Origin of the sequence: Bradyrhizobium sp. CB1717 (genome assembly GCF_029714325.1) — a bacterium.
In the GTDB taxonomy this organism is placed as follows: Bacteria; Pseudomonadota; Alphaproteobacteria; order Rhizobiales; family Xanthobacteraceae; genus Bradyrhizobium.
The window spans coordinates 4,133,332-4,583,098 of the sequence record NZ_CP121666.1 but is presented as its reverse complement, the minus strand read 5'-3'; the positions used below and the strand labels follow the sequence as shown (position 1 = coordinate 4,583,098).

448 protein-coding genes, 7 tRNA genes and 2 pseudogenes (2 of these 457 running past the window's edge) are annotated in these 449,767 nt (G+C 64.3%); 171 read left to right on the top strand and 286 right to left on the bottom strand.

All coding sequences use genetic code 11. From position 1 onward, the window contains the following. The 5 genes from QA649_RS21840 to QA649_RS21820 form a co-directional block, all read right to left on the bottom strand. Window positions 1–780 carry the 5' portion of a class I SAM-dependent methyltransferase gene (locus tag QA649_RS21840; protein ID WP_283025951.1) on the bottom strand. The gene continues 69 nt to the left of window position 1, outside the view, so the window shows 780 of its 849 coding nt (coding positions 1–780); it begins with the start codon at window positions 778–780; its stop codon lies off the left edge, out of view. Window positions 781–797: 17 nt separating this feature from the next. Continuing rightward, window positions 798–2,702, bottom strand: coding sequence for an asparagine synthase (glutamine-hydrolyzing) (gene asnB / locus QA649_RS21835; RefSeq protein ID WP_283025950.1), 1,905 nt, complete (start codon window positions 2,700–2,702; stop codon window positions 798–800). Between the two features lie 22 nt (window positions 2,703–2,724). Beyond that, the gene (locus tag QA649_RS21830; protein ID WP_283025949.1) at window positions 2,725–3,591 is read right to left on the bottom strand and encodes a glycosyltransferase family 2 protein; all 867 of its coding nucleotides are present in this window, start codon (window positions 3,589–3,591) and stop codon (window positions 2,725–2,727) included. Next, window positions 3,588–4,238 (bottom strand): class I SAM-dependent methyltransferase, encoded by a 651-nt coding sequence (locus tag QA649_RS21825; RefSeq protein ID WP_018642415.1) that lies wholly within the window; start codon window positions 4,236–4,238, stop codon window positions 3,588–3,590. Before QA649_RS21825 ends, QA649_RS21830 begins: the two co-directional genes overlap by 4 nt. A gap of 386 nt (window positions 4,239–4,624) precedes the next feature. Beyond that, a complete protein-coding gene (locus QA649_RS21820; RefSeq protein ID WP_283025948.1) occupies window positions 4,625–5,485 on the bottom strand; it encodes a methyltransferase domain-containing protein in 861 nt (286 codons plus the stop codon). Between the two features lie 192 nt (window positions 5,486–5,677). Between QA649_RS21820 and QA649_RS21815 the strand changes: the two genes are divergently transcribed. Further along, window positions 5,678–7,525: a caspase family protein gene (locus QA649_RS21815; RefSeq protein WP_283025947.1), complete on the top strand. Its 1,848-nt coding sequence runs from the start codon at window positions 5,678–5,680 to the stop codon at window positions 7,523–7,525. Between the two features lie 68 nt (window positions 7,526–7,593). Here QA649_RS21815 and QA649_RS21810 read toward each other — a convergent pair. The 4 genes from QA649_RS21810 to clpX form a co-directional block, all read right to left on the bottom strand. Further along, a tRNA-Val gene (locus tag QA649_RS21810) sits at window positions 7,594–7,670 on the bottom strand. A gap of 48 nt (window positions 7,671–7,718) precedes the next feature. Then, a complete protein-coding gene (locus QA649_RS21805; RefSeq protein ID WP_283025946.1) occupies window positions 7,719–8,123 on the bottom strand; it encodes a GFA family protein in 405 nt (134 codons plus the stop codon). Window positions 8,124–8,190: 67 nt separating this feature from the next. After that, window positions 8,191–10,614, bottom strand: coding sequence for an endopeptidase La (gene lon, locus QA649_RS21800; RefSeq protein WP_212335959.1), 2,424 nt, complete (start codon window positions 10,612–10,614; stop codon window positions 8,191–8,193). Window positions 10,615–10,939: 325 nt separating this feature from the next. After that, complete coding sequence (gene clpX / locus QA649_RS21795) at window positions 10,940–12,211, bottom strand: ATP-dependent Clp protease ATP-binding subunit ClpX (RefSeq protein WP_018642420.1); 1,272 nt, start codon at window positions 12,209–12,211, stop codon at window positions 10,940–10,942. A gap of 181 nt (window positions 12,212–12,392) precedes the next feature. On the opposite strand from clpX, the gene QA649_RS21790 reads away from it, so the two are divergent. Further along, window positions 12,393–12,599 carry a hypothetical protein gene (locus QA649_RS21790; protein ID WP_283025945.1) on the top strand — a complete coding sequence of 69 codons (207 nt, stop codon included), beginning with the start codon at window positions 12,393–12,395 and terminating at the stop codon, window positions 12,597–12,599. Window positions 12,600–12,661: 62 nt separating this feature from the next. Here the strand turns inward: QA649_RS21790 and QA649_RS21785 are convergent, their stop codons facing one another. From QA649_RS21785 to QA649_RS21775, 3 genes are all read right to left on the bottom strand, one after another. Then, complete coding sequence (locus QA649_RS21785; protein WP_018642421.1) at window positions 12,662–13,297, bottom strand: ATP-dependent Clp protease proteolytic subunit; 636 nt, start codon at window positions 13,295–13,297, stop codon at window positions 12,662–12,664. A 390-nt stretch (window positions 13,298–13,687) separates the two neighbouring features. Next, a complete protein-coding gene (gene tig, locus QA649_RS21780; RefSeq protein ID WP_283025944.1) occupies window positions 13,688–15,049 on the bottom strand; it encodes a trigger factor in 1,362 nt (453 codons plus the stop codon). A 174-nt stretch (window positions 15,050–15,223) separates the two neighbouring features. Further along, window positions 15,224–15,308, bottom strand: a tRNA-Leu gene (locus QA649_RS21775). Window positions 15,309–15,461: 153 nt separating this feature from the next. Between QA649_RS21775 and QA649_RS21770 the strand changes: the two genes are divergently transcribed. Further along, window positions 15,462–16,787, top strand: a complete 1,326-nt coding sequence (locus tag QA649_RS21770) for a multicopper oxidase domain-containing protein (RefSeq protein WP_283025943.1) — start codon at window positions 15,462–15,464, stop codon at window positions 16,785–16,787. Window positions 16,788–16,882: 95 nt separating this feature from the next. Here the strand turns inward: QA649_RS21770 and QA649_RS21765 are convergent, their stop codons facing one another. Continuing rightward, entirely contained in the window at window positions 16,883–18,382 is a 1,500-nt protein-coding gene (locus QA649_RS21765; protein WP_283025942.1) for an NAD(P)H-hydrate dehydratase, read from the bottom strand. A gap of 382 nt (window positions 18,383–18,764) precedes the next feature. Between QA649_RS21765 and QA649_RS21760 the strand changes: the two genes are divergently transcribed. After that, entirely contained in the window at window positions 18,765–19,103 is a 339-nt protein-coding gene (locus QA649_RS21760) for a P-II family nitrogen regulator (RefSeq protein WP_007603495.1), read from the top strand. A gap of 152 nt (window positions 19,104–19,255) precedes the next feature. After that, a complete protein-coding gene (glnA, locus tag QA649_RS21755) occupies window positions 19,256–20,665 on the top strand; it encodes a type I glutamate--ammonia ligase (RefSeq protein ID WP_018642425.1) in 1,410 nt (469 codons plus the stop codon). Window positions 20,666–20,897: 232 nt separating this feature from the next. Here the strand turns inward: glnA and QA649_RS21750 are convergent, their stop codons facing one another. From QA649_RS21750 to QA649_RS21735, 4 genes are all read right to left on the bottom strand, one after another. Then, window positions 20,898–21,986, bottom strand: coding sequence for an asparaginase (locus QA649_RS21750; protein WP_283025941.1), 1,089 nt, complete (start codon window positions 21,984–21,986; stop codon window positions 20,898–20,900). A gap of 131 nt (window positions 21,987–22,117) precedes the next feature. Beyond that, the gene (locus QA649_RS21745; RefSeq protein ID WP_018642427.1) at window positions 22,118–22,879 is read right to left on the bottom strand and encodes a slipin family protein; all 762 of its coding nucleotides are present in this window, start codon (window positions 22,877–22,879) and stop codon (window positions 22,118–22,120) included. Next, window positions 22,876–24,297, bottom strand: coding sequence for a nodulation protein NfeD (locus tag QA649_RS21740; RefSeq protein ID WP_283025940.1), 1,422 nt, complete (start codon window positions 24,295–24,297; stop codon window positions 22,876–22,878). The genes QA649_RS21745 and QA649_RS21740 overlap by 4 nt, the downstream gene beginning before the upstream one ends. A gap of 180 nt (window positions 24,298–24,477) precedes the next feature. Continuing rightward, the gene (locus tag QA649_RS21735) at window positions 24,478–24,732 is read right to left on the bottom strand and encodes a tautomerase family protein (protein WP_283025939.1); all 255 of its coding nucleotides are present in this window, start codon (window positions 24,730–24,732) and stop codon (window positions 24,478–24,480) included. Window positions 24,733–24,882: 150 nt separating this feature from the next. Between QA649_RS21735 and QA649_RS21730 the strand changes: the two genes are divergently transcribed. Beyond that, the gene (locus QA649_RS21730) at window positions 24,883–25,860 is read left to right on the top strand and encodes a helix-turn-helix domain-containing protein (protein WP_283025938.1); all 978 of its coding nucleotides are present in this window, start codon (window positions 24,883–24,885) and stop codon (window positions 25,858–25,860) included. A 208-nt stretch (window positions 25,861–26,068) separates the two neighbouring features. On the opposite strand, the gene QA649_RS21725 is transcribed toward QA649_RS21730, so the two are convergent. Further along, entirely contained in the window at window positions 26,069–26,842 is a 774-nt protein-coding gene (locus QA649_RS21725; protein ID WP_283025937.1) for a gamma-glutamyl-gamma-aminobutyrate hydrolase family protein, read from the bottom strand. A 278-nt stretch (window positions 26,843–27,120) separates the two neighbouring features. On the opposite strand from QA649_RS21725, the gene QA649_RS21720 reads away from it, so the two are divergent. Beyond that, window positions 27,121–28,272 carry an AI-2E family transporter gene (locus QA649_RS21720; RefSeq protein ID WP_283025936.1) on the top strand — a complete coding sequence of 384 codons (1,152 nt, stop codon included), beginning with the start codon at window positions 27,121–27,123 and terminating at the stop codon, window positions 28,270–28,272. A gap of 6 nt (window positions 28,273–28,278) precedes the next feature. On the opposite strand, the gene QA649_RS21715 is transcribed toward QA649_RS21720, so the two are convergent. The 6 genes from QA649_RS21715 to QA649_RS21690 form a co-directional block, all read right to left on the bottom strand. After that, a complete protein-coding gene (locus QA649_RS21715; protein WP_283025935.1) occupies window positions 28,279–28,575 on the bottom strand; it encodes an antibiotic biosynthesis monooxygenase family protein in 297 nt (98 codons plus the stop codon). A 99-nt stretch (window positions 28,576–28,674) separates the two neighbouring features. Then, window positions 28,675–28,911 carry a hypothetical protein gene (locus tag QA649_RS21710; protein ID WP_283025934.1) on the bottom strand — a complete coding sequence of 79 codons (237 nt, stop codon included), beginning with the start codon at window positions 28,909–28,911 and terminating at the stop codon, window positions 28,675–28,677. A gap of 59 nt (window positions 28,912–28,970) precedes the next feature. Next, window positions 28,971–30,191, bottom strand: coding sequence for a GGDEF domain-containing protein (locus QA649_RS21705; protein ID WP_018642438.1), 1,221 nt, complete (start codon window positions 30,189–30,191; stop codon window positions 28,971–28,973). Between the two features lie 230 nt (window positions 30,192–30,421). After that, on the bottom strand, window positions 30,422–30,901 hold the full coding sequence (gene rpsI, locus QA649_RS21700; protein WP_018642439.1) for a 30S ribosomal protein S9: 480 nt from the start codon (window positions 30,899–30,901) through the stop codon (window positions 30,422–30,424). 1 nt (window position 30,902) lies between these two features. After that, window positions 30,903–31,367: a 50S ribosomal protein L13 gene (rplM, locus tag QA649_RS21695; RefSeq protein WP_011087726.1), complete on the bottom strand. Its 465-nt coding sequence runs from the start codon at window positions 31,365–31,367 to the stop codon at window positions 30,903–30,905. A 158-nt stretch (window positions 31,368–31,525) separates the two neighbouring features. Beyond that, the gene (locus QA649_RS21690) at window positions 31,526–31,954 is read right to left on the bottom strand and encodes a PaaI family thioesterase (protein ID WP_018642441.1); all 429 of its coding nucleotides are present in this window, start codon (window positions 31,952–31,954) and stop codon (window positions 31,526–31,528) included. A gap of 86 nt (window positions 31,955–32,040) precedes the next feature. On the opposite strand from QA649_RS21690, the gene QA649_RS21685 reads away from it, so the two are divergent. The 4 genes from QA649_RS21685 to QA649_RS21670 all read left to right on the top strand — a co-directional run bounded on the left by QA649_RS21685 (window position 32,041) and on the right by QA649_RS21670 (window position 35,427). Further along, window positions 32,041–32,865, top strand: coding sequence for an enoyl-CoA hydratase (locus QA649_RS21685; RefSeq protein ID WP_283025933.1), 825 nt, complete (start codon window positions 32,041–32,043; stop codon window positions 32,863–32,865). A gap of 25 nt (window positions 32,866–32,890) precedes the next feature. Further along, a complete protein-coding gene (locus tag QA649_RS21680) occupies window positions 32,891–33,475 on the top strand; it encodes a CoA-binding protein (RefSeq protein WP_018642443.1) in 585 nt (194 codons plus the stop codon). 148 nt (window positions 33,476–33,623) lie between these two features. Further along, entirely contained in the window at window positions 33,624–34,904 is a 1,281-nt protein-coding gene (locus QA649_RS21675; RefSeq protein ID WP_283025932.1) for an O-acetylhomoserine aminocarboxypropyltransferase, read from the top strand. Between the two features lie 178 nt (window positions 34,905–35,082). Then, window positions 35,083–35,427: a hypothetical protein gene (locus QA649_RS21670; protein ID WP_260390173.1), complete on the top strand. Its 345-nt coding sequence runs from the start codon at window positions 35,083–35,085 to the stop codon at window positions 35,425–35,427. On the opposite strand, the gene QA649_RS21665 is transcribed toward QA649_RS21670, so the two are convergent. Then, window positions 35,428–36,510, bottom strand: a complete 1,083-nt coding sequence (locus tag QA649_RS21665; RefSeq protein WP_283025931.1) for a COX15/CtaA family protein — start codon at window positions 36,508–36,510, stop codon at window positions 35,428–35,430. It lies immediately after the preceding gene. A gap of 110 nt (window positions 36,511–36,620) precedes the next feature. Here QA649_RS21665 and QA649_RS21660 point away from each other — a divergent pair, with 110 nt between their 5' ends. Then, window positions 36,621–36,842: a DUF2842 domain-containing protein gene (locus tag QA649_RS21660; RefSeq protein WP_018320088.1), complete on the top strand. Its 222-nt coding sequence runs from the start codon at window positions 36,621–36,623 to the stop codon at window positions 36,840–36,842. Here QA649_RS21660 and QA649_RS21655 read toward each other — a convergent pair. Beyond that, window positions 36,826–37,875 (bottom strand): polysaccharide deacetylase family protein, encoded by a 1,050-nt coding sequence (locus QA649_RS21655; RefSeq protein ID WP_283025930.1) that lies wholly within the window; start codon window positions 37,873–37,875, stop codon window positions 36,826–36,828. The two genes, QA649_RS21660 and QA649_RS21655, sit on opposite strands and share 17 nt — an antisense overlap. Before the next feature lie 130 nt (window positions 37,876–38,005). Between QA649_RS21655 and QA649_RS21650 the strand changes: the two genes are divergently transcribed. Further along, entirely contained in the window at window positions 38,006–39,187 is a 1,182-nt protein-coding gene (locus QA649_RS21650) for a GNAT family N-acetyltransferase (protein WP_283025929.1), read from the top strand. Window positions 39,188–39,574: 387 nt separating this feature from the next. Here QA649_RS21650 and QA649_RS21645 read toward each other — a convergent pair whose 3' ends face one another. Both QA649_RS21645 and QA649_RS21640 read right to left on the bottom strand, forming a co-directional pair. Beyond that, complete coding sequence (locus tag QA649_RS21645) at window positions 39,575–40,540, bottom strand: IS5 family transposase (RefSeq protein ID WP_283020138.1); 966 nt, start codon at window positions 40,538–40,540, stop codon at window positions 39,575–39,577. A gap of 77 nt (window positions 40,541–40,617) precedes the next feature. Continuing rightward, a complete protein-coding gene (locus QA649_RS21640) occupies window positions 40,618–42,933 on the bottom strand; it encodes an exopolysaccharide transport family protein (protein ID WP_283025928.1) in 2,316 nt (771 codons plus the stop codon). Window positions 42,934–43,135: 202 nt separating this feature from the next. Here QA649_RS21640 and QA649_RS21635 point away from each other — a divergent pair, with 202 nt between their 5' ends. The 3 genes from QA649_RS21635 to QA649_RS21625 all read left to right on the top strand — a co-directional run bounded on the left by QA649_RS21635 (window position 43,136) and on the right by QA649_RS21625 (window position 47,338). Beyond that, window positions 43,136–44,269, top strand: a complete 1,134-nt coding sequence (locus QA649_RS21635; protein ID WP_283025927.1) for a glycosyltransferase family 4 protein — start codon at window positions 43,136–43,138, stop codon at window positions 44,267–44,269. Between the two features lie 119 nt (window positions 44,270–44,388). After that, window positions 44,389–45,939: an undecaprenyl-phosphate glucose phosphotransferase gene (locus QA649_RS21630; RefSeq protein WP_283025926.1), complete on the top strand. Its 1,551-nt coding sequence runs from the start codon at window positions 44,389–44,391 to the stop codon at window positions 45,937–45,939. Between the two features lie 151 nt (window positions 45,940–46,090). After that, window positions 46,091–47,338 carry an O-antigen ligase family protein gene (locus tag QA649_RS21625; RefSeq protein WP_283025925.1) on the top strand — a complete coding sequence of 416 codons (1,248 nt, stop codon included), beginning with the start codon at window positions 46,091–46,093 and terminating at the stop codon, window positions 47,336–47,338. On the opposite strand, the gene QA649_RS21620 is transcribed toward QA649_RS21625, so the two are convergent. Then, entirely contained in the window at window positions 47,316–47,783 is a 468-nt protein-coding gene (locus QA649_RS21620; RefSeq protein WP_283025924.1) for a MarR family transcriptional regulator, read from the bottom strand. The two genes, QA649_RS21625 and QA649_RS21620, sit on opposite strands and share 23 nt — an antisense overlap. A 147-nt stretch (window positions 47,784–47,930) precedes the next feature. Here QA649_RS21620 and QA649_RS21615 point away from each other — a divergent pair, with 147 nt between their 5' ends. After that, window positions 47,931–49,127, top strand: coding sequence for an FAD-dependent monooxygenase (locus tag QA649_RS21615; RefSeq protein WP_283025923.1), 1,197 nt, complete (start codon window positions 47,931–47,933; stop codon window positions 49,125–49,127). 238 nt (window positions 49,128–49,365) lie between these two features. On the opposite strand, the gene QA649_RS21610 is transcribed toward QA649_RS21615, so the two are convergent. From QA649_RS21610 to QA649_RS21600, 3 genes are read right to left on the bottom strand one after another with little or no spacing between them, the layout of a single operon-like run. Continuing rightward, a complete protein-coding gene (locus QA649_RS21610) occupies window positions 49,366–50,544 on the bottom strand; it encodes a saccharopine dehydrogenase NADP-binding domain-containing protein (RefSeq protein WP_283025922.1) in 1,179 nt (392 codons plus the stop codon). Between the two features lie 9 nt (window positions 50,545–50,553). After that, on the bottom strand, window positions 50,554–51,336 hold the full coding sequence (locus tag QA649_RS21605) for a DUF169 domain-containing protein (RefSeq protein ID WP_283025921.1): 783 nt from the start codon (window positions 51,334–51,336) through the stop codon (window positions 50,554–50,556). Window positions 51,337–51,396: 60 nt separating this feature from the next. Next, the gene (locus QA649_RS21600) at window positions 51,397–52,113 is read right to left on the bottom strand and encodes a YdcF family protein (RefSeq protein ID WP_283025920.1); all 717 of its coding nucleotides are present in this window, start codon (window positions 52,111–52,113) and stop codon (window positions 51,397–51,399) included. 219 nt (window positions 52,114–52,332) lie between these two features. Between QA649_RS21600 and QA649_RS21595 the strand changes: the two genes are divergently transcribed. The 3 genes from QA649_RS21595 to QA649_RS21585 all read left to right on the top strand — a co-directional run bounded on the left by QA649_RS21595 (window position 52,333) and on the right by QA649_RS21585 (window position 54,222). Then, a complete protein-coding gene (locus tag QA649_RS21595) occupies window positions 52,333–53,274 on the top strand; it encodes an acetamidase/formamidase family protein (protein ID WP_283025919.1) in 942 nt (313 codons plus the stop codon). 198 nt (window positions 53,275–53,472) lie between these two features. Further along, window positions 53,473–53,670 (top strand): hypothetical protein, encoded by a 198-nt coding sequence (locus tag QA649_RS21590; protein ID WP_007603456.1) that lies wholly within the window; start codon window positions 53,473–53,475, stop codon window positions 53,668–53,670. A gap of 72 nt (window positions 53,671–53,742) precedes the next feature. Beyond that, window positions 53,743–54,222: a GcrA family cell cycle regulator gene (locus QA649_RS21585; RefSeq protein WP_283025918.1), complete on the top strand. Its 480-nt coding sequence runs from the start codon at window positions 53,743–53,745 to the stop codon at window positions 54,220–54,222. A gap of 277 nt (window positions 54,223–54,499) precedes the next feature. Here the strand turns inward: QA649_RS21585 and QA649_RS21580 are convergent, their stop codons facing one another. Further along, entirely contained in the window at window positions 54,500–56,056 is a 1,557-nt protein-coding gene (locus QA649_RS21580) for a porin (protein ID WP_283025917.1), read from the bottom strand. 407 nt (window positions 56,057–56,463) lie between these two features. Between QA649_RS21580 and QA649_RS21575 the strand changes: the two genes are divergently transcribed. After that, on the top strand, window positions 56,464–56,970 hold the full coding sequence (locus tag QA649_RS21575) for a MarR family transcriptional regulator (protein ID WP_026311904.1): 507 nt from the start codon (window positions 56,464–56,466) through the stop codon (window positions 56,968–56,970). Window positions 56,971–57,033: 63 nt separating this feature from the next. Here QA649_RS21575 and QA649_RS21570 read toward each other — a convergent pair whose 3' ends face one another. From QA649_RS21570 to QA649_RS21560, 3 genes are all read right to left on the bottom strand, one after another. Further along, window positions 57,034–58,146: an alpha/beta hydrolase gene (locus QA649_RS21570; protein ID WP_283025916.1), complete on the bottom strand. Its 1,113-nt coding sequence runs from the start codon at window positions 58,144–58,146 to the stop codon at window positions 57,034–57,036. Between the two features lie 273 nt (window positions 58,147–58,419). Further along, window positions 58,420–59,391 (bottom strand): SDR family NAD(P)-dependent oxidoreductase, encoded by a 972-nt coding sequence (locus QA649_RS21565; protein ID WP_283025915.1) that lies wholly within the window; start codon window positions 59,389–59,391, stop codon window positions 58,420–58,422. A 143-nt stretch (window positions 59,392–59,534) separates the two neighbouring features. Further along, on the bottom strand, window positions 59,535–60,443 hold the full coding sequence (locus QA649_RS21560; RefSeq protein ID WP_283025914.1) for a dihydrodipicolinate synthase family protein: 909 nt from the start codon (window positions 60,441–60,443) through the stop codon (window positions 59,535–59,537). A gap of 329 nt (window positions 60,444–60,772) precedes the next feature. On the opposite strand from QA649_RS21560, the gene QA649_RS21555 reads away from it, so the two are divergent. Together QA649_RS21555 and QA649_RS21550 are read left to right on the top strand one after the other, a co-directional pair. Further along, a complete protein-coding gene (locus tag QA649_RS21555; protein ID WP_027547402.1) occupies window positions 60,773–61,012 on the top strand; it encodes a hypothetical protein in 240 nt (79 codons plus the stop codon). Between the two features lie 654 nt (window positions 61,013–61,666). Then, window positions 61,667–62,623 carry a hypothetical protein gene (locus QA649_RS21550; RefSeq protein WP_283025913.1) on the top strand — a complete coding sequence of 319 codons (957 nt, stop codon included), beginning with the start codon at window positions 61,667–61,669 and terminating at the stop codon, window positions 62,621–62,623. Window positions 62,624–62,661: 38 nt separating this feature from the next. Here QA649_RS21550 and QA649_RS21545 read toward each other — a convergent pair whose 3' ends face one another. Next, window positions 62,662–63,660 carry an alpha/beta fold hydrolase gene (locus QA649_RS21545; RefSeq protein WP_283025912.1) on the bottom strand — a complete coding sequence of 333 codons (999 nt, stop codon included), beginning with the start codon at window positions 63,658–63,660 and terminating at the stop codon, window positions 62,662–62,664. 121 nt (window positions 63,661–63,781) lie between these two features. Between QA649_RS21545 and QA649_RS21540 the strand changes: the two genes are divergently transcribed. Further along, window positions 63,782–64,405 carry a TetR/AcrR family transcriptional regulator gene (locus QA649_RS21540; RefSeq protein ID WP_283025911.1) on the top strand — a complete coding sequence of 208 codons (624 nt, stop codon included), beginning with the start codon at window positions 63,782–63,784 and terminating at the stop codon, window positions 64,403–64,405. A gap of 21 nt (window positions 64,406–64,426) precedes the next feature. Here QA649_RS21540 and QA649_RS21535 read toward each other — a convergent pair whose 3' ends face one another. The 8 genes from QA649_RS21535 to QA649_RS21500 form a co-directional block, all read right to left on the bottom strand. Continuing rightward, on the bottom strand, window positions 64,427–66,193 hold the full coding sequence (locus QA649_RS21535; protein WP_283025910.1) for an AAA family ATPase: 1,767 nt from the start codon (window positions 66,191–66,193) through the stop codon (window positions 64,427–64,429). 508 nt (window positions 66,194–66,701) lie between these two features. Beyond that, window positions 66,702–66,779, bottom strand: a tRNA-Pro gene (locus QA649_RS21530). Between the two features lie 126 nt (window positions 66,780–66,905). After that, window positions 66,906–67,484, bottom strand: a complete 579-nt coding sequence (locus QA649_RS21525) for a MerR family transcriptional regulator (RefSeq protein ID WP_283025909.1) — start codon at window positions 67,482–67,484, stop codon at window positions 66,906–66,908. Between the two features lie 24 nt (window positions 67,485–67,508). Then, window positions 67,509–67,850: an integration host factor subunit alpha gene (locus QA649_RS21520; RefSeq protein WP_026311906.1), complete on the bottom strand. Its 342-nt coding sequence runs from the start codon at window positions 67,848–67,850 to the stop codon at window positions 67,509–67,511. 134 nt (window positions 67,851–67,984) lie between these two features. Beyond that, a complete protein-coding gene (locus QA649_RS21515; protein ID WP_283025908.1) occupies window positions 67,985–68,965 on the bottom strand; it encodes a beta-ketoacyl-ACP synthase III in 981 nt (326 codons plus the stop codon). After that, window positions 68,962–70,023, bottom strand: coding sequence for a phosphate acyltransferase PlsX (plsX, locus tag QA649_RS21510; RefSeq protein WP_283025907.1), 1,062 nt, complete (start codon window positions 70,021–70,023; stop codon window positions 68,962–68,964). The genes QA649_RS21515 and plsX overlap by 4 nt, the downstream gene beginning before the upstream one ends. A gap of 296 nt (window positions 70,024–70,319) precedes the next feature. Continuing rightward, a complete protein-coding gene (locus tag QA649_RS21505) occupies window positions 70,320–70,889 on the bottom strand; it encodes a DUF177 domain-containing protein (protein ID WP_283025906.1) in 570 nt (189 codons plus the stop codon). Continuing rightward, window positions 70,886–71,437, bottom strand: coding sequence for a ubiquinol-cytochrome C chaperone family protein (locus QA649_RS21500; protein ID WP_283025905.1), 552 nt, complete (start codon window positions 71,435–71,437; stop codon window positions 70,886–70,888). Before QA649_RS21500 ends, QA649_RS21505 begins: the two co-directional genes overlap by 4 nt. Before the next feature lie 98 nt (window positions 71,438–71,535). On the opposite strand from QA649_RS21500, the gene bamE reads away from it, so the two are divergent. Next, the gene (gene bamE / locus QA649_RS21495) at window positions 71,536–72,021 is read left to right on the top strand and encodes an outer membrane protein assembly factor BamE (protein WP_283025904.1); all 486 of its coding nucleotides are present in this window, start codon (window positions 71,536–71,538) and stop codon (window positions 72,019–72,021) included. Between the two features lie 96 nt (window positions 72,022–72,117). Further along, the gene (locus QA649_RS21490; protein WP_283025903.1) at window positions 72,118–73,131 is read left to right on the top strand and encodes a tripartite tricarboxylate transporter substrate binding protein; all 1,014 of its coding nucleotides are present in this window, start codon (window positions 72,118–72,120) and stop codon (window positions 73,129–73,131) included. Window positions 73,132–73,324: 193 nt separating this feature from the next. Here the strand turns inward: QA649_RS21490 and QA649_RS21485 are convergent, their stop codons facing one another. The 12 genes from QA649_RS21485 to QA649_RS21430 form a co-directional block, all read right to left on the bottom strand. Next, window positions 73,325–75,445: a sodium-translocating pyrophosphatase gene (locus QA649_RS21485; RefSeq protein WP_283025902.1), complete on the bottom strand. Its 2,121-nt coding sequence runs from the start codon at window positions 75,443–75,445 to the stop codon at window positions 73,325–73,327. Window positions 75,446–75,677: 232 nt separating this feature from the next. Further along, window positions 75,678–76,676, bottom strand: coding sequence for a thiamine-phosphate kinase (gene thiL / locus QA649_RS21480; RefSeq protein ID WP_283025901.1), 999 nt, complete (start codon window positions 76,674–76,676; stop codon window positions 75,678–75,680). A gap of 157 nt (window positions 76,677–76,833) precedes the next feature. Further along, window positions 76,834–77,328 carry a transcription antitermination factor NusB gene (nusB, locus tag QA649_RS21475; protein WP_018644626.1) on the bottom strand — a complete coding sequence of 165 codons (495 nt, stop codon included), beginning with the start codon at window positions 77,326–77,328 and terminating at the stop codon, window positions 76,834–76,836. A 3-nt stretch (window positions 77,329–77,331) separates the two neighbouring features. Then, window positions 77,332–77,823 carry a 6,7-dimethyl-8-ribityllumazine synthase gene (gene ribH, locus QA649_RS21470; protein ID WP_018644625.1) on the bottom strand — a complete coding sequence of 164 codons (492 nt, stop codon included), beginning with the start codon at window positions 77,821–77,823 and terminating at the stop codon, window positions 77,332–77,334. A 185-nt stretch (window positions 77,824–78,008) separates the two neighbouring features. After that, complete coding sequence (locus QA649_RS21465) at window positions 78,009–78,632, bottom strand: riboflavin synthase (protein ID WP_283025900.1); 624 nt, start codon at window positions 78,630–78,632, stop codon at window positions 78,009–78,011. A gap of 1 nt (window position 78,633) precedes the next feature. Then, the gene (gene ribD, locus QA649_RS21460) at window positions 78,634–79,782 is read right to left on the bottom strand and encodes a bifunctional diaminohydroxyphosphoribosylaminopyrimidine deaminase/5-amino-6-(5-phosphoribosylamino)uracil reductase RibD (RefSeq protein ID WP_283025899.1); all 1,149 of its coding nucleotides are present in this window, start codon (window positions 79,780–79,782) and stop codon (window positions 78,634–78,636) included. Further along, window positions 79,779–80,261 (bottom strand): transcriptional regulator NrdR, encoded by a 483-nt coding sequence (nrdR, locus tag QA649_RS21455; RefSeq protein ID WP_011087793.1) that lies wholly within the window; start codon window positions 80,259–80,261, stop codon window positions 79,779–79,781. The genes ribD and nrdR overlap by 4 nt, the downstream gene beginning before the upstream one ends. 15 nt (window positions 80,262–80,276) lie before the next feature. Next, window positions 80,277–81,575, bottom strand: a complete 1,299-nt coding sequence (gene glyA, locus QA649_RS21450) for a serine hydroxymethyltransferase (protein WP_283025898.1) — start codon at window positions 81,573–81,575, stop codon at window positions 80,277–80,279. A gap of 269 nt (window positions 81,576–81,844) precedes the next feature. After that, window positions 81,845–82,066 (bottom strand): hypothetical protein, encoded by a 222-nt coding sequence (locus QA649_RS21445; RefSeq protein WP_283025897.1) that lies wholly within the window; start codon window positions 82,064–82,066, stop codon window positions 81,845–81,847. Window positions 82,067–82,103: 37 nt separating this feature from the next. After that, window positions 82,104–82,340 (bottom strand): hypothetical protein, encoded by a 237-nt coding sequence (locus QA649_RS21440; RefSeq protein WP_283025896.1) that lies wholly within the window; start codon window positions 82,338–82,340, stop codon window positions 82,104–82,106. Window positions 82,341–82,537: 197 nt separating this feature from the next. Then, a complete protein-coding gene (locus QA649_RS21435; RefSeq protein WP_018320040.1) occupies window positions 82,538–83,056 on the bottom strand; it encodes a MarR family winged helix-turn-helix transcriptional regulator in 519 nt (172 codons plus the stop codon). Window positions 83,057–83,621: 565 nt separating this feature from the next. Next, window positions 83,622–84,125: a DUF6163 family protein gene (locus QA649_RS21430; protein WP_018644618.1), complete on the bottom strand. Its 504-nt coding sequence runs from the start codon at window positions 84,123–84,125 to the stop codon at window positions 83,622–83,624. A 124-nt stretch (window positions 84,126–84,249) separates the two neighbouring features. Here QA649_RS21430 and hemB point away from each other — a divergent pair, with 124 nt between their 5' ends. From hemB to QA649_RS21415, 3 genes are all read left to right on the top strand, one after another. Then, the gene (gene hemB / locus QA649_RS21425; protein ID WP_283025895.1) at window positions 84,250–85,311 is read left to right on the top strand and encodes a porphobilinogen synthase; all 1,062 of its coding nucleotides are present in this window, start codon (window positions 84,250–84,252) and stop codon (window positions 85,309–85,311) included. 247 nt (window positions 85,312–85,558) lie between these two features. After that, window positions 85,559–86,101: an RDD family protein gene (locus QA649_RS21420; protein WP_283025894.1), complete on the top strand. Its 543-nt coding sequence runs from the start codon at window positions 85,559–85,561 to the stop codon at window positions 86,099–86,101. A 128-nt stretch (window positions 86,102–86,229) separates the two neighbouring features. Beyond that, window positions 86,230–87,006: an arginyltransferase gene (locus QA649_RS21415; RefSeq protein ID WP_018644615.1), complete on the top strand. Its 777-nt coding sequence runs from the start codon at window positions 86,230–86,232 to the stop codon at window positions 87,004–87,006. A 124-nt stretch (window positions 87,007–87,130) separates the two neighbouring features. Here QA649_RS21415 and QA649_RS21410 read toward each other — a convergent pair whose 3' ends face one another. After that, window positions 87,131–88,483, bottom strand: coding sequence for an Nramp family divalent metal transporter (locus QA649_RS21410; protein WP_283025893.1), 1,353 nt, complete (start codon window positions 88,481–88,483; stop codon window positions 87,131–87,133). A 170-nt stretch (window positions 88,484–88,653) separates the two neighbouring features. Between QA649_RS21410 and QA649_RS21405 the strand changes: the two genes are divergently transcribed. Then, a complete protein-coding gene (locus tag QA649_RS21405) occupies window positions 88,654–89,898 on the top strand; it encodes an MFS transporter (protein ID WP_283025892.1) in 1,245 nt (414 codons plus the stop codon). Between the two features lie 109 nt (window positions 89,899–90,007). On the opposite strand, the gene QA649_RS21400 is transcribed toward QA649_RS21405, so the two are convergent. Next, a complete protein-coding gene (locus tag QA649_RS21400) occupies window positions 90,008–91,267 on the bottom strand; it encodes an adenylate/guanylate cyclase domain-containing protein (RefSeq protein WP_283025891.1) in 1,260 nt (419 codons plus the stop codon). A gap of 163 nt (window positions 91,268–91,430) precedes the next feature. On the opposite strand from QA649_RS21400, the gene QA649_RS21395 reads away from it, so the two are divergent. Both QA649_RS21395 and QA649_RS21390 read left to right on the top strand, forming a co-directional pair. After that, a complete protein-coding gene (locus QA649_RS21395; RefSeq protein WP_283025890.1) occupies window positions 91,431–92,588 on the top strand; it encodes an MFS transporter in 1,158 nt (385 codons plus the stop codon). Between the two features lie 31 nt (window positions 92,589–92,619). Further along, complete coding sequence (locus tag QA649_RS21390) at window positions 92,620–92,808, top strand: hypothetical protein (RefSeq protein WP_283025889.1); 189 nt, start codon at window positions 92,620–92,622, stop codon at window positions 92,806–92,808. Between the two features lie 13 nt (window positions 92,809–92,821). Here QA649_RS21390 and QA649_RS21385 read toward each other — a convergent pair whose 3' ends face one another. The 5 genes from QA649_RS21385 to dmeF all read right to left on the bottom strand — a co-directional run bounded on the left by QA649_RS21385 (window position 92,822) and on the right by dmeF (window position 98,812). Beyond that, the gene (locus tag QA649_RS21385; protein WP_283025888.1) at window positions 92,822–94,885 is read right to left on the bottom strand and encodes a methyl-accepting chemotaxis protein; all 2,064 of its coding nucleotides are present in this window, start codon (window positions 94,883–94,885) and stop codon (window positions 92,822–92,824) included. A gap of 77 nt (window positions 94,886–94,962) precedes the next feature. Then, window positions 94,963–95,613, bottom strand: coding sequence for a hypothetical protein (locus QA649_RS21380; protein WP_283025887.1), 651 nt, complete (start codon window positions 95,611–95,613; stop codon window positions 94,963–94,965). Between the two features lie 344 nt (window positions 95,614–95,957). Next, complete coding sequence (locus tag QA649_RS21375; RefSeq protein ID WP_283025886.1) at window positions 95,958–96,836, bottom strand: DMT family transporter; 879 nt, start codon at window positions 96,834–96,836, stop codon at window positions 95,958–95,960. A gap of 79 nt (window positions 96,837–96,915) precedes the next feature. Further along, window positions 96,916–97,743, bottom strand: a complete 828-nt coding sequence (locus tag QA649_RS21370) for an N-acyl homoserine lactonase family protein (RefSeq protein ID WP_283025885.1) — start codon at window positions 97,741–97,743, stop codon at window positions 96,916–96,918. Window positions 97,744–97,831: 88 nt separating this feature from the next. Continuing rightward, window positions 97,832–98,812, bottom strand: a complete 981-nt coding sequence (dmeF, locus tag QA649_RS21365) for a CDF family Co(II)/Ni(II) efflux transporter DmeF (RefSeq protein WP_283025884.1) — start codon at window positions 98,810–98,812, stop codon at window positions 97,832–97,834. A gap of 199 nt (window positions 98,813–99,011) precedes the next feature. Between dmeF and QA649_RS21360 the strand changes: the two genes are divergently transcribed. Together QA649_RS21360 and chrA are read left to right on the top strand one after the other, a co-directional pair. Next, window positions 99,012–99,830, top strand: coding sequence for a chromate resistance protein ChrB domain-containing protein (locus QA649_RS21360; protein ID WP_283025883.1), 819 nt, complete (start codon window positions 99,012–99,014; stop codon window positions 99,828–99,830). Then, the gene (gene chrA, locus QA649_RS21355) at window positions 99,830–101,215 is read left to right on the top strand and encodes a chromate efflux transporter (protein ID WP_283025882.1); all 1,386 of its coding nucleotides are present in this window, start codon (window positions 99,830–99,832) and stop codon (window positions 101,213–101,215) included. Before QA649_RS21360 ends, chrA begins: the two co-directional genes overlap by 1 nt. A gap of 180 nt (window positions 101,216–101,395) precedes the next feature. Here the strand turns inward: chrA and QA649_RS21350 are convergent, their stop codons facing one another. Genes QA649_RS21350 through QA649_RS21340 form a run of 3 tightly spaced genes read right to left on the bottom strand, consistent with a single transcriptional unit; the run spans window position 101,396 to window position 103,482 of the window. Next, entirely contained in the window at window positions 101,396–102,079 is a 684-nt protein-coding gene (locus QA649_RS21350) for an L-2-amino-thiazoline-4-carboxylic acid hydrolase (RefSeq protein ID WP_283025881.1), read from the bottom strand. 28 nt (window positions 102,080–102,107) lie between these two features. Further along, the gene (locus QA649_RS21345; RefSeq protein WP_283025880.1) at window positions 102,108–102,494 is read right to left on the bottom strand and encodes a RidA family protein; all 387 of its coding nucleotides are present in this window, start codon (window positions 102,492–102,494) and stop codon (window positions 102,108–102,110) included. A 1-nt stretch (window position 102,495) separates the two neighbouring features. Further along, the gene (locus tag QA649_RS21340; RefSeq protein ID WP_283025879.1) at window positions 102,496–103,482 is read right to left on the bottom strand and encodes a VOC family protein; all 987 of its coding nucleotides are present in this window, start codon (window positions 103,480–103,482) and stop codon (window positions 102,496–102,498) included. Between the two features lie 11 nt (window positions 103,483–103,493). Here QA649_RS21340 and QA649_RS21335 point away from each other — a divergent pair, with 11 nt between their 5' ends. Beyond that, complete coding sequence (locus QA649_RS21335; protein ID WP_283026068.1) at window positions 103,494–104,114, top strand: LysR family transcriptional regulator; 621 nt, start codon at window positions 103,494–103,496, stop codon at window positions 104,112–104,114. Between the two features lie 159 nt (window positions 104,115–104,273). Here QA649_RS21335 and QA649_RS21330 read toward each other — a convergent pair whose 3' ends face one another. The 7 genes and pseudogenes from QA649_RS21330 to QA649_RS21300 all read right to left on the bottom strand — a co-directional run bounded on the left by QA649_RS21330 (window position 104,274) and on the right by QA649_RS21300 (window position 113,483). Beyond that, the gene (locus QA649_RS21330) at window positions 104,274–105,818 is read right to left on the bottom strand and encodes a GMC family oxidoreductase N-terminal domain-containing protein (RefSeq protein WP_283025878.1); all 1,545 of its coding nucleotides are present in this window, start codon (window positions 105,816–105,818) and stop codon (window positions 104,274–104,276) included. A gap of 4 nt (window positions 105,819–105,822) precedes the next feature. After that, window positions 105,823–107,373 (bottom strand): ABC transporter substrate-binding protein, encoded by a 1,551-nt coding sequence (locus QA649_RS21325; protein ID WP_283025877.1) that lies wholly within the window; start codon window positions 107,371–107,373, stop codon window positions 105,823–105,825. A gap of 370 nt (window positions 107,374–107,743) precedes the next feature. Then, window positions 107,744–110,002 carry a DNA topoisomerase IV subunit A gene (parC, locus tag QA649_RS21320; protein ID WP_283025876.1) on the bottom strand — a complete coding sequence of 753 codons (2,259 nt, stop codon included), beginning with the start codon at window positions 110,000–110,002 and terminating at the stop codon, window positions 107,744–107,746. A 214-nt stretch (window positions 110,003–110,216) separates the two neighbouring features. Further along, window positions 110,217–111,212, bottom strand: a complete 996-nt coding sequence (locus QA649_RS21315; protein WP_283025875.1) for an ABC transporter substrate-binding protein — start codon at window positions 111,210–111,212, stop codon at window positions 110,217–110,219. Beyond that, window positions 111,209–111,529, bottom strand: a complete 321-nt coding sequence (locus tag QA649_RS21310; protein ID WP_283025874.1) for a hypothetical protein — start codon at window positions 111,527–111,529, stop codon at window positions 111,209–111,211. The genes QA649_RS21315 and QA649_RS21310 overlap by 4 nt, the downstream gene beginning before the upstream one ends. 56 nt (window positions 111,530–111,585) lie before the next feature. Then, window positions 111,586–112,459 (bottom strand): annotated as a pseudogene (locus QA649_RS21305) (sulfatase-like hydrolase/transferase); the annotation flags it as partial. A 10-nt stretch (window positions 112,460–112,469) separates the two neighbouring features. Beyond that, on the bottom strand, window positions 112,470–113,483 hold the full coding sequence (locus tag QA649_RS21300) for a formylglycine-generating enzyme family protein (protein WP_283025873.1): 1,014 nt from the start codon (window positions 113,481–113,483) through the stop codon (window positions 112,470–112,472). Between the two features lie 510 nt (window positions 113,484–113,993). Here QA649_RS21300 and QA649_RS21295 point away from each other — a divergent pair. Beyond that, complete coding sequence (locus QA649_RS21295; protein ID WP_283026067.1) at window positions 113,994–115,001, top strand: helix-turn-helix domain-containing protein; 1,008 nt, start codon at window positions 113,994–113,996, stop codon at window positions 114,999–115,001. 73 nt (window positions 115,002–115,074) lie between these two features. Here QA649_RS21295 and QA649_RS21290 read toward each other — a convergent pair whose 3' ends face one another. From QA649_RS21290 to rpoZ, 10 genes are all read right to left on the bottom strand, one after another. Beyond that, window positions 115,075–115,344 carry a hypothetical protein gene (locus QA649_RS21290; protein WP_018644582.1) on the bottom strand — a complete coding sequence of 90 codons (270 nt, stop codon included), beginning with the start codon at window positions 115,342–115,344 and terminating at the stop codon, window positions 115,075–115,077. A 97-nt stretch (window positions 115,345–115,441) separates the two neighbouring features. Then, a complete protein-coding gene (recO, locus tag QA649_RS21285; protein ID WP_283025872.1) occupies window positions 115,442–116,194 on the bottom strand; it encodes a DNA repair protein RecO in 753 nt (250 codons plus the stop codon). A gap of 147 nt (window positions 116,195–116,341) precedes the next feature. Further along, complete coding sequence (locus QA649_RS21280; RefSeq protein ID WP_283025871.1) at window positions 116,342–116,722, bottom strand: hypothetical protein; 381 nt, start codon at window positions 116,720–116,722, stop codon at window positions 116,342–116,344. A 21-nt stretch (window positions 116,723–116,743) separates the two neighbouring features. Beyond that, complete coding sequence (era, locus tag QA649_RS21275; protein ID WP_283025870.1) at window positions 116,744–117,670, bottom strand: GTPase Era; 927 nt, start codon at window positions 117,668–117,670, stop codon at window positions 116,744–116,746. After that, the gene (gene rnc, locus QA649_RS21270; RefSeq protein ID WP_283025869.1) at window positions 117,660–118,511 is read right to left on the bottom strand and encodes a ribonuclease III; all 852 of its coding nucleotides are present in this window, start codon (window positions 118,509–118,511) and stop codon (window positions 117,660–117,662) included. The genes era and rnc overlap by 11 nt, the downstream gene beginning before the upstream one ends. After that, window positions 118,508–119,272: a signal peptidase I gene (gene lepB / locus QA649_RS21265; protein ID WP_283025868.1), complete on the bottom strand. Its 765-nt coding sequence runs from the start codon at window positions 119,270–119,272 to the stop codon at window positions 118,508–118,510. The genes rnc and lepB overlap by 4 nt, the downstream gene beginning before the upstream one ends. A 249-nt stretch (window positions 119,273–119,521) precedes the next feature. Beyond that, window positions 119,522–119,941, bottom strand: a complete 420-nt coding sequence (gene acpS / locus QA649_RS21260) for a holo-ACP synthase (protein WP_124157965.1) — start codon at window positions 119,939–119,941, stop codon at window positions 119,522–119,524. Beyond that, complete coding sequence (locus QA649_RS21255) at window positions 119,938–120,690, bottom strand: pyridoxine 5'-phosphate synthase (protein WP_283025867.1); 753 nt, start codon at window positions 120,688–120,690, stop codon at window positions 119,938–119,940. Before QA649_RS21255 ends, acpS begins: the two co-directional genes overlap by 4 nt. 45 nt (window positions 120,691–120,735) lie before the next feature. Then, window positions 120,736–123,021 (bottom strand): bifunctional (p)ppGpp synthetase/guanosine-3',5'-bis(diphosphate) 3'-pyrophosphohydrolase, encoded by a 2,286-nt coding sequence (locus QA649_RS21250; protein ID WP_283025866.1) that lies wholly within the window; start codon window positions 123,019–123,021, stop codon window positions 120,736–120,738. A gap of 208 nt (window positions 123,022–123,229) precedes the next feature. Beyond that, complete coding sequence (gene rpoZ / locus QA649_RS21245; RefSeq protein WP_008133017.1) at window positions 123,230–123,622, bottom strand: DNA-directed RNA polymerase subunit omega; 393 nt, start codon at window positions 123,620–123,622, stop codon at window positions 123,230–123,232. A 330-nt stretch (window positions 123,623–123,952) separates the two neighbouring features. On the opposite strand from rpoZ, the gene QA649_RS21240 reads away from it, so the two are divergent. Together QA649_RS21240 and QA649_RS21235 are read left to right on the top strand one after the other, a co-directional pair. Then, window positions 123,953–124,600, top strand: coding sequence for an NYN domain-containing protein (locus QA649_RS21240; protein WP_018644573.1), 648 nt, complete (start codon window positions 123,953–123,955; stop codon window positions 124,598–124,600). Further along, window positions 124,581–125,255, top strand: coding sequence for a uracil-DNA glycosylase (locus QA649_RS21235; protein WP_283025865.1), 675 nt, complete (start codon window positions 124,581–124,583; stop codon window positions 125,253–125,255). Before QA649_RS21240 ends, QA649_RS21235 begins: the two co-directional genes overlap by 20 nt. Before the next feature lie 11 nt (window positions 125,256–125,266). Here the strand turns inward: QA649_RS21235 and QA649_RS21230 are convergent, their stop codons facing one another. The 4 genes from QA649_RS21230 to dapA form a co-directional block, all read right to left on the bottom strand. Then, on the bottom strand, window positions 125,267–125,848 hold the full coding sequence (locus QA649_RS21230; RefSeq protein WP_283025864.1) for a peroxiredoxin: 582 nt from the start codon (window positions 125,846–125,848) through the stop codon (window positions 125,267–125,269). 4 nt (window positions 125,849–125,852) lie between these two features. Continuing rightward, window positions 125,853–126,326, bottom strand: coding sequence for an SsrA-binding protein SmpB (smpB, locus tag QA649_RS21225; RefSeq protein ID WP_035709956.1), 474 nt, complete (start codon window positions 126,324–126,326; stop codon window positions 125,853–125,855). 72 nt (window positions 126,327–126,398) lie between these two features. Further along, window positions 126,399–126,839, bottom strand: a complete 441-nt coding sequence (gene mscL, locus QA649_RS21220) for a large conductance mechanosensitive channel protein MscL (RefSeq protein ID WP_283025863.1) — start codon at window positions 126,837–126,839, stop codon at window positions 126,399–126,401. A gap of 28 nt (window positions 126,840–126,867) precedes the next feature. Next, on the bottom strand, window positions 126,868–127,758 hold the full coding sequence (gene dapA / locus QA649_RS21215) for a 4-hydroxy-tetrahydrodipicolinate synthase (protein ID WP_260390074.1): 891 nt from the start codon (window positions 127,756–127,758) through the stop codon (window positions 126,868–126,870). Between the two features lie 280 nt (window positions 127,759–128,038). Between dapA and QA649_RS21210 the strand changes: the two genes are divergently transcribed. Then, entirely contained in the window at window positions 128,039–130,426 is a 2,388-nt protein-coding gene (locus QA649_RS21210; protein WP_283026066.1) for a lytic transglycosylase domain-containing protein, read from the top strand. A gap of 169 nt (window positions 130,427–130,595) precedes the next feature. Here the strand turns inward: QA649_RS21210 and QA649_RS21205 are convergent, their stop codons facing one another. The 4 genes from QA649_RS21205 to QA649_RS21190 form a co-directional block, all read right to left on the bottom strand. Beyond that, complete coding sequence (locus QA649_RS21205; RefSeq protein ID WP_283025862.1) at window positions 130,596–132,272, bottom strand: arylsulfatase; 1,677 nt, start codon at window positions 132,270–132,272, stop codon at window positions 130,596–130,598. Between the two features lie 29 nt (window positions 132,273–132,301). Next, the gene (locus QA649_RS21200; protein WP_283026065.1) at window positions 132,302–133,294 is read right to left on the bottom strand and encodes a formylglycine-generating enzyme family protein; all 993 of its coding nucleotides are present in this window, start codon (window positions 133,292–133,294) and stop codon (window positions 132,302–132,304) included. A gap of 332 nt (window positions 133,295–133,626) precedes the next feature. Then, window positions 133,627–135,234, bottom strand: a complete 1,608-nt coding sequence (locus QA649_RS21195; protein ID WP_283025861.1) for a porin — start codon at window positions 135,232–135,234, stop codon at window positions 133,627–133,629. A 741-nt stretch (window positions 135,235–135,975) separates the two neighbouring features. Continuing rightward, window positions 135,976–138,588 (bottom strand): tetratricopeptide repeat protein, encoded by a 2,613-nt coding sequence (locus QA649_RS21190; RefSeq protein WP_283025860.1) that lies wholly within the window; start codon window positions 138,586–138,588, stop codon window positions 135,976–135,978. Between the two features lie 470 nt (window positions 138,589–139,058). Between QA649_RS21190 and QA649_RS21185 the strand changes: the two genes are divergently transcribed. Next, window positions 139,059–139,151 (top strand) — tRNA-Ser (locus tag QA649_RS21185). Window positions 139,152–139,687: 536 nt separating this feature from the next. Here QA649_RS21185 and QA649_RS21180 read toward each other — a convergent pair. The 9 genes from QA649_RS21180 to QA649_RS21140 all read right to left on the bottom strand — a co-directional run bounded on the left by QA649_RS21180 (window position 139,688) and on the right by QA649_RS21140 (window position 148,466). Continuing rightward, window positions 139,688–139,954, bottom strand: coding sequence for a hypothetical protein (locus tag QA649_RS21180; protein ID WP_212432215.1), 267 nt, complete (start codon window positions 139,952–139,954; stop codon window positions 139,688–139,690). Window positions 139,955–141,487: 1,533 nt separating this feature from the next. Further along, window positions 141,488–142,972 carry an Asp-tRNA(Asn)/Glu-tRNA(Gln) amidotransferase subunit GatB gene (gene gatB, locus QA649_RS21175; RefSeq protein ID WP_283025859.1) on the bottom strand — a complete coding sequence of 495 codons (1,485 nt, stop codon included), beginning with the start codon at window positions 142,970–142,972 and terminating at the stop codon, window positions 141,488–141,490. Next, window positions 142,969–143,853 (bottom strand): FkbM family methyltransferase, encoded by an 885-nt coding sequence (locus QA649_RS21170; protein WP_283025858.1) that lies wholly within the window; start codon window positions 143,851–143,853, stop codon window positions 142,969–142,971. The genes gatB and QA649_RS21170 overlap by 4 nt, the downstream gene beginning before the upstream one ends. Continuing rightward, the gene (locus QA649_RS21165) at window positions 143,850–144,143 is read right to left on the bottom strand and encodes a hypothetical protein (RefSeq protein ID WP_283025857.1); all 294 of its coding nucleotides are present in this window, start codon (window positions 144,141–144,143) and stop codon (window positions 143,850–143,852) included. The genes QA649_RS21170 and QA649_RS21165 overlap by 4 nt, the downstream gene beginning before the upstream one ends. Before the next feature lie 2 nt (window positions 144,144–144,145). Next, window positions 144,146–145,627, bottom strand: a complete 1,482-nt coding sequence (gene gatA, locus QA649_RS21160) for an Asp-tRNA(Asn)/Glu-tRNA(Gln) amidotransferase subunit GatA (RefSeq protein WP_283025856.1) — start codon at window positions 145,625–145,627, stop codon at window positions 144,146–144,148. Further along, a complete protein-coding gene (locus tag QA649_RS21155; RefSeq protein ID WP_283025855.1) occupies window positions 145,624–145,836 on the bottom strand; it encodes a hypothetical protein in 213 nt (70 codons plus the stop codon). The genes gatA and QA649_RS21155 overlap by 4 nt, the downstream gene beginning before the upstream one ends. Window positions 145,837–145,854: 18 nt before the next feature. After that, window positions 145,855–146,142 carry an Asp-tRNA(Asn)/Glu-tRNA(Gln) amidotransferase subunit GatC gene (gene gatC / locus QA649_RS21150; protein WP_008548395.1) on the bottom strand — a complete coding sequence of 96 codons (288 nt, stop codon included), beginning with the start codon at window positions 146,140–146,142 and terminating at the stop codon, window positions 145,855–145,857. Between the two features lie 78 nt (window positions 146,143–146,220). Beyond that, complete coding sequence (locus QA649_RS21145; protein ID WP_283025854.1) at window positions 146,221–147,297, bottom strand: nitronate monooxygenase family protein; 1,077 nt, start codon at window positions 147,295–147,297, stop codon at window positions 146,221–146,223. 143 nt (window positions 147,298–147,440) lie between these two features. Continuing rightward, complete coding sequence (locus QA649_RS21140; RefSeq protein ID WP_283025853.1) at window positions 147,441–148,466, bottom strand: nitronate monooxygenase; 1,026 nt, start codon at window positions 148,464–148,466, stop codon at window positions 147,441–147,443. Between the two features lie 97 nt (window positions 148,467–148,563). Here QA649_RS21140 and QA649_RS21135 point away from each other — a divergent pair, with 97 nt between their 5' ends. Together QA649_RS21135 and QA649_RS21130 are read left to right on the top strand one after the other, a co-directional pair. Further along, complete coding sequence (locus QA649_RS21135) at window positions 148,564–149,454, top strand: LysR family transcriptional regulator (RefSeq protein WP_283025852.1); 891 nt, start codon at window positions 148,564–148,566, stop codon at window positions 149,452–149,454. A gap of 187 nt (window positions 149,455–149,641) precedes the next feature. Next, window positions 149,642–150,577: a cyclase family protein gene (locus QA649_RS21130; protein WP_283025851.1), complete on the top strand. Its 936-nt coding sequence runs from the start codon at window positions 149,642–149,644 to the stop codon at window positions 150,575–150,577. A 78-nt stretch (window positions 150,578–150,655) separates the two neighbouring features. Here QA649_RS21130 and QA649_RS21125 read toward each other — a convergent pair whose 3' ends face one another. Next, window positions 150,656–150,871 carry a hypothetical protein gene (locus tag QA649_RS21125; RefSeq protein ID WP_283025850.1) on the bottom strand — a complete coding sequence of 72 codons (216 nt, stop codon included), beginning with the start codon at window positions 150,869–150,871 and terminating at the stop codon, window positions 150,656–150,658. Between the two features lie 47 nt (window positions 150,872–150,918). Between QA649_RS21125 and ruvX the strand changes: the two genes are divergently transcribed. Further along, window positions 150,919–151,398, top strand: a complete 480-nt coding sequence (gene ruvX, locus QA649_RS21120; RefSeq protein ID WP_283025849.1) for a Holliday junction resolvase RuvX — start codon at window positions 150,919–150,921, stop codon at window positions 151,396–151,398. Window positions 151,399–151,402: 4 nt separating this feature from the next. Further along, entirely contained in the window at window positions 151,403–152,326 is a 924-nt protein-coding gene (locus QA649_RS21115) for an AEC family transporter (RefSeq protein WP_283025848.1), read from the top strand. A gap of 143 nt (window positions 152,327–152,469) precedes the next feature. Here QA649_RS21115 and QA649_RS21110 read toward each other — a convergent pair whose 3' ends face one another. From QA649_RS21110 to QA649_RS21100, 3 genes are read right to left on the bottom strand one after another with little or no spacing between them, the layout of a single operon-like run. Beyond that, entirely contained in the window at window positions 152,470–153,234 is a 765-nt protein-coding gene (locus QA649_RS21110; RefSeq protein WP_283026064.1) for a type II CAAX endopeptidase family protein, read from the bottom strand. A gap of 23 nt (window positions 153,235–153,257) precedes the next feature. Then, window positions 153,258–154,901 carry an acyl-CoA dehydrogenase family protein gene (locus QA649_RS21105; protein WP_283025847.1) on the bottom strand — a complete coding sequence of 548 codons (1,644 nt, stop codon included), beginning with the start codon at window positions 154,899–154,901 and terminating at the stop codon, window positions 153,258–153,260. A 20-nt stretch (window positions 154,902–154,921) separates the two neighbouring features. Beyond that, a complete protein-coding gene (locus QA649_RS21100; protein ID WP_283026063.1) occupies window positions 154,922–155,662 on the bottom strand; it encodes a M15 family metallopeptidase in 741 nt (246 codons plus the stop codon). Between the two features lie 198 nt (window positions 155,663–155,860). On the opposite strand from QA649_RS21100, the gene QA649_RS21095 reads away from it, so the two are divergent. From QA649_RS21095 to QA649_RS21080, 4 genes are all read left to right on the top strand, one after another. Then, window positions 155,861–156,808 carry an aspartate carbamoyltransferase catalytic subunit gene (locus QA649_RS21095; RefSeq protein WP_018644545.1) on the top strand — a complete coding sequence of 316 codons (948 nt, stop codon included), beginning with the start codon at window positions 155,861–155,863 and terminating at the stop codon, window positions 156,806–156,808. A 5-nt stretch (window positions 156,809–156,813) separates the two neighbouring features. Continuing rightward, the gene (locus tag QA649_RS21090) at window positions 156,814–158,115 is read left to right on the top strand and encodes a dihydroorotase (protein WP_283026062.1); all 1,302 of its coding nucleotides are present in this window, start codon (window positions 156,814–156,816) and stop codon (window positions 158,113–158,115) included. A 62-nt stretch (window positions 158,116–158,177) separates the two neighbouring features. Further along, entirely contained in the window at window positions 158,178–158,774 is a 597-nt protein-coding gene (gene plsY, locus QA649_RS21085; RefSeq protein ID WP_283025846.1) for a glycerol-3-phosphate 1-O-acyltransferase PlsY, read from the top strand. 150 nt (window positions 158,775–158,924) lie between these two features. Beyond that, window positions 158,925–160,139 (top strand): patatin-like phospholipase family protein, encoded by a 1,215-nt coding sequence (locus QA649_RS21080; protein WP_283025845.1) that lies wholly within the window; start codon window positions 158,925–158,927, stop codon window positions 160,137–160,139. Here QA649_RS21080 and QA649_RS21075 read toward each other — a convergent pair. Further along, window positions 160,131–161,375, bottom strand: coding sequence for an amidase (locus QA649_RS21075; protein ID WP_283025844.1), 1,245 nt, complete (start codon window positions 161,373–161,375; stop codon window positions 160,131–160,133). The two genes, QA649_RS21080 and QA649_RS21075, sit on opposite strands and share 9 nt — an antisense overlap. A 90-nt stretch (window positions 161,376–161,465) precedes the next feature. Here QA649_RS21075 and dprA point away from each other — a divergent pair, with 90 nt between their 5' ends. Then, on the top strand, window positions 161,466–162,608 hold the full coding sequence (dprA, locus tag QA649_RS21070; RefSeq protein ID WP_283025843.1) for a DNA-processing protein DprA: 1,143 nt from the start codon (window positions 161,466–161,468) through the stop codon (window positions 162,606–162,608). An 80-nt stretch (window positions 162,609–162,688) separates the two neighbouring features. On the opposite strand, the gene QA649_RS21065 is transcribed toward dprA, so the two are convergent. Further along, the gene (locus QA649_RS21065) at window positions 162,689–163,123 is read right to left on the bottom strand and encodes a helix-turn-helix domain-containing protein (protein ID WP_283025842.1); all 435 of its coding nucleotides are present in this window, start codon (window positions 163,121–163,123) and stop codon (window positions 162,689–162,691) included. A gap of 83 nt (window positions 163,124–163,206) precedes the next feature. Here QA649_RS21065 and QA649_RS21060 point away from each other — a divergent pair, with 83 nt between their 5' ends. Beyond that, window positions 163,207–163,815 carry an FMN-dependent NADH-azoreductase gene (locus tag QA649_RS21060; RefSeq protein WP_283025841.1) on the top strand — a complete coding sequence of 203 codons (609 nt, stop codon included), beginning with the start codon at window positions 163,207–163,209 and terminating at the stop codon, window positions 163,813–163,815. A 58-nt stretch (window positions 163,816–163,873) separates the two neighbouring features. On the opposite strand, the gene QA649_RS21055 is transcribed toward QA649_RS21060, so the two are convergent. After that, window positions 163,874–164,056 (bottom strand): hypothetical protein, encoded by a 183-nt coding sequence (locus QA649_RS21055; RefSeq protein ID WP_283025840.1) that lies wholly within the window; start codon window positions 164,054–164,056, stop codon window positions 163,874–163,876. Window positions 164,057–164,233: 177 nt separating this feature from the next. Beyond that, window positions 164,234–165,007, bottom strand: a complete 774-nt coding sequence (locus QA649_RS21050) for an SDR family oxidoreductase (RefSeq protein ID WP_283025839.1) — start codon at window positions 165,005–165,007, stop codon at window positions 164,234–164,236. Between the two features lie 121 nt (window positions 165,008–165,128). Between QA649_RS21050 and QA649_RS21045 the strand changes: the two genes are divergently transcribed. Together QA649_RS21045 and QA649_RS21040 are read left to right on the top strand one after the other, a co-directional pair. Beyond that, window positions 165,129–165,596 (top strand): helix-turn-helix domain-containing protein, encoded by a 468-nt coding sequence (locus QA649_RS21045; RefSeq protein WP_283025838.1) that lies wholly within the window; start codon window positions 165,129–165,131, stop codon window positions 165,594–165,596. A 177-nt stretch (window positions 165,597–165,773) separates the two neighbouring features. Next, the gene (locus QA649_RS21040; protein WP_283025837.1) at window positions 165,774–166,328 is read left to right on the top strand and encodes a flavodoxin family protein; all 555 of its coding nucleotides are present in this window, start codon (window positions 165,774–165,776) and stop codon (window positions 166,326–166,328) included. A gap of 274 nt (window positions 166,329–166,602) precedes the next feature. Here QA649_RS21040 and QA649_RS21035 read toward each other — a convergent pair whose 3' ends face one another. Further along, the gene (locus tag QA649_RS21035; protein WP_283026035.1) at window positions 166,603–167,535 is read right to left on the bottom strand and encodes a transposase; all 933 of its coding nucleotides are present in this window, start codon (window positions 167,533–167,535) and stop codon (window positions 166,603–166,605) included. Between the two features lie 188 nt (window positions 167,536–167,723). Next, the gene (locus QA649_RS21030; RefSeq protein ID WP_283025836.1) at window positions 167,724–167,963 is read right to left on the bottom strand and encodes a hypothetical protein; all 240 of its coding nucleotides are present in this window, start codon (window positions 167,961–167,963) and stop codon (window positions 167,724–167,726) included. A gap of 228 nt (window positions 167,964–168,191) precedes the next feature. Here QA649_RS21030 and topA point away from each other — a divergent pair, with 228 nt between their 5' ends. From topA to QA649_RS21010, 4 genes are read left to right on the top strand one after another with little or no spacing between them, the layout of a single operon-like run. After that, a complete protein-coding gene (topA, locus tag QA649_RS21025; RefSeq protein WP_283025835.1) occupies window positions 168,192–170,963 on the top strand; it encodes a type I DNA topoisomerase in 2,772 nt (923 codons plus the stop codon). A gap of 7 nt (window positions 170,964–170,970) precedes the next feature. Continuing rightward, entirely contained in the window at window positions 170,971–173,322 is a 2,352-nt protein-coding gene (gene rnr, locus QA649_RS21020) for a ribonuclease R (RefSeq protein ID WP_283025834.1), read from the top strand. A gap of 2 nt (window positions 173,323–173,324) precedes the next feature. Continuing rightward, on the top strand, window positions 173,325–173,756 hold the full coding sequence (locus tag QA649_RS21015; RefSeq protein ID WP_283025833.1) for a DUF983 domain-containing protein: 432 nt from the start codon (window positions 173,325–173,327) through the stop codon (window positions 173,754–173,756). Window positions 173,757–173,787: 31 nt separating this feature from the next. Continuing rightward, window positions 173,788–174,537 (top strand): NUDIX domain-containing protein, encoded by a 750-nt coding sequence (locus tag QA649_RS21010; RefSeq protein WP_283025832.1) that lies wholly within the window; start codon window positions 173,788–173,790, stop codon window positions 174,535–174,537. Window positions 174,538–174,565: 28 nt separating this feature from the next. On the opposite strand, the gene QA649_RS21005 is transcribed toward QA649_RS21010, so the two are convergent. Together QA649_RS21005 and QA649_RS21000 are read right to left on the bottom strand one after the other, a co-directional pair. After that, window positions 174,566–175,924 carry a metallophosphoesterase gene (locus tag QA649_RS21005; RefSeq protein WP_283025831.1) on the bottom strand — a complete coding sequence of 453 codons (1,359 nt, stop codon included), beginning with the start codon at window positions 175,922–175,924 and terminating at the stop codon, window positions 174,566–174,568. 67 nt (window positions 175,925–175,991) lie between these two features. Then, on the bottom strand, window positions 175,992–176,534 hold the full coding sequence (locus QA649_RS21000; RefSeq protein ID WP_283025830.1) for a hypothetical protein: 543 nt from the start codon (window positions 176,532–176,534) through the stop codon (window positions 175,992–175,994). A 222-nt stretch (window positions 176,535–176,756) separates the two neighbouring features. Here QA649_RS21000 and QA649_RS20995 point away from each other — a divergent pair, with 222 nt between their 5' ends. Beyond that, complete coding sequence (locus QA649_RS20995) at window positions 176,757–178,082, top strand: LLM class flavin-dependent oxidoreductase (protein ID WP_283025829.1); 1,326 nt, start codon at window positions 176,757–176,759, stop codon at window positions 178,080–178,082. Window positions 178,083–178,206: 124 nt separating this feature from the next. Then, a complete protein-coding gene (gene rpmG / locus QA649_RS20990; RefSeq protein ID WP_007603295.1) occupies window positions 178,207–178,374 on the top strand; it encodes a 50S ribosomal protein L33 in 168 nt (55 codons plus the stop codon). Window positions 178,375–178,552: 178 nt separating this feature from the next. Here the strand turns inward: rpmG and QA649_RS20985 are convergent, their stop codons facing one another. Continuing rightward, window positions 178,553–182,767, bottom strand: coding sequence for a LuxR C-terminal-related transcriptional regulator (locus QA649_RS20985; RefSeq protein ID WP_283025828.1), 4,215 nt, complete (start codon window positions 182,765–182,767; stop codon window positions 178,553–178,555). Window positions 182,768–182,932: 165 nt separating this feature from the next. Between QA649_RS20985 and QA649_RS20980 the strand changes: the two genes are divergently transcribed. Then, window positions 182,933–183,262: a nuclear transport factor 2 family protein gene (locus QA649_RS20980; protein WP_018646949.1), complete on the top strand. Its 330-nt coding sequence runs from the start codon at window positions 182,933–182,935 to the stop codon at window positions 183,260–183,262. 102 nt (window positions 183,263–183,364) lie between these two features. On the opposite strand, the gene QA649_RS20975 is transcribed toward QA649_RS20980, so the two are convergent. From QA649_RS20975 to QA649_RS20965, 3 genes are all read right to left on the bottom strand, one after another. Beyond that, entirely contained in the window at window positions 183,365–184,000 is a 636-nt protein-coding gene (locus QA649_RS20975; RefSeq protein WP_283026061.1) for a helix-turn-helix domain-containing protein, read from the bottom strand. Window positions 184,001–184,702: 702 nt separating this feature from the next. After that, on the bottom strand, window positions 184,703–185,116 hold the full coding sequence (rnk, locus tag QA649_RS20970; protein WP_283025827.1) for a nucleoside diphosphate kinase regulator: 414 nt from the start codon (window positions 185,114–185,116) through the stop codon (window positions 184,703–184,705). A 16-nt stretch (window positions 185,117–185,132) separates the two neighbouring features. Then, window positions 185,133–185,615 carry a GreA/GreB family elongation factor gene (locus QA649_RS20965; RefSeq protein WP_283025826.1) on the bottom strand — a complete coding sequence of 161 codons (483 nt, stop codon included), beginning with the start codon at window positions 185,613–185,615 and terminating at the stop codon, window positions 185,133–185,135. A gap of 453 nt (window positions 185,616–186,068) precedes the next feature. Here QA649_RS20965 and QA649_RS20960 point away from each other — a divergent pair, with 453 nt between their 5' ends. Then, window positions 186,069–186,485 carry a RidA family protein gene (locus tag QA649_RS20960; RefSeq protein WP_283025825.1) on the top strand — a complete coding sequence of 139 codons (417 nt, stop codon included), beginning with the start codon at window positions 186,069–186,071 and terminating at the stop codon, window positions 186,483–186,485. A 100-nt stretch (window positions 186,486–186,585) separates the two neighbouring features. Here the strand turns inward: QA649_RS20960 and QA649_RS20955 are convergent, their stop codons facing one another. Beyond that, window positions 186,586–187,824 carry an MFS transporter gene (locus QA649_RS20955; protein ID WP_283025824.1) on the bottom strand — a complete coding sequence of 413 codons (1,239 nt, stop codon included), beginning with the start codon at window positions 187,822–187,824 and terminating at the stop codon, window positions 186,586–186,588. A 129-nt stretch (window positions 187,825–187,953) separates the two neighbouring features. Here QA649_RS20955 and QA649_RS20950 point away from each other — a divergent pair, with 129 nt between their 5' ends. Further along, the gene (locus tag QA649_RS20950) at window positions 187,954–188,535 is read left to right on the top strand and encodes a TetR/AcrR family transcriptional regulator (RefSeq protein WP_349254075.1); all 582 of its coding nucleotides are present in this window, start codon (window positions 187,954–187,956) and stop codon (window positions 188,533–188,535) included. 296 nt (window positions 188,536–188,831) lie between these two features. On the opposite strand, the gene QA649_RS20945 is transcribed toward QA649_RS20950, so the two are convergent. Together QA649_RS20945 and QA649_RS20940 are read right to left on the bottom strand one after the other, a co-directional pair. After that, window positions 188,832–190,205: a PleD family two-component system response regulator gene (locus QA649_RS20945; RefSeq protein ID WP_283025822.1), complete on the bottom strand. Its 1,374-nt coding sequence runs from the start codon at window positions 190,203–190,205 to the stop codon at window positions 188,832–188,834. A gap of 14 nt (window positions 190,206–190,219) precedes the next feature. Further along, the gene (locus QA649_RS20940) at window positions 190,220–190,585 is read right to left on the bottom strand and encodes a response regulator (RefSeq protein WP_008566616.1); all 366 of its coding nucleotides are present in this window, start codon (window positions 190,583–190,585) and stop codon (window positions 190,220–190,222) included. A gap of 238 nt (window positions 190,586–190,823) precedes the next feature. Between QA649_RS20940 and QA649_RS20935 the strand changes: the two genes are divergently transcribed. Together QA649_RS20935 and QA649_RS20930 are read left to right on the top strand one after the other, a co-directional pair. Further along, the gene (locus QA649_RS20935; protein WP_018646941.1) at window positions 190,824–191,135 is read left to right on the top strand and encodes a DUF3572 domain-containing protein; all 312 of its coding nucleotides are present in this window, start codon (window positions 190,824–190,826) and stop codon (window positions 191,133–191,135) included. Next, window positions 191,132–192,421: a DNA polymerase IV gene (locus tag QA649_RS20930; protein ID WP_283025821.1), complete on the top strand. Its 1,290-nt coding sequence runs from the start codon at window positions 191,132–191,134 to the stop codon at window positions 192,419–192,421. Before QA649_RS20935 ends, QA649_RS20930 begins: the two co-directional genes overlap by 4 nt. 15 nt (window positions 192,422–192,436) lie before the next feature. Here QA649_RS20930 and QA649_RS20925 read toward each other — a convergent pair whose 3' ends face one another. Next, complete coding sequence (locus tag QA649_RS20925; protein ID WP_008548553.1) at window positions 192,437–192,592, bottom strand: hypothetical protein; 156 nt, start codon at window positions 192,590–192,592, stop codon at window positions 192,437–192,439. Window positions 192,593–192,790: 198 nt separating this feature from the next. On the opposite strand from QA649_RS20925, the gene QA649_RS20920 reads away from it, so the two are divergent. Further along, window positions 192,791–193,198, top strand: coding sequence for an ACT domain-containing protein (locus tag QA649_RS20920; protein ID WP_283025820.1), 408 nt, complete (start codon window positions 192,791–192,793; stop codon window positions 193,196–193,198). 103 nt (window positions 193,199–193,301) lie between these two features. Here QA649_RS20920 and QA649_RS20915 read toward each other — a convergent pair whose 3' ends face one another. Together QA649_RS20915 and QA649_RS20910 are read right to left on the bottom strand one after the other, a co-directional pair. Continuing rightward, complete coding sequence (locus QA649_RS20915) at window positions 193,302–193,703, bottom strand: RidA family protein (protein ID WP_018646938.1); 402 nt, start codon at window positions 193,701–193,703, stop codon at window positions 193,302–193,304. 255 nt (window positions 193,704–193,958) lie between these two features. After that, a complete protein-coding gene (locus tag QA649_RS20910) occupies window positions 193,959–194,804 on the bottom strand; it encodes a cell envelope integrity EipB family protein (protein WP_283025819.1) in 846 nt (281 codons plus the stop codon). Window positions 194,805–195,034: 230 nt separating this feature from the next. Between QA649_RS20910 and QA649_RS20905 the strand changes: the two genes are divergently transcribed. The 4 genes from QA649_RS20905 to QA649_RS20890 all read left to right on the top strand — a co-directional run bounded on the left by QA649_RS20905 (window position 195,035) and on the right by QA649_RS20890 (window position 198,181). Next, entirely contained in the window at window positions 195,035–195,502 is a 468-nt protein-coding gene (locus QA649_RS20905; protein ID WP_283025818.1) for a RidA family protein, read from the top strand. Between the two features lie 5 nt (window positions 195,503–195,507). Beyond that, complete coding sequence (locus QA649_RS20900) at window positions 195,508–196,254, top strand: glycerophosphodiester phosphodiesterase (protein ID WP_283025817.1); 747 nt, start codon at window positions 195,508–195,510, stop codon at window positions 196,252–196,254. 175 nt (window positions 196,255–196,429) lie between these two features. Continuing rightward, a complete protein-coding gene (locus QA649_RS20895) occupies window positions 196,430–197,686 on the top strand; it encodes a GNAT family N-acetyltransferase (RefSeq protein ID WP_283025816.1) in 1,257 nt (418 codons plus the stop codon). Window positions 197,687–197,752: 66 nt separating this feature from the next. Continuing rightward, complete coding sequence (locus tag QA649_RS20890; RefSeq protein WP_018646934.1) at window positions 197,753–198,181, top strand: HIT family protein; 429 nt, start codon at window positions 197,753–197,755, stop codon at window positions 198,179–198,181. 109 nt (window positions 198,182–198,290) lie between these two features. On the opposite strand, the gene tsaA is transcribed toward QA649_RS20890, so the two are convergent. The 4 genes from tsaA to QA649_RS20870 all read right to left on the bottom strand — a co-directional run bounded on the left by tsaA (window position 198,291) and on the right by QA649_RS20870 (window position 201,033). Further along, window positions 198,291–198,782 carry a tRNA (N6-threonylcarbamoyladenosine(37)-N6)-methyltransferase TrmO gene (tsaA, locus tag QA649_RS20885; protein ID WP_283025815.1) on the bottom strand — a complete coding sequence of 164 codons (492 nt, stop codon included), beginning with the start codon at window positions 198,780–198,782 and terminating at the stop codon, window positions 198,291–198,293. 34 nt (window positions 198,783–198,816) lie between these two features. Then, window positions 198,817–199,167 carry an AzlD domain-containing protein gene (locus QA649_RS20880; RefSeq protein ID WP_260390026.1) on the bottom strand — a complete coding sequence of 117 codons (351 nt, stop codon included), beginning with the start codon at window positions 199,165–199,167 and terminating at the stop codon, window positions 198,817–198,819. Continuing rightward, window positions 199,164–199,904: an AzlC family ABC transporter permease gene (locus tag QA649_RS20875; protein ID WP_283025814.1), complete on the bottom strand. Its 741-nt coding sequence runs from the start codon at window positions 199,902–199,904 to the stop codon at window positions 199,164–199,166. The genes QA649_RS20880 and QA649_RS20875 overlap by 4 nt, the downstream gene beginning before the upstream one ends. 106 nt (window positions 199,905–200,010) lie before the next feature. Beyond that, window positions 200,011–201,033: a lytic transglycosylase domain-containing protein gene (locus tag QA649_RS20870; RefSeq protein WP_283025813.1), complete on the bottom strand. Its 1,023-nt coding sequence runs from the start codon at window positions 201,031–201,033 to the stop codon at window positions 200,011–200,013. A 39-nt stretch (window positions 201,034–201,072) separates the two neighbouring features. On the opposite strand from QA649_RS20870, the gene QA649_RS20865 reads away from it, so the two are divergent. Continuing rightward, window positions 201,073–202,089, top strand: coding sequence for a TRAP transporter substrate-binding protein (locus QA649_RS20865; RefSeq protein ID WP_283025812.1), 1,017 nt, complete (start codon window positions 201,073–201,075; stop codon window positions 202,087–202,089). A gap of 71 nt (window positions 202,090–202,160) precedes the next feature. Continuing rightward, complete coding sequence (locus tag QA649_RS20860) at window positions 202,161–202,799, top strand: HAD family hydrolase (RefSeq protein ID WP_283025811.1); 639 nt, start codon at window positions 202,161–202,163, stop codon at window positions 202,797–202,799. On the opposite strand, the gene QA649_RS20855 is transcribed toward QA649_RS20860, so the two are convergent. Both QA649_RS20855 and QA649_RS20850 read right to left on the bottom strand, forming a co-directional pair. Beyond that, the gene (locus QA649_RS20855; protein ID WP_283025810.1) at window positions 202,796–203,836 is read right to left on the bottom strand and encodes a phenylacetaldoxime dehydratase family protein; all 1,041 of its coding nucleotides are present in this window, start codon (window positions 203,834–203,836) and stop codon (window positions 202,796–202,798) included. The genes QA649_RS20860 and QA649_RS20855 overlap by 4 nt on opposite strands. Window positions 203,837–203,862: 26 nt before the next feature. Then, window positions 203,863–204,879, bottom strand: coding sequence for a carbon-nitrogen hydrolase family protein (locus tag QA649_RS20850; protein ID WP_283025809.1), 1,017 nt, complete (start codon window positions 204,877–204,879; stop codon window positions 203,863–203,865). Window positions 204,880–205,074: 195 nt separating this feature from the next. Between QA649_RS20850 and QA649_RS20845 the strand changes: the two genes are divergently transcribed. The 3 genes from QA649_RS20845 to QA649_RS20835 all read left to right on the top strand — a co-directional run bounded on the left by QA649_RS20845 (window position 205,075) and on the right by QA649_RS20835 (window position 208,128). Then, on the top strand, window positions 205,075–206,031 hold the full coding sequence (locus tag QA649_RS20845; RefSeq protein ID WP_283025808.1) for a helix-turn-helix domain-containing protein: 957 nt from the start codon (window positions 205,075–205,077) through the stop codon (window positions 206,029–206,031). Between the two features lie 443 nt (window positions 206,032–206,474). After that, on the top strand, window positions 206,475–207,500 hold the full coding sequence (locus QA649_RS20840) for an aldo/keto reductase (RefSeq protein WP_283025807.1): 1,026 nt from the start codon (window positions 206,475–206,477) through the stop codon (window positions 207,498–207,500). Window positions 207,501–207,669: 169 nt separating this feature from the next. Further along, complete coding sequence (locus QA649_RS20835; RefSeq protein ID WP_283025806.1) at window positions 207,670–208,128, top strand: PEGA domain-containing protein; 459 nt, start codon at window positions 207,670–207,672, stop codon at window positions 208,126–208,128. Window positions 208,129–208,190: 62 nt separating this feature from the next. Here QA649_RS20835 and clpA read toward each other — a convergent pair whose 3' ends face one another. From clpA to QA649_RS20815, 4 genes are all read right to left on the bottom strand, one after another. Beyond that, window positions 208,191–210,602 (bottom strand): ATP-dependent Clp protease ATP-binding subunit ClpA, encoded by a 2,412-nt coding sequence (gene clpA / locus QA649_RS20830; RefSeq protein WP_018646921.1) that lies wholly within the window; start codon window positions 210,600–210,602, stop codon window positions 208,191–208,193. A gap of 295 nt (window positions 210,603–210,897) precedes the next feature. After that, window positions 210,898–211,230 carry an ATP-dependent Clp protease adapter ClpS gene (gene clpS, locus QA649_RS20825; protein WP_164988163.1) on the bottom strand — a complete coding sequence of 111 codons (333 nt, stop codon included), beginning with the start codon at window positions 211,228–211,230 and terminating at the stop codon, window positions 210,898–210,900. A gap of 341 nt (window positions 211,231–211,571) precedes the next feature. Then, window positions 211,572–211,922, bottom strand: a complete 351-nt coding sequence (locus QA649_RS20820; protein WP_283025805.1) for a hypothetical protein — start codon at window positions 211,920–211,922, stop codon at window positions 211,572–211,574. A 54-nt stretch (window positions 211,923–211,976) separates the two neighbouring features. Continuing rightward, entirely contained in the window at window positions 211,977–212,315 is a 339-nt protein-coding gene (locus tag QA649_RS20815; protein WP_018647402.1) for a phasin family protein, read from the bottom strand. A gap of 388 nt (window positions 212,316–212,703) precedes the next feature. On the opposite strand from QA649_RS20815, the gene QA649_RS20810 reads away from it, so the two are divergent. Continuing rightward, the gene (locus QA649_RS20810; RefSeq protein ID WP_283025804.1) at window positions 212,704–214,551 is read left to right on the top strand and encodes a D-alanyl-D-alanine carboxypeptidase; all 1,848 of its coding nucleotides are present in this window, start codon (window positions 212,704–212,706) and stop codon (window positions 214,549–214,551) included. Window positions 214,552–214,767: 216 nt separating this feature from the next. On the opposite strand, the gene QA649_RS20805 is transcribed toward QA649_RS20810, so the two are convergent. The 4 genes from QA649_RS20805 to QA649_RS20790 all read right to left on the bottom strand — a co-directional run bounded on the left by QA649_RS20805 (window position 214,768) and on the right by QA649_RS20790 (window position 218,554). Continuing rightward, window positions 214,768–215,493, bottom strand: a complete 726-nt coding sequence (locus QA649_RS20805; RefSeq protein ID WP_283025803.1) for a DnaJ domain-containing protein — start codon at window positions 215,491–215,493, stop codon at window positions 214,768–214,770. 65 nt (window positions 215,494–215,558) lie between these two features. After that, window positions 215,559–216,305, bottom strand: a complete 747-nt coding sequence (locus tag QA649_RS20800) for a hypothetical protein (RefSeq protein ID WP_018647399.1) — start codon at window positions 216,303–216,305, stop codon at window positions 215,559–215,561. Between the two features lie 124 nt (window positions 216,306–216,429). Further along, entirely contained in the window at window positions 216,430–217,290 is an 861-nt protein-coding gene (locus tag QA649_RS20795; protein ID WP_283025802.1) for an alpha/beta fold hydrolase, read from the bottom strand. Window positions 217,291–217,630: 340 nt separating this feature from the next. Continuing rightward, window positions 217,631–218,554, bottom strand: coding sequence for a division plane positioning ATPase MipZ (locus QA649_RS20790; protein WP_018647397.1), 924 nt, complete (start codon window positions 218,552–218,554; stop codon window positions 217,631–217,633). A 284-nt stretch (window positions 218,555–218,838) separates the two neighbouring features. Between QA649_RS20790 and panC the strand changes: the two genes are divergently transcribed. After that, entirely contained in the window at window positions 218,839–219,690 is an 852-nt protein-coding gene (gene panC / locus QA649_RS20785; RefSeq protein ID WP_283025801.1) for a pantoate--beta-alanine ligase, read from the top strand. Here the strand turns inward: panC and QA649_RS20780 are convergent. The 5 genes from QA649_RS20780 to QA649_RS20760 all read right to left on the bottom strand — a co-directional run bounded on the left by QA649_RS20780 (window position 219,687) and on the right by QA649_RS20760 (window position 222,844). Beyond that, on the bottom strand, window positions 219,687–220,127 hold the full coding sequence (locus QA649_RS20780) for a DUF1489 domain-containing protein (protein WP_018647395.1): 441 nt from the start codon (window positions 220,125–220,127) through the stop codon (window positions 219,687–219,689). The genes panC and QA649_RS20780 overlap by 4 nt on opposite strands. A gap of 42 nt (window positions 220,128–220,169) precedes the next feature. Continuing rightward, complete coding sequence (locus QA649_RS20775) at window positions 220,170–221,165, bottom strand: hypothetical protein (protein WP_283025800.1); 996 nt, start codon at window positions 221,163–221,165, stop codon at window positions 220,170–220,172. A gap of 157 nt (window positions 221,166–221,322) precedes the next feature. Next, window positions 221,323–221,526 (bottom strand): hypothetical protein, encoded by a 204-nt coding sequence (locus tag QA649_RS20770; RefSeq protein ID WP_018647393.1) that lies wholly within the window; start codon window positions 221,524–221,526, stop codon window positions 221,323–221,325. Window positions 221,527–221,714: 188 nt separating this feature from the next. Beyond that, the gene (locus QA649_RS20765; protein ID WP_283025799.1) at window positions 221,715–222,083 is read right to left on the bottom strand and encodes a YidB family protein; all 369 of its coding nucleotides are present in this window, start codon (window positions 222,081–222,083) and stop codon (window positions 221,715–221,717) included. Between the two features lie 86 nt (window positions 222,084–222,169). After that, window positions 222,170–222,844, bottom strand: a complete 675-nt coding sequence (locus tag QA649_RS20760) for a glutathione S-transferase family protein (protein ID WP_283025798.1) — start codon at window positions 222,842–222,844, stop codon at window positions 222,170–222,172. Window positions 222,845–222,967: 123 nt separating this feature from the next. Here QA649_RS20760 and QA649_RS20755 point away from each other — a divergent pair, with 123 nt between their 5' ends. Both QA649_RS20755 and QA649_RS20750 read left to right on the top strand, forming a co-directional pair. Further along, window positions 222,968–223,699 (top strand): DUF599 domain-containing protein, encoded by a 732-nt coding sequence (locus QA649_RS20755; RefSeq protein ID WP_283025797.1) that lies wholly within the window; start codon window positions 222,968–222,970, stop codon window positions 223,697–223,699. A gap of 867 nt (window positions 223,700–224,566) precedes the next feature. Beyond that, window positions 224,567–225,004, top strand: coding sequence for a hypothetical protein (locus tag QA649_RS20750; protein ID WP_283025796.1), 438 nt, complete (start codon window positions 224,567–224,569; stop codon window positions 225,002–225,004). A 324-nt stretch (window positions 225,005–225,328) separates the two neighbouring features. On the opposite strand, the gene QA649_RS20745 is transcribed toward QA649_RS20750, so the two are convergent. The 4 genes from QA649_RS20745 to mgtE all read right to left on the bottom strand — a co-directional run bounded on the left by QA649_RS20745 (window position 225,329) and on the right by mgtE (window position 229,267). Continuing rightward, window positions 225,329–226,294 (bottom strand): hypothetical protein, encoded by a 966-nt coding sequence (locus QA649_RS20745; RefSeq protein ID WP_283025795.1) that lies wholly within the window; start codon window positions 226,292–226,294, stop codon window positions 225,329–225,331. Between the two features lie 49 nt (window positions 226,295–226,343). After that, a complete protein-coding gene (locus QA649_RS20740; RefSeq protein ID WP_283025794.1) occupies window positions 226,344–227,162 on the bottom strand; it encodes an aldo/keto reductase in 819 nt (272 codons plus the stop codon). Window positions 227,163–227,302: 140 nt separating this feature from the next. Continuing rightward, the gene (locus QA649_RS20735) at window positions 227,303–227,605 is read right to left on the bottom strand and encodes a helix-turn-helix domain-containing protein (RefSeq protein ID WP_283025793.1); all 303 of its coding nucleotides are present in this window, start codon (window positions 227,603–227,605) and stop codon (window positions 227,303–227,305) included. 240 nt (window positions 227,606–227,845) lie between these two features. Next, window positions 227,846–229,267: a magnesium transporter gene (gene mgtE / locus QA649_RS20730; RefSeq protein WP_283025792.1), complete on the bottom strand. Its 1,422-nt coding sequence runs from the start codon at window positions 229,265–229,267 to the stop codon at window positions 227,846–227,848. 116 nt (window positions 229,268–229,383) lie between these two features. Here mgtE and QA649_RS20725 point away from each other — a divergent pair, with 116 nt between their 5' ends. Beyond that, the gene (locus QA649_RS20725) at window positions 229,384–230,157 is read left to right on the top strand and encodes a polysaccharide deacetylase family protein (RefSeq protein WP_283026060.1); all 774 of its coding nucleotides are present in this window, start codon (window positions 229,384–229,386) and stop codon (window positions 230,155–230,157) included. 157 nt (window positions 230,158–230,314) lie between these two features. Next, window positions 230,315–231,574: a polysaccharide deacetylase family protein gene (locus tag QA649_RS20720; protein WP_283025791.1), complete on the top strand. Its 1,260-nt coding sequence runs from the start codon at window positions 230,315–230,317 to the stop codon at window positions 231,572–231,574. 5 nt (window positions 231,575–231,579) lie between these two features. Here QA649_RS20720 and QA649_RS20715 read toward each other — a convergent pair whose 3' ends face one another. Further along, the gene (locus tag QA649_RS20715) at window positions 231,580–231,954 is read right to left on the bottom strand and encodes a hypothetical protein (protein ID WP_211413928.1); all 375 of its coding nucleotides are present in this window, start codon (window positions 231,952–231,954) and stop codon (window positions 231,580–231,582) included. A gap of 277 nt (window positions 231,955–232,231) precedes the next feature. Here QA649_RS20715 and QA649_RS20710 point away from each other — a divergent pair, with 277 nt between their 5' ends. Next, complete coding sequence (locus QA649_RS20710; RefSeq protein WP_283025790.1) at window positions 232,232–232,489, top strand: hypothetical protein; 258 nt, start codon at window positions 232,232–232,234, stop codon at window positions 232,487–232,489. A gap of 42 nt (window positions 232,490–232,531) precedes the next feature. Here QA649_RS20710 and QA649_RS20705 read toward each other — a convergent pair whose 3' ends face one another. Further along, window positions 232,532–233,629, bottom strand: coding sequence for an ABC transporter substrate-binding protein (locus QA649_RS20705; protein WP_283025789.1), 1,098 nt, complete (start codon window positions 233,627–233,629; stop codon window positions 232,532–232,534). 211 nt (window positions 233,630–233,840) lie between these two features. Beyond that, entirely contained in the window at window positions 233,841–234,527 is a 687-nt protein-coding gene (locus QA649_RS20700) for a DJ-1/PfpI family protein (protein ID WP_283025788.1), read from the bottom strand. A gap of 92 nt (window positions 234,528–234,619) precedes the next feature. Between QA649_RS20700 and QA649_RS20695 the strand changes: the two genes are divergently transcribed. After that, a complete protein-coding gene (locus QA649_RS20695; RefSeq protein ID WP_283025787.1) occupies window positions 234,620–235,558 on the top strand; it encodes a GlxA family transcriptional regulator in 939 nt (312 codons plus the stop codon). Window positions 235,559–235,608: 50 nt separating this feature from the next. On the opposite strand, the gene QA649_RS20690 is transcribed toward QA649_RS20695, so the two are convergent. Further along, on the bottom strand, window positions 235,609–235,797 hold the full coding sequence (locus QA649_RS20690; RefSeq protein ID WP_283025786.1) for a hypothetical protein: 189 nt from the start codon (window positions 235,795–235,797) through the stop codon (window positions 235,609–235,611). Window positions 235,798–235,807: 10 nt separating this feature from the next. Further along, window positions 235,808–236,101, bottom strand: a complete 294-nt coding sequence (locus QA649_RS20685; protein WP_283025785.1) for a four-helix bundle copper-binding protein — start codon at window positions 236,099–236,101, stop codon at window positions 235,808–235,810. 163 nt (window positions 236,102–236,264) lie between these two features. On the opposite strand from QA649_RS20685, the pseudogene QA649_RS20680 reads away from it, so the two are divergent. Beyond that, window positions 236,265–236,555 (top strand): annotated as a pseudogene (locus tag QA649_RS20680) (putative quinol monooxygenase); the annotation flags it as partial. 58 nt (window positions 236,556–236,613) lie between these two features. Here the strand turns inward: QA649_RS20680 and QA649_RS20675 are convergent. Next, window positions 236,614–237,606: a sugar-binding domain-containing protein gene (locus tag QA649_RS20675; RefSeq protein ID WP_283025783.1), complete on the bottom strand. Its 993-nt coding sequence runs from the start codon at window positions 237,604–237,606 to the stop codon at window positions 236,614–236,616. Window positions 237,607–237,886: 280 nt separating this feature from the next. On the opposite strand from QA649_RS20675, the gene QA649_RS20670 reads away from it, so the two are divergent. Genes QA649_RS20670 through QA649_RS20650 form a run of 5 tightly spaced genes read left to right on the top strand, consistent with a single transcriptional unit; the run spans window position 237,887 to window position 243,345 of the window. Next, window positions 237,887–239,161, top strand: a complete 1,275-nt coding sequence (locus QA649_RS20670; protein ID WP_283025782.1) for an alkaline phosphatase family protein — start codon at window positions 237,887–237,889, stop codon at window positions 239,159–239,161. Next, on the top strand, window positions 239,154–240,272 hold the full coding sequence (locus QA649_RS20665; RefSeq protein WP_283025781.1) for an ABC transporter ATP-binding protein: 1,119 nt from the start codon (window positions 239,154–239,156) through the stop codon (window positions 240,270–240,272). Before QA649_RS20670 ends, QA649_RS20665 begins: the two co-directional genes overlap by 8 nt. Then, the gene (locus tag QA649_RS20660; RefSeq protein ID WP_283025780.1) at window positions 240,269–241,198 is read left to right on the top strand and encodes a sugar ABC transporter permease; all 930 of its coding nucleotides are present in this window, start codon (window positions 240,269–240,271) and stop codon (window positions 241,196–241,198) included. The genes QA649_RS20665 and QA649_RS20660 overlap by 4 nt, the downstream gene beginning before the upstream one ends. Further along, window positions 241,195–242,037, top strand: a complete 843-nt coding sequence (locus QA649_RS20655; RefSeq protein WP_283025779.1) for a carbohydrate ABC transporter permease — start codon at window positions 241,195–241,197, stop codon at window positions 242,035–242,037. The genes QA649_RS20660 and QA649_RS20655 overlap by 4 nt, the downstream gene beginning before the upstream one ends. Before the next feature lie 15 nt (window positions 242,038–242,052). Beyond that, a complete protein-coding gene (locus tag QA649_RS20650) occupies window positions 242,053–243,345 on the top strand; it encodes an ABC transporter substrate-binding protein (protein WP_283025778.1) in 1,293 nt (430 codons plus the stop codon). Between the two features lie 167 nt (window positions 243,346–243,512). Here QA649_RS20650 and QA649_RS20645 read toward each other — a convergent pair whose 3' ends face one another. From QA649_RS20645 to QA649_RS20635, 3 genes are all read right to left on the bottom strand, one after another. Beyond that, the gene (locus QA649_RS20645) at window positions 243,513–244,688 is read right to left on the bottom strand and encodes a hypothetical protein (RefSeq protein ID WP_283025777.1); all 1,176 of its coding nucleotides are present in this window, start codon (window positions 244,686–244,688) and stop codon (window positions 243,513–243,515) included. Between the two features lie 458 nt (window positions 244,689–245,146). After that, window positions 245,147–245,231, bottom strand: a tRNA-Leu gene (locus QA649_RS20640). 161 nt (window positions 245,232–245,392) lie between these two features. Then, a complete protein-coding gene (locus tag QA649_RS20635) occupies window positions 245,393–245,635 on the bottom strand; it encodes a FliM/FliN family flagellar motor switch protein (RefSeq protein ID WP_018647371.1) in 243 nt (80 codons plus the stop codon). Window positions 245,636–245,710: 75 nt separating this feature from the next. On the opposite strand from QA649_RS20635, the gene lipB reads away from it, so the two are divergent. Together lipB and QA649_RS20625 are read left to right on the top strand one after the other, a co-directional pair. Next, on the top strand, window positions 245,711–246,460 hold the full coding sequence (lipB, locus tag QA649_RS20630) for a lipoyl(octanoyl) transferase LipB (RefSeq protein ID WP_283025776.1): 750 nt from the start codon (window positions 245,711–245,713) through the stop codon (window positions 246,458–246,460). Window positions 246,461–246,659: 199 nt separating this feature from the next. Beyond that, window positions 246,660–247,373, top strand: coding sequence for a DNA helicase (locus QA649_RS20625; RefSeq protein WP_283025775.1), 714 nt, complete (start codon window positions 246,660–246,662; stop codon window positions 247,371–247,373). Window positions 247,374–247,418: 45 nt separating this feature from the next. On the opposite strand, the gene QA649_RS20620 is transcribed toward QA649_RS20625, so the two are convergent. Further along, a complete protein-coding gene (locus tag QA649_RS20620; RefSeq protein WP_283025774.1) occupies window positions 247,419–247,841 on the bottom strand; it encodes a 4-oxalocrotonate tautomerase family protein in 423 nt (140 codons plus the stop codon). Window positions 247,842–247,952: 111 nt separating this feature from the next. Between QA649_RS20620 and QA649_RS20615 the strand changes: the two genes are divergently transcribed. Then, a complete protein-coding gene (locus QA649_RS20615; RefSeq protein WP_283025773.1) occupies window positions 247,953–248,807 on the top strand; it encodes a LysR substrate-binding domain-containing protein in 855 nt (284 codons plus the stop codon). 4 nt (window positions 248,808–248,811) lie between these two features. On the opposite strand, the gene QA649_RS20610 is transcribed toward QA649_RS20615, so the two are convergent. Genes QA649_RS20610 through QA649_RS20600 form a run of 3 tightly spaced genes read right to left on the bottom strand, consistent with a single transcriptional unit; the run spans window position 248,812 to window position 251,484 of the window. Continuing rightward, the gene (locus tag QA649_RS20610) at window positions 248,812–250,248 is read right to left on the bottom strand and encodes a TIGR01777 family oxidoreductase (protein WP_283025772.1); all 1,437 of its coding nucleotides are present in this window, start codon (window positions 250,246–250,248) and stop codon (window positions 248,812–248,814) included. Beyond that, entirely contained in the window at window positions 250,245–250,910 is a 666-nt protein-coding gene (locus QA649_RS20605) for a DUF4166 domain-containing protein (protein WP_283025771.1), read from the bottom strand. The genes QA649_RS20610 and QA649_RS20605 overlap by 4 nt, the downstream gene beginning before the upstream one ends. A 16-nt stretch (window positions 250,911–250,926) precedes the next feature. Beyond that, complete coding sequence (locus tag QA649_RS20600; RefSeq protein WP_283025770.1) at window positions 250,927–251,484, bottom strand: MarR family transcriptional regulator; 558 nt, start codon at window positions 251,482–251,484, stop codon at window positions 250,927–250,929. 153 nt (window positions 251,485–251,637) lie between these two features. Here QA649_RS20600 and QA649_RS20595 point away from each other — a divergent pair, with 153 nt between their 5' ends. Continuing rightward, window positions 251,638–253,158, top strand: a complete 1,521-nt coding sequence (locus tag QA649_RS20595; RefSeq protein ID WP_283025769.1) for a PAS domain-containing sensor histidine kinase — start codon at window positions 251,638–251,640, stop codon at window positions 253,156–253,158. Window positions 253,159–253,220: 62 nt separating this feature from the next. On the opposite strand, the gene QA649_RS20590 is transcribed toward QA649_RS20595, so the two are convergent. From QA649_RS20590 to QA649_RS20575, 4 genes are all read right to left on the bottom strand, one after another. Further along, the gene (locus QA649_RS20590; protein ID WP_283025768.1) at window positions 253,221–253,520 is read right to left on the bottom strand and encodes an acylphosphatase; all 300 of its coding nucleotides are present in this window, start codon (window positions 253,518–253,520) and stop codon (window positions 253,221–253,223) included. Beyond that, window positions 253,517–254,383: an isocitrate lyase/PEP mutase family protein gene (locus QA649_RS20585; protein WP_283025767.1), complete on the bottom strand. Its 867-nt coding sequence runs from the start codon at window positions 254,381–254,383 to the stop codon at window positions 253,517–253,519. Before QA649_RS20585 ends, QA649_RS20590 begins: the two co-directional genes overlap by 4 nt. A 165-nt stretch (window positions 254,384–254,548) precedes the next feature. Next, window positions 254,549–256,564 carry an acetyl/propionyl/methylcrotonyl-CoA carboxylase subunit alpha gene (locus QA649_RS20580; protein ID WP_283025766.1) on the bottom strand — a complete coding sequence of 672 codons (2,016 nt, stop codon included), beginning with the start codon at window positions 256,562–256,564 and terminating at the stop codon, window positions 254,549–254,551. Between the two features lie 175 nt (window positions 256,565–256,739). After that, window positions 256,740–257,822, bottom strand: coding sequence for a putative zinc-binding peptidase (locus tag QA649_RS20575; protein WP_283025765.1), 1,083 nt, complete (start codon window positions 257,820–257,822; stop codon window positions 256,740–256,742). A 220-nt stretch (window positions 257,823–258,042) separates the two neighbouring features. Here QA649_RS20575 and QA649_RS20570 point away from each other — a divergent pair, with 220 nt between their 5' ends. The 4 genes from QA649_RS20570 (at window position 258,043) to QA649_RS20555 (ending at window position 263,731) form a co-directional block, all read left to right on the top strand. Beyond that, window positions 258,043–260,520 carry a PAS domain S-box protein gene (locus QA649_RS20570; RefSeq protein WP_283025764.1) on the top strand — a complete coding sequence of 826 codons (2,478 nt, stop codon included), beginning with the start codon at window positions 258,043–258,045 and terminating at the stop codon, window positions 260,518–260,520. 153 nt (window positions 260,521–260,673) lie between these two features. Further along, window positions 260,674–261,114, top strand: a complete 441-nt coding sequence (locus tag QA649_RS20565) for an EamA family transporter (protein ID WP_283025763.1) — start codon at window positions 260,674–260,676, stop codon at window positions 261,112–261,114. 66 nt (window positions 261,115–261,180) lie between these two features. Further along, window positions 261,181–262,455 carry an MFS transporter gene (locus tag QA649_RS20560; protein ID WP_283025762.1) on the top strand — a complete coding sequence of 425 codons (1,275 nt, stop codon included), beginning with the start codon at window positions 261,181–261,183 and terminating at the stop codon, window positions 262,453–262,455. Window positions 262,456–262,480: 25 nt separating this feature from the next. Next, window positions 262,481–263,731: an arsenic transporter gene (locus QA649_RS20555; RefSeq protein ID WP_283025761.1), complete on the top strand. Its 1,251-nt coding sequence runs from the start codon at window positions 262,481–262,483 to the stop codon at window positions 263,729–263,731. Between the two features lie 91 nt (window positions 263,732–263,822). On the opposite strand, the gene QA649_RS20550 is transcribed toward QA649_RS20555, so the two are convergent. Beyond that, complete coding sequence (locus tag QA649_RS20550; RefSeq protein WP_349254074.1) at window positions 263,823–265,187, bottom strand: MFS transporter; 1,365 nt, start codon at window positions 265,185–265,187, stop codon at window positions 263,823–263,825. A 24-nt stretch (window positions 265,188–265,211) separates the two neighbouring features. Further along, window positions 265,212–265,979, bottom strand: coding sequence for a GntR family transcriptional regulator (locus QA649_RS20545; protein ID WP_283025759.1), 768 nt, complete (start codon window positions 265,977–265,979; stop codon window positions 265,212–265,214). 178 nt (window positions 265,980–266,157) lie between these two features. On the opposite strand from QA649_RS20545, the gene QA649_RS20540 reads away from it, so the two are divergent. The 3 genes from QA649_RS20540 to QA649_RS20530 are packed head-to-tail and all read left to right on the top strand — an operon-like array spanning window position 266,158 to window position 269,195. Beyond that, on the top strand, window positions 266,158–267,357 hold the full coding sequence (locus QA649_RS20540; protein ID WP_283025758.1) for a mandelate racemase/muconate lactonizing enzyme family protein: 1,200 nt from the start codon (window positions 266,158–266,160) through the stop codon (window positions 267,355–267,357). A 12-nt stretch (window positions 267,358–267,369) separates the two neighbouring features. Beyond that, complete coding sequence (locus QA649_RS20535) at window positions 267,370–268,137, top strand: SDR family oxidoreductase (RefSeq protein ID WP_283025757.1); 768 nt, start codon at window positions 267,370–267,372, stop codon at window positions 268,135–268,137. A 26-nt stretch (window positions 268,138–268,163) separates the two neighbouring features. Beyond that, window positions 268,164–269,195, top strand: coding sequence for an L-idonate 5-dehydrogenase (locus QA649_RS20530; protein ID WP_283025756.1), 1,032 nt, complete (start codon window positions 268,164–268,166; stop codon window positions 269,193–269,195). On the opposite strand, the gene QA649_RS20525 is transcribed toward QA649_RS20530, so the two are convergent. After that, complete coding sequence (locus tag QA649_RS20525) at window positions 269,192–270,058, bottom strand: DUF3280 domain-containing protein (RefSeq protein ID WP_283025754.1); 867 nt, start codon at window positions 270,056–270,058, stop codon at window positions 269,192–269,194. The two genes, QA649_RS20530 and QA649_RS20525, sit on opposite strands and share 4 nt — an antisense overlap. 190 nt (window positions 270,059–270,248) lie before the next feature. On the opposite strand from QA649_RS20525, the gene QA649_RS20520 reads away from it, so the two are divergent. Continuing rightward, window positions 270,249–271,634: a HAMP domain-containing sensor histidine kinase gene (locus QA649_RS20520; protein ID WP_283025752.1), complete on the top strand. Its 1,386-nt coding sequence runs from the start codon at window positions 270,249–270,251 to the stop codon at window positions 271,632–271,634. After that, window positions 271,631–272,293, top strand: coding sequence for a response regulator transcription factor (locus QA649_RS20515; protein WP_018647346.1), 663 nt, complete (start codon window positions 271,631–271,633; stop codon window positions 272,291–272,293). Before QA649_RS20520 ends, QA649_RS20515 begins: the two co-directional genes overlap by 4 nt. Window positions 272,294–272,297: 4 nt before the next feature. On the opposite strand, the gene QA649_RS20510 is transcribed toward QA649_RS20515, so the two are convergent. Further along, a complete protein-coding gene (locus QA649_RS20510; protein WP_283025751.1) occupies window positions 272,298–273,140 on the bottom strand; it encodes a hypothetical protein in 843 nt (280 codons plus the stop codon). A gap of 539 nt (window positions 273,141–273,679) precedes the next feature. On the opposite strand from QA649_RS20510, the gene QA649_RS20505 reads away from it, so the two are divergent. Next, window positions 273,680–274,561, top strand: coding sequence for an IclR family transcriptional regulator (locus QA649_RS20505; protein WP_283025750.1), 882 nt, complete (start codon window positions 273,680–273,682; stop codon window positions 274,559–274,561). A gap of 36 nt (window positions 274,562–274,597) precedes the next feature. Continuing rightward, complete coding sequence (locus tag QA649_RS20500) at window positions 274,598–275,572, top strand: tripartite tricarboxylate transporter substrate binding protein (protein ID WP_283025749.1); 975 nt, start codon at window positions 274,598–274,600, stop codon at window positions 275,570–275,572. A 169-nt stretch (window positions 275,573–275,741) separates the two neighbouring features. Here the strand turns inward: QA649_RS20500 and QA649_RS20495 are convergent, their stop codons facing one another. Together QA649_RS20495 and QA649_RS20490 are read right to left on the bottom strand one after the other, a co-directional pair. Further along, window positions 275,742–276,233 carry an SRPBCC family protein gene (locus tag QA649_RS20495; protein ID WP_283025748.1) on the bottom strand — a complete coding sequence of 164 codons (492 nt, stop codon included), beginning with the start codon at window positions 276,231–276,233 and terminating at the stop codon, window positions 275,742–275,744. Continuing rightward, a complete protein-coding gene (locus tag QA649_RS20490) occupies window positions 276,233–276,616 on the bottom strand; it encodes a metalloregulator ArsR/SmtB family transcription factor (protein WP_283025747.1) in 384 nt (127 codons plus the stop codon). The genes QA649_RS20495 and QA649_RS20490 overlap by 1 nt, the downstream gene beginning before the upstream one ends. Window positions 276,617–276,993: 377 nt before the next feature. On the opposite strand from QA649_RS20490, the gene QA649_RS20485 reads away from it, so the two are divergent. After that, entirely contained in the window at window positions 276,994–278,055 is a 1,062-nt protein-coding gene (locus QA649_RS20485; RefSeq protein WP_283025746.1) for a serine hydrolase, read from the top strand. 63 nt (window positions 278,056–278,118) lie between these two features. Here QA649_RS20485 and QA649_RS20480 read toward each other — a convergent pair whose 3' ends face one another. Beyond that, window positions 278,119–278,946 (bottom strand): outer membrane beta-barrel protein, encoded by an 828-nt coding sequence (locus QA649_RS20480; RefSeq protein ID WP_283025745.1) that lies wholly within the window; start codon window positions 278,944–278,946, stop codon window positions 278,119–278,121. A gap of 271 nt (window positions 278,947–279,217) precedes the next feature. After that, on the bottom strand, window positions 279,218–279,922 hold the full coding sequence (locus QA649_RS20475) for an SDR family oxidoreductase (protein WP_018647337.1): 705 nt from the start codon (window positions 279,920–279,922) through the stop codon (window positions 279,218–279,220). 106 nt (window positions 279,923–280,028) lie between these two features. Here QA649_RS20475 and QA649_RS20470 point away from each other — a divergent pair, with 106 nt between their 5' ends. Next, window positions 280,029–280,871 (top strand): GNAT family N-acetyltransferase, encoded by an 843-nt coding sequence (locus tag QA649_RS20470; protein WP_283026059.1) that lies wholly within the window; start codon window positions 280,029–280,031, stop codon window positions 280,869–280,871. 1 nt (window position 280,872) lies between these two features. Here QA649_RS20470 and QA649_RS20465 read toward each other — a convergent pair whose 3' ends face one another. Further along, entirely contained in the window at window positions 280,873–281,334 is a 462-nt protein-coding gene (locus QA649_RS20465) for a hypothetical protein (RefSeq protein WP_283025744.1), read from the bottom strand. A gap of 281 nt (window positions 281,335–281,615) precedes the next feature. On the opposite strand from QA649_RS20465, the gene QA649_RS20460 reads away from it, so the two are divergent. Further along, window positions 281,616–281,897 carry a hypothetical protein gene (locus QA649_RS20460; RefSeq protein ID WP_283025743.1) on the top strand — a complete coding sequence of 94 codons (282 nt, stop codon included), beginning with the start codon at window positions 281,616–281,618 and terminating at the stop codon, window positions 281,895–281,897. A gap of 54 nt (window positions 281,898–281,951) precedes the next feature. On the opposite strand, the gene QA649_RS20455 is transcribed toward QA649_RS20460, so the two are convergent. The 6 genes from QA649_RS20455 to QA649_RS20430 form a co-directional block, all read right to left on the bottom strand. After that, complete coding sequence (locus tag QA649_RS20455; RefSeq protein ID WP_283025742.1) at window positions 281,952–282,236, bottom strand: hypothetical protein; 285 nt, start codon at window positions 282,234–282,236, stop codon at window positions 281,952–281,954. A gap of 12 nt (window positions 282,237–282,248) precedes the next feature. Further along, a complete protein-coding gene (locus QA649_RS20450) occupies window positions 282,249–282,692 on the bottom strand; it encodes a curlin (protein WP_283025741.1) in 444 nt (147 codons plus the stop codon). Between the two features lie 44 nt (window positions 282,693–282,736). After that, window positions 282,737–283,147: a curlin gene (locus QA649_RS20445; protein ID WP_283025740.1), complete on the bottom strand. Its 411-nt coding sequence runs from the start codon at window positions 283,145–283,147 to the stop codon at window positions 282,737–282,739. A gap of 26 nt (window positions 283,148–283,173) precedes the next feature. Continuing rightward, on the bottom strand, window positions 283,174–283,566 hold the full coding sequence (locus QA649_RS20440; protein ID WP_283025739.1) for a curlin repeat-containing protein: 393 nt from the start codon (window positions 283,564–283,566) through the stop codon (window positions 283,174–283,176). Between the two features lie 65 nt (window positions 283,567–283,631). Continuing rightward, complete coding sequence (locus tag QA649_RS20435) at window positions 283,632–284,033, bottom strand: hypothetical protein (RefSeq protein WP_026312681.1); 402 nt, start codon at window positions 284,031–284,033, stop codon at window positions 283,632–283,634. 177 nt (window positions 284,034–284,210) lie between these two features. After that, the gene (locus QA649_RS20430; RefSeq protein WP_283025738.1) at window positions 284,211–284,858 is read right to left on the bottom strand and encodes a response regulator; all 648 of its coding nucleotides are present in this window, start codon (window positions 284,856–284,858) and stop codon (window positions 284,211–284,213) included. 599 nt (window positions 284,859–285,457) lie between these two features. On the opposite strand from QA649_RS20430, the gene QA649_RS20425 reads away from it, so the two are divergent. The 5 genes from QA649_RS20425 to QA649_RS20405 all read left to right on the top strand — a co-directional run bounded on the left by QA649_RS20425 (window position 285,458) and on the right by QA649_RS20405 (window position 292,183). Further along, the gene (locus tag QA649_RS20425) at window positions 285,458–286,888 is read left to right on the top strand and encodes an efflux RND transporter periplasmic adaptor subunit (RefSeq protein ID WP_349254073.1); all 1,431 of its coding nucleotides are present in this window, start codon (window positions 285,458–285,460) and stop codon (window positions 286,886–286,888) included. Next, window positions 286,885–287,607: an ABC transporter ATP-binding protein gene (locus QA649_RS20420; RefSeq protein WP_283025736.1), complete on the top strand. Its 723-nt coding sequence runs from the start codon at window positions 286,885–286,887 to the stop codon at window positions 287,605–287,607. The genes QA649_RS20425 and QA649_RS20420 overlap by 4 nt, the downstream gene beginning before the upstream one ends. Continuing rightward, the gene (locus QA649_RS20415; RefSeq protein WP_283025735.1) at window positions 287,604–288,827 is read left to right on the top strand and encodes an ABC transporter permease; all 1,224 of its coding nucleotides are present in this window, start codon (window positions 287,604–287,606) and stop codon (window positions 288,825–288,827) included. Before QA649_RS20420 ends, QA649_RS20415 begins: the two co-directional genes overlap by 4 nt. Before the next feature lie 51 nt (window positions 288,828–288,878). After that, the gene (locus QA649_RS20410) at window positions 288,879–289,196 is read left to right on the top strand and encodes a LuxR C-terminal-related transcriptional regulator (RefSeq protein WP_283025734.1); all 318 of its coding nucleotides are present in this window, start codon (window positions 288,879–288,881) and stop codon (window positions 289,194–289,196) included. Between the two features lie 1,133 nt (window positions 289,197–290,329). Continuing rightward, a complete protein-coding gene (locus QA649_RS20405; protein WP_283025733.1) occupies window positions 290,330–292,183 on the top strand; it encodes a nucleotide pyrophosphatase/phosphodiesterase family protein in 1,854 nt (617 codons plus the stop codon). Between the two features lie 98 nt (window positions 292,184–292,281). On the opposite strand, the gene QA649_RS20400 is transcribed toward QA649_RS20405, so the two are convergent. Then, window positions 292,282–292,866: a hypothetical protein gene (locus tag QA649_RS20400; RefSeq protein ID WP_283025732.1), complete on the bottom strand. Its 585-nt coding sequence runs from the start codon at window positions 292,864–292,866 to the stop codon at window positions 292,282–292,284. 382 nt (window positions 292,867–293,248) lie between these two features. On the opposite strand from QA649_RS20400, the gene QA649_RS20395 reads away from it, so the two are divergent. Continuing rightward, window positions 293,249–293,908, top strand: coding sequence for a peroxiredoxin (locus tag QA649_RS20395; protein ID WP_283025731.1), 660 nt, complete (start codon window positions 293,249–293,251; stop codon window positions 293,906–293,908). A gap of 124 nt (window positions 293,909–294,032) precedes the next feature. Here the strand turns inward: QA649_RS20395 and QA649_RS20390 are convergent, their stop codons facing one another. Then, window positions 294,033–295,763: a Cache 3/Cache 2 fusion domain-containing protein gene (locus QA649_RS20390; protein ID WP_283025730.1), complete on the bottom strand. Its 1,731-nt coding sequence runs from the start codon at window positions 295,761–295,763 to the stop codon at window positions 294,033–294,035. A 169-nt stretch (window positions 295,764–295,932) separates the two neighbouring features. Here QA649_RS20390 and QA649_RS20385 point away from each other — a divergent pair, with 169 nt between their 5' ends. Together QA649_RS20385 and QA649_RS20380 are read left to right on the top strand one after the other, a co-directional pair. Continuing rightward, window positions 295,933–297,324, top strand: a complete 1,392-nt coding sequence (locus QA649_RS20385; protein WP_283026058.1) for a deoxyribodipyrimidine photo-lyase — start codon at window positions 295,933–295,935, stop codon at window positions 297,322–297,324. A 66-nt stretch (window positions 297,325–297,390) separates the two neighbouring features. Further along, window positions 297,391–297,678 carry a histone gene (locus QA649_RS20380; protein ID WP_283025729.1) on the top strand — a complete coding sequence of 96 codons (288 nt, stop codon included), beginning with the start codon at window positions 297,391–297,393 and terminating at the stop codon, window positions 297,676–297,678. Window positions 297,679–297,745: 67 nt separating this feature from the next. Here the strand turns inward: QA649_RS20380 and QA649_RS20375 are convergent, their stop codons facing one another. From QA649_RS20375 to QA649_RS20365, 3 genes are all read right to left on the bottom strand, one after another. Beyond that, entirely contained in the window at window positions 297,746–298,483 is a 738-nt protein-coding gene (locus QA649_RS20375; protein ID WP_283025728.1) for a hypothetical protein, read from the bottom strand. A 97-nt stretch (window positions 298,484–298,580) separates the two neighbouring features. Further along, complete coding sequence (locus QA649_RS20370) at window positions 298,581–299,453, bottom strand: DMT family transporter (RefSeq protein ID WP_283025727.1); 873 nt, start codon at window positions 299,451–299,453, stop codon at window positions 298,581–298,583. A 95-nt stretch (window positions 299,454–299,548) separates the two neighbouring features. Further along, window positions 299,549–299,995, bottom strand: coding sequence for a hypothetical protein (locus QA649_RS20365; RefSeq protein WP_018647316.1), 447 nt, complete (start codon window positions 299,993–299,995; stop codon window positions 299,549–299,551). A gap of 291 nt (window positions 299,996–300,286) precedes the next feature. Between QA649_RS20365 and QA649_RS20360 the strand changes: the two genes are divergently transcribed. Next, window positions 300,287–300,550 carry a hypothetical protein gene (locus QA649_RS20360; protein ID WP_018647315.1) on the top strand — a complete coding sequence of 88 codons (264 nt, stop codon included), beginning with the start codon at window positions 300,287–300,289 and terminating at the stop codon, window positions 300,548–300,550. Window positions 300,551–300,580: 30 nt separating this feature from the next. Here QA649_RS20360 and QA649_RS20355 read toward each other — a convergent pair whose 3' ends face one another. Next, window positions 300,581–301,042 carry a host attachment protein gene (locus QA649_RS20355; protein WP_026312678.1) on the bottom strand — a complete coding sequence of 154 codons (462 nt, stop codon included), beginning with the start codon at window positions 301,040–301,042 and terminating at the stop codon, window positions 300,581–300,583. A 324-nt stretch (window positions 301,043–301,366) separates the two neighbouring features. Here QA649_RS20355 and QA649_RS20350 point away from each other — a divergent pair, with 324 nt between their 5' ends. Together QA649_RS20350 and QA649_RS20345 are read left to right on the top strand one after the other, a co-directional pair. Beyond that, window positions 301,367–301,645, top strand: coding sequence for a hypothetical protein (locus QA649_RS20350; RefSeq protein WP_283025726.1), 279 nt, complete (start codon window positions 301,367–301,369; stop codon window positions 301,643–301,645). A 456-nt stretch (window positions 301,646–302,101) separates the two neighbouring features. Next, a complete protein-coding gene (locus tag QA649_RS20345) occupies window positions 302,102–303,064 on the top strand; it encodes an AraC family transcriptional regulator (RefSeq protein ID WP_283025725.1) in 963 nt (320 codons plus the stop codon). A gap of 70 nt (window positions 303,065–303,134) precedes the next feature. On the opposite strand, the gene QA649_RS20340 is transcribed toward QA649_RS20345, so the two are convergent. The 3 genes from QA649_RS20340 to QA649_RS20330 all read right to left on the bottom strand — a co-directional run bounded on the left by QA649_RS20340 (window position 303,135) and on the right by QA649_RS20330 (window position 304,629). Continuing rightward, window positions 303,135–303,211 (bottom strand) — tRNA-Arg (locus tag QA649_RS20340). 155 nt (window positions 303,212–303,366) lie between these two features. Beyond that, window positions 303,367–303,867 (bottom strand): hypothetical protein, encoded by a 501-nt coding sequence (locus QA649_RS20335; RefSeq protein ID WP_283025724.1) that lies wholly within the window; start codon window positions 303,865–303,867, stop codon window positions 303,367–303,369. Window positions 303,868–304,038: 171 nt separating this feature from the next. Then, window positions 304,039–304,629, bottom strand: a complete 591-nt coding sequence (locus tag QA649_RS20330; protein WP_283025723.1) for a hypothetical protein — start codon at window positions 304,627–304,629, stop codon at window positions 304,039–304,041. A 182-nt stretch (window positions 304,630–304,811) separates the two neighbouring features. Between QA649_RS20330 and QA649_RS20325 the strand changes: the two genes are divergently transcribed. Continuing rightward, a complete protein-coding gene (locus QA649_RS20325; protein WP_283025722.1) occupies window positions 304,812–305,198 on the top strand; it encodes a VOC family protein in 387 nt (128 codons plus the stop codon). Window positions 305,199–305,254: 56 nt separating this feature from the next. Here QA649_RS20325 and QA649_RS20320 read toward each other — a convergent pair whose 3' ends face one another. Further along, window positions 305,255–305,752, bottom strand: coding sequence for a hypothetical protein (locus tag QA649_RS20320; RefSeq protein ID WP_283025721.1), 498 nt, complete (start codon window positions 305,750–305,752; stop codon window positions 305,255–305,257). A gap of 258 nt (window positions 305,753–306,010) precedes the next feature. Between QA649_RS20320 and QA649_RS20315 the strand changes: the two genes are divergently transcribed. After that, a complete protein-coding gene (locus tag QA649_RS20315; protein ID WP_212345836.1) occupies window positions 306,011–306,364 on the top strand; it encodes a GrlR family regulatory protein in 354 nt (117 codons plus the stop codon). 10 nt (window positions 306,365–306,374) lie between these two features. Here QA649_RS20315 and QA649_RS20310 read toward each other — a convergent pair whose 3' ends face one another. From QA649_RS20310 to QA649_RS20270, 9 genes are all read right to left on the bottom strand, one after another. After that, window positions 306,375–309,062, bottom strand: a complete 2,688-nt coding sequence (locus QA649_RS20310) for a PAS domain S-box protein (protein WP_283025720.1) — start codon at window positions 309,060–309,062, stop codon at window positions 306,375–306,377. A 123-nt stretch (window positions 309,063–309,185) separates the two neighbouring features. Further along, the gene (locus QA649_RS20305) at window positions 309,186–310,100 is read right to left on the bottom strand and encodes an EamA family transporter (RefSeq protein WP_283025719.1); all 915 of its coding nucleotides are present in this window, start codon (window positions 310,098–310,100) and stop codon (window positions 309,186–309,188) included. Between the two features lie 79 nt (window positions 310,101–310,179). Beyond that, window positions 310,180–310,974, bottom strand: a complete 795-nt coding sequence (locus QA649_RS20300) for an NUDIX domain-containing protein (protein WP_283025718.1) — start codon at window positions 310,972–310,974, stop codon at window positions 310,180–310,182. 4 nt (window positions 310,975–310,978) lie between these two features. Beyond that, window positions 310,979–311,932, bottom strand: a complete 954-nt coding sequence (locus QA649_RS20295) for a dihydrodipicolinate synthase family protein (protein WP_018647302.1) — start codon at window positions 311,930–311,932, stop codon at window positions 310,979–310,981. Between the two features lie 107 nt (window positions 311,933–312,039). After that, on the bottom strand, window positions 312,040–312,918 hold the full coding sequence (locus tag QA649_RS20290) for an SDR family oxidoreductase (RefSeq protein WP_283025717.1): 879 nt from the start codon (window positions 312,916–312,918) through the stop codon (window positions 312,040–312,042). A 177-nt stretch (window positions 312,919–313,095) separates the two neighbouring features. Next, complete coding sequence (locus tag QA649_RS20285) at window positions 313,096–313,956, bottom strand: MaoC family dehydratase (RefSeq protein ID WP_283025716.1); 861 nt, start codon at window positions 313,954–313,956, stop codon at window positions 313,096–313,098. Window positions 313,957–314,240: 284 nt separating this feature from the next. Continuing rightward, a complete protein-coding gene (locus QA649_RS20280; protein WP_091957356.1) occupies window positions 314,241–314,630 on the bottom strand; it encodes an OB-fold domain-containing protein in 390 nt (129 codons plus the stop codon). After that, on the bottom strand, window positions 314,630–315,787 hold the full coding sequence (locus tag QA649_RS20275; protein ID WP_283025715.1) for a thiolase domain-containing protein: 1,158 nt from the start codon (window positions 315,785–315,787) through the stop codon (window positions 314,630–314,632). Before QA649_RS20275 ends, QA649_RS20280 begins: the two co-directional genes overlap by 1 nt. Before the next feature lie 1,130 nt (window positions 315,788–316,917). Then, window positions 316,918–320,409 carry an indolepyruvate ferredoxin oxidoreductase family protein gene (locus QA649_RS20270; protein WP_283025714.1) on the bottom strand — a complete coding sequence of 1,164 codons (3,492 nt, stop codon included), beginning with the start codon at window positions 320,407–320,409 and terminating at the stop codon, window positions 316,918–316,920. A 281-nt stretch (window positions 320,410–320,690) separates the two neighbouring features. Here QA649_RS20270 and QA649_RS20265 point away from each other — a divergent pair, with 281 nt between their 5' ends. Next, window positions 320,691–321,917: a c-type cytochrome gene (locus QA649_RS20265; RefSeq protein WP_283025713.1), complete on the top strand. Its 1,227-nt coding sequence runs from the start codon at window positions 320,691–320,693 to the stop codon at window positions 321,915–321,917. Between the two features lie 127 nt (window positions 321,918–322,044). Here QA649_RS20265 and QA649_RS20260 read toward each other — a convergent pair whose 3' ends face one another. Further along, the gene (locus QA649_RS20260; protein ID WP_283025712.1) at window positions 322,045–322,689 is read right to left on the bottom strand and encodes a trimeric intracellular cation channel family protein; all 645 of its coding nucleotides are present in this window, start codon (window positions 322,687–322,689) and stop codon (window positions 322,045–322,047) included. A gap of 166 nt (window positions 322,690–322,855) precedes the next feature. Between QA649_RS20260 and QA649_RS20255 the strand changes: the two genes are divergently transcribed. Next, window positions 322,856–323,248, top strand: a complete 393-nt coding sequence (locus tag QA649_RS20255; RefSeq protein ID WP_283025711.1) for a hypothetical protein — start codon at window positions 322,856–322,858, stop codon at window positions 323,246–323,248. A 260-nt stretch (window positions 323,249–323,508) separates the two neighbouring features. On the opposite strand, the gene QA649_RS20250 is transcribed toward QA649_RS20255, so the two are convergent. The 3 genes from QA649_RS20250 to QA649_RS20240 are packed head-to-tail and all read right to left on the bottom strand — an operon-like array spanning window position 323,509 to window position 325,053. Next, window positions 323,509–324,318, bottom strand: coding sequence for an isocitrate lyase/phosphoenolpyruvate mutase family protein (locus tag QA649_RS20250; RefSeq protein ID WP_283025710.1), 810 nt, complete (start codon window positions 324,316–324,318; stop codon window positions 323,509–323,511). A gap of 51 nt (window positions 324,319–324,369) precedes the next feature. Then, the gene (locus QA649_RS20245; protein ID WP_283025709.1) at window positions 324,370–324,720 is read right to left on the bottom strand and encodes an antibiotic biosynthesis monooxygenase; all 351 of its coding nucleotides are present in this window, start codon (window positions 324,718–324,720) and stop codon (window positions 324,370–324,372) included. Window positions 324,721–324,744: 24 nt separating this feature from the next. Beyond that, window positions 324,745–325,053 carry an NIPSNAP family protein gene (locus tag QA649_RS20240; protein WP_018647290.1) on the bottom strand — a complete coding sequence of 103 codons (309 nt, stop codon included), beginning with the start codon at window positions 325,051–325,053 and terminating at the stop codon, window positions 324,745–324,747. A gap of 167 nt (window positions 325,054–325,220) precedes the next feature. Here QA649_RS20240 and QA649_RS20235 point away from each other — a divergent pair, with 167 nt between their 5' ends. The 3 genes from QA649_RS20235 to QA649_RS20225 all read left to right on the top strand — a co-directional run bounded on the left by QA649_RS20235 (window position 325,221) and on the right by QA649_RS20225 (window position 327,568). After that, window positions 325,221–325,919 carry a winged helix-turn-helix domain-containing protein gene (locus QA649_RS20235; RefSeq protein ID WP_283025708.1) on the top strand — a complete coding sequence of 233 codons (699 nt, stop codon included), beginning with the start codon at window positions 325,221–325,223 and terminating at the stop codon, window positions 325,917–325,919. 194 nt (window positions 325,920–326,113) lie between these two features. Further along, window positions 326,114–327,118: an alpha/beta hydrolase gene (locus tag QA649_RS20230; protein WP_283025707.1), complete on the top strand. Its 1,005-nt coding sequence runs from the start codon at window positions 326,114–326,116 to the stop codon at window positions 327,116–327,118. A 198-nt stretch (window positions 327,119–327,316) separates the two neighbouring features. Further along, on the top strand, window positions 327,317–327,568 hold the full coding sequence (locus QA649_RS20225) for a hypothetical protein (protein ID WP_026312672.1): 252 nt from the start codon (window positions 327,317–327,319) through the stop codon (window positions 327,566–327,568). 162 nt (window positions 327,569–327,730) lie between these two features. Here QA649_RS20225 and QA649_RS20220 read toward each other — a convergent pair whose 3' ends face one another. Both QA649_RS20220 and QA649_RS20215 read right to left on the bottom strand, forming a co-directional pair. Next, entirely contained in the window at window positions 327,731–328,006 is a 276-nt protein-coding gene (locus tag QA649_RS20220) for a twin-arginine translocation signal domain-containing protein (protein WP_283025706.1), read from the bottom strand. Window positions 328,007–328,204: 198 nt separating this feature from the next. After that, the gene (locus tag QA649_RS20215) at window positions 328,205–328,519 is read right to left on the bottom strand and encodes a hypothetical protein (protein WP_283025705.1); all 315 of its coding nucleotides are present in this window, start codon (window positions 328,517–328,519) and stop codon (window positions 328,205–328,207) included. A 106-nt stretch (window positions 328,520–328,625) separates the two neighbouring features. Here QA649_RS20215 and QA649_RS20210 point away from each other — a divergent pair, with 106 nt between their 5' ends. From QA649_RS20210 to QA649_RS20190, 5 genes are all read left to right on the top strand, one after another. Next, window positions 328,626–330,584, top strand: a complete 1,959-nt coding sequence (locus QA649_RS20210; RefSeq protein ID WP_283025704.1) for an alpha/beta hydrolase domain-containing protein — start codon at window positions 328,626–328,628, stop codon at window positions 330,582–330,584. A 192-nt stretch (window positions 330,585–330,776) separates the two neighbouring features. Continuing rightward, window positions 330,777–331,424, top strand: coding sequence for a glutathione S-transferase family protein (locus tag QA649_RS20205; RefSeq protein WP_283025703.1), 648 nt, complete (start codon window positions 330,777–330,779; stop codon window positions 331,422–331,424). 233 nt (window positions 331,425–331,657) lie between these two features. Continuing rightward, window positions 331,658–332,290 (top strand): DUF1326 domain-containing protein, encoded by a 633-nt coding sequence (locus QA649_RS20200; RefSeq protein WP_283025702.1) that lies wholly within the window; start codon window positions 331,658–331,660, stop codon window positions 332,288–332,290. 51 nt (window positions 332,291–332,341) lie between these two features. After that, entirely contained in the window at window positions 332,342–333,163 is an 822-nt protein-coding gene (locus tag QA649_RS20195; RefSeq protein WP_283025701.1) for a DUF2182 domain-containing protein, read from the top strand. A 191-nt stretch (window positions 333,164–333,354) separates the two neighbouring features. Next, entirely contained in the window at window positions 333,355–333,828 is a 474-nt protein-coding gene (locus QA649_RS20190; RefSeq protein ID WP_283025700.1) for a VOC family protein, read from the top strand. 127 nt (window positions 333,829–333,955) lie between these two features. Here QA649_RS20190 and QA649_RS20185 read toward each other — a convergent pair whose 3' ends face one another. The 7 genes from QA649_RS20185 to QA649_RS20155 form a co-directional block, all read right to left on the bottom strand. After that, entirely contained in the window at window positions 333,956–334,699 is a 744-nt protein-coding gene (locus tag QA649_RS20185) for a protein-L-isoaspartate(D-aspartate) O-methyltransferase (protein ID WP_283025699.1), read from the bottom strand. Window positions 334,700–334,778: 79 nt separating this feature from the next. Beyond that, window positions 334,779–335,264: an adenosine-specific kinase gene (locus QA649_RS20180; protein WP_283025698.1), complete on the bottom strand. Its 486-nt coding sequence runs from the start codon at window positions 335,262–335,264 to the stop codon at window positions 334,779–334,781. A gap of 66 nt (window positions 335,265–335,330) precedes the next feature. Beyond that, window positions 335,331–335,678, bottom strand: coding sequence for a hypothetical protein (locus QA649_RS20175; RefSeq protein ID WP_283025697.1), 348 nt, complete (start codon window positions 335,676–335,678; stop codon window positions 335,331–335,333). A gap of 17 nt (window positions 335,679–335,695) precedes the next feature. Then, on the bottom strand, window positions 335,696–336,778 hold the full coding sequence (locus QA649_RS20170; RefSeq protein ID WP_283025696.1) for a DUF6236 family protein: 1,083 nt from the start codon (window positions 336,776–336,778) through the stop codon (window positions 335,696–335,698). 251 nt (window positions 336,779–337,029) lie between these two features. Continuing rightward, window positions 337,030–337,602: a hypothetical protein gene (locus QA649_RS20165; RefSeq protein WP_283025695.1), complete on the bottom strand. Its 573-nt coding sequence runs from the start codon at window positions 337,600–337,602 to the stop codon at window positions 337,030–337,032. Beyond that, window positions 337,586–338,488, bottom strand: a complete 903-nt coding sequence (locus tag QA649_RS20160; protein WP_283025694.1) for a hypothetical protein — start codon at window positions 338,486–338,488, stop codon at window positions 337,586–337,588. The genes QA649_RS20165 and QA649_RS20160 overlap by 17 nt, the downstream gene beginning before the upstream one ends. 218 nt (window positions 338,489–338,706) lie before the next feature. Continuing rightward, complete coding sequence (locus QA649_RS20155) at window positions 338,707–340,239, bottom strand: acyl-CoA carboxylase subunit beta (protein WP_018647278.1); 1,533 nt, start codon at window positions 340,237–340,239, stop codon at window positions 338,707–338,709. Window positions 340,240–340,378: 139 nt separating this feature from the next. Between QA649_RS20155 and QA649_RS20150 the strand changes: the two genes are divergently transcribed. From QA649_RS20150 to QA649_RS20140, 3 genes are all read left to right on the top strand, one after another. Beyond that, window positions 340,379–340,783, top strand: a complete 405-nt coding sequence (locus QA649_RS20150; RefSeq protein WP_018647277.1) for a DUF4260 domain-containing protein — start codon at window positions 340,379–340,381, stop codon at window positions 340,781–340,783. Window positions 340,784–341,023: 240 nt separating this feature from the next. Beyond that, a complete protein-coding gene (locus QA649_RS20145; protein WP_283025693.1) occupies window positions 341,024–341,620 on the top strand; it encodes a hypothetical protein in 597 nt (198 codons plus the stop codon). A 72-nt stretch (window positions 341,621–341,692) separates the two neighbouring features. Then, entirely contained in the window at window positions 341,693–342,685 is a 993-nt protein-coding gene (locus QA649_RS20140; protein WP_283025692.1) for a dienelactone hydrolase family protein, read from the top strand. 223 nt (window positions 342,686–342,908) lie between these two features. Here QA649_RS20140 and blaOXA read toward each other — a convergent pair whose 3' ends face one another. The 4 genes from blaOXA to QA649_RS20120 all read right to left on the bottom strand — a co-directional run bounded on the left by blaOXA (window position 342,909) and on the right by QA649_RS20120 (window position 346,531). Next, entirely contained in the window at window positions 342,909–343,727 is an 819-nt protein-coding gene (blaOXA, locus tag QA649_RS20135) for a class D beta-lactamase (RefSeq protein ID WP_283026057.1), read from the bottom strand. A gap of 75 nt (window positions 343,728–343,802) precedes the next feature. Next, window positions 343,803–344,066 carry an EscU/YscU/HrcU family type III secretion system export apparatus switch protein gene (locus QA649_RS20130; protein WP_283025691.1) on the bottom strand — a complete coding sequence of 88 codons (264 nt, stop codon included), beginning with the start codon at window positions 344,064–344,066 and terminating at the stop codon, window positions 343,803–343,805. Beyond that, entirely contained in the window at window positions 344,063–345,679 is a 1,617-nt protein-coding gene (locus QA649_RS20125) for a flagellar hook-length control protein FliK (RefSeq protein WP_283025690.1), read from the bottom strand. The genes QA649_RS20130 and QA649_RS20125 overlap by 4 nt, the downstream gene beginning before the upstream one ends. Window positions 345,680–345,736: 57 nt before the next feature. Then, the gene (locus QA649_RS20120; protein ID WP_283025689.1) at window positions 345,737–346,531 is read right to left on the bottom strand and encodes an ATP12 family protein; all 795 of its coding nucleotides are present in this window, start codon (window positions 346,529–346,531) and stop codon (window positions 345,737–345,739) included. Window positions 346,532–346,606: 75 nt separating this feature from the next. On the opposite strand from QA649_RS20120, the gene QA649_RS20115 reads away from it, so the two are divergent. After that, window positions 346,607–347,053 carry a hypothetical protein gene (locus QA649_RS20115; protein WP_283025688.1) on the top strand — a complete coding sequence of 149 codons (447 nt, stop codon included), beginning with the start codon at window positions 346,607–346,609 and terminating at the stop codon, window positions 347,051–347,053. A 125-nt stretch (window positions 347,054–347,178) separates the two neighbouring features. Here QA649_RS20115 and QA649_RS20110 read toward each other — a convergent pair whose 3' ends face one another. The 3 genes from QA649_RS20110 to QA649_RS20100 are packed head-to-tail and all read right to left on the bottom strand — an operon-like array spanning window position 347,179 to window position 351,213. After that, the gene (locus QA649_RS20110; RefSeq protein WP_283025687.1) at window positions 347,179–348,417 is read right to left on the bottom strand and encodes an RluA family pseudouridine synthase; all 1,239 of its coding nucleotides are present in this window, start codon (window positions 348,415–348,417) and stop codon (window positions 347,179–347,181) included. Between the two features lie 52 nt (window positions 348,418–348,469). After that, a complete protein-coding gene (locus tag QA649_RS20105) occupies window positions 348,470–349,807 on the bottom strand; it encodes a replication-associated recombination protein A (protein ID WP_283025686.1) in 1,338 nt (445 codons plus the stop codon). Continuing rightward, window positions 349,804–351,213: a DegQ family serine endoprotease gene (locus QA649_RS20100; protein ID WP_283025685.1), complete on the bottom strand. Its 1,410-nt coding sequence runs from the start codon at window positions 351,211–351,213 to the stop codon at window positions 349,804–349,806. The genes QA649_RS20105 and QA649_RS20100 overlap by 4 nt, the downstream gene beginning before the upstream one ends. 321 nt (window positions 351,214–351,534) lie before the next feature. Between QA649_RS20100 and QA649_RS20095 the strand changes: the two genes are divergently transcribed. Beyond that, a complete protein-coding gene (locus tag QA649_RS20095; RefSeq protein WP_283025684.1) occupies window positions 351,535–353,148 on the top strand; it encodes an OprO/OprP family phosphate-selective porin in 1,614 nt (537 codons plus the stop codon). 41 nt (window positions 353,149–353,189) lie between these two features. Here the strand turns inward: QA649_RS20095 and QA649_RS20090 are convergent, their stop codons facing one another. Next, on the bottom strand, window positions 353,190–353,567 hold the full coding sequence (locus QA649_RS20090; protein ID WP_018647266.1) for a helix-turn-helix domain-containing protein: 378 nt from the start codon (window positions 353,565–353,567) through the stop codon (window positions 353,190–353,192). A 131-nt stretch (window positions 353,568–353,698) separates the two neighbouring features. Here QA649_RS20090 and QA649_RS20085 point away from each other — a divergent pair, with 131 nt between their 5' ends. Next, on the top strand, window positions 353,699–354,712 hold the full coding sequence (locus QA649_RS20085; protein ID WP_283025683.1) for a zinc-binding alcohol dehydrogenase family protein: 1,014 nt from the start codon (window positions 353,699–353,701) through the stop codon (window positions 354,710–354,712). A 117-nt stretch (window positions 354,713–354,829) separates the two neighbouring features. Here QA649_RS20085 and QA649_RS20080 read toward each other — a convergent pair whose 3' ends face one another. Together QA649_RS20080 and QA649_RS20075 are read right to left on the bottom strand one after the other, a co-directional pair. Continuing rightward, a complete protein-coding gene (locus QA649_RS20080) occupies window positions 354,830–355,126 on the bottom strand; it encodes a DUF1330 domain-containing protein (RefSeq protein WP_283025682.1) in 297 nt (98 codons plus the stop codon). A gap of 9 nt (window positions 355,127–355,135) precedes the next feature. Further along, window positions 355,136–355,924, bottom strand: a complete 789-nt coding sequence (locus tag QA649_RS20075; protein ID WP_283025681.1) for an SDR family oxidoreductase — start codon at window positions 355,922–355,924, stop codon at window positions 355,136–355,138. Window positions 355,925–356,114: 190 nt separating this feature from the next. On the opposite strand from QA649_RS20075, the gene QA649_RS20070 reads away from it, so the two are divergent. Both QA649_RS20070 and QA649_RS20065 read left to right on the top strand, forming a co-directional pair. Next, on the top strand, window positions 356,115–356,693 hold the full coding sequence (locus QA649_RS20070; RefSeq protein ID WP_283025680.1) for a tripartite tricarboxylate transporter substrate binding protein: 579 nt from the start codon (window positions 356,115–356,117) through the stop codon (window positions 356,691–356,693). Then, entirely contained in the window at window positions 356,654–357,091 is a 438-nt protein-coding gene (locus tag QA649_RS20065; protein ID WP_283025679.1) for a tripartite tricarboxylate transporter substrate-binding protein, read from the top strand. The genes QA649_RS20070 and QA649_RS20065 overlap by 40 nt, the downstream gene beginning before the upstream one ends. An 80-nt stretch (window positions 357,092–357,171) precedes the next feature. On the opposite strand, the gene rplQ is transcribed toward QA649_RS20065, so the two are convergent. From rplQ to rpsL, 32 genes are all read right to left on the bottom strand, one after another. Further along, window positions 357,172–357,588, bottom strand: a complete 417-nt coding sequence (gene rplQ, locus QA649_RS20060; RefSeq protein ID WP_018647260.1) for a 50S ribosomal protein L17 — start codon at window positions 357,586–357,588, stop codon at window positions 357,172–357,174. 121 nt (window positions 357,589–357,709) lie between these two features. Further along, the gene (locus QA649_RS20055; protein ID WP_283025678.1) at window positions 357,710–358,741 is read right to left on the bottom strand and encodes a DNA-directed RNA polymerase subunit alpha; all 1,032 of its coding nucleotides are present in this window, start codon (window positions 358,739–358,741) and stop codon (window positions 357,710–357,712) included. A 112-nt stretch (window positions 358,742–358,853) separates the two neighbouring features. Then, window positions 358,854–359,243, bottom strand: coding sequence for a 30S ribosomal protein S11 (gene rpsK, locus QA649_RS20050; RefSeq protein WP_007603045.1), 390 nt, complete (start codon window positions 359,241–359,243; stop codon window positions 358,854–358,856). A 121-nt stretch (window positions 359,244–359,364) separates the two neighbouring features. Next, entirely contained in the window at window positions 359,365–359,733 is a 369-nt protein-coding gene (rpsM, locus tag QA649_RS20045) for a 30S ribosomal protein S13 (protein WP_018647258.1), read from the bottom strand. Window positions 359,734–359,919: 186 nt separating this feature from the next. Beyond that, window positions 359,920–360,801, bottom strand: a complete 882-nt coding sequence (locus tag QA649_RS20040; RefSeq protein ID WP_283025677.1) for an adenylate kinase — start codon at window positions 360,799–360,801, stop codon at window positions 359,920–359,922. After that, window positions 360,798–362,009, bottom strand: a complete 1,212-nt coding sequence (locus QA649_RS20035) for a preprotein translocase subunit SecY (protein ID WP_283025676.1) — start codon at window positions 362,007–362,009, stop codon at window positions 360,798–360,800. The genes QA649_RS20040 and QA649_RS20035 overlap by 4 nt, the downstream gene beginning before the upstream one ends. Window positions 362,010–362,026: 17 nt before the next feature. Continuing rightward, window positions 362,027–363,358 (bottom strand): preprotein translocase subunit SecY, encoded by a 1,332-nt coding sequence (secY, locus tag QA649_RS20030; RefSeq protein WP_018647255.1) that lies wholly within the window; start codon window positions 363,356–363,358, stop codon window positions 362,027–362,029. Window positions 363,359–363,508: 150 nt separating this feature from the next. Further along, the gene (gene rplO, locus QA649_RS20025) at window positions 363,509–363,994 is read right to left on the bottom strand and encodes a 50S ribosomal protein L15 (protein WP_018322273.1); all 486 of its coding nucleotides are present in this window, start codon (window positions 363,992–363,994) and stop codon (window positions 363,509–363,511) included. Between the two features lie 75 nt (window positions 363,995–364,069). After that, window positions 364,070–364,264: a 50S ribosomal protein L30 gene (rpmD, locus tag QA649_RS20020; RefSeq protein ID WP_018647254.1), complete on the bottom strand. Its 195-nt coding sequence runs from the start codon at window positions 364,262–364,264 to the stop codon at window positions 364,070–364,072. A 23-nt stretch (window positions 364,265–364,287) separates the two neighbouring features. Beyond that, window positions 364,288–364,881, bottom strand: coding sequence for a 30S ribosomal protein S5 (gene rpsE, locus QA649_RS20015; RefSeq protein WP_008136332.1), 594 nt, complete (start codon window positions 364,879–364,881; stop codon window positions 364,288–364,290). A gap of 44 nt (window positions 364,882–364,925) precedes the next feature. Beyond that, window positions 364,926–365,288 carry a 50S ribosomal protein L18 gene (rplR, locus tag QA649_RS20010; RefSeq protein ID WP_283025675.1) on the bottom strand — a complete coding sequence of 121 codons (363 nt, stop codon included), beginning with the start codon at window positions 365,286–365,288 and terminating at the stop codon, window positions 364,926–364,928. 11 nt (window positions 365,289–365,299) lie between these two features. After that, window positions 365,300–365,833: a 50S ribosomal protein L6 gene (rplF, locus tag QA649_RS20005; RefSeq protein ID WP_283025674.1), complete on the bottom strand. Its 534-nt coding sequence runs from the start codon at window positions 365,831–365,833 to the stop codon at window positions 365,300–365,302. Between the two features lie 16 nt (window positions 365,834–365,849). Beyond that, window positions 365,850–366,248 (bottom strand): 30S ribosomal protein S8, encoded by a 399-nt coding sequence (rpsH, locus tag QA649_RS20000; RefSeq protein ID WP_283025673.1) that lies wholly within the window; start codon window positions 366,246–366,248, stop codon window positions 365,850–365,852. Window positions 366,249–366,262: 14 nt separating this feature from the next. After that, window positions 366,263–366,568, bottom strand: a complete 306-nt coding sequence (gene rpsN, locus QA649_RS19995) for a 30S ribosomal protein S14 (RefSeq protein ID WP_018647251.1) — start codon at window positions 366,566–366,568, stop codon at window positions 366,263–366,265. Window positions 366,569–366,614: 46 nt separating this feature from the next. Beyond that, window positions 366,615–367,172 carry a 50S ribosomal protein L5 gene (gene rplE / locus QA649_RS19990; RefSeq protein ID WP_018647250.1) on the bottom strand — a complete coding sequence of 186 codons (558 nt, stop codon included), beginning with the start codon at window positions 367,170–367,172 and terminating at the stop codon, window positions 366,615–366,617. Further along, a complete protein-coding gene (rplX, locus tag QA649_RS19985) occupies window positions 367,165–367,479 on the bottom strand; it encodes a 50S ribosomal protein L24 (protein WP_018647249.1) in 315 nt (104 codons plus the stop codon). Before rplX ends, rplE begins: the two co-directional genes overlap by 8 nt. Continuing rightward, entirely contained in the window at window positions 367,479–367,847 is a 369-nt protein-coding gene (gene rplN / locus QA649_RS19980) for a 50S ribosomal protein L14 (protein ID WP_007603030.1), read from the bottom strand. Before rplN ends, rplX begins: the two co-directional genes overlap by 1 nt. Before the next feature lie 84 nt (window positions 367,848–367,931). Further along, complete coding sequence (gene rpsQ / locus QA649_RS19975) at window positions 367,932–368,180, bottom strand: 30S ribosomal protein S17 (protein ID WP_018647248.1); 249 nt, start codon at window positions 368,178–368,180, stop codon at window positions 367,932–367,934. Window positions 368,181–368,193: 13 nt separating this feature from the next. Beyond that, complete coding sequence (rpmC, locus tag QA649_RS19970; RefSeq protein WP_011088144.1) at window positions 368,194–368,400, bottom strand: 50S ribosomal protein L29; 207 nt, start codon at window positions 368,398–368,400, stop codon at window positions 368,194–368,196. Between the two features lie 5 nt (window positions 368,401–368,405). After that, window positions 368,406–368,819 (bottom strand): 50S ribosomal protein L16, encoded by a 414-nt coding sequence (gene rplP / locus QA649_RS19965; protein ID WP_018647247.1) that lies wholly within the window; start codon window positions 368,817–368,819, stop codon window positions 368,406–368,408. Window positions 368,820–368,849: 30 nt separating this feature from the next. Beyond that, window positions 368,850–369,575 carry a 30S ribosomal protein S3 gene (gene rpsC / locus QA649_RS19960; RefSeq protein WP_283025672.1) on the bottom strand — a complete coding sequence of 242 codons (726 nt, stop codon included), beginning with the start codon at window positions 369,573–369,575 and terminating at the stop codon, window positions 368,850–368,852. A gap of 18 nt (window positions 369,576–369,593) precedes the next feature. Continuing rightward, window positions 369,594–369,983 (bottom strand): 50S ribosomal protein L22, encoded by a 390-nt coding sequence (rplV, locus tag QA649_RS19955; RefSeq protein WP_035729589.1) that lies wholly within the window; start codon window positions 369,981–369,983, stop codon window positions 369,594–369,596. A 10-nt stretch (window positions 369,984–369,993) separates the two neighbouring features. Then, window positions 369,994–370,272, bottom strand: coding sequence for a 30S ribosomal protein S19 (gene rpsS, locus QA649_RS19950; RefSeq protein WP_008136357.1), 279 nt, complete (start codon window positions 370,270–370,272; stop codon window positions 369,994–369,996). Between the two features lie 12 nt (window positions 370,273–370,284). Next, window positions 370,285–371,118: a 50S ribosomal protein L2 gene (rplB, locus tag QA649_RS19945; protein ID WP_283025671.1), complete on the bottom strand. Its 834-nt coding sequence runs from the start codon at window positions 371,116–371,118 to the stop codon at window positions 370,285–370,287. 12 nt (window positions 371,119–371,130) lie between these two features. After that, window positions 371,131–371,433, bottom strand: coding sequence for a 50S ribosomal protein L23 (locus QA649_RS19940; RefSeq protein WP_247279363.1), 303 nt, complete (start codon window positions 371,431–371,433; stop codon window positions 371,131–371,133). Next, complete coding sequence (rplD, locus tag QA649_RS19935; RefSeq protein WP_057745497.1) at window positions 371,430–372,050, bottom strand: 50S ribosomal protein L4; 621 nt, start codon at window positions 372,048–372,050, stop codon at window positions 371,430–371,432. Before rplD ends, QA649_RS19940 begins: the two co-directional genes overlap by 4 nt. 1 nt (window position 372,051) lies before the next feature. Beyond that, window positions 372,052–372,765: a 50S ribosomal protein L3 gene (gene rplC / locus QA649_RS19930; RefSeq protein WP_283025670.1), complete on the bottom strand. Its 714-nt coding sequence runs from the start codon at window positions 372,763–372,765 to the stop codon at window positions 372,052–372,054. Between the two features lie 51 nt (window positions 372,766–372,816). Beyond that, complete coding sequence (rpsJ, locus tag QA649_RS19925; protein WP_002712302.1) at window positions 372,817–373,125, bottom strand: 30S ribosomal protein S10; 309 nt, start codon at window positions 373,123–373,125, stop codon at window positions 372,817–372,819. Window positions 373,126–373,206: 81 nt separating this feature from the next. Next, on the bottom strand, window positions 373,207–374,397 hold the full coding sequence (gene tuf / locus QA649_RS19920; RefSeq protein WP_080137239.1) for an elongation factor Tu: 1,191 nt from the start codon (window positions 374,395–374,397) through the stop codon (window positions 373,207–373,209). 40 nt (window positions 374,398–374,437) lie between these two features. Then, the gene (gene fusA, locus QA649_RS19915) at window positions 374,438–376,510 is read right to left on the bottom strand and encodes an elongation factor G (RefSeq protein WP_260389858.1); all 2,073 of its coding nucleotides are present in this window, start codon (window positions 376,508–376,510) and stop codon (window positions 374,438–374,440) included. Between the two features lie 33 nt (window positions 376,511–376,543). After that, window positions 376,544–377,014: a 30S ribosomal protein S7 gene (gene rpsG, locus QA649_RS19910; protein ID WP_008136420.1), complete on the bottom strand. Its 471-nt coding sequence runs from the start codon at window positions 377,012–377,014 to the stop codon at window positions 376,544–376,546. Window positions 377,015–377,029: 15 nt separating this feature from the next. Continuing rightward, window positions 377,030–377,401, bottom strand: coding sequence for a 30S ribosomal protein S12 (gene rpsL, locus QA649_RS19905; protein WP_007603006.1), 372 nt, complete (start codon window positions 377,399–377,401; stop codon window positions 377,030–377,032). Window positions 377,402–378,069: 668 nt separating this feature from the next. Between rpsL and QA649_RS19900 the strand changes: the two genes are divergently transcribed. Beyond that, on the top strand, window positions 378,070–379,320 hold the full coding sequence (locus QA649_RS19900) for an NAD(P)/FAD-dependent oxidoreductase (protein WP_283025669.1): 1,251 nt from the start codon (window positions 378,070–378,072) through the stop codon (window positions 379,318–379,320). Here QA649_RS19900 and QA649_RS19895 read toward each other — a convergent pair. From QA649_RS19895 to QA649_RS19830, 14 genes are all read right to left on the bottom strand, one after another. Further along, window positions 379,236–381,269 (bottom strand): ABC transporter ATP-binding protein, encoded by a 2,034-nt coding sequence (locus QA649_RS19895; RefSeq protein ID WP_283025668.1) that lies wholly within the window; start codon window positions 381,267–381,269, stop codon window positions 379,236–379,238. The two genes, QA649_RS19900 and QA649_RS19895, sit on opposite strands and share 85 nt — an antisense overlap. 133 nt (window positions 381,270–381,402) lie before the next feature. Next, entirely contained in the window at window positions 381,403–383,463 is a 2,061-nt protein-coding gene (locus QA649_RS19890; protein WP_283025667.1) for an FAD-dependent oxidoreductase, read from the bottom strand. Window positions 383,464–383,656: 193 nt separating this feature from the next. After that, complete coding sequence (gene rpoC / locus QA649_RS19885) at window positions 383,657–387,853, bottom strand: DNA-directed RNA polymerase subunit beta' (RefSeq protein ID WP_283025666.1); 4,197 nt, start codon at window positions 387,851–387,853, stop codon at window positions 383,657–383,659. A 129-nt stretch (window positions 387,854–387,982) separates the two neighbouring features. Next, the gene (gene rpoB, locus QA649_RS19880; protein WP_283025665.1) at window positions 387,983–392,101 is read right to left on the bottom strand and encodes a DNA-directed RNA polymerase subunit beta; all 4,119 of its coding nucleotides are present in this window, start codon (window positions 392,099–392,101) and stop codon (window positions 387,983–387,985) included. A gap of 473 nt (window positions 392,102–392,574) precedes the next feature. Then, the gene (gene rplL, locus QA649_RS19875) at window positions 392,575–392,952 is read right to left on the bottom strand and encodes a 50S ribosomal protein L7/L12 (RefSeq protein ID WP_018647233.1); all 378 of its coding nucleotides are present in this window, start codon (window positions 392,950–392,952) and stop codon (window positions 392,575–392,577) included. A 54-nt stretch (window positions 392,953–393,006) separates the two neighbouring features. Then, complete coding sequence (rplJ, locus tag QA649_RS19870) at window positions 393,007–393,525, bottom strand: 50S ribosomal protein L10 (protein WP_283025664.1); 519 nt, start codon at window positions 393,523–393,525, stop codon at window positions 393,007–393,009. A 586-nt stretch (window positions 393,526–394,111) separates the two neighbouring features. Further along, window positions 394,112–395,065: a 2-hydroxyacid dehydrogenase gene (locus QA649_RS19865; RefSeq protein ID WP_283025663.1), complete on the bottom strand. Its 954-nt coding sequence runs from the start codon at window positions 395,063–395,065 to the stop codon at window positions 394,112–394,114. 89 nt (window positions 395,066–395,154) lie between these two features. After that, window positions 395,155–395,847: a 50S ribosomal protein L1 gene (gene rplA, locus QA649_RS19860; RefSeq protein ID WP_014494487.1), complete on the bottom strand. Its 693-nt coding sequence runs from the start codon at window positions 395,845–395,847 to the stop codon at window positions 395,155–395,157. Window positions 395,848–395,853: 6 nt separating this feature from the next. Continuing rightward, complete coding sequence (rplK, locus tag QA649_RS19855) at window positions 395,854–396,282, bottom strand: 50S ribosomal protein L11 (protein WP_008136439.1); 429 nt, start codon at window positions 396,280–396,282, stop codon at window positions 395,854–395,856. A gap of 131 nt (window positions 396,283–396,413) precedes the next feature. After that, window positions 396,414–396,968 carry a transcription termination/antitermination protein NusG gene (gene nusG, locus QA649_RS19850; protein ID WP_007602985.1) on the bottom strand — a complete coding sequence of 185 codons (555 nt, stop codon included), beginning with the start codon at window positions 396,966–396,968 and terminating at the stop codon, window positions 396,414–396,416. Beyond that, complete coding sequence (gene secE, locus QA649_RS19845; RefSeq protein WP_063682740.1) at window positions 396,968–397,159, bottom strand: preprotein translocase subunit SecE; 192 nt, start codon at window positions 397,157–397,159, stop codon at window positions 396,968–396,970. Before secE ends, nusG begins: the two co-directional genes overlap by 1 nt. A 328-nt stretch (window positions 397,160–397,487) precedes the next feature. After that, entirely contained in the window at window positions 397,488–398,756 is a 1,269-nt protein-coding gene (locus QA649_RS19840) for a class I SAM-dependent methyltransferase (RefSeq protein WP_260389853.1), read from the bottom strand. 85 nt (window positions 398,757–398,841) lie between these two features. Continuing rightward, window positions 398,842–399,864, bottom strand: a complete 1,023-nt coding sequence (locus tag QA649_RS19835) for a lysylphosphatidylglycerol synthase transmembrane domain-containing protein (RefSeq protein ID WP_283025662.1) — start codon at window positions 399,862–399,864, stop codon at window positions 398,842–398,844. Window positions 399,865–399,876: 12 nt separating this feature from the next. After that, window positions 399,877–400,464: an SIS domain-containing protein gene (locus tag QA649_RS19830; protein WP_260389851.1), complete on the bottom strand. Its 588-nt coding sequence runs from the start codon at window positions 400,462–400,464 to the stop codon at window positions 399,877–399,879. Window positions 400,465–400,624: 160 nt separating this feature from the next. On the opposite strand from QA649_RS19830, the gene QA649_RS19825 reads away from it, so the two are divergent. From QA649_RS19825 to QA649_RS19735, 19 genes are all read left to right on the top strand, one after another. Continuing rightward, window positions 400,625–401,653 (top strand): SDR family oxidoreductase, encoded by a 1,029-nt coding sequence (locus tag QA649_RS19825; protein WP_283025661.1) that lies wholly within the window; start codon window positions 400,625–400,627, stop codon window positions 401,651–401,653. A gap of 84 nt (window positions 401,654–401,737) precedes the next feature. After that, window positions 401,738–403,303: a PfkB family carbohydrate kinase gene (locus QA649_RS19820; RefSeq protein WP_283025660.1), complete on the top strand. Its 1,566-nt coding sequence runs from the start codon at window positions 401,738–401,740 to the stop codon at window positions 403,301–403,303. Between the two features lie 26 nt (window positions 403,304–403,329). Next, on the top strand, window positions 403,330–404,331 hold the full coding sequence (locus QA649_RS19815; RefSeq protein ID WP_283025659.1) for an SDR family oxidoreductase: 1,002 nt from the start codon (window positions 403,330–403,332) through the stop codon (window positions 404,329–404,331). Window positions 404,332–404,336: 5 nt separating this feature from the next. Further along, entirely contained in the window at window positions 404,337–404,948 is a 612-nt protein-coding gene (locus tag QA649_RS19810; RefSeq protein ID WP_283025658.1) for a hypothetical protein, read from the top strand. Next, window positions 404,945–405,982, top strand: coding sequence for a phosphotransferase (locus tag QA649_RS19805; protein WP_283025657.1), 1,038 nt, complete (start codon window positions 404,945–404,947; stop codon window positions 405,980–405,982). The genes QA649_RS19810 and QA649_RS19805 overlap by 4 nt, the downstream gene beginning before the upstream one ends. Then, window positions 405,957–406,805 carry a transketolase gene (locus QA649_RS19800; RefSeq protein ID WP_283025656.1) on the top strand — a complete coding sequence of 283 codons (849 nt, stop codon included), beginning with the start codon at window positions 405,957–405,959 and terminating at the stop codon, window positions 406,803–406,805. The genes QA649_RS19805 and QA649_RS19800 overlap by 26 nt, the downstream gene beginning before the upstream one ends. A gap of 10 nt (window positions 406,806–406,815) precedes the next feature. Then, a complete protein-coding gene (locus QA649_RS19795) occupies window positions 406,816–407,775 on the top strand; it encodes a transketolase C-terminal domain-containing protein (protein ID WP_283025655.1) in 960 nt (319 codons plus the stop codon). An 8-nt stretch (window positions 407,776–407,783) separates the two neighbouring features. Further along, on the top strand, window positions 407,784–408,890 hold the full coding sequence (locus QA649_RS19790) for a DegT/DnrJ/EryC1/StrS family aminotransferase (protein WP_028141025.1): 1,107 nt from the start codon (window positions 407,784–407,786) through the stop codon (window positions 408,888–408,890). Beyond that, the gene (locus QA649_RS19785; RefSeq protein WP_283025654.1) at window positions 408,880–409,998 is read left to right on the top strand and encodes a DegT/DnrJ/EryC1/StrS family aminotransferase; all 1,119 of its coding nucleotides are present in this window, start codon (window positions 408,880–408,882) and stop codon (window positions 409,996–409,998) included. The genes QA649_RS19790 and QA649_RS19785 overlap by 11 nt, the downstream gene beginning before the upstream one ends. Continuing rightward, window positions 409,995–410,801, top strand: coding sequence for a sporadic carbohydrate cluster 2OG-Fe(II) oxygenase (locus QA649_RS19780; RefSeq protein ID WP_283025653.1), 807 nt, complete (start codon window positions 409,995–409,997; stop codon window positions 410,799–410,801). The genes QA649_RS19785 and QA649_RS19780 overlap by 4 nt, the downstream gene beginning before the upstream one ends. Continuing rightward, on the top strand, window positions 410,794–411,186 hold the full coding sequence (locus tag QA649_RS19775; RefSeq protein WP_283025652.1) for an LIC12192 family sporadic carbohydrate cluster protein: 393 nt from the start codon (window positions 410,794–410,796) through the stop codon (window positions 411,184–411,186). The genes QA649_RS19780 and QA649_RS19775 overlap by 8 nt, the downstream gene beginning before the upstream one ends. A 25-nt stretch (window positions 411,187–411,211) precedes the next feature. Beyond that, entirely contained in the window at window positions 411,212–411,877 is a 666-nt protein-coding gene (locus QA649_RS19770) for a class I SAM-dependent methyltransferase (RefSeq protein WP_283025651.1), read from the top strand. Then, window positions 411,855–412,433, top strand: a complete 579-nt coding sequence (locus tag QA649_RS19765; protein WP_283025650.1) for a WbuC family cupin fold metalloprotein — start codon at window positions 411,855–411,857, stop codon at window positions 412,431–412,433. Before QA649_RS19770 ends, QA649_RS19765 begins: the two co-directional genes overlap by 23 nt. 61 nt (window positions 412,434–412,494) lie before the next feature. After that, window positions 412,495–413,472, top strand: coding sequence for a lysylphosphatidylglycerol synthase transmembrane domain-containing protein (locus QA649_RS19760; RefSeq protein WP_283025649.1), 978 nt, complete (start codon window positions 412,495–412,497; stop codon window positions 413,470–413,472). Between the two features lie 29 nt (window positions 413,473–413,501). After that, window positions 413,502–415,790, top strand: coding sequence for a hypothetical protein (locus QA649_RS19755; protein WP_283025648.1), 2,289 nt, complete (start codon window positions 413,502–413,504; stop codon window positions 415,788–415,790). A gap of 48 nt (window positions 415,791–415,838) precedes the next feature. Further along, window positions 415,839–418,091: a hypothetical protein gene (locus QA649_RS19750; protein ID WP_283025647.1), complete on the top strand. Its 2,253-nt coding sequence runs from the start codon at window positions 415,839–415,841 to the stop codon at window positions 418,089–418,091. 265 nt (window positions 418,092–418,356) lie between these two features. After that, window positions 418,357–419,574, top strand: a complete 1,218-nt coding sequence (locus QA649_RS19745; protein ID WP_283025646.1) for a class I SAM-dependent methyltransferase — start codon at window positions 418,357–418,359, stop codon at window positions 419,572–419,574. Next, window positions 419,567–420,772 (top strand): class I SAM-dependent methyltransferase, encoded by a 1,206-nt coding sequence (locus QA649_RS19740; protein WP_283025645.1) that lies wholly within the window; start codon window positions 419,567–419,569, stop codon window positions 420,770–420,772. Before QA649_RS19745 ends, QA649_RS19740 begins: the two co-directional genes overlap by 8 nt. 3 nt (window positions 420,773–420,775) lie before the next feature. Then, window positions 420,776–421,810, top strand: coding sequence for a Gfo/Idh/MocA family oxidoreductase (locus tag QA649_RS19735; RefSeq protein ID WP_283025644.1), 1,035 nt, complete (start codon window positions 420,776–420,778; stop codon window positions 421,808–421,810). Here QA649_RS19735 and QA649_RS19730 read toward each other — a convergent pair. Further along, complete coding sequence (locus tag QA649_RS19730) at window positions 421,800–423,488, bottom strand: hypothetical protein (RefSeq protein ID WP_283025643.1); 1,689 nt, start codon at window positions 423,486–423,488, stop codon at window positions 421,800–421,802. The genes QA649_RS19735 and QA649_RS19730 overlap by 11 nt on opposite strands. A gap of 153 nt (window positions 423,489–423,641) precedes the next feature. Here QA649_RS19730 and QA649_RS19725 point away from each other — a divergent pair, with 153 nt between their 5' ends. The 3 genes from QA649_RS19725 (at window position 423,642) to QA649_RS19715 (ending at window position 425,552) form a co-directional block, all read left to right on the top strand. Continuing rightward, the gene (locus tag QA649_RS19725) at window positions 423,642–424,148 is read left to right on the top strand and encodes a hypothetical protein (protein WP_283025642.1); all 507 of its coding nucleotides are present in this window, start codon (window positions 423,642–423,644) and stop codon (window positions 424,146–424,148) included. A gap of 7 nt (window positions 424,149–424,155) precedes the next feature. Continuing rightward, a complete protein-coding gene (locus tag QA649_RS19720; protein ID WP_283025641.1) occupies window positions 424,156–424,662 on the top strand; it encodes a hypothetical protein in 507 nt (168 codons plus the stop codon). A 128-nt stretch (window positions 424,663–424,790) separates the two neighbouring features. Further along, window positions 424,791–425,552, top strand: coding sequence for a glycosyltransferase family 2 protein (locus tag QA649_RS19715; RefSeq protein ID WP_283025640.1), 762 nt, complete (start codon window positions 424,791–424,793; stop codon window positions 425,550–425,552). 276 nt (window positions 425,553–425,828) lie between these two features. Here QA649_RS19715 and QA649_RS19710 read toward each other — a convergent pair whose 3' ends face one another. Next, window positions 425,829–426,398: a hypothetical protein gene (locus QA649_RS19710; RefSeq protein ID WP_283025639.1), complete on the bottom strand. Its 570-nt coding sequence runs from the start codon at window positions 426,396–426,398 to the stop codon at window positions 425,829–425,831. Window positions 426,399–426,767: 369 nt separating this feature from the next. On the opposite strand from QA649_RS19710, the gene QA649_RS19705 reads away from it, so the two are divergent. The 4 genes from QA649_RS19705 to QA649_RS19690 all read left to right on the top strand — a co-directional run bounded on the left by QA649_RS19705 (window position 426,768) and on the right by QA649_RS19690 (window position 429,000). After that, window positions 426,768–426,899, top strand: coding sequence for a hypothetical protein (locus QA649_RS19705; protein WP_283025638.1), 132 nt, complete (start codon window positions 426,768–426,770; stop codon window positions 426,897–426,899). A 93-nt stretch (window positions 426,900–426,992) separates the two neighbouring features. Continuing rightward, on the top strand, window positions 426,993–427,613 hold the full coding sequence (locus QA649_RS19700) for a DUF6680 family protein (RefSeq protein ID WP_283025637.1): 621 nt from the start codon (window positions 426,993–426,995) through the stop codon (window positions 427,611–427,613). Window positions 427,614–427,703: 90 nt separating this feature from the next. Further along, the gene (locus QA649_RS19695) at window positions 427,704–428,621 is read left to right on the top strand and encodes a hypothetical protein (RefSeq protein WP_283025636.1); all 918 of its coding nucleotides are present in this window, start codon (window positions 427,704–427,706) and stop codon (window positions 428,619–428,621) included. A 19-nt stretch (window positions 428,622–428,640) separates the two neighbouring features. After that, window positions 428,641–429,000: a hypothetical protein gene (locus tag QA649_RS19690; protein ID WP_283025635.1), complete on the top strand. Its 360-nt coding sequence runs from the start codon at window positions 428,641–428,643 to the stop codon at window positions 428,998–429,000. A 173-nt stretch (window positions 429,001–429,173) separates the two neighbouring features. Here the strand turns inward: QA649_RS19690 and QA649_RS19685 are convergent, their stop codons facing one another. The 9 genes from QA649_RS19685 to QA649_RS19645 form a co-directional block, all read right to left on the bottom strand. After that, window positions 429,174–429,989 (bottom strand): hypothetical protein, encoded by an 816-nt coding sequence (locus tag QA649_RS19685; RefSeq protein WP_283025634.1) that lies wholly within the window; start codon window positions 429,987–429,989, stop codon window positions 429,174–429,176. Between the two features lie 81 nt (window positions 429,990–430,070). Next, window positions 430,071–430,613, bottom strand: a complete 543-nt coding sequence (locus tag QA649_RS19680) for a hypothetical protein (RefSeq protein ID WP_283025633.1) — start codon at window positions 430,611–430,613, stop codon at window positions 430,071–430,073. A 44-nt stretch (window positions 430,614–430,657) separates the two neighbouring features. After that, window positions 430,658–431,701 carry a phage major capsid protein gene (locus QA649_RS19675; RefSeq protein WP_283025632.1) on the bottom strand — a complete coding sequence of 348 codons (1,044 nt, stop codon included), beginning with the start codon at window positions 431,699–431,701 and terminating at the stop codon, window positions 430,658–430,660. Between the two features lie 23 nt (window positions 431,702–431,724). After that, window positions 431,725–431,997 carry a hypothetical protein gene (locus QA649_RS19670; protein WP_283025631.1) on the bottom strand — a complete coding sequence of 91 codons (273 nt, stop codon included), beginning with the start codon at window positions 431,995–431,997 and terminating at the stop codon, window positions 431,725–431,727. Between the two features lie 14 nt (window positions 431,998–432,011). Then, window positions 432,012–432,362 (bottom strand): hypothetical protein, encoded by a 351-nt coding sequence (locus QA649_RS19665; RefSeq protein WP_283025630.1) that lies wholly within the window; start codon window positions 432,360–432,362, stop codon window positions 432,012–432,014. 177 nt (window positions 432,363–432,539) lie between these two features. Further along, window positions 432,540–433,619 carry an AAA family ATPase gene (locus QA649_RS19660; RefSeq protein WP_283025629.1) on the bottom strand — a complete coding sequence of 360 codons (1,080 nt, stop codon included), beginning with the start codon at window positions 433,617–433,619 and terminating at the stop codon, window positions 432,540–432,542. Continuing rightward, on the bottom strand, window positions 433,616–433,828 hold the full coding sequence (locus QA649_RS19655; RefSeq protein ID WP_283025628.1) for a hypothetical protein: 213 nt from the start codon (window positions 433,826–433,828) through the stop codon (window positions 433,616–433,618). Before QA649_RS19655 ends, QA649_RS19660 begins: the two co-directional genes overlap by 4 nt. A gap of 181 nt (window positions 433,829–434,009) precedes the next feature. Further along, window positions 434,010–434,228, bottom strand: coding sequence for a hypothetical protein (locus tag QA649_RS19650; RefSeq protein WP_283025627.1), 219 nt, complete (start codon window positions 434,226–434,228; stop codon window positions 434,010–434,012). Next, window positions 434,229–434,432 (bottom strand): DNA-binding protein, encoded by a 204-nt coding sequence (locus QA649_RS19645; RefSeq protein ID WP_283025626.1) that lies wholly within the window; start codon window positions 434,430–434,432, stop codon window positions 434,229–434,231. It abuts the gene before it with no gap. 112 nt (window positions 434,433–434,544) lie between these two features. On the opposite strand from QA649_RS19645, the gene QA649_RS19640 reads away from it, so the two are divergent. Beyond that, window positions 434,545–434,973 (top strand): hypothetical protein, encoded by a 429-nt coding sequence (locus tag QA649_RS19640; protein WP_283025625.1) that lies wholly within the window; start codon window positions 434,545–434,547, stop codon window positions 434,971–434,973. After that, window positions 434,970–436,127, top strand: a complete 1,158-nt coding sequence (locus tag QA649_RS19635) for a tyrosine-type recombinase/integrase (protein WP_283025624.1) — start codon at window positions 434,970–434,972, stop codon at window positions 436,125–436,127. The genes QA649_RS19640 and QA649_RS19635 overlap by 4 nt, the downstream gene beginning before the upstream one ends. A gap of 62 nt (window positions 436,128–436,189) precedes the next feature. Here the strand turns inward: QA649_RS19635 and QA649_RS19630 are convergent. Then, window positions 436,190–436,265: transfer RNA gene (locus QA649_RS19630), tRNA-Trp, on the bottom strand. Window positions 436,266–436,413: 148 nt separating this feature from the next. Here QA649_RS19630 and QA649_RS19625 point away from each other — a divergent pair. Then, on the top strand, window positions 436,414–437,637 hold the full coding sequence (locus tag QA649_RS19625; RefSeq protein WP_283025623.1) for a serine hydrolase domain-containing protein: 1,224 nt from the start codon (window positions 436,414–436,416) through the stop codon (window positions 437,635–437,637). A gap of 201 nt (window positions 437,638–437,838) precedes the next feature. Here the strand turns inward: QA649_RS19625 and QA649_RS19620 are convergent, their stop codons facing one another. Both QA649_RS19620 and QA649_RS19615 read right to left on the bottom strand, forming a co-directional pair. Next, window positions 437,839–438,606 carry an SDR family oxidoreductase gene (locus tag QA649_RS19620; protein ID WP_283025622.1) on the bottom strand — a complete coding sequence of 256 codons (768 nt, stop codon included), beginning with the start codon at window positions 438,604–438,606 and terminating at the stop codon, window positions 437,839–437,841. A gap of 67 nt (window positions 438,607–438,673) precedes the next feature. Continuing rightward, window positions 438,674–439,372: a histidine phosphatase family protein gene (locus QA649_RS19615; protein ID WP_283025621.1), complete on the bottom strand. Its 699-nt coding sequence runs from the start codon at window positions 439,370–439,372 to the stop codon at window positions 438,674–438,676. 134 nt (window positions 439,373–439,506) lie between these two features. Between QA649_RS19615 and QA649_RS19610 the strand changes: the two genes are divergently transcribed. Next, on the top strand, window positions 439,507–440,292 hold the full coding sequence (locus QA649_RS19610) for an SDR family oxidoreductase (RefSeq protein ID WP_283025620.1): 786 nt from the start codon (window positions 439,507–439,509) through the stop codon (window positions 440,290–440,292). A gap of 1,048 nt (window positions 440,293–441,340) precedes the next feature. Here QA649_RS19610 and QA649_RS19605 read toward each other — a convergent pair. Next, the gene (locus tag QA649_RS19605; protein WP_283025619.1) at window positions 441,341–441,823 is read right to left on the bottom strand and encodes an anthrone oxygenase family protein; all 483 of its coding nucleotides are present in this window, start codon (window positions 441,821–441,823) and stop codon (window positions 441,341–441,343) included. 94 nt (window positions 441,824–441,917) lie between these two features. Here QA649_RS19605 and QA649_RS19600 point away from each other — a divergent pair, with 94 nt between their 5' ends. Both QA649_RS19600 and argE read left to right on the top strand, forming a co-directional pair. Further along, the gene (locus QA649_RS19600; protein ID WP_283025618.1) at window positions 441,918–442,592 is read left to right on the top strand and encodes a TetR/AcrR family transcriptional regulator; all 675 of its coding nucleotides are present in this window, start codon (window positions 441,918–441,920) and stop codon (window positions 442,590–442,592) included. A 158-nt stretch (window positions 442,593–442,750) separates the two neighbouring features. Then, the gene (argE, locus tag QA649_RS19595; RefSeq protein ID WP_283025617.1) at window positions 442,751–443,944 is read left to right on the top strand and encodes an acetylornithine deacetylase; all 1,194 of its coding nucleotides are present in this window, start codon (window positions 442,751–442,753) and stop codon (window positions 443,942–443,944) included. 120 nt (window positions 443,945–444,064) lie between these two features. Here argE and QA649_RS19590 read toward each other — a convergent pair whose 3' ends face one another. The 3 genes from QA649_RS19590 to QA649_RS19580 form a co-directional block, all read right to left on the bottom strand. After that, the gene (locus tag QA649_RS19590) at window positions 444,065–444,691 is read right to left on the bottom strand and encodes a LysE family translocator (RefSeq protein WP_283025616.1); all 627 of its coding nucleotides are present in this window, start codon (window positions 444,689–444,691) and stop codon (window positions 444,065–444,067) included. A 236-nt stretch (window positions 444,692–444,927) separates the two neighbouring features. After that, window positions 444,928–445,986: a phosphotransferase family protein gene (locus QA649_RS19585; RefSeq protein ID WP_283025615.1), complete on the bottom strand. Its 1,059-nt coding sequence runs from the start codon at window positions 445,984–445,986 to the stop codon at window positions 444,928–444,930. A 146-nt stretch (window positions 445,987–446,132) separates the two neighbouring features. Next, window positions 446,133–447,368, bottom strand: coding sequence for an acyl-CoA dehydrogenase family protein (locus QA649_RS19580; protein WP_283025614.1), 1,236 nt, complete (start codon window positions 447,366–447,368; stop codon window positions 446,133–446,135). A 311-nt stretch (window positions 447,369–447,679) separates the two neighbouring features. Here QA649_RS19580 and QA649_RS19575 point away from each other — a divergent pair, with 311 nt between their 5' ends. Next, a complete protein-coding gene (locus QA649_RS19575) occupies window positions 447,680–448,342 on the top strand; it encodes a TetR/AcrR family transcriptional regulator (RefSeq protein WP_283025613.1) in 663 nt (220 codons plus the stop codon). 59 nt (window positions 448,343–448,401) lie between these two features. Here QA649_RS19575 and QA649_RS19570 read toward each other — a convergent pair whose 3' ends face one another. Continuing rightward, on the bottom strand, window positions 448,402–448,794 hold the full coding sequence (locus tag QA649_RS19570) for a RidA family protein (RefSeq protein WP_283025612.1): 393 nt from the start codon (window positions 448,792–448,794) through the stop codon (window positions 448,402–448,404). A 78-nt stretch (window positions 448,795–448,872) separates the two neighbouring features. Here QA649_RS19570 and QA649_RS19565 point away from each other — a divergent pair, with 78 nt between their 5' ends. Then, a complete protein-coding gene (locus QA649_RS19565; RefSeq protein WP_283025611.1) occupies window positions 448,873–449,031 on the top strand; it encodes a hypothetical protein in 159 nt (52 codons plus the stop codon). Window positions 449,032–449,277: 246 nt separating this feature from the next. Here the strand turns inward: QA649_RS19565 and QA649_RS19560 are convergent, their stop codons facing one another. After that, a protein-coding gene (locus QA649_RS19560; RefSeq protein ID WP_283025610.1) for a 3-keto-5-aminohexanoate cleavage protein crosses the window boundary here: on the bottom strand, window positions 449,278–449,767 show its 3' portion. Its footprint extends 386 nt past the window's final position; 490 of the gene's 876 nt are visible here — the last part of the coding sequence; its start codon lies beyond the right edge, outside the window; the stop codon is at window positions 449,278–449,280.

Sequence of the window (449,767 nt, the reverse complement as noted above, 5' to 3'; positions counted from 1 at the left end):
CGTCCAGCTATAGCCATGCCGGTGATAGAGTTGAACATCCGCAAATCCCGCATCCGACAACAACGCCTCGGCCTCGGCGCGCGTATAGTATTTCGCGTAGGCGGGATTGAGCTGATCGTAGATGGTCAGGCGGCGAACCGAGCGCGGAAATTTCGCCAGGACGGAACGCATGTAGCTGCGCATCGGAAGCGGAAGAATCCGGCAGAGCCAGATATAGGCCGTCAGGGCAAGCTCCAGCAGATGCGACAGCGCCACGAGCATCCGGTGCGGCATCCGCACCGTGAGCTTGCGCAGCGGGATTGCGATCGACAAATAGGTCTCGTTCCCTTCAACGCCGTAGAGCCACACGATGCAGCGTCCGCCCGGCCGCAGCGCTGCGAACGCGGCGCGGACGACGGGCTCCGGCACGGGGATGTGGTGCAACACGCCCATCGAGACGACGTAGTCGAGCCCAAGACCGGACGGCAGTTGATCGCCGGGCACCTGGAGGTATTCGATGCGGTCCGCGTTGGCGGTGGTGTTCGCCTTCAGGACATCGAATGCAGCCGATGGTTCGACCGCAACGACGCGATCGGCGCCCGCATCGAGCAGCATGTTGACGATACGTCCGGTGCCGCTCCCGATATCGGCGACCCTCGCGCCCTTCACATCGTCGAGCGTCAGCAGCGGACCGAACAGATCGGCGAGCAGATCCGCCGACCCGTAATAGCCGGGGTTATCGCGGAAAGCAGTCCACTGCTCTCCGAAATCGCTGATCGTCTGTCCCTTCAGGTCCGGCATGCGCGCGTCCAGCTCGCTCAACGCGGCCGGGGGGCCGCGAGCCCCATCAGCCATATCCCCAACGTCAGAATGGGCCATAGTGCGAAGGCGTTGTCGCTGCGTCGCTCCAGATGGTCGCTCCACAGCGTCCGGATCGCATCCGGCTTGAGATAAGGCGCGAAAACGTCCGGCTCCTTGTTGAAGACGCGATCGCAGATCCCTTGCAGACCACCCCGCCTCATCAGCTGCGCGATGGGCACGTTGAACCCGCGCTTGCGCGACCACGCGGCCTCCCTCGGCATTCCCAGGCGCTCGGCCAGCGTGCGGAGCACGTATTTCGGAGCTCCTTTCGGCCACGGGTTGAGAAGGGCGACATCGATCGTGCCCGCGAGGTCCATGACCCGCCGGTCAAGGATCGGAACGCGCACCTCGAGCGAATGCGCCATGCTCATCGCATCAACCTTCGTGAGCACGCTTTGCAGGTGAAAACGCTGGTCGGCGATCAGCGCCCGATCCAGCACCTTGTCGTGCGGCTCCGCGTAATATTCCGCATATTCCGCGAACGGGTCGGCCGCTGCGACATCGGCCATCTCGGATGCGTAGATCTTCGCGGCAACAAATCCAGGGACCAGCCGCCGCCATTGCAAATGCGGGCTGTCGCCCTCCTCGCTGAGACCCAGCGCAAAACGGGCCAGTTGCGCCGCCGCCGGAAGACGTCGCTCATTGCCGCGGACGGCGGCATAGGCAAGCCGGCCGGTCATGCCCGCAACGCCGCGCGGCACGACGCGGCGCAAGGGCTCCGCCATCGCGGTTGCGGCATAGGTCTCATATCCGGCGAAAAACTCGTCGCCGCCATCGCCAGACAGAACGACGCTGCAGTGCTGGCGGACTGCACCGGCGAGACGATAGAAGCCGAGAGCACCCGTATCCGCGCACTGCCCGTCGAAATGATGGACGATCGCCCGGAGGGCCGTCTCGGCATCCTCCCCCCCTTCCCCGTCGATCACGCTGACCGACAGGCCGGCGGCGGCGGCGATGTCCTTTGCTGCGGCGGATTCATCATGGCTCTTCTCGGTAAAGCCTGCCGTGAACAACGGCGGCTTCAATCCGAGTTGCTTCAGCGTGAGCGTGACGAGCGAGCTGTCGACGCCTCCGCTCTGCAGCACGCCGAGGGGCACGTCGCTCACCATCTGGCTCTCGACCACCGTCTGGATCGTCGACCGCAGACGGTCGACCGCGTCATCCAACCGGTCGATCGTTGGCGCACGAACGGGACGCCAGAAGCGGCGCTCGGTCCGTTCGCTGGCGGTGAAGCTCATCACCGTGCCCGGCGGCACTTGCCTGATGTCGCGGAAAAGACTCTGCCGCGTCCCGGGGTGCCCGGCGGCCAGGAACGTGTGTAAAGCAGCGGGATCGATATGCGCGGCCACGCGCCGGCTCGCCAGGATTCCCTTGGCCTCGCTCGCGAATACGACATCGCTGCGGTCCTCGAAGTAATAGAGCGGCTTGATGCCGATGCCGTCGCGCGCGAGGATCAGGCGACGCTCCTGACGGTCCCAGAGGCCGAGGGCGAAAAAGCCCTCCAGCCGTTCGAACATCGCCTCTCCCCAGGCGAGATAGGCATAGGGGAGAATTTCCGTATCGCAGTGCCCGCGGAACCGGAAGCCGAAGGAGCGCTCGAGCTCGTGGCGCAGCTCGCCGTCGTTGTAGATCTCGCCATTGTAGGTCACGACGATCCGGCCCGACGCATCGAGCATCGGCTGGTGTCCGGCGTCCGACAGATCCCGGATGGCGAGCCGACGATGGGCGAAGCCGACGGACTGATCCAGCCAGGAGCCGTCACCATCCGGCCCGCGATGAATCAACGCCGCAGACATCGCTGCGACCGTGCCGCGATCAGCCGCGCGGCCGTCGCGGTGGAAGATTCCGGCTATGCCGCACATCGCGCTTTGGCGTGATCAATGATCATGGTCGTTGGTTCATGATCTGCTTCAGAAGCACCGCCAGCAGCCCCATCGCCACGACGAGAATACTGAGGAGGATGGCTCCGACCCCGAGGACGAAACCGCTGACGACCTGGAGAATGATCCCGCCGACCAGCGAAATCACGGCGAGCAGCATGCACATCATCGCCAGCAGCACGAAGATCTTCAGCGGGTTGTAGTAAGTGCAGGCTTCGAGGACGTATTGCAGCGTGCGAAGGGAATCGCGGAAGAGATTGACCTTGGACCGCCCGATCCGCTCGGCATAGTCGATGGGAATGTAATCGACGAATTTCGCGTTCATCATGTACGCGAGAGTCAGCGACGTGGTGAAGCTGAAGAGATCGCTGACGTGGTCGAAAAAAGAAATGGCAACCTGGCGCCGGAAGGCGCGAAGGCCGGAATTGATGTCGGGGATCTCGCGATTGGCGGTGAACTCGACGATCACCTTGAGCACCGCGCGAAGCGGCGACTTCAGCATCGACTCCCTGTAATTCGGGCCGGTTCGCGCGCCGACGACCATGTCGAACCCCTCATTGAGGCGTGCGATCAGCGCAGGTATGGTCTCGATCGGATAGGAGCCATCGGCATCGCTGATGACGATCGTCTCAAAGGACGCCATGCGAATGCCGTCCTTGAGCGAGCGCCCGTAGCCGATGTTGTGGGCGTGCCTCAGGACTTTTGCGCCGGCCTGCTCGGCCAAGGCACCGGTCCCGTCGTTCGACCCGTCGTCGACGACGATGATTTCGTAAGGAGTGAGTTGAGCTCCGTCGAGAACCGCTTTCGCCCGTGCGATCGTGTCAACGATGCCATTACGCTCGTTCAGCGCTGGAATGACGACTGAAATCATACGCGCCGTGCGATGCAGGTGACGGATTGCCCGAAAAAGCTCCGAGACAGGGGATCAAGCGCCCGCGACAACGGAACCATATACTTGTCGAACAGCGCGATCTGTCCATTCACGGCGTCGTCGTTCAAGGACTCGTGGCGTTTCAGACGGTTGGCGAGCCATCCCAACCCACCGATGGGATTGAAATAGCTGAGCCGGACCAGCTCGACAGGCTGCCCCGCCAGGATATCGCGCAGGCGCGTGGTGCTGTAGCGCCGGAAGTGTCCGGCAAGGCGATCCAGATCGTTGTAGAGCAGCATGAGGGCCGGAACGCTGATGAGGAGATGCCCGCCCGGCTTGAGCACGTCGACCAGATTGGCGACCGCCTTGGCATCGTCCTCGATGTGCTCGAGCACGTTGACCGTGAAGACCGCATCGACGCCGTTGGGGAACAGCGTGCGGAGCTGTTCCGCAGCCAAAATGTCGCAGACGGCGAAGCTGCGGTCCGGCATGGCCCGACTGGCCTGCTCGACGCTGTCGCGGTCGTGGTCCACCCCGCAATAATCGCCGAGTTCCCCGAGCACCCTGCTGTAGAGCCCATGCCCAAACCCGACTTCGACGATCCGCCCCTTGAGATACGGCCGGAATTGCTCGATGACCCAGTTCATGTAGTTCTGAGCATCGGCGATGCCGCTCGAATACGTCGCCGCCCCCGTCTTGAGACGGTCCTCAGGCGCAGGTTGTGACAGCCGAGTGACTTGAGCCATGGATCCCGAAACTCTGTTCCGGCTGGGGATTAGCAGCAAGAGCAGGGTTTCTCAAGCGCGTTCGGCACCCGTTCGCCTGCCGGTTGAATCAGGCTCCGACCAGATCTCCCTTGCATCCTACGCCTCATGATGTCGAGGCAGCACGCCGCACGGCTCGCCAATCACGTCCCTGCCCTCGCGCGCCCCCGCGATCCGACCTGCGAGCTACCGGATGCTTGCGCGGCAGCGACCATGCGGCATGAGAGCACTTGCTTCGTCGTCTGCAGATGGGGCGAAGGATTTTGCGTCTACCCCGCCTTCGCCGTCACGATCCAGATCGCCCCCTGCAGCGCCACGCTCTGTCCCTTCAGGAATGGCGCGAGCGTCTCGCGAATCGAGGCTTTGGCGGCCTCATAGGTCTCCGGCGGATGGCCCTGCAGCGCACGGCTGGCCGGGCCGATCTGCAGCGAGCCCTCGACCGCGGCGTCGAGGCCGCCGCCGATCGCGATATCCATCGCCAGATTGTGCGGCTCCATTGCGACGTCGACGAAGCCCGCGCCATTCAGGATGCGCATCACGCGCTCCTCCGAAGCAAAGGCAAACGGGCCCGGCTCCTCGGGCCCGACCGGAGGCATCTTCGGCACATGCTTATAGACCGCCATCAGCGGCGCCATCATCCAGGGATTTTCCTTCGGCTCGCGCCAGCAGACGAAGGCGAGCCGTCCCGACGCCTTCAGCGCGCGGCGGAGATTGGCGAAGGACGCGACCGGATCGGCAAAGAACATGACGCCGAAGCGCGAGGCCAGGAGATCAAAGCTCGCCGGCTCGAACGGATGTACCGTCGCATCCGCCAGCACGAAATCGAGCGGCAGGCCCTTTGGCGCGAGCGACCGCGCCTGCGACAGCATCGGCTCGGACACATCGAGCCCGAGTGCAAAGCCATCCGGCGCGACAGCCTTCGCGAACGCCACCGTCGTCGCACCGGAGCCGCAGCCGACGTCGATCACGCGCTCGCCCGGCTTCGGTTTGGCGCGGTCGATCAGCACATCGGCAATCGGCCCGAGCAGCTTTTCCTGCACGGCGTGGCGATCGGCCCAGCGCTGGCCGCTGGGGCCGTTCCAATAGGCGATCTGGTCGGCGTTCTGCTCGTGTCCGCTTGGCTGTTGCATGCTGTCCCCGGTCGTTCCCGTCGCGCGCGATACCCGCACCGCGGTCCAAACCGCATACACCGGCACAGCGGCGATATCACGTCGGGATGCTCGGCGCCCCCCGTGCAGCCGCCTGTGATGTTCGTCACACAGGGGTTTTTGCCTTGATGGCACTCTGCGACTACTCTGGTCACATTGCGATTTGGGGCTGCAATGGGCGTAGTTCGGATTTTTCTGTTTTTATTGGCCGCCTTCTGTCTTGGCTGCGGAAGTGCGCAGGCGGAAAAGCGCGTGGCGCTCGTGATCGGCAATTCCGCCTACAAGAGCGCGCCGAGGCTTGCCAACCCCGTGAACGACGCCTCGCTCGTCGGCGGCATGCTGAAGAAGGCGGGGTTCGACCTGGTCGACATCAGGCTCGACCTCAACGCTGCGGAGATGCGCAGGGCGCTGCGCGACTTCGGCGGCAGGACGCGTGAGGCCGATGTCGCCGTCGTCTACTATGCCGGCCATGGCATCGAGCTCGACGGCACCAATTACCTGATCCCGACAGATGCCAGCCTCGAGACGGATAGCGACGTCCTCGACGAAACGCTGCCGCTGGAGCGCGCCCTGTTCGCGGTCGAGCCGGCCAAGCAGCTTCGGCTCGTCATTCTGGATGCCTGCCGGGACAACCCGTTCGCGAAAGCCATGAAGCGGACCATGGCCGCGCGCGCCATCGGCCGCGGCCTCGCCAAGGTCGAGCCGACCAGCCCGAACACCATGATTGCCTTCGCGGCGAAGGCCGGCTCGACCGCCTCCGACGGCGATTCCAAAAACAGCCCGTTTGCGGCAGCGCTGGTCGAACGCCTCCCCACGCCCGGGCTCGACCTGCGCAAGGCGTTCGGCTTCGTCCGCGACGACGTTCTCAAGAACACCGGCTACAAGCAGGAGCCTTATGTTTACGGCTCGCTGGGCGGTGACGACGTCCCGTTGGTTGCGGCAAAGCCGATCGTGGCCGGCCCCCAGGCCAACCCCGACAGCGAAGTCCGGCGCGACTACGAACTGGCACTTCAGCTCGGGACACGTGACGGGTGGACCGCCTTCCTCAACCGCTTTCCGAGCGGCTTCTATGCCGATCTCGCCAAGGGCCAGTTGAACAAGATCGCGGCCGAAGAAACCCGTGCGGCCACGGCGGATAAGGCCCGGCAGGCGGAAGAAGAGAAGGCGCGCCTGGCCGCCGAGCGGGCCAACAAGGTCGAGCAGGAGAAGGCGGCAGCCGCAGCCAAGGCGGCGGAAGACAAGCGTCTTGCAGCCGAGAAGGCCAAGCAGATCGAGGAAGCCAAGGCGGCCGCTGCCGAGCAGCGCCGCAAGGAGGCCGAGGCTGCAGCGGCAAAGGCCCTGGCAGACAAGCTCGCCGCGGAGAAGGCGCTGGCCGAGAAGCTCGCGAGCGACAAGGCTGCCGCCGAGCTGGCCGCGAAGCAGGCGGCCGAAAAGCAAGCCGCCGCCAACGCCGAGCAGAAGATCGCAACCGTAGCCCCCTCTTCGACCCCGCCTTCGATGTCGCCGCAGGACACGACGAAGCTGGTGCAGTCGGAGCTCCGCCGCGTCGGCTGCCTGACCTCCGCTCCCGACGGCGACTGGAATGCGTCATCGCAGCGCTCGCTGACGCTCTTTAATAAGTACGCCGGCACGAAATTCGACGCCAAGCTCGCGAGCTTCGATGCGCTGGACGCGATCAAGGCCAAGCCCGGCCGCGTCTGCCCGCTGGTCTGCGACCACGGCTTCAAGGCCGACGGCGACACCTGTGTGAAGATCACGTGCCGCGCCGGCTACCGCGTCAATGACGACAATGAATGCGAGAAGGTGCAGGACAAGAAGCCGGTCGCGACGCGCGAGGGCTCCAAACAGCGGGACGAGCAGCGCAAGCAGGTCGAATCGGCGCCGGCAAAGCCGCAAGCCACCGGTCAGGTTGTTTGTAACGCGGCGGGATGCCGCCCGGTGAGACCGGGATGCAGGCTCGGGTATGGGAAGTCCGGACAAGGCATCACGGTGGCTGAGGGGACGCGCGAAGTCTGCGATTAGGCGCGTTACGAAGCGCCCCAGGCGATATCCATCAATCTGCACCTGGACGGCAAGAAGCGAGCGAAGGATGGTGGGCGGTCACGGATTCGAACCGCGGACCCTCTCGGTGTAAACGAGATGCTCTAACCAGCTGAGCTAACCGCCCTCGCCGCCTCTTTATCCTTACCCGCCCCCGGTGGGCAAGTACGGAACATCAGTCCTGCGGCCTCCCCGGCAGCAGCGGCACGGCGTCGATCCACACCGCCGCCGACTGGCACCAGATCTGCCGGACCGGCCGCAATTTGTCCCGCTGGCGGATGCTGCCCCAGCGGATGCCCCAATCGTCGGCCTCCTCGCCCTCGCCGCTGGTGAACAGCGGGGAACCGCAGTCGGCGCAGAAGTGCTGGAAACGCATCCGGCCGTTGTCGCCGCGCTTGCCGTAGACCTTGGGCGTGCCGGCAGTGAGCTTCACGTCGGCCTTGGTGCAGATGGCGGTCACCCGGAACGGTGATCCCGTCAGCGTCTGGCAATCGGTGCAGTGGCACACCGAGACCGCCTCGGGGTCGATCTCGGCCTCGAAGGTGATCTTCCCGCAATGGCATTGCCCGTCGATCTGCATCGTCTTCTCCCGCCGCCGAAACAAAAACGGCGCCCGAAGGCGCCGTTTTATCATCTTTCGCTTGAGATCAGTGAGCGGTCAGGCCGCCGGCGGCTTCATCGCCGTCCGGCTTCACCGTCACCTTGGTGTCCTCTTCCCAGACGATCGGCACCGGCTTCTTCACCAGCGCCTTGGCGACGACGTCGTCAAGGCGCGAGACCGGGATGATCTCCATGCCGCCCTTGATCGCATCGGAAATCTCCGTGAGATCCTTGGCGTTGTCCTCGGGGATCAGCACCGTCTTGATGCCGCCGCGGGCCGCAGCCAGCAGCTTCTCCTTGAGACCGCCGATCGGCAGCACGCGGCCGCGCAGCGTGATCTCGCCGGTCATCGCGACATCGTGGCGGACCGGGATGCCGGTCATCACCGAGATGATCGCGGTGGCCATGGCCACGCCCGCGGACGGACCGTCCTTCGGCGTCGCGCCTTCCGGCACGTGCACGTGGATGTCGCGGCGGTCGAACATCGGCGGCTCGATGCCGTAGTTGATCGCCCGCGAGCGGACGTAGGATGCCGCCGCCGAGATCGATTCCTTCATCACGTCGCGCAGGTTGCCCGTGACGGTCATCTTGCCCTTGCCGGGCATCATGACGCCTTCGATCGTCAGCAGCTCGCCGCCGACATCGGTCCAGGCAAGGCCGGTGACGATGCCGACCTGCGGCTCGCTCTCGATCTCGCCGAAGCGGTACTTCGGAACGCCGAGCAGCTCTTCCAGAGTCTTCTCGGTGACCTTGACCGACTTCTTCTTGGAGATCATCAGCTCCTTCACCGCCTTGCGGGCGAGTGTGGAGAGCTCACGCTCCAGGTTGCGCACGCCCGCTTCGCGGGTGTAGCGGCGGATCAGAAGCAGCAGCGCGTCGTCGTCGATCGAGAACTCCTTGGAGTCCAGGCCGTGCTTGGACACCGCGTTCGGGATCAGGTGCTTGCGCGAGATCTCGACCTTCTCGTTCTCGGTGTAGCCCGCGATCCGGATGATCTCCATGCGGTCCATCAGGGGACCCGGAATATTCAGCGTATTCGCGGTCGTGATGAACATCACGTTGGACAGATCGTAGTCGACCTCGAGATAGTGGTCGTTGAAGGTCCCGTTCTGCTCGGGGTCGAGGACCTCGAGCAGCGCCGAGGACGGATCGCCGCGGAAATCGGCGCCCATCTTGTCGATCTCGTCCAGCAGGAACAGCGGATTGGACGACTTGGCCTTCCGCATCGACTGGATGATCTTGCCGGGCATCGAGCCGATATAGGTGCGGCGGTGACCGCGGATCTCGGCCTCGTCGCGCACGCCGCCGAGCGACACGCGCACGAACTCACGCCCGGTCGCCTTCGCGATCGACTTGCCGAGCGAGGTCTTGCCGACGCCGGGAGGCCCGACGAGGCACAGAATCGGCCCGGTCAGCTTGTTGGCGCGCGACTGCACCGCGAGATACTCGACGATACGGTCCTTGACCTTCTCCAGCCCGTAATGATCGGCATCCAGAACCGCCTGCGCGGCCTCCAGATCCTTCTTCACCTTGGACTTCTTGTTCCACGGAATCGACAGCAGCCAATCCAGATAGTTGCGCACAACGGTCGCTTCCGCGGACATCGGCGACATCTGGCGCAGCTTCTTCAATTCGTGCTGCGCCTTCTCGCGCGCTTCCTTGGAGAGCTTGGTCTTGGCGATCTTCTCTTCGAGATCGGCGAGCTCGTCACGACCGTCGTCGTCGCCGAGTTCCTTCTGGATCGCCTTCATCTGCTCGTTGAGATAGTACTCGCGCTGGGTCTTCTCCATCTGGCGCTTGACGCGCGAGCGGATGCGCTTCTCGACCTGCAGCACCGAGATCTCGCTCTCCATCAGGCCCAGCACCTTCTCGAGGCGCGTGGTGACGGACAGCGTCTCCAGGATGCCCTGGCGGTCCGCGATCTTGACCGCGAGATGCGAGGCGACGGTGTCGGCGAGCTTGGCAAAATCGGTGATCGCCTGCACGACGCCGACGACCTCGGCCGAGATCTTCTTGTTGAGCTTCACATAGCTCTCGAAGTCGGACACGACCGAGCGCGCCAAGGCTTCCGCCTCGACCGATTTCGCATCGGTGTCGGCGAGCGCCACGGCGGTGGCTTCGTAGTAATCGGCGCGATCGGTGTACTTCTGCACGCGCGCACGCTCGAGCCCTTCGACCAGCACCTTCACGGTGCCGTCGGGAAGCTTCAGGAGCTGGAGCACGCTGGCAAGCGTACCGGTCTCGTAAATGGCGTCGGGCGCCGGATCATCATCGGACGCGTTCTTCTGCGTCGCGAGCATGATCAGCGCGTCGTTCTTCATCACCTCTTCAAGCGCGCGGATCGACTTCTCGCGACCGACGAAGAGCGGAACGATCATGTGCGGGAAGACGACGATGTCGCGCAGCGGCAGCACGGGATAGGCGTGCGCTTCGCCGTGGACGATGGTTGGCCGGGGTTTTGGATTAGTCATGGCCTTTTCCTTTTGCTTTGCCCCCTTGCACGCAGTCCGCCATGCTCATGCGCAACCGCCACAAGGTGCCGAGGTGATCCACAAAACCGGTCGGTCCTCTTGAAAGTTGGACCGGCTCGCCGGATCGGAACAGAGGCGAATCTTGAAGAGAATTCTCGCTCGCCGCCGACATTAGGTGGCTATCGACCCGGGGGGTGTCAAGTCATTGAAAAACGCGCGCCATCAGGCGCTTACGCACGCGGATAAGCGAACGCAACACCGGCTGCGGAGATACACTTCCGCAGCCCAACTCGATGAGACGATTGGAGCGTTCCAGCGCCGGAAATCAGGCGCTGGCATTCTCGACGGCGCGATCGGTCCGATCGGCGTAGATGTAGAGCGGACGCGCCGTACCTTCCACGACTTCGCGGGAGATCACGACTTCTTCCACACCTTCCAGGCCCGGCAGATCGAACATGGTCTCGAGCAGGATCGCCTCGAGGATCGAACGCAGACCACGCGCGCCGGTCTTGCGCTCGATCGCCTTGCGGGCAACCGCGCCAAGCGCCTCGTCGGCGAAGGTCAGCTCGATGTTCTCCATCTCGAACAGCCGCTGGTACTGTTTCACCAGCGCGTTCTTCGGCTCGGTCAGGATCTTCTTCAGCGAGGTCTCGTCGAGGTCCTCGAGCGTCGCCACGACGGGCAGACGACCGACGAACTCGGGGATGAGACCATACTTCAGGAGATCCTCAGGCTCGACGTGACGGAAGATCTCGCCGGTCCGGCGATCTTCCGGCGCCATCACCTGGGCCGCGAAACCGATCGAGGTCGACCGGCCGCGCGCCGAGATGATCTTCTCGAGGCCGGCGAAGGCGCCGCCGCAGATGAACAGGATGTTGGTGGTGTCCACCTGCAGGAACTCCTGCTGCGGATGCTTGCGACCGCCCTGCGGCGGGACCGAAGCCACCGTGCCTTCCATGATCTTCAAGAGCGCCTGCTGCACGCCCTCACCCGACACGTCGCGCGTGATCGAGGGATTGTCCGACTTGCGGCTGATCTTGTCGATTTCGTCGATGTAGACGATGCCGCGCTGGGCACGCTCGACATTGTAGTCGGCGGCCTGGAGCAGCTTCAGGATGATGTTCTCGACGTCCTCGCCGACATAGCCGGCTTCGGTCAGCGTCGTCGCATCCGCCATCGTGAAGGGCACGTCCAGGATGCGGGCGAGCGTCTGCGCGAGCAGCGTCTTGCCCGAGCCGGTCGGACCGATCAGCAGGATGTTCGACTTCGCGAGCTCGACGTCGTTGTGCTTGGTCTGGTGGTTGAGGCGCTTGTAGTGGTTGTGCACCGCGACCGACAGGACCTTCTTCGCATGGCTCTGGCCGATCACGTAATCGTCCAGCACCTTGCAGATTTCCTTCGGCGTCGGAATGCCGTCGCGCGACTTCACCAGCGAGGATTTGTTCTCCTCACGGATGATGTCCATGCAGAGCTCAACGCACTCGTCGCAGATGAAGACCGTGGGACCCGCGATCAGTTTGCGGACTTCGTGCTGGCTCTTGCCGCAGAACGAGCAATATAGCGTGTTCTTGGAGTCGCTCGTGCCGACCTTACTCATTCATGTCTCCGTCCGCGGTTCGATCCCGTTCCGCTCGATCGCTCCATTCCGACACGATGGCCGGTATGAAGTTCAAATAGAGCAAATTCCGTACCAAAAAAGACCTACGCGTTACTACATCCCGTGCGAATCACGGTCACTCGATTCTCCCGCGATCATAGCCGATCAATCGTAGCCAACCATGCTGTCACCCGACTATCAAGAATTCGCTAATCGGGGGTCGCGCGCTACCCGTGACAATACCGTGATTTCCGGTCCTGGCACGGACGAAGTGACCGAAATCACCCCGGCGTTGCTGGATTACCACGAAAAACAAGCACGAAAGCGGAACTTTCTGCCTGTCGCAGGGCGCAAAACGACGTTTTGCAATGCGTTCACGCGCACCTAGCGTGAACACCACCCTGATGGGACCCCGGCGATCCCGGGGATCGCCGTTACGGTCCAGTAGTGCTACGGGGCCTTCGCCGGCGCCGGCTCCTCGGCGCGCTTGTCGATGACCTTGTCGACCAGGCCGAACTCCTTGGCGTCGTTGGCGGTCAGGAACTTGTCGCGCTCCAACGCATCCTCGATCGTCTTGTAGGTCTGGCCGGTGTGCTTCACGTAGATCTCGTTGAGCCGCTTCTTCAGGTTCAGGATTTCCTGGGCGTGCAGCATGATGTCGGTGGCCTGGCCCTGGAAGCCGCCGGAGGGCTGGTGCACCATGATGCGTGCGTTCGGCAGCGAGAAGCGCATGTCCTTCTCGCCGGCGCAGAGCAGCAACGAGCCCATCGAGGCGGCCTGGCCGGTGCAGAGCGTCGAGACCGGCGGGCGGATGAATTGCATGGTGTCGTAGATCGCAAGGCCCGACGTCACCACGCCGCCCGGCGAGTTGATGTACATCGAGATTTCCTTCTTCGGATTTTCCGCCTCGAGGAACAACAGCTGCGCGACGATCAGCGTCGACATGCCGTCCTCGACCGGACCGGTCACGAAGATGATGCGCTCCTTCAAGAGGCGCGAGAAAATATCGTAGGCGCGCTCGCCACGGTTGGTCTGCTCGACCACCATGGGCACGAGGTTCATGTAGGTTTCAACCGGATCGCGCATGAGTCACCTAGGGTTTTAAGAGGCGGACATCGCCAGTCTTGGCTGCCAGTTTGGGCTGGATGTGCCGGAAGGCCGATGGACGTCCCGTGATGCAGGAAGTTGGTAGAAGTAGAACGCGTAGGTACAGGGTGTACCGACAGATATAGCCCAATTCGCGCCAGACAAGTGCGGAGCGAATTAAGGCTTAATCCACTGGGGACTTGAAGCTGATTCTCGCAAAAAGACCCAGCCGACCATCTGGCTAGCTGGGCCCCTTCGCTGATCATCCTTAATAGAAGACTGTCCTGGAGCCCCGTTCCGATGGAATCGGAAATGGGCTCCAGCTTCTATTTTGACGCGTTTTCTTCACGCGAACCGGTATCCACTTCGCTCGAAAACGCTCTGGAGCCTTCAGGCTGCGGTCTTTTCCGCCTCGTCGTCCTTGTAGAGATCCTCGCGCGAGACCTTCTTCTCGGTCACGTTGGCAAGTTCGAGAATGAAGTCGACGACCTTGTCCTCGTAGATCGGTGCACGAAGCTGGGCCAGTGCCTGGGCGTTGCTGCGATAGTAGTCCCAGACCTCCTTCTCGCGGCCGGGCATCTGCCGGGCGCGCTCGATCACGGCGCGGCCGACCTCGTCATCGGTCACGGTGATCTTGTTCTTCTCGCCGATCTCGGAGAGCACGAGGCCGAGCCGCACGCGGCGGTCGGCGATCTTGCGGTACTCTTCCTTCGCCTTGTCCTCAGTGGTGTCCTCGTCGGCAAAGGTCTTGCCGGCGGAGTCCATCTCGGCCTTGACCGAGTTCCACATCAGATTGAACTCCTCGTCGACGAGCGAGGGCGGCGCCTCGAAGCGATGCGCTTCGTCGAGACGATCGAGCAGCGCGCGCTTGACGCGCTGGCGCGTCGCGGTCGCGAACTCGGCAACCAGACGCTCGCGCGCGGCTTCCTTCAGCTTGTCCAGCGATTCCAGGCCGAGCGTCTTGGCGAACTCGTCGTCGATCGCAATGTCCTGCGGCGCCTCGATCGTCGTCGCGGTGGTCTCGAACTCGGCCGGCTGGCCGGCGAGCTTCTCGCTCATGTAGTTCTTCGGGAACGAGACCTTCAGCGTGCGCGTCTCGTTGGCGCCGATGCCGATGAGCTGCTCCTCGAAGCCCGGGATGAAGGTGTTGGAGCCGATCACGACCTGGATGCCCTCACCGGCACCGCCCTCGAAGGCTTCGCCGTTGATGGTGCCCTTGAAGTTGATGGTGACGCGATCGCCGGAGGCGGCCTTCTCGCCCTCGCCCTTGGCGGCATAACCACGGTTGCTGTCCGCGATGCGCTTGATCGCCTCGTCGACGTCGGAATCGGTCACTTCAGCAACGGGCTTCTCGACCTGGAAGGTCTTGAAGTCGGCGAGCGCGATCGACGGCACCACCTCGATCGCGACCGTGTAGGTCAGATCGGTCTTGCCGCTCAGCAGCTCCTCGACCTCGGCCTGCTCGGTCGGCATGGTGATCTTCGGCTCGGTCGCGAGGCGGAAGCCGCGCTCGGAGAACAGCTGCGTGTTGGTGTCGCGGATGGTCTGGTCGATGGTCTCGGCCATCACCGAGCGGCCATAGACCTTCTTGAGGTGCGTGACCGGCACCTTGCCGGGACGGAAGCCGTTGATGCGGACCTTGTCCTTGAGGTCGACGAGCTTGGCGCCGGCCTTGGCGTCGAGATCAGACGCGGGAACGCTGATCTTGAACTCGTGCTTCAAACCTTCCGAGAGGGTTTCTGTGACCTGCATGGCGTCCAATCTTCTTCTCGTTCGGTCCCGGCGCGCATGCGTCGGGACGCTGTCATTAATCGATCCGGCGCGAGGCGAACGCCTCAACGCCGGTGGCTCATCGGACCGGCTTCAGGCGGACAAACATCCGCGCAAAAGCAGGCCCTCGTAATCCGTGCAAACGCTGAAAGCGCTTGGTGCGGGCGGAGGGACTCGAACCCCCACAACTTTCGTCACTGGAACCTAAATCCAGCGCGTCTACCAGTTCCGCCACGCCCGCGTAATTTGCATCAAGACCGGCCGCGATGCCGCGGGCGGCCGGGCTTATAGCATGTGCCCGCCGGTTCGCAGCAAAAAAATGGCCGCGTCTACGCCCTCCTCAAATAGGCGCGGCGGCTGGACTTATCCAGCGCGGCGTGGTCCGCATCGAGCCATGAAAACGCGGATCTTCGACCCGACGAGGCGTGAGGTTTTGGCCGGACTTGGTGCCTCCCTTGGCGCCTCCCTTGGCGCCTCGGCGGCCGGGCTGATGGCGGGCGGCGCGGGGCCGCTCGTGACCGCCCAGCTCGCCCTCCAGGCGCGGGCGGCAACCCTGGCTCTCGGTCCGGGTCAGCCGGCTACACCGATCTGGGAGCTGGCCGCCGTAAGCCACCTTGGGGACGTCCGTCTCAAGCGTCTCGACCGCTGCGAGGTGGTCTTCCGCAACGACCTGCCTGTGCCACTTGCACCAGTCTGGCACGGTCTCAACGGTCCTACCGCGGCCGACCCGCTCCGGGGGCGCGCGCCGACGGCGCCGGATGCGACCGAAACTTCAATTATTTCAGTACCAAGCGCCGGGACCCTGCTGGCCGACTTCCGTCTCTTCGAGGACGGCCTGAAGCAGCCCGCGCGCCCGCTTCCGATCATCGCGACCGAGACCGGCCGGGTCGCCGTCGACCGTGACGTGGTTGTTCTGATCGAGGAATGGCGCCTGCGGCCGGATGCGACCGCGCTGCCCCCGGGCCAGGACCCGAAGGACACGACGGCGCTCTATACCATCAACGGCAAGACTTCATTCGAACTCTCAGCTTCAGCCGGCGAGCGGCTGCGGCTGCGCTTTATCAACGGCTCGCAACGTTCTGTTCTGGCGATCAAATTGGAGAACCACGAGGTCCAGATCATGGCCCTGGACGGGCAGCCGGCCGAGCCGTTCCCGGCCCGCAACGGGGCCTTGGTGCTGGCCCCCGGCACACGGGCCGACGCCTTTGTGGATGCGGCCGCATCGGCCCCATTCCTGCTCCATGACGGCAAGGAGGCGCGCCAGGTCGGAAGCCTCAAGGTCTCCGGTAAGCTGGAGCGCGCGCCGCTCCCACCGGCTCAGCCGCTCCCCTCGAACGATCTGCCGGAGAAGCTCGACCTGAGGGCCGCCCTGCGGTTCGATGTCGCGCTCGGCGCATCCGAGGCCGGCTGGACGCGGCCGGCAAATTTCTCCACCGCCTCCGCCCCGACGTTCCGCACCAAGACCGGCCGCACCGTCGTGCTGGCCCTCAAGAACCTCGCCCCCCTCACCACGGTCTTCCATCTGCACGGCCACCACTTCCGCCTGCTCGACAAGCTCGACGACGGCTGGAAGCCCTACTGGCTCGACACGCTCGCGATCGAGCCCGGCCAGACCCAGCGCATCGCGTTCGCCGCGACCTCGCCCGGCCGCTGGCTGATCGAATCCGTCGCAACCGACTGGGCCGCGCCGCGGCTGGTGCGGTGGTACGGGGTGGACTGAGATTTGTAGGATGGGTAGAGCGAAGCGAAACCCATCCTTACTGAGATGATGGGTTTCGCTGCGCTCTACCCATCCTACTCGCTATAGCGAGCGGCTCAGTACTCCACTCCCAACGCATCATAGATCCGCCGGTGCACGGCCGGCAGCGTCTCGGTCAGGTCCTCCGCGATCAGACCCGGCCCCGCCTCGCTTGCCGCCTCGCCATGCATCCAGACGCCGATGCTGGCGGCTTCGAAGGCCGGCACGCCCTGCGCAAGGAGCCCGGCGATGATGCCGGAGAGCACGTCGCCGGCGCCGGCAGTGGCCAGCCATGGCGGCGCGTTGGCGGCGATGGTGGCGCGGCCATCGGGCGCGGCGATGGTGGTATCCGGCCCCTTCAGCAGCACCACCGCGCCGGAGCGCTCGGCGGCGGCGCGGACGCGCTCGAGCTTGGAGCGGCCCGGATGCTTGTTGCTGAGATCGGAGAACAGGCGCGGAAACTCGCCCTCGTGCGGCGTCAGCACCACCGCACTGTCGTGCGAGGACTTGATCGATTCGAACAGGCGCTCGGGGTTTGCCGCAAAGCTCGTCAGCGCGTCCGCGTCCAGCACCAGATGGCGCTGCGCGGTGAGCGCGGTGTGCACCATGTCGCAGGTGCGCTCGCCTACCCCGGCGCCGGGACCGATGATGCAGGTGTTGTAGCGCTTGTCGCCGAGCAGCTCGCCGAACTCGACCACGGTATCGACGGGGCGCACCATCACCGCGGTGAGCGCGGCCGCATTGATCGCGAGCGCATCGCGCGGAGTGGCCAAAGTCACCAGGCCTGCGCCGGCGCGTAGCGCCCCGCGCGCGGCGAGCCGCGCCGCGCCGGTCGCGGCTGCGTCGCCGGAGACCGCGAGCACGTGGCCTCGCGCATATTTGTGGGCGTCGATGCGCGGCACCGGAAACGCCGCGCCCCAGAAATCCGGATCGTTCTCGAAAATCTGCGGCCCGATCGCGTCCAGAACCTGTGCGTCGATACCGATATCGGCAACCCGCACCCGGCCACAATGCATTCGTCCCGGCAGCAGCAGGTGCGCCGGCTTCTTACGGAAGAAGGTGACGGTCTCGGTGGCATTGACCGCCACGCCCAGCACCGCCGCGCTGGTGCCGTTGATACCGCTCGGCAGGTCGACGGCGAGCACTGGCGCGCCGTTGGCGTTGATCGCCTCGATCATCTCCAACGCTTCGCCCTCGACGGGGCGGCTGAGGCCCGCGCCGAACAGCGCATCGATGATCAGCGCAGGTCTTCCGATCGCCTGCGGATTGAACGGGAGCACCGGATGCTTCCAGCCGCGCGCGGCCGAGGCCGCATCCCCCTGGAGCTGGTCGCGCTCGCACATCAGGATCACCGAGACCTCGCGGCCTTGCGCGGCGAGCTCGGCGGCTGCGACAAAACCGTCACCGCCATTGTTGCCGGGACCGGCCACGATCAGGATCGGCCCCTCCTCTACCAGCGCGTTGGCGGCCTCCGCGACCGCCTGGCCCGCGCTCAGCATCAGCTTGAAGCCGGGCGTCCCGGCCGCGATCGCGAGCTGGTCGGCGCGCTGCATTTCGGCGTTGGTCAGAACTTCCATGCCACTTCCCTGGTACAAACGCCTCTTCAACAGGCATCTTTTGTGCCGATCCGTCCCTGGGAACGCCGATCTGCACAGATACTGAACTATTTGCCTATTTCGTAGTCTTCGGTATTTTGGCCCGGTCGGCACCACCTATCAGAGATGCTCGTTAAAAGGCTGATAACGCTCCAATAATCAGGGCATTTGCAACTTGGCATAGACCCTGCTTTCGAGGAAGCCGCTTCGGTTCGTCGTGCTCACTGGCATTTATCAGGGTGTGGCCGGCCGTTGTTGCCGGACTGGTCAGGGATCCCGGCATAGCGAAGACAACATCGTGCGTTAAGACAAGCGCATCCTGACGAAGACGTTGCTATTTGATCGAAAGGCCGGGAGGCGCGCAGTGAAGAAAATCGAAGCCATCATCAAGCCGTTCAAGCTCGACGAGGTGAAGGAAGCGCTTCAGGAAGTCGGCCTTCAGGGCATCACCGTCACCGAGGCCAAGGGCTTCGGCCGGCAGAAGGGGCACGCCGAGCTTTACCGCGGCGCAGAATACATCGTCGACTTCCTGCCCAAGGTGAAGATCGAGATCGTGATCGGCGACGATCTGGTCGAGCGCGCCATCGACGCGATCCGCCGCGCCGCGCAAACCGGGCGCATCGGCGACGGCAAGATTTTCGTCTCCAACATCGAAGAGGCGATCCGCATCCGGACCGGCGAATCCGGGCTGGACGCTATCTGAGCCGGGTGCTATCCCGCATTTTGCGACACTCTGACAAGAAAAAGGCTGCTTCGGCGGCCTGATTTCGTTTGTGCGGTCGCGCGCGAACTCGCCAAAAGCGAGAACAATCTTGCTCACCTGGAAACCGACCCGCAGAGCCAAAAGGGGTATGCATGAAGACCGCCAAAGACGTCCTGAAATCGATCAAGGACAACGACGTCAAATACGTCGACCTGCGCTTCACCGATCCGCGCGGCAAGTGGCAGCACGTCACGTTCGACGTCAGCATGATCGATGAGGACATTTTCGCCGAAGGGACGATGTTCGACGGCTCCTCGATCGCCGGCTGGAAGGCGATCAACGAGTCCGACATGTGCCTGATGCCCGATCCGGTGACCGCGACGATCGATCCGTTCTTCGCCGAGACCACGATGGTCATCACCTGCGACGTGCTCGAGCCGACCACCGGCGAGCCCTACAACCGCGACCCCCGCGGCATCGCCAAGAAGGCGGAAGCCATGGTGAAGTCGATGGGCGTGGGCGACAGCGTGTTCGTCGGTCCCGAAGCCGAGTTCTTCGTGTTCGACGACGTGCGCTTCTCCTCCTCCCCCTACAACACCGGTTTCCGCCTCGACTCCTCGGAACTGCCGACCAACACCGACACGGAATATGAAGGCGGCAACCTCGGCCACCGCATCCGCACCAAGGCCGGCTACTTCCCCGTCCCGCCGCAGGACTCGGTGCAGGACATGCGCTCCGAGATGCTGGGTGCCATGGCCAAGATGGGCGTCAAGGTCGAGAAGCATCACCACGAGGTCGCTTCCGCCCAGCACGAGCTCGGCATGAAGTTCGACACGCTGACGCTGATGGCCGACCACCTGCAGATCTACAAATACTGCATCCATCAGGTCGCGCATATCTACGGCAAGACCGCCACCTTCATGCCGAAGCCGGTCTACGGCGACAACGGTTCGGGCATGCACGTGCACCAGTCGATCTGGAAGGACGGCAAGCCGGTGTTCGCCGGCAACAAGTATGCCGACCTGTCGGAGACCTGCCTCCACTACATCGGCGGCATCATCAAGCACGCCAAGGCCATCAACGCCTTCACCAACCCGTCGACCAACTCCTACAAGCGTCTGGTCCCGGGCTATGAGGCCCCGGTGCTGCTTGCCTACTCCGCGCGCAACCGCTCGGCCTCCTGCCGTATCCCCTACACCGCTTCGCCCAAGGCCAAGCGTGTCGAGGTGCGCTTCCCCGATCCGCTTGCCAATCCCTATCTCGGCTTCGCCGCGATGCTGATGGCCGGCCTCGACGGCATCAAGAACAAGATCGATCCGGGTCCGGCGATGGACAAGGACCTCTACGACCTGCCGAAGGAAGAGCTGAAGCAGATTCCGACGGTGTGCGGCTCGCTCCGCGAGGCGCTGGAAAACCTCGACAAGGACCGCGGCTTCCTCAAGAACGGCGGCGTGTTCGACGACGATTTCATCGACGCCTATATCGAGCTGAAGATGACCGAAGTCGAGCGCTTCGAAATGACCCCTCACCCGATCGAGTTCGACATGTACTATTCGGGCTAAGCGGCCCAAACTCTCTGCGACAAGCAAAAGGCGCTCCGCGAGGGGCGCCTTTTCGTTTGGGACGTCGCAAGTCCGTAGGGTGGGTTAGCATTGCAGATGTGCGAAGCGCATTTGCAATGCGTAACCCACCACTGTCTCTATCCGAGCAAGCAGAAGAGGTGGGTTACGCCATACGGATTGCGCTTCGCACAATCCGTATGGCTAACCCACCCTACAAGATGCGAGCTGGCCGCTACCACGTCGCCGCGAACGCCCGCTGCAGCTCGGCCGGCCCTGTCACGCCGCCCGCGATCAGCAATTGGGTGAGGACACGCGCCTTCTGCGGATTGAGATCCTCGGACACGACGAACCCGTTCTTGTCGTCGTCGACCTCGACGTTCCTCGTGACGAAGCCGGAGCGCACGCGGGTCGAACGGACGACGATGATGCCCTTCTTAGCGGCCGCTTCGAGCGCATCGAGGGCGGACTTCGACGTATTGCCGTCGCCGACGCCGGCCAGCACGATGCCCTTGGCGCCGTGCGAGATGGCATCCTCGATCGGAACGGCGTCCATATTGGCGTGCGAGTAGACGATCTCGACGCGCGGCAATTGCTCGCCTGCCGGGAGCTGATAGGTCGCTCGCTTGAAGCCGGCGGCCTGGGTCATGAAACGGATGCCGCCGGCGGTGTCGACATAGCCGACCGGCCCATCATTGGGGGAGCTGAAGGTCTCGATGCTCGTCGTGTTGGTCTTCGTCACCGAGCGCGCACCCTGAATCTTGTCGTTCAGCACGGCCATGACGCCGCGGCCGCGCGAGCGCGGATCGGCGGCGACCTGCACCGCCTCGTAGAGATTGCCGGGGCCGTCGGCGCTGACCGCAGAGGCCGGCCGCATCGAGCCGACGATCACCACCGGCTTGTCGCCGCGCACCACGTTGTCGAGAAAGAACGCGGTCTCCTCCAGCGTATCCGTGCCATGGGTGATGATGACGCCGTCGGCTTCGTTCTTGTCGAAGGCATCCTGGATGCGGCGGGCCAGCGCGAACCAGACCTTGTCGTTCATGTCCTGGGACCCGATCGACGAAATCTGCTCGGCGTTCAGCTTCGCCAGCTTGTCGAGGCCCGGCACCGACGCCATCAGCTGCTCGCCGGTGATCTGGCCGGACTTGTAGGCGCCGGTCGCACGCGGGTCGGCCTGGCCTGCAATGGTGCCGCCCGTCGCAAGCACGAGAATGCGCGGCAGGCTGCCGGCCGCAGCGTCCTTGCCCGGCTCTGCCGCCTGCGCGGATGCGCCGATGCCGCCGGACCAGAGCGCAAAGGACAGCAGTGGAATGGCGAGCATGGATGTTCGAATTTGGCGACAGCTGGCGGGGCTGGCGGTAGGCTTCGTCATCGAATTGTCCTCCCGTTTAAGTAGGGATCGACATTCGATACGCCCATTGAGGCCGAAGATGGGTCAGCCTGCTGCTTTCCCTATGGGTTGTCCCGCCGTGGCATAAAATGATCGAGCAAACCCGTCGGTAGCGGAAAGACGACGGTCGACGACCGTTCGCCCGCGATGTCATGGAGAGCTGCGAAATACCGCAGCTGCATCGCCTGGGGCTCCTGCGCGAGAATCCGGCCGGCTTCGACGAGCTTTTCAGCAGCCTGCTGCTCGCCCATTGCATTGATCACCTTGGCCCGCCGCAAGCGCTCGGCCTCGGCCTGCTTGGCGATCGCGCGCACCATGGTTTCGTTGAGATCGACGTCCTTGATCTCTATGCCGGTGACCTTGATGCCCCAGACGTCGGTCTGCTTGTCGAGGATCTCCTGGATATCGGCGTTCAACCTGTCGCGCTCGGCGAGCATCTCGTCGAGCTCGTGCTTGCCGAGAACCGAGCGCAACGTGGTCTGGGCGAGCTGGCTGGTGGCGGCCATGTAGTCGCCGACCTTGATAATCGCACGTTCGGGGTCGACGATGCGAAAGTACAGAACGGCGTTGACCTTGACGGACACGTTGTCCCGGGAAATCACGTCCTGCGGCGGCACCACCTGCACCATCACCCGGAGATCGACCTTGACGAGTTGCTGCACGACCGGAATGAGGAGGATGAGGCCCGGTCCTTTCACGCCGGTAAAGCGGCCGAGTGTAAAGACGACGCCACGCTCGTATTCGCGAAGGATTCGAATGGCCTGGGATAGAAACATGACGACAAGCAGCGCAAGCGCCGCATAAGTCAGATATTCCAGCATCATGATGTACCTCCCTCGCCGGTTCGGGCCGGTCGGCGCCGTATCAGCAGCGTCAGGTCGATGATGCCCGCGACTTCGGCCATCTCTCCGGGCGTGAACGTTTCGGCACCGCGCGCCTGCCAGCGCTCACCGTGGGCGAAGACATGACCTTCGTTCCCGTTCCAGTCGAGAACCTCCGCGGGCAAGCCTCGCATGGCCTTCGCGCCGACCAGTGCGGGAGCCTTGCGGATGCGCCGGAGTGAACCAAGCACGACGAGCGCAAAGCCGGTGAACACGGCCGTCGTGATCCCGATCACCCACCACGACAGCTGGTAGCCAGGCGCCTCGCCCCTGAAAAGCATCAAGGCTCCCAGCACGAAAGCGATGATTCCTCCGAGACCGATCACCACGGTCGGATTGAAGGCCTCGATCGTGAGAAGCACGAGCCCGACCAGCATCAGGGCGAAGCCGGCATAATTGACCGGCAGCAGATTGAGCGCATAGAGGCCGATCAACAGGCAGATCGCTCCGACGACCCCCGGGGCGACGGCACCGGGAGACATGAACTCGAAGATCAGGCCGTAGATGCCGACCATCAGGAGAATGAACGCCACGTTCGGGTCGGTGATGACCGCCAGGAAGCGGGATATCCGTCCGGGGTCGATGGCTTCAACGACGGCATCCTTCGTCGCGAGGCGTTGCGTCCTGCCGCCTGCAACCTCCACCACACGGCCGTCGAGCTGCCTCAGCAATTCGGCCTGATCGCGCGCGACGAGATCGATGGCATGAGCCTCGAGCGCGCCGTTGGCGGAGAGCGTGGCAGCCTCTCGGACCGCCTTCTCCGCCCAGTCCACATTGCGGCCGCGCAGCTCCGCAAGGCTGCGGATGAAAGCGACCGCATCATTGGTCGCCTTCGCCGTCATTGGATCCTTGAGCTGATCCTTGAGCTGATCCTTGGGCTCGCTCTGCTGGTCCCCGTCCTTCTTGTCCTTGCCGCCCTTGTCCGGCGCACCGCCCGGCAGACCCGGCAGCGGCCCGCCGATCTGCACCGGCGTCGCGGCACCAATATTGGTGCCTGGCGCCATCGCCGCGATGTGGGTCGCATAGAGGATATAGGTCCCCGCACTCGCCGCGTGGGCGCCGGAGGGAGCGACGTAACCGACGACAGGGATCGGCGAGGCGAGCACATCCGCGATGATCTCGCGCATGCTGGAATTGAGACCGCCGGGCGTGTTCATCCTCAGAAGCACGACCTCGGCGCGCCGTTCGCTCGCCTTGGCCAAAGCCTCCTTCACGTAGCTGGCTGACGCCGGGCCAATGGCCCCGTCGATCGAAACAATCAGTGCCACACGTCCGCTCTCCTCCGCTGAGCTGGGGAGGAGACAGCAGGTCAAAGCCACGACGGTGATCGCCGCAACGAGGGCCGCCTTCATGGTCTGCACGGCAAGGGCTCCCTTGCAGAGGATATGGTGTTCCTCTCGAGAACCTCAATGCTGCGCGTGGAGACCAACGTTGCGATTGTGCAACGCAATGGGAAGGCCATGCAGGATGGCGATGTGATCGGTCGAGCAGAGGCAGTGGCGGACCATGACGACGACTGATCCGCCCCGCGCCAGCCGCTGCTACCGTGCCACCCTCACGCCATCGGCTCCGATCGCACCGAACGTGCTCTTGATGATCTCGCTCGTCGGCTGCATCCCGCCGAGCGACCAGTGCGAGGGCTCCTGCTCCTCGATCCTGACCCAGACGTTGCGGCGGAAGTCCGGGCTGCCCTGCCCTTCGACCTCGACCATCAGGTCGGTGATCCGTTCGAGCAGCGTCTTCTTCTGCGCGGCATCCAGGATGCCGCGGACGGTGGAAATGGTGATGTAAGGCATGTCTCTCTCCAATCGTGTCATGTGACGACGCGGCGAATTTGGACCCGGCAGGCCCGGCGAGGCAGTGGCGGATAAGCCAGAGATCGGGCAATTTCCGCCACGCGCGGGCGCGGCGATCGGCTAGGATCACAGCGTCTGCCTGGAGGTCCCATGAAGCTCGCAATTCTGGCGCTGGAAGGTTGCATGCATTCGGCGATCGCCGGCGTCGCCGACGTCCTCTCGCTCGCCAATCATGTGATGCAGCAAAGCGGCGCAGCGCCCCGCTTCAGCTGGCAGACGCTGTCGCTCGACGGCCGGGACGTTCGCGCCGGCGGCGGCCAGATGGTCGCGGTCGATGGCGCCATCGCCAGACGCGGCAGCTTCGATGCGATCCTCGTCCCCGGCAATCTCGTCGATCACGTCACGGCCGCGCGGCTGCAACCGCAATATGCCCGTGCCGGCGCCTGGCTGCGGCAGCAGCATGCGAACGGCCGTCTGATCGGGGCGTTTTGCAGCGGCGTATTCCTGCTGGCAGGCAGCGGTCTGCTCGACAATCGCCGCGCCACCATCACCTGGTGGCTGCAAGGCGAGCTGCGGCAGCGGCATCCCGCGATCGACCTCGCGGCCGACGCCGTCATCACCGCGACCGACCGCATCGTCTGCGCGGCCGGACCGATGTCGTGGGTCGATCTCCTGCTCAGGCTGATCGAGATGGTGGATGGGAAAGAAATTGCCAAACTATGCGCGGACTACGTCGTGATCGACACCGCGCAGCGCAGCCAATCGATCTTCATGCCCGTCGGCTATCTGCTCTCGCAGGACCCGCTGCTGACCAAAGCCGATCTCCTGGTTCGCCGCACCGGCAAGAGCCCGATGACGGTCAAGCGCCTCGCCGGCGCGCTCGGCCTCAGCGAGCGAACGCTGAACCGGAAGTTTCAGGAGCTCACGCACGAGCCGCCGCAAGCCTTCATCACGCGCCGCCGCGTCGAGCATGCGCGCACGCTGCTGGAGACGACGACGCAGCCGATCAAGAGCATCGCGCGCACGGCCGGCTATGAAGATGAGAGCAGCTTTCGCAAGGCATTCCGCAAGCTGACCTTGATGTCGCCGCAGGCGTATCGCGCGCGGCGGATGGAGCGGACGGCGTGAGCCTGGAGAGTATGGACGCAACCCTTCTCGAAAGCCGTCAGCTTTCGTTCTGCATCCGACTCCACTTCGTTCTCAAAGAACAAATCATCACCGCGAAAATCGGAGCGGATCAATTCCTACTGATTGGTTTATTCCGTTGAAGATTGGGAATCCGCACTGAATGCATCGGCAGACGTCGCCGACCTTCATTGCGAGCCAACGGGGGCAGCTACGCCGCCGCCTTCTGCCGCGCCACCAGCGCTGCGCCGAAAGCCTCGAACAGCTTGCGGTTGATGGGATTGTGCTGCGGGTCGTACTCGGCATGCCATTGCACGCCGAGCGCAAAGGTCGGGGCTTCCGCGATGCGGATCGCCTCGATGGTGCCGTCCTCGGCGATGCCCTCGATCAGCACCCGCTTGCCGGGATCGAGGATGCCCTGGCCGTGCAGCGAATTGACCCTGATCTTCTCGCAGCCGAGAATTCTGGCAAAGGCGCCTCCCGGCGTCAGGTCGACCTCGTGACGGTCGGCGAACACCACTGTCGGATCGGGGTGGATCTCGCCATTCTCGAGCCGGGGCATGCGGTGGTTCATGCGGCCCGGGATTTCGCGGATCTCCGGGTGCAGCGAGCCGCCGAAGGCGACGTTCATTTCCTGGAGGCCGCGGCAGATGCCGAACAGCGGCACGCCGCGGGCGACGCAGGCCACCGAGAGCGCCAGCGCGACCTCGTCGCGATGGATGTCGTAGGGCTCGTGCTTCTCGCAGGGATCGACGTTGAAGCGGGTCGGGTGCACGTTGGCCCGCGCGCCGGTGAGGATGATGCCGTCGACGGTATCGAGCAGCGCCCCGATGTCGGTGATGTCAGGGGAGCCCGCGAACATCACCGGCAAGCCGCCGGACACCTCGGCCACGGCGCGCAGGTTTCGCTCGCCGACCATCTGGACCTGAAATCGATTCTCGACGCGATGGGAATTCCCGATCACGCCGACGACCGGCTTTCTCATCTGTCCTTCCGACCTCCTTGCCGAAGAAGATTCTCCAAACATGCCCCTGGCATGGAACAAATTCAACAGAAGGGATCGCGGGACGGCAATGCTATTTTCGCGCAAATGGCGGGGCCAGCGCGCGGATATGGCCCCTTTTGGCGCCCGGGGCGTTGATGCTTTCAGGCCGGACGCATCAAATCGGTATTGGGCCGGCACTTGGACCCGCTTGGGCCCCGCTTGATCCCCGCTGGAATTTCGCGAAAGAGTGGCCGCCTGCATTCCGAAAAGGACCCGATGTGACCATTTCCAGAGATGAACGGCCCCGGACCCGCGCCGACCTGGCTCAGGCCTGGGATCAGGCCTGGGCGATCTCGGTCGGCGGCATCGGCGTCGTGCTGTTCACCGCGCTGCTCGCCTTCACCTGGCATTTTGCGGCCACCCTGCTCCTGATCTTCACCGGCATGCTGCTCGGCGTCGGCCTCAACGCGCTGACCCATGCGCTCGGACGGCGCGTTCACCTGGCACACACAATGCGGCTCGCGATCGTCTGCCTCGTCCTTGCGGTGCTGCTCGCAGGCGTTGCCTATCTCGGCGGCGCCACCATCGCCGAGCAGGCCTCGCTGCTCAGCAAGACCATCAAGTCGCAGATCACCAACGTCCGGTCCTTCCTGGAGAACCACGGCATCGACACCAGCGTGTTCGATCTCGGCAGTGCCGCTCCCGCCACACCCAGCGACGATGGCTCGACGCCCGCCCCAAGCCAGGCCCCTCACGGCGGCCTGCCGGGCGCAGGCGCGCTCGCTTCCAGCGGCGGGGCGATTGTGAGCCAGACCTTCAAGCTGCTGTTCGGCGCGATCAGCGCCGTCGGCAACATCTTCATCGTGCTGTTTCTGGGGCTCGCCTTTGCCGCCCAGCCCGCCGTCTATCACGACGGCCTGCTGTTTCTCGCGCCTGCGAAGCATCGCACCCGCGTCACGCTCATCATCGACCGCATCGGCGAAACGCTGGAGCGCTGGCTGATCGCGCAGATCGTGGTGATGATCGCAGTCGGCGTCGTGACCTGGATCGGGCTCGCCATCATCGGCATTCCCGGCTCGTTCATCCTGGGGATCCAGGCCGGCCTGCTCGCCTTCATTCCGACCGTCGGCGCCATCATCGCCGGCGTCGTCGTGGTGCTGGCGAGCCTCGCCTCGGGCTGGATCCCGGCGCTGTCGGCGTTTCTGCTCTTCATGGGCGTCCACGCCCTGGAGAGCTACGTGCTGACGCCGATCCTGCAGCGGCAGGCGCTGGACATCCCGCCGGCGACGCTGTTCGCGTTCCAGATCCTGCTCGGCGTGGTGTTCGGAATCTGGGGCCTCGCGCTGGCGCTCCCGCTGGTCGCCATCGCCAAGGTCATGATCGACCATTTCAAGACGTATGAAGCGCCGCCTCTGGCGGAGGCGGCGTAACGCGCCTTACGTGGTCAGCACGGTCTCGGTGTGCTCGACCTCCGGCGGCGCGGCAAAATACTGGCCGACGAGGCCGCGCCATTCGGTGAAATTCTCGGAGCCGCGGAAATCGACGGTGTGATTTTCCAGCGTCGCCCACTTCACCATCAGCCGGTAGCGCTGCGGCTTCTCGATCGACTTGTGCAGCTCGAAGCCGTGAAAACCCTTGGAGCTGCCGAAGGCGGCCTTGGCCTTGGCGACGGCGGCCTCAAAATCCTTCTCGCTGCCCGGCTTGACGTCGATTTGCGCGATCTCGGTGATCATCGGTTCCACCCTTTTTGTTGATGGCCGTGTCTACCGCAGACGGCGGCAAAGAAAAAGGCGCCGAAACGGCGCCCTGCCCGGCCATAAAATGCAGGCCTGTCACGCAAACAGCAGGACCGTGCCCGCCACGATCAGCGCACAACCGATGAATAGCGCGAGCGGCCAATAGCTGCGGCCCTGCGTGTAGCGGCCCTGCGCACGGCGCTCGGTGATCAGCGCCGTCTCGTATTCGTCCGCGGTCGAGAACAGGCAGGCGAAGCCGCCGCGTGCCGAAGCGGCTTGCGCTTCGAGCGACATCAGGGCGGCCTGCGGGTTCTGTCGACGGATCGATTCCATGACCGCAATGGTAGGGATCGATTGGTAAACAGCGGATTACCGCAGGGCCGCCCTCGAGCTCACGCGGTGACCGGACGCGCCTGCGGCGCACCGACCCGCGCCGCGCTCTGGCGGCGCCAGTTCTCCAGCGACAGCGGCAGCTCCTCCGCCGCCTCGACGCGGTTACGGCCGCCGCGCTTGGCCTGGTAGAGCGCGGTGTCGGCCGAGGCCAGCAGCACCTCGAGCTCGGTGCCGGCCGGGCCGCCGGCGACGCCGATGCTGACGGTGGTGTCGACCGGACCTTCATCGACCACGACGCCGGAGGTCTCGAACGCCTCGCGCACGCGCTCGGCGACCAGCACGCCCTCCTCCAGCGAACACGGCAGGAGCGCGGCAAACTCCTCGCCGCCGATGCGGCCCGAGAGGTCGGAGATGCGTAAGTTGCTGACGACCACGGTCGAGAACAGTCTCAGCATCTCGTCGCCGGCGGGATGGCCGAAGCGGTCGTTGATCGACTTGAAGTGGTCGATGTCGAAGATCATCACGGTGACGGGCCGCCCGGCCTTGGCCTCGCGGTCGATCACGCGGCCGCAGGCTTCGGAGAAGCCGCGGCGGTTGAGCATGCCGGTCAGCGGGTCGGTCGACGCCGCCGTCCGGTGCGCGGTGACGGTGCGCTCCGACACCAGCATGAAGATCACGAAGACGGTGCCGACGGCATAGAGCACGAGCTCGACCGCGAACACGGTGACCCAGATGCTCGAGGAGAAGCCGGCATCGTGCGGCCGCAGGAAGCTGCCGATCAGGATCGGCAGCATCAGCACGCAGCCGTGCATCACCGGCACGACGAAGGCCGGCCAGCGCCGCTGCAGGCTCTTGCGCCGCTCGACCCAGAGCTCGCTCGCCGTCACGGCCGCGTACACCGAGACGATGCCGGCGCCGATGATCATGCGCAGCATGGACGCAGTCGGATCGAGCAGCGTCACCGCGGCGACCCAGGCGAGCGCGCCGAGCACGAGGCCTGGCCAGTTCGGCTTGCGGCCGTGGAAGACGCGCGCCGCATTCCACACCATGCCGCAGGCCACGAAGCCGACGGCATTTAACGCCAGATAGAGATGCGGCCCCAGCCTCTCGCCGGCCGCCGTCCACAGCGCGACGGAGGCAGCACCGAGCAGATAAGCGGTGCCCCACCATTTCAGCGCAGGACTGTTCTCCTGCTTGCCAAAGAATACCATCATGGCGCCGAGCAGTGCGGCAACCATGGTGGCAACCAAATAGAGCGTGATGCTATCGAGCGACATCATGTCGGCCCCCTTGAAAACATAGCAGTTACGCGATCGGCACATCCGATTTGCGCGCCCTTCCGAATGCGACGCTATGTCCCGCGGGTTCCATTCAGGTTTTCGCGCGTCCGCAAGTTTTCCGGAAACTCGTCGTCAATTTGCATACAAACGAACAATAAAAAGGGCGCTGAAAATCAGCGCCCTTTTGCATCTCATTGAAGCCGCTTTCGCGGCGAATGCGACCGAAGCGATTAACGCTTCGAGAACTGGAAGGACCGGCGGGCCTTGGCCTTGCCGTACTTCTTGCGCTCGACCACGCGCGAGTCGCGGGTGAGGAAGCCGCCCTTCTTGAGCACAGAGCGCAGCTCCGGCTCGAAATAGGTGAGCGCCTTGGAGATGCCGTGACGGACGGCGCCGGCCTGGCCGGACAGACCGCCGCCGGCGACGGTGCAGATCACGTCGTACTGGCCCGAACGCTGGGCCACCGAGAACGGCTGCTCGATCATCATACGCAGCACGGGACGGGCGAAATAGACCTCGACCTCGCGCGAGTTGACAGTGACCTTGCCGGCGCCCGGCTTGATCCACACGCGGGCGACCGCGTCCTTGCGCTTGCCGGTGGCATAGGCGCGGTTGAACTTGTCGACCTTCTTCTCGTGCTTGGGCGCCTCGGGCGCCGCCGCCGTCTTGAGCTGCGAGAGCTGGTCGAGCGACTGGATGGATTCGGCCATGTTATGCGGCCCTCGTGTTCTTGCGGTTCAACTTGGCGATATCGATCTTCTCGGGCTGCTGCGCCTCGTGCGGATGATCGGCGCCGCCGTAGACACGGAGGTTGCCCATCTGCACGCGACCGAGCGGACCACGCGGGATCATGCGCTCGACGGCCTTCTCGAGCACGCGCTCGGGATGCTTGCCCTCGAGGATCTGGCGCGCGGTGCGCTCCTTGACGTGGCCGACATAGCCGGTGTGCTTGTAGTAGGTCTTCTGCTCGCGCTTGCGACCGGTGAGGACCGCATGCTGCGCGTTGATGATGATGACGTTGTCGCCGCAATCAACGTGGGGGGTGTAGGTCGGGAGGTGCTTGCCGCGCAGGCGCATGGCAACGATGGTGGCGAGACGGCCGACGACCAGACCCTTGGCGTCGATCAGCACCCACTTCTTCGTCACCTCAGCCGGCTTTGCCGAAAAGGTTTTCATATCGGAGTTTCCGTGGACGGGAGATATCGGCGCGAACACCGCACCGGACTGGGCGGGTTTCTAGAGAAGAGACGCGCAACGGTCAATGCCTCAAGGCGGAAATTACACGCACAAAATCAACAGCTTAGAAATACGGTGCTATATTACCTGCAAAAAGCTCAAACATTTGGAATGGAATAGGTCGATGTGACATGGGCGATCGGATCGGGTGAGGTGCCGGATAGGAGGTTCACCTCCCCGACCGCCAGGCGCTTGCCGAGCTTGAGCAGCCGCGCCTCGGCGAGCACGTCCTGCCCGGGCTGGCCCTTGCGCAGGAAATTGATGTTGAGATTGGTGGTGACCGCGAGGCCGATCGGGCCGATCGCGGACAGCAGCACCACGTACATCGCGAAATCGGCCAGCGCCATCAGCGTCGGGCCTGACACGGTTCCACCCGGCCGCAGCATCCTTTCGCTGTAGCGCTGGCGCAGGAGGCAGGTCTGGCCGTCCGCGCTCTCGATCGTGATGTCGTCGCCACTGAAGGCCTGGGGAAACTCGTCACGGAGAAACTGCTCGACCTCCGCCACGCTCATTTTCGCCAACGCCATGCTGTTCCCCACCCTCGCTTCGGTCGCCCTGGTACATTAAGTTATCGGTGTCATCCAATTGCAATCATTCCACGGAAGTCGCGTCAATGTCCGTCCAGGCCGCCCGCGCCCCCACCCCGCAACCGCCGTTCCTGCTGCGTGAGACCATCGGCCCCATCGCGGTCCTGACCCTCAACCGTCCGGCCGCGCGCAACAGCCTCTCGGCGGCGATGATCGCCGGCCTGCATGCAGAGCTTAATTCTATCCGCGACGACAAAGCGGTGCGTGGCGTCGTGATCGCCGCCAACGGTCCCGCCTTCTCCGCCGGCCACGACATGAAGGAGCTGACCGCGCGCCGCACTGACCCGGACCGCGGCCGCGCCTTCTTCGCCGAGATGATGAATGCTTGCAGCGCGATGATGCAGGCGATCGTGCATCTGCCGAAGCCCGTGGTCGCTGCCGTCCAGGGTATCGCGACGGCCGCCGGCTGCCAGCTCGTGGCCAGCTGCGATCTTGCGATCGCATCGGAGGACGCGAAGTTCGCCACGCCCGGCGTCGACATCGGCCTGTTCTGCTCGACGCCGATGGTGGCGCTATCGCGCAACGTCCCGCGCAAGCAGGCGATGGAGATGCTGCTGACGGGCGAGCCTGTCACGGCCGACCGCGCCCGCGAGATCGGGCTCGTCAATCGCGTCGTGCCTGCCGGCACCGAACTCGGGGCCGCGATCGAGCTGGCACAACAGGTCGCGCTGAAATCCGCCTACACCGTCAAGCTCGGCAAGGAAGCGTTCTACCGCCAGGCCGAGATGAGCCTTGCGGACGCCTATCGCTACGCCGCAGAGGTGATGACCGAGAACATGATGGCGCGTGATGCCGAGGAAGGCATCGGCGCCTTCATCGAGAAGCGCACGCCGACATGGCGGGATGAGTGACCCCGCCAACAAGAAAAGATAAGTGATGAACCACGACGCCTATCCCGACAATTACATCCGCGGCATTCTCAACAGCGTGAAGTCGATCGCGATGGTCGGCGCCTCGCCGGTCAACGTGCGGCCGAGCTATTTCGCGTTCAAATATCTGGCGCAGCGCGGCTACGACATGATCCCGATCAATCCCGGCCATGTCGGCAAGGATCTGCTCGGAAAGCCGTTCGTCGCCTCGCTGTCGGACATCGGCCGGCCCGTCGACATGATCGACATCTTCCGCAACTCCAGCCACATCATGCCCGTGGTCGAAGAGGCGCTCACGCTCGACCCGCTGCCGAAGGTGATCTGGATGCAGCTTGGCGCACGCGATGATGCCGCGGCGGCGAAAGCGGAATCGGTCGGTATCAAGGTGGTCATGAACCGCTGCCCCAAGATCGAATATGGCCGCCTGTCGTCCGAAATATCCTGGATGGGCGTGAATTCGCGCACGCTGAGCTCCAAACGCGCGCCCGCACCCACACAGGGCATGCGGCTATCCCTCAATCGGATGAGCGTCGGCGGCGGCGATACCGCCGCATCCGATCGCGCCGCGAAAAACAAGACCGAGCAAAGCTGACGCAATTGCGAAGGTTTCGTTTCGCAGACGCGACTATGCGTAGCACGATCATTCCCAAACGATCCTGATGTGAAGCGGCGCCTTGACGGCGGGCGCCCCGCCCATCAGCATGCCGCGCGATTTCAGACCAAGAGAACAGGACGCCTCAATGAGCGATCGCCTTCCGGGATTTTCAACCCTCGCCGTGCATGCCGGTGCGCAACCCGATCCGACCACCGGTGCGCGCGCGACTCCGATTTATCAAACGACATCATTTGTCTTCAATGACGCCGACCACGCCGCCTCGCTGTTCGGCCTGCAGGCGTTCGGCAACATCTATACCCGCATCGGCAACCCGACCAATGCCGTGCTGGAAGAGCGCGTTGCCGCGCTCGAAGGCGGTACGGCTGCGCTGGCCGTTGCTTCGGGCCACGCCGCGCAGGTCGTGATCCTGCAGCAATTGCTCCAGCCTGGCGACGAGTTCATCGCGGCGCGAAAACTCTATGGCGGCTCGATCAACCAGTTCACGCATGCGTTCAAGAGCTTTGGCTGGAACGTTGTATGGGCCGGTCCGGATGACATCACAAGCTTCGAGCGCGCGGTGACGCCGCGCACCAAGGCGATCTTCATCGAGTCCATAGCGAACCCCGCCGGCAGCATCACCGACATCGAGGCGATCTCGACGGTCGCGCGCAAGGCGGGCGTGCCGCTGATCGTCGACAACACGCTGGCCTCGCCCTACCTGATCCGCCCGATCGACCACGGCGCCGACATCGTCGTGCACTCGCTGACGAAATTTTTGGGCGGCCACGGCAATTCGCTCGGCGGCATCATCGTCGATGCCGGCACTTTCGATTGGTCCACGGGCGGCAAATACCCGATGCTGTCGGAGCCGCGGCCGGAATATCACGGCATCCGTCTCCAGGAGACCTTCGGCAATTTCGCTTTCGCGATCGCCTGCCGCGTGCTCGGCCTGCGCGATCTCGGCCCTGCCCTGTCGCCCTTCAACGCCTTCATGATCCTGACCGGCATCGAGACGCTGCCGCTGCGCATGCAGAAGCACTGCGAAAACGCCAAGGCAGTCGCCGAATTCCTTGCCGGCCATCCGGCGGTGGCCTCGGTGAGCTATGCGGGCCTGCCGAGCGACAAGTACAACCAGCTCGCGCGCAAATACGCGCCGAAGGGCGCGGGCGCGGTGTTCACCTTCAGCCTGAAGGGCGGCTATGACGCCGGCGTCAACCTGGTGTCGAAGCTGCAGCTGTTCTCGCACCTCGCCAATGTCGGCGACACCCGCTCGCTGGTGATCCACCCGGCCTCGACCACCCACAGCCAGCTCGACGACGCGGCGAAGGTGAAGTCCGGCGCCGGCCCCGACGTGGTGCGGCTCTCGATCGGCATCGAGGACAAGGAAGATCTGATCGCGGATCTCGAGCAGGCGCTGGGAGCTTAATCTTCTCCGTCGTTCCGGGGCGGTGCAGAGCACCGAACCCGGAACCTCGAGATTCCGGGTCTGGTCCTTCGGACCATCCCGGAATGACGGCCGCTTTGGCGACCGCCAGTTAACAGTCATTAACCATATCTGCCGCATACATCGTCCCTGGATCGCCCCTTTGATTCGGAGCCGACGAATGCTGCGCTGGATGGTACCTGCCCTTGCGGCGATGCTGACGGTTTCAAGCGCGCTCGCCGCCGATCTGCCGGCGACGGCGAAGCGGCGCGTTGCCGTGCCGCCGCAGGACCCGCCACAGGTCTATGTCGAGACCGATCCGGATGCACTGATCTCGCCGGCCTATGGCATCGGCAGCTACATCCGCAACCTGCCGGGCACGCCGCTCCTGCCCGGCTCCAACACTTTGCCGGGCTATTATGGCCGGCCCTGGAGCTACGATTATCAGGGCCCGTATTACGGCGGGAAGCAGGTCGATTATTTCTGGCGCCTGCCCTACGCCTGCGGCGTCTACGGCTATTGCTGATCAACCGGGCTGGCTGACAGGAACCGCGCGCGGCTGCGCTTGCGCGGAGTGTCGCGAGGCCAGTCGCTCGACCTGCATCACCGCCAGCGTCAGCACCACGATCGCGACCGCCTGGTGCGAAAGCGCAAGGTCGATCGGCACCTGATTGAGCAGCGTGAGGATCCCGAGCACCGCCTGAAGGCTGACCGCCGCGAACAGCCACAGCGCACCGCCGGCCGCTGCACCCGCGCGCGAGCGCACGGCATCGAACGCATGCAGCGCCGCCAGCAGGAACAGCGCATAGGCGGTCATGCGGTGCTCGAACTGCACGGTCAGCACATTGTCGAACATGTTGCGCCACCACGGCGTCTCGAACCACAGCCGCTCGGCCGAGGGGATGAACGCGCCGTCGATCTCAGGCCATGTGTTATAGGCGCGGCCCGCGCGCAGGCCAGCGACCAGCGCACCGAAGTAGATCTGCACGAAGGTCACGACGAGCAGCAGCGCGCTGGTGAAGCGCAGCCGCGCCGGCGCGGTGATCTGCGGCCGCTCCTTGAGCCGCCGCACCGTCCAGACGATGCCGGCGAAGATCAGCAGCGCCAGCACCAGATGCGTCGCCAGCCGATATTGCGACACCTCGACCCGCTCCGTCAGGCCCGAGGCCACCATCCACCAGCCGACCGCGCCCTGCAGGCCGCCGAGCGCGAACAGCAGCCACAGCCTGCGCTTCAACTCACCCGACAGGCCTCCGCGCCAGAGGAAGAACAGGAACGGCAGCAGATAGGCGACGCCGATGAAGCGGCCGAGCAGCCGGTGGCTCCACTCCCACCAGAATATCTCCTTGAACTCGGACAGGCTCATGCCTGAATTGAGCTCGCGATATTGCGGGATCTTCTTGTAGGCCTCGAACGCCTCGGTCCACTGCGTCTCCGAGAGAGGCGGAACGCTGCCCGCGACCGGTTTCCATTCGACGATCGACAGGCCGGATTCCGTCAGCCGCGTCGCCCCGCCGACCAGCACCATCAGCGCGATCAGCGCGGCCACGGAGATCAGCCACCAGCGCACGGCGCGGTGCGGCTCGGACGGGGTGGAAATCATCGTCATTTCAAGGACAAAACCAAGCCTGTACCTAAGAGACTTGAACCGGACTGCGTGCCCCTTATAGTCCCCCGCTCCCGCAGCGCAAGTTACGCGAAAGCCGCAAGTCCTCCGCCATGACGATCCGCACCCGCAAGTTCCTCGGCGCCATCCTGCTCCTGGTGCTGGCCACCGTCTGGGCCCTGCTCGGCATGGCAGCGGCGCAGATGCCGTGGATCGCCGAATCCGGCTGGCGGCAGGCGATCTACTACGTCGTGGTCGGCATGGGCTGGGTGCTGCCGGCGATGCCGATCGTGAGCTGGATGCAGCGGCCCGATCGCGTCAAGTCTGGCTCGTAGTGCTGCCGGTCGGCCTCACCGGCGCAAAGGCGACACCTGACACCAGAACGCGCAGCATGCGCAGCGAGCGCACCCGTCCGTCCCACGAAATCCGCGGCAGCGCCCGCAGATTGGTTCGGCCCTCCGCCTCCACGATGCCCGGGATCGTCGAGACCGCGCTGACAAAGCCCGCCTCCTCAGCCATTACGACGTGGCTGCGCCGGAACGAAGCGCGGTCGCCGAACGGAAACGCCAGATGCCGGATGTCGCGATCGAACGCGGATTCCGCCACGACCTTGCCCATCGTCATCTCGCGCAGCGCGGCCGCATCCTTCATGTTGGCGAGAACGGGATAGTTCACGGTCGCGCTGCCGATCGTGACCAGCGGGTCGGCAGCCAGCTTCGCCAGATCCTCCCAATGCATCGACGCTTCGCGCGAGAGCCCGGCGAGGTCGATCCGGTAGCGCGTGCAGAGATCGGCGATCGCAGCCGACAGCTCCGCCGGGGGCAGCGAGCGCAGCCAGCTCTCGAGATATGAGAACAGCGCCCGCTTCTCGGCGTTGCCCGTGACGGTGAAGCGTTGCTCCCTGTCGCCCATCATCAGGCTGATGCGGCTCTCGCGCGCGATCACCTGCTCCAGCCCGAGCCACCAGGCTTCGCCGACGCCGTCGGGAAACGCGGTGGGCACATAGATCGTGAAAGGCACGGCGTGGCGTGCCAGCACCGGATAGGCAAACTTGATGAGGTCCTTGGGCGCACCATCGAAAGTCAGCGCCACGAAGCGCCGCTTCTCCGGCAGCGTCACAGCACGCCGGCAGACCTCGTCCATGCCGAGAAAATCGTAACCCCACCGCTTCAGCGCCCGGATGGCGCGGTCGAGGAATTGCGGCGTGACCTCGTGCGCGCGCAGCGGCTGAAATCCGCCGCGGCGCCGCGGCCGCACATGGGCAAGGCGCAGGATGGCGCCGGCCCCGCGACTGCGTAGCAGGGCCTGGCCGGTGAGCCAGGTCAGCTCGAGGCGCAGCCGTTCCAGCCATCTGTCGTCGGATGCCAATATCCCACCTTCGCGCTCGCCGGCGGCCTGTTCCCTCGCCTATCCTCATTACTCTTTGTTGACATTTGTTTGCAAAGGTCGGCCGCAGGCCGAACTACGCATTTTTTCGTTTTCTCGACAGGTTTCGCGAATGACCATGGCTGCGGCGATGCAAAGCCGGACGGCAGAAGCGCCAGCACGGTCGAAAGCGAACCGTATCGCGCATGTCGATATCGTCGGAGACCTCGGCGAGGCCGAGGCGGTCTGGCGCGCCTTCGAGGAGCCCGGTCATCTCTTCACGCCCTATCAGCGCTTTGACCTGCTCGGCCCCTGGCAGCGACAGGTCGGCGCTCACGAAGGCGCCCGCCCCTTCATCGTCATCGCCCGCGACGCCGATCGCCAGCCGCTTCTGCTGTTGCCGCTCTCGTTGCGCCAGAGCCACGGCGTGCGCACGGCCTGCTTCATGGGCGGCAAGCACACGACCTTCAACATGGGCCTGTGGAACGGCGAATTCGCGGCACAGGTCGGCACCGCCGATCTCGACGCGCTGCTTGCGCCGCTCGGCGCGCATGTCGACGTGCTCGCGCTGACGCAGCAGCCGCTGCGCTGGAGCGACCAGCAGAACCCGTTTGCAGCCCTGCCGCGACAGAGCGCGATCAACGGCTGTCCGCTGCTGACGATGGAGCCGGGCGGCCCGCCCGCATCGCGGATCAGCAACTCCTTCCGCCGCCGCCTCAAGAGCAAGGAGAAGAAGCTCCAGACGCTCGCCGGCTACCGCTATCACCTGGCCACGACGGACGCGGACGTCACCCGCCTGCTCGACTGGTTCTTCCGCGTCAAGCCGGCGCGGATGGCCGAACAGAAGCTGCCGAACGTCTTCGCCGAGCCGGGCGTCGAGCAATTCGTCCGCAGCGCGTGCCTCGCGCCGCGCGGCGAAGGCCGCGTCATCGACATCCACGCGCTCGAATGCGACGAGGAAGTGATCGCGATCTTCGCCGGCGTCGCCGACGGCCAGCGCTTCTCGATGATGTTCAACACCTACACGATGTCGGAGCATGCCCGCTACAGCCCGGGCCTGATCCTGATGCGCTACATCATCGACCGTTACGGCGAGCGCGGCTACCGCTCGCTCGACCTCGGCATCGGCTCGGACGACTACAAGCGCATGTTCTGCAAGGACGACGAGGACATCTTCGACAGTTTCGTGCCGCTGACCTCGCGCGGCAAGCTCGCGGCAATGGCGATGTCATCGCTCAGCCACGGCAAGCGGCTGGTGAAGCAGAACCAGGTGCTGTTCGATTTGGCCCGACGCTTGCGGCAAGCGTTCGGGTAAGTTCTCTTCCCTTCTCTCTACGAACACAGATATCGTAGGCTGGGCAAAACGAAGCGTGCCCACCAAGTCTGCCGCAATCGTTGAAAGGTGGTGGGCACAGCGCAAGTGCGCCTTTGCCCACCCCTACGATTCCTGCCTTCCCTTCTCCCCTTGTGGGAGAAGGTGGCGCGAAGCGCCGGATGAGGGGTTGTTTCCGCAGACTCAAATGGCAGTGCGACTCGTGGAGAGATACCCCTCACCCGTCTCGCCGCTAGCGCGGCGAGCCACCCTCTCCCACAAGGGGCCTGTTGCGCTACGGCCTTTTGAGGCAGGAGACGTAGGGAGAGAGGGCTGTGTTGACGCCGATTGTCAGGCCGAGATCTGTACTTGGTGCCCTTGGCGGGCGTCTCAGGCGGCGAGCGCGGCCCAGCGCCTCATGTTGAACGCGATGGAGGCAAGCAGGACCTGCCCGCTTGCCTTCATGAGACCGACATAGCGGATGCAGGTCAGCCGCATGCGGCGTTTGAGAGTGGCGAAGGTGGTCTCGACCTGGGCTCGTCGGCGCGCGATGAGGAGGTTGTAGCGTTTGAGCCGAGGCGGTAGCTCCGGGTGATGTCGGTTGGGACGACGGGCGATGCGGGGCTTCTTGCCTTCCGCTTTCAGCCGAGCCCGTCGGGCATGGGTGTCGTAGGCTGCATCGGCCCACACCACGGCTTCATCGCCACGGATCAGTTCGTCGGCCGGCGTTGTGTCGTTGACATTGGCGGGCGTGGTCAGGACTGCGCGGATCAGGCCGGATCCCTCGTCGACACCCATGTGAGCCTTGTAGCCGAAGGTCGAACCACCCTTGCCCTGCCGCTTGGTAAACCGGGCATCTGGGTCGTTTGAGGGACGATCCTGCTTCGGAGGGGTTGACACCGCCTGGATCAAGGTCGCATCCAGCATCGTGCCGCGCTTGAGGATGACCCCGGCATTCTCGAGCTGGCGATCCAGCTCGCCAAACAGCTTCTCCAACAGCCCTTGTTCGACGAGCTGGTTCCGGAAGCGGTTCAGAACCGTGTGGTCGGGCGTCGCATCTTCGAGGCTCAAACCGACGAAGCGCTTGAACGACAACCGGTCGCCCAACGCTTCCTCGAGTTCGCGTTCCGAAAGACCATAGAGCGACTGCAACAGCACCGCACGAAACAGCACCAGCACCGGATAGCCTGGACGACCGGGGCTCCCTTCATCCCGCAGATGGCCGATCAGCTTCTCGAACCGGTACCACTTGACCAGGCCAGCCAGCCGATCCAGCGCTGCATTGGCGCCGGCCCCCTTCGGCATCAGTGCTTCCACAAAGCTCGGCTGTCCCGTCCGCTTAACCGCCATCGTCATCCCCTCAAGGCTTTGCCCTAGGGAATCACAACTGGCGAATTACGCAACAGGCCCACAAGGGGAGAGGGAAGGATGGGCTACGCCGCCACGACGCGCAGCGTCTCTGCCGCATCCGACGCCTGCACGGGCTTGCTCAGCATCGTCACCTCGCTGAAGCCGACGGCCTTCAGCTGCTCGCACATCAGCGTGCGCGCATCCGCTGCCATCGAGACATCGGGCACCACGACGGCGCGGGCGTTGGTCGTCAGCAGCTCCGCCGGAAGGTCGGACGCGCCGCCGGCATCGAGCAGCACATGGTCGTAGGCGCGCAGCAGCGCATCGATCGCAAGACCCACGCGCGGCGATTGCAGCAGGCTGCGGTCGAAGCCGGGACGACCGGCCATGACCAGATGCAGCCGCGAGAGCTTGTCGCGGGTGATGACCTCCGCGAACGAGGCTTCGCCCTGCATCAACTCGGCAAGGCCGGGCGCGGAGGCGTCGACCGACACCGCGGCGATGGTCGGCGAGGACGCGGCGAGATCGACCACGACGACGCGCGCGTCGCGCGCCAGATGCCGGGCCAGCGTCAGCGCCGACAGCGTCACGGATTCACCGGATGCGGTGCCGAGCACCGTGACCTTCTTCGCCGCCGCACCGGCGGCACGCAGGCTGGCCGCCAGATGCTCGATCTCGGCGAACTCGGCAACACCGGCACCGGCAGTCATCTCCGGCTGAAGCGGCGCCGGCTCCGCTATCGCCGGCCCGATGACCGGTTCGACGAACGGCTCGACCACCGGCTGGACCAATGGCTCCTGGCGAACCGCCGCCTGCGTTTGCGGCGCCGCCGGCGTGAACGCAGCCACCGCGCGCGGCGCGGTCTGGCGCAAGAGCTCGCCGGTGACGACGACGCCCGAGGACAGCAGCAGCGTCGCGATCGTCGCGATCAGCACGATCGGCAGCTTCTTCGGATAGGCCGGCGTGTTGGAGACGATGGCGCGCGAGATGATGCGGCCATCGGTCGGCGCGGTGTCGATGGTCTCGCGGGTGTTGGCCTCGCGGTACTTGGCGAGATAGGTTTCCAGCAGATCGCGCTGCGCCTTGGCTTCGCGCTCGAGCGCGCGCAGCTGCACGTCCTGCCCGTTGGTCGAGGTCGCCTGCTTCTTGAGCTGATCGAGGCTCGCGGTCAGGCCGTCGACCCGGCTGCTGGCAATGCGCGCATCGTTTTCGAGCGAACGGGAGATCTTCGCCGCCTCATCCCGGATCTGGTTGTCGAGGTCGCCGAGCTGGGCCTTCAGCTCCTTGATCCGCGGGTGATTGCCGAGCAGCGTGGACGACTGTTCGGCGAGCTGCGCCCGCAATGTCACCCGCTGCTCCGACAATCGCCGCATCAGCTCGGAGTTCACCACTTCGGATGCCTCGATCGGCTTGCCGCTCTGGAGCATCTCCTTGATCAGCCGCGCCTTGGATTCCGCATCTGCCTTCATCGAGCGCGCATTGTTGAGCTGGGTGTTGACCTCGCCCATCTGCTGGTTCGACAGCGTCGTATTGTTGGTGCCGACGAACAGGCTCGACTTGGACCGGAAGTCCTCGGCCTTGGCCTCGGCATCGGAGACCTTCTTGCGCAAATTGTCGATCTCGCCGGCCAGCCACTGGCTTGCGTTCTTGGCCTGGTCCTGGCGCGCGCTCTGCTGCAGCACGAGATAACCTTCGGCGATCGAATTGGCGACGCGAGCGGCAAGCTCCGGATCGGCGGACTGGAATTCGACCACGATGACGCGCGACTTGTCGACGGCGTAGGCCTGGAGCCGCTCGTAATAGGCATCCAGTACACGCTCTTCCGGCGTCATCGAGAACGGGTCGCGGCCGATGCCAACGAGGGCCGCGAGCGACTTCAGCGGCGAGATGCCCTGCAGCACGGGATCGAATTCGGGACGCTCGGCGAGCTTGTTCTTCTTGATGATCTCGCGCGCGAGATCGCGCGACAGCACGAGTTGCACCTGGCTGGTGACGGCCTCGGCGTCGAGCGCCTGCCGCTCCTCGGTGCGGTCGCTGCTCGGGCGCAGGAACACGTTCTCGCGGCCGTCGATGAGGATGCGCGATTCCGACTTGTAGCGCGGCGTGACGAGGTTGACGGCGGCGATCGACGCGACGAGGGCCAGCACCGTGGGCACGATGATCCAGCCGCGCTTGCGCGCCAGTGCCGCGCCGAGCGCGTGCAGATCTATGTCACCGGATTCGACTGCCGCCTGCTTCGCGATGACCGGCGCCGGCTTTGCTTCAACCTTGGCGGCTTCGACCTTGGGCGCGGCTTCGGCCACCTTGGTTTCGGTCACCTTGGCTTCGGCTTTGGACTTCGAAACAGCCCGCTCGATCACCGCCTTGTCCTTGCCGGCACGCCAGAACGCTAAACGCATCGAACACTCCCGCAGGGGCAACGCCACCAAGCTACCTCAACCGCAGCGATTACACTCCATTAAGGTTGCCGCTGGGTTAATCGCGGTATCCCGCGCCTCGTGCACGCGCGCTCCTCACCGTTTGTTAACCACGAAGGCTCTTAATCCATCTCGATATTTCCTGGAATTGTTCGGTACTCGCCGTCGAGCGCTGGTTTTGATCATGCCCCCCTCACCCGACCAGCCGCTTCGAATCCTGCACGCCGTGCGCGCTCCGGTCGGCGGCATCTTCCGCCACATCCTCGACGTTGCCAACGGCCAGGTCGACCGCGGCCATCATGTCGGGATCCTCGCCGACAGCCTCACCGGCGGCGAGCGTGCTGACAAGGCGTTGGCCGAGCTCGCGCCGCGCTTGAGGCTCGGCGTGCACCGCATGGCGATCCGCCGCGAGCCGTCGCCCGATGATTTCATGGTGTGGCTGCGGATGCGGCGCCTGATCGCGAAGCTCGAGCCCGACGTCATGCACGGCCACGGCGCCAAGGCCGGCGCCTTCATCCGCATGCGGCGGCGCACCGACGACACCATCCGCATCTACACCCCGCATGGCGGCTCGCTGCACTATCCGCTCAACACCTTGAAGGGCGAGTTCTACGCGCGGCTCGAACGCTCGCTGATGGGCGCGACCGACCTGTTCCTGTTCGAGAGCGCCTTTGCCCGCGACACCTATCAGCGCATCGTCGGCACGCCCAAGGGCGTGGTGCATTGCGTCTTCAACGGCGTGACGCCGGAGGAATTCGAACCTGTCATCACCGCCGAGGATGCGACCGATCTCTGCTATGTCGGCGAGTTCAGGCACATCAAGGGCGCAGACCTGCTGGTCGATGCCGTGGCACGGCTGCGCGAAGGCGGCAAGAACGTCACGCTCACCCTCGGCGGCGACGGTGAGGAGACGGCGGCGCTGAAAGCGCAGGTCGAGAAGCTCGGCCTCACCAGCACCATCCGCTTCATCGGCCACGTCAAGGCGCGCTACGGCTTCTCCAAGGGGCGGCTGCTGGTCGTTCCCTCGCGCGGCGATTCCATGCCCTATGTGGTGATCGAGGCGGGAGCGGCCGGCATTCCCATGATCGCCTCGAAGATCGGCGGCATCCCCGAAATCTTCGGCACCGACAGCCCCGCTTTGTTCGCGCCGAGCAATCCCGATGCCATGGCCGAGGCGATCGCTGCGGCGCTGGACGATCCGCAAGCGACCGCGCAACGCGCGGTATCCTTGCGCGAGCGCATCTCCGCGCATTTCTCCCAGCAGGCCATGGTCGACGGCGTGCTCGCGGGCTACCGCGACGCATTTGCCAATCATTAACCATCCTTAAGGCCGCTTTAGAAAATCTTCCGATTTGTTCGGTAATCGAGTGCCAGGGGATGCTTGCCCGGGGCCGCAAAGTCGCGACCTAAGGGTTCTTGGAATGGACGTGGACGCCCGTGGAACCGCTCAACGCACGCTCGATGCTCGATGCCGCGGCCAGCGCCGCGGCGAGGCCCGCTGATCAGACCTTTGTGGAGCGCCGCCGCCGGCTCTCGGCCGCCGCGCTCGAGGTCGTCAACCAGAAGGTCGCCCGCGCCTATTCGCCAATCGTGATCACCGGCTTCGTCCGCCTCATTGACTTCGCGCTGCTGAGCCTCGTCGGCATCGCGGTCTATGTCGGCTATGTCATGCCGCTCGCCGGCGGCTTCAGCTGGGTCTATCCTGCGGAGATCGTAGCCGTCGCGGTCGCGGCCGTGGTCTGCTTCCAGGCCGCCGACATCTACCAGGTGCAACTGTTCCGCGGACAGCTCCGGCAGATGACGCGGATGATCTCGTCCTGGTCGTTCGTCTTCCTGCTGTTCATCGGTGTCTCCTTCTTTGCCAAGTTCGGCAGCGAGATGTCGCGGCTGTGGCTCGCCGCCTTTTACTTTCTCGGGCTCGCCGCGCTGATCGCGGAGCGTCTGGTGCTGCGCTCGCTGGTGCGCGCCTGGGCGCGTGAGGGCCGGCTCGACCGCCGCACCATCATCGTCGGCTCCGATCGCAACGGCGAGCAGCTGGTCGAGGCGCTGAAGGCGCAGGACGATTCCGACATCCACGTGCTCGGCGTGTTCGACGACCGCAATGACAGCCGCGCGCTCGACACCTGCGCCGGCGCGCGCAAGCTCGGCAAGGTCGACGACATCGTCGAGTTTGCCCGGCGCACCCGCGTCGATCTCGTGCTGTTCGCGCTGCCGATCTCCGCGGAGACGCGCATCCTGGAGATGCTGAAGAAGCTCTGGGTGCTGCCGGTCGACATCCGTCTCTCCGCGCACACCAACAAGCTGCGTTTCCGTCCCCGCTCCTATTCCTATCTCGGCGAGGTGCCGACGCTCGACGTGTTCGAGGCGCCGATCACCGACTGGGACCTGGTGATGAAATGGTTGTTCGACCGTGTCGTCGGCGGCATCGCTCTGCTCGCGGCGCTGCCGATCATGGGACTGGTCGCGCTGGCCGTGAAGCTCGACAGCCCGGGTCCGGTGCTGTTCCGCCAGAAGCGGTTCGGCTTCAACAACGAGCGCATCGACGTCTACAAGTTCCGCTCGATGTACCACCACCAGGCCGACCCGACGGCGTCGAAGGTGGTGACCAAGAACGATCCGCGCGTCACCCGCGTCGGCCGCTTCATCCGCAAGACCAGCCTGGACGAGCTGCCGCAGCTCTTCAACGTGGTGTTCTCCGGCAATCTCTCTCTGGTCGGCCCGCGCCCGCACGCGGTGCAGGGCAAGCTCCAGAGCCGCCTGTTCGACGAAGCCGTTGACGGCTATTTCGCCCGCCACCGCGTCAAGCCCGGCATCTCCGGCTGGGCCCAGATCAACGGCTGGCGCGGCGAGATCGACAATGAAGAGAAGATCCAGAAGCGCGTCGAGTTCGACCTCTATTACATCGAGAACTGGTCGGTGCTGTTCGACCTCGTCATTCTCCTGAAGACGCCGATCTCGCTGCTGACCAAGAACGAGAACGCGTATTGAGTTGATTGTGTCGTGCCCCGGCTTGACCGGGGCATCCAGTACGCCGCAGCGTCAGCCGTTTCCTGCAACGCGCGCCGCGGAGTACTGGATCGCCCGGTCAAGCCGGGCGATGACAGCGGTGTTTGTGGCGTACGAGTAGCGTGAGCGTGTGATGGCGTATGCGGCGACAGCCGGTGGAGTGAAATTGGCCGCACCGGCTGCGCCCGGCGTGCTGGCGCTCCAGCGCGCGCTGGTGTGGCTGGTCGGCGCCTCCGGCGCCATCGTCTTCATCGAGCCCAGCCCCTACGAGATCGCGACGCTGCTCGCCACCGTCACCTTCTTCGCCACCGGCCTGCGCCTGCGGCTGGCGCTGATGCCGCTGGTGCTGATGCTGGTCCTGCTCAATGTCGGCTACACCATCAGCGCGATCCCGCTGTTCGAGCAGCCCGAGGTGGTGAGCTGGATCGCGACGTCCTGGTACATGGCGGTGACCGTTGTGTTCTTCGCCATGGTCACGTCCGAGGACACCGCCGCCCGGCTCGACATGCTGCGCCGCGGCCTCGTGGTCGGCGCGATGATCGCCTCACTCCTGGCGGTCGCCGGCTACTTTCACCTCGTTCCCGGTGGCGACGACCTCCTCACGCTCTACGGCCGCGCGCGCGGTACGTTCAAGGACCCGAACGTGCTCGGCGCCTTCCTGATCCTGCCGGCGCTGTTCGCGCTCCAGAGCGTGGTCTCGGACAAGCTCGGCAAGGCGTTCCGCAACGTCATCGCCTTCGGCATCATGTCGCTGGCGATCCTGCTCGCGTTCTCGCGCGCCGCCTGGGGCGGGCTGGTGCTGACCTCCGCCTTCATGCTGGCGCTGATGGTGCTGACCAGCCGCACCAACGCGCAGCGCTCGCGCATCGTCATCATGGCGATCGTCGCCGCGGTGCTGGGCCTCGCGCTGATCGCGGTACTGCTGTCGTTCGATTCCACCGCCGAGATGTTCAAGCAGCGCGCGAGCTTCGATCAGAGCTATGACGAAGGCCGCTTTGGCCGGTTCGGCCGTCACATCCTGGGTGCGGAGATGGCGCTCGACCTGCCGTTCGGCATCGGCCCGCTGCAATTCCACCGCTACTTCCCCGAGGACACCCACAACTCCTACCTCAACGCCTTCATGTCCGGCGGCTGGCTCTCCGGCGTCTGCTATCCCGCGCTGGTCTTCACCACCGTCATCATGGGCCTCAGGCACGTCTTCATTCGTGTGCCCTGGCAGCGCGCTTATCTCGCGATCTTCTCCGCCTTCGTCGGCACCGTCGGCGAAAGCTTCGTGATCGACACCGACCACTGGCGCCACTTCTGGATGATGCTGGGCGCGATGTGGGGCATGATCGCAGCCGCGCAGCTCTATAAGGCTAGCGAAGCTTCTTCAGCTTGAGATCGGGACGCTTCTCCGGCGGCGTGTCGAGAAGACTCTTCAACGCTTCGGTCGCCGCGAGCACTCCCTTGTAGCCCTCATTGGCGAAGCGCAGCAGCAGGCGCAGCTCCTCGTCCGAATAGGCGCCGAACACCTTCTCCATCGCCTGCTGCATCGGCACGTAGAGCTGGCCGATCTTCATGGCCGTCTCAGGCACGACGGAGATGAAGACCTTGCGGCGGTCCTTCTCGTCCCGCTCGCGGCGCACGAGGCCAGCTTTCTCGAGCCGGTCGATCACGCCGGTGATCGCGCCCGTCGTCAGGCCGGTGACCTCGGCGAGCCGGCCGGCGGTGACGCGCCCCTCGAGATAGAGGATGTCCATGCATTCGAGGTCGGAGTTGGCAATTCCGGCAACGTTCGCAACGGTTTGGCCATAGAGCACGCCCTGCGCGGAGGATCTGCGCATCGCAGCCTCGAGCTCTTGCAACAGCGCAGTGCGCGCCTTCGTCCTTGACAAGGTCGGCCTCTTATCTTACTCGACATATATCTTAGTCACTAAGAGATTTAGCGACCGTAATTTCTCCTAGCATCACGGAAACGTCGGGAGCAAGCCATGTCCTATCGTCCCCGCAAGGCCCTCATCATCGGTGCCGGCATCGCCGGGCCCGTCGCCGCGATCCTGCTCCGCCGCGCCGGCATCGAGTCCGCGATCTACGAGGCATGGCCCTATTCGAAGGGCATCGGCGGCGGCCTCCAGATCGCGCCGAACGGCATGCATGTGATGGACGAAATCGGGCTTGCGAGCGAACTGATCTGCCGCGGCTCGGTCGCGGAGGCCTTCGACTTCTATTCGCAGGGCGGCGAGAAGCTCGGCTCGATCAACCGCGACATGGCGCGGCGCTTCGGCCAGCCGGCCGTCAACATCTCCCGCGCGGCGCTGAACGAGATCCTGATCGACAAGGCCTGGTGCGCCTGCGTCTCGCTCTATTTCGAGAAGCGCCTGATCAAGATCGAGGATCGCGGCGACCAGCCGATCATCGCCTACTTCTCCGACGGCACCACCGCCGAAGGCGATTTCCTGATCGGCGCCGACGGCGTGCACTCGATCGTGCGCCGCCAGGTCGTGCCTGATGGCCCGCAGCCGTTCGACACCGGCCTGATCGGCTTCGGCGGCTTCGTGCCGCACGCCGTCCTCGACGGCAGGCCGATCGGCCGGCATGTCGAGACGACGTTCGGCCAGAGCGGCTTCTTCGGCTACGGCCATTGCAGCCCGGACCCGAACGACGGCGTGATGTGGTGGAGCACGCAGCCCGCGCACGGCATGGACGCGGCGATGTTCCGCGCGCTCGACCACGCGACGCTGAAGCAGCATCTGCGCGGCTTCCACCGCGACTGGCACGATCCGATCCCTGATATCATCGAAGCGGCCGAGAACATCGTTGTCACCGACACGCTCGACGTCGCGACCCTGCCGACCTGGTCGCGCAAGCGCTCGCTGCTGATCGGCGATGCCGCGCATGCGACGAGCCCTCACGCCGGCCAGGGCGCCTCGCTCGCGCTGGAGGACGCGATGCGGCTCGCCCGCCTGATGCAGGAGGGCCAGGAGCTCGGCGCCACCTTCCAGGCCTTCGAGACCGAACGCCGCCCGCGCACCGAGAAGATCGTCGCGATGGCCCGCCGCAACGGCAACAGCAAGCGCGAGTTCAGCGCCACCGGCGCATGGATGCGCAATCAAATGCTGAAATGGCTATTGCCGCTGGGCTCGAAGAGCATGGAGTTCATGTACGCCTATGACGCGCGGGCGGTGTAGCGGCACCAACGCTGCCGTAGGGTGGGCAAAGGCGCAACGCGCCGTGCCCACCATCTCTCAGCAATCGCAAAAGCGGTGGGCACGCTTCGCTTTGCCCACCCTACGACGCTGTCATGCCCCGACTTGACCGGGCATCCAGTACGCCGCGGCCTATCCGTTCTTGCCCCACTGTCTCGGAGTACTGGATCGCCCGGTCAAGCCGGGCGATGACAGCCGTATTTGTGGCGCGCGACTGCGCCTACTTCTCCACCCCGAACGTCAGCCCCGCATTGTCCTGCAGCCGCTTGATCAGCTTGTGCTGCATCGCCGCACCCGGGGTCCAGAAGCCCGCGGCAACATCGCTCGCGTCGCGCAGCAGGCAGATCGCGCATTCGGAGATCATCTTGGAGGTCGAGCCGTAGCCGGGATCGCGGTCGCCGGTGACGCCGGCGCGGACCATGCGGCCGTCGGGCGCGATCGCGACATAGAGCAGGTTGAAGAGACCGTTCTCGCGCTCTTCCTTCGATGGCCCCTCGCCCGGCTTCGGCGCATTCGGGCCGGTCTTCTCGGCATTGGCCGCCATCACGCGCTTCGCGTTGGCCTCGCCCTTCTCGCCGGGGCCGGTCAGGACCATCTCGTCGTAGACGAAGTCCTGGCCGTAGGGAAAGCCCATCAGCATGTTGGAGCGATGGACGTTGCGCGTGTTGATCAGCGCCATCATGAACGGCGCGGCCCAGGATTGCAGGTCCTCCTCGAAGACCGCCCGGTTGCCCTTCGGCTGCTTCGGACCGGTGAAGCCGGGCGTCAGCGCGAAGTGATCGTTGAGGATGGCGACAAGGCTGAGGTCCTTGGCGACGGCGTCGAAGGTCGCTTTCGCGCTCGCCGCGGTGCCGCCTGACAGCGTGCCGCGCATGTCGCGCACGCGGCCCTTCACGCGGGCCGCCGGCGCGCCGAAGACGCGCTTCGCTTCCTCCTGCACGAAGAACGTCCCGAGCTCGAACGGCACGGAATCATAGCCGCAGGAGAACACGATGCGCGCGCCGCTTGCCTTGGCGGCCGCACCGTATTTGTCGATCATCTGCCGCATCCAGACCGGCTCGCCGCAGAGATCGAAATAATCCGCCCGCGCAGCGACGCAGGCAGCGAGCAGGTCCTCACCGTAGAATTGATACGGACCGACCGTCGTGATCACCGACCTGGTCTGCGCCACCATCGCCTTCAGCGAGGCCGCGTCCGACGCATCCGCCACGATCAGCGGCGTGTCCGCGGGCGCGCCGATGGCATCACGCACCGCTTTCAGCTTGTCGAGGCTGCGGCCCGCCATCGCCCATTTGAGCGCCTTGTCGTCCTTGTAATGCGCCGCCAGATATTCGGCGACGAGCTGGCCGGTGAAACCGGTCGCGCCGTAGACGACGATGTCGAATTTCGCAGAGCTCATGACTGGCCTTTACTTCTTCGCGTAGCTCACGCCCATGCCGGCACGGACGTCGCTTTGAATACCATAGGGCGGGATCGGATAGCGCAGGCCATTCTTCGCCAGCGCCTTCATGCCCTCGATTGCCTTGGCGAGATGCGAAGGCTTCAAAGCCATCAGCATCTCCTCGTCCGGCACGCCGCCATAGCGCCGTTCGGCATAGCATGGCAAGGACAGGCTGGGCTCCCCGGTCTTGAGCGCCCGCCCCCAGGAATCCGCGCAGGCGGTCTCGCCGACCACGCCCCACTCGAATTTCCTGTAGCCGGTATATTGCAGCCCGTTGATCAGGATGATCATTTGCCCCGGTGTCGCGTAGACAAGGCAGATGTCGGGTGGATCGAGCCGGCCGCTCGCGAGCGGGCTGACCGCGAGCGCCTGATAATGCCCGAACGGAACCACGTCCAGCGCCTCCTGGCGCTTGCGCGCGTCCTCGGCAGTGCCGTGCCAGACCCCGACGTAGTTTTCGCCGGCGAGCCATTTGTCGTCCTGGGGGCTAAGCCCAATCACCGCGCGGCACTGCGCGCCGACAAGGTCGTCGGCGGTGATGCCGACGGTCCAGCCCAGACGCGCGGCCATGCTGACGATCTGATCGGTGGTGTGGATCGCGTTCGGCCGCCGGATCTTCGGGATCGCTTCCATGTCGGCAACTTGCGCGAACAGCTTCATGCCGATCACCGTCGTCTTCAGCCGCAACAGGCTGTTGAGATCGGCAACGAGGCCGGCAAGGTCGATCCTCTCCGCACTCTGCTGCTGCATCGCGTCCTCCCGGCCGGCGGTCGCGCGCCGGTGCTGTGTTCTTGTTGTGCGACCCCTGTTCTAGTCCCTGCCCGGCCCCGGTAGCAACTCGCCGGTCCGGCCCAGGATGCGGTACGTCAGAAGACCGATCCATTCGCGCATGGCGACGTCGGTCCTGCCGAGACCCTCCTTGCCGAGATGGGTGAACGCGAAGAGATCGTCGCGCCCGCCCATGCGCCAGTCGACCGGGTAGGCCTCGACGTCAAATCCGGCCTTGTGAAAGATCCCCATCGCTCGCGGCATGTGGAAGGCCGACGTCACCAGCAGCCAGCGCTCGCCCGGCTTCGGCGACACCAATTGCCTGGTGAAGACCGCATTCTCCCAGGTGTTGCGCGAGTCCCGTTCGACGATCAGGCGCTCCTTCGGGATGCCGAGGCTTTCCAGGATCGGCGCGGAGTAGTCGGCTTCCTTGGCATCGGTGGAGACCAGGTTCGCCGAGCCCCCGGTGAAGACGATGCGCGCATTCGGATAGCGGCGCGCGAGCTCGGCCGGTGCCAGCATGCGATCGGCAGCGGAGGCGACCACCGGCGTGCGATGCGCCGCCGACAGATCGGTGTCGACGGAGCCGCCGAGCACGATGATGCCGTCGGGCGCGCCCCGCGACGGGTCCCATTTCGGAAAGCGCGACTCCAGCGGATAAAGCAGGAGATTGCCGAGCGGCGAGAACGCAGCCAGCGCCAGCAGGATTAGCGTGGTCACCGCAAGCTTGCGGCCGAGCGCGGCAAAGCGCGTCAGCATCAGCACCAGCGACAGGATGCCGAGCTCGACCAGGAGATTGATCGGCAGCAGCGCCGTGCCGATTGTCTTGGACAGGACGAAATACAGGGGAGCCTCGTTTGAATGACCGTGCCATGCGCGGGCTTGACCAGCCCGTCCATGATCGGAAATCTTCTTGAAAGAGGATCGCTCGCCGGGTCAAGCCCGGGCATGACAAGCAAACCGATTGGACGGCCGCAAATGACCCATCACCACCTGCATTCCAGCCCCGAGACCTGTCATTGGGGCTTCTTCGAAGCCAAGCTCAAGCCGGTGCTGACGATCAAAAGCGGCGACGAGGTGACGGTCGACACCATCAGCGGCGGCCCGGACATGCTGCCCGACCGCGACAAGTTTCACATTCCGCCCGAGATGCACGATGTTCACGCCAGGAGCGAGCGCATGCTGCCCGGCCACATCCTCACCGGACCGATCGCGGTCGAGGGGGCCGAACCCGGCGACGTGCTCGCGGTCGAGATCCTCGACGTCCAGCTCCGGCAGGACTGGGGCTGGAACATGATCAAGCCACTGTCCGGCACCCTGCCCGATGATTTCCACGAGACACGCATCCTCAACATCCCGCTCGACCGGACGCGGATGGTCGGCCGCATGCCGTGGGGCCTCGATCTGCCGCTGAAACCCTTCTTCGGCGTGATGGGCGTGTCGCCGCCACCTAGCTGGGGCCGCATCTCCTCGCTGGTCCCGCGCGCCATCGGCGGCAATCTCGACAACAAGGAGCTCGGTGCCGGTGCGACGCTCTTTCTGCCGGTGTTCGTTCCGGGCGCACTGTTCTCCTGCGGCGACGGCCATGGTGTGCAGGGCGACGGCGAGGTCTGCGTCACCGCGATCGAGACCGCGCTGCAGGGCCGCTTCCGCCTGACGCTGCGCAAGGACCTCAAGCTCGACTATCCCCGCGCCGAGACGGCGACGCACTACATGACCATGGCGATGGACCCCGACCTCGACCAGTGCGCCGTGCGCGCGCTGCGCGACATGATCGCCCTGCTCGGCGAGACCCGAAACCTGTCGCGCGAGGACGCCTACACCCTGTGCAGCCTGGCGGCCGATCTGCGGGTGACCCAGACCGTCAACGGCTCCAATGGCATCCATTGCATGATCGAAAAGGCCATCGTGCACGGCTGAGCCGGCCCGCACTCCCTGACCTCCAGACGCCACGTCGCCGCGCCGGTCTCCGCGCGGCGCGCCGCCGCGTGCCCGATTTCCCGAGCGATTCCAATGCACTGCGCTCCGAATCGTGAACGCATTGACTTCCACCACCGAACCTAAATAGAGTCTTAATCGTTACTTTTATGTACCCGAGTAAGAGGCTAGCGTTCGGCCATGGCCACCGAAAAAGCCGAGACTGACCGCATTCCCGTAACCTTGGCGCTCTCGACCATCACCTATCTGGAGAAACTGGTGAGACAGGGCACCCACGGCACCAGCGTTCCCGGCGTCGCACGAACCCTGATCGAGGAAGGCATCCGTCTCGCCATCAAGGACGGACTTCTGTCGATTCGCGACAATGGCAGGACGTGAGCGCGCGCCGGACGTGAGGCGGACGGATCTTGCGATGCGGATGGCCGACATCTGCAACCTGGGACCGTTACAATGCCTGTTCTCTCACCAACCTGGACTGACGAACGAATTGAACTTCTGAAGCAGCACTTCGAGGCCGGCCTCTCCTGCCGCGAGATCGCCGCCGACATCGGCGTCAGCCGCAACGCGGTCATCGGCAAGCTGTCCCGGCTCAATCTGACGCGCAGCCGCGCGGTCGAGGACCGCAGGCTCGAGCGAAGCCTGGCGCCGCCGGCGCGCGCGACACGCGCCGTACCGCGGCTGCAATATGAGATGCTCGCCACGATCTACGGCGAGACCGAAGCGCCCGTCGTCGCTGGTCCGATCGACGACGCCAATCGCTGCTCGCTGCTGGAATTGTCCGAGAACCGTTGCCGCTGGCCGATCTCGAGCCCGGGCGAAGACGATTTCTGCTTCTGCGGCAACACGGCCCCCGACGGCCAGCCCTATTGCGCCGGTCACAGCCGCCTCGCCTACCGGCCGAACTCGCGCGCCCGCATGATGCGCGGCTAGCGTCGTGCTTGACGCGTACCTTGCCGAAAAAGAAAAACCTCCGGCGGGGCATCACCGGAGGTTCCTGGAGGCTTAGCGTGAAGCTAAGAGCCGCAACTTTCGTATTTGGCTGAGAGCTATATAGCTGATTAACTCAGGTAAGTAAATAAGTTTGAAGACGGTCGAATCGCATGGCTCGTCTTCGCCACCTGCAGGCCGCCGGATTTTCCGAAAGCCTCAAAAGAAAAAGCCCCGGCGGTTTCCCGCCGGGGCTTCATCAAGTTCGATAGACCCGACCTTACCAGTTGCGCTGGGCGCGCAGCAGCATGCTGTAGGTGTCCTGGTCCTTCAGCTCGTAGGTGGCCGCCGGCTTGGCGACGCCCGTCAGTGCACCGGTCGTGATCACGCCCGAATACTTCTGGTCGAGATGGCTGTAGGTGAAGTCAGCCGAGAAGGTCAGGTTCTTCACCGGCGTCCAGCGAGTGATGACGCCGACCTGGCCGATGTTGAAGTCCGGGTTGCAGCTGCCGGTCAGGGTGGCGAACGCGGCGCTGCCGCAGATCAGGCTCTTCGCCGTACCGCTGTAGTTGACCGCAGCCCACGCGCCGTAGAGCGCCGTGTTCCAGTACGGGCTCCAGTTGTGGGTGTAGGCACCACGGAAGCCGTAGGTCTTGGTCAGCTCGAGCTGGCCGCCGGGGCCGAACACCGCGTCAGACACGCCGGCAAAGCCGATGCTCTGATACGCCGCGTTCGAGCTGCCGAACATCGAGTAGCTGGTCGCGGCCAGCTCCTGGAAGTTGTAGCGGCTCGCGCCCTCGGTGTAGACGCCCGAGACGTTGATCACGTCGCCGGCGCCGGTCGGGATGTTCTTGATCTGCAAGGCGAGCTGGACGGCCCAGCCCCACTTGTCTTCCGGATGGCCGGTGACTTCGGTCGCGCCGTAGTAGCCGGCATGGTTGTCGTGCGCGGCGACCGACGCCTGGAACAGGCCCCAGGCCTGGTCGACGCGGACCATGCCGACGATGTCGGGAGCACGGGTGCCGCCGAGGTTGTTCGAGCCGTAGGCACCGCCGAGGACGCCGGTGGTGGACATGCCGGCGGTGTTCCAGATGTTGGTCTGGAAGACCTGCGTCTGGTCCTGCACCGAGAACGCGGCCGTCACGCCCTGGCCGAAATCGGCCGTGTAGGTGGCCTGGACGACGCCGTTGGTGGTGCCGCTGCCGCCGACCAGCTGGTCGAAGTTGTTGCCGGGATAATTGATCCAGGGCGCGTCGAACTGCGACACCGCCTTACCCAGGGTGAAGCCGGCGAACTGGATGAAGGCGTAGTAGACGCCGAGCGAGCCGCCCGAGATCGCGCCGTCGGTGCCGTTGACGGCGCCGCCGTTCGAGCCGACCAGACCCGTGCCCGCAGCGTTGAGGCCGAGCGTGCCGCTGTACTGGGTGGCGCCCGTTCCCGAACCGGTGCCGACATAGTTGCCGGTCGTCCAGGTGAAGACCGCGTCGAAATAGGTGCGGACCACGCCGTACTCGGTCGCGGTGCGCGTGTCGATGTTGAGATCTTCACGAGCGCGCATCGAGTAGTAGTTCGTCAGGCGGTTGTTCGCCGCGAACACGTTGCTGTACTGGCCGTTGTAGTTGCCGCCGGAATTGAGCGCCACTTCGGCACGCAGATAACCGCCGAGCTTGATGCAGGTGTCGCTGCCCGGGATGTAGTAGAAACCCGCGCCATAGAGCGAGCAGACCTTCACGTACTCGACCGCCTTGGCCTTGACCGGAAGATCAGCCGCCTGAGCTCCGCCGACGGCGATCAGACCCGCCGCAGTGCCGAGCAAAAGGCTCTTCACCATTTTCATTTAAAACCTCCAAGTTGCTCATTTTACGGAGACTGGACCGTGAGGCCCCCCAGATCCCCGTCTCTTCAAATCCGCTCGGCCGCTTCGCGCTTTCGGACACACCCGCTTTCGACGCGAGGGACGTGAGCGAACCACCTGCAACGGGACGATCGAGTACCCCCCACCGTCGGCGAGCAATATGCCTGCGTCGTTCCACTAATCAAAATAGTTTATTTGATAAGCTTTCTGGTTTCACTAAACCTGTGCCCTGGGCGCAACACTCAGGGCAAGCGAATATGCTGACCGGCTCATCTTTGTAGTTTTAGTGACAAAATTACCCTGCTCTGCACTTGCGTCAGGGCAGGCTTGCGTGGACTATGCCCCGCCACGAACACCGGCCTGAAGAATCATTTCACGGGAGTGATGCTGTGTCCGCGACGAGGAAAGAAGGAGCGCGCCTGCGCTCCATCGGCAATCTGGATATCATCAGGCGCTTCACCTGGGAGATATCCTCGATCAACATGTATCTGGAGGAGCTGCGTCAGTTCTGGGCGAGAACGCTCGGCATCAGCGGCCCGCAATGGTTGATCCTGATGGCGATCTCCGACCTCGACAAGGACGACGGCGTGCCGGTCAACGTGGTCTCCAAGCTGCTCCACGTCGATCCCTCCTTCGTCACCACTCAGTCCAAGCTGCTGGAAAAGAAGGGCCTGCTGCGCCGGCGGCCCTCGCCGACCGACGCCCGCGTGGTGCGGCTGTCCCTGGTCGACAAGACCCAGAAGCACATCGCGAGCCTCAACGAGCAGTACAAGACGATTCGCGAATTCGTCTTCCAGGAGTTCGACGAGAACGAGCTGACGGAATTCACCACCAAGCTGGCGACGCTGAAGACCCGGCTGGAGAAGGCCTGCGTCAGGATCTCGCTCGATTTCTGAGCATGATCCGGAAAAGTTTTCCGACAAGATCATGCTCAAATAACAAGCTAAAGCGCGAGGCGCTCAGATCCCTCGCCCGGCGCCGAGCCGCGCTTCCAGCCAGTCGAAGATGTATTCGTTGGCAAGGCTGGGATTGTCCGCATGGGCCTGCGCCGCGCCGGTCTCCGCCGCGGTGAACACCTTCAGCGCGATGTCGGAGCTGCCGAGCCGGGATTGCTGGACGATCTGACGCGCCCGGTCGGCCTTGAGCCAGCCATCCTCGCCGAGCGTGATCAGCACCGGACAATCGGCGCTGGAGGCCATCAGTGGTGCATGCGGCACCGGGACGATGCTGAGGTCGCTCATCGCGAATCGGCTGGCGAAGAAGGATCGTTCGTGCAGATCCCACAGGCCGCCGTCGCAGACCGCCGCAGCCAGCCGCGGCTCCTGCAACACCGCGCGCGCCACGAAAGAGGAGCCCCATCCGTCCGCCACGATGGCGACGCGATCGAAATCCACGTCGCCGCGCGTTTCCAGATAATCCATGACGCTCGCAATCGAGCTCTCGAGGTCGCGGCGCTGCAGAAGCGTATCGGTGTAGTCGTCGCGCTGGTCGCCGAGCAGGTCCAGCGCCAGCATCGACAGTCCGCGCTCGCGCGCATGCGGCGCGAGCTTGAACAGGAATTCCTCCTTGCGATGTCCGGGCTCGCCGATGCAGATCACGGTCGGCGCCCGGCCTCGTGCCGACGGCGCGGGCAGGAAGTAGCCCTGCAACGCATGATCCTCGACCCAGGGTATAGTCACGACTTCGCCCGCCGGCGCACGCGCCGTGAGATAGCGGCGGGCGCATTCCTGCATCGCCAGCACCGCAACCCAGCGGCGCTCGTCTGAGGGATCAAGCGGCATTGCGGCTGCGCCGTAGTAGTTGAGGGCCCGCAGCCAGTTGCGCTGCGCCGTTGCCATGTGGCCTTCCGCGAACGCGGCCTCGGCACGGTGGCGATTGGTCCGCGCCAGCTTCTTCCACTCGCGATGCCAGGATTGCTCGTCGCCCCTCTTGAGCTGCCGCGCGATCATCAGGCATTCCGCGATCGTGGCGCCGCCCTCCTGGGCCGCGGTGAGGAGCCGCGTGAATTCAGCGGAGATATCCTCTCGTTCCGGGCACAGGATCAAGTCGTCGGAGAGGCATGCGGGCATCATCGGGAGCTACGCTCTGTCATCGCGTTACCCCTGATTGAGTAAACTATTTTGCTTCGTCAACCAAGCTGCCGCGCGCGCCATTACAGGTGTTTGAGATCACCATCGCTTGAACAATGCTTGAACGATTGGCCGCGCCGCATGCGTGACATTCCAATTCGTCATAAGGCTGTGAACAATGGCAAGAGGTGGCACGTCAAATGACCTGCGCACCTCTTGTCATGACGATCATCATACCCATATTCGCGCGTCGCCGGCCGTGACGGCGAAGCAGACTCAACCGAGTCGCCAGCCGACCTCCTGCGTAAAGCTTTCGTAGAAGGCGCGGTCGTAGGCCTGCTCCGGCGTGGCGCGGACACGCTCGTCGAGGCGTTTGGCGTCCTCGCCCACGAGGATGCGCCAGCGCTCCGCCTTGACGCCGTCGAGGATGATCTTGGCGGCCTGCGCGGCCGTCGTCGGCGCGTCCTCGAGGAAGCTGCGGGCGCGCTCGGCGAACGCCGCCTGGATGTCCTCGTCCGACATCTTGTCGGCATCCGGCACGCCGGCGGCGACCATGCGCTTGCGGGTCAGCGCGACCTCGTCGGCGTTGAGCCGCTCCGAGCCGTCCGCGCTCTGCACCTTGCGCGAATTGGAGACGATCGAGGTGCCGATATGGCCGGGCATCACCACCGAGCATTTGACGTGCGGGGCGTGCAGGCGCAGGTCGTTGATCAGCGCTTCGGTAAATCCCTTCACCGCGAACTTGGCCGAGCTGTAGGCGGTGTGCGCCTGGCCCATGCCGATCGAGGCCCAGAAGCCGTTGACGCTGGCGGTGTTGACGATGTGGGCCTCGTCGGCCGCGACCAGCATCGGCAGGAAGGTGCGCACGCCGAGATAGACCCCGCCCCAGCAGATGTTGAAGGTGCGCTCCCACTGCTCGCGCGTGTTGGTGAACAGGCTGCCGCCGCCGCCGATGCCGGCATTGTTGAAGAGCAGATGGATCCTGTCGGTCTTCTGCTGCTCGGCGAGCTCGTCGCGGAAGCGCTTGAGATGATCCTCGATGGCGACGTCGGCGACATGGGTCGTGACGCGCAGGCCCTGCGGCAGCTTCTCGACCTCGCACAGCCGCTTGGTCTCGGCCATCGCGGCCTCCGACACGTCGCACATCGCGACATTGCAGCCTTCGGCAACGAGCTGCCGCGCGAGCTCGCGCCCCATTCCCGTGCCGCCGCCGGTGATGACCGCGATCTTTCCAGCAAAATCCTTCATGGGACTTTCGGCCCCTCCCCTTGTCGGTGTGTTTCTTGTCAATCCGCCGCTGACGCGGCCGCGCGCAAAATGTAGCAGCGCCGCATCCGCAGGTAAAAGCGGATTGGCGCGACTGTTCGATATCGGTTATTTCGGCCTGCGGACTATTCGGCTGCCGCGATGCGCGCCCCGTGTAGCGCGCCGAGGCCCTCCAGCGCCTTGCGGATCGCGGCCTGCTGCGCGCCTGATGCCTCCGGCATCGGGGCGCGCGGATACGTCTTCGGCAGGCCCTGGAGTATCTGTGCATAGCGCGTGCAGGCCGGCAGATTGTCGGCAATCACAGCGTTCCACAGCGTCAGCAGCTTCTTGTGCAGGTCGAGCGCGCGCGGATGGTCGCCTGCCTTCACCGCATCCCACAGCGCGACGGACGCATGCGGCGCCGCGGTCAGGATCGCCGCGATCGAGCCATGGGCTCCGAGCGTGTAGGACGGATACATCAGGGCATCGACAGCGCTGTAGATCAGCTTGTCGGGCGCCATCATCATGAGGTCCGCGAACAGTTTTAAATCGCCCGCGCTCTGCTTGACGCCGACGACCAGCGGCACCTCGGTCATGATCCGCGTCAACAGCGCCGGCGACAAATACGACCATGGCACGACGTTGTAGATGATGATGGGCAAGCCGGTCTCGTCCGCCATGGCGCGGAAATGCGCGACCATCGCCTCCTCGTCCGGCTTGAACAGGTAATGCACCGGCGTGACCTGGAGCGCGGCGACATCCATGTCGCGGACGAGCTTGCCGCGGCGGATCGCATCGCGCGTGGAGTCGACGATGATGCCGGCGATCACGGGAATGCGTCCCTTCACCGCCGCCACTGTCGCTTCCATGAGGTCGCGATACTCCTCATGGTCGAGCGTGTGGCCCTCGCCGGTCGAGCCGCCGGCCGCGACGCCGTGCACGCCGGCACCGAGCATCCAGTCGACCTGGGGCGCCACGAGCTCGAGGTCGATCTCGCCGTCCTTCCGGAACGGCGTCGTCATCGGCGGGATCACGCCGGTCGGTCGCACCTTCATGGTTCGCCCTCGCGTTTCCTGTGGTGCTGCGGCAGCCCCGCTCTTTTGACGAGTGCCCGCAACTTCACGAATCGTATCGGCCGCGTGGGCCTTGTGAAGTGGCTCATACGCGGCGCTGCCCTGACAATCGATCATTCCCGGGTGTTTTCCTGCGGGTTCCCCGTATTTGTCCGGCTTCGGGTTAATGGCAATTTTTTTACAATCCGAATCGTCAAATGAAGGTGGACGCCGGGTCGAGTCGTCCAGGCCAGCGTGTTGTTTGTGTCACAGGCTCTGGCACTCCGCTTGCATCCTCTTCGTGGTCTGAAACTACCGATGAGGTGACTGGAATGTTCGTGACCGTCGTTGCCGTGCTCTGCCGGCTAGGTGCATCTGCCTCGGGCGCTTGCGTCGAGGAGATCGTGACCGACAGCAACATGACGCCCGAAATGTCGATGATGCAGTGTGCAATTGGTGCACAGGCACCGCTGGCGAAATGGATGGGCGAACATCCGATCTATCACGCCAACTGGCGCCTCGAGCGCTACAAATGCGTGCCGGGTCACTATGAGATCAAGGGCCACGCCTGAAGGCCCCGCAAAACTACTGGTACCGGATCGACGGATGCCAGGACGACTGACCTAGGAGGAAACGCCCCGCGGGCCGCCTTGTCCCTCCATGTGGGCACCGCCAGCGCCGGACCGTTCGCGGCAGCGCGCTCTGTGACAATGATCACGCCACACCCCTAGGCCACCTCACCCAAGATGATCGCACGCGCCCGCCGTCCCTCCGGCGTCGGCATCAAAACACAATTAAAGCTCTGCGCGATTGCGCCGCTTTTTACACAGACGCCGATTTGACTACCCCTGCGTGTAAACGCATACTCTCAGCAGGGTTTTGAGGGTGGGGCTAATATGTTGCCTGTTTTCTTTCTTGGCATGGATCGCGATAGCTGTTGCTCACTTGAGTCGCCATGGTGGTGGAGGGGATGGTGTTATCATCCCAAAGGCTCGGCCAGTGACGCCCCCGCTTGATGCAGGTTAAGCGCCTGTCGACTTCCACAGACGCACCGCAACGCCATCCCTCGCTTCCGCCCGACCACCGTCCACTCTGATTGCTTCTTGCGACGTTTAGCGCGCAGGGTTGCAGAGGTCAGCGAGCTTTAGGCCGGCCAGCCTCAACAACGGGGCGCGCCCGATGTGCCGCTGGCAAATGTCACAAATTCCCGAATTGCCGGAGTAGCCATGTCGTCCCTCATCAACACAGTACGATCCACGTCGGAGGCGAGTCTTAGACTTCTCGCAGCAACAATCCGCCCCCTGATCCGCTGGCTGCATGTAGTTGTGGCCAGCATTGCGGTCCTTGCTCTTAGCCTCATGTTGCTGGACTCCCTCGTCAATACCTCTTCAAAGGCATCAACGGCAGTTGCAGCAATTGCGATCGCTATTTTGGTGCTACTAATCTTTGGCGAAGTTGCAAGGAGAGCCCACGCAGCTCGGCTTGAAAAGCGCCTCGACCAAATCTCCGACGCGCTTCAGACCGATCCATTCCGCAAGCTGCGCGCCCATGAACTGTTGACATGTGCTAAAATGCATTCGCGGCGCGCTCAGTTCAACAGTGTTTCGTCAATGGTCGTCTTGGCTTTGCTCGCGTTATTTGTCGCGTTTGCCGGTGCGGCTTTGAATTTTGACGCTGTGAAGCTCGGCAGCCTATCACAGGTGAAAGAAGAATTAGATGCCAGACGATCGTTCTTCACCAACAACTCCTTCACAATGACCGATAGCGATAAGAAAGATGCGCTAGACCAAATCGGCCGGTTGGGGCAACGACAGGACGAGCTGGTCGGCAAGCAGTCGGAAGCAGAACAAAGAGTTCTCGACCCAACTAATCGCATTATGACGGCTCTTCTAGTTCGAATCGCCGTCGTTGCCGTATCCATCTATTTGGTGATCATTCTCAATAGAGCGTACAAACAACACACAGCGATGTCCGCGTTGTACCGATCTCGCCTGGTTGCCCTCCTCCGCGGCGACGACGATTTGGAGACGTTCGCAAAGTATGCAGTCCTCGTTTCGGCCGACATGGTGGAATACAAGACCGACATAGATAGCCCAATTGATCAGATTGCCGGTGCCTTGGAAAAGCTGGCTAAGGCCTTCCGAGGCTCGCCTAAAGATTCAGGATCGACTTCTTCCAACTGATTCGGAAATTGATCTATGTCGTTGTGCAAAGTTCCTACCTATGAAGACGATTCTCTGTGCAGATTAGCCAGTGCACGCAGAATGATCGCACGTGCCCGCCGTCCCTCCGGCGTCGGCATCAGCGCATAATTATGCGGCTGATCGCGCAGGAGATGCAGCTCGACCGGCACACCCGCCGCCCTCGCCCGCTCCGCGAGATCGACGCTATCGGGGTAGAGCAGATCGCGCGTGCCCGAAAAAATCGTCATCGGCGCCAGCGCGCGGAAGGCGCCGTTGAGCGGACTGACGAAGGGATGGCCGACATCGAGCTCGCCGGCATAGAGCCGTCCCGCCTCGACGATCCCCGGAATGTCCTGCATCGGATCGCGCGCAGCGATCGCCACCTGCTCCGGACGGCTGACCGACGCATCGGCCGCGGGCGAGATCAGCATCAGCCGGCTCGGCTGCCGATGGCCGCGATCGCGCAGCCACTGGCAGGCCGCGAGCGCGAGGCCCGCGCCGGCGGAATTGCCGACCACCGTGACCTTGGCCGGCCCCGCGTCCTCCAGCAGCATGCGGAGCAGCTCCGCCGTCGCCGGCACGACATCCTTCGCGGTCGCGCGCGGCGCCAGCGGATAGATCGGCACGACGCAGCACACGCGCGCCTGCCGCGTCATCTGTCCGACGAAGCGCCAATGCGCCGGCACGATCTCGTTGATGAAGCCTCCGCCATGCAGGAACATGACGTAGTTGCAGCCCTCATGTCCCGACGACGGCGCCGTGTAATAGACCGGCCAGCCGCCCATCTTCGTCAGCGTCGCCTCGACGCCACGGCCGAGTCCCGTCGGCTCGAACGTTACAGGCTCCAATGCGAGCTTCTGCACATGCGCCTGAATGGCTTCAGCCGACGCAAGCTGCTTCTTGAACGGCAGCAGGCGCAGCAGCATGTTGAAGAGGCGACTTTGCAGGCTTGGTGCAGGATCGCGCCGGGCCGGTGGACCGAACACGCAACCACCCGGGCAGAACTGCAAGGCCGACACGATCCTGGCAACGCTCATGGCCACATCCCCATCCGGCTCGTTCGAGACGGCGACAAAGAGGCTTGCCGACCCGCCGCCGCTGGCCGATATAATGCGAGCATTCGCTCGCTTTTCCTACTCGCATTCAGATCACAAGGCCGTGGCCCGCAAATCGCCCACAAAACCCCGGAAAAATGCCTCGCAGGAGCGATCCCGCGCCACCGTCGACGCGCTGGTCGAGGCGACTGCTCGCATTCTGGTCAAGGAAGGCTTTGAGAAAGCCAGCACCAACCGCATCGCCGAGATCGCCGGCGTCAGCGTCGGCTCGCTCTATCAATACTTCCCGACCAAGGAGGCCCTCGTCGCTGCCGTGATCGATCGTCACAACGAGGAGATCATGGGCATCGTCCGCATGGCGCTGATCGAAGTCGCCGACCTGCCGATCGACAAGGCCGTGCGAAAACTCGTTACCGTCGCGATCGAAGCCCACCACATCAACCCGAAACTGCATCGGGTGCTCGCCGAGCAGATCCCCCGCACCGGCCAGCTCGCCGAGGTCGAAGCCTTCAACCGCGAGGTCCACACCCTCGTGCGCACCTATCTCGAGAGCCGCCGCAAGGAGATGCGCAAGGTAGACGTTGATGTCGCGACCTTCATCTGCGTCAGCGCGATCGAAGCGGTCGCGCACAACACGGTGCTGAACCACGCCGAGATGCTGACGGAGCAGACGGTGAAGGTGCTGGTGGACGAGACGACGCGGATGGTGGTGGGGTATTTGAGGTAGGTGGACGGGTCTTTCTGCTATCTACTTTTGAAGCCACAACTTTCGCATGAATTGGCGAGCTTCTTCCAACTCGGGGTCATTCTCAATGTCTCGTTGTAAGAGCACCTTTTCGGTGAAGTCAGGCCCATGACCGGCTTCAATTGATCGACAAAAACCTTCCAACTCTCCAACATGAACAATCCAAAGGCCCCGCTCACTACACTTCTGCCAAATGCGATCGAATTTATGGAGGGGTTCGCCGCGATCGATTCCAATTTTGCCGAGCCTCTTTATTTGCTGCCAAGGCGACAGCTCTTTGAGCACCCCTTTGATGTTACGCTCAACGTCTCTCGGAAATGGTTGACTCCCGCTGACGCCATCTAACGCTACCTCAATCCGCGAGCGAACTTGGTCAGCACTAAGCGGCGGCCTAGCCTGCAAGATAACTTTGTTAAGCGAAACCCAGTCACTCTGAACTTCAATCCAATCACCGCCTAGACTCTCGAAAAGACGCTGGAATTTTTCTCCGTCGCTGAGAATATCAATGTCCGCGATTACGGAGACCGGAACATCAAGCTCACGAAGTAGACCTGCCAGATCCTTCATCCGATCTTTTCCGCCCGAATGGATAAAAAGGACATCCGGGCTGTCAGAACCGATCACCGTCCTCGTATTGAGAACCGCATTATAGAACAGGCAGTCACTTTCCGATTCAGCGATGATAACGCGTTGGTGAAATATCCCCGAAAGCACTCCCGAATATCGAGTGAGTGGACTGCTCGCAATCGCGGCTGTCCGCGATTTGCTCAGTTCTGTGATATGATTTACTTCGCCGTCTCGTTGCATGCGAATGATCCTCACCTTGGAGGAGCCGGCACCGAGAATGCCTTCCAGCACATCAGGGCTATGCGTCGCGACGAACAACTGTGCTTTTGAACGCCTTTCCCGCGTGATGTATTCTCCGAGCAATCGAGCTTGTGGTGGATGAAGGAATGCCTCAGGCTCGTCTAAAAATTGCACGGAGTAATTTTCGGCGACTAAGACGTGAAGCAGCACAGTGGCAAACGAACGCATTCCGTCACCTTGGTCTTCAAGTGGAGAGGAATGCAATTTCAAATCATCTACGAAACGCTTACTAAGCTCATCCGAATTCGGTCGAAGTTGGGGTTTGTGCCCCACGAGGAGCGGAAACTTCGAGCCGCCCGCGCGAAACGTGATCAATTCCTGACCGAATGCGCGCTTAAAGTAACTGCTTATTCTTTGCGCTTCGGCTTCATCGGCAAGAAGTAGATGAATCGGATGGTCGGCCGGCTGATAGTGCAGTTGAATAGCACCGGCTGCGTTTGAGCCCGTTAGTCTCGAGTCAGTCCCCACCCTCGACGCGAAAAAACCGGCAAGGTCGCCTTGGCCGGGCTGTCCGTCAGTGCCAAACAGACCAACCCAGCCGTGCATGATGTTATAGTTTAATCCCCGATAACGGCGCGGATTATCTTCGACTACAGAATACTTCTCCAGCCAAGCCAGAAACAAAGAAGGGCTTCCGCTCCACTTGAGCTTGTGCTCCCGAAGTATCACCGAGCGGTCCTGTGGCCGAGCCAACGCTCGCTCGAGTTCTCGCAGGGTTGCGCTTTTTCCAGCATTATTTGGTCCGACGAAAACGACAATTTCGTCGTCGGACAAGTCAATCCTGCGCCCATCGGAAAACGTGATGAATTCAAAGGTCACGCGCGGACGATCTTGCTCCTTCGGACTATCCACGTCGTTCCCTTCCGACGAGCGGCCTCTAAGAAAATTCTTGAAGCGGCCCACTGCGCACCTTCGCGAGGAATCACCTTGTTCAACCAGTGATAGCTCGAACGCAAAGTTCACGCGATCCAAAGGCCGCGTATCGCCTTGGCTATGCACACCCAAGAGTTTCTGCAGTTCATCTGGCGAAATCCGAATGCTCAAATCGGGCTAAGTATTGGTCGGAGCGAGAGGATTTGAACCACGGCCCCTAGTCTCTCAGACAATAGTGCGCCCCGCCCCGATCCGGGGGCCGCGCTCAGGCGCTGCTACGCAATGCTCTGAAGCACTGTGCTAGATACGTCTCCATTCCACAACCCCGGCACGATGACATCATACCCCCGTTTTGCCCGACGCGTCAAACTCATTTCGGAAAAACGTCATCCCGCCAATGCGGCCGCTACTGTGCATGGGGTTGTTTTCGGCATTTTGGTTTGCCGAACCACCGAGCGGCCACGCGAGTCGCTATCGTCACGGCCGGGAGCAGACTCCACGCCGCGGTCCATCCACCCGACAGATGCTTTGAGAAAAATGGTCGGAGCGAGAGGATTTGAACCTCCGACCCCTAGTCTCCCAGACTAGTGCGCTAACCGGGCTGCGCCACGCTCCGAACGTCGTTCCATTAGCTAGGATCGGTGCTTTGCGCAAGGCGATGTCACACCATTTTGGTGCGTTGCCTGAATGGGTTCGGAGCCCAAAGCCGCCGGAACTGCCCGCAAAGCCGCCCGAACGGCCCCTACCCGTCCTTCAGCGCCTGATCCAGCATCTCCCGGCAGGCGACGAGGTCGGCGAGCACCCGCCCGAGCCGCTCCCGGTCCAGCGCGCTGGGGCCGGCGGGGGCTGTGCCCGTGCCGCCCTTGCGGAAGGTGGTGAGGATCTCCTCGTCGTCGACCTCCGTGAAGCGGAAGTCGATGCCTTCCTCCTCATCGCCCTGGTAGTCGTCATCGTCGGCGTCGGCGATGCCCTTGATGGGGCCCTCGTCGTCGGGCTCCATCAGGCTCGCGCCGATGGCGTCCTCGATGGCTCCGAACGAGACCGCGGCCGCGCCATCGGCGAGGCCCTGCACCGATTTGACGCCGTGCTCCTTGAGGATCCGCTGGACCCCGCGGATCGTATATCCCTCCCCGTAGAGCAGCCGGCGGATGCCCTTGAGCAGGTCGACGTCGTCGGGGCGGTAATAGCGGCGGCCGCCGCTGCGCTTCATCGGCTTGATCTGGGAGAAGCGGGTCTCCCAGAACCGCAGCACGTGCTGCGGAATGTCGAGTTCCTGCGCTACTTCGCTGATGGTTCGGAACGCATCCGGCGCCTTGTCCAAATGCCCATCCTTTCCGAAAGGCGGTTACGCCTCGGGTTGAACCTTGCTGCCGTCGCCGTTGGTGCGGTGCTGCGCGTTGATCCGCTGCTTCAGGATCGCCGACGGCTTGAACACCATGACGCGGCGCGGCGAGATCGGCACCTCGGTGCCGGTCTTCGGATTACGGCCGATACGCTGGCCCTTCTTGCGCACCATGAAGGAACCGAACGAGGACAGCTTCACCGTCTCGCCCTTCTCCAGGCAGTCGGTGATCTCCTTCAGCACGAGTTCCACGAACGCGGACGACTCCGTCCGCGACAGGCCCACCTTCTGGTAGACGGCTTCGCAGAGATCGACACGCGTTACGGTTTTACTTTGATCGGTCATCGCCCTGCCCCACATCACGGCGAACAATTGTTGTCTGAAATTATGAGGTTACGATACGGCGGTCAACAGCGCTCATCAATGCAGACGCATCGATAATCGCGGCTGATTCCGGCAAAATTTTATCGACTGTGGCGCTACCAGCGCACCAGCGCCGAACCCCAGGTGAAACCGCCGCCCATCGCTTCCAGCAGGACCAGGTCGCCCTTCTTGATGCGGCCGTCCTTGCGCGCCACCGCCAGCGCCAGCGGGATCGAGGCGGCCGAGGTGTTGCCGTGACGGTCCACCGTCAGCACCACCTTCTCCGGCGCGATATGCAGCTTGTGCGCGGAGGCGTCGATGATTCGCTTGTTGGCCTGGTGCGGCACGAACCAGTTGATGCTGTCGGCATTGAGCCCGGTCGCCTGGAAGGCATCGACGATCACGTCGGTGATCATGCCGACCGCATGCTTGAAGACCTCGCGGCCTTCCATGCGCAAGTGCCCGACCGTCTGGGTCGAGGACGGTCCGCCGTCGACGAACAGCTTTGCCTTGTGGCGGCCATCGGAGCGCAAATGAGTGGTGACGATGCCGCGATCGGTCGCGGCATTGCCCGGCTGCTCCTGCGCCTCCAGCACGACAGCGCCGGCGCCGTCGCCGAACAGCACGCAGGTGCCGCGGTCGTTCCAGTCGAGGATGCGCGAGAAGGTCTCGGCGCCGATCACCAGCGCGCGCTTGTAGGCGCCGGTGCGCAGGAAATTGTCGGCGGTCGCGAGCGCGAACACGAAGCCCGAGCACACCGCCTGAAGGTCGAAGGCGGCGCCATGGTTGATACCTAGGCCGTGCTGCACGGCGACGGCGGTTGCCGGGAACGTGTTGTCAGGCGTCGAGGTCGCCAGCACGATCAGCTCGATCGACTGCGCGTCCACGCCGGCATCGATGAGCGCGGCCTGCGCGGCCTTGATGGCGAGATGCGAGGTGAACTCGCCCTCGGCCGCAATGTGCCGCTCGCGAATACCGGTGCGCTGGACGATCCACTCGTCGGAGGTGTCGATACGCGCCGCCAATTGGGCGTTGGTCACCACCTGCTCCGGCAGGTAGGAGCCGCAGCCGAGCACGACCGAACGAATTTTCGTCACGAAACATCCTCCGGCGCAGGCTGCACGGAACTGAGTGCACCACCCTCGCGGTTGAGCATCTGATTGATCTTGTTCAGGAGATCGAATTTGACCATGTCATAGCCAACATCGATCGCGTAGGCAAAGCCTTCGGCGTTGATTCCGCCATGGCTCTTGACCACGACGCCTTTCAAACCCAGGAATACGCCGCCATTGGACTTGTTGGGGTCCATCTTGTCGCGCAGGGCCTGGAACGCATTGCGGGCGAAGAGATAGCCCAGCTTGGACAACCAGCTCCGCTGCAATTCGTTGCGAAGGAGTTCCGCCATCTGCCGGGCGGTTCCCTCGGCGGTTTTGAGCGCAATGTTGCCGCTGAAGCCCTCGGTCACGATCACGTCGGCCAGCCCCTTGCCAATGCCGTCGCCCTCGACGAAGCCGATATAGTCGAGCTCCGGCAGGTTCCGCGCACGCAGGATCTCGCTGGCCTCGCGAATCTCCTCGTGCCCCTTGATCTCCTCGGCCCCGATATTGAGGAGGCCAACCGTGGGCCGTTTCTTGTTGAACAGCACGCTCGCCATCGCCGCACCCATCACGGCCAGCGACACCAGATGGTGCGCATCGCCGCCGAGGGTGGCGCCGAGATCGAGCACGACCGACTGGCCGCGCTTGGTTGGCCAGATCGCGGAGATGGCCGGGCGGTCGATGCCGGGCAGCGTGCGCAAATGGAAGCGCGACATCGCCATCAGCGCGCCGGTATTGCCGGCGGAGACCGCAACATCGGCCTCGCCCTTCTTCACCGCGTCGATGGCAAGCCACATCGAGGAGGTCCTGCGGCCGCGGCGCAGCGCCTGGCTCGGCTTGTCGTGCATGCTGACGGCGACGTCGGTATGGACGATCTTCGAGGCGGCCCTGAGCTGGGGATGCTTCTCGAGCTCGAGCTCGATCTTGGCCTGGTCACCGACCAGCAGGAACTCGGTGTCGCGATGCCTGCCAAGCGAGATGGCCGCGCCCGGAATGACCACGGCGGCGCCGTCGTCGCCCCCCATGGCGTCAAGCGCGATACGAACCTTGCTAGGCATGAACGTCCTGGAAACCTGGTCTGGTGCGGTCTTGAACAAGCGGGGCCGCAAATGGGTTCGCCATGACATGGCGACCGGCCAAGCGCCACGCCGCACCCGGACCGGGGCGCGACAATAGCGTTTTGTTATCCCGAAACAACCTCTTGCCCCCAGCCTTTTGCATTCAGGGCGATCCGGCCACCGGACCGGCAAGTTGGCCGGAAACGTATAGAAATCAGATAGATAAATCTGACTCTCAAACCACTGCCGCAGACGCCTCCTGTGCCGTAGCCAGCGGTCTTACGGGGAATCGGCCTCTACTGGTTCTTTTTGTTATCCTGAAGCGCCTTCAGCGCCGCGAAGGGATGGTCCTCCGGGTCAGGGGCGACCACCTCCGCCTCGAACACGGCCCCCTCCTTGCGCGGGTAAGGATCGATCGCCAGGAACAGGGCATCGGTGGCGAGCCGGCCGAGGTCGATGACCCCATTGAGAATGGCCTCCGGCGGATCGACGACCTCCGGCGGCTCCTCATCGTCCTGCCCCTCCTCGATCAGGTCGGCGAGGCGCCGCGCCTCGGCCTCGGGGGCAAACACCAGGTCCACCTCCTCCTCGATCTCGCTCTCGATCGGATCGAGCGTGACCACGCAGGTCTGGCCGATCCGGGCGCGGACCTGCCCCGTGACCTGGATCCGGCCGCCGCTCTTCGGCACGACCTCGAAGCTGGCGTGAGCGGACAGGACCTCCCGGAGGCCTGCGAGCTCCGCCATGGCCTGCCGCTCGGCCGCCGATGCCTCGAGCTCGCGATGCAGGCCGGTGTCGGGGATCTGCGCGACGATGACGGGCGCTCGCCAGGGATCGGGCGAGGATGTGGTGTTGGGTCGGCTCATGGCGTGACATCCTCCCTGAACGCCGGGGGAAATTTGAAGGACGCACCAAGCAGTGCGGCCTCGTCGGTCCGGCCGAGATCGGCCTCGGTGGCCCTGGCATAGGCCGCGAGCTGCCGGGCCTGGTCCATGCCGGTCCCATTCAAGATATTCTTGCAGATCGCCGCCGCCAGCGCCTCGCCGTCGCCCTCCATGGCCTGGTCGTACGCCTGGACGCGGCCGTAGAATGCCTCCCCGAAGGCCCGCATCCGCTTCGGCACGGTCTGGTCGCCGACCCCCATCTCGCGCAGATTGTCATCCATGTCCTCGCAGAAGCGGTCGAACAGCGCCTGAGACAGCTCCGTGGCGCGCTGGACCGTGCGCAGGCGGCGCAAGAGCAGCCACAGATGCAGCAGCAACAGGTCGAAACGCCCGTTAACCGTATCCGGCACGCCCAAGTCGCGGTAAAATATGGGTTCTCGCGCCTGCGTCACGATCATGCCATAGATGGCTTCAATGGTGCCCGGCGGGGTTAGCCGGGGTTTCCTGAAGTGATTGAACGGCCAAAGCATTGTGGTTTCCGCAAGCGGGCGCGCGCGTGTTGCATTCAGAGCCCCCGCCCGGTACTTCAGCGCCTCGCGCGACGCAAGGGGACGGAATCAGTTCCGCTATGACGATAACGAACGAGACCAGCCTGCGCGCGGACAAGCGGCGCGGCCTTCATGCACGTTGGCGCGGCCTGCGCCTGGCGGCCGCGGCGGCCTTGGTCGGCGTGGCGCTTGCTGGCTGCACCGGCGAGCAATTCCAGAAGGGCTACATCCTGCCGCCCGGCGCGCTGGAGCAGATTCCGATCGGCGCCAGCCAGGACCAGGTGCTGATTGTCATGGGCACGCCTTCCACCGTCGCGACGCTCGACGGTGAGGTGTTCTACTACATCTCGCAGCGCTCGGAGCGGATGGTCGCCTTCATGAACCAGAAGGTGGTCGATCAGCGCGTGATCGCGATCTATTTCGACAAGAACCGGCGCGTGCGCCGGCTGGCGAATTACGGCCTCCAGGACGGCAAGATCTTCGACTTCATCAGCCGCACCACGCCGACATCGGGCCAGGAGATGAGCTACCTCGCGCCGCTGTTCAAGCTGCTCAGCTTTAACTGAGCCTTCAGCCTGCGGCGTCGTGCCGCCGGTTGCGACTTGCCGTTGCGCAACGGGTTCCCTACGCTCCCAGCAAAACAAGAAGCTGGGAGTGGATTCGTGTCCGAGAAACTTCAGAACACTTTGTTGACCCGCCGTCGCGTGCTTGCCGGCGCTGCCGGCCTGTCGGCCGCAGCGATCCTGCCGCGATCGAGCCTGGCGGACTGGAAGCCGACCGAGAACGTCCGCCTCGTGGTACCGGCTGCGGCCGGCGGCTCGACAGATGTCATGGGCCGGCTGCTGGCCGCTCATCTGCAAACCGCCTGGGGCCAGTCGGCCGTCGTGGAAAACCGCTCCGGCGGCGGCGGCACGATCGGCACGGCCGAGGTGGTCCGCGCCAAGCCCGATGGTCACACCATCCTGATCGGCAACCCTGGCCCGAACGCGATCGCCTACAGCATCTTCAAGAACCTGACCTACAAGCCGGACCAGCTCCAGCCGGTCTCCAACATGATCCGGATCCCGAACATCGTATCGGCGCATCCGAAGACCAGCATCAAGTCGGTCGCCGAGCTGATCGCGTACCTGAAGGCCAATCCGGACAAGCTCAGCTACGCCTCCTCCGGTGTCGGTCAGAGCCCTCACCTGACCGGCGCCTGGTTCCTCCAGCTCACCGGGCTGAAGATGACCCACATCCCGTTCCGCGGCGCGGGCCCCGCGCTCCAGGCGGCGCTCGCCGGCGACATCCAGATCCTGTTCGACAATCTCTATCCGAGCCTGCCGCAGGTGCAGAACGGCACGCTCAACGGTCTCTGCGTCACCACGACCGAGCGCAGCGACCTTGCGCCCAACCTGCCGACCATGCGCGAGAGCGCGCCCGAGCTGGCGAACTTCGACATATCGTCCTGGTTCTCGGTGTTCCTGCCGAAGGGGGTCTCACCCGAGGTGCTCAACGCGCTCAATCTTCAGGTGAAGGCGATGCTGGAGCGCGACGACATCAAGAAGCAGATCGCCGCCATGGGCGCCCGCGCCGATTACGGCACCCCGCAGCAGTTCGCCGACTTCGTGGACGCCGAGACGAAGAAGTTCGCCGGCATCATCCAGAAGGAAGGCTTGCAGATGGATGTGCAGTAGGCGTTTGCGCGAGAGCTGCTGCCTCCTTCGTCATTGCGAGCGCAGCGAAGCAATCCAGACTGCCTCCACGGAAAGACACTGGATTGCTTCGTCGCAAGAGCTCCTCGCAATGACGAGGTGAGATCTTACAATCCATCAGACAAAAACCCCGCGGCGCGAGCCGCGGGGTTTTGTCTTATGCGATCGCTTCAGCTCAGTGCGCCAGGATCGCCAGCAGCAGCAAGGCCACGATGTTGGTGATCTTGATCATCGGGTTCACCGCAGGTCCCGCCGTGTCCTTGTAGGGATCGCCGACGGTGTCGCCGGTGACAGCGGACTTGTGGGCATCGCTGCCCTTGCCGCCGAAGTGACCGTCCTCGATGTACTTCTTGGCGTTGTCCCAGGCGCCGCCGCCCGAGGTCATGGAGATCGCGACGAACAGGCCCGTCACGATCACGCCGAGCAGCATCGCGCCGACGGCAGAGAACGCGGCCGACTTACCGGCCGCGCCACCACCCGCGATCGCGTAGATCAGGAAGTACACGACGATCGGCGACAGCACCGGGAGCAGCGAGGGGATGATCATCTCCTTGATCGCGGCCCTGGTGAGCAGGTCCACGGCCTTGCCGTAGTCCGGCTTGTCGGTGCCCTGCATGATGCCCGGCTTCTCGCGGAACTGACGGCGGACCTCCTCCACGATCGCGCCGGCCGCACGGCCCACCGCGGTCATGCCCATCGCGCCGAAAAGGTACGGCAGCAGGCCGCCGAACAGCAGGCCCACCACGACGTAGGGGTTGTTGAGCGAGAAGTCCGGATTGACGCCGGCGAAGTAGGTGTGATGTGCGCTGTCCGCAACGAAGAACTTGAGGTCCTGGTTGTAGGCCGCAAACAGCACGAGGGCGCCGAGACCGGCGGAGCCGATCGCGTAGCCCTTGGTCACCGCCTTGGTGGTGTTGCCGACCGCGTCGAGCGCGTCGGTCGACTTGCGCACCTCCTTCGGCAGGCCCGCCATTTCGGCAATGCCGCCGGCATTGTCGGTGACGGGGCCGAAGGCGTCGAGTGCGACGACCATGCCGGCCAGCGCCAGCATGGTGGCGGTCGCGATCGCAATGCCGAACAGGCCTGCCAGACTGTAGGTGACGAGGATGCCGGCGATAATGACGATCGCAGGCAGCGCGGTCGCTTCCATCGAGACGGCAAGGCCCTGGATCACGTTGGTGCCGTGACCGGTCACCGAGGCCTGGGCGATCGACTTCACCGGACGATAGTCCGTGCCGGTGTAGTATTCGGTGATCCAGATGATCAGCGCGGTGACGACGAGGCCGACCACGCCGCATTCGAACAGCGCCATGCCGGTGTAGTCGACGCCGTCGAGCTTGCCGAAGCCGATCAGGGTGTAGATCACGCCGCCGATGCCGATCAGCGACAGGATGCCGGTTGCGATCAGGCCCTTGTAGAGCGCCCCCATGATCGACTGGCTCGGCCCGAGCTTGACGAAGAAAGTGCCGATGATCGAGGTGATGATGCAGATGCCGCCGATGGCGAGCGGAAGCGTCATCATGTTGGCGAGGATCGGCGTCTTGGCGAAGAAGATCGCGGCGAGCACCATGGTGGCGACCGCGGTCACCGCGTAGGTCTCGAACAGGTCGGCGGCCATGCCGGCGCAGTCGCCCACATTGTCGCCGACGTTATCGGCAATGGTCGCGGGGTTGCGCGGATCGTCCTCGGGAATGCCGGCCTCGACCTTGCCGACGAGGTCGCCGCCGACGTCCGCACCCTTGGTGAAGATGCCGCCGCCGAGACGGGCGAAGATCGAGATCAGCGAGGCGCCGAAGCCGAGTGCCACCATGGCGTCGACCACGGTGCGGCTGTCGGGCGCGAGCTTCAGCGAGTGAACCAGGAAGCCGAAATAGAGGGTCACACCGAGCAGCGCGAGACCGGCCACCAGCATGCCGGTGATCGCGCCCGCCTTGAAGGCGAGCTCGAGGCCGCCGGCCAGCGACGTCGTCGCGGCCTGGGCGGTACGCACATTGGCGCGAACCGAGACGTTCATGCCGATGAAGCCGGCCGCCCCTGACAGGACGGCGCCGATGGCAAAACCAATCGCGACATAAAGACCGAGGAAGTAGACGAGCAGCACGAAGATGACGATGCCGACGATACCGATCGTGGTGTACTGGCGCCGGAGATAGGCCTGCGCGCCTTCGCGCACGGCTCCTGCAATTTCCTGCATGCGCGGCGACCCCGCATCCGCGCCCAACACCGAAGACGTCGCCCAAATCGCGTAGACGACGGAAAGCACTCCGCAGAGCACTATCAACCATAATGCTGTCATGTGATTTTTGCCTCAGATCCTTGATGTACCCCCGGCGCCTTTTGTTGTCCGTCGTGCGGTGCGGCGCCTTGATTTTGAACAAAGCCGCCCCTTTCCCGAAGGGGCGGCTCCAGTCGGTCACAAGCTTGCCAAAATCAAATTGAGGGTGCAACGCCGGATGAGGCCGAAAAGACCGATCTCGGCAGGTATTTAGACGAACCTTGAGAAACTGGCCGCCGGTTTGGAGCAATTCCTAGAAGTGACTGTAGGACAGCCGCTTCAAGGTCAGTTCTCGCCCCTGCCCGTCCAGGAAGCGTGGCCGGTCGTGGCCCGCGACGATCGTGCCGATCGCCGCAACGGGAAGGCCCGCCGCCCGACCGGCTGCGATCAACGCATCGCTTTGCGCCGGTGGAACAGTGCACAGCACCTCGTAATCGTCGCCTCCGGCAAGCAACGTCTCGACGCCAACGACGTTACGGGCAATCAGCCTCGCCGCAGGAGCCGAGAGCGGCACGCTCGCCACGTCGACCGTGGCCGAGACGCCGGACGCTGCACAGAGTTTCGTCAGATCGCCGGCAAGGCCATCGGAGACGTCCATCGCGGCCGACGCATGGTCGCGCACGGCCTCCGCCAGCGCGTTGCGCGGCTGCGGCACGCGATAGCGCGACGCCAGCAAATCCCGTGCAGCGGGATCAGACACGAGCGCCCCGGCCACCGCGCCGCCGGTGAGCGCGTCGAGACCGAGCGCGGCATCGCCGATCGTGCCCGTCACCAGGATGCGGTCGCCGGCCATGGCGCCGGTGCGGCCGACCATCCGCCCCTTCGGCACGCGGCCGAAGGCGGTGATCGAGATCATCTGCGGTCCCGGCGTCGACACCGTGTCGCCGCCGAGCAGCGGGCAGCCGAACGCCTTGGCGTCCTCGCCCAGCGCGTCCGCAAACGGCCGGAGCCAGGAGTCCTCCTTGCTGCGCAGCGCCAGCGTCAACAAGAAGCCGGCCGGCGCCGCGCCCTTGGCGGCGAGATCGGACAAGTTCACCCGCAGCGCCTTGCGCGCGATCGTGTCGGGAGGGTCGGTGGCAAGATAATGCACGCCCTCGACCACGGCATCGGTGGTGACGACGATGTCGTCGCCGGATGAGGACAGGACCGCCGCGTCGTCGACCAGCCCGAACGCACCGGGATCGGTCGCCAGCGGCTTGAAATAGCGCGCGATGAGGGAGTCTTCGGCGGAAGTTTCCGGTGTGTTCGTCATCGGCGCTAGCCCCAAACTCCACTGTCATCGCCCGGCTTGACCGGGCGATCCAGTACGCCGAGACGCCCGATATCGATAACCGCTGCCGCGGCGTACTGGATCACCCGCCCCAGTGCGCAACTGCGCACAAGGCGGGTGATGACAGCGGAATGTAGGTCTACCCCCGCCCGAACTCGTCGCCGCGAAACTGGCGGCCGATCTGGTCGAGCACGGCGTTGACCATGCCGGTCTCCTCGCGGTCGACGAAGGCATTGGCGACGTCGACATATTCGGAGATGACGACACGGCCCGGCACGTCCCTGCGGTGCTCCAACTCGTAGGCCCCTGCCCGCAGCACTGCGCGCAGGATCGCCTCAATCCGCTTGAGCGGCCAGCCCTTCGACAGCGCTTCGTCGATCAGCGGATCGAGCTTCTTCTGGTCGCGCACGACGCCGGAGACGACGTCGCGGAAGAAGGCGGCTTCCGCCGGCAGATAGGTGTCGCCCTCGACCTCGTTGCCGAGCCAGTGGCTCTCGAACTCGGCGAAGATGTCGTTGATGCCGGCTCCCGCGATGTCCATCTGGTACAACGCCTGGACGGCCGCGAGCCGAGCCGCGCCGCGCCGGTTCGCCTTCTTCTCCGGAGCGCCCGCCGGTTTCTTGATCTCAGCCATGGCTCAGGCCCGCGCCAGACGGCGTTTGATACGCAGCATCGCAAGCGCCGCGCGCGCGGCATCGCCGCCCTTGTTGAGCTCGCTGGCACGCGCCCGCGCCCAGGCCTGGTCCTCATTGTTGACGGTGAGGATGCCGTTGCCGAGCGGCAGCTTGCGCGCCACGGCGAGGTCCATCAGCGCGCGCGAGGATTCCTGCGAGACGATCTCGAAATGGATGGTGTCGCCGCGGATCACGCAGCCGAGCGCGATCACCGCGTCATAGGGCTTGCCGTTCGCCGCCGCGGCATCGACCGCGATGGCCACCGCCGCCGGGATCTCCAGCGCGCCGGGAACCGTGATGACGTCGTGCGTCAGACCGGCCGCCTTCAGCTCGGCCACCGCGCCGTCGAGAAGCGCGTCCTGGAGATCGTCATAGAACCGGGCCTCGACAATCAGCGCCCGTGCGCCGGAAATGTCGGTCTGGTCCTTCAGGGGTGCGCGCCGCGCGTCTGCCATCGTTCAATCCGTTTCGAAAGGGGTCGGCGCTATGTAGTCGCCGGAAGCATGTAAGCCAAGTTCTAAAGACACTGTCATTCCGGGGCGGCTCGACGAGCCGAACTCCGGCGCGCCCCTGCGCGCCTGAGAATCTCGAGATTCCGGGTTCGATGCTAGCGCATCGCCCCGGAAAGACGGCTCTGCCGTCACTTCATTTCCGTCAGCCGCGCCGCATAGCGGGCCATCAGATCGACCTCGATATTGACCTCGGTCCCCGCCTTCCAGCTGCCGATGGTCGTGACATCAAGCGTATGCGGGATGATCAGCACCGAAAAGGTCACGTCGTCGACCGTATTCACTGTCAGCGAGACGCCGTCGAGCGTGATCGAGCCCTTGGTGGCAATGAACCGCGCCAGCTCGCGCGTGGTCGAGAGCACGAACCGCGCCATATCAGGCAGGTCCTCGCGGCTGACGATGGTGGCGATGCCGTCGGCATGGCCGGCGACGATATGGCCGCCGAGCTCGTCGCCGATCTTGAGCGCACGCTCGAGGTTGAGCTTGGTGCCCAGCTTCCAGTGCTTGGCCGTCGTCAGCGCCAGCGTCTCCGCCGCCGCATCGACGTCATACCAGGTCTTTTGAGTAGAATCCTTGCCGTCCGCGACGCCGGACGCAACCACGGTCAGGCACACGCCGTTGCTGGCGATCGAGGCGCCGTCGGCAATGGTGGTCTGATCGTAGCTGCAGGCGATGCGCAGCCGATGCAGCTGCCCCTGCGCCGTCGGCGTGAAGCTGACGATCTCGCCGATATCGGTGACAATGCCGGTGAACATGTTAGGCGCGCTCGTAGATGGTGAGAGTATCGTGACCGAATGTCTCGCTAGCATGAACCTTGTAGGCCCGCGACTGCGTGATTTTCGACAGGGGCAATGCATCGAGCGCATCGACGCCGCCCTCGCCGACCGCTTCCGCCCCGCGGAACAGCCAGATCTCGTCGACGAGATCGGCCGCGACGAACGAAGCCGCAACCCGGCTGCCGCCCTCGACCATCAGCCGCGTGATGCCCTTCTCCGCCAGCGCATGCAGCACGGCCGGAAGATCGAGCCCGGATGCACTGCCTGGAGGCATGCGCATGATTTGCGCACCGGCCGCACCAAGGCGGGTCGCGGCCGCGGCTTCAGCGAGTTCAGAACCGATCACCCAGAGTGGCGTCTCGCGCGCCGAGCGTACGAGCTGGCTCGATGCGGGGATACGCAGGCTCCGGTCGAGCACCACGCGCACCGGCGAGCGCGCCGCCATGCCCGGCAGGCGGCAGTTGAGCTGCGGATCATCCGCCAGCACGGTGCCGATGCCGACCAGGATGGCGTCGCTCTGCGCGCGCAAGAGATGCACGCGATTGCGCACCGCCTCGCCCGTGATCGCGAGCGGCTTGCCGCCGGCCGCACCGATCTTGCCGTCTGGCGAGACCGCGAGCTTCAGGATCACATGCGGGCGCTTGTCCCGGATGCGGCGGAAATGGCCGGCGAGGTCGAACGCGGCCTCTGCGGCGCAAAGACCGACATCCACCGTGATACCGGCGCCGCGCAAGCGCGCATGGCCCTGGCCCGCCACTTCCGGATTGGGATCCTCGATAGCCGCCACCACGCGCTTGATGCCGGCTGCAATCACCGCATCGGCGCAAGGCGGCGACTTGCCGAAATGCGAGCACGGCTCCAGCGTGACGTAGAGCGTGGCGCCCCGCGCCGCTTCGCCCGCGCGCCGCAGCGCTTCGGGCTCGCCATGCGGCCGTCCGCCGGGCTGGGTCCAGCCACGGCCGACGATCACTCCGTCTTTCACAATGACCGCGCCAACGGCCGGATTGGGCCAGGTGCGCCCCTGCCCGCGCTTACCCAGCGAAAGTGCAAGCTCCATGAAACGGCGGTCAGCGTCCTTGGCCTCGCGGGCCTTCTGCGCGAACTGATCCTCCAGGATGCGGAAGATCATTTGCGGATCGCGGCGAGCCGCGCTTCCTCCTCACCGGAGAGCTCGCCGAGCACGTCGGCGAAATCCTTGGCCTCGCGGAAATTGCGGTAGACCGAGGCGAAGCGCACGTAGGCGACGTCGTCGAGCGTGCGCAGGTGCTCCATCACGGTCTCACCGATCACCTCCGAGGAGATCTCGGCCTCGCCCCCGGTCTCGAGCTCCCGCACGATGGTGGAGACCATCTTCTCCACCCGCTCCGGCTCGACCTGCCGCTTGCGTAAGCTGATCTGCACCGAGCGCATCAGCTTGTCGCGGTCGAACGGCACGCGGCGGCCGTTGCGCTTGATCACAGTGAGCTCGCGCAGCTGCACGCGCTCGAAGGTGGTGAAGCGGAAATTGCAGGCGACGCACACGCGCCGCCTGCGGATCACGGACGAGTCCTCGGTCGGACGCGAGTCCTTTACCTGCGTATCGAGACTGTTGCAGTTCGGGCAGCGCATCCGTTGAACCCAGCCTTACTGATAGATCGGGAACCGGTCGGTGAGCGCCTTGACCCGTTCCTTGATCGCAGCTTCCACCAGCGGCGCCTTGCCGTCGGAGGACTGAGCGATCGCGTTGAGGACTTCGGCGATCATGCCGCCAACCTGCTGGAATTCGGCGACGCCAAAGCCGCGGGTGGTGGCCGCCGGCGTACCCAGACGAATACCGGAGGTGACAAACGGCGACTCCGGATCGAAGGGAATGCCGTTCTTGTTGCAGGTGATGGCGGCGCGAACCAGCGCCTTTTCCGAGGCGTTGCCCTTCAGGCCCTTCGGCCGGAGGTCGACCAGCATCAGATGGTTGTCGGTGCCGCCGGAGACGATGTCGAAGCCGTGGCTCTTCATCGCTTCGGCCAGCGCCTTGGCGTTCTCGACGACGTTCTTCGCATAGACCTTGAAGTCCGGACGCAGCGCCTCGCCGAAGGCGACCGCCTTCGCCGCGATCACATGCATCAGCGGGCCGCCCTGCAGTCCCGGGAAGATCGCCGAGTTGAGCTTCTTGGTCAGCGTCTCGTCATTCCACAGCATCAGGCCGCCGCGCGGACCGCGCAGCGATTTGTGCGTCGTCGTGGTGGTGACATGCGCATACGGCACGGGCGAGGCGTGCACGCCGCCGGCAACGAGGCCCGCGAAGTGCGCCATATCCACCAGCAGGTAAGCGCCGACGCTGTCGGCGATCTCGCGGAAGCGCTTGAAGTCCCAGGCGCGCGAATAGGCCGAGCCGCCGGCAACGATCAACTTCGGCTTGACCTCTTCGGCCTGCTTCTGGACCGCATCCATGTCGATGATCTGGTCCTCGCGGCGCACGGTGTAGTGCGCGGCCTTGAACCACTTGCCGCTCATGTTGACGGGCGAGCCGTGGGTGAGATGGCCGCCGGCCGCGAGGTCGAGGCCCATGAAGGTGTCGCCGGGCTGCAGCAGCGCCAGGAACACCGCCTGGTTCATCTGGCTGCCGGAGTTCGGCTGCACGTTGGCGAAATTGGCGCCGAATAGCTTCTTGGCGCGATCGATCGCGAGGTTCTCGGCGACGTCGACCCACTCACAACCGCCGTAGTACCGCGCGCCCGGATAACCCTCCGCATACTTGTTGGTCATCACCGAACCCTGCGCTTCCAGCACGGCTCGGCTGACGATGTTCTCGGAGGCGATCAGCTCGACCTCATGGCGCTGCCGGCCGAGCTCGCCCTTGATGGCGGCTGCGATTTCCGGATCGGCCTGCTCGAGCGAGGCGGTGAAAAACGAATCGGGCGCGGAGGCGGTCTTTGCGAGGGTCATCTTGCGAATATCTCCACCGCCGCAGCCTTTTGGCGGGCTACGGGCGGGTCTGGTGTGGCGATCGGAAGCACGCGCGATCTACCACATCGCCCGCCCCCGGCCAAGCATTTGCGGGTCGGGCCTGAGATTTATGCAAGATATGGTGGGGACCGGGGATTTGGGCGCAGGACGGTTCTCCGGAACCGTCCCCGCTCCAATTCTCCCGGAAGGGGCCGTTTTGGCCCCTAAAGAGCTATGGGCCCCACGGACCAAAGCACTCGGTTGACCTCTTACAAGCCGGTATATCCCGCCTTCACGGGGTCCACGCTGCCGTCGAGCTGGCGCAAATAGGTCAGGCCGCAGACCGTCAACCTGTGCGGGTCCCTCTCGCCTGCTTCCACCAGGGTATTAAGGTAATTCGTCACCTTTTCGCGCGCCTCTTCGCTGGCCGCCGCCGTACGGTTGGCGAGCAGGTCATAGGTCTGCATGATGCGGTCGATGGCAGCTTCCATTGCACCCTCTGGTTCTTCCGAATTGCGGAAATTTTGATCAGGCAACCGCGCGGGCCTCGGACTGCGTCTCGAACCGGGCGATCGCCTTGTTGGCGAGCCTGATCTTGTTGAATTCACCGTGCTGGATCAGCTTGATGATGATCTCGAGCAGGCGTTCGTTGGTGACGAGCGTGTCGGGGATTGCGCCGGAGCGGCGGAGGTAATTCGCGGCGATGGCGTATGCATCGCTCACGAGTTCGACGTTCATAGCCTGCAACCCGCGCCCGCCCGGCATGGTATCCTCCGATCCAGAGGACTAACTGCGATGCGGCGACCTGGTTCCGTGCGCGCGGGCATTTTTTCGCAACTGCAAAACGTCAAAACGCACCGGTCCGGGGGCAACTCCGGGCCGGCGCGCTTGGGGAAGTTAGGCACGTTCGGGAGGCTTGCCGGTCTTGTTGTCGAGCCGGCTTGGCCTTGATCCCTTGGAACTCAGAGGCGGTACAGGATCTGGTCGGTCCAGAACCGCTCGAGACGGTGCAGCGACTTGTTGAGCGTGGAGAACTCCTCGCCCGAGATGCCACCGACCTGCTCGACCGTCTTGACGTGCTTCTGGTAGAGCGCGTCGACGATGCGGCGGACTTCCTGGCCCTGCGGGGTCAGGCGGATGCGCACCGAGCGGCGATCAACGCGCGAGCGCTGATGGTCGAGGAAGCCGAGCTCGACGAGCTTCTTCAGATTGTAGGAGACGTTGGAGCCGAGATAGTAGCCGCGGGTGCGCAGCTCGCCGGCAGTCAGCTCCTTGTCGCCGATGTTGTAGAGCAGCAGTGCCTGTACCGAGTTGATGTCGGCGCGACCGCGACGATCGAACTCGTCCTTGATGACGTCGAGGAGCCGGCGATGCAGCCGCTCCACCAGAGTCAAAGCTTCCAGATAGAGCGACTGCACCGAACCCTGCTGGCCGGAGACGCGCTCTGCGGTATCTGCCGCAGTTGCGACGGCTTTCATCATGACACTTCCCCTGTTGTCGTTTTTATCGACACTTATTCGACGAAACTTGTGTCCCGTCTGATAGGTGCAACTTAAGGGGCTCGTTTGAAGATCGGCTTAAATAAGAGAATAAAGAGATCATGAATTTAAGACAGTGAATTGCGGATTAAGCCTGTGCCAGAAGGACTTTTCGCAACCGTCTGTTGACCTTCGCAAGGTCCTGTTCACCCTCCGTCCGCCCAATCTGTCGCATTCCAGAACAGCCCCGCCCCGTTTCGAAACGGGCCCGTAACAGCTGTGGCGGAACACGCTGGTTAGTGAAAACTTACCGCAAATTCGAGGCAACCAGCGGTCAACCAGTCGCGCACAACTGCGCTCTCGTGTCCCGGACAAGCGAAGCGCACAGCCGCGACCCAGAAAGCCACAAACGAGATCTTGGAGAGATGGGCCCCGCCGCAAGTGCGTGTCCCGGAGCTGAACAGATCGTAGGATGGGTAGAGCGAAGCGAAACCCATCGCGCTTCCGACTACGCGGAGGGATGATGGGTTTCGCAAGTGCTCTACCCATCCTACGAAATGCCTGCGCCCTACGGCGGCCGTTCGCGCGCGGCCATCCAGGCGAGCGCGAGATAAGCTGCGAGCATGAAGACCTCGACGCCGACCACGACCAGGCTGCCGCCGTAGATCCCCGGGAACATCAGCTCGATCACCGCCATCGACACCACGGTCGTCAGCCACACCACCGCGCCCCACGGCGTGGCAAGCCACAGGCCGACGGCGGCGACGAGCTCGATCACCGCGAAGTAGACGGTCGCGGCCTGCCAGGCCATCGACTGGTTCTCGAACGCCTCGTCCTCGCCGCCGACGAAGCCGGTCACCTGCGCCCAGTGATAGAGGCCCTTGAGGATCGAGAGCAGCGCCATCACGCGCAGGAACAGCACGAGCCGCCGCGTCCAGACATTGTCGTCGGACTCAGGCCGCTCCGACGAGATCGCCGCCACCGAGAGCGCGCTCTCTCTGGCATTGTCTCGGGCAGCGTCCCTGGCACTGGCGCCGTCGCGGGCCGCATCGCGGGTGGAGATCTCGGACATGGGCCCCTTCTGGCTGCTTCCGCCCGCAAAATCAATCGGCTGCCATCACCTTGCGGCAGGTCAAGCCGCGGTGACGGGAACCATGCGAGCTGGTATAAGAATAATTCCAGCCGGAGGAAGAGTAATGGCGATCAAATACGGACGTCCGATCGAATTGCGCGAGGTTTCGCGCCGGGATGGCGGAGCAGCCTCCCCTGCCCTCGATCTGACCGTCCGCCCGCGCCGCAACCGCAAGGCCGAATGGGCCCGGCGGATGGTGCGCGAGAACGTCCTCACCACCGACGATCTGATCTGGCCGCTGTTCCTGATCGACGGCAACAACAAGCGTGAGCAGGTCGCCTCGATGCCGGGCGTCGACCGGCTCAGCGTCGACCAGGCGGTGCGCGAGGCCGAGCGCGCGATGAAGCTGACCATCCCGTGCCTCGCACTGTTTCCCTACACCGACCCCTCCTTGCGGGACGAGGAAGGCTCGGAAGCAACCAATCCGAACAACCTGGTCTGCCAGGCCGTGCGCGCGATCAAGAAGGAGTTTCCGGAGATCGGCATCCTCTGCGACGTCGCGCTCGATCCCTTCACCAGCCACGGCCATGACGGCCTGATCTCCGACGGCAAGATTTTGAACGACGAGACGGTGGCCGTGCTCGTGCGTCAGGCCTTGGTGCAGGCCGAAGCCGGCTGCGACATCATCGCCCCCTCCGACATGATGGACGGCCGCGTCGCCGCGATCCGCGAGGGACTGGACCGCGCTGGCCTGCTCGACGTGCAGATCATGGCCTATGCGGCCAAATACGCCTCCGCCTTCTACGGTCCGTTCCGCGATGCGATCGGCTCGGCCAAGACGCTCACCGGCGACAAGCGCACCTACCAGATGGACAGCGCGAACACCGATGAAGCGCTGCGCGAGGTCGAGCTCGACATCGCCGAGGGCGCCGACATGGTGATGGTGAAGCCCGGCATGCCCTATCTCGACGTCGTCCGCCGCATGAAGGACACCTTTGCGATGCCGACCTTCGCCTACCAGGTCTCCGGCGAATACGCGATGATCGCAGCCGCCGCAAACAACGGCTGGCTCGACGGCGAGCGTGCGATGATGGAAAGCCTGCTCGCCTTCAAGCGCGCCGGCGCCGACGGCGTGCTGAGCTATTTTGCGCCGAAGGCGGCGGAGAAGCTGCGCAGCCAAACGTAAGGTCTCGTAGGGTGGGCAAAGCGTAGCGTGCCCACCACTCCATCCATCGTGCACGACAGCGGGCAATGGTGGGCACGGCGCTACGAGCCTTTGCCCACCCTACGGCACCGGTTTGCTGCGCGCGAGAGCCCACCCCATCCGCCCCCGAATCGCCGGAATATTTCGGCTTGCTGACGCCCGCGCGCCCTTGGCACGGGGATGGCCTGTTCCCATGTCCTGCGACGGGGGCTTCGCTGGAGAACGGACTATGTCGTACGACTCGGGTAATTCAGGCGCCTGGCGCAACGACGGCGGGGTGCAACCGCACGCGTACGATCCCGATCTGCACCGGGAACTGTTCCGCGGCGTCGCGACGCGGCGGGTGTTCGCGTTCCTGATCGACATGGTCGTGATCTCCGTTCCCGTCATTCTCGGCTACATCTTCATCGCGCTGTTCGGAGTAGTCACGCTCGGCATCGGCTGGGCGCTGTTCTGGCTGGCCTGGCCGGCCTCCGTGATCTGGGCCATCGTTTATTACGGCGCCTGCATCGGCGGACCGTCCTCGGCAACGATCGGCATGAGGGTCATGGATCTGGAGCTGCGCACCTGGTACGGGGCATCAGGCTATTTCGTGCTCGGCGCCACCCATGCCGTGCTGTTCTGGGTGACGGTCTCGTTCCTGTCGCCCTTCGTGGTGCTGGTCGGGCTGTTCAACGGCCGCCGGCGCCTGCTGCACGATTTCGTGCTGGGAACGGTCGTGATCAACAATTCCGTCCGTGCCCCCGTGCCGCGAGGCGCAAGGACCTACTGAGACCTGTGATCAAGGACCTATCAACCAGGACCGACTAAGCTGACGCATCTGACCTGCCGAGCAGACCAATTGACCGAGAGCTTCCGTAGCGCGATGCTGATACCCACTTCGGAGGCCCACGACGTCCCTTGACCCAGCACTCGCGCGACACCCCCCAGTTTTACCTCACGGCGCCCTCGCCCTGCCCGTATCTGCCGGGCCGGCATGAGCGCAAGGTGTTTACGCACCTCGTGGGTGACCGCGCCGGCGACCTCAACGACCTCCTGACCCATGGCGGGTTCCGCCGGAGCCAGTCGATCGCCTATCGGCCGGCCTGCGACCAGTGCCGCGCCTGCGTCTCGGTCCGGGTCATTGCCAACGAGTTCCGCCCCTCGCGCAACTTCCGCAAGGTGATGGCGCGCAACGCCGACATCATCGGCGAGCAGCGCAGTGCGGTGCCGACCTCCGAGCAATATTCGGTGTTCCGCGCCTATCTCGACGCCCGCCACCGCCATGGCGGCATGGCGGACATGACCGTGCTCGACTACGCCATGATGGTCGAGGACAGCCATGTCGAGACCCGCATCATCGAGTACCGCAAGCGTGGCCCCGACAGCGGCATCACCGGGCGCGGCGAGGAGCTGATCGCGGTAGCGCTCACGGACGTCCTCAGCGACGGCCTGTCGATGGTCTATTCCTTCTTCGAGCCGAGCCAGGTCAGCCGCTCGATGGGCACCTTCATGATCCTCGACCACATCGCCCGCGCGCGACGCCAAGGCCTGCCCTACGTCTATCTCGGTTACTGGATCGAGGGCTCCAAGAAGATGGACTACAAGGCCCGCTTCCTGCCGCAGCAGCGCCTCGCCCCGTCAGGCTGGCTGCGGATCGACGCACAGGGCGATACGGCGTCCGAGCCGCAGGATTAACCTACTGTCGTGCCCCGACTTGACCGGGGCATCCAATACGCCGCGGCTTCTCGGCTCAATCACAACGGCCTCTGGAATACTGGATCGCCCGGTTGAACCGGGCGATGACAGCTGCGTGGTGGCATCACCCGAACAGCGTATCCGCCAGCAGCTTCACGTTCAGAACCACGATCACGCCCGCGACGATCCAGGCGATCGCGGCAACGGACACCGGTATCGCGAACTGGCCCATCTTGCGCCGGTCCGAGACGAAGCGGACCAGCGGGATGACGGCGAAGGGAAGCTGCATCGACAGCACGACCTGGCTGAACACCAGGAGATCCGCCGTGCCGCGCTCGCCATAGATCGCGGTGACGATGATCACCGGAATGATCGCGATGCCCCGCGTCAAGAGGCGGCGCGCCCAGCTGGGCAGGCGCAGGTCGAGAAAGCCTTCCATCACGATCTGGCCGGCGAGCGTCGCGGTCACCGTCGAGTTCAGGCCCGAGGCGAGCAGCGCCACCGCGAACAGCGTCGAGGCGATGCCGAGGCCGAGCAGCGGCGACAGCAGCTCGAACGCCTGCCCGATCTCGGCGACGTCGGAATGGCCGCTCTTGTGGAAGGTCGCGGCGGCCACGACGAGGATCGCGGCGTTGATGAACAGCGCCAGCATCAGGGCGATGGTGGAGTCCGTCGTCGCCCATTTGATCGCCTCGCGGCGGCCCTCGTCGTTGCGCTCATAGGCACGCGTCTGCACGATCGAGGAGTGCAGGTAGAGATTATGCGGCATCACGGTGGCACCGATGATGCCGATCGCGATGTAGAGCATCTCCGGATTGGTGAAGATCTCGCTCTTCGGCACGAAGCCGCGCAGGACCTCCGCGACCGGCGGAGCCGCCGCCGCGATCTGGACCACGAAGCACGCCGCGATCACCGCCAGCAGCGCGATGACGAAGGCCTCGAGGAACCGGAAGCCGCGGTTCATCAGGATGAGAAGCAGGAACGCATCGAGCGCTGCGAGCAATGCACCGCCGATCAGGGGAATGCCGAACAGCAGCTTCAGCGCGATCGCCGTGCCGATCACCTCGGCGAGGTCGCAGGCGATGATCGCAGCCTCGCAGGCGAGCCAGAGCAGGAAGTTCACCGCCGGCGAATAGGTGGCCCGGCAGGCCTGCGCGAGATCGCGGTCGGTGACGATGCCGAGCCGCGCCGCCAGCGACTGCAGCAGGATCGCCATCAGGTTCGAGAGCAGGATGACGGAGAGCAGCGTGTAGCCGAACTTCGATCCGCCGGCGAGGTCGGTCGCCCAGTTGCCGGGGTCCATGTAGCCGACCGAGACGAGGTAGCCCGGACCGACGAAGGCGAGCAGCCGCCGCCACCACTGGGCCGCGACCGGAATGGCGACCGTGGCGTTCACTTCGGCGAGGCTCTTGGTGGCTGGCGCGTCAGTGCGCCAGCCGGCGGTATCGGTGGTTAAATCAGGCGATCGGGCATCCATGCGGTCAGAATACCGAAGTCGAGGCTTATTGCAACTCATTTGCAACTGCATCTAGCCGCATCAGTTCCCCGGCACGGCGGCGTTCTGCCCCGCCCTGTCGGAAACCGGGTGGGTTTGGCCGTGCCCGGAAGCGAATATTGGCGCCAATCCGACTTTGCAGGAAATGAGCCATGTCAAATTCGCCGCGCCTCCCGGACACCTTCAGCCGCCTCGCCTGGTCCAATCTCGCAGCGCAATCCGCCGAGCAGATCGCGCTGGCCGCCGCCCCGATCGTCGCCGTGCTGACGCTCGGGGTCGCCGAGGGCCAGACCGGCGTGCTGCAGACCGCGCTGACCCTGCCCTTCGTGCTGTTCGCCATTCCGGCCGGCCTGCTCGCCGACCGCATCTCCCGCCGCGCGCTGATGGCGGGCGCCGAGGCGCTGCGGGCCGCAGCCCTTGCGGCCATCGTGCTCCTCCTCGCGCTGAGCGCGCTCAATCTGCCGCTGCTGGCATTGCTCGGCTTCACGGCGGTGTGCGGCACCGTCGTCTACAGCGTTGCCGCGCCGGCCCTGGTGCCCTCGCTGGTCAACGCGGACCTGTTGCCGGCAGCGAATGCGCGGATCGAGCTTGCGCGCACCATCGCCTTTGCGAGCGGGCCCGCACTCGGCGGCGCATTGGTCGGCTGGTGGGGGGCAAGTCTCGCCTTCGGCTTTGCCGCGGCGCTCTCGGCCATCGCCGTGGTGCTGCTCTCAGGCATCTATGAGCCCGCGCGCGCGCCGATGCCACGGCGCCATCCGTTCCAGGAGATCCGCGAGGGCGCGGCCTTCGTGTTCCACCATCCGCTGCTGCGGCCGGTGTTCATCACCCAGTTCATCTTCAACACCGGCTGGTTCCTGCAGATCGCCGTGTTCGTGCCCTATGCCGTGCGCCATCTCGGCCTGACCGCCGCCGGCGTCGGCACGGTGCTGACGATGTACGGCGTCGGCATGGTGATCGGCGCGCTCCTTGCCACGCGCGTGATGCAGCGCATCGCCTTCGGCATGGTCGTCGGCCTCGGCCCGGTCACGGGCTTCGTCGCCTCGGTCGTGATGGCGCTGACGGTGCTGGTCCCCTCGCCCTGGCTAGCAGGCTTGAGCTTCTTCCTGCTCGGCGCCGGGCCGATCCTGTGGGTGATCTCGACCACGACGCTGCGCCAGTCGGTGACGCCGCCGCGCCTGCTCGGCCGCGTCTCCGCCATCAACATCATGAGCTACGGCGCCCGCCCGCTCGGCTCAGCCCTCGGCGCAATCGTCGGCGGCCTCTGGAGCGCGGAAGCGTGCCTCTATCTCGCAGCAGCCGTGTTCGGCGCGCAGGCGCTGGTGATCCTGCTGTCGCCGGCCGTCGCGCTGGATCGGCAGCCGGACATGGTGGGAGATGAGGTGGCGGTGGGGTGTTAGCCACACCGTCATTGCGAGCGAAGCAATCCAGTATCTCTCCGCGGCGACAGTCTGGATTGCGTCGTCGCAAGGGCTCCTCGCAATGACGGAGTATGCGGAAGCAGCCCGGCTAGCCCGCCAGGTACCGCTCGTAACTCCCCGTCACCGGCTCGCTGGCGTCGACATCGGGATCGAGCGTGTAGAGGTCCTGTGCGCGGCCGATGCCGCGCAGCGCGTAGCGGCCGGTGGAGACGAGATAGCGGCGGCCGGCGGCATCCAGGCCCTTGTAGAACTCCGCCGACGCGAGCAGCTCGCGATCGACTGAGCGGCTCATCGAGGCGATGCGGCTGACCTCGTTCACCGTCGGGCCCACCACGGTGAAATCGAGCCGGTCCTCGCTGCCGATATTGCCGTAGAAGACCTCGCCGACATGCAGGCCAATATAGGCGGACGTGGTGGGACGGCCGTCGGCCGCCCGGCGCGCGTTCAGCGCCGCGACGTTCTGGCGGAACAGATGCTCGGCACGGAGCGCGGCGCGGCGCGCGGCCGCCATGTCCTCGCCGGTGAACATCGCGAGCACGCCGTCGCCGATCAGCTTCAAAACGTCCCCGCCGGCGTCGTGGATCGCGTCGATCACCGCCTGCGCATAGTCGTTGAGGAAGGGAATGATCTCGTCGGGACCGATGCTCTCGCTGATCCCGGTCGAGCCGCGCAAATCCGAATACCACAGCACGGCGTTGATGCGCTCGGTGACGCCGCGCGAGATGCGGCCACCCAGCACCTGCTCGGAAGCACCGCGGCCGAGATAGACGCGTCCCAGCGTCCGCGCAATGTCAACCTGCTGCCCCGACTTGATCGCAAGCCCCAGCACCGGCACGAGATCGCGCAGGGACTCCAGCTCGGCTTCGCTGAAGCCGCTGTCGCGGCGTGTAGTCCAGCAGGAATACAGGCAGTCCATCAGGCCGAGCGCGCCGTTCTCACCGAAGCGATGCACGAAGGCGAGATAGTGCTTGTGGCCCTTCTCGGCGAGCTCGCCGATCTGCGAGAAATCCATCGACGGTGCGTCGGCGAGATCGATCACCATTTCGTCGTGGCCATGCTCGAGCATGTGGAAGAACACCGAGCGGCGCCAGCTCTTGGCGGCGTCGCCCTCGGCGGTCGAGCCGTATTCGAACATTTCGCTCTCGTTGCTGGCGCGGTCGCTCCAGCGGAAGCCGCGCCCCTCATAGATCGGATGCAGCGTGTCGATGACGACCAGCGCGCGCGAGAGTTCCAGGCCCTCGGCGCGACAGCGCTCGCAGAAGCCGCGGAGCAGTTCGTTTTCAGGCAGGCCCGTGAGCCCCTGGCCGGTCAGCCAGTTCATCAGCGCGAGGCGCGAGGTCAATTGCATACGCCATTATGGCGTGCATTCGTGACGAGCGGAAGGCCGCGCGAACGTCGCGCGCCAAGGCACCCGCCTGCAGCAGGTCGAATATGCCGCAGGTGCTGTTGACGCGCTGTCATGGCCGGCTGCAAATGGAACCAATGACACCGCCGACCAGAAATACAGGAATATGAGCCAGCGCCAGCTTCCGATCATCCTGGCGCTCGGCACCACGCAGACACTGGCCTGGGCGTCCAGCTATTACCTGCCGGCGCTGCTCGCCGATCCCATGGCGCACGACCTCGGCATCTCCTCCAACTGGATCTTTGGCGCGTTCTCGGCCTCGCTGGTGATCTCGGCGATGCTCGGCCCGCGCATCGGGCGGCAGATCGATCTCGTCGGCGGACGGCAGGTGCTGTCGATCTCCAACCTGACGATTGCCGCCGGCCTCGTACTGCTCGGCTTCTCCCACTCCGTGGCAGTGATGGCGTTCGCCTGGCTCGTGCTCGGCATCGGCATGGCGATGGGGCTCTATGATGCCGCCTTCGCCGCGCTCGGCCGCATCTACGGCACCGAGGCGCGCGGCTCGATCACCGGCATCACGCTGATGGCGGGCTTTGCCTCCACCGTCGGCTGGCCGCTCACCGCCTGGGGCCTGTCGCATATCGGCTGGCGCGAGACCTGCTTTGCATGGGCGGCCGCCAACATCCTGATCGGCCTGCCGCTCAACTTCTTCATGCTTCCGGCGATCAAGGGGGCAAAGCAGGCGGCCGCGACCGCCGAGAAGCCGCACGTGCCGATCGATCGAACCATGATCCTGCTCGCCTTCGTCTTCGCCGCCGCATGGACCGTCACCGGTGCCATGGCCGTGCATTTCCCGCGCATCCTCGAGACGATGGGCGCCACCCACATCGAGGCGATCGCGGCCGGCGCGCTGATCGGCCCGGCCCAAGTCGCCGCGCGCATTCTCGAAGCAAGCTTTCTGAGCCGCTTCCATCCGCTGTGGTCGACGCGGCTGGCCTGCATCACCCAGCCGGTCGGCGCCGCCGTCGTTGCCATCTTCGGCGCTCCCGCCGCGAGCGCATTTGCACTGCTCTATGGTTCGGGCAACGGCATCCTGACCATTGCGCGGGGCACGTTGCCGCTATCGATCTTCGGCCCCAAGGATTTCGGCTACCGCCTCGGCATCATCGGCGCGCCGGCGCGGATGGCGCAGGCTGTGGCGCCGCTGGTGTTCGGCCTGCTCATCGACGTGATGGGCGCCAAGGTGCTGATCGTCTCCTCCGCGCTCAGCCTCTCGGCGCTGGCGGCGCTGTTCCTGATCCGCGCCGGGCGGCGGCCGGATTGACCACACCGCCGCTTTCGCGCACAAGCGGGCCATGACCGACGACAACACACCGCCGCGCACATTCAAGGGCCTCTTGCGCTGGGCGACCACGCCGCCGCAGGCCTGGGGCGTCTATCTCCTCGCCCTCCTGCTGGTGTGGCTGGTCTCGTTCTATGCCGGCTCGCTGAAGCCGAAGAAGACGCCGGAGGCGAGCCCGCCCGCGGCGACGGTGCCGCGCTAAAGCATATCGCGCGTCAGGCCGCCCGGACGTCCTCGACAAAGCTGCCCACTTCGCTCGTCAGCTGCTCGGCCTGTCGCGACAGGCCGTCTGCCGCGCTCAGCACCTCACTTGCCGCAACGCCCGTTTCCGTGGCCGCCTTGCTCACGCCGCTGATATTCGCCGTCACGTCCTTCACCGATTGCGACGTCTGTTGAACGTTGCGGGCGATTTCCGCCGTTGCCACGCCCTGCGCCTGGACTGCCGTCGCGATCACGCTCGAGATCGAGCTGACCTCTTCGATCGTCCCGCTGATGCCGCGGATCGCGTCGACAGCCTCCTTTGTGGCCGCCTGGATTTGCGCGATCTGCGCGCCGATCTCCGCAGTTGCCGATGCCGTCTGATTCGCCAGCATCTTCACCTCTGAGGCGACCACGGCAAAGCCTCTCCCGGCCTCCCCCGCCCGCGCCGCCTCGATCGTCGCATTCAAGGCCAACAAGTTGGTTTGAGCCGCGATGGCCTGGATCAAGGTCACGACCTCGCCGATCTTCTCGGCGCCCTCGGCCAATGTCTGCACGATCTTGTCGGTGCGCTGCGCGTCGGCCACCGCGCGCCCGGTGATCGTCGAGGATTGCGCGACCTGGCGGCTGATCTCGCCGATCGAGGCCGTCAGCTCCTCGGCTGCAGAGGCAACCGTGCTCGCGCCCACGCTCGCTTCCTCGGCTGCAGCCGCGACCGTCGTCGCCTGCCCCTTGGTCTGCGTCGCGGTCGAGGACATCGATCGCGCGGTCGTCTCGAGCTCGGTCGCCCCCGACGCCAGCAGTGCCACCATGGCCCCCGCCTTGGCCTCGAAATCGCTGACCAGGCCTTCGAGACGTGCCGCACGCTTCTCCTTGACGATCCGCTCGGCCGCCTGCTCGCCAGCCAGTCGATTGGTGGTGATCATGGCCTCCTTGAAGACCTGCACGGCGAGCGCCATGCCGCCGATCTCGTCCTTGCGGGCGGCGAACGGCACCTCGGCTTCCTCGTTGCGGGCGAGCCGGGTCATCACTTCCGACAGTTTGGAGATTGGCGTGAGCAGGTGACGCACGAGCAGGACGGACGCAGCCGCCGACAATCCCAGGACGACCAGAATGGCCGCGCCGGCGAACAGGATGCCGCCAAGCCCGTCGGCTTCGTCCCGTTCCGCCACGGCCTGCGCATCGCGCAAGGCGGCATCGCGGATTCCCAGCAGCGAGGCGTTGGCGCCCGTCGCCGACTTGCGCCATTCGTCCACCGACACCGCGTAAGGCGTGCCGTCGAACGCGGCTTTCATCAGCGCCTCGCGCAGCGGCTTGTCCGAACCGAAGTAGCGATCCCTGGCCGCACCGACGCTGGCCCGCGTGTTCTTGGGTGCTTGAACGTCGTCGCCGCGGTCGAGAATTTCAGCCCAAAGCCGCGTCATCTGGCCGATCGCGGCGTTGAGTTCGTCCCGTTCCGCCAACGTGGCCGGGCGGCCCGCCGTCACCAGCCCCGAAATCAACAGCGAGACCTGGCCGGCAGTCTGGCGGATCACCCACCCCTTCTGTGCGACGTCGAGCAGGTTTCCCGCCGTGGTGCTGAGGCGCATCGTCGCCTTGATGCCGGACTCCAGCAGCTCATTCAGGCTCGCCATGGCCTCGGCGTAGTCGCGCATGGCCTTGGCGGCGGCGCCGCCGGGACGCTCCGTCAGCGGCTTCTGCCAGTGCGATGCGGCTTCCGCGCGCGCGGCGGCGATCTTCGCCGCGGCGGCCTTGACCCGCTGCGTCAGGTCGGCATCGCCGCGGGCGAGCGTCTCCAGTTTCGCCAAGGCCTCGTCGCTGGCGCGGCGATTGTCGGCGAACTCCTTGAGCACCGCATCGTCCGCCGCGGATTTGCCGAGCAGCGCCCGATTGACGGGGCCGCGCTCGATGGTGAGGTTGCCGACTGCGTCGAAGCCGGCGGCCAGACGAGTCTCCAGGGCGTGCGCCGCGATGGCGTTCTGGTAGGCGCTCCAGCGCTCGCTCAGTTGAAGACCGGAGGTCAGAACGACGACGCCCGACATCAGCGCTGCAATGGCAATTCCCGACCGCTTGATAGACACGCCCCGCTCCTCATTCCCATTAAAGCCCCGGACGTAAAAGGCCGGCCCCCGCCAGCCTTCACGCCCCACCCGCGTCCCTACTTCAGTTCGAATTCGACGAATTCGACGGTCGAGGTCCCTGCGTTTCGCATCGTCCGGACCGGGCCCGCATTCTGCCACGCGAAGTCGCCGTATTTCAGATTGAGCTTGTGCTCCGGCTTGCCCTGCACGCCCTCGACCAGCATGCCACCCTGCACCACGATGCGCACGCCGGGCGCCGCCTGCTGCATCGCCGGCGCAACCTCGCCCGGCTTCAGGATCAACCGCCAGGCCTGGACGCGGTGGTTGTCCATCACCGAAACGTAGGGCTCGGGGCGAGGCAGCGGCGAGAAGCGGCCCGGCTGAGAGTCGAACAGCTCAAACCCCATGATCCGGAAATCGCTGGCGCCGACATTGGCAACCTGATGCACCACCGGCTGCTTCGTGTAGTTGGTGAACAGCACTTCGCCGACCTTGCGCGGCGTGATGACGGGCTTGCCGCCGAGCGGCGTCCCCTCGGCATCCGAGACCGCCATGTAGACCTGCGCAAAGTCCCTGGTGTGCCGGTGATAGGCGGCGATCTGCCCCGGCGGGATCGTGACATTCATGAACTGCAGATATTCGTTGCTGAACGTCTGATCGTGAAAGCTCGCAAACTCGATCGGAACGATCTCGGGATCGCCCGCGGCTTGCGCTTGTCTCGGCAGCACCGCAGCTCCAAGCACTGCGCAACAACCGCACAAGAACTGACGCCGTCCGATCGCATTACGCATAGCCTTGCCGTCCTGTTGAATTATGCACGCTGACATGCATATCGGCCGACTCTTTAAGGTCCGCTTAAGTGCGCGCGAGTTCGCCGCTTCGGAAAAAGCATGATCGTCTTTCCAAACGGCATACCTGCTCGATCTTCGATGACGCCTTGCCGAAACCATAGGCACGACAATGATCGCGCTCTGCATCTGCCTGCATTCGCCGGCACAACGAACGCGGTGTTTGAAGCGGATCGTTCGTGACGCTGCTGCGACATTTAAACCTTCGCACAGCGCGGAGCTGATCAACTTGTCTTCGTCTCGCTGGTCGCAATCCAGATGCCGGCGAAGACCGCAACGAGCCCGATCAAAAGGTTTGCCGTGATCGGTTCGCCGATCAGCAGCGCGGCCAGCAAGGTGGCGGCGATCGGATTGACCGTCATGGTATTCGCGACGCGGGTCGGCGTCGCCCGCGCCAGCGCCATGACCCAGAGGATGAAGGCGAGCGCGCCGCCACCGGCGCCGAGATAGACACCGGCGATCCACTGCGCCGAGGTGAAATGATCGAGCGCCGCAAAGCTGCCCTTCGCGAAGCCTGCCAGCACCAGCACCACAGCGCCCGCGCCCATGCCGACCGTGAGAAAGCCGAGCGCGCTCGAACGCTGCATCAGCGGGCGCGACAGCACGTTGTAGAACGCCATGCAGAATACGGCCGCGGTCATGATCAACTCACCCCGCCACGCGCCGGCCGGACTTTGCGCCAGGCCCGCCGCGAGCGCTGCCGTCACACCGAGCACGGCAATGCCGACGCCGGTGATCTTGCGCGCGGTCAGCCGCTCCACGCCGAGGATCGCGCCGACCACCATGGTGTGGAGCGGCAGCGTCGCCAGCGCGAGGCTGGCACGCGCGGCCGTCGTGTAGGACACCGCGATGTTGTAGAGGATGAAGAACAGGCCGAAGAAGCAGATGCCGAGCAGCGCCACCGTCGGCCAGTCGGAGCGCTGCGGCCAGCGCACACGAAGCAGCAGCGCGCATGGCAGCAGGCAGAGGAAACCGATCCCCCAGCGCAGGATCGCCAGCAGGACCGGATCGGCGCCGCCGACGAGATAGCGGGTGATCGCCGCCGCCGTGCCGCCGATGCTGCTCGACGCCAGCGCAATCGCAACCCCGAGCCACTCGCCCACGCTTCGTCTCCTGTCGCGGAGCTTTCCCGGGGCCCTAACACGCTGCTGCTGCCATCGTCATGGCAACAGCGGCGCGAGATCAGTCGTAAAACTCCGGCGCCATCTTCTGGCTGTCGCGCTGCGCCTTGTCGTGGTTGATCCAGAGCTGCGCCTTCTCCTTGGTGAGGATATCGGCGATCTTCTGCATCGAAGCCGCGCTCTGGTCCTTGTCGACGTTCATGCCGGGGACGCGGCGGTTGTCCCAATTGTCTTTGAAGTGCACGGCGTCGCCGGACAGGACCACCGCGCCGGTCTTGGGCAGCTTGACCAGCAGCGACTGGTGCCCCGGCGTGTGGCCGGGCGTCGACAGAATGGTCACGCTGCCGTCGCCGAACACATCCTTGTCGCCTGCGAGTTGCTCGACCGGATGCGAGGGCTTGAAGCGCGGCTCGTTGTTGGCGCCGGGCCAGTCATATTCGGCCTTCTGCACATAGAGCGTAGCCTGCGGGAACAGCTCGACATTGCCGGTGTGATCCGGGTGCGTATGCGAGACCGCCATCGCCTTGACGTCATCGGGCTTGAGGCCGAGTTGTTCGAGCTGGGCGGCGAGCGTCTTCGGCCGGCGCCATGTCACGGCCTTGGGATCGGCGGGCACCAGGCCGTTCGGCATGGCCGCAACGGCATCGGCGATGCCGGTGTCCCACAGGAACCAGCCCTTGGCGTGCTTGATGAGATAGCAGCTGTCGACGAAGTCCATCGTCTTGCCCTCGTTCAGGCCGGGCGTCCAGCGCGAGATGTCGCCGGCGGTACCCTCGCCGCAATTGAGGACATAGAGCCTTTCGACGCCGGTCTTCTCCGACTGCGCCATCGCTGCGTGACTGAACAATGCGAGAGCGGCGGCGAAAGCAAGCTTGATCCTGGAAGTCATCCCTGGTCCCTCCTTGGCAATCGGTTGGGAAGCTGCGACCGAGGATCAACCCCGGCCGCGCTGCAGAATTCCGCTGCCGCCGATCACGTCAATGCGGGCAGGTCTCGACCTCGACCGTGACGTGGCTGAGGCCCTTCAGCCCGGCGAGCCGCTTCTTGTAGACGGCCGGCTGCTTCGGCTTGTCCGAGACCACCGAGACCAGCACGGCGCAATGGCCGGGGCCGACCTGCCACAGATGCAGATCGGTGACGCGGTCCTCGCCGACCTCCATACGCGCCAGGATTACCCGCTCCAGCTTCTCGTCGGCGCGCACGTCGAGCAGCACCGCGCCTGACGACTTGATCAGGCCGAACGCCCAGCTCGCGATCACGACGCTGCCGATCAGGCCCACGGCCGGGTCAGCCCAGACCCAGCCCGAATTCATCGCGACCACGAGGGCGCCGATCGCCAGCACCGAGGTCGCCGCGTCCGCCATGACGTGAACGTAAGCCGCACGGAGATTGTTGTCGTGATGATGGTGGTGGTGGTGGTGATCGTGGTCGTGGTCATGCTCATCGTGGTCATGATGCGCATGGCTGTGGCCATGATCATAACCGTGATGGTGATGGTCATGGCTGTCGCGCAGCAGCCACGCGCTGGCGAGATTGACGCACAGCCCCAGCGCAGCGACCGCGATCGCCTCGCCATAGACAATCGGCACCGGCGTGATCAGCCGCAGCACGCTCTCATAGGCGATCTCGACCGAAATCAGTCCGAGGATGATGGCACTGGAGAAGGCGGCGAGATCGCCGAACTTGCCGGTGCCGAAGGTGAAATGCGCGTTCCCCAGGTGCCGGCGCGCGAAGCGGTAGGCGAAGGCAGCGATGCCGAGCGCGGCCGCATGCGTGCCCATGTGCCAGCCATCGGCCAGCAGCGCCATCGAGCCGAACAGCGAGCCGGCGACGATCTCGCCGACCATCATGACCAGCGTCAGCACGACCACGAGCCAGGTGCGCCGCTCGTTCTCGTCATGCTTCTCGCCCAGGAAGGCGTGGTCATGCGTCCACTGTTCAATGGAGTGGGAATGCATCGAATTCTCCAGAAGATTCAGGTCTGTTGGCGCGTACTATAGACCGGCGAAGCCCAATTTTCTAAGGCCCAATCGTCCTGCAGATTGACAGTTCCGTTTAGTTTCGCTGTAATCAGCCCATGGGGATTTGAGCGATCTCCCCACGAGGCGACATGCCCAAGTATCGCGTCCCGTTCAGTTTTTGCGAGGACGCATCAACATGTCTACTTTCACGACCATATCATCCGATAAATTGGCGCGCCTGATCGGCACGGCCAATGCCCCTGTCCTGATCGACGTCCGCACCGAGGAGGATTTTGCCGCCGACCGGCGGCTGATTCCCGGCTCCATCAGACGCAGCCACGAGACCGTTGCGGAATGGGGCGACGAATTTGCCGGCCGCCGGGCCGTCGTCTCGTGCTTCCGCGGCGAGAAGCTCGCGCAGGGCACGGCGGCCTGGCTCCGCCAGCTCGGCGTGGAGGCCGAGACGCTGGAGGGCGGCTTCGAGGGCTGGAAGACGGCCAAGCTGCCGCTGCTCGATACCCGCAAGCTGCCGCCGCGCGATGCGAAGGGGCGCACCGTCTGGGTCACGCGGGCGCGGCCGAAGGTCGATCGCATCGCCTGCCCCTGGCTGATCCGCCGCTTCGTCGATCCCAACGCGGTGTTCCTGTATGTGGCGCCGTCCGAGGTCGTCGCGGTCGGCGAGCGCTTTGGCGCAGCCCCCTTCGATATCGAGAACGTGTTCTGGAGCCACCGCGGCGAGCTCTGCACCTTCGACGTCATGGTCGAGGAGTTCGGCATTGCGACCCCGGCCCTGCTCCACCTCGCGACGCTGGTGCGCGGCGCCGACACCGCGCGGCCAGACCTGGCGCCGGAGGCGCCCGGCCTGCTCGCGGCCTCGCTCGGCCTGTCGCGCATGTACGATGACGATCTCGAGCAGCTCGAGGCCGGCATAACGCTCTACGACGCGTTCTACCGCTGGTGCCGCGACGCCACGGCCGAGACCCACAACTGGCCGACCAACAAGGTGAAGGCGTAATGGATACCCGCGCCAATCAAACGGGAGCTGATGCCGGTCACGGCATCAGCTTCAACGAGGCTTTCCGTGTCTGGCTGCGGGTCGCCTGCCTGAGCTTTGGCGGGCCCGCGGGCCAGATCGCGGTGATGCACCGCATCCTCGTCGAGGAGAAGAAGTGGATCTCCGAAGGCCGTTTCCTGCATGCGCTGAACTATTGCATGCTGCTGCCGGGACCGGAGGCGCAGCAGCTTGCGACCTATGTCGGCTGGCTGATGCACCGCACCGCCGGCGGGCTGATGGCGGGCGGGTTGTTCATCCTGCCCGGCATCATCGCCATCATGGCCTTGAGCTACATCTACGCCGCCTATGGCAATGTCAGCTTCGTCGAGGCGCTGTTCTTCGGCCTGAAGGCCGCCGTGCTCGCGATCGTGGTCGAAGCCGTGGTGCGCGTCGGCAAGCGCGCGCTGAAGAACCGGATCATGATCGCGCTCGCTGCGATCGCCTTCGTCGCGATCTTCTTCTTCGCCGTCCCCTTCCCGATCATCATCATCGCCGCCGGCGTGATCGGCTATATCGGCGCGAGGCAAGGCCGTCCGGAATTTGCCCCGGCCGCTCACGGCCATGGTGACAGCAGCGCCGTGATCGACAGCATGCTCGGCGACGCCGTGCCCGATCACGTCAAACCCGACACCGGGCGCGCGATCCGCGTGGGCGCGCTGTGGCTCGCACTCTGGCTGGTGCCGGTGATTGCCCTGCTCGCCGCGTTCGGCCAGGCCAACGTGTTCAGCCAAATCGCGCTGTTCTTCTCGAAGATGGCACTCGTCACCTTCGGCGGCGCCTATGCGGTGCTGGCCTATGTCGCCCAGCAGGCGGTCGAGCATTATCACTGGCTGAAGCCGCACGAGATGCTCGACGGCCTCGGCATGGCCGAGACCACGCCGGGCCCGCTGATCATGGTGCTGCAGTTCGTGGGCTTCATGGCGGCCTATCGCGACCCAAGCGGCCTGTCGCCGATGGTCGCGGCGACCTTCGGCGGCCTGCTCGCAACCTGGGTCACCTTCACGCCCTGCTTCCTCTGGATCTTCGTCGGCGCCCCCTACATCGAGCGCCTGCGCGGCAACACGGGCCTCGCCGGCGCGCTCAGTGCGATCACCGCCGCGGTCGTCGGCGTGATCCTCAACCTCTCGATCTGGTTCGCCCTGCACACGCTGTTCCGCGAAACCGCGCCGGTGCACGCCTTCCCCTTCGCCTTCGACCGGCCGGTCTTGACCAGCGTCGACATCCCCGCGCTGCTGCTGGCGATCGCGGCCGCGACCGCGATCTTCCGCTTCAAGCTGGGGATGCTCACGGTGCTGGCGGGCAGTTGCGCGGCGGGCGTGGTGCTGCGGGTGGCTGGGGTGATCTGAGGCGCTGCTAGCCCCACCCTCACTGTCGTCGCCCGGCTTGACCCGGCGACCCAGTAACCCGCAGCAGTTGTAGTTGAATCGAGAGGTCGCGGCGGACTGGATGCCCCGCCCCGTGCGCAATTGCGCACTAGGCGGGGCATGACACCGGTGTTGGACGGGCAGACCGCCGCCCCAACTCACCTAACCCATCCGCGAGAACCGGAAATTACAATGGCTCGCGCCGCCAGCGAGCGTTTGTGTCCGCTCCAGACGAATGCCCCGCGTTGCATAGGCGTCGAAATCAAGCCCGCAAATGTTCGGCAGGATCTCCTTGTCGCCATGGCGCGCCGCGAATTTGCAGAAGCCGCAAGCCCTGTAGTCGATACCGAATTCAAAATCGTCCCCCGGCCCCGGCTCGACGAAATCGTAGACGAAGTCCTCCGGAAACGCGTCCTGATGGGCGCCTGTCACGCTTTGCGCGGCCTGCTCGCGCAACAGGGCCTGGTTCTCAGGCGACATGAACTGACGCCCCGCGGCGAGACGTTCTTCTTCCGATACGGTGAGCAATTGCGCCTTGTAGGTTTCCCGCTCGATCTCGCCGATCACCGGCACCGGCACGGCATGTCGTTGGAGCACCCGGCTGATCGCCATGAAACCGATCAGGCGCATGAAGAAGTCGCTCATGCGGCTCGCTGCCCCGCCGACGTAAGGCATCTGGGTGAGCACGATCTCGAACTCGCCCATCACCTCATGCCTGATGCCTTCGATATCGGCGCGGTGCGCGCGCTCCCGCAGCATCGCCTCGGCAAGATCGAGGCGATGGCGCATGGCGGCCTCCAGGGCACCGCGATGCGCCTCGTAGAACGGATGTATGGTCTCAGCCATTGCGACACCTGACAGGATCGGCTTGGGTTCATTCCGCGGCAATCGCCTCGATCTCCAGCAGCCATTTGCTGTCGACGGTCTCGACGACCACGACCGTCAATGCCGGCTGGTGCTCGCTGAGCACCTTGCACCGAATGATGCGGTTGGGCACGAGTTGACTTCGGTCGGTCAGGAACGTCGTGACCTTGACCAGGTGCTCGACGCCGAGACCGGCAGCGGCAAGCACCTCCACGACGTTGCGCCAGACTTGCTCGCATTGCGCCTCGAACCCTCCAGGCACGGCACCGTCGGATGCCTCGGGCACCTGACCGCTGATGAACAGCAGGCGGCGATGCTGACTGAGCTCAACGCCCATGCTGTAGCCGCCGGCGGGTGGATGGACCGCTGCGGGATTGTGGTTGAGGATGTGCGCCATGTCAGCTTGCCTCCTGCTCGACGAGTTCCAGCGCCAGACCATGGGTGGCGACGGGTGGGATTAGCAGCACGCCGCCAGTCGTCGCGAAGCCGACGCCATTGCTCTCCAATGCCCGCCGCGTCGCATCGAGATCGGCGACCGCGAGGCGCGCAGCGCAAAAGCGCGGCGACGGGCTGCTTGCGAGCCCCGGCAACCGGCGCGCCAGCTCGGACGGGCCAAGGAGCGTGACCCGGTTATCGCTGTCGCCGACCGTCAGGCCGCCAGGCGCAAGCTCGGCTGGACCTTCCATGAGGCGTTCGAGAAAATCGCGATGCGCCGCCGGCTCCTCGGCCGACATCACGATCTCGATCACACGTGCGGCGCCGTTGGCGTGCCGCTGATACTCCGGCTTCCAAAACAGTTCCGGCGGGTGACGCTGCTGGCAGGTGAAGAACGCGATTCCGGGCATGGCGGGATCGGTGGCGAAGGCCAGGGAAAACGCAACGCGTGCCGTGCCTCCATCAGGCAGCACCGCATCGCGGCCAAAATCGAACGGCGCGTAGGCACCGATCCCATTGGCCCTGAAGCGGGCCGCATCGGCATGAGCGTCGGTGCTGTGCAGGACCAGCATCGACATGCCTTCGGCCTCCTTCAGAAAATCCCGGTTGTGGGCCGCGAAACTGAAATGGCCCGGTGTTGCTGCGGGCACCGCCGCCTCGTCAGTGACGGCCAGCAGCTCCACGAAATTGTCGGCGAACTGCGCAAGGCGATTGCTGGTTCCAAACGGATGCATGCCGGTCGGCGTGAGGCTGAAGCCCAGCCTCCGCCAATCCAGCGCAGCCCGTTCGAGATCGTGAACGCAAACGACAAAATGATCCAGTCGGCGGGGCATGGGGGGTCTCCGGATTGCGCGCCGACCGTATCCGGCGACATCGCCGCGGCGCAAAGCATTATTCCTGCCGTTCAGCGCAAGAAAATCTATTGCAAGGCCGCAGGCGATCGGTGTCAAACTCGCTCGCGATGACCTACGCCCTTCCACCACTCAACGCGCTCCGCGCTTTCGAGGCCGCCGCGCGGCATCTCAGCTTCAAGCTCGCCGCGCATGAGCTGCACGTGACGGCTGCCGCCGTCGGGCAGCAGGTGAAGGCGCGCCTCGGCGTGCCGCTGTTCGAGCGGCTGCACAAGCAGCTGATCCTGACCGCGGCCGGTCAGGCCTATCTGCCCGGGGTCTCCGAAGGCTTTCGCCAAATTGCGGATGCGACTGCGCGATTGAAACCGTCGGGTGCGGTGCTGCTCCAGCTGGGCGTCCATGGTAGCTTCGACCTGCGTCGCCTAGCATTGGCCGAGTTTCGTAGCGCGCACGCGGACATCGGTTTGAGGGTGCTGCAGCCCGCCGGCCTGCACGAACTGGTCGAAGGCAAGGCCGATCTGCTGATCGCTCGCGGGCTTGGTCACCATCCCGGCTATCGCTGCGACAGGATCAATGAGGGATCCGGTCTGGGCGATTGGCTGATTGCGCCCGAAGGCACCGCGGATTGCCCCGAGATCGTCAGCTTCCGCGAATGGCTGCGCGCCTTCTCGGCCGAGACCTCGCGCGCAAGCCGCAGCCGCCCTCGCCTGGTCGGCACCGTCGGAAGTTGAGAGCGATCGCCTCACTGCTTGCTCCGTCATTGCGAGCGCAGCGAAGCAATCCAGACCGTCCCCGCGGAAAGATTCTGGATTGCTTCGCTCCGCTCGCAATGACGCGGAGGCAGCCGCGCTCCTCAGGATGAGGCGAAGAGCGGGTTCGCGCAGCAGAAACTACCGCATCATCATCCGCGCGATCGCCTCGCCGATCACTACCGTGGTGAAATGGGTGTTGGCGCGGCAATCGGACGGCATGATCGAGGCGTCGGCGACGCGCAGGCCGCTGATCCCTTTCACCGTGCCATCGGGATTGACCACGCCATCGGCATCATTGACGCCGCTCATGCGACAGCTGCCGGCGGCGTGCTGGATATCGCCGGTCTCGCGCCGCAGCAGCGCATCGAGCTCGTGATTGGGCAGGCTGGCTGCCTGCGGCAGCGTCAAGTCGGTGTCGGTCAGCCTGATCCAGTCGGCGATGCCTGATAGCGCCGGCTGCGAGGTGATCACGGCAAGGCGCTTCACCGCATCCATCATCCGCAGCATGTCGCGGGGATCGGCCAGCATGTTCTCCTCGACGACCGGATCGATCGCAGGATCGGTCGAGGCCAGCTTGAGCGTACCGCGCGAATAGGCGTTGAACAGCCCGGCGCCGATCGCGCCCGGCATGCCGATGCCGCGATGGTTGAACGCGATCAGGATCATGTCGCGCTTGCCGCCATTGGCGAGGCTAGAAGAATAGGTCACGCAACAATTGGTATGGCGGGTATCTGGATCGGTCGGCCGCAGGTCCTCGCGGAGCTGGATCGTGGCGCGAAACAGCGGATGGTCGAAGAAGTGCTTTCCGACCGGCAGGTCGCGCTCGACCGCGATCCCCATCGCCCTCAGCTCGTCGGCCGGGCCGATGCCCGAGCGCAGCAGGATCGCCGGACTGTGGATGGCGCCGGCACAGAGCACGATCTGGCGCGCGCTGATCTCGTGAGTGCCCTGCCCCTCGAAATGGACGCGGAGGCCGGTCGCCCTTCCGTCACTGATCAGCACGCGATCGACCAGCGCATGCCCGCGGATCTCCAGATTGGCCCGGCCGCGCGCGGGCTCCAGGTAGCCCTCGTTGGTGGTGATGCGGCGCAAGTTGCGGCTGTTGATGGGATAGCAGGCAACGCCCTCGCCATCGGGGCCGTTGAGGTCGGCGCACCAGGGGTAGCCGCTGGCCAGCGCCGCGTCGCGCAAGCCGCGATCGATCGGGCCCCACTCTTCGGGCGGCGCACGGTAGACCGGCAGCGGTCCGCCGCGGCCGTGACCTGCGGTGTCGCCGAACTCCAGATCGTCCTCGATCACGGAGAACAGCGGCATCACCTCTTTGGCCGACCAGCCGGTGCAGCCATTGGCCGCCCATTCGTCGAACGCATCGGCGACACCACGGATGGCGATCTGACCATTCATCATCGATGAGCCGCCGAGCCCCTTGCCGCGCCAGTAGAAGCGCGGCTCCTGCCCCGCCACACGGCGCGTCAGCAGATCAGGCCACTGCCATTTCTCCTGATACTCGCGCTTGTGGATGATCGGAATCGGATTGGGCGTCCTCACTTCCCACGGCGCCTCATCAGCGCGCCAGTCGAGACCGGCCTCTAACAGCAGCACGCGGCGTGCGGGATCTTCGGAGAGCCTTGCGGCCACAGCGGCGCCGGCGGAACCGCCGCCGACAACAATGACATCGTACATCGCGTTACTTCTCAACGTTCCAGAACACGGGAATGGCGGACGGTATCAGACCGCGCAGAGTGGCGCGATAGGCCGCCGGCTGCGCGAACTGCCCCCACGGAATTGCGGGCGCCTGATCGTACATCACGCTCTGGATCTCGCCCGCGATCTTCTTGCGGTCCGCCTCGGCCGGCGCCTTGGCGAAGGCTTCCATCAGAGGGGTGATGCGCGCATCGCATTGCCAGCCGGTGAAGTCGGCGCAGTTGAAGGCAACCATGACGTTGGTCAGCGGCGAGCCGAGATCAAAACCGCCGGCGTGAACGCCATAGACGCTCCAGCCCTCCTTCTTGGCACGACGCGCCAGCACGCTCGCCCAGTCCATCACCTGCAGATCGACGTTGAAGCCGGCCGCCTTCAGCCGCTCGGCCAGTACCTGCGCCGAGACGCGCGGCGCTTCGAGATCGTTGGCCTCCATGACAATGACGGGCTCGCCGGCATATTTGGTCGCCTTCAGTGCAGCCTTCGCCGCCTCGATCGACGGTTTTGCGGCTGCTTCCGTGCCGGCCTTGCTCTCATAGGTGGTGCCGCAGGTGAAGTAGGTCGCGCAAGGCGCGGCGTATTTGGCATCGAGGCCAAGCGCATCCAGCACTTCGCGTTGGTCGACCAGCTTCCACAGCACGCGGCGGATCTCGGGATCGTCGAACGGCTTTGACGCGGCGTTGAGGCGATAGGCGCCGGCGAACATGTTGCCGCCGGTGAAGTTCACCAGCTTGACGCGCGCGTTCTTCTCCAGCTGCGGCAACAGATCGAACGGCGCGTATTGCATGAAATCGACTTCACCGGCCTGGAGCGCGGACGCCGCCGTCGCGCCATCGGGAATGACGCGGATCTCAAGCGTATCGACATTGACGCGCTTGCCGCCGGCGAGGAAGTCGGCGGTTTCGGAACGCGGCACATAGTCGGCGAACTTCTTCAGGATCGTGCGGTCGCCGGTGCGGTGATCGGCCTTGCTGTAGACGAACGGACCGGAGCCGATGATCTCGGTGATGCGCTGGTCGCCCGGCGTTTTCGCGATGCGCTCGGGCATCATGAAGGCGACCGGGCTGACGGGGTTGCCGAGCGCATCGATGACGAGCCCCGACGGCTCCTTCAGCGTCAGCACGAAGGTCTTCGCATCGGTCGGCTCGAGCGAAGCCGTGATCGCAAAAATGCGGCGGCCGAGCGCGCTGCGCGTGCCCCAGCGGCGCAGCGACGCCACGCAATCGGCCGCCGTGACCGGCTGGCCGTCATGCCATTTCAGGCCGTCGCGCAGCGTGAACGTATAGGTCAGGCCGTCGGGCGAGACCTTCCAGTCCTGCACCATCTGCGGCTTGATGTCGCCCTTGGAGTCTTTCGCGAACAGCGTGTCGAACACCATGTAGCCGAAGGTGCGCGAAATATAGGCCGTGGAGAAATGCGGATCGAGCGTGACGATTTCCGCCTCGAGCACCGCGACGAGATTGCCCGCCGCATGCGCCGGCGCCGCCACCAGCGCGAGGCCGAACAGCGCTGGAATGAAAGCCTTCAATTTGAACATTGGGGTGTTTTTGCCTTTTGACCAGCCGTTTGGAGTGGCCAGGAAAAAGCAATGTTCGTGCCCGCACGTATGCGCTCGTGGCTAGCTGCCACGCGTTTGCGCGGTACTCAATGTCAGTTGGAGAGCGGTGCTATCGCCTTCTCGTCATTGCGAGCGCACCGAAGCAATCCAGAATCTCTCCGCGGAGACAGTCTGGATTGCTTCGCTGCGCTCGCAATGACGATGGGGAGACAGCGCGCGCTACACTTTCGGTGTCATCGCCCGGCTTGACCGGGCGATCCAGTACTCCGAGCCGGTCGCGGTTCAATCGATAGGCCGCGGCGTACTGGATGCCCCGCCTTCGCGGGGCATGACACCGCGGCCTACGCTGCTACCCGATCACCTTGCCGAACTTGTTCGACTTCGGGAAACCCTTCGGCGGCAGGCGGCCGGCGTCGGCGCGGGTGCCTTGCCACTCCGCGAGCTCCTTCATGGTCGCGGAGAACTCGCGGCCCGCGGAGTCCTTCCAGGTCAGGCCGGCCTTGGCGTCGAACACGGCGACGTCGGAGAGGCCGCCATCCTTGTACTTCTGCAGGCGCACGCCGCGGCCGCGGGCCATTTCCGGCACCTGGTCGAGCGGGAAGACCAGCATCTTGCGGTTCTCGCCGATGACCGCGACGGTGTCGCCGATCACCTCGGTGACCGTGCGCGCCTCGTTCGGCATGTCGACGTTGAGGACCTGCTTGCCCTTCTTGGTGGTGCCGACGCAGTCGTCCTCGTTGACGACAAAACCCTGGCCCTCATGGCTCGCGACCAAGAATTTGCGACCGCCCTTGTTGACGAACAGCGCGACGGGCGCGGCCTCCTGCTCGAGGTCGATGAACAGGCGGATCGGCTCGCCGTGGCCGCGGCCGCCCGGCAGCTTCGCAACGTCGAGCGAGTAGAACTTGCCGTTGGTGGCAAACAGCAGGAGCTTGGAGGTCGTCTCCGCGAAGAACGCAAAGCCGAGCTTGTCGTCCTGCTTGAAGGCGAGGCCCGAGAGATCCTCGACATGCCCCTTCATGGTGCGGATCCAGCCCTTGTCGGACACGACGACCGTCACCGGCTCGCGCTCGACGAAGGCTTCCTCGATCGCGGCGAGGTCGTGCTCGGGAGCGTCGGCGAAGGTGGTGCGGCGCTTGCCGAGCGGCGTCTTCGGTCCGAACATGTCGCGGACCTTGCCGACCTGCTCGCCGACCTTCTTCCACTGCTCGGATTCGGAGGCGAGCAAGGACTGGATGCCCTTCAGCTCCTTCCGCAGATCCTTGTCCTCGGTGCGGATCTCCATTTCCTCGAGCTTGCGCAGATTGCGCAGCCGCATGTTGAGGATGGAGTCGGCCTGCAAGTCGGTGAGCTTGAACGCCTTGATCAAGGCCGGCTTCGGCTCGTCCTCGGTGCGGATGATCCGTATCACCTCATCGATGTTGAGATAGGCGATCAGCAGACCGCCGAGGATTTCGAGCCGGTGCTCGATCTCGCCCTTGCGATAATTGCTGCGGCGGATCAGGACGTCGCGCAGATGGTCCAACCATTCGCGCAGGCACTCCGCGAGCCCCACGACCTTGGGGATGCGGCCCTTGATCAGCACGTTCAGGTTCAGCGGAATCTTGTTCTCGAGCTCGGTGAGCCGGAACAGCGATTCCATCATCAGGGCGGGATCGACGTTCTTCGATTTCGGCTCGATGACGATGCGGACGTCTTCGGCCGATTCGTCCCTGACGTCGCCGACCAGCGGCAGCTTCTTCTGGTCCTGCAGCTCGGCGATCTTCTCGATCAGGCGCGACTTCTGCACCAGGAAGGGAATCTCGGTGACGACGATGACCCAGGTGCCACGCGCGCCCTCCTCCTGCTCCCAGCGGGCGCGGACGCGGAACGAGCCGCGGCCGGTGGTGTAGGCTTCGGCGATGGCCTGCTTGGAATCGACGCAGATGCCGCCGGTCGGGAAATCCGGGCCCTTGACCCACTTCATCAGCGCCTTCGACTTCGCGTCGGGCTTCTCGATCAGATGCAGCGCGGCATCGCACAGCTCGGCGGCGTTGTGCGGCGGGATCGAGGTCGCCATGCCGACCGCGATGCCCTGCGCGCCGTTGGCGAGCAGGTTCGGAAAGCCGCCGGGCAGCACGACGGGCTCTTTCGACTGGCCGTCGTAATTGGCGCGGAATTCGACGCCGTCTTCGTCGATGCCCTCGAGCAGAAGCCGCGCCACGTCGGTCATGCGCGCTTCGGTGTAGCGGTAGGCGGCGGGATTATCGCCGTCGATATTGCCGAAATTGCCCTGGCCGTCGACCAGCGGATAGCGCGAGGAGAAATCCTGCGCGAGGCGGACCATGGCGTCGTAGATCGCCTGGTCGCCGTGCGGATGGAACGAGCCCATCACGTCGCCGACGATCTTTGCGGACTTCTTGAATGCCGTGCCGGGGTCGAGGCGCAGCAGGCGCATGCCGTAGAGAATGCGCCGGTGCACCGGCTTCAGGCCGTCGCGCGCGTCCGGCAGCGCGCGGTGCATGATGGTCGAAAGCGCATAGGCGAGATAGCGCTCTTCCAGCGCTTCCCGCAGCGGCACCTCATGGATTTCGGCCGGCTCTTCCGGCGGAACTATTCGTTTGCCCATTAGGCCTTTACTTTCAAAGACTTCCGGCTAGGCCTCGGGCAACTCCCCCAAAAACCTGGCCAATTCTCCCCCGCTGGGGCGCGATTCGGGCGGATATATAGCAGGCTGGGCAGCGACATGCGCCCCCTGCCCTGCGTCAGGGCCGCCCGTGGAGTTATCCACAGAGCGCCCGCGGCCACTCCGGGCGGTATGGGGTGCTGGTCGCGTCGAGCATCTACGCGACGGTCGAAAGATAAAATAGTCCGATGCCCGGAGCGGGCTCGTGACTCCGGCATCTGCCATGAAGAAGTCGCTGACCTGCTGGAGCCACTTCACGACAGTCCCGTCCGAATAGAGGCGGCGCCATTCGCGCGAGGAATAAAGCTTCTGCGCCTTGAAGGCCTCGGCGAGGTCGTCCCGACGCCGACTGCTGATAGTGGGACCGCTGCAAGGCTTCAGCGGCCGCCGCCGGATTGCGGACCATGTGATCGTTGGCATCCGTCCAGGCCCGGATGATCCGGCTGAGCACCTCCCTGTTCTCGGCATGGTAATCGCTCCTCGCGGCCCAACCGCCGAGCACGGCCGATTGCGGATAGAAGGCGGACGCATCGACCAGCTTGATCGCCTCGGGCAGCGCCTGGCGCACGGCGATATTGAACGGCACCCAGAGCGCCACGGCGGGAACGTCGCCGGCGATGAACGCCTGGATCGCCGCGGGCATGCTGCGATTGACGATCTGGACCTCGGACGGATTGATGTTGTTGGCGCGCAGTGCCCTGTCGAGAAAGATGTGCGCGGTCGTCTTCGTCGTCGTCGCGATCCGTCTCCCCCTGAGGTCGGCGAAGGTCGTGACGCCGAGCGTCGGCCGGACCCAGAGTTGCGCGGTCGCTACCTCGATGTCGTTGATGAGAAAGCCCCGGCCCTGGCCGAGCGCGAGATAGTTCGAGATGACGCCACCAGCCGAAACGACATCGACCCGCCGCTTCCCCATCGCCTCGAAGACTTCGGGTCCGGTGCTGAATTCATGCAGCTCGAAATCAATTCCCTCGCGGTCGAACGAGCCGCGATCGAGGCCTGTCCAGATGTGCCCGTCCACGGCAACCACGTGGAGATAGCCGAGCCGCACTCGGCTGCGGGCTTGCGCAAGAGCCGGTGCGCCCAGCGTCGACATAGCGGTCAGGGCCGCACCACGATGCAGCAACCGTCGGCGGCTGATGTCGCTGGCGCTCACGCCGCCTCCCCCGGGTTCTGGGCCGCCGCGCGGAGGCGCCGGGCGTGAAACTGCGCGATGCCGTCCGCGGGATAATCGAGCAGGAAGCCGGTGAGCCGGGCGAGAGTCGTCTCGACCGCACCGTCCTTGGCAATCAGCGTGAAAACCTCGTCCCAGCGCCGGCACATCGCGATCTCGGCCTCGTTCGCCTGCGCAAGCTCGCTGCGCAGCTCGCTGACCTCGATCGCTTCGGCAAATCCCTTCGGCCTGATGCTGTCGACGCTCCGGAACAGGAACACCTGCTCCGCGCGGGCGCGAACGGCCGCGCTGGCCAGCACGCGCGTGCCGTAATTCTTGTTCAGCCCTTCCAGCCGCGAGGCCAGGTTGATGGTCGCCGGACATGCGTGCGCAGATGCATGCGTGTCGAGTTGAACCAGACGAAGAACGGCTTGCCCGCCGTCTGCTGCCGCTTCATGTAGTCGATCGCCGCAGCCGAAGTCTCGTCGTCGATGGTTTCCATGCGCTTCTTGGTCAGCGCACCGGTATCCTGGATCGTCTGCTTGCCGATCTTGCCGAAGCGCGGATCGACCGTCGGGTCGTCGACATCGGTGGCCTTGCAGCGCAAGACGCCGCGCGGACCGAACTTCGCCCGGTAGGAAGGGTCCTTCGGATAGTCCGGCAGCTCCGGTTCTTCTTCTGCGTTCAGATGGTAGAGATTGCCGAAGAACTCATCGAAGCCGTTCACCGTCGGCAGGTTCTCGTTGCGGTCGCCGACATGGTTCTTGCCGAACTGCCCGGTGGCGTAGCCGAGGCTCTTGAGCAGGCCGCCGACGGTCGGATCGAGCTGGCTGATGCCCATCGGCGCACCGGGATAGCCCACCTTGGTGAGGCCCGTGCGGATACCGTGCTGGCCGGTGAGGAAGGCCGCGCGTCCGGCGGTGCAGGACTGTTCGCCGTAGTAATGCTGCATCTTCAAGCCCTCGCGGGCGATGCGGTCGATGTTCGGGGTCTCGTAGCCCATCAGGCCGTTGGAGTAGGCGCTGATGTTGGCGATGCCGATATCATCGCAGGATGTTGGGCTTCCCTCCGGCCGCCGCAGGACCTGCTGCCGGTGCGGGAGACGGCGCGGCCTTCTGCGCTTGCGCCAATGCTTCCGATGTCAATGTCGCCGCAGCGACGATGGAGGACGTTCCCAACAGGAGATTTCGGCGATTGATCGGCTGGTCTGTTCCGGGCTGGTTGTTCTTGTTCTCCAACTCGCTGCTCATGCGATACTCCCTACGTTGCAGCAGATCCTTCTTGTTGATCACCGTTGGCGGGAGGCACGCGCACCACACACCTGAATCCTACATGGCTCGTCGAGGTATCGACCGGCTCGGCGTGACGCGCGGCGGGACGATAGCGGCGGCAGTAATTTGGCGCGCAGAGGTGTGAGCCGCCCTTCAAGACTTTGCGCGGGATGCGGACGTCGGGTTGACATGGATCAAAGCTCGCCTCCGCGCGCCCGCCGCGAGGATTGCGCGGTATGCAGCACGGCTTTGCAGCCTCCGCATGGTGCTTCGCCGACCACCAGTCCGCGGTCCACTCCCAGACATTGCCGATCATGTCGTGGAGGCCGTAGCCGTTGGGCGGAAAGGCCATCACCGGCGAGGTACGCTCGAACCCATCCTCGCCGAGATTCTGGACGGGAAAATTCCCCTGCCAGATATTGGCCATGTGCTTGCCGCCCGGCATCAGCGCATCGCCCCAGGCGAACTCCTCGCCGTCGAGACCGCCGCGCGCGGCGAACTCCCATTCGGCTTCCGTCGGCAGATCCTTGCCGGCCCAGCGCGCATAGGCCGCCGCATCGCTATAGGAGACGTGCACGACCGGGTGGTCGTCGAGCCCCTTGATATTGCTGCCGGGGCCGTAGGGATGGCGCCAATTGGCGCCGCGCATGAAGGACCACCACTGGCTCCAGTCGGCGAGATCCGTGATGCGCGGCAGCGGCGAGAACACCAGCGAGCCGGCGTAGAGCATCTCCCTGAGCGCACCGGGATAGTCCTTGGGATCGGGGACGACCTGCGCCTCCGTCACATGGCCGGTGGCGTTGACGAACTCCTTGAACTGCCGGTTGGTCACCGGCGTGCGGTCGATCCAGAAGCCGTCGACACAGACACGGTGGCTCGGCGCTTCCTCGGGATAGTGGTAATCGGATCCCATACGGAAGGTGCCGCCGGGAATGAAGACCATCTCGCCGGTCTTCACGTCATCCGGCAACCACTCGCAGTGATCCAGGTCGGCCCGCAGCATGGTGGAAACTCCGATACGCGCTGTCCACCGGTGCTATGATGCGGACTTCGGCAGGCGCCGATGACGGCAAATTGCCCGGCGCATTGGACGCATCGTCTGATCCCCCTCTTCCTGGCGCTGAGGGTAGGAGATGCAGATCGCGAATTGCGTCAACATCCCTCCCGTTCTTGCGCGCATCCGTTCCGAGTATGCAGCAGGAGGCTGCCCCTTTTCGCGCCGCGATCCGCAGAGCGCTTTCGATTCATATCGCTTAGGTTGCAAACGGTATCTGAATATCCGGCGACTGTGATGTGCAGAATGTGCCAGCACGCCGCAATGATGGCCGGGATCGAGCGACACCGCGTCGCAGATCCACTCAATTGGCAGTACCATTGCCCGATTCATCGCGTCGAATTCGATGATCATTCGGCTCAAAACGCGAACTCAATTCACAGCACCTCTTCGCGTTGTAGTGGTATTTCGCTTGTCGTCTGCCGCACAAATGTCGCGCTTCAAGACAAGTGTACGACCATGGTGCAGTCTCTTCTGGTTGATTCGCGGAAGCTCGACGGTTTCGAGGGTCTACACCAGGCCGTGCACGGCTCTCACGTCGACGTCATGCAGCTCGGACGCGGGCGGCTATGCGGGACACTGTCCCATGTCGGCATCGGCGATTTCTCGCTCAGCATCGGCGCCTTCAACATCGGAATGCGCACGCAGCGCGTTTCCAGCGACGACAAGCTCATCATAGGGATGCTGCTGGCGGCCGAGCGGCGCGTTGCCCATTGGTCCTTCGACATGCAGCGCAACGACGTGCTGGTGATTCCGCCGCTGCTCGAGCATGACGGCGTCTTTCACGGCGCATCCGCCTACGCCGCCATGCGCTTCGATCTCGATCAGGTGGCGTCGCTGTTCGGCGGAGAGGCGCGTCTGAGCGATCCCGACACGTGGCGCAAGCGCGGTCACTTCCGGGCGGATCTCGCGACCGGCGCAGTAGCCTCGCGTCGCCTGATCCGGATCATGTCCCATCTGGCCTCGCACAAGGACGGCCTGACGCCGTCGACAGCCGATTTCTGGAAACGATCGATCGTCGAATGCATGGCTGCCAACGTGATGTCGTCGCTGCCGCCCGACGACCCCGGCAGACTTCCGTCAGCAAGGCGGCTAATCCGCAAAGTCGAGGAGTATCTCGACCAGGCCGGCACGCGCCCGGTGCATGTTTCGGAAATATGCGCCGCGTTCATGGTGTCACGACGTACTCTGCATCGTGCGTTTCAAGAGGTGTTCGGGCTCGGCCCAGTCACCTTCCTGCGCCATAAACGCCTGTGCACCATTCACTCCATCTTGCGGGAGAGCAGGCCGGGTTCGACCACCGTGGCGGCGGTCGCGATGCAGCAAGGCTTTTACGAGCTCGGGCGCTTCTCGCAGTATTATTCGATGATGTTCGGCGAGCGTCCCTCGCAAACCCTGGGAGTCACATCATTCCCTCTCTCGGACGATGGGCACGCCGAAGCAGGCTCCATCCTCTCGGAGAGATGAAACGACGAGCGGATCTCGCGCGGCGTTGTCCCGTGCAGCCCGGTTCAGGATCAATCGGTTCCTTGCGGGCGGGCTACTGCCCGGCCCATCCGGCGGTCACGGTCTGGGTCTTTGCCTGTGCCGGGGTGTTGGTCAGGCAGCGGCGGGCCGTCTCGATCTCGGCCTCCGTCGCGCCGTGGGCGCGCGCCCATGTCTCTGCGGCCGCCGCGGAATATTTCGCCACATAGTACCGCACGACCGTGCAGGAGGCGCGGCGAAACAGGCCGGGTTGCGGCTCGCCAGCCATCGCGTCCGGCGCAAAGGCAAACAGCGCCGCCGACAGCGCAAATCCCCTGATCAACATTTAGGCTGTCCCCATTGTGGAACCCAGGCGCCAACGCGATCACGCCGATTTCGTTCCCGGGAACTCCATGCGCAGGCAGGGCAGAGCCGCGGTTCCCTCATGGCCCCGAAATCGCCGCCCTCGCCTGCTGCCGCATCAGCGCGTTGATGAAGCCGGCTCGCGCATCGGAATGGCCCTGCCCGCGCGGTTCCAGCACGTGGCGCAGCAGGAACAGGCCGGTCAGCCGGAAGCCATCCTGGAGATCCTGCTCGGTGAGTTCGCTCGCGGTTTCGCCGTGCCGCAGGAACGGCGGCAGCCGCAGCAGCCGGTCGCGCCACGGCTCACCCGCGCCGCGCGACACCGCCCCACCTGATTTGGGCGAGACGTAGATCAGGTCCGTGGTCTCGCCGGTCACCGCACAATTCTCCAGTGCGAGCCCGAAACCGAGCTCGGCAAGCATCGCCAGCTCGAAGTGAATGAGATGCACCGCCGCGCTGCCGATGTCGTCGAAATCATCGAGCGAATGCTCGAGCAGCGCAAAGATCTCCTCGTGCGGATCGCGCTCCGGCAGGAGCCGCGCGATCGAGGCGAGATGGGTGACGCCGTAGACCCCATGGGACGATCCGAGCAGCGTCGCCGCGCGCAGCTTCAGCCCTTCGATGGCGTAGGTGCCGAGATGCTCGTCGAGCCGCGCCCGCCACACCGCGCTGACGCTGTTGCCAGGCTGCAGCAGCGGCCGCAGCCGCGAGCTCGCGCCACCGCGCACGAGGCCGAGATGCCGGCCATGCGCGCGCGTCAGGAGCTCGACGATGGCGCTGCTCTCGCCATGCCGCCGCACGCCCAGCACGATGCCCTCGTCGGTCCATTCCATGGGAGGAAGTCTAGCGCAATTCGAGCTATCGTAGGGTGGGCAAAGCGAAGCGTGGCCACCAATTTTCACCGACAGAACATTGGCGATCGCGGTGGGCGCCGCGCGCAAGGGCGCGCCTTTGCCCACCCTACGGCACCGCGCAAGGCGTCACGCGTTGAACCAGCCCTGGGCGTCGCCGGTGAAGGAGAAATACAGACCCATCGTCGTCAGCACGCAGGACACGATCTCGATGGCGCTGTCGAGCTCCATGCCCTTCTCGCCGATGATCTGGCCGAGCGAGATCACCGACAGCACGAGCGCTGCCGCCAGCACCCAGCGCGGCCAGTTCTTGCGCCAACGCGCAGCCAGCCAGACGAAATAGACGAGAAGCAGGATCATGCCGCCGGCCAGCAAGGTCGCCGTCATGATCATCTGCTCGCTCATCTCGGCATTCGGCGTGCGGTCCTGCACGGCAACCGAGACGGCATCCAGCATCAACGATGCATAGAGCAGCGCTTCGAAGCGCTGGACGTTGGCGGGTACGCTCATCGAATGCCGATCTTTTCTTGGTTATTCTTTGGGGAAATCGAGGCCCATTTCGCGGTAGCGGTCGGGATCGTCACCCCAGTTCTCGCGCACCTTGACGAACAGGAACAGATGCACCGGAACGTCCAGGATCTGCATCAGCTCTTTCCGCGAGTCCGCGCCGATCGACTTGATGGTGGCGCCGCCCTTGCCGAGCACGATCTTGCGCTGGCTTTCGCGCTCGACGAAGATCGTCTGCTCGATCCGCACCGAATGATCCTTGCGCTCCTCCCATTTGTCGGTCTCGACCGTGGACTGGTAGGGCAATTCCTGGTGCAGCTTCTGATAGATCTTCTCGCGGGTGATCTCGGCCGCCAGCTGCCGCATCGGCGCGTCCGACATCTGGTCCGCGGGATAGAGGAACGGGCCCGGCGGCACCATCTCGGCGAGCGTCGTGCGGATGTCGTCGACGCCGTCGCCCGAGATCGCCGCGATCATGAAGGTCTTGGCGAACTTCATGCGCTCGTTGGCGGCCTGCGCCAGCGCCAGCAGCTTCTCGCGCTGGACCAAATCGACCTTGTTGATGACGAGGATCTTGTCGTGGTTGACGCTGGCCGCCTTGGCGAGGATCGCCTCGGCCTCCTCGTCGATCCCGGTCTTGGCATCCAGCAGCACGCAGACGAGATCGGCGTCGTGCGCCCCGCTCCAGGCGGTCGAGACCATGGCGCGGTCGAGCCGGCGCTTGGGCAGGAAGATGCCGGGCGTGTCGACCAGAATGATCTGCGCGTTGTTCTCGATGACGATGCCGCGGATCAGCGCGCGCGTGGTCTGCACCTTGCGCGAGACGATCGTGACCTTGGCCCCGACCAGCGCATTGACCAGCGTGGACTTGCCGACATTGGGCGCGCCGATCAGCGCGACGAAACCGCAGCGCGTCGCGGCAGGCGCCTCGCCGCTTGCTTCAGCCGTCATTGCCGCCGCCAACGCCTTCACGTTCGATCATCACTGAAGCTGCCACCTTCTCTGCCGCGCGCTTGCTGCCGCCGATGCCTTCGGCCGGCGCGAGGCCCGGCAGGTCGACGGCGACGCGGAATTGCGGATCGTGATGCGGGCCGGTGCGCTCGACCTCGCGGTAAACCGGCGTCGGCAGACCCTTGCCCTGCGCCCATTCCTGCAGCACCGTCTTGGGATCGCGCAACGGCCGCCGCGGCTTGTGCATCCGCTCGGTCCAGTTGCGCCTGACGAACTCGGCCGCCGCGGCATGGCCGCCGTCCAGGAAGATGGCGCCGATCACGGCCTCGCAGATGTCACCGAGGATGGATTTGCGTAAGCGCGCATCGGCGCTGGAGCCGACCGAGCCGAGCTTGATGTCGTCGAGCAGGCCGAGCGACTTGGCGACGTCCGCGCAGCTTTCCTTGCGCACGAGCTCGGCGAGGCGCTTGGACAGCTCGCCCTCATCGGCGTTCGGGAAGGCATGATAGAGCATGTCGGAGACGACCAGACCGAGCACGTGGTCGCCGAGGAATTCGAGCCGCTGATAGCTGTCGCCGCGCTTGCGTCCGGACTTCAGCGCCGAGACATGCGTGATCGCCTGCATCAGGAGGTTCGGGTCAGTGAAGCCGTGGCCGATGCGCGCCTCGAGCGCGGCATTTGCGTCCGCCGCCTTGGCCTTGCTGCTCCGCGCCCGCTTCTTCTTTGCGGGCGTCTTGGTTTCAGGAGTCTTGGTCGCAAGCGTCTTGGCGGCAGCTTCGCCGTCAGGGACGGCTTGCGCGTCGATCGGTTGGGTCGTGATGTCCTTGGCTTCGTCTTTCATCGGACGATTTTGAAGAAGCGATTCCAGCGCACCGCCCACGGCCAGCGCCAGAACATCCAGGCATGTTCGCCTTCGGCGATCGAGAAGAAGATCATCTGGGCGCGACCGATCAAATTCTCCTGCGGTACGTAGCCGACCTGGCCGAGGAAGCGGCTGTCGGTCGAGTTGTCGCGGTTGTCGCCCATCATGAAGAAATGGCCGGCCGGCACGGTGTAGACGTTGGTGTTGTCCATGTAGCCGTTGTCGGCGCAATCGAGCGTCTCGTAGGACACGCCGTTCGGCAGCGTCTCCTTCCAGCGCTTCACCCGGGAGATGCCCCCGCCCTCGGAGCCGCACGGGTCCTCGCCGACATATTCGCTCATCCGCTGCCGCTCGACCGGGGTGTCGTTGATGTAGAGCAGCCCGTCCCGCATCTGGATGCGGTCGCCGGGAAGGCCGATCACACGCTTGATGTAATCGGTCGAGTCGTCCTTGGGCAGGCGGAACACGACGATGTCGCCGCGGTTCGGGTCCGAGCCCCAGATGCGGCCCGAGAACAGCGGCGGCGAGAACGGGATCGAATAGTGGCTATAGCCGTAGGAATATTTCGAGACGAAGAGATAGTCGCCGACCAGCAGCGTCGCCTTCATCGAGCCCGAGGGAATGTTGAACGGCTGGAACAGGAAGGTGCGGATCACGAGCGCGATCAGGAGAGCATGGATCACGACCCGGATCGTTTCGCCGACGCCGCTCTCAGTTTTCGTTCCCGAAGTCACGCTCATTGCTCTCTCAATTCCGGCCGGCGATCACAGAGCGCCCTCCTCCCGCGAACGGCCCATCGCTTCGCGGCGCAAGGAGATTGTCCTGATTCTGATAATGAGGGCCAATTCCGGCGTAAAGCCGAATTCGCCCAGCCTGATTTGCGTCGGCGGACTTTTAGACGGTTGTCGGGAGCCACGCAATCAAGGATCGCATCGAAACTGCATAAGATATTGATATTTAACAGGAATTATAAAATGACCGCTCAACGGTCAGGGCTTGGCCAGCGGAACGGCGGAAATGATGACGAAGGCTTGGGCGAGCGGCCAATCGTCGGTGATCGACACATCGATCCGCGCCTCGAATCCCTCCGGGGTCAGGGCCTGGAGCCGGGCCAGGGCCCCGCCCGTGAGCTGCATGGTCGGCCGTCCCCCCGGCAGGTTGACCACCCCCATGTCGCGCCACCAGACGCCGCGCCTGATGCCGGTGCCGAGCGCCTTGGAGCAGGCCTCCTTGGCGGCGAAGCGCTTGGCATAGGTCGCCACCACCATCTTCTCGTTCTTGGCCCGCCGCTCCGCCTTGGCCCGCTCGGCCGCAGTGAAGATACGGTCCAGAAAACGCTCGCCATGGCGCTCGATCACCTTGGCGACGCGGGTGATGTCGATCAGGTCGGAGCCGATGCCGATGATCATGCCCGGCTCCGGCCGCGGTCCATCGCCGCCCGCATGCTGCGCACCGTCTCGGCAAGGCCCACGAACAGCGCTTCGCCGATCATGTAGTAGCCGATGTTCAGCTCCATGATCTCCGGCAACGCTGCGATCGTCTCCGCCGTCGCATAGTCGAGCCCGTGGCCGGCATGAACTTCCAGCCCGGCGGCCTTCGCCAGCTTCGCCCCCGCCAGGATCCGCTGCCATTCGGCCGCGGCCTTGTCGGCGTGGCCGTCGACGACGGCGTCGCACCAGGCGCCGGTATGGATCTCGATCACGGGCGCGCGCAGCCGCGCCGCCATTTCGATCTGCGCGGGGTCGGCGGCGATGAACAGCGAGACGCGGATACCGGCATCGCTCAGCCGCGCGATATAGGGTGCGAGCGCATTGTGCTGCCCGACCACGTCGAGCCCGCCTTCGGTCGTCACCTCCTGGCGCCGCTCCGGCACGAGGCACACCGCGTGCGGCTTGGTGGCCAGCGAGATCCGCATCATGTCGTCGGTCGCCGCCATCTCGAAATTCAGCGGCTTGGAGATTTCCGCCTTCAGCCGCGCCATGTCCTCGTCGCGAATGTGCCGGCGATCCTCGCGCAAGTGAGCCGTGATGCCGTCGGCGCCGGCCTCGATGGCCAGCAGCGCAGCGCGCACCGGATCGGGATGACGGCCGCCGCGCGCGTTACGCACGGTTGCAACGTGATCGATATTGACGCCGAGGCGGAGCGGAGTTGCGGGCATTTCAGGACTCACGAAATCAGAGGGACGGACGCATGCAAGATGCGTCTATCCATTAACACGTTCGACGCGGGCGACGACCGCCTTGGCGCGCAACTGGGCGAGGATGGCGCTCAGGTGCTTGAGATCGTAGACTTCGAGGTCGATCGTCGTCTCGGTGAAATCGGGCGAGCGGCGCTGCATGCTGATGTTGTCGATGTTGCCGTCGTGCTCGGCGATCACGGTCGCGATCTGCGCCAGCGCGCCGGGCTCGTTGACGTTCTCGACCCTGATGCGGGCCGGGAAGCGCTGCGGCGCGGTGTCCTCGATGTCCCAGCGCACGTCCAGCCAGCGCTCCGGCTCCTCTTCGAAATCCTTCAGGGCCGGCGCCTGGATCGGATAGATCGTGATGCCCTCGCCCGGGGTGACGATGCCGACGATGCGGTCGCCCGGCACCGCGCCGCCATTCGGCGCGAACTTCACCGGCAGGTCGGAATTGATGCCGCGGATCGGGATCGCGACCGGGCTGCGCGGCGGCTCGGACGACTTCTCCTTGAGCTTGGCGGCCAGGCCCTTCTTGACGCCGTAGCGGGCGACGCGCTCCTCCTTGTAGTCGGGATACATCGCGCGCGCGACGTGGGACGCCTTGATCTCGCCGCGCCCCACGGCCGCCATGACGTCCTCGATCGAGGTGCGCGCAAGCCGCGGCAGCGCGCCCTTGAGCTTGTCGTCGGCGTATTCGATCTTGGCACGCTCGAACAGGCGCTCGACGATGCGCCGGCCGAGGCCGACATATTGGTCGCGGACCGCGGTGCGCGTGGCGCGGCGGATCGCGGCGCGCGCCTTGCCGGTGACCGCGAGCGTCTCCCAGGCGGATGGCGGCGCGGACTGCGCCTCGGAGGTCAGCACCTCGACCTCGTCGCCATTCTGCAGCTCCGAGGACAGCGGCGAGAACTTGCCGTTGATCTTGCAGCCGACCGCGCTGTTGCCGACGTCGGTATGCACGGCATAGGCGAAGTCGATCACGTTGGCATGGCGCGGCAGCGCGATCAGCTTGCCCTTTGGGGTGAAGCAGAACACCTGGTCGTGGAACAGCTCGAGCTTGGTGTGCTCGAGGAATTCCTCGGGATTGGCGCTCTCCGACAGGATGCCGACAGTGTGGCGCAGCCAGGCAAACGCGTTGGATTCGCGCTTGAGGAATTCGGTCGGCGAGCCCGTGCCTTCCTTGTAGAACACGTGCGCGGCGATGCCGCGCTCGGCGATCTGATCCATCTCCTCGGTGCGGATCTGGAGCTCGGCGCGCTGGTTGCCCGGGCCGATCACGGTGGTGTGGATCGAGCGGTAGTCGTTCTGCTTCGGCGTCGAGATGTAGTCCTTGAAGCGGCCCGGCACGACCGGCCAGGTGGTGTGAACGATGCCGAGCGCGCGATAGCACGCCTCGACGTCATTCACGACGACGCGAAAGCCGAAGATATCCGACAATTGCTCGAAACCGACCGACTTGCGCTCCATCTTGGTCCAGATCGAGAATGGCTTCTTGCGGCGGCCGTAGACCCGCGCCCCCAGGCCCCGGTGGCGCAGATTGTTGGAGAGCTGGTCCTCGATCTCGCCGATCAGGTTGCGGTTGCGCTCGGCGAGCGCATCGAGCCGCTGCATCACCACCGAATAAGCCTCGGGGTCGAGGGTGCGGAAAGACAGATCCTCCAGCTCCTCGCGCATTTCCTGCATACCCATGCGTCCCGCGAGCGGCGCATAGATGTCGAGCGTCTCCTCCGCGATGCGCCGGCGCGATTCCGTCGGCACGAATTCCAGCGTGCGCATGTTGTGCAGGCGATCGGCGAGCTTGACCAACAGCACTCGGACATCGTCGGCAATCGCCAGCAACAATTTACGCAGGTTCTCGGCCTGCTTGGCCTCGCGCGAGACCAGCTCCAGCCGCTTCAGCTTGGTCAGCCCCTCGACCAGCGCGCCGATCTCGGGCCCGAAGATCTGGTCGATCTCGGCCCGCGTCGCTTCGGTGTCCTCGATCGTGTCGTGCAGCAGCGCGGCCACGATGGTGGCATCGTCGAGCTTGAGGTCGGTGAGAATCGCCGCCACTTCGAGCGGGTGCGAGAAATACGGATCGCCCGAGGCCCGCGTCTGCGAGCCGTGCGCCTTCATGGCGTAGACATAGGCGCGGTTCAGCAGGTCTTCGTTGGTGTTGGGATTGTAGGACCGGACGCGCTCGACGAGGTCATATTGACGCATCATGCGCGCGCGCGGCTTTGCCGGACGCACCACCGGCGCAGTCGGGGCCATGGCAACCGATTCGGTTGCGGCCTGCATCTGCGTTAATCTCCGGCGCCGATATACCATGCCGTCCTGCCTTTAAACGGGCCGTGAGGCTGCCCGTTGTATACATCTTAGCTCCGTCCGCGCGTGCGTCAGTTCAATTCGATGACAGGTTCGCAGCGCCAACCGACAACACTATGGTAACCACGAAAACGCCAACAAAAGCAAAGGCCCGAACAACGGTTCGGGCCTTTGATATGATCACAAGAAGTCGACGATTGCGACGGGACGATTACTCGTCCTCCTCGGGCTGCTCTTCCGGCGGCGCGAGCCCTTCGAGGCCCTTCAGGAGCTCCTCTTCGGTCATGCGCTCAACCGCAACTTCGGTATCGTCCGCATCGACGCTGGCGCCGGCGGAACCGATCAGCGGCACCGTATCCGGCTCGGGCTCGTCGACCTCGACGAACTTCTGGAGCGAGTGCACCAGCTCCTCGCGGAGGTCCTCCGGCGAGATGGTCGTGTCGGCAATTTCGCGCAAAGACACAACAGGGTTCTTGTCGTTATCGCGGTCAACCGTTAGTTGTGAACCTGACGAAATCATGCGGGCGCGGTGGGCGGCCAGCAGGACCAGGTCAAACCGGTTGTCGACCTTGTCGATACAATCTTCTACGGTGACGCGAGCCATGGACTGTCGCTCCGTTGTGGGTGGGACGAAATATGTGGATGATTGGGGCTAGTTATAGGGACCAAGGCGATTTCGCAAGGCCAATTTGTGATTTGGCCTCGCCAAATGGCTCTGGTACCCCCACATTAGGGCTGGGATGGGTGATTTCCCGGGCGGCCAGCAAGGGCGGCGCCGGGCATATGAGAGTCCGCCATAACTATACCTTGATTGCCCCGACTTCTCCGGATTTGCGGATTCGACGGGATTAGGCGCCACCTCGGGACTGCGCGGCTGGCTGCCGCCGCGCCAACAATAAACGATCAATCACGACACACTACGCGAGCAAACTGAATGTCACCTTCTCCTACCAACAAGATCGCGCTCTTCATCGACGGGGCCAATCTCTACGCGACGGCGAAAACCCTGGGCTTCGACATCGACTACAAGCGCCTGCTGAAGGAGTTTCAGAGCCGCGGGACGCTGCTCCGGGCGTTCTACTACACCGCCATCATCGAGGATCAGGAATACTCCTCGATCCGCCCACTGATCGACTGGCTGGACTACAACGGCTACACCGTCGTCACCAAGGCGACCAAGGAGTTCATCGACGCTTCCGGCCGCCGTAAGGTCAAGGGCAATATGGACATCGAGCTGGCCGTCGACGCCATGGAGCTCGCCGAGCACATCGACCAGATGGTGCTGTTCTCCGGTGACGGCGACTTCCGCTCCCTGGTCGAGGCCGTCCAGCGCCGCGGCGTACGGGTCACCGTGGTCTCCACCATCGCCAGCCAGCCGCCGATGATCGCCGACGAGCTGCGCCGCCAGGCCGACGTCTTCACCGACCTCGTCGAGCTGCAATCCAAGCTCGGCCGCGACCCCTCCGAACGCCCCGCCCCGCGCGACCGCGGCGAGCGTGGTGAGGGACGCCACCACGCCCCGCAGTTCCTCCAGCGCGCGACCACCATGGCGCCGAGGGGCGATGACGACTTCGAGGAGTGAGGCGGCACGGTCAAGCCGCCAGCCCCCCACCCTCGTCCCCGACCGTGACTGTCCGCTCTGCCCGCGCCTGGTCGCCTTTCGCCAGGCGAACCGCGCGCGCGAGCCGTTGTGGCACAACGCCCCGGTCCCGCCCTTCGGCGACATCACGGCGCGCCTCCTGATCGTCGGCCTCGCGCCGGGCATGCAGGGCGCCAACCGCACCGGCCGCCCGTTCACCGGCGACTATGCCGGCGACCTGCTCTACGCCACGCTGCTCGAATACGGCTTTGCCAAGGGGACCTATCAGGCGCGGCCCGACGACGGGCTGAAGCTTGTCGACTGCCGCATCGCCAATGCGGTGCATTGCGTGCCGCCGCAGAACAAGCCGCTGCCGGCCGAGATCAACACCTGCCGCCAGTTCCTCGTCACCAATCTCGAGACGATGCCGAAGCTGCGCGCCATCGTCGCGCTCGGGCGGATTGCGCACGACAGCGTGCTCAAACCGCTGAAGCTGAAGGCCTCACGAGCCCCCTTCGGCCACGGCGCGGTGCATCAGGCCGGCCCGTTCAAGCTGTACGACAGCTATCATTGCTCGCGCTACAACACGAACACCGGCGTGCTGACCGCCGACATGTTCCGGTCGGTGTTCGCGAGGATCAAGGCCGACCTCGGCTAGCCTTGCCTTGGTCAGCCCTTGGCCGGATTGGCCTTCAGCCAGTTCAGGACGTCGCCGGCATTCCGGTCGGGCGGAAACACCGGATAGAACACATGCGTGATGCTGGCGTCGTCGATGATCAGCGCGAGCCGCTTGATCAGCGTCAGGCCCGCGACCTCCATGGTCGGCAAGTTCAGCGCGCGCGTCAGCGTCAGCTTCTCGTCCGACAGCACAGGAAACGGCAAATGCAGGCGCGAGGCCATCTCCGTCTGGTATTCGTTGCTTTGGGTCGAGAGGCCGAACACCTGGGCAGCGCCGGCAGCCTTCAGCTCGGCGAACAGATCGCGGAATGCGCAAGTCTGCGGCGTGCAGCCGCGCGCACCCGGAATCATGTCCCAATCGTCCACCAGCGCGATCTTGCCAGGCTCACCGGTGCGCGGATAGGCGAACACCACGGTCCGGCCGCGTAGCGCCGACAGCGTCACCGACCTGTCGTCGGTCGCGAGCAGGCCGATCGGCGGCAGCGTCATGCCGGTCAGGTGCGCGGCGCCGCCGTCGTCGGTGGGCGCGGGAATCTGACTCCAATCGACCTCGAGCAGGTTCCGCTGGTTCATCTCACTATCCCCTCGCCCGCATCAGCCGGCCCTTCTCACGGCTCCAGTCGCGCTTCTTCTCGCTCTCGCGCTTGTCGTGCAGCTTCTTGCCCTTGGCAACCGCGAGCTGCAATTTGGCGCGCCCGCGCTCGTTGAAGTAAAGCTTGAGCGGGATCAGCGTCATGCCCTCGCGGTCGACCGCGCCCATCAGCTTGTTGATCTGCCGGCGATGCAGCAGCAGCTTGCGCGGCCGCTTCGGCTCGTGATTGAAGCGGTTGCCCTGGAGATATTCTGGAATGGTGGCGTTGATCAGCCAGATCTCGCCGTCCTTGGAGTCGGCGTAGGATTCGGCGATCGTGCTCTTGCCGTTGCGGATCGACTTGACCTCGGTGCCGGTGAGCGCAATGCCCGCCTCGATCGTGTCTTCGATCGCATAGTTGAAGCGGGCCTTGCGATTTTCCGCCATGACCTTGATCGGACGTTCGTTCTTGTCGGCCATGACCTACAAAACCTGGCAAAAAACCTGATCGAGATACGCAGCGATGCTAACAGTTTGGACGAAGTGCGCGCGTCACTTCTTGAGGAGATCGCGGATCTCGGTGAGCAGCACGACCTCTGCCGACGGCTTCGCCGGCTCGGCGGGCGCCGCCTCCTCCTTCCGCTTCAGCGTGTTCATGGCACGGATCACCAGGAACAGCACGAAGGCGATGATGATGAAGTTGATCGTCAGCGTGAGGAAGCTACCGTAAGCAAGCACCGCGCCTTGCTTTTTCGCATCCGCCAAGTTGGTGGCAGTGACCGCCTTCGACAAGGGAATGAAGTAATTCGAGAAGTCGAGCCCGCCGGTGGCGGCACCGATGAGCGGCATGATGACGTCGCCGACCAGCGAGGTGACGATGGCGCCGAAGGCAGCGCCGATGATGACGCCGACCGCGAGGTCGACGACATTGCCCTTCATGGCGAACTCGCGGAACTCCTTGAGCATCCGCATGCCCTTTTCATCGACCCCCATGAAAAGCTCCCCCGGTTTGGTCAGCGCTTCAGTTGATCAGTCCGGCGTGCACCATGGCACTGCGCACCGCAACGCGCGTCGGTTCGGAGACCGGCACCATCGGCAGCCGCAGCGTCTCGTCGAGCTTGCCGAGCAGCGACATCGCGTACTTGATCGGCGCCGGATTGCTCTCGATGAAGAGGTTGTTGTGCAGCGGCATCAGCTTGTCATGCAGCTTCAGCGCCGTGGCATGATCGCCCTTCTGCCAGGCGGCGTGGAACTCCGAGCACAGGCGGGGCGCGACGTTCGACGTCACCGAAATGCAGCCATGGCCGCCATGGGCCATGTAGCCGATGATGGTGGCGTCCTCGCCGGAGAGCTGGTTGAAGTCCTCGCCCAGCGCCGCGCGCTGCTGCGACACCCGAACCATGCTGGCGGTGGCATCCTTGACGCCGGCGATGTTCTTCAGCTCCCACAGCCGCTTCATGGTGTCGACCGACATGTCGATCACCGAGCGCGGCGGGATGTTGTAGATGATGATCGGAATCCCGATCGCATCGTTGATCGCCTTGAAGTGCTGATACATCCCTTCCTGGGTCGGCTTGTTGTAATAGGGCGTCACGATCAGCACGGCGTCCGCGCCCGCCTTCTCGGCGTGCTGGGAGAGCTCGATCGCCTCCTTGGTCGAATTGGAGCCGGCGCCCGCGATGACCGGGACGCGGCCCTTGGCCTCAGCGATGCACCATTCGACGACCTTCTTGTGCTCGTCATGGCTCAGCGTCGGGCTCTCGCCGGTGGTGCCGACCGGGACGAGGCCATTGGTGCCCTCCGAGATCTGCCAGTTCACCAGGGAGCGGAACGCCGCCTCGTCCAGCGAGCCGTTCTTGAACGGCGTGACCAAGGCGGTGAACGACCCCCGGAATTTCGTCTTGGCTGCCATGGACTTCCTCCGTACGCGGCAATCTTGAGAGCAAGCCCCATACATATCGGGTCTATCCCGCCGGTAAAAGGGCCGCTGCCGCGGGACGCACCGTTTAGGCCGCGATTTTGCCGCGGTGGTGGTGCAAACCCGCCGGAAGTAAGCGGCTGTTGGTATTTTGTCCGCATATTCAATCAGATTCAGCTAGATCTTGAGCCACTTCACTGATTCGGGGCGACAAAACGCCGTGACCTCCTTTCCTCGTGCCGCCTGGCGATCCGCCGGTCTGGTCGTGAGCCTGATGGCAGGGCTGTCGGTCGGCTGCGTCGCCCTCGCCAAGTCCAACGAAACGCCCGCAGACGGGACCAAGGAACCCGCGAAGCAAGCTGCCAAGGACACCGCGAAAGGATCCGCCAAGGACACTGCTAAGGGAACCGGCAAGGACGCAACCAAAGGCTCGAGCAAGGGGGCGGCCGGCGCCCCGGCCAAGGACGCAGCGAAGAAGCCGGCCAAGGATGCAGCCAAGGATACTGGCAAGACCGCAGGCAAGGACTCCGGGAAGGACAAGCCGAAGCCAGCGGCTGCAGCCCCGGCGCCGAAATCACAGCCGACCGCCAGCGGCTCGTCCCCCAAAGCAGCCCCCGCCCCGGCCGTGACGGCCACCATCAGGCCAACCGCCCCGGCCCCCGCAAAACCCATCGCAGCGCCCGTGCTGGCGCCGGCAACCCGCCAGCACGCGGCACCGCGCAAGCCGGTGACGCCGGCCGCCGTCGCGGCGACCTCGTCGACGTCGCAAGCCGACAAGGACACGCTGGAGAACGTCATCGAGCTCGTGCGCAAGCGCAAGCCGGGCGATGCCAGCAATTACGCCGCCTCCATCTCCGATCCAGTCGCGCGAAAACTTGCGGAATGGATCATCCTGCGCAGCGAGGACAATGGCGCCACCGTCGAGCGCTATCGCGGCTTCCTCTCCGCCAATCCGAGCTGGCCGTCGCAGACCTTCCTGCGCCGCCGCCTGGAGGCTGCGATGTGGGACGACAGGCGCGACGAGTCCGTCGCGTGGTCCTGGTTCGAGAATGAATCCCCGGTGTCCGCCAAGGGCCGCTTCACGCTCGCCAGGGCGATGCTGGCACGCGGCGACCGCGCCAATGCCGAGCGGCTGGTGCGCGAGGCCTGGCGCAGCGATCCGATGTCGGAGGACACCGAGAACAACGCCCTCGACCAGTTCGGCGCCCTGCTGACGGCGGGCGACCAGAAGGCGCGGATGGACACCCTGCTCTACGGCAGCGAGAACGAGGCCGCGCTGCGCGCCGCAAAACGCCTGGGCGCCGGCTATGTCGCGCTCGCCAAGGCCCGCATCGCCTCCGTCAAGAAGGCGCCGAACGCGCGCGCATTGCTCGAGGCGGTGCCGCGCGAGCTGCACAACGATCCCGGCTTCCTCTTCAGCAAGATCCAGCTGCTGCGACGTGAAGAGAAGTTCACTGAGGCCGCCCAGCTGATGCTGTCGGCTCCGAAGGATCCGAACCGTCTCTACAATCTCGACGAATGGTGGATCGAGCGGCGCCTTTTGGCGCGCAAGATGATCGACACCGAGGAATTCCGCAGCGCCTATCTGATCGCGCGCGATGCCGCGCTGCCCTCGCGCGACATCTACAAGACCGAGCAGGAATTCACCGCCGGCTGGATCGCGCTGCGCTTCCTCAACGACCCCACGACCGCCGCCCAGCATTTCGCCCGCATCGGCGTCGGCAGTGTCAATCCGACCACGCTGGCGCGCGCCGGCTATTGGCAGGGCCGCGCCGCGGAAGCCTCGGGCCGCCAGCAGGAGGCGCGCAACGCCTACGCCCGCGCCGCTGAGCAGTCCACCAGCTATTACGGCCAGCTCGCGCGCGCAAAACTCGGCCTGCCGCAGATCGAGCTGAACAGCCAGCCGCGCGGTCGCGGCGCCGAACGGCTGGAGATCGTGCGCGCCGCGCAACTGCTCTACGAGCTCGACGAGCGCGAAATGGCAATACCGATGCTCGCCGACATGGGCGAGAACGGCGATCCCGAGGCGCTTGCCGGCCTCGGCGAGCTGACCCAGCGCTACAGCGATGCGCGCGGCATGCTGCTTCTCGGCAAGGCCGCGCTCAACCGCGGCCTGCCGTTCGACTTCTATGCCTACCCCGTCAACGGCATCCCGCAATTCACCCCGATCGGCCCCGAGGTCGAGCGCAGCATCGTCTACGCCATCGCGCGGCAGGAGAGCGCGTTCAATCCGTCAGTGGTCTCGCCGGCCCAGGCCTACGGGCTGATGCAGGTGACGCCTGATGCGGCACGCTATGTCTGCAAGCGGCACGGCGCGACCTACGATCTTGGGCGGCTCAAGAACGATTCGGTCTACAACGCCACGCTCGGCTCCGCCGAGCTCGGCGGGCTGCTGGAGGATTATCGCGGCTCCTACATCATGACCTTTGCCGCCTACAATGCCGGTCGCGGCAGCGTGAAGAAGTGGATCGACCGCTACGGCGACCCGCGCGACCCCAAGGTCGACGCGGTCGACTGGGTCGAGCTGATCCCCTTCTCCGAAACACGCAATTACGTGCAGCGGATCATGGAGAACCTTCAGGTCTATCGCGCCCGGTTCGGCGGCGGCACGCGGCTGCAGATCGAGGCCGATTTGCGCCGCGGCGCCGGCAGCGTGGAGTAGAGACGGCCGCCTCTCGATTCACGGCCGAGAGCATCGGTGGCAACCGCCGGACATGCGCCCCTCAGGCGAGCCATCCCCATCCCGGGAGCGCGCCGAGAGCTGCCGATGTCGCGGGTCAGACCGGCAGCTCGCGCCACTCCCGGGCTTGGGGCGCACGTCGCCGCATATCCTACTTGCCAGCGTGCGACTGCATGGCCTTCTCTATCTGCTCCTTGACGGCTTCCAGGTTGAAGCTCGCACCCTTCTGCATCGGTGGGAACTCGATTGCAGTTTGGGCGAGCTTGCCCACCTCCTGCTGCACGAACTGGAACCGCCAGAACTCGTAAGCAAACCAGTTATAGAATGCCAACGATCCCTTATCGCCGTTGGGCAAGTTCGTACGTTCGAAGGGATCAAGGCGGATATTGGTGAGGATCGGCCAATCAACCTTGACCGTGCCTCCCAGCCAGCCGCCCGGCTGATCGGTGAAGCGATATTTGAAGTCGTCGATGCGCACCGCGCTCAATGTGCCCTCAGTGAAGTAGAAGATCGAGTGGCGGGCAGACGGACCTTTTCCGGTAATCAGGTCCATCTGGTTGTACCCGTCGAGGTAGACCTTGTAGGTCTTGTCGCCGAGCTGCTTTCCCTTCCTCAACTCGTCGGCGATATTCGGATTGCCGGCGGCGGCGACGAAGGTCGGGAACCAGTCTAGTCCGGAGATCATGCCGTTCTCGACCTTTCCCGCGGGCACCTTGCCCGGCCATCGGATCATGCAGGGCACGCGGAAACCGCCTTCCAGCGCCGTTCCCTTGCCGCCGGCAAATGGCGTCTGTCCGCCATCGGGCCAAGTGAAGTTCTCCGCGCCGTTGTCGGTTGTGAACGCGACGATCGTGTTGTTGTCGAAGCCCTCGTCCTTGAGCTTCTTCATGACGGCGCCGACGATGTCGTCGAGCTGCGCGAACCCGCCCTCCGATACCGACCACCCGTTTTCCGAGTTGCGCATGTTCTCGTATTTTTCCGAAAGATGGGTGACGACGTGCATGCGCGTGGGGTTGAGCCAGACGAAGAACGGCTTGTTGTCCTGCTTGGCCTTGTCGATAAAGGCGAAGGTGGCTTGCAGGATTTCGTCATCCACCGTCTCCATCCGCTTTGGATAAAGCGGTCCGGAGTCCTCGATCCTTTGCTTACCGATCTTGCCCCAGCGCGTCTGCACCGTCGGATCGTCGACGTTGGTCGCCCAGGAATGAACCATGTTGCGTGGACCGACGGTGGCCAATAGCGCTTGCGGATAGTTGCGGTGGGCCGGGTCTTCCATCGCGTCGAGGTGGTACAGATAGCCGAAGAACTCGTCGAAGCCGTGCATGGTCGGCAGGAATTCGTTGAGGTCGCCGAGGTGGTTCTTGCCGAACTGCCCCGTGGCGTACCCCATGGATTTCAACGCGGTCGCAATGGTCGGCGCTTGCGCCGGCATGCCGATCGGGGAACCTGCCTGGCCGACCGTGGTAAGCCCGGTACGGATCGGTAGCTCTCCGGTGATGAAGTTGGCGCGGCCCGCCGTGCAGCTCGCCTCGGCATAGTAGTCGGTGAAGCGCATGCCTTCCGCGGCGAGCTTGTCGAGGTTCGGTGTCCGGCTTGCCATGATGCCCTGGTGGTAGGCACCGATATTGAACCAGCCGATGTCGTCACCCATGATGAAGACGATGTTTGGCCGCTGGCCGGCCGCTGCCGGCGCTGGTGCCGGTTGCTGCGCTTGCGCAGGGCTCGTCGTCAATCCGACGGCCGAGAGCGCCGAAGCGGCGACGAGAGAACTACCGCTCAACAGGAGATCGCGGCGTTTCAATCCTCCGCCGATCGGTCTCGTGCTCATCTCAGGCTTTTCCGGAATCCTATCTGTACTCATGATGTGATCCTCTTCCTGGTGATGCACCTGAAGCCGAGATGGCTTGCTGAGGTGTCGATCGGCTCGGCATGACGCGCGGCCGGACGATAGCGGCGGCAGTAGTTGGGAGCGCAAAGATGCGAGCCGCCTTTAAGCACCTTGCGCGGAATCCTGAGGTTTGGCTGACAAGAATCGTAGCTCGCGCCCTCGGGCCCGCCGCGAGGATTTTGCGGGATGCAGCAGACTTTCGGGGCGTCGGCTTCGTGCTTTTGCGAATACCAATCGGCTGTCCATTCCCAGACATTCCCGATCATGTCGTGCAGGCCGTAACCATTGGCCGGGAATGCGGTGACGGGCGAAGTGCGTTCGAAGCCATCAGCCGCAAGATTCTGGTGCGGGAAATTGCCCTGCCAGGTGTTTGCCATATGCCTGCCGCCGGGGAATTGCTCGTCACCCCAAGCGAATTCCGCGCCGTCCAGTCCGCTGCGTGCGGCGAACTCCCATTCGGCCTCGGTCGGCAATTCCTTGCCGGCCCATTTGGCATAGGCTTCGACGTCGCGGTAGGCGACGTGGACGACCGGGTGGTCGTCGAGCCCGCTGATATTGCTGCGCGGACCATAGGGACGGCGCCAGTCGGCGCCGAATTTGAACGTCCACCATTGCGTCCAGTTGCGCAAGTCTACGGCTCGCTTAGGCGGCGTGAAGACCAGCGAGCCGGCCTTGAGCATGTGCGGCAGAGCGCCCGGATAATCCTTCGCATCAGGTGTGAGTTCGGCGACAGTGACGTAGCCGGTCGCGTTCACGAATTTGCGGAATTGGCGGTTAGTGACCGGCGTGCGGTCCATCCAGAATCCGTCGACGGTAACGCGATGGGCCGGCGCTTCCTCCGGATAATGCCGATCCGAGCCCATCCGAAACGTGCCGCCCGGCACGTAAAGCATCGCCTCACCTGCTGGATCTTCGAACGATTGTCCGGAGCCAGACAACGATTTCGTATCAGCCAGATTCATCCCGCCCCCCGGCCCGTGCATCAGCGGCCTGCGTTGCTTCACACCGCGCGACGAGTTGCTTCGCTTGATAGGCGCTTTTCGAAAGTGGGGTCTTTGACTAATCGTGAGGCGTACAGAAACGAAGCGGCACTCCTCCGGGTTGATCCAGATCAACGGTCCGTTTCGGGCTAAGCAGACAGCGCGGAGAGGCCGCGAGCTGAGCCGGAGCGAGCGACCGGTCACGGAAGCGGGGCGCCGGCTCGGCTGACATTGCCGGGTCGCAAGCCGGTTCACCAAAAGAAAAGCCCCGGCGGTTTCCCGCCGGGGCTCTCTGTCAGGTCGTTAGACCGAACTTACCAGTTGCGCTGAGCGCGGAGGAGCAGAACGACCGAGTTCTGATCCTTCAGCTCGTAGGTCGCGACCGGCTTGGCGGGAACCGGGACCAGAGCGGCCGGGGTCACCGTACCAGCATACTTCTGGTCGAGGTGGGTCCAGGCGACGTCAGCCGAGAACGTCAGGTTCTTGACCGGGGTCCAGCGGGTGATGATACCGAGCTGGCCGATCGCGAAGTCCGGGTTACAGGCGGTCACGCCGGCAAAGCCAGCACCGATCACACCGCCGCCAGCGCCGCCGGCGCCGCAGAGCGTGGTCTTGGCCAAGGTGCCGAACTGAGCCTGAGCGTAGGCACCGTAGATCGCGGTGTTCCAGTAGGGATCCCAGTTGTGGGTGTAAGCACCACGGAAGCCCCAGGTCTTGACCGTCTCCTGCTGGCTGCCGGTGATGAACACGGTGTCCGGAGCCGAGGCATAGCCGAGGCTCTGGTAGGCGGTGCTCGAGCTACCGAACATCACGTAGCTGCTGCCCGCGAGGTTCTGGAAGTTGTAGCGGGTCGCGCCGTCGGTGTAGACGCCCGAAATGTTGATCACGTCACCCGCACCGGTCGGGATGTTCTTGATCGACAGAGCGAGCTGAACCGCCCAACCCCACTTGTCGTCGGGGTGGCCAGTCGGCTCGGTCGCGCCGTAGTAGGCAACGTGGTTGTCATGCGCAGCGACCGACGCCTGGAAGAGACCCCAAGCCTGGTCAACACGCACCATACCGACGAGGTTCGGCGAACGCGAGCCGCCGATGGCGTTGGAGCCGTAGGAGGCACCGAGGACGCTGGATGCGGTCGCACCGGACATGTTGAGGTTGCCGGCCTGATAGTACGAGGTCGAATCTTCAGCCGAGAACGACGCCGTGATGCCCTGACCGAAGTCAGCGGTGTAGGTGAACTGGTTGACACCCGTGACCGTGCCGGAACCGCCGACGAGACCGTCGAAGTTGTTGCCCGGATAGTTGGTCCAGGGAGCGTCGAACTGCGACACCGCCTTACCCATCGTGAAGCCGGCGAACTGGATGAAGGCGTAGTACACGCCGAGCGAACCAGCCGAGGTGTTGCCGTCGGTGCCGTTGACCGAGCCACCGCCCGAGCCGAAGAGCGACGTGGTGGTCGCGCCAGGAGTCGTGGCAGTCGCCAGCGCGCCGCTGTAGGCGGTGGTGCCGGTCGCGCTGCCGGTGCCGACGTAGTTGCCGGTGGTCCAGGAGAACACGCCGTCGAAGAAGGTACGGACGACGCCGTACTCGGTCGCGGTGCGCGTGTCGATGTTCAGGTCTTCACGAGCACGAGCGGTGTAGTAGTTCGTCAGACGGTTGCGCGCACCGTTGGCGCCCTGCGTCGAAACGTTCTGGTTCAGAGTGAAGTCCGAGTTGGTGCCCAGCGCGACTTCGGCGCGCAGGTAACCACCCAGCTTGATGCAGGTGTCAGTGCCCGGGATGTAGTAGAATCCGGCACCGTACAGGGAGCAGATCTTCACGTATTCGACCGCCTTGGCCTTCACGGGGAGATCGGCTGCCTGCGCTCCGCCAACGGCGATCAGACCCGCCGCTGAACCGAGCAAAAGGCTCTTAACCAACTTCATGTTAAACCTCCAAGTTTGCTCTATAGGGAAGGTTCCGGATCCGCTGGGTGACGACACCCTAAGGTTGGTTCCCTTGTCCCTTAACTCACCGCTTAGTCGCTTCGCGCCTTCGGACACACCCGCTGAACGCGAGGGACTTAAGCGAACCACCTAAAACGGGACGACCTCGGGATGCCCCCCTCCGTCGCTCAGTCACAATTACCGAACGTCCTTGCACACACAACAACAGAACGCTCCGAACCGGGCCTATGGAGCGTGTTTTCCGACGGGTGTTGCACAAATAACACGCAGATGTGATCACAGCGCCCTCGCAACATACTGTTTTTACTGACATTTTCGAGACGGTTCCAGTCGCCTCTGAAAATCCTCAATTGAGGCGGCGTGGACGGAGCGTCGCCCCTTTGCGGTTCTGACGCGGTCGAATCGTGGAATCGGCCGGAGACTCAGGCGGGATGCCGGCCCGCCGCGAAATGGCTCACTTGGCAAGGACACGGCCACGACAGCAGCCGCCCCAAGGGCGCCGGTCGACGCGGCGTTGGACATTCATATGAAGGGCTCGGATCGATTCGCTCGGACAGGCGCTGGGCCAACCGGCCGAACAGCCGGCATCCGGCGCCAGCCCCTCTTCCCAATCAGCGTCCTCGATCCCCGTCGGGCGCTAGTCCGGGAACCCGCGAGTGGGCGGAGCGGGCTCTGGTGCGTCCGCGCCAGCAATGGACGGCAGGCGTTATGACGGCTTGCTCATCCAAGCGCCTGAATTTCGATCTGATCCGGCGGCAATCCAGCTCGATGCCTCTGAAGCATTGCCTCGTAGGCCGCCTCCAAATGCTTCGTATAGAGAGGCGCATCAAACAGCGACGTTGTCCGGTTCTCTTGCAGCCTGTTGCGAATGGCCTGAAGCCTTTGCTTGTTGCGCACAAGGTCGATCGCGAGCGCTTCATATTCCTCGCGTGTCCGCGCGATCAGCTCGCGCAGGCCAGCGGCCTCAAGCAAGCTCGCGGCGACGCGGCCTGCGAAACCATTTCCGACCTGCGTCAGGACGGGCAGACCGGCCCACAGCGCGTCGCTGGCCGTCGTATGTGCGTTGTATGGCAGTGTATCGAGGAACAGATCGGCAAGGCGATGGCGCGCCAGATGGTCGGAGGATGATGAAAGGCGCTTGGCGAACACCAGGCGATCCGGATCGATGCCGAGGCGCCCTGCTTCCTTTCTCAGGTTGGATTTTGCCATTTCCCCCATATCGGACAACCACAACACCGACAGGTCCACGCTCTTCAGGATATTCATCCAGCTGCCGAAGACGGATGGATTGATCTTGTAGGCATTGTTGAAGCAGCAAAACACCGTCCATTCCGGCCGCAGATCGTGATCAGCCCTGTCGCAGGTCGTCTGATCGACGGCCTGTCCCCTGCTGTCACGCGGCATGAAACTGCCAGGCAGGCGAACGACCTTCTCTTCAAAGAACTGGTCGCTGGATTCCGGCAGCACGACCTTGTCGGCGATGATGTAGTGAGCGAGGTCTTTGCTTCCCAACGTTCCTGCGAATCCGAGGTAGTTGACGACAATCGGAGCTGGACCGGATGCGAACAGGGACAGCCTGGCATTGTGCGTATGTCCGGCAAGATCGACGAGGATGTCGATCCCGGCATCCTTGATCGCTTGCAGGACCTCACTGTCGTTCTTGTGCTGACAATCGATGAAGCGATGGAAGGAGCCTTCCAGCCGCTTGCGCAGATCGCTGTTGTCGCCCGGACCGATCGAGAAGGCGTAGGTCTCGAAGCGATCGGTGTCGTGGCTCTCGAAAATCCCGGCGGTCAGGTAGCCGACCGGATGCTCACGCAAATCGGGCGAGACATATCCGACCCTTATCCTGTCGTGCCTGTTGCTCTCCGCCTTCGCGCCTGGTTTCGAGAGTTGCGCGAGCTTTGCGGCGACCCATGCTCTGGCGCATCGGAGATGATCGTCAGGAGAATCCGTCAGCGACAGCAAGGCAAAAGGAGAGCTATTCGCTTTGCCCGCCCGGATTGCCGCCGTCAAATGACTGATCTCTTCCTCCAGATGATCCCAGTTGCACAAATGCATCTTTGTATAGAGACGCAGCCCCTCGATGCCTTCGAGATCAGGCTTGATCGATAGAGCCTTGTCGTAAGCAGCAAGAGCCTCGTCAAAGCGCCTGAGATCGGTGAAGACGTTGCCTCGACCAATCCAGGCTCCTTCCAGACCAGGCTTGATCGAGAGCGCCTTGTCGAAGGCAGCAAGAGCGTCCTCATAACGCTTGAGACCCCACGCGACATTGCCTTGACCGAGCCATGCTTCGGCGAGGTCGGGCTTGATCGACAGCGCCCGCTCATACGCGGCAGATGCGTCGTCGTAGCGCTTGAGCTCGGTGAGAACATTGCCCCGGCCAAGCCACGCCTCCGCCAGATCAGGCCTGATCGACAGCGTCTTGTCATATGCCGCGAATGCCGCGTCGTAGCGCTTCAGATCGTAGCAGACATTGCCGCGGCCAAGCCAGGCGCCCTCCAGGTCGGGCTTGATCGACAGCGCCTTGTCGTAGGCGGCAAGCGCGTCGTCGTAGCGCGCGAGACCCCAGAGAACATGCCCCCTCGCAACCCACGCATTCGCCAGATCGGGCTTGATCGCCAGCGCCTTGTCGTAGGCAGCAAGCGCTTCGTCATGGCGCTCGAGATCGGCCAAAACGTCACCTCGGCCAATCCATGCGTCCCCGAACCCAGGCCTGCCCGACAGCGCCCTGTCGTAGGTTGCAAATGCCTCGTCATGGCGCTTGAGGTTCCGCAAGGCATTGCCGCGGCCAAGCCAGGCATTCTCCAGATCGGGCTTGATCGCCAGCGCCTTGTCGTAGGCGACGAGAGCGTCTTCGTAGCGTTGCAGTTTTTCGAGGCAATTGCCCTTGCTCACATAGGCATCGGCGAAGTTCGGATTGTAGGCTATCGCCTTGTCGAATTGATCGATCGCATTCGAATAGTCTCTCGCAAACTCGGCGAGGATCGAACCTCGGTTGTGGTAGGAAAGAGGATTGCGCGGATTCACCGCCAAGGCGCGCGAAAAATACGTCAGCGCCTCCTGGGGGCGATTCAGGGATTTGAGTGCATAGCCATAGTTGCTGAGCGCTTCGTCACTGCTTCCATTCAGGCCGACCGCCGCCTTGAGATGGACCTCGGCCTCCGAAAACCGGCCTTGCATCAGCTTGATCACGCCGAGGAAGTGCTCGACGTCGAAGATATTCGGGGAGGATCTCCTGATCTGCTCGAGTATTTTTTCCGCTTTCGCCAGGTCCCTGCCCTGAAAGGCATCGACAGCACGCCGAAATTTGGCCTGCAACTCGTTCGCCAAGCCATTCCTCCCTCAATTCAACGCGTTGACCATAGCAACCGGTCCCGCGAACGCCCATCCGGGCTGCCGCTGCGGCGCTTATTCCGCCGGGAGCATCGTTACCAGAATCGGCGGACCGTCCGAGCGAATACGGTCAAGGAGCAGCTCGCTCCACGCGCGACAGCAGGCACTTTGGCTATAAATCAATTAGATTCAAAGCGTTACTGGGGTATCGCTCAGACGAGCGAATTCCCAGCTCGATAGGCTCTGCCGCACAAGAGCTATCGATTCCGCAGTAAATCCAGCCACTTACGCCAGGAAGAATACCCCACGCGCGAGACATTCCGGCCCCCCGCGCCTGTTCTCGCGGCCTAATGGTTCTCGTCCCGAAGGCAAGCCGGCTTGTTTCGAAAATCGCTGGGAATATTCGAGCGCAATCACGCGCTTACAAATTGACCGGCCCAACTAATTAGAGGCATAAGGCTCGCACCGGAGAGGTGGCCGAGTGGCTGAAGGCAACGCTTTGCTAAAGCGTCATACGGTCTCAAGCTGTATCGAGGGTTCGAATCCCTCCCTCTCCGCCACCCAACAGCGTCAAAGTCCGTGGGCTCTTTCAGCTGAAGGCAGCCGCCGATCGGCTACGGAAGCCCCGCGCAAGCACCAGCGCCGCCGAGCTCAGGTCGATTCCCGATGACCTTATATATGTGTGTCCGCGCCTAGCGGCCGGACCGCCAGATGCGCCAATGCGACGGCGAAATCAGCACCGGCTCGTTGGCCCAGACGTTGAACCAGACGCCGCACCTGCGGCGGGCTGGAAAGGTCCAGGACACGATGCCTGTCTTGTGCGGCCGTCGAGTTCCAGATCGCAGTCATCGGGCGCGATCTGAATCGGCAGCCATTGTCGATTGGTGTCGTGGGTGTTCATGCCGCGCGGGTTCTTAAGTGGCGGCACGACGAAAGATTTGATTCAGCGCAACAGGTCCGCCCGTGAAAACACGGGGTCGGATGCGATTCTCAGTTCAAAGCGGGTTTCTAGCGAACTCGATATCGGCTCGCGCAAGAACCGCGCATCAACAGGGACCGAGAGCCCCGGTCCGGTTCCATCGGACCGGAAACGGCTCTAGTGGGCGGAAACCCACGCCCTCGCGTCGCGCTGCGCGGCCGAGATCTCGGCATCCGACATCTGGCCAGCAACTTCCTGGCGGAGCGCTACGGCGTCCTTGCGGCCCTTCAGGGCAGCGAGGTTGAACCATTTGTGCGCGGCGACGAGATCGACGAGGCCGGAGCGGCCGCTCGCCCAATAGATCCCGCGCTCGAACAGAACGTCCGACAGCGCGCTGGCGTCGATCGGCGTCGCCGTCTCCAGATCGAAAGTACCCTGAAACATAACGCATCCCCTTTTTTCTTGTGCCGCCTCGTTCCCCCGAGCGCGGCCCCCGTCCAACTCTGATTTGCATGATCCCTTCTGGGATCGTGCACTGTTCAACTCTTCCCCAAGTCTTCTCGTCGAAGTCTTCTTGCCCAAGCCGTTTGCCGGCTTGTTGGAGGCAATGATGGCGGGCAAATTTGAATGGCAGTTTAAGTATCGCGATGAAGCAGACGTAAACGCGAGCGCACGGCGCCTGCGCGCAAAATTCAAAAAGTCCCCGATTTGCAGGCACTTCTGCGATTCGTCAGATTCTGTTTACCGAGGGATTTTGGGACATCGATAACCATCGCGCGCGGTGGTGCGCGTCGTGCGGTTACAATTTGTGGGAGCGGCTCACCCGAAGAGCCCCGGTGGCCGCCTCGTGCGGCGGCACCACTCGCAGCCACCAATGCCGGCCGGCGCGAAGCTCGAGACTGGGGAATCGGTCTTAGTGGGCTTGGCGCAGTCGCCCGAGCCATGACCGTCACGGCAATCGCCGGTTCGCCGTAGCCCTCGCCTGCCCCAAGGCAGCACGACAGAAGCGGCGCGGTCAGATCAGCAATGTGGGAAAGGGGATGCCGGCAATACCCCGGCCTCAGGGAGAACGAGGGCGTCGGCGAACACGTCAGGACCAGATTTCACGTTGACCCGAAGGCCGCTTGTGAAATTGCGGAGCCCCGGAAGGAGAACCGCACCGAACGAAGAAAACTCGTTTCTTCTGCCGGACCGTGAATGAGAACGGCCCGACCGTTGACCTGATGTCTCGCCGACACCCTCTATCGTCGACCAGAACCTCTGGGAGGCGCTGATGACGTGCCGGCTGCTTTAAGAGCCGGCAACTTCAGAAGCGAAGTTACTTCTTCTTCTTCGCGACCTTGCGGGTCTTCTTCGCAGTCTTCTTCACTGCGCTCTTCGCCTTCTTCGCCTTCTTCGCTTTCTTGGCCATGTTGCCCTCCGATGTGTGAGATGGCTTTAATCGCTGCGTGCACTCGGGGATCGAATGCACTCACCCCAAATACACCAACACGACGAAAAAAACATCTTCTCACTTAAGGAAGTGTTGACGGCGCGGTGCGCGTGCGCCAGCCGCGCTTGATTTGCCGACACGCAGAGACACGCGTCTGCAATTGCAAATGCTTCTCGCAGCATCGACGTCGTCCAGCGCGGTGATTGCAAAAAAACTCTATGCAGCAAGTACTATTCTGCGCACACACATCACGCGTGATCAGTGCGATGAAGTGCACTGCAATGCGCGCTATCGCCTCGCAGAGGCGAGTCGCGGACTCTGAGTCGCGAATTTTGGCAATGAAATTATTTTCATGCTTAACGGCGGAAGCGCTCGTCGGAGCACGTGCAAGTCGCCGTTTCGCGCGAATCGCGCGGCCCGCGATTCGCATCCGCGGCGTGACCTCGACGGGATGAAGTTCGCTGCTGGCGATGTGTGTGCGCGTCTCATCTCGACGTCGCACGAGGTGACGGAGCGTGTCCGTCACCTCGTGCGAACGCGTGAGGCTAGAGGCCGAGCTTGGACTTGAGCAGGTCGTTGACGCTCTGCGGGTTGGCCTTGCCGCCCGACGCCTTCATCACCTGGCCGACGAACCAGCCGAGCGACTGCGGCTTGTCCTTCACCTGCGCGGCCTTGTCGGGATTGGCCGCGATGATGTCGTCGACCACCTTCTCGATCGCCGAGAGGTCGGTGACCTGCTTCATGCCGCGGCTTTCGACCAGCGCGCGCGGGTCGCCGCCTTCCTGCCAGACGATCTCGAACAGATCCTTGGCGATCTTGCCGGAGATCGTACCCTCGCCGATCAGGTCGATGATCGCAGCAAGCTGCTCGGCATTGACCGGAGAGCCCGTAATATCCCGGCCTTCCTTGTTGAGGCGGCCGAACAGCTCGTTGATCACCCAGTTCGCCGCCATCTTGCCGTCGCGCGCACGGCTGGCGAGCTTGTCGAGCACCGTCTCGTAGAACACCGCGCTCTCGCGCTCGGCGACGAGCACGCTCGCGTCATAGGCCGACAGGCCGAAATCGGCGACGAAGCGCGCCTTCTTCTGGTCCGGCAGCTCCGGCAGCTTCGCTTTCAGCTCGTCGACGAACGCCTGGCTGAACTCGAGCGGCAAGAGGTCGGGATCGGGGAAGTAGCGATAGTCATGCGCCTCTTCCTTCGACCGCATCGAGCGCGTCTCGCCCTTGTCGGGGTCGAACCGACGCGTCTCCTGCTCGATCTGCCCACCATCCTCGATGATCTCGATCTGGCGCCGCGCTTCATACTCGATCGCCTGGCCGATGAAGGTGATCGAGTTCATGTTCTTGATTTCGCAGCGGGTGCCGAGCGGTCCGCCGGGCTTGCGCACGGAAACGTTCACATCGGCGCGCAAGGATCCCTTCTCCATGTCACCGTCACAGGTGCCGAGGTAGCGCATGATCGAGCGCAGCTTGGTCACGTAGGCCTTGGCCTGCTCGGCGTCGCGGATGTCCGGTTTTGAGACAATCTCCATCAGCGCCACGCCACAGCGGTTGAAGTCGATGAAGGACAGCGACGGCGACTGGTCGTGCAGCATTTTGCCGGGATCCTGCTCGATATGCAGGCGCTCGATGCCGATGGTGACGCTGCGGCCGCCGTCGAGCTCGACCAGCACCTCGCCCTCGCCCACCACAGGCGATTTGTACTGGCTGATCTGGTAGCCCTGCGGCAGGTCCGGATAGAAATAGTTTTTCCGGTCGAACACCGAACGCAGATTGATCGTCGCGTTGAGACCGAGCCCGGTCCGGACAGCCTGCCTGACGCATTCCTCGTTGATGACGGGCAGCATGCCCGGCATCGCCACATCGACCAGCGACACGTGGCTGTTCGGCTCGCCGCCGAACGCGGTGGAGGCGCCCGAGAACAGTTTCGCGTTCGAGGTCACCTGGGCATGGATCTCCATGCCGATGACCATCTCCCAGTCACCGGTGGCGCCTTTGAGAAGCTTGTGGGGGGTGGCGGATGCGTTCATGGCGTTACTGGTCCGTTGGCTGTTCGCCGTTCACTCGCGTCGAGAAACCCGTTGAGCGACCGAAGCACGTCGGCCGGCCGGCGCAGCGCGATCTCGGGGCGGCCCATCGCCTCGATCTCTCCGAACAGCGCCGCGACCTCCGGAGAGGAAGCAAACACGAAGCCGTCGAATGAAGTGCTCTGGTCCTCGAAATCGCTGGATATCTCGACCCGATAGCCCTGCGCCTTGAGACGATCGACCACCTCGCGATGGAGGGCCTGCGAATGGGTTGCAATAAACAGATAATCGACGCGGCGCTTGGTCAGCACGCTCTCCGCGCCTTGCAGCATCTCGATTTCAAAGGCCTGGATATCGGCATGCAATATGTCGATATGCTTGATCTTCCTGTCCCGAAAGAAGGCGTCGACCTCGAACTTGCCGTCGCCGACGAAGGCCTTGATGAACTCACCCTTCAGTCCGTTGCGCGCGAAATTATCCTGACCGGTCTTCAGGCAAGCGGGATCCGGCTCGACCAGGATGACCTCTGCCTTGGGGCGGACCTTCTTGAGCCACATGGAGTAGTGGCCCCAATAGGCGCCGAGCTCGATCATCGCAGGCGTCTCGCCCAGCCGCTTCAGCAGCTCCTGAAAGACGTATTCCTCGAGCGGCTCGTGGACGCCGCGATTGATGATGAGCACGCTGCTGAAGGGTCCGTAATACGCGCCGGGCCCGATGCCCGGGACCTTCAGGCCGTTATGCAGATAGACCTGGTCGCCTTCGACATGGCCAGCCATCGGGACGCGTTCGATCAGAAGGTTGAGGGGATCGGAAACGATCTCGCGAAAACGGCCGAACAGATCCTCGGGCTTCGCCTTGGGCCCCTTGAATCCAGACTCGCTCATGCGGGCGCACTCCCACTCAGCGCGTTGGCGATGCGCTGCCATTCTGCTTCAAGCGAATCCTTTGCCACGGGCTGTCCGGCCTGGCGATACCAATAGCCGGCGTTGCCGAGATCACCCTCGACCCGATGCAGGTAGGCGTGCACCCAGGCGGCCTCGCGGCTGTTGTCGTCCTGAACGATCCTGTGCGCACGATCCCAGTCGCCCTTGGCGGCCCACCAGAGGCCGGTGAGCGGTGCGCCGAGTTCCGGCGCAGGTGCTGCGTCGTCGAGGCTGGCGATGAACGCCGCCATCGTCACCACCACCTCGCGGGCGTGAAGCGGCCGGCCGCCTGCTCGATCACCTCGCCGAGCGAGAACAGCGTCTCTTCCTCGAATGGACGGCCGATCAGCTGCAGGCCGAGCGGCAGGCCCTGCGTATCCTTGCCGGCGGGCACGGCGATACCTGGCAGGCCCGCCATGTTCACGGTCACCGTGAAGATGTCGTTGAGATACATCTCGACCGGATCCGCATTTTCGCCGCTCTTCTCGCCGATGCCGAAGGCGGCCGACGGCGTCGCCGGGGTGAGGATCGCGTTGACGCCCTTGGCGAAGCAATCCTCAAAGTCCTTCTTGATCAGCGTACGCACCTTCTGGGCGCGCAGATAATAGGCGTCGTAATAGCCGGCCGACAGCACATAGGTGCCGATCATGACGCGGCGGCGCACCTCGGCGCCAAAACCTTCGGCGCGGGTGTTTTCGTAGAGCTCGATGATGTTCTTGGCCTGCTCGCGCAGGCCATAGCGGACGCCGTCATAGCGCGCGAGGTTGGAGGACGCCTCCGCCGGCGCCACGATGTAATAAGCCGGCAGCGCATACTTCGTGTGCGGCAGCGACACTTCGACGAGCTCGGCACCCGCCGCCTTCAGCCACGCCGCGCCCTCGCTCCACAGCTTCTCGATCTCGGCCGGCATGCCGTCGAGACGATATTCCTTGGGGATGCCGATCTTCATGCCCTTCACGGACTTGCCGATCGCGGCTTCGTAATCCGGCACGGGGATGTCGACCGAGGTCGTGTCTTTCGGATCGTGCCCGGCCATCGAGCGCAGCAGCATCGCGCTGTCGCGCACGCTGCGTGCGATGGGACCTGCCTGGTCGAGCGAGGAGGCAAAGGCGACGACGCCCCAGCGCGAGCATCGGCCATAGGTCGGCTTGATGCCGACGGTTGCGGTGAACGCCGCCGGCTGGCGGATCGAGCCGCCGGTGTCTGTCGCAGTCGCCCCCATGCACAGCAGCGCCGCCACCGCCGAGGCCGAGCCGCCGGACGAGCCGCCCGGCACCAGCGTCGTGTTGCTGCCGTCGCGCCTCCAGGGATTGCCGACGGGACCGAAGCACGAGGTCTCGTTCGCAGAGCCCATCGCAAATTCGTCATTGTTGAGCTTGCCGAGCATCACCGCGCCGTCGCGCCAGAGCTGTGAGGTGACGGTGGACTCATAGGTCGGCACAAAATTGCCGAGGATCTTTGAGCACGCCGTGGTGCGCACGCCCTTGGTCGCGAACAGATCCTTGATGCCGAGCGGGATGCCGGCGAGCGGACCCACATCACCCTTGGCGATCCTGGCGTCGGCCTCGCGCGCCATGCTGCGCGCCTGATCGGGCGTCTCCAGCACGAAGGCATTGAGCACGCGCGCGGCTTCGATCGCGGAAAGATGCGCGTCGGTCAGCTCGAGTGACGTGAAAGTCTTGTCGGCGAGTCCCTTGCGGGCCTCGGCGAGCGTCAGCGATGTCAAATCGGTCATTTATTGATCGGGCTGCAGAAGAACGGAGACAGGGTTTTGTCGTTGGTCGGGTCGTCTTTTTTGGCGGCGGCTTTCGCGGCCGCCTCGATCTCGTCGAGCACGGCATTGACGGCGACATTGGGATCGGCGGCCTTGCCCTGCCGCTCCATCTTGTCGAGGTAATTCATGTAGGCCTGATAGGCCTTCTCATCGTCGCAAAGCAGACACATCGGACCACGTCCTAAAAGTTACTCTACGACCTTCGGCACAAGAAAGAAGTGACCTTCGGTCGCCGGCGCGTTGGCAACGATATCGTCGGCGATCTCGCCGTCATTGACCACGTCCTGCCGCTTCTTCATCTGCATCGGGGTGACCGAGGTCATCGGCTCGACGCCCTCGACATTGACCTCCGAGAGCTGCTCGACGAAGGCGAGCATGGCGTTGAGCTCGCCCTGCAGATGCGGAACCTCGTCCTCGGAAACCGCAATGCGCGCCAGATGCGCGATGCGGCGGACGGTAGCGGCGTCAACGGACATTATATAAGGGCCTCTCACGGCAAAACCTATGTGCCGTATAGCAGAGGCCGCTTTTGCGCCGCAACCGGCCCCAGAGGCCTATCCGGCCAGCGCTTTCAGGCGGGCCAGGGCCGATTTGGCCAACTCCCGGGTCAATTCGGCCGCGGGGGCCTCGCGGCCGAGGGCGATGGCCTGTCCGGCAAAGAGATTGGTGAAATCGATCTTGCCCTGCTTTTCGGCAGCAGCTTTCAGCGGTCCGAGCGCAGTCGCGGCATGCGGGAATACCGGCGCATCCGGCGAAATCGGGCCGATCTCGCGCATGACACGGTTGGGGACGCCACGTGCTGGACGGCCGGACACCACATTGGTGATGACGGTCGAATCGTCCCCCGCCCGTGCCAGCGCCAGGCGCGCTGCCGGGCTCACCGTGGACTCCGGGCAGCGCAGATATGCTGAGCCGATCTGCACCCCGGAAGCCCCCAACGCGAAAGCCGCCGCGATGCCCCGTCCGTCGGCGATGCCGCCGGCCGCGATGACGGGCACCTTCACCGCGTCGACCACCTGCGGCACCAGCGCGAAAGTGCCGGGTTGCCCGGCGACATTCTCGGTCAGGAACATGCCGCGATGGCCGCCCGCCTCGGCGCCCTGCGCGATAATGACGTCGGCGCCGTTCTCCTCCAACCAGATCGCCTCTTTCACGATCGTGGCCGACGACATGACGATGGCGCCCGTGGCCTTCACGCGCTGAAGCAGTCTGGGCTCCGGCAGGCCAAAATGGAAGCTGACGACCTCCGGCTTCAATTCCTCGACCACCTCGCAGAACGCGGCATCGAATGGCGCGCGGCCGGCGCCCGCGATCGGCGCGGCAGGATCGAGACCATACTCGGCGTAATAGGAAGCCAGGCGCTGCTTCCAGCGCGCCTCGGCTTCGGCCGAAAGCTCGCGCGGCTTGTGGGCGAAGAAGTTCATGTTGAGCGGCGCGGAGACATGCTGGCGGATGATGTTGACCTGCTCGCGCGCCTTCTCGGCCGACAGCATCGCACACGGCAACGAGCCGAGCGCGCCGCCCTGTGCCGCCGCTATCGCTAGCTTTGCGTCCATCGCGCCCGCGATCGGCGCCAGCACGATCGGGAATTCGGTCTTGAAGAGGTCGATCAGTCGACGGTCAGGCCACATGGTTCTTGCCTCGTATTCGCTCTTCCCCTCTCCCCTTTGTGGGAGAGGGTGGATCGCCGCGTAGCGGCGAGACGGGTGAGGGGTTTGCATCCGCGGAAGCAGACCTCTCCAATTTGATTTTGTTCGCCGCGGATAGAAACCCCTCATCCGGCGCGGATTGCATCCGCGCCACCTTCTCCCACAAGGGGAGAAGGGAAAGAAGCGGCGGAGTTTCTCCGGCCGTCCATTACCTGCTCCGCCTCAACCGCAATCCGCTCCACGATCTCCGCCGCCGGTGGAATATCATGAATCAATCCGACCGCCTCGCCCGCGATCACGGCTGCGACATCGAAATTGCCTGCCGCCTTTGCCGCCGCATATTCAGCCGCGACTGCGGCGACATTCTGCATCAGCTCGACCTCGCGCCCGATCCAGCGCCGCGCATGGTCGTTGACCAGGCACCGTCCCGTGAACGGCGCCGGCCAGACATTGTTGCGGGAGAGATCGAAGATGATGCCGCGCACCGTCGCGCCGCTGTTCGCTGCGCAGATGCGCCGCTTGGCCTCCTCCGCGCCGTCAGCCTCCTGGCTCGCATAGAAGCGCGTGCCGAGCAGCACGCCGCTCGCGCCCAGCATCATCATCGCGGCGAGCCCGCGCCCGTCCGCGATGCCGCCGGCCGCGACGACAGGCACACGGCCCGCGGCGAGATCGACGATCGCAGGCACCAGATCGACGGTGGTGCGCGAGGCGCCGTGACCGCCCGCCTCCGTCCCCTGCGCGATCAGGATGTCGGCACCGGCGTCGAGCGCCTGCCGTGCCATCACCTCGTCCTGCACCTGACAGATCAGGCGCGCACCGGCAGACTTGATCTTTGCTGCGAACGGCGCGGGATCGCCGAACGACAACATGATCGCAGATGGCTTTGCAGCAAGCGCGACATCGAGCAGCTCGGGCCTTCTGGCGAGGCTCCAGGTGATGAAGCCGATCCCGAATGGCGCAGACAGTTCGGCGAGCTTCGCGGTCTCCTGCTCCAGCCACGCCCGCTCGCCATAGCCGCCGCCGAGAATGCCGAAGCCGCCGGCACGGCTCACAGCGGAGACCAGACGGCTGCCGGCGACGACATCCATCGGCGCCAGCAGGATCGGATGCCTGATCTGGAGCAGCGTGGTCAGCGACGTCGCAAGCGGCATGGTCTCTCTCCGATCTGGACAGCGAGATTAGGCGCGACTAGCATTCTCGAAAAATGAATTGTTACGAACGCTGCCATCTCAAAAGCGAAACGATGCCATGGAACTCAGCGACATCCAGACCTTTGCCGTGGTCGCCCGCACCGGCGGCATCACCCGCGCCGCGGAAGAGCTCAACACGGTGCAATCGAACGTCACCCAGCGCGTGAAGGCACTGGAGGCGGAGATCGGCACGCCGCTGTTCGAACGCCACAGCCGCGGCATGACACTGACCGGCGCCGGCAAACGTCTCCTCCCCTACGCGCAGCGGATGGCCGCGCTATCGCGCGAGGCCGTGCTGGCCGCGCGCGACGACGGCGAACCGAAGGGACCGCTGGCGATCGGCTCGATGGAGACAACGGCAGCGGTGCGATTGCCACCACTCCTCGCCGATTTCCACCGTCGCTTCCCCGCCGTGCGCCTCACCTTGCGCACCGCCACCACCGCCGACCTCGTCGCCGGCGTGCTCGACGGCACGCTCGACGGTGCCTTCGTCGCAGGTCCCATCGCGCATGCCGACCTCACGGCGACGAGCGCCTTCCGCGAAGAGCTGGTGCTGCTCAGCGCGCGGCGCTGGACGTCGCTGCCCGAGCTGCGCGCCGGCACGCCGGAGTCGGGTCCGACCGCGCTGGTGTTTCGCACCGGCTGCACCTATCGCCAGCGGCTCGAGCAGGTGTTCGTCGAGTTCGGCTGGCCGTCGGCCGCACGCTTCGAGCTTGGTACGCTCGACGGCATGATCGGCTGTGTCGCCGCCGACATGGGCGTGACGCTGCTGCCGCGCGCGGTCGTCGAACGCAGCGCGATGAACGGAAGCGTCTCCATTCACACGCTGAGCTCCTCGCATGCGCGCGCCGAGACACTCTTCATTCAGCGCAGCACCGGACATCAATACAGCGCGCTACAAGGTTTCATCGCCTGCCTGGAGAAGGATGACGACGTCATCGCGGCCTGATGCGACGCGAACGTTCCACGCCACGAAATTCGTCACAAATCCATCGTGTTTGAATCGATCCGCGCCGCGTCTGCCATCGCAGCGCAGCACTTCAAAAAGCTTTGAAGCGCGCGATCATTCTACGTTAGGATGAGTGACTGGCCAGCGCGAAACCATAAACGAAGCCAAAACATCGGGAGGACTATCGATGCGCAATACGCTCGTGTTGTGCTGCGTCGCCGCGTTGTCGGCGATATCAGGAACTGCAAGCGCCCAGGACTGGACCAAATCAAAATGGGGGCCGAACGACGAGATCGGTGCCGCCAACTACATGACGCCCGAGCTCGTGGTGAAGGCCGCCTCTCTGGTGAAGACCGGCAAGACCTACGCCCTCGGCATTCCCGTCACGTCGCAGACACCCGCCTATCCGCCACGCACCTTCAAGATCACGGTGGTGCAGCCGGGACAGGCCGGCAGCCCGGGCCTCGGTCCCAACAAGGCGACCTACAACGACGACATCCTCGATACCTGGGTCGGCATCGGCAGCCAGCTCGACGGGCTCGGCCATCTCGGCGTCGAGCACGTCTATTACAACGGCAACAAGCTTGCCGATTTCGCCGATCCCACCGGGTTGAAGAAGCTCGGCATCGAGAAGGTGCCGCCGATGGTCACCCGCGGCGTGCTGCTCGACATGGCCGCCTATTTCAAGACCGACATCGTCAAGGAAGGTACCGCCTTCAACGTCAAGGAGATCGAGGAAGCCGCCAAGCAGCAGAACGTCGAGATCCGCCAGGGCGACGTCGTCATCTTCCACACCGGCTGGCTCAGCCTGATCGGCAAGGATGACAAGCGCTACTCGGCCGGCGAGCCCGGTCTCGGCGTCGAAGGCGCGAAGTACTTGACCGGCAAGGGCGTCGTCGCTGTTGGCGCCGACACCTGGGCGCTCGAGGTGCTGCCGTTCGAATCCAAGAACGTGTTCGAGGTGCACCAGATCCTGCTCGCCATGAACGGGACCTACATCCTCGAGAACATGGACACCGCCGCGCTCGCCCGGGACAAGGGCTATGAATTCCTGTTCGTGTTGGGACAGCCGCGCTGGACCGGCGGCGTGCAGGCGATGATCAACCCGATCGCGATCCGCTGATCCCGATCGCGACCTGCTGATCCAAGACCCGGGCGAGGATCCGCTTGCTGTCCGGCAGCCCCCTCGCCCGCCCCGCCGTCACCGCGGCCTCAGATGCCACCGCCGCAATGCAACCGCGGTCCAGATCGCCTCGACGAGGCCGAACGGCCAGGCGCCCTGGAGGAAGCCGTAGGCCGAGCCGAGCGCGCAGGACGCCGCGAACAGCAGCACGAACCAGTGGCTGCGGTCCTCCAGGGCATAGCAGACCAGCATCGCCGTCACGGCAAATAGGCCGAATAGTGTCAGTGCATCCATTGTCGAGGGTTCACTCCGCAGCGCGACGCGTGATATGCGCTAAGGCCATGCCGGCTCTTATCCTGCCTCTCGTCGATGCTGCAACCCACTGGCCCGAACGCGGTGCGCTGGTCGGGCTTGATTTGGGCACCAAGACCATTGGCGTCGCCGTGTCCGACCCGGACCGGCGGCTCGCCACCGGCGTCGAGACCATCCAGCGCAAGCAGTTCAAGCAGGATGCCGCACGGCTCCTTGCGATCGCGACCGAGCGCAAGGTGGTCGGCTTCGTGCTCGGCCTTCCCATCAATATGGACGGCAGCGAGGGCCCGCGCGCGCAATCCACCCGCGCCTTCGCCCGCAACCTCGCCGGCCTCACCGCGCTTCCCATCGGCCTCTGGGACGAGCGCCTGTCGACCGCGGCCGTCGAACGCGAGCTGATCGGCATGGACGTCAGCCGAGCCAAGCGCGCCGAGGTCATCGACGAGCACGCCGCGATCTTCATCCTGCAAGGCGCGCTCGACCGCCTCGCAAACCTGCGCGCCGGCTGATCCCATGGCCGTCGTGATCGCGGCGCTGCTGCCGGTCTTCATCCTCATCGTGCTCGGCGTGGTGCTCCGGCACAGCCTGATGCGGCTCGACACACAATGGCACGGGCTGGAGCGGCTGACCTATTTCGTGCTGTTCCCGATGCTGCTGATCCAGACGCTGGTGAAGGCGGACCTTTCAAAAGTGCCGGTCGCCGGCGTCGGCGGCGCGCTGCTGCTGTCGGCACTGGCGATGTCGCTGCTCTGCCTCGCGCTCCGCCCCGCGCTGTCGCGGCTCGACATTGACGGCCCCGCCTTCACGTCGATCTTCCAGGGCGCGACGCGCTGGCAGACCTATGTCGCGCTGTCTGTTTCCGCCAACATGTTCGGCGATGTCGGGCTGGCGCTCGCCTCCGTGGCGATGGTTGCGATCATTCCGCTGGTCAACGTCTTCAGCGTCGCCGTGCTTGCACATTACGCAGCGCCCGAGAAGCAGTCCGCCCGCGCCATCGTCATGACGGTGATCCGCAATCCCCTGATCTGGGCCTGCGTGATCGGCCTCGTCATCAACGTCGTTCATCTGCCGCTACCGAAGATCTGGCACGAGGTGGCGGACGCGCTCAGCCGCTCCTCGCTGGCGATCGGCCTGCTCGTCACCGGCGCCGGCCTGCAGCTCAAGGGCCTGCTCCGCCCGAGCACGGGTGCGGCGATCGGGGTGGCATTCAAGCTGGTCCTGATGCCCGTGCTCGCGCTGGTGCTTGCCGCCTGTTTCGGGCTGTCAGGCAACAGCCTCGCGATCGTCGCGATCTGCGCGGCGGTGCCGACCTCGCCCAGCGCCTATGTGCTGGCCCGCCAGATGGGCGGCGATGCGCCGCTGCTGGCGCAGATCATCACGCTGCAGACGATTTTGGCGGCGATCACGATGCCGGTCGCAATTGCGCTGGTGGCCTAGACCTGGTCATTGCGAACACGCTCTCTCTCCGTCGTCATTGCGAGGAGCCCTTGCGACGAAGCAATCCAGACTGTCTCCGCGGAGGTAATCTGGATTGCTTCGCTGCGCTCGCAATGACGGAGTGCGAGGCAACACCTGCCGCCTCAACTCCCCAACCACATCGTCAGCACCACCGCCGTCATGTTGTTCAGCGCGTGCAGGATGGTTGTCAGCCAGAGCGAATTAGCACGGTAGCGCATGTAGCCGAACCACAGGCCGATGGTGAACACCTCGGCGAGGAAATACATGTCGTATTGCAGGTGCACGATTGTCCACACCAGCGACGACAGCAGAATCGCGCCGGGCACGCGCAAAAAGCTCGCCGACCAGCCGCGAAACAGGAAGCCGCGCGCCAGGACTTCTTCCGAAATCGGCGCGGCCACGCTGAAGGCGACCAGCAGCAGGAGCGCAGCGCCCTTGTCGCGGCCCGATTTCAACAGATCGGTCATGAAGCCCGGCGTCGCCTCGCGGCCGAGCGATCGCGACGCCACCTCCCAGGCCAGGACGATCAGGACGAGACCGACTGCTCCGAACAACAGTTGCTTCCACGACGGCCAATAGAGCGCGAGATAGTCGACGAAGGACGCCCTCTTGATGCTGATGGCGAGCCACACCGCCGCCAGCGTCGCCGGCAGCCCTGTGATCACCGACAGCGCCAGCGCCTGGGGCTCGTGACCGATCGACTGGAGCGAGGCCATGTCGAGGGGAACGCCGCGGAGCACGACCAGCAGGACGATCGCCCCGACCTGGCCGACGAACATCGCGAAGAAGATGAAGAGGCCCCACAGCGCCGTGCCCCAAAACTTCCAGACGCGCGGCGGCGCAGGCGTCATGACGAGCGGCGGATGATCGGGATTGAGGGAGTCCATCAGGAGGCTTTCGTTGGGGAGGCTCACTGCAATGCCCGCTCCAGCAGCGTACGCACGTCGCCACTATCGAGCTCGACCGCGCCATACATGCTGGCGTGGCTCGTTGCGAGCCGCGTGGCGGCGAACAGTTCGGCCTGGTGCGGCGACACGCCATTGAGCGCAGCCGCCGCGGCAAGCAGTGCCAGCTTCTCGACCGCAAGGCGCGCGACGCGCTCGCCGTCGGCGCGCCGAAACGTCTTGCCGATGAATGCGGCCGCCTCGCCGGCGCCCGGCAGACCTTTGGTCTCGGCCGCAAGCGTTTGCAGCACGGCCGTCGCCGCCTCCGGCTCGCGCGCGAGCGCGCGGAGCACGTCGAGGCACATCACGTTGCCTGAGCCCTCCCAAATCGCGTTGACCGGCGACTCCCGGTAGTGGCGCGCCAAAATGCCGTCCTCGACATAGCCGTTGCCGCCGAGGCACTCCATCGCCTCATAGAGAAATGCCGGCGCGCTCTTGCACGTCCAGTATTTGATCGCGGGCGTGAGCAGCCGCATATAGGCGGCCTCCGACGCGTCGTGCGGGGTCCGGTCGAAGGCGCGGCAGAGCCGCATCACCAACGCCACGCTCGCCTCCACATGCAGCGCCATGTCCGAGAGCACGGCCTGCATCAAGGGCTGATCGGCAAGATGTTTCTGGAATACGCTGCGATGACGCGCGTGATGCAGCGCATGGGCGAGGCCCGAACGCATCAGGCCGACGGAGGCGATCGCGCAATCCTGCCGCGTCAGCTGCACCATCTGGATGATGGTGCGGATGCCCTTGCCCTCCTCGCCGACGGCTTGCGCATAGGCCCCGACGAACTCGACTTCGGAGGAGGCATTGGAGCGGTTGCCGAGCTTGTCCTTCAGCCGCTGGAACTGGATCGCATTGACCGAACCGTCAGGCGCAAAGCGCGGCATGAAGAAACAGGTCAGCCCGCTATTGGCCTGCGCCAGCACCAGGAACGCATCGCACATCGGCGCCGACATGAACCATTTGTGGCCGGTGATGCGATAGGCATCGCCGTCGCGCACCGCGCGCGTCATGTTGGCGCGGACGTCAGTGCCGCCCTGCTTCTCCGTCATGCCCATGCCGAGCGTCATGCCGCGCTTCTCCCACCACGGCGCGAAGGCGGGATCGTAGCTTCTGGTCGACAGCACCGGCATCACACGCGCGAGCAGATCCGGCTGCATCGCGAGCGCCGCGACGGAGGCGCGCGTCATCGTGATCGGGCAGAGATGGCCGGTCTCGACCTGCGCGGCGATGTAGAACCTTGCGGCCCGGATGACCTCGGCGGCATCGCCTGCAGGTCTTCCGTCCGCCGTCCAGGTCGAATTGTGCACGCCGGCATGCGCGCTGTGCGCCATCAGCTCGTGATACGAGGGGTGAAACTCGACCTGGTCGCGCCGGTTGCCTTTTGCATCAAACGTCCGCAGCTTCGGCGTGTTCTCGTTCGCCACGCGGCCGCGATCGGCCATCGCGACCGAGCCCCAATGCCTGCCGAACTCCGACAACTCCCGCTCCGCCGCCGCACCGCCATTGGCCTTGACCGCGTCGACCAGCGGTCGGTCCACGGCAAACAGATCGACGTCCTCGAATGGCGGCGACTGGTTGAAGACCTCGTGGGTCGAAAATGCGGGCTGGGTCATCTTGCGTCCTCGGCGCGGAATCAGCTCCGGCGCGGCTGGATCGGGAAATCATAGGCCGCCCCGCCCGCCCCCGGCAGGGAAAAGTGCCACCACTCCTTCGAATAGTTCACAAAGCCTTGCCTGGCCATCGCAGCCACCAGCCGCCTGCGCCAGGCCCGCTGCTCCTGTGTGATCGACGGTGCTGCGGTATGGCCCCTGGCGTCGGTACAGTCGTAGCCGGTGCCCATGTCGACGCTGCCTTCGGGCGCCCGCGCCTCGACCGGCGCCGTGCAATCGGCGTAGGTCTTGGTCGGGTCATATTTGCCGGAATTGTCGGCCTTGAGATCGACCAGCGTGAGGTCGAGCGCCGCACCGGTGGAATGCTGCGAGCGGCTCGCGATGTAGCCGAGGCGAAACAGCTCGGTCTTCGGGATCTTTGGATTGTAGCGCCGCTCGGCGGCGGTCTCGTGGCCGTTCTGCGACCACTTGACCATGTCGAGCGAGGCCCGCGCCGGCCGGTAGCAGTCGAACATCTTGAGCGACAGATTTTGCGCCGCCAGCTCCTCTTGCACCGCCTTCAGCCGCAGCCCCACCTCCCGTTTCACCACGCACTCGCCGGCGCCGTAGCCGGCGAGCGGACGGCCGACGAAATTGTTCGACGTGGCGTAGCGGATGTCCTGGACGATGGTGGGATCGATGTCGCGCAGATAGACGAAGCCGCCGGGGAGCGATTGGGCGTGGGCGGCGGAGATGGCGACGATTGATATAAAAGCTGCAAGAATTGTTTTCACGATGCTTCCACGTCCTTCAGCGTCATTCCGGGGCGATGCGAAGCATCGAACCCGGAATCTCGAGATTCCGGGTCTGGCGCTTGCGCGCCATCCCGGAATGACCGAGTGGGCGACAGATCAGGGGATAACTCCGGTCCTGCTCTTTGCCCCTTGCCCCACCCCCGGTCCGCGCCTATAGCTCTGCTTTTAATGACATCGAAATCGACCTTCGTCCTCGGCCACCGGCATTTGCTGGGCATCGAGGGCCTTTCCGCGGCCGACATCAGCGGCCTCCTCGACCTGTCCGAAGAATATGTCGAGCTCAACCGTCAGGTTGACAAGAAGCGCACCGTCCTGCGTGGACGGACGCAGGTGAACCTCTTCTTCGAGGCCTCCACCCGAACCCAGTCCTCGTTCGAGCTCGCCGGAAAGCGGCTCGGCGCCGACGTCATGAACATGTCGGTCGCCTCCTCGTCCATCAAAAAGGGCGAGACGCTGATCGACACCGCGATGACGCTCAACGCCATGCACCCGGACATCCTGGTGATGCGCCATCACGCCTCCGGCGCGGTGGAACTGCTGGCCCGCAAGGTTGACGGTTCCGTGATCAATGCCGGCGACGGCGCGCATGAGCATCCGACCCAGGCGCTGCTCGACGCGCTCACCATTCGCCGCAACAAGGGCCGCATCGAGGGGCTCGTGGTCGCGATCTGCGGCGACGTGCTGCATTCGCGCGTCGCCCGCTCCAACATCATCCTGCTCAACACCATGGGCGCCCGCGTCCGCGTCGTCGGCCCCTCCACGCTGCTGCCGCCCGGCATCGAGCGGATGGGCGTCGAGGTCGCGCGCGACATGCGCGAGGGTCTCAACGGCGCCGACATCGTCATGATGCTGCGGCTGCAGCGCGAGCGCATGAACGGCTCCTTCGTGCCGTCGACCTCCGAGTACTTCAACTATTTCGGGCTCGACCAGAAGAAGCTCGCCTACGCCAAGCCGGACGCCCTCGTGATGCATCCCGGCCCGATGAACCGCGGCGTCGAGATCGACACCGCGGTCGCCGACGGCGCGCAGTCCCTGATCCGCGAACAGGTGGAGATGGGCGTCGCCGTCCGCATGGCGGTGCTGGAAGCGCTCGCCCGTAACCTGCCGAACGCGTGATGCCCATGCTGACCGACCGCCGCCCCATCCTGCTCGCCAACGCCCGCGTCATCGATCCCGCCAGGGATTTCGACGGTGTCGGCGACGTCCTGATTGCCGATGGCACCATCCGCGAGACCCGACGCGGCATTGGCGCGGCCGGCGTCCCCGAGGGCACCGACATCGTCAACTGCGCCGGCAAGGTCGTCGCGCCGGGCCTGATCGACATGCGCGCCTTCGTCGGTGAGCCCGGCTTCAGCCATCGCGAGACCTTCGCCACCGCGAGCCAGGCGGCTGCGACCGGCGGCATTACCACCATCATCTGTCAGCCCGACACGTCTCCGGTGATCGATAACTCGGCAACCGTCGACTTCGTGATGCGCCGCGCCCGCGACACCGCGATCGTCAACATCCAGCCGATGGCGGCGCTCACCAAGGGCATGCACGGCCAGGAGATGACCGAGTTCGGCCTGCTGAAGGCCGCGGGCGCCGTGGCTTTCAGCGATGGCGACAGAAGCGTGACCAATGCGCAGGTGATGCGCCGCGCGCTGACGTACGCGCGCGATTTCGACGCGCTGATCGTGCACTACACGGAGGACCCCGATCTTGTCGGCGAAGGCGTGATGAACGAGGGCGAGTTCGCATCGCGGCTGGGCCTGATGGGCATCCCGAGTGCCGCCGAGGCGGTGATCCTCGAGCGCGACATGCGCCTCGTCGCGCTGACCGGCGGCCGCTATCACGCAGCCTCGCTGTCCTGCATCGACTCGCTCGATATCCTCGAGCGCGCCCGCGATGCCGGCCTTGCCGTCAGCGCCTCGGTCTCGATCAACCATCTTGCGCTGAACGAGAACGACATCGGCCCCTACCGGTCCTTCCTGAAACTGTCGCCGCCGCTGCGCACCGAGGACGACCGCCGCGCGCTGGTGGCGGCGATCGCCTCCGGCCTCGTCGACGTCATCATGTCCGACCACAATCCGCAGGACGTCGAGGTCAAGCGCCTGCCGTTCGCGGAGGCCGCCCCCGGCGCCATCGGCCTGGAGACCATGCTGCCCGCCGGCCTGCGGCTGGTGCACAATGGCGAGCTGGACCTCAAGACGCTGATCCGGGCGATGTCGACCAGGCCGGCCGAGCTGCTCGGCTTGCCGGGCGGAACCTTGCGCGCGGGTGCGCCTGCGGATGTCATCGTGATCGACCCCGATGTGCCCTGGGTGGTCGATCCCGCCGACCTCAAATCGCCCTGCAAGAACACCCCGTTCGACGAGGCCCGCTTTACAGGCCGCGTGGTGCGCACCATTGTCGGCGGACGGACGGTGTACGAACATGTCTGACGTGCGGGATCATGCGTGGCGCCTCGATTCGACATGCGGATGCGGCCTTTGGAGATCCAGCCATGGGGCTTGAAGCCTTCCTGCCGGTGGCCTTCGTCATCGGCTACCTGCTCGGTTCGATCCCGTTCGGGCTGGTCCTCACCAAACTCGCCGGCACGCAGGATATCCGCTCGATCGGCTCCGGCAGCATCGGCGCCACCAATGTTCTGCGCACGGGGCGCAAGAGCCTTGCCGCGGGCACCCTGCTGTTCGATGCACTCAAGGGCACCGTGGCCGTGGTGATCTGTGGCTACATCGCCGGCCCCAATGCGGCGATGGTGGCGGGGCTCGGCGCTTTCCTCGGGCACCTCTTCCCGGTCTGGCTCAAGTTCAAGGGCGGCAAGGGCGTCGCGGTCTATATCGGCATCCTGCTCGGACTGTTCTGGCCGGCCGCGGTGGTGTTCTGCCTGCTTTGGCTGGCGACCGCCTTCACCACCCGCTATTCCTCGCTCTCGGCGCTGGTGGCGTCCTTCATCACGCCGGTGTTCCTATGGTGGTTCGGCCATCTCGCTCTGTCTGCGCTGTTCGCGGTGCTGACGCTGCTGCTGTTCTACGCGCATCGCGAGAACATCAAGCGGCTGCAATCGGGCAAGGAAAGCCGGATCGGCGAGAAGGCCTAAAGCGGGAAAAAGTACGGATACCGCCGCACCATCTCCGCATTATATGCCAAATCCTGTTCGCAACTTCCGCACCACTCGCGGCAGGCTGTAGCGGACGGGTTCCATGCCTGTCATCCTGACGTGGAAGATGGCGTTACGCGGTTGCTCAGAATGAGCGAGAAGATTGTCGGCGCGCAGATGGACGGTGGTTCGCAAGGTGCCGCGCGCACCGCGGCAAGTCGGCTGCTCTTTGCAACGGACATCTGGTCCGGTGCTCCCTCGCCGCCTCCCACTCCAGAGCCTGCCTCCGTTGCACCGCCGGCGCCGCTGCCTGTTCCGGCCGCGCAACCGCCGCGTCCTGTCGAGGCGATCGCCGTCGCCGCGCCTGTTGCGCCCGACCGGACTCCGTCGAGACAATGGCCGCCGCGAAGACTCTCGCTGGCCCTCCAGGGCGGCGGCACCTTCGCCGCCTTCACCTGGGGCGTGTTGGAGCGGCTGCTGGAAGAGCCGGATATCGAAATCGACACCATCAGCGGCGCCAGCGCCGGCGCAATCAATGCGCTCCTGCTCGCCTCCGGCCTCGCCGATGGCGGCCGTGAAGCCGCCCGCAGCCGGCTGAACCGGTTCTGGGTCCGCCTGATGCATGAGGCCTCGTTCCGTTCATTGATGCTGGTCGGCGGCTTCTCGCCGGCGGGAAGCTCGGTCGCGTTCGGGCCGACGCTGCGCTCCGGCCAGTTCGATCCGTTCGATCTCGATCCGCTCAGGCAGGCGCTGTCGCGCGACATCGATTTCGCGGCGCTGCGCGCGGCGAAATCGCCAAAACTCCTGATCGCGGCGACCCGGATCCGCGACGGGCAGCAACAGATCTTCCGCAACGAGGCCATCACGGCGGACGTCGCGCTGGCCTCGACCTGCCCGCCGCTCGTGCACTGCGCCGTCGAGATCGATGGCGAGGCCTATTGGGACGGCGGCTTCGGCGGCAATCCGCCGCTGCTGATGATGGTGCAGGAAACCGCAGCGACCGACGTGCTGCTGGTCCAGGTCACGCCGTCGCGTGACAGCTACGTGCCGATCACGCTTGCCGCGATCGACCGCCGGCTCGACCAGATCGCCGCCAACGCCGCGCTCAATGCAGAGGTCGCGGCCATCGCATGGGCTCAGTCGCAGACGGCACCTTCGCTGCGGCTCTCCAGGATCGCGGCGGAAGACGCCGTTGAGGGGCTGGCGCAACGCTCATCGACCGATCTCGGCCGCGGCTTCATTCGCCTGTTGCACCGGAGCGGCCGCGAGGCCGCCGAGCGCTGGCTCGGACAAGGCGCGGTCGCCGGCGCAGCCCCACCTGCATCCGGCCAACGCATCGCTGCCAGCGAACCCGCGCTAGCCTGACTTCGCCAGCGCCTCCTCCAGGAACCACGCCGTCGCCAGCGCATGCGCGTCATTGCCGAAGCGTGCGATCACCTGCACGCCGATCGGCAGGCCGCCGGCCTTCAGCACCGGCACGTTGACGCATGGATTGCCCATCAGCGTCCACAGCCGGTTGTAGCGGGGATCGCCTGTGGTCGCGAGCGCCTTGGCCGGCGCGGTGCCCGGCGCCGAATAGGTCAGGAGCACGTCGACGCCCTCGAACAGCTCGCCGAGCTCGCGGCGGCCGCGCCGGCTGATCCGCCGCGCCTCGTCATAGTCTTTCGGGGTTATCCCGACCGTCGCATCGAGGCTGGCGCGCAGGATCGGCGCGATCTCGTCGTGACGCGCGTCAAACTCCCAGGCCAGCGCGCGATGCGCCTCAAAGTTCTGGATGATGGGGTGGATGCGCCAGGCTTCCTTGACCGCCTCGGGCAGATCGATGGTCTGCACGCTGGCGCCGGCCTTCTCGGCCGCCTTGATCGCCGTCTGCAAGCCCTCCTCTGCCGCCGGCTCCACGGCCTCGGCAAACTCCTGCCTGACCACGCCGATGCGCGGCGCTTTCGCCGGCGTAATACCGGAGAATTCGGTGCGGCCGGTCATCGCCAAAAGCCCGCGCGCGAGATCTTCTGCGCGTGATCCGAACAGGCCGACCGTATCGAGTGCCCACGAATAGCACTTCACGCCAACTGTCGGCAGCATCCGGAACGATGGCTTGATCGCGGCAGCTCCGCAATAAGCGGCCGGCCGGATCACCGAGCCGCCGGTCTGGGTACCCAGCGCCAGCGGGATCATGCCAGCACCGACCGCTGCCGCCGACCCCGAGGACGAGCCGCCCGGCGTATGGCCGAGATTGTGCGGATTGAGCGTCGGGGTCGGATCGCTCGAGGCGAACGCTGTGGTCGTGGTCTTGCCGATGATGGTGGCCCCCGCCCGCTTCAGCATCATCACAACAGGCGCGTCCGAGCGCGGCTGCCAGCCGCGATAGATCTCCGAGCCCATCTCGGTCGGCATGTTGGCGGTGTCGATGATGTCCTTGATCCCGACCGCGATGCCGCGCAGCGGGCCGGAGGCCTGCGCCTTCGCGGATTTGTCATGCCGGACGAAGGCGCGAACGTCTTTCTCCTTGGCCTCGATCGCCGCGTGCGACTGGGCGATGGCGGCCTCGGGCGAAAGCTCGCCCGCTTCGATGCGGCGCTGGAGGTCGGCGAGTGAGATCATGGCAAAACCCTTCTTATTGGTATCGCTTTTAGCATCGCGAAGGGGCCGCGCAAGCGCACGGGCCTGTTGCCCACGCCCTCAGGTTGTTCCATGCTACTCCCACAAGGAGACGCCGTGGACGCCATCACCCCAAGCGTGGAGCTGACCGAGGCTGAGCGGATCGACCGGCTGCGGCTGATCCGCTCCGACAATGTCGGGCCGCGGATCTTCCGGTCGCTGGTCGATCATTTCGGCAGCCCGCGCGCCGCGCTGGAGCGGCTGCCGGATCTCGCCCGCCGCGGCGGTGCGCAGCGATCGGGGCGGATCTGCAGCGCGGATGACGCGAAGGCCGAGCTCGCGGCGAGCCGCAAGCTCGGCATCGCCTGGCTCGCGCCCGGCGAGGACGGCTATCCGGCACGCCTCGCGATGATCGACGATGCGCCGCCGCTGCTCGCCGTGCGCGGCGACACCAAAACCCTGATGCGGCCGATGATCGCGATCGTCGGCTCGCGCAACGCCTCCGGCGCCGGCTTGAAGTTCGCCGGCCAGCTCGCGCGCGAGCTCGGCGAAGCCGGCTTCGTCATCATCTCCGGGCTGGCACGCGGCGTCGACCAGGCTGCGCATCGCACCAGCGTCGAGAGCGGCACGATCGCCGTGCTCGCCGGCGGCCATGACTGCATCTATCCGCCCGAGCATGGCGACCTGCTCGCCGCGATTCTCGACCACCAGGGTGCGGCGATTTCCGAGATGCCGCTCGGCCATGAGCCGCGCGCCCGCGATTTCCCCCGCCGCAACCGCCTGATCTCGGGCGCTTCGCTCGGCGTCGTCGTGGTGGAGGCGGCACACCGCTCGGGCTCGCTGATCACCGCGCGCATGGCGGCCGAACAGGGCCGCGAGGTGTTCGCCGTCCCCGGCTCGCCGCTCGATCCGCGCGCCGCCGGCACCAACGATCTGATCAAGCAGGGCGCAACGCTCGTCACCGAAGCTGCCGACATCGTCAACGCGGTGCAGCCGATCATGGAGCGACCGCTGATGCACCCAGTCGGCGAGCCCGACAGCGAGCCGTTCGAGAGCGATCCGCAAGGCCATGACCGCGACCAGATCACCGGCCTGCTCGGCCCTGCCCCGATCTCGATCGACGACCTCGTGCGAATGTCCGGCGCCTCGCCCGCGATCGTGCGCACCGTGCTGCTGGAGCTCGAGCTCGCCGGCCGCCTCGAACGCCACGGCGGCGGACTGGTGTCGCTGCTTTAGGTCTGGGAAAATACGGCTCGATCGGAGGCTCTTACCCTCCCCTGGAGGGGAGGGTGAAACGCGCCGAGCGCGATTCCGCCCTAGCCGTCGTTGCGCTGGTCGAACTTCGTGCGTGCGGCCTCGATCTGGTCCAGATGGTCCTTGGCCCATTTGCCGAGCGCCTCGACCGGCCGCGATAGTCCGTGGCCGAGATCGGTCAGCTCATAGTCCACGCGCGGCGGAATGGTCGGGAAGATCGTGCGCGTGACGAGGCCGTCGCGCTCGAGGCCGCGCAGCGTCAGCGTCAGCATCCGCTGCGAGATGCCGTTGATCATGCGCTTCAGCTCGTTGAAGCGCTTTGGCCCGTCGCTCAGCATCATGATGACGAACACGCTCCATTTGTCGCCGACGCGGGACAGCACGGAGGCGACCCCGCGGCAGTCCGCGTGGTTGGGATCCGGCCTGTGATCCGGGCCTGGTTCCAGCCTCGGCGAGGCAGGCAAATCGGTGTGAGCAGGTTTCAATAATGTGTCCATGGCTCAAAAAAGTGCGTTCTTGCGGGGATTTCGACAGTCACTCATGTAGTCCGGGTTACAAATCTATACCAGGGTGATCCCAAATGAAACTCCTCCATATCGACTCCAGCGTCCTCGGCCCCCACTCCGTCTCCCGGCAGGTTTCCGCTGCCATCGTCGACCGTCTCAGGCAGGCAACGCCGTCCCTCCAGGTGACCTATCGCGACCTGACCCAGACCCCGCTCGCCCACCTCTCCGGATCGCATCTGGCGGTCGCGCAAGGCGCCCCCGCCCCGGCGGAGCTCGGCCCCGACCTTGCCGCCAGCGCGGCTGCGCTCGACGAGTTCCTGGCCACCGACATCGTCGTGATCGGTGCCCCCATGTACAATTTCACCATTCCGAGCCAGCTCAAGGCCTGGATCGACCGCGTTCTCGTTGCGGGTAAGACGTTCAGCTATGGGGCGAACGGGCCGCAGGGCCTTGCCGGCGGCAAGCGTGTGATCGTGGCGATCTCGCGCGGCGGATATTACGGCGCGGGCTCGCCGGCTGCGGCGCTGGAGCACCTGGAAACATACTTGCGCGGCGTATTCGGTTTCATGGGCATCACCAGCCCTGAATTCATCATCGCCGACGGCATCCAGGTCGGCCCCGAGCATCGCGAGAAGTCGATCGCCAGCGCGCTTGCGGCGGCCACTTCCTTGCGCGCGGCGTAAGATTCACGCCGACACCAGCCGCTGCCGGACTCCGGCGGCGGCTGACAGATCGACGAAGCTAAAACCAGGCGCCCTGAATGCCCAGGATGACGGCGACGAGCGAAACGAACAGGCCGATGCCGGAGAAAAGAACCACCCCGATGAACTCGGAGGTTTCAGAATGTTTTGCGGGAATGGCAGAACGTTCGGTGTAAATACGCGGTGATGAAATCGACGAAAAAATGCGAGCTGCCTTTGGCATATCGGGCTCCCTTGAAAATGAGTCCTGCGACCCCCTGCCCGTAAAAATGTCTGCGCAGCGTCTGCGGAGGTTCAACACCTCACGCAAGGTTCAGAGAAATACAGCTCGCGAGGTGTAGGAACCAGCCGGCGCAACCGGAGTTGTCGCGCCGACTGATTCAATTTGCACTAGATTTGATCAGCCGCGATAGATCGGCGCGCCGCTCGGCGAGGCGACCGCGCCGCCGTCGACGAAGATCTCCTGGCCCTGGATGTGCGCGGAATCATCCGACGCAAGGAACAGCACCGTCTTCGCAACGTGATCTGTTTCACCAATGCGCCCCAGCGGCGTCGACAGCGCGATGCGCGTCTCGAACGCCTTCTCGGCCTCGGGTGTCGCGATCGCAGGCCCCCAGATCGGCGTGCGGATCGCACCGGGCGCGACGACGTTGACGCGAATGCCGCGCGGCGACAGTTCCGAGGCCATGATCCGCGCCATCGCGCGCACGCCGGCCTTCGCCGCACCGTAAGCGGAGTAGCCGGGAATGCCGAGCACCGAGATGACCGAGCCGTTGAGGATGATCGAGGCATTGTCGTTGAGGTAGGGCAGCGCAGATTGAACGGTGAAGAACACGCCGGTGAGGTTGGTGCTGATGACCTTCTCGAAAACCTCCGGCGTCGCCGAGCCGAGCGGCGTGCCGCCGGCGATCCCGGCATTGGCGAACACGATGTCGAACTTGCCGAATTTCTCGGCGCCCTGCTTGATCGCAGCTTCCGTCGCGGCGATGTCGGTGGCATCGGCGGCGAGCGCGAGCGCGTTCGGGCCGAGCTCCCTGGCGGCAGCTTCCAGCGTCTCCTTGTTGCGCCCGGTGATCACCACCTTGGCGCCTTCGGCCACGAACAGTTTTGCCGTCGCAAGCCCGATGCCGCTGTTGCCGCCGGTGATCAGGGCTGTCTTGTTCTTCAGTCTCATGCTCGCCTCCAGTAGTTGCATAATGAAACTATATTGCCATCTAGGGCATTTGGTTTTATGATGCAACCACACAAGCGCGTGATCGGCGGCAGAACCGTGCGAACGCGAAAGGACCGGAACGATGGTGAAACGAACGAGCTTTGAGGGCGATGCCTGCCCGATCGCGCGCTCGCTGGACGCGCTCGGCGACTGGTGGTCGCTGCTGATCATTCGCGAGGCCCTGTTCGGCCTGCGCCGCTTCGGCGAGTTTCAGAGCAAGCTCGGCATGGCCAAGAACATCTTGTCGACCCGGCTGCGTTCACTCGTTGACCACGGCATCCTGGCCACGGCCCCCGCCTCCGACGGCAGCGCCTATCAAGAGTATGTCCTGACGCCGAAGGGCCGCGGCACCTTCCCGATCCTGGTCGCGCTGCGGCAATGGAGCGAGGAATTCGACGACACGCCTGAGGAGATCGCGACGGTCCTGGTCGATCGCGAAAAAGGCCGCCCGGTGAAGAAGCTCGAAATGCGCGCGGAGGACGGGCGGCTGCTTAGCCCGGCGGACACAATGCTGAAGCCGCGGCCCGCGCCGCGCCGGCGCTCGGCGTGATGCGCTGAACTGCCTCCACACCCGTCATTGCGAGGAGCCCTTGCGACGAAGCAATCCAGAATCCCTACGCGGAAAGACTCTGGATTGCTTCGCTCCGCTCGCAATGACGACGCGGAGGGACTTGTGCAAAATCTCGACACCATCAAAGATGGCTAGACATCCCGAAGTGGCACCCCCATGCCCCTGCTCGCCATCGTCTATTTTTCCATCTCCGGCACCACCGAGACGCTGGCGCATGCGGTCGCGCGCGGGGCCGCTGGAATGGCAGAGATCGCGCTTTGTCGGATCGCCGGCGACGACATCGTGTCGGGCCGATTCCAGAATGAAGGACTATTGGAGACGATCGACCGCGCCGGCGCGGTTGCATTTGGCAGCCCGACCTACATGGGCGGACCAGCCGCGCAATTCAAAGCCTTAGCAGACGCTTCAAGTGACCGATGGAGCCAGCGGCGATGGGCCAACAAGATCGCGGGCGGCTTCACGACGGGCGCGTGTGCAGGCGGAGATCAACTCCACACGTTGACCTACTTTTCCATTCTGGCCGCGCAGCACGGCATGCTCTGGTGCGGGCTGGATATTCCAGGCGGAGAGGATCCAGCCGGTCGCAATCGATTGGGCAGCCAGCTTGGACTAGCGACACAATTGGTTGAGGGCGCGTTGCCGCAGAGTGACCTCAGCACAGCCGAATATCTCGGCCTGCGATTGGCCAAATTGGCAGGCCTCAACGGCTAACCACACCGTCATTGCGAGGAGCCCTTGCGACGAAGCAATCCAGACTACCTCCGCGGAGACAGTCTGGATTGCTTCGCTGCGCTCGCAATGACGAGGTTAGAGCAACGCCCACAAATCCCTCACCGTCACCCTGAGGTGCTCGCCTCTTCGGCGAGCCTCGAAGGGCGACGGCCCGGCTTTCTCCACGCGGCCGCATCCCGGCCGTTCATCCTTCGAGGCTCCCGGCGCAATGCTCCGCATCGCGCCACTCGCGCCTCAGCGACTGTGTTCTTCGTCAAGCGGGTTGCCATTGTTTTTGGTCCCTGAGCATGGCGTTGAGGATGGTGAGGACTTTGCGAGCGACGGCGATGAGGGCCACCATCTTCGGCTTCCCGGCGATCAGCAGGCGTTGATAGAAGAGCTTGAGCTGCGGATGGTGTCGGCTGGCCGAGAGAGCGGCCATGTAGAGCCCGGCGCGCAGTGCGGCTCGCCCGCCGCCGATCATGCTCTTGCCCTTCCAGCGGCCGGATTGGCGGGTGAACGGAGCAAGGCCGGCGAGGCTTGCGATCTGGCGCCGATTGAGGGTGCCGAGCTCGGGCACCTCGGCCAGGAAGGTGCGGGCGAGCGTGTTGCTTACACCCGGAAAGCTCACCAGCAACTCCTCCTTGGCGCGCCAGACCGGCGAACCGCGCACCAGCGTGTCGATGTCGTTGTCGATCTCCAGCAGCTCCTTCTCGAGGACCTTGATGTGGCGGGCAAGGCTCTTGCGAACGCGGACATTCTCGGCCCGCTTCTCGCGCTGGCGCTCGGCAACGATCATCTCGATGATCTGCCGTCGGCGGCTGACCAGTTCGGCCAGCAGCCGGGCTTCCTGATCTGGCATGGCACGCGGCGTCGGCTTCACCGCCTCGACAAACCGCGCGATGACTGCCGCATCGATCGGATCGGTCTTGGCGCGCTGGCCAACGGCCTGCGCGAAGTGCCGGATTTGGGCCGGATTGACCACCACCAGCGGCAGTTGGGCGCCGGCCAGCGCCGCCGCGACAATGGTCTCGAAGCCGCCCGTCGCTTCCACTGCAATCAGCGTTGGCGAACAGGCCTGCAGACGAGCAACAAGGTCTTCCAAGCCTTTGCCGTCACGCGCCACGGCAAAGGCTTCCCCGCTCGGACGCAAATGCACGTCCAGCCGGTCCTTCGATACATCAATGCCAATATAGATCGCGTCCATCTGCACCCATCCTTGCGCAATCGGGCTCGCCAGGCGGCCCTCGCGACTGTTCGGGTTCAATGGAACAACGGACGGGGCGCCGCGCTGAGGCTCGGGCTTCAAAGCCCTGGGATGAGGCGGTCTCCCGTCCGCTACCGCACCGGACACTCTATCCGATCCAGTGAGTCGAAACTTACAAGGATGACGGGTCACGACAGCTTGCGCTTGCTCCGCAGTCGCAAATGCTCGTCGGCCTCGAGCTGCGTCATCCCCAGGAGATAATGCAGCACGTCCAGCTTGTGGCGCTCGGCGAGCTTGCGCAACGCAGCCACCTGCTCGGCGATGAAGGCCACCGCCTCATCTGCCCCGCCCTCCCCCGGTTCCTCGTTGCGCGAGCCTCCCGGCGCGCCCGATACGGCGCGCGCCCGCTTCTTTCCCGGCCTTGTCACCCGTCCCCACCCCGAATCCATGCCCCACAGAGACACTACGCCGATAGGGATCGCAACTCCAAGGTGGTGATTTGCAACTTTCTCGATATGAAACTTTTCCCATCCGGAGCGCTTTCAACAGCCCCCGATTTGACAGCGGGGGCCTCACCACCCATGTTCGGAGCGAAACGGCCGACCCGAGTCCTTTCGTTTCCGGCCCAAGATTTTCCCGTAAGCCACTGGAACTAAATGAATATCGTCATTGTGGAGTCGCCGGCGAAAGCCAAGACGATCAACAAATATCTGGGCTCGTCCTACGAGGTTCTGGCCTCGTTCGGCCATGTCCGCGATCTCCCGGCGAAGAACGGTTCCGTCGATCCCGACGCCAATTTCAAGATGATCTGGGAGGTCGACCCCAAGGCGGCCGGCCGGCTCAACGATATCGCCAAATCCCTGAAGGGCGCCGACCGCCTGATTCTGGCGACCGACCCCGATCGCGAGGGCGAGGCCATCTCCTGGCACGTGCTGGAGGTGATGAAGGAGAAGCGCGCGCTGAAAGATCAGAAGATCGAGCGCGTGGTGTTCAACGCCATCACCAAGCAGGCCGTCACGGACGCGATGAAGCATCCGCGCGAGATCGACGGTGCGCTGGTCGACGCCTATATGGCGCGCCGGGCCCTCGATTACCTCGTCGGCTTCACCCTCTCCCCCGTGCTGTGGCGCAAGCTGCCTGGCGCCCGCTCGGCCGGCCGCGTGCAGTCGGTGGCGCTCCGCCTCGTCTGCGACCGCGAGCTCGAGATCGAGAAATTCGTGCCGCGCGAATATTGGTCGCTGATCGCGACCCTGCTCACCCCGCGCGGCGATGCCTTCGAGGCCCGCCTCGTCGGCGCCGACGGCAAGAAGATCCAGCGCCTCGACATCGGCACCGGCGCGGAAGCTGAAGACTTCAAGAAGGCGCTTGAGCTTGCGAACTACGCGGTCACCGCGGTCGACGCCAAGCCAGCGCGGCGCAATCCGCAGGCGCCCTTCACCACCTCGACGCTGCAGCAGGAAGCCAGCCGCAAATACGGCTTTGCGCCCGCGCACACCATGCGCATCGCCCAGCGCCTCTATGAAGGCATCGACATCGGCGGCGAGACCACCGGACTCATTACTTATATGCGTACCGACGGCGTGCAGATCGCCCCCGAGGCGGTCACCCAGGCACGCAAGGTGATCGGCGAGGATTACGGCAATGCCTACGTGCCGGACGCGCCACGCCAGTACCAGGCCAAGGCCAAGAACGCCCAGGAAGCGCACGAAGCGATCCGCCCGACCGACCTCTCCCGCCGTCCCGACAGCATGAGCCGCAAGCTCGATGCCGATCAGGCCCGGCTCTATGAGCTGATCTGGAAGCGCACCATCGCGAGCCAGATGGAATCGGCCGAGCTGGAACGTACCACCGTCGACATCACGGCGAAGGCCGGCGCCCGGACGCTGGAGCTGCGCGCCACCGGTCAGGTCGTCAAGTTCGACGGCTTCCTCGCACTCTATCAGGAAGGCCGCGACGACGAGGAGGACGAGGATTCCCGCCGCCTGCCCGCGATGAGCCCGAACGACGCCCTGAAGCGGCAGTCGCTTTCCGTCACCCAGCATTTCACCGAGCCGCCGCCGCGCTTCTCGGAAGCTTCGCTGGTCAAGCGCATGGAAGAGCTCGGCATCGGCCGGCCCTCGACCTATGCCTCGATCCTTCAGGTGCTGAAGGACCGCGGTTACGTCAAGCTAGAGAAGAAGCGCCTGCACGGCGAGGACAAGGGCCGCGTCGTGGTCGCCTTCCTCGAAAGCTTCTTTGCCCGCTACGTCGAATACGATTTCACGGCCGGCCTCGAAGAGCAGCTCGACCGCATCTCCAACAACGAGATCTCCTGGCAGCAGGTTCTGAAGGACTTCTGGACCGGCTTCATCGGCGCCGTCGACGACATCAAGGATCTGCGCGTGGCGCAGGTGCTCGACGTGCTCGACGATATGCTGGGTCAGCACATCTATCCGCCGCGCGCGGATGGCGGCGACATCAGGCAGTGCCCGAATTGCGGCACCGGCCGACTGAATCTGAAGGCCGGCAAGTTCGGCGCCTTCGTCGGCTGCTCGAACTATCCGGAATGCCGCTACACCCGCCAGCTCGCCGCCGATGGCGAGGCGACTGCTGACCGTTCGCTCGGCCAGGACCCCGACACGGGTCGCGATGTCTGGGTCAAGGCCGGCCGCTTCGGGCCCTACATCCAGCTCGGCGAGCAGAAGGATTATGAGGAAGGCGAGAAGCCGAAGCGCGCGGGCATCCCCAAGGGCACCTCGCCCAGCGATGTCGATCTCGAGCTTGCGCTGAAGCTGCTGTCGCTGCCGCGCGAGATCGGCAAGCATCCGGAAACCGGTCAGCCGATCACGGCGGGCCTCGGCCGCTTCGGACCGTTCGTGAAGCACGAGAAGACCTATGCCAGCTTAGAGGCCGGCGACGAGGTCTTCGACATCGGCCTCAACCGCGCGGTGACGCTGATCGCGGAGAAGGTCGCCAAGGGCCCGAGCCGCCGCTTCGGCGCCGATCCCGGCAAGGCCATCGGCGATCATCCGACGCTCGGCACCGTCACCGTGAAGAGCGGCCGCTACGGCGCCTATGTCACCGCCGGCGGCGTCAACGCGACGATCCCCGCCGAGTTCGAGAAGGACACCGTCACGCTGCCGCAGGCGATCGCACTGATCGACGAGCGCGCGGCCAAAGGGGGCGGAAAGAGCGGCGGCAAGACCAAGGCGAAGAAGGCGGCCAAGCCTGCCAAGGCCAAGAAGGCTGCGGAGAGGGCCGACGGCGAGGATGCCGCGCCAAAACCGAAGAAACCGGCCGCGAAGAAAGCCGCGGCCAAATCCAAATCCGAATCCACCAGCAAGGCGCGCGCCGCCGTGTCGTCGACTGCAAAGACGTCGCCGACCAAGGCCGCCGCCAGCAAGAATCCTGCAAATACTCCGGCCAAGAAGAGTGCCGGCAAGAATTAGAGGTTAAGTGAAACCAAAGAAAGACCGTGGCTTTCCCGACAGGCAAGCCATCGTCGCCTTCATCAAGGCAAACCCAGGAAAGGTCGGAACCCGCGAAATTGCGCGCGAGTTCGGCCTGAAGAACGCCGATCGCGTCGAGCTCAAGCGCATGCTGCGCGAGCTCGCCGACGACGGGACCATCAAGAAGAAGCGCCACAAGGTCTCCGAACCGGACACGCTGCCGCCGACGCTGGTCGCTGACATCACCGGCCGTGACCGCGACGGCGAATTGATCGCCACTCCCACCGAATGGGACGAGGTCGAGAGCGGCGAGCCGCCAAAGATCCTCATCGAGATGCCACGCCGGCCCAAGCCCGGCACTGCCGCCGGCGTACGCGACCGCGTGCTGCTGCGCGTCGAGCGCTCCGAGGAGACCGAAGGACCGGCTTATCGCGGCCGCATCATCAAGGTCTTCGACAAGACCAAGACCCGCATCCTCGGCGTGTTCCGCAGCCTTCCCGAAGGCGGTGGACGGCTCGTCCCGGTGGACAAGAAGTCCGCCGATCGCGAGTTGAACATCGCCCCGGCCGATGCGCACGGCGCGCAGGACGGCGACCTCGTCAGCGTCGACATCGTCCGCACGCGCAGCTTTGGCCTCGCTTCGGGACGGGTCAAGGAGAAGCTTGGCTCGGTCAAATCCGAGAAGGCGATCAGCCTGATCGCGATCTACGCCCACGACATTCCGCTGCAGTTTTCCTCCGCAGCGGAGCGCGAGGCGGAAGCAGCAGAGCCGGCGAACCTGAAGGGCCGCGAGGACTGGCGTGACGTGCCGCTCGTCACCATCGATCCGCCGGACGCCAAGGATCACGACGACGCGGTGCATGCGCAGCCGGATGATGATCCCAACAACAAGGGTGGCTTCATCGTCAACGTCGCCATCGCCGACGTCAGCTTCTACGTCCGCCCGGGCACTGCGCTCGACCGCGACGCGCTCGACCGCGGCAATTCGGTCTATTTCCCCGACCGCGTCGTGCCGATGCTGCCCGAGCGCATCTCCAACAATCTCTGCTCGCTGGTGCCGGGCGAGCCGCGCGGCGCGCTCGCGGTGCGGATGGTGCTCGGCCCCGACGGCCGCAAGCGCTCGCACAGTTTTCATCGCATCCTGATGCGTTCGGCCGCCAAGCTCAGCTACGCGCAGGCGCAGGCCGCGATCGACGGACGGCCTGACGACACCACCGGCCCGCTGCTCGATCCGATCCTCAAGCCCCTCTACGCCGCCTATGCCTGCGCCAAGCGCGCAAGAGACGAGCGCGATCCGCTCAATCTCGATCTGCCAGAGCGCAAGATCCTCTTGAAGAGCGACGGCACGGTCGACCGCGTCGTCGTGCCCGAGCGTCTCGACGCGCACAAGCTGATCGAGGAGTTCATGATCCTCGCCAACGTCGCGGCGGCCGAGATGCTGGAGAAGAGGTCGCTGCCGCTGATCTACCGCGTGCATGACGAGCCGACGCTGGAGAAGGTTCACGCACTCGCAGAATTCCTGGAGACGCTCGACGTTCCCTTCGCCAAATCAGGCGCGTTGCGTCCCACCACGTTCAACCGCGTGCTGGCCCAGCTCGAAGGCCATGATTACTTTCCGCTGGTCAGCGAAGTGGTGCTGCGCGCCCAGGCGCAGGCTGAGTACTCTTCAGAAAACTACGGCCATTTCGGCCTGAACCTGCGCCGCTATGCGCATTTCACCTCGCCGATCCGCCGCTATGCCGACCTCGTCGTGCACCGCGCGCTGGTCCGCGCGCTCGGCCTCGGCGAAGGTGCCCTGCCCGACAGCGAGACGCCGGAGACCTTAAGCGAAGTCGCCGCGCATATTTCGCTCACGGAACGGCGCGCCATGAAGGCGGAGCGCGAAACGGTCGATCGCCTGATCGCGCACCATCTCGCCGACCGTATCGGCGCCAGCTTCCAGGGCCGCGTCTCCGGCGTCACCCGCGCCGGCCTGTTCGTCAAGCTGAGCGAGACGGGCGCCGACGGGCTGGTCCCGATCAGATCCCTTGGCACGGAATATTTCAACTATGACGAGGGCCGCCACGCCCTGGTCGGCACGCGCAGCGGCACCATGTATCAGCTCGGCGACGTCGTCGACGTGCGCCTGATCGAAGCCGCTCCCATCGCGGGTGCGCTGCGCTTCGAGCTGCTGTCGTCGTCCAGTGAGACGAGCCCGCGCGATCGCAGGCGACCCGGTCCACAGCGCCGCCCCTCGTTCAAGGCGCATCCCGGACGCAGCCCGGAGAGAAAACGCAAGCCGGAGAAGCAAAAGTCCGGCAAAGGGAAGAAGGGCAAGAACAAGGGAAAAGGTAAGGGCAAGAAGGGCAAGGCGTGGTGACGATGAGCACGGCCCCGAAGATCTGGACGCGCGAGACCGGCCTCGTCGAGAAGCGCGACGTCTGGACGGCGATGAAACGCGGCTTCCGCGGCCGCTGCCCGCGCTGCGGCGAGGGAAAACTGTTCCGCGCCTTCCTGAAGACCGCCGACAATTGCTCGGTCTGCGGTCTCGATTTCACGCCGCACCGCGCCGACGATCTGCCGGCCTATCTCGTCATCGTCATCGTCGGCCACATCGTGGTGCCCGCGATCCTCTGGATCGAGACAAATTACACCACGCCGGTCTGGATCAGCTTCGCGGCCTATCTGCCCTTCACGTTCTTTGCTTCACTCGCACTGCTTCAGCCGGTCAAGGGCGCCGTGGTCGGCTTGCAATGGGCTCTGCGCATGCACGGCTTTGACGAGAACCCTCCGGATGGTATTCCGCCGGTCTAAGCAATAAGCAAGAAACGGTTTGGGTGAGGACATGACGGATATTTCGCAGGCAGAAGAAAAGGCCAAAATCCACGAGGGCAAGGAAGCCGACCATCATCCCTATTTCCGCCCGAAGGATGCGGCGACGCTGATCCTGGTCGATCGCAGCGGCGCCATGCCGAAAGTGTTGGTTGGCAAGCGACACGACAAGGTCGTGTTCATGCCCGGAAAGTTCGTCTTCCCCGGCGGCCGTGTCGACAAGGACGACTACCGCGTGCCCTGCGCTGCGCCCATCACCGCGGAGCTGGAAGCCAATCTCGCCAAGGGCAGCCCGAAGACGCCGGCCTCGCGCGCAAAATCGCTGGCGATCGCCGCGATCCGCGAGGCCTGCGAGGAGACCGGCCTCTGTCTTGGCCGCAAGGCGGAGGGCAAGGCCAGGCTCGAAGGTCCGTGGAAGCCGTTTGCGGATGCAGGCCTTTTGCCCGATCCCTCCAGCCTGTTCCTGATCGCGCGCGCGATCACCCCGCCCGGCCGCGTCAAGCGGTTCGACACCCGCTTCTTCACCGCCGATGCCTCCGCGATCACCCACCGTGTCGAGGGCGTGATCCACGCCGATGCCGAGCTGGTCGAGCTGGTCTGGGTCGAGCTCGGCTCGAAGCCGCTGGCCGATCTGCACCCGATGACGCGCAACGTTCTCAACGAGCTCGACACCCGCCTTGCCACCGGCCCGCTCCGCCACGACGCGCCGGTGCCGTTCTTCCATTTCTACGGCGGCAAGATGCAGAAGGACATTCTGGGCTGATCCAGCCGCCAGAGCTCTCCAGGCCCGCTCACGCGATCAGCAAACTCAGCGCGGCACCTCTGAAGGCCCGGTCTTCGCGGCCACCTTGTCCGTGGCCGATCGCCCAATGCCGGGGCCACGCCAGCTGGTCCAGCCCTCGCGACGTCGCAGAGATGAAGGACGACCAGCGCGGAGAGTCGTGATGGCGGCAGAGCAGACCGCCGGGGCCCATATCCGGATAGATCGCGACGTGAATATCAAAGCGGTCGCCTGCCGGAAGATCAGGTCCGAACCAATAGGTTGGGCTGCGTCCCGGCTCCCGACCAACGATGGCTGTCAGAGTTTGCCTCGGTCCCCGAAGCCCCAGCCAGAACGGCGCAATCGAACCAGGCGCGAAAGCCGTGAAAATCGTCTGCGCCGATGCGACGTCGGTCGCAGCACTTTGTCCCACCAGTCTCAGCTCGATCCTATGTCCGCTCTCCACACGTCCGCTGAACGGCGCTTCGGCTTCCCCGAGCGGCAGCTCCCTCCACCGGGCGGGATCAGGGTCGCGCAGCGGCCATTCCAACTTCTCCCTGACGGCGCCGTCGACATCGAGCACCTGGTAACGCAGGCCCTCTTCGTCGAGCGCAGCCTGGATGCAATGCAGATACTCGACGCCTTCCGGCATCCTGTGAGCCGTTCCCGCGCCCGCAGTGCAAATCTGGAGGACACCGCGATGGGCCTGAACGTCGAAGGCGAGGATGTGGCTGCACAGATAGGCAAGCACGTTCTCGTTCACCAGGATGTCCCAGAACGGGCGAGCGTATTCGTGGCCGATCTCGCGCTGGTATGTCCCTGTAAAGCCGTTGATCGGAAACACCGGATGATGACCAAGGACGAGCTTGTGCCGGGCATCACCATGCTCCCTGAGCGTTGCCTCCAGCCACGCCAGCTCGACATGGCCCTCACCGCCAAGGCCACTCCAGAGCGTGTTGACGAACACCATCAGGAGATCGCCGCGCCTCACGAAGTATGACAGACCGGCTTGCCCCGGCGGCCCATTGTCCGGCAGGTCCAGCACTGCGCGAAACACCGCCTCGCTCATCAAATCATAGGTCGTGTGATTGCCGGTCGTGTGCCACATCGGAATGGCCGCACGGTCTAGCCATGCCATTTCCGTATCCAGCCAATAGCGCCATTGCGCACGTAGCGCGTCCGGATCCGGCGTCAGTCCGATGATTTCATCGCCCGGAAAGAGAACGAAGTCGGGCTGCGGTCTCAGGCGTTGAACGACTGCGTTGACCGAGGCGAAGGTCTTTTCGTGCAGGGCACCGGGCACGCCCGAGCACGAGTCGCCATACAACAGAAATTGGTGGCCCTTGCCGCGCGGCAGAAGCGCGGGAATGGAATTGTTCGCAGAGGTCATGGCCTTCCATCGCCGTGTTTGGCCGCGAGGATGGCAATTTCCGGAACGTGTCGCAACCAGGCCTTGATCAGCTCTCGTCCGGCTCGGTGCCGACATAGTCGCGCGCCGGCAATTTCAGGACACGGCCGATCTCGCTCGCGAGCCTGTCCGCCTCCTCACGCCGGGTAAAACTCACCAGCGTGATCGGTTCGGTGCCCTTGTTGCCGCATAGATTGACGTCGTAGGCCGTGAGCTCCGGATCATAGTCCTCGGTGATGCTGATGAAGTGGTAGTCGCCGAGATTGCGGTGCATGCGAAAATTCAGCGGGCCGAACTGTCGGGTGATGACGATCTGGCGCAGCGCCTCGTTGAGCACGACGAAGGTGCGGAAGGTGAGCAGGATCAGGCCGGGAATTCCGACCAGCAGCCCGAGCCCCGTGAACACCAGCACCGGCACGAGGTCGTCGGCGAGCCGGCCGAACCCGGAAAAATCCTGGCGCAGGCCGAGCGCGACATTCCACAGGAGATAGCCGCTCGCGCCGAGCAGCGGCAGCGACAACAGCCGACCGACCCAGGGCATGGGCCGGTCGATGCGGACCATGCCGCCATCCACTGTCATTGCGCCGGCCATTGAAGTCTCCTCTCGGGGTCATGGCTTGGTCGGGCTGAGCGGCGGATTGGTTCGATGGCCCCTCCCCGTCATTCCGGGGCGCGCGCAGCGTGAGCCCGGAATGACGCGATTGTGCTGTGCGCGTCACGAAAAACAAAAAATTCTTCTCAGCCATCCCAATGGCAGAGTTCCTCCGCGTCCCTATGTCTTTGCGAACGACACCCAGAACGGACTTAGGGCGCGATGGCACAACGGCAACTCAAGCTTGGCGCGTTCATGCGCCCGATCAGCATCCACACCGGCGCCTGGCGTTATCCCGGGGCATGGCCCGACGCCAATTTCAACTTCGGTCACATCAAGCAGCTGATCCAGAAGCTCGAGGCCGGCAAGTTCGACGCCTTCTTCATGGCCGATCATCTCGCCGTCTTGAACATGCCGATCAATGCGCTCAAGCGCAGCCACACCGTGACCTCGTTCGAGCCGTTCACGCTGCTGTCGGCGCTCTCGGCCGTCACGGAGCGGATCGGCCTGATCGCGACCGGTTCGACCACCTTCGACGAGCCCTACCACGTCGCGCGGCGCTTCGCCTCGCTCGACCATCTCAGCGGCGGCCGTGCGGGCTGGAATATCGTCACCACCTCGAACCCGGACGCGGCGCTGAATTTCGGCCTCGACGACCACATGGAGCACGCCGAGCGCTACAAGCGCGCCCGTGAGTTCTACGACGTCGTCACGGGCCTGTGGGATTCCTTCGCGGACGACGCCTTCGTGCGCGACGTCGAGAGCGGACTGTTCTTCGATCCCGCGAAGATGCACACGCTCGACCACAACGGCAAATATCTGAAGGTGCGCGGCCCCCTCAACATCGCCCGCCCCGTGCAGGGCTGGCCGGTGATCGTGCAGGCCGGCGCATCGGAAGACGGCAAGCAGCTCGCGGCCGAGACCGCGGAAGCCGTGTTCACCGGCGGCGGCAGCCTCGCCGACGGCCAGAAGCTCTATGCCGACATCAAGGGCCGCATGGAGAAGGTCGGCCGCGATCCTGAACATCTCAAGATCCTGCCCGGCGCTTTCGTCGTGGTCGGCGACAGCGTCGACGAGGCCAAGGAGAAGCGCGCCCTCCTCGACAGCCGCGTGCATTACGACAGCGCCATCGCCTCGCTGTCCGTCATCCTCGGTACAGACGCCTCCGGCTTCGATCCGGATGGACAATTGCCGGAGATTCCGGAGACCAACGCCAGCAAGAGCGGCCGCCAGCGCATGGTCGACCTCGCCAAGCGCGACAAGCTCACCGTGCGCCAGCTCGCCCAGCGCGTCGGTGGCTATGGTGGGCTCGCCTTCGTCGGCACCGCCAAAACCATCGCCGACCAGATGGAGGAATGGCTGGTCGGGCGCGGCTCCGACGGCTTCAACATCATGTTCCCGTTCCTGCCCGCGGGCCTCGACGATTTCGTCGACAAGGTGGTCCCGGAGCTGCAGAAGCGCGGGATTTTCCGCAAAGAGTATGAAGGGGCCACTTTGAGGGAGAATCTGGGCCTTCTCCGGCCGAAAAACCGGTTCTTTGAGGGGTAATCGGCCCGATTTGAGTGGTTTCTGCCCCCTAAAACCTTGACATCAGGCGGTTTCTGGCTAGGTTGCCGGCCAACGCGGGCCGTTTGGCCGGCTCCAGATTCCCCAATTTTCTGAGGTTCAGAACATGGCCAAAGCGGTCACCATCAAGGTCAAGCTCGTGTCCTCGGCCGACACCGGCTTCTACTACGTCGCCAAGAAGAATTCGCGCACCATGACCGACAAGCTGGTCAAGAAGAAGTACGACCCGGTCGCGCGCAAGCACGTCGAATTCCGCGAAGCCAAGATCAAGTAAGAAGATCAGTGAAGATCGCGGGATACTTACGGACTTTTGACGGGGCCTCACGGCCCCGTTTTTATTTTGGCCGCTCTCCACCGCCGCACGAGCCCCTCAGGGGTGACGGCGAGACCTGCCCTGCCCCCGGGACGCGAGAGCCGGATTGCCCCTGCCGCCGTCAACGACGAGCGACAATTCAAATCAGCAAGTCATGAGCCGCATGTCCCGTGGCAGGATGCGAACCGCTGTTGCCGTGATTGGCCGCGTGGTCGTCCAGCGCACTGGCAGTTATTTGGACGATGATCTCGAGAGCCTTTTGCTGACCCGGCGGCACGTGCGCATCGAGCAGAGTGTCGAGCACTTGAGGCACAACGACCGCGACGGGCGTGGAAGAAGCTGCCGCGCTATCGAAGCGGAACACCAGGTCTAGATTCGCGCTGCCGGCCTCGGACGCAGCCTGAGCAGGCTGTGCGGCTTCTGATGCGATCGCAGCAAATTGCGCCAACTGCTGCGAGTTTCCGTGGCCGGCGTTATCGCCGCTGGCGACGCTCGGTTCGACGGTCCCGGCTGCGTCCGCAAAGGTTGACTGTGAATCGTGCCCCGAATTGCCGTGCTCCACGACGGCCGCTTCTGCCGTCTTCTTGTCATTGCCGACGCCGTTGCCCGGTGCGGGGTCAGCTTCAGCCGATTCCGCGGCAGCCGCCTTTGCAGGCCGTGACTCCGAAGCGTGATCCGAGTTGCCGTGGCTCGCGCCATCGTCCGTTGCGACGACCGCTTCGACGACGTCGGCCGCTTGCGGTCCGTTTGTGGAGTTGAGGTGTAAGTCGTGCGCCGAGTTGCCGTGGTCCACGTCGGCCGCCTCGGCCGTCTTCTTGTCATTGCCGACACCGTTGCCCGGTGTGGAGTCAGTCAATTCCGTGGCTGCTGCCTTTGCAGGCCCTGGCTCCGAAGCGTGATCCGAGTTGCCGCGGCTCGCGCTATCGTCCGTTGCGACGACCGGGTCGACGATCTCGGCTGCTTGCGGTCCGTTTGCAGAAGCTGGGTGTAAATCGTGCCCGGAGTTGCCGTGGTCCACGTCGGCCGCCTCGGCCGTCTTCTTGTCATTGCCGCCACCGTTGCCCGGTGTAGAGTCAACTTCAGCCAGCTCCGTAGCATCGGCCGTTGCAGACCCCGGCTTCGAAGCGTGATCCGAGTTGCCGTGGCTCGCGCTATCGTCCGTTGCGACGACCGGGTCGACGACGTCGGCTGCTTGCGGTCCGTTTGCAGAGGCTGGGTGTAAATCGCGCGCAGAGTTGCCGTGGTCCACGTCAGCCGCCTCGGCCGTCTTCTTGTCATTGCCGCCACCGTTGCCCGGCTTGGAGTCAGCTTCAGTCGAATCCGTGGCTGCCAGCTTTGCAGTCTCTGGCTTCGAATCGTGCCCCGAGTTGCCGTGTTGCTCATCGGCCGCCTCGGCCGTCTTCTTGTCATTGCCGCCGCCGTTGCCCGGCTTGGAGTCAGCTTCAGTCGAATCCGTGGCTGTCAGCTTTGCAGACTCTGGCTTCGAATCGTGCGCCGAGTTGCCGTGTTGCTCATCGGCCGCCTCGGCCGTCTTCTTGTCATTGCCGACGCCGTTGCCCGGCTTGGAGTCAGCTTCAGTCGAATCCGTGGCTGCCAACTTTGCCGTCTCTGGCTTCGAATCGTGCCCCGAGTTGCCGTGTTTCTCGTCAGCCGTCTCCGCCGTCTTCTTGTCGTTGCCGACACCGTTGCCCGGCTTGGAGTCAGCTTCAGTCGAATCCGTGGCCGCCAGATTTGCAGTCTCTGGCTTCGAATCGTGCCCCGAGTTGCCGTGTTTCTCGTCAGCCGTCTCCGCCGTCTTCTTGTCGTTGCCGACACCGTTGCCCGGCTTGGAGTCAGCTTCAGTCGTCTCCGCGGCGGCCGCCTTTGCAGAGTTTGAGTGATCGGAGTTGCCGCGCTTCTCCTCAGCTGTCTCCGCCGTCTTCTTGTCATTGCCGGCACCGTTACCCGGCTTGGTGTCAGCTTCAGTCGTCTCCGCGGCGGCCGCCTTTGCAGAGTTTGAGTGCTCCGAGTTGCCGTGTTCCACGGCCGGCTCCGCCGTCTTCTTGTCGTTGCCGACGCCGTTACCCGGCTTGGAGTCATCTTCAGCCGACTCCCTGGCTGCGGCCTTTTCAGCTCCTTGCTCCGAAGCATGCTCGGAGTTGCCGCGGCCCGCATTGTCGGCCGTTGCGACGCTCGGCTGAACGATCTCGTTCAGCCCCGACGAATCGCCGGTGCCCGCATTGATCGGCTCACTCTTCAATGTGGGATTTTCAACTGCCGTAACCTTCACGCTATGAGCAAGCACGATCGATGATGCGTGAGCCGACGCGGCAGACGCGCCATCGCCCTCTTCCGTTGCATCCGCCGAATCGCTGGCGACACTTCTCGACCTCGTCGACGCCCCTAATCCGGTCCGGGTCTGCCCGAATTGAAACCTCAGGCCATCGTCGGCCCGAATGTTCCAGAACCCGGCCGTCTCGACTGTGCTCTCGCCCGCCCCGCCAATGGCATGGACATTGTCGGTACTCAGGACACTCTCATCGGTTGCGGCCGCCGACGTCAGCGCAGCCTCGAGCTGCTCCAAGGTGATCGCGACAGGCGCGCCTTCCGGCTGGCCGACGACATCCTGCTCCGCAACGGACACGATCCCCTGCAGATGGATTTCCACCAGGCCGCGATCGCCGATATCGAGACTACGATCGGTCGGGTTGACATAGACGATGGTTTCATTGCTTGCGGAGTTGTAGATCCAGGCAAGGGTATGCGGCGGTATGGACTTGCTCGCTGCCGTCATATGCAGCCAGGCAAGCCCTCCGAAAGCCGCAAGATTGATCCTGCTCGATCCGAAATCAAAGACCGTGTCGGAAGAGGTCGAATGGGAATCGATCGGGGAACGATGAGCGACGTTTGCAACGTTGCCGCCAAGACTGGCATCCTGACCGCGATCCAATAAGCCAAGCGGTTCTTGGAGGTCGGCACCCGCGGCGTCACCCGCAGCGCCATGATCGACCTGGCCTCCACCGCCTTCTCCAGCGACGCTTTCGTTTCCAGTGCCCGCAAACGCGGAAGGCGCCTCGGACTCGTGCGAAGCCGGGGCAGAGTTGTCGACATGACGAGCGCCAGCATCGGTGATCGCGGCCAGTTTTGTGGTCGCACTCTCGCGGATGAAGCTCACGAAGCTGTCGAGCGGCGCTTTGCCCGGATCGTGCGACTGCGCGCCGAGATGGGGGTCGTGCAGCGCGTCGATCAATGCACCGGCGAGAGTGGCGAAGGTGCCATATCCTCCCTGAAGCGACATCGGATTGGACGCAAGCCGCGGGACGAGATGGTCCGCGGCCGGGTCACCTCCCATCTGCGTGTTTCCTCGCGGCAAAAGCGCGGGAGGATTGGGTGTGCTCGATCCGACAGGACCGTGGTCTTTCGACAGTCTGGAGTCTGCAGACTGCTCGGCCGCGAGCAGCGCTTCCATTGCCGCCGCCGGGTTCGTGACCTCGCCCACCTTGGCAAGAACGTCTCTCTGCGTGACCGGGGACGTCTCGGCGGATTCCCAGGCGATGCGGTGCCGGAGAATGGCCTTCTTCCAGGGCTCATATTCGGCGTGCTCGCCCGCGTGGCCGATGCCGTCGTCATCCGGAAGCCCGTCGTTCGCTTCCGACGCCTTGAGTTCGTCCGCAATGGCGATCACCAGAAGCGCCAGCGAGAGCGCGCCGAAGCCAGAGGCACGTTGCAACAATGCGATGGTCGCGAGCACCGTTCTGTTGGTGATCTCGAGCTTCTGGAAAATATTGTACAGATGGACTTTGACCGTCCCGTGGGACACGTCGAGCTGGCGCGCGATCTCCTTGTTCGACATTCCCTCCGACACCAGTCGAACGATCTGACGTTCCCGGTGCGTCAGGTGCTCCAGCATCTTTTCGATTTTGCCGCCGTCGAATTCCTTGCCGTTTGGCGAGAGGTCGGACTGCTCCAGCGACACGCCGCTCTTCGCCATCAGCCGCAGTGATCGCAGCATCGTGGCGGGAGAGGCAAATTTCGAAATTGCGCTGCAGGTGCCGGCAGCAATGGCCGCAGTCAGATCGTCGTGGGTGTCGGACTCGGTAAAGAACACCAGGCGCGTCGAAAGCTTCTCGGCTTTCGCGATCGCGAGGATCTTGGAGACCGTCAGATCCGGCAGGGTGTCGGCAACAAGCGCGACGTCGGGTGTCAATTTTTTGATGGCTTCGAGGCAGCTTGCCCCGTCGCTGGACGATGCGACGATGTCGAAGTCCTGCTGTGCCGCGAGTACCGATTTCAGTCCCTGCAGAACGATCGGTTGTCGATCGGCGATCACGAGCCGGACGCGCTGAAATATCCCCTGCTTCGCAATGTCCAACATGAAATATGCCTCGCCCCGGTTCTATGTCCTTCGGCATATGGCCGGGGCCGGGTACGGGGTATTAAAATACAATTAATCGTTGAGAGAAAGAGGCTTAGCGGGGTTAACCCGATCTAAAATTGCAGATTTTGACGGTATGATTTTGACGGTATGCAGGTGAATAATATGTCCTTTGACCCGATGGGCGTTGCGGTTGACTGGCTCGATGCCTACCGCGCTGGCGATATCGAAGCGATCCTGGATATGTATGCCGACGATGCCGTGGTTCACTGCGGCTGCGGCTGCGTCAAAACCATTACCGGCCGCGAGGCACTTCGGGCCTATTGGGTCGATCGCCTCCGGGAATATCCGGCAAGCACCTTGGACGATCTCAATCCCTGGCACGACGGGACCATCCTCTCCTACGTCACCAGTGCGGGCGTCATGAGTGCGCTTTTTGCGTTTGACGCCGCCGGGAGGATCAAGGAGCTCGACTGCAGTCCTCCCCACCACTAGACCCGCCGCTATGGGCCACTGGTGGTCATTCAGGCTAACGCAATGCAACATCGTCGGCCGCTCGAACGCCGGCGTTAAGGAAGCTTGGCAGGCTGGCGGCCGTCAGGCGTCGATCTTCGCGAGAGCGCCACGATCGATCAGCTCGAGCCGCCGCTGCGTATTTCCGTCAAAGCGCAGCAGCCCTTCGTCTCGAAGGATCGAAAGGGCCCGGGAGACGGTTTCCAGGGTCAGCCCGAGATAATCGGCGATGTCGCGGCGATTCATCGGCAAGATCATCACGTCCGGATGCTGAAGCCGTTCATCCATCTCGAGAAGGAATGCCGTCACCCGCTCGAGCGACGTCTTTCGGCCGAGGAGAAGCATGTGGCTCTCGGCGTGCTGAAGATTCTGGGTGACGAATTTGATGAGGTCCTTGGTACCCGCGCCCCCATGTCGCACCGCTTCCAGAATGCTGGTGCGCCGCATGAGGCGGACATTGGTTTCGACGATCGCTTCGGCCGTAAAACGGTGAGTCGTCTCGTTCTCGAACCCGAACATGTCGCCGGCCAGGTGGAACGCGTTGATCTGACGGCGACCGTCCGGCAGAAGCTTGTAGGTGCGCACCGCGCCGGAGATGATCTGGTAGACGTATTCGGGCTCTTCGCCCTCGCCAAAGATCTCGGAGGCCCTGCGATAGCTGAATTCGCAGCAAGACATCCGCTCACCGGCCAGAGCAGCAAGCTGCCCGTCGATTTGCATGCGGGGTGCGGTGTTGATCCTCACCAGCATTGTTCGACCTCCCTGAAGGTTCAACACATGCTAGGCAGATACGGCGAGGCGAGATTGACCGGACGCAAACTCGGGAAAAACTAGCAATTACCCGGATCGTTTCCAAGGCCCTTCTGAATAAGAAGCGCGCAAAAGGAAGCCGTCAGCCCTTGGGGAAGCCGACGGCTTTGGGTGGGTCGCGTAGTGGGGCTACGCACCCCCTTCCCTAGGTCAGTGGAAAGGCGGCCTATTGATCGAGATCAAACAAGCATCGGGGTGCGGCGAATTGGCTACGCCGTCCGCCACACCGGCGCCGGCGGCGGCCGGATCAGCGCGAACGCGACCTGCACGATGCCGCCGGCAAGGCCGAGCGCCACACCGATGTGCCAGGCCATGGCGGCGCCCCTGCCCCATAAGGCCCTGCGTCTGCTGCCCGGCTACGTCGTCCGCAATCCTCGAAAAATGGTGAAGTCGCGCTGGTTCATTCGTTGATCCGATCCGCGTGGTTGAGCAGTCCCCCGCGGTTGGGGTGCCCCAGCTCGATCATAGGCCGAGAGGGGCCGCCCCCAGAGGTTGGACCTTCAAGCCTTGAAGAAGGTCGCAAGATAGAACACGGCAGCCAAAACGATGGTGATACCGATGACTGTTAAGGCGGCCTGTCTGGTTGAAACGTCGCGCATGTCAACGCCTCCTTCAATTGGACACGCCTAGCACCGTCAAGGACCGCTTGTTGTGGCCCGGGGTTTGAAATTCAATGGCTTGGCCAACCGACAGGCCGATCAACGCAGCTCCGACCGGCGTAAGAACCGAGACGCGCTTTAGCGTTATGTCCGCTTCGTGTGGATAAACCAATACCACGTCCCGGACCTCACCCGTCTTGTCATCGCAGTACCGGACCCGCGAGCCCATGCGGACTACGCCGCGCAGATCGGAATTGTCCGCCACCACGCTTGCGCGCTCTATCTCCTGTGCAAGGAAATGGGCCACGCGCGGGAAGAGCACCGCGCTCGAACTGGCGAGGGCGTTGAGACGCCGCGCCTCAGCCTCTATCACAGTGATGGGCGGCAACACGATTTCAGGTTTGCCTTTGCGATTAGTCTTGCTCATTACCTTCTCTCCTTTCCTAAGCCGCTGATGGTCCCGGATCACCGTCAAAGAGCTTCTTGCCCTTGACCTCCGGATTGCTAAACAGAACCCTGACAACATCGTTCGGATCACCTCGGCTGACACGTTCGACCTTGACGACGTTGGTGCGCCCAGCGGTGAAGAAGGGGATTTCGCTTCCGACCTTCCGTCCGACCAACGCTGCACCCAACGGCGACATCACGGGGATTTGGGTTCGCTCGGACGTGTAGTCTTCGGGGTACACCAATTGCCTTGTCCCGCGGGGGAAGCCCCAGGTGATCCAGAACGTCACCCACGAACCCATGGTGACGATGCTGTCCAATCTGGCTGCGCGATCGGGGACGACTTCCGCACGGTTGATCTCACTCAACAGAAAACGGGCGTCCACGTCGCCTTGATCTGCGCCCGCCTGCGCGAGCTGTTCCAAGCGGCGATGGTCAGAAGCCGGAAGAGTGACGTTCGGGAAAAAGGGGGTGTTCACGACATGCCTCCTTGTTTGGGCTTCTCCTCGCGGGAGAGCCACACACCAAATCCGTTTGATGAACGAAGGGGGTAATCCGGACGGCACCAACTACCGTCCGGCTAAGCTCCTGCTTGGAGCCGTCCGGCGTGCAAGCAACGCCGCGCAATGCGCGGATCGATGTCGACGACGTGGGTCATGTCGCGACGACCATAGGATCTTCCGCTGCCCCTGTAACGCGACTAAAGAGCACACACGTGGGGAGAGAGTTGTTAGGATTGGTCAATGTCCGTTTGGGGTCAATCGGCGAAGCACTCAGGTTGAGCAATCTGGTCGGCCCTGGCGCAGAGAGCGGACCTCCGTCAGACGCGGCGGAACTTCGCTGATAGGCCACAAGCTGAACTGTCGTTTATCGCGGTTGCACGTTCTATTCCGCTGTGGCGCCGTCAGCCCGCACCAAGATAAGGAGCTACAATGAGCCGATCCATCCAGGTCGCTGCAGGACTGTTTGATAGTCGGCCGTATGGCTTTGCTCAGGTCACAGTCGTCCGAACGCCGTTCGGTGACGTTGCCAATGTTTCTGGCCAAGTCGCTTGGGATGCCGATCGAAAAATCATTGGTGCCGGTGACATCGGGCGTCAACTTTTAAAGAGCCTTGAAAATCTAGCTGTCGCATTGGCTTCGGTTGGCGCAACGCTCAATGACGTCGGCGCACTTCGCCTATACATCAAGCAGGATCATCTGCACGAAAGCGAGGCGATCAGTGGCGCGCTCAGGGCAACATTCGGAGACAATCCGCCTTGCGCAACGTGGATCGGAGTGCCGAGCCTCGCCAACGACGCGTTCCTGATCGAGGTGGAGCCTTCCAGCGTTTTTCTTTTGCGCAGGTAGGCTGTGAACGACCGCTTTGGGTCGCGCGGCACGTCACGACGAGGCAGCGCGGCGTCCGCTATAAGCTCCCAAGCTGACGCTCGCGACCGCCCGCCCTCGTCTATACCGTCCGCAACACCGGCGCCGGCGGCTGCGACGGCCGGATCAGCGCGAACGCGACCTGCACGATGCCGCCGGCGAGGCCGAGCGCGACGCCGATGCGCCAGGCCATGGTGTAGGAGCCGAGCGCGTCGTAGAGCACCCCTCCGCCATAGGCGCCGAGGAAGCTGCCGATCTGGTGGCTCATGAAGGCCAGGCCCTGGATCATCGCCTGCCAGCGCAGGCCGAACATCTCCGCGACGGCGCCCGCGACCAGCGGGCCGACGCCCATCCACAAAAAGCCCATGATCGCGCCGAACAGCAACGTCGAGAACGATGTGGCCGGCAGCATGAAGTACCAGGCGAGCGCCAGCGAGCGCAGGATGTAGATGCCCCCTAACAGCGCCAGCTTGTTCCAGCGCTGCCCGGCCCAGCCGAAGAACAGCGAGCCCAGCACGTTGAAGCCGCCGATCATGCCGAGCGTCTGCGCGCTCAGCATCGGATCGAGGCCGCAGATCGCGAGGTAAGACGGCAGATGCGTGGTCAGGAACACGAGCTGCATGCCGCAGACGAGATAGGCGCAGGTCATCACCACGAACGGCGCGTTGCCGAACGCCGTCCTCGCCGCCGTTGCGGCCGTGGCATCGCCGATGTCATCGGCGGCCGGCTTCGGCAGCGGAATCTTGTCGACGCGACCGGCATACCAGGCCGCGGGGATCATCAGCACCGACATGACGACGAAGCCGGCGAGCCCGATGCGCCAGCCAAAGCCCTCATTGAGCATCTGCCCGATCGGCGCCGACAAGAGCGCGCCGAGCGAGCCCGCGCCGGAGACGATGCCGAGCACGGTCGAGCGTACCGTTTCAGGGACCGCGCGCGCCGCCACCGACATCGCGATCGCGGCTGCGGTGCAGGCCAGCGACGTCCCGATCAGCACGCCAGCGCCGATCATGATGCTGACGAGCCCGTTCGCGGTCGCCATCAGGACGAGGCCCACGATGTACATCAGCGCGCCCACGATCATGATGGGACGGAAGCCGTAGCGCACGGTGAGCGCGCCGGCGGGCGGCTGCAAGAATCCCCAGGCGAGGTTCTGCACGGCGAGCGCCAGCGTGAAGTCCGAGATCGACATGTGGATGTCATGCGTCAGCGGCTGCATGAAGATGCCGAGGCTCTGCCGCAGCCCCATGCTCAGCGTCAGCATGATCGAGGCGCCGATCAGGATCGGCAAGGTCGGACGCAGAACCTGCAGCAGGGGCATTTTTCTTCTCCCTCGGGGCGCGGCACGCGTGCCGACGTCTGTTTTTGCCGTTGATTTTGGTTACACAGACCTGTGTACTTAGGCTATAGTTGGCCACGGCTGTCAAGCAAACAGGACGCTTAGCTCTGCATGGCTCCCCCGCCCGCCCCACAGACGATGAAAGAGCGGATCCTTCAGACCGCCGACAAGCTGTTCTATCTGCAAGGCATTCGCGCCATCGGCGTCGACACCATCGCGGCGGAGATCGGCATCTCCAAGCGCACGCTCTACAACCACTTCCCGTCCAAGGACGCGCTGATCACGGCCTACCTCGAGCGCCGCTTCGTAGCTCAGCGCCCCTCCGACAAGCCGCCGGCCGAGCAGATCCTCGCCACCTTCGATTCGCTGGAGCGGCGCTTTGCAGCGAAGGATTTTCGCGGCTGCCCGTTCGTCAATGCGGTCGCCGAGCTCGGGCCCTCCGACCGCGCCGTGAAGAAGATCGCCATCGCCTTCAAGGAAAGCCGCCGCCTCTGGTTTCGCGACCGCCTGACCGAGCTCGGCGTTGCCGACGCCGATGCGCTCGCGACGCAACTCGTGCTGCTGGTCGACGGCTCCATCGCCCAGGATCTCGTGCGTGATGATCCGGCGATGGCGCGGGCCGCGAAGGAAGCGGCGACGGTGCTGTTGCGGAATGCGGGGGTGGATGTGGGGAAGCGCAAGCGCGCGAAATAGCCGCTGTCCCCGTATCGTCAGGTGTCATCACCCGCGAAGGCGGGTGATCCAGTATTCCAGAGGCGGTTGTGATTGAACCGAGAGGCCGCGGCGTACTGGATTCCCCGCCTTCGCGGGGAATGACAGCCGAGTTTGTAGGACCATCGCCATCCTACCAATATGCTCCTGTTTTGCCCGACGGGTCAAATGGCGCCGCTGCCAACGCAAGCCTCCTCGCCACCCGCGCAAACCATTGATCCGACTAGCGCCGGCTACTGTGCATGGGGTTGTTTCGCGACTTTTATATCGCGCCGGCCTCACGCCGCGTGCGACACCACGCGATTGCGGCCGTCGTGCTTGGCGCGGTAGAGCGCCGTGTCGGCGCGCTTGAGGACGTCGGCGACCGCCTCGCCCTTCTGCTCCAGCGTGGTGAGCCCGATCGAGATCGTGACCTCGATGCGCTTGCTGCCCTTGTGGATCGCGAACGGCTCGCCTGCGATCGAGCGGCGCAGACGCTCGGCGACCATGCCGGCGACGTGGAGATCGGTCTCCGGCATCACGATGACGAACTCCTCGCCGCCGTAGCGGCAGGCCAGATCAATGCCGCGGATCGACTTGCGCACCCGCACCGCGAATTCGCGCAGCACGTCGTCGCCGGCATCGTGGCCGTAATTGTCGTTGATCGACTTGAAGTAGTCGATGTCCAGGATCATCAGCGCCAGCGGCTTGCCGCGGGTCGCGGCCTGCTCGGCGAGCGTTGCCAGATGGCTCTCCATGTAGCGGCGATTGTGCAGGCCGGTGAGCGCGTCGGTGATCGCCATCTCGATCGAGTTCTGCACGTTGTCGCGCAGATGATCGGTGTAGCGGCGGCGGCGGATCTGGGTGCGGGCGCGCGCAAGGAGCTCGGTCTTGTCGATCGGGCGCAGCAGATAGTCGTTGACGCCGATCTCGAGGCCGCGGAGCAGCCGCGTCGAGTTCTCGGGGTCGGCGATGGCGAGGATCGGCACATGGCGCGTACGCTCCAGCGAGCGCGCCTGGCTGCACAGGCGCAGGCCGTCGAAATTGTTGAGGTCGAGCGAGACGATCAGGAGGTCGTAATTGCCCTCGGCGGCGTGGAACAGCGCCTCCGTCGGGTTCGGCTCGACGTCGATGGTGTGCTCGGCGGCGAGGATCGTCGCCAGCCGCTGATAGGAGGACTCGCGGTCGTCGACCAGCAGGATGCGGCCGCCCTTGCCGGTATCGGCCACCGCGCTGCGCTCGGGCGCCTGCATGCCGATCTCGAGCGAGGTGATGGCGCGCATGCGCAGCTCATCGGTCATCATCTTCAGCCGCGTCAGCGAGCGCACGCGCGCGATCAAGACGACGTCGGAGACGGGTTTGGTCAGGAAATCATCCGCGCCGGCCTCGAGCCCGCGGTTGCGGTCGGCGGGACTGTCGAGCGCGGTGACCATCACGACGGGAATGTGGTGTGTGGCCGGATCGGACTTCAGGCGGCGGCAGACTTCAAAGCCGTCCATGTCGGGCATCATCACGTCGAGCAGGATGATGTCGCACTCCGAACGGCGGGCCATCGCCAGCGCCTCGGTGCCGTTCGAGGCGGTCATCACGTCGAAATATTCGGCGGACAGCCGGGCCTCTAGCAGCTTGACGTTGGCAGGAACGTCATCGACGACGAGGATACGCGCGGACACTTTGCACTCACTTCCTATCCGATAAAACGCCGGACCGTCTCAATGAATTTGCCGACCGAAATCGGCTTGGACAAATAGGCCTCGCAGCCGCCCTCGCGGATGCGTTCTTCGTCGCCCTTCATCGCGAACGCCGTCACCGCGACGACGGGAATGGCGCGCAGCTCCGGATCGTCCTTGATCCAGCGCGTCACCTCGAGGCCGGAGACCTGCGGCAACTGGATATCCATCAGCACGAGGTCGGGCCGCATCTTGCGAACCAGATCGAGCGCCTCGTAACCGTTGCTGGTGCCCGAAGTCTGGTAGCCATGTGCTTCCAACAGGTCGCGGAAGAGCTTCATGTTGAGCTCGTTGTCTTCCACGATCAGGACGGTCTTAGCCATCCCGCCCTCCTGATTGGCACGAAGCCGGATACATGTAACGCCTCAGGCGCCGCTCGCCGGCGCTTCGAAAACTGGATTCAAACTAGCCTCAGATTCGCTCTAGTTTCGTTAAACCCGAGGGGCCACTTTCCGCGATGTGGTTTCCAGTTGCTTGCCCCGGGATCGCAAGACTCAAGGCGGAGACTCGGGCATGATGCAAAGTAGACACCGAAAGTTAACGGAAAGGCAAACCGGGCCCGTGAAAAAGCCTGTTCACAACCCTCGCGAAGTCGCTGAAATCGTTGCGATTCAGGCGCTGTCCTTCGTCGCAAGCGAGCCCGAGCGGCTGGGCCTGTTCCTGGCCGAGACAGGTGTCGGCCCGGAGACCCTGCGGAACGCCGCCTCGGACCCAAATTTCCTTCTCAACGTGCTCGATTTCGTGCTGCGCGATGACGCCACCGTGAAGGCCTTCGCGGAGGCCTCGGAGCTGCATCCGACCAACGTTGCCGCAGCGCGGCAGGTCCTTGGTGATGCGCTCGGCGACCCCAATTGGGAGCGCGACGTGCCGTGAGCACCCCCGTCCCGGCCGGGCCCCGCTGCTTCTGCCGGGATTGTCTGGCCGACCTGGAGATGGGCGTCCGCCGTTGCTCGGCCTGCGGTTCCCCTCGCCTGGTCCGCCACCGGGCGCTGGCGAGCCTGACCATCGCCCATATCGACTGCGACGCCTTCTACGCGACGGTCGAGAAGCGCGACAATCCTGACATCGCCGACAAGCCCGTCATCATCGGCGGCGGCAAACGCGGCGTGGTGTCGGCCGCCTGCTACATCGCGCGCACCTATGGCGTGCGCTCGGCCATGCCGATGTTCAAGGCGCTCGAGGCCTGCCCGCATGCGACGGTGATCCGGCCCGACATGGCCAAATACGTCCGCGTCGGCCGCGAGGTCCGCCAGGCCATGCAGGCGCTGACGCCGCTGGTCGAGCCGCTCTCGATCGACGAGGCCTTCCTCGATCTCTCCGGCACCGAACGGGTGCACGGCATGATCCCCGCCAAGGTGCTGGCGCGCTTTGCCCGCGAGGTCGAGCGCGACATCGGCATCACCGTCTCGGTCGGCCTCTCCTGCAACAAGTTTTTGGCCAAGATCGCCTCCGACCTCGACAAGCCGCGCGGCTTTGCGACGCTCGACCAGGAAGAAGCGTGCGCAATGCTGGCTTCGAGGCCGGTCGGCTTCATCTTCGGTGTGGGCCCCGCGACGCAGGAGCGCCTCGTGCAGCGCGGCTTCCGCATCATCGCCGACCTGCAGAAGGCCGACGAGATCGAGATGATGCGGCAGTTTCCGAGCGACGGCCGCCGGCTGTGGCGGCTCGCCCGCGGCATCGACGACCGCCGCGTCGAGGCCGATCGCGGCGCCAAGACCATTTCCAGCGAGACCACCTTCGAGACCGACATCCGCGACTTCGCGACGCTGGAGAAGATCCTGTGGCGGCTCTGCGAGAAGACGTCGTCGCGGCTGAAGAGCAGCGAGCTCGCCGGTTCGACCGTGACGCTGAAGCTGAAGACCGCCGATTTCCGCCAGCGCACCCGCTCGCAGTCGATTGCCGCCCCGACCCAGCTTGCCGCAAAGATTTTTTCGATCTGCCGCGAAATGCTGGCGAAAGAAATCGACGGCACCGCCTTCCGCCTGATGGGCGCCGGCGTCAGCGCATTGCGCGAAGGCTCGCCCGCCGACGACACCGATATGCTCGACCGCCGCGCCGCCCATGCCGAACGCGCCGTCGACAGTCTGCGCAAGAAGTTCGGCAGCGCCGCGGTGATCCGCGGCATTGCCTATGACGGGCCGGAGAAGGCGCAGGAGTGATCTGATCTGCTCGACTCAGTCGCGTTCGAAGATCCGTGCACCCGGATAGGCGCGCCGGGCATACTGTACGACCAACTGCCGATCCTGAGTTTCCAGGAACGGTGTTCGGATCTGACAAGACCCGACGATGAGGTGCCACAAGCCGTTGAGCTTTCGAATGACGACGTTCATTGAGCTTCCTCGCAGTGACCCGAGTGGACTCAAATTGTAAGAATCTCCCGCCGTCGCTCAATTGTACCAGCGTAAGATCGGCGTATGAGAAGGATTAGAGGAGATATACAAAGGTATGTTGGTTGTGGCTTCAACCGCCGCTGGCGCCAATAGATTCGCAAGGACTCATACGATCCTACCGGCTCGGGGGCTGGCACCGTGACAGGCGAATGCGATCTCGACGCGCTGCTGCGTAACATGAAGCCGGAGATCCTGGACGGCATCTTCGTGTTTTGCGCGCTTGCGCCGGGAACGAGCATTCCAGCCACCATCAACCCGATCCTGACGTTCCACGAACGCGAAGGAACGACGCTGGTGATGCTGCACGAAGAGGCCGAACGTGCCGGACTGCGCTACGCATTCCCCTCGCGCCTGATCAGCTTGACGGTCCACTCCGCGCTCGATGCGGTGGGCTTTCTGGCGGCGATCACGGCGCGCCTCGCCGAAGCCGGCATCAGCGTGAACGCCGTGTCGGCCTTTCACCACGACCATCTTTTTGTGCCGGTCGACCGGGCCGATGAAGCGATGGCTGTTCTGCAGGAGATGTCCGGCGCGAGGCACTCGTAGCCCGGATGGAGCGCAGCGCAATCCGGGACGGTGCATCCTCAGCGACGGATTTCCCGGATTACGCTTCGCTCCATCCGGGCTACGATGTCATTCCGTCCACACCTCAATCCGCAACCGCCACGGCCTCGATCTCGATCAGCCATTCCGGCGCAGCGAGCGCAGAGACGCCGACGAGGGTAGAAGCCGGCGGCTCCATGCCCTCGAAGAAGGCCGAGCGGGCCTTGCCGATGATCGGGCGCAGCTCCGGCTTGTAATTCACGACGAAGGTCGTGATCTTGACGATATTGGAATAGCTCGCGCCGGCCGCCTTCAGCGCCAGCCCGAGATTCTGCATCACCTGCGTGGTCTGCGCGGCGATATCGCCCTCGCCCACGATCCGCCCCTCTTCGTCGGTCGAGACCTGGCCGGAAATGTAGATGGTGCGCGCGCCGGTGGCGGTGACGACGTGGGAATAAGCGGGATTGTGATGCAGGCCGCTGGGGCGGAGATGGTCGAGCTTGGGCATGGAGGCGCTCCCGGAGTTTGTGGTTGGGAGGAGCGTAACTGGGCGCGAGCTTGCGAGCTAGAGACGAAGTGCAATCCCGTCATCCTGAGGTGCGAGTGATGGGGCGCAAAGCGCCCCATCGGGAGCCTCGAAGGATGCACGGCCCCGCTGCCGCAGCCGGGCCGTCGCCCTTCGAGGGCCGCTGAAGAAGCGGCCACCTCAGGGTGACGGTCAAAGAGTGGAAAAAAGTGTGGCCTGCAGCTGCTGCACCAGCCCTCAATTACAGGGCTTGCTGTCCTTCGCGTCGAACTTGCCCATCGCGCCGGAGATGACGAAATCGTTGTAGTCGAGCACGAGCTGGCGCGAGACACCGTTCTCGTAGAGCTCGAACGCCATCGCGTAGATCGGGGTCTGCTCGCCTTCCTTCTGCTGGGCCTCGCGGTCGAAATAGCTGACGGTGACCGGCCAGCGCTTCAGCGATTTCATGTGCTCGTCGGACGTCGACGGATCGGTCGAGGTGGCGCGGTCGGCGGCGATCGGCTGGCCGATCACGGTCAGCGTGTTGTAGACCTTCTGGCCGTCGTCGGAGCCGTCATAGACCGAGAGCTCGAGCAGCGACTTGCCGTCCTTGGCTGCGGCGATGATGCGCTGGATCTGCTCGGTCGGAAACACGATCTTGCCGTCTAGGGTGAAACTCTTCGGCGCCGGCAGCTTGAGCTTGACGTTGATATGATCGCCGTCGCGCTCGGCCGAGCCGTCGACGCGGCCGGCATCGGCCTCGTTCATCCGGGTCTCGATCTTGAACCGGTAGCTCTTTCCCGCGGCGTCCTCCCAGGAATTGGAGCGGAGGTCGCTGAGTGTGACCTTGCCCTCGCCGCTGTCGAGCTCGGAGACCTGGCGGAATTCGGACGTGTAGCCCTCGCAGGAGCTGCCGCTGAAATTGTAGAGGATGCGGCCGCGCGCGCTGTTGACCGAATTTGAGCGCGACTTGACGAGGCGCAGATCATAGAGCGCCTGGTGCGCGAGGAACGGACCGTTGGCGGCGAGCGCCCCGCCGCTGGGGCCGAAAGCGGCCGCCGCAAGCGCCATCACACCGAGCGAAGTCCGGAAAAGGTGCACCATGTCTGTTCCCTGAGGAAAGCGCAGATTCGACATTTTAATGACCGTTCCATTGCGTCGCAACTGAGGCCGTTTCACGTAAAGTTGCGGCCCCCGCATTGAACTTGCTGGCCTGCCTCAACAAAATGCAGTCCCCTTCGGTTGCTTGCATGTGGCGGCTCGATGGGCGAAACAGGGCGCGCCCGGTCGCCTGCGGCGCCGGGGCGAATGATTTTTGGACAACGAGGTCGGACATGGCGGGCACGGTCGAGCAGAAACTGGCGGAACACGGCATCAAGCTGCACGAGGCCCCCACCCCCGTCGCCAATTACGTGCCCTTCGTGCGGACCGGCAACTTGTTGTTCGTCTCCGGCCAGGTCTGCTTCGACCCCGCCGGCAAGCTGATCGCCAAGGGCAAGCTCGGCGCCGGCGTCTCCATCGAGGACGGCGCGGCAGCCGCGCGCGGCTGCGCGGTCAACCTGCTGGCCCAGGTCAAGGCGGCGCTCGGCGATCTGGATAAGGTCGTGCGCGTGGTGCGCCTCGGCGGCTTCATCAACTCGGCGCCGGATTTCCTGGACGGGCCGAAGGTGCTCAACGGCGCCTCCGACCTGATGGTCGCCGCCTTCGGTGACAAGGGCCGCCACGCCCGCACCACCGTCGGTGTCGCCTCGCTGCCCGCGGATGCGGCGGTCGAGGTCGAAGGCGTGTTCGAGGTCGCCTGACGCGCATGCGCGCTCCGGATTGGCTGACAGCCCGGCCGGTCGCCCATCGCGGCCTGCACGACATTTCCCGCGGCATCGTCGAGAACATGCCGGGCGCGGTCCAGGCTGCGATATCAGGCAATTTCTCGATCGAGGTCGATATCCAGCTCTCCGCCGACGGCGAGGCCATGGTGCATCACGACCATGCGCTCGGCCGCCTCACCGAGGCGACCGGCGAGGTGATCGGGAAGACCGCGGCCGAGCTGAAGGCCGTCAGGTTCAAGGACACCGACGAGCGGATGATGTCGCTCTCCGACCTCTGCGCCATGGTCGCCGGCCGCGTGCCCCTGGTGATCGAGGTGAAGAGCCGTTTTGGCGGCGACCGCAAGCTGGTGAAGCGGATGGCCGAGGTGCTGGCATCCTATGACGGCCCCGCGGTCGGCATGTCCTTCGACCCCGACCAGGTGCTGGCGCTGCGCGAGCTCTTGCCCGCCCGCCCGCGCGGCATCGTCGCGCAGCGGAGCTACGAGGACGAATACTGGGCCTACCTGACGCAAGAGCAGCGCGACAGCATGCTGTACCTGCGCCACGGTTTGCAGACCCAGCCGCATTTCGTCGCCTTCAAGGTGGACCACCTCCCGGCCCCCGCGCCCTGGATTGCCCGCAATTTGTTCGGCTGCGCCCTGCTCGGTTGGACCGTGCGCACGCCGGAACAGCGGACGCGCGTCGGGCGGTATGCGGACCAGATGATCTTCGAGGGGTTCGTGCCGTAGTGGCATGCCTCCCTCCTCGTCATTGCGAGGAGCACTTGCGACGAAGTAATCCAGGATCCTCCGCGGAGACAGTCTGGATTGCTTCGCTGCGCTCGCAATGACGGCGGTGGCGATCGCCAGACCTGTGTTCCCGCCCCCCTTGAAGTCGCTGCTGCAATGCACGATCTTGGGCGGAATGGCATCATCCGACATTACGCTCGAGGCCGTACCGTCCATCGGCGAAGTCTCGCCCGGGGATTGGGACGCCTGCGCCAGTCCCGGCAAGGCTCTTAACGAGAAGGCTTGCAACGGGCATGGCGCGGGAACCTCATCCGCGCCTCCAGGCGATTCCCTCGCCCTCTCAAGACCCGCCTATAACCCGTTCGTCTCACACGCCTTTCTCTCCGCGGTCGAGAAATCAGGTTCGGCGACGATCCGCACCGGCTGGGGCCCCAGGCATCTCGTGGCCAAGCTCGACGGCCGCGTCGCCGGCGTCGTGCCCTGCTACCTGAAATCGCACAGCCAAGGCGAATACGTCTTCGACCGCGGCTGGGCGGACGCCTATGAGCGCGCCGGCGGACGCTACTACCCGAAGCTCCAGGTCTCCGTTCCCTTCACCCCCGCGACCGGACCGCGGCTGCTGGTCCGCGACGGCGTCGACCGCGAGCAGATCAGGGAGGCACTGGCGAGCGGGCTGGTGGCGCTCTGCGGCGTCAGCAAAGCCTCGTCCGTGCACGTCACCTTCGCGCGCGAGGACGAATGGAAGCTGCTCGCCGAGCACGGCTTCCTCCAGCGCACCGACCAGCAGTTCCACTGGCACAATCAGGGTTTTGCGAGCTTCGACGACTTCCTGGCAACGATGAACGCGCGCCATCGCAAGTCGATCAAGCGCGAGCGGCGCGACGCGCTGGCGGCCGGCATCACCATCCATTGGCTCACCGGAAAGGACATCACCGAGGACGCCTGGGACGCCTTCTTCGCATTCTACATGGAGACCGGTTCGCGCAAATGGGGCCGGCCGTACCTCACCCGCGAGTTCTTCTCGCTGATCGGCGAGACCATGAGCGAGGACGTGCTGCTGGTGATGGCCCGCCGCAACGGCCGCTGGATTGCGGGCGCGATCAACTTCATCGGCTCGGACACGCTGTTCGGCCGCAACTGGGGCGCGGTCGAGCATCATCCCTTCCTGCATTTCGAGGTCTGCTACTATCAGGCGATCGATTTCGCGATCAAGCGTGGCCTCACCCATGTCGAGGCCGGTGCGCAAGGCGAGCACAAGATCGCGCGTGGCTACCTGCCGCGCACGACCCATTCCGCCCACTTCATCGCCGATCCCGGCCTGCGCCGCGCCATCGACGATTACCTCAAGCGCGAGCGCGCCTATGTCGCCGAGGCCGGGCGCGAGCTTGCCGAGCTCGGGCCGTTCCGCAAAGCCATCGACGAGGCGCCTTGACGCCTTGCCGTGGCTGGTGACAGTAAGCGGAAAATTCCAAGGGTGAAATTCTCGGGAGCCGCCGCCATGACCGCCTACGACACCAACAACATCTTCGCAAAGATCTTGCGCGGCGAGTTTCCCTGCCACAAGGTCTATGAAGACGAGCACGTGTTTGCCTTCCTTGACATCATGCCGCGCGTGCCCGGCCACACGCTGGTGATCCCGAAGGCCCCTGCCCGCAACATCCTCGACATCAAGCCCGACGACTACGCCCATGTCGCGCGCGGCGCGCACAAGATCGCAGCGGCCGCGATGAAGGCGTTCAACGCCGACGGCATCACCGTGCAGCAATTCAACGAGCCCGCCGGCGGACAGGTGGTGTTCCACCTGCACATGCACGTCATGCCGCGCCACGACGGCGTCGCCATGCTGCCGCCCGCGAGCCGCAAGGAAGACGTCAAGGTGCTGGAAGAGAACGCGACCAAGCTGATCGCGGCGTTGAAGGCGGGCTAGGTCTCTCCACTCGTCATTGCGAGCGAAGCGAAGCAATCCAGACTGTCACCGCGGAGACCGTCTGGATTGCTTCGTCGCAAGAGCTCCTCGCAATGACGGAGGAGTGACCTCACTCCGTCTGAAAATCCCCTGCTTGCGGCGCGGCCAGCGGAGTGAACTCGCAGCGGTCGGGCTTGATGTCGATCAGCGGCGTGTTGTCGATGCAGTCGAGGCCACGAACGAGGATGGCATTCCCCTCGATGCCAACCAGCTTGACGATCGACGTCCCGATCGGATTGGGCCGCACCGGCGAGCGCAGCGAAAAGGTGCCGCGGGTCTTCTCGTTGTTCTTCGGGCTTTGCAGGATGATGTCGCGGCGCGACTTGTCGAGCCAGTAGAGCACTTCGAGATTGCTGTAGAAATCGACGCCCTTGATGGCCGGCACGAACGGCTCGAAGATCTCGAGGCGGCAGATCGGGCCGTCCTGGCGCCCTTGGCGCGGCGTTTCCAGCCGCGAGGTCCAGGGCGTACGGATGCGGCCGATGAAGACGAGGCCGGCATCCTTGGTGGATGGCAGCTCGATGGCGACCTCGCCCTCGCGGAGCTCGTTTTCGCGAACCATAATTCCTGTTCCTTAAGCCTGTTCGCCGGTGGTTTTAGCCCAACCACCACTTGCCGGCCAGCATGAAGACTTCGCCGGTGACAACGCCGGCGAAGATCGAACGGCGGGTCAGGAGGAAAACGATCAGGCCGGCGCCGACCGCGCCGTAGCGCAGGACATCAGGCACGCTGGCCAGCGCCCCGGGCGGCTCGACAACGATCTGGGCGATGACGCCGGCCAGGATCGCGGTCGCGACCGCCCTCACCCAGACCAGCAGCTCCGAGCCCTCGTCGATGCCGCCGCCGAACCACAGGCCCAGCATGCGCCATATCTGGTTGGGAACAACGCCGGCGACGAACAGCACAGCAAGCGCATGCCAGTCGCCGATCGCTTGCGCAAAGCTCATGCGCGCACCTCCCGCCACCAGTGCACGCCATAGGCAATCGTGCCAGCCACCACGCCGCTCACGAGGATGTCGAGGCCGGAGTTCATCTTAGCCGCCAGCGGATAGAGCAATATCCCGAGCGTCAGCGCCACGACATCAGCAACCTCGCGGCTGTTGCGCGCGGTCGAGAACAGGAACGACAGCGGCGTCAGCAACAGGATCGCCGCGCCAAGCGTCTGTGTCAGGTTGGCGGCGAGGAAATAGCCGACCGTATTGGCGGCGAGGCACACCGAGACCAGGCCGCAGCCGAGCCCGTGGACAAAGGCAATGCGCCGCTCGCGCGGCACCTGCGGCAGGAAGCGGTGGCATTCGACCCACAGCGTCACCGCGGTCAGATGCGCGGCGAAGACCAGCTCACGCCGTTTCGTCGTCGGCGTGCGCATCAGCGGCAGCACCGAGACCACCATCGGAAACAGGCGGATGGCGCTGACGGTCACGGCGATCGCCGACTGGATGATGGTGGCGCCCGAGCCGAGGGTGGTGATCAGGATGATCTGCGCCGGACCCGCCCAGACGAACAGCGTCGAGCAGAGCGCCCAGAGCAGGCTGAAATGGGTGTCATGGGCGAGCGCGCCGATGCCGAGATAGGTCACGAACAGCACGACGGTGAGGATCGTCTGCGTGATCGAGCGCAGCCCCCACGCAAAGGCGCGCCACGGACTTTGCCATTGAGGTGAATCGAGCGGAGGGAGCGCCACGGGAATGTTGGCCGAGGTTACGGAATCGTGGCTGCATAACGGGCAATGCGGCCGTCCGCGTCAAGGAAGCGCGCGGCGGGGCTGGCATGCGCGCGAGAGACGCCTCTTACCCCGTCACACCCCGGTTCTTCAGCACGAAGCAGGCGCCGCCCGCCTTGCGGATGCGGTTGCACAGATCGTCCGCTTCGCTCCGCGTATCGGCCCCGATGCGCACCTGGTAGAACGCGCGCGTGCCGCGGCTGCGCATGACCGAACTCAGCAGGCTCGGGTCCCGCTCGCCGATCACGGCGCTGAGCCGCGTGACCGCACGGGAATACATCGCCAGCGCCCTGTTGCGATCGAAGCCGGCGGCGAGCTGTACGCCCCAGATCTTTGCCGCGGCAAGCTCGACATGCTGCTCGAGCTCGGCGACGAACGGATTCGGCGCGCGCTTCAACAGCGCCATGAGATCGCGGCAGCTCGTCGGCGGCGAACTCGGCGGTCCCTTGCCGGTGCTGCCCGCCTTGGCCCACGCGTCAACGCTCGTGCCGGTGATGGCGTAGACATAGTTGCGGGTCTGCTCCGGCATCGGGCCGGTGCCGGCGAGCCATTCCTGCACGCGGCGCGGCCCCGCATTGTAGGCCGCCGCGGCAAGGCCGAGATTGCCGAACTGGTTGCGCAGCTCGTTCAGGAATTCGGCCGACTTCGGCAATGCCTGCACCGGATTGAAGGGATTGAGCAGCCCGCGCTCGCTCGCGGTCCCCGGCATGAACTGCGCGATCCCTTGCGCATGCTCGCCGCTGCGCGTCATCGGTCCCACCGCATCGGCCTGGAAGCGGCTTTCCTGCCAGATCACGCGGGCGAAGAATTCCAGCGGCAGATTGGCATCGCGCGCGGCGGCTTCGACGATCAGGCAGATCGATTCCCGCGTGTCGCTCTCGCGCCCAGCCGCCGGCTTTTGCGGCGGCATCGCGAGCTCCTCGACGCTCGGCACGGCGACGTCGGTTTTTGCGGGCGAGCTGTCCCATGCCGCAGCCTGCAACGTCGAGACGAGCAGTGCGACAACGAAGAGTGATGCAATTCGCGCCAGCACTGCCCAAGCATCGCTGTGGCGCGGGCCGGAGCGGCATGCGACAAGATGATCCGCCATGTTGTGGCATCGTGCCATGGTTCGACGAGTTGCCAATATATGCTGACTGACCTGCTTCTCCCAATGCGTTCCCCCGCCAGACGGATCCGCGCGATCCTGGCCCTCGCCGCCCTCGTCCTGTCCACTGCTCCGGCCCTGGCCCAGGTCAACTGGCGGATGACCACGGAATACCCGCAAAACAACATTTCCGGCATCGGCCTCACCACTTTCGCCGATCGCGTCGCAGCGCGCACAAACGGTTTCGTGACCGTGACGAGCGCCTTCGACAACGAGCTCAAGATCAATTCGGGCGAAATGCCACGGGCGGCGCTGGATGGCCGCATCGCCGGTGGAGATGCCTTTGCCGGCGCGCTGTCCGGCCTCGACCCGGTGCTCGGCCTCTCCACACTTCCCTTTCTGGTGCAATCGGTCGAGATCGCGCGCGCCACCAATGCGCGGGCCCGCCCGCTCTACGAGAAGGCGTTCGCAGCCCGCGGTCTGAAGCTGCTCTATCTGACGATCTGGCCGGCGACGGGCCTCTGGTCCGATCACGCGCTCGCAGGCGCCGACGATCTGCCGAAGTTGAATTTGCGTGCCTACGACACCAATTCCAGCGCCGTGATGCGCGCCGCCGGAGCCAATGCGCAGTTCCTGCCGATGGACAAGGCGCTCGCCGGGCTGAAGGACCGCCAGCTGAACGCGTTCCTCACCTCCGGCGATGGCGGCGCGGGACGCAAGCTCTGGGATTTCCTGCCGCATTTCATCGCCATCAATTATGCGATGCCGATCTCGGTCGCCTTCGTCCGCAGCGAGACCTTTGCTGCGTTATCCGAACCGATGCAGCGGGAGGTGATGGCGGCCGCGGCCGAGACCGAGCAGAGCCAGTTCGCGCTGCTCGCCCATCGAACCGCCGAAAATTACGCACGCATGCGCGACAACGGCGTCACCATCGCCGAGCCCGCGCCGCAATCTCTCATCGGAGCGCTCCGCAACGCCGCGACCAGCACGATCGCCGCCTGGGAGGCCCAGGCCGGCCCGGACGCCGCGGCGATCGTCGCATGGGCCCGGCAGCAATGACGCGGCGGGCCTTGACTTGACGTCTGATCCGACTAGCAACGGGCGGCAGTCTCAACACCGGTTCCGCCCTGATGGCCACAATCTATTTTGACCTCGACGGCACGCTGACCAACCCGAAGCCCGGGATCACCCGCTCGATCCAGTACGCGCTGGAACGGTTGAACCTGGCGGTACCCAGCGAGGACGAGCTGACCTGGTGCATCGGGCCGCCGCTGCTGGCCAGCCTGAAGAAGCTCACGGGAAGCGACGAGCTCGCCGACCGGGCGCTGCTGCTTTACCGCGAGCGTTTTGCCGATATCGGTCTGTTCGAGAACGAGGCCTATGCCGGCATCGTGGACACCCTGACGACACTCGCTGCGACGACGCCGCGCATGTTCGTGGCCACCAGCAAGCCCGCGGTCTATGCCACCCGCATCGTCGATCATTTCGGCCTAAAGCCTTATTTCGAGTGCGTGTTCGGCTCCGAGCTCGACGGCACCCGCGTCGACAAGCGCGACCTGCTGCGCTACGCGCTCGACGAGGCCAAGGTCGATCCCGCCAGCGCCATCATGATCGGCGACCGCAGCCACGACGTGGTCGGCGCCCGCACCAACGGCATGACCGCGATCGGCGTGCTCTACGGCTATGGCAGCGAGGCCGAGCTGCGGGACGCCGGTGCGCATCATATCTGCGCGGCGCATCCGGATCTGCTCGGGCATTGCGTCGCTTAGGCGCTGACGGTCGCGACCGCCGCCAGCATGCCGGTCTTTGCGTGGCAACTCCGATACTCGAAGAATTGCTCGTGCGCGGCCGCGACCGTGACCTCGTGATACAAGCGCAGCTTGGCCGAGGGGCCGAGCGTCGAGAGGTATTTTATCGCCGCGCCAAAGATCCGGACGTGGGTCGGGTGCGACTCCGCCCAGCGTTCCAGCGCGGCGAGGCTTTTCCACCAGCTCTGGCCGTAGGACTTTTCGGTCACGCTGCCGTCGGCCGCGAGCACCTGCATGTAGCGGTTGGCGTAGCACCCGATAGCAAGACCGTCGTCGCGCAGAAAACCCATCCCCTCGCGCAGCACCGGCTCGACGTCCTCGAGGTAGAGCTTTCGCTCGGATGCCTCGGTATCGCTCCAGTCCTGCCCGGAGCGGATCAGGCAGAGATTGTCATGCGCCTTGACGCTGAGCCGCGCGCCGTCGTGCACCAGCTCGGGCGAGCCCCCGGGCGCCATCGCGTCCGTCTGCGACAGCGGAATGCGGTCGCGCATGCCGCCCCAATAGGCATGCTCCTGCACCTCGCCGCTCATGCCATCCGCAACGACGGCGACACCTTCGGGCCGGTCGAGCGAGGAGAATAGCGTCTCATGCCGCGCCACAACGGGACGCAGCACCTCGATGAAGGTGCCGACGCCTTCGTGATCCCTGCCTGTCCATGCCTCGCGCGCCGGCGCGAACCAGGCGTCGAAGCGTGCGACGTCGTTCCAGTAGGCGACCGTGACGACGTTCTCGTAGCCGGCTTGGTCAACGTGATGCGCGCGGTCCCAATGGGACGGGCCACCTTCGCCTGCGAACAGCCCCGCGATTTCCTTCAGCGCCTCGATCGCGCCCGGCGGGACCGCACCACGATACTGCAAGCCGAAATAGGCCATCACGAGACGGCTCACGGCGGGCTTGTAACGCGCCACGAAGGATGGATATGGCGGCTGGTAATCGTCCGGCACGCGCTTGTGGCGCGTACGCGTCGTTTCGAGATGCAGAGGAATTGCGGATTCCATGCCGTGCCTCCCCATGATGGCGGTGGTCAGCTCGCCGCGGCGGCGATATCCGTGGGTTCGATCGTGTCCACCGGCAGCGCGAACTGCTCGACGCGCTTGTAGGGTTTCTTGTTGAGCAGCAGCCGCGTGACGTCGGGACGCGAATAGTGGCCGACGGGATCGGCGGCGTTCTTGGCGACGCCGATGGCGCCGAGGTCGATCTCGGCAATCAACAGCCCCTCCTGGTCCGGCGCGAGCTTGTCGCCGATCTGGCTGCCGTCGGGACCGTAGATCGCGGCGAAACCGCCGCCGGCATGGAGCAGCGCGTGCTTGTCCGGCCGGTCGCAGAGCTCGTCGATCATTGCCTGCGACACCGTTGCGCAAGGCGCGAGCACGAAGCATGAGCCCTCCACCGCATAGACGCGCGAGGCGGCATTGTTGACCTCGGCACCGAGCGCGGGTGCAAAGGGATCGTAGAGCGAAAAGCTCGGCCAGGCAGCGACATGCACCTGCTCGTTCTGGGCGTACATCGCGTATTTCGACAGCGGCTGGAGATGCTCCCAGCAGCACAGCGCGCCGAGCCGGCCGATGTCGGGCCGCGCATGCACGGCGAGGTCACTGCCGTCGCCCTCGCCATAGACGGTGCGTTCGGCATGGGTCGGGCGCAGCTTGCGGCGCTTGGCGATCGTCTCGCCGTCGGGGCCGATCAGCCATTGCGCCAAGTATAGGCTGCCGCCGTCGCGCTCGGACAGGCCGATCACCGCCGTCAGCTTCGCCTTGCGCACGGCCTCGCGCAGGCGCTCGGCCTGCGGGCTGTCGTAGGACAGCGAATTATCGAAATAGCGCTGCACGAAGCCGCGGCCGATCGCCCAGGCCGGCGAGTCCATCCAGATGTGCCAGGGGTAACCGGGAATGAAGGCCTCCGGAAAGGCGATCAGCTTCGCCCCCTTCTCGGCTGCCTCCTTGATCAGCATGATCGACTTGTCGATCGAAGCGTCGAGATCGAGCCAGGCGGGCGCTGCCTGCACCACCGCCACCTTGTATCTGGGATGTTCGATGCCCATGGCCGCCTCCATTGCCGGTTGATCGCGGACCTCGTCCGATGCAGTCTATTTGGCCAAGCTAGGCGGGCAGCGCTCGACCATGGCGGCACAAAAACTCGACCGACGGGATCGCCGTCCGGTACGGGACTTGCCTCCGGTCAGGCTGGATCTGCGCCAATTTGCGATTTCGCGGGATGTGAAAGGGAGGGTGTCCAAATGCCAATCCAGTTCACGACGGACGGCAGCCCCGGCTACCGGCGGCTCGCCCTCTGGCAGGACATCGTCTGCGACGTCTTCGTCGGGCTCGACTGCAAGTCCGACCTCGGCAGCGCCTTCCACGGCTCGGTAACGCAAGCCTCGCTGGGCAAGGCCGTCTGCTCCGACGTCTGCTCCGACCGCCAGCACGTGTTCCGCACGCCCTCGCGCATCGCGCGCTCGGACCAGGATTTTGTTCTCATCGCGCTGGGCAACCGTGGCAACGGCGGCGTAGCGCAGGATGGCCGCGAGACCGTGATCCATCCCGGCGAGTTCGCGCTCTACGACACCACGCGCCCCTACGAGCTGCAATTCAACGACAGTTTTACGCAGACCATCTTCAAGGTGCCCCGCGAAATGCTGCAGCGGCGGCTCGGGGGCACGGAGACGCTCACCGCGATCTCGTTCGGTGCCGATGTCCCTCTCGAACGGCTCGCCTACGACTTCATCTTCAGGCTCTGCCAGAGCGCGGACCGGCTTGCACCTAACAACGCCGCCGCCCTGTCGGAGCAAGCCGTCGATCTCCTGGCGATGGCGTTGAGCGAACGGCTCGGCAAGACCTCGCTGCCGTCGTCGACCCATCGCTCCGCCCTGCTCTACCGGCTCAAGGCCCATATCCGCGCCCACCTCGCCGATCCCGACCTGTCGCTGGCGGAGACCGCCGCCGCGCTCGGCATCTCCCCGCGCTATGTGAACGATCTGCTCGCCGACGAGGACACCTCATTCCAGCGCCACGTCCTCGCCGAGCGTCTCGCCCAATGCCGGCGCGACCTAGCTTCGCCTCTGCTCGCCCATCGCCACATCAGCGAGATCGCATTCGCGTGGGGCTTTAACGACCTCTCGCATTTCGGCCGCGTCTTCCGCGAGCATTTCGGGATGTCGCCGCGCGATTTCAGGCAAAGCCAGTTGCGGCACTGAGCAGCCATCTTCGCCAGCCTTCGTCTGTAGCGAAGGCAAGGCTCGCCAATTCCAGATTGTCTTGCCACACCGCGTGCCTCAGGCTGGTGCGCTGAGGACTCACGCGACGATAGGCGGATCGGAGCTGCTGCTGAGCGTGATCGCGATCCGGCTTGCGGTGCTGGTCGTGGTGGGATGGGGTTTGACTTTGCTGCCGCAGCAGGCTCGCAATAGTGACCTCGCCTGCGTTCCCTCACCCGTTGCAAGGAGCGAGGCCCAGGTCGCAGCGAAGCCGGGCGGGCCGCGCATTGCCGATGCTGCACTCGATGACATGCTTCGGCACGACTAGCCACTCCGAAGCAAGGCCGGTATGTGAGCGTGTCGTAGGACAACGCGCCTGCTTGCACTAACATCCGCCGCCAAGGCCGCATCAATCAATCAGCGGCCAGCCGAGGAGGCTATCGATGGAATACCGACGCTTGGGCCGGTCCGGCCTCATGGTTCCTGCTTTGAGCCTGGGAACGGGGACGTTCGGCGGCGTCGGCCGCCTCGCCGCCTGGGGCACGACGGACGCGACCGAAGCACGGCGTCTTCTCGACATCTGCCTCGAGGCCGGCGTGTCGATGTTCGACACTGCCGACGTCTATTCGCTCGGCGAGTCCGAGCGCGTTCTGGGTGAGGCCATCAAGGGCCGCCGCGACAAGGTGCTGGTCTCGACCAAGGCGACCTTCCGCTTCGGCGACGGCCCCAACGACATCGGCTCGTCACGCCAGCACCTGCTCGCGGCCATCGACGGTTCGCTGAGCCGGCTCGGCACCGATTACATCGATCTGTTCCAGCTCCATGGCTTCGATGCATTCACTCCGCCCGAGGAGGTGCTTTCAACGCTCGACGTGCTCGTGCGCGCCGGCAAGATCCGTTATGTCGGCGTCTCGAATTTTTCGGGCTGGCATCTGATGAAGTCGCTCGGTGTCGCCGACAAGCACGGCTTCCCGCGCTACGTCGCCAACCAGACCTACTATTCGCTGATCGGGCGCGACTACGAATGGGAGCTGATGCCGCTCGGCCTCGACCAGGGCCTCGGCGCAGTGGTCTGGTCGCCGCTCGGATGGGGACGCCTCACCGGCAAGATCCGGCGCGGCCAGCCCAAGCCCGAAGTCAGCCGCCTGCCCAAGACCGCCGACTTCGGCCCGCCCGTGCCGGACGAGCACGTCTACCGCGTGGTCGATGCGATCGACGAGGTCGCGAAGGAGACCGGCAAGAGCGTCTCGCAGATCGCGCTGAACTGGCTGCTCCAGCGCCCCACCGTCTCGACGCTGATCATCGGGGCGCGCAACGAGGCGCAGCTGCGCGAAAATCTCGGTGCGGTCGGCTGGTCACTCACCAAGGACCAGGTCGCAAAGCTCGACGCGGCCAGCAAGGTGACGCTGCCCTATCCCTACTGGCACCAGCGCACGACCTTCACCGACCGCAATCCGCCGGCGGTGTGACGAGCGCCCTTGAGCTGCATCAAGCCCGCCTCCGGGGGATTGAGAGAAACCCGCAAGGCGTCAGATGTACTCGTGCACAACCCCTGCGTGGCTTAACTATCCGGAGCAATGACCTATTGCCCTCGCGCCCTGGTTGCGCTTCATTGCGGCGGGGAATAAGGGGCATTTCATGCGTTCATTTGGAATTGTGGCGCTCAGCGTCATGCTGGGCGGCTGCGCGTCCGTCACGCGCGGCACGACGGAAAATATCAGCATCTCATCGACACCTTCAGGCGTGGAAGCCGTGGTCAGCGGAATGGAGGTTCCGACCACCTGCACGACGCCCTGCTCCGTGGTCGTCAAGCGAAACGCCGACATCTCGATCACCTTCCAGAAGGAAGGCTACGAGCCGCAGGTCGTGGCGCTCAGCCGGGACATCCAGACCGGCGGCGCGGCGGGCTTTGCCGGCAATCTCCTGCTGGGCGGTGTCGTCGGCATGGGCGTCGATGCTGCAACCGGGGCTGCGACCGATCACAAGCCCAATCCGGTCATCGTGACGATGCAGCCGGCGGCCCCTGCCCGCAGCGCGCGACCGCCGGCGCCGAAGAAGCCGCGGCCGCCGGCGCCTCCGCCAGACACCGGCACCTAGACTATCACGCAAACAAAAAGGCCGGCTTTGCAGCCGGCCTTTTCGATTTCATCACATGCCGATCAAGCCTTGACCAGCGGGCCCTTGGAGGTCGGCCCCTTCGAGCCGCCGGGGCCGCCCGGCTTGTTGGACTTGCCCGGCGGGCGCTTGCGGGTGCCGGGCAGCTTCTCCTGCTTCGGCGTGACCGGACCTTCGACGAACTCGAAACCGATCTTGTCCTTGGTCTCGTCGGCCTCGTCCTTGACGAGAACGACGCGGACGTGGCCGCCACCTTTCAGCTTGCCGAACAGGACCTCGTCGGCCAGCGGCTTCTTGATGTGCTCCTGGATCACGCGGGCCATGGGACGTGCGCCCATCTGCTCGTCGTAACCATGCTGCACCAGCCAGGCCTTGGCGGGCTCGGACAGCTCGATGGTGACATCGCGGTCGCCGAGCTGCGCCTCGAGCTGAAGCACGAACTTCTCGACGACGGTGCCGATCACCTCGACGCTGAGATGGCCGAACGAGACGATGGCATCGAGACGGTTGCGGAATTCCGGCGCGAACTGCCGGTTGATCGCTTCGTGGTCGTCGCCTTCCCGCTTCGAGCGCGTGAAGCCGAACGCCTGCTTGGCGAGATCCGAAGCGCCCGCGTTCGTGGTCATGATCAGGATCACGTTGCGGAAGTTGACCTGCTTGCCGTTGTGGTCGGTAAGCCGGCCGTGATCCATGATCTGGAGCAGCACGTTGTAGAGGTCGGGATGCGCCTTCTCGATCTCGTCGAGCAGCACCACGCAATGCGGATGCTGGTCGACGCCGTCGGTCAGCAGGCCGCCCTGATCGAAGCCGACATAGCCGGGAGGTGCGCCGATCAGGCGCGACACGGTGTGCCGCTCCATGTACTCGGACATGTCGAAGCGCAGCAGCTCGACGCCGAGCGACGCCGCGAGCTGTTTTGCCACTTCCGTCTTGCCGACGCCGGTCGGACCCGAGAACAGGTAGCAGCCGATCGGCTTCTCCGGCTCGCGCAGGCCCGCGCGTGCGAGCTTGATCGAAGCGGCGAGCGACTCGATCGCCTTGTCCTGGCCGAACACGGTGCGCTTCAGGGTCTGCTCGAGATGCTTGAGCACCTCGGCATCGTCCTTCGACACGCTCTTCGGCGGGATCCGCGCCATCGAGGCGATCGTGGTCTCGATCTCCTTGATGCCGATGGTCTTCTTGCGCTTGTTCTCGGCGACCAGCATCTGCGCCGCACCGGACTCGTCGATCACGTCGATCGCCTTGTCGGGCAGCTTGCGGTCGTGAATGTAGCGCGAGGAGAGCTGCACCGCGGCCTCGATCGCCTCATTGGTGTACTTCAGCCGGTGGTAGTCCTCGAAGTACGGCTTGAGGCCCTTGAGGATCGCGATGGCGTCCTCAACCGTCGGCTCGTTGATGTCGATCTTCTGGAAGCGCCGCACCAGCGCGCGGTCCTTCTCGAAGTGTTGGCGATATTCCTTGTAGGTGGTCGAACCCATGCAGCGGATCGTGCCCGAGGCAAGCGCCGGCTTGAGAAGGTTCGACGCATCCATTGCGCCGCCCGACGTCGCGCCCGCACCGATCACGGTGTGGATCTCGTCGATGAACAGGATCGCGTTGGGATGCGCTTCGAGCTCCTTGAGCACCTGCTTCAGACGCTCTTCGAAATCGCCGCGATAGCGCGTGCCGGCGAGCAGCGTGCCCATGTCCAGCGAGAACACGGTCGCAGCCGCCAGAACTTCCGGCACCTCGCTGTCGACGATGCGCTTGGCGAGGCCTTCGGCGATCGCGGTCTTGCCGACGCCGGCTTCGCCGACGAACAACGGATTGTTCTTCTGCCGGCGGCACAGCACCTGGATCGCGCGATTGATCTCGGAATTGCGTCCGATCACCGGGTCGATCTTGCCGTCGCGCGCCTTCTTGTTGAGGTTGACGCAATAGGTCTCGAGCGCCTCGCCCTTCTTCTTGGCGTCCTCGGTGCCCTTGGTCTCGGTTTCCTCGTCGACGCCGCGCACGGGGCGCGCCTCGGAGACGCCCGGCCGCTTGGCGATGCCGTGGCTGATGTAGTTGACCGCATCGTAGCGCGTCATGTCCTGCTCTTGCAGGAAGTAAGCGGCATGACTCTCGCGTTCGGCGAAGATCGCGATCAGCACGTTGGCGCCGGTCACCTCTTCGCGACCCGACGACTGCACATGGATCACCGCGCGCTGGATCACGCGCTGGAAACCGGCGGTCGGCTTGGCATCGTCGGCGCCATCCGTCACCAGGTTCTCGAATTCGGTCTCAAGATAATTGACGAGGCTCGTGCGGAGCTTGTCGAGATCGACGCTGCAGGCGCGCATGACGGCGGCCGCATCGGAGTCATCGATCAGGGAGAGCAGGAGATGCTCGAGCGTCGCGTATTGGTGATGACGCTCGTTTGCGATCGCCAGCGCACGATGCAGGGATTGTTCAAGGCTTTGGGAAAAAGTCGGCATTCGCGTCCTCTATGGCCCCCACCATCATGATCGCCATCGCCCGGTCAGGCAACAACAACCTTTGTCACATATAGTTATACAAGATCGCGGCGAAAGACCGGTTCCGCGACTCGGCAGCTAGCCACCTGGGCTATTTTCAATGCAAAACCCGTTCCGATTTGGGCAGGGTCGGCGCCGGTGCAGAATTCCTCAAATCCTGCCGGCTGCAGCAGACATCGCGCGCAGGCATCACGCGACAATCACCTTGCGACAGACACGAGAGCCGCCCTCAAGACGCGCCGTAAGGTAACCTACCCTACTTCTTTTCCATCACGCATTGCAGCGGATGCTGGTGCTTGCGGGCGAAGTCCATCACCTGCGTCACCTTGGTCTCGGCGATCTCGTAGGTGAACACGCCGCACTCCCCGATACCGTGATGGTGAACGTGCAGCATGATCTTGGTCGCCGCCTCGATGTCCTTCTGGAAGAACTTCTCCAGCACATGGACGACGAATTCCATCGGCGTGTAGTCGTCGTTCAGGATCAATACGCGGTAGAGGTTCGGTCGCTTGGTCTTCGGCTTGACCTTGGTGATGACAGAGGTGTTCGGACCCGTCGGACTGCCGGAACGGTTCTCGTCATTGCTCATCCGGGGAGCGGGAGCGGCGATGGCCGCGGACAGGTCGAGTCTGGACAACAGTTGCGGCATGGCTCAGGCGTTCAAGGTCCCCACGGAAGCGTATGACGGTCTGCCGCGGAGCCCCGGCCTTCGGAGCTTCACACAGGCGCACCGCCTCGTTGGATCGCCGCTTCCAACCGGTCCGGTCCAAGCCGTATCGGTCGTCAACAATATGGGCCCGCCCCCGGCTCGCCGCAAGCGTGCAAAGGTCCGGCCGATGCGGCCGCGACGGTCCCGATTCCCGATCCGGACGATCCTGACCGAGGTTAGTCAATCCGGACCGATTTGACAAAAATTTCCGCGCCGCCTGGTTAGAACATGTTGATCAGGAACCCGCCGGCCAACTGAGCTGTGACGGTTTCGCGCGGGATCGTCTCCGGACTTCTACGGTTAAGTCGAGCTGCCGCCTGAATCGCCTGGCGCAAAATCGGGCAAGGAAGAAGCGGTGCGAAATGCCGGGACCCGTGAGCATCGTGATCTTCGTGCGGGTGAACAACCGGCAGCGAACCCATCGCCAGCGCATCGCAATCTTGCGCGAGCAGCTCCAGCAAGCTCGCCCCGAGCAATTCGGCGAACCCGACCGTCCGCGCACATTCAGGAAGATCGAACGAGCCGGCCGTCCAAGCGGCGCGTGGTGCGCCGAGACGAACCTGTCGCGACAAACGAAAAGCCCGGCTATTCAGCCGGGCTTTTGCTTTCAGGATATCCGGGAAAGCTTAGTTGGCGGCCGGGGTGAACTTCGACACGATGGTCTCGACCGGCTTGAACGCCTGCTTGGCGAGGTCGTTGTAAAGGCCGGCGATCTTCTGCGATTCCGCGACGAAGGTCTCGTAGGCGGAACGGGCGAAGTCGGTCTGGGCTTCCATGGCCTTGTCCAGCGACTTCACGCCGGAAAGCTTCTCGACGAAGGACTTGGTGTCTTCAAACGACTTCTTGGTGTAGTCGCCATAGGCGCTGGCGATCGCCTGGAGGCCGTGCTGCACCGAGGTCGCGGAGGCAACGCACTGCTCGAAGTGCTCTTTCCCGTAGTTCTGAAAGTCTTCAACCTTGAACATTTCGGAATCCTTTTCCCTGGCTCTCGTCGGGAAGCCCCGGCTCCCTGACTGTGCCCATAATTAGTGCAACGCACAATAAAGTCAAGAATCTTGTGCGCCGCACAAAAACTATATGCAAATCGCGGAGATTCCCGGGGTTTCCCGCAAGGGTTCCTTAAGCTTTTGGAAACCGCGGGCCCCTACCCTGATTCCCTGGACGTGTTCAGCTTCTGCAATCGGCCAAAGCCGTTTGAGAACATCACCTTAGCCAGAACAGCGGCTCAGGCCCAACGTCCCCCGCAGCGAACACCCGCGGAGGGACAGCCTGAGCAGGTAATGATCCCGGGTCCGATGGGCACAATTTCGCCTCACGGGCCGGTGATCAAGTCAGAAACGGGGACGGGGTTCCATGCTTCGTAAAAACTTGTCTTCCTCGCGCTTGGCGCGGGTTGGCGTTTTCGGGCTTCTTACGGTCACCACCGCAGTCATCTTCACCACCGATGCTGCCGAGGCGCGGCGCCACCGGCGCCACTACGCGCACCACCGGGTGCAGCGCGACGTATCCGAGAGCTCCAGCCCGAAATTCGCGTCCATCATCGTCGACGGCAATTCCGGCGCGGTGCTTCAGTCGAACAACCCGGACGGAATCCGCCACCCTGCCTCGCTCACCAAGATCATGACGCTCTACCTGCTGTTCGAGCGTCTCGAGTCCGGCAAGATGAAGCTCGATACCGAGATGCCGGTGTCCCAGCATGCCGCCGATCAGGATCCGACCAAGCTGAACCTGCGCGCCGGCCAGACCATCCGCGTCGAGGACGCGATCAAGGGTCTCGTCACCCGCTCCGCCAACGACGCCGCCGTGGTCATCGCGGAAGCGATCGCCGGCGATGAAGACGACTTCGCCCAGATGATGACGCGCAAGGCGCGCTCGCTCGGCATGTCCCGGACGGTCTATCGCAATGCCAACGGCCTTCCCAACGACGAGCAGGTCACGACCGCGCGCGACCAGGCCACGCTCGGCCGGGCCATCCAGGAGCGCTTCCCGCGCTACTATCGCTATTTCGCCACCTCGACGTTCAACTGGCGCGGCCAGTCGATCCGCAACCACAATCACCTGCTCGGCAGCGTGGAAGGCGTCGACGGCATCAAGACCGGCTACACCCGCGCCTCCGGCTTCAACCTCGTGTCCTCGATGCGCCGCGGCAACCGCCATTTGATCGGCGTGGTGCTGGGCGGCCGCAGCGGCGGCTCGCGCGACGCCATCATGCGCAACCTGCTCGCGGAAAACCTCGAGAAGGGCGCGACCACGCACACCGTTGCCGCCGTCACCGAGCGCAATGGCGCCGACACCTCCACCGACGTTGCCGACGCCTCGGATACTCCCTCGGCCCGGCCTGCTCCGCAGGTCCAGGCCGCGGCCCCTGCTCCCGAGGCCGCCCCGTCGCGTCTCGCTGCGCGCCTGTCGACGCTTGCCGCGGCGACGGCCGCGGTGCCGCCGGCCCCGCCCAAGCCGGAAGCTAGCAAGCCCGAGGTCCGGCCGACTGAATCCAAGATCGAGCCCGCCCCGCTCACCAATGGCGTGATCTCGAGCCAGCCGCTCTCGATCATCCCCGGCTCGTCCGAGCCGATGAAGCCGGTCCGGGTCAAGACCGTCCAGGTCAAGGCCGGCGCCGTCAAGGTCGCCTCCGCCGCCCCGGCTCCGGTCGCACCGCAGGTCACGAGCACGATTGCCTCCCGCTCCGACGTCGCGGAAACCTCCGGCGCCGTCGTCGCCCGCGCCGATCTGATCAACAAGCCAGAACCGCAGGTCCAGACGGAAGCGCCGAAGGCGGACGTCGCCCGCACCGAGCTGCCGCGCCAGCCGGCCGGCTTCGGCACCGGTAATGGCCTCCTCGGCGTGCTGCCGGCAACAACCGCCGCCGCGCCCACCCCGGCCGCCCCGAAGCTTGCATCCGCCGATCCGGCGCCGCAGCCGATCCAGATGAGCGCCACCACCAAGCCGGCCGTCCACAGCGGCTGGATCGTCCAGGTCGGCGCGCTCGAGAGCGAGAACGAAGCCCAGCAGCGCATCGACGCCGCGCGCAGCTCGGCCCGCGGGCTGCTCAGCAAGGCCGATCCGTTCACCGAGCCTGTCGTCGCCAAGGATAATCGCAAGCTCTACCGCGCCCGTTTCGCCGGGCTCGAGCGCGACCAGGCCGAAGCCGTCTGCCGCGCCCTGAAGCGCGCCGACATCTCCTGCATCACGGTCCGCAACTGATCGTCTGAACCGCCCCGATCAAAATGCCCGCGCCTTGCGCGGGCATTTTTGTTTTCGGTATGCGCCGAGCCCGTTCCGCGACAACCTCTCGTCAACAATTTACGGTTAAATTTTTACTCAAGGGATCGACCACGCCGACAATGGCGGGCATCGGGGCGACGACAGACAGAGCAGCGGAGCTCACGCGGTACGGGCGTTTGTAGCGTAGTGCCGGAGTTAGCCGTTATGCGTGCGAAGCAGAGTATCCTTGGCCTCGTTTACCCGGGCAGCGAGATACGTCGAGCCCCCCTGGTCGGGATGGAGTTTCTTCATCAGGGATTTGTGGGCCCGGCTGATGTCGTCGCGCCCCGCTCCCGGCTGCAAGCCAAGGATCTGATAGGCTTCCTCCGCCGTCATTTTGCCACTCGCCGCCGTGCGGCGCTGCCGCCCTGCCGCATCGCCCTGCGCGTTCTGACGCCAAGCGGGAAACCGGCGGTCCAGATAGCTTTCGAGTAAGGCGACGCTCTCCGCGTCGAACGCCGGGACCATCGCCAGGAGCCCAGCGAGATCGAACTCGTCGAGATCGCGCCCGGCGTGAGGTCCGGCGACGATCCGGCCGCCGAGCTGGCCGGAATCGTGGTCGAGCCGCATGTCGAGGAATTGCGAGCGGACCCGCGAGGCCTGCCCGGACGCGGGCGCAGCGCCGCCGCCAAACAGCCCGCCGATGTTGCCGAAGCCGGCATTCGCCAATGGCGTCCAGCCGAGCAGCCCGGCGCCGAAAATTCCAAGCGGAATTGCCACCGCCAGCTCGCCCCGCAAGCCCGTGAAGGCCGCGACCGCCAGCGCCACAACACCACCGCCAAACTTGATGGTGCGCGCCAGCACCGCCGGATTGGCGGAACGGAACATCTGAAGCAACAGATAAAGCGTGATAACGGCGACGGCGCCGGCGATCAGGGTCATGGCCGGAATATAGTCGGCCTTGCGCCAAAATGCATGGCGTTCGCCGCCGAAGGCCAGCCTGAGCGCTACTTCATCTGGCCGATCAACATCGCCGCGCCGTTCGTGGTCGTCGCCAGCTTCAGCAGCGCCTCGCGGCCGCCGGCGGCATAGGCGGCAGCCGCACGCAACAGCTCTCGCAGTTGCGCCGCCGCGCCCGGATCGAACCGGCACCAGGCACCGCCAGTCAGGCGCGCAATCTCGCGAAAGGCCTTTTCGGCCACGGCATCGTGGCCTTCCTGAAACAGGAAGACGGGCACCTTGAGCATGCCGAGCTCGCCGGCCTTGGCGCAGAGCTCGTCGATCTGCTCTTCCATGGCGTCGCCGACGAAGACGACGGCGCGCACGCCGGATGCGACTGCCTCGCGCCGTGCCTCGCTCAACACCTTGCCGATCTGGGTGTCGCCGCCGCGGCAATCGATCTTGCTCATCAGCGTCGCCAGTTTGGCGCTGTCGGAGATCCACCCTGAGGCGCGGCACTCGTTGAAGCCGCGATAGTAGACCAGGCGGATGTCGAGACTGCCGAGCGCCGCGGTTTCGCGAAACATGTCGGCCTGAAGCGCGCAGGCCATGTCCCAGGTCGGCTGTCGGCTCATCGTCGCATCCAGCGCGAAGATCAGCCGCCCCTTTGCACCGGGCGCATGAGGCGACAAGGCACGCGCCTTCGCGACGAAGGCAGCAATGTCCTCCGAGGTCGACGTGCTAGCCTGCGGCACCGCGCCGCCGGCCTTCGTCGAAACGGCGTCACCGCGCGGCTTGATGGGTTCGCCCGACATCGCTGCTCAACCAAGCGTGGGCGACTAATGTGGTGAACGCAGGCAAGCCGGTCAATGTGCAAAGCCCCCGCGGGCGGACGCCGGCGGGGGCTTTGAAGATCGGTATCGGCCTTTCGGTGAGGCGTCAGCTCTTGGCGGGTGCCATCAGAGCGACCGGACCGGGCTCGAGGATCTTGGGCGGGGACGACTGCGTGTCGACCGGCGCGACCTCGCTGTCCGTCGCGCTCAGGAACTTGTCGAGCATGCCCTGGATCGAGTTCTTGGCCGCATCCGGACCAGTGTCGCGCATGTCGTTGTGCTGGAATTCGGTCTTCACGACCTGGATGCCCGCCTTCTCGCATTCCTCGTCCGTCGGGATCACGCCCGCATCGGCCTTGAACTGCGGATCGGTGGAGCGGAACGACAGGATCTTGAACTTGCCGGCGGTGACGAAGGGCACGCGCAGATTATCGAGCGTGACGACCTTCTTGACCTCGTCGGGATATTGCTTGGCGAAGTACATGGTGATGTCGCCGCCCATGGAGTGGCCGACCATCGTCACCTTGTCGTAGTCGGCGTTGGGCTGAACCTTCTTCATCTCCTGCATGGCGAGATGGATGTTGGCGACGCCGCGCAGGATCTGCGGCAGCCTGCCGACATAGAGCTCGCCGGGCTTGGTCACCATCGGAGGATCGGTCGGCAGATCATGCTGCGGGCTCACGACCATGTAGCCGCGCGCAGCGAAGATGTTGGCGAGGAAGCCGTACTCGGTGTTCTTGACGGTATTGCCGTGATTGATCACCGCGACCGGCAGCGTGATCATGCCGGCATTGGCCTGCATTTCCTTGTCGCGGCGCACCGCGATGTCGACAGGCACGGGACGGTTGTCGCGCGAACCGTCGTAGAAGGTGATGGTCTCGTGCTTGATCGCCCACTTGCTCGCCGTGAAATAGGCGATGCCGCAGAGGGCACTGACCGAAACCAGAACGGCAATTCCACGCTTCATTTTCGTCCTCAGCCTCAGGCTCTTACGGCCTGAATCCCTGTTGAAAATCGTGTTCTTCCGAGGCTCTTCGGCCCCTGGTCGCCTATTCCCTAATATATGTCACAGCAGCGTGACAGGAAGGCTAAATATTGTGAGCCGCCAGCCCTTTCATTGTGCGGCGCACTCGTTTCTTGGGCACCTCATTCCCATACCGCTACGTGAGGATGCAGGTCACCATCCGACGCAACCAGTCGCGATGGGGTTCAATTTCGCAGTAAACATGCGGTGAAACGGCCGAGCGCCGACTTGGTTCCGGGCAGGAACCAACCTCTAGATGGACCGGAAGTAGCGATATACCGCCTCAGGCACCGAGGATGTCGTGAACCTCGAGCGGCTTATCGACCTGGCTGAACCATTCGGCGCGATTTGCCGCACGGCGGCGGCCGCGCTCGTCGAGCGGCAGCTTAAGCTGGCGGAGCAGGCTCGTCACCTCCTCCCGCGCAGTGAGATGGCCGAGATTGGGCCGCATGCCGAGCGTGGCCTCGTCGATCTCGTCGAGGGCGGTCAGGCCGCGCGGGAAGAACTCGCGGTAGACGACGCGCTCGGCGAAGCCGTCGACATAGCGGAAGCCGAGCCGCAGCGATAAATCCTTCAATCCGTCGGCGACGAGCTGCTTGTTGCGGGAGCCGAGCATGGACAGGCGGTTGCGCACCACGATCCAGTCGGTGGTCGAGCCGTCGAGCTGGCGGCGCTTGCGGCGGGTATCCCTCACCATCTCGGCATAGTGGCTCTCGCCCGTCACCGCGTAGTTGGCGGGGTCGACGGTACCGAGCACATCGAAATCGAGGAAGCTGTCGTTGATCGGCGTGACCAGCGTGTCGGCCATCGAATGGGCGAGCCGCATCAGGTAGCTGTCGGTGCCGGGCGTGTCGATGACGATGAAATCGAAGCTGCTCTCGACCGCCGAGACCGCCTCCATGAACTGCAGGAACTCGGAGTTCTCGTTCTCGGCAATCTGCATGGTCTCGCCGAGCTTGATGCAGCGGTGCACCGGCAGCTCGAGGTCAAGCTTGGTGCGGCGGGCCCAGGCGGCGCGGTTGTCGATGTAGTGGGTGAAGCTTTGCTGGCGACAGTCGAGGTCGATGGTGGCGACGCGCTGACCGGCCTTCAGGAGCGCAACGGCGATGTGCAAGGCGGTGGTCGATTTGCCGGAGCCGCCCTTCTCGTTGCCGAGCACGACAACATGCGCCGAGCCTGACTGGCCTTGGCTTGCTTGCACGAGCATAGCGATCCTCAAAACCCCTAACGAATATCTTCGAGTTGGCCGCGTCTGCGGTCAAGTGAAATGCGTGACAGGTAATGCAAATCGCAGCGCGCCGTTCTTCATCATGAATGGCGGCGCCATTCATCGTCTGTGATCCAGCCCACAATGTCGCGATATCGCGCGTGGCTTTGCGCGGGATGCTGTGCCGCATGCGGGTGCATGGCGTCCACGACTGCCACTTGTTAAGGTTAGCCGGCCCAGGCGCCGAGCCGTTCCCCGCTGATTCGCAACCCCGTCGAGTCCTGATGTCGCCAAGTCCCCTGATCGCCCGCACGGTCCCCGCGCTCCGGCGCACCGTCGACAATCTTCGCAAGCGAAAGGCCACGATCGCGCTGGTCCCGACCATGGGGGCGCTCCATGACGGGCATGTGTCGCTGGTGCGTCTCGCCAAACGGCGGGCCAGCCGTGTCGTGGTGTCGATCTTCGTCAATCCGACCCAGTTCGCTCCGACCGAGGACTTCGGTGCCTATCCGCGCACCTGGAAGTCGGACATCGCCAAGCTCGCGGCCGAGGATGTCGACATCGTCTGGCATCCCGGCGTCGAGGCGATGTACCCGGAAGGCTTTGCCACCCGCATCGTGCCCGAGGGGCCGGCGCTCGCCGGCCTCGAGGACCGCTTCCGGCCGCACTTCTTCGGCGGCGTCGCCACCGTCGTCGGCAAGCTGTTCATGCAATGCCGGCCGGATGTTGCGATCTTCGGCGAAAAGGACTTTCAGCAGTTGCGGGTGGTGACGCAGATGGCGCGCGACCTCGATCTCGGCGTCAAGGTGATCGGCTCCCGAACCGTGCGCGAGCGCGACGGGCTCGCGATGTCATCTCGCAACGTCTACCTCTCGGCCGAGGAGCGGCAGACCGCGACCACGCTCTACCGCGCCATGAAGGAGAGCGCCGGCCGCATCCGCGGCGGCGAAGCCATCGCGCCCGCGATGGCGCGCGGGGCCGAGATGATCAAGGCGGCGGGCTTTGCGCTCGACTATTACGAGGCCCGCCATGCCGCGACGCTGGCGGAGGTCACCTCGCGCAAGGACGGGCCGCTGCGCATCCTGGTCGCGGCCAAGCTCGGCACGACGCGGCTGATCGACAATATCGCGGTTTAGAGCAACCCGAGATCGCGCAGCTCGCGCCGCATCGGCTCCGGCATGGCCGCAATGGAGCCGGCGGCAGACTTGCCGAGATCGGCCGGCACGGAATCCTCTGTGAGATAGCGCCAGCCCTGGAACGGGCGCATCGGCCGCGGCGAGACCGAGATCACCTTCGGCTGCATCACGATGCGGCAGCGTCCGATGCCGTCCTTGTCGCGGAACGGCTCGATGCCGATGATCTTTTCGCGTGCCGCGATCTCGCCCTTGATGACCCAATAGAGCGATCCGCCGGCGAGGATCTCCGCGTCACGCTTGGGCACCATGCGGGTGATGTGGATGTGGTGTTGCGGCAGACCTTTCTTCTTGGCGGTCTGCATCCGTTCGGCCACCCACTCCTTCAATTCCTTGACGGAGTCGCAGCCGACGGCGAGCTTGATCAGATGGAGTGGCATGCCCCAGCATTAGCCGGGCAGCCACGCATTTGGAATGCCGAACTACTCGTTATCCGCAGCCGGAGCAGCCGGCGCGGAAGCCGGCGGCGCGAGCGGAACCGGTGCTGCCGCGGGCGCACGCGCGGCCTTCGGCGCCGGCGGCTTCTTGGCAGAAGGTGCCGCGGGTGCCGCAGCCTGCGCCGAGGTCGCGGCCGGCGCGCGCGGTGCTGCTGACGCAGCGCCAGCGGCAGGCGCCGCCTGCTTCGTCGCCGCAGTGGGCGGCTCCGGATTCATGATGCTCACCGGAGGCGTCGACGAGGCGCTCGGGAACTCCGCATTGGTCGGCTTGCCCGTCGGCATCGACGGCGGCAACCCCGCGAGCGTGGCGGTGGCAGGCATCGACGGCGCCGCCCCGGGGGCATTCCAGGTCGGCGCATAGCGTGCGACCAGCGTGTCGTAGAGATGGGAATCCATGTTGGCGGCGACCTGCTGCTGATCGGTCAGCGAGCGGAAGGCGGCACAATCGAACTGCGTGCAGCCGTCGCGCGCGACCAGCACCTGCGCGACGAGGCCGTAGCGATCACGCTCCAGCGACTTGCGCAGCACCTTCATGTCGAGCGTTAGGCTCTTGTCGGCGGTCGCGGCATCGCCGAGCGCGGTGAGCCGGTCGATCCTGGCCGCGGTGTAGGCAACGGCCGCCGCCGCTGTGTCGGGTGCGCCGAACAGCGCCTTCTCGCAGCCCGCGGCCACGGCATCACCGGCGAGACCGTCGAGACAGGACAATGCCGGCAGGCTCGCGGTGACCGCGGCCTGTGCGCGCGACTCGGCCGGCGCGTCCTGCCCCGCCGTTCCATAGACGTGAACCATGGCAGCCCCGGCGATCGCGATGGACAGCAGCGTGATGACCGTCAGCGCGCCGTTGGCGAGCGACCTCTCGGCGCGGAGCAGCGTGATCAGCAGGATCAACCCGAAGAATCCGGCCGCGACCAGCGTCATCCACATCGGAAGGGCCGGCGAGCGCCAGATTTGGTCGAGCGAAGTGGCCGATGCCCAGTTCATGCGCGACGTCCCCTCACGCGAGCAAAGAGCGAATGGTCAAGCGAGCACCGCGAGTCGGCAGCTGCCCCCGGTCCACCCTGCGAAGGCGAAGCGGGCCTTTTGACGGCGAGCGGAGCAAATTCGTCCGCGATGGCAATGGGCCGGTGTCGGCCGCGCTTCAGGACAGCGCCAGCTGACTTTCCTTGGCGACCCGTTCGAACGCCTCCGTCGAGCTTTTGATCCGGTACTGGCAGTCGTCGCCTTCCGTCGGCAGCAGGCGGATGACCTCGTACGAGCCGCTGGCAGCGGGGCGCGCGACGTTGCTGGCCGTGAACAGAACGCGCGTTCCAACGGGGAATTTGTGCTTCAACACCCTCTCCATTACTCAAACAACGCCTGCCTCGCCCATGGTCCCACTGCGATGGCCGGCCGGAAACCCGCGTGCTGTATAGCATGCATGCGGCGTTTTTGACCAGCCTCATGCAAGCCTGGTGAATGCACAAATTTTGAAGTCTTTTCAGGACGATAACAGGGAACCGCGGCCCCCTTTGATATCGCTGGAACCAGGCCCTACGCGGTATGGGGCAGATGGCCCTGCGGGCTGGCCTGGTCGACAGCCTTGGGCAGTTCCTGGGCCAGGATCTCGCCGAGCTGGTCGACCGGGATGTTGTAGCGGGCGGCGAGCTGGCGGACGGTGTCGTTGCCGAGCACGGCGCGGAGCTGGTCGGCCGAAATGGGCAAATTGTGGCCGTTGCCGAGCCAGGATTTGACCTGGTCGCCAAAGCCGGCCTGCTGGAGCTTTGCGACGATCGCGCTGAGCCCGCCTTGGTTGTTGCTGCCGAGCACTTCGTTCAGCACGGTCGGCAGCACGGCGGCACCGAGCTGGCCAAGTGCGCTGCGGAGCGCGGGATTGTTTTCCAGCGAGTCCAGGATTCCCATGGCGCCCTCTCCTAAGCCGTCGTTGCACCGTGATTGAGCGCCGCTGTCAGACATACCGTCAAGCCGGCGCTCAATCACAATCATGCTCACGCGTCCTCGAACTTCGCGATGAGAAGCGTTTCGGCAATCCCCTCGCGGGTCCATTCCTGGAACGCCGGCAGCGCCATCATCGTATCCATGTAAGCCTTGGTGTCCGGCGCGACGTCGATCGCATAGGTGCGGAAGCGGTGCACGACCGGGGCATACATCGCATCCGCCGCGCCGAAACGGCCGAACAGGAACGGCCCCTGCGACGGTCCCTTGGCTCCATAACGCGCCCGGCACTCGCGCCAGACCTCCTCGATGCGCGCGACGTTGGCCTTCGCATCGGCCGACAGCGCCACAGGACGGATCGGCCGGTGCAGGTTCATGCCGCATTCGCTGCGCAGCGGCACGAAGCCGGAATGCATCTCGGCGCAGACCGAGCGGGCATGGGCGCGGGCCGCGGCGTCGTCGGGCCACAGCTTCTTCTCCGGATAACGCTCGGCGATGTATTCGATGATGGCGAGCGAATCCCACACCGTCACGTCGCCGTCGACCAGCACGGGCACCTTGCCGGCGCGGCTGAAGGACAGGATCTGCTCCTTGTCGGCGGGATTGTCGGTGTAGAGCGGGATCAGGGTCTCCACGAATGGGATGTCGTTCGCGCGCAGCGCGAGCCAGGGCCGCATCGACCATGACGAGTAGTTCTTGTTGCCGATCGCGAGCTTGAGCGTTGCCATGTCACCAGTCCTTCCCGAGACGTCTTGAAGCGAGCTGCTTTTAACGCCATCACCTGCCGCCAATCAATCGTTGCTGCGCCCGGCCATGCGTGGCAATCGTTGCGATCCCCGAGGGAGCAACACATGAGCAGGCACTGGGTCGACATCACGGCGGTCGGCTTCTTCATCATCGAATGGCTGGCCTATGCCCTGACGCTGGAACACTCCGCCTATGGCCGCGACAGCCTGTCGGCGCGCATGAACCGCTATCGCGAGGTCTGGGTGCGCCGCCTGCTCGACCGCGAGACGCGCATGGTCGACATGCAGATCATGGCCTCGCTCCAGAACGGCACCGCCTTCTTCGCCTCCACCAGCCTGTTCGCACTCGGCGGCGCGCTGGCGCTGCTGCACGCCACGAATGATGCGATCACGATTTTGAGCAAGCTGCCGATCGACCTCAGCACCTCGCCGGCGATGTGGGAGCTGAAATGCGTCGGCCTCGTGCTGATCTGCGTCTACGCCTTCTTCAAGTTCGCCTGGGCCTATCGCCTGTTCAACTATGTCGCGATCCTGTTTGGCGGCATGCCGCCGGCCTCGCAAGCCGACACGCCATCGGCCGAAGCCCACGTCATCCGCACCTCGCGCGTGTTCGAATCCGCCGGCCGCCATTTCAACCGCGGTCAGCGCGCCTTCTTCTTCGCGCTCGGCTATCTCGGCTGGTTCGTCAGCCCCTGGGTGCTGTTCGTGACCACGGCCGCGGTGGTGATCGTGACGTGGCGGCGCCAGTTCGCGTCCAGCGCCTGGGCGGCGATGGCGCCGGAGGCGGTGGATGGCGATACGGCGATGAAGAAGCGCGGTCATTGGAGCCGGCGCTAGCGCGAGCACAGTATTAGCTCCGTCATCCTGAGGTGTGAGCGATGGGACGCAGCGCGTCCCATCGGGAGCCTAGAAGGATGAGCGGCCACGATACAGCCGGGCCGTCGCCCTTCGAGGCTTGCTCAGCGGCGCGATGCGCCGCAGAGCGCGCACCTCAGGGAGACGGAGAGAGATAAGCACTCACTGCCTCCACATCGTCATTGCGAGCGCAGCGAAGCAATCCAGAGTCTCTGCGCGGTGGGATTCTGGATTGCTTCGCTGCGCTCGCAATGACGGAGTATGAGGAAGCAGCGTCGTTCGTTCGGCTCCCAGTTCAACTTGCAGACACGCCTCCGCATCCTCGTGGCCTAATAGCTTTGCTTGATCTCTCCACCCTCTAAATCAAGAGGACAGTCCACGCCCCGTCGGCGCGTTATATGCCGGCCTACTTCCGGCGCATCGTCCCCGACCGGCAATCGAACCTGGCCACGGGCCGATCCATCTGCCAGAGCTCGACGTCGCGGCCGTCGACAAGCCGCTCCGCGGAGCTGATCGCGGCTTCATCGTCGACGCAATCCATCTGGATCATTCTTATTGGACGGTCGTGTAATCCTATGATCAGTGCACGATAGGCAGACATCTTGATCTCCCGACAAATGCGCGATGGCGCCCGCTCACCACAACGTGACGCTGACGGCATTCGAATTCGATGGGGATCGCATCGCCTGTTTCTAGGCGCGGCATAAGTGCCGGACGCGCGCAGTGCAGGCCAGTCCTATACCGCTCCTATGCAATCGCGATCGCGGCAATCTCGAAATCATACTGGACCCGGCACCATATCCGTTCCGCCGCGCAAACTCGGGCGGCGTAGCGAATTGGGTGAGAATGATGTCTACCTCAGGAGTCAGCGACAGGATCATCGATCCGATGATGGCCATCGCGAACTGCTCGACGCGGCAGCGCATTGTCGTGGTCGGCGCAAAGAGCATGGAATTGATGATGGAGCTGCAGCGTCGCGGATATCTGCTCGCGGCGGCAGCAGGCAATTGCGGCCTTCCGGCCGGTCAGTATGACGTCGCGCTCGTGGATTGGCGCAAGCGCACGCTTCACGCGCTCGAGGCGACGATGCATTGGCTCGACGACTTCCTCACCCCCCGTGCCGTTCTGGTGATCTGGCTCGATGCGCAAAAGGCGGTCGCGAAGGAAGCGCTTCGTGCCGCAGTGACGAAGCGCGGCTTCGTCGTCCTGCAAGGCGCCGAGCATCCCTGCGGCAGCGTCCTTCTGGCGCGACGTTCGCAAGCCCTCCCCATCCAGCAGGCGGCGTGAGCACGCGCACGTCCGCCACAACGCTTCGAAGAGCTGACCATGCTGAAATCGAAGATACGACGCGCCGTCATTCGCGAGTGGATGTCTCTTGCGCCCGAGCAGAGACGGTCCGCCGAACAGGTGGGCGCCTTTGCACTTAGCGCAACCGGACGACACAGCCTGCCACGCAGCCGGCGAACGCCGTATGGCGTGATCATGGCATGGCTGAAGCCGCGCACGGGGCGCCCCTAGGCCACGATGCTCGTCGCCTTCCCCCCGCCTCGCGAACCACCGCGGGTGGCGTGTCGTCCGGACGACGCTGCGCTGATACGGGCTACGATGGAGCTACCCGCCGAAATCCCGCGGGCTGAACGGCAGGTCCAACACCTTCCATTCCTCGTATTTGTCGGCCGGCAACATCTTGTAGGGTTGGCAAGCCTGCAGCGCGCTCGTTGCGGACTTCACGATGGCCACGCCCTTCGCGGATGGCGGGGCTTCGATCAGGATCGGCGGGCGCGTACCGTCGGTGGCGAACACCGTGCGGAGCTTGATGTGGACGTTGTCGGTCGGGTCGACCCCGGCCGGCAGCTTGGCGCAGCTTCTCAAATGACGGCGAAGCGCCGCGATGACTTCGGCCGGCAGCTTGGCTGCAATTGAATCCTTGGCGTCGCCGCCATCGTCCTTGGGAGCGTCTTTCGGCAGCTCGGTCGGCAGTTCGGGCGGCAGCCCGAGCATGACGCCATACTTGACGGTGACGTCAGGCTCCGGCGCCTGATAGGCCGGCGGAGGCGCGGCTTGGGGCTGCTGCGTCGCCTGTGGCGACTGCGGTGCCGGCTGCGATTGCGGCAGTGGCTGGGGCGGCGGCAGTTGCGACGGCTGAGGCTGCGGTTGCGTCGGCTGTGGCTGTTGGGCCTGTGGCTGCGCGGTCGCCTCAGGTTGCTTCGGCGCCTGTGAGGGTTGCGGCTGTGGCTGTTTCTGCTCCGGCTCGGGCGACGCCTTCTGCTGCGATGATTGCGACGCGGCCTGCTGCTTCGACGCCGTTTCCGCCTTGTCGGTAAAATCCAGCTTCGGCAGCTTCAGGTCGGGGAGCGGCTCCGGCGGCTTCTCCTTTGCCTCTTCCTTGGCCTTCTCCTCCGCCTTGGCCTCCTCCTGCTTCACCTGCTCCGGCGTGACGATGTCCACCGAAACGGTCTCGGGCGCCTGGCTACGAAACGGATGGACCTCGCTGATCACGATGATCAACGCCACCAGCGTCAGATGCGCGATCGCCGACGCTGCAATGTCCGTCCGTATGATCTTCCGCAGTTCCATCGCCCGGTCTTGGGTTGCCGCCCTGCTGTTAGCATACCGCGGTCTCCCCTCAATCCCATTTCGGCGCGAAGCCGAAATCGGTCAGCCGGCCCCTGGGGCTGGCCAGCGCGGCGATCTGCACCATCTCGTCGTCGGAGAGCTCGAAATCGAAGATATTGATATTCTCCGACAGGCGTTCGACGCGCGAGGTGCGCGGGATCGCAGCGACATTCTGTTGCAGCAGCCAGCGCAGGCAGACTTGCGCCGGCGTCTTGCGATGCGCGCGGCCGATGGCGACGAGGGTCTGGTCGGACTTGATGCGGCCCTTGGCAATGGGACTGTAGGCAACCAGTGCGAGGCCGTGCTGGTCGCAGGCCGCCCTCACCTTCGCCTGGTCGAGATAAGGATGGAATTCGACCTGGTTGCAGACCAGCGGCTCTGATGACAGCGCCACCGCCTGCTCGATCAACGCCACCGTGAAGTTGGAGACCCCGATGTGGCGGGTCAGCCCCATGCGCTTCGCATGCGACAGCGCGCCAAGCGTCTCCGACAGCGGCACGTGCGGATTGGGCCAGTGCAGCAGCAGCAGATCCACTGAGGGAAGCCGCAGGCGCGCGAGGCTCTCCTTGACCGAGCGCTCGAGGTCGTGGGGCGCGAAATGGTTGGTCCAGACTTTGGTGGTCAGGAAGATCTCGTCACGGCGCACGCCTGAGGCGCGCAAGCCGTCGCCGACCTCGCGCTCATTGTCGTACACCTGGGCGGTGTCGATGTGGCGATAGCCGAGCCGCAGCGCCTGCTCGACCACACGGGCGCAGGTGCGCCCTTCCAGTTCCCAGGTCCCGAGCCCGATCGCCGGGATCCTTGCGCCATTGGCCTCGACGAACAGCATGAGGAATCCTCTCTGTCACGCAGCCCCGGCCGACATTATGGACCTTGCCCGTGATGGTTGCCAACGGACGTCAGTGCCAGCGGGACGGATATTCAGGGCAATGCTAACAGGAGGTTCGCGCGAAGCCTTGACGTCAGGCCTCAGACCTTGGCGAGCGCCTGGAACACGGTGTCGGGCGCGTGCGCGATCACCGCGAGCAGCGCGCGCGCCGGGCCGCGCGGGGCGCGCTTGCCCTGCTCCCAGTTGCGGATGGTCTCGACGGGAACGCCGAGCTTGGCGGCAAACTCCATCTGGGTCAGGCAGGCGCGTCGCCGCAGGTCGCGCACCGCGAGCGAAGAGGCCTCGCTCGGTGCGGCATTGGCTGCCGGCTGGACCGGAAATTCCTGTCCGTCCCGCAACTCGACGATCCGTCCGTCCGCCTTCAGCCGCAACCGCATGTCCATTCCCCCAAGCGCAGGCGATGATGCGGCAGGTCGCTTAAGTTCGGATTAAAGATAGGAGGTCTCGTGCCCCGGACGCGGCGCAGCGTACCCGGAGCATGAAAGTGAGGGGCCCAGCTGCCCGCCCGCGTCATTGCGAGGAGCTCTTGCGACGAAGCAATCCAGACTGCCACCGCGGGGATTCTGGATTGCTTCGCTGCGCTCGCAATGACGTGCAGAGAGCGCGGCGCCCCAAACCGCCGCCTACTTCAACCCGAACCAGAGCGTCGCAATCCCGAGGAAGGAGAAGAAGCCGACCACGTCCGTCACCGTGGTGACGAAGGTGCCCGACGCCACCGCCGGGTCGGCCCTGACGCGTTCGAGCGCCATCGGGATCAGGATGCCGCCGAGCGCGCCAGCGACGAGGTTGCAGATGATGGCGAGCCCGATGACGATGCCGAGGCCGGGAATCTTGAACCAGGCGACCGCCGCGATGCCCGTGATGACGGCGAAGGCAAGGCCGTTGACGAGACCGACCAGCGTCTCGCGCAGCACCACGCGCCAGGCGTTGGAGGAGCCGAGCTCGCGGGTCGCGAGCGCGCGCACCGCGACCGTCATGGTCTGGGTCGCGGCATTGCCGCCCTGGCTCGCCACGATCGGAGCCAGCACCGCGAGCGCGACCATCTTCTCGAGCTGCCCCTCGAACAGGCCGAGCACGGACGACGCCAGGAACGCGGTGGCGAGGTTCACCAGCAGCCAGTTGAAACGGCCGCGGGCGATGGTGAGGAACGTGTCCGACAGCTCTTCGTCGCTGGTGACGCCGCCGAGCGCCTTGAGGTCCTCGTCGGCCTCCTCCTCGATGACGTCGACGACGTCGTCGACGGTGATGACGCCGACGAGGCGGTCCTGGGTGTCGAGCACGGGAGCTGCGACCAGATTGTACTTGCCGAACATGCGCGCCACCTCCTCCTGGTCCTCCAGGACGGAGACGCGGCGGCGGTCCTCGTCGGTCAGCTCGGTGAGCGGCACCGGGCGGCGCGCGCGCAACAGCACGTCGAGCGGGACCGCGCCCTGCCAATGCTGGTCCTTGTCGACGACGTAGATCTCGTAGAAGCGGTCGGGCAGATCCGGCGTCTCGCGCATGTAGTCGATCGCCTGCCCGACGGTGAAATCCTGGGGCACGGCGATGAACTCGGTCTGCATGCGGCGGCCGGCGGAATTCTCCGGATACAGCAGGCTGCGCTCGAGCGCGACGCGCTCCTGCAGCGGCAGCTTCTCGAGGATCTCCTCCTGCTCGTCCTGGTCGAGGGTCTCCAGCAGCTCGACCGCGTCGTCGGATTCGAGCTCGCGGACGCCTTCGGCGACCGTCTCCGGCGGCAGCTCCTCGAGGATCTCCTCGCGCACGGCTTCGTCGACCTCGTTCAGCGCCGAGAAGTCGAAGTCGCGCCCCGTGAGCTCGACCAGGCGGACGCGGTCGTCGGGCGCGAGAGCGCCGATCAGGTCGCCGAGGTCGGCCTCGTGCAGCTCGGCCACGCAGGCCCGCAGCGCAGCGCTGTCCCCGGCTTCGATCGCGTGCGCGATTTCCTCGACGAATTCGTGCCGAATTTCGCCGTCTTCATTGCGCATCGGCACGTGGTCGAGTACCGAATCCGCGGCGGATGGGGCACCGTCCATATGTTCATCCATGGTGCGCCTCGCCGTTTGACAGGTTGGAACGAGTGGTCTGAGCTGATGGTTCAGGCAATACCCACAAGGCAACTGCAAGCGCAATGGCAAAGATGCTTCGGCGGAAATGGACATCGATGTCGGCGGGCGCGGTCCTTGCGGCCCTCACCGGCATGGGCTCGGCGAATGCCGCCGAGTGCCCGCGCAAGGACGCGCTCGGCACGTCGCGCATCCTGAGCGTCGATGCCAAGGCCACGCCGCGCGTCGGCCTGAAGAGCTTCCCGCAGACGCTGGCGCTGGCTGATCACGAGGTCGTGCTGACCTTCGACGATGGCCCGCATCCGCCGACGACGTCGAAGGTGCTGGCGGCGCTGGCGCAGGAATGCGTGCGCGCGACGTTCTTCCTGATCGGCCTGCACGCCTCCGAGCACCCCGAGATGGTCAAGCGCATCGCGCGCGAAGGCCATACCATCGGCCATCACACCTTCTCGCATCCATTCATGGCGCGGATCCCGTTCGACAAGGCCAGGAGCGAGATCGACCGCGGCATCGCAGCCGACGAGATGGCGCTGCACGGGGTCTCGACGACGACGCCCTCGACGCCGTTCTTCCGCTTCCCCTATTTCGAAGCGACGCAAGGACAACTCGACCTGCTGCAATCGCGCGGCATCGTCGTGTTCGGGGCCGATCTCTGGGCCAGCGACTGGAACGAGATGACGCCGGAGCAGGAATTGAAGCTGGTCACCGAGCGCCTCGCTGCGAGCGGCAAGGGTATCATCCTCTTCCACGATCCGAAGGCGCGCACGGCGGCGATCATGCCGGCCTTCCTGCGGTATCTGAAGCAGAACGGGTTTCGGGTGGTTCACGTGGCCCCGGCGGGCACGTCACAGAAAAGCGCCGATGCGCGCTGATGCTGGAATGTCACGGCGGCGCAAAATGGGGTGATTTTGGCCCTATTAACACTCTGTTCATGCTACGGCATGCAATGATGCAAGGGTATGGCGGCTGAACCGTTTCCAGGCGTCTCCGACCTACTATGGCGGCAATCGCATGAGGCAGACGGGATTCATGATCGGAAGTAGCGTTGTGGTTCGGACGCGATCGTGGATCGTCCTGTGTCTGGGTTTGCTGACCGTGGGCGCACCGGCAGCCTATGCGGCCGACTGCCCCGGCCACCCGGACGCGCTCGGGACGTCCCGCACTCTCGTGGTCGATCCGCGCGAGCATCCGCGCATCGGCACCATGCAGTACCGCGAGACGCTGCCCCTGAAAGACCACGAGGTCGTCCTGACCTTCGACGACGGTCCGCTGCCGAAATATTCCAACCAGGTCCTCAAGATGCTCGACGACGAGTGCATCAAGGCGACCTTCTTCATCATCGGCCAGCAGGCCAAGGCGAACCCGGAAGGCGTGCGCAAGCTGGTGGCGGCGGGACACACCGTCGGCACCCACAGCATGAGCCATCCGCTGACGTTCGACCGGATGCCGGTCGAGAAATACGAGCCCGAGATCAACGGCGGCATCGAGTGGACCTCGGCCGCGATGACCGATCCGTCAAAACTCGCGCCGTTCTTCCGCATTCCCGGCCTGATGCGCGCCGAGGGTGTCGAGAACTATCTGATCTCGCGCGGCATCCAGGTCTGGAGCGCCGATTTCCCGGCCGACGACTGGCGGCATGTGTCGTCCGATCGCGTCTACCAGCTCGCGATCCAGCGGCTGGAGGCCAAGGGCAAGGGCATCCTGCTGTTGCACGACATCCAGGCGCGGACGGTTGCAGCGCTGCCGAAAATCATCCGCGACCTCAAGGCGCGTGGCTATCGCATCGTGCATGTGGTGCCGGCGACCCCTGACCGGCCGGCAACGCCGACCACGCCGGTGGAATGGCTGCTGCATCCGCCGACCGAGACGACGCCGATCGCCCGCTGGCCGGCCGTTCCGAATTTCGTGTTCACCGAGACCCGGACGCTGCCGGCGCCCGCGCTGGCCGACCTCAATGCGCAGACCGAGCACCAGCCGCTGCTGCCGCGCCGGACCAAGGGGCAAACGGATATCGCATCCACCCTGCCCGTGCCCGGCCACGATCTCTTCTCGATTCCGGAGGGCTCGGTCGAGGTGCTGCTCTCCACGACCCTGTCGCGGCGCGCCGCGACGCGGATGGCCATGGCGGCCGAGACGCCCCGCGCAGGCAAGGACAAGGCTGCAAAGGGCAAGGCCGTCAAGCCACACGCTGCCCGGACGGCGCGTGCGGCGCCTGTCGCCCCCAAGCATGCCGCGCAGGCCAAGCCCCGCCCGACCCGCGTCGCGACCAGCGTGAAGAAGCGCGCCTGAAGCGGCTATTGCCGCATGATCGCGGCGACGCAGAGCAGCACTATCAGCGCCAGGAAGAACAGGTCCATATAGGACTTGAGCTCGCCGTCGCGGCGCAGCCGGGCGACGTCGGCAACGACCTGCTTGCGCGCATTGGTTCCGCCCGAGCCGTCGTTGATCGGGGCCTGAAGCCGCTTCGTCTCGGCCTCCAGCTTCTCGATCTTCTGGAAGAAGTAGAACGCACGCAGCGTCGAGGCGGCACGCATGCCGGCATAGACCAGCACCAGGATCGCGAGGATCGCCCGGTTCGGATACTTCTCCATGAAATTCAGGCTGAAATAGACCACCGCCATGAACGCGAAGTTGGTGACGAAGCGGTAGACGAAGCTGAGAAAGACCATGCTGGCTTGAGCCTTGAGGGTGCGCAACCGGATCGTGTGCGGGTACGGGATCAGCGGACCCAGACCGGAACTACCGGACTGGATCGCGTGCAGACGCCCGTCTACGCCAAGATTGTTTCAACAAAGATACCACGGTCCTGCAACTTGCCGCCTTTTTGCCACGAGCCGCCATATTGCAAGGACCGCCTGCCGGAAGCGGGCCGTCCGCGACGGCTCAATGGCGATTTGGCGGAAGTCGCGTTAGACTGGGCAGCGCCGCCATATCTGGGGTCTGCCGATGCCGAAGAAGGGAATCACGGGCCACGACGAATGGGTTCTGACCGAGGCCCTCGCGACCGCGCTGGTCGCGCTGGAGCAGCTCGCGCCGAAGCACCAGCCGAGCGCGCATATGGAGGACATCCGCAAGATGCTCGCGAACGGCAAGGAGCCGGCAGCGGTGAGCCTGCACCTCGCCCAGGCCAAATGCCGCCTGTTTCCGGATATGGATCCGCTGGAGATCTACAAGGAATACGGCATCGGCGAGGAATACGGCTGAGGGGCATTCGCCACCGGCTCCCTCGCCGGCCTCCGGCCGCCGCTAGTTTCCCGACACCTCGAGCAGCGGGCATTCGCTTTGGCTCAGGGGAAGATAGGCGTCCTCGGCCGGTATCTTCTCGACGACCTTGTAGTAGTCCCAGGGGGTTTTGACGTCCGCGGGCTGCTTGACCTCGACCAGATAGAAATCGTGCACGAGCTTGTTGTCGGCGCGCAGCCGCGCTCCCCGGGCATAGAAGTCGTCCACCGGTATCGCGCGCATCTTCTCCAGCACGGCGTTCGTCTCGTCCGTTCCGGCCGCAGCTACGGCCTTTAGATATTGCAGCACGGCGGAATAGACGGCGGCCTGTGGCGCGGTCGGCATCGCCTTGTGCAGCTTGAAGAACCGCTCGGCGAAGGCGCGCGTCTCCTCATTCAGATTCCAGTACCAGGCCGTGACCGTGGTCAGTCCCTTCGCCGTTTCGACGCCCATGGCGTGGACGTCGGTCAGGAACATCAGCTCGGCGACCGGCTTCTGCGGCCCCGTCGTCATTCCGAACTCGTTCCACTGCTTCATCGAGGTCACAAGCTGCTCGCCGGCATTGGCGAAGGCGACGACCTTCGCCTTCGAGGCCTGGGCCTGCAGCAGGAACGAGCTGTAGTCGGCATTGCCGAGCGGGTGAAAGACCGCGCCGAGCGATTTGGCGCCGGCCGCAGCCAGCACGCGCTGCGACACCTCCACCATGTTGCGCCCGAACGCATAATCGGCCGCGATGAAGAACCAGCTGTCGTAGCCCTGCGACACCAGCCTGCGAACGGATCCTGCGACCAGGTTGTAGTTGTCGTGCAGCCACATCAGGCCAGTGCGCGAACATTGCTTGCCGCCGATATCGGTGGTCCCGACCGCCGAATAGATGACGATCCTGTTCTTGTCGCGCGCGATCGACTGGATCGCGAGCGCCACCGCCGAGTTGCCGACGTCGGCCACCATGTCGACGCCGTCAACGTCGAACCATTTGCGCACCACCTGGGCGCCGATATCAGGCTTGTTCTGATGATCGGCAATGACGATGTCGACCTTCAGCCCCGGCGACGTCTTCTGGAAATCCTCGACGGCCAGCCTTGCGGCGACGACCGAGCCGGGTCCGGCGAGGTCCGACAACGGTCCGGCCTGACGATGCCGATCCTGATCAGCCCGCCGGAGAACTCGGCGGCCGCGCTTCGCGCAATCAGCGCGAGCGGCCCCAGCGCCAGGACAAGAGCCAGGCTCAACCGGCAAAGCCGCCGCTGCCACAACCGCAACTCTCCAACACGACAAGGCGCCATTGCCCCCTCCGTTTCAGCATCGCGACGCTTGTCGGCGATGACCTGCGCTATCCCCGTTGACCCACGGCCTTCCTGACGAACTCCAGCCGCCGCGCCTGCGACGGCGCCACGCGCTCCTGCATCGCCGCGACGATCGCGGCCGGCGCCGTATCCGGCGAGCCGGCCTCAAACGGTGGCGCGGGATTGTATTCCATGCGGAGCTGGATCATCTCGGCGGCGGCGCGGCCCCGGAGCATCGAGACCAGCGTGAGCGCGAAATCGATTCCCGCCGTGATGCCGCCGCCTGTGATGCGATTGCGATCGATGCACACCCGCTCCCGCGAGATCGAGGCGCCGAAGAACGGCAGGGCATCGACGGCCGTCCAGTGCGTCGCCGCGCGATATCCCTGCAACAGGCCGGCGGCACCCAGCACGAGCGAGCCGGTGCAGACCGACGTGACGTATCTGGCGCCCCTCTCCTGCTCGCGCAGGAACGCGAGGACCTCCTCGTCGAGCATCAGCTCGTCGGTGCCATACCCCCCGGGTACACAGATCACGTCGAGCTGCGGACAATCGGCAAAGGTGACGGTCGGCGTCAGCAGGATGACTGAATCGCTCGGCACCGATTCGATCCGCTTCCAGATCAGATGCACATTCACGTCGGGCAGGCTGGAGAAGACCTGCGCCGGACCGGTGAGATCGAGCTGGGTGACGCGGGGAAAAACCAGAAGACCGATCTGCAACGGACCCGACATGACCAACCTCGACATCGCGCTTGACGATGGCAGCCTGCCATGTTGGCCTTGAGATCGGAAACGGCGTAATTCCCTCATTTTTGGACGCGTCCATGATCGGCTTCCTGATCTTTCCCGAATTCCAGTTGCTGGACGCGGCGGGTCCGATCTCGGTGTTCGAGATCGCAAGACGCCATGTGCCGCATGCACCGCGCGTGATCACGGTCGCGGCCAAGGCCGGCGCGGTGCGCAGCTCGTCGGGCACCGAGATGCTGGCGCACAGCCTGCGATCGGCCAGCGGGGTCACGACGCTGTTCGTCGCAGGCGGCGAAGGCGTTGAGGCCGCGGCGCGCTGCAAGACGACGATCGCCTTCATCCAGAGACTGGCGCGGCGTGGGGTGCGCATGGCCAGCGTCTGCTCCGGCGCCTATCTGCTCGCCGAAGCAGGACTGCTGGACGGCCGCTGTGCAACCACGCACTGGTCCTGCACGCGCGACTTCACCGGACGCTACCCGAAGATCCGGCTCGAGCCGGACCAGATCTTCACCCGCGACGGTCATGTGTGGACGTCGGCGGGCATCACCGCCGGAATTGATCTCGCACTCGCCATGATCGCCGAGGATCACGGCGAGGACATCTCGCAAGCCGCCGCGCGACAGCTCGTGCTCTATCAGCGCCGCGGCGGCGGGCAGTCACAGTTCTCGACCTTGCTCGAACTCAAGACGCCGAACGGCCGCTTCGCCAGCCTGCTGTCCTGGGTGCGGGAAAATCTCGACGCGCAGCTCACCGTCGATGCGCTTGCGGAGCGCGCGGGATTGAGCGCGCGGCATTTCGTGCGCTCCTTCATCGCCGAAACCGGATCGACGCCGACCAAGGCCGTCGAGCGCCTGCGGGTCGAGGTGGCGCGCGAGCGGGTGCAGTCCTCCGGCGAGGCGATCGAGCGCGTCGCGCAATCCACCGGCTTTCGCGATCCCGAGCGGATGCGCCGCGCCTTCATCCGGGCCTTCGGCCACCCGCCGCAGTCACTGCGGCGCTCAGCACGGAGCGCGTGACGGCAAGCGAATCGGCGAGGAATACGGCTGAGGGCGGCCGACCGCGCGAGCTAGGGTCCGCCCGCGACTGATCCCGCGATCACCATGACCAAAGCGGCAAGATCGATCTTGCCGTTGACGACCAGCTCTTCCGAGCGGTTCGCCTCGCTCGCGCCCTGGAGCTTCAGCGCTTGCGGCCGGTCAGCCGCCTGGCGTTCCAGTTCGCCGATGATGGCTTCCGTGAGCTTCTCTTCCAGCATGGGCATCGCCTCAGGCTGCCATCGCGCGGCAGGATTGGGCGCAGGAGCGGCACATCGCGACGCATTCGCTGCAGATCTCGGCGCATTCGCCGCAAGTATGCCGGTGATGCGGCGTGTTGATCAGCATGAAATGCGCGGCCGTCCGGCACATTTCGGCGCAGGCCATCATCAGGCGGAAATGGTTGGGCTCGACGTGCTTGCCGCCGGTCTCGAGGCAATGGTTCATCGCCGTGCCGAGGCAGGACCTTGAGGTGCGGCTCGCGGTTCCAAGCGCGTGATGAACCGGGCTGCGGGCCGCGATCATCACCTACGTCCGCCGTAACTTCGTCCGAGGTCAATTCGCGCCGCATGTCAGCGTGTTCTTGACCTGCGAGGTAATCGACCGAGCGCGGTCGCATGAAGCACTCTTCCCGGGCAGGCCCGATACGCCGGTCCGTCGCCGCCGAACACAGCCGAGGAGAAGCACCATGCCCGTCACCTATGTCATCAAATTTGACGTCGTTCCCGAGCAGCGCACGAATTTTCTGCGACTGCTCGGGGCGGTGCTCGACGCGATGAGACACGAGCCGACGTTTCATCAGGCGGTCCTGCATCGCGATCCGGCGTCCGAAAATCGCTTCATGCTCTACGAGACCTGGGAGAGCCATGACGAGGTCGTGAACGTCCAGATCAAGCGACCCTATCGAGACGCCTGGCATGAGGCGCTTCCCACATTGCTCGCACGTGATCGCGATATCGAGATGTGGCAGCCGCTCTGTTAGGGCGTCGCACGGATATGAAGGTGGTCGAAATGAAAAACTGACCTGCGAGCCAGCATTATGTTTCGAGCAGCGCTCGAGCGACTTGCTCGTCGGTGATCAGAACGTGACAGAGCTTGGCACGGATTCCGGCGCGGATGATGGCGAGCTTCTGGAGGCCGCCGGCCGCCAGCACGATCTGAGGGATTTTGAGAAGTTCTTTGAGCGGAGGATTGACGACGCGCGCTGCCAGATCATGGCCGATCAATCGGCCCTCCGCATCGAGATAGTGTCCGCAAATGTCGCCGACCGCACCCGCATCCAGAAGCGATCGCCAAACATTTTGATCAATGAGGCCGTACTCCAGCGCTTTCGAGGTCTCGGACAAATCGACGGCTGCGAGCAGCGCCATGTCGAGATGGGGAACCATTGCCAGCACAGTCTGCACCGGCTCGCTGGCAACGAACGCATCCCTGAGCGAGGCGGTGTCGGCGAACATCGGCGCGGTCACGTAGTAGCACACCGCATCCAGAGCCCGCGCCACCATTGCAGCATTGTCGTAGGGGTTGATGCGGGTGCTCTCTGCGAGCCCGCCGCACAAGAGTACGACGCGATTGCCGCCGCCAGGCCGCCGCCGCAGATTTTGCGCCGCCGCATTGATGGTGCCGCCCCAATTGATGCCGAGGGTGCCCGGCTCCGGCAAATGCTCGGACACATAGTGGCCGGCCGCTGCGCCCACGATGGGCCGGGCATCTCCTCCGTCGATTGGCGATGGCACGACGATCGCGCGACGCAAGCCAAATTTCCCCACCAGGCCGCTTTCGAGCGCCCCAAAAGCGCTCACCGCACTGTTGATGGTGATCTGCACGAACCCCGTGTCCCGCGCCTCGGCGAGAAGTCGGTTCACACGCTTGCGGGTCACCTGAAGGTGCTGGGCGATCGCATCCTGGGTTTGTCCCTCCTTGAAGTAGTGCCAGCAGACCCGCGCCATGAGCGCAAACTCCGCGGCGTTCTCGCTTTCCTGTTTGTTCGCTCGGTCCAGCACGTCCAGGCTCCCTGTTGCGCGATCCATATCGCAATTCCGCGCACGGCACAAATGTACCCGCATTGTCACAAAAGCGTCGCCCGTCGTCGTTAGGAGTCCAAGAGAAGCCCTCCTCTCAGGCACGATGGAACGACATGCAGCGTGGTGAACTGACCCGGCCTTCCGACAACACAGGCCGGAAATCCGGCCGACGGCTTGGGCGTCCGGAAACGGCGAAATGTCGGCTGAAGAGTGGTCGCACCGGCTGGCCGACATGGCGGCAGCGCACGCGTCCCCTCGTGCCGCTCAACGACGTGGACGCGTGAACATGCGCCGCGCCATCCTCGTTGTCCTTGACGGCCTGCGCCGCGACTTCGTCGCCCCCGAGACCACGCCGCATCTGGCCGCGTTCGCGGCACGCGCCGAGCAATTCTCGGCCCACAGCACAGTCTTTCCTTCATGCACGCGCGTGGTTTCGGCAAGTCTTGCCACCGGCTGCCTGCCGGCTCGCCACGGTCTCCAGGGCAACACCATGGTCCTCGTTGAGGACGACCGTCTTGTGCGTCACGACGCAGGTCGGCCGGATTTTCTCCAGCACAAGAGGCGGATCACCGGACGCAGCCTTGCCGTTCCGACGCTTGCCGAGCGCCTGCGTGAGCATGGTGGCGCAGTGATCTACAGCAACGTGTCTCCGGGAGCGGCCTATGCTCACGATCCCGACGGCCACGGACGCATCTATCATCGCGCCGGCTCGTTTGGGCGAGGCCGCATTCCCTTGCCCGAAGCCGAACAGCTTCGCGTGACCCTGGACGTGGCCGGCGATCGGGCCATGACCGAACGCTTCATTGCGGAGGCGGTGCTGGCCGCGGGGCCTCCCGCATTCGCTCTGATGTGGCTGGGCGAACCCGACGCATCGCAGCACGCACTGCCGCTGGGCTCACCCGAACATCTCACCGTCCTGAAGGAAGCCGATCTGAACGCGAAACGCGTCATGGATGCAGTGGCGCACCTGCCCGACGGCGATGATGTGCTCTTCCTGCTTGGATCCGACCACGGCCATCAGGTAGTGAGCGGCGTCATCCACATCGAGGCTGAGCTGGTCGCCGCGGGCCTCAAGCAAAGTCTCGATTCCGACGACGTGGTGGTCGCCTCCAACGGCACTTCGGCACTTATCTATCTTCACCCTGACGCTGCTGGCCGCGAGGCGACAATCACCAGCTTTCTGACCGGCAAGGACTGGACCGGCGCCGTCCTGCCCAGGGCCGAGCTGCATCGTGTTGGCCAATCCACCGATAACGGGCTCGCCTGCGCCGTCGCCATGCGCGCGACCGAGGCTCCCAATGGTTTCGGCGTTGTTGGGACAAGCTTTGCTGCCAAGCGTTCCGAAGGCAAGGAAGACGTCATCGGCGCAGGTCAGCACGGTGGGCTCGGCGCTGCGGAGCAGTCTCCCTTCCTCATGATCTCAGGTCCGGGCTTCTCGGCCGGAGCGGTCCGCTCCGAGGCAAGCTCGGTCATCGACATCGCGTCTACTATTCTTGCTCATCTAGGTCTGCCCGACGCCGGCACGGACGGCAACGCGCTCCAGCGAGGCAGCCGTGGCTGAGATCGAGCTGCGCGGCATCGAGAAGCGCTATGGCGAGACACCGGTCCTGAAGGGCGTCTCCCTGAAAATCAAAGACGGGGAATTCCTGACCCTGGTGGGACCGTCTGGCTGCGGCAAATCGACCTTACTTCGGATCATCGCGGGGCTCGAGGATCAAGACGCCGGCGAGGTGAGCGTGGGCGGCCGACCCGTGGACGGAGCTCGTCCAAAGGACCGGGATGTCGCGATGGTGTTCCAGTCGTATGCGCTCTATCCCCATCTCAGCGTATTCGACAACATCGCGCTGCCATTGCGCACGCGGCAGCTCTCTTTCGTACAGCGCCTGCCGCTGATCGGCCTGCTCGTGCCCGGCCGCGCCGGCATCGAACGGAGCATTCGCGTGGAGGTGGAGCAGGCCGCCGTCATGCTCGACGTCGCTCATCTGCTCCACCGCAAGCCAGGCCAGCTTTCCGGCGGGCAACGCCAGCGGGTCGCCCTCGGGCGAGCGATGGTGCGGCGCCCCACCGTCTTCCTGATGGACGAGCCGCTATCCAATCTCGATGCCAGGCTCCGTGTGCAGATGCGGACGGAAATCACCTCGCTTCACCGCCGCCTCGGCGTGACCTTCGTCTATGTCACGCACGACCAGTCGGAGGCCATGACGATGGCGAACCGCGTCGCCGTGATGATGGCCGGCGAGCTGCTCCAGGTCGGCCCTCCGGAAGAACTCTATCGCGACCCCCAGGATCTCAGAGTGGCCGAGATGATCGGCAGCCCGAAGATCAACATCGTCACGCGCGCTCACTGGACGGACAATCGATCAGTTCTGTCGGCAGCGCTCGCGCCCCAGACCAGGCGTCTCGCATTTCGTCCCGAAGCGGCGGTCCTGACCGCGCCGGCCGATGAGCTGCCCAACGGCACTGTGACGAATCTTGAAAATCTCGGTTCCGACATCTTCGTGCATGTCGCGCTGCGCGACGGCCCGGAAACCGTCGTGGTCCGCACCGCGCCCGACGAACGGCGCTTTTCGCTCGGCTGCACGGTCGGGCTCAGGATCGACGCCGCGCGGCTGATGCAGTTCGACGAGGCCGGCAGGCGTTGCGGCGTTATCGAGCGGGTGGCGGCAGCATGAGCCTGACACCTCCAATCCAAACCCCCATCCGCGCGGTTGTCCGTCGTCGGCATCGCACTCAGGAGGCCGCTATTGGCTGGCTTGCAGTCTCCCCGGCGTCGATCCTGCTCATCTGCCTGCTCTTTGGCCCCGCTGCGGCAGTGATCCTGTTCTCGTTCACCGACTGGCAACTGGGTGCCACGACGTTCCGTTTCATCGGTACCGAGAATTTTGCTGCGTTGTGGGCGGACCCTCCGTTTTGGAAGGCCCTGATCAACACGTGTCTCTATGTGGCGATCGTCGTGCCCGGAACGGTGGGACTTGGCCTTGCCGCAGCTCTGCTCATCGAGGCGAGCCCTGGCCTGCGCGGCTTCTATGGCGCGGCGCACTTCCTGCCGGTCATGTCCACCATGTCGGCCATGGCTGTTGTGTGGGGCACCATGCTCCATCCCAGCATCGGCCTCGTCAACCGGGCGCTCGCCGCGTTCGGCGTGACCGGGGTCAATTGGCTGCGGGACGAGCGCACCGCGCTCCTCGCCCTCGCCCTCATCGGCATTTGGCAGGGTTTCGGCTTCGCCATGGTGCTGTTCGTCTCCGGCCTGAAGGCGGTGCCTCAGCAGCTCTACGACGCCGCCGCAGTCGACGGCGCGGACGGCCTCGTTGATCGGCTGCGCATTGTCACTCTCCCCATGTTGGGGCCGGTCACCATGTTCGTCATCATCCTCTCCGCAAGCCGTGCCTTCGAGGTGTTCGATAGTGTGCGCGTGCTCACCCAGGGCGGCCCGAACTACGCCTCGGAAGTTCTTTTGAATCGGCTCTATTCCGAAAGCTTCGACTATCTGCGCACGGGCTACGGAGCGGCTCTCACAGTCGTTTACCTTGCCATCGTGATCGCCCTCACGCTCGCACAGGCGCGGTTCATCGAGCGCCGAGTGCACTATTCATGAGCGCGCACCGTCCCGGATACCAGCTTGCAGGACGCATCGCGCGCCATGCCTTGCTGGTCGTTTCCGCAACCTTCGCGCTGCTGCCTTTCGTGTGGATGATCAGCTTGTCGCTGAAACCGCCCGACGAGATCTTTCAACCCGACTTCCATCTCTGGCCGAAGACCTTCCAGGGGATCGAGAATTATCGCGTTGCGCTGACGGCGGCGCCGATGCTCCGTTTCCTGCTCAATGGCGTGTTCGTCTGCGCGACGATCTTCGTGCTTCAGCTCGTGGTTTGTGTGCCATGTGCCTATGCGCTCGCCAAGCTGCGCTTCCGCGGCCGCGACACGCTGTTTTCCGCTGTGCTGGTGGGGCTTCTCTTGCCGCCTCAGGCGCTGGCCATCCCCCACTTTGTCCTGCTCTATGTCTTCGGGCTGCTCGACACTTATGCGGCTCTCATTCTTCCGTGGATCATCTCGGCCTTCGGCATCTTCCTGCTGCGCCAGTTCTTCCGATCCATCCCGGACGAGATCATCCACGCCGCCCGTCTCGATGGGCTTGGCGAATTCGAGATCATCTGGCGCATCATGATGCCGATGAGCGCGCCGGCGCTTGCCGCTTTCGGGGTGTTCTCGGTCGTCGCCCACTGGAACGACCTGTTCTGGCCACTCATCGCGGTCCGGACGGAGGACATCTCGACGCCGGCGCTCGGCATTCTCCTGTTCCGCGATGACGAGGCCGGTCAATTCCTCGGGCCGCTGATGGCCGGCGCCACGATCATCGTCGCTCCGCTGCTGCTCGCCTTCCTTCTCGCCCAGCGCCGTTTCATCGACGGGTTGGCAACCACCGCCATGAAGTGACCAAGGGAGATTGTCATGATCGACAAACTGCTGCCGCGCCGCGTGTTGAGAGTTGTCGGTGCCGCGTTGCTGGCCGCTTGCGCGGTCACCCCCGCCCATGCCGAGGAGATCACGCTGGACGTCCTTTATACCACGCCAGGGACCTTCAATGCTCTTCAGCAGGAGCTGGCCAAGCGCTTCACCGAGGCCCATCCCGACATCAAGGTGAAGTTTCGCAATCCAGTCGCCGGTTACGAAGAAGGGGCCCAGCAGATCCTACGCGACCAGATCACCGGTCGCCTGCCGGATGTCGCCTTCAACGGCATCAATCAGATCGGCTTGTTCGTGGATCGCGGCCTCGGCGCGCCGGTAGATGCCTTCGTGGCGGCGGATGGTGGCCTCGACAAGCTTGGCTACTACCCCACACTCGCGACGCTCGGCCGCTGGAAGGGAAAGCTCTATGGCCTCCCCTTCGCGGTCTCGACCCCGGTGCTGTACGTGAACGCCGACCTCGTGAAGAAGGCCGGCCTCGACCCCGCCGATCTACCCAGAAGCTGGCCCGAACTTGTCGCCGTCGGTCAGAAAATCCAGGCAATCGCCGGAGCCGGCGTGACCGGATTCTACTATCAATGGGACCAGACCGGAAACTGGCTGCTCCAGTCGCTCATCACCAGCCGCGGCGGACGTATATTGAAAGCCGACGGCTGCACGGTTGCCTTCGATGATGCTGCCGGCATGTGGGCCCTCAGGATCCTGGAATCTTTTGGCAAGTCGGGAATGCCCAATCTCGGTATCAGCCAGGCGCGTCAGGCGTTCGTCGCGGGTAGTATCGCCATCCTCGTCGATTCCACATCCTACGTCGCTGCGGCGGACCGCCAGATCGGCAACCGCTTCGATTTCAAGACCGTCGCATTTCCGCTATCGGCGCCGGAGGGCAAGCTGCCGGCGGGCGGCAATGTCGCCATGGTCTTCGCCAAGGACGCCGAGCGGCAGAAGGCTGCGTGGGAGTACGTGAAGTTCGTCACCGGCCCGAGCGGTCAGACGCTGATGGTGAACTATACCGGTTACATGCCCGGCAATGAGATCGCCGTGAAGTCGTCCGACCTGCTCGGCTCGTTCTATGCCAAGAACCCCAATCACACGACCAGCATTCAGCAACTGCCGGTGCTGACGGACTGGGCATCATTTCCGGGAGGGAATTCCCTGAAGATCATCGAGGTCATCAAGAACCACACCGAGAGCCTGGTGACAGGCAAACATCCGGCTGAGGCTGTGATGCCCAATCTGGTGCGGGATGTGAACAGCCTCATGCCCAAATGCAGCGGCTAGAGCATGATCCGGAAAAGTGCGCAGCGGTTTTCCGAAAAGATCATGCTCAAACAATGACCTAAAGCGCGATGACGATTCATCCCAATCTCATCGCGCTTTAGAGCTGGGTGGGCCAGGCAAGCAGGAGTGATCCCCGCAGCTGGCTCAGCTTTGGCGTCATTCCCGGCTCAGCCGCCATACTGCTGCTTCATGTATTTCAGGTAGTTGCCGAGGTGGTGCTGCCAGAAATAGTCCAGCTTCTGGCATCCCGGCGTCCCATCGGTCGGGTTGCCACCCGGGTTGGCGAATAGCGGCAGCAGCGAGCCGACGTCAGCATAGTTCAGCGAGGCCTGAAGCTGGTCAAGGATCTGCTGGATCATATCCGCGATCGTCGATCCGGTGATCGGTGCGGCGGTTGCCGCGCCGAGATCGGCGGCGTTCAAATGGATCGTCTCGGATGTCAGTCTCCGAGAAAGACTCTCGACCCGCTGCTTGAGCCGCCTCACCGCATCGTCGTGAACGCGATTGACCGCGCTCTCACCGTCGGCGACCACGCTGCCGAGTGTGATCATTGCCTCAGGATTGAGACCGCCGCCGAACCCACGCAGCGGATTTGGCGTGTTGAGGTCTGATATCCACTCCAGGGCAAACGGCGCCTGCGGCACCCAGTCCTGCGTCGACGTCACGGCCCAACCGTATCCGTCGACGGCGGCAAGCCGCGCGTAATCGTATGCGTAATGGTCGTTGCCGGCCTTGGCAGGCGCGAAGGTGTAGGTCTTATAGGCCGGCCCCTTGAAAACAACCGTCGAGTGCCGGACCAGCGAGGTCAGCAGCGTGGCGATCGAGGCCCCCTGGCTGTGCCCGGTGATGTAGACATCGTTGCCCTGCTCCGCCAGCAGCCCCAAGGTCACGAACAATGGGCTATCGGTGGTGAACAGCATGAGCAGCAAACTCAGAGCGAAGCCCGAATGGACACCGGCCTTCACCGCACTGTCACCCTCATCGCGGGCGAGGTAGAACGGCAACGAGATCGGACCGAGCTTCACGTCAAAGCGCGCGTTGATCAGGGGGAACAGCAAGTCGGCCAACACGCTGGCTGCGCTTGCGACCGTGCCGCGCACTGCGATCGCATATTGGGTGGTGTCATTCTGGTTCTGCCAGACTTGCCAGTAGTTATCCAACAGCGTGGCACTCGTCGGGGTGAGGTCCTTGCGGATCGCCCAATTTGAGCTTGGATCGGGCACGGGGGGCACGCCGCAGGTTGCCACCACTTCGGTCAGCGATGGCGTGCCGGCGTAGGCATGCTGCGCCATCTCGAGCAGAAGTTGCGCCTCCGCGAATTGGAATCCCGACTTGAGCGTCATGCTGCCCTCCTTGCAAAGGCGCTCGACTCCAGCCGCCCGCATTCGGACCCGGAAGCCAGCGACCGATATTTCGCATCTCTCGGAGTTAATCAATTATAGGGTGTAGTAATATGGAAACGCAATATGAAGGTGTCGATCGACCAGCCTTCGTGATCAAATCATCGGGCGGGAACTGCAGCGCGTCCATCATTCGAAATTCGGCAGCACGTCGATCGTGGCGATCGACTATCTCAATCCCGATTGGGCGCCCGAAAGCGACTTCGACAAAATCGATTGAGGACCGCCGCCGCGCCAGGCTGCCGCGGCAATCTCGGCACAAATCAGATTGGTTGAGTCGCTTCGCCCAGAGGCATCTCTCCGATGCCGCCACTTTCGTGATCAGATCATTGGTTTCATCTGCGAGGGCATTTCGGCAGAAACAGGCCGCTGCCCCGGCTCAAGCGGCGCGATCCGCCATTTGGTGCGCTCGGAGGGACTCGAACCCCCACGGTGTTACCCACTGCCACCTCAAGGCAGCGCGTCTACCAGTTCCGCCACGAGCGCTAGGAGATACCGGCCTGAGGCTTTGAAGGCTGGCCGGATCAGCGGCGCCGATCTAACAAATCCATCAGGGGGATACAAGCCTGCAAAGGCCCTGAATTCCACAAGCTTGGCAGGAAAATCCCCATCCCTGCCCGGATCGGCCCTTTCGGGTGTCCGGGCTGCTACCGGGTCCCCGGCGAGCGCGGCAGCATCTGCTTGACCTCGACCGCGATTCGGTTGCGGTCGACCAGCACGACGCCGGAGGCGACCGGCAGATTATTGGCGAGCACCTTGACCTCGTCGGCCTCGGTTGCGTCCAGCTCGATGATGGCGCCGCGGGAAAGACGTAATACTTGATGGATCGGCATCGTGGTCGTCCCGAGGACGACCATGAGATCCACGGTGACTTTGTCGAGAGTGGGCACTGTCAGGACCGCCGCAACTTAGGACTTGGGACTCTTCATTTGCTCACGAGATCATCACCACGTTATGGTTAGCCAATGGTTAATTCGCCCCAAAACCCCCGCCAAGAACCGCGCCAAGACCTCGATTTAACGTCGTTTTCCGCCTCGGGCGGCGAGCCCGTCGAGTGGCGAATCTCGGACGCGCCGGTGCCCTATCCGGACGCGGTGGCCGCCATGGAGGCGCGCGTTGCAGCGATTGCGGCGGGCGAGGCGCCGGAGCTGGTCTGGCTGCTCGAGCACCCCCCGCTCTACACCTCCGGCACCTCAGGCAAGGATTCGGACCTGCTCGATGCCCGATTCCCGACCTTCGCCACCGGCCGCGGCGGGCAGCTCACCTATCACGGGCCCGGCCAGCGGGTGGCCTACATCATGCTCGACCTCAAGCGCCGCCGGCCGGACGTGCGGGCCTATGTCGCGAGCCTGGAGGAGCTGATCCTGAAGACGCTCGCCGCCTTCAACGTCCGTGGCGAACGGCGCGAGGACCGGGTCGGCGTCTGGGTGAAACGGCCCGACAAGGGGCCCGAGCGCGAGGACAAGATCGCGGCGATCGGTGTCCGGCTGAAGCGGTGGGTGTCGTTCCACGGCATCGCCATCAACGTCGAGCCGGAGCTGTCGCATTTCGCCGGCATCGTGCCCTGCGGCGTGGCGGATCCCCGCTACGGCGTCACCTCGCTGGTCGATCTCGGCCAGCTCGTGACCATGGCCGACGTCGACGTCGCGTTGCGCCAGGCGTTCGAGCAGCTGTTCGGGCCGACCAAAGCGCTGCTGCCGGAAGCAGCCGTCTGATATTTTCCTGTTCGAGCCCGACCGCGCGAGGTCTCCGCTCGTCGCGGAATCGGCTATGCTTGTTTCAGGTGCCGCCCACGCCTCCCCCCTCCGTCGGGAAAGCAGACCTCATGCCGGGCGAGTTGATCATCGGCCGACTGTTCGAGCGCCAGGCATAAGGAGGGATTGCGTTTCCTGCTCGCAATGGGAGGTTTTGACGATGAAACTGTCTGCGCCCATCTACCATCTGAAGCGCAAGGCGAAGCGCCTGTCCCGCGAATCCAGCATTCCGCTCCACGACGCGCTTGACCGCGTCGCTGCGACGGAAGGCTTTTCCGCCTGGAGCATGCTCGCGGCAAAAGCAGTCGCACTGACGCCGGCGAGCAAGCTGTTCCCGCAATTCCGTCCGGGCGATCTGGTGCTGGTCGGGGCGCGTCCCGGCCAGGGAAAGACGCTGATGAGCCTCGAAATTGCCGTCGAAGCCATGAAGTCGGGCCATCGCGCCGCGTTCTTCTCGCTGGAATTTACCGAGAAGGATGTTCTGGACCGTCTTCGGGCCATCGGCGTGGAGCCGGCGCAGTTCGACAAGCTGTTCGAGGTCGATTGCTCGGACGCGATCAACGCCGATTACATCGTGAAGCAAATGGCCGTGGCCCCGCGCGGCACATTCGTGGTGATCGACTATCTGCAACTGCTCGACCAGAGGCGGGAGAATCCCGATCTGACCGTTCAGGTGCGCGCGCTGAAATCGTTCGCCCGCGACAAGGGGCTGATCGTCGTCTTCATCTCGCAGATCGACCGGTCCTACGATCCAGCGGTCAAGTCCTGTCCCGACCTCGGCGATGTCCGCTTGCCGAACCCGCTGGACCTGACACTGTTCGACAAGACGTGCTTCATCAACAACGCCGAAGTGCGATTCCGCGCGGCGAGCTGATGGCTTCAGGCCGCGGGTGAGATCGTTCACCCGCGGCCTGCAACATCACGCCGCCTTCAGCGACACATCGAGCTTGCCGGCGATGTAGCGCCGCTCCTGGGTCAGGCCGCCAAAGCCGTAGGCGTCGCCCTTGACCTCGTCGACATGCAGATAGGTCTCGGGATGCAGCGGACCCAAAATCCCGGCCATGCGCTTGAACATCGCGGCGAGATAGGCCGCCTTCTCGTCCTTGGTGTTGGTGCCCTCGGTGACGTGGATGTCGATCCAGTAGCTGGCAAGCTTCTGCTCGCCGAGCGACTTGCCGCCGGCGAACCAGTCGCCGGCATCGACGGACTTCACGATGATCGCGGTCACCTTGGGATCCTTGTGCAGTATCTCGGCGGTGAGCTCGGACACGGCGTTCGCGATATCGGCCTTCAGCGAGGGCGACTGGCGGGAGGTGGTGTAGGACACAGTGATCAGGGGCATGGTCGTTCTCCTCGATATGCTGCGCGACTTGCGCGGCGTTGGGGAGAAACTAGACCTTGCACCGTCATTTTGGTATCTTATCTCTACTGATACCAGTGATAACGATTCATAATGACAGCCACACTCGACATCGCCACCGTCCAGGCGTTCCTTCTGGTCGCCGACCTCCAGAGCTTTACCCGTGCGGCCGAAGTGCTCGGCACGACGCAGGCGGCCGTCAGTCTCAAGCTGCAGCGGCTGGAGACATTGTTGGGCAAACGCCTCGTCGAACGTTCTCCGCGCGCGGTCCGGCTCACCGCCGACGGCGCGGACTTTCTCGATCGCGCCCGTGCGCTGATGGAGGCGCATGACCGGGCGCTGTCGGGCGAGGCGTCAGCCGCGCAGTCGCTCTCGCTCGGCATCTCCGATCACGCTGCCGGCCCCGAGCTGGTGCCGCTGCTCGAACGGCTGCACGCGATGTCGTCAAACCTCACCCTCGCCGTCACCATCGGCTTCTCGCGCGAGATGCAGGACGCTTACGACGCGGGCGAGCTGGACGCCGTGATCGTGCGCCAGGAAGGCAGCCGCCGCGGCGGCGAAAAGCTGGCCGAGGACGAGTTTTGCTGGTTTGCATCACGCCGCTTCGCTCTGCCGAAAGGTGAGCCGCTGCCGCTCGCAACACTCGCCCCGCCCTGCGGCGTCCGCGCCGTCGCCGTGCGCGCACTCGACAAGGCCAGCCTCGCCTGGCGCGAACGCTTCGTCGGCGGCGGCGTCACGGCGGTGGTCGCAGCCGCGCTTGCCGGACTTGCGATTGCGCCGCTGGCGCGACGGATCGCGCCGCCCGGCCTGATCGACATCGGGCCCGCGCACAAGCTGCCGAAGCTCGGCAGCTCGAAGGTAATGCTGCATTCGAAGGTCAGCGATCCCGCCAAGCTCGCGGCACTGCGTGCGGTGGCGGCGACGTTTCGGAGCGTAGCGGCCGCCTGAAGTCTCACAAGATCGCCTCGAACGCGCTGCGCAGCGTCTCGTGCCGGAACACGAAGCCACGGCTCAGCGCCTTGTTCGGCAGCACGCGCTGGCCGCCCAGCAGGAGCTCGTCGGCAAAACCGCCGCCGATCCGGCGCAGCAGGCCACCGGGAATGCGGAACACCGCGGGCCGATGCAGGCGGCGGCCGAGCTCTTCGGTGAACTTTGCGTTGGTGACGGGGATCGGCGCGGTGGCGTTGACGGGCCCTGCTAGATCGGGCGTTGCCATGACATAGGCGATCAGACGGATCAGATCGTCGCGCTCGATCCAGGACATCCATTGCCGGCCGGTGCCGAGCGGGCCGCCGAGGCCGAACTCGAACGGCGTCAGCATACGCGTGATGAAACCGCCTTCGGTGCCGAGCACGAGGCCGATGCGCAAGTACACGACGCGCACGCCGAGCTCCTCCGCCAGCCGCGCCGCCTTCTCCCAGGCAGCGCACAGCTCGTGGCTGAAGCAGGCATGCGATTTGGCCGATTCCGTCAGCACCTGGTCGGCCCACAATCCGTACCATCCGATCGCGGAGCCGCTGACCAGCACCTCGGGCTTGCGCTCGAGCCGCGCGATCAGTTTTACAATTTCGCCGGTCATGTCGATGCGTGATCCCAGAATCTTCGCGCGCTTCGCCTCGGTCCACAGGCCGTTGCCGATCGGCTCGCCCGCGAGATTGACGATGGCGTCGATCTTCGCGTCCGAGGGAAGCTGATCGAGGCTGGTGATCAGCGTCACCGGCGGCGGCAGCATCTCGGCCTTCGCGGGATTACGGATCAGCGCGATGACGTGATGCCCTGCCCCGCTGAGGCTCGCGGCGAGCCGGCTGCCGATGAAGCCGGTGGCACCTGATATCAGCACGGTCTTGCGGCCGGGAAGCATTTCCACAAGTCCGGCCGCCGGTACGCTTCGCATGCGGCCGAGCCGGCGCATCGCCGCAAAATCCCTGACGCCGCACAGCGCTGCGCCGACCGCGCAGGCGGTTGCGGCGATGCTGAGCAAGCCCTGATTGACGACGGTCACGCCGACGGGCTGCATCGCCCAGGCGATCAGCACGGGCACCAGCAGCACCAGAATGGCACCGTAGTTGATCGCCAGCAGCGTGTGATTGATGCGTTCGCTCGGCGGCAGCTTCCGGCTGAGATCCTCCTCGACGAAATCCATCAGCGTGATGACGATCTCGGCGACCAGCACAGCGACGATCAAGAGCGCCAGCAGGCCATAGACCTCGAGCCAGCCAAGCAGCAGGAACAGCAGCGCATAGAGCATGTTGCGGATGCCGTGCAGCTTCAATTCGAAGCGCTGCGACGGGCGCCACGCCAGGCGCTCGGTGAATTCGTGATGATAGAAGGTGTCGAACACGCCCATCACGATCTGAATGGCGATGAGGGTCCACAACAGCGGCGTCATGATACGGCCTCCCTGAAGACGGCGGACTGGTGGATCAGCGCGCCGTAACGCGGGTGAGTGACATCGAGCGTGAAGCGGAAGGCGCCCTCGCCGAGATCGGAATGCGTCACCGTGAGGTCGCCCGGCGCGAGCCATTGCGGCAGCGGGATCCAGAGGCGTCCGAGCTGGAGGCCGTAACCGGCGCTGCGGAACGTCAGTGCCTGTCCCTCGACCGCAATGCGCAGCGCCATCGAGACGCCGAAGCCGACATATTCTTCGAGCCCGGTCGGGCCGGCGAAGCGTTTGGCGGAATGGATCACCTGCGGAAAGCCGCGCTTGCGCGCGCATATGCGCGTCCAGGTCTGGCCGCCGGTCGCGCCGTCCTCGGTGACCGTCACGATCATGGGCACGCCGATGTCACGGCCGGTCGGCAATGGCCCGCCGATCAGCCGTGCGGCCTGCGCGAACCACCAGCCGACCTCGCTGAAGGCGACCTCGTCGACGACACCGACATAGACCACGCTGTCGCCGTCGGCGACGCGTTTGGAAAAGCGCCGCCAGGTCGCGAGCGGCAGGCGGCCCCAATCCTCGTCCGGCAACAGCGCACGGAAGCGGCGATCGTCGAGTAGTTTGGTGTGAGCGGAAGCAGATGCGCCTAAGCCTGGTAATCGAGCCGACGTCATCGCACCCTCCTCAACGCTATTTGGCCTTGCCCAGCGGCAGCAGGTTGGCGATCTTCTCGCCAAGCCGCATCAGGGCGACCAGCCGCGGCCGCGGCACCTTCAGCATCTGCATGAACCAGTGGTCGGCGAGCTCGGTGAAGGCGAGCATCTCCTTCAGCCGCTTGCTCGCGACCGGATTGATCGTGGGATCATCAGTGGCATCGGACACGCAGGCCCTGAGCGCCGCGATGGCCGGATCGAGCTCCCGCTCCTTGCGGCGCGCCGCGATGCGCGCGGCGACCTCCCAGATGTCGGTCTCGGCCTCGTAATGATCGCGGCGGTCGCCGAGGATCGGCACGCGCCGGATCAGGTTCCAGGCGAGCAGCTCCTTCAGCGAATTGGAGACGTTGGAGCGTGCCATGCCGAGCGTGTCGGCGATGTCCTCGGCCGTCATCGGCGCCTCGGACAGATAGAGCAGCCCGTGGATCTGGCTGACCGAGCGATTGACGCCCCATTCGTCGCCCATGTCGCCCCAATGCAGGATGAAGCGCTCGATGGCGGCGGGGAGTTTCTTCTTTCCGGTTATTTCTGTCATGACAGAAATATCTGACAAATGCGATTGCGTGTCAAGGGCGCTTGCCGACGCCCCTCCTGCATACCGTCTGCGGTATTTGCCTAAAAAGGTCCCAGAGAGCCGGAACCAAAACGCCGGCCCGAGCGTTTGCTCCCGTCGAGGCGGGGTCTAAGAATGGTAAAAAAGTTCAGTCAGCAGAGAGACTTGTTCGAAAGCGAGCGCAGTTTCCGGCTGCTGGTTGAAGGAGTTGCCGACTACGCCCTCTACATGCTCGATCCCAGCGGCACCATCACCAGCTGGAACATCGGCGGCGAGCGCATCAAGGGCTACGCGCCCGAGGAAATCGTCGGCCAGCATTTCTCCCGCTTCTACACCGAGGCCGACCGCGCCAACGGCAAACCCGCGCGAGCGCTCGGCATCGCGCGCGAAAAGGGCCGCTACGAAGAGGAAGGCTGGCGCGTTCGCAAGGACGGGACGTTCTTCTGGGCGAGCGTGGTGATCGATCCGATCTACGAGGATGGCACGCTGGTCGGCTTCGCCAAGATCACGCGCGACATCACCGAACGCCGCAATGCACAGCTCAAGCTCGAGGCGATGCAGAAGCAGCTCGCCGAATCCCAGAAGTTCGATGCGCTCGGCCAGCTCACCGGCGGCGTCGCCCATGACTTCAACAACCTCCTGATGATCATCAGCGGCAGCCTCCATGTCCTGAAGAAGGGGGCGATCGACGACGCCAGGCTTCAGCGCGCGATCTCCGCGATCGAGACTGCGACCAGGCGCGGCGCCGCGCTGACCAACCAGCTCCTCACCTTCGCGCGGCGACAGAGCGTCAACCCGCAGGCGATCGATCTCGCCGAACGCATCGCAGCGATCCGCGCGGTGCTCGATGCCGGCGTCGGCAGCTCCGTGCGCCTCACCTTCGACGTCGACTCCAAGGTCTGGCCGGTCAGGACCGACGCCTCGGAGCTCGAGACTGCGCTGCTCAACCTCGTCATCAACGCCCGCGATGCGATGCCCGACGGCGGCACGGTGACGATCAGCGCCCACAACGTGGTGCTGGACGAGATCCCGCTCACCGGCGAGTTCGTGGCGATCGATGTCGCCGACACCGGGCTCGGCATTCCCGCCGACGTCGTCGACAAGGTCTTCGAGCCGTTCTTCACCACCAAGCCGATCGGCAAGGGCACCGGCCTCGGCCTCTCCCAGGTGCACGGCTTCGCCCATCAGGCCGGCGGCACGGTGAAGGTCGCAAGCGAGCTCGGCAAGGGCACGACGTTCACCATCCTGCTGCCGCGCGGCACGGATGCCCCGGCACGGGACACCGCGGAGGCGATACCGTTCCGTGGCAGTGGAACGGTGCTGCTGGTCGAGGACAATCCCGAAGTCGCGCTCGTCAGCATCGGCCTTCTGGAACAGCTCGGCTACCAGGTGCACCGGGTCGCCGACGCCGAAGCGGCATTGCGCGAGATCGAGACAAACGGCGTCGACTTCGTATTCTCGGACATCGTGATGCCCGGCAAGATGGACGGCCTCACCCTCGCCCATCGTCTGCGCCAGCTCCGCCCCGGCCTGCCGGTCCTGCTCGCCACCGGCTACAGCGAGGTCGCCGCCGACGTGCGCGGCGACTTCCCGATCCTGCGCAAGCCGTATGAGATCCACGAGCTCAGCGAAGCGATCGCCAAGCTGCCGAGGTGACTCTTAACCTCTCCCCGTAAGAACGGGGCGAGGGAGCGCACTGCCTGCGCGGCGAAGAGCTACTACACCGTCGGCAACACCGAAAACGCTTCCCCTGCCCTGCGCAGATTCAGCTCATCCACGCCTGCGGTCTCGCTGGTGACGCTGTCGACGCGCGAGGACGGCGGGCCATGGCGGCACAGTGCGACCATGTCGGCGACGTGGTTCGGCGCGCCTGCGAACAGCGCTTCCACGCTGCCGTCGCGGCGGTTGCGGACCCAGCCCTCGAGACCGCTCGCGGTGGCCTGGTATTCGACCCAGGCGCGGTAGCCGACGCCCTGGACGCGGCCGCGGATCATGACCTGGAGGATCGCCCGGCTCATATCTTCAGCCCGAGAACATCGGCGCTGCGCGCCCTCGTCTCGGCCTCCCGCATGACGCGGCCCGTCAGCTCCGCAGAGGCCAGGCCCTTGAGTGCCTTCGGCGAAGCGCCTTCGCGGAGCGCCTTCAGCGTGTCGTGGACGGCCTGCGTGGCGGCCGCGATCGGCGCATGGCCCTGCAGCGCGATGCGCACGCGCTGGCTGGCGAGATAGTCGAGCGCGCTCAAATCTTCCGGTGCGCCGCCGAGCACTATCGGCAGGCGCGTAGCCGATGCGACCGCTTCCAATTCGGCACGCGACTTGATGCCGGTGAAGAACAGTGCATCGACGCCGGTGGCCTCATAAGCCTTGGCACGGCGGACTACATCCTCGATCGAGGTGATCGAGGCCGCACCGGTGCGGCCGATGATGACCAGCGACGGATCGCTGCGGCCGCTGAGCGCGGCTTTCATCTTGCCGACGCCCTCCTCCAGCGAAATCAGCTGCGTCTTTGCTTCACCGAAGGCAGCCGGCAGCAGCGTGTCCTCGATGGTGAGGCCGGCGGCACCGGCCGTCTCCAGCTCCTGCACCGTGCGGCGCACGTTGAGCGCATTGCCATAGCCGTGATCGGCATCGACCAGCACGGGCAGTGTGGACGCACGCGACATCCGCCGCATCTGCTCGCAAAGCTCGGTGAGCGTGATCAGGGTGATATCGGGGTCGCCGAGCACGGCGAGCGAAGCCACCGAGCCGCCGAACATCCCGATGGGAAAGCCGAGATCCTCGGCGATGCGGATCGAGATCGCGTCATAGACCGAGCCGGGATGGACGCAAGTCCCGCCCGACAGGATGGAACGCAGTTTCTCGCGGCGGGAACGAAAGGCCATGGTGCTGTCTCGGTTAGATCACGAAGGCCGCAGCATACTCCGTCATTGCGAGCGAAGCGAAGCAATCCAGGAATGCATCCGCGGAGACAGACTGGATTGCTTCGTCGCCAAGGGCACCTCGCAATGACGGTGCTTGTGGGCAGACCGCCTGCCTCACTCACACGCTTACGCAAACTCCAAAATCAGCGCGTCCACCGCGAGCGTCGCGCCGGCACTGGCGTGGATCTTCTTCACGGTGCCGTCCTGCTCGGCGCGCAGCACGTTCTGCATCTTCATGGCTTCGACCACGGCGAGCGTTTCGCCGGCCTTGACCTCCTGCCCCTCGCTCACCGCGATGGAGACGACGAGGCCCGGCATCGGACAGAGCAGCTTCTTGCCGGTGTCGGAGGCCGCCGTCACCGGCATCAGCCGGGCGGACGTCGCTTCCGTCTCGGTCCAGACATAGACCGGCACCTCGACACCCTGATGCGCAAGGCGAGTGCCGTTGGCGATCGGGCGCGCCTGCACCGCGACGAAGTGACCGTCGATGGTGCCCTGCCAGACCGGATCGCCCGGCTTCCACGGCGACTGCAGCAGATGCGGATTGCCGGCCTTGCCCTCGGCATCGATGAAGCGGATCGCGATCGCATCGCCCTCACGGCCGACCTCGAGCGAAATCTCCTGCCGGTCGAGCCAGACCGCGCGGCGGCGCTCGCGCTGCACGACGCGCCCGCCCATCTGGCCCGAGATCTGCCGCTTGCGCTCGCCGAGCACGTGATCGATGGCAGCACCGACGGCGGCGATCCGCCGGGCGACCTCGCCCTCGGGCACGCGCACCGCAAAACCCTTGGGGAACTCTTCGGCGATGAAGCCGGTCGAGAGCCGGCCCTCGCGCCAGCGCGGATGATGCATCAACGCCGACAGGAACGGGATGTTGTGCCTGATGCCGTCGACATAGAACGAATCCAGCGCGGTGGCCTGGGCCTCGATCGCGGCCGCGCGCGACGGCGCGTGGGTGACGAGCTTTGCGATCATCGGATCGTAGTGGATCGAGATCTCGCCGCCCTCCTGCACGCCGGTGTCGTTGCGCACGGTGATGCCGTCCTTGCTGGCTTCCGCCGGCGGACGATACTTCACGAGACGCCCGATCGAGGGCAGAAAGTTGCGGAACGGATCTTCCGCATAGAGGCGCGATTCCACGGCCCAACCGGTGAGCGTGACGTCCTTCTGCGCGATGGCGAGCTTCTCGCCGGCGGCAACGCGGATCATCTGCTCGACGAGGTCGATGCCGGTGACGAGCTCGGTGACGGGATGCTCGACCTGGAGACGCGTGTTCATCTCCAGGAAGTAGAAGCTCTTGTCCTGGCCGGCGACGAATTCGACCGTGCCGGCGGAATCGTAGTTCACGGCTTTCGCCAACGCGACCGCCTGCTCGCCCATCTTGCGGCGGGTGGCTTCATCCAGCAGCGGCGACGGCGCCTCCTCGATGACCTTCTGGTTGCGGCGCTGGATCGAGCATTCGCGCTCGCCGAGATAGATCACGTTGCCGTGCTTGTCGCCCAGCACCTGGATCTCGATGTGGCGGGGATCGACGATGAATTTCTCGACGAAGACGCGGTCGTCGCCGAACGAGGCCTTGGCCTCGGCCTTGGCGAGGTTGAAGCCTTCGGCGACCTCGGCCTTCGAATGGGCGATGCGCATGCCCTTGCCGCCACCGCCGGCGGAGGCCTTGATCATGACGGGGTAACCGATCTCGTCGGCGATGCGGACCGCATGCTTGTCGTCCTCGATGACGCCGAGATGGCCGGGCACGGTCGAGACTTTTGCTTTTGCGGCGGCCTTCTTGGACTCGATCTTGTCGCCCATCGCGGCGATCGCGCCCGGGTTCGGGCCGATGAAGACGATGCCGGCGGCTTCCAGCGCGCGCGGAAACGCCTCGCGCTCGGACAGGAAGCCGTAGCCGGGATGCACGGCCTCGGCGCCGGTCTTGCGACACGCCTCGACGATCTTCTCGATCACCAGATAGCTCTCGGCCGCGGCCGGCGGGCCGATCAGCACCGCCTCATCGGCCATCTCGACATGGAGGGCATCGCGGTCGGCCTCGGAATAGACCGCAACCGTTTGAATTCCCATCTTGCGGGCAGTCTTGATGACCCGGCAGGCGATTTCGCCGCGATTGGCGATCAGAATGCGTTTGAACATGCTTTTCTTGAGTCTCGACCTTGGGCGGGACCCTTCCCCGGCCGTTGGGGCCTATGGGACGGGCCGTGTGGCTCCCGTGGTACATCAAAATGGGCCGGAGGCAACGGTCTAAATCCGGGCCGCTCTGGCGTACCAGCGCAAGACCGAAACAGCCGCGAGAGGCCCTTGGGACGGCCTACGCCTTCCGCGCCTTGGCCACGTCCCGGACCAGGCCGTGAATGAACCCCAGTTTGCCGACCACCGCCGGCGACAGGATGAAGGGGTAGAGGTCGCGCAGGCCCATGGCCCGGTTGACGCTGTTCATGGCGAAGGTGAAGGGCAGCCATGCGTCGATGAGCGCCTGGACGTCCCTGGCCTCGTAGGGGTTGAAACGGATACGCGCCGTCAGCTCCCCGTCGCGATCCACCTTGGGGCGCACCTCCATGCCGAACTCGGACGCCATCTCCAGGGTGTCGACGATGTGGAGATAGTGCGCCCAGGTCTCGGCGAAGTCTTCCCAGGGGTGCGTCGTGGCGTAGGCCGAGACGTAATTCTGCTGCCAATCAGCCGGGGCGCCTTCAGCGTAATGGCGCTGCAAGGCCTGGCCGTAATCGGCCGTATCGTCGCCGAACACCGCGCGGCATTCGTCGAGCTTGCCGCCGCCCTGAACCAGCACGTCCCAGAAATAATGCCCGACCTCGTGGCGGAAATGCCCGAGCAGCGTCCGGTAAGGCTCGCCCATCTCCAACCGGCGCCGCTCGCGCTCGATGTCGTCGGCCTCGGTCAGCGCGATCGTGATCAGGCCGTTGTCATGGCCGGTCATGATCTTTTGTCCGCTGTTCGGATCGTCAGCGAGGAAGTTGAAGATCAGGCCGTGCACCGCATTGTCCTGACGGTTCTGGAGCGGCAGCTTCCAGCGGATCAGGGAATAGAACAGCCGGTGCTTTGCCACCTCCAGCTCACGCCAGCGGGCGAGCTGCGCGGGGTCCGACAGGTCCGGCACCATGCCGTTGTGGCGGCAGGCGCGGCAATAGCCGTTGCCGTCGCCGGTGTCCGTCAGCCAGTTGCAGGCGTCGTAGTCGGCATTGCGGCACAGCATGCGCCCCCTGCCCTTGTCGGCCAGCGTCGACCAGGTCCCGCTTTGAGCCTCGCCGTCGGGCTCGAGCGCCGACATCGTCTCCTTCTCCGGGAGGAAGGCGACGCGGTGACCACAACGCCCGCAGGCGCGGTTCTCGAAATAGAGGACGTTGCCACAGGACTGACAGACAAAGAGCTTCAAGATTTAGCCTCTTCGAAAAGGGAGTTTTATGAATGAGCGTTGTGGCGCCTCGCGAAGACGCGTCCGCAGGCGCATCGTTCCAATATCAGGAACATGCCAGACCGGGCGTTGGTTGACCGCATTTTTCCCGCGTTCTGGCTGGCCGCGGGTCCTTCCAGACAGTCTATTTCCTCTAAGCAATGGCCATCGCGCTCCGTCTGTGTGAATATCGGTCCGGCACGTGCGCACCCGCATGACAACGGCCGACGCCTTGAACGATCCTTTGCCCGAGACCATCGCCGCCGAAAGGCTGCGCCAGCACCTCGAAGACGTCGCGCGCGAGCGCGACAACGCCTATCGCGCGCTCCAGGAGCGAGAGGCCGAGCTCGCGCGCATCCAGCGCATCGGCAAAGTCGGCGGCGTCGAGGTCGACTTCCGCGAGGGCTTCAAGAACCGCCGCTCGCCGGAATATCTGATGATCCACGGCCTGCCGCCGGAGGCCACCGACGAGTCGCACGAGGACTGGGTCAACCGTATCCATCCCGATGACCGCGACGCGGCGGTGAACCACTTCTTCGAGGCGCTTTCGGGGGCGAGCGAAGATTACACCGCCGAATACCGCATCATCCGCCCGAGCGACGGCGAGACCCGCTGGATCCGGGTCGTCGCCAAGTTCGAGCGCGACAAGGACGGCCGCGCCATCCGCCTCGTCGGCGCCCATATCGACATCACCGACCAGATGCTCGCGCGCGAGACGCTGCGCGAGAGCGAGGAGCGCTTCCGGCTGATCGCCGACAGCGCGCCGGTGCCGATCTGGGTCACCAAGCTCGACCGCAAGCGCTCCTTCGCCAACCAGGCCTATGTTGACTTCGTCGGCCTGCCCTACGACCAGGCGATCGATTTCGACTGGCGCAAGGTGCTGCATCCGGACGACCTGCCGCATGTCCTGCAGCAATCGGTGCAAGGTGAAGCCTCGCTGAAACCCTTCGTGCTGGAAGCGCGCTACAGGAACGCCAGCGGCGAATGGCGCTGGCTGCGCTCGGAATCGCAGCCGCGCTGGGATCCGACCGGCAAGCATATCGGCTTCATCGGCGTCGCCCACGACATCACCGTCGCCAAGCAGGCCGAGATCGAGCTGCGGCGGCTCAACGAGACGCTGGAGGAACGCATCGCCGAGCGCACCGCCGAGCTCGAATCCAACGAGGCCCGGCTGCGCGCGATCCTGGAGACCAGCAACCAGTATCAGGGCCTGGTCGATCTCAGTGGCGAACTGCTCTACGCCAACAAGACCGCACTCGACGGCATCAACGCCGAGGCGCGGGATGTCATCGGCAAGCCGTTCTGGGATACGCCGTGGTTCACGGGAACTCCCGGCATGAGCGATGTCGCGCGCGACGCCTTCAGGACGGTGCTGAAGGGCGAAGCGGTGCGGCTGGAGATGCGGCTGCGCCTGCCGATCGGCGAACGCGACTTCGATTTCGGCATGCGCCCGGTGCTCGACCGCCACGGCAATATCACCGGCGCGGTGCCCGAGGCCGTCGACATCACCGAGCGCCGCCTCGGCGAGGAGGCGTTGCGGCAGTCGCAGAAGATGGAGGCGATCGGCCAACTCACCGGCGGCGTCGCGCACGATTTCAACAACCTGCTCACCATCATCCGTTCGGCGACCGACTTCCTGCGCCGGCGCGAGCTGCCGGAAGAGCGCCGCCGCCGTTATGTCGACGCCATCTCTGACACCGTCGAGCGCGCCTCCAAGCTGACGGCGCAGCTCCTGGCCTTCGCGCGCCGGCAGCCGCTGAAGCCACAAATTTTCAACGTCGGCAGCCAGGTCGAGGGCGTGGCACAACTGATCCGGCCGCTGGTCGGCGGCCGCATCGAGATCAGCGTCGAGATCCAGGACACGGATTGCTTCACTGTCGCCGACGTCGCACAGTTCGAGACCGCGCTGATCAACCTCGCCATCAACGCCCGCGACGCGATGGAGGGCGAAGGCCGCCTCACCATCGCGGTCTGCAAGGTCCAGGGAATTCCGAGCCTGCGCGCGCAGTCGGCACGTGGCGGCGACTATGTCGCGATCTCGGTCAAGGATACCGGCAGCGGCATCGCGCCGGAACATCTCGATTCCATTTTCGAACCGTTCTTCACCACCAAGGAGGTCGGCAAGGGCACCGGCCTCGGTCTCAGCCAGGCGTTCGGCTTCGCAAAGCAATCCGAGGGCGACATCGCGGTGACGAGCACGCAGGGCGAAGGCGCGACCTTCACCATCTACCTGCCGCAGGCCCAAAGCCCCGCCACCGAGAAGGATGCGGCGGCGCTGACCAGCGAGGCAGCGACCACCGGGCGCGGCTACCGCGTGCTCGTGGTCGAGGACAATGACGATGTCGGCCAGTTCTCGACCGAGCTCCTGGAAGATCTCGGCTATGTCGTCCGCCGCGTCGCCAACGCCAACGCGGCGCTCGCGATCCTCGGCGAGAACGAGTTTGCCGTCGACCTCGTCTTCTCCGACGTGATCATGCCCGGCATGAACGGCGTCGAGCTCGCCGGAATCATCCGCGAGCGCTATCCGGGCCTGCCCGTCGTGCTCACCTCGGGCTACAGCAACGTGCTCGCCGAAAACGCCCATCGCGGATTCGAGCTGATCCAGAAGCCCTATTCGGTCGAATCGCTCTCGCGCATCCTGCGCAAAGCGATTACGGAGAAGCTGTCGGTGGCACGGTGAGTGCTATAGTTGCACGAAGCTGCCACAAATTCGTCATTGCGAGCGTAGCGAAGCAATCCAGACTGTCCCCCGCGGAAAGACTCTAGATTGCTTCGCTGCGCTCGCAATGACGGCGCTGGTGTGCGCCGTCCCGAAACAACGGATCCCGATGATATGAAACCCGCCCTCTTCTCCGCCTGGCAGACCTGGGCGCTGCTGTCGGCCTGCTTTGCGGCGCTGACCGCGATCTTCGCCAAGGTCGGCGTCGAGAACATCAATCCGGACCTCGCCACCTTCATCCGCACCATCGTGGTGCTGCTCGCCTTCTCGGCTCTGCTGTTCTTCACCGGGCAATTCGTCGTGCCCTCGGCGGTCTCCTCAAAAACCTGGCTGTTCCTGGTATTGTCGGGACTGGCGACCGGCGCCTCATGGCTCTGCTATTTTCGCGCACTCAAGCTCGGTCCTGCCACGCTGGTCGCGCCGATCGACAAGCTCAGCGTCGTCCTGGTCGCGCTGTTCGCGTTCGCCTTTCTCGGCGAGCGTCCAACGGCCCAGGGCTGGTTCGGCATCGCCATGATCGGCGCCGGCGCGGTGTTGCTGGCCGTGAAGTTCTGAAGCGAAGCAAAAATGCCGCGACGTCCGTTTCTGCCCGGACGTTTCCGCTCCTCGATCGAGACACCGATGTCGAGCCAAGACCCCGATCAGACAAGGCGCGCCAGCCGCGCGCTGGATGCGACCAATTTCTTCCTTGCCGACGTCCGCGACGGGCTCGGCCCCTATCTCGCCGTCTATCTCCTCACCGAGCAGCATTGGGACGAAGCGCGCATTGGCCTGGTGATGTCGATCGCGACGATCGCCGGCATCTTGGCACAGACGCCCGCCGGAGCGCTGGTCGACGCGACGCGAGCGAAGCGAGCGGTGATGGTTGTCGCCGCCATCATGGTGACAGCAGCCTCGCTGTCACTGCCTTTGTTTCCGGCGTTCCTGCCGGTCGCGATCTCGCAAGGGGTAGCACAGGCTGCCGTCGTGATCTTTCCTCCGGCGATTGCGGCCGTCTCGCTCGGTATCTTCGGCCACGCCGCCTTTACCCGGCGGATTGGCCGTAACGAGACCTTCAATCACGCCGGCAACGCTGTCGCGGCGACACTTGCAGGGCTCTCCGCCTATTGGTTCGGGCCGACCGTCGTGTTCTACCTGCTCGGCGCGATGGCGATTGCAAGCCTCGTCAGCATTGTCGCCATCCCCGAACAGGCAATCGACCACGACCTCGCCCGCGGGCTGCACGATGCCGACGGCGACAGCGCGCGCGAGCAACCCACGGGCCTCGCCGTGCTGCTGACCTGCCGCCCCCTGCTCGTGTTCGCGATCTGCGTCCTGCTCTTCCATCTCGCCAACGCAGCCATGCTGCCGCTGGTCGGGCAGAAGCTCGCACTTCAGGACAAGAACATGGGCACCAGCCTGATGTCGGCCTGCATCGTCGCGGCGCAATTGGTCATGGTGCCGTTCGCGATGCTGGTCGGCGCGAGAGCCGACCGGTGGGGACACAAGCGCTTCTTCCTCGCGGCACTCCTGATCCTGCCTGTTCGCGGCGCGCTCTACACGCTCTCCGACAATCCGTTCTGGCTGGTCGGCGTGCAGCTCCTCGACGGCGTCGGCGCCGGCATCTACGGCGCCATCTTCCCCGTCATCGTCGCCGACCTCATGCGCAACACCGGGCGCTTCAACGTCGCGCAAGGCGCGGTCATCACCGCTCAGGGCATCGGAGCTGCGCTGTCGACAGCGCTCGCCGGCTTCGTCGTGGTCGGCGCGGGCTACAGTGCGGCCTTCATCACGCTCGGTCTGGTCGCGGCGATCGGCGCCGTCATCTGCCTCCTCGCCTTCCCCGAGACGCGGCATGGCGCCTTGCAGCCGCAGGGGAAGACAGCGCCGCCGACATCGGATATCGCTGCCGAATGAACCCGTTCCACATCGAGGACTAACCGTGCCGTCTGACGCCATCTGGGCCTGGAGCATCATTGTGCTTGCGACCGCAGGCGTCATTATCCGCCCGTTCCGCCTGCCCGAGGCGATCTGGGCCGTCATCGGCGCCGGCGCCCTTGTGCTGCTCGGTTTGCTTCCGTGGCAGGATGCGCTTGTCGGCATCGAGAAAGGCCTCGACGTCTATCTCTTCCTGATCGGCATGATGCTGATCGCCGAGCTCGCCCGGCTCGAAGGCCTGTTCGACTATCTCGCCGCGCTCGCGGTCGAATATGCAGGCGGCTCGCCGCAGCGGCTGTTCCTGCTGATCTATCTCGTCGGCACGCTGGTCACCGTGCTGCTCTCGAACGACGCCACCGCGATCGTGCTGACGCCGGCCGTCTATGCCGCGACGCGCGCGGCTGGCGCGAAACCGCTGCCCTATCTCTTCGTCTGCGCCTTCATCGCCAATGCCGCAAGCTTCGTATTGCCGATCTCCAATCCCGCCAACCTCGTCGTGTTCGGCGCGCACATGCCGCACCTCACTGAATGGCTGCGCCTGTTCGCCCTGCCCTCGGCGGCCTCGATCCTGCTCACCTATGTCGTCCTGCGCCTGACCCAGCACCGCGCGCTGAAGGAAGAGACGATTGCGCGCAGCGTGCCGCATCCAAAGCTCGGCCGCGGCGGCAAGCTGACGGCCGTGGGCATCATCGCGATCGGCGTTGTCCTGGTCACGGCCTCCGCGCTGGACAGGCAACTCGGCCTGCCGACCTTCATCTGCGGCGTGGCGACAGCCGCGATCGTGCTGCTGCTGAGCCGGCAATCACCGCTGCCTGTGCTGCGGGGCGTGTCCTGGAGCGTGCTGCCGCTGGTCGGCGGGCTCTTCGTCATGGTGGAAACGCTGGTCAAGACCGGCGTAATCGGGCAGCTCAGCGCGCTGCTGCACCAGGCGGTCGCGCAATCGATTCCGAAAGCTGCCTGGAGCGTCGGCATCGCGACCGCAATCGCCACCAATGTCGCCAACAATCTTCCGGTCGGTCTCGTCGCCGGCTCTGTCGCCGCCAGCGATCATCTGCCCGCGCCCGTCGTCAGCGCGATCCTGATCGGCGTCGATCTCGGACCGAACATGTCGGTGACGGGATCGCTCGCCACCATCCTCTGGCTGGTTGCGCTCCGGCGGGAGAAGATCGAGCTCAGCGCCTGGCCGTTCCTCAAGCTCGGTATGCTGGTGACGCCGCCCGCTCTGATCGCGGCGCTGGCGGCGGCAATCAGGTAGCGGCAGCGAATTCACTGTAAGTGTTTGCGGTGCATCAGCCCGTAGCGCAACGAGCCCGATCGCGGCCATCAGGCCGCGACCGGGCAATTTGTCAGTCGTTCTCGTAGCCGTAGACTTCCGGCAGGATGAAGATTGCCGCGAGCAATCCGATCAGCGGGAAGATCGCGACCATCAGCGTGGCATTCGCCTGCCCGATCGCGGCGAACACCGTCGGGAACAGGAAGATCGCCAGGAACGACGGCAGCTTCACGAACATGTAGGCGAAGCCGCTGGCGGTGCCGCGATATTTCGGCTTGGCGACCATGGTCGGGATCGTCATGCAGTTCGACGCGTCCCAATAGTGGCCCCACAGCATGGCGGCAGCCGCGAACGGCAGCAGCATCTTGTTGTCGGTGTAGAGCGCGAAGGCCGCGACCAGCAGCGAGGCCATCACGATCGAGAAGCCCGCGATCGCGATACCGCGATGGCCGATCTTCGGCGTCAGCAGCGGCCCGACCCAGCCGGACAGAGCGGCGAACGAGAACAACGCCATCGTCACCAGATTGATGCCGAGCACGCTCGATACGCCGACCATGACGAAGAGTACCGGCAGATAGAACGCGAAGGTCGAGAACTCGCTCGCCTGGGTGAAACAAGCGATCCAGCCGTAGACCGTGGCGCGCCAGCGGATCGGATCCTTCTTGAGATCGGCGAGGAACGCGCGGGTCGAGACCTTCGGCACCTCCACGTCATGGTCCGGCAGCATGTCGAGATTGTCGTTGAACATCTCGCGCGCGACCTGCTTGGCCTCGCGATAGCGCCCCTTCTGCACCAGCCACACCGCCGTCTCCGGCACGTCGTGACGCATGAGAAGGATGATGAGCGCCGGCACCGCGCCGAGGCCGAGCGTCACGCGCCACAGCATCTCGTGCTGCATGTCGATCAGCAGGAAGATCACGATGACGCCGATGGTCATGACTTCGCCGACGGCGAACATGAACTGCCAGCGGTTGCCCATGACCTCGCGCTCACCCTTGGCCATGGATTCCATGATGTAGGTGTAGCCGGTCGAGATGTCGGAGCCGAGCGGAATGCCGAACAGGAAGCGGATCACGACGAGCCAGCCGACGCTGGGCACGAAGGCCTGCGCCAGCGCCAGCACGATGAACAGCACCATCGTCACCAGGAACATGACGCGGCGGCCGATCTTGTCGGACAGCCAGCCGCCGAGCAGCGCGCCGATCAGGGCGCCGCCTTGCGTGCCCGCCGCGGCAAGGCCCAGCATCAGCGGATCGGGATTGTACTGCTCCTTGATGAAGATCAGCACGAAGGCGATCGAATACAGATCCCACGCCTCGACCAGGATCGAGGCCATCATCAGCCAGCCGACCTTGTTGCCCTTTGGACTGTAGTTCGTGATGAGGTAGCGGACCGCGGCCTCGCTCGCGGTCGGTTGTGGCATGGCCATTGTCTGCATGTCTGGTCCTCTCTTCAAAACTCTCTACGCGCCGAGCAGCGGCTCGATACTGCAATCGAGCAGGCGCGGATCGATTCCCGCCTCCATGCCCGTGAACATCTCGCCCATGTAGTCGATCAGCGCATCGCTGGCCTTCACGGCCTCCTCGACGCGGCGGCTGGCGACTGCACTGAGAATGGCGAGATGATGATCGATCGTGCCGGACAGATCGGCCTGGCCCGGCATGAAGCGGTGGTGGATGTAGCCGATGCGGCGATACAGCGTGTGCAGCGGCCGCAGCGTATGGACCAGGAACGGCTCGCCGGCCGCTTCCAGCACCAGCGCATCAATGCGGCGGTCGATGCTGTTGAACTCGTCGAGTGTCAAAGTGGCGCGACGTTCGCGCAGCAAACGCTCAATGTGCAACGCCTGATTGCGGTGGGACAAGCTGGCGCGATCCGCCGCGAGGCGAATGACAAAACGCTCCATGTCGCGGCGGAGGCCAAGCAGCATGCGCTCGCGCGCGAGGTCGATCGGCGCGATGTGCAGGCCATGACGCGGACGGATGATGATGAGCGTATCGGCGGAGAGACGATTGACGGCGTGATGCACCGGCGTGCGACCGAAACCGGTGATCTGCTGCAATTCCAGCATCGTCATGAATTGTCCGGGCTTCAGCTCGCAATGAACGAGCAGCTCCTCGATCTTCTGATAAGCGAGCTCGAAGAAGTTGAGACGGTTGCGGCGGGAGGGTCTGCCCTCACCGTCATCGTCGTTTCTCACCACCTCGAGCGCGCGCTTGCGCCGTGCCATGTCGTCCTCTCCCGTCAGCCCGCGCTCTCGTTGCAGGGTGGCGCCTTGTTTGTGGCACCCTTAAAACATGTTGTGATATATTACAAGCAGGCGTAAGACGTCCGCACGACCTGCAACATGTTGCAATGCAAAATGAGACGTCGGGCGCGAAGCGCCTTTCGATGGGAGGAGAATTGCCGTGAAGATCACGTCGATCGAGACACTGCGTACCGAGGAATTTTCCAACGTCATCTGGGTGCGCATCCACACCGACACGGGCATGATCGGTCTCGGTGAGACCTTCTACGGCGCCGGCGCGGTCGAAGCGCAGATCCACGACACCTTTGCCGGCCGCCTGCTCGGCCGCAATCCGCTGCACATCGAAGCGATCCATCGCGACATGCTGAACCTGCCGATGGCGCAGTCCTCGACCGGCGTCGAATATCGCGCGGCCTCGGCGATCGACATTGCGCTGTGGGACCTGTTCGGCAAAGTCTGCAATCAGCCGGTGCACCAGATGCTTGGCGGCCTCTGCCGCGACAAGCAGCGCATCTACAACACTTGCGCCGGCACGCAGTATGTTCGCTCGACCAATATCAGCCCGGTCGCGAACTGGAATCTCGGCGCCTCCAAGGGCCCCTATGAGGACCTCGACGGCTTCATGAATCACGCCGACGCGCTGGCCGAAAGCCTGCTCGAAAGCGGCATCTCGGCGATGAAGATCTGGCCGTTCGATCCGGCGGCGCAGGAGAACAAGGGCCTCTACATCACCGCCGCGCAGATGAAGCAGGCGATCGAGCCGTTCGAGAAGATCCGGAAAGCCGTTGGCGACAAGATGGAGATCATGGTTGAGCTCCACTCGCTCTGGAACCTGCCGACCGCAAAGCAGATCGCGCGCGCGCTCGAGCCCTACAAGCCGACCTGGTACGAAGACCCGATCCGGATGAACTCGCCGCAGGCGCTGGCGGAATATGCCCGCTCGACCGACGTCTGGGTCTGCGCCAGCGAAACGCTGGGCTCGCGCTTCCCCTACAAGGACATGCTCGACCGCGACGCCATGCATGTGGTGATGGCGGATCTGTGCTGGACCGGCGGCCTCACCGAGGGCCGCAAGATCGCGGCGATGGCCGAGACCTATCACCGGCCTTTTGCTCCGCATGACTGCATTGGCCCGATCGGCTTCATCGCCGCCATCCACATGTCGTTCAGCCAGCCCAACACCTTGATCCAGGAATCGGTGCGCGCCTTCTACAAGGGCTGGTACAATGAGCTCGTCACCACGATGCCCGTGATCAAGGACGGCTATGTCTTCCCGATGGAAGGCCCCGGCCTCGGCGTCGACCTCCTGCCTGCTGTCTTCGAGCGCACCGATCTCACCGTGCGCCGCTCCAACGTCTGAGGATTTTCTGAGATGAGCACCTCCCTCTTCGATCTCTCCGGCCGCACCGCGCTCGTGACCGGCTCCTCCCGCGGCCTCGGCCGCGCCATTGCCGAGGGCATGGCCAAGGCCGGCGCGAAGATCATCATCAACGGCGTCGATCCCAAGCGCGTCGAGCAGGCCGTCGCCGAGTTTCGCGCCGCCGGCTACCAGGCCGAAGGCGCCGCCTTCAACGTCACCGACGAGCCGGCGATCGTCGCGGCCTTCGAGCGTTTCGACCGCGAAGGCCTCGCGGTCGACATCCTCGTCAACAATGCCGGCATCCAGCACCGCAAGCCGCTGGCGGAGTTCACCACCGACGAATGGCGCAAGGTGATCGAGACCGATCTCACCAGCGCCTTCGTGATCGGGCGCGAGGCCGGCAAGCGCATGATCCCGCGCAAGCACGGCAAGATCATCAATATCGGCTCGCTCGGCAGCGAGCTGGCGCGCCCCACCATCGCGCCCTACACCGCCGCCAAGGGCGGCATCAAGAACCTGACCCGCTCGATGGCGGTGGAATGGGCCCAGCATGGCATCCAGGCCAATGCGATCGGCCCCGGCTACATGCTCACCGACATGAACGAGGCGCTAGTCAACAATGCCGATTTCAACAACTGGCTGATGGGCCGCATCCCCTCCAAGCGCTGGGGCAAGCCGGACGAGCTGGTGGGCGCCGCGATCTTCCTCGCCTCGGACGCGTCCACTTACGTCAATGGCCAGATCATCTATGTCGATGGCGGCATGATCGCCGCGATGTGACCGCCAAGACAACGAAGGAGCAAGCCATGCGCGCCGTCGTCATTCACGCCCCAAAGGACCTGCGGATCGACAACTACCCCGATCCGGCGCCCGGCCCGGGCGAGGTCCGCGTCAAGATCGCCAATGGCGGCATCTGCGGCTCCGACCTGCACTACTACCATCACGGCGGCTTCGGCGTCGTGCGCATCCAGCAACCGATGGCGCTGGGCCATGAGATCGCCGGCGTGGTCGCGGCGGTCGGTGACGGCGTCACCAGTGTGAAATCAGGCACGCGCGTTGCGGTCAATCCGAGCAAGCCGTGCGGGGCGTGCCTGCATTGCCAGGAAGGCATGCGCAACCAGTGCCTCGACATGCGCTTCCTCGGCAGCGCGATGCGCTTCCCCCACGTCCAGGGCGGCTTTCGCGAGTTCATCACGGTCGATGCGACACAGGCCGTGCCGATCGCGGACAAGCTCTCGCTGGCGGAAGCCGCGGTCGCCGAGCCGCTCGCAGTATGCCTGCACGCCGGCAAGCAGGCCGGTCCCCTGCTCGGCAAGCGCGTGCTGATCACCGGCTGCGGCCCGATCGGCGCGCTGATGATTTTGGTCTCGCGCTTTGGCGGTGCATCCGAGATCGTGGTGACGGATGTGGCCGACGCGCCGCTGGCGGTCGCGAAAAAGCTCGGCGCCACGCATGCCATCAACGTCGCGACCAATGCCGCCGCGCTCGATCCCTGGCGCGCCGGCAAGGGCGTGTTCGACACGCTGTTCGAAGCCTCCGGCAATCAGGCGGCGCTCCGCACCGCGCTCGACGTGCTCCGGCCCGGCGCGACGCTGGTGCAGCTCGGCCTCGGCGGCGAGATGACGCTGCCGATCAATTCGATCGTCGCCAAGGAATTGCAGCTGCGCGGCACCTTCCGCTTCGATCCCGAGTTCGAGCTGGCGGTACGGCTGATGGGCGAAGGCCTGATCGACGTGAAACCGCTGATCACGGCGACCATGCCGTTCGAGAACGCGGTCGCCGCCTTCGAGCTCGCCAGCGACCGTTCGCAGTCGATGAAGGTGCAGCTGACCTTTTAGGGTTTCGCCTGGCTCTCGATCAGCCGGTCGCTGACCAGGCGGACCGCACCTCGCTTCCAGGAGTAGTCTGCGCCCATGCGCAGACCGCTGTCGCCGCGCGCCAGCACCGCACCGGTCCTGGAATCGCGGAGCTGGAAGCCGAGCGTGTATTCGGTGCGGCTGACCCGCCGCACCACGCCGATCAGCGACTGGTCCGCGCCAAGCTTCTGCGCAATCTCAGCCTCGCAGCCGTTGCAGTCGCGTAACGCGCGCGCTTTCGTCGCCTCGCCACTGACGTCGACGATGCGGTAGCGGCCGGACTGGCCCAGTGCCTCGCGCACGCTGGCTGTGACCTCAGCAAGATATGACGCATCCGACGTGGCCGACGCGCCGGCTGACGCGGCAGTCGTGTCCTCGAGCTCGAAATCGAACACCGCCAGCGCGACCGGCGCAGGCGTAGCGAGCGCGGCCATCACCTCGCGGGAGACAAACATCTCGGCGCGCTCCCAGGATTCATCATTGTCGCCGCGGAAGGTGTAGAGCTTGTCCATCACGAGCTTCTTGGCGCCGACGTCGATCACGGCGATCTTGGCCCATTGCACCAGCGTGCTGGTCTTCTGGATGCCGCCGATCACCTTGAACGCCGCCCCGTCCTGGGCCGATGCCGCGAGCCGGTAGCGACCGTCCGCACTGACATCCCGCCTGAGCGCGGCCATGAACGCCGACAGCCGCCGTTCGTGGGCTGCGGTCTGGTTCGCCGGCTCGGCCGACGTGTCGGTATAGCTGAAATCGTCCATGGCAACGCCGATGGCCTCCGCACCGGCTGGCGCGTGAGAGAGGACGAACAGGAGCATGGCAGCGAGAATCAACCGGGAGCGGTGCATGAACGCCTCGTGGGATGGAACGGCCCGCAAATCTGGACGGCTAGCTTGAGACCACGCAGCCGTGACTGTCCCGACGAACGCCGGGAAAATTTCACGACATTGCGCTGCGGTACGGCGGGAACGCTTCCCGCCGCCTGCGTTCTGCCGTTTAATACGGAGCGACAATTCCGTTCGCACTAGGTGCCTGCCGATGTGGAACCGTCCGAGGTTCGATCTCAAGGTCCGTCTGACGTTGCGCGTGGCCGCCATATCGGCCGCTTGCTTCGCCGCGATCTCCGCCTATTTCCTTGTCACGACTGACCGCGCGGCGCATGCGCGCAGCGACAGCATTGCCGCCATCGTGGCGAAGTCGCTGGAGCTGCAACAAGGCAAGGTCCAGTGGGTGGCGAACCCGCGCTCGGACTTTCCAAATCTTGATCCCGTCGCGGCCTATGTGATGACGCCCGGCCTCTGCCTGGCATTCCGCGGCCCCAGCGGCGACATGCTCCAGCGCTTCTGCAGCGGCGCACCTGCCCCGGCGAACCCACCGCCGCAGGCCTTCGCCGCGTTCTATCGCAGCCTGTTCGACCCCGGCCGCGAGGCGGCGCGGCCCGTGGTCGTGCGCGGCACCAAGCTCGGCGAGACCGTGGTCTCGGTCGATCCGGCGGTGCAGACGGCGGAGGCCTGGCATGAGGCCGGCCGCCTGATGCTCGCGCTCGCGATCGCTTTGCCGATGCTCTGCGTCCTGGTGTACGCGGCGCTGGCGCGCGCGCTGCGCCCGACCCGCATGATCCGGACCGGTCTCGAACGCATCGCCGCCAATGACCTCACGACGCGGCTGCCGCCCTTCGACCTCGCCGAGCTCTCCGCCATCCGCGACGTCTTCAACCATCTCGCCCAAAGCCTCGACACCGCGCTTGCCGAGCGCAGCGAGCTGACGCGAAAGCTGATCGCGCTCCAGGACGAGGAGCGCCGCCATCTCGCCCGCGAGCTGCACGACGAATTCGGCCAGTCGCTGGCCGCCATCCGCGCGCTGGCCTCCTCGGCCCGCCAGACCGCCGCGCAGGAGTGCCCGTCCCTGCTGTCCGAATGCGACGGTATTTCGCGGACCGCAACCGGCATGATGGAGACGCTGCGCGGCGCGCTGTTCCGGCTGCGGCCGCCCGACGTCGAGGAGCTCGGGCTCGTCGCCAGCCTCGAAGGGCTGGTCGCCGGCTGGAACGGGCGCAGCCGCGGCGAGACGCGGTTTTCGATCCGTTTCGACGGCGCCTTCGAGACCCTGCCGGCCGCCGTCAGCGCCAACCTCTATCGCATCGTGCAGGAGGCCCTCACCAATGCCGCCAAGCACGCCGGCGCCACGAAAGTGAGCCTGGAATTGACGATGCGACCCGACGAGATCGCGCTTGCGATCGACGATGACGGACGGTCGAACGAGCCCGCCGCGAAATCGGGCATGGGCCTGCTCGGCATGCGCGAGCGCGTCGCGGCGCTGCGCGGCCGGCTGAGCTTCGAGGCCGGACCGAACGGCGGCTCCGCGCTGCGTGTCGTCATTCCGCTCGAAGCCGCCGATCGGCAGCCATTGGATCACGCGGCATGAGCGCGGGCGATGCCACCATCCTGCTGGTCGACGACCATTCCGTGGTGCGCGAGGGCTATCGCTCGGTGCTCCAGAAGCAGCCGGGCCTGCGTGTCGTCGCAGAAGCCTCCGACGGCGCGGAGGCCTACCGTCTGTACAAGTCCGAGGCGCCGGACCTCGTCATCATGGATCTGAGCATGCCCGGCATCGGCGGCATCGAGGCCGTGAGGCGCATCCGGCAACGGGACAAGGGCGCGAAGATCCTCGTCTTCACCATGCACCAGAATGCCGGCTTTGCCGTGCAGGCGATCCGCGCCGGCGCGCGGGGCTATGTCACCAAGACCAGCCCACCCGAAACGCTGGTGCGCGCGGTGATGGACGTGCTCGCCGGCAGGATCGCCATCAGCCCCGACATCGACCACGAGCTTGCCCTGAGCCGGCTCGCCGGCGAGAGCTCGGCGGCCGACGTGCTCACGCCGCGCGAGTTCGAGGTGCTGCGGCTGCTGCTGGCCGAGAGGACGACGGACGAGATCGCCGAGACGCTGCATGTCAGCCCGAAGACGGTGGCGAACCTGCATTCCCTGATCAAGGACAAGCTCGGCGTCGGCTCCGACATCGAGCTGGTCCGCCTCGCGCTGCGCCAGGGATTGCTGACACAGGTCGATCTCGGCGAAGCGTGACCGCTCAGGCCAAATAGCGCGTCAGATAGCCTTCCATCGCATAGAGCGCGCAGAGCGCGAGGCTCGACCACACCGCGGCGCTGAAATACAGGAACATCCAGGTCAGCTCGCCCTTCCAGTGCGCGATGTCGTGTGTCACCACCCAGCGCGTCGAGACGTCATGCAGGCCCTCGAGGAAACCGAGGAATCTATTTCCCTCGGCGTGCCCTGCCCGCCAGCGGCTGAGATACATCGGCACGTCCACGGTGACGAGGAAGGCGAGGAAGCAGGCGATGCCGACGATGCCGGCCATCAGCGCCCAGCGCACAGGCCCCTGGAATTCCGGCATCAGGCGGCACAGCGAGATGCCGGCGAGGAAGAAGGTCACCGCCCACAGCGAGTTCTCGATCGCGTTGTAGAGGAAGTTGGTCGTCACCACCGCGTACCAGGAGAAGCACTCGGCGATGATGATGATGGGCACGATCACGAGCGCGATGTTCACCGCGGTTTCCGCGCCGGTCATCTGACCCAGCTGATGCAGGATGATCGCCCATTGCGCGACGAAGCAGAGCTCGGCCACGGTCGCGACCGTCCGGCCGACGAAGATGCTCGACAGCCAGGTGTCGAACAGGCAGATGCGCTGCACGTCGGCGCGCGGCAGCACCGAGCGGAAGGCGCAGCCGAACACATAGCCGGCGCAGAGCAGGAACATCAGCCCGATGTCGGAGCCGCCACTGATGCTGCCCGCGACCGTCGGGTAGAACTCGCGATACAGCATGAACCAGACGAGAATGTTGGCGCTGCTCACAAGCGTCAGCGACCCCCACCACCACGCGAGGGGATTTGACCGCGCCTGCCACTGCAACATGATGAATCGCTCCGCTGTAATCGACGTGACATCTAGCGGTAGCAATTCTGTCATAAACTGGTAGCACGGCGCGACAGAAATCGATGTCATGATACTGTCATAATAGCGCTGCGCGCTGTCATATTCGCGAAGGCTGCTGAAAGTTTCGCGATGGAAAGCGCCCACCCAAACCATGAATATGAATCACGACGAACTCTTTCGGCATCGCTATGTCCCGCTGATGCGGACGACGAAGCGAGCGCTCGGCGCTACTCAATGATCTCGATCTCCTTCCAGAGTTCGCCGCTCTTTTTCTGCATGGACGTGAGAATTTGGCGAAGACCTGGAGCATCGACGGAGTCGCAGCAACGACAACCTCTTTGCCCAAGGCGAGGAGATCATGACGTTTCATGGATGGCCCCAAAGAACATCTGCAATCCAAGGCCGCAGAGCGACGCTCCTTGATCGCGATGAGAGTGGAAGCTGTCCACATATCGGACAGAGTTGGATGAATACTATATTTATTCGACAATATTGGTTTATTCGTCCATAAGAAGCCTATGGTCCAAACTATTCGGTCCAGAGCGCCCCAAGCTTCCTCGTCCGCCGCCGCGGTGCTGGCGTCGCGCGGCGATGATGCCGCGTTCGCGACGACACTCGCAAAGGGCCTCGTGGTGCTCGAAGCCTTCAAGGCCGGGACGACGTTGCTCGGCAACATGGAGCTGTCGATTCTGACGGGGCTTCCGCGACCGACGGTGGCGCGGCTGACGCATACGCTCGCCGAGCTTGGCTATCTCCGCTACGATGCCGATCGCGCCAAATATCGCGTCGGTGCGCGCACACTTCGCATGGCGCATCCGCTACTCGCCGACATGCAGTTCCGCCAGGTCGCGCGACCCCTGATGCAGGAGCTTGCGCAGAGCGTGCGCGGCACCGTCTCCATCGGCCTGCTGGATGCGACCTCCATGATCTATGTCGAGACCGCACGCTCCGGCGACGTCGGCCCGCACGTCCCCGACATCGGCATGCCCATTCCCGTGGTCATGACGGCGATGGGCCGCGCCGCGGCTGCAACCTTGCCGCAGACCGATGCCGCACTCCTCGAAGAGCGTCTCGCAAGCGAGGACGGCGAACTCTGGTCAGCCTTCCGCGAAAAATACCGCGCCGGTCTCGTGCAATGCGCGAGCCGTGGCTTCTGCGTCTGCTGGGGCGAATACATGGCCTCGATCCACGCCGTCGCGGCGCCACTGTTTCACGCGAGCGAAACCAGGCAGTCGTTCTCGATCAATTGCGGCATCCCCGCGTTCCGGCTCCAGCCGGGCCAGCTGGAGGGCGAGATCGGCCCGCGCATCGCGGCACTCGCCGATAGCATCCGCGCCATCGTCGGCACGGCAAGGCCGACGGCCGAGACAAAACAAAACAAGAAGAGGGCCAGGAGATGAACAAGAACACTGGCGCTCCACCCCCGGGAGGCCAACATGACCATCACGCGCCGAACATTGCTGGGCACGCTCGCCCTTTCCCTGTCCGGATTTCCATTCGCCGCGCAGGCTGAAGACGCCTGGCCGTCGCGCCTGGTGCGGCTGATCTCGCCCTACGGGCCCGGCGGCTCCAACGACATCTCGCTGCGCCTCCTTGCCGAAGAGCTCGGCCGCAGCCTGCACCAGCAGTTCATCGTCGAAAACAAGCCGGGCGCCGGCACGCGCATCGCGAACGATCTCGTCGCGCATGCGCCGGGCGACGGCTACACCTTTCTCTACGTCGCGGCGCCCTACGCCACCGCGGAAGCGCTGTTCGGCAAGCTCACCTACGACCGCGCGGATCTTCAGCCCGTCGCGATGGCGGTGGTCGCGCCGCTGTTCCTGATCATCAGCGCCGAGGCGCCGTTCAAGACGCTCCCCGAGCTGATCGCCTACGGCAAGTCGAAGCCTGACGGGCTGACCTTCGCCTCGCCCGGCGCCGGTTCGCAGCCGCATCTCGCCGGCGAGCTCCTGTTTCGGGACGCCGGCGTCAAGGGACTCAACATCCCCTTCCGCGGCGACGCGGCCTCCTACACCGAGCTGCTTGCGGGCCGCGTCGATGCGACGCTGACGGCGCTGCCGACCGCGCTGCCCTACATCCAGAGCGGCAAGTTCAGAGTGCTCGGCGTCGCTTCCAGCGAGCGCAGCCCGCTCTATCGGCAGGCGCCGACCTTGCGCGAACAGGGATTTCCGAACGTGATCGCCGCCGGCTGGTTCGGCTTCATGGCACCGGCCACGACGCCGCGGCCGATCGTCGACAAGCTGCAGGCCGAAGTCGCGCGCGTGCTCACCGAGCCCGCCGTGAAGGACAGGCTCACCGCGCAGGGCCTGGAGGTGCGCACCGGCACCGCCGCCGAATTCGGACAGTTCATCGACAACGAGACGCAGAGATGGAGCGTGCTGATCCGCGAGGCCGGGCTCAAGGGGGAGTGAAGGACGAGTGAGGCGGCGCAGTTCTCTCATCAGTCATGGCCGGGCTTGACCCGGCCATCCACGCGCTTCCGCACAAGACGCCAGACGTGGATGCCCGGGCCTTCGCCTCGCCGAAGCGGCTTCGGCCGCGCAGGCGGGTCAAGCCCGGGCATGACGACTGAAGGTGCCGCTACCTCTTCATCCCAGCCACATACGCCGCCAGCTTATCCAGCGTCTGGTAGCCGTATTCGACCGCGCCGAAGCCGATCATGCCGTCGCGCTGCTCCGTGCTCGAGGCCAGTTGCCGCATCATCAGCACCGTCTTGCCGTTGCTCTGCTCGGCAAAGGTGACGGTGAAGCGGAACATGCCGGGATCATCATCCTGGTCGGTGCCGTGGTCCATCTCCATCAGCGAGGGCCGCTCGATACGGCGAAAGCGCATCCGGTTCGGATACACCGTCCCGTCGGGACCGATCATGTTGAAGCGCCAGACGCCGCCGACGCGGACGTCGATCTCGAAGGTCTCGAGCTTGAAACCCTTCGGCCCGAACCATTGCGGCAGATGCTTCGGGTCGGACCACGCCTCGAACACCAGATCGCGCGGCGCGTCGATCACGCGCGACATCACGATCTCGCGGTCGAGCGACCATTGCGACAGGGCGGGGTTGGCAGAATTCGTCATCACTCGGAACCTTTCTTCTTGGTTGTACGCGACGGCCGCTTGGCGGCCGCCCTCTCCTTCTTCAGCTTCATCACATAGGCTTCGAACCGGTCGAGCCGCGCCTCCCAGATCGCGCGCTGCTGCTGGAACCAGTCTTCCGCGCCGACGAGCGCGTCCGGGCTGAGCCGGCAGGTCCGCACACGGCCGGACTTCTCCGACTCGACCAGCCCGCTCACTTCCAGAACGTGGATGTGTTTCATGAAGCTCGGCAGCGCCATGTCGAAGGGGTCGGCGAGCTCGCCGACCGAGGCTTCTCCGGCGCACAGCCGCATCACGATCGCCCGCCGTGTGGGATCGGCGAGCGCTGCGAAGATCTGATCGAGTCGGTTCAATTGGTTAGCCATGGAGCTAACTATAAGACCCCGAGTGGCCGGTGTCAACAATTGTTAGCTGATAGGCTAAGTTAAACTGCGCGTAGCGTAGCCCGGATGGAGCGCAGCGCAATCCGGGATCTTTGCCCCAAGCAACGACGGTCCCGGATTGCGCTTCGCTCCATCCGGGCTACAGGCGCACCACGCGGAACCCACAACGCGCAATCGTGAATTGGGACCTCGCCTCCTCCCCGCTAAAAAGAGAGCCGGGGGCGCACAAGCATCAATCATCCGAGCACGTGCCGCCTGTTGTCATCTCATCCCCGATCACCCGGCGAACGCTCGCCCGGGCCGCGCTCATTCCTCTTGCGATCGCGCTTCGCCCGCGCCGTGCATCGGCGGATTCCGACATGATCGCGCAGATGCGCGATATCGTCGCCGCCGAGCTCGGGCCGACCGCGACGTCGGAACATCCGGGCGGCCTCGCCGCCGCGCTCTATGCCGGCCGCCATGTCGAGTTCTTCAACTATGGCTTTGCCGACGACACCCCACGACGGCCGGTGACATCGGACACGCTGTTCAACCTCGCCTCGCTGCGCAAGCCGTTCGAGGCGACGCTGGTCGCGCTGGGGACGCTTCGCGGTGAGCTGCGGCTCGACGACCGTCTGCAGAAATACCTTCCCGAGCTCGACGGCGACTATATCCGCCGCGTCACCGTCGGCGAGCTCGTCACCCACACGTCGGGGCTGCTGCTGCCGACCGACCATCCGCCCTGGCCGAACGAGCAGTTCTCGCGGGTACAGTTCATCGAGTTGCTCAACGCCTGGAAACCGCAGGCCGGCGAGCAGCCCGGCAAGCAACGCATCTACAGCCACGCCGGCTACGTGCTGCTCCAGCTCGTGCTCGAGAATTGCTACCGCGCGCCGATCGCAACCCTCTTCGAGCAGCGCATCCTCAAACCGCTCGGCATGACCGCGACCTCCGTGCCCGAGCGTGGCGAGGACAACCGCGCCGTCATGGACGCGGCCTCGATGCAGCGCGCGGTCCAGGGCTATTCGGATCAGGGCATGGCGATCGGCCCGGTCGGCAACCAGCAGAGCTATTTTGACTTTGCCGGCACCGGCCAGATGTTCTCCTCAGCGCGGGATCTTTCGACCTTTGTCGCGGCCTGCCTCGACGGCCGCTCGGTCGATCCGCATTTGCACGAGGCGCTGCGGATGACGCAGCGCGAAGCCTTCCGCGTCGACGGGAAATTCGGGCAAGGCATGGCCTGGGAAACGGTGCATCTTCCCGATGTCACCGTCGTCGACAAGCCGGGCGGCCTCAACAACGCCTCCGGCTATCTCGGCCTCGTGCCGGCGCGGCGGATCGGCATCGTGCTGCTCGCCAATCGGGGCGAATATCCGCACGAGATCGCCCGCTACAAGATTTTGCCGGCGCTGGCGCATCTGGTCGCCGTGCATGGCGGCTGAGCTTCAAAGCAGAAAGCCCCGGCTTGGCCGGGGCTTTCACACCAGATCCGGAACGGGATGGGCTCAGTACCTGGCGACGACGGGTCCGCCGAACTTGTAGTTCACGCCGACGCGCACGATGTTCGACGTGAGGTCGACCGAGTGGGTGTAGACGTTGGTTGGGTATCGCGTTCCAAGGTCGGCCAAATTGGTGCTGGTCACCGTGCTGCGCCCGAGATCGACGTAGAGATATTCGGCCTTGAGCGACCAGCCGCCTCCGAAGGCGTATTCGGTACCGACGCCCGCAGTCCAGCCGACCCGCGTATCACGGATCGTGGCCGATTCCGTCGCGGCCGCGAACGTGTCGGTGAAGTTGAAATTGCCCTTCACCTCGGCGATCGCCGCACCGCCCGTGGCGTAGAGCAGCCAGGTTGGAGCCGCGAGGAAACCGATGCGGCCGCGGATGGTGGCGAGCCAGTCGGCCGAGACCGACGACGAGACGGTAAAGCCTGTCGGCGCGCAGCAGGGATAGAGAGCCGAACCGGTCGCGCTGCCCTTGAAGCCGAAATAGTTGATGTCGCCTTCGAGGCCGAGCACCGCGTGGTTGACCTGCCAGTTGTAGCCTGCGGTGAAGCCGCCGGTGACGCTGGAGCTGTTGACGCCCTGGGCGCCGATCGTGTTGATCGCGGGAACGCTGCTGGTGGCGAAATAGCCGGTCGGCGAGTATACCGTCGAGGTGGTCAGGTCGGCGCTGCCCCATTGCCCGCCGACAGTGCCGCCGACGTAGAAGCCGGTCCAGTTATAGGCCGGCGCCATCGCGGGCGCCTTCGTGTATTGCGCGGCAAGGTCGGCGGCCTGCGCGGATGCGGCGCCGAGCACAATCGAAGCGACCGCAAGCAAGAACTTGTTCATTCCAGTCTCCATTCCCCCACGCGCTTGATCTCGCGTTTTCGATGCGCGCAGGCGGGAGCGATCCGGCGCAGATGGGGGAATAGGCGGAGCACCGCTCGCGCGTCTCGGCCTGGCGCGCAGTTCGTAGGGACTGTGACGCAATCAGTGACTTATCGCGCAAGTCGTGTGACGAGTGTGACCTCGGTGCCACGCATCGCGCCTGCCGCAGTGACGCGCGAAGCAAGCCGGCGGCGCGTCACGACACAAGGTGCAGGCGAATCCGCGCGCCGTCTCAGACCGAGCGCGTCAGTCCGCCATCGACTCGGATGTTCTGGCCGGTGATGTAGGCCGCGCCGTCGGACGCCAGGAACGAGATCGTCGCGGCGATCTCCTCGACCTTGCCGTAACGCTGCATCGGCACGCTGTCGCGGCGCGCATCGGTTTGCGGCAGGCTGTCGATCCAGCCCGGCAGCACGTTGTTCATGCGGATGTTGTCGGCGGCATGGGTGTCGGTGAAGATCTTCGTGAACGCGGCGAGCCCGGCGCGGAACACCGCGGAGGTCGGAAACATCGCGCTCGGCTCGAACGCCCAGGCGGTCGAGATGTTGATGATGGCGCCGGCCTTCTGCGCCTGCATCACCGGCGTCACCAGCCGGGTCGGACGGATCACGTTGAGCAGATAGGTGTCGAGGCCGGTGTGCCACTGCTCGTCGGTGATCTCCGTGATCGGCGCGCGGGGCCCGTGGCCCGCACTGTTGACGAGCACGTCGATGCGTCCCCATTTGGCAAGTGCGCCGTCAACGAGGCGCTTCAGGTCGTCGTTCGACTTGTTGGAGCCGGTGACGCCGAGGCCGCCGAGCTCGGCCGCCAGCGCCTCGCCCTTGCCGGAGGACGACAGGATCGCGACGCGAAAGCCGTCCGCCGCCAGCCGCCGCGCAGCGCCCGCTCCCATTCCGCTGCCGCCGGCGGTGACGAGTGCGACCTTCTCTGCTGCCATGACCGTTATCCTTGCGATGGAGTTGAGGCGAGCCGCGGGCCCGGCCTATCATGAGGCCTTCTACCGCCGGACCTGCCGGCAGGTCCACCACCCGAAGGCATCCGTCATGAGCGAATTGCAGATCCGCAACCTGCGCCCGGAGGAGATCTCCCTCGCCATCGACTGGGCCGCGGCCGAAGGCTGGAATCCGGGCCTCTCCGACGCCGCCTGCTTTGCGATGCCGGATGCGCGGGGCTTCTTCGTCGGCGAGATCGGCGGCGAGCCGGTCGCGACCGTCTCCTGCGTCAATTACGATGACCGTTTCGCCTTCCTCGGCTTCTACATCGTGCGCGCCGACCTTCGCGGCGCAGGTCACGGCCTGCGCATCTGGAACGCGGCGATCGCGCATGCAGGCGGCCGCGTGATCGGGCTCGACGGCGTCGTGGCCCAGCAGGACAACTACAAAAAGTCCGGCTTCCAGCTTGCCTACGCCAACATCCGCTATGGCGGCACCCTCGCCGCGCCGCCGGTGCCGCCTACCGGTGTCATCGCGCTCGATGCGATCCCCTTCGCACTGGTTGAAGCGGACGATGCTACGGTCTTCCCGGCCGCACGCACGGCCTTCCTGCGCGCCTGGATCAACACACAAGGTCACGTCGGCCGCGCACTGCTGCGCGACGGCAGGCTCGCCGCATGGGGCATGATCCGCCCGTGCCGGACGGGCAGCAAGATCGGCCCGCTCGTCGCCGACGATCGCGCGGCGGCGGAAACGATCATGCAGGCCTTGCTGGCCAGTGCGGGCGGCGGCGAAATCTTCCTCGATGTCCCCGCCGTCAATGGCGAGGCGATCGCACTCGCGGAAGGACTCGGCCTCAAGCCGGTGTTCGAGACGGCGCGGATGTATACGGGGCCGATCCCGCCGCTGCGGATCGACCGCGTCTTCGGCGTGACCAGCTTTGAACTCGGCTAGCTCAGTAGCAGCGCATGATGTTGACGGTGTGCTCGCCGCCGCCGCCGCGGCCGGGCACCGTCACCTGCTCGGTCGGGCAGCTCGGCACATAGGGCCGGTCGGACGGCACGACGTTCGGCGGGAAGCGATGCGCCCAGTCCCAGGGCACGTCATAGGTGTAGGTGTAGCGCACGTCATTCGAGAGCGGCTGTCCGGCATCGCCGAAGGGCTGGTTGTACGTCGCACCGTCGTAGAAGAACCCGCCTCCGCCAGGCCAGTAGACGAAGGGATTGTTGCGACGGAGGAAGCGCGCCCCCGGCGCGTGCGGCGGACGCGCGGCAGTCGGCGGCACGGCAGCACCGGCCACGGCCGGCGCCGCACCGCCGGGTCTGGCAAAACTGTCGCTGGGGCTAAGGAGCAGCGCGGCCGCGCCGAGCGAGGCAAATAGCGCCGCAAATGATCTGCCATGTGATCTGGACATCATGATACGCACCAACTGGTTTGGCTTCGCGATAGCTCCCCACTGCACGCTAGGCCGGGCCGTCGGCCCGCCGCAAACGTATTATTAATTATTGGTTAAGGCACGGGATTAACGGGGAACCCGGTGCGGCAAGACGCCCTCGATGTCCGGCGATTTCAGCCGCACCGTTCCCCGGAATGCCCTTCATAACCAGTTGATCGGAGTTGATCGCTCCCGCCGGATACATCCGGAACGCCCCCTTGCCGCGGTCGTTGGCCCCGACAAGAAAGCAAGGAGCATCTTCAATGCAGAACACGTCAAAACTCCTCTGCCTGATCACGGCATCGCTCGTCGCGGGCACGACGGCTGCCTCGGCACAAGGCTACGACTGGAACGGGCCGCGGGCCGGCTGGGACCGCACCGCCCCCACCTATGAACCCGTTCAACCGCGCGCGTACTACCCCGATGCCGTCGGGCCGTACGGCGCGCTCAATGGCAGCAACCATCCGGCGCCGAGCTCGACGCAGGGCGATGTCGGCCCTGACGGCAACAACAACGGCACGCTGACGGGCCATTACCGCTGGTAGCCTCGCCTGCAACAAGGCCCGTCGTCCTTGCGAGGGCGGCGGGCTTTTTGCGTGTCAATGCTCCTGCAGCTGCTTGCGCAGCCACTCGAGCATATCAGGCGAAGCTCCGGTGCCCTGGGTCACGATGGCGGTGTTTCCGCCGCTGCGGCGATAGACCGTGGTGCGCCCGGGCTCCTTCTCGATCCTGACCTCGGCCTGCGCCGGATCGCCACTCTGCGTGATGACCGAGGTTCCATTCTCGTCCTGCACCACCGTCGTGTGACCGTCGGCAGCACCGGCCGGCGCCGCTGCGATCACGCTCATGAATCCTATTCCGGATGCGAGTAGCAGCAATCTCATGTCACACCTCCATCATCGGCCGAACTGGAAGATCGCCAGCCAGTTGAAACGTCCGAACTGCCTCACCGCTCCCGTGTTCATGTCGCCGATCTGAAGCAGGAGCGCATTGGTGGAATTGCCGACCTGGGTGATGTCGGCGATGTTGCTGAGGCCGGACTGACCGACCGCCGCGTTGGTGGTGCCGCCGACCTGGATCACATTGGCATAGTTGCTCGTGCCGTTCTGGATGATGGCCGCATCCACCGTTCCCGTCCCGCCGAACTGGATCACCCGGGCGATATTGATCTGGCTGTGCTCCTCGATCGTGACGGGCTGAAGGTCGTTGCCGAATTGCACGACCGTATCGATTCTGACGTTCCGGTCCGTCACGCTGCGCAGGACGGTTGCGGCCGGCGCCTGCGTCGACGTAGCGACGGCGGCCAGCAGCACCGCAGCAGTCACAACCCGCTTCAACACGCCTCTGCCACACCGCATCGCGCTTCCCCGTCGGTTCCCGCGACTTACGGACCGGTCTGGACGATGGTCGAGTTGTTGACCGCGCTGAATTGCATCACCGCGCCTGAATTCATCGCGCCGAGCTGCGACACCAGGCTGGTCGCCGACTGGCCGGCCTGGCCGACGAAGGTGAGATTGTTCGTCCCGACCTGGCCGACCGATGCCGAATTCGTCCCGCCGAATTGCAGCACGCCGGTGGCATTGTTGGTGCCGTTCTGGGTCACTGTCGCGCTGGTGCTGCCGCCGATCATGAACACGCCTGCCATGTTGAGCTGACTGTTCTGGTTCAGCACCACCGGCGGTCCGCCGACCGACACGATGGTCTTGATGTCGGCGGTCTGGGCGCCGGCTGATCCGGCGCCGACCGAGCACAGAGCGAGCATCACGGCGCCCGCGCTTCGCAAAGGATGTTTCATGGCATGCCTCACCACTTCAAGATTGCTCACGGCGTCTGCTGCAGAATCGTCGAGCCATTGAGGATTCCGAGCTGTCCGACGCCGGCCGTGTTGTTCGCGCCGATCTGTCCGATCAGGCTCGAATTGGAGCCGCCGACCTGGCCGGCCAGCGCGGTGTTGGACGCCGTCGGGGTGGTGCCGCCCTGCCCGATCACCGAGGTGTTGACGGTCAGGAGCGAGCCCGTCTGCAAGGTCGTCGCCGTATTGGTCGCGCCGAACTGCATCGTCGTGGCGCTGTTGCTGGTCGACCCGCTCTGCGAGATGAAGGAGTTGTTGGTCGTGCCGAACTGCAGCACGCTCGCCGAGTTGCCGGCCTCTGCATCGACGGCCGTCAGCGCACCGAGCGCCGCGACCATCGCAACGAGATAGGTGATCCGCATGTCATTTCCTCCAGAATGGCCCGGACGCACCGCGACTGGGTGCGCCCGGCCGAACGATACGTGGCTCAGTGCGCCGTCTGCGAGACGGTGCTGCCGTTGACGCCGAACACGCTGAGCTGGCCGACGGCGGCGGCGTTGTTCTGGAGCGCGGGAGGCCCGAACGAGTTCTGGGTGATCGAGCTGCCGTTGTTGCCGAACGCAACCTGGCCGGTCGTCGCGCTGTTCTGCACGCCGATCTGGTTGACCGTGCTGGCGTTGTTGAGCGAGGCCGCGCTGGTCCCCTGCATCGTGGTCGCACTGTTCACGATGCCGAGCTGGCTGGTCGACGAGGTGTCATTGGTGAGACCTTGCTGCGAGACGCTCGAACCGTTCACGACGCCGACCTGCACTGTGGTCGCGGTGTTGGCGGCCTGCGCCGCGGAGGACAGGGCGAGCACGGCAACGGAAGCAAAAAACAATTTACGCATGGAGTATTCCTTTCTGGCCAAGTTGTCTGACTGGGTGGGGATGCCCGTCCTGAATGCGACTGACATCGTGGGAATACTCTGAACCGGTCGCGTGCCGCGCGACAGACTGCAGTTCATGCTAGTCGGTACGGACTAGACGATGCGCTTGTGTCCGCTCGAACGCCGCACGATGCGCGGCTAACCCGCACCGGCGCGCGGCGCCTCGGCTCCGCGTCCCATGCTGTCGATCAACCGCACCACCTCGATCGGCGAGCGCAGCTCGAGCTTTCGCATCATCCGGGCGCGATGGACTTTCGCCGTCACCTCGCTCACGCCAAGCCTTGCCGCGATCTGCTTGGCGACGAGCCCCTCGGCCATCAGCATCATGATCTCGCGCTCGCGGCTCGTCAGCATCTCGACGCGCTGCCGGGCGTCGCGAACGGCGTCCTCACGCTCCATGCGCCTGCGGTCGCGCTCGATGCCGTGCCTGATCGCGTCGAGGATCTCCTGCTCGCGAAACGGCTTCGGCAGAAACTCGACCGCGCCGCGCTTCATCGCCTCGACCGAAACACGAACGTCGGAGTAGCCGCTGATGAAGACGATCGGAATGAACACGCCCTTCTCGAGGAGCCGGCGCTGCAGTTCGAGACCGGTCGGCGATGTCCCGGGAAAGCGAACGTCGAGCACGAGGCACGACGGTCCTTCGGAGAGCCTCTCGGCGAGGAACTCGTCGGTCGACGCGAACAACTTCACCTGGTGACCGGTCTCCTCACAGAGATTTCCAATCGCATTTCGAATCTGGACTTCGTCGTCAACGACATAAACAGTGGCTTGACCTGAATTCATTGCAACAAACTCCCCGGCTTGGGGCTCGACGGGCGAGCAACGAGCCATCCATTCTTCTTGCAAGCGATAACAAGGTGCTTGGATGAATTCGCGGGAATCGAACGATCGGCGTCCGTCCGCCGGTTCGACGTCTTAGGGCCAATGCTCGCCGGAAGCGAGTGAAGGCGTTCACACATCGGCTTCGTGATTGCAGGGACTCCGCCCTGGTCGCAGGCGGCATCATGGCGAGGCGCGTTATCGCGAATGTGACGATCCGGTATCGTGGCCGCAGCCTCGCCAACTGCGTCATGGCATTGCTACCCATGTGCGAACTTGAACGCCGGCCACCGGCGGCTTCAGCCGGATCATACCGGACGTTCAGTCAGCTTATCGAGTTCGATACCGCGCGCGTCATATCGATACGACGGGTATGCATTTTCGGCAAATCACGAAACGTCGCACCTGCGGATTTTACTTCTGGATGATGCTGCGCACCCGACCGTCGCCCCTGCGAGGACGACATACTGACAATCGATACTACCTTAGATGATTTACAACCATAGCGAGCTTGCCACTTTTTCCCGATTCCCCGAAGCCATTTCAATCAGGCGAGTTTTGATATGCGATTTGTGCCAGCAATTGCCTTGCTCGGAACCGCATGCGGCCTTGCTGCGATCTACGCCGCAGCGCCGACCGTCATCGCCGGCGCCGCCGGAAGCGCGGCAGACAAGGCGGCTCACGCCTATGACCAGACCAGGCGGCTGCTCGCGCCCGGCGCTCGCCAGCCGTCGACCTTCGGGTCGGATGCGCCCGTATTCCGCTATGCCGCGATCCAGCGCGGCAGCATCGAGCAGACCGTCACGGTCACCGGCGCCCTGCAGCCGGTCAAGACCATCGAAGTGGGTTCCCAGCTGTCCGGGCAGCTCGCCCGCGTCTATGTCGACTTCAACGACACCGTCGCCAAGGACCAGCCGCTGGCGCTGATCGATCCGCGCAGCTTCGCGGCCAAGGTCGACGAAGCCAGGGCTTCGCTCGCGGTCGCCAATTCCCTGGTCGACATCGCGCGCGCCAAGCTCGACCGCGCCAGGATCGATCTGCAGAACGCCAAAGGCAGCCGCGACGTGCTCGCCGCCAAGCTCGAGAGCGCCCAGGCGGTCAAGACCTCGGCGCAGAAGACCTTGCAGCGCAAGCTGGCGCTGCAGTCGCAGAACGTGGTCGCAACGACGACGGTCGACGATGCCCAGACCGAGTTCACGGCGCGTCTGGCCCAGGAGCGCGAGGCGGAGGTCCTGATGTCTCTCAACTCCTACTCGGTGGATGGGGCGCAGGCCGATGTCCGCCGCATCGAAGCCGAGCTGCAGCAGGCCCGCATGGCGGTGCCGGAGAAGGCGGCCGTGCTCGCCGCGGCCCAGGCCGATCTCGATCGCACCGTCATTCGCTCGCCGATCGACGGCGTCGTCGTCGGCAGGTTCGTCAACGAGGGCCAGACGCTCGCGGTGGGCCTGGAGTCGCGCACCACCTTCGTTGTCGCCCACCGCCTCGAAGACATGGAGATTCATGCGCAGGTCGATGAAGCCGATATCGGGCGCATCGCCCCCGGCCAGCGCGCCCATTTCACCGTCGATGCCTATCCCGACCGCCGCTTCGAGGCCGTGGTGCGGCAGGTGCGCAAGGCGCCGCAGACCCAGCAGCATGTCGTCACCTACACCGTCGTGCTGGCGACCTCCAATCTCGACGGGGCGCTGCTGCCCGGCATGACCGCGCTGGTGAAGATCGTGATCGAGCGGCAGGACGACGTGCTGAAAGTGCCGCTCGCAGCGCTGCGTTTCCAGCCGTCCGGCACGCGGCCGGACTCAGGCAGCGCGCATAGCGGCGTGTGGGTGCGCACCGCCAGCGGCTCGCTCCAGCGCGTCGCGGTGACGGTCGGCGCGGCCGGCACCGAACAGGTCGCACTCAAGAGCGGCGATCTCGTCGAGGGCAGCCAGGTCGCCGTCGGCCAGGCGATCCGGCCGGCCGGCATGGAGTTCCTCGGAATCAGGTTCGGATCATGACCGCGCTGCCCCTCATCAGTCTCCGCTCCGTATCCAGGACCTATCGCACCGACGGAGTAGCAGTCACCGCGGTACGCAACGTCAGCTTCGACATTGCTCAGGGCGAGATCGTCGCCGTGATGGGACCGTCGGGGTCGGGCAAGTCGACCCTGATGAACATGATCGGGCTGCTCGACCTGCCGAGCGAGGGCGCGGTCCATCTCGAGGGAGCCAATGTCGCCGAGCTCTCGGAAGACCGGCGATCGTTGCTGCGCGCCCGCAGCATCGGCTTCGTGTTCCAGTCGTACAACCTGCTCGCGCGCCACAATGCGATCGAGAACGTCGCACTGCCGCTGGTCTATTGCGGCGTCAGTCGCAAGGAACGTCTGGCCCGCGCCGAGCAGACCCTCCAGGCCGTCGGCATGCTGCACCGGGTCCATCACTTCCCGCGGCAGCTCTCCGGCGGCGAGCAGCAACGCGTCGCGATCGCGCGCGCGCTGATCGCCTCCCCGCTGATCGTGCTCGCCGACGAGCCGACCGGCGCGCTCGACAGCCGGACCGGCGCCGAGATCCTGGCGCTGTTCGCAGCCCTCAACCGCACCGGCCAGACCGTCGTGATGATCACACACGATCCCGGCATCGCGACGCAGTGCCGGCGCACGATCCGACTGCATGACGGCGAGCTCGTCAGCGACGAGACGGTCGCGGAGCTGCTACCGAGACGGAGCGCTGCGTCATGACGATGCTCCAGGGATTTCAGATCGCCTTGCACGCCCTGCGCCTCAATCCGCTGCGCAGCTTCCTCACCATGCTCGGCATCGTGATCGGCGTCGCCTCCATCGTGACGGTGTTCGCGATCGGCTCCGGCGCGCAGCTTCGCCTGCAGGAGCAGATCCGCTCGATCGGCGCCAATGTGCTGATGATCACCCCGGGCGCGGTGTACCAGGGTGGCGTGCGCCTCAAGGACGGCAGCAAGCTGACGATGACCGAGGGCGACGTGCAGGCCATCCTCGAGCAGATTCCGGAAATCCAGGCCGCCGCCGGCTCGCTCGCCGGAACGGCGCAGGTCATTCACGAAGGCAAGAACTGGAACACCACGATCAACGGCACGACCACCGGCCATTTCATGGTGCGCGACTGGCAGCTCGCCTCCGGGCGCTATTTTTCCGGCGCGGAAGAGTCGGGCGCCGGCAAGGTCGTGATCCTCGGCAGCACCGTCGCGCGCGAGCTGTTCGCGCCGGGCGACGATCCCATCGGCGCGCAGATCAGGATCATGAAGGTGCCGCTCGAAGTGGTCGGCGTGCTCGATCGCAAGGGCCCGGCGCAGGACGACGTCGCCTTCGTGCCGCTCAGCACGGCCAAGCTGCGCTTCCTCGGCAGCGCGAGCAACATCAACCGGGATTCGGTCGCCTACATTATCGCCAAGGTGGCCGCGGACGGTCAGATGGCGGGCGCGCGGGCGGAGATCGAAAGCCTGCTGCGGCAGCGCCACCGCGTCCCCGCCGGTCAGGAGGACGACTTCAAGGTCCAGGATCCGGCCGCCGCCATGGAAGCGCAGCAGGGCGCAATCCGCACCGTGGCGCTTCTGCTCGTCGCCATCGCCTCGGTCTCGCTGCTCGTCGGCGGCATCAGCATCATGAACGTGATGATCGTATCAGTCACCGAGCGCACGCGGGAGATCGGCATCCGCCGCGCGCTCGGCGGGCGGATGCGCGACATCCGCCTGCAGTTTCTCTGTGAGGCCCTCGTGCTCTGCCTGCTCGGCGGCGCTATCGGCGTTGCCGGCGGCATCACGCTCTCGATGACGGTCGCCCGCATGGCCGGATGGGTCACGTCGATCGACAGCGAGGCGATCGGCCTTGCCCTCGCCTTCTCGATCGCGACCGGCCTCATCTTCGGGTTCTATCCAGCCCACAAGGCATCCAGGCTCAGCCCGATCGAGGCGCTGAAGACGGAGTGAGACGATGCCGGCGGCGGCCACATCAAGCCGAAGACCAGGGAGGAGCCAGTCATGAGCTTGGATCCAAAGGATTCGATCACACCGACACCCCGCGAGCGTGAGCTGATGATGTTGATCGCCCGGGGGCTGCAGAACAAGAACATCGCCTACGAGCTCAAGATCTCGGAGAACACGGTGCGGGCGCATATCGGCAACATCATGCGCAAATACCGGCTCCAGAACCGGACCCAGATCGCCATCATCTATGCGCTCAAGACAGCCCCGTTGTCGCTGCGGCGCGATCTCACCAGGAACCGGGTCGGCCCGGCAACGGTGAAGCCGGCACAGACGCTGGCGCCTGATCCGCGGGTGCCGACCGCGCCGGAATAACCACAACCCCTTGCGCAGCCCGGCGGGCAAAACACCCAAGCGGGGGTCAAGAGCGCGGCATCGAAATAATTCTCTTTATTAGAATTCGGATTTTTGTTAGACATTTCTCACTCCGGCCCAAGGAAGAGGGGCGCATCGCGATCGTCACGACACGCGGGCCGGGCGGCGGTGGACGCAGGTGGCGTTGGCGCGAACGGGTTTGCAGGGCGGGAGACCGTGAGCAAGGACCTCGCGCATACGACCGATGCCATCAGCGTACGGCAAAATCGTGTGGTCCTGACGCCCGGGGTCTGTGCGTCAAGTCTTGCGGTGATGTGGCGGCCCGACCGGGCACGCGCATCAGTCATCCGCATGGCGACGGGGGCAATAGTGCATCGCTCCCCGGGGAGATCACGACATAAGCCGTAAAACCACTGCGCAGGGAAGGCCGGATGTTTGGCTCCACCTGTATGCCGCTGTGCAAATTCTTTGCTGCCACCTTTCGCACAGTGGACCGTGGGTGCCCGGCCGGCACCCGGTCTTCCCTGCGCCCTCTTTCACTGGGGGCAGCTAAGCAAAGCTCGGGCGAAATGAGCCGCGAGGATGAGAGGGTGTGTCTGCGGGTGAAGATCGAATGCCAGTGTTGCTGCGAACACCAATCCATCACCGTCACCCTGAGGTGCCGGAGCGAAGCGGAGGCCTCGAAGGGCGACGGCCCGGCTGCATCTCGGCCGTTCATCCTTCGAGGCTCGGCTCGCGATGCATTCGCATCACAAGCCTCGCACCTCAGGATGACGGGATGGATGCTGCCGCCGCAGAAAGACTATGGATTGCTTCGCTGCGCTCGCAATGACGGCGTTGCGACGGGTGAGCAAGATATCTCCCCGACGTCGTCCTGGCGAAAACCAGGACCCATTACCCCGGTCAGCGGTGTCCTGGCGCGACTTGGCCACCCAGCGATCGCGACAACGCGGTTCGGTGGTTATGGGTCCTGGCTTTCGCCAGGACGACACCGAGGGTATTGCCGCGCCCCCCTCCCCAACCCTGTTGCCCGCCAACAGGCCCCTTGTAACAAAACCGTCATACAGCAAAACTAAACGATTGCCCGGGGGCCGCGGTCGGCGGCCATGCCGCCTCACCGCCAGGAGACTTCCATGCGCCGTTCAATGCTGTTGCTGTCCGCCGGACTGACAGTGCTGTCCACCGGACTTGCGTCCGCCCAGAATAATACCCCCCGCAACCTGATCCTGTTCATTCCGGACGGTCTGCGCGCGCTGAAGGTCACCCCTGAAACGGCCCCCGCGATGGCCGAGCTTCGCGACAAGGGCGTCAACTTCAAGAATCCGCACTCGCTCTTCCCGACCTTCACCATGGCCAACGGCTCGGCGATGTCGACCGGCCATTATCTCGGCGACACCGGCGTGTTCTCCAACACGATCTGGACCAATTACACCTCGGTCCCGGCCGGTGACACCGTGGTCCCCTTCATCGAGAACGACGCCGTGCTCGGCGACATCGACGAGCATTTCAAGGGCGACTATCTCAACGAAGAGACCATTTTGAAGATGGCCCGCGACAAGGGCCTCAGCACCGCGGCGATCGGCAAGGTCGGTCCGACCTACCAGTTCGACCACACCGACAAGCCCGAGAAGCCGGGTCTTCATTCGGTCGTGTTCGACGATTCCACCGGCGGCAAGAACAGCGTGGCGCTGTCGGACGAGGTTAAGGCGGCGCTGACCAAGGCGGGCCTCCCCCTCGCCACCCCGCCGCGCGGCGACAATTCCAAGGCCGGCGATGCCAAGACGCCGGGCACCACGGTCGCCAACGTCGCCCAGCAGGCCTATTTCGCCGACGTCGCCGCCAAGGTGGTGCTGCCGATGTTCAAGGCGCGCAACAAGCCGTTCGTGCTGGTGTTCTGGTCGCGCGATCCCGACGGCAGCCAGCACAACACCGGCGACAGCCTCAACCAGATCCTGCCCGGCATCAACGGCCCGACCTCGATGGCCGGCATCAAGAACGCCGACACCAACCTCGCCCAGCTCCGCAAGGCGCTCGACGAGCTCGGCCTCGCCGCCTCGACCAACATCATCGTCTCGGCCGACCACGGCTTCTCGACCATCTCCAAGGAAAGCAAGACCAGCCCCTCGGCCAAGGTCAGCTATGACGACACGCCGAAGGATTTCCTGCCGATGGGCTTCCTGGCGCTGGATCTCGCCAAGGCGCTCGACCTGCCGCTGTTCGACCCCAACGACAAGAATGCGAAGATCGAGGGCAACAAGCATCCCAAGGCCGGCAACGGCGTGCTCGGCAAGGATCCGGAAAAGCCCGACCTCGTCGTCGCCACCAATGGCGGCTCGGACCTGATCTATCTGCCGAACAAGGACAAGAAGCTGGCGGCGAAAACCATCAAGACCCTGCTCGAGCAGGACTACGTCTCTGGCCTGTTCGTCGAGGACTCGCTCGGCCGTTTCCCCGGCACGCTGCCGCTGTCGAGCATCAACCTGCGCGGCAAGTCGGCGACCCCGACGCCGTCCATCGTCGTCAACTTCCGCTCCTATGCCAGCGAGTGCGGCGAGGCGCCGACCAACTGCTCGGTGCAGGTCGCCGACACCGTGCTGCGTCAGGGCCAGGGCATGCATGGCAGCTTCAGCCGCGGCGACACCATGAACTTCATGGCCGCCATCGGCCCGGACTTCAAAGCCGGCTTCGTCGACGAGCTGCCGGTCAGCAATGCCGACGTCGGCATGACCGCGGCGCAGCTGATGGGCCTGCGCGCCGCGCAGAACGGCGGCCTGGTCGGCCGCGTGATGTCGGAGGCCCTGCCCAACGGCATCGTGCCGAAGGCCTACAAGGCGGTCGAGAAGTCGAAGATGTCCGAGAACGGCCTTCAGACCGTGCTGAACGTCCAGCGCGTCGGCAGCCAGCGTTATTTCGACGCCGCCGGCTTCCCCGGCCGCACGCTGGGCCTCGAGCTTGAGGCCGGCAAACAAAAAACGGCGGGGAAATAACCCCGCCGCTTCGCTCGCGCCCCGCAAGGGGCGCGAGAATATCTCGGTTCTTACATGCCCAGAACCTTACATGCCCAGAACCTTACATTCCCAGAACCTTACATTCCAATGTCGAACACGTTCGGCAATTGGCCCGCCAGGGGCAGCGCGGTGGCGCCGAGGAACGTCGCCACCATCGCCATCAGGCGACGGTTGTTCTGGCGCTTGCCGCGCATCTGGCCGGCGATCCATTCCAGCATTTCGCTGTTGACCTTGGAGGCGTAGGACGGCGCCCAGCTCTCGATGTCGGTATCGGCCGACAGCGCGACGCTGCGCGGCGGCACCTTCAGACCCGAGGCGCTTGCGGCATAATGGGCAACGGCCTTGGCGAGCAAATCGTCGAAGCGGCCGCCATCGGTGCGCTCGGTCGCGGCCTCATTGATCTCGAACAGGACTTCGGCCTCGGTGCGGCTGACCGGCTGGTCGTTGACGGCGGTCGCGGTCAGGATACGGGCACACCAGGCGGTGTCATCAGCATCGAGCGAGCGGGAAAAATGGACCCGGCCCTTGGTGGTCGGGCCTTCGCCCGTGATCACGCCATCGCGTACGATGGAGAGTGCGTGGGCCGCGGTATCGCGGCAGGACGGTTCGAGGGACGGCGACTCGACGGACTTCTCAGCGGACTTGGGCGCAGCGGCAGACATAGTTCACTTCCAGATTTCTACTGATCGGCCAGCATTTTCATGCGGGCGTAAAGGGGTGGTTAATGATTCGATACGGGGATCGCGACTTTTCTCAATGGTTGCCGATTAGTCGCTACGAGGACCATTTCGGTTCCGGAGAGCGTCGGGCGAGCGTGATGCGGGTCATAAAAGGCTTTATCGCGGCAATCGAGACCAGTGGAGATGTTTCGCCACAGGTGCCGCTGTAACAGAAAAGTGCTAGGAGATCGGCTCTTCAGAGAAGGAATTCACATTTTACTTCAAGCGGTTCAGTCAGCGTTCACTTAGCCTCGCCAAGCCCCTATACTGGCGGCGACGGCCAGAGACAAATTCTCAAGTAAATTCAATATGATGAGGTAGAGCCATGACACTTCCGATCGGCACCACCGCCCCCGACTTCGAAGCCGAGACCACTGAAGGGAAGATCAAGTTCCACGACTGGATCGGCAACAGCTGGGCCCTCCTGTTTTCGCACCCCAAGGACTTCACGCCGGTTTGCACGACCGAGCTCGGCGCGCTCGCCAAGCTGAAGCCGGAATTCGACAAGCGCGGCGTCAAGCTGATCGGCCTCTCGGTCGATCCGATCGATCGCCATGCCAAATGGGCCGAGGACATCAAGGAGACGCAGGGCGCTGCTCCCAACTATCCCCTGATCGGCGACACCGACTTCAACGTCTCGAAGCTTTACGAGATGCTGCCGGCCTCGACCTCGGGCGATCCCCTCACCCGGACGCCTGCCGACAACCAGACCGTCCGCAACGTCTTCATCATCGGGCCGGACAAGAAGATCAAGCTGGTACTGGTCTATCCAATGACCACGGGCCGGAACTTCCAGGAGATCCTGCGCGTCATCGACTCGCTCCAGCTCACCGCCAAGCATCGCGTTGCGACCCCGGCCGACTGGTTGCAGGGCGAGGACGTCATCATCGCGGGCTCGGTCTCGAACGACGAGGCCAAGACGATCTACCCGCAGGGCTGGAAGGAGCCGAAGCCCTACATCCGCATCGTGCCGCAGCCGAAATGACTTTTGGCGGTTGCGCCTAGCAACCGCAAAAAGTCATCCCGGGATGGTCCGAAGGACCAGACCCGGGATCTCGAGATTCCGGGCTCGGTGCTTCGCACCGCCCCGGAATGACGGCGTTGAGTCTCTACGCCGCGTGCACGCGGTCGAGGAAGCTGTCGACCTCGGCCTTCAGATGCAGGCTTTCGCCCGACAGCGCCTGGGCGGAGGCGAACATCCGGCTCGACGTCTCGCCGGTCTCGCTCGCGCCCCTGGCGGCGTGACGGACATTGACCGCGACATCGGCGGTGCCTGACGCCGCGGCGCGAACGCTGGCCGCGATATTGTGGGTGGCGCTCCTCTGCTGCTCGACCGCAGCCGAGATCGAGCCGGCGATGCTGCTGATGCGCTCGATGGTCTGGCCGATCCCCTTGACGGCGGTAACCGACTCCTCGGTCGCAAGCTGCATGCTGGCGATCTGGTTCGAGATCTCCTCAGTCGCTTTCGCGGTCTGGCCGGCGAGCGTCTTGACCTCCTGAGCCACGACAGCGAAGCCGCGGCCGGCATCGCCGGCGCGCGCGGCCTCGATGGTGGCGTTCAGCGCCAGCAGGTTGGTCTGCTCGGCGATGGAGGTGATCAGCTTGACCACGTCGCCGATCCGCGAGCCCGCCTCGGAGAGCTGCGCAATGCGCTGGTCGGTGGCCTCGGCCTGCCGCACCGCTTCGGCGGAGATTTGGTTCGACTCCTGCACACGCCGGGTGATCTCGGAGATCGACTGGGACAGTTCGTCGGAGGCTGCGGCCGCCGAGCGGACGTGCTCGGAGGCGTCCTCTGACGCTCCGGCCGATCGCGCCGAGAGGTCGGCAGTAGAGCGTGCGGTATCGGTGAGTTGCCGCGCCGCCCGTTCGAACTCGCCGGATGAGCTCAGCACCTTGTCGAGGATGCCGCCGACGCTGCCGCGGAACTCCTCGACGAAGTTGCGCAGCTCCGCCTTGCGCTGCTCGGCCGCGGCGGCCGTAGCCGCCGTCTGCTCGCTGCGCAGGCGCGCCCGTTCCAGCGAATTGCTCCTGAACACCGCGACCGTGCGGGCGATTTCGCCGATCTCGTCGGCGCGGTCCTCGCAATCGATCTCGACGTCGCTCTGGCCGTTGGCGAGCGCCGTCAGCGAGCGCGTCACCGAGGTGAGCGGCCGGGTGACGCGGCGGACGATCAGCAGCGTGAGGACCAGCACCAGCAGCGCGGCGAGCCCGGCCGCGGCGGCCATGCTCGAGATCGCCTGGGTCAGCATGCTCTCGAACTGGGCCATCGGGATGCCGACGTAAAGGATGCCCGAGACCTTGCCGGCCGCGTCCACGACCGGGAAATAGGCGGTCATGAACGACTTGCCGAACAGGACGGCCGGGCCCTTATAGGCCTCGCCACGGCGCAAGCCGGCCTGCGCCGGATGATCGGCGGCAAGCTGGGTCCCGACGGCGCGGTCGCCATTCTCCTTCTTCACGTTGGTCGAGCGTCGCACGAACTGCCCGCTCGCATCGTCGAACACGAACAGGGTCGCGTTGCCGCCGACATAGGATACCGCGCGATCGACGATCGCATGGTCCTTGAACTCGGGCATCCTGGGGACCTCGGCGCGGACGACCGCGCCATCCCTCACCGTGATCTTCAGGTCCGGAGCGGTCTCGGCAAAAGCCAGCGCCAAGGTGCGCAGATTGACCTCGATGTCGCGCAGCGCGCGATCATTGAAAGCGGAGGTGAGCGACCAATAGCCGGCGCCGACCACGAGCGCCGTGTTGACGGCGATCAGCAGGACGGCAGACAGGACGGCCTTGGTGCCGAGCTTGAACTGCGGCAGGAACTTTGCCGTTGAAAGGTTGGACATGAGTGGAATGACCCCCGTAATTCCTGCATAATCGTGCAATCGGCTTACGGCAGCATTAACGACGGTTCACAGCGCCGCGAGCGGCAGGCTTTCCAAATCGTAAACGAGGCCCCGCCTGACCACGCCAAGCGCGCCGCCCGTCATCGTCTGGTTTCGCGATGACCTCCGCCTGTCCGACCACCCCGCCCTCCACGCCGCCGCGAAATCCGGCGCGCCGGTGATCTGCCTCTACGTCCTCGACGACATGGTCGGGCGAGCGCCGGGCGCCGCGGCGCGCTGGTGGCGGGCGCAATCGCTGCGGGCGCTCGGCGCCGAGATCGCCGCGTGTGGAGGGTCGCTGATCCTGCGCAAGGGACCAGCGGCCAGGGAGATCCCCGATCTGGCGCGCGAGAGCGGCGCCCGCGCCGTTTACTGGAACGGGATCGCGCAAGCGCCGCATCAGGCGGTTGAGCGGCAGCTCGAAGCTGCGCTCTCAAAGCTCGGTGTGGACTCGCAAATCTTCCCCGGCGACTTGCTCGTCCCGCCCTCGGCGATCCGCAACAAGGAAGGCCGCGGCTTACGCGTATTCACACCGTTCTGGCGGCGGGTGTTGTCGCTCGGCGATTCGCCAAAGCCCCTGCCCGCGCCGAAGGAGCTGCGTCCGAGTCTGAAGATCGCCAGCGACAGGCTGGAGAGCTGGAGGCTCGAACCGAGCAAGCCCGATTGGGCCGGCGGCCTGCGCGAGACATGGACGCCGGGCGAGGCCTCGGCCCGCACGCGCCTGCGCGATTTCCTCAAGCACACCGCCCGCAGCTATGTCGACGACCGCGACCGCCCGGACCGGAAAGGCACCTCAGGCCTCTCGCCGCATCTGCGGTTCGGCGAGCTTAGCCCACGGCAAGTCTTTCACGCCGCTCGGTTCGCCGTGGCCGAGGCCCCCTCGCTCGCCCCTAGCGTCGATAAATTCCTGAGCGAGCTCGGCTGGCGCGAGTTCTGCCGGCACCTCCTCCACGACTATCCGAACCTCGCCACCGAGAACCTGCAAACGAATTTCGACGACTTCCCCTGGAAGGCCGACAAGAAAGCGCTCACCGCTTGGCGGCGCGGGGCCACCGGCTACCCCATCGTCGATGCCGGCCTGCGCGAGCTCTGGCACACCGGCGTGATGCACAACCGGGTGCGCATGGTGGTCGCCTCGTTCCTGGTCAAGCACCTCTTGATCGACTGGCGCGACGGCGAGAACTGGTTCTGGGACACACTGGTCGACGCGGATGCCGGCAACAATCCCGCCAACTGGCAGTGGGTCGCCGGCTGCGGCGCCGACGCCGCGCCCTATTTCCGCGTATTCAATCCGCTCCTGCAGGGCGAGAAGTTCGATCCTGACGGAGCCTATGTCCGGCGCTGGGTGCCGGAGCTGAAGGACCTGCCGACGAAGCTGATCCACCAGCCCTGGCAGGCGACGCCGATCGAGCTGGCCAGCACCGGCATCACGCTCGGCAAGACCTATCCGCAGCCGATCGTCGATCATGCGAGAGGGCGCGAGCGCGCGCTCGCTGCCTACGCAAAGATCCGCAAAGGTTGAGCGTTGCTTTGACACAATTGTGAAACCAGCTATCGTCATCGCTCCATACAAACCGTGGGGGACGATATGGACGACGAGAAGCCGATCGCCGAACAGGCGATGGAGACGATGACCAGCGCCGTGGAAGCAACCAACGACGCCGCAGTCACCTCTGCCAAGCCGGTGAAGAAAGCCGCCAAGAAGGTTGCGAAGAAAGTAGCGCCGAAGAAGGCAAAGAAGGCCAAGAAGTCTTCGAAGAAGGCCGCGAAGAAGTCGTCGAAGAAAGCCGTCAAGAAGACCGCGAAGAAAGCGGTGAAGAAATCCGCGAAGAAGGCCGCCAAGAAGAAAAAGAAGGCCAAGAAGTCCAAGCGCTGATCGCGGCGCGAGGCGCATGTCTCCGGGTGCGGGCGCGCCCGGAGACGGCTCCTGCGATACCTTACCCTCACTTTTTGGCGGCGCGCCGGCCCGGGTGATGCTCGCCTTGCGGATCGCGGAATTCGCTGCGATGACCGCGCCGGTCCTCGCTATTGAAGCGCCGCCGCTTTGCCGGCGAGCCGAACGCCTTGATCACCTTCCTGCCGTTGACTTTCTTGATGACGTAGCCGCCCTCGGTCATCGAGAACGGCTGCTTCAGCGTCCCCTTGTGGTCGAACTTGGTGCCGCGCGGATGCTTGAACGGCTCGAACCAGGACGGATAGACGAAGTTCGACATCTCGAAACGGCCGACGCGGAAGGAGTCCTCCTCCACGGCGTCGCAGACTTCATAGGCGTATTGCGTGTTCGGGTTCTTGTCGGCCCAGAGATTGGCCATGGGGTCGAGCACCATCTCGAACAGCTCATGCGAGGCCGCTACGCTGAGCGGCTCATCGCCGAGTGCCTTGACGAAGATTTTTGAGATCGGCTGGCCGCGATGGGTCAGCTCGTGTCGCCCGAGCATGTTCTTGTGCGAGGCGTCGTCGAAATAGACCAGCTGCCAGTCGGTCGGCCTCGGGTTGCGGGTAACGTAAAGGTCGACAGGATAGCCCCACACCGGCAGGAAATGCTTGTCGTAGCATTTTTGCAGTGCCGCGGTGAGCTCGGCCATTTTGCGGCCGCTGATCGACTCCTCCGCGTAGTTGATGCAGGCAATCCGGACCGGCTTCAGGGACCGGCCAAGCAGCGCACGTCTCGCCTTCTTCATGGAAATCACCTGTGAAAGGGAAAGCTGAAATGTGCTCAGCCTAACACGGACGCGACGCGCACGTCAGGGATGTATTCCGCCGTACCGGTCCATCTGCCTAGAACCGCCGGTTGACCACGAACACCGCAGCTGCGCACATCGCCATGCCGGCAATCGCCAGTGCATCGAGTTTTTCATCGAACAGCAGATAGGCCATTAGCGCGGTCACCGCGGGCACGAGGTAGAATAGGCTCGCCACCGACGTCGCCGCAGCGTGGCGGATCAGCCAGTACAGCAGCCCGATCGATCCGATCGAGAGCGCGACCGCGAGCCAGGCCAGCGCGAGCACGAACTCCCGCGTCCAGTGCACCACGCGGTCCTCGAACAGGAAGGCGCCGATCGCGAAGAAGATGGTGACGGACACGTACTGCACGAGATTGCCGGCGCGCCAGTCGATGTGATTGCAATAGCGGCGCTGGTAGAGCGTGCCGAGCGTGATGGAGATCAGCGAGACAACTGAGGCGAGCCAGCCAAGCCCTGCTTCGCCGGTCATCGGGCGGTTGTGCAGGATCAGCACCACGCCGCCGAGACCGAGCACGAGGCCGGCCCATTGCACCGGCGTCACCTTCTCCCCGAGCCAGCGATTGGCGATGGTCGAGGTCAGGATTGGCTGCAGGCCCGGAATGAGCGCGGAGAGCCCGGCCGGAATCGAATGCGCGATCGCGATCGCGGTACCGCCGAGATAGAAGCCATGGACGAGGATGCCCGCGACCGCGCTGTGCGCGATGCCAATCCGGTCAGGCCATTTCGGCCGGGCAATCGCGACGATGAGCGCCATCAGGCCGACCACGATCGCCATGCGGATGGCGAGATAGGTCAAGGGATCGGCATTGTTGACGACGTATTTGGTGCCGATGAATCCGGTGCTCCAGAGCAGCACGAACAGGATCGGCGCGGCGCGGGCGGTCAGGGCTTCTTGATTATGGCTCATTGCCGCCCTCATTGCCCCATGGGGGCCTATGCGGCAATGCGAATTTCTTGCTCGGCGATGCTGCGCTGCGACGGACGGCGGTTCAGCTCAGCCGCTCACCATTCTTCCGGACAGGGGTCGATGATCTTCCAGAGCTCGACACCGTTCTTGATCTTCTTCATGTCGGTGGTGAGCCCGCCATTGCGGCGGATCCAGTCCTTAACCGTGTCGGGGTAGTAGGACATCAGGTCGGACGTCCCTTCCGTGCTGGTGACCTTGATGCCGAAGGTGAAGGCCTTGTCGTAGTAGGCCTGGTGGAAGCCGAGGCTGGCGCGCGGGGTCACGCAGATCTTGTTCATCGGCACCATGCCAAGCACCAGCGTGCAGGCCGAGTTGCAGATGCCGTCGATGATGACGCGCTCGCCCTTTTCGCGGACGCGCTTGTACTTGGCCTTGTACTCCTCGACATAGCCGCCATGGTCGCGGGTAATGTGCAGTTCGGCCCGCGCCGGCGTCGTGGCGGCGAAGCAGAGCAACAGCAGGCTCAGAAGCGTGATGCGCATGACGAGGTGACGGTGAAAACCTTGCGGGGACGGGCCGGCCTCAAAGAGCACCCCAGGCGACCGGCAGGAATCTCTAACCGAATTCTTCTTGGTCATACTTGTGTGGGGAATTCGTTAAGCATCCCGAAAAGGCCAAAAATGGGCAGAGTTCGACCGCACTTCCGGCAATTCTGTCACACCCACCCGGGAATCGGTGGGATTAGCCCCTGATTCCGGCCGCTTGACGGGTGCCCTCGCGGCCCGAAATGGCTATAACGGCTGAGCTATTTGCGCGGGTTCCGGAGAATCGAGATGAGCAAGTTGAAGCTTGTAGCCGCAGTTGCTGCCCTGTCAGCCGCAATCCTGGCCCCTGGCCTTGCGGAAGCAAACGGACATCACCGGTATCACCGCTCCTACGTCAACCCGCTACCCTACCCGATCAGCTATCTGCACAATTACGGCCCGGGCCTCACCCCCGGCACCTTCGCCTATTACGACGGGCCCGCAACCAACCACTGCTACCAGAGCTCGGCCGCCTATATCGGCCAGGATCGCCGCCGGCACCCCTGCTACTGAGGGGCGCCAGCGCGTCCGCTGCGGGCGTCCTTATTTCGCGGCGCCCGACCGCAGCAACTGCTTCTCGATCTCATAGACCGGCAGCTTGACGAGGTCCTTGCCGACCTCGCCCTGAAGCGCCTTGCGCACGACGTCGGAATAGTCGGCGCGGATCATGCCGAGCGCCCGCGGCGAGGCCACCATGGTCAGGGCCGAAGTCTCGCCCGAACTGACCGCGGCGTCGAGCCGGCCGGCGAGGCTCCGCAGGAAGGCGCGCTCGGCCTCGTCGTGCCAATCGGTCTGCTCGACCGAGCTGCGTGCGCCGCCGGCTGTGCCATGCAACCGGCCCGGCGCATCGCTTCCTTGTGCGCTGGTCGAGGGATTGGGCTGCTCGTGCACCTCCCTGGTGTGGAGGTTCGGAAACATCTCGTCGCCGAGGTTTTCCAGAATGAGCGCCTTGCGCCCGTCGCAAACGACCAGCCAGTCACCCTTGTCAATTCTCATCTTGTCCATTGCACAGCTCCAAACAAACAGTGGGCTCCGGACCGATGCGAACCGCCTGACGCGCTTCGCATTCCGCGAAGGACTGCCCACGGCGACAAGACTAGGGACGAAGCCGCCGGCGCGACTTGCGCAGGATCAAGGATGGTGGCGGTGTCACGCAAGACAGGCGCGGCATGGCCAGGAGCGCAAAGCCGAGGTAGTCTGATGGAGCTGGATCAGGCCCGCGGCGGAGTGGCTGAAGATGTGTTCATCAGCATTACATTTTGGTTCCGCCACAATTTGATCAGAACAGCTTCGATATCCTGTATTGCGTAAGCGGAGGAAGAAGACATCATGAATCTCAAGATTGGCCTCGTCGTCGCGTCCATGTTCGGTGCCCTTGCGGCATCGCCGGCGGCGTCCGCCATGCCCATTGCGCCTGCACCTGCGGTCCCGCAGGTCTCTGACGTCGAGCAGGTCCGTATGGTCTGCGACGCCTGGGGGCGCTGTTTCTGGCGTCCGAACTATTATGGGTATTACGGCCCGCGGCCGTATTACGGGCCCCGATATTATGGGTATGGGCCCCGTGCCTACGGACCACGCTATGGATACTACGGCTACCGCCGCTGGTGATCAGAAGGGGCCCTCGGGGCCCCTTCGCTTTTGCGAGATCCCGAATTGCCCTTGGCCGCGCGTTCGGTCCGCCTGGAGCCATTCCAAAACTGATCTAGATCAAAGAGAAAATCAGCCGCGCCGTCATCCTGCGACGATGGCCGATTTGATCGTTTTTCGATGCCCTCAGACGGGCATGAATGTGCAGACGCATCTGGAAAAGCAGCAGAGACCGGAAGGGCGAAGCTTCGAGTCCTTCGCCTGTCCCGCTTGCACGCGCCTCCATTTCATCGACCTCGTCACCGGCCAACCAATGAGCCGGGACCGTTGACGGTGACAATGATCAGACGCACCTCATGGCATGATGTCCGCAATACTACGGCCCGGAATCCAGTTTACTGAGGCGGGATGTTTCGCCATTGATGGCAATGTACTGACGTTCATTTGATTGTCACATTGCGGCAACCGGCCAGACGCATGTTCGATGCCCTCGTCCCGTCCTCGGCGCTTCAACTGATCGGCTTTGCCGACGTCGATGCCTTTCGGCCGATCGAGTCGATGGAGGATGCGAGAAGCATTCCGCTCGACGTTGTGAACTTCGCGGCCGCCCGCGCCGTCGTCTCCTTGCCGGCATGCCGCATCATCGTGATGAGGTCCTTCGCGCGCATCCTCGACACCGCCTATCGCATGCCGGGCGGCATGGTGATCCTGTCGATGACCGACGACCTTCAGGCCAATTCCAAGGGCATGGATCTCGACGCCCGCTTCTTCGTTGCGCTCCGCGGCAACGACGAGTGCCATTTCGTCGAACCCCAGACCAATCATTACGCGATGATCATCCTTTCGCCCGGCCTGAAAGACCGGGGCTGGTTCGATCACGCCGACGATTTGCGGGCCTATGTCGCAAACCGGCCCGCCCTGCTCCATACGCGCCAGCTCGTGCTTGACATCCTGCGAACCGCGTCGATGCAGCCGTTCCTGTTCGAGACCACCGAGGCCGCTGCCCATCTCCAGGAGGGCCTGCTGCTCGCGCTCGACGATCTGTTTCGGATCGGTACGGGCCCGGACCGGTGCACCTCGGTCCTGAGCGGGCGGTCGACCAGGCTGGTACAGCGGATCGACGATTACGTCGCAGCCTATCCGACCGCTCCGATCTATACCGCCGATCTCGCCGGTGAGTTCGGCGTCTCGGTCCGGACGCTCAGCGGCGCGGTCAGCAAGGTGCGCGGCATGAGCCTGCACCAGTACATTCGGCTGAAGCGACTGTGGGCGACCCGCGCCCGGCTCCTGAAGGGCGGCGGTGCCACCGTGGCCACCTGCGCGCGTGCCCAGGGCTTCCACCACATGGGCGAGTTCGCCGCGGCTTACCGTGCGACCTTCCACGAGACCCCCTCGGACACGCTGGCGCGCGGGCGGCAGAGCGGTCTTTCGGCAGGCTGACTCCGCAAGCGGGACGACGGACGTCCGGTCTCGGCATCGCCCGGAATTATGGCGGTAACACCGGCGGGGTTGGCGCGCTCGGAAGGATTCGAACCTCCGACCCTCGGAATCGAAATCCGATGCTCTATCCAGCTGAGCTACGAGCGCCCTGGCCCTAAGGATTGGGCCGTTAGCCGCGAAGCGCCGGACCGTGGCTGGCGAGCCAGCGCACCGGACGGCCTTCGGACGGGTTCGAATTAGCAGAGAGGCTGGCCAATAAAAAGCCCTTCCCGCCTCCACGGAGGCGGGTCACAGCCGGCTTGTCACCAGGTCGTGTTGAAGAGGCCGAAATGCGGCTGCTGTGCCACCATCATCGGTCGGCCATACTGCGGCCCGCCATATTGTGGCCCGCCATAATATTGCGGCGCCGGATGCGCTCTGGCGACCTTACGCTTGGGCTGAGCCTGGGCCTGCGGCTTCTTGGCGGCGTCGGCCTTCGAGCCAGGCGTAAACTGGGCAAAGGTCTCGCGCACCCGCGCCTTGGCCGACATCTCCGCGAGGGCCGCTGCCGACGCGGTATCCGGCGGCTGCGGCGCCGCCACAGCGGCGGTCTTCACCGCAGGCGGGGCAATCGTCGGCTGGCTGGTGTCGAGCACGACACGCTCGGGCAGATGGCGATCGGACCGGATCCGGATCGACGGCTGGTCGTTGCTTGCGGTCGCGACGGCTGGCGTCACGGGCGAGGCCGGCACTACGAAGTTCACCGCAAACAGCAGTGTCAGCAACGCTCCGCCGACGAACATGAAATACCGAAAGATGGGCATTGGCCGCACTCCGCCCCCCGCAATCCCCGCGTGGGCTCTCCGCCTTAACAGGCGATACTCTGATTGGTTCCTGGCCCTGCCCTTCGGTTCAAATGGCGACGCCAAGTTTTTGGCCAAGGCCAGAACAGGGCTGGAAACGGTAACTTTTCCGCTACTGCAGAACGCCGGCCTCTACGCCCGCCGTGCCGCAACCAGCGAGCACTTCGCCTGATCGGCATTAACGTTGACGTACCCGACCGGAATACGGGCGAAGGTTTTGCGGCTCTTCATGCTGACGGTGTCGGTCAGCACGCGGCTGCGAACGGTGAGAGGCGTGCCGTCGCGACGCACGAAGGCGCAGACGATCTCGACATCTCTTACGGCATAGTCGTTGTCGTTTCGCAGCGTGAACGTCACCAGCGCCTTCGAGCCGAGGCCGCCACGACGCCAGGTCTGTGATGAAATCCTGAGATGATCGAGCTCGGCCGCAGCCTGAGCTTCGGCCGTCGGCGGAACCGCCGCTGCGGCATCGCCCGGAGCAGCCGGTTCGACGGCGGCCAAGTCTGACTTGAAGTCTGATTTGAGGTCCGACTTGACCGGCTCGGTGCTATTGCCCTTGGAGAGCGGCAGCAGCATCCAGATGCCGCATCCGACGATGATGGCCGCCAGCAGCCACAGCAAGCCTCGGCCAAACGAGACGCTCGCGGCCGTCACGGCTCGCGCCAATCGTTCGCCGGTCCCGGCAAAGCGTTCCAACCTGATCCGGTCAAGCCTGGTGCCCATGGATGCATCACCGATGGCGGCCGAGCTGCGTTTGCACGACGAACAGACCACCTGCTTACCTTAACCCGGGAGAGGAACTAAGGTTCCCGCGCTTCAGGCGAGTCGGCAGGCACGGTGGCGACCACCGGCCGGTGCCGCTAACATGCGCCGCAATTCGCAAGACCCCGTTGGGAGACTATGAAATGCCAATCGCCGTCACTTGGGATCACGTCCATCTGCGCAGCCCCGATCCGGAGGCCACAGCGGCCTGGTTGCGGGACATCTTGGGTGGCGAGATCGTGCGCGCGCCAGGACGAATCGACGTGAACCTCGGCGGCGCCAAAATCTTCATCGCCCCGCTCGAGGGCGACAATGCCGTCAATCCGCCGCCCCCGCACCCGCATCAGGGTCTCGATCATTTCGGCCTGACCGTGAAGGACATCGACACTGTTGCCGCCGAGATCAAGGCCAAGGGTGTCACCTTCACGCGCGAGCCGACGACGATCCGGCCCGGCGTGCGCATCTGCTTCATCCGCGGCCCCGAAGGCATCTCCATCGAGCTGCTCGAGCGCGACAAGAAGTACACCTGACATCGCGCGAGCCGCGTCAACCAACGGCGAGACCAGGCGTGTGCCGCCCGGCGCGCTTATGTCATGCTGCCGGGCATGAAGCAGCGGATGGTGACGCCCATGTAGCCGTAGATCGGCCACACCATGGTGCGTCCCACCCGGTTCGGCTCCGAGATCACGGCCTCCTCGGGCACATCGACCCAGACCAGTTCCTGCTGCTGGCCGTCAAGCACGTAGCCAAGGCGTGGGACGCGCACACGATAGTGCCCGTCCTTGCTCTCCCAGTCGGTGTCCGAGAGCGCCGAGCCGTCGGCATCGGAGCAGCATGGCCCCTTGCCGCTTCGCAGGCTGTCGAACCAGGCCTTCAAGTCGGCATTGGTGTTGACGAACTGGCCCCGGTCACGGGCGTGCCCAAAGGGGGCCGCGAGCCCAATCAAGGCTACGGTGCATGCCAGCCTCGTCACGCTTCGCCAGCGTGTCCCGCTGCCAATCCACCGTCGTTCGCTTTTGCAATTCGTGGGACGCGCACTGTACAGACGCGGCTCATCGCCGCCGGAATCGATCCAGTTGCTCACGTTCGTCTTGCTCCAGCACCCCGCGGCCAGTGCAACAATGGTTATGCATTTCGCGGGCCAACTTGATTCGCAACGTCTGGCCTCGCCCCATGATGAGACAGTCACATCGGCGTCACAAACAAGCCGGGACAATTACGGTCCGCACGACAGGACTACTTGCCGGCCGGCAAACTGCCGCGTTGCGCGAGGGGATGTGCTTTGGCATAAAAGCTGGACCGGTTGCGCCATTGGGCGATGGCGGCCGGCCCACGGGACGTTATGAAGAACGGCCTCTATTCGATCCACGTCACGCTGCTTGACGGTCGAGTCGGCAAAGGCAGCGGTGTGATCCTTTTTCGCGACGGCAAGATTCTTGGCGGCGATGCCTATCTCTATTACACCGGCAGCTACGTGGTGAAGGACGAGCGCACCTTCAAAGGCGAGGTGCTGGTGCAACGGCACACGTCACCTCGGGGCGATGACAATCCGCTGTTCGGCGGCCCTGCCCCGGTCGGCATTGGCGTCAGCGGGACCTACACGGACACCCGCGCGGAGATGACGGGGACGGCGCTGGTCGGCAAGGCCAGCCTGATTTTCGGCGCCACCCTGCACAAGCTCGCCGAGGCCGACTAAGGCGCGAGAGCTATTCGGCAGCCTGCTCCAACGGCGCCGTGCGCGGCAAGATGATCTGGATGCGCGTACCCCCGCCCGGCTCGGAATCGAGATCGAGCCGTCCGCCGAGCCGGTTGGTGACGATGCTGTAGACGATGTGAAGGCCGAGGCCGGTGCCGCCCTGGTCGCGCCGTGTCGTGAAGAACGGATCGAAGGCGCGGCGGCGCACGTCGAGCGACATGCCGCAGCCATTGTCGGAAAAGATGATCTCGACATTGTCCTTGCCGGACTCGCGCACCTGGATGTCGATGATCCCCGGGCGCCCGTCGGGAAAGGCATGCGCCACCGAATTGAGAAACAGGTTGGTCAGCACCTGCCCGTACGGGCCGGGATAGCTGTTCATGGTCAGGCTGGGCTGGCAATCGACGTTGAGGGTCAGGTTGTGCTTGCGCAGGCCAGGCCGCAGGCTCATCACCACCTGCTCGGTGAGATCGCCGAGGTCGAAGGTGCGCTGGTCGGAATAGTTGCGATCGGCAGCGACCTGCTTGAACGACTGGATCAGCTCGGCGGCGCGGTTGAGATTGGAGACGAGCTGCGAGGAGGCGTCGCGGCTGGTGTTGAGGAAGTCGTTGAGCGTGGAGCGGCGAAGCTCGCCGCGCTCGACTTCGGACGAGAACATCGCGGTCTTGCGCTCCAGCGCGGAGGCGACCGTGAGACTGATGCCGACGGGATTGTTGACCTCGTGCGCGACGCCGGCGACCAGCCGTCCGAGCGCAGCGAGCTTCTCCGCTTCGATCAACGAGGCCTGGGTCTCGCGCAGATTACGCAGCGCGGTCTCCGCCGATTCCTTGGCCTTGCGCATCTCCTGCTCGCCGCGCTTGCGCTCGCCGATGTCGAGCGCCACCGTGACGATCCGCTCGATCTCGCCATCGGCATCGAGCAGCGGCAGCTTGTTGACCAGCCATTGCCGCATATTGCCGCCGGCGTCCTTGTACTCCTCCTCGTAGAAACCGAGTCCCTTGCGCAGCTTGAGCACGCGCTTGTCGTTCTCGTCGGTCTTGGCCGCGCCGTAACGCGACATCAGGTCGGCCGTGGTCCGGCCGAGCGCGTCGCCGGGCTCGATGCCGAAGATGCCCGCCATGTAGCGGTTCATCAGCACGTAGCGCAGGTCGCGGTCCTTGACGTTGATGACCGCGGGCACGGTGTCGATGACCTGCTGGAGCAGGCGGCGGCCTTCGGCGATGGCGTCTTCCGCCCGCTTCTGGTCGGTGATGTCGCGCAGGGTGCCTTCGTAGCGCACGATGTTGCCCTGCTCGTCCCGCACGCCAGTGGCGCTGTCGGAAAGCCAGAGGATGTCGCCGCTGCGCTGGCGCACCTGGTACTCGAACTCGCGCACCATGCCGTCGCGCGCCATCAGCCGCTGGTATTCGTCTCGCGCCTCGGGATGGACGTAGATGGTGTGGGCGATGTCGCTGATGCTGTCGATGAGGTGCTGCGGGCTGTCATAGCCCATCATCCGCGCCAGCGCCGGATTGGCGTTGAGGAGGTCGCCGGCAGGCGTGGTGACGTAGATGCCGTCGACCGACCCCTCGAACAGTTTGCGATAGCTCTCTTCGGCCAGCCGCTGCTCGGTGAGCGCGCGTACCGCCGCCTCGCGCGCAGTGTCGGCCTCCTCCAGCGCGCGGCGGAACACTTCGGCCGCACGTGCGATGTCGCCGATCTCGTTGTCGAGGTCGGCGGACGGGATCGAGGTGTCCTTTTGGCCGGCCGCGAGGGCGCGAATCGATCGCGCGATCTGGGCCAGCGGGCGCACCGTGCGCCGCACCACGAAGCCCGCCGCGAGAATACCGATCAGCACGCCGATGGAGCCGAGCACGATGCTCTGCCAGCGCGCCTCCGTCAGCGTACGGGCAAAATCGCGCGACAGCACGTGGCCGCGTCTTGCGCTGACCTCACGCAGCAACTCGGTGACGCGACCGATCAGCCGGCCCTCGGTGCCCAGCACCTCGCGATCGATGTCGGCGATCTGCCGCTCGCGGACGGCGACCGCCATGATCGCCTCGGCATAATCGTTCACCGCCGCCTTGAGCTTGGGATCGGTGATATCCATCGCACGCATGCCCTGCGCGGCCTGCTCGGCCGCCGACGGGTTGCGCGCCAGCAGCCCGAGCGCGATCCGGCTCTGCGCCTCGGACAGGCGGGAGGCGAGCTCGCGGTCAGCGGCGCCGGAGACCGCTGTGTCGAACTGCTCGCGCAGCGGCGGCAGGCCGGCAAGCAATTGCGCGCGGCGGTCGATCAGGGTCGAGATCCGCTCGAGGCCATTGCGATAGGTCGCAAGCCGCTCGGTCACCCCGTCGATCATGTCCTGCTGCTCGGGCGCGAGCTCGATACGGGTCTTCTTTAGAATGTCGCTGAGTGTCGAGGCCGCCTCGCCCACCTGCTTGAACTGGATGCCGGCACCGGGATCGGTGACGAAGTCGCGCGCGGCGAGCCGTAGCTCGTTCATGCGGCGATCGATGTCCTCGGCGAGGTCGCCGACGCTCTGCAGCCGCTGCAACTCGGCGAAGGTCGTGTCGATGTGGCGGATCGCAATCACGCTCGCGGTCGAGGTGACGATGATCACCGCCAGCACCAGGATGAAGCTTCCGAACGTCAGTTGGCCGATGGATAGCGAAAATATTCGCTTTTTCTCAGGGGGCGGCGTCAATTCGGCGGACATTGGTGCGTTGAGGACCGAGCTATTGAAAGCCCAATATACGACGTATTGCGGGCTCGGGGGAACATGCCTGCCGCCGCGGAATATCGTTAATATCGTTGTTCTCGGCCCGCCCTCCGTACCGGATTATGACGTTTTGACGCTTGTCCGCCGCCCCGCCGGGATCGTCATGGCGGCGACGCCGAGAACGACGCAGGCAAGGCCGATCCAGGCGGTCCGGCTCAAGGTTTCGCCGAGGAAGGCGACGCTCATGGCGACCCCGATGGGGACGCGCAAATAGGCCTGTGCGGTGGTGCCGACCGAGCCCAGGGCCTGGATCAGGCGGAAGTAGATCGCAAACGCCGCGGCGGTCGAGAACGTCGCGAGCGCGAGCAGCGCCAGCATGGAGCTAAGCGAGGGCGATAGCGTCCAGGGCTGCTCGACGAGCAGCGAAGCCGGGATCAGGACCGCCGACCCCGCCAGCAGCGAGCCGGCCGCGGGCGCCATCGGATCGAGGCCCTTGAAGCTGCGGCCGAAGATCGCGGCGCAGGCGTAGCAGATGGTGGCGGCGACGATCGCGGCCTCCGCGATGAGGCCGCTGCCGATGTCATGGAAGGCATCGGCGCCGACGATCAGCAGGATGCCGGCCATGCCGGCGACCACGCCGAACAGCTTTCGCGGGGTCGTCGCCTCGTGGCGGGTGACGATCGCGGTGAGCAGGAAGGTGAAGATCGGCCCGGCCGAGTTGAGGATGGTCGCGAGCGCGGCATCGACATGGCGCTCGCCCCAGGCGATCAGCGTCCAGGGGATGACGCTGTTGAGCACGGCCTGGAATGCGAAGCGCTGCCAGGTCGCGGCATCCGTGGGCATCCTGATGCCGCGCGCCCGCATGACGATGAGCAGCAGCAGGCCGGCGATCGCGGTGCGCGCCGCGATCAGCGTGATCGGCGGGATGGTGGCGACGCCGAGCTTGATGAAGGTGTAGGAGCCGCCCCAGAGTGTTGCGAGCGCGACCAGCAGCGCCAACTCGACGGCGATGTTGGTGTCCTGCCTGATATCCATGATGCGTTCCGTCCACTCCGCGATGGACGGAACCTAGCGCGTCCGCAGGCGCCAATACTTCGTTGCGTGTCGAAGTGTATCAGCCGACCGCGCCGACCTCGAACACCTCACCGTCATAGCCGGCCTCGCGGGGAATGCGGAGCTGGCGGCCGGTTTCGGTCTTGGTCATCACAGGCATCACCGTGACGATCGACATGCCCTTGGCATGGTCGAGCGCGGACTTCACCGTCGGCTGCTTTGCCAGCCGGATCAGATTGCGCGTGGTCGGGAACGGCAACTTGAAGCGGCCACTGTCGCCGCCCTCCACGGCCTCGCGCGCAGAGACCCAGATCGAGTCGGTCGATTCCCTTCCGTCGTGCGCACCGAGCTGGTCGGGCGGTGCTGCGGCGAGGAAGAACCAGGTGTCGAAACGCTTCGGCATGCCCTCCGGCGTGATCCAGTGCGCGTAGGGCACGAGCGTGTCGAGCGCGAGCTGGAGGCCGTTGTCGGCGAGGATGCTGAGGAAGCTGATCGTGTGCTCGTTGAGCGCAACGCGGTGCTTGTCCGCGATCTCGCCCGCACGCCTGGCATCAACAGGCGCGCCCGTGTCCTTCGACCGCGCCAGCAGGATGCCGCTCTCCTCAAACGTCTCGCGGATCGCAGCGATCCGAAAACCGCGGTCCGCGTCGCTCAAACCCTCGCCGCCTGAGTAGAGGTCGGCGCGGGCGACGATCTCGTTGTCGCCGGCATCGACGCTGCCGCCCGGAAACACCAGCGCGCCCGAGTTGAACTCGATCTGATGATGGCGGACCATCATGAAGACCTCGACCTCCTTTGCGCCATCACGGAGCAGAAGGATGGTCGACGCCGGGCGTGACGCTGATGTCTCGGCCATTCGACTAACCTGCGGCGCTGGATTGCGGGCCGAGATTGGCGCGCTTGTCGAAGCGGGCGACGCGCGACAGCAGATAGTCGACCTCGGCCTTCGCCGTCGCCGTCATCGTCGCGCCGGGCTTGCGCTGCGCGCTGGAGGCGATGATGCCGCGCTTCTGCAACACATATTTGCGCACGGTGAGGCCGACGCCGGGCTGCTGCTCGTAGCGGATCAGCGGCAGATGCGCGTCGAACAGATCATGCGCGGCATCGCGCTTGCCGGCCTTGGAAAGATTCACGACGTCGATCAGAAGCTCCGGGAAGGCGTAGCCGGTCATGGCGCCGTCGGCGCCGCGCTCCATCTCGAAGTCCAGGAACGTGCCGCCATTGCCGCAGAGGATCGAGAGCGGGCGGAGGGAACCGTCCTTCTGGAAGCCGCGCAGTGTCGAGATCTTCTCGAGGCCCGGCCAGTCCTCGTGCTTGAGCATCACGCAGTTCGGATTGTCCATGACGATCTTGCGGATCACGGCGGGGGTGAACACCACTTGCAGGGTGAGCGGATAGTCCTGGAGCACCCAGGGCACGTCGGGCCCGATGGCTTCCGCCGCCTGCTTGAAATAGCCGACGATCTGGTCGTCGGTGCGAAGCGAGGGCGGCGGCGCGATCATGACGCCGGCCGCGCCGGCGTCCATCGAGGCCTTCGCCAGCGAGCGCATGGTGGCAAAACCCGGCGCGGAGACGCCGACGATCACCTGCATCTTCTTGGCGCGCTTGACGTAGCGGACCGCCACCTGCTCGGCCTCGGCGGCATCGAGCTTCGGGGCCTCGCCGAGGATGCCCAGCACCGTGACGCCGTCGCAGCCGACCTCCTCGTAGAAATCGGTCAGGCGGTCGATCGAGCGCTCGTCGATCCGGCCGTCATCGTGGAACGGTGTCGGCGCGATTGCGAAAGTGCCCTTGGCGTCGGCGGTCAGTTTCATCAGTCTCTCTCTTTCTCCGTCATTCCGGGGCGGCTCGCAGAGCCGAACCCGGAATCTCGAGGTTCCGGGTTCGATGCTTTGCATCGCCCCGGAACGACAACAATGGCCTAAAACCTCCGCGCGCCCATCTTGATCTGCTCCTCGGAGAAGAAGATCTCCTTGGCGTGATCGACGATATCCTGGGCGTTCCAGCCCGAGTGCGGCGGTTTCCAGCCTTCCATCTCCATCATCCGCATTTCGCGCACGCCGCGGGGCCCCGACACGCCCAGCACCTTGCCGGTCTGTTCGCCCGACAAGTCGCTGACCATGTATAGCACGGCCGGCGCGATGCCGTCCGGCCCCAGCGCCGCCGAGGGGTTCTCCTTATAGCGGGGCAGGTCTGCGGTCATGCGGGTCAGGGCGCCCGGGGCCAGGGTCCAGATCCGGATGTTGTACTTCCGGCCCTCGATCGCCAGCACGTTGGACAGGCCCCAGATGCCGCCCTTGGCGGCGCCGTAATTGGTCTGGCCGAAATTGCCGATCAGGCCCGATGTCGAGGAGGTGTTGACGATGACGCCGCCGCCGTTTTCCCGCATCCAGCGAAACACCGGCATGGTGCAACAAAAGGTTCCCTTCAGGTGGACCTTGATGACCTTGTCCCAGTCGGCCTCGGAGGCCTTGGCGAAGGTCTGGTCGCGCAGGATGCCGGCGTTGTTGACCAGGATGTCGGCGCGGCCGAAATGCTTGATGGCGTCGTCGAACACGGACTGGCCGCCCTCCATGGTGGAGATGTCGGCGCCGTTGGCGACCGCCTTGCCGCCTGCCGCCTTGATCGCATCCACCACCTGCTGCGCCATCGAGGTGTCGGCGCCGGAGCCGTCGCGGGGCCCGCCGAGATCGTTGACGACGACCGAGGCCCCTTCCCGCGCGAACAGCTTGGCATAGGCCTCACCGAGCCCGCCGCCGGCGCCGGTGATCAGCGCAACCTTGCCGTCGAGTAGTCCCATGGTGGCTTCTCCCTGTTTGTTTTTTCTTACCTCGCCCCGCTTGCGGGGAGAGGTCGATCGCGTAGCGATCGGGTGAGGGGGTACAGGTCTCACTACCGTCACGGCTCGTGGTGAGAGCCCCTCACCCCACCCTCTCCCCGCAAGTGCGGGGCGAGGGAGTGAACCGCCCGTGCCCGTCTAACCCAGCACCGTCTTGCCGTTCTTGATCACGGTGACGCCGCGCGACTTTACCTTGGCTTCGAACGAGATCGTGTTGCCGTCCTTCCAGAGGTCCATGGTCACGGTCTCGCCGGGATAGACCGGGGAAGAGAACCGCGCGACGTGCTGGCGGAAGGCGCTCGCGTCATAGTCGGCATAGGTCTGCAGCACGCCGCGGCAGGTGATGCCGTAGGTGCACATGCCGTGCAGGATCGGGCGCGGGAAGCCGGCCTTCTTGGCGAATTCGGGATCGGAGTGCAGCGGGTTGCGATCGCCGCAGAGGCGATAGACCAGCGCCTGGTCGGGCCGCGTGACGATGTCGATGATCTTGTCGGGGCTGCGCGAAGGGATCTTGTGTGGATCGGGCTGGGTCAGGTTCGGCCCGCCAAAGCCGCCGTCGCCGCGGGCGAAGCGCGAGGCAACCAGCGTCGCCAGCTTCTCGCCCTTCTCGTTCTTCAGCACGGTCTGGTGCGCGATGACGACGCCCTTGTCCTTGCCCTTGTCGTAGACCTCGAGCACGGAGGAATCGGCAGTGATGTGGGCGGCGACCGGCAGCGGCTGATGGAAGGTGATATCGCGCTCGCCGTCGACCACCATCACGCGGTTGAGGTTCATCTCGCCCGGCCCCGAGCCCCACGCGGCAACGGACGCAAAGGTCGGCACCACCTTGAGCGGCCGCGGCGTGAACGTTCCTTCGTTGACGAAGGCGAGCTCGTTCTCGTCCATGGGATCGGCGCCGAGCCCGATGCCGTAGGCGTAGAGCATCACCTCGCGATCGCTGTAGGCATATTTCTGGCCGAGATTCTTCAGGCCTTTGAGCTCTTCGTATCTGGCGGACATTTTTCTGGTTTCCTCCCGGATGTCTTCGGCACCGCCAGTTGAAGGGCCCTCTCCCCTTGTGGGAGAGGGCAGCGAGGACGGTGCGGCAAACTCATTTGGGTGAGGGGTTGCTTCCTCAGCAAAAGTCTCTCTGCGGAAAGAGACCCCTCATCCGGCGCTTCGCGCCACCTTCTCCCACAAGGGGAGAAGGGAAGAACTCGTAGGATGGGTAGAGCGAAGCGAAACCCATCATTGCCAGCGTTGGTGGGTTTCGCTTCGCTCTACCCACCCTACGCAGCGTCGCCCTACGCCACCGTGAAGAACGGCAGCGGGGCGCCATCCGTCGGCTTGAACACCACCTTCACCTTCTGGCCGATCTTCAGCTTCTCGAGATCGCAGTCGACGAAGTTGGTCTGCACCGACGGCCCCTCCTTCAGCGTGACGTAGCCGATGGCGTAAGGGCCGGTCGGCGACTTCCGCATCAGGCTCCAGGTGTAGATCGTGCCCTCGCCCGACGCCTCTTCCCACACCGTCTTGTCGGAGTAGCAGAACGGGCAGATCGAGCGCGGGAAGTAGTGCGCTTCGCCGCAGGCGGTGCAGCGCTTGATCATGAACTTGCCTTGCTTCGCCGCATCCCAGAACGCGGCGGTTTCCGGATTGGTCACCGGGGCCGGATATTTCTTTGCATCTACCATCACACGCGCTCCAGAATGGCCGTCGAGGCGGCGTGGCGAACACCCAAGAGGCCGCCGGTGCCGTGGGCGATGGCGAGATCGCAATTCTTGACCTGCACCTTCGGATGGGCCTCGCCGCGCAGCTGGCGCACGGCCTCGATGATCTTGGTCATGCCGCCGCGGTTGACGGGATGGTTGCTGCAGAGGCCGCCGCCGTCGGTGTTGAACGGCAGCTTGCCGACGCCCGAGATCAGATTGCCGTCGGCGACGAACTTGCCGCCCTCGCCCTTCTTGCAGAAGCCGAGGTCTTCGAGCTGCATCAGCACGGTGATGGTGAAGCTGTCGTAGATCGAGGCGTATTTGATGTCCTTCGGCGTGATGCCGGCTTCCTCGAACGCACGCGGGCCGGACCAGACGCCGGCCGAATACGTGAGGTCGAGATCCTTGCCGCCGCGCGGGCCCTTCATCGCTTCGCCATGGCCGATCAGCTTGACCAGTGGCTTCTTCAGGCTCTTGGCAATCTCGGGCGTCGTCACGATGAGCGCGCCGCCGCCGTCGGAGACGACGCAGCAATCCATGCGGTGCAAGGGATCGGAGATCATCGGCGAGTTCAGGACGTCCTCGACGGTGACGACGTCTTTCAGCATCGCATGCGGATTGTATTGCGCGTGATGGGAGGCCGCGACCTTGATCCAGGCAAGCTGCTCGCTGGTGGTGCCGTAGTCGTGCATGTGGCGCATGGCACACATGCCATAGGCATTGTGCGTGGTCGCGCCGTAAGCGGATTCGAAATCGACCTCGGCGCCGGCCGCGCGCGGCGGCATTGCGCCAGTGCGCGGCTTGCCGGCGAGCGTAACCAGCGCGATCGAGCACTTGCCCGCCGCGATCGCCTCAGCGGCATGGCCGAGATGGATGATGTAGGAGCAGCCGCCGGTTTCGGTGGAATCGACGTGGCGAAGCTTCTTGGTGTTCAGGCCGAGATAATCGACCATCGGCCAGGCGCCGCCGGGCGCATCGCCCGCGCAGAAATAGCCGTCGACGTCGTCCTTGCTGATCCCGGCATCCTCGATCGCGCCCTTGGCGACCTCGGCATGGAGCTGGGCGGTGGATTTGTCCGGCGCATGCCGGGTCGGGTGCTCGAAAATCCCGGCAATGTAGGCCTTGCCCTTGATGGTCAAACTCAGGTCTCCGCTCGCGTTTCTTCTTGGCTCTTTTTTCTGAACCGCACCGGCCAGATTGGCAAGCGCGGAAATATTCCGTCGGGCGAGAGGGCAGCGGGTGGGCGCAAGTCCCCCGCCCCGTCATCCTGAGGTGCGAGTGGCGCGATGCAAAGCATCGCGCCGGGAGCCTCGAAGGATGAACGGCCCGGCCATCTCGACAGCCGCGCCGCGACAGGCGGGCCGTCGTCCTTCGAGGCTCGCCGAAGAGGCGAGCGCCTCAGGATGACGGTCAGATATGGCTCGCCGCCTCAACATCGTCATTGCGAGCGCAGCGAAGCAATCCAGGACTCTTTCCGCGGAGACAGTCTGGATTGCTTCGCTACGCTCGCAATGACGGCCAGACACACACCACCGCCGTCTCGCGGCGCGTGTCGCCCGAGTTTTGCTTCCGTCTTGCTCCCCTCCGAAAACAGAGGGCGCAGGGAAGACCGGGTGCCGGCTGGCACCCACGGTCCACTGTGCGATAATTGCGCTACGAAGAGCTGCACAGCGGCATACAGGTGAAGCCAAACAACCGGCCTTCCCTGCGCAGTGGCTTTACGGCTTATGTCGCGCTCTCCCCGGGGAGCGATGCACTATTGCCCCCGTCGCCTTGCGAGCGACCCGCAAGACTTGACGCACAGACCCCGGGCGTCAGGACCACACGATTTTGCCGTACGCGAGACCGCGCCCGTCGTGCGCGAGACAGTTGCCCGCGCGACGCAGCCCGCGTCCACCGCCACTCACCCCGCGTTTCGTGACGATCGCGATACGCCCCTTCCGAGGGGATGAGGTGGCGGACGGATACGACAATTCCGAATTTCGGTAAAGCGGAATGTTTTTGCGCAAGCGGATTGACCCGCGGCATGGTGTTTTGCCCGGCGGGCGACGCAAGGGATGGTGTCGCAGGTGCCGTAGGGTGGGCAAAGGCGCAACGCGCCGTGCCCACCATCTCGCCGGCATCAGTCCCGAAGACGTGGGCACGCTTCGCTTTGCCCACCCTACGAGACTTGTGCTTGTAGCCCGGATGGAGCGAAGCGCAATCCGGGGATTTCATCCGCGGACGCGGCTGTCCCGGATTACGCTTCGCTCCATCTGGGCTACGGGGGCTACTCCGCAGCGATCTGCCTTGGCGCGGACGGCGGGCTCGCCAGATCCGCGGCAAGCTGGGCGTAGCGAGCCTTGGCGTCCTGAACCGCCTTCTCCTTTACCGGGCCGTAGCCGCGGATGCGGTCGGGCAGTGAGAGGAGCTCGACGGCCGTGTCGACCGTGACCGGCGACAGCAGGCCGAGCACGGTGGCGACGTCCTTCTCGTAGCCGGCGATCAGGTCGCGTTCGAGCTTGCGGTCGGCGCTGCGGCCGAAGATGTCGAGCGGCGTGCCGCGAAGGAACTTGAACTTCGCCAGCATGCGGAAGGCGCTCAGCATCCACGGGCCGAAGGCGCGCTTCTTCGGGCGTCCCAGCGCGTCGACACCGGACGCCAGAATCGGCGGCGCGAGGTTGAAGCTGAACTTGATGTCGCCCTCGAACTGGTCGCGGAGCTGCTGCGCGAAGGCGCCGTCGGTGAACAGGCGCGCGACTTCGTATTCGTCCTTGTAGGCCAGCAGCTTGGCGTAGTTCACCGCGACCGCGCGCGGCAGCGCATCGCCATAGCCACCCTGCTTGGCGGCATCGCGGACCTGATCGACCAGCTTGCGATAGCGCTTTGCGAGACGGGTGTTCTGGTAGGCGACCAGATGCTTGGCGCGGTGCTCGATGACCTCGTCGAGAGTCATAGCGTCCAGCGTCCTCGGCGCAACCACCTCGTCCGTCCCCTTCAGCATGTCGGCAAGGCGCTGGGGATCGGCGACCGCGAGGCGGCCGAGGCGGAAGGCTTCCTTGTTCATCTTGATCGAGACGCCGTTGACCTCGATGGCCTGCTCGATCGATTCCGCGGATAGCGGGAACAGCCCCTTCTGATAGGCATAGCCCATCATCATCATGTTGGTGGCGATGCTGTCGCCGAGCAGCTCTTCGGCCGGCCTGGTGAAGTCGAAGAACACGGAGTCCTTGTGCAGCGCGGTCTCCAGCACCGCATTGAGCTTGCGGGTCTGGAAGTTGAAGTCGCGGTTGAGGATGAAGTCGGCGGTGGGGATGACGTGGCTGTTGATGACGCCGCGGGTGCGGCTACTGTCGCACAGCGAGATGGTGTCCTTGGCGACCGCGACCACCTCGTCGGCGGCAAGCACGAGATCGGCCGTGCCGGTGACGATGCGCGAGCAGGTCACCTCGGCCGGATGGTCGGACAGGCGGACATGGCTGAGCACCGCCCCGCCCTTTTGCGCGAGGCCCGACATGTCCAAAATCATCGAGGCCTTGCCCTCGATATGGGCGGCCATGCCCAGCAGCGCGCCGATGGTGAGAACGCCGGTGCCGCCGACGCCGCCGACGGCAATGTTGTAGGGCTTGTCGAGCGTCGGGCGCGACGCGGGCTCCGGCAGCGCGCCGATGTCACCGAGATCGGCCGGCGCGCGATGGCGCGGCTTGCCGCCGTCCACGGTGACGAAGGACGGACAAAAGCCCTTCACGCACGAATAGTCCTTGTTGCAGGACGACTGGTTGATGGCGCGTTTACGGCCGAACTCGGTCTCCAGCGGCTCGACCGAGATACAGTTCGACTGCACCGAGCAGTCGCCGCAGCCCTCGCAGACCGCCGGGTTGATCATGACGCGGCGCGCCGGATCCTCCATCAGGCCGCGCTTGCGGCGGCGGCGCTTCTCGGCGGCGCAGGTCTGCACGAAGACGATCGCGGACGTGCCCTTGTATTCGCGGCACATCTTCATGACGTTCTGGAGCTCGTCGCGGTGATATTTCTTCACGCCGGGCGCGATGGTGTCGGCCGGATAGGAATCCGGGTTCTCCGAGACGAGGTAAATCTCGCTGATGCCCTCGGCATGAAGCTGCGCCATGATCTTCTGCGGCGAGAGATCGCCGTCATGGCGCTGGCCGCCGGTCATGGCGACGGCGTCGTTGTAGAGGATCTTGTAGGTGATGTTGGCCTTGGAGGCGATCGACTGGCGGATGGCGAGACTGCCGGAATGGAAATAAGTGCCGTCGCCGAGGTTCGCAAAAATGTGGTTCTCGTTGGTGAAGGGGGCGATGCCGACCCACGGCACGCCCTCGCCGCCCATATGCGTGAAAGTCTCGGTCGAGCGGTCCATCCACAGCGCCATGAAGTGACAGCCGATGCCGGCGAGCGCACGGCTGCCTTCGGGGACCTTGGTCGATGTGTTGTGGGGGCAGCCGGAGCAGAAATACGGGGTGCGGGAGACCGGCGCCGTCGCCTGCATCTGCGAGGCCTGACGGCCGTTGAACCAATCGGCCTTGGCGCGGAGCATCTCGGCGATCTCGGGGTTGAGATCAAGCTTGAGAAGCCGCTCGGTGAGCGAGGTCGCAAGCGAGGCGACGCTGAGCTCGGCGGCGAAGGTCAGGAAGCGCTTGTCGTGCTCGTCCATCTTGCCGACGATGCGCGGGCGCACGTCGTCGCGCCAGTTGAACAGCACCTGCTTGACCTGGTTCTCGACGATCTCTCGCCGCTCCTCGACGATGAAGATTTCTTCGAGGCCGACGGCGAATTCGTGCACGCCTTCCGGTTCCAGCGGCCAGGGCATGCCGATCTTGTAAAGGCGAAGGCCGATCTTGGCGGCGACCTGCTCGGTGATCCCGAGCTCGCGCAGCGCCTGGCGAACGTCCTCATAGCTCTTGCCTGATGCCATGATGCCGAAGCGGGCCTTCGGCGAATCCATGGTGACGCGGTTGACCTTGTTGGCGCGCGCAAAGGCGATCGCGGCAAAGCCCTTGTAGTCCTGCAGGCGGCGGTCCTGCTCGAAGCGGTCGTCGGGCCAGCGCAGGTTGAGGCCGCCGGGCGGCAGCTCGAAATCGGGCGGGATGATGAAGGGCTTCATCTCGTCGGTGAGGTCGATCTCGGCGGTGGTCTCCACCGTCTCCGTGATCACCTTCATGCCGACCCAGCAGCCCGAGTAGCGCGACATGGCGATGCCGAGCAGGCCCATCTCGATCATCTCGTGGATGCTCGAGGGATAGAGATACGGCATCAAGGCCGACATGAAGGCGTGGTCGGATTGATGCGGGACGGTGGAGGATTTCGCGCCGTGGTCGTCGCCGGCAAGGCACAGCACGCCGCCGTTCTTGGCGGAGCCCGCGGCATTGCCGTGGCGGAACACGTCGCCGCAGCGGTCGACGCCGGGACCCTTGCCGTACCAGATGCCGACCACGCCGTCGTATTTGGCGCCGGGCGAGAGGTTGAGCTGCTGCGAGCCCCAGACCGCGGTGGCCGCGAGGTCCTCGTTCACGCCGGGCTGGAACTTGATGTTGTACTGTTCGAGATGCTTGCGGGCGGCAAAGAGCTGCTGGTCGTAGCCGCCGAGCGGCGAGCCGCGATAGCCGGAAATGAAGCCCGCGGTGTTGAGGCCATTGGCGCGGTCGCGCCGGATCTGGGCCATCGGCAGTCGCACCAGGGCCTGGATGCCCGTGGTGAAGACGTGTCCGGTCTGCTGGGTGTATTTTTGATCGAGACTGATCGGACCCTGGTTGATGCCCATTCTTGTCCTCATCCGCCCTTTTGAGCGTTTGGCTGCCTAAGCCGTTGCCTGCCCGTCGTTTTTAGCTAGGGCGCGCCGACCACCTCTGCCACTCTATGTCGGATATTTAACGCAGCGCATCACAAATCTGGACCAAACGATGCGCCGGGTAAAAATCGCAATTTCGTGGCTGCAAAGGCATCGGGCATTTTCAATTTGTGTCACCATACCCCCGCCGTCGCGAAATGAATTGATGCTCGTTTCACGCGGGTGCGGTCGATTGGTCGCAGGAGAGGCTTTCGATGCGGACGATTCTGGCTGGCTTGGCTCTTGCGGGGTTGGCGTTGTGCAGTGCGGTTGGAGGCGCGGCCCGTGCCGCCGAACCGTCGCCGGAGCTGATCGCCTATGGCAAGACGCTGGTCGAGGCCGGCGACTGCGCGGGCTGTCACACCGCCGATCCGGCAAAGCCCTTCGCGGGCGGCAAGCGCATCGACACACCCTTCGGTGCGGTCTATGCGCCGAACCTGACGCCCGACCGCGACACCGGGATCGGCGCATGGACGGATCCCGATTTCACCCGCGCCCTGCGCTACGGCATCGCGCCTGATGGATCGAACTATTATCCGGCCTTCCCCTACTCCTACTTCACGAAGATGACGAAGGACGACACGCTGGCGATCCGCGCCTATCTCGGCACGCTCGCACCCGTGGCGAGCCGCAACAAGCCGCCGGAGCTGCGCTGGCCGTTCGGCTACCGCGGCCTGATGCGGATCTGGAACGCCGTCTATTTCAAGCCCGGCCTGTTCGAGCCGGATCAGAACCAGAGTGCGGCGTGGAACAGAGGCGGCTATCTCGTCACCGGTCTTGGCCATTGCGGCGCCTGCCACACGCCGAAGAACTATTTTGGCGCCGACAAGCAGGCCCAGGCGCTGTCGGGCAACGAGGTCGGGGGCTGGTACGCGCCGAGGCTCGATGGCGCCGCGCGCACCGGGCTGAAATCCTGGAGCGAGGCTGATATCGCGGAGTATCTGCAAAGCGGACGCAACGCGAAGAGTCATGCCGACGGTCCGATGGCCGAGGTGGTCGTCAATTCCACGGCGAAGATGAGCGATGCCGATGTCCGCGCGATCGCGCTGTATCTGAAAAGCCTGGCACCGGCACGGCGCGAGACGATCGTGACGCCGCCCGACGATGCCGAGATGAAGGCCGGCCAGGCGGTCTACGCCAAGCTCTGCATCGCCTGCCACGAGGCCGACGGCTCAGGCGCGCCGCGGATCTATCCGCCGCTGCCGGGCAATGCGCTGCTGCAATCGGTCAATCCATCCTCGACCCTGCGCATCATCCTCGACGGCGCCTATACCGTGACGACGCCGCGCGCGCCGAACACCGGCGAGATGCCGGCCTATGCCAAGACATTGTCCGACGGCGAGATCGCCGCGGTGACGAACTACATCCGCAACTCCTGGGGTAATGCCGGCCCGCTGGTGACGCCGTCGCAGGTGGCAAAGGCGCGGAAGGAGGAGCCGTAGCTCATCGCTGCCTCCCTCTCGTCATTGCGAGCGCAGCGAAGCAATCCAGAGTCCCTCCGCGGAAAGATTCTGGATTGCTTCGCTACGCTCGCAATGACGGCGTGGATAGAGTGAGGCGATGTAACCTCTACCGCTCCTCATCCTCCGTGAACACGAATTTCGGCATCTCCCATTTGTAGCGCACCGCGAGCAGGCGGAAGCTGATGCCGAGGACGAAGGTCAAGATGGTCCAGAGCTCCGCGTTGAGCTTGAGGCCGAAGGCGGTAGCGTAGAACAGCCCCGTCACCACCGAGACGCTGGCATAGAGCTCGGAGCGGAACAGCAGCGGCACGTCGTTACAGAGCACGTCGCGGAGGACGCCGCCGGCACAGCCCGTCACCATGCCGGAGACGATGACGATGGGCAGCGTCGCATCCATCTGCCAGGCGACGTCGCAGCCGGTCATGGTGAAGACGACGAGACCGATGGCATCGAGCACGATGAAGGCGACCTTCAGCCGGTGCACGAGACGCGCGATCAGGATGGTGATGAAGGCGGCGCCGCCGGCCAGCGCGAGATAGACGGGGTTCTGCACCCAGGCCAGCGGATAATGTCCGAGGAACAAATCGCGCAGCGTGCCGCCGCCGAGCGCGGTGATGCAGCCGAGGAAGCAGACGCCCAGCCAATCCATGCTGCGACGTCCGGCTGCGAGTGCGGCCGTCATGCCCTGCGCGGCCACCGCGACCAGCGACAGGAAATGCAGCACGGTATCGGTTGGTGGCAGGCTCCACATCGCCGTGTTCCCTCCTCCCCGCGATGGAACTTAAGCCCGGGGCTCCCGATGGAACAGGTTCCCGATTCCCGACGCGGGGGCAACATGAGACGAAAGCATCAGACCAGGCGGAACGGAATCTCGCAGCTGAGGGTTGTCCCGGCGCAATAACCGAGGAGACCAATCGATGGCTGACGACCGTTTTCCCAACGATCCGTATCGCCCGAACCTCGCCGACGATGAGTATCTTCGCGCGGCACGCCGGGATGCCGACCTTCAGGCCGATCCCGAGCTTGGCGAAGGCCCTGCCTCCAGCGGCAAGATCGCACTGTTTGCCGTAGCCGTCGCCCTGGTGCTCGGCGCCGTGTTCTACGGCCTGAACAACACCACCACGGGCAACCAGGCGAGCAACGAGCCGACGTCGCGGACTGCTCAGCAGACGGCGCCGGCCAATCCGGCCGCCCCTCCCGGCATGCGTGACGTAACGCCGCGCAACAACACCGAGCCGGGCACGACCACGGGTGCTGCGCCGACCAAGCCGGCCCCGGATACGCAGAAGCCGTCTGACGGCGCGAAGTAACAACGCGACGGTCGTCGCGTAAGACACAGCTGTCATCGCCCGCGCAGGCGGGCGATCCAGTACTCCGAGGCAGCAGTGATTCATCGATCGGCCGCGGCGCACTGGATGCCCCGCCCCCCGTGCGCAATTGCGCACTAGGCGGGGTATGACACCAAGAGGATGAGAGAGCGGCGGGACTCAAAAAAGTCCCGCCGCTCTTCGTTTGTCTATTTGAGCATGATCTTTTCGGAAAACCGCTTCACACTTTTCCGGATCATGCCCTAGCTAAACATCTTGTTGAGCTCGCCGCCGGGATAGCCGCTGCCAAGCTCGGCAAAGGTCCCCTTCTCCGCCATCTCCTTCGCGGCGCGCATGAAGCCGCCCCAGGCGGCGCGGGCGAGCGAGCCGCCGACGCTGATGCGGCGCACGCCGAGATCTTCGGCTTCCTTCAACGACAGGCCGGAGCCGCCGATCAGAAGGTTGAACGGCTTCGGTGCGACAGCCTTCACCACCGCGGCGATGTCCTCGCGGGTCTTGAGGCCCGGCGCGTAGAGGCAGTCGGCGCCGGCATCCGCATAGGCGGTGAGCCGGTCGATGACGAGCTTGAGATCGGTGACGCCCCAGAGATACGCCTCGCAGCGGCCGACCAGCAGCGTGCCGCTATCGCCGATCGCCTTGCGCGAGGCCCTGATGCGCTCGACCGCCAGCGCGCGGTCGTAGAGCGGCTTGTCCTTGTCGCCGGTGGAATCCTCGATCGACAGACCGGCGACGCCGGTGCGCACACCGCGCTCGACATTGTCGGCGACCTTGTCCGGCTCGACGGCAAAGCCGCCCTCGAAATCCGCGTTCACGGGGATGTCGACCGCCGAGCTCAATGCTGCCAGATGCTGACAGACGTCCTCGACGGTGACGTGGTAGTCGGCCTTGCCGATGGTCCAGGCAAAACCCGCGCTCGATGACGCGATCGCCTTGAAACCGAGATGTTGCAACGCCTTGGCGCTGCCGACATCGACCGGATTGGGCAGGATGAAGCAGCCGCTCTCGTGCATCTTCTTGAACGTCGCGCGCTTGTCAGCGGTCGTCACATGCATGTTTCTCTCCCTTGTTGGCCGCGCAGACATAGGCACGCATCATCGGACGCGCTAGTGCGCGTCGTGCACCGCGCGGCTGTCCTTCGGCGCTTCCTCGCGATCGTTCATGCCGTAGTCCCTGATGACGCTGGCGATGCGCAGGTGATAATCGGCGAAGATCTGCGCCCTGCCTTTGGCCTGGGTGCGGCGGTGCTCCATCGTGTTGCGCCAGGCCCGCACGGCCGCCTCGTCCCGCCAGAACGACAGCGACAGGATCTTGCCCTTCTCGGTCAGGCTCTCGAAGCGCTCGACCGAGATGAAGCCGTCGATGGTTTGCAGGAGCGGCTTCAGATCGGCTGCGAGGTCGAAATAGGTCTGGCGGTGTTCCGGCTTGGGCCAGACCTCGAAGATCACGGCGATCATGGGCATCTCCTCTGCAATGATTGCCTACAATACCACCTTGCGCAGGAAGGTGCGCTCTTCGGCGAGGATGAATTTGTGCTCCTCGGCGAAATGGAAGTTCGCCATGCCCTCCGCATCCTGGCGCAGCCGGGCGCGATAGGCCTCATAGGCGGCAAGGCTCTCGAAGGTGATCAGCGCAAACGCGATGTTGTTGGTGCCCTCATGCGGCATGAAATAGCCGATCAGATCGCCGCCGCATTTCGGGATGATGGTGAGCCAGCGTTTTGAATATTCCTCGAACTGCGCGCGCTTGAACGGATCGAGCTGGTAGCGGATGAAGACGGTGACGGACATGATGGGGCTCTCCTGTTTCCACACCGTCATTGCGAGCGCAGCGAAGCAATCCAGGAATCCCTCCGCGGGGACAGTCTGGATTGCTTCGTCGCTGCGCGCCTCGCAATGACGACTTGGTGAGAGGCTACGCGCTTGCCCGACCACAATGCTTCGGCTACCATCGAAGCATGAAATCAGGACCCGACATCGCCATGGTCGCCGCGCTGGTCGGCGACCCCGCCCGCGCCAACATGCTCACGGCGCTGATGAACGGCCGCGCACTGACCGCGAGCGAGCTGGCGCAGGAGGCCGGCATCACGCCGCAGACCGCGAGCTCGCATCTGGCCAAGCTCGAGGCCGGCGGGCTGGTGGAGCCGGAGAAGCAGGGACGCCACCGCTACTACCGCCTCACCGACGATGACGTCGCCGGCGTGCTCGAGGGGCTTGCGGGCCTTGCCGCGCGCACCGGCCACATGCGCGTGCGAACCGGACCGAAGGATCCGGCGCTGCGGCGCGCGCGGATCTGCTACGACCATCTCGCCGGCGATCTCGGCGTGCAGATGCTCGACACCATGCGCGAGCGGCATCTGGTGAAGCAGAAGAAGCAGGACATCGAGCTGACGGCCGAGGGCGAGCGCTTTCTCGCCAGGCACTTGCAGATCTCGCCCGACATGCTCAGCCACCCGCGCCGCCCGGTCTGCAAGGCGTGCCTCGACTGGAGCGAGCGGCGTCACCATCTCGCCGGCACGTTAGGGGCCGCCATGATGCAGCGCTTTGCCGAGCTGAAATGGGCCGCGCGCGATCCCACGCCCGGCAGCCGCGTCGTCAATTTCACCCGCACCGGCGAGAAGCAGTTTGCCGCGCTGTTCGGCAATGGGAAGGACTGATCACGCAGGCTGCGTGAAACCACACAATCGCGTGTGAGCTCTCACTCTCGTCATGGCCGGGCTTGACCCGGCCATCCACGTCTTTATGGCCTCCGTCATTCCGGGGCGATGCAAGGCATCGAACCCGGAATCTCGAGATTCCGGGTTCACGCTGCGCGCGCCCCGGAATGACGGCTCCAAATATGAGACCCCCAATGAACCGCTTCCTCCCGGCCGCACTCGCTGCTGCCCTCTTCACTATCCCGCTCGCATCCCATGCCGACACCGCCCCGCGCGAGCCCTACGGCATTGCGCTCGAGGGCTTTGCCTATCCCTATCCCGTGCATCTGCTTCCCATCGTCAATGACGGCGAGCAGCTCAGCATGGCCTATATGGACGTCGCCGCCGAGCGGCCGAACGGCCGCACCGTGGTGCTGCTGCACGGGCGCAATTTCCCGTCGAGCTATTGGGCGCCTGTCATCAAGATGTTGAGCGAGGCCGGTTATCGCGTCGTGGTGCCGGACCAGATCGGCTTCGGCAAGTCCTCCAAGCCGGCGGGCGAGCTGCATTTCGACAATCTGGCACGCAACACCATCGCGCTGCTCGACCACTTAGAGATCAACAAGGCCGAGATCGTCGCGCATTCGCTCGGCGGCATGCTGGGGGTGCGCATCGCCCGCGCCTACCCTGATCGTGTCGCCCATCTCGTGCTGACCGCCCCGATCGGGCTCGAGGACTACCGGCTCTACGTGCCGCCGACTCCAACCGAGAAGATCATCGAGACCGAGGACAAGCTCACCGCCGACGGCTATCGCAAGCAGCTCCAGACCAACTACGCGATCAAGCTGCCGGGCGAGGCGATCACGCCGTTCATCGATGCCCGCTTCAACATCAAGGGCAGCCCCGATTATCCGCGCTGGCTGCGCGCCTTCGTTTCTTCCGGCCAGATGATCTATCGTGAGCCGGTCGCGCACGAGATCCCGCTGATCGCGCTGCCGACGCTGTTCATCATGGGCGCAGACGACCACAACGCGCCAGGCCGGCCGCTCGCGCCGGAGGCGCTGCGCGCAAAAATGGGGCAGAACGCAGAGCTTGCGAAGCAGCTCGCCGCCAAGATGCCGAACGCGCGGGCCGAGGTGATCCCCGACACCGGGCATCTCGTCTTCCTGGAGTCGCCGGAGAAGTATCGCGAGCTGGTGCTGGGCTTTCTCAGCCGCTAGCGACAGCTGCGTGTCGCCCGAGGCAGGATGCGGCGCACGTTCATGCCGCATTCAGGTCATGATTGGCAGGTTTGGATCGCGACGTGTCGGCACGTGTCTCCCAGATTTAACGTGTCGAATCGTGTCTGTTGATTCATTGTGCGCCGCAAGCGCCGTGTCCTCCCAAAAATCTGCCCCAAGGACGAGAAGGAAGATCAAATGAAATATCTCTTCGCCGCCGCCATGCTCGCGAGCGCGGTCGTCGGTTTCAGCGAGGCGGCCAGCGCCGCGCAGGGTTGCGGTCCGGGCTGGTACCGTGGCCCCTATGGCGGCTGCCGCCCGATGCGCGGTGCGGTCGTTGTGCGCCCCGCCCCCATCGTGGTCGCCCCCGCGCCGGTCGTCGTTGTGCCGCGCGCCCGCGTGTGCCCCTATGGCTTCCGCTGGTGGGGTGGCCGCTGCCGCCCGATCTGATCTCGTCTCTTCGTACTACGAAGTGGCCGCGCGGATTGCCCCGCGCGGCCATTTTCTTTTGGGGCTCTCCAAACCGGCCATCGGCGGAGTCACGCAACAGCCACGAATCAAAACGGGGACCGCGATCGCGATCCCCGTCCAAAGCCTGGCCTCGCCTGAAGCTTACCAGTGGCGACGATGCCAGCGCCGGCGACGCCAGCCCCAGTGGCGGCGGCGCCAACCCCAGTGGCGCCCATGCCAATGCACCTGCTCGGGCTTGAGCTGCGCGATCTCATCGCCGGTGGTGACGGCCGGATGCAGATCGGCATCGGGCTGCGGCATGCGGCCCGGGGCGCCGACCGGCTGCGGTGACAACGGCGCGGCCTGGGCGGTCGCGGCGAGGGCGGCGGCGCCCGCCGTCACACCAAATGCAAGTTTCAAAAAGTTCCGGCGCTCCATGACATGTCCTCTAGGTGATCGAGCAAGTGATGCAGAGGAAGTGTCGCGGTCACGACATGAACCCAAGCTGAATCGCGCATTCAGATTCGTTCCGAAGTGGAGTGCCGTAGCCGGATGGAGCGCAGCGCAATCCGGGAAACTGTTGCTGCAGACGCACTGCCCCGGATTACGCTGCGCTCCATCCGGGCTACGTCGCAACTACTTCACGAACTCCTGCGCCAGCACCAGCGTCTCGCGCGAGCGCTTCACCTCGGGCCAGTCGCGGTTGAAATCGGCGACGAGCTTTTTCAGCGCATCGCCCTTCAGCATCGCATCGAGCTTGGCCTCGTCATCGAACTGATACATCGCCTGGTGCAGCGAGGGATCGTCGAGACTCCAGAACCGCCAGGCTTTGCTCACGCCGAACGCCTTCACCGCATCGGGCACGTGCTCGGTCTCGTACCATCTGTCGAAGGCGGCGCGCTTGCTCGCATCGGTGACGATGGCACGAACGACGAAGAAGGCTGCTGGCATCGGATTTCCTCCTGTTGTTTGCCCTCAGGATAGCCGGTTATAGTCGCCGCAACAAAAAGCCCGCGCGGCGGAACTTGCCGTCGCGCCATACAAGGGAAGGACAGCCATGCGCAGGATCATCTCGGGTCTCATCGCGATCACCTGCCTGTGGCCCGCGGCCTCGCCGGCCGAAATCGTCCGCTTCGATATCCTGGAACGCGTGCCCGCCTTTGCCGGACGCAGCTTCGGCACTGTCGGCACCTATGAGCGCATCACCGCGCGCGCGACCTTCGCGCTCAACCCGTCCGACGACCGCAACGCCGTCATCACCGACCTCGCGCTCGCACCGCGTGGCGCCGACGGCAAGGTCGAAGCCAGTGCCGACGTCGTGATCCTCAGGCCCAGCGATGCCAGTCACGGCAACAGCACGCTGCTGCTGGAAGTCCCCAATCGCGGCCGCAAGCTGGCGCCGCAGCTGTTCGACGATTCCGCCCAGCCCGGCGCCAACATTGCGGACAAGGCCGAGGACGCCGGCATCGGCTTCCTGCACCGCCAGGGTTTCACGATGGTCTGGGTGGGTTGGCAGGGCGAGATTCCGTCGAAGCCGGGGCAGCTCGCGCTCGCCGCGCCGGTGATCAAGGACGTCACCGGCCCGGCGCGCGAAGAGGTGATCTTCAACAACGCGACCAATCCCGCGCGCGCGGCGCTGACATGGCCCGCCGCCGACGCCGCCAACCTCAACGTCACCGTGCGCGCGGCCTGGGCCGATCCGCGGCAGACGCCGTCAGGTCTCTCGGCAAAGCTGGTCGATCCCAGCACAGTGGAGATCACCCGGCCCGACGGTTTCGATGCCGGCGCGCTCTACGAGATCACCTACACCGCGCGCGATCCGGTGCCGCTCGGCATGGGCTTTGCGGCCGTGCGCGATGTCGTCAGCTTCCTCCGCCACGACGAGACGCAAGCGAACCCACTGCTGAACGGCCTGCATGCGTCCGTCAGTCGCGCTGTTGGCTTCGGCGTCTCGCAGTCCGGCCGTTTCCTGCGCGACTTCCTCTATCTCGGCTTCAACGAGGATCTCCAGGGCCGCACCGTGTTCGACGGATTGATGCCGCATGTCGCAGGCACGCGGCGGATGGCGACCAATGTCCGCTTCGGCCAGCCCGGCCGCAACCCGCGCCATCCGCAGGATCCGGCGTGGCAGGCTGATCTGTTCCCGTTCACCTATGCAAGCCTAAGCGATCCCTATTCCGGCAAGACCGACGGCCTGTTGCGGCGCTGTTCGCTTTCGGCCACCTGCCCCAAGATCATGCAGACCGACAGCGAGCACGAATGGTGGGCCTCGCACGCCTCGCTGCTGGTCACCGATCTCGCCGGCAACCATCTCGACCTGCCCGACAACGTCCGTGCCTACATGATATCGGGCACGCCGCATTTCGCCGAAGCCGCGGAGGTCATGCGCAAGGGCTTGCCGGCGATGTCGCTGCCGCAGAACCCGATGCATGCGGGCATGCCGATGCGCGCGCTGCTCACCGACCTCCATGCCTGGATCAGCGACGGCATCAAGCCGCCCGCAAGCCGCGTTCCCATGCGTGCCCACGGCACGCTGGTGCCGGCGCAAGGCGCGGTGCCGACCGACATCCCCGGCCTGCCCTATGCCGGCATCCACACGCTCGCCGCCTTCTCCGACCAGAGCGTGCTGCCGCCCAAGGAGATCGGCCGCTATCCGGTATTCGTGCCGAAGGCGGACAATGACGGCATGGCCATATCGGGCATCCGCCAGCTCGCACTCGCCGTGCCGCGCGCGACCTACACCGCCTGGAATCCGCGCGCGCAAGGGTTTGGCCCGACCGCGCTCTATCCGCTGCAGGGCGCGGTGGTGCCGTTCGCACCGACCGAGGCCGCGCGGAAGGAAGTGCACGATCCCCGGCTGTCGATTGCGGAGCGCTATGCCGATGACGGGGCGTATGTCGCCGCAGTGAAACGTGAGGCCGCGCGGCAGGTGGCGGAGCGCTTGCTGCTGGCGGAGGATGCGGAGCGCGCGGTCGAGGCCGCGAAGCAAGGGAAGTTAGGGAAGCTCGGGCAGTGAGGGAGCAACGCTGCCGTAGGGTGGGCAAGGCGAAGCGTGCCCACCACCTCTGTCCCTAGCAAAAGATGGTGGGCACGGCGCAAACGCGCCTTTGCCCACCCTACGGTCTCCGCCCGTGCAGAATAAACGTCGCTCACTGTCGGAACGCCCGCCCGTCATCCGTCCTATGTCCAGACAGCATGGAGACCCCTCATGCCCGACCTCACCCTCACCACCTTCGACTGGGTTCCCGAGAAGCCGCGCGGCCTGGTGCGCGATCTTCGCGTGCGCTGGGCGCTGGAAGAAGCCGGCTTGCCCTATCGCGTCGCCAGCACGCCGTTCGGCGACCGGGGCGCCGCGCACCTCGCGCACCAGCCGTTCGGCCAGGTGCCGTGGCTGACCGATGGCGACCTCTCGATCTTCGAGAGCGGCGCGATCCTGCTCCATCTCGGCGCGCTCAGCGCGAAGCTGATGCCGTCAGATCCGCGCGGCCGCAGCGAGGCAACGAAATGGGTGTTCGCGGCGCTCAATTCGGTGGAGATGGCAAGCCTGCCCTGGTCCATGTTCAAGTTCACCGGCAGCGACGACGGTTCACCGGCCGTGACGTTCGTCGACGGCTTCCTGAAGATCCGCCTCAAGCACCTCGAGCCGGTGCTGGCCGGCCGTGAATGGCTGGCGGGCTCCTTCTCCGTCGCCGACATCCTGATGGCGGACGTGCTGCGCCCCGTCGACCGCTTCGAGGGACTCGCGGACAGTCCCGCCTGCCGCGCCTATCTCGCGCGCGCCACGGCCCGCCCGGCCTTCGCCAAGGCCCACGCCGACCAGATGGCGCATTTCGCCGCAGCGGATAAGGCGCGTTGACAGGACGGATCAGCTCGCAGCTCGCAGGATGGGTCAGGCGAAGCCGTGACCGATCAGGGGTCTGCCCGAACGAATGGAGAAGTGGTGGGCTAGGCTGGCGCTAACGCCGCCGCCGCTTCACACCAACTTCATTGGCGCATCGCCTTGCGGTTCCCGCGCACGCGGCGTAGCTTTCCACCACAGGTAGCTCGTTCGAAAGTGATCTGTCGGGTTCGGCCAAGCGGGAGGCAGCGATGGTGGACCAGGTCTCGTGGCAGCTTTCCGGTGACTATTTCGAAAATTGCAGTTGCAGCATCGTGTGCCCGTGCCTCGTGTCTGCGGGCGCCCCGCTGACCGCGCGACCGACCGAGGGCTTCTGCAACGTGCCGCTGATCTTCCACATCGAGACCGGGCGTTACGGCGACGTCGCACTCGATGGACTGAACGTCCTGGTTATCCTCCATGCGCCTGGCGTCATGGCTGACGGGAACTGGTCGCAGGCCACCTATGTCGATCAGAGCGCCGACGATCGGCAGACCGAGGCGCTGGCTGCGATCTTCAGCGGCGCGGCCGGTGGTCCCATGGCCTCGTTCGGACCGCTGATCAGCAAGAACCTGGGGGTGAAGAAGGCCCCGATCACATTCCGGATCGACGGCAAGACGCGGTCCGCGGAAATCCCGGGCATTCTGCACATGTCCGTTGATCCGTTACCGACCATGCACCCGAGCGGCGAAATGTGGGCCAACATCGGCCACCCCGTCAGCCCCGACAGGATGGTGATGGCGGTCGGCGCCGCCGGCAATACGTACAGCGATCATGGCATGCGCTGGGACAATTCCGGCAGGAACGGCCTCTATGCGCCGATCCAGTGGTCGAACCAGGCCTGATGCCGCTCCTGATGTGACGGTCCGCGAGAAGGCCGGCAACCCGCATCACAAATGACCGACAGAGCTCTCGAAACCGTGCTGCGCCGCGACCGCTGGATCGTCGGCGGCGCGATTCTGATCATCGTCGCGCTGGCGTGGGCTTATGTGCTCTGGCTCGCCGACGACATGGACATGGGCGGCATGGACATGACCGGCTTCCGCATGATCCCGGCCGGGATCGGAATCATGTTGCCCGCCAGCGAGCCGTGGCGAACGATCGAGTTCGCATACGTGTTCCTGATGTGGGCGGTGATGATGGTTGGAATGATGGCGCCCTCGGCCGCGCCCATGATCCTCATGTACGCCAGCGTCGGCCGGCAGGCGAAGGCACAGGCCAAGCCGTTCGCGGCAACCGGCTGGTTTGCGGCCGGTTATCTCCTCGCCTGGGCCGGCTTTTCACTCGTCGCAACCCTTCTGCAATGGGGGATCGATCGCGCAGCCCTTCTCGACTCCCGGATGACGTTCGCCAGCAACCTGCTCGGGGCATGCGTGCTGATCGCGGCCGGCATCTATCAATGGACGCCGCTCAAGGACGTGTGCCTCGTCCAATGCCAGTCGCCGTTTCTGTTCCTGATGCGCCACGGCGGGTTTCGCGACACGCCGCGAGGCTGCCTGCTGCTGGGGCTTCGGCACGGAAGCTATTGTGTCGGCTGCTGCTGGCTCTTGATGGCACTCCTGTTCATAGGCGGCGTGATGAACGTGCTCTGGATCGCGCTGTTGGCGCTGCTCGTCCTGCTGGAGAAGCTGACGCCGGCCGGACGATGGATCGCGCGCGCTGCCGGCATTGCATGTGTGGCCGCGGGCGCGTGGCTGCTGGTGTCCTCGCTGCGGTGATGCGTTTTGCGTTGCGAAAGCCGCGCTCATCGCCCCGACGGGCAGTGAGGCTCATCACACCAGCTTCATCGGCGCATCCGCGTCGCAGCGCGGCGCAGCAGCCGTCATACTTTGTTCAAAGACCGGGCGGAAGATTGCGGACGCGACATGAGGTGGCTGGGTCGTCCTGCATCAAACCAAAGGAGACAGCCATGGTCACTAAAGTGGTCACTAAAGTGAAGCCGGTTCCCGAGGGATATCACACCGTCACGCCCTATCTCGTCGTCGACGGCGCAGAGACAGTCATCCGCTTCATGAAAGACGCCTTCGGAGCCCAACCGGTCTTCGAGCCGATGATGCGGCCCGACGGCAAGGTCGGGCATGCGGAGTTCAAAATCGGAAATTCCATCGTGATGATTTCCGACTCCTCGGAGCGCGCACAAGCAACATCCACGATGTTGTATCTCTACGTACCGAACGTCGATGCAGTCTATCAGAAGGCGCTCAAGGCCGGCGGCACATCGGTGATGGAGCCCGCCGATCAATTCTACGGCGACCGCAGCGGTGGTGTAACGGATCCCGCCGGCAACCGCTGGCACATCGGCACCCATATCGAGGATGTATCCCCGGCGGAGCTGAAGAAGCGTGCGGCGGAGGTCATGAAGCAGCAGAACAAGGCCGCGTAGACGAGGCACACTTCGCAGCCGCAGGGCGGATTGGCATTAGCGCAATCCGCCCGTCTGTCGTCAGAAAGGCGGCCCGTTACGGCTTCGTGGAACCTGCCCTACGCGTTCGCGCTCGACCGTTGCGCATCTAGTTCTGTGAACGCGTAAAGGGGACAAAACGCACGAGGGCGACGGCGCGCGTCGTCGTCTTACCGGGTGCAATTTTTTCTACGATCGTGAGCTGCTGAGTGCTGAAACCAGCTCCCACCGGCATGACAAGTCGACCACCCACGTTGAGCTGATCGACCAACGGCGGCGGCACATGCCCGAGCGCGGCCGTCACGATGATGGCGCCAAACGGACCGCATTCCGGCCAGCCATCGTAGCCGTCGCCGAGCCTGACGCTGACGTTGTCATACGCGAGGTCTCTCAGTGTCTTCGTGGCGGTCTCGGCCAATTGCGGGATGATCTCGATGGTGCAGACCTTTCGCGCCAGGCGCGCAAGGATGGCGGCCTGGTAGCCCGAACCCGTGCCGACCTCGAGCACAACGTGATCGGCCGCGACCTCGGCCAACGCTGTCATCAGGGCCACCATGTAGGGCTGCGAGATGGTCTGGCCGAGGCCGATCGGTACCGGGCTGTCGGCGTATGCGATCGAGCAGGATCGCTCAGGGATGAACAGATGGCGTTTTGTTTGTGCCATCGCCTCGAGCACCCTCTCCGGCAGGCCTTGCGGACCCAAGCTGCTTCCGGCGGACCGGGCATAGGCACGGATGGTTTCGACCATGGCGGCGCGTTCGCGGACGCATTGGTCGTCCTGCGGGGCGCCCTGTGCGGCCGTCTCCCCCGCCGCGACAACCATGGCAAGCACCTGCAGCAAGGCCTTCATCATCGTGCGTCCTCCACGAGGTACGCAATTTGCGTCGACCGCTCGAGCGCAACGAATGGAATCGATGACCGGTATCCAGTCGCTACAGCTTGTAGCCGATCTTTCGCAGCAGGTCTTTCCGCCACGCAATGTCCGCGTCGGCCTCGACACCCAGCGGTGAGGCGCCATCCACCACGCCGAGCACGCCACGGCCGAGGTCGGTTTGCGCGACTATCACCTGTGTCGGATTGGCAGTCGCACAAAAGATGCGGCACACCTCCGGCACCGCGCGCACAGCAGCCAGCACGTTGACGGGAAAGAATCCGTCACCAAGGAAGATCAGGAACGTGTGTCCGGCGCCGACGGCCAATGCGTTGTCGCGCGCCAGCGTGAGAGCGGCCTCGTCGTTGCCCGACCAGCGCACCAGCCGCTTGCCGGAGGCCTCGCAGAAGGCGAGCCCGAAGCGGATGCCCGGCACCGCGCCGACCAACGCCTCGTGGAGGTCTTCCACGGTCTTGATGAAATGCGATTGGCCAAAGATGAAGTTGGCGGTGTCCGGCTTGACGATGGGCACCACGGTGAGTTCCATGGCTGCGCTCCTTCAAGGGTCCAACGCCAGTCATGGTAGGCCTGCGGCAGGCGATTGCAAGCGGCGTTACACCAGCTTCAGGGGCGTATCGGCGACAACCCTGAGGTCGATGCTGCCGATCAACGCCGAACGGCGCGCCTCCGCCGCGCTGATGGCGTCGTCCGTCTGCCGCAAGGTACTGACGTTCGAGCCCAGCGACACGATCCCGCCCAGCACTAGGGCGATCGATCCGAGCGCCGCGGTCTGACCTGTCCCCAACAGGCCGAGGACCGTGACCAACAGCAGCGCGGCCCCGCCGCCGATGGCGATCTTGGACGCCAGGATGTACTTCCGGCATCGCTCGGCGATCTCGGCGAGAGCCTCGATCCGATCTTCAAGTTCTGAAATCTCGTCAGTCACATCGTCTTCGGTCATTCCATCCAGTACCCGCTCTAGTATCGAGGCAACGAGAACTCCTTCTCGATATCTAGAAGATATGTGAAAGGTGAAGACGCTCGTGCTTTGCGCCTTGCGTACGCCGCCTCCACAGCTATGTTGGCGCCGGTCATAAAAAGCCCCGCACCAAAGACACTAATTGAATTTGCCTGCGCAAAGCTTGCTAAGAGAGAACCTCCGGCCACCGCAGACAATGTCGCGGCCTGATAGAATCCCTTCCAGGCACTTTGGATCGTTTGGTCTTGCATTTCTCGCTTCAACTTCTCCAACCCTGGACGAATCTTGTTCGCATATATTCGCGCTGCATTTTCCTGAAGTTCGCGTGCGCTCTCGCTCTTTCCTATCTTTGCTCTAAGATCGTCAAACGTTCCGGAAAGCTCAGCAAGTTGAATTGCCCTCGATCGCCGAAATTCGAGCATTTTGGCAACTGAGGTCTCGGGGTCGATCCGCAGCCCCTCCATCACGACGGTCAGCAGAGCTGCATTGGCCTCGCGTTCGCCAACACCCACACTATCGTCAATAAGAAATCTAAGGTTCAAGCCTTGAACAGAATCTTGGTTGGTGAGCGGGGAAATCCCCTTTTGTTCAGCCAGCATGACGGCCAGGGCAGCCATATACGCAGCAGCAAAGTTGCTATTCACTAAAATCCAATCTCCCTCATACTCCTCTCTGTATCCAAACAATTTCCTCAGCTCCCGTGGAGTCTTTCCGAAGACGCGCGACACAAGGGGATCTGACCGCATCGCATTCTGTAATTCACGTGACATTTTTGCAGGATGCAGACGTCCTACCCCGAGGCGGACAATTGCATCCTTCATCGCTTCGGACATCTTCCCCGGGTACAAACCAACCAATTGAAGATCGTCACCGATTCTGTGCCGTAGCAATTCCGATTGACGGAGGACTCTGAGACTTGGATCCACTTGAGAGCCGTTCAAAAGCAGATCGTCAAGCCAATCGGGGCGCTCGAACAAGTTGATTACCTTCTCTCCAAGTCGTTGAAGCACCTCGGGATGCAATTCACAGTACAACGGCTCTAGATAGCCCTCTTGATGACAGATCCTGGTATCCTCGTTCAAATACGGCCTTGTTATAGTGGTCGGGACGATCGTCTGTAATTTATCCCAAAATAGGATCGCGGATCTAAGCCAGCTTTGGTCCCGAACATCGATAAACGGATAATATAATGCGGAGCCCAACATCTCTTGGTACCTCCTGGCAGTGGGCATTCAAGAAAGACTGCAGCCTGCGGATAGTCGATTGACACGATGTGCGTTGGCGTAACTTCCGATCGGGATCGCGACATCTTTCTAGGGCAGCTTTTCAACAATTATTGCTTGCCCGTTTGGTATTCCTTGTAGAGTCGATTGTATTGCTCGTAGTGCCAAGTCAATTGGCGAACAAGATCAACCAGCCTCCAAGTCTTACTGCAAACGTAGACGAGAAGCCCGACATCAACCGCTATCAGGTATCGATTCAGACCGTCGGCCTCAAACAATCGAGTAACCGCTGCGAGGCCGGCCGATATCAGCAAAAGAGCAATTTGAAGCAGAAGGGTAAATTGCGGCCAGAACAAGAATTGATCAAATAGCCTTTCTTCACGCAAATAACTTGAGAACGGATACTCAGCCACCATTCGCTGCACTTGGCCAATTGTCGCAACAGACACAGATCCGAAGAACCCCGCAACGACTGCAATGGCCGCGAGCACAGTCGCGATACTTCCGTCGGTAATCTGAGGTCGTAGAGAATTTCTCATCAAGAACACGGCAAGAAGTGGTAGAGCGCAACAGACAGTCAGCCACCACGGAACATACGCCCAAAATCCACGGCGCTCAGCGGACAATCCCAAGGCTTCGGCCAACACGGACCAGAAGTTTGGACATCTATCCATCCCCGTCATCCAAGGTAGATTCCTCAAATTGACGTGCGATCTTTCGAATTCGTGTGACATAGGCTTGATTGAACGGATAGTCGAGCTTCTCGGGCACCTTAATGCGCACTCCGACACTCTCGTTGCGCACAGAGTCCTCTTCGTCTTCTGCCAGCTCCGTTGTCTTTCCGGGCTTCGGTACCTTTACTTCAGTGCCCTCGTCCGTCCGACCGACGAAGCCGACCTTTGCGTGCCCACTTTGCTGCAGTTGCTGAACGGAAGTAAGAAACCCACCCTCCAGAGTCATTGGCGCTGAGGAAGGCGCTGTTGCTTTTCCGCTAATCTTCTTGATGTGATCGAGCTTGCGACTTTCATCAAGCTTTAGACCTAAGTCACCGGTGTGAGGATTGACAGGTAGGATATCGAACGTAACTTCAATAAGCCGAAACCGATTAACTGCTTTCCGAAGATCGAAGGTCTCTTTAATAGCCTCGACAACAAAATATGCTCGATGTCGATAGAGCAATATCTGATGGAGCCGCGACATCGCGCCGTCAGCCGGCATTCTCGCACCATCAGAGCATGCGATCATGCGCAAACGAGGTAGGCAGACAAACGCCGCGTTTGGATAGTCGTCGTCGTCGACCTCTACTTGATACGTTTCATCTTCCTTGGCGTCGTATGTTGTTACCTCTCGCTCCGTCGAATGGCGACCGATCAAGCCCACGAAATCGGATCTATATTCGCGTACAAACATCAGTACGCTATCTCGCTTCCCGCGATATTCTGCGAATTCACCATACGAGTCGGTGCCCCTTGCTCGTTGAAACAGCTTAAAATGATCATCCGGATGAATTTCGCGCTCTTTTTCTCCGGAAACCTTAGTCAATTGATAGCGATACAATTTATAGTGCATACGTCGGCCCCCCAGCCATTGCATGCCAGATTCTAGCTGTACCACACTTTTTTACAATGTTTGATTGCAGCAGCTTCCGTTCTGCTTTTGGCTAAGCCTCCCATTGCCGTAGGATTCAAGCTGTCAGGTGGGCCCGACGATAGCCCGCATGAGCGAAGCGACATGCGGGACTTGGCCGAGAACCCGGATGTCGCTGCGCTCATCCGGGCTACCATTCCTCACAACGGCAAATTGTCGTGCTTCTTCGCCGGCATTTCCGTCTTCTTGTCCTTCAGCATCGCCAGCGCCCGCGCGATGCGCTTGCGGGTCGAATGCGGCATGATGACGTCGTCGATGTAGCCGCGTTCGGCGGCGATGAAGGGCGACAGGAAGCGGTCTTCGTATTCCTTGGTGCGGGCGGCGATCTTGTCGGGGTCGCCGATGTCGCTGCGGAAGATGATCTCGACCGCGCCCTTGGCGCCCATCACCGCGATCTGGGCGGTCGGCCAGGCGTAGTTCATGTCGGCGCCGATTTCCTTCGACGCCATGACGTCGAAGGCGCCGCCATAGGCCTTGCGGGTGATGACGGTGACGAGCGGCACGGTGCACTGCGAATAGGCGAACAGCAACTTTGCGCCGTGCTTGATCAGGCCGCCATATTCCTGCGCGGTTCCGGGCAGGAAGCCCGGCACGTCGACGAAGGTGACGATCGGGATGTTGAAGGCGTCGCAGAAGCGGACGAAGCGCGCGGCTTTCCGCGAGGCGTCAGAGTCGAGCACGCCGGCCAGCACCATCGGCTGGTTGGCGACGAAGCCGACGGTGCGGCCGGCGATGCGGCCAAAGCCCGTGACGATGTTCTTGGCAAAGCTCTCCGCGATCTCGAAGAAATCGCCCTCGTCCACGACCTTCAGGATCAGCTCCTTCATGTCATAGGGCTTGTTCGGATTGTCGGGGATCAGCGTGTCGAGGGAATCGTCGAGGCGCTCGATCGAATCGAAGCTCGGCCATTCCGGCACGCCGTCGGTGTTGTTCGAGGGCAGGAAGTCGATCAGGCGCCGCATCTGCAAGAGCGTCTCGACGTCGTTCTCGAAGGCGCCATCGGCGATCGAGGAGCGCGTGGCGTGCACCGAGGCACCGCCGAGCTCCTCGGCGGTCACGACTTCGTTGGTGACGGTCTTCACGACGTCGGGGCCGGTGACGAACATGTAGCTGGTGTTCTTCACCATGAAGATGAAGTCGGTCATCGCGGGCGAATAGACGTCGCCGCCGGCGCAGGGGCCCATGATGACGGAGATCTGCGGGATCACGCCCGAGGCCAGCACGTTGCGGCGGAACACGTAGGAATAGCCGGCGAGTGCCGCGACGCCCTCCTGGATACGGGCGCCGCCCGCGTCATAGAGGCCGATGATGGGCGCCCGCGCCTTCATCGCCATGTCCTGCAACTTGGTGATCTTGAGCGCGTGCGTTTCCGAGAGCGAGCCGCCGAACACCGTGAAGTCCTTGGCGAAGACAAACGTCTTGCGGCCGTTGACGGTGCCCCATCCCGTGACGACACCGTCGCCAGGCACCTTGGACTTCTCCATGCCGAACTCGGTGGAGCGGTGCTCGACGAACATGTCGAACTCCTCGAACGATCCCTTGTCGAGCAGCAGCTCGATGCGCTCGCGTGCGGTCAGCTTGCCGCGGGCGTGCTGCGCCTCGATGCGCTTCTCCCCGCCGCCGAGCTTCGCGCCGGCACGACGATCTTCAAGGGCGTCCAGGATGTGTTTCATTTGCTCCCGCCAGGTCTTAAGTGATGCGGGGTTCTAACACGGCATTTTGCGGCCCGGAAAGCCGCTTTCGCCGTCGCAGGGCTGCCCTGCCGTAGCGGGAAAGCACAAGGAATTACAAAGTTTTGTCCGGGAGACGAGCATGACGGAAGGAACGGCCGAGACGGGCGCGGCGACAGGCGGCGTCAACATCCTGCTGCGGCTGGAGGGCCTGACCCTGTTTGTGGGCATGGTGATGCTCTACGCGGCCTGGGACGGGTCGTGGCTGGTGTTTGCCCTGCTGTTCTTCGTCCCCGATCTGAGCTTCCTGGCATACCTGTCCGACGCCAAATTCGGCGCGATGGTCTACAACGCCGCCCACAGCTACATGGCGCCGGTGACGCTGCTGACGCTGGGCTTCGGCCTTGCCTCGCCCCTCACTTTGTCCATCGCCTTGATCTGGCTCGCCCATATCGGCATCGACCGGGCGCTCGGCTACGGCCTGAAATATTCCGCCGGGTTCGGCTTCACCCATCTCGGCCGGATCGGGCGGCAGAGGGACGCCTGATCCCGCTTCGGCTGACTGCGTAGCCCGGATGGAGCGAAGCGTAATCCGGGTTCTCCCCGAGCTGCCCTGTCCCGGATTGCGCTGCGCTCCATCCGGGCTAGGGGACCGTATTTGCCGCGCTAGCCGGTTGACCGGGCCGACCGATTCAGGCTTGCTTCAAGCCTTGCGATCAGGCGCCGAATGTTGCGTGAGCCAAGTCGGTACGGCGGCGGTCATCATGCCCTGGCTCAAGCATCACCCATGTCCGCGACGGTCGTCCCACTGCCGCCGAACCCATCGTCCGAAACCATCGACTTCCTGCGGCGCATGGCCAGCATGGTGTCGGGGCGGAACGGTGAGATGCTGCTGCGCGCAGCCCGCATGATCGAGTCGCTGAGCCAGCGCGCGATGTCGGCCGAACGGCTGTATCATCAGGCGCAGGAAGAGAGCACGCGCAGCACCGAGCTGCGCGAGGCCGCCGAGCTCGCCTCCGATGCCATGGTCGGCCAGATCGAGGCGCTGCAGAGACAGCTTGCGGACGTCACCGCGGCGGCTGCCGCCGAGCGCGCCGCCTTCGATGCCGAGCGCGGCAAACTGCTCGGCCTGATGCAGCACGCAGAGAGCCACATCGGCAAGCTCACGAGCGAGCTCGACAGCTTGCGCGCCTCCGTGGACAGTTTCAACGAGACCGTGGTCTCGGTGCCGATCGAGGTGCTGCGGCTGGCGCGGACGCAGTTCGATTATCTCTCCAGCGGCTTTGCGCGACGCGGCGACGTGATCTCGCAGGCGATGAGCGAGATCGGCGGCTTTGCGATCGACCAGGCGCTGACGGCGAAGAAGTCGGCGGACAAGGGCTGAGACCGTCGCGCGTCAAATTGACAGCGCACAGGTCCGTTGCTCTACTCCCCGAAAATCACAAGGGAGGATCCGATGCCGACGGCATTCCGCGCCGCCATGGTGCTCATTGCGCTCTGCGTTTCCACCGTATTCGCCAATGCGCAGGCGCTTCCCAAGGAAGTCGCCACGCGCGCCGAGATCTATCCGATCCCCTCGCTCACCCTCTCCGACCAGCAATTTCTCAGCGGCGATGCAGCCGCGGGCAAGGCGGTGACGGTTGCCGGCGAATTCCGCGTTGCCCAGGGCACCGGCAGGCTGCCGGTCGTGGTGCTGATGCACGGTTCGAGCGGCGTCGGCGCCACGACCGAGGCCTGGGTGCACGCCTTCAATGCCATGGGCATCTCGACCTTCGTGATCGACGGTTTTACCGGGCGCGGGTTGACGGTGGTGGGGCCGAACCAGGCCCTGCTCGGCCGGCTCAACCTGATCGTCGACATCTACCGCTCGCTGGAGATCCTGGCGAAGCACCCGCGCGTCGACCCCGACCGCATCGTACTGATGGGTTTTTCGCGCGGCGGACAGGCGACGCTTTATGCGAGCCTGGAGCGTTTCAACAAGCTCTGGAACAAGTCCGGCATCCAGTTCGCAGCGTACATCCCGTTCTATCCGGACTGCTCGACGACCTATGTCGGCGATAGCGAGATCGCCGCGCGCCCGATCCGCATCTTCCACGGCACGCCTGACGACTACAATCCCGTAAGGAGCTGCAAGGCCTTTGTCGAGCGGCTCAAGAGCGCCGGGCGGGACGTGGTGCTGACCGAATATCCCGACAGCGCGCACGGCTTTGACAGCGGCCTGCTCGGCGTCAACACCGTTGCCGTGTCGGCGAATGCGCAGACCGTGCGCAACTGCAAGATCAAGGAAGGTGACGGCGGCGTGCTGATGAATGGCGATACGAATGCGCCGTTCACCTACAAGGATTCCTGCGTTGAGCTCAACCCGCATGTCGGCGGCAATCCGACGACCGCCGCGGAGTCGCGCAAGGCCGTGGAGGAGTTCTTGCAGGTGTTGTTCAAGCTGGGTTAGGCGCGGAAGCAGCTCGCAGACGAGATGCCGTAGGGTGGGCAAAGCGAAAGCGTGCCCACCACTAGATGATGGTGGGCACAGCGCTGCGCGCCTTTGCCCACCCTACGGCTCCTCGGCCATAGGAGACACCGCATACTCCGTCTTCCCGCGGCAGCAGTCTGGATTGCTTCGTCGCAAGAGCTCCTCGCAATGACGGTGGCCGAGCGGCGCCGGCGCGACAGCGCTAGATCGCGCCGATCTCGGCAAGGCAGGCTTGCGTCAGCGGCATGCGCTCGCCGATGAGGCGCGGCTCCTTGCAATCCATGTTGAGCGCGAACACGGTGTGCGCCTCACCCTTCTCGGCCCAGCCGACCATCCAGCCGAGTGACGGCTCGCCGCGCTCGGCACCCAGGAGGCCGGACTTGGCGCGGATGACGCTGTCGCCGACCTTGGTCACGGGCAGGATGTCAGCGACGTGGTCCTGGCTGCGCTTGGAAAGCGGCAGCGCTCGGCGGCGCAGACGGTCGACGAAATCGATTTGCTCGACCGGATCGATGCGCAAATTCCCGGTGAGCCAGAACTGGTCGATGCCGCCGCCGATGTCGCGATTGCCGTAGTCGAACTCGTCGACATATTTCTGCATGCGCTCCTGCCCGATGCGGCGCGCGATCTCCTGATAGACCGGCACCGCGCTGACAGCGATCGCGCTGCGCAACGTGTGATCCTTGTTCCAGGCTTCGATCGGTCGCTTGACGCCGTCCCAGGGAAACACGTCCTTGTCGGGATCAGCGACGACACCGGTCTCCAGCGCGATCAGCGAGTTCGGAATCTTGAAGGTCGAGGCTGGCAGCTTGCCCTCGCCCGAGCGCTCCTTGTCGCTGGCGACGATCAGATAGTCCTCGACCTTGTAGCCGACGAAGGTGCCTGACGTGCCGAGATCGGTGAAGCGCTTGGCGAGGCTGTCGCGGATCTCGTTGCGCGGTGGCGCGACATGGGCGAGTGCACGTGACGGCAATGTGGCGGCTGCGGCGAGAAGGCCGAGGGTGGAGCGGCGGGTGAGCAAGAGCGGGATCCGATAAATGATGAAGGTGGCCGCGACCATGCAGCCGCTACGTGGTGAAACGATGACAGCTTGTTTCTACCGCCCCCGGCCTGACAGCCGCAGCACGAACACCAGCACTTCGGCGACGGCCTTGTAGAGATCCGGCGGGATCTCCTCCCCGAGCTCGACCTTGGAGAGCGCGCCGGCCAAAATTTCGTTCTCCTCGATCGGGATGTCGTTGGCCTTGGCGATCTCGACGATCTTTTCGCCGATCGAGCCCTTGCCCTTGGCGACGACGACGGGCGCGCCGGAGCCTTTCTCGTAATGCAGCGCGATCGCAAGCTTGGATGGATCGCTCATGTGGCGCGGTCCAGGAAGTGGCCGGCGCGGGCCGGCGCCGGCTGCGGCGGCGTGCCGTCGCGCACGACGATGTCGCCGGGCTTGAGCTCGGCCTTGGTCATCGCCTGGCTGAGCTCACCGATTCCGGCGCGGAGCTGCTGCGCGGTCGCCGGCCGCTCCGCCCACATCCGCACGAAGGTCTTGTCGCCGTTCAGCGTGATCAGCGCGTGCACGGGCCCGGCCGGCTCGACATTGAGCGTGAAGCGCGCACGCCAGGCGCGCTTGGCGGGATCGGCGGATTCGTTGCCCCCATCGCGCGAGATCTCGAACTGCGCCATCGCGGTGCCCTGCGGGGTCGCGAACGGGATCTCGAAATTCCACTGCGGCGCGGCCGGATCGATGCGGTGACCAGAGGCATCCGTGCGATCGGGGAGCGAGGCAACCTGCAACAACGTCTGCCGCGCGATCGCCGCATCGGTGTCATCGAGCAGACGATGCACGGTCGCGGCCAGAGGTGCGTCCGGTGCAAGCGATGGCAAAGCGACAGGCTGCGACGTTGGCAGCGCGCCGCGGAACGGCGGCGGTGTGGTCGCGCGCGCGGCGGCCTCGAACACGTGACCATCCGGCACGGCCTTGCTGGAGCCCGGCAAATTGCCGAGCATGCGCGGCAGGTTCTGCGTGACCTCTTGCAGCAGGCTGGCGGCAAGGCCTGCGGACATGGTTCGCAGCACCGCGGCTTGCGGATTGCCGCCCGCCATCTCCGCCAGCACGGCGGCGGCAAGCGCGCCGCGCGACAATTGCGTCGGTTGGGCGACCTGCGCGTCGGGTGAAGGCATCACTGCCTGCGTGGCCTCACCTGCCAGCAAAGCTGCGGTCTGCGGCGTGGCCGCGGCGCTCGTCGGCAGCGCGGCGCCTCGCGCCGGCGCCGGCGGCACGGTGGTCTCAAGGGTGGCCAGGGTCTGGCGCAGCACCAGCAGCGCGGCCTTCAAGTCCGGCGTCGCGCCAGGAGACGGCGTTGTGCCTGCGGCCAATGAGGCTTCGAGGAAGAGCCCGGACTTGTTGAATGCGGATTCGATATCGCCGCCATCAAGCGCGGTGTCGAGCGGCGTCTGCTGCGCCAGCACGTCCTGCACCGCCTGCTTCAATCCCGCTGGCAAATCACTGCTTGTCACGACGGAGGCCAGATTGGCGAACAGCGGCGCCTGGCTGCCCTGTTTCGTCACGGCCTCGGCCGAAGCGGCGCTGACGGCGACCTGCTCGGACGGGGTCAGGGTATTGCGCACCGGGACCGCCGACGGCGCAAGCGGCGGGCTGTCGACCAGCGAGGCCGCGCGCGGCGTCAGCGTAATCTGATCGGCAGTCGCCTCGCCTGCCCCGCTCATCACGGCGAGCCGGATCGTGCCGTCGTTCTGCGACACCGCGAGCTGGAGGTTTTGCCCCGGCGTCAGCGCCACCTCCGACATCACGTCCATCGAGAGATTGGCGATGGCGATCCGCACCAGATTGTCGGCGATCACGCTGACCACCCTTGCGTCGACGACGCTGCCGGCCTGAAGCACGAGATCGGGCGTCGTCGCATCAGCCACAGGGCTGGCGGCACTGACGGGAACGATCGAGCTTATCGGCGTCGGCATCTCAAGGGGCCTGGGAAACGCGAGCCCCCACCCTAAGGCCCCCTCGTAAACCTCTCGTTAAGGACCTTGGGCCGCGGGCGGCTTCACGGCCGCCAGAACCGTCACGGCGGCCTGAAAATCCTTCAGGCGGGCGGCGCGGCGGGCGGCCGCCTCCTCGTCCACGCCCCATTGCTCGGCGTTCCAGTCCTCATCGACATGGGCGGCGGCCCAGACCTGGTCCGCATCGCGCACGCCATGGGCGAGCGCCAACGCCAGCAGCGCCGAGCCGGTCAGGGTCGTCACCACGTGGAGGGCTGCGACCGACCAGGCATCGCCGGGCAGCGCGGCCCGGGCGGCCTGCAGCGCCTCGTCCGGCTGTTTCACATGCATGACGCCCTCGGACAGGATGAAATGCGCGCCCAGCGTCTCCGCGGCCCAGAACAGCACGGGGTCCCAGTGCGCGGCCTCACGGGCGACCAGCCCCTCGGGATGGCCGGCCCGATAGAACAGCAGGTCGGACTCGAAGTATTTTGCAAGATCGTCGCTGACGAGCTCGACGCGATCGACGACGCCCTCGACCACGCTGTTGGCGATCCGGGTCAGCGGCATGGTGACAGGGTCGATCGTCTCGCCCTGGGCCGCCCATTCCGCGGCCACCGCATCGGCCAGCGCGCGCGCGGGGATCGCCACCTGACGGCCGGAGGGCGTGCGGATCGGCTTGCCGTCGAGCGTGATGGCGAAGCCGCCGTCGGCATCCGTGACGCCGGCCGCCTTGTAGAAGCGCTTGCGCAGCGGCGTGCGCGCGGATTGGCGCGCCGATTCCCGCGGATCCGGCGGGGGCTGGCCTGCTGCTTCTTCGAACAATTCGCGCATGTGAGTTTTCGGTCCCGGTCGCTGGATGCTAGGCTTGTAAGATAAGACCTGTGGCCGATAAAGCGAGCGGCGGGCATGAGGGAACTTGCGGGCATTGGGGCCCTGTTGGCAGGACTTTGGCTGGCCGCGGCGGAGGCAGGTTTCCGCACCCCGGAATCGCTGGTCCGCAACGTCTATGCCCATTACGGCGAAGGCGCGCCGGAGCTGTCGAAAGGCCTGCCGCGTGATGCCGTGACCGCCCGCCAGTTCTTCGATCTGCCCCTGCGCAAGGCCTGGAGCACGCCGAGAGTCGAGCCCTACGATTTCCTGGTGCAGAGCCCGAGCTGGAAGCTCGGCCCGGTCGCGATTGAGGTCGTCCGCAAGCAGTACGACAAGACTTATGTCGCGGCGAATTTCGACAATCACGGCCGCCGGGTGGTGCTGAACTTCGTCCTCGTGAACGGGCCCGAGGGCTGGCTGATCACGGATGTCGAGAGCCCGCACGACTCCTTGCGGATGTTCTTGGAGCAGTTTCGGAATTGAAGGAAGGCCAACCACTGCTGTTTCCGCACCGTCATTGCGAGCGCAGCGAAGCAATCCAGAATCTTTCCGCGGAGGCAGTCCGGATTGCTTCGTCGCAAGAGCTCCTCGCAATGACGGGGGTACCCCTACTCCTCCGGCGCGTTCTCGATCGGGTCGAACCGGCTGGCATCGAGCCCAAGCAGATTCCACGACTGCTGCATATGCGGCGGCAGCGGCGCGGTGGCGTCGATCACGCCGCCGCGCGGATGCGGAATGACGATGCGGCGCGCGAGCAGATGCAGGCGGTTTTGCAGGCCGCCCGGCAGTTGCCAGTTCTCGATGTTGAAATATTTGGGATCGCCGACGATGGGATGGCCGATATGCTCCATGTGGGCGCGGAGCTGGTGGGTGCGGCCCGTCACCGGCTTCAGCGACACCCAGGTCAGCTTGTTGCCGGCGGTCTCGACCACCGCGTAATACGTCACCGCGTGGCTGGCGCCCTCGTCGCCATGCTGGGCGATGCGCATGATGGTGTCGTCCTCGCTCTCCTCCTTGGCAAGGAAGGTCGAGATGCGGCCCTGCTTGGGCTTCGGCAGGCCCGGCACCAGTGCCCAATAGACTTTTCGCGCCGAGCGCGAGCGGAAGGCCCCGGTCAGATGCGAGGCGGCAAAGCGCGTCTTGGCGATCAGGAGACAGCCCGAGGTCTCGCGGTCGATGCGGTGCACGAGGCGCGGCTTCTGGCCCTTGGCATCGCGCATCACCTCCAGCATCTGGTCGATATGCCGCGTCATCCCCGAACCGCCCTGCACGGCAAGGCCCGCCGGCTTGTTCAGCACGAGGACGTCGTCGTCCTCGTAGATCGTCATCTCCTTCAGCGCCTTGAGCGTCTTCTGCGCGGCCTCCGAAAGCTCGCCGACCGCCTTCGGCGTGTCGAGCTTCAGCGGCGGAATGCGGACGCTCTGTCCCTCCTCCAGCCGGTCCTTGCTGTCGACGCGCTTGCCGTCGACGCGCAGCTCGCCTTTGCGGACGACGCGCTGGATGTGGGAGAATGACAGACCGGGAAAGCGCGCCTCGAGGAAGCGGTCGACGCGCATGTTGTTCTCGTCGGCCGTGACTGTGACGGTCTGCACCTTGGTCGGCAGCAGCGCCTCGACCGGCTTCTCCGGCGCAGGCCTTTCCTGGGCGGCTTTGGACGGCCGCCGCTCGGCACGCTCGGGGCCACGCCGCTCGGCGCGCTCGCCGGCAAAGCGCGGCGGCTTGCTGCCGGGCTTGCCCCCCGGACGCGGCCCGGCCTTCTTCGCGCTGCGCGCCTGATGCGGGCGTGCGTCATCGCGCTCGTCACGCGAACGGGGCTTTGGATTCATTCTCTTGATGCGGCGGCTCATGAATGCCTGCGTACCCTAAAAGCGGCCTTCCGTCACGACGAAATGGCCGCCTCTAGCGCGAGCCGCCCCGCTCCTTGCGCAGCTTGGCCCAGTAATCCAGCCGTTTCCTGATCTCCCGCTCGAAGCCGCGCTCGGGCGGGTCGTAGAAGGTCTGGCGGCCCAGGGCTTCCGGGAAGTAGTCCTGGCCGGAGAAGGCATCCGGGGTGTCGTGGTCGTATTCGTAACCGGTGCCGTAGCCTTCCGACTTCATCAGCTTGGTCGGCGAATTGAGGATGTGTTTGGGCGGCAGCAGCGAGCCGGCCTGCTTGGCGACCTGCATCGCCGTGCCGAAGGCGGCGTAGACCGCGTTCGATTTCGGCGCGGTGGCGAGATAGACCACGGCTTGCGCGATGGCGAGCTCGCCCTCGGGATGGCCGAGGAAGTCGAAGGCGTCCTTGGCGGCATTGGCGACGACGAGCGCCTGCGGATCGGCAAGACCGATGTCCTCGACCGCCATGCGCACGACGCGGCGGGCAAGGAACAGCGGGTCTTCGCCGGCATCCAGCATGCGCGCGAGATAATACAGCGCGGCGTCGGGATCGGAGCCGCGCACCGATTTATGCAGCGCCGAGATCAGATTGTAGTGACCGTCGGCCGACTTGTCGTAGATCGGCGCGCGGCGCTGCAGGATGTCCTGCAACTGCGCGGCGTTGAAAATCTCGTCCGCTCGCGCCGAACGCCAGACCTCCTCGGCGAGCGTCAGCGACGCGCGGCCGTCGCCATCGGCCATGCGCACCAGCACCGCGCGCGCTTCGGCGTCCAGCGGCAGCTTCCTGCCCTCGACCGCCTCGGCATGCGCGAACAGCTTTTCGATCGCGGCGGCGTCGAGCGAGCGGAACACCAGCACGCGCGCGCGAGAGAGCAACGCCGCGTTGAGCTCGAAGGACGGGTTTTCGGTGGTGGCGCCGACCATCACCACCGTGCCGTCTTCCATCACGGGCAGAAACGAATCCTGCTGGGCGCGGTTGAAGCGATGTACCTCGTCGACGAACAGCAGCGTGCCCTTGCCCATCTCGCGGCGGGCGCGCGCGGCGTCGAACGCTTTCTTGAGGTCGGCAACACCGGAGAACACCGCGGAGATCTGCTCGAAGTGCAGATCGGTGGCGTCCGCCAGCAACCGCGCCACCGTGGTCTTGCCGGTGCCGGGCGGGCCCCAGAACACCAGCGAGCCCAGCGTGCGCGTCTCCAGCATGCGCGTCAGCGCGCCGTCGGGGCCGAGGATGTGATCCTGGCCGACGACCTCCGACAGCGCACGCGGACGCAAGCGATCCGGCAGCGGATGCGGGGCCTCGTGATCGAGCCCCGCCGCGGCGAAGAGCGTTGGCGTCTCCTGTGGTCGCTTCGGACTCATCCGCCCAGCGTAACGTTGATCTGCTGACCGCCGCGCACCAGCGTGATGCGCCAGATCCGCGGCCGCTCGCTCGCGGCCTTCTCGAGATCGCCGGTCTTGCTGATCTTCTGGTTGTTGACGGCGAGGATGATGTCACCCTTCTGGAAGCCCACACTCGCCGCCGCGCTGTCGCCGCCGAGATCGGCGATCACGACGCCTTCGGTGTCGGCGTCCAGATGCAGCTCGTCGGCAACCGCCGGCGTGATGGTCGAGACCTTCGCGCCCTGGAACGGCGAACGCGCGGTAATGACGAGCTCGTTGCGCCCGGTGTCGGGCGCGGTCTCCAGCGCCACGGTCAGCTTGACCGGCTTGCCGCCGCGCTGCACGTCGATCTGCGCGGTGCCGCCCAAAGGACGCGTGGCGAACCGATAGTCGAAGGCGTTGGGATCATCCACGGCCTGGCCGTCGATGCCGGTGATGAGATCGGAGGATTTCAGGCCGGCCTTGGCCGCGGGGCCGTTCGACACCACGCTCGCGACGAGCGCTCCGGTCGGCGAGCGCAGGCCGAGGCTCTCGGCGATCTCCGGCGTCACCGCCTGCAGCTTTGCCCCCAGCCACGGCCGCTTCACCGCCTTGCCGCCGCTCTTGGCGGAGGCGACGACGACACGAACCATGTTGGCGGGAATCGCAAAGCCGATGCCCTGCGAGCCGCCGGAGCGCGAATAGATCGCGGTATTGATGCCGGCGAGCTTGCCGCTCATGTCGACCAGCGCGCCGCCGGAATTGCCGGGATTGATCGCCGCATCGGTCTGGATGAAGAACTGGTAATCGGTGATGCCGACCTGCGTGCGCGCCAGCGCCGAGATGATGCCGTGCGTCACCGTCTGGCCGACGCCGAAGGGATTGCCGATCGCGAGCACGATGTCGCCGACCAGCAGCTCGTCGGAATTGGTGAAGTCCAGCGTCGGAAATTTCTCCTTGGTGTCCTTCAGGCGGAGCACGGCCAGATCAGTGCGGGAATCTTTCAGTAGGATCTCGGCCTCGAACTCGCGCTTGTCCGACAGCGATACCCGGACCTGGTCCGCGCCCTCGATGACGTGGACATTGGTGACGACGAGGCCGGAGGCATCGACGATGACGCCGGAACCGAGCGAGCGCTGCATCTGCTCGGGTTGCTGGCCCGGCACGCCGAAGAAGCGGCGGAAGATCGGATCGTCGAGCAGCGGATTGCGGTTCTGCACTACCTTCGCGGCATAGACGTTGACGACCGCCGGCTGCACCCGCTGCACGATCGGCGCATAGGACAGCCGCAGCTCGGCCGGCGAGGACGGGACACGGCGGTCCTGGGCGGCGGCTGGATTGAAGTGGGCTGAAAACGCTATGCACAGTGCCGTGACGACCACGGCGGGACGGATCGATCGAAACATTCCTACCTCTCGGAAAAGACGACGGAATATAGGCGCGTTCGCCAGGCAATAGAAGGGCGCCGGGCGGCAATATTCGGCTCCCCGGTGTGTCCGGCCTGCAAGCCCCGCGTGCGAATCGGCAATTTGGAGCGACTGTCCATTGGCATGATGCGCATCATCCAGCATTCTGGTGAGAAGCGGATTCGGTTGCGGCGAATTTGCATCAGTGGGAACCGCGCAACCGGGCGCAGCGTCGCGGGGCAGTCATCGACCCCACCTAGGCTCTCCGTTCGCGACTTGGGAAGTGACTTGGGGAAGTTCGTCAAACGATGGAGGCGTAACGTGAGCAGGACAAGACTTGCAGCCACGGCGATTGGTCTCGCCGGCGCGCTGGCGGCCTCGCAGGCCCAGGCCCAATCGGCCAGCAACAGTGAGCAGGAAATTGCGCTGCTGAAGCAACAGCTGAAGCTACTCGAGCAGAAGCTCGACAAGCTGCAGAGCCAGACCGCGGCAAACACGGCGGCCACGGCGAAGGCGAAAGCCGAAGCCAAGGCTGAGGCGAAGGCCGAAGCGCGCTCGGAAGCCAAGGCGGTGGTCGCCAACGCCAACGCGGCAATCCCGCTCAAGGGACCGGCGCCCGCCTCCGGCGTCGTCGTCACGATGCCGAACAACCGGCCAACCATCTGCACCGCCGACCAGGCCAACTGCGTCGCCATCACCAGCCGGTTGCACTACGACATTGGCGGCTATGATTATCGTCCCAACACCGCGGCCACCGTGCCGCAAAAGCTGGACAGCGGCGAGAACGTCCGCCGCGCGCGCATCGGCGTGACCGGCAAGTTCTTCCACGACTGGAATTTCGCGCTGATCTACGACTTCGGCGGCTCCTCCGACGGATTCGGCGGCGCCGCCGCGGGCTCGCTGCCGGGCGGCGGCGTCTCCGGCGTGGAGAACGCCTATATCAGCTACACGGGCCTGAAACCGTTCGGCGGGCGCATGGCGGTCGAGGCCGGCATCATGGACCTGCCTTACACTCTGGACGAGGCCACGAGCTCCAACGACATCCTGTTCATGGAGCGCGCCTCACCCGGCGTGGTCGCCACCAACATCGCCGCCGGCGACTTCCGCTCCGCCGCCGGTACGCGCTGGTACAACGATCAGCTCTGGATCGGCGGCTACGTCACGGGGCCCTCGACCGGCGCGATCCATTCCGCCTCGAGCGCGGCGCCTGCGGGCACGAGCGAGCAATATGGCGCGGTGGCGCGTGTTGCCGGCAACCCGATCAGCGGCAAGGACTACTCGGTGCATATCGGCGCCGACGCGCAATGGCTGATCCAGCCGCCGCGCAACCTGATCGCCAACACCCAGACGGTGACGCTGAGCGATCGTCCCGAATTGCGTCTCGACCCGACCACTTTGATCTCGACCGGCGCGATCGCCAATGTCTCGGGCGCGCAGGTCTACAGCCTCGAAGCCGCGGCAACCTACGGGCCGTTCATCGTGCAGGGCGAGTATTTCTGGTACAATGTCGACCGCACCGCCAACACCAGCGTTCCGCTGGTCGGCGCACCGAGCCTGAAATTCCAGGGCGGCTATGCTCAGGCAGGTTACGTGCTGACGGGTGAGACCCACACCTACAACGCCGGCAACGCCGCCTATGGCGGCATCAAGCCGGCGCATCCGTTCTCGCTCGATGGCGGCGGCTGGGGCGCGTGGGAGATCGCGGGACGCTTCTCGACGATCGACCTCAACGACCAGCTCGCGACCGCCAACGGCGTCGCCGGTGGCCGGCAGAACGTCTACACCCTGGCGCTCAACTGGTACGTCAACGGCAACGTCCGCTTCATGCTGGACTACCTGCATGGCGACATCTCCAGGCAGGCGTCAGCGGTCTCGAGCGCCAATGTCGGCTCGAAATTCGACGCGGTCGCGATGCGCACGCAGTTCGCGTTCTGACACGATATCGTCCGGGAGCGGCAGGGACCGCTCCCGGATACTCACGCCGCCCGCTTCGGCTTCTTCACGACCACCGGCGGCGGCGCGCAGGACAGCCGCTGCTGATGGCTCTCGCCCCAGGCCTTCAAAATATCGATCACAGGCTTGAGGCTCTCGCCGAGCTCGGAGAGGCAGTACTCCACCCGCGGCGGCACCTCGGCATAGACCTTGCGGATGACGAGCTTGTCCTCCTCCAGCGCGCGAAGCTGTTTGGTCAGCATGCGCTGGGTGATGCCGGGCATCCGGCGGCGCAATTCGCCGAAGCGCTGGGTTCCGCTCTGCAGGTGATAGAGGATCACGCCCTTCCACTTGCCATCGATCAGATCCAGCGTCGCCTCGACCGAACAGCCGGGACGACGGGCAAAATTGCGCCGTTTCATGCGTGTTTTCCCAATAGTATCCAAACAGGGACTATATCCCCGAATTTACAGTACTTGCCAAATGGACGCCATGGGGACAGTTAGCAGGCCAGGCGCACGCGACAAGCTGCGCCAACTGATGGAGACACGCCATGAAGGCCGTCGGCTACAAGAAGTCGCTTCCGATCGAGGACGCGAATTCACTGATCGATTTCGAGACCGCAAAACCCGAGCCCAAGGGGCGCGACATCCGCGTTGCCGTGAAGGCGATCTCGGCCAATCCAGTCGACTACAAGGTGCGCAAGCGCGCCGCCCCGCCCGAGGGCGAGACCAAGATTCTCGGCTATGACGCAGCCGGTGTGGTCGATGCCGTCGGGCCTGAGGTCACGCTGTTCAAGCCGGGCGACGAAGTGTTCTACGCCGGCTCGATCCTGCGCCAGGGCACCAACGCCGAATTCCATCTGGTCGACGAACGCATCGTCGGCAACAAGCCGAAGTCGCTCTCGTTCGCGCAGGCAGCAGCCCTTCCCCTCACCTCCATCACCGCCTGGGAATTGCTGTTCGATCGGCTCGGCGCCGTGCCCGGCAAGAGCGTCGATCCGCGCACGCTGCTGATCACGGGCGGCGCCGGCGGCGTCGGCTCGATCCTGATCCAGCTCGCTCGCCGCCTCACCGGCCTCACGGTGCTCGCGACCGCGACGCGTCCGGAATCGCAGAAATGGTGCCTCGATCTCGGCGCGCATGCGGTGATCGACCACGGCAAGCCGATGAAGGAGCAGATCGAGAGCTTGAAGCTGCCGCCGGTCGCGCTGGTGGCGAGCCTCACCTTCACCGATCAGCACTACAAGAGCATCGCGGAGTTCATGGCGCCGCAGGGACGGTTCGGCCTGATCGACGATCCCCCGGAATTCGCCATGAGCACGTTCAAGGGCAAGGCGATCTCGGTGCACTGGGAATCGATGTTCACGCGCTCCTCGTTCCAGACGCCTGATATGATCGCGCAGCATCATCTGCTCAACGACGTCGCCGACCTCATCGACAAGGGCGTGCTGCGCACCACGCTCGACCAGACCTTCGGCACGATCAACGCCGCCAACCTCAAGCGCGCGCATGCGCTGCTGGAGAGCGGCAAGTCGCGCGGCAAGATCGTGCTGGAGGGGTGGTAGCGAAGACCTCGTTAGGGTGGGCAAAGGCGCACTTGCGCCGTGCCCACCATCTCCTCGACACGCGCAATCAAGGTGGTGGGCACGCTTGCGCTTTGCCCACCCTACGGCACCGGCGCTCTAGGCTGGCACCACGCCCTCGACAAATATCAAGCGCCGCTCCAGCGCAGCGGCGCGGATCTTCAACGCCTCGGCATATTCCGGCGAGGCGTACCATTCCTTCAGCCTCGCCATCGACGGGAATTCGACGATGACGATGGCCTTCGGCGGAAGGTTGCCTTCCGCCAGCTCGGCCTTGCCGCCACGGACGAGATAGCGCCCGCCAAACTGCGCGATCGTCTTCGCGGCGAGCGCGCGATAGGCTTCAAATCCCTCGAGGTCGCGCATCTCGACTTCAGAAATCGCATAAGCGGTCATAGGCGGCTCTTATGCGATCGTATTGACGATGCCGCCTTCCGCTCGCAAAGCCGCGCCATTGGTCGCAGACGCTTGCTTCGACGCGACGTAAACAACCATGTTCGCGATCTCGTCGACACTCGCAAAACGCTGGATCAGCGAGCTCGGGCGATGCTGCTTGACGAAATTGGCCGCGGCCTCGTCCACGGACTGCCCGTTTTGCTTCGCGAGATCCTTCACGAAGGTCTCGACGCCCTCCGACATGGTCGGACCCGGCAACACCGAATTCACGGTGACGCCGGTGCCGCGGGTGAGCTGCGCGAGGCCGCGCGCAACGGAAAGCTGGGCCGTCTTGCTCATGCCGTAGTGGATCATCTCGACGGGAATGTTCAGCCCGGACTCCGAGGAGATGAAAACGATACGGCCCCAGTTGCGCTTGAGCATACCCTTCATGTAGGCGCGCGACAGCCGCACGCCGCTCATCACGTTGACCTCGAAGAAGCGGCTCCAGTCCTCGTCGGGGATGTCGAAAAAGTCCTTCGGCTCGAAGATGCCGGCGTTGTTGATGAGGATGTCGATCTCGGGCAGAGCGGCCACCAGCGCCTTGCAGCCCGCGGCGGTGGAGACGTCGGCTGCGATGCCGCGCACCTTGGCGCCCGTCCCTTCCAGCTTGCGCACGGCCGCATCGACCTTGTCCTGGCCGCGCCCGTTGATCACGACGCTCGCGCCCGAGACGGCAAGGCCTTTGGCGATGGCATGGCCGATGCCGGCGGTCGAGCCGGTCACGAGGGCGGTCTTTCCGGAAAGGTCGATGTTCATGTACTATCTCCATCAGATTGATGATCGGGATATCGGACGCCGCGGATCGGGCCGCAATCGGCGCTCACCAATCAGTGAGACGCCTGGCACCTTTCCTGCAACCCCGCGGACACCGTGCACTGCCACTGGAACGATTGTTGCTTGTCTATCCGGAATTCTCTTGCTCACACAGAAACGGAAGAACGACGCGATGAACAGAACGGCTTTGACGGTTGCGCTCGGTTTGGTCGGCTTGATTGCTGGCAATGCGCCCGTACCGGCTCAGGCGGTCTATCCGGAAAAGTCGCTGCAATTGATCGTCCCCTTCCCGCCCGGCGGCGCTTCCGACGTGGTCGCGCGCATCATCGGCGGCGAATTGGAGACGCGGCTCGGCAAGCCCGTGATCATCATGAACCGTCCCGGCGGCGGCACCACGATCGCGGCCAAGGAGGTCGCGCGCTCGGCGCCTGACGGATACACCCTGTTCTTCAGCTCGAACTCGAGCTTCACGCTGCCGGCGGCCGTGAAGGAAAGCGTGCCTTACGACGCGGCCAAGGATTTCGAGCCGCTCGGCCAGGTCGGCAAGATCACGCTGGCGCTGGTCACCTACAAGGACAATCCGGTCAAGGACGTGGCTGCGCTCGTCGCCGAGGCCAAGGCCAATCCCGACAAGCTGTCGCTGGCGTCCTTCGGCGTCGCAACCGTCTCGCATTTTGCCGGCGACTGTTCAAATCGGCGGCCGGGGTCAAGATGGTCCACCTGCCCTACAAGGGCAGCGCGCCCGCGATGAACGACCTCATCGGCAAGCACATCCAGTACCACGTCGACACCGTGATCGCGGTGAAGCCGCAGATCGAAGCCGGCACCGTCAAGGTGCTCGCTGTGTTCTCGGGCAAGCGCACGCCGTTCCTGCCCGACGTTCCGACGCTCGCCGAGCTCGGCTATGGCAATATCGACTTCGCCTCATGGGGCGCCGTGGTCACTCCCAAGGGCTTGCCGCCGGCCGTTCACGACAAGCTCTCGGCGACCCTGGAGGAGACGATCAACAATCCCTCGGTGGCCGAGCGCTTCGCCAAGGTCGGCTTCGAGCCGGGCTTCTCGCGCTACAGCGACTGGGCGGGAGCGATCGGCAAGGAGACCGCTGAAATGAAGGACATCGCCCAAAAGGCAGGGATCAAGGAGGAATAGCCTCGCGGATCCGCCGCTGGCCCCAAAAACAAAAGCGGCGCCCGAGGGCGCCGCTTTCAATTCTGTCCCGCAGAAACGGCTTACGCCGCCTCGGCTTCCTTCTCCTGCACCGGGCCGGAATCCTGACCCTTGGCATCGACATCGCGATCGACGAACTCGATCACGGCCATCGCGGCATTGTCGCCGTAGCGGAAGCCGGCCTTGATGATGCGGGTGTAGCCGCCCTGGCGGTCCTTGTAGCGGGTCGCCAGCACGTCGAAGAGCTTCTTGACCTGATCCTTGTCGCGCATCTCGGAGATCGCCTGGCGGCGCATGGCCAGCCCGCCCTTCTTGCCGAGGGTGACGAGCTTCTCGACGATCGGACGGAGCTCCTTGGCCTTGGGCAGCGTGGTGACGATCTGCTCGTGCTTGATCAGCGCGGCCGCCATGTTGGCGAACATCGCCTTGCGGTGTTCGGCCGTGCGGTTGAGCTTCCGATGAACCTTGCCGTGACGCATGTGTCTATTCCTTACGTATGAACTGCCGCGACGGTTCGTCGGACCAGTTGCTCAGGTGGGCTTCCTGCGTTCGCCCATAACAATCGCGGCCAGATGTCTCCGGCCGCGACGGTGAAGTCGATCAGTAGTGATCCTCGAAGCGCTTGGCGAGCTCGTCGATGTTCTCCGGCGGCCAGCCCGGCACTTCCATGCCGAGATGCAGACCCATCTGGGCCAGCACTTCCTTGATCTCGTTCAGCGACTTGCGGCCGAAGTTCGGGGTGCGGAGCATTTCGGCTTCCGACTTCTGCACGAGATCGCCGATGTAGACGATGTTGTCGTTCTTCAAGCAGTTGGCCGAACGCACCGACAGCTCGAGCTCGTCCACCTTCTTGAGGAAGGCCGGGTTGAAGGCGAGGTCCGGGATGATCTCCTGGGCGACTTCCTTGCGCGGCTCTTCGAAGTTGACGAACACGTTGAGCTGATCCTGCAGGATGCGGGCGGCGTAAGCCACGGAGTCATCCGGCGTCAGCGCGCCGTTGGTCTCGATCGTCATGGTCAGCTTGTCGTAGTCGAGGATCTGGCCCTCGCGGGTGTTCTCGACCTTGTAGGAGACCTTGCGGACCGGCGAGTACAGGCTGTCGACCGGGATCAGACCGATCGGCGCGTCCTCGGGGCGGTTGCGCTCGGCGGGCACATAGCCCTTGCCGGTCGAGACCGTGAACTCCATGCGGATCTCGGCACCCTCGTCGAGCGTGCAGATCTGGAGGTCCGGATTGAGCACCACGACATCGCCCACGGTCTGGATGTCGCCGGCGGTGACGACGCCCGGGCCCTGCTTCTTCACGACCATGCGCTTGGGGCCTTCGCCCTGCATCTTGATCGAGATGTCCTTGATGTTGAGCACGATGTCGGTGACGTCCTCACGGACGCCAGCGATCGAGGAGAACTCGTGCAGCACGCCGTCGATGTGCACCGACTGCACCGCCGCGCCCTGGAGCGAGGAGAGCAGGATGCGGCGCAGCGCGTTGCCGAGGGTCTGGCCGAAGCCGCGCTCGAGCGGCTCGGCGACGATGGTCGCAAAGCGGGTCGAATCGCTACCGGGCTGAATCTGGAGCTTGTTCGGCCGAATCAGTTCTTGCCAATTTTTCTGGATCGTCACTGTTTCACCCATACAGGCCAGTCGAACTGCCGTTGCAGACACTGGCGTTGGAGAAAGGCCGCAGGCCACGCCCGCGGCTTCTTACAAAAGTCATTGCGGGCGCCGATGCGCCCGCAACTTGGTATCAAACGCGCCGACGCTTGCGGGGACGGCAACCGTTGTGCGGGATCGTGGTCACGTCGCGGATCGAGGTCACGGTGAAGCCTGCGGCCTGGAGCGCGCGGAGCGCCGATTCGCGGCCCGAACCGGGACCGGCGACTTCGACTTCCAGCGTGCGCATGCCGTGCTCCTGCGCCTTCTTCGACACGTCCTCGGCGGCAACCTGCGCCGCATACGGGGTCGACTTGCGCGAGCCCTTGAAGCCCATCGTGCCGGCGGAAGACCAGGCAATCGTGTTGCCCTGCGCGTCGGTGATGGTGATGGTCGTGTTGTTGAACGACGAGTTCACGTGCGCAACGCCGGAGGCGATGTTCTTGCGCTCACGACGGCGAACGCGGGTGGCTTCCTTGCCCATTGAGTCCCTTTCCTGAAGATCTCAAACGCCGCCGTAATGCCAGCGGCTACACCTGTGGAACGAAAAGCGCGTGGCGAACGGGTATCCCCTTTCGCCACACGCCGCGATGGAGTGCGAAAACTTACTTCTTCTTGCCGGCGATGGCCTTGGCCGGCCCCTTGCGCGTACGCGCATTGGTGTGGGTACGCTGACCGCGCACCGGCAGACCGCGACGATGGCGCAGGCCGCGATAGCAGCCGAGGTCCATCAGACGCTTGATGTTGATGCCGACCTCACGACGCAGGTCGCCCTCGACGAGATAGTCGCGGTCGATCACTTCGCGGATCTGAAGAACTTCGGCGTCGCTGAGCTGATTGACGCGACGATCCTCGGGGATCTTCACCTTCTCGATGATGTCACCGGCGATCTTCGGGCCGATGCCATGGATGTACTGAAGCGCGATCAGCACGCGCTTGTTGGTGGGAATGTTCACGCCGGCAATACGGGCCACGGCTTTCTCTCCTGTTGCCGATCCCTCGTCAGGAATCGGGCTTAAGTGCTTGCTTTCTCGGGCAGGTATTCACAAACGCGAACACGACGCCCACCACCGGTCTTCCTGGGGCCCGGCATCGTCTGAAACTATCCGACTTGGATGCGGGGCTTATTAGGGGATTCCAGGGGCTTTCGTCAACCGCTGCTAGCGCTTGGCTCGCTTTTTCGTGACCTTTTTTGGTCCCTTCTTCGAACCTTTTTTGACGGTCTTCTTGGCGGTCTTTTTGACCGTTTTCTTGGCGGTTTTCTTGGCGATTTTCTTCGCCGCCTTCTTGGTCCCCTTCACGGCCTTCTTGGCCGCTTTTTTGGTGGTTTTGGCCGATTTGACGGCCTTTTTAGCCGATTTCGCCGGCTTTTTGGCAGCCGTGACCGTCTTGGACTTGGCCTTCTTGGCCGGGCCCGACTTGGCTGCACTGCGGGCGTGGGTCTTGGGTTCCACCGCCCCGAGCGCCAGGAGCTGGCGATGGATGGCGCGGGTAACCTCGTCGATGGCCATCATGCCGTCGATGGTGGAGAGCTTCCGCCGCTCGGAATAGTAGTGAATCAGAGGTTCCGTCTGGCTGCGGTAGCTGGCCAGGCGCTTGGTTAGAACCTCCGGAGTGTCGTCCACCCGGACCTCCTCCCCGCGCTCGCGCATCTGGGCAACGCGGGTCTCGACGCGACTCAGCAGCGCACTCTCGTTGACGCGGAGCTCGATCACGGCGTCGAGCTTCAGGTGCTTGTGCTTCAGCAGCTCGTCCAGCGCCTCGGCTTGCGGCACGGTGCGCGGGAAGCCGTCGAGGATGAAACCGTTCTTGGCGTCCGGCTGGTCGATGCGATCGGAGATGATTCCAACCACGACGTCATCAGGGACGAGGCTGCCGCTGGCCATGATCTCCTTGGCCTTCAGCCCGACCGGCGTTCCCGCCGCAACGGCTGCGCGCAGCATCTCGCCGGTCGAGAGCTGGACGATGCCATAGCGCTGCACCAAGAGCTGCGCCTGGGTCCCCTTGCCCGACCCCGGCGGTCCCAGAAGTATAATTCTCATCGGCGTACGCCCCCCGGATTGGTGAGCGATACGTCGCGCACCTGTGTTTTGATATCAAGAGCGGTGCAAACCACAACCAGCGCCGCACCGCCATCGACGACCATACTATAAGGCAGCCCTATCCCGTAAAGGTCGAACACCTCCGGAATCAACTGCAACGCAGTCAGGTAGACGGCTCCAACGACCGTCGTCAATGACACGACGCGATCGAGATAGCCGGCGGTGGCCTCGCCGGGAGCGATACCGGGAATTGTGCCGTTATGCCGGGCCAGGGATTTGGCGGTGTGTTCGGGATCGACGACATAGGCGGTGTAGATGAAGGCGAGCATGAAGACCGCGATCGACACGAGGATCATGTGCGCCGGCTGCCCCAGCTGGAGATGCCGGTAGGCCGCGGCGACCAAGGGGTGGTCGCCGCCGAGGATGAAGCCGGCAAAGGCAAGCGGTAGAAAGAAGATCCACGGCGCCACCGTGACCGGAATCAGATACCCGGCGCTGTTGAGCTTGATCGGCAGCATCGCGTCGCGCGTAGGCAGTTGCCGCGTGCCGACGTTGCGTGCGGCGAACTGGACCTGGATATTTCGCCGCGCACCTTCGACGAGCACGATCATGACAACGGCCACGACCCAGAACACGGCATGGCCGAGGGCGACGTTACCCGAGATCGCGCCCTGCCGGACAGCATCCATGATACCGGCGATGTTTTGCGGTATCGCGACGAGAAAGCCGGCGCTCAAAATCAGCGCCAGGCCGTTGCCGATGCCGTAGCGGGTGATCTGCTCGCTGAGCCAAATCAGAACGAACACACCTCCAACGATCGAGGCCGTGGCCGCGAGAACAGGCCAGTCGTCCGGATCAGGAACCAGCGCCGGAATTGTCTGGATCGCCGAGGCGTAGCCGTAGGCCTGGAAGGTGGAGAACAGCAGAGTGAGGATCAGCGTGTAGCGCGCGATGCTGCGCCGGCCACGCTCGCCTGACTTCTCGAGCAAGTTCAGGCCCTGCCATACCAGCGAGAGAACCCGAATGACGATCGCAGCGCTCAGATAGGGAAGGATACCGAGCGCGAAGATCGAGAAACGGCCGCCATGTTCGGCCGGGAACGACAGGCTCGTCGCGCCCATCCCCACGAACGGGATCTGCGTGCCGAGCCTGAAAAGGAGCAGCGCGCCGATCGTGAAAGCGATCCGGCGCGCGAGCTCCCTGCTCATCTAGAGCGACGCCGCAGCTAGCGGCGGCGACCGCGCAGCTTGGACTTGCGGATCAGGCCTTCATACTGATGGGCCAGCAGATAGCCCTGCACCTGAGCCACCGTGTCCATGGTGACGCTGACGACGATCAGCAGCGAGGTACCGCCGAAGTAGAACGGCACCGAGGCGTAGGAGATCAGGATCTCCGGAATCAAGCAGACGATGGCGAGATAGATCGCACCGAGCACCGTGATGCGCGACAGCACGTAGTCGATATATTCGGCGGTGCGCTCGCCCGGACGGATGCCCGGAATGAAGCCGCCGTGCTTCTTCAGATTGTCCGCGGTCTCGGTCGGGTTGAACACGATCGCGGTGTAGAAGAACGCGAAGAACACGATCAGGGCCAGATACATGATCAGGAACAGCGGACGGCCGTGGCCGAGCTGGGTGGTGATCCACTGGAACCATTCCGGCCCGCTGCCCGCGTTGAAGTTCGCAACCGTGGTCGGCAAGAGCAGCAGCGAGGACGCGAAGATCGGCGGAATCACGCCCGAGGTGTTGAGCTTGAGCGGCAGATGCGAGGACTGGCCCTCGAACATCTTGTTGCCGACCTGGCGCTTCGGATACTGGATCAAGAGCCGGCGCTGGGCGCGCTCCATGAACACGATGAAGGCGATCACGGCGACGGCCATGATGATGACGACCAGGATCAGACCGGTCGACATCGCGCCCTGACGGCCGAGCTCGAGCATGTTGGCGAGCGCCGCTGGCAGCTCGGCGACGATGCCGGCGAGAATGATCAGCGAGATGCCGTTGCCGATGCCGCGCGAGGTGATCTGCTCGCCCAGCCACATCAGGAACATGGTGCCGCCGGTCAGTGTGATCGCCGTGGACAGGCGGAAGAACATGCCGGGATCGCTGACGACGTTGCCGGCGCCTTCGAGACCCACCGCGATACCGTAGGACTGGAACGCGGCCAGGATCACGGTCAGGTAGCGGGTGTACTGGTTCAGCAGCTTACGGCCGGCCTCGCCTTCCTTCTTCAGCGCCTCGAGCTGCGGCGAGACGGTGGTGAGGAGCTGGATGATGATCGAGGCCGAGATGTACGGCATGATGTTCAACGCGAAGATCGCCATGCGGTGGATGCCGCCGCCGGCAAACATGTTGAACATGCCGAGGATGCCGCCCGCCTGGGACTTGAACACCTGCTCCCAGATGTTGGGATCGATGCCCGGCAGCGGGATGTAGGTTCCGAGCCGATAAACGAGCAGCGCACCCAGGGTGAACCAGATGCGCTTCTTCAGTTCGTCGGCCTTGGCAAACGCGCCGAAATTGAGATTGGCTGCCAGTTGTTCCGCTGCAGAGACCATCTTGGACTTTCTCCCGCCGCCTATTGCGCCGTCATGCCCGCGGCCGGGCTACTATCTAGCGGACGCCGGACATTATCTGGGGCTCGGCTTCGATAAGTCCACGTCCCGCATGCGTAAAGGCCCGCGAGCCGCGGGCCAATGACGCAGTTGTTACGCCGCCTCGCCTTCTTCCTTGGCAGGGGCGAGGATCTTCACCGAGCCGCCGGCCTTCTCGACCGCCGCGATCGCGGTCTTGGTGGCGCCATGCACTTCGATGTTGAGCTTGGACTTGAGCTCGCCACGGCCGAGCAGCCGCAGGCCGGCCTTGGCGCGACGCAGCACGCCGCCCTTCACCAGGGCCTCGACGTTCACGACGCTGCCGGCGTCGATCTTCTTGGCATCGACCGCTTCCTGGAGCCGGTCGAGATTGATCTCGGCGAACTCCACGCGGAAGATGTTGTTGAAGCCGCGCTTGGGCAGACGGCGATGCATCGGCATCTGGCCGCCTTCGAAACCCTTGATGCGCACGCCCGAACGCGCGGTCTGGCCCTTGCCGCCGCGGCCGGACTGCTTGCCCTTGCCCGAACCGATGCCGCGGCCGACGCGCATACGCTTTTTGCGCGAGCCGGCGTTGTCGGCGATATCGCTGAGCTTCATCGCCCTTCTCCTTGTGTCTTGCGCCCGATTGTCACCGAAAACCGGTCCCCGCTTTTCGGGATCGTGCGCCGCTTCTTACTTCTCGTCGACGATGCGGACGAGATGGTGAACCTTCTCGATCATGCCGCGGACCGCCGGGGTGTCCTGCAGTTCGCTGGTGCGACCGATCTTGTTGAGCTTGAGCCCGATCAGCGTCGAACGCTGCGAGTGATGGCGGCGGATCGCGCTGCCGATCTGCTCGAGCTTGATCGTTTTGGTGGCCTTGGCCATGGGAGTCTACTCCAAAGCTTCCGTTAGTCGGCAGCCGCCTCGGCATCGCCACCGATACGGCGCGACTGCAGAGTGGACACCTTGATGTTGCGGCGGGCTGCGACCGAACGCGGCGAATCCTGATGCTTCAGCGCGTCGAAGGTCGCGCGAACCATGTTGTACGGGTTCGACGAGCCGATCGACTTCGCCACCACGTCCTGGACGCCGAGCGTCTCGAACACGGCGCGCATCGGGCCGCCGGCGATGATGCCGGTACCGGCCGGAGCTGCACGCAGGTAGACACGGCCCGCGCCATGACGGCCGGCGATGTCGTGATGGAGCGTGCGGCCCTCGCGCAGCGACACCCGGGTCAGGTTGCGCTTGGCGGACTCGGTTGCCTTGCGGATCGCCTCAGGCACTTCGCGCGCCTTGCCGTGACCGAAGCCGGCGCGGCCCTTCTGGTCGCCGATCACGACCAGCGCTGCGAAACCGAAGCGCTTGCCGCCCTTGACGACCTTGGCCACGCGGTTGATGTGGACCAGCTTGTCGACGAACTCGCTGTCGCGCTCCTCGCGCTCCTTGCGTTCACGTCCGCCGCCGCGTTGATCGCGTCCACCACGTTGTTCGCGTTCTGCCATTTTTCCAATCCTTCAGAGGCTTACGCCTCAATCCTCAAATTCTGTTAGAAGCTCAGCCCGCTCTCACGCGCGGCGTCGGCCAGAGCCTTGACGCGCCCGTGGTAGAGGTAGCTGCCGCGATCGAACACGACTTCCTTGACGCCCTTCTCGGCGGCGCGCTCGGCCAGCAGCTTGCCGACCGCCTTCGCCGCATCGATGTCGGCGCCAGTCTTGCCGCCGCCGCGCATCGACTTCTCGAGCGAAGAGGCAGAGGCCAGCGTCTCGCCCTTCAGGTCGTCGATGACCTGGGCGTAGATGTGCTTGGACGAACGGAACACCGACAGACGCGGACGGCCACCACCGGAGCGGCGCAGCTTCAGCCGCACACTCCGCTTGCGCCGGGCATTCGTAACCTTGGCTTTGGACATGACCGGCTCCGTTACTTCTTCTTGCCTTCCTTGCGGAAGATGAATTCGCCCACATACTTCACGCCCTTGCCCTTGTAGGGCTCCGGCGGACGGTAGGCGCGGATCTCCGCGGCGACCTGGCCGACGCGCTGGACGTCGCTGCCCGCCACCGTGATCTCGGTCGGCTTCGGCACGGTGATCGTGATCCCTTCCGGGATCTGGTAGATCACGTCGTGGCTGTAGCCGAGCGCGAGCTGCAGGTTCTTGCCCTGCATCGCGGCGCGGTAACCGACGCCGGTGATCTCGAGCTTCTTCTCGAAACCCTTGGTGACGCCTTCGACCAGATTCGCGACCTGGGCGCGAGCGGTACCGTACAGGGCCCGCGCGCGGTTGGTCTCGGCACGCGGCTTGACCTTGATCTGGCCGCTCTCGAGCTTCACCTCGACGTCGTCATGGACGACGAACTGAAGCTGGCCCTTCGGCCCCTTCATCTTGACGGTCTGCCCATCGACGGTCGCGGTCACACCCGACGGAACCGCCACAGGCCTTTTGCCAACTCGTGACATGGATGAAAAATCCTTCTCAGAACACCGTGAAGAGGACTTCACCGCCCACATTCGCGTCGCGCGCGCTGTGGTCGGCCATGATCCCCTTCGGCGTCGACAACACCGAAATGCCGAGCCCGTTGTTGACCCGCGGCAGGTTCTTCACCGAGGCGTAGACACGACGCCCGGGCTTGGAAACGCGTTCGATCTCGCGGATGACGGGCTCGCCGTCGAAATACTTCAGCTCGATCTCGATCTCGCTGCGGCCCGAGGGGTGCTCAAGCGTGGCGTAACCGCGGATGTAGCCCTCGGTCTTCAGCACCTCGAGCACGTTCTCGCGCATCTTCGAGCCAGGCGTGGAGACCTTGTTCTTGGAACGCATCTGCGCGTTGCGGATGCGGGTGATCAGATCGCTGATTGGATCGTGCGTAGACATCTAAACGCCCCTCCTTACCAGCTGGACTTCACGAGGCCCGGGACCATGCCCTTGGAGCCAAGGTCGCGCAGCGCGATACGGGACAGCTTGTTCTTGCGATAGTTCGAGCGCGGACGGCCCGACAGCTCGCAACGCAGGCGGATGCGGGTCGCCGACGAGTTGCGCGGCATTTCGGCCAGCTTCAACGTCGCAGCGAAACGCTCTTCCATCGGCAGCTTCTTGTCGGCGATGATCGCCTTCAACCGCTCACGCTTGGCGGCGGCGTTCTTCACCATCCGCTTGCGCCGGTTGTTCTTCTCGACTGAACTCTTCTTTGCCATGCTTGGCTCCTGGGTATCCGCGTTTGAGAGGCTTAAGGTCAGCGTCTCACTGCCGGAACGGGAAATTGAAAGCGGTCAACAAGGCCCTCGCCTCTTCGTCGGTCTTGGCCGTGGTGCAGACGGTGATGTCCATACCGCGGGCTTCCGTGACCTTGTCGAAGTCGATTTCGGGGAAAATGATGTGCTCCTTGATGCCGAGCGAGTAGTTGCCGCGGCCGTCAAAGCTCTTCGGGTTCAGGCCGCGGAAGTCGCGGACGCGCGGCAGCGCGACCGTCACCAGGCGATCGATGAACTCGTACATGCGGGCCTTGCGCAGCGTGACCTTGCAGCCGATCGGCTGGTTCTCACGCAGTTTGAAGGTCGCGATCGCGATACGCGAATAGGTCACGATCGCCTTCTGGCCGGCGATCTGGGTCAGCTCGGCAGCGGCGGTCTCGGCCTTCTTGCGGTCGTTGACGGAATCGCCAACGCCCATGTTCAGCACGACCTTGTCCAGGCGCGGAACCTGCATCACGTTCTCATAACCGAACTTCTCGGTCAGGGCCGTGCGGATCTTCGCGTCATATTCCGCGCGCAGGCGCGGCGTGTAAGCGGCCTCAGCCATCGATCTCAGCTCCCGAGCTCTTGGCGATGCGGACCTTCTTGCCGTCCGCCAGAATCTTGAATCCGACGCGGGTCGGCTTTCCGTCCTTGCCGACATACGCGATGTTGGACAGTTGGATCGGCGCCTCTTTCGAGATGATGCCGCCCTCCTGGGCCTGCGTCTGCTTCTGGTGACGCTTGACCATGTTGACGCCGCGCACCAGCGCGGTGCCGGCGTCGGGACGAACCTCGAACACTTCGCCGGTGCGGCCCTTGTCACGGCCGGTCAGCACGACGACCTTGTCGCCCTTGCGGATCTTCGCAGCCATCACAGCACCTCCGGCGCGAGCGAAATGATCTTCATGTGGTTCTTGGCGCGCAGCTCGCGCGGCACGGGCCCGAAGATACGGGTGCCGACCGGCTCGGACTGGTTGTTGATCAGAACGGCGGCGTTGCGGTCGAAGCGGATGACCGAACCGTCGGCGCGGCGGATGTCCTTGCGGACGCGCACCACAACGGCCTTCATCACGTCGCCCTTCTTCACCTTGCCACGCGGAATCGCTTCCTTGATCGAGACGACGATGATGTCGCCGATGGTGGCATAGCGGCGCTTGGAACCCCCGAGCACCTTGATACACATGACACGGCGTGCGCCAGAATTGTCGGCCACGTCGAGGTTGGTCTGCATCTGAATCATTGATGCACCTCGTCCTCTTTCTAATTGCGCCAGCCCAGCCGGCGCTCAACATTTCCCTGAAGTCAGTCGGCTAAAGCCAACAGATCAGGCGCTTTTCTTGTGTTCGCCCCGGATCACGACCCAGCGCTTCAACTTCGAAATCGGCTTCGATTCCTCGATCCACACCACGTCGCCCGGCTTGAACTCGTTGCTCTCGTCGTGCGCGTGATAGTTCTTCGAACGGCGGATCGTCTTCTTGTAGATCGGGTGCGTGAAGCGGCGATCGACGCGCACCACGATGGTCTTGGCTTGCTTGTCGCTGACGACCACGCCCTGCAAAGTACGTTTCGGCATCTTCGTAAGCCTCTTACTTCTTCTTCGCGCGCGTCTGCGCGGCGACGGTCTTGATCCGGGCGATGTCACGGCGGGCCTCGCGCAGGCGCGAGGTGTTCTCGAGCTGCCCGGTGGCGCGCTGGAAGCGCAGGTTGAAGCGCTCCTTCTTCAGGTTCAGGATGGCGTCATCCTGCTGGTCGGGGCTCATCGCGCGGATGTCTTCGATCTTCATCTGGGCCATGGCCATTACTCCGCAATGCGCTCGACGAAGCGCGTCTTGATCGGCAGCTTGGCGGCCGCCAGGGTCAGCGCCTCACGCGCCGTCTGGGTGTTGACGCCGTCGATCTCGAACAGCACCCGGCCCGGCTTGACGCGCGCCACCCACAGTTCCGGCGAACCCTTGCCGGAGCCCATGCGGACTTCGGCCGGCTTCTTCGACACCGGAACGTCGGGGAACACGCGGATCCAGACGCGGCCGGCGCGCTTCATGTGGCGGGTCAGCGCGCGGCGGGCGGCCTCGATCTGGCGCGCGGTGACGCGCTCAGGTTCGGTCGCCTTCAGGCCGTACTGGCCGAACGCCAACGTCGCGCCCGAAGACGCAACGCCGTGGATGCGGCCCTTATGCGCCTTCCGGAACTTCGTTTTCTTTGGTTGCATCATGGCTTTAAGCCCTCAAATTCCTGTCTGGCTTTAGGCCGCAGCCGTGTCGCGGCGCTGACGGCCACCACGATCACCACCGCCGCCGGTCTCGCCTTCGGCCATTCTCTTGTCCTGGGCCATCGGATCGTGCTCGAGGATCTCGCCCTTGAAGATCCAGACCTTGACGCCGCAGGTGCCGAAGGTCGTGAACGCGGTCGCAACGCCGTAGTCGATGTCGGCACGCAGCGTGTGCAGCGGCACGCGACCTTCGCGGTACCACTCCATGCGCGCGATTTCCGCACCGCCGAGACGTCCCGAGCAGTTGATGCGGATGCCTTCCGCGCCGAGACGCATCGCCGACTGCACGGCGCGCTTCATGGCGCGGCGGAACGCCACGCGGCGCTCCAGCTGCTGCGCGATCGACTCGGCCACCAGCGTCGCATCGAGCTCCGGCTTGCGGATCTCGACGATGTTGATGACGACGTCGGACGAGGTGATGTCCGCAACGCGCTTGCGCAGCTTGTCGATGTCGGCGCCCTTCTTGCCGATCACCACGCCCGGACGGGCCGAGTGGATGGTGACGCGGCACTTCTTGTGCGGACGCTCGATCACGATGCGGGCGACGGCCGCCTGCTTGAGCTCCTTGTGCAGGATCTCGCGGATCTTGACGTCCTCGTGCAGCAGCTTGCCGTATTCCTGCTTGCCGGCGAACCAGCGGGAATCCCAGGTCCGGTTGATGCCGAGACGCAGACCGATCGGATTGATCTTTTGACCCATCGTTTTCTCCTGCGACCCTTAAGCCGCTGCTGCTTCGGCTTCGACCTGACGAACAATGATCGTCAGCTGCGAAAATGGTTTATAGACACGGCCCGAGCGGCCACGGCCACGGGCGGCGAAGCGCTTCATCACGAGGCCGTTGCCGACGAAGGCCTGCGCCACGACGAGATCATCGACGTCGAGGTCGTGGTTGTTCTCGGCATTGGCGATAGCCGATTCCAGGCACTTCTTCACGTCGACCGCGATCCGCTTGCGCGAAAACTGCAGGTCGGCGAGCGCAGCGGAAGCCTTCCGGCCGCGAATGAGCTGGGCGACCAGGTTGAGCTTCTGCGGGCTCACCCGCAGCATCCGGGCGACCGCCTTGGCCTCGTTGTCGGCGAGGCTCCGTTCGCGCTTAGGTTTGCTCATCGTTTAATCCTCAAGCCTTCTTGGCTTTCTTGTCGCCGGAGTGGCCATGGAAGGTCCGGGTCGGCGAGAACTCGCCGAACTTGTGACCGACCATTTCCTCGTTGACCGCCACCGGCACGTGCTTCTGACCGTTGTAAACGCCGAAGGTCAGGCCAACGAACTGCGGCAGGATCGTCGAGCGACGGCTCCAGATCTTGATGACGTCGTGACGGCCGGACGCGCGCGCGGCATCTGCCTTCTTGAGCAGAGAACCCTCGACGAACGGGCCTTTCCAGACTGAACGAACCATGTCCGGCGTTCCTTACTTCTTCCGCTTGTGGCGGCTTAGGAGAATGAATTTGTTGGTCGACTTGTTGGTGCGGGTCTTCTTGCCCTTGGTCGGCTTGCCCCACGGGGTGACCGGGTGGCGACCGCCCGAGGTACGACCTTCACCACCGCCGTGCGGATGGTCGATCGGGTTCATCGAAACACCGCGGTTGTGCGGCTTGCGGCCCAGCCAACGGTTGCGGCCGGCCTTGCCGATCGAGGTGTTCATGTGATCCGGGTTCGACACCGCGCCGATCGTGCCGCGGCAACGGCCGTGCACCAGGCGCTGCTCGCCCGAATTCAGGCGGATGATCACGTAGTCCTGATCGCGGCCGACGAGCTGGGCGTAGGTGCCCGCGGAACGGGCGAGCTGGCCGCCCTTCCCGATCTTGACCTCGATGTTGTGGATGATCGTGCCGACCGGCATGTTGCCAAGCGGCATGACGTTGCCCGGCTTCACGTCGACGTAATTTCCGGCGACGATGGTGTCACCCACGGCCAGGCGCTGCGGCGCCAGGATGTAGGCCTGCTCGCCGTCCTGATACTTGATCAGCGCGATAAACGCAGTGCGGTTCGGATCGTATTCCAACCGCTCGACCGTCGCGGGCACATCGACCTTGTCGCGCTTGAAGTCGACGAGGCGCAGGGTCTGCTTGTGACCGCCGCCGCGGAAGCGCACGGTGATGCGACCGGTGTTGTTGCGACCGCCCGAGGAATGCTTGCCTTCGGTGAGCGCCTTGACCGGCTTGCCCTTGTAGAGGGCTGAACGATCGACCATGACCAGCTGGCGCTGGCCCGGTGTCGTGGGATTGAATTTCTTCAGTGCCATCGTCGTGCGACCTTACAGACCGGTGGTCACGTCGATCCGATGACCCTCTTCGAGGGTCACGATCGCGCGCTTGGTGTTCGACTGCGAACCGAGATTGCCGCGGAAGACCTTGGTCTTGCCCTTGCGGACCAGCGTGTTGACGCTCTTGACCTTGACGTCGAACAGCTTCTCGATCGCTTCCTTGATCTGCGGCTTGGTCGCCTTGGCGGCCACCTTGAACAGCACCTTGTTGTGCTCCGAGGCGATCGTCGCCTTTTCGGTCACGACCGGCGACAGGATCACGTCGTAGTGGCGAGGCTCGATGTTCTTCGTCATTTGAAGCGCGCCTCCAGCGCATCGATGGCGGCCTTGGTCAGAACGAGCTTCTGACGGCGCAGGATGTCATAGACGTTGATGCCCTGGATCGGCAGCACGTCCATGTTCGGGATGTTGCGGGCCGCAGCGGCGAAGCCGTTGTTGAGTTCGGCACCGTCGATGATCAGTGCGTTAGTCAAGCCGAGGCCCGAGAAGTGACCGAGCAGCGCCTTGGTCTTGGCGGCTTCCAGCGCGGCCTTCTCGATCACGAGCAGATCGCCGTCCTTGGCCTTGGCCGAGAGCGCATGCTTGAGAGCGAGCGCACGGACCTTCTTCGGCAGGTCGGTGGCGTGCGAACGCACCACCGGACCGAAGGCACGACCGCCGCCGCGGAACTGCGGCACGCGGGCCGAGCCGTGACGAGCACCGCCGGTACCCTTCTGCTTGTACATCTTCTTGCCGGTGCGCCAGATCTCGGCGCGGCCCTTGGCCTTGTGCGTGCCAGCCTGACGCTTGTTGAGCTGCCACTGCACGCAGCGCGCAATGATGTCCTGGCGCGGCTCGAGGCCGAAAATGGCGTCGGACAGCTGGACGGAGCCTGCTTCCTTACCTTCGAGGGTGGTGACCTTCAATTCCATCTCACGCCTCCTGCGCAGCCGGGGCGGCTTCCGCGTCGCCAGCAACCTTGAACTTGCCGGGCTTCGGAGCTTCCTTCGGCAGCGGCTTCTTGACGGCGTCGCGCACGCGGATCCAGCCGCCCTTGGAGCCGGGAACGGCGCCTTCGACGAGGATCAGGCCACGCTCGACGTCGAGCTGAACGACGCGGAGGTTGAGCGTGGTGATGCGATCGACACCCATGTGGCCGGGCATCTTCTTGTTCTTCCAGGTCTTGCCGGGGTCCTGACGACCACCGGTCGAACCGATCGAGCGATGCGAGACCGACACACCGTGCGTGGCACGCAGACCGCCGAAGTTCCAGCGCTTCATGCCGCCGGCGAAGCCCTTACCGACCGAGGTGCCGGTGACATCGACGAACTGGCCGACGACGAAATGGTCGGCGAGGATCTCGGCTCCCACGGGGATCATGGCATCCGCAGTGACGCGGAATTCCTCGACCCGACGCTTCGGCTCGACCTTGGCGACCGCGAACTGGCCACGCTCTGCCTTGGGCATGTAAACGGTCTTGCGGGCGCCAGAACCAAGCTGGAGCGCGACGTAACCGTTCTTCTCTTCGGTGCGGTGGCCTACGACCTGGCAATTGCCGAGCTTCAGCACGGTCACGGGGATATGTTCGCCGGCCTCCGTGAAGACCCGCGTCATCCCGACCTTTTGTGCGATCACTCCGGAGCGCATCGGCTTGCTTCCTGTTCTCTTTGTCCGCTTTCGCGAACGGGATCCAAAATCTTAGAGCTTGATCTCGACGTCGACACCGGCGGCCAGGTCGAGCTTCATCAAAGCATCGACGGTCTGCGGGGTCGGATCGACGATGTCGAGCAGGCGCTTGTGAGTGCGCATCTCGAACTGTTCGCGGCTCTTCTTGTCGACGTGGGGCGAACGGTTGACGGTGAACTTCTCGATGCGGGTGGGCAGCGGAATGGGTCCGCGGACCTGCGCGCCGGTGCGCTTCGCCGTGTTCACGATCTCACGGGTCGACGTATCGAGGATACGATGGTCGAACGCCTTGAGACGGATACGAATGTTTTGGCCGTTCATTGCCGTGGTCTCTCTTCAGTGGGTGGCGAATAGCGAATAGCGAATGTCACCATTCGCTACTCGCCGTCCCTTTTCTCGTAATTACTCGATGATCGAGGCGACGACGCCGGCGCCGACGGTGCGGCCGCCTTCGCGGATCGCGAAGCGGAGCTTCTCTTCCATCGCGATCGGCACGATCAGGTGCACTTCCATCGCAATGTTGTCGCCCGGCATCACCATCTCGGTGCCTTCCGGCAGGTGCACGACACCGGTCACGTCGGTGGTGCGGAAGTAGAACTGCGGACGGTAGTTGGTGAAGAACGGGGTGTGGCGACCGCCCTCTTCCTTGGTGAGGATGTAGGCCTCAGCCTTGAACTTGGTGTGCGGCTTGACCGAACCCGGCTTGGCCAGAACCTGGCCGCGCTCGACGTCCTCGCGCTTGGTGCCGCGGAGCAGAGCGCCGATGTTGTCGCCGGCCTGACCCTGATCGAGCAGCTTGCGGAACATTTCGACGCCGGTGACGGTGGTCTTCTGGGTCGCACGGAGACCGACGATCTCGATTTCCTCGCCGACCTTGACGACGCCGCGCTCGACACGGCCGGTCACGACGGTGCCGCGGCCCGAGATCGAGAACACGTCTTCGACCGGCATCAGGAACGGCTGGTCGATCGGACGCTCCGGCTGCGGAATGTAGCTGTCGACGTTCTTCATCAGCTCGATGATGGCATCGTGGCCGAGCTTCTTGTCGCTGTCTTCGAGAGCGGCGAGAGCCGAACCCTTGATGATCGGGATCTTGTCGCCCGGGAATTCGTACTTCGAGAGCAGCTCGCGGACTTCGAGCTCGACGAGCTCGAGCAGTTCCGGATCGTCGACCATGTCGCACTTGTTGAGGAACACGACGAGCGCGGGTACGCCGACCTGGCGGGCGAGCAGGATGTGCTCGCGGGTCTGCGGCATCGGGCCGTCAGCGGCCGACACGACGAGGATCGCACCGTCCATCTGGGCGGCGCCGGTGATCATGTTCTTCACGTAGTCGGCGTGGCCGGGGCAGTCGACGTGGGCGTAGTGGCGGTTCGGCGTCTCGTACTCGACGTGCGCGGTCGAGATGGTGATGCCGCGCGCCTTCTCTTCCGGCGCCTTGTCGATCTGGTCGTACGCGGTGAACGTCGCACCGCCGGCTTCGGCGAGAACCTTGGTGATCGCCGCGGTCAGCGACGTCTTACCATGGTCGACGTGACCGATGGTGCCGATGTTGCAGTGCGGCTTGGTACGTTCAAACTTTGCTTTGGCCATTTGACTCTCCGTTCAATCGTCAGCTTGAGACCGACGACAATCAGGCAAACTTCTTTTGGACTTCTGCCGACACGTTGGCCGGCGCTTCTGCGTAGTGATCGAACTGCATGGTGAAGGTCGCGCGACCCTGGCTCATCGAGCGCAGGTTATTCACGTAACCAAACATGTTCATGAGCGGCACCATCGCGTTGATGACGTTGGCGTTGCCGCGCATGTCCTGACCCTGGATCTGACCGCGCCGGGAATTCAGGTCGCCGATGACCGAGCCGGTGTAGTCTTCCGGGGTCACCACTTCGACCTTCATGATCGGCTCAAGCAGGACGGACTTGCCCATCTGCAGCGCTTCGCGGAAGCAGGCGCGCGAAGCGATTTCGAAGGCGAGCGCCGACGAGTCGACGTCGTGATACTTGCCGTCGACCAGCTGCACCTTGACGTCGACCACGGGGAAGCCCGCAACCACGCCGGACGACAGCACGCTCTCCAGACCCTTCTCGACGCCGGGAATGTATTCCTTCGGCACCGCACCGCCGACGATCTTCGATTCGAACTCGTAGCCCTTGCCGGGCTCGTTCGGCTCGACGATGAACGACACGGCCGCGAACTGGCCGGTACCGCCGGTCTGCTTCTTGTGGGTGTAGCTGTGCTCCACCCGCTTGGTGACGCGCTCACGGAACGCCACCTGCGGCGCGCCGATGTTGGCGTCGACCTTGTAGGTGCGCTTGAGGATGTCGACCTTGATGTCGAGGTGGAGTTCGCCCATGCCCTTGAGGATGGTCTGGCCGGACTCGTGGTCGGTCGAGACGCGGAAGGACGGATCCTCCGCCGCGAGCTTGGCCAGCGCCACGCCCAGCTTCTCCTGGTCGGCCTTGGACTTCGGCTCGATCGCGATCTCGATGACCGGCTCGGGGAATTCCATCTTCTCCAGGATCACCTGCTTGTCGGGATCGCACAGCGTGTCACCGGTGCGCGCTTCCTTCAGGCCGGCCAGCGCGACGATGTCGCCGGCATAGGCTTCCTTGATGTCCTCGCGGTTGTTCGCATGCATCAACAGCATGCGCCCGATGCGCTCCTTTTTCTCGCGGGTCGAGTTCACGACGCCGGTGCCGCTCTGGAGAACGCCGGAGTAGATGCGGCAGAAGGTGATGGTGCCGACGAACGGGTCGTCCATGATCTTGAACGCGAGCAGCGCCAGCGGCTCCTTGTCGTCCGCCTTGCGCACGACTTCGTTGCCCTTGTCGTCGGTGCCCTTGATCGCGGGCACGTCGAGCGGCGACGGCAGATAGTCGACGACGGCGTCGAGCAGCGGCTGCACGCCCTTGTTCTTGAAGGCCGAGCCGCACAGCACGGGATAGAACGCGCCGGTCAGCACCGCCTTGCGGATCAGGCGCTTCAGGGTCGCCTCGTCCGGCTCCTTGCCGTCGAGGTAAGCGGCCATGGCATCGTCGTCGAGCTCGACGGCGGCCTCCACCATCTTCTCGCGGTATTCCTTGGCCTGGTCGACGAGATCTTCCGGAATGTCGACATAGTCGAACTTGGCGCCGAGGGCTTCATCGTTCCAGACGACGCCCTTCATCTTCACGAGGTCGACGAGACCCTTGAAGTTGTTCTCGGCACCGATCGGAAGCTGGATCGCGACGGGCTTGGCGCCCAGGCGGTCGACGATGTCCGCCAGACACTTGAAGAAGTCGGCACCGATCTTGTCCATCTTGTTGGCGAAGACGATGCGCGGAACCTTGTACTTGTCGCCCTGGCGCCAGACGGTCTCGGTCTGGGGCTCGACGCCCTGGTTCGAGTCGAGCACGCAGACGGCGCCGTCGAGCACGCGCAGCGAACGCTCGACTTCGATGGTGAAGTCGACGTGGCCGGGAGTGTCGATGATGTTCAGCCGCTTGCCGGCCCAGAAGGCGGTGGTCGCAGCCGAGGTGATCGTGATGCCACGCTCCTGCTCCTGCTCCATCCAGTCCATCGTCGCGGCACCTTCGTGCACTTCGCCGATCTTGTGGCTCTTGCCGGTGTAATAGAGGATGCGCTCGGTCGTCGTCGTCTTGCCGGCGTCGATATGCGCCATGATACCGAAGTTACGGTAGTCTTCGATGGCATGTTGGCGGGGCATGGGGTGTTCCTTGCGAGTCCGTTTGTTTCGCCGTTACCAGCGATAGTGCGAGAAGGCGCGGTTGGCTTCCGCCATCCGGTGCACGTCTTCACGCTTCTTGACGGCGTTGCCTCGGTTGTTCGATGCGTCCAGGAGCTCGGCCGAAAGACGCTCGGTCATCGTCTTCTCGTTGCGCTCACGCGCCGCCGAGATCAGCCAGCGGATACCCAGCGCCTGACGGCGGGTCGAACGAACCTCGACCGGAACCTGATAGGTCGCACCACCGACGCGGCGGGAGCGCACTTCGATCGTCGGCATGACGTTCTCGAGTGCCTGCTCGAACACGCCGAGCGGGTTCTGCTTGGTCTTGGATTCGATGATGCCAAACGCACCGTAGACGATGCCTTCGGCGACCGACTTCTTGCCGGCGTACATCACCGAGTTCATGAACTTGGTGACGATGATGTTCCCGAACTTCGGATCCGGGAGAACTTCGCGCTTTTCCGCAGAGTGGCGACGAGACATAGGCTTGGTTCCCGCTTACTTCGGACGCTTGGCGCCGTACTTCGAACGACGCTGCTTACGGTTCTTGACGCCCTGGGTATCCAGAACGCCGCGGAGGATGTGGTAGCGCACGCCGGGCAAGTCCTTGACGCGGCCGCCGCGGATCATGACCACCGAGTGCTCCTGGAGGTTATGACCTTCGCCGGGGATGTAGCCGATCACCTCGAAGCCGTTGGTCAGACGCACCTTGGCGACCTTACGAAGCGCCGAGTTCGGCTTCTTCGGGGTCGTGGTGTAGACGCGGGTGCAAACACCACGCTTCTGAGGCGACTGCTGCAGCGCCGGCACCTTCTTGCGCGACTTCTGCACTTCCCGCGGTTGAGCGATCAGCTGGTTGATCGTCGGCATCCTGGCCTTACCCTTTGTTATCGCGGCCCCTTGCGGGCCCGCTGTCTTGGCGCGGCCCGTTGCCGGGACCGCAAATTCTGTTCGGGCCACCCGCCCGACGAGGCCGCCCTGAGCGGAACAATCCGCACAAAGCGAAATTGCGCCAACCGCTCCATCAACGAGCGGAAAGCGTTACGACGCCACAGAGGACCGCAGTTTTCAGGCCAACCAGCAGAAAGCTGCGGCCCGCGCACCGAGGTCATGCATCCGAATTCGATCTCAAGAGAACATGCTCAAGAGAACTAGAATCGCACTGGCATTGCCTAGCTATGATCGACAGCGTCTGAGCGGCATTCGTCGAGGTTGGTGCCTGCCGGACGATCCCTAGATGATCAGGCAGGTGGTCCGTACCGACGTTGGCGATGCTCACCGCCTGTCGTTAAGTGAGGCGCTTTCTATAAGTGAGAATCGGTCAAGTCAAGGTGAAACGACAGTCACAAAACGCTTCTCGCGCCTGTCGAAACCGATGTTTACCGCACTCACCGCCCTACGCCGATATGGGAACGCTGCGCCTGTTCCGCCACCCCAATGACACATTATACCCGGGTGAAATATACTTTTATAACCCTTGCTAAGGCTTTTTTTCCTGTTGATGCGTCAATCTGCCGCCTTCAGCAGAGATTTGCGCCATGCGGTACACCGACATTGCCATCATCGGCGGGGGATTGTCCGGCTCGACCGCCGCCGCGATGCTCGGCCGCGCCGGCATTTCCGCGGTGCTGATCGACCCGCATGAGAGCTATCCGGCGGACTTTCGAGTCGAAAAACTCAGCGGCGAGGTGCAGGTCGAGCGATTCCTGAGGACCGGAATCGCAGAATCGGTGCTGCGGCGCGCGACCTATTCGGGCGAGAACTGGATCGCGAGATTCGGCCATCTGCTCGACAAGGCGCCGAGCCGGCAGTTCAACATCCTCTACGATTCCCTGGTCAACGCCATCCGCGACGAGATTCCCGCGAGCGTCGGGCGTATCTGGGCCAAGGCGATCGCGGTCGAGACCAGCCCGGAGCGGCAGAGGATCACGCTCTCCAATGACGAGACCATCTCGGCCCGTCTGATCGTGCTCGCCAACGGCCTCAATGTCGGCTTGCGCCACCAGCTCGGCATCCCGCGACGAATCGTCAGTGCCTGCCATTCGATCTCGATCGGGTTCGACGTGGTGCCGGCCGGACGGAATTCGTTCGACTTCCCGGCGCTGACCTATTTCTCGGAGCGACCGAGTGACCGGATCCCCTACATCACGCTGTTTCCGATCGGCACGCGGATGCGCGCCAATTTGTTCGTCTACCGCGGTTTCGACGATTCCTGGCTGCGTGAGCTGCGCCGCGTCCCGGCCGAGACGCTGCATGCCGCCCTGCCCCGGCTCAAGCGCATCACCGGCCCTTTCGACATTCCCGGCGAGCTGAAGATCCGCCCGGTCGACCTCTACGTGAACGACGCTAGGGGGCAGCCCGGGCTCGTGCTGGTGGGCGATGCCTTCTCGACCTCCTGCCCGGTCGCCGGGACCGGCTGCGACAAGGTCTTCACGGACGTCGATCGGCTCTGCAACGTCTACATCCCGCGATGGCTGGCTTCCGACGGGATGGATGCCGCCAAGGTCGCCACGTTCTACGCCGATCCGGTCAAGCGGGCTTGCGACGAATGGTCGGCGGCGAAGGCGTTCGACTTCCGCTCAGTCTCGACTGCGACAAGCCCCTATTGGACGGCTCAGCGCTGGGCACGCTTCATTGCCTGGTCGGTTCAAGGGCTGCTGCGGCCGCTCGGAGGCGCCTTCGATCTGGAGCCGAACTTCCTCGGTCACTCCTCCTCGTCGTCCTCGTCCTCATCATCCTCGAGATCGTCCTCATCCTCGTCGTCATCGTCGCTGTCGTCGTCGGCCTGAGCCGCAGCGCCGTGCGGCTGGTGGATCTGGTCGTTCCACAGCTGGCGATAGGTGCCATTGTTGGCGAGCAGCTCGGCATGCGAGCCGCGCTCGATCGCCCTGCCCCCTGAAATCACGATGATCTCGTCCATCTCGACCACCGAGGTCAGGCGGTGGGTCGACCAGATCATGGTGCGGCCTTTGGCGACCTTCAGCAGCGTGCGGTTGATCGCGGCTTCCGTGGTCTGGTCGAGCGCCGAGGTGGCCTCGTCCAGCAGCAGAACGGACGGGTTGCGGATGATCGCGCGCGCGATCGCGATACGCTGGCGCTGGCCGCCCGAGAGCGTATCGCCGCGCTCGCCGACCGGCGTGTCGTAGCGCTGCGGCAGGCTCATGATGTAGCGGTGGATCTCGGCCTTCTTCGCCGCCTCTTCCACCTCCGCATCGGTCGCGCCTTCCTTGCCGAGCCGGATGTTCTCGCGGATCGACATGTTGAACAACATGTTCTCCTGGAACACCACGGCCATGCTCCGGCGCAGCGAATCCAGCGTGACCTTGCGGACATCGACGCCGTCGATGGTGACGCGCCCCTCGTCCGGCACGTACAGCCGCAGGATCAGGTTGAGCAGCGTGCTCTTGCCCGAGCCCGAGGGGCCGACGATGGCGATGCTCTTGCCGACGTTCAGCTTGAGGCTGAGATTGTCCAGCACCGGCGTCTGGCTGCCCTCGTACTGGAAGGTGACGCGGTCGAAGGTGATGTCGTGGGTGATGCGCGGCAGATCGGGCGCGCCGGGCCGATCGGCGCCGCGCGTCGGCTCGTCGAGCAGCTCCTGGATGTGCCGGATCGCGGCAGCCGAGGAGATCGACACCGGAATGAAATGCATCACGTGGGCGATGTTGTAGGAGACTTCCCAGAACGCACTCTCGAAGGTGACGAAGGTGCCGATCGTGATCTGGCCCTTGGTCGCCAGATAGGCACCGATCGCGAGCACCACGAGGTGCAGCATCAGGACCGAGATGGTGACCGTCCGCTCCACCATGGTCGACAGGAACGCGGCCGAGGCGATCCTGTTACGGGTCTCGTCGTTGCGGAAGCTGAAGAAGCCGAACATCTTGCGCTGCAGGCTGAACGCCTTGATCACGGCCTGGGCGCCGATGTTCTCCTGCACCATGCCGAGCAGCGCGGCTTCGTTCTGCTTCTGCTCGTAATTGGCCTGCACCGCCTTGGGGGTGAGGATGCGCGGGCCGATCAGCGTGATCGGAAACACCAGCAGCGCGACCGCCGCGAGCTGCCAGTTCAGGAACACCATCAGGATGATGCCGGCGATCAATTCCAGGAACGGCAGCGCCGCGCTGTTGGCGAAGGTCTTCACCGAGCCTTCGAAGGCCGAGAGATCGACCGAAAAGCGCGACAGGATCTCGCCGCGCTTGGTACGGCCGAAATAGGCCGCCGGCAGGTCCTGGACGTGCTCGAACAGACGCTTGCGGACGTCGGAGATGATGCAGGCCGCCAGCCGCGCGTCCCAGCGCTCGTACCAGATCGCGACGATCGAGGTGAAGATGCCGGCGGCCGCGAGCACGCCGAGGATCTTGTACAGCGCCTGGAAATCCTCCTCGCCGAGCGCGTCGTCGATCAGGTACTTCAGGCTGAGCGGCATGATGACGTTGAACAGCGTCTCGACGACGACGCCGAACGCCACGAATGACAACATCCGCTTGTAGTTGGCCAGATAAGGCTTGACGAACCCCAGGATGGTCGCGAGCGCGCCGGCGGCCTCGCGCGCGGTAAAGACGACGAGGTCCTCGTCCTCATCGTCGTCTTCGAGCTCAAGCTCGTCATCCTCCTCGTCTTCGTCGTCCGCGTCGCCTTCGAGATCGGGCTTGGCGGCGGAGGCGAGCTTGTCGTCGAGCTCGGCCGCCTCTTCGGCGGCGAGCTTCTGTTTGTCGGGCGAAAGAGGCTTGGACGCCATGAAACCAACCGATGCTGACGGCCGGCATGACCGCAGAGAAAGCATGAGATCGCGGAGAGCCGCTATCGCACCGATTCTATGCGATCACGATGAATTCGGCAAAGAAATTGGCGAATTCACCCGATCTTAAGAGCTAGTCGTCGTCCTCGTCCTCGACCTTGTCGAAGAACGAATAACGCAAAGAGTCCGCGTCGGCGTACCACTGGCCCGGGCCCTTGTTGGCGGCAAGCGTCGCCTCCCAGAGCGCATCGGTGCAGTCCTTGCGGTGCATCGACAGATCGAAGCCGTTGCCGAAGAACAGCTCGGACCATTCCCACCAGGTGCCGAGCTTCTTGACCCCGCGCAGCAGGTCGTAACGGTCGATCAGGGCCGGCGCCATGTCGGAGGTGACCGAGCCGAACACGAGGCCGGTCTTGACCACGCGGTTGAGCTCGCGGATCGCGCGGACCACCTGCTTCGGGGACACGTGGCAGAGGCTGGTCTCGAACACGAAGTCAAATGCGCCGTCCTTGAACGGCATGTCGGTGATCGACCCGAGCTTGTTGTATTTCTTCAGCGCCTTCGGCGTTTTGGCATGGATGGCACGGTTGCTCTCGATGCCCCAGGCATCAATGCCGCGCTCGCGCAGCGCGCCGACCAGTTCCCCACTCGCCGCGCCCGCAACAAGAAGCTTCGAGCCCTTGGCCTTGCCCCAGACGATGCCGATCAGCTTTGTCAGGTAGTCGGGATCGGTGAAGTGCCGCCACGCCTCATGATAGGGACCGAGGCCGCGATAGTCCTCGAAATAGTCGCGGTCGATCTTGTCGGAGAGCGGCTTGTCCTCCTGCGCGCGCTCGCGGCGCAGGCGCATCATCTCGGTCAGGATGATGTCGGTGGCCGCATCCGAGGAGTCGAGCAGGCCGTTCAGCGTCGAGTCGAACAGATAGTCGCCGACGACGACAATGCCGGGATGTTCCTTCGGCTCGGGCCGGTGGTTGGTCATGACGTCGCGCACGGGCAGACCACCCGGCAGCGCGTTCACCGACGACAACCAGCGGTGGATCTTGCCTTCCATGAAATGCGCGCGCGCATCGCCGAGCGAAGCCGGCAGCGATTTCAGCGCGGCATCGATCAGCTCCTGATCGGAGAGATTGGCGAAGGCCAGCGCGTCGGAGCCGGGAATGAGCCAGTTCAGCACGCCATGCTTGCCAACGTCGTGACGCGCGCCCTCATTGTAGACGCAGCAGCCGCCGAAGGCTTCCGACATGAACCAGGCGCCCGGAATCTTCTCGCCCCAGAACGGCTCGTCGAACAGGATCGAGACGCGCAAATAGTGCGCCGGACGGTCGAAATAGGAGACATGCTTGACCATCGACTTGCGTAGCTGCTCGCCTTCCCACCCCATGGTGGCGAGCCAGGAATGCGGCAGGCAGACCAGCACGAGGTCGAAGTCGCGCGTCTCCGGGCCCTTGCCGTTCATCATCTTGAGCTGGTAGCGACCGGTCGGTGCCTTGCCGACGGTGAGCACGCGGTGATTGAGCTCGATGTCGGCATTGACCTCCGACTGCAGGCACTCGATCAGCTGCTCGTTGCCGTTCTGGATGGAATAGAGGCCGATATAGCCGTCGACGTCCATCAGATAGTTCTTGAGCGCGTTGAGGCCGTTGGTGTTGTGGCTCTCGGTCGCGATGTCCGAGCGCGCCATCACCTTGAAGAAGCGCTTTGCGGTCTCGTCCTCGACCTCTTCGTCGAGCACCTGTTCGGCAGTCTTGTAGGCCCAGGGATTCTCGTTGTCGTGTGCGCCGACGCCCTCGTAATATTCGATCGGCGACATCATCTCGGTGCAGCGCTTGCGGAACGCCTCGATCGCGGCCGCGGTCTTGGCGCCGTATTTGCGGGTCATGCCGGGCACGTCGTTCAGCAGCTCGCCGCCGAACTGCACCTGCTCGGCATCCATCGGAATCGTCTGCAGGCCGAAATGCTGAATCAGCTCGCGCAGCGGATCCGGACCCGTCATCGAGTAGTCGTAGATCTCAGCAACGCCGGCCTCGTACATCGCGGGCGCGGAATCGAATTTGCGCGTGACGATCTTGCCGCCGAGCCGGTCCGACGCCTCGAAGATGGTGACGCGGCAGAGGTCGCCGAGCTTACGCTTCAGATACCAGGCGCTCATCAGCCCGCCGGGGCCGCCGCCTACGATTGCGAGATCAAGCATATCCGTTCCGTGGTCTCCGGCCCTGCCCCCGTCACGGGATCCACCGGTCTAAGCTCCCCTAGCAGAAGCGCTTTTGCGCCTGAAGGAAAGATGAACAAAGGTTGATCCTGCATCGCAGCAAGCAAACAAAGCAGCAAAAAGGCCGGCTTGCGCCGGCCTTTTCATTGTCCTCGGTATTCCTACGGATGAACGATCATTCCGCCGGCGGTAGCGCAGGAAGCTCTGCTTCCGGTGCCGGCGGCACGACGGACGCCTGCTGCTCGCGCTCGTCCAGGATCAGCTTGTCGCGCTTCATCGCGACTTCGCGGATCTTGGCCATGGAGGCGCCGGTGCCCGCCGGGATCAGGCGGCCCACGATGACGTTCTCCTTGAGGCCTTCGAGCGGATCGATCTTGCCGTTGACCGCCGCCTCGGTGAGGACGCGGGTGGTCTCCTGGAACGAGGCCGCCGAGAAGAACGAGCGGGTCTGCAGGCTCGCCTTGGTGATGCCGAGCAGAACCGGCGTTCCCGTGGCGGGCTTCTTGCCCTCTTCCTTGGCCTTCTCGTTCAGCGCGTCGAACTCGATCTTGTCGACCTGCTCGCCGGAGATCATGTCCGTGTCGCCCTGGTCGGTGACTTCCACCTTCTGGAGCATCTGACGGACAATCACCTCGATGTGCTTGTCGTTGATGAGCACACCCTGGAGCCGGTAGACCTCCTGGATTTCGTTGACCAGGTAGGCTGCGAGCTCCTCGATGCCCTTGACCGCAAGAATGTCGTGCGGCGCCGGGTTGCCTTCGACGATGAAGTCGCCCTTTTCGACGACGTCGCCGTCCTGAAGGTGGATATGTTTGCCCTTCGGGATCAGGTACTCGCGCGGCTCCTCGGTCTTGTCCATCGGCTCGATCGAGATGCGACGCTTGTTCTTGTAGTCGCGTCCGAACCGGATGGTGCCCGCGATTTCGGCGATGATCGCCGCATCCTTCGGACGCCGGGCCTCGAACAGTTCCGCCACCCGCGGCAGACCGCCGGTGATGTCACGCGTCTTGGCGCTTTCGGTCGAGACACGGGCGAGGATGTCACCCGGATTGACCTTGGCTCCGACGTCGACCGAGAGAATGGCGTCGACCGACAGCATGTAGCGGGCATCGCCGCCACGGGCGAGCTTGAGCACCTTGCCGTCCTTGCCCTTGACCACGATGGCCGGACGCAGGTCCGAGCCGCCGCGGGTCGAGCGCCAGTCGATGACCACGCGCTTGGCGATACCGGTGGCCTCGTCGAGCGTTTCCGAGATCGACTGCCCCTCGACCAGATCCTCGAAGCCGATGGTACCTTCGACTTCGGTGAGGAGCGGACGGGTGTAGGGATCCCACTCGACGACGCGCTGGCCGCGCTTGACCATGTCGCCTTCGTCGACGTGCAGGCGCGAGCCGTACTGGACGCGGTGCGTCGCACGCTCGGTGCCGTCGGCATCGACGATCGCCACCACCATGTTGCGCACCATCGCGATCAGGTGACCTTCGCTGTTGCGGGCGATGGCCTTGTTCCGGATCACGATCTTGCCGTCGAAGTTGGCTTCGACGAAGGACTGCTCGTTGAGCTGCGCCGCACCGCCGATGTGGAAGGTGCGCATGGTCAGCTGGGTGCCCGGCTCACCGATCGACTGCGCCGCGATGACGCCGACCGCTTCGCCATGGTTGACCGGCGTGCCGCGGGCGAGGTCGCGGCCGTAGCACTTGCCGCAGATGCCGTTGACGAGCTCGCAGGTCAGCGCCGAGCGGATCTTCACCTCCTGCACACCACCCTGCTGGATGGCGTCCAGATGGCTCTCTTCCATCAGCGTGTCGCGCTTGATGATCACCTTGCCCGAGCTGTCACGGATGTCTTCGCAGGCCGTGCGTCCGAGGATGCGCGAGCCGAGCGAAGCAACCACGGTGCCGGCATCGACGATGGCGCGCATCTTGATGCCGAGCTTGGTGCCGCAGTCGCTCTGCGTGATGATGCAGTCCTGCGCGACGTCGACCAGACGACGGGTCAGGTAGCCCGAGTTCGCGGTCTTCAACGCCGTGTCCGCGAGACCCTTGCGGGCGCCGTGGGTCGAGTTGAAGTACTCGAGAACCGAGAGGCCTTCCTTGAAGTTCGAGATGATGGGCGTCTCGATGATCTCACCCGACGGCTTGGCCATCAGGCCGCGCATGCCGGCGAGCTGGCGCATCTGGGCCGGCGAACCGCGGGCACCGGAGTGGGCCATCATGTAGATCGAGTTGATGTCGGCATCGGCTCCGCTCGCCGTCTTCTTGGTGGCGGAGATTTCCTTCATCATCGCCTTGGCGATTTCTTCCGTGGCCTTCGACCAGGCGTCGACGACCTTGTTGTACTTCTCGCCATGGGTGATCAGACCGTCGTTGTACTGCTGCTCGAAATCCTTCGCCAGCGTACGGGTGGTGTCGACGATCTTCCACTTGCCGTGCGGCACGACCATGTCGTCCTTGCCGAACGAGATGCCGGCCTTGAACGCGTTGTAGAAGCCGAGCGCCATGATGCGGTCGCAGAAGATCACCGTCTCCTTCTGTCCGCAGTGACGGTAGACCTGGTCGATGACGCCCGAGATCTCGCGCTTGGTCATCAGCTTGTTGATGATCTCGTACGAGATGCGCGGGTTCTTCGGCAGCAGGTTGCCGAGCATGACGCGGCCGGCGGTGGTCTCGATCCAGCGCTTGGAGACCTTGCCGGTCTCGTCCATGCCTTCCCACCGGTACTTGATCTTGGTGTGGAGATGAATGACCTTCGCGTGCAGGGCATGCTCGAGCTCGGCCATGTCGCCGAACACCTTGCCCTCGCCAGGCAGGCCTTCGCGCATGATCGAGACGTAGTAGAGACCGAGCACGATGTCCTGCGACGGCACGATGATCGGCTGGCCGTTCGCCGGATGCAGGATGTTGTTGGTCGACATCATCAGGACGCGCGCTTCCAGCTGCGCTTCGAGCGACAGCGGGACGTGCACGGCCATCTGGTCGCCGTCGAAGTCGGCGTTGAACGCCGAGCAGACCAGCGGGTGAAGCTGGATCGCCTTACCCTCGATCAGCACGGGCTCGAACGCCTGGATGCCGAGGCGATGCAGCGTCGGCGCGCGGTTGAGCAGCACCGGATGCTCGCGGATGACCTCGTCCAGGATGTCCCAGACCTCGGGCCGCTCCTTCTCGACCAGCTTCTTGGCCTGCTTCACGGTGGTGGACAGGCCCTTGGCGTCAAGCCGCGAATAGATGAACGGCTTGAACAGCTCGAGCGCCATCTTCTTCGGCAGGCCACACTGATGCAGGCGCAGCTCGGGACCGACCACGATCACCGAACGACCCGAATAGTCGACGCGCTTGCCGAGCAGGTTCTGGCGGAAGCGGCCCTGCTTGCCCTTGAGCATGTCGGCAAGCGACTTCAGCGGACGCTTGTTGGCGCCGGTGATGACGCGACCGCGGCGGCCGTTGTCGAACAGCGCATCGACCGCTTCCTGAAGCATGCGCTTCTCGTTGCGGATGATGATGTCGGGCGCGCGCAGCTCCATCAGCCGCTTCAAGCGGTTGTTGCGGTTGATGACGCGGCGGTAGAGGTCGTTGAGGTCCGAGGTCGCGAAGCGGCCGCCATCCAGGGGCACCAGCGGACGCAGGTCCGGCGGGATCACCGGAACCACGGTCATGATCATCCATTCCGGCTTGTTGCCGGAGTGGCGGAACGCTTCCACGATCTTCAGGCGCTTGGCGAGCTTCTTGTGCTTGATGTCGGAGTCGGTCTCCTGCATCTCGATGCGCAGCGAGGCCTCGAGCTTCTCGAGGTCCATGCCCTTGAGCAGCTCGCGGATCGCTTCGGCGCCGATCATGGCGGTGAAGCTGTCCTGGCCGTACTCGTCCTGCGCCTTCAGATACTCGTCTTCAGACAGCAGCTGACGGTCCTTGAGCGCGGTGAGACCCGGCTCGAGAACGACGTAGTATTCGAAGTAGAGGATCCGCTCGAGATCCTTCAGCGTCATGTCCAGCAGAAGGCCGATGCGCGAGGGCAGCGACTTCAGGAACCAGATGTGGGCGACCGGGGCTGCGAGCTCGATGTGGCCCATGCGCTCGCGCCGGACGCGCGACAGCGTGACCTCGACCGAGCACTTCTCGCAGATAATGCCCTTGTACTTCATGCGCTTGTACTTGCCGCACAAGCACTCATAGTCCTTGATCGGCCCGAAGATGCGGGCGCAGAACAGGCCGTCGCGCTCGGGCTTGAAGGTACGGTAGTTGATGGTCTCCGGCTTCTTGATCTCGCCGTAGGACCAGGACAGAATCTTCTCTGGAGACGCGATCGAGATCCGGATCTGGTCAAAGACCTGAGCCGGCGTCGTCGGGTTGAAGAGATTCATAATTTCTTGGTTCATCGTCTTCTCCTCGCGTGCCGGTCGCCTCCGGCCGCAAATTCGAAAATCACTCGAGCACGGCGCCCTGCCCTCAAGGCCTCGGGAGGGGCGCCAATGCCCGGCCGCGAAGGCCGGGCATGAAAGGTCGAATTACTCGGCCGCTTCGGACGTCGGCGCCGGTCCCATCTTGGAGTTGTGCAGGTCGACGTTGAGGCCGAGCGAGCGCATTTCCTTGACCAGCACGTTGAACGATTCCGGAATACCGGCCTCGAACGTGTCGTCGCCGCGCACGATCGCCTCGTACACCTTGGTGCGGCCGGCGACGTCGTCCGACTTCACCGTCAGCATTTCCTGGAGCGTGTACGCCGCGCCGTAAGCCTCGAGCGCCCACACCTCCATTTCGCCGAAGCGCTGGCCGCCGAACTGCGCCTTGCCGCCCAGCGGCTGCTGGGTGACGAGCGAGTACGGACCGATCGAACGCGCATGGATCTTGTCGTCGACCAGATGGTGCAGCTTGAGCATGTAGATGTAGCCCACCGTCACCTTGCGATCGAACGGATCGCCGGTGCGGCCGTCATAGACGGTCGACTGACCCGAAGCGTCGAGACCGGCAAGCTTCAGCATCTCCTCGATGTCGGCTTCCTTGGCGCCGTCGAACACCGGCGTCGCGATCGGAACACCGCGGCTGAGGTTATGGCCAAGCTCAAGCAGCTCGTTGTCGTTGAGCGACTTGATGGTCTCGTCCTCGCCGTAGACCTTCTTCAAGGTTTCCTTCAGCGGCTTGATGTCCTGCTTCGACAGGTAGGCATCGACCGTCTGGCCGATACGCTTGCCGAGGCCGGCACAGGCCCAGCCGAGATGGGTCTCGAGGATCTGTCCGACGTTCATGCGCGAGGGCACGCCCAGCGGGTTGAGCACGATGTCGGCGTGCGTGCCGTCCTCGAGGAACGGCATGTCCTCGATCGGCACGATCTTCGACACCACGCCCTTGTTGCCGTGGCGGCCGGCCATCTTGTCGCCGGGCTGGATCTTGCGCTTCACCGCGACGAAGACCTTGACCATCTTCATCACGCCGGGCGGCAATTCGTCGCCGCGCTGGAGCTTCTCGACCTTGTCGAGGAAGCGCTGCTCGAGCCCCTTCTTCGACTCGTCGTACTGCTTCCGCATGGCCTCGATTTCGGCCATCAGCTTGTCGTTCGGCGAAGCGAACAGCCACCACTGCGACTTCGGATACTCCTCGAGCACCGCACGGGTGATCTTGGTGTCCTTCTTGAAGCCCTTCGGACCCGCAATGCCCTGCCGCCCTTCGAGCAGCTCGGCAAGACGGTTGTAGACGTTGCGGTCCAGGATCGCCTGCTCGTCGTCGCGGTCCTTGGCCAGACGCTCGATCTCTTCCCGCTCGATCGCCAGCGCACGCTCGTCCTTGTCGACGCCGTGACGGTTGAACACGCGAACTTCCACGATCGTGCCCTGCACGCCCGGAGGAACGCGCAGCGAGGTGTCGCGAACGTCGGAAGCCTTCTCGCCGAAGATGGCGCGCAGGAGCTTCTCTTCCGGCGTCATCGGGCTTTCGCCCTTCGGCGTGATCTTGCCGACCAGGATGTCGCCGGCGCGCACTTCTGCACCGATGTAGACGATACCGGCTTCGTCGAGGTTCTTCAGCGCTTCTTCCGAGACGTTCGGAATGTCGCGGGTGATTTCCTCGGGCCCGAGCTTGGTGTCGCGGGCCATCACCTCGAACTCCTCGATGTGGATCGAGGTGAAGACGTCTTCCTTCACGATCCGCTCGGAGAGCAGGATCGAGTCTTCGAAGTTGTAGCCGTTCCACGGCATGAACGCGACGAGCACGTTGCGGCCGAGCGCGAGCTCGCCGAGATCGGTCGACGGACCGTCGGCGATGATGTCGCCCTTCTTGACGATGTCACCGACCTTCACCAGCGGACGCTGGTTGATGCAGGTCGACTGGTTGGAGCGCTGGTACTTCATCAGACGGTAGATATCGACGCCCGACTTGGTCGGATCGAGATCTTCCGTGGCGCGGATGACGACGCGGGTCGCGTCGATCTGGTCGATCACGCCCGAACGGCGCGCCGCGATCGCAGCACCCGAGTCACGCGCAACCACGCCCTCCATACCGGTGCCGACGAACGGCGCCTCGGCGCGAACCAGCGGCACCGCCTGGCGCTGCATGTTCGAGCCCATCAGCGCGCGGTTGGCGTCGTCGTTCTCGAGGAACGGGATCAGCGCCGCGGCGACGGAGACGAGCTGCTTCGGCGACACGTCCATGTAGTCGACCTTGTCCGGCGTCACCGGCAAGACTTCGCCGGCGTGACGGCAGACCACAAGGTCTTCGGTGAAGCGGCCCTTCGGGTCGAGCGGCACGTTGGCCTGCGCGACCGTGTAGCGGCCCTCTTCCATCGCCGAGAGGTACACGACCTCGTCGGTGACGCGACCGTCCTTGACCTTGCGATACGGCGTCTCGACGAAGCCGTACTTGTTCACGCGCGCGAAGGTCGCGAGCGAGTTGATCAGACCGATGTTCGGACCTTCCGGCGTCTCGATCGGGCAGATGCGGCCGTAATGCGTCGGATGCACGTCGCGCACCTCGAAGCCGGCGCGCTCGCGGGTCAGACCGCCCGGTCCAAGTGCCGACAGGCGGCGCTTGTGGGTGATCTCCGACAGCGGGTTGGTCTGGTCCATGAACTGCGAGAGCTGCGAGGAGCCGAAGAACTCGCGCACGGCGGCGGCCGCGGGCTTCGCGTTGATCAGGTCCTGCGGCATGACCGTGTCAATGTCGACCGAGGACATGCGCTCCTTGATCGCTCGCTCCATACGCAGGAGGCCGATGCGGTACTGGTTCTCCATGAGCTCGCCGACCGAACGCACACGGCGGTTGCCGAGATGGTCGATGTCGTCGATCTCGCCCTTGCCGTCGCGCAGATCAACCAGCGTCTTGATGACGGAGAGGATGTCTTCCTTGCGCAGCGTGCGCTGGGTGTCGGGCGCATCGAGGTCGAGGCGCATGTTCATCTTGACGCGGCCGACCGCGGAGAGGTCGTAACGCTCGGCGTCGAAGAACAGCGACTGGAACATGGCCTGCGCCGAATCCAGCGTCGGCGGCTCGCCCGGACGCATCACCCGGTAGATGTCGAACAGCGCGTCCTCGCGCGTCATGTTCTTGTCGGCCGAGAGCGTGTTGCGGATGTAGGGGCCGACATTGACGTGGTCGATGTCGAGCAGCGGCAGCTCCTTGTAGCCCTGCTCGTTGAGCGCCTTCATGTTCTTGTCAGTGATCTCCTCACCGGCTTCGGCATGGATCTCACCCGTCTTCGGGTTGACGAGGTCCTCGGCGAGATAGTTGCCGACGAGCTCCTCATCCGACAGACGCAACGCCTTCAGCCCCTTCTCCTGGAGCTGGCGGGCGGCACGGACGGTGAGCTTCTTGCCGGCCTCGAGCACGACCTTGCCGGTATCGGCATCGATCAGGTCGTTGACGGTCGAGTAGCCGCGGAAACGGTTGGCGTCGAACGGAACGCGCCAGCCTTCCTTGGTCCGCTTGTAGAGGATCTTCTTGTAGAACGTGGACAGGATCGCCTCGCCGTCGAGGCCGAGGGCGAACATCAGCGACGTCACCGGAATCTTGCGGCGACGGTCGATACGCGCATAGACGATGTCCTTGGCGTCGAACTCGATGTCGAGCCAGGAGCCGCGATACGGGATCACGCGGGCGGCGAACAGCAGCTTGCCCGAGGAGTGGGTCTTGCCCTTGTCGTGGTCGAAGAACACGCCGGGCGAACGGTGCATCTGCGAGACGATGACGCGCTCGGTGCCGTTCACGATGAAGGTGCCGTTCATCGTCATGAGCGGGATGTCGCCCATGTAGACGTCCTGCTCCTTGATGTCCTTGACCGACTTCGCGCCGGTTTCCTCGTCGATATCGAACACGATGAGGCGCAGCGTCACCTTGAGGGGCGCCGCGAAGGTCATGCCGCGCTGGCGGCACTCGTCGACGTCATATTTCGGCTGCTCGAACTCGTAGCGGACGAATTCCAGCATCGAGGTGCCCGAGAAGTCCGAGATCGGGAACACCGAGCGGAACACCGCCTGCAGACCCTCGTCGAGACGACCGCCCTGGGGCTCGTCGACCATCAGGAACTGGTCATAGGACGCCTTCTGAACCTCGATGAGGTTCGGCATCTCGGCGACTTCCTTGATGTGTCCGAAGAACTTGCGAACGCGTTTGCGACCGGTGAATGTCTGCTGCGCCATCGTGGCCTCTCATTTCGTCGCCCGCTCTGGGCGCGCCGTCCGGAACGCGGCTGCCACCGCTCCCCGGGTTGAATTTTTCGAACCCGTTTTGGGGCCGGAAACTCAGGCTCAGGCGGGAATGTCCTGAATCTGTTCTTCAGACCTTCAAAACGCAAAACGACGCGCGGGGCGCTGGTGTGCGCGCCCGCCCGTCACAACGATCGTCTTCACGGACTGCAAAAGCCCGAAATAGCCTGCTCTCCCAACGGCTTCCAGGGAAATCCGGCCTCCCTGCCCACCGCGCTTTCGTGCTGCCGACCCGATATGGGGCGACAATAGTGCAGATTCGAGGGACAAACCCTCAAATCCCCACACTTTTTCGTGTTCAACCTGCGTCGGCTCGTTCCGTCGCACGCCTTTTGCATCCGGACCACCCTCTTGAGGGCGGACCAGGATCCCGGGCCGAGCCCGGGATCCCCACCAGTAAGCAGTGCTTACTTGAGCTCGACCTTGGCGCCAGCCTTCTCGATCTGGGCCTTGATCTTCTCGGCTTCTTCCTTGTTCACGCCTTCCTTCAGCGGCTTCGGAGCACCCTCGACGAGGTCCTTTGCTTCCTTGAGGCCGAGACCGGTGATGGCGCGGACTTCCTTGATGACCTCGATCTTCTTCTCGCCGGCGGAGGCGAGAACGACCGTGAACTCGGTCTTCTCTTCAGCCGGAGCGGCGGCAGCGCCACCACCAGCCGGGCCGGCCACGGCGACAGCCGCGGCAGCCGAAACGCCCCACTTCTCTTCGAGGAGCTTCGCGAGTTCAGCGGCTTCGAGCACGGTGAGGCTCGAGAGGTCGTCAACGATCTTCTGCAAGTCAGCCATTGTTCAGTTTCCTTAGGTGTAAGTCTGGTTCGGGTTTGAGTTTTGCGAAGGGCGTCAGGCCGCTTCGCCCTTTGAGGCATGAGCCTGGATGACGCGCGCGAGCTTGCCCGCGGGCGCGTTGGCGAGCTGAGCGATCTTGGTCGCCGGGGCCACAAGCAGGCCGACGATCTTGCCGCGCAGTTCGTCAAGCGACGGCAGCGAGGCAAGCGCCTTCACGCCGTCGACATTCAGGACGGTCTTCCCCATCGAGCCGCCGACGATGACGAACTTTTCGTTCGCCTTGGCGAATTCGATGGCGACCTTTGGCGCCGCTACCGGATCGTTCGAAGTGGCGATCACGGTCGGTCCCTTCAGCATGGGGCCGATGGCAACGACGTCAGTGCCTTCAAGAGCAATTTTGGCGAGACGGTTCTTCGAGACCTTCACCGATGCACCCGCCTGCTTCATCTGCTGGCGCAGCTTCTGCATCTGGGCGACGGTGAGGCCGGAATATTGAGCAACGATCGCGACGCTCGTGGTCTTGAAGACCCCATTGAGCTGTTCGACCGCGTCCTTTTTTGCCGCTCGTTCCACAGCAAGCTCTTTCCGGTTGGCAGTCTTCGCGAAAAGCGGGACCGCCGGGTTGCACCCATCGTCCCGCCCAAACCTGAACCTCCGGGTCAAAAACCCTTCGGACACGCCGGGCAAGACGACAATTCAAAGCCTGCCCTCCGGGAGCCCCTGAAAGGCCCACGGCGTGTCGAGGTCCGAACCAGACCCGTTTCGCGAAGCCAGCCCTTAAAGCTGGGAGCGAAGTGAAATCCGGTCTTCACCCGTCTATGCAGGCCATGCGATTAAGCCGTTGAGAAATCGAAATTTCCCGCGGGCGCCTGCAGTCTTGGACAGGACAAGGTCAGCCGGCGAACCGCCCGACCTCTGCCCGCATCCCAGCCAACCGACGGGTTTTCCTTCCTTTTCGGGCAAATCCTTGCGGACGTCCTGAAAAGGAATGATCTCCTGTCGCGTCGGGTTTTCGGAATGCGTACACGAACGCGCCAGCCGAGGCCGGCACGTCCGGAGGCGGTTCTTTAACCGCTCCGGGCCTGCTTGCCAAGGGCAAAATTCACACCAGTTCCAATCTGTTGCCGACCGGGCTTGAGGTGGCCCAACAAGGACCGATTCAGGCCGATTTGACCGCGTAAGGGAGCGGCTGGCCTTCGAAGAACGCGGTCAGGTTCGCCAGCACGCAATTCTGCATGGCGACGTGCGAGTCCAGGGTATGGCCGCCGATATGGGGGGCGAACACGACGTTCGGGAACGCGGTCAGCGCGTCGGGCGCGTGCGGCTCCTTCTCGAAGACGTCGAGACCGGCGCCGGCGATGGTCTTGTCGGTGAGCGCCGCGACCAGGGCCTTCTCGTCGATGACCGAGCCGCGGGAGATGTTGACGACATAGCCGTCCGCGCCGAGGCGGCCCAGAATGTCCGCATTGACGACGTGCTGGGTCTCGGCCCCTGCCCGGACCGCGATCATCAGAACGCTGCACCAGTCGGCGAGCGCCTCCAGCGACGGGAAATATTGATAAGGCAAATCGTATTTGGTGCGACTGAAATAGCCGACCTCGCTCTCGAAGGCGGCGCAGCGCGCCGCGATCTTGCGGCCGATCTCGCCCATGCCGTAGACGCCGATGCGGCGGCCGGGCATGCCGGCCTGCGGACGCATCATCGGCGACTGCTTCGAGGCCGCCCAATCGCCGCTGCGGACATATTGGTCGGCCACCAAAATCCGCCGGGTCGTCGCCAGCATCAGGGTCATCGCGATGTCGGCGACGGAAGCCGCATTGGCACCCGGGCTGTGGCCGACCGCTACGTTGCGCACTGCCGCCGCCTTCAGGTCGACGCCGTCATAGCCCGTGCCGTAGCAGACGATGGCGCCGAGCTTCGGAAACAAATCCATCGCTTCCGCTCCCAGCGGCGAGCCGCCCGCGGTGAGCAGCGCGCGGATGCCCCCGAGCGCTTCGGGCGGAAACACCTCCGTTGCCTTCTTGCCGCCGGTGTCGAGCAGCTCGAACCGCTCGGCGAAGCGCGCCATCATCGACTTGGGAAAGCGCGAGTAGATCAGGACCTTGTCAGCCATTGTTCTTGTTTCCGGTAAGCGCTGCCACAAACGACGAGGGGCGGAATCGGTCGCCCGATTCCGCCCCTCGCCTCATGCAATTTCCAGACTTAGCCGAGAATGGTGCCCGGCTCGACCTTCACGCCGGGGCCCATCGTCGAGGACACCGCAACGCGCTGGATGTAGGTGCCCTTGGAACCGGCCGGCTTCGCCTTCGAGACAGCATCGGCAAGAGCCTTGATGTTCTCGACCAGCTTCTCCTCGGAGAAGGAAGCCTTGCCAACGCCGGCCTGCAGGATGCCGGCCTTCTCGACGCGGAACTCGACCGAGCCGCCCTTGGCACCCTTCACCGCGCCGGTGACGTCCATGGTCACGGTGCCGATCTTCGGGTTCGGCATCAGGCCACGCGGGCCGAGCACCTTACCGAGGCGGCCGACCAGCGGCATCATGTCGGGGGTGGCGATGCAGCGGTCGAAATCGATCGAGCCGTTCTGCACCTTCTCGACCAGGTCCTCGGCGCCGACGACGTCGGCACCGGCGGCCTTGGCTTCATCGGCCTTGGCGCCGCGGGCGAACACGCCGACGCGGAGCGTACGGCCGGTGCCATTCGGCAGGGTCACGACACCGCGGACCATCTGGTCGGCGTGACGCGGATCGACGCCGAGATTGATCGCGACCTCGATGGTCTCGTCGAACTTCGCCTTGGCGCGTTCCTTGACCATCTTGATGGCGTCCGCGAGCGGGTAAAGCTTTTCGCGGTCAACACCTTCGCGGGCTTTGTTCAAACGCTTTCCGATTGCCATGACCGCTTACCCCGCTACTTCCAGACCCATCGAACGGGCAGAGCCCTCGACCATCTTCATGGCCGATTCGATGGTGTCGCAATTCAAGTCCTTCATCTTCTTCTCGGCGATCTCGCGCACCTGCGCCTTGGTCACCTTGCCGGCCTTGTCACGGCCCGGCGCCTTCGAGCCGGACTGGATCTTGGCAGCCTGCTTGAGGAAGAAGGACATCGGGGGGGTCTTCATCTCGAACGTGAACGAACGATCGGCGTAGATCGTGATCACGACGGGAATCGGGGTGTTCTTCTCTTCCTTCTGGGTCTGGGCGTTGAACGCCTTGCAGAACTCCATGATGTTGAGACCGCGCTGACCGAGCGCGGGACCGATCGGGGGCGAAGGATTCGCCGCACCGGCCGGGACCTGAAGCTTCAGGTATCCGGTCACTTTCTTTGCCATGTATCACTCCTGTTGTGCCGGCAGGGCCGGCGGTTTCAGGTTCGTGGTCGGGATCGATGTGCGGCTGGCAACCGCCCTCGTCCTCCCACGGCCTCTTGTCGCGTGAGACCGAAGCCTCACGCCTCGTCCGATCAGACCTTCTCGACCTGACCGAATTCCAGTTCGACCGGCGTGGCGCGGCCGAAGATCGACACCGCGACCTTCACGCGCGAGCGCGCCTCGTCGATTTCCTCGACCACACCCGAGAACGAGGCGAACGGGCCGTCGGCCACGCGCACGTTCTCGCCGATCTCGAACGACACCGACGCCTTCGGCCGTTCCACGCCCTCCTGCACCTGGTGCAGGATGCGCATGGCCTCGGCCTCCGAGATCGGCATCGGCTTGTTTTCCGCGCCGAGGAAGCCCGTCACCTTCGGCGTGTTCTTGATCAGATGAAACGCCTCGTCGGTCAGCTTCATCTTCACCAGGACGTAGCCCGGGAAGAACTTGCGCTCGGCGTCGATCTTGCGGCCGCGGCGCACTTCCGTGACCTTCTCGGTCGGAACCAGCACCAGCTCGAACAGCTCCTCGAGCCCGCGCTGCTTGGCCTGCTCGCGGATCGATTCGGCGACCTTCTTCTCGAAGTTCGAGTAGGCGTGGACGATGTACCAGCGCTTGTCGGACAGTTGAGCGGTTGCTGTAGCCATCAGTGGATGCCCAGAAGGAAGGTGATGAGGACGCGGATGATCTGGTCGGCGGCGAAGAAGAACACCGAGGCCACCGCGACCATGACGAACACCATGATGGTGGTGATTGTGGTCTCGCGGCGGGTCGGCCAGGTGACCTTGGCGGTCTCCGAGCGCACTTCCTGCAAGAACTTGAACGGGCTGACTGCCATCGTTTGAGGTCCAGCGTCCGTCGACAGACGCACATGAATTTCAGGGATCCGAACAGCCGCCGTTGGCCCAGCCCTCTGTCTCGAAGGATGAGCCGGGAACCGGGCTCGATTGTTCGGGGATTTAAAGCCGCGCCGGAGATCCGCGTCTAACGGGCCGGCTGCGAGTGCGGGGTATCTACTGCGGATGGGGCCAAAGGTCAAGATAGAGAGGGCTTGTGGGGGCAAGCCCCCTCCCCCGGACCGCCGTGCAGAGGCCATGTGGATCAAGGACTTATCCACCGCCCGCAAGGCGCCATCCCGGGGAGGCCTTCAGCCCCCGCCGGCCCCGTCAGTCGGCCCGGTCCACCATGGTAATGCCCGGCAGCGGCACCACGAACTTTCCGCCCTCGGCGAAATAGCGGGCATGCTTGGCCCGGATCGGGTCGACATAGCGCCAGGCGAAGACGACGACGAAGGCCGGCTTGCGCTCGTAAAGGGCCGCGGGCGGCAGGATCGGGATGTCGTATCCCGGGCCGGCCATCACGTTCCCCTTCTTCGGGTCGTCGTCCACGAGGAAGTCGATCTTGTTCTCCAGGCCAAACTGCGGCAGCAGCGTCGTGGTACCGACCGAGACGCCGTAGCCGGCAACCGATTGACCGCGCGCATGGGCGGCATCAGCCATCGCAATCAGTTCGTCGCGGATGGCGGCGATTCTCTTCACATAGGGTGCGTAATAAGCCGGCTGATCGACACCGAGCCGGTCCTCCTCGGCGACGAAGCGCGCGACTTCCGCGGACGGCTTCTTCGGGCCGCCGGCGCGCTGAACAGTGACGCGGATCGAGCCGCCCTTGGTCCAGATGTGCTGGACGTCGATCAGCTCCATGCCGAGCCGGGCAAAGAAACGGATCAGCGGCTTGATGTTAAAATACGACAGATGCTCGTGATAGACGGTGTCGAGAAGGTTCTTCTCGGTGACGTCGACGCCATACTGCGTCTCGAACACGAACAATCCGTCCGGCGCCAGCACGTCGCGAACGCCGATCACCAGCGGATCGAGATTGTCGACATTGGCGATCATGTTGTTGGCGATCACGACGCTGGCCGCGCCATGGCTCTGAAGGATGCGGCGACCGATCACGTCGGTGAAGAAATCGCCGATGGTCTCGATCCCCCTCTCCGTCGCGCGCCGCGCAATGTCGACGGCTGGATCGACGCCCAGCACCCGCATGCCCCGCTCCTTGAAGAAGCCGAGCAGCGATCCGTCATTGCTGCCGAGTTCGACGACCAGCGAGCCCGGCGCGATCCCGAAGCGGCTGACGACGTCGTTGGCATAACCGGCGAAATGCTCCCGCAGGCCGAGCGAGAGCGAAGTGGTGTAGACGTAGTTGCGGTACTGCACCTCCGGATTGCCGACATGGAGGATCTGGAGGTGGCCGCAATCCCTGCACAGGTGCAGCGCCATCGGCACCGCGGCCCGGAAGACGGGATCGTCGACGCTGGCGTTCGGCACCTGGAAGTTGGGCGTGCCGATGGGCATGCCGGCCATCGGAACGACCAGCTCTTGCTTGTCCGAATGACAGAGGCGGCAGGTATGGCGGACGTAGAACAGGTTTTGCATCATAGATCCGGAAAACGGAGACATGCGAGCGAGCGGGACAACCCCACCCTGTGAAGATCAGATCGACGGTAATGGTTCAAGACAGTCAAGGGTGGCTCGAGACCTCCCTGGCCTTCGCCAGCCCGTAGTCCGGCGGTTCTTCGGCAGCCTGCGCGGCCTTGTCCGCTGAATAAGAGCCCCGCTCCGGACTTGCCAGCCAGATCACCCCGCCCGCCAGACCGACGATCACGCTGACCGCCCCCAGCAGGAGCGAAACCGACAGCGCTTCCTCGGAAGGAACGCCAGCCAAGCCGAGACAGGCAACCATTGCGCCCTCGCGAACGCCCCAGCCGCTGATCGAGATCGGAACCGCCGTCAGCAGGACCACCGGCGGAATCAGGATGGCAGCGTCCACCACCGAGAGCTGAGCTCCTACGCCGCGCGCCAAGGCATAGCACGCCGCTGCCGTCACGAGATGAATGAAGAGCGCCGACCCGAACAGCAAACCGCGGTGCTCGGATCGCAGGAGAAGAAATCTGACAAGCGTTCCGAACCGGACGAAGCTTGCGATCGCGGGAAGCGCGATGAGGCGCTTCGGCAGGCGATCGAGCGTCAACAGGACCACGGTACCGGCGACGCCCGCCAGCGTCAGCCCGCCGATCGCCAGGATCGCAGCCTGATTCGACACCCGCGACATCAGGACCGGCAAGCCGGCCACCATCAGCACGATCAACCCGATCAACGCCGTGAAACGGTCCGCCGCAACGCCCTTGACCGCCTCCGGCCACTGCACGCCGCGCTGGCGCAGCAGCCACATCCGAACCGCGTCGCCGCCCACCGACGACGGCAGCACCTGGTTGAACCAGAGGCTGATCATCAGGATCCGCCAGCCAGCGAGCCAATCCAGCGACACGCCCAGCGCGCGCATGATCAGCTCCCACCGGCCATTCAGTGCGAAGGTCTGAACGAAGATCAGCGCCAGCGCGAGGATAAACAGCAAGGGATTGATCGAGACGAGATGGGTGCGCAATTGCTGCAGGTCGAGACCGCGCGCGATGTAGACCAGCACCGCGATCGACAGCAGCAGCTTCACCGAGAACAGGGCTGCCTGTTTGAACCGCGCCTGCATCCGATGCCCGCCTCAGGATGCCGGGTATTCCGCGCGACCGATGACGAGGTCGATCGCGGCCATCATCCAGAACTGGTGCGTGGTCTCGACAATGTTGTAGCTGCGGCTGTCCACCCAGAAATTGACGTCGCCGAGATTGCGCAGCGGATTGTCCACATTCATGCCCGACAGCGTGATCACGCCGAGCTTCATCGTCCGCGCCTGCGCAACCGCATTGAGGATGTTCTTCGAGCGCCCCGACGAACTGATCGCGACGAGGCAGTCGCCGGCGCGGGCGCTCAGCCGCACGGCGTGCGCGATCCAGTCCTCGAAACCGTAGTCGTTGGCAAGGCACGACATCATGCTGGCATCGCTGAAGCAGAGCGCTGGCACCGACGCGTTCTTTGCCAGATCGATCGCCAGATGCGAAGCAATGCCGGCCGAGCCGCCATTGCCGATGAAGATGACGCGACCGCCCTGCTCGCGCGCACGCAACCAGGCCGCGCGGGTGGCGGAGATGCTGGCGAAAACACCGTCGTCGATCGCCGTCGCGCGATGCAGGCGCCCCATGTAATCGACGAGGAAGGCCTTGTGATCGGGATCAAGAGTCTCGGCGGGCATGGGCTGGCGGCTCGACTGCAACATGACGCCCTGATACCGGCTATTACCAGGGATTGCAAAGGTATAATACTTGCAAAAATTGCGACCGGCTGTTAGTCGGCGTCAGGGTTTCACTCAACATTGGCGACGCCCGCAGGGCATTCGCGCTACGGATGTTCCTATGAAATGCATCGTCACTGGCGGCGCCGGCTTCATCGGCAGTCACCTCGTTGATCGCCTTCTCGATGACGGCCATGAGGTGATTGCGCTCGACAATTTCGTCATCGGACGTTCCGAAAATCTGTCGTCGCACGCCGGTTCGAGCCGGCTGAAGATCGTCCGGGCCGACGTCACTGACCGCGAATCGATCAGCCCGTATTTCAACGGTATCGACTGGGTGTTCCACCTCGCGGCACTCGCCGACATCGTTCCCTCGATCGAATCGCCGATCCCGTATCACCGCGCCAACGTCGACGGCACGGTCAACGTTCTCGAGGCTGCGCGGCAGGCCGGCGTCAGCCGCTTCGTGTATGCGGCGTCGTCCTCCTGCTACGGCATCCCCGACGTCTATCCGACGCCGGAGAGCGCCGAGATCCGGCCGATGTATCCCTACGCTCTCACCAAGAATCTCGGCGAGCAGTGCGTCATGCACTGGTGCCAGGTCTACAAGCTTCCAGCGGTCGCGCTCCGTCTGTTCAACGTGTTCGGGCCGCGCCATCGCACCACGGGGACCTATGGCGCCGTATTCGGCGTGTTCATGGCGCAGAAGCTTGCCGGCAAGCCCTTCACAGTGGTCGGCGACGGCGAGCAGACCCGCGATTTCACCTTCGTCAGCGACGTCGCCGACGCTTTCGTCACGGCCGCACGCTCCGACGTCTCGCACGAGATTTTCAACGTCGGCTCGGACAACACCTACAGCGTCAACCGGCTGGTTGAACTGCTCGGCGGCGACAAGGTCCACATTCCCAGGCGCCCCGGCGAGCCCGACTGCACCTACGCCGACATCACCAAGATCAAGCGGATCCTGAAATGGACGCCGAAGGTGAAATTCGAGGACGGCGTCGCGACGATGCTGAAGTCCATGGACCAGTACAAGGACGCTCCCCTGTGGACGGTGGACAAGATTGCCGACGCCACCAAGGACTGGTTCAAATATCTTGGCGACGACAAGGATGCGGCGTCCGGTGCGCCGCAGAAGGCAAGCTACTGAACAGGTTCGCTACGTATTGTCGCCGCGAGTCGATCAATTTCGGGCCAGCCGGCCGAGGCCGGCCGGTGCTTTTGGGTAATTCACATGGGTAATTCTGCGACAGACAAGGCGGCGGTCCATCCGGCACCGCACGAGAAGATCAAGACGCTCGAGGAGCTGGGAGCGATCGCGCGCGCCGCACAGGCCGAGGGCCGCACCGTGGCGCTGTGCCACGGCGTGTTCGATCTGGTTCATCTCGGTCACGTCCGGCACATCCTGGCAGCGCGCAACGAGGCCGACGTGGTCATCGTGACCATCACCGCCGACCGTTTCGTCAACAAGGGCCCGGGACGGCCGATCTTTCCCGAGAACATGCGCGCCGAGATGCTGGCGGCACTCGGCACGGTCGACTGGGTCGCCATCAACCGGACCTCCAGCGCCGAGCCGATCCTCGACACCGTCCGCCCCGACATCTACGTGAAGGGCTCGGACTACGAAAATCCCGAGGATGACGTCACCGGCAAGATCGCGACCGAGCGCGAGGCCGTCGAGCGCCATGGCGGGCGCATCGTCTTCACGCGCGACGTGACCTTCAGCTCGTCGTCGCTGCTGAACCGCTATTTCGACATCTACGACCCTCCCCTGCGCGACTACCTCCAGAAGGTGCGCGAAGGCGGCGGCGCCGAACGCCTGCTGAAGCTGATCGACAAGATCCAGGACATGCACGTCGTGCTGGTCGGAGATACGATCATCGACGAGTACCAGTACGTCACCGCGCTCGGAAAGGCCTCGAAGGAGAACATCGTCGCGACCCTGTTCAAGAACCGGGAGCAATTCGCAGGCGGCGTGATCGCCGCGGCGAACCACGTCGCGAGCTTCTGCAAGTCGGTCGAGATCGTCACGACGCTCGGCGGCGACGACTATCCCGAAGAATTCCTTCGCGCGCATATCCGACAGAACGTCAAGCTGACGCCGATCCGCGTCGAAAACCGCCCCACCACCCGCAAGCTCCGCTACGTCGAGCTCGGCTACCTGCACAAGTTGTTCGAGGTCTACACCATGAACGACACGCCGGTCAGCGAGACCCAGCGGCAGGAGATCGACCGGGTCACCGCGGAGCGCGTGCGCGGCGCGGACGTGGTCATCGTCACCGATTTCGGCCACGGCATGATCGCGTCCAGCACGATTGACACGCTGATCGCGAATTCCAAGTTCCTGGCCGTCAACGCCCAGAGCAACAGCGGAAATCACGGCTACAATCTGGTCACCAAATATCCGCGGGCCGACTACATCTGCATCGACGCACCGGAAGCGCGGCTGGCCGCCACCGACAAGTTCAACGACATCGCCTCCGTGATCGAGAACGGCCTGCACGCCAAGATCGATTGCGACAACATGATCATCACGCACGGCTCCTTCGGCTGCTACCCGTTCTCGTCGAAGACCGGCGTCGCGCGTGTGCCCGCTTTCACCAAGACCGTCGTCGACACCGTCGGCGCCGGCGACGCCTTCCTGACGATCACGGCACCACTGGTTGCCGCCGGCGGCAATATCGAGGACGTCGCGTTCATCGGCAATGCGGCAGGCGCGATCAAGGTCGGTATCGTCGGCCACCGCAGCTCGGTCGAAAAGGCGCCGCTGGTCAAGTTCGTGACCGCGTTGTTGAAGTAGCGCAAAGAAGATTCTGGAGAACGACAGTGATTGATCAGAAATGGAACGTGATGGTCACCGGTGGCGCCGGCTATGTCGGCAGCGTGCTGGTTCCCCAGTTGCTCGCGGCAGGCCACAAGGTCACGGTGCTCGACCTGTTCATGTACGGTGAAAACGTCTTCGACGCCGTCCGTGACAACCCCAATTTGCGCCTGATCAAGGGCGACATCCGCGACGAGGCCGCGATCAACGAGGCGCTGCGCGGCAACAATGCGGTGATCCACCTCGCCTGCATTTCCAACGACCCCTCGTTCGAGCTCGATCCGACGCTCGGCAAGTCCATCAACTACGACTGCTTCCGGCCGATGGTGCGCGCGGCGAAGAAGGCCGGCATCAAGCGCTTCATCTACGCGTCCTCCTCCAGCGTCTACGGCATCAAGGACGAAGCCGAGGTGACGGAGGAGCTGTCCTGCGAGCCGCTCACCGACTATTCCAAGTTCAAGGCGATGTGCGAGACCGACCTCGCCGACGAAGCCGCATCCGGGTTCGTCACCTGCACCGTGCGTCCAGCCACCGTCTGCGGCTACGCACCGCGGCAACGGCTCGACGTCGTCGTCAACATCCTGACCAACCTTGCGGTCAACACCGGCCGCATCCGCGTGTTCGGCGGGACGCAGCGCCGGCCCAACCTGCATATCCAGGACATGTCGGCGGCCTATCTGTTCCTGCTCCAGCAGGACGACGCGAAGATCGACGGCAAGACCTACAATATCGGCTACGAGAACCACTCGCTGATGAAGATCGCCGACATCGTCAAGTCGGTGGTCGGCAATAACGTCGACATCGCGGTCGAGCCGACCGACGATCTGCGCTCGTATCACGTCTCTTCGGAAAAGATCCGCCGCGAGCTCGGATTTGCGCCGACCCACACGATCGAGCAGGCCGTGTCGGGTCTGGTGGACGCCTTCAAGACCGGCCGTCTGCCGAACTCGCTCAACGACCCCCGGTACTTCAACATCAAGATGATGCAGAATATCAGCCTGAAGTGAGCGGCGTGCGGATCGGCATCGATTTCGACAACACGATCATCTGCTACGACAAGGTCTTTGCCGCCGCGGCGCGTCAGCGCGACCTGGTGCCGGAGGGCTGGGAGGGGCTGAAGACCGATGTGCGGGATTACTTGAGATCCCGCACCGGCGGCGAGCTCGCCTGGCAAGGCCTGCAAGGCTTCGTCTACGGCAAGGGCATTGGCGGCGCCGAAATCTATCCGGGCGTGCGGGAATTCCTGGCGGCGTGCAGACAGGCCGGCGCGAAGGTGTACGTCGTCAGCCACAAGACCCGATTCGGTCATCAGGATCCGGACCGTACCGATTTGCGCGAAGCCGCGCGCGGCTGGCTGCGCGGAGCCGGCCTGATCGACGCCGCGGATGCGGCGGTGGCTGCCGGCGATGTCTACTTCGAGGACACGATGGCCGCCAAGGTCGACAGGCTCGTGAGCCTGAAGCTCGACATCTTCATCGACGATCTCGTCGAGGTCTTCGAGCAACCGCATTTCCCGAAGGGCACGCGATCGATCCTGTTCACGCGTTCGCAGTCCCCGCACCCCGGACATTGCAAGCCGATCGCGACGTGGACCGGCATCCGTAACGAAGTGTTTGCGGCATGAGCGAGCCTGACATCAGCGCAGCGGATGCGATGGCGCTCGGCAGCCGCCTGGCGGGCGCCCCGGTCGCGGCCGCCCAGCCGGCGCGGTCCGGCGGCAACAACCGGGTGTTTCGGCTCGAGATGGCAAAGGGCCCGCCCCTCGCCCTCAAGCATTATCCGTCCGACGGGCGCGATCGCCTGGGACAGGAATATGACGCGCTGTCGTTCCTGTCCCGCCACGGCATCATGTCGACACCGCACCCGGTCGCGAAGGATGCTGATGCGTTCTGCGCGCTGTATCAATGGTTCGACGGCGAGGCGGCGGTGCTGCGTCCCCAGGACGGCGATGCCGATCAGCTGGCCGATTTCCTGATCGAGCTGCAGAAACTGCGCGACGCCGACGGCGCGCAGAATTTGCGCGACGCCTCGGCCAGCATCTTCTCGCCCGAGGAGGCGATCGCCCAGTACGCGCAGCGCCTGGACGGACTGAGGCGGGCCTCGGACGATCATCCGGACCTGCGCGCATTCATCGACGGCAGCCTGGTGCCCAGCACGTCCATCGCGATCCGAAAGCTACGCCTGCGCTATACGGAACTCGGCCGGGATCCCGCAGCCGATCTTGCGCCCGCGCATCGCGCGTTGAGCCCGTCCGATTTCGGGCTGCACAATGCATTGCGCGGCGAAGACGGCCGGCTGCGATTCATCGACTTCGAGTATTTCGGCTGGGACGATCCGGTCAAGCTCGTGTCCGACACCGCGCTTCACCCCGGCAGCGATCTGCCCGAAGCCAAAGCAAATCGGTTGACCGAACGCCTCACGCAAGCTTTCGCGGCTAGGGATGACGCGTTTGCGATCCGTCGTGACGTACTGTATCCTGTGTTCGGGGCGATCTGGTGCCTGATTGTCCTGAATGCTTATTTGCCGGAAAGCCGCTCCCGACGCGCATTGGCCGCGCAAGGTGGCGATCTGACGGTCCGCCTTGCTGGTCAGCTCGACAAAGCGCGCCGGCTCCACCAAACGATTTGCCAACGTGATCCAGATCTCACCCCACGCTGAAGCCGCCCTCACCTGCACCCTGGACGAGCGCAGCCTTTATTTGCGCCGCCTGGTGCTCGGTTCTGTCCGTTCCGCGGGACGCGGACATGTCGGACCTGCCCTGTCGCTGATCGAGATGGTCCGCGTGCTCTACGACGACGTGTTGCGGATCGATCCGAAGAATCCGCGCGATCCCGATCGCGACCGCGCCATCCTCAGCAAGGGACACGGTTGCCTGGCGCTCTATGCGCTGCTGGCCGATCGCGGCTTCTTCCCGCTGTCGGAGCTCGACGGCTTCTGCGGCCCCGACAGCATCCTGGGCGGACATCCAGAATACGGCATGGTGCCGGGGGTCGAGGCATCGACCGGCGCACTCGGGCATGGCCTCTCGATCGGCGTCGGCCTTGCGCTTGCCGCACGCATGCGCGAGCGCAGCTACCGGACCTTCGTCCTGCTCGGCGACGGCGAGATCAACGAGGGATCGGTGTGGGAAGCTGCGATGGGCGCGGCCAAGCACGGGCTCGACAACCTCGTCGCGCTGATCGACTACAACAAGCTCCAGAGCTACGGGCCCACCGACTACGTGCTGCCGCTGGAGCCGCTTGCGGACAAGTGGCGCAGCTTCGGCTTCGCCGTGCAGGAGGTCAACGGCCACGACGTCGGCGCCCTGCGCACCGTGCTGAAGCAGGTCCCGGCCGTTGCAGGCAAACCCACCGCCGTCATCTGCCATACCGTCAAGGGCAAGGGACTTCCGGCTGCGGAATCCAACGCCGATTGGCATCACAAGAACAAGCTGACCGACAGCGAGCTCGACGCCATTCGCGTTGCTGTCGGCGATTTTTGATCGGCTCCCCATGCGCAACACCGCGATGAACATGGTCCACAAGCTCGCCGCGCGCGACGAGCGTGTGCTTTACATCGGCTCCGATCCCGGCGCCGGCACGCTGCGCGCGATGAGCAAGGAGTTTCCCAAGCGCCACCTGATCGAGGGCATCTCGGAAGCGCACATCATCGGCATGTCGGCCGGCCTCGCGATGGAGGGCTTCGTGCCCTACGTCAACACCATCGCGACCTTCCTGACGCGGCGCTGCTACGAGCAGGTCGCGGTCGATCTCTGCCTGCACAATCTGCCGGTGCGGCTGATCGCCAACGGCGGCGGCCTCGTCTATGCGCCACTCGGCCCCACCCACCAGGCGATCGAGGACATCGCCATCATGCGGGCGCTGCCGAACATGACGGTGATCTGCCCGTGCGACGCCGACGAGGCGGCGCGCATGATGGAGCAGACGCTGGACTGGAAGGGCCCGATCTACATCCGGCTCGGCAAGGGCGGCGACGCCGTCGTCTCCAAGGCCGAGCACGGCTTCGAGATCGGCAAGGCCATCCTGATGCGGCCGCCCGGCGACGTCCTCATGGTGACCACCGGCATCATGCTCCAGCGCGCCCTCGCCGCGGCCGACCTGCTGGCCGCGCAAGGCGTTCGCTGCGGTATCCTGCACATGCACACCGTGAAGCCGCTCGACACCGAGGCGCTGCTGCAGGCCGTGCGCGCCACACGCCTGCTGGTGACGCTCGAGGAGCACGTCCCCTCCGGCGGCCTCGGCAGCGCGGTCGCCGAGACGCTGATCGACAAGCTCGGATCCGGCCTGCCCGCCATGCTGCGGCTGTCGCTGCCGGATCGCTTCATGCACAATTACGGCTCGCAGGACTCGCTGCTGAAGAAGCACGGGCTCTCCGCCAACGCCATTGCGACCTCGATCGAGCATGCGCTCGCGGCGTCGCGCACCTCCTCTCCTCAACTCCATTCCACCTGACGGGTCACATGTACGACGTTCGATATTCCTATCTGCTCGAGCAATTCTCCGACCCCGCACCGATCCTCGCCGAGATCGGCCGACTGGTGGCGACCGGTGATTTCACCCTTGGCAAGCCCGTCGCCGAATTCGAGAAGCGCTTTGCCGAGCTGATCGGCGTGCGTCACGCCATTGGCGTGGGATCAGGCACCGATGCGCTCAAGCTGCCGCTCAAGGCGCTCGGCATCGGCCATGGCGACGAGGTCATCACCGCCGCCAACACCTTCATCGCCACGGTCGGCGCCATCGCCGAGACCGGGGCTACGCCCGTGCTGGTCGACTGCGACGACTCCTTCTGCATGAATGTCGACCAGGTCGAGGCCGCCATCACCAAGAAGACCAAGGCGATCATGCCGGTGCAGTTGACCGGCGAGGTCACCGACATGGGCAAGCTGATGGCGATCGCCCAGCGCCACAACCTCCCCGTGGTCGAGGATGCCTGCCAGGGCATTCTGTCCGAGTTTGCCGGCAAGCGTTCCGGCACTCACGGCATCGCGGCCGGCTTCTCCCTGCATCCGCTCAAGAACCTCAACGTCTGGGGCGATGCCGGTGTCGTCGTCACCAATGACGACGGCATGAACGAGAAGCTCCGCCTGATCCGCAACCACGGCATGAAGAACCGCGACGAGATCGCGATCCTCGGCTGCAATTCACGGCTCGATTCCTTGCAGGCCGTGGTCGGCAACTGGCTGATCGGCCAGACCAGCGAGATCACGCGCCGCCGGATCGAGAACGCGGCCTATTACGATGCGGGCCTTGCCGGCCTGCCGGGCCTGCGCGTTCCGCCGCGCCGTCCCAACGTGAAGCACGTCTATCATCTCTACATGGTGTTCGCCGAACGCCGCGACGAGCTCTACCAGTACTGCCTGGACAACGGCATCGAGGCCAAGATCCACTATCCGATCCCGCTGTATCAGCAGGAGGGCCTCAAGCATCTCGGTTACGCGCCGGGCACGTTCCCGGTCACCGACCGCCATGCCAAGGAAGTCATCAGCTTCCCCGTCGATCAGCACCTGACGCGCGCCCAGCAGGACCGCGTCATCGAGACCGTCCGGAAGTTCTGCCATGGACGCTGACACCGGCCGCCGGCGCATCGGTTACGTCAATCTTCCCGCGCAGTTCGAGGAAGAGCGCGCCGAGATCATGCAGGCGGTCGAGGGCGTGTTCTCCCGCGGCGATTTCATCGGCGGCGCGGCGGTCGGAAAGCTCGAGGAGGAGCTCTCCTCCTATCTCGGCTCGCCGCATGTGGTGACGCTGAATTCCGGCACCGATGCGCTGATCCTCGCCATGCGCGCGCTCGACATCGGCCCCGGCGACGAGGTAATCACCCCGCCGAATTCGTTCGTGGCATCGACGGCCGCGATCATCGCGGTCGGCGCGACGCCGGTGTTTGCGGACGTGCTGCCGGACCAGAACATCGATCCCGCCGCCGTCGAGGCCGCCGTCACGCCGCGGACCAAGGCGATCATGCCGGTACACCTGACCGGGCGCATGGCCGACATGAACCCGCTGATGGCGCTCGCGAGCAAGCACGCTCTCGCCGTGATCGAGGACAGCGCGCAGGCCGTGGGCTCGACCTATGACGGGCGCATGAGCGGCACGATCGGAACGTTCGGCTGCTTCTCGGCGCATCCGCTGAAGAATCTCAATGCCGCAGGCGATGCCGGCTTCCTCGTCACCGCCGACGCAGAGATGGCCGCGCGCATTCGCCGCCTGCGCAATCACGGCCTGATCAACCGCAGCGACGTCCAGGAATGGGGCCTCGTGTCGCGGCTCGACACGCTGCAGGCCGACGTGCTGCGCATTCGCCTGCGCCACTTGCCCTCGGTGATCGAGCGCCGCCGCCGCAACGCCGCGCAATACCGCGCCGAGCTCGCAGGGCTGCCGCTGTTCATTCCGCCCTGCCGCAACATCGAGTTCAACACCTTCCACACCTTCGTCGTGCAGACCGACCGTCGCAACGATTTCCAGAAATATCTTGCCGACAAGGGCATCGAGACCGCGATCCACTATCCGGTCCCGATCCACCTCCAGCCGGCCGCAGCGCATCTGGGTCACGGCCGCGGAGCGTTTCCGGTCACCGAGCGGCAGGCGAACCAGATCCTCACGCTCCCCATCAACCAGTTCCTCTCGGCCGCCGATATCAGCTATATCTGCGCGACCGCGCGGGAGTACTTCGCATGACGGATACGGACTTCCTCCAGGCCGATGAGCAGGCGCTGGCGCAGCGCTTCATCGACAACGGTTTCGTCACCACGCCGGCCGACGACCGTGCCGGGCTCGACCGGATCCAGCGGCGCGCCGCTGAACTCGCCGCCGACTTTCTGAAGCTGCCGCACAGCAACGATCCCTATGCGATGCTCGACGGCATCCATACGCGCGTGAGCGTCGACGATCTCAACGGCCTGCGGCTGCACGTCTTCAACGGCCTCAACGCCGAGCCCTGGTTCCGCCCGACCTATTTCCGCCTGGCACGCTCGACGATCGAAACCATCGTCGGCAACGAGCTCTGCATGCAGCGCCGCGTCAATCTCAGCATCCAGATGCCCGGCGACGATTCCTCCCTGCTCGCCACCCATTCCGACGTCTGGTCGGGCGACTCGCCGTTCGAGGTCGTGGTGTGGGTGCCGCTGGTGGACGTCCACCGCACCAAGGCGATGTATCTGCTGCCGCCGTCGCTGAACGGCGACATGCAGGATCGGATGGCAAGCCTGCGCAGCGCCGAGGAACTGTACAAGACGATCAAGCCGCACGCGACCTTCATCGAGATTCCCTACGGTCACGTGATGCTGTTCAACCAGACCCTGATGCACGGCAATCGCGTCAACGAAGAGCCGGGCACGCGCTGGAGCATGAACTGCCGGTTCAAGAGCATCATGTCGCCCTACGCGGACAAGCGCTTCGGCGAGTTCTTCGAGCCGATCCTGCTGCGCCCGGCGACGCGGGTCGGCATGCAATACAAGCTGCCGGGAGGCTTCCATGGCTGAGCGAGCCGGCCATCGCGGCTACATCGGGGCGCGGCCGCTGAACGGCAGCCGCTCCCCGCAGCACGTCCAGAACATCGTCATCCGCGACTACGCGCGGCGCAAGAACCTGCAGTATCTGCTCAGCGCCGTCGAGCACATCATGCCCGGCAGCTACATGGTGCTCGAGGACATCCTCGACGAGTTGCCCCGCCTGAATGGCCTGATCCTCTACAGCATCTTCATGTTGCCGCCCGACGAGGCACGGCGACGGGAGATCTACGACCGCGTGCTGCGCGAGGGCTGCGATCTGCACGCGGCCGTGGAGGAGATCACGCTCTCGTCGCCGAAGGACATCCAGGCGGTCGAGGACATCCTGCTCGTCAACAAATTCGCGACCATCCTGTGACGATACCGCGATCCGGTTAACGACCATGGCCGAGGTCAACCTGCTCCAGCCGATGCACGCGTCGACCAAGCGGAACTACGTTCAGCGCGTGGTCGAGCATGACAAGGCGGAATCGGCGACGGTTGCACGGCAGTGGGGACGCGACTACTGGGACGGCGACCGGCGCTACGGCTATGGCGGTTATCGCTATGACGGACGGTGGCGTCCGCTCGCCCAGACCCTGATCGACCGCTATGGCATCAAGCCCGGCATGAGCGTGCTCGATGTCGGCTGCGGCAAGGGCTACCTGCTCTATGAGTTCAGCCAGCTCGTCCCTGATCTCACCATCGCCGGCATCGACATCTCCGCCTACGGCATCGCCAACGCCAAGGAGGAGGTGCGGCCGCAGTTGAAGGTCGGCAGCGCCGTCGAGCTCCCCTACTCCGACCACAGCTTCGATCTCGTGGTGTCGCTCGGCGTGCTGCACAACCTTCCGCTCGAGGACGTCTTCCGCGCGGTGAGCGAGATCGAGCGGGTCGGACGCGGCACCGCGAAATACCTGATGGTGGAATCGTTCCGCAACGAGCGCGAGAAGGCGAACCTCCTCTACTGGCAGCTCACCTGCCTGAGCTTCCACGGCCCGCAAACATGGGCCTGGATCTATGACAAATGCGGCTATCGGGGCGACCATGGGTTCATCTTCTTCGAATGAGACGGCGCGTTCGCGCACGCCGACTTCGCTCCGTGCGCAGAACCCGGAAGTCTACTATTCCGACGACGCCATCGTCACCGCGGACGATGCCACGATCGGCGAGCTGAAGCGCATCGCCGCCGGCAACCCGCGGCTGCGCAGCCGCCTCTGCACGCATCCCGATCCCTCCTCCGGCCTGCACGAGATGCTGATCGTGCATCACCGCGAGGCCTATGTCCGGCCCCACAAGCATCTTGGCAAACCTGAATCGTTTCACGTGATCGAGGGCACCGCGCAGGTCGTGATCTTCGAGGACGACGGCCGCATTCGCGATGTGCTCGAGATGGCGCCCTACGGCCAGGGCAAACGCTGCTACTACCGCATGCCGGAAAAGGTCTTCCACTCGATCCTGATCACCTCGGAATGGCTGGTGTTCCACGAAACCACCGCCGGCCCGTTCGATCCGGCCCGCACAGAATTTCCCGACTGGGCACCGGATGGCAGCGACGCTGCCGCCGTGCAGGACTACGTGGCGAGGATGGGCGCGCTCGCCACCGAGCATCTGGCGAGAAAATAGACTCCGACCGCTATCGCTGCTCGACGATCCCGCCGCGAATGATCGAGGACGACACCAGCCAATGAAGCCGCCTGCAAAAGCACTGGTTACTCTGGCCAAGTTCGCTGTCTCGATCGGTATTCTCGTATTGTTGCTGCGTGCCCAGGATTTGTCGTCCCTGAAAGCCGATCTTCTCGCTGTCAAATTGGACATGCTGGCACTTGCAGTGCTGCTGCTGTTCCTCCAGACGTTCGTGCTCTGTCACCGCTGGATCCTGATCCTCCGCGCCATGAACGTGCTCCTGGATTGGCTGCCCGGCTGGCGCATTCTCATCATCAGCACCTTCTTCAATCAGGTGCTGCCCGCGGGCGGTGACGCGGTCCGCATCTGGATGCTGCGGCGTCACGGCGTTCAATGGTCGCCAACCATCAGCAGCATCGTGGCCGATCGCTTCCTCGCCCTGTTGGCGCTTGGTGTCGTCATATTGGCAGGAATGCCGTTCCTGCTGTCACGAGTCAGCGATAATTCGCTCCTGTTTGCGATTCTCATCGTTCTCGTGGTCGCGTGTTTCGGCCTGATCGCCCTGCTCACGCTGGATCGCTGGCCGCCCCGCATCATCACGGCCCTGCCGGACCGGATCGTGCAGTTTGCAATGCTGGTCAGGGCTCCACTGGCGGCTGAAGGGCGCGGGACGTTGATCACGGCTGCCATCATCATCCACCTGATCACGATCGCAGCCTGTTACGTCCTCGCGATCGGCCTCGACGCGCCACTCTCCCCGCTTAGTGCATTCGTTCTTATTCCGCTTGTCATTCTGTCGTCCGCGGTTCCGATCTCGATCGGAGGCTGGGGCGTGCGAGAAGGCGCAATGGTTGCTGCGCTTGGCCTGACCGGGATCGCATCCGACAAGGCGCTCGCGATATCGGTTTTGCTCGGCCTCGGCGGCCTGATCGTGGGACTGTTCGGCGGCCTGGTGTGGCTAGTCGCACCGGAGCGCGCCAATTTCAGCACGGACCACGCAAGGGCCGTCGCCGAACGGACTGACGCCGCATCGGTTTAGCAATGGGCAACAGCGGACAAGATCAAGCTATGGGAGCTGCCAAGGTGCACTTGCCCACCAGCCTTGAGGCGTGGCTGTGGCGCGTGCTTATCTTCGCGCCGGCCGCTGTTTCGATCTGGTGCCTAAATCGGCCCGATACTTACCGAGCGCTGGTGTTCGAGGGCGGTTGGGTAACGCGATTCAACGTTATCGCCTGGATCATCCTGACACCGTATCTTGGCTGGCTCGTCATGGCGACCGGCCGCCTGACGTTCTCCCTCATCAAGCACGAATCCGCTCGGCTCGTCGACGAATTCTTCGTCGGCGCGGCCACGCTAATATTGACGGGATTTGGGTTCGGCGTTCTGTCACTTCTATATCCGCAAATCGTGCTCGGGTTATCGATCGCTATTCTCTTGTGGGATATGCGGAGCGTCTGGAGACCGCAGAAGCTCGCGCTTGCTCTCCCGCTGATCGCGACATCGCTGCTCGGTCTTTGGCTTCTGGCAACGGTGTTTCTGGATCGCGCCGTCATACCTGACGTCATTTCGACCGACGTTCAGCAGCTCTATGCGCCCTATCTTGCGGAGGTCGCGAGAAATCACAGCATCTGGCTTGCGGACGACAACCCCATCTTTTCCGACTTCGAGATCGGCCACGGAAACGGGCTGCATTTGTGGCTGGCGACGTTTCTGCCTCCGCACGTCGCCCAGATCATTTCATTTCTCTACTTCGTCGGTATCGGTGCGGTCATTTTCGAGCTCGCCCGCCTCATTCTGCCATTGCAGTTTCTGGGACGGCGGTGGCAAGCCGCAACGGTACCGATTGCACTCGGCCTGGCAATTCTCGGCCTTGCTTGGCCCAGGACCATGCCGAGCGTCACCCCCGGTCTCCACACCATGGAGTTCGGAAAGTACCACCTTCAGACAGCGGCGTTCTTCGTCTATTTCCTGCTGGTTGTCATTCGGTCCTCCCAGGATCGAGACAGGCTTGCCGCCGGCATTTGCGCCTTTGCCGTTGCCGCTTCCTATCCGCTCTACGTCGCGCTTGTCTTCTTGATTTCGGCGTTGGGAGTGCTCGCTAAGGCGCTTCAGCGCGACCTATCCGGCGTCATGACAGGCGCGCTGCTCGGAGTGGGAGCGATCGCTGGGTGCACACTGGCCTTCTCTTTCAACTATCTTTACCTCGGAATCCCGGCAACCAACCCATACTCGCTGTTTCGGAGCGTCGCATCGGTAGAGCGCTTCTCGCAATTCGGCAGCCTCGATATTCTAGACTACTTTGTGCTGGCGCAGTCGCTGGAGGTCAGCGACTTCCTCGGCAAGGCGGGCTTGTTCGCTTTCTTCAAGCAGATCAAGTCCGTTCTCCTGGTTGCTATTCTTCTCGCGACGACGACTTTGGCCGTAGCTTTCATCGACTGGAAGCTGTTTCCCGATCGCTCCGACATCTCGAAGTCGCGGACGCTGCCCAATCCCGCTGGGGCTTTCATCGTTATCGCCTACTTAGCCAGCGTCCGGCTTCTGGATATGACCTTGAACATTCCGAGCCTGACCAGACTATCCATTCATGCCACCGCACTAATCCCGCTTGCGACCGTCGCAATCGCCTGTTGGGGGCTACTCATCGTTCGGCGACTGACCCCGATTTGGTTCGCCGGGCGCCACGCTCCTGATGTAGCTGTCCTGGCGCTCTTGATCGCCTGCGCCTGGACGACCGCTTCGTATCCGTGGCGCAGCTTCAGGGATGACGGTGCCATCGCTTTTGCGACCGGGCGCCCGCTTCGCCAGATGCCGCGTGTTGAGGTGGACTGGCAACGATGTAACGTGCTGCAGCAATCGACGGGCTCTGATCGCATTCTGCCCCTCAACGGCTATCGCGCGATGGTGCCATGCTATTTCTCGCCCCTGCTCACGCGCGGCAAGGTCATTCATACCTATCAGAGCGATGTCGCGCGCAATTTCGAAAAGATCGCGCTGGGGACTGCAGATACGGCAGAGTCCGCACTTCGTGCGTTGAAAGTGAATCTCTTTTACGTCCAGAAGGAGAATTGCGATTTTTGGCTGAATGGGTTCTCTGATCTCTTCCAGAAAGACGAACTGGCGAAGCGCTTTACTGTTCGCATCGAGACCCCGGACTACTGGCTGTTGACGTGGCAGAATGGCGATCAACCGATGAGTCCAGATGCTGAGACCGAAATCTCGACGCTACGAGCGAGATCGAAAGATATCTACCGGGAAGCTTATGGCGTGGAACCATTTGAAGCAATCAAGCACCGTCTGCCATCAAACAACACGCGCAGAGATCTCAAGCTTCTCGAGCAACTCTCTAAGTGCCGCTGAAGGGTTGCCAATTTGACGGCGGGACGCGATCCTGCACGGAGATTTCAGATGCATTTCAGTAGATTCCTGTCTTGGGGCGAGCCCCGCTGGCAAACGAGTGCGCGCGCCGCCTTGATGACAGCTCCCTTCCTCATCGCCGCGGTCGGCCTTTTGGTGAAGATTCCTCCCGAGGTCCAATTTTTCAGTGGCGGCTTCCTTACAGCGTGGAACAGCTTGTGTCTCGCTATCCTCGCTCCCTATGTCGCTCTCGCGTTTGTCGGAATGGGGGCCCTGCTCGTTAGCCCGCTCGCCGACGAGGATATCTACCTCGACACCGCCGACTTGCTCGTGCTGCAATTCTTCGGCGGCGCGGCTCTCTGCAGCCTGATTGGCGTTTGCCTCGGTGCGGCCGGGTTGCTCTTCCCGTGGATCACCGTCCCATTCCTGACGGCGATCGTAGCCTGCTACCTTGCGCGGCAGCTGGCTCGACCATCCCGCGGCCATTGGACACTATTTACGGCAGCCGAATGGCTGCTGGTCGGGCTGCTGGGTTTATCCGCCCTCGTACTCCTGCTCGTGAAGGGCGTTGTGCTCGACGCGACCCGCGGTGATATTCCACAGCTCTATCTTCCGCTTCTCGCCGATCTGCAGAACCGGCATACTCTTTGGCTCAATCCCGACGAACCGAAGCTGTTCTGGTTTCTGCTCGGCCGCGGCCATGGGGCCGATATGTTGCTTGTGAGCTTCGCAGGTCCGATGGCTCATCAAGTCCTTTCCGTTGTTTACTTGCTATCCATCACGGCATTGGTCCATCGCGTCGCAGCGCGACTCACAACGGGCTGGATATTGCCGGGCTGCGCGACCCTGATCGCAATGTGGTCGAGCTTTATCGGACTGGAAACTGGACGCTTTCACTACGAGACAGGAGCCTTCCTCCTGTTTGTATGTTGGGCCGGGCTGCTCTATGCCACCACAAAGATTCGCGTGATCTTCCGCGCCTTGGTGCCGGCCGTTATATCCATCGCGATCATGATCCCCCAAGCGGCGATCATCGCCGCAGCATTCTTGATGGCGGGAGCGGGAGCCGGCTGGTTCGCTCACGGCCCACGCGGTATGGTGCGGCCGCTCGTGGTGGCCACAATCGGCCTTGGCACAGCGGCTCTCAGCCTCCTGGTCAATCAGATCTATCTCGGCATCGCCGAGGTGAATCCGATCGGCGTGTTCATGCCTCTCATCAACGTCGAGCGCTTTCGTCAAATCTCCAGCTTGGACCTCATGGTCTACGTGAACAACGCGCAGGGCATCAAATATGCCGGATTTTCGATGCTCGACGTCGTGGCCGCTGCGCATCGCTTCTGGACGGTGCTCTCCGGCTTGTTTTTCGCGGCGAACTTCTGGGCATACCCTGTCTTCATTGTCGCATGCGCCGCCTTGCTTGGCGTGCGGCGACCACAGGGGAACGGCCCCTTCGCCATCGGCCTGGCTCTCTCTCTACTCGCCGTAGTTTGCCTCATCACTCTCACTTCGCATGGTAGTCTCGAGCGCATGCTCGCTTTCCGGTCGGTCGCAACGCCTCTGATTGCCATTGCAGTGATAGTGCCCCTTGCCGGCGTCTTTCGGCGGTACCGATTGCAAGACCATGTCGGCTCCCTGCCTGCTGCGACAATTGCGATCTGTCTGGCGGCCTTGGTTGCAACCGTGGTGGCAAGGTCGCAGGGCGAGATAACCCGGGCGCGCGTCGGGGGTGCCTTGGCATATGTCACCGGTCGCATCGGTTTGGTTGGCACCTCCCCTTCCTTTGACGATCTAGATCCTCGCCGCTGTCTGGAGGTCTCACGCCACGTTGCGCCGGGCTGGCACATCCTGCCCGTCAATTCCGCTCTGCGCTTCCTGCCGACCTGCGCCGAATCCCCACTCCTGCCATCCGGCCGGGTGGTCGACACCCTGCATCCGGTGTTCCTGCCTGACTATGGAGACGTTCTGCTCGGACCGCCTCCGCTCAGCATCGCCGCTTTGCGCCGGCACGAAGTGAATGCCTTTTACATCGAGAGCAACAGGCTCGATTTCTGGGCACACGGGCAGAGCCCGCTTTTTGATCCAGATAGCATGCAGCGCAATCTAGACGTGCTCCATGTCGGAGCCGACTACATATTGCTGACGTGGAAGGGTTTGGGAGTCCAAATGAGCGACGCACAAGTTGCGGCAATCACCGAGCTGCGGAACCGTAGTCGTGTAACCGGAGGAAGCAAAGAGTATTGGGAGGGTATTGCAGTGCTTGCCGCATGGCGATCCCGGCAACACTCTACCAAGCATGAAGAATAGCGCCTTGCGGATGTGCCGCATGGCAAGGTGACGCCGACGGGTTCGCGAGGCCGGCCTCACGCAAGATTGTCACGGCAAAATCCCGTCGAATCGGCTCTTTTTTTCACGCGTCCGTCTATCGGATAGGGTACTTGCGAACAGTGCGGGATCTTAACTTATCAATTGAGGTGAACGCTGGGGCCCTATATAGCCGTACAATGCCAGTTGCGGGCCGTAATGGCTCGGGGCCACAACTTCAGAACTTTTCCTGCAAAGAGCTAGACCCGTGACCGATCATTGCCGCCTCTGCCATTCGACCGACCTGCGACCAGTCATCGACCTCGGAATGATGCCGATTGCGCATCGGCTTCGACACAGCCGGAACGAGCAGGACGAACGGTACCCGTTCGAGGTGCTCGCCTGCGGCGAGTGCGGTCTGCCCCAGATCGTCAAGCCGATCGATCCCGACATCCTGTATCGGCAGTTCAACTACAATTTCAGCAGCTGGAAGCCTGAGCCGCATCAGGTCGACGAGCTCGATACGATCGCGAAATTCTCGAGCCACCAATCCGTGTTCGAGATCGGCTGCAACGACGGCCTGTTCATGGACAAGCTTCGCGAGCGCGGCACCAAGGTCATGGTCGGTGTCGAGCCGAATCCGGTGTCGGGCAAGATCGCCCGCGAGCGCGGCATCAAGGTCTATGCCGACATGCTCAGCCCTGAGATGGCCCACGACGCGGTCGCTCAGTCCGGCAAGTTCGACCTCGTCATCTCGCGCCAGGTGCTCGAGCACATCGTCGATTTCGAGAACTTCTTCGCCTGCGTGAAGATCGCGCTGAAGGAGGACGGGCTGCTGTTCATCGACGTGCCCGATTTCGCACCCGGGTCGACGGCAGGCGATCTCTCGGTGCTCTGGGAGGAGCACGTCAGCTACTTCACCGAGCCGACGCTGGTCGCGCTGCTCGCGCGCCACGGCTTCGAAACGGTGTCCGTGAAGAAATACAATTTCAGCGGCGGCAGTCTCGCGATCGCCGCCCGCCGTGCCACGGGCCCGGTCACGGCGCCGCCCGCGCCCGCCGGCGTCGGTGAGAAATTCGGTCAGCGCGCCAGGGAGTACGGCGCCCGCCTGCGGCCGATCCTCGCCAAGGCCCGCGCGAGCGGCGCCGAGATTGCCATCTACGGCGCGGGCTGCCGCGCCTGCACTTTCACCAACGCGCACGAACTGGCGGATCTCGTCGACGTCTCGGTCGACGACCAGAAAGAGCGCCAGGGACTGTTCCTGCCCGGCACCGGCATACCGATCCGCTCGCCCGACGACTTCGCCGGCAAGTCTGATCCGCTCGTCTGCCTGCTCGCCGTGAACCAGGAGAACGAGGCCAAGGTGAGCAGCCGGCTGCGCGAGAACGTGAAGCGGCCGCTGCATATCGTTTCCATCTTCGCGCCCTCCGACATCTGGAGCGAGCTCGACAAGCTCGAGGCGGCGCTTGGGACGCGGCATGGCTGAGGACAAGCTCTTCAACTACTACGAACGTCAGGACGTCCTGCCGACGTTCGGGAATTTCAAATCGGCCGCCGAACTCGACGCATATGCCAGCCAGCGGCGCGAGCTGTTTTCGGACAAGCTCGTGCTGCCGCCGCGGCTGTTCCGCGATGCCGAGGTGCTCGAGTTCGGTCCTGATTCCGGTGAGAACGCGCTGGTGTTTGCCGGCTGGGGCGCGAACATGACGCTCGCCGAACCGAACCGGCATGCGCATCCGAAAATTGAGGCCTATTTCGCGCATTTCGGCCTGACCGATCGTCTGCGCGAACTCGCGCTGGCCGACGTCGAGGGGTTTCACAGCGACCGGCGTTTCGACATCATCGATGCCGAAGGTTTCATCTACACGGTGCAGCCGAGCGAAAAATGGCTCGGCATCTTCCACCGGCTGCTCAATCCGGACGGTTATGCCGTCGTTTCCTATTACGAACGATATGGCGGCTTCTTCGAGCTCGCGCTCAAGGCGATCCATGCCGCGGGCAAGGCTCTGACGGGCCGACCGGCGCTGGAAACGGCGAAGTCGCTGTTCGAGGCGAAGTGGAACAGCATTCCGCACACCCGCAGCTTCGAATCCTGGCTGATGGACGTGCTCGAAAATCCGTTCGTCCGATACCGGTATTTCCTCGATTCGGGCGCCCTCTGCACGGCGGCGCATGAGCAGGGGTTCGACATCCATTCGGCATGGCCCGCCTATCGTGACAGCCTGGACGTCTACTGGCACAAGAAGGTCCTGCCGGCGGACGAGAAGCTGCGTCGCGCGACGCGCCACCTCGACCGCAGCCGCCTGAGCTTCCTCGGCGGACGGAAGCTTTATCTGGTCGGCCAGGCCGACGCGGTGAGCGCGATCTCGGCTTCGATCGAAGCGCTGGTGCTCGATGTCGACAGGATGATCGACGAGCCCTTCGGCGACAGCCTGCCGCGCGTGATCGCGAGCCTCGCTTCGTTGCGCGAGACGATCCTGACGACAGACATTCTCGCCGACGATGCTTCCGACATCGAAGCCATCACGGCGACGCTCGACAGCTTCCATCGCATCTTCAGCGCGATCGGGCGGCGCGATGCGTCCGCGATCACCGCCCTCACCCAGTCAGACCCGGCGTTCATCAACACCTGGGGTCAGCCGGCGCATTTCCTCGTCGTCCGGAAGCGCCTCGAGGGATCCTAGCCAGTGAGGCCAGGCATTGGCATGATCGGAACGGGCATGGTCGGCCAGATGTGCCACCTCGCCAATTTCGCTGCCAATCCCGCCTGCCGCGTCGTCGCGATCGCCGATCTCCGGCCCGATCTGGCGGCCGCCGCCGCGCAGAAATTCGGCATCTCGCGGATCTACGGCACGCACCGGGAGCTGCTCGCGGATAGCGAGGTATCTGCCGTCGTCGTCGTGACGAAGCGCCGCGCCACCGGCCCGATCGTGCTGGACGCGTTGAACAGTGGCCGGCACGTGCTGTCGGAGAAGCCGATGGCCTACACGACGGCTCAGGCCGCATCGCTGGTCGAAGCTGCGCGGCACCGGCACCTCGTCTACAGCATCGGCTACATGAAGCGTTACGATGCCGGCGTAGCGCGCGCGCTGGACAAGCTGACGCGCCTGCGCGCAGACGGCTCGCTCGGACGCATCGTCGGAGTAAGAGGCTGGTGCTTCGGCGGCGACACCGGCCGATCGCACGACAACTTCGTCATGACCGGCGAAACCCGGCCGGACGGGCTCGAGCTCTGGCAGGATGGTCCCGACTGGATGCCGGGCACGCTACGGCCCGGCTACGACAACTTTCTGAACGTGTTCAGTCATATCATCAACCTCGCGCGTTACCTGCTCGGATCATCGCCGACAGTCGCCGATAGCATGGTCGAGACCTCCGGCGCTGCGACGGTGACGCTCGACTTCGGGGGCGTTGCCTGCGCGCTGGAGCTTGCGAACGGGTCCGAAGGTCCGTGGCGCGAGGGGCTGAAGATCGAGTTCGAGCGCGGCGCGGTGACCATTGAACTGCCCCCGCCCTTTGCCGAGCAGGAGGCGGAGGTCATCCTCGACCAGGGCGACCAAATCACGCGCTTGACGGGCGAAGGCAGTTGGGCGTTCCGGCGTCAGGCCAATGCGTTCGTCGCCGACATCGTCGAGCGAGGGACGCCGCTTGCATCCGGCGCAGATTCGGTGACCGACATTGCGCTTGCCGAGGCGATCTGGAAGCGGCAGGTCAGCGGCTAGGCATCGCATCCGCTTTCGGGCGATCGAGCGGTACTATGCCCGCGATCGGACCCGGCTTTATGGTCACCTCCGCAAGTTGCCGCAGAAGCTGTGATACGTCGCAACGCGACAGCAGACGGCACGCGTAGTACTTGCGCACCAGAGCCTGGTTCGGCGCGGCGCCAGGACCCGGCTGGAACAAGATCGTCGCCTGCGGCCCGGACGGATCGAAATGACGGAACGCGCTGCCCGGCGCCGTCCGCGCCATTTCCATTTCCTGGAGGATGGTCGGCCGCTCGGCCCGCAACGCAAATCCGAAGAAGGGTTGATCACCCCAGGCCAGGCGGAGCATGCCCGTAACCTCGGCCAGGCCGAACGGCACATGCCGGGACGGGTAATCGACGAAACCATCATCGACCGCAAAGACCGTTGCTGCCGGCTGTGCGCGGTTCGCAAGATCGTTCGCAAGAGCTTCCTGCTTGAGGGTTCTCGCCTGCATGAAGATGTATGTGTTCAACAGCAGGCCGATCGACAGCACCGATCCAGTTCCGAACACGAGCGCGAAGGCTGCCCTCGGACCGATCACGCGTTCGACCCATCGCTTGAGACCGAGAAGGACCAACGCCGATGGCAGGCCGAACATCAGCAGATGACGGCTCTCGTAGAAGTGCAAGCTGGAGGGCCGCGAGCCGGCGACCAGATAGGGAAACGACAAGGCGAGAAACAGCACGACGGCGAGCAAGAGCGGCGCGGCAACCGTATATTTCGCGGCGGTCGGCCTCGCCTCGGACCACCACAACAACAAGGCGGCGCCGACGAGGAGCGCGGCCACGACGAGCGGCGCCGGTGCCTGGATTGTCATCTTGAGCGCGCCGACCACGACGTCCCAATAGCTCGTGATGAAAAACGCCTTCCAGCCGTTCGCCAACTCGCCGAGCGTCGGGAAATGGGCGCCATAGTGCTGCGCGTACACGCCGATCCGCTTGAACCAGACGTTGAGCGCGCCCCAATAGACCAGAGGAAGCACCATCAATTCCGGATAGCCCAGAGCGCAGCGCCAGGCTGCGAGCCACGTGCGGCGAACGAAGCCGTGCGTGGCGTCCCCGTTCCGCCATATCGCAACGAGGAGACCGAGCACCACGAAGGCATAGAGGACGATCGTCGAGTTGAGCGCGAAACTCAGAAGGAATACCAGCGCGGCGGCGACGCGAAGAAGAACGCGTCGCAGGCCATGAGCACTGAAGGCGAGCGTCAGGAGCCACGTGCCGACGAACAGGAGCCCGAAGCTGAGCACGTAGACCGCATTCGCCTTGCCCGCCCAGAGCTGATAGCCGGGATAGGTCCAGACGATCAGCGCGAAGCCGACCGCCTCGGCGCGATCGAGCAGATCGAGCCGCGTTGCGGTCAGCACCAGACACGTGGCGCCGAGGAGAATTCCGGCGAAGGCCAGCGCCACCATCACGGCGACCGGCGCACCGGTCCAGTTGGCGATGGTATCGTAGCTGTAGAAGACCGGGTGGCCGGCGCCGGACAGGAGGAAATCGATGTCGATCATGTAGTCCGGACGCGGCTTGAGCACCAGCCAGTCGTCCATGAAGAGGCCGTCGTTCAGCAGCATCGGCGCATGCGCGGCCAGCAGCAGCGCCAGCAGAACGACTGTCGCGCGTAGCATTGTGCCGGGAGGGGAAAGGGAACGCATCGGCGGCAAGAATTCGCATGCCTATCTGAGCGCCGCAAGGGCCGAATGACCGGATCTCGATAGGTCATTGACCCCAAAAATCCGACCTCCTATAGACACCGCACAGGCTGGTCGGCACCAAGGCGTCCAAGACGTCCAAGGCGATTTTCCGCGATGAACTTCCTTCCGGGCCCGGCGCAGACCACTGCGATCTGTCTCAGTGTCGCGCTTCCGCTGCTGTTGCTGTGCTATGCACGTATCACTGCCATTCGCGGAACTGGCCGCCGTTTTCGGCTGGGCTGTCTCAGCGTGGTGGTACTTTTTGTGATCGCCTGCGTCGCAATTCCGGGGCCGAGGCATCTCGACGACGTGGTCAGCGGCGTCTTCCTCCTGGCGACGGCGATGATGCTTTGCTACGTCCTGTTCAGCCTGCTGGCCTGGGGCTTTACCCTGACGCTGCTCACGGCGCTCGCCCGGGCCGGATCTCCCCTCACCTTGGAGCAATGGGCTGCGGCCTACATGCAGGGCGGAGATCTCGGCACCTTCGCGCGCAATCGATTGAAGCTGCTGATCGGTTCGGGAATGGTGATGATGGCCGACGGCAAATTGGCGCCAACGGCCAAGGGGCTCGCGGTGGCGCATTTCGTCAAGTTCGTTCGTTTCTCAACCGGGCTTGGATAACGTCACGATGTCATTCGCTGTCGGTTTCATCGCTGCCGTCGCCTTTGCCGTGCTGGCACCTGTCCTGCAGTTCGTCGCGCGCGCTCGGGCATGGTCGCTTGCACCGGTGATCGTGCTCGCGATCACCGCCGTCGCCTCGCATCTTCTCGGCGTGCTGCTCGGCATCTTGACCGTTCCGCAATTCCGCTATTGGGACGCCGCATCGATTTTCGGCTTTGGCGTCATGGGATACGTTTTCGCTTTCGGCGCAGTCTACAAATCGGTCTCGCTGGACATCCTGCTGGGTCTTGCCGAGCGGCCCGGGCGGACGGCTCCGCTGTCGGACGTCGTGGAACGGCAAGTTCCAGCTCTGTTCCGGGGGCGGACCGGGATCTTGATGGACGGCGGCCTGGTCGAGCAGGTCGATTCGCGGTTTGCCGTGACGGCGGCAGGGCAGATCATGGCCGGCCGGATCGGGCGCCTGCGGCGTGCCTTCGGGATCGGCGATACCGGGCTATACGATTTTGTCGACTAGTTGTTGCCCGAATGCAACGCACTTGCGTTGACCTGATTGACGGGACCGATATTGTCGGCCGCGTTTCGATCACCTAGAGTTGTGGGTGGGGTTCCAACAGTACCGAGTGGCCGGCGACGGGTTTTGTTATGACACCTTCCAGGGCGGCAAAAAGGCTTACGATCGTTATCCCTGCTCTGAACGAGCAGGACAAGATCGCCGACACCATCGACGGCGTGCTGCCGCTGGCACGCGAACTGCTGGACGATTTCGAGATCTTTCTGATCGACGACGGCAGCACCGACGCCACCGGCGCGATCATGGACGAATTCGCGGCCAGCGACCGGCGGATCATTGTTCATCATAACGCCGAGCGGCGGGGTGTCGGCGCCGGCTTCGAATACGCCCTGTCGCGCGCGAAATTCGATTCCATCACGCTGATCCCCGGCGATCACGCCTTCCAGAACGAAGGCATTGAGAGGATGTTCAAGGCGGTCGGCGCCGCCAACATGGTGATCACCCACCGCGACAATCAATCGGACCGTTCCGTCAACCGCTCGATCCAGTCGCATTCGCTGCGCTTCATCCTGAACTGCCTGTTCGGCTTCTGGCTGTCCGACTACCACAGCATGATCGTCTACCCCGTGAGATGGCTGCGCCAGATCGCGGTCAAGGCCGACGGCTACGGCTATCAGATCTGTGCGTTGATCTCGCTGCTCCAGCTCGGCCTCACCTACGTGCAGGTGCCGGTCAGCCTGAATGCGGAGCTGAAGGGCTCTTCCCGTGCGCTGCGGCTGCGCACTTATTTCGAGCTCGGCGGGACGATCTTCTCGCTGCTCCGCCGCGTTCCCATCCGGGACGTCGATCTCAGCCAGATTCCCGTCGAAGCCGGCCGGACCTCCGCACGCTGATCCACGGGCAAGGCCTGCTGTGGCGGACAACAGCCGCCACCGGCATACCTATCCCGCCTCGCTAAAATTCGACCTAACTGATTGATTTAGCTGGCAGGAGTGGCAGGGCTCGAACCTGCGACCCCCGGTTTTGGAGTTCGTGAAGCGACGTCCTCTTCTGTAACTGAATGTCACCCCACGTGTTGAACTATCGGCACAAAATGAACAGGGCGGGATGCATCATCCCGCCCTGTCACCGTTTGTCACCAGCAGTTCGGTAGCAAAATGGTAGCAGCGCTAGGCGTAAATTTCTCGGAACGATTCCGCCTCGGCGCCGCCGACGAGATCGACCAATAGCCGGCGCGCCATAAGCGGGCGCCAATCCATCTCCCCGTCCGGGTCGCGCCAATCCATGATGCACGACAGAAGCACCTCCACCTTCGCGGAGCGGCCGGCCTCCGTCTTCGCTGGAATGCCCCACATACGCTCCACGAGCCGGGCCATCCTTTCAAAGTGCTGTTCGCTCAAAACCACGAGGTGATCGAGTCGCTGGACCTCCGGAATTGCAAAGACAGCATCCCAGCGCTCTCTCGCGCTGATGTATTGGCCCCCTGTCTTTTCCTGCTCCAAAAGCCGCTCGTATTCGGCTCTCCGCAGCTCAGGGAGCCGACAGAGATCGTCATCATAAGCATGGGACGCCTCCCAGGCCTCAAAGATTTGGTCCCTGAGCTGCAGCAGCGCGCTATCGTCCGCGGGCGATGTGAGCGCGGTTGCGGACACTGTGGCCGTAGCGGCGCCAGCCGTAGCCGCCGCCAGCCACTTGGAAAACTGCCGCCTGGTGGTAGGTGTTTGGGTAGCCTGCGTCATGGGTAACCTCCATGTTGTGGGTTAGAGCCGGGAGCGAGGTTGCCGCCTTGCCCCGGCTCGCTTTCATGATATCATGAGATATGAGCAAATCAACTCGTGATATCACGAAATCAACCAAGAAAAGGCCATCCGAGGCCGGTGCCGCGGTGCTTGTGCGATTGCAGCCAGAATTGGCAAAACCGCTGGACGATTGGCGCCGGGCCCAGGACGACTTACCCGGGCGCCCCGAAGCTATCCGCCGGCTGGTCGAGATCGGGCTAGCCAAGGGCAAATAGACGGCGAGCAGCGCATCTAACCGGCATATTTGCCCTTGAAAACAGCTTCGGGTTGATTCAGATTCTCAGAAGAGGATCTCCGGAGGAGATGACGATGGAAACCATCGGCGCCGTGGCTTTTCTCCTACTTGTCAGCATAGCGATGCTCGCGAAGGCGCGTTTCAAAGAAAAGCGCGCATCCTATCGCCAGCAGATGACCGACAACGCCATGCGGTCCATGGGCTAGCAACTAACCGATTTGCATAAATGAGCTACCCCCTCTTCCGGTGGCGCCTTCGCGCGCCTATAGGTTGCACACAAGGCAACGCGGGGGTGATTCATGAATATCGATTGGGCTGTTGTTTTTGCGACGCTCGTTGGGCCGGTGCTCGCGGTTCAAGCCCAAAAGTTCATCGAGAGGGCGGCAGAAAAGAAGATGCGCAGAATGCGCATATTCGAAGCCCTAATGACCAATCGAGCAACGCGTCTTTCAGATGCTTACGTACAAGCCCTGAACCAAATCGATCTTGAATTTCATTCAAAATCCGACAAGCCGGTAATCGACACTTGGCGAGCATTGTTCGGCGAGCTCAATAATCCCCTACCTGACAATACAGAGCAAGCTATGAAGGTTGCATGGATCGAACGATGCAACGACCGACTAGTCGCCCTACTTCTCGCTATGAGCAAGTCCCTAGGGCGCACCCATTCTGAGGAGGAGATCCGACGCGGCATGTACTACCCGCAAGGACGCGTCGATCTTGAGCAAGCCCAGTTAGCCGTGCTTTCAGGACTTCAGAGGCTGTTGGAGGGCAGCAATCCTCTAAGGGTGCAGAACGCGGGCGAAGGGCCTTCTGAACTGCAGCTCGCCGTTTTGAAGAGGCTGCACGATGCTTACGACGAGTCTGGTGCGTTAAGGGTCGTTTTCACGGGTGCTCAAGACGAGCGCAACCTCAACTGAGCGCGTTCATCTGGGCGGCCACTACCACCCCCTGAGCCGCGCTCTATTCGCTCAGCAGGGCGACAAGAAGAAAGGGCGGAGTTCCAAACCATGCCGCTATTGAGCGACATTCAGCAAGACATCCTGGAAAACAGGCCACTCGCGCCCATTTTGCTGAAACTCAGATTTTTAGCATCTCGGCTAGGCAGCGACGTACTCGAAGATTGGGTGCGGTTCGAATTGGACGGCTATGCAGATGAGACTGAGGTGCCGCCGTACCGCATATTGACCGTGCACTACACGGCAAGCTTCATAGGCGCTTTTGGATCTCAAATGAAGAATGCTCCGGTTCCTGCTTACGTAATTCAGGAGTGCGCTGGCGCACACTGGTTGACCATTTCAGAGCGACAGAGCGTTCCAGCGATTGAGAACCTATTGTCCAGAGTTGATGAAAGTGGCGGACAACTACATATCGACGCTTCAAATCTCATTCTTCTCCTTCAAGGCAAGATGTATCCGGGCATGAACTGCGTTAGCGTCCATGGCAAGATTTCTTCGCCGAGCGTAGTTGCCTTGTTGGCCGCCGTGAGATCGCGCATACTCGAATTGACCATCCAACTGGAAAAGTCGGCACCGATCGCCGCAACAATCACATCAGGAAAGGCAGCAGATAATCAAGCGAGTGAAGGAGCCAGCAATGTCACTAACATAACCAATCAAATTGTGTATGGTAATCTTACATCGGTTTCAAATTCGGGGCACACGAGCGTTGTCGATAGCTCCACGAACAAGCAAATCGATTTTTCGGAAAACAAGCTGATATCTGAGGTCCACCAAGCGCTGGCCGACAGCGGAGTCGATGGCGACGAACTAAAGAAAATGCAAGATGCGCTGTCGGCGTTACAATCCGCTAAAGACAAGCCCTCGCGATGGTCGGCATACAATCACTTCATGGCGGTTTGCGCGGACCATATCGGAGTAATCACTCCGTTTATAGAGCCGCTGAAGAACATGTTTTTAGGCGGGTGAAAACGAATCGGAGGCGGCAATGCGACTTACCGAGTTGGATGGGCGCAGATTTCGTGTAATTACTGACTCTGGAAAAGAGATCACGTTTTCCGAACATGAACTTCTCGGGCTATTCCAATTAGCCGCTCCGTTTCAGGATCAACTAAAAGCGCAACGCAAAGGCCGAAAGCCTTACCCGCTTGCAACTGAGCGGGTTTCTCTCGTGACTTTGAGTCTCGACGCTCACCACACCGAAGTTGTCGTTCGTTTTGTCCCTCTTCAGGGCGGTAACGAGAGCGCATACGTCATACCTCCGGATGTCGCAGAGCTAATGCGTGACGATTTGGGAAAGAAGCTGGAACAGATCGCCGCAGCAAAACAGAATCGAACCAACAACTAACTTCGTGGAAACATTCTCGAGTGAAGCTACATTGTCGTAGCGACGAGAGACAGACCACGCGCCGATGTCGGGCTCGCGCAAAACCATCGACCGGTCGACCCTCGATCGGGCGCCTTTGTTGGATCATCCGACCATGCCGTAAAAGCACCGTGGCGCCATACCGAACGCCACACTTAGGAGCCGATGACAAAGCTGACGGCAGCGCCGCTGCCAGGCGCTCCTATCGACGCGCCGCTATTGTTGCCAAGATCGAAGCTGTTAGTGATGGTGGGCGATCCGGTATTGGCGACACCTCGCAGTGCGCACCACTGCAGGGTTGATCCGGCGGCAAACGCCAGCGTTCGCTGCGAACCGCTTGAGTTCGGCATAAGCGCGATGACGGAGCCCGACGAACCGGCCCAGTTAACCGCGCCCGAAAACGTTTGCGAGCTCGCGAACTCGATCCAGCAAGGCGCAGTGATACTGACGTTACTGAAGGTGTTGGTGCCGCCGATCGAATAAGCATTCGCGCCCGTCAGCGCGGCAAGACTGAGCGTGCCATAAGTCTTATCCCCGCCAGTGAACGTGCCGCCATTTGTGAATGCGATGGTTGCCGAGCTGCCGGTGAACGTTGCATTGTTGGTGGTGCCAAAATTCCAAACACCCGACGCGTTCGTCAGCGTGTAAGTGGCGCTGCCAAGCTTGATGGTTCGCGTAGCGGTGCCAGTGAGGGAGAATCCGTTGCCGCTTCCGGCCGAAACAGTAATGTTGTTGTTATTGACGCTGTTATCCCAAGTGCCGGTGAAGGAGCCCATCGAAATCTGCTGAACAGTGATGGTGCCGCCGAAGTTGAGCGTTACCGTACCGCCGCCGCTCGACCCGTCGAAGATAACTTGGTCGGCTGAGCCGGGCACCGATTGACCGCCAGCGCCGCCAGAGGATGCGGCCCAGTGCGTCGTGTCCGATGAATCCCAAGTGCCAGTGCCACCGACCCAGAAGCGAGATGCCATTTTCAAAGTCTCCGTTTGTCATGAAGGAGGGGTTTGTCGGTTGCATCCACGCAAGCCGCCAATCGTCGTAGAGAAGACCCTTCACCCGAACTCGTAAAACCCCTCGACGAAGAAAGGATATTCGTCGACGGGCGTAAGTTCGCCTGCGTCAGCTACGTGTAGCTTGCCCTCAATGGGCAACAGCAGAACAGCGTGACGCTCTCGACCGTGCTTAAACCCTGTCATCACAACGCCGCCGAGATGCTTTTGGAGCCAGAGGGCTTTGCCCTCGCAGTTGCCGTGCTTGTTGGGCAAGCCCGTATTGCTTTTTTTGACGTAGGTAGCACCCCAAGCAGCCGCACAAAGCTCCTTAGCTCGAGCCAGCGTCACATCGACTAGACGTTCGATCGATCGGCGAGATGATTTGTCCGGCTCCGCGTCGACTGGTTTGGCCGGTGCGTCGCGCCTTCGCTGCCACTCTTCGGTTTCTCGTGACCGAGCAATCCGATCGGGATCGCTGAGCCAAGCCTCGTGCTCTCTTTGCTGTTGATCCCGTCGTGATAGGACCTCCAGCGCGCGGGCGAGAACACGTTCCCGGCGTTCCGTGTCGGGTCCACGTTCGGCTTGCTCGCCAGGACCCGACACGGTGCCGCTTCCCGGGGAAGACCCAGAAAGACCGGGAAACTCTCTCACCACGAAGCTCCATCCAAATAAGCAGCCGCCGTTGAACGACGCTTCGAGAAATCCATTGAATAGAGGAGCCTGAAGGACATCGAGGCGGTCTGCCATAGCGATCGGACTGGGTCAGCAGTGGTCGGGCCGGTATGGCTCACGATTTCTAGCGGAACGCTCGACATATGGATCAGCGCCTCGTCGGAAGCTTCAAGTTCGGGCTCCGGATCAACAGCAACCAATAGCGCCGCTGCATCGACCGCAATCACGCGCGACGTAGGAACAACAGCGCTCGGCGCAATATCGAGAGCACGCACCAAGTCAGGCGCCTTGATCCGCAGCCGAGCCAGCCGCTCCGGAGCCATGACGAAGGTTACATTTCCGCTGCCGCCCGTTGCCACGACGTCGGAGAGGCTGGTCAGATCGTTGTCGATTGCATCACGATCGCCGCCGCCATAGCCCGTGCCGGCCGTGACACCGTAGAGCAAGCCAGCGGGTGCCGCGGAGGTACCCGCGCTGGTCGAAAAGAAAGCGGTATCAATGCCGGCAGCGAGATCTTCACGCAGCATCTGCGAGAAGATGTTAACAGCATCAGACCGTTTCGATAGTTCGCGCGACCAGGGAAGGATCACACCCATCTTTTTCTTCGGCCCGATCGTCGCGCCGTTGAACGTGTAGTTGGAAACCGGAATGGGCGCGTCCTCGCCGACGAAAGTCAGGGCCGATGCTCCCGCCCTGGTCGGATAGGTCGTCGGGTTCTCTGGATTATTGGCCACCGCCGGCTGTGCCTGTGCGATCAGGCGGGCCCCGCCAGAGTACGGCGCAAGGTCGGCGAGATACTGCCCAAACGACTGCTGTGCCAGATCAGCGGCCCAGCCGGAGCCAGTGGTTGAACCAGGCACCGCCACCGCGCGGATGATAATCTCCTTTGCGACGGCATCATCCGCGGGGATGAAACTATCGATCTCCTCGCCCCGGCGCCCAAGCGCCGCCTGATGCGCAAGCGCGAATGCCGCTCGCTCCAATGCGAGTCCAGAAGCCTTGGGGTAGTCTGCACGCACTGGGACGGGTCGGGGGCCCTTTGTCATCGCTCGCTCTCATAGTTCGATCTGGGAACGATAAGACCACGATCGAGAATGGTTGACTGTCCACGCGTCCCGGAAAATTTCATGTCAGCTAACAGGTCAGCAATCGCGGCGCCGATTTGCGCGCGGTCTTCGCTTTCCACCTCCATCAACCACTGCATACCGATCAGCTTTTCAATGGTCGCGTTGTTCACGACCACGGGCACAACGATTTCACCGTTGCGCTGACGAGCGCGGAGACGCTTCTTTCGAATGCTGGCAGCGGTGGTCACGCGCGGAGGGCCATCTAGTCGAAAAACTCATCCCGCTCGATCTTGGGTGCGACCTGCCGTTGCCGAGTGTCGGTAAGCCCCAGGTCGGCCATGTAGCCGCGAAGCTGAGTATGTTTTGAGGCTGGAAAGCTTGCCGGGGCTCGCCGCATCTCCTGATACAGCTCACAGAAGGCCACTGCCGAAGGTTCGCGAGATGCATCCAGCCAATGCGCCGGTTCGATATAACGCTTCCAGGCGTCTCGAGCCGCGCCCTTGAGATAGGCCGGCAGCTTCAGTTGCCCGAAATCATGCGCCTCTCGCTGAGCTGTCGCCTTCGCGTCGGCCTCGCTGCCGTGGCGGGCCGGTCGATGCGTGCCGTCGACCAAGCGAAGATGGGGCGGTTTAGGTCGTCTACCTCTAACCATAATTCGATACCCGAAATCTAATTTTGGCTTTGTGTGAATTTTTGGCCCTGGCCGGTCGCGCTCCCCATTGGCTGGAGCATTTGAGCTACCCCCCCCCCGCTAACAGCGGTAACGGCGATAACGCGTGGCGACGGCCGCTCATGCCAACGTTCCCGATTGGAACGTTCGCTCCTCGTCGTCGTCAGCCGTTACTGCGTTATCGGTGTTAGTGGTGTTTGGTAGGGGGTTGGTCCAGTAACGTCCGTTTCCGACTTTGAAGACCTGTTCAGCCTTGGCCATCTTGAACAGGAGTTGACGGACGTTCAGGCTGGCCATGCCGGTGGCCGCAACGATATCCGCCGGTGCCATTGGCTGACCGTGGTCTCCCATTGCCGCTATAATCTTGGTGCGCTCGCTGGAACGTCGAACCTCCGCGGCTTCGCCAACGATGCTCCAGGCGCCAGCAGCAAAAAGCAGAGCGGTTTCCTTCTCCTCGACATCTCGCCCTCTGACGTAGAGCGTCCGGCCATTCTGATCCTGGTCGAGAACGATCGTGGTATCCGCGACGGCGGATAGGCCGTTGCTACCAGACAGCGCCTCCAAGGGATCGTCGGCGCCGCCCTTCTTCGTATGATGCAGGCCGAGCACGGCCACGCCGTGACGCGTCGCCCATTCCTGCAGTGGGGCCCAAATCGAATAGTCAGATTCGTAAGCGTTCTGCGTCTTGTTGCCGGCCGGCTTCACCCTCTGCAATACATCTATCACCACGAAGGCTGGCACTTTGACCGACAAGCGCCACCGCTCGAGGCGGTCAATGAAGCCCTTATCCAATTGCGGCGCCTCGGTGACCCAATCAAGCCGCGACATATCAGGCAGCGACTGCCCTTGCGGGAAAAGCGCCCTGATCCGGGATTGAATACGACGTGGCCCATTCTCCATGTCGATGTAGAGAACGTCGCCGCGCTCGCAGTCGATAGACCCCATTGCTGTGCCGCCCGTGGCGACGGCAACGGCCCAATCAATGGCCAACCAAGTCTTGCCTAGCTTCATCCTGCCAGCGAGCACAACGAAGCCAGCGTAGACGTAGCCGGGCACGATTGCCTTGAGGGGCGGAAACGTTGCCGCCATCAGAACATTGGTGTTTGTGCGCTTAAAGCCTGGGCCAAACTGATCCTGCAGTATGGCCATATTGTCCAACTCAAGATTGGTCATTTTCCCAGGGTCGGCGTGAACAGTCATTCGCGCCTCCCGGTAAATGCCGATGCCATGATCTCTTGGACGCGATCATCTCCGACCATCTCGACAAGGCCGGAGATCTCCGCAGCAGATTGGAGCATGTCGGCCGCATCGATCAGTCGGAGTTGTCCAGCCGCGACGCGCTCCGCCAAGGTGCCGCAGCGTTCTGCAAATACGGCAAGTTGGCGCTCTTGATAGTGCTCGAGGTTCACCGCGCAACTCCATAGCAAAGGGTTGCAATCGTGCGCGCGGTGCAATGCGCCAAGGCGTAAAGTCGCGAGAGTTTCGCGGCTTGAACTTCATTTAGAGTAGAGTTAGATTCCAAGTCGATCTTGCTAGCAGCGAGAGAGACTTCCGGAAGTGGGCCGCCTGCCAGGGCGGCCTTTTCGTTTCTCAACGGTCGATCTCCTGAAATGATGCGCCTCTCACCGCCGCCTCCGCGGCGGCACGGCTGTAGAAGACTCCTAGAGGACGGCCGGCGGCGTCGAAGGCCGTAGCCTGAGTATCGCCGTGCGCGACGATGTGGCCGATCTCGGAGCCGTCGCTGATCACAGGCACGATGGACGGAGCGAAGACGACACCCAAGTCCGCTAATGAGCGAAGAGTGGTCATTCAGGCAGCCTCCGGCTCGATGCCGAGCATCTTCCTAAGCGCAGCGGTCGGTACAACGATCCGGCCGCCCACCTTGATGCTCGGAATCGACCCGTCCTTGGCGGCACGATAGGCAGCATTTGTGCCCAGTCCGAAGCAAACCCGCCCGGTACGGGGAACGGATGCAGTTGGCTTCGATAGCAGTTCTTTGAGTTCAGGAGACATCGGCCACGGCCCTCTCTGTAGTGATTTCACTACAAATATCCGTCCATCCCCTATTGTGCAATCTTTTTTGTAGTGATAGTCATACACCGGTTGTGAATAAGGGGTAAGACCGGTGACAAAAAAGGCCACGGCAAAGAAAAAAATTGGGGAGAGCGGCGTAGGCGCGCGACCCGTCTTGCAGTTTCGCGTGCACGAGCACCTGTACGAAGCACTTCGCAAATCAGCAGCCAAGAAGCGCCTAACGATCTCAGAAGACGCTGCGGAACGACTCTCCGAGTCCGTTGGCCAGCAGGAGCGATTTCCGGGAGTTGAGAAGATCGCAATGCTGGTGGCTTCGACGTTCTGGCATTTCGGCCAGCGAGCTAACGGCTTTGAGGGATATGACGCGACGGACTGGATGAAAGACCCAGGATGCTATCGGGAGGCGTTTGCGGCTGCCGCTGAAGCGCTGCTCGCCGGCATGCCGACTGATTCCCCCGACGAACGAAGACTTGCTCTCGCGGCGCTTAGCCGGCGAGCACTGCCAGGAGACGGCACATGAAAGGGCATATTCGCGAGCGTTCACCCGGCCACTGGGCTATAATCATCGATCTGCGCGACGCCGCCACTGGCAAGCGCATACGCAAATGGCACTCATTCAAGGGAAACAAGCGAGCGGCTCAGGTTGAGTGCGCAAGGCTTATCGCAGCGATCAATGGCGGTACCTACCGGGCGCCTGACAAAACTACTGTCCGTGAATTCCTGACGGCTTGGATCGACCACATCAAATCACAGGTCTCGCCAAAGACCCACGAGCGCTATGACGAGCTCGTTAAGAAAAATATCATCCCGCTAATCGGCGGTTCTGCGCTGATTAGGCTAAAACCGCAGGACATCAGCGCCATGTATGCCAAGGCGCTCGAGAGTGGCCGGCGAGATGGCAAAGGCGGCCTATCGCCCCGCACCGTTCACCACATGCACCGCGTCCTGAAGCAGGCACTCGGCCAGGCCGTGAAGTGGCAGTCACTCCAGCGCAATCCCGCCGATGCCGTCGATCCGCCCAAGGTGGAAAAATCGGCCATGGAAACTTACGACATGGCGCAGACAGCGGCCCTTATCGAGGCCATGCGTCCCACCCGGATGCACGTCCCCACCCTGCTGGCTGTGCTCTGCGGCATGCGCCGCGGCGAGATCGCCGCCCTTCGTTGGAAAAGTATCGACCTGTCGGCGGGACAGCTCGCGGTAGTCGAGTCTGCCGAGCAGTTGAACAGCACCGTCCGGCTCAAGCCACCCAAATCCGGCCGGGCCCGCACCGTGGCTCTTTCCGCAAGCCTAGTGGAGGAATTGCGAGCCTACCGGGCGACGCAGGCCCAGGACTTGCTAAAGCTCGGCGTGAGGCTGTCTGACGAGCATTTCGTTTGCGCCCACGCTGACGGCACCATGATGCAGCCGACTTTCATCACTCACGAATGGGTGCGGCTGATTAAAGACGCGGGCTTGCCGGTCTATCGGTTCCACGATCTAAGGCATGCTCACGCCACCCACCTACTGCAGTCCGGCGTTCATCCGAAGATCGCCAGTGAGCGGCTTGGCCACAGCAAGGTTTCGATCACGCTGGATCTTTACAGCCACGTCCTGCCGGGGATGCAGGAAGACGCCGCAGCTAGGGTAGACGCCGCGCTTCAGGCAGCAAGGGCGAAAAAAGGCGATGGGTAGCAAACGGGTAGCAGAGTCCAGCCCGTTCCGCTTTGGTTCTAGCGCTAAGTTATTGATTTAGCTGGCAGGAGTGGCAGGGCTCGAACCTGCGACCCCCGGTTTTGGAGACCGGTGCTCTACCAATTGAGCTACACTCCTACGAACCTGCGTCGCCGCGGCTCAGGGCCGCTTTCAAGCACAGGGGGCGACCGGATTGCAAGGGAGAAGCGCACACGGGCCGCTTGTTCACACCGCGACTTCTGGGCGACAGTCCGTCCCGAACGACAAGAACAACCCGGGAGCCCTCATGAACGCCCAAGCCGCCCTTAATCCCGCCTCCGCAGCCCAGACGCCGCCTTTGCCGGAAGCCAGGCCCGAGACGCTGGGGCTGTCCCGCCCCCGCCTCCAGGCCATGTCGGACGCCTTCAAGCGCGAGATCGACAAGGGGACCGTTCCGGGCGTCACGCTGCTGGTGGCGAGGGGCGGCCAGGTCGGCTGGTTCGAGGCGCTCGGCAGGCAGAGCCCGGCGGGCGCGGCGCCGATGGCGCGCGATTCGATCTTCCGGATCTTCTCGATGACCAAGCCCATCGTCTCGGTTGCGGTCATGGCGCTGGTCGAGGACGGCCACCTCCTGCTGGGCGATCCCGTGGCCAAGTTCATTCCGGAGTTCGCTGACCAGAAGGTCGGCGTGGTCGATGGCGGCAGGCTGGAGCTGGTTCCGCCCAGGCGGGCAATGACGGTGCAGGACCTGCTCCGCCACACCTCCGGCCTCACCTATGAGCACCAGGGTGACGGTCCGGTACACAAGCTCTACCAGGAGTCCCGCGTCCGCAGCCGCAAGATCAGCAATGCCGAGCACGCGGCGCTGGTGGCGAGCTTCCCGCTGGTCTGCCATCCCGGCGACGAGTTCAACTACAGCCGCTCCACCGACATCCTCGGCCGCATCATCGAGGTCGTCAGCGGCAAGCCGCTGGGTAGCTTCCTGACCGACCGCATCCTGGCGCCGCTGCAGATGGCCGAGACCGGCTTTGCGACCTCCGGGGCCAACGCCAACAGGCTCGCCGAGCCGTTTGCGGCCGATCCCTGGACCGGCGACAAGGTCGCGCTGTTCAACATGCTGGAGCAGCCGGTGATGGAATCCGGCGGCGGGGGTCTGGTCTCGACCACGATGGACTATGCCCGCTTCGCGCTGATGCTGCGCAACGGCGGCACGCTCGACGGCAACAGGATCATCGGCCGCAAGACGCTGGAGCTGATGGCGTCCGATCATCTCGGACCCGGCGTTCCCATCAACGGCACGCTGCTCTCGCCCGGCCACGGTTTCGGCCTCGGCTTCGCGGTGCGCCGCGAGGCCGGCATCGCGCCCTTCCCCGGCAGCGTCGGCCAGTATTTCTGGAGCGGCATCGCGGGCACGTTCTTCTGGATCGACCCGAAGGAGGACCTGTTCGCGGTGTTCATGAGTCAGGGGCCGGGACAGCGCGACTATACGCGGACCCTGGTGCGGGATCTGGTTTACGCGGCGGTGGAGTGAGGGGGCGCTTAATCTAGCTAGTCGCGACGCTACCTCCTCACTCTCGCCGTCATGCCCCGCGAAGGCGGGGCATCCAGTACTCCGCGGCAGATGTGGTGAGAGCGCACTCTCCATCGAAGGCCGCGGCGTACTGGATCGCCCGCTTTCGCGGGCGATGACACCGGTGTTGGAGTGGGCTTGCGTGCCCCTTCAGGCGCGCCCTCAGCTGATCGTCGCGCCGCCGTCGATCACCATGGTCTGGCCGGTCATGAAGTCGCCGGCCTTCGAACCCAGGAACACGGCCGCGCCGGCGATCTCGTCGGGAATGCCGATGCGCAGCAGCGGCGAGCGCGAGGTCGAGGCCTTCAGGTTCTCCGGATTGTCCCACAGCGCTTTCGCAAAGTCGGTCTTGATCAGGCCGGGCGCGATGCAGTTCACGCGGATGTTGTGCTTGCCGTATTCGCAGGCGAGATTGCGCGCGAGCTGCATGTCGGCGGCCTTCGAGATCGCGTAGGCGCCGAGGATGGTCGAGCCCTTCAGGCCGCCGATCGAGGAGACGATGATGACCGAGCCGTCCTTGCGCTCGATCATCTGCGGCACCACCATCGAGATCAGCCAGTTGTTGGCGACGATGTTGTTGTCGAGGATCTTGCGGAACTGATCGTCGGAGATGCCGGCGAGCGGGCCGTAATACGGATTCGATGCCGCGTTGCAGACCAGCACATCGATCCTGCCGAAGGCGCGGTTGCTCTCGTCGACGAGGTTTTGCAGATTCTCCTTCGAGGAGATGTTGGCGGCAACAGCGACGGCGGTGCCCTTGCCGAACTTGTCGTTGATGCCTTTCGCCACCTGCTCGCACACATCAGCCTTGCGCGAGGAGATCACCACCTTGGCGCCGTGCTCGGCCATGCGCTCGGCGATCGCGAGCCCGATGCCCCGCGTCGAGCCCGTGATGACGGCGACTTTCCCCTTCATGTCGAACAAGGTCATGCTTCTCTCCCTGAGTACGATTTGATTGGCCCGGAGCTTATGCCGCTCGCACGAGCGGACAATGGCTTTAGGCGAGCTTCTTGACTTCCGGTCCCGCCGGCTGATGCATCGCCGCGTGCGCGTCGTCCGCGATCCACGGCTGCTGATTGACCATCGGCAGCCGCCAGACGGTGCGCTCCGGGCTTGCGAAATAGTCGAGCCGCGTCACCGACACGTTGTCGATATCGAACGCGAGCCCCTGCTCCGGCAAGTCACCGAGCGCGAGCCCCACGGCGGCTTTGATGGTGCCACCATGCGCGACCGCGATGATGTCCTGCCCCGCCGCCTCCACGTTGATGCGCTCGATGGTACGGCGGGTGCGGTTGTAGAGATCCATGAAGCTTTCGCCGCCGGGCGCCGGCTCGTTGATGTCCGCGAACCAGCTGGTGCCGACGGGACGGCTGGCAATGAACTGGGCCCGGTTCATGCCCTGCCAGCGTCCGAGATTTTGCTCGGCAAGGTCCGCTTCCCATTTCATCGAGGCAGGCCGCGGAAAGCCGGCCGCCCAGATCGCTTCAGCCGTCTGATGCGTTCGCTGAAGATTGCTCGAATACCAGACCGCCTTGCGTGGCAGCACTTTGGCAACAGCATTGAACACATAGGTGTCGCTGGTGTCGCAGGCGATATCGCTCTGCCCGTAGATGTTGCCGCCGTCATTGCGCACCGGCGCGTGACGGACCCACCACCACCGTGTCATGACCACATTCGGCTTGTCTTCGGCTGCCATCGAAACCCTTCCATCCCGTCTGATGTCGCTGTACGTGAGTAGGCAACGTGTCTCAAGACACTTTACCGTTTGAAATCTTGTTTGAAATTCCGCCGCGCGGCAAGCGTCGCGGGGCCACCACAAGGGAGAAGCGCATGGGCCGTCTGCAAGGCAAATCCGTCATCATCACCGGCGCCGGCAGCGGCATCGGCCGTGCGGCTGCGCTGCTGTTCACCAAGGAAGGCGCAAAACTGATCGCGGTCGATCGCACCGAGGCGGTGAACGAGACCGTCGCGGAGATCAAGAAGGCCGGCGGTGTCGCGGAAGCGATGGTTGCCGATGCCGGCTCTGAAAAGGACGTGATCGCCGTCATCGACAAGGCGGTGAAGACGCATGGCCGGCTCGACGTGATCTGGGCCAATGCCGGCGTCTCCGGCGGGCTCGTCCCGCTCGGCGAACAGACCGTGGAGCAGTGGCAGGAAGTGCTGCGCGTCAATCTGATCGGGCCGTTCCTCGCGGTGAAGCATGCGATGCCGCATATGGTGAAGCAGCAGTCCGGCGCGATCGTGCTGACCGCCTCCGTCGCGGGCCTCAAGGCCGGCGCCAGCGGGCATCCCTATGCCGCGAGCAAGGCCGGCGTGATCTCGCTCGTGCAGACCACCGCCTATTCGCTCACCGGCACCGGCGTGCGCATCAACGCGGTCTGCCCGGGCCTGATCGAAACCGGCATGACCAAGCCGATCTTCGACCGCGCCAAGGAACGCGGCACCCAGGACAAGATCGGCCAGCTCAATCCGCTGAAGCGCCCCGGACAGCCGCACGAGCTCGCGGCGATGGGTCTGTTCCTGGCAAGCGACGAAGCCTCGTACGTGAACGGCCAGGCGTTCCCGGTGGACGGCGGCCTGACGGCATCGATGCCGTATACGGGGAAACCAGTTTAGCATAGGTCTCGTGTCCCGGACGCGACGCAGCGCAAGCGTCCGGGGCGCGAGACCCAAGTTTCCGCGCACACCTGCATCCACATCGTCATTGCGAGCGCAGCGAAGCAATCCAGAATGCCGCCACGGCGGCAGCATCGATCCCCTCATCCTGAGGTGCGAGGCTTGTGATGCGAATGCATCGCAAGCCGAGCCTCGAAGGATGAACGGCCGAGATGCAGCCGGGCCGTCGCCCTTCGAGGCCTCCGCTTCGCTCCGGCACCTCAGGGTGACGGTGATGGATTGGTGTTCGCAGCAACACTGGCATTCGATCTTCCCTCGCAGACACAGCTTTGCATCCTCGCGGCTCATTTCGCCCGAGCTTTGCCTCGTCGTCTCACCCCCAATTGAAAGAGGGCGCAGGGAAGACCGGATGCCGGCCGGGCACCCACGGTCCACTGTGCGAAGGTGGCAACAAGAATTTGCACAGCGGCATACAGGTGAAGCCCAACACACGGCCTTCCCTGCGCAGTGGTTTGACGGCTTATGTCGTGCTCTCCCCGGGGAGCGATGCACTATTGCCCCCGTCGCCGTGCAGATGAACGATGCGCGTGCCCGGTCGGGCCGCCACATCACCGCAAGACTTGACGCACAGACCCCGGGCGTCAGGACCACACGATTTTGCCGTACGCTGATGGCATCGGTCGTATGCGCGAGGTCCTTGCTCACGGTCTCCCGCCCTGCAAACCCGTTCGCGCCAACGCCACCTGCGTCCACCGCCGCCCGGCCCGCGTTCGTGACGATCGCGATACGCCCCTCTTCCTTGGGCCGGGCTGCGGCGACGGATACGCTGTTTCCGAATTTCGGTAAAGTGGAATATTTTCGCCAGGGCGCATTGACCGATCGCTAGCGTGTTTTGCGCGACGGGCAACGCAAGGTCTCGTAGCCCGGATGGAGCGAAGCGACATCCGGGATGCCACGGCGAGTTATCCCCGGGTATCGCTTCGCTCACCCGGGCTACGGAGCTGCCGTCGAGCACGAAGACCCCGGATTGCGCTGCGCTCCATCCGGACTACGAGGCCAGCACCGCAATGAACAATGCGCTCGCAACCACAGACGCCACCGTCCGCACATGATTCCAGAACACCCAGTCCTTCAAATAAGTCGTCCATACCGCGCCGGCCTCGGGCGCTGACGGCTGCAGCGCGGCCAGGCTGTTGTTGAGCGGCACGTTGAACACCATCGTCACCACGAACATGCCGACGACATAGAGCCCGCCGCCGGTCATCATGCCCACCGCACCCGGCTCCCCGACGCGCAATGCGCCCATTGCCGCCAGCGCCGCGCCCGCCACCGTCGTGCCGAGGAACAGCGGCATGAACAGCGAGCGCACGATATCGACATTGATCGCATTCATTGCCGCGATGCCGGCGGCCTGATCGAGCCGTCCGAGCGCGGTCATGATGAAGGTGGAGAAGGCGAAATAGATCCCGGCCATGAGGCCGCAGCCAACCGCCGAAAACCAGAGAAGCCCGGTCGTGAAAACCTGCCGCATGCCTCGCCTCCGTGAAACACGATAAATTCTCGTATTTGATAAAGGCGATAAACTCTCTTATTTGTGGCGTCAAGCGCGAATGGCGGGAACCGGGATGACGGAACGGAAAAGCAGGACGGGCAAAGCGACGCAGCCGGCTGGACGGCGCACTGCGCTGGTGCCGACGCAGGAGCGCAGCCGGGAGCGCTTCGAGCGCATCCTGACCGCGGCCACCGAAATCCTCGCCGAGAAAGGCAGCGACGGCTTCCGGATGAGCGACATCGTCGAGCGCACCGGCATCGCCTTCGGCTCGCTGTACCAATATTTTCCAGACAAGAGCACGGTGATCGGGACGCTCGCCGAACGCTGCAATGCCATCGGCCGGGAGTGCGTCCGGCGCGACCTCGCCGAGATGAAAGCACTCCCCGACCTGCACGCAGCCCTCAGTCGCATCACCGACGGCTATGAGCAGATGTTCCGCGAGCACCCGGTGGCGCATCACATCTGGCAGGCAACACAGGCCGACCGAAGCTTGCAGAAGATCGACGAGGAGGATGTCGCCTTTCTCGCCGGCCTGCTCGGCGATGCGTTGAAGCGCGTCGCGCCCGGCGTCCCGGCGGCCGCCCTCGCCTCCTTCTCACAGATGACGATGGTGCTGATTGCCGCCGCCGTGCGCCACGCGATCATGCTGCCGCCATCGGAAGGCCGGCGATCCCTGGCACTGTTCAAGCAGCTCTTGCCGCACGATCTTGCTGCCGTGGAACATCTCGCGGGCAAGACGAGGCGCTGACATTTGCTGGTCAGGCAAACGCGCTGTCCGTAGCCAGGATGGAGCGAAGCAACATCCGGGCTACGGCCTCCGGCCCGTGTTGATTTGCTCATTGGACGTTCACATTGGTATGGTTCCTGCAAGCGCTTCTGCTTCCGTTCTCACGACAAGAAATGACAATGCCGAACCCGATCTTCCCGACGTCAAGACCCGATCGCATCCGCAACCTCCTCGCTGAGCTCGTTGCATTCGATACCGTCAGCGACCGCACCAACCTGCCCCTGATCGCCCACATCGAGAGCTATCTCGCCTTCCTCGGCATCAAGGGCGAGCGCATCGTCGACGAGACCGGGCAGAAGGCTTCGCTGTGGGTCACGATCGGGCCGGAGGACCGCCCGGGCCTGGTGCTGTCGGGCCATACCGACGTCGTTCCGGTCGTGGGGCAGGACTGGAGCCATGATCCGTTCAAGCTCATCGAGCGTGACGGCAAGCTCTACGGCCGCGGCACCACCGACATGAAGGGCTTTGTCGCGGTGTGCCTTGCCATGGTGCCGGAGATGCTGGAAGCCAGGCTCAAGACGCCGATTCACCTGGCGATCTCCTATGACGAGGAGATCGGCTGCGTCGGCGTGCGGCCGATGCTGCGTGAGGTAGCGAAGAAGAAGGTCAGGCCGCTCGGTGCCTTCATCGGCGAGCCGACCCAGATGCAGGTCATCATCGGCCACAAGGGCAAGCACGGCGTCCGCGCCACGTTCCACGGGCTCGCCCGCCACTCCTCGATCGCGCCCGACGGCGTCAATGCGATCGAATATGCAGCCGAGCTGATCGTCGAGATTCGCCGCCGCGCGGTGGCGCTCGCGGCTGCGCGATCGACGGACAGCCTCTACGACGTTCCGCACTCGACCCTGCTCACCAGCATCGTGCATGGCGGTGCCGCGCTGAACATCGTGCCCGACACCTGCACGGTAGATTTCGAATGCCGCGGCATCGGCATCACCGAGTCGCGCGAGGTGACGGATGCGATCGTCGCATGGGCTAAGGCGGAACTCGAGCCGGCGATGAAGGCGAGGCATCCGGACTGCGGCATCGATTTCGAGGAGATCCTAGATTACCCCGCGCTCGACACCGCCGCCGACGCGGCCATCGTCACGCTGGCCAAGAGCCTTGCGGGGCGCAACGACCACGCCAAGGTCGCCTTCGGCACCGAGGCGAGCCTGTTCGCCAGCATGGCCGACATCCCCTCGGTGGTGATCGGCCCCGGCGCGATCGCCCAGGCGCACACACCGGATGAGTTCGTGGAGATGGCGGAACTGGAGAAGTGCGCAGGGTTCGTGGAGAAGCTGATCGCGCATTGCGCGAAGGGGGCATCGTAAGCGACGCTGCCGTAGGGTGGGCAAAGCGAAGCGTGCCCACCACTATTACCGCGATCGCGGAGAGATGGTGGGCACAGCGCTACGCGCTTTTGCCCACCCTAGGAGAGTTAGCGCTGCGCCTCACCGCTCTTGCAAGGCCAGCCGCACGCCGACAGCGCAGTAGATGGCGCCGACCACCTTGCCCTGCCACTTCACCACCGCCGGATGGCGGCGCAGTAGATTGCCGAGACGGCCGGCGCCGACGGCGAACACGACGGTGCTGAGCAGGCCGAGCAGCACGAAGACGGTGCCGAGGATCGCAAGCTGAACTCCGATCGCACCGTGCTCCGGCCGCACGAATTGCGGCAGGAACGCAAGGAAGAACAGCGCGGTCTTGGGATTGAGCACTTCGGTCAGCACGGCCTGGCGGAAGGCACGGCCCGCGCCGATCGCGGGCGCAGCGCCGTTCAACTCGATCGGCGCCTTGTCGAGCATGGCGCGAATGCCGAGATAGATCAGGAACGCCGCGCCGGCATATTTGACGATGCTGAAGAGCAGCGCGGATGTCGCAATGATCGCCGACAGCCCGACGATCGCCATCGAGGTGTGGATCAAGTCACCGGCCGCAATCCCCGCCCCCGTCGCGATGCCCACCCTCGTGCCCGAGCTGACGGCCCGCGCCATGGTCAATAACGTCGCCGGACCGGGAATGAAGACAAAACCGAGGACGATGAGGACGTATGTGATGAGCGTGGTGTGATCAATCATAGGCGCGGCTCCGAAGGCGGATCAGTGCAACGGCGGCCTTTCGCCAGGCGACGCTGCCGTAGGGTGGGCAAAGCGACTTGTCCGCCGTAGCTCGAAGAGCGAAGGCGGAAGCGTGCCCGCCACTTTCACCGCGATCACCGAAGGATGGTGGGCACAGCGCTGCGCGCTTTTGCCCACCCTACAAGAGCTTCGGTGAAGCAAAAGGCGCGGACACATCGGCCGCGCCTTCGCAAGTCCTACACCGCCCCCGCCTTCTGCGCGTACTCCCATGACGCCTGCGACAGCGGCACGGTACGCTTGGCAGATTCCAGCGCCTTGGCGTTGGCGGCGGTGCCGTCGCGGATGCGGCCGGCGATACCCTGGGTGATGCCCGCGAGGCGGAACAGATTGTAGGAGAAATACCAGTTGAGATCAGGCACGCTCATCCTGGTGACGTTGCAATAGATCTGCGCCGCCTCTTCCAGGCTCGGGATGTTGAGCGCCTTGAGGTCGACGCCCTGCAGGCCCGGCATGATCCACTGCATGAGCAGATAGGTGAAGTCGGCCATGGGATCGCCGAGCGTCGACAGCTCCCAGTCCAGCACGGCCTGCACGCGCGGTTCCGTTGCGTGGAAAATCATGTTGTCGAGGCGATAGTCGCCGTGGACAATCGAGACGCGCGCCTGCTCCGGCACGGTCTTAGGCAGCCATTCGGCGACCTTCTCGAACTCGGGAATGTGCTGGGTCTCGGACGCCCGGTACTGCTTGGTCCAGCGGTCGATCTGCCGCGCGAAATAATTGCCAGGCTTGCCGAACTCGCCGAGGCCGATTGCGACGGGATCGAACATGTGCAGTTTCGCCAGCGTCTCAATCTTGCTGGTGAAGATTTTTCGGCGCGCGTCAGGATCCTGACTCGGCAGCGTCGGATCCCAGAATACCCGGCCCTCCTCCATCGACATGATGTAGAAGGCAGCGCCAATGACGCTGTCGTCCTGGCACAGCGCATAGGCGTGCGCGACCGGAAAGCCCTGCTTTCCAAGCGCTGCGATCACGCGATATTCGCGATCGACCGCATGCGCCGAGGGCAGCAGCTTGCCGAACGGCTTGCGGCGCATCACGTAGGAACGCTTCGGCGTGTTGAGGCGATAGGTCGGGTTGGACTGGCCGCCCTTGAACTGCAGCACGACCAGCGGGCCTTCGAAACCTTCGACGTTGTCGCGCATCCACGCCTCGAGGCGCAGCTCGTCGAAACGATGCCGCTCCTCGACCGGCTTGGTGCCCGAGAACTCCTCGTCTTTCCTGACGCCGTCAGCCACGGTGACGCTCCCTCTTCAGTCCTGACCATTTCAGGTCGAGCATGATCCTAGCGGGCCACAGCTGATGCACTTGCGTCAAGCCGTCGTCCGCCGTGGATCATGCCCCGTCGTTTCTTCAAGTCGGGAGCGCCGCTTGGCTCCCCCTGTTAATGACTGGGAGAGTTTGCATACTTCCGAAGTTCAAGTCTGGCAATGGCGCGATTGTGCACCTCATCCGGACCGTCGGCGAGACGAAGCGTGCGGATGTGGGCGTAGTCCTTGGCAAGGCCCGCCTCATCCGAGACGCCGGCGCCGCCAAAAGCCTGGATCGCCTGATCGATGATCTTCAAGGCCATGTTGGGACCGGCGACCTTGATCATGGCGATCTCGAGCTGGGCGGTCTTGTTGCCGACCTTGTCCATCATGTCGGCGGCCTTGAGGCACAGCAGGCGGTTCATCTCGATGTCGGTGCGGGCCTCGCCGATGCGCTGCTCCCACACCGAATGCTCGATGATCCTCTTGCCGAACGCGGAGCGCGAGGCGAGCCGCTTCACCATCTTCTCCAGCGCCTCCTCGGCCTTGCCGATGGTGCGCATGCAGTGGTGGATACGGCCCGGGCCGAGGCGACCCTGCGCGATCTCGAAGCCGCGGCCTTCGCCGAGCAGGATGTTCTCCTTCGGCACCCGCACGTTCTCGAGCAGCACCTGCGCGTGGCCGTGCGGCGCGTCGTCGAAGCCGAACACGGGCAGCATCTTCTCGACCTTGATGCCTGATGTGTCGAGCGGAACCAGGATCTGCGACTGCTGCTGGTGCTTGGCGGCCTTCGGATCGGTCTTGCCCATCAGGATCGCGATCTTGCAGCGGGGATCGCCGACACCCGACGACCACCACTTGCGGCCGTTGATGACGTAGTGATCACCGTCCTTCTCGATGCGGGTCTCGATGTTGGTGGCGTCGGACGAGGCGACCGCGGGTTCCGTCATCAGGAAGGCCGAGCGGATCTCGCCGTCCATCAGCGGACGCAGCCATTTGCGCTTCTGCTCCTTGGTGGCGTAGCGCATGAACACTTCCATATTGCCGGTGTCAGGCGCGGAACAGTTGAACACTTCCGAGGCCCAGGTGATGCGGCCCATCTCTTCCGACAGCAGCGCGTATTCGAGATTGGTCAATCCCGCGCCGCGGAATTCATCATCTTCATGCTCGTTCGGCGGCATGAACATGTTCCAGAGGCCCTCGGCCTTCGCCTTCTTCTTGAGGTCCTCGAGCACAGGGATGACCTTCCAGCGCTCGCCGCTGCGGTCCTGCTCATCATAAACAGGCACCGCCGGGCGCACGTGCTTGGCCATGAAGGACCGCACGCGGTCGAGCCATTCCTTCTGCTTGGGGGACAGGTCGAAATCCATGGGACGCTCCTCGTTTCTCTCTCGCTGGTCCTTTTGCGCCGGACTGTCCTCCCGCCGCGCGTAGCCCGCAAGCGCGAATGCGCACACTGGCGAGCCTTGCGGAACCGATCGCAGTTGCGAACGAGTCCCGATTGCGGATTGACTTTTCCCGGCCTTCAAACGATAGTTTCATACAACTGTTTGAATTGCAACTCCCTCGCTCACGACGTCATTCCGGGGCAGCCCGCAGGGCCGAACCGGAATCCCGAAATGTGGCGCGAGATTCCGGGTTCGACGCTGGCGCGTCGCCCCGGAATGACGGGACAAGAGTCATGGCCAGCGATCATACGAGGTCTGCCATTCTCGCCGCCGCCGAGCGGCTCTATGCCGATCGCGGCTTCGGCGACGTGACGCTGCGCGACATCGTCGCCGAGGCCGGCGTCAACCTCGCCGCGGTGAACTATCATTTCGGCTCCAAGGACGAGCTGATCGCGGAATTATTCGTCACCCGCTCGATCGCCACCAACCGCGAGCGCCTGCGCGAATTGAAGGCCGCTGAGGAAGAGGGCGGCGGCCGCGCGCCGATCGAGGTGATCCTGCGCGCGCTGGTCGGGCCGACCTTGCGCGGCTGCCTGGGGCCGGAGAACCAGCGCTCCACCGCCGCGCGCTTCATGATCCGCGCCTCGATCGAATCCGTGCCGCCGATCCGCCGCATCAAGAACCGCGAGATCGACCATTTGCGCAAATTCGCCGGTGCGATGCGCAGGTCCCTGCCCGACCGCAGCGACGTCGATATCTATTGGGGCCTCAACTTCGCGCTCGCGATGGCGCACCACACCATTCGCGAGAGCGAGCGCCTGACGAAGCTGTCGGAAGGCAAATGCGACCTCGACGACGTCGAGGACGTCGTCGCGCGCGTCGTCAGCGTCGCGACGATGGCGCTGACGGCGGGTAAGGCCGAGGCGAAGGCGCCGGCGAAGGTCGCGGCGCGTTAGCGCATGATCCGGAAAAGTGCGAAGCGGTTTTCCGAAAAGATCATGCGCACTTTAGAGACTCACATCATCGCGATGCAGTCGATCTCGACGTCGAAGGGACCAAACCATTCCGGCGTGCAGACGAAGATCCGCGCCGGCGGATCGTGCGGGAAATAGCGCGCATAGACCGCGTTGAATGCGGCGAAGTGTTTTGTCGAGGTGCAGTAGACGTTGCACTTCATGACGTTGTCGAGCGAAGCGCCGGCCGCCTCGAGGCACAGCTTCATCTGCTCCATGATGAGCTCGCTCTGGCGCTCGATCGGCGCGGCGGCGATCTCGCCGGTCGCGGGATCAAACGGCGGCAGTCCGGCGACGAAAATCATGTTGCCGGCGCGCGTCACCGGCGAGGTCGGCGCCTTCCAGCGATCCAGAAATGACGAGATCGGTTCGACGCGGAGCGCTTCGCGTTTCATGGGCCACCTTCGGTTCAAGCGAGACTGACGCCTTGCTACATCATTCTGCAGCCGGCATGCTTCGCTTAAGCTCGAAGTGTGGTTGCGGCGAAATTACGCCCGCTGCGGCATCTCCTCGGCTTCTTCCTTGGCGAGCAGCAGCAGCATCTCGATGCCCATCTCACCTTCCTGCGGCGAGCGGATGAACTTATTTCGTCGGCGCTTTGCCGCAGTGCGGCAATGATGGCGACGGCCTGATTGGCGGTTGCCGCCTCAGTCGCCAGAATGGACTTCTGGTTCTTGGACTGAAACCCGATGGTGTAGGACATTTATTCCCTCCCGCGCTCACGTGAAGAGATCGAATCAGAGTCGCGCGCCGAGTGGAAGCCTGTGCGACTACGGACCGGGATTATCTGGGGATTGCGCGCAAGCTCCACGCAAGGCCGCGCGAGCGCCACGTTGTCGTCACCAGTCTATGGTTAGCGATCCGGTGCCGGCGCAGCGTTATGCCAGCCCCAGCATGGCACGCGCATCTTCCGCCGTCGCAACGCTCGCACCAAGGCTCTTCAGGATACCCGCGGCATGCGCGACCAGCTCGGCATTGGTCTTCGCCAGCACGCCCTTCGACATATAGAGATTGTCCTCCATGCCGACGCGGACATGGCCACCGAGCAAATAGGCCTGCGCGACCATCGGGAATTCGGCGCGGCCGATGCCGAAGCCGGACCAGATCGCGCCCGACGGCAGCAGGCTGCGGGCATAGAACATCGTCTCCGGCGTCGCCGAGAAGCCGTACTTCACGCCGAGCACGAGCGAGAACAGGCCCGGGCCCTTCAGCGTGCTGTCGGCGAACAGGTCGCGCGCCAGATGGCAGTCGCCGGAATCGAACAGCTCGATCTCCGGCAGCACGCCCGCGGCCTTCATCCGTTCGGCCATGATGCGGACATTGCGCGGCGTGTTGATCACGACCTCGCCGCCGGAATTCATGGTGTTG

Coding starts and splice junctions, on each gene's coding strand:
- QA649_RS20710 (WP_283025790.1), top strand. CDS start 232,232: ATGCCGAAGAAGGGAATCACGGGCCACGACGAATGGGTTCTGACCGAG.
- QA649_RS21290 (WP_018644582.1), bottom strand. CDS start 115,344: ATGTTGATCAGGGGATTTGCGCTGTCGGCGGCGCTGTTTGCCTTTGCG.
- QA649_RS20700 (WP_283025788.1), bottom strand. CDS start 234,527: ATGTCGGGTCCGTTGCAGATCGGTCTTCTGGTTTTTCCCCGCGTCACC.
- QA649_RS20625 (WP_283025775.1), top strand. CDS start 246,660: ATGAAACTGTCTGCGCCCATCTACCATCTGAAGCGCAAGGCGAAGCGC.
- QA649_RS20645 (WP_283025777.1), bottom strand. CDS start 244,688: ATGACGCTCAAGTCGGGATTCCAATTCGCGGAGGCGCAACTTCTGCTC.
- dapA (WP_260390074.1), bottom strand. CDS start 127,758: ATGGCAGCCAAGACGAAATTCCGGGGGTCGTTCACCGCCTTGGTCACG.
- QA649_RS21205 (WP_283025862.1), bottom strand. CDS start 132,272: ATGAGCACGAGACCGATCGGCGGAGGATTGAAACGCCGCGATCTCCTG.
- QA649_RS20880 (WP_260390026.1), bottom strand. CDS start 199,167: ATGAGCTTTGCGCAAGCGATCGGCGACTGGCATGCGCTTGCTGTGCTG.
- QA649_RS19825 (WP_283025661.1), top strand. CDS start 400,625: ATGAAATGCATCGTCACTGGCGGCGCCGGCTTCATCGGCAGTCACCTC.
- QA649_RS21670 (WP_260390173.1), top strand. CDS start 35,083: ATGCTGCGCTGGATGGTACCTGCCCTTGCGGCGATGCTGACGGTTTCA.
- QA649_RS21605 (WP_283025921.1), bottom strand. CDS start 51,336: ATGCAGCAGCAGAGTGCGGAGAGGATCGACCTTGCCGGCCTCGTTGCC.
- QA649_RS21170 (WP_283025858.1), bottom strand. CDS start 143,853: ATGAGCGAGTCTGGATTCAAGGGGCCCAAGGCGAAGCCCGAGGATCTG.
- rpsC (WP_283025672.1), bottom strand. CDS start 369,575: ATGGGTCAAAAGATCAATCCGATCGGTCTGCGTCTCGGCATCAACCGG.
- QA649_RS20925 (WP_008548553.1), bottom strand. CDS start 192,592: ATGAACGTCGTCATTCGAAAGCTCAACGGCTTGTGGCACCTCATCGTC.
- QA649_RS20190 (WP_283025700.1), top strand. CDS start 333,355: ATGGTCACTAAAGTGGTCACTAAAGTGAAGCCGGTTCCCGAGGGATAT.
- QA649_RS21710 (WP_283025934.1), bottom strand. CDS start 28,911: ATGGAATCGATCCGTCGACAGAACCCGCAGGCCGCCCTGATGTCGCTC.
- rpsK (WP_007603045.1), bottom strand. CDS start 359,243: ATGGGCAAGGAAGCCACCCGCGTTCGCCGTCGTGAGCGCAAGAACATC.
- tuf (WP_080137239.1), bottom strand. CDS start 374,397: ATGGCCAAAGCAAAGTTTGAACGTACCAAGCCGCACTGCAACATCGGC.
- QA649_RS20610 (WP_283025772.1), bottom strand. CDS start 250,248: ATGACGCCGCTGTTGTGGACCCTCATCGCCATTCAGATCGTGATGGGC.
- QA649_RS19610 (WP_283025620.1), top strand. CDS start 439,507: ATGGGCCGTCTGCAAGGCAAATCCGTCATCATCACCGGCGCCGGCAGC.
- QA649_RS20550 (WP_349254074.1), bottom strand. CDS start 265,187: ATGCAGACAATGGCCATGCCACAACCGACCGCGAGCGAGGCCGCGGTC.
- QA649_RS20530 (WP_283025756.1), top strand. CDS start 268,164: ATGCGCGCCGTCGTCATTCACGCCCCAAAGGACCTGCGGATCGACAAC.
- QA649_RS20465 (WP_283025744.1), bottom strand. CDS start 281,334: ATGATGTCCAGATCACATGGCAGATCATTTGCGGCGCTATTTGCCTCG.
- QA649_RS21115 (WP_283025848.1), top strand. CDS start 151,403: ATGGCCGTCGTGATCGCGGCGCTGCTGCCGGTCTTCATCCTCATCGTG.
- QA649_RS19660 (WP_283025629.1), bottom strand. CDS start 433,619: ATGACTGTTCACGCCGACCCTGGGAAAATGACCAATCTTGAGTTGGAC.
- QA649_RS20490 (WP_283025747.1), bottom strand. CDS start 276,616: ATGGCTAACCAATTGAACCGACTCGATCAGATCTTCGCAGCGCTCGCC.
- QA649_RS20455 (WP_283025742.1), bottom strand. CDS start 282,236: ATGAGATTGCTGCTACTCGCATCCGGAATAGGATTCATGAGCGTGATC.
- QA649_RS20205 (WP_283025703.1), top strand. CDS start 330,777: ATGCCCGACCTCACCCTCACCACCTTCGACTGGGTTCCCGAGAAGCCG.
- QA649_RS20995 (WP_283025829.1), top strand. CDS start 176,757: ATGGCACAACGGCAACTCAAGCTTGGCGCGTTCATGCGCCCGATCAGC.
- QA649_RS20480 (WP_283025745.1), bottom strand. CDS start 278,946: ATGAACAAGTTCTTGCTTGCGGTCGCTTCGATTGTGCTCGGCGCCGCA.
- plsX (WP_283025907.1), bottom strand. CDS start 70,023: ATGCCTAGCAAGGTTCGTATCGCGCTTGACGCCATGGGGGGCGACGAC.
- nrdR (WP_011087793.1), bottom strand. CDS start 80,261: ATGCGCTGCCCGAACTGCAACAGTCTCGATACGCAGGTAAAGGACTCG.
- dmeF (WP_283025884.1), bottom strand. CDS start 98,812: ATGCATTCCCACTCCATTGAACAGTGGACGCATGACCACGCCTTCCTG.
- tig (WP_283025944.1), bottom strand. CDS start 15,049: ATGCAGGTCACAGAAACCCTCTCGGAAGGTTTGAAGCACGAGTTCAAG.
- QA649_RS19695 (WP_283025636.1), top strand. CDS start 427,704: ATGCCGCTATTGAGCGACATTCAGCAAGACATCCTGGAAAACAGGCCA.
- QA649_RS20725 (WP_283026060.1), top strand. CDS start 229,384: ATGTCGGCGGGCGCGGTCCTTGCGGCCCTCACCGGCATGGGCTCGGCG.
- QA649_RS19740 (WP_283025645.1), top strand. CDS start 419,567: ATGGCTGAGGACAAGCTCTTCAACTACTACGAACGTCAGGACGTCCTG.
- QA649_RS20440 (WP_283025739.1), bottom strand. CDS start 283,566: ATGCGGATCACCTATCTCGTTGCGATGGTCGCGGCGCTCGGTGCGCTG.
- rpoZ (WP_008133017.1), bottom strand. CDS start 123,622: ATGGCTCGCGTCACCGTAGAAGATTGTATCGACAAGGTCGACAACCGG.
- rplB (WP_283025671.1), bottom strand. CDS start 371,118: ATGGCACTGAAGAAATTCAATCCCACGACACCGGGCCAGCGCCAGCTG.
- QA649_RS20585 (WP_283025767.1), bottom strand. CDS start 254,383: ATGGCCTTTCGTTCCCGCCGCGAGAAACTGCGTTCCATCCTGTCGGGC.
- dprA (WP_283025843.1), top strand. CDS start 161,466: ATGCTACTCCCACAAGGAGACGCCGTGGACGCCATCACCCCAAGCGTG.
- QA649_RS20295 (WP_018647302.1), bottom strand. CDS start 311,932: ATGAAACTGACCGCCGACGCCAAGGGCACTTTCGCAATCGCGCCGACA.
- QA649_RS20390 (WP_283025730.1), bottom strand. CDS start 295,763: ATGTCCAACCTTTCAACGGCAAAGTTCCTGCCGCAGTTCAAGCTCGGC.
- QA649_RS20195 (WP_283025701.1), top strand. CDS start 332,342: ATGACCGACAGAGCTCTCGAAACCGTGCTGCGCCGCGACCGCTGGATC.
- QA649_RS21785 (WP_018642421.1), bottom strand. CDS start 13,297: ATGCGCGATCCGGTTGAAACCTACATGAACCTCGTGCCCATGGTGGTC.
- QA649_RS20510 (WP_283025751.1), bottom strand. CDS start 273,140: ATGTTGCAGTGGCAGGCGCGGTCAAATCCCCTCGCGTGGTGGTGGGGG.
- QA649_RS20775 (WP_283025800.1), bottom strand. CDS start 221,165: ATGAACTGGGCATCGGCCACTTCGCTCGACCAAATCTGGCGCTCGCCG.
- QA649_RS21080 (WP_283025845.1), top strand. CDS start 158,925: ATGAGCGAGAAGATTGTCGGCGCGCAGATGGACGGTGGTTCGCAAGGT.
- rpoB (WP_283025665.1), bottom strand. CDS start 392,101: ATGGCGCAGCAGACATTCACCGGTCGCAAACGCGTTCGCAAGTTCTTC.
- QA649_RS20475 (WP_018647337.1), bottom strand. CDS start 279,922: ATGGCAGCAGAGAAGGTCGCACTCGTCACCGCCGGCGGCAGCGGAATG.
- QA649_RS21155 (WP_283025855.1), bottom strand. CDS start 145,836: ATGTGTCTGCTTTGCGACGATGAGAAGGCCTATCAGGCCTACATGAAT.
- asnB (WP_283025950.1), bottom strand. CDS start 2,702: ATGTGCGGCATAGCCGGAATCTTCCACCGCGACGGCCGCGCGGCTGAT.
- QA649_RS20780 (WP_018647395.1), bottom strand. CDS start 220,127: ATGCCACTCCATCTGATCAAGCTCGCCGTCGGCTGCGACTCCGTCAAG.
- rplE (WP_018647250.1), bottom strand. CDS start 367,172: ATGGCTGAGGCCGCTTACACGCCGCGCCTGCGCGCGGAATATGACGCG.
- plsY (WP_283025846.1), top strand. CDS start 158,178: ATGGGGCTTGAAGCCTTCCTGCCGGTGGCCTTCGTCATCGGCTACCTG.
- QA649_RS19895 (WP_283025668.1), bottom strand. CDS start 381,269: ATGGCGTCCAAGCCTCTTTCGCCCGACAAACAGAAGCTCGCCGCCGAA.
- rpsE (WP_008136332.1), bottom strand. CDS start 364,881: ATGGCAGAACGCGAACAACGTGGTGGACGCGATCAACGCGGCGGCGGA.
- QA649_RS19775 (WP_283025652.1), top strand. CDS start 410,794: ATGGCTGAGCGAGCCGGCCATCGCGGCTACATCGGGGCGCGGCCGCTG.
- QA649_RS19575 (WP_283025613.1), top strand. CDS start 447,680: ATGGCCAGCGATCATACGAGGTCTGCCATTCTCGCCGCCGCCGAGCGG.
- QA649_RS20615 (WP_283025773.1), top strand. CDS start 247,953: ATGACAGCCACACTCGACATCGCCACCGTCCAGGCGTTCCTTCTGGTC.
- QA649_RS21585 (WP_283025918.1), top strand. CDS start 53,743: ATGCCTGTTCTCTCACCAACCTGGACTGACGAACGAATTGAACTTCTG.
- QA649_RS20225 (WP_026312672.1), top strand. CDS start 327,317: ATGAAATATCTCTTCGCCGCCGCCATGCTCGCGAGCGCGGTCGTCGGT.
- QA649_RS20695 (WP_283025787.1), top strand. CDS start 234,620: ATGATCGGCTTCCTGATCTTTCCCGAATTCCAGTTGCTGGACGCGGCG.
- QA649_RS20415 (WP_283025735.1), top strand. CDS start 287,604: ATGACGATGCTCCAGGGATTTCAGATCGCCTTGCACGCCCTGCGCCTC.
- topA (WP_283025835.1), top strand. CDS start 168,192: ATGAATATCGTCATTGTGGAGTCGCCGGCGAAAGCCAAGACGATCAAC.
- QA649_RS21715 (WP_283025935.1), bottom strand. CDS start 28,575: ATGATCACCGAGATCGCGCAAATCGACGTCAAGCCGGGCAGCGAGAAG.
- QA649_RS20960 (WP_283025825.1), top strand. CDS start 186,069: ATGAGCCGATCCATCCAGGTCGCTGCAGGACTGTTTGATAGTCGGCCG.
- QA649_RS19750 (WP_283025647.1), top strand. CDS start 415,839: ATGCATTTCAGTAGATTCCTGTCTTGGGGCGAGCCCCGCTGGCAAACG.
- QA649_RS20650 (WP_283025778.1), top strand. CDS start 242,053: ATGATCGACAAACTGCTGCCGCGCCGCGTGTTGAGAGTTGTCGGTGCC.
- nusB (WP_018644626.1), bottom strand. CDS start 77,328: ATGGCTGAGATCAAGAAACCGGCGGGCGCTCCGGAGAAGAAGGCGAAC.
- QA649_RS19605 (WP_283025619.1), bottom strand. CDS start 441,823: ATGCGGCAGGTTTTCACGACCGGGCTTCTCTGGTTTTCGGCGGTTGGC.
- rpsG (WP_008136420.1), bottom strand. CDS start 377,014: ATGTCTCGTCGCCACTCTGCGGAAAAGCGCGAAGTTCTCCCGGATCCG.
- QA649_RS20345 (WP_283025725.1), top strand. CDS start 302,102: ATGTTCGATGCCCTCGTCCCGTCCTCGGCGCTTCAACTGATCGGCTTT.
- QA649_RS21645 (WP_283020138.1), bottom strand. CDS start 40,540: ATGACGATGGCGGTTAAGCGGACGGGACAGCCGAGCTTTGTGGAAGCA.
- QA649_RS19645 (WP_283025626.1), bottom strand. CDS start 434,432: ATGTCTCCTGAACTCAAAGAACTGCTATCGAAGCCAACTGCATCCGTT.
- QA649_RS20835 (WP_283025806.1), top strand. CDS start 207,670: ATGCGTTCATTTGGAATTGTGGCGCTCAGCGTCATGCTGGGCGGCTGC.
- QA649_RS20110 (WP_283025687.1), bottom strand. CDS start 348,417: ATGAGCCGCCGCATCAAGAGAATGAATCCAAAGCCCCGTTCGCGTGAC.
- parC (WP_283025876.1), bottom strand. CDS start 110,002: ATGGGCAAACGAATAGTTCCGCCGGAAGAGCCGGCCGAAATCCATGAG.
- QA649_RS21665 (WP_283025931.1), bottom strand. CDS start 36,510: ATGACGATGATTTCCACCCCGTCCGAGCCGCACCGCGCCGTGCGCTGG.
- QA649_RS21350 (WP_283025881.1), bottom strand. CDS start 102,079: ATGGCTGAGACCATACATCCGTTCTACGAGGCGCATCGCGGTGCCCTG.
- rnk (WP_283025827.1), bottom strand. CDS start 185,116: ATGAGCAAGACTAATCGCAAAGGCAAACCTGAAATCGTGTTGCCGCCC.
- QA649_RS19890 (WP_283025667.1), bottom strand. CDS start 383,463: ATGCTTGATCTCGCAATCGTAGGCGGCGGCCCCGGCGGGCTGATGAGC.
- QA649_RS20130 (WP_283025691.1), bottom strand. CDS start 344,066: ATGAGCGATCCATCCAAGCTTGCGATCGCGCTGCATTACGAGAAAGGC.
- QA649_RS21180 (WP_212432215.1), bottom strand. CDS start 139,954: ATGTTTCAGGGTACTTTCGATCTGGAGACGGCGACGCCGATCGACGCC.
- QA649_RS21230 (WP_283025864.1), bottom strand. CDS start 125,848: ATGAACCAGCGGAACCTGCTCGAGGTCGATTGGAGTCAGATTCCCGCG.
- QA649_RS21685 (WP_283025933.1), top strand. CDS start 32,041: ATGTCCGTCCAGGCCGCCCGCGCCCCCACCCCGCAACCGCCGTTCCTG.
- QA649_RS20305 (WP_283025719.1), bottom strand. CDS start 310,100: ATGGATATCAGGCAGGACACCAACATCGCCGTCGAGTTGGCGCTGCTG.
- rpsJ (WP_002712302.1), bottom strand. CDS start 373,125: ATGAACGGCCAAAACATTCGTATCCGTCTCAAGGCGTTCGACCATCGT.
- QA649_RS19760 (WP_283025649.1), top strand. CDS start 412,495: ATGAAGCCGCCTGCAAAAGCACTGGTTACTCTGGCCAAGTTCGCTGTC.
- QA649_RS21725 (WP_283025937.1), bottom strand. CDS start 26,842: ATGAGAAAGCCGGTCGTCGGCGTGATCGGGAATTCCCATCGCGTCGAG.
- QA649_RS21200 (WP_283026065.1), bottom strand. CDS start 133,294: ATGAATCTGGCTGATACGAAATCGTTGTCTGGCTCCGGACAATCGTTC.
- QA649_RS19650 (WP_283025627.1), bottom strand. CDS start 434,228: ATGACCACTCTTCGCTCATTAGCGGACTTGGGTGTCGTCTTCGCTCCG.
- QA649_RS20140 (WP_283025692.1), top strand. CDS start 341,693: ATGCCGACGGCATTCCGCGCCGCCATGGTGCTCATTGCGCTCTGCGTT.
- QA649_RS21555 (WP_027547402.1), top strand. CDS start 60,773: ATGTTCGTGACCGTCGTTGCCGTGCTCTGCCGGCTAGGTGCATCTGCC.
- rpsN (WP_018647251.1), bottom strand. CDS start 366,568: ATGGCAAAGAAGAGTTCAGTCGAGAAGAACAACCGGCGCAAGCGGATG.
- QA649_RS19820 (WP_283025660.1), top strand. CDS start 401,738: ATGGGTAATTCTGCGACAGACAAGGCGGCGGTCCATCCGGCACCGCAC.
- QA649_RS20870 (WP_283025813.1), bottom strand. CDS start 201,033: ATGGCGGATCATCTTGTCGCATGCCGCTCCGGCCCGCGCCACAGCGAT.
- QA649_RS20805 (WP_283025803.1), bottom strand. CDS start 215,493: ATGACCCTGATCGCCGGCGCCGTCGCCGTTATCACGCTTTATCTGTTG.
- QA649_RS19795 (WP_283025655.1), top strand. CDS start 406,816: ATGCGCAACACCGCGATGAACATGGTCCACAAGCTCGCCGCGCGCGAC.
- QA649_RS21610 (WP_283025922.1), bottom strand. CDS start 50,544: ATGAGCTCTGCGAAATTCGACATCGTCGTCTACGGCGCGACCGGTTTC.
- QA649_RS20090 (WP_018647266.1), bottom strand. CDS start 353,567: ATGAAACGGCGCAATTTTGCCCGTCGTCCCGGCTGTTCGGTCGAGGCG.
- QA649_RS20755 (WP_283025797.1), top strand. CDS start 222,968: ATGAGCAGGCACTGGGTCGACATCACGGCGGTCGGCTTCTTCATCATC.
- QA649_RS20380 (WP_283025729.1), top strand. CDS start 297,391: ATGGACGACGAGAAGCCGATCGCCGAACAGGCGATGGAGACGATGACC.
- QA649_RS20230 (WP_283025707.1), top strand. CDS start 326,114: ATGAACCGCTTCCTCCCGGCCGCACTCGCTGCTGCCCTCTTCACTATC.
- QA649_RS19840 (WP_260389853.1), bottom strand. CDS start 398,756: ATGCAAAACCTGTTCTACGTCCGCCATACCTGCCGCCTCTGTCATTCG.
- QA649_RS20860 (WP_283025811.1), top strand. CDS start 202,161: ATGGCCACAATCTATTTTGACCTCGACGGCACGCTGACCAACCCGAAG.
- QA649_RS20840 (WP_283025807.1), top strand. CDS start 206,475: ATGGAATACCGACGCTTGGGCCGGTCCGGCCTCATGGTTCCTGCTTTG.
- QA649_RS19685 (WP_283025634.1), bottom strand. CDS start 429,989: ATGGCATCTCGCTTCTGGGTCGGTGGCACTGGCACTTGGGATTCATCG.
- hemB (WP_283025895.1), top strand. CDS start 84,250: ATGGCGATCAAATACGGACGTCCGATCGAATTGCGCGAGGTTTCGCGC.
- QA649_RS19725 (WP_283025642.1), top strand. CDS start 423,642: ATGAACTTCCTTCCGGGCCCGGCGCAGACCACTGCGATCTGTCTCAGT.
- QA649_RS20405 (WP_283025733.1), top strand. CDS start 290,330: ATGCGCCGTTCAATGCTGTTGCTGTCCGCCGGACTGACAGTGCTGTCC.
- QA649_RS21675 (WP_283025932.1), top strand. CDS start 33,624: ATGAGCGATCGCCTTCCGGGATTTTCAACCCTCGCCGTGCATGCCGGT.
- QA649_RS20915 (WP_018646938.1), bottom strand. CDS start 193,703: ATGCCCAAGCTCGACCATCTCCGCCCCAGCGGCCTGCATCACAATCCC.
- QA649_RS20290 (WP_283025717.1), bottom strand. CDS start 312,918: ATGGGACTACTCGACGGCAAGGTTGCGCTGATCACCGGCGCCGGCGGC.
- QA649_RS21750 (WP_283025941.1), bottom strand. CDS start 21,986: ATGCTCGCCATTCCACTGCTGTCCTTTGCGCTCTGGTCCGGCGGCATC.
- QA649_RS20365 (WP_018647316.1), bottom strand. CDS start 299,995: ATGCGCATCACGCTTCTGAGCCTGCTGTTGCTCTGCTTCGCCGCCACG.
- QA649_RS19730 (WP_283025643.1), bottom strand. CDS start 423,488: ATGCGTTCCCTTTCCCCTCCCGGCACAATGCTACGCGCGACAGTCGTT.
- QA649_RS20865 (WP_283025812.1), top strand. CDS start 201,073: ATGCTGACTGACCTGCTTCTCCCAATGCGTTCCCCCGCCAGACGGATC.
- rplV (WP_035729589.1), bottom strand. CDS start 369,983: ATGAGCAAACCTAAGCGCGAACGGAGCCTCGCCGACAACGAGGCCAAG.
- rplL (WP_018647233.1), bottom strand. CDS start 392,952: ATGGCTGACTTGCAGAAGATCGTTGACGACCTCTCGAGCCTCACCGTG.
- QA649_RS21595 (WP_283025919.1), top strand. CDS start 52,333: ATGACCCATCACCACCTGCATTCCAGCCCCGAGACCTGTCATTGGGGC.
- QA649_RS21065 (WP_283025842.1), bottom strand. CDS start 163,123: ATGGACACATTATTGAAACCTGCTCACACCGATTTGCCTGCCTCGCCG.
- QA649_RS20505 (WP_283025750.1), top strand. CDS start 273,680: ATGGTCCAAACTATTCGGTCCAGAGCGCCCCAAGCTTCCTCGTCCGCC.
- QA649_RS20905 (WP_283025818.1), top strand. CDS start 195,035: ATGGCGGGCACGGTCGAGCAGAAACTGGCGGAACACGGCATCAAGCTG.
- QA649_RS20175 (WP_283025697.1), bottom strand. CDS start 335,678: ATGACCGAAGACGATGTGACTGACGAGATTTCAGAACTTGAAGATCGG.
- QA649_RS20495 (WP_283025748.1), bottom strand. CDS start 276,233: ATGACGAATTCTGCCAACCCCGCCCTGTCGCAATGGTCGCTCGACCGC.
- QA649_RS20080 (WP_283025682.1), bottom strand. CDS start 355,126: ATGACCGCTTATGCGATTTCTGAAGTCGAGATGCGCGACCTCGAGGGA.
- QA649_RS21400 (WP_283025891.1), bottom strand. CDS start 91,267: ATGCAATTGACCTCGCGCCTCGCGCTGATGAACTGGCTGACCGGCCAG.
- bamE (WP_283025904.1), top strand. CDS start 71,536: ATGACGATAACGAACGAGACCAGCCTGCGCGCGGACAAGCGGCGCGGC.
- QA649_RS20065 (WP_283025679.1), top strand. CDS start 356,654: ATGGTCCACCTGCCCTACAAGGGCAGCGCGCCCGCGATGAACGACCTC.
- QA649_RS20760 (WP_283025798.1), bottom strand. CDS start 222,844: ATGGCAACGCTCAAGCTCGCGATCGGCAACAAGAACTACTCGTCATGG.
- QA649_RS21405 (WP_283025892.1), top strand. CDS start 88,654: ATGTCAAATTCGCCGCGCCTCCCGGACACCTTCAGCCGCCTCGCCTGG.
- QA649_RS20085 (WP_283025683.1), top strand. CDS start 353,699: ATGAAGGCCGTCGGCTACAAGAAGTCGCTTCCGATCGAGGACGCGAAT.
- thiL (WP_283025901.1), bottom strand. CDS start 76,676: ATGACGAACACACCGGAAACTTCCGCCGAAGACTCCCTCATCGCGCGC.
- QA649_RS20690 (WP_283025786.1), bottom strand. CDS start 235,797: ATGCTGGAAGAGAAGCTCACGGAAGCCATCATCGGCGAACTGGAACGC.
- QA649_RS21300 (WP_283025873.1), bottom strand. CDS start 113,483: ATGCTGCGGGCCGACCTGGATCACTGCGAGTGGTTGCCGGATGACGTG.
- QA649_RS21280 (WP_283025871.1), bottom strand. CDS start 116,722: ATGAGCGTACCCGCCAACGTCCAGCGCTTCGAAGCGCTGCTCTATGCA.
- rplX (WP_018647249.1), bottom strand. CDS start 367,479: ATGGCTGCGAAGATCCGCAAGGGCGACAAGGTCGTCGTGCTGACCGGC.
- QA649_RS20155 (WP_018647278.1), bottom strand. CDS start 340,239: ATGAAACACATCCTGGACGCCCTTGAAGATCGTCGTGCCGGCGCGAAG.
- QA649_RS20265 (WP_283025713.1), top strand. CDS start 320,691: ATGCGGACGATTCTGGCTGGCTTGGCTCTTGCGGGGTTGGCGTTGTGC.
- QA649_RS21040 (WP_283025837.1), top strand. CDS start 165,774: ATGCCCCTGCTCGCCATCGTCTATTTTTCCATCTCCGGCACCACCGAG.
- QA649_RS20750 (WP_283025796.1), top strand. CDS start 224,567: ATGTCTACCTCAGGAGTCAGCGACAGGATCATCGATCCGATGATGGCC.
- QA649_RS20855 (WP_283025810.1), bottom strand. CDS start 203,836: ATGGAATCCGCAATTCCTCTGCATCTCGAAACGACGCGTACGCGCCAC.
- QA649_RS20770 (WP_018647393.1), bottom strand. CDS start 221,526: ATGGAGAGGGTGTTGAAGCACAAATTCCCCGTTGGAACGCGCGTTCTG.
- QA649_RS20400 (WP_283025732.1), bottom strand. CDS start 292,866: ATGTCTGCCGCTGCGCCCAAGTCCGCTGAGAAGTCCGTCGAGTCGCCG.
- rplM (WP_011087726.1), bottom strand. CDS start 31,367: ATGAAAACCTTTTCGGCAAAGCCGGCTGAGGTGACGAAGAAGTGGGTG.
- rplP (WP_018647247.1), bottom strand. CDS start 368,819: ATGATGCAACCAAAGAAAACGAAGTTCCGGAAGGCGCATAAGGGCCGC.
- QA649_RS20430 (WP_283025738.1), bottom strand. CDS start 284,858: ATGAATTCAGGTCAAGCCACTGTTTATGTCGTTGACGACGAAGTCCAG.
- QA649_RS21660 (WP_018320088.1), top strand. CDS start 36,621: ATGACGATCCGCACCCGCAAGTTCCTCGGCGCCATCCTGCTCCTGGTG.
- QA649_RS21580 (WP_283025917.1), bottom strand. CDS start 56,056: ATGAAAATGGTGAAGAGCCTTTTGCTCGGCACTGCGGCGGGTCTGATC.
- chrA (WP_283025882.1), top strand. CDS start 99,830: ATGGATACCCGCGCCAATCAAACGGGAGCTGATGCCGGTCACGGCATC.
- QA649_RS20210 (WP_283025704.1), top strand. CDS start 328,626: ATGCGCAGGATCATCTCGGGTCTCATCGCGATCACCTGCCTGTGGCCC.
- QA649_RS21250 (WP_283025866.1), bottom strand. CDS start 123,021: ATGGTATATCGGCGCCGGAGATTAACGCAGATGCAGGCCGCAACCGAA.
- QA649_RS19785 (WP_283025654.1), top strand. CDS start 408,880: ATGGACGCTGACACCGGCCGCCGGCGCATCGGTTACGTCAATCTTCCC.
- QA649_RS20145 (WP_283025693.1), top strand. CDS start 341,024: ATGTCCGCGACGGTCGTCCCACTGCCGCCGAACCCATCGTCCGAAACC.
- QA649_RS21110 (WP_283026064.1), bottom strand. CDS start 153,234: ATGGACTCCCTCAATCCCGATCATCCGCCGCTCGTCATGACGCCTGCG.
- QA649_RS20250 (WP_283025710.1), bottom strand. CDS start 324,318: ATGCATGTGACGACCGCTGACAAGCGCGCGACGTTCAAGAAGATGCAC.
- QA649_RS19590 (WP_283025616.1), bottom strand. CDS start 444,691: ATGATTGATCACACCACGCTCATCACATACGTCCTCATCGTCCTCGGT.
- QA649_RS20075 (WP_283025681.1), bottom strand. CDS start 355,924: ATGAACATCGACCTTTCCGGAAAGACCGCCCTCGTGACCGGCTCGACC.
- QA649_RS20980 (WP_018646949.1), top strand. CDS start 182,933: ATGTCCTTTGACCCGATGGGCGTTGCGGTTGACTGGCTCGATGCCTAC.
- QA649_RS21465 (WP_283025900.1), bottom strand. CDS start 78,632: ATGTTCACCGGCATTGTCACCGATATCGGCGAGATCGTCAGCTTCACG.
- glyA (WP_283025898.1), bottom strand. CDS start 81,575: ATGACCCTCGCAAAGACCGCCTCCGCGCCCGATTCGTTTTTCACCGCC.
- gatA (WP_283025856.1), bottom strand. CDS start 145,627: ATGACCGATTTGACATCGCTGACGCTCGCCGAGGCCCGCAAGGGACTC.
- QA649_RS21505 (WP_283025906.1), bottom strand. CDS start 70,889: ATGAGCCGACCCAACACCACATCCTCGCCCGATCCCTGGCGAGCGCCC.
- QA649_RS21195 (WP_283025861.1), bottom strand. CDS start 135,234: ATGAAGTTGGTTAAGAGCCTTTTGCTCGGTTCAGCGGCGGGTCTGATC.
- QA649_RS20335 (WP_283025724.1), bottom strand. CDS start 303,867: ATGCCCATCTTTCGGTATTTCATGTTCGTCGGCGGAGCGTTGCTGACA.
- QA649_RS19705 (WP_283025638.1), top strand. CDS start 426,768: ATGGAAACCATCGGCGCCGTGGCTTTTCTCCTACTTGTCAGCATAGCG.
- QA649_RS19865 (WP_283025663.1), bottom strand. CDS start 395,065: ATGGCTGACAAGGTCCTGATCTACTCGCGCTTTCCCAAGTCGATGATG.
- QA649_RS19620 (WP_283025622.1), bottom strand. CDS start 438,606: ATGACCTTGTTCGACATGAAGGGGAAAGTCGCCGTCATCACGGGCTCG.
- QA649_RS20795 (WP_283025802.1), bottom strand. CDS start 217,290: ATGAAGCGTGGAATTGCCGTTCTGGTTTCGGTCAGTGCCCTCTGCGGC.
- QA649_RS21135 (WP_283025852.1), top strand. CDS start 148,564: ATGGAACTCAGCGACATCCAGACCTTTGCCGTGGTCGCCCGCACCGGC.
- QA649_RS19835 (WP_283025662.1), bottom strand. CDS start 399,864: ATGCAGGCGCGGTTCAAACAGGCAGCCCTGTTCTCGGTGAAGCTGCTG.
- rpsL (WP_007603006.1), bottom strand. CDS start 377,401: ATGCCGACGATCAACCAGCTGATCGCTCAACCGCGGGAAGTGCAGAAG.
- QA649_RS21570 (WP_283025916.1), bottom strand. CDS start 58,146: ATGATGCCCGCATGCCTCTCCGACGACTTGATCCTGTGCCCGGAACGA.
- QA649_RS20485 (WP_283025746.1), top strand. CDS start 276,994: ATGATCGCGCAGATGCGCGATATCGTCGCCGCCGAGCTCGGGCCGACC.
- rplO (WP_018322273.1), bottom strand. CDS start 363,994: ATGAAGCTCAGCGATATCGCCGACAACGCCGGCTCGCGCAAAAAGCGT.
- QA649_RS21410 (WP_283025893.1), bottom strand. CDS start 88,483: ATGGATGCCCGATCGCCTGATTTAACCACCGATACCGCCGGCTGGCGC.
- QA649_RS20580 (WP_283025766.1), bottom strand. CDS start 256,564: ATGTTCAAACGCATTCTGATCGCCAATCGCGGCGAAATCGCCTGCCGG.
- QA649_RS20100 (WP_283025685.1), bottom strand. CDS start 351,213: ATGTTTCGATCGATCCGTCCCGCCGTGGTCGTCACGGCACTGTGCATA.
- QA649_RS21815 (WP_283025947.1), top strand. CDS start 5,678: ATGGGCGTAGTTCGGATTTTTCTGTTTTTATTGGCCGCCTTCTGTCTT.
- acpS (WP_124157965.1), bottom strand. CDS start 119,941: ATGATCATCGGCATCGGCTCCGACCTGATCGACATCACCCGCGTCGCC.
- rplA (WP_014494487.1), bottom strand. CDS start 395,847: ATGGCAATCGGAAAGCGTTTGAACAAAGCCCGCGAAGGTGTTGACCGC.
- QA649_RS20220 (WP_283025706.1), bottom strand. CDS start 328,006: ATGGAGCGCCGGAACTTTTTGAAACTTGCATTTGGTGTGACGGCGGGC.
- QA649_RS21435 (WP_018320040.1), bottom strand. CDS start 83,056: ATGATGAAAGCCGTCGCAACTGCGGCAGATACCGCAGAGCGCGTCTCC.
- QA649_RS20300 (WP_283025718.1), bottom strand. CDS start 310,974: ATGGCCGAGACATCAGCGTCACGCCCGGCGTCGACCATCCTTCTGCTC.
- QA649_RS20535 (WP_283025757.1), top strand. CDS start 267,370: ATGAGCACCTCCCTCTTCGATCTCTCCGGCCGCACCGCGCTCGTGACC.
- rplD (WP_057745497.1), bottom strand. CDS start 372,050: ATGGAATTGAAGGTCACCACCCTCGAAGGTAAGGAAGCAGGCTCCGTC.
- QA649_RS21335 (WP_283026068.1), top strand. CDS start 103,494: ATGACCTACGCCCTTCCACCACTCAACGCGCTCCGCGCTTTCGAGGCC.
- QA649_RS19600 (WP_283025618.1), top strand. CDS start 441,918: ATGACGGAACGGAAAAGCAGGACGGGCAAAGCGACGCAGCCGGCTGGA.
- mgtE (WP_283025792.1), bottom strand. CDS start 229,267: ATGGATGAACATATGGACGGTGCCCCATCCGCCGCGGATTCGGTACTC.
- recO (WP_283025872.1), bottom strand. CDS start 116,194: ATGGAATGGACCGACGAGGGCATCGTGCTGGGCGTGCGGCGGCATGGC.
- QA649_RS21390 (WP_283025889.1), top strand. CDS start 92,620: ATGACCGACGACAACACACCGCCGCGCACATTCAAGGGCCTCTTGCGC.
- QA649_RS19770 (WP_283025651.1), top strand. CDS start 411,212: ATGGCCGAGGTCAACCTGCTCCAGCCGATGCACGCGTCGACCAAGCGG.
- QA649_RS20125 (WP_283025690.1), bottom strand. CDS start 345,679: ATGCCGACGCCGATAAGCTCGATCGTTCCCGTCAGTGCCGCCAGCCCT.
- QA649_RS19710 (WP_283025639.1), bottom strand. CDS start 426,398: ATGACGCAGGCTACCCAAACACCTACCACCAGGCGGCAGTTTTCCAAG.
- QA649_RS20815 (WP_018647402.1), bottom strand. CDS start 212,315: ATGTTCAAGGTTGAAGACTTTCAGAACTACGGGAAAGAGCACTTCGAG.
- QA649_RS21210 (WP_283026066.1), top strand. CDS start 128,039: ATGGCAGGGCTGTCGGTCGGCTGCGTCGCCCTCGCCAAGTCCAACGAA.
- QA649_RS20325 (WP_283025722.1), top strand. CDS start 304,812: ATGCCAATCGCCGTCACTTGGGATCACGTCCATCTGCGCAGCCCCGAT.
- QA649_RS21690 (WP_018642441.1), bottom strand. CDS start 31,954: ATGGCGTTGGCGAAAATGAGCGTGGCGGAGGTCGAGCAGTTTCTCCGT.
- rpsH (WP_283025673.1), bottom strand. CDS start 366,248: ATGTCTACGCACGATCCAATCAGCGATCTGATCACCCGCATCCGCAAC.
- QA649_RS21830 (WP_283025949.1), bottom strand. CDS start 3,591: ATGATTTCAGTCGTCATTCCAGCGCTGAACGAGCGTAATGGCATCGTT.
- QA649_RS19580 (WP_283025614.1), bottom strand. CDS start 447,368: ATGGATTTCGACCTGTCCCCCAAGCAGAAGGAATGGCTCGACCGCGTG.
- QA649_RS20255 (WP_283025711.1), top strand. CDS start 322,856: ATGGCTGACGACCGTTTTCCCAACGATCCGTATCGCCCGAACCTCGCC.
- QA649_RS20675 (WP_283025783.1), bottom strand. CDS start 237,606: ATGGATCGCGCAACAGGGAGCCTGGACGTGCTGGACCGAGCGAACAAA.
- QA649_RS21010 (WP_283025832.1), top strand. CDS start 173,788: ATGACGGATATTTCGCAGGCAGAAGAAAAGGCCAAAATCCACGAGGGC.
- QA649_RS19720 (WP_283025641.1), top strand. CDS start 424,156: ATGTCATTCGCTGTCGGTTTCATCGCTGCCGTCGCCTTTGCCGTGCTG.
- QA649_RS20565 (WP_283025763.1), top strand. CDS start 260,674: ATGAAACCCGCCCTCTTCTCCGCCTGGCAGACCTGGGCGCTGCTGTCG.
- rpsI (WP_018642439.1), bottom strand. CDS start 30,901: ATGGCCGAATCCATCCAGTCGCTCGACCAGCTCTCGCAGCTCAAGACG.
- QA649_RS21240 (WP_018644573.1), top strand. CDS start 123,953: ATGTCACCTTCTCCTACCAACAAGATCGCGCTCTTCATCGACGGGGCC.
- QA649_RS20460 (WP_283025743.1), top strand. CDS start 281,616: ATGCAGAACACGTCAAAACTCCTCTGCCTGATCACGGCATCGCTCGTC.
- rplN (WP_007603030.1), bottom strand. CDS start 367,847: ATGATTCAGATGCAGACCAACCTCGACGTGGCCGACAATTCTGGCGCA.
- QA649_RS20370 (WP_283025727.1), bottom strand. CDS start 299,453: ATGAGCCATAATCAAGAAGCCCTGACCGCCCGCGCCGCGCCGATCCTG.
- QA649_RS21565 (WP_283025915.1), bottom strand. CDS start 59,391: ATGAAGGATTTTGCTGGAAAGATCGCGGTCATCACCGGCGGCGGCACG.
- QA649_RS20525 (WP_283025754.1), bottom strand. CDS start 270,058: ATGCACCGCTCCCGGTTGATTCTCGCTGCCATGCTCCTGTTCGTCCTC.
- QA649_RS21145 (WP_283025854.1), bottom strand. CDS start 147,297: ATGTGGCCTGACCGTCGACTGATCGACCTCTTCAAGACCGAATTCCCG.
- QA649_RS19635 (WP_283025624.1), top strand. CDS start 434,970: ATGAAAGGGCATATTCGCGAGCGTTCACCCGGCCACTGGGCTATAATC.
- QA649_RS21295 (WP_283026067.1), top strand. CDS start 113,994: ATGGTGCAGTCTCTTCTGGTTGATTCGCGGAAGCTCGACGGTTTCGAG.
- QA649_RS20150 (WP_018647277.1), top strand. CDS start 340,379: ATGACGGAAGGAACGGCCGAGACGGGCGCGGCGACAGGCGGCGTCAAC.
- QA649_RS21105 (WP_283025847.1), bottom strand. CDS start 154,901: ATGACCCAGCCCGCATTTTCGACCCACGAGGTCTTCAACCAGTCGCCG.
- QA649_RS20985 (WP_283025828.1), bottom strand. CDS start 182,767: ATGTTGGACATTGCGAAGCAGGGGATATTTCAGCGCGTCCGGCTCGTG.
- QA649_RS20260 (WP_283025712.1), bottom strand. CDS start 322,689: ATGTGGAGCCTGCCACCAACCGATACCGTGCTGCATTTCCTGTCGCTG.
- QA649_RS20975 (WP_283026061.1), bottom strand. CDS start 184,000: ATGCAAATCGACGGGCAGCTTGCTGCTCTGGCCGGTGAGCGGATGTCT.
- QA649_RS21650 (WP_283025929.1), top strand. CDS start 38,006: ATGACCATGGCTGCGGCGATGCAAAGCCGGACGGCAGAAGCGCCAGCA.
- rpmG (WP_007603295.1), top strand. CDS start 178,207: ATGGCCAAAGCGGTCACCATCAAGGTCAAGCTCGTGTCCTCGGCCGAC.
- QA649_RS21095 (WP_018644545.1), top strand. CDS start 155,861: ATGACATCGAAATCGACCTTCGTCCTCGGCCACCGGCATTTGCTGGGC.
- fusA (WP_260389858.1), bottom strand. CDS start 376,510: ATGCCCCGCCAACATGCCATCGAAGACTACCGTAACTTCGGTATCATG.
- QA649_RS20040 (WP_283025677.1), bottom strand. CDS start 360,801: ATGAGAATTATACTTCTGGGACCGCCGGGGTCGGGCAAGGGGACCCAG.
- QA649_RS20310 (WP_283025720.1), bottom strand. CDS start 309,062: ATGTCCGCCGAATTGACGCCGCCCCCTGAGAAAAAGCGAATATTTTCG.
- QA649_RS20285 (WP_283025716.1), bottom strand. CDS start 313,956: ATGTCCGCCAGATACGAAGAGCTCAAAGGCCTGAAGAATCTCGGCCAG.
- QA649_RS20900 (WP_283025817.1), top strand. CDS start 195,508: ATGCGCGCTCCGGATTGGCTGACAGCCCGGCCGGTCGCCCATCGCGGC.
- QA649_RS21395 (WP_283025890.1), top strand. CDS start 91,431: ATGAGCCAGCGCCAGCTTCCGATCATCCTGGCGCTCGGCACCACGCAG.
- gatB (WP_283025859.1), bottom strand. CDS start 142,972: ATGAACGCATCCGCCACCCCCCACAAGCTTCTCAAAGGCGCCACCGGT.
- QA649_RS20670 (WP_283025782.1), top strand. CDS start 237,887: ATGCGCCGCGCCATCCTCGTTGTCCTTGACGGCCTGCGCCGCGACTTC.
- QA649_RS20740 (WP_283025794.1), bottom strand. CDS start 227,162: ATGCTGTTCGTCGAGGCCAATGGCGCAAGGATCCCGGCGATCGGGCTC.
- QA649_RS21045 (WP_283025838.1), top strand. CDS start 165,129: ATGGTGAAACGAACGAGCTTTGAGGGCGATGCCTGCCCGATCGCGCGC.
- gatC (WP_008548395.1), bottom strand. CDS start 146,142: ATGTCCGTTGACGCCGCTACCGTCCGCCGCATCGCGCATCTGGCGCGC.
- QA649_RS21420 (WP_283025894.1), top strand. CDS start 85,559: ATGTCGTACGACTCGGGTAATTCAGGCGCCTGGCGCAACGACGGCGGG.
- QA649_RS20435 (WP_026312681.1), bottom strand. CDS start 284,033: ATGCGTAAATTGTTTTTTGCTTCCGTTGCCGTGCTCGCCCTGTCCTCC.
- mscL (WP_283025863.1), bottom strand. CDS start 126,839: ATGGGGGTCGATGAAAAGGGCATGCGGATGCTCAAGGAGTTCCGCGAG.
- QA649_RS21055 (WP_283025840.1), bottom strand. CDS start 164,056: ATGCCAAAGGCAGCTCGCATTTTTTCGTCGATTTCATCACCGCGTATT.
- nusG (WP_007602985.1), bottom strand. CDS start 396,968: ATGGCTACAGCAACCGCTCAACTGTCCGACAAGCGCTGGTACATCGTC.
- QA649_RS20180 (WP_283025698.1), bottom strand. CDS start 335,264: ATGGAACTCACCGTGGTGCCCATCGTCAAGCCGGACACCGCCAACTTC.
- ribH (WP_018644625.1), bottom strand. CDS start 77,823: ATGGCAGACGCGCGGCGCGCACCCCTGAAGGACCAGACCGACATTTCC.
- tsaA (WP_283025815.1), bottom strand. CDS start 198,782: ATGGTTCGCGAAAACGAGCTCCGCGAGGGCGAGGTCGCCATCGAGCTG.
- QA649_RS20185 (WP_283025699.1), bottom strand. CDS start 334,699: ATGATGAAGGCCTTGCTGCAGGTGCTTGCCATGGTTGTCGCGGCGGGG.
- QA649_RS19765 (WP_283025650.1), top strand. CDS start 411,855: ATGGGTTCATCTTCTTCGAATGAGACGGCGCGTTCGCGCACGCCGACT.
- rplK (WP_008136439.1), bottom strand. CDS start 396,282: ATGGCAAAGAAAGTGACCGGATACCTGAAGCTTCAGGTCCCGGCCGGT.
- QA649_RS20890 (WP_018646934.1), top strand. CDS start 197,753: ATGACCGCCTACGACACCAACAACATCTTCGCAAAGATCTTGCGCGGC.
- QA649_RS20850 (WP_283025809.1), bottom strand. CDS start 204,879: ATGGGCATCGAACATCCCAGATACAAGGTGGCGGTGGTGCAGGCAGCG.
- QA649_RS20445 (WP_283025740.1), bottom strand. CDS start 283,147: ATGAAACATCCTTTGCGAAGCGCGGGCGCCGTGATGCTCGCTCTGTGC.
- QA649_RS21000 (WP_283025830.1), bottom strand. CDS start 176,534: ATGGCCGGCGCAATGACAGTGGATGGCGGCATGGTCCGCATCGACCGG.
- QA649_RS21615 (WP_283025923.1), top strand. CDS start 47,931: ATGTCCTATCGTCCCCGCAAGGCCCTCATCATCGGTGCCGGCATCGCC.
- rpmD (WP_018647254.1), bottom strand. CDS start 364,264: ATGGCCAAGGCCACCAAAACGATCAAGCTCGAGCAGATCGGCAGCGCG.
- rplR (WP_283025675.1), bottom strand. CDS start 365,288: ATGTCCAAAGCCAAGGTTACGAATGCCCGGCGCAAGCGGAGTGTGCGG.
- QA649_RS20605 (WP_283025771.1), bottom strand. CDS start 250,910: ATGACGTCGGCTCGATTACCAGGCTTAGGCGCATCTGCTTCCGCTCAC.
- QA649_RS21765 (WP_283025942.1), bottom strand. CDS start 18,382: ATGGAAGTTCTGACCAACGCCGAAATGCAGCGCGCCGACCAGCTCGCG.
- QA649_RS21560 (WP_283025914.1), bottom strand. CDS start 60,443: ATGAAGGTGCGACCGACCGGCGTGATCCCGCCGATGACGACGCCGTTC.
- QA649_RS19805 (WP_283025657.1), top strand. CDS start 404,945: ATGAGCGAGCCTGACATCAGCGCAGCGGATGCGATGGCGCTCGGCAGC.
- QA649_RS20215 (WP_283025705.1), bottom strand. CDS start 328,519: ATGCCAGCAGCCTTCTTCGTCGTTCGTGCCATCGTCACCGATGCGAGC.
- era (WP_283025870.1), bottom strand. CDS start 117,670: ATGACGGCTGAAGCAAGCGGCGAGGCGCCTGCCGCGACGCGCTGCGGT.
- rpsS (WP_008136357.1), bottom strand. CDS start 370,272: ATGGTTCGTTCAGTCTGGAAAGGCCCGTTCGTCGAGGGTTCTCTGCTC.
- rpoC (WP_283025666.1), bottom strand. CDS start 387,853: ATGAACCAAGAAATTATGAATCTCTTCAACCCGACGACGCCGGCTCAG.
- QA649_RS21520 (WP_026311906.1), bottom strand. CDS start 67,850: ATGACCGATCAAAGTAAAACCGTAACGCGTGTCGATCTCTGCGAAGCC.
- QA649_RS21625 (WP_283025925.1), top strand. CDS start 46,091: ATGGCGTATGCGGCGACAGCCGGTGGAGTGAAATTGGCCGCACCGGCT.
- QA649_RS20545 (WP_283025759.1), bottom strand. CDS start 265,979: ATGGCACGGCGCAAGCGCGCGCTCGAGGTGGTGAGAAACGACGATGAC.
- QA649_RS20765 (WP_283025799.1), bottom strand. CDS start 222,083: ATGGGAATCCTGGACTCGCTGGAAAACAATCCCGCGCTCCGCAGCGCA.
- QA649_RS20425 (WP_349254073.1), top strand. CDS start 285,458: ATGCGATTTGTGCCAGCAATTGCCTTGCTCGGAACCGCATGCGGCCTT.
- QA649_RS21635 (WP_283025927.1), top strand. CDS start 43,136: ATGCCCCCCTCACCCGACCAGCCGCTTCGAATCCTGCACGCCGTGCGC.
- QA649_RS21770 (WP_283025943.1), top strand. CDS start 15,462: ATGAAAACGCGGATCTTCGACCCGACGAGGCGTGAGGTTTTGGCCGGA.
- QA649_RS21705 (WP_018642438.1), bottom strand. CDS start 30,191: ATGATGTCGCTCGATAGCATCACGCTCTATTTGGTTGCCACCATGGTT.
- QA649_RS21640 (WP_283025928.1), bottom strand. CDS start 42,933: ATGCGTTTAGCGTTCTGGCGTGCCGGCAAGGACAAGGCGGTGATCGAG.
- rplQ (WP_018647260.1), bottom strand. CDS start 357,588: ATGCGTCACGGCAAGGTTCATCGGAAGCTCAACCGCACGGCCGAACAC.
- QA649_RS21805 (WP_283025946.1), bottom strand. CDS start 8,123: ATGCAGATCGACGGGCAATGCCATTGCGGGAAGATCACCTTCGAGGCC.
- QA649_RS20790 (WP_018647397.1), bottom strand. CDS start 218,554: ATGCTCGTGCAAGCAAGCCAAGGCCAGTCAGGCTCGGCGCATGTTGTC.
- QA649_RS19690 (WP_283025635.1), top strand. CDS start 428,641: ATGCGACTTACCGAGTTGGATGGGCGCAGATTTCGTGTAATTACTGAC.
- QA649_RS19615 (WP_283025621.1), bottom strand. CDS start 439,372: ATGGCAGCCGAAGACAAGCCGAATGTGGTCATGACACGGTGGTGGTGG.
- QA649_RS21130 (WP_283025851.1), top strand. CDS start 149,642: ATGCGCAATACGCTCGTGTTGTGCTGCGTCGCCGCGTTGTCGGCGATA.
- QA649_RS21255 (WP_283025867.1), bottom strand. CDS start 120,690: ATGCCCGCAACTCCGCTCCGCCTCGGCGTCAATATCGATCACGTTGCA.
- QA649_RS20940 (WP_008566616.1), bottom strand. CDS start 190,585: ATGGCTAAGACCGTCCTGATCGTGGAAGACAACGAGCTCAACATGAAG.
- QA649_RS20745 (WP_283025795.1), bottom strand. CDS start 226,294: ATGGAACTGCGGAAGATCATACGGACGGACATTGCAGCGTCGGCGATC.
- lipB (WP_283025776.1), top strand. CDS start 245,711: ATGGTTAATTCGCCCCAAAACCCCCGCCAAGAACCGCGCCAAGACCTC.
- QA649_RS21330 (WP_283025878.1), bottom strand. CDS start 105,818: ATGTACGATGTCATTGTTGTCGGCGGCGGTTCCGCCGGCGCCGCTGTG.
- ruvX (WP_283025849.1), top strand. CDS start 150,919: ATGCCGGCTCTTATCCTGCCTCTCGTCGATGCTGCAACCCACTGGCCC.
- QA649_RS20165 (WP_283025695.1), bottom strand. CDS start 337,602: ATGACGGGGATGGATAGATGTCCAAACTTCTGGTCCGTGTTGGCCGAA.
- QA649_RS20950 (WP_349254075.1), top strand. CDS start 187,954: ATGGCTCCCCCGCCCGCCCCACAGACGATGAAAGAGCGGATCCTTCAG.
- QA649_RS21370 (WP_283025885.1), bottom strand. CDS start 97,743: ATGACTTCCAGGATCAAGCTTGCTTTCGCCGCCGCTCTCGCATTGTTC.
- lepB (WP_283025868.1), bottom strand. CDS start 119,272: ATGAGCGTGACTTCGGGAACGAAAACTGAGAGCGGCGTCGGCGAAACG.
- QA649_RS20470 (WP_283026059.1), top strand. CDS start 280,029: ATGAGCGAATTGCAGATCCGCAACCTGCGCCCGGAGGAGATCTCCCTC.
- rnc (WP_283025869.1), bottom strand. CDS start 118,511: ATGAAAGACGAAGCCAAGGACATCACGACCCAACCGATCGACGCGCAA.
- QA649_RS20160 (WP_283025694.1), bottom strand. CDS start 338,488: ATGCACTATAAATTGTATCGCTATCAATTGACTAAGGTTTCCGGAGAA.
- QA649_RS21015 (WP_283025833.1), top strand. CDS start 173,325: ATGAGCACGGCCCCGAAGATCTGGACGCGCGAGACCGGCCTCGTCGAG.
- QA649_RS19715 (WP_283025640.1), top strand. CDS start 424,791: ATGACACCTTCCAGGGCGGCAAAAAGGCTTACGATCGTTATCCCTGCT.
- QA649_RS19570 (WP_283025612.1), bottom strand. CDS start 448,794: ATGAAACGCGAAGCGCTCCGCGTCGAACCGATCTCGTCATTTCTGGAT.
- secE (WP_063682740.1), bottom strand. CDS start 397,159: ATGGCAGTCAGCCCGTTCAAGTTCTTGCAGGAAGTGCGCTCGGAGACC.
- QA649_RS20620 (WP_283025774.1), bottom strand. CDS start 247,841: ATGCCCCTGATCACTGTGTCCTACACCACCTCCCGCCAGTCGCCCTCG.
- QA649_RS21550 (WP_283025913.1), top strand. CDS start 61,667: ATGTCGTCCCTCATCAACACAGTACGATCCACGTCGGAGGCGAGTCTT.
- QA649_RS20910 (WP_283025819.1), bottom strand. CDS start 194,804: ATGGTGCACCTTTTCCGGACTTCGCTCGGTGTGATGGCGCTTGCGGCG.
- QA649_RS20420 (WP_283025736.1), top strand. CDS start 286,885: ATGACCGCGCTGCCCCTCATCAGTCTCCGCTCCGTATCCAGGACCTAT.
- argE (WP_283025617.1), top strand. CDS start 442,751: ATGCCGAACCCGATCTTCCCGACGTCAAGACCCGATCGCATCCGCAAC.
- QA649_RS19790 (WP_028141025.1), top strand. CDS start 407,784: ATGTACGACGTTCGATATTCCTATCTGCTCGAGCAATTCTCCGACCCC.
- QA649_RS21590 (WP_007603456.1), top strand. CDS start 53,473: ATGGCCACCGAAAAAGCCGAGACTGACCGCATTCCCGTAACCTTGGCG.
- QA649_RS21165 (WP_283025857.1), bottom strand. CDS start 144,143: ATGGCGGCGTTCATCGCCAGCCTCGACGACGCAGCACCTGCGCCGGAA.
- QA649_RS21820 (WP_283025948.1), bottom strand. CDS start 5,485: ATGCAACAGCCAAGCGGACACGAGCAGAACGCCGACCAGATCGCCTAT.
- QA649_RS21090 (WP_283026062.1), top strand. CDS start 156,814: ATGCTGACCGACCGCCGCCCCATCCTGCTCGCCAACGCCCGCGTCATC.
- QA649_RS19700 (WP_283025637.1), top strand. CDS start 426,993: ATGAATATCGATTGGGCTGTTGTTTTTGCGACGCTCGTTGGGCCGGTG.
- QA649_RS21360 (WP_283025883.1), top strand. CDS start 99,012: ATGTCTACTTTCACGACCATATCATCCGATAAATTGGCGCGCCTGATC.
- QA649_RS20235 (WP_283025708.1), top strand. CDS start 325,221: ATGAAATCAGGACCCGACATCGCCATGGTCGCCGCGCTGGTCGGCGAC.
- QA649_RS20280 (WP_091957356.1), bottom strand. CDS start 314,630: ATGGTAGATGCAAAGAAATATCCGGCCCCGGTGACCAATCCGGAAACC.
- panC (WP_283025801.1), top strand. CDS start 218,839: ATGTCGCCAAGTCCCCTGATCGCCCGCACGGTCCCCGCGCTCCGGCGC.
- QA649_RS20105 (WP_283025686.1), bottom strand. CDS start 349,807: ATGAGTCCGAAGCGACCACAGGAGACGCCAACGCTCTTCGCCGCGGCG.
- rplF (WP_283025674.1), bottom strand. CDS start 365,833: ATGTCACGAGTTGGCAAAAGGCCTGTGGCGGTTCCGTCGGGTGTGACC.
- QA649_RS20845 (WP_283025808.1), top strand. CDS start 205,075: ATGCCAATCCAGTTCACGACGGACGGCAGCCCCGGCTACCGGCGGCTC.
- QA649_RS20315 (WP_212345836.1), top strand. CDS start 306,011: ATGAAGAACGGCCTCTATTCGATCCACGTCACGCTGCTTGACGGTCGA.
- QA649_RS19780 (WP_283025653.1), top strand. CDS start 409,995: ATGACGGATACGGACTTCCTCCAGGCCGATGAGCAGGCGCTGGCGCAG.
- QA649_RS20375 (WP_283025728.1), bottom strand. CDS start 298,483: ATGAAGAAGGCGAGACGTGCGCTGCTTGGCCGGTCCCTGAAGCCGGTC.
- QA649_RS21440 (WP_283025896.1), bottom strand. CDS start 82,340: ATGCCGGGCGGGCGCGGGTTGCAGGCTATGAACGTCGAACTCGTGAGC.
- QA649_RS20240 (WP_018647290.1), bottom strand. CDS start 325,053: ATGTCCGTCACCGTCTTCATCCGCTACCAGCTCGATCCGTTCAAGCGC.
- QA649_RS20245 (WP_283025709.1), bottom strand. CDS start 324,720: ATGATCGCCGTGATCTTCGAGGTCTGGCCCAAGCCGGAACACCGCCAG.
- QA649_RS21345 (WP_283025880.1), bottom strand. CDS start 102,494: ATGGCGCACATCCTCAACCACAATCCCGCAGCGGTCCATCCACCCGCC.
- QA649_RS21235 (WP_283025865.1), top strand. CDS start 124,581: ATGACGACTTCGAGGAGTGAGGCGGCACGGTCAAGCCGCCAGCCCCCC.
- QA649_RS21790 (WP_283025945.1), top strand. CDS start 12,393: ATGCTGTCACCCGACTATCAAGAATTCGCTAATCGGGGGTCGCGCGCT.
- QA649_RS21035 (WP_283026035.1), bottom strand. CDS start 167,535: ATGGACGCGATCTATATTGGCATTGATGTATCGAAGGACCGGCTGGAC.
- QA649_RS20720 (WP_283025791.1), top strand. CDS start 230,315: ATGATCGGAAGTAGCGTTGTGGTTCGGACGCGATCGTGGATCGTCCTG.
- smpB (WP_035709956.1), bottom strand. CDS start 126,326: ATGGCCGACAAGAACGAACGTCCGATCAAGGTCATGGCGGAAAATCGC.
- QA649_RS20200 (WP_283025702.1), top strand. CDS start 331,658: ATGGTGGACCAGGTCTCGTGGCAGCTTTCCGGTGACTATTTCGAAAAT.
- QA649_RS21545 (WP_283025912.1), bottom strand. CDS start 63,660: ATGAGCGTTGCCAGGATCGTGTCGGCCTTGCAGTTCTGCCCGGGTGGT.
- QA649_RS20070 (WP_283025680.1), top strand. CDS start 356,115: ATGAACAGAACGGCTTTGACGGTTGCGCTCGGTTTGGTCGGCTTGATT.
- QA649_RS20660 (WP_283025780.1), top strand. CDS start 240,269: ATGAGCCTGACACCTCCAATCCAAACCCCCATCCGCGCGGTTGTCCGT.
- QA649_RS20895 (WP_283025816.1), top strand. CDS start 196,430: ATGGCATCATCCGACATTACGCTCGAGGCCGTACCGTCCATCGGCGAA.
- QA649_RS21140 (WP_283025853.1), bottom strand. CDS start 148,466: ATGCCGCTTGCGACGTCGCTGACCACGCTGCTCCAGATCAGGCATCCG.
- QA649_RS20735 (WP_283025793.1), bottom strand. CDS start 227,605: ATGGACATGCGGTTGCGGCTGAAGGCGGACGGACGGATCGTCGAGTTG.
- clpX (WP_018642420.1), bottom strand. CDS start 12,211: ATGAGTAAGGTCGGCACGAGCGACTCCAAGAACACGCTATATTGCTCG.
- QA649_RS20500 (WP_283025749.1), top strand. CDS start 274,598: ATGACCATCACGCGCCGAACATTGCTGGGCACGCTCGCCCTTTCCCTG.
- rpsQ (WP_018647248.1), bottom strand. CDS start 368,180: ATGCCGAAACGTACTTTGCAGGGCGTGGTCGTCAGCGACAAGCAAGCC.
- QA649_RS21735 (WP_283025939.1), bottom strand. CDS start 24,732: ATGCCTTACATCACCATTTCCACCGTCCGCGGCATCCTGGATGCCGCG.
- QA649_RS20115 (WP_283025688.1), top strand. CDS start 346,607: ATGAGGGAACTTGCGGGCATTGGGGCCCTGTTGGCAGGACTTTGGCTG.
- QA649_RS20800 (WP_018647399.1), bottom strand. CDS start 216,305: ATGTCGGGCGAACCCATCAAGCCGCGCGGTGACGCCGTTTCGACGAAG.
- QA649_RS20685 (WP_283025785.1), bottom strand. CDS start 236,101: ATGATCGCGGCCCGCAGCCCGGTTCATCACGCGCTTGGAACCGCGAGC.
- QA649_RS21445 (WP_283025897.1), bottom strand. CDS start 82,066: ATGGAAGCTGCCATCGACCGCATCATGCAGACCTATGACCTGCTCGCC.
- QA649_RS20360 (WP_018647315.1), top strand. CDS start 300,287: ATGAGCAAGTTGAAGCTTGTAGCCGCAGTTGCTGCCCTGTCAGCCGCA.
- QA649_RS21500 (WP_283025905.1), bottom strand. CDS start 71,437: ATGCTTTGGCCGTTCAATCACTTCAGGAAACCCCGGCTAACCCCGCCG.
- QA649_RS20515 (WP_018647346.1), top strand. CDS start 271,631: ATGAGCGCGGGCGATGCCACCATCCTGCTGGTCGACGACCATTCCGTG.
- QA649_RS19625 (WP_283025623.1), top strand. CDS start 436,414: ATGAACGCCCAAGCCGCCCTTAATCCCGCCTCCGCAGCCCAGACGCCG.
- QA649_RS21050 (WP_283025839.1), bottom strand. CDS start 165,007: ATGAGACTGAAGAACAAGACAGCCCTGATCACCGGCGGCAACAGCGGC.
- QA649_RS20350 (WP_283025726.1), top strand. CDS start 301,367: ATGAATCTCAAGATTGGCCTCGTCGTCGCGTCCATGTTCGGTGCCCTT.
- QA649_RS20395 (WP_283025731.1), top strand. CDS start 293,249: ATGACACTTCCGATCGGCACCACCGCCCCCGACTTCGAAGCCGAGACC.
- QA649_RS20560 (WP_283025762.1), top strand. CDS start 261,181: ATGTCGAGCCAAGACCCCGATCAGACAAGGCGCGCCAGCCGCGCGCTG.
- secY (WP_018647255.1), bottom strand. CDS start 363,358: ATGGTCTCTGCAGCGGAACAACTGGCAGCCAATCTCAATTTCGGCGCG.
- QA649_RS20410 (WP_283025734.1), top strand. CDS start 288,879: ATGAGCTTGGATCCAAAGGATTCGATCACACCGACACCCCGCGAGCGT.
- QA649_RS21745 (WP_018642427.1), bottom strand. CDS start 22,879: ATGATGCTGGAATATCTGACTTATGCGGCGCTTGCGCTGCTTGTCGTC.
- QA649_RS20600 (WP_283025770.1), bottom strand. CDS start 251,484: ATGACAGAAATAACCGGAAAGAAGAAACTCCCCGCCGCCATCGAGCGC.
- clpS (WP_164988163.1), bottom strand. CDS start 211,230: ATGAGCAATGACGAGAACCGTTCCGGCAGTCCGACGGGTCCGAACACC.
- QA649_RS20120 (WP_283025689.1), bottom strand. CDS start 346,531: ATGCGCGAATTGTTCGAAGAAGCAGCAGGCCAGCCCCCGCCGGATCCG.
- QA649_RS20035 (WP_283025676.1), bottom strand. CDS start 362,009: ATGAGCAGGGAGCTCGCGCGCCGGATCGCTTTCACGATCGGCGCGCTG.
- QA649_RS20955 (WP_283025824.1), bottom strand. CDS start 187,824: ATGCCCCTGCTGCAGGTTCTGCGTCCGACCTTGCCGATCCTGATCGGC.
- QA649_RS20810 (WP_283025804.1), top strand. CDS start 212,704: ATGCTTCGTAAAAACTTGTCTTCCTCGCGCTTGGCGCGGGTTGGCGTT.
- QA649_RS19900 (WP_283025669.1), top strand. CDS start 378,070: ATGCGGTACACCGACATTGCCATCATCGGCGGGGGATTGTCCGGCTCG.
- QA649_RS21825 (WP_018642415.1), bottom strand. CDS start 4,238: ATGAACTGGGTCATCGAGCAATTCCGGCCGTATCTCAAGGGGCGGATC.
- QA649_RS20330 (WP_283025723.1), bottom strand. CDS start 304,629: ATGGGCACCAGGCTTGACCGGATCAGGTTGGAACGCTTTGCCGGGACC.
- QA649_RS20590 (WP_283025768.1), bottom strand. CDS start 253,520: ATGAGCCGGGCGATCCTCCAGGTCATGATCCGCGGCCGCGTCCAGGGC.
- QA649_RS21620 (WP_283025924.1), bottom strand. CDS start 47,783: ATGCGCAGATCCTCCGCGCAGGGCGTGCTCTATGGCCAAACCGTTGCG.
- glnA (WP_018642425.1), top strand. CDS start 19,256: ATGAAGACCGCCAAAGACGTCCTGAAATCGATCAAGGACAACGACGTC.
- QA649_RS21075 (WP_283025844.1), bottom strand. CDS start 161,375: ATGATCTCACTCGCCGACCTCCAGCGCCGCATCGAAGCGGGCGAGCTT.
- QA649_RS20715 (WP_211413928.1), bottom strand. CDS start 231,954: ATGGTCTTTCTCAGCTTCGTCTACCGCTTCGTCACCAACTTCGCGTTC.
- QA649_RS20055 (WP_283025678.1), bottom strand. CDS start 358,741: ATGGGTGAAACAGTGACGATCCAGAAAAATTGGCAAGAACTGATTCGG.
- QA649_RS19830 (WP_260389851.1), bottom strand. CDS start 400,464: ATGCCCGCCGAGACTCTTGATCCCGATCACAAGGCCTTCCTCGTCGAT.
- QA649_RS21060 (WP_283025841.1), top strand. CDS start 163,207: ATGAAACTCCTCCATATCGACTCCAGCGTCCTCGGCCCCCACTCCGTC.
- QA649_RS21600 (WP_283025920.1), bottom strand. CDS start 52,113: ATGCTGACGCGCTTTGCCGCGCTCGGCCGCAAGCTTGCGGTGACCACG.
- QA649_RS20270 (WP_283025714.1), bottom strand. CDS start 320,409: ATGGGCATCAACCAGGGTCCGATCAGTCTCGATCAAAAATACACCCAG.
- QA649_RS20655 (WP_283025779.1), top strand. CDS start 241,195: ATGAGCGCGCACCGTCCCGGATACCAGCTTGCAGGACGCATCGCGCGC.
- rpmC (WP_011088144.1), bottom strand. CDS start 368,400: ATGGCCCAGATGAAGATCGAAGACATCCGCGCGATGAGCCCCGACCAG.
- ribD (WP_283025899.1), bottom strand. CDS start 79,782: ATGATCTTCCGCATCCTGGAGGATCAGTTCGCGCAGAAGGCCCGCGAG.
- lon (WP_212335959.1), bottom strand. CDS start 10,614: ATGACTAATCCAAAACCCCGGCCAACCATCGTCCACGGCGAAGCGCAC.
- QA649_RS20595 (WP_283025769.1), top strand. CDS start 251,638: ATGGTAAAAAAGTTCAGTCAGCAGAGAGACTTGTTCGAAAGCGAGCGC.
- rplC (WP_283025670.1), bottom strand. CDS start 372,765: ATGCGCTCCGGAGTGATCGCACAAAAGGTCGGGATGACGCGGGTCTTC.
- QA649_RS19755 (WP_283025648.1), top strand. CDS start 413,502: ATGGGAGCTGCCAAGGTGCACTTGCCCACCAGCCTTGAGGCGTGGCTG.
- QA649_RS21730 (WP_283025938.1), top strand. CDS start 24,883: ATGAAGCTCGCAATTCTGGCGCTGGAAGGTTGCATGCATTCGGCGATC.
- QA649_RS20355 (WP_026312678.1), bottom strand. CDS start 301,042: ATGGACAAGATGAGAATTGACAAGGGTGACTGGCTGGTCGTTTGCGAC.
- QA649_RS21430 (WP_018644618.1), bottom strand. CDS start 84,125: ATGTCCGAGATCTCCACCCGCGATGCGGCCCGCGACGGCGCCAGTGCC.
- QA649_RS19940 (WP_247279363.1), bottom strand. CDS start 371,433: ATGACGAAGAACATCGAGCCTCGCCACTACGACGTGATCCTGTCGCCG.
- QA649_RS21680 (WP_018642443.1), top strand. CDS start 32,891: ATGAACCACGACGCCTATCCCGACAATTACATCCGCGGCATTCTCAAC.
- clpA (WP_018646921.1), bottom strand. CDS start 210,602: ATGCCGACTTTTTCCCAAAGCCTTGAACAATCCCTGCATCGTGCGCTG.
- QA649_RS21485 (WP_283025902.1), bottom strand. CDS start 75,445: ATGACAGCATTATGGTTGATAGTGCTCTGCGGAGTGCTTTCCGTCGTC.
- QA649_RS20520 (WP_283025752.1), top strand. CDS start 270,249: ATGTGGAACCGTCCGAGGTTCGATCTCAAGGTCCGTCTGACGTTGCGC.
- QA649_RS21005 (WP_283025831.1), bottom strand. CDS start 175,924: ATGACCTCTGCGAACAATTCCATTCCCGCGCTTCTGCCGCGCGGCAAG.
- QA649_RS21125 (WP_283025850.1), bottom strand. CDS start 150,871: ATGGATGCACTGACACTATTCGGCCTATTTGCCGTGACGGCGATGCTG.
- QA649_RS21325 (WP_283025877.1), bottom strand. CDS start 107,373: ATGTTCAAATTGAAGGCTTTCATTCCAGCGCTGTTCGGCCTCGCGCTG.